The organism is Mycobacterium branderi, assembly GCF_010728725.1.
GTDB classification, from domain to species: Bacteria; Actinomycetota; Actinomycetes; order Mycobacteriales; family Mycobacteriaceae; genus Mycobacterium; species Mycobacterium branderi.
Window position 1 is genome coordinate 1,287,536 of record NZ_AP022606.1, and the last position, 448,622, is coordinate 1,736,157.

The window sequence follows — 448,622 nt, forward strand, 5'->3', positions numbered from 1 at the left end:
GGCAGGCGGACTGGGCACGCTCGGGCTGGTGTCACCGGGCCGATTGCGGTCGGCAATCGAACAGGTGCGCGCGCAGGCCCCCGGTCGCGCCGTCGCGGTCAACCTGTTGATGCCCTTCGCGCGGCGCAGCCACGTCGAGGTGTGCATCGAGCATCGGGTCGACGTCGCGGTGGTGGCCTTCGGCGGCGATCGCCACCTGGTGCAGCGTCTCCGCGACGCCGGGATCTTCGTATTAGTGATGGTGGGCACCGAACCGCAAGCCGGCGACGCAATCGATTGGGGCGCCGACGGTTTGATCGCCCAGGGCCGCGAGGCCGGCGGACATCTCGTCGGAACCGTACCCGCGCTCGAGTTCCTGCCTCGAGCACGGGCGGTCGCCGGCCGGCGGCCCGTATTCGTCGCCGGCGGAGTCGCCACCGGCGCCGACACGCGCGCGGCACTGGACGCCGGAGCCGCCGGCGTCGTCGCCGGAACGAGATTCCTGATGACCCATGAGGCCAGCGCGCACCCGGAGTACCAACGGCGAATCATCAACGCCGACAGGACCGTCGAAACCACGCTGTTCGGACTGAGTTGGCCGCTTCGCCACCGGGTCGTCCCCAACGCCGCCACCCGGCGGTGGTGCCGCGACGACGGGTCCGCCAAGGCACTGCCGACCGCTCTCAACGCCGCCAGCCGGTGGCTGGGCGTGCTGGGTTACTTCGACGCCGGTGCACTGATCCGTCTGCAGTCCCCTGCTTTGCCGGTGTTTTCGCCGCTGGCGCCGCTGGACGGCATGCCCGAGTCGTCGGTGGACTGCGGCGCCCTCTACGCCGGCGAAACGGCGTTGCGCATCAACGAGGTGACCTCGGCCCGGCGGGCCGTCGAGGACTTGACGCCTACTTGACCAACGCCATCGCGAAGCCATCCCACTCTTTGGCTCCGACTGTTTGTACCACCGCCGTGTCCAGGCGCGGGTGCGCGCCCATCAGCTCCAGGGTTCGCCGCGACGCCTTGACTGCCTCGTCGCCGGAGTCCGCTGCCAGGATCCGTCCTTCCCGAATAACGTTGTCCACCACGATGACTGAGCCCGGACGGGAGAGCCGGACCGCCCACTCCAGGTAGCCGACATTGTTTTCTTTGTCGGCATCGATGAACACCAAGTCGAAGGGCCCGGTCACCGTCGGCAACGTTTCCAACGCGGGTCCCACCAGCACCTCCACCCGGTCGGCGACGCCGGCGCGGGCGAGGTTTGCGCGCGCGACCTCGGCGTGCTTGTGCTCGTATTCCAGCGTGACCACCCGCCCCTCGGGTCCGGCGCCCCTGGCCAGCCAGATGGTGCTGAACCCGCCCAGGGTGCCGATTTCCAGGATGCGACGGGCCCCGATCGCGCCGGCCAGCAGGCACAGGAACTTGCCCTGTTGGGCCGACACGGCGATGCGCGGCAACCCGGCCGCGTCGCTGGCCTCGAGTGCGGCCGTCAAATCCGGATCGTCGCCCACCACCGTCGCGTCCAGAAATGCGTCGACTTCCTTCGGGTTCGGCTGCGCAGTCATGACGCCCACGCTAGCCGATCAGCGGAATCCGTATGACAGCCTTTACTCCATACCCCTATGGGGTATATGCTGCGAGCGGGCAAGCATCCCGGAATCCTCCGGGATCCCAACTAGAGACAGGGTTGACTTCATGAGCAATTACGAGGCTGGGACCTTGCTCACCTGCGGCCACGAGGGATGCGGATGCCGCGTTCGTATCGAGGTCGAATGCCACTGCGCGGGTTCGGGCGAGGCATACCGCTGCACGTGCGGCGACGAGCTGGTCGCCGTCAGCTAGCGGAGTCGCCGGGCTGACCGGTCAGCGTCCGAAGACGCGGCCGGTTAGCTCGGCTTCGCCCTTAAGCGCCAGGGCCACCGCCGACGAGCCCACGGCGACCGCATAACGGCCGGCGGCGACGCACCACCTGCCGTCGCGATAGCGGGCCAAGAGGCGCGGATCCGCCTCGATCGTGACTCGGCGCGACTCTCCCGCGTCGAGTTGCACCCGCTCGAACCCCAACAGCCGCAACCGCTCTCCGTCCGGGGCCGCAATCAGATAGAGCTGGGGTACGTCGGCGCCGCGACGATTGCCGGTGTTCACCACGGTGAGGCTGGCGGTGACGGTGTCGCCGCCGACGAGCGCGAGGTCGCGATGCTCGAAGCTGGTGTAGGACAGGCCGTGTCCGAACGCGAACATCGGCTCGAGGCCCCGGTGGGCGAACCAGCGATAGCCGACCTCGGCGCCTTCGGTGTAGCGGATGGTGGTCGCGGTTCCCCACGGTGCGCCCAGCCCGGGCAAGTCGGGCCGTGGCGTCTGGCCGAGGTCGACCGGGAATGTGACCGGCAGTCGGCCGGTCGGGTTGACTTGTCCGGCAAGGATTTCGGCGATTGCCTGCGCACCGGCCTGGCCCGGGTACCAGGCTTGCATGATCGCGTTGACCTTATCGCGCCAGGGCATTGCGACAGGGTTGCCGGTCTCGAGCACCACGACGGTGTTCGGGTTGGCGTCGGCGACCGCGGCGATCACCTCGTCCTGACCCCACGGCAGCGACAGGTCGGCGCTGTCGAGGCCTTCGCCTTCCACGCGGATGGCGAACACGACGGCCACATCGGCCCGCCGCGCCGCCAGCACCGCCTCGGCTGGAGTGAGACCCGGATCGAATTCGACGCTGGCGTTCGGCAGCTGCCGTCGCAGCTCGGCGACCGGCGACGGCGGCACCAGGTACAGGTTGCGCAGGCCGCCCGGCCAGCCGAGCGGGAACACGTCGGCGAAGCCGCCCGGCGGGACCACGGTGCTCGACCCGCAGCCCGCGGGCACACCGAGTTGGGCGCAACCGCCGATGACCGCGATACGCGCATCGGGCGAAAGCGGCAGCAGACCATCGTTTTTCAGCAGCACGATGCCCTGTCGCGCGATCTCGAGCGCGATCTCGTGGTGGGCTGTCATGTCCGCCGGGGGCGTCGCGTCCCACTGGTCGACACCCACCGCGAAGATCGACCGTAGGATTCGTCGCACCATGTCCGACAGGCGTTCTGCGGACAGTTTCCCGTCGGCGTAGGCGGCCTTGAGCGGGTCACCGAACGCCTCGCCCGCCCACAGCATGGCGTCGACCTGCGCCCCTGATTCCTGGTCGAGGCCGTTGACCGCGAACTCCCAACTCGGTGTCGCGCCCCAGTCGGACATCACCCAACCCCGGTATCCCCAGGCGCCTTTCAGCACGCCGTCGATCAGGTCGTCGTTGCCGCCGGCATACTCGCCGTTGACTTTGTTGTATGCGGTCATCACCGCGCCGGGAGATGCCCGCTCGATGGCGATTTCTAAGGCCAGAAGGTCGGATTCGCGGTGTGCGTCGGGATCGATCACGGCGTCCAGCCAGTGCCGGTTGGTTTCGTTGCAGTTCAGCGAGTAGTGCTTGAGGGTCGAGATGACGCCCTGCTGCTGGATGCCGGTGACCGACTCTGCGGCCATCACCGCGCTCAAAAGTGGGTCCTCGGAGAGGTATTCGAAGTTGCGCCCGTTGCGCGGGTCGCGGGCGAGATTGATCCCGCCGGCCAGTAGCACGTTGAACCCGCGGCTGCGGGCTTCGCGGGCGATCGCCTCACCGGCGGCGCGGGCGAGGGCCGGGTTGAAGCTTGCCGCCAGCACGAGGCCGGCGGGCAGCGCGGTGGCGCTATCGCCGGGCCGGTAGCCCGGATTGGTGACGCCCAGGCTGGCGTCGCTCATCAGCAGCGCGGGCACCCCGAGGCGCGGGACACCGGGCACGTAGCCGGCGCTCATCGGAACGTCCGGCGGGATACGCTCATCGCGGATCGGCAACAGGTCGCTGGCGCCCATCACGCTGCACAGCAACGAAAACCGCTCGTAGTCAGTCATTTGCGCTTCGACTTCGCAGGCGCGCACGTCGGGATCGGTCACCGCACACCTTCTTTCGCGTACACGACCCGCAGCACGTACCCGAGTTCGGGTCCCATCACCAGCTCGGCCAATGCACACACGGTCGCGACGAACTGCGGTCCGTGCGGGGGCGACTGGTCGCACAGATGGTGGGCGATCTCGTGCAGCACGACCAGTTCACGCATTGCCCAGTCGGCGGTATCGCGATCGGGTACCGCGATAACGCCTGTGCCCGTGCCGCTTTCGTAGTGCGCGGCGGTGGCGGCCCGCCGGGCCCGCACCCGCAGCGGCGGCGTGCCCGGCCACTGCTCCCGCACCGCCGGTAGGGACAGCACGTCGTCGACGTAGCGCTGTACCGCGGCCACCGAGCCGAACCGCGCTTCCGGCGGCAGTGTCAGCTGCGCGCCGAAGAACTCGACGCTGCGTGAAGCGTGCTCGGCGGCACGGTCGAACAGTGTGCGAACGAATTCCTCGGCGGCGTAGACCCTCGAGCGCTGCGTGTCGCGGTCGGCAATGCCCATCACTCCAGCGCGGCCCGCGCTCCCGACAGCTCCGCGCTGTTGCCGAGCCGAGCCCTCCGGCCGGCCCGGTCACCCGCACGGCGTGCCGCCGACGAGTACCCCGCCGAGGCGTTGCTGGCCCGCCAGGTGCCGCGGGCCTTCGACGCGCCGCGATAGTAGTCGCGCAACTCGATTTCCTTGTTGCGCAGTGCGATTGCGGTTCCCGGTGGTCTGCCGCGGTCCTTCTTGGCGTCTTGTTGGGCCTGTTCCCGGGCCTCAGCCAGCCGCTGCCCTATCCGGGCGCCGAACGCCAGCTGGAAATTCAGCCGCGCGGTGATTGTCGGCGTGGGCCGGTGTGCACCGGAGGCGATGTAGGCATCCGACGCGCGGACCATTTGAACCACGAGGCTTGCGTACAGCGCATGGGTGGCGTCGATGTCCTCGGCGAACCCGTACGCATAGACGAATGTCGAGTTCGACGCCACGTCGCAGCGCACGTCGTTGGCGTGGGCGATGACCACGAACAGCTGCACGTAGGTCCGCAAGCCCTTGGTGCCGGCCTCACCGATGGTGATGGTGCGCTGTATCGGTGACTGGGCGGGCGTGCGTTTGGCCGCATGCGCTCGGGCGACCGCCAAGTCGATGGAGGTCGCGGTGGCCAGTCGCTGCGCGGCCGCCATGAACGCCTCAGCCTCGTGGACGTTGTCGGTGCCTTCGGCCTGACGCAGCAGCGCCGCGATCCGCGCGAGCATCTTGTCGTCAGTCATAAGCGCCAAACTAGCTCACCTGTATGACAATTCGGTGCAGCCATTCACAGCCGCGCGTTGATCCACGAAATCACGTCGTCGAGCACCTGATTCTGCTCGGGCTCGTTGAACACCTCGTGGTAGAGGCCGGGATAGACCTTGAGCTCGACATCGCTGGATCCGACGCATTCGGCCAGCCGCCGGCTGCCGTCGACGGAGATCAGCCTGTCCTCGGATCCATGCACGATCAGCAGCGGCGCGGTGAGCGCGGGAGCGCGCGCAGGCATCGTCTGGCCGACCAGCAGCAGCCCGCGGGCGATGCCGGCGGGCACCTTGCCGTGGTGCACCAGCGGGTCGGTGTTGTAGGCGGTTACTACGGCCGGGTCGCGGGATATCGCGCTGGAGTCGAGTGCCTGCACCGGCAGGCCCGCTGCGACGGCGCCGAGGGTCTTGGCCAGGAACGCCAACAGCGGCGACACCTGCTGCTGCGCGGCCACTGCCGGACCCGAGAGCACCATCAGGTCGTAGTTGTCGGGGCGTTCGACGCCGTAGGCGGACACGATCCCGCCGCCCATGCTGTGTCCCAGCACGACGCGTTTGCAGGCGGGGTATTCCTTGGTGGCGATTCCCACCAGCGTGTCGAAGTCGCCGGTGTACTCCGAGATATCCCGGAGCAGTACCCGCTTCCCGCCGGAGCGGCCGTGCCCGCGATGGTCCAGCGCGTAGGTGACCAGCCCGGCGTCGCCGAATCGCTGCGCGACGTGGTCGTAGCGTCGGGCGTGTTCGCCGAACCCGTGCGACAGCACGACGACCCCGCGAGGTGCTGCGTCGGGTGTCCAGACGTCGTAGACGATGCGCACGCCGCCGACGCCGTCGAAGGTTCGTTCGGTGCGGGTGGTACTCATCAGAGGCAGCATGTCACACGTGCTGCGTAAGCTCACTCGGGTGAGTTTGGTCGCAGAGGGCTTCGAGAGCGACTTCTCCGCTGAAGCGGAGCCGTACCGGCGTGAACTGCTTGCACACTGCTACCGGATGACCGGCTCGCTGCACGATGCCGAGGACCTGATGCAGGAAACCTACCTGCGGGCGTGGAAGGCCTACGACCGCTTCGAAGGCAAGTCGTCCGTGCGCACCTGGTTGCACCGCATTGCCACCAATACCTGCCTGACCGCATTGGAGGGCCGGCAACGCCGGCCGTTGCCCAGTGGGCTGGGCGCGCCCAGTTCGGATCCGACTGCCGAGTTGGTGGAACGCACCGAGATTGCGTGGCTGGAACCGCTGCCGGACCCGGCCGGTGATCCATCCGACATCGTCGGCTCACGTGAGTCGGTGCGGCTGGCGTTCGTCGCGGCACTGCAGCACCTCTCGCCACGCCAGCGGGCGGTGCTGGTGCTGCGCGACGTGCTGCAGTGGAAGGCCGCCGAGGTCGCCGAGGCCATCGGCACCAGCACGGCCGCCGTCAACAGCCTGCTGCAGCGGGCGCGCGCGCAGCTGGAAGCGGTCGGGCCCAGCGCCGAAGACCGGCTGGCGGCACCCGATTCACCGGACGCGCAAGACCGGTTGGCCCGCTACATCGCGGCGTTCGAGGCCTACGACGTGGACCGGCTGGTGGAGCTGTTCACCAGCGAGGCGGTCTGGGAGATGCCGCCGTTCGTCGGCTGGTATCAGGGCGCGCAGGCCATCGCCACCCTGGTCCGCCAGCAATGCCCCGCGCAAGCGGCTGGCGATATGCGGCTTCTTCCGTTGACAGCCAACGGTCAGCCCGCCGCCGCGATGTATATGCGCGACGGCGATCGCCACCTGCCGTTCCAGTTGCAGGTTCTGGAGATCACCGATGCAGGTGTCGGTCACGTCGTCGCATTCCTCGACACAAGCTTGTTCGAGCGGTTCGGCCTGCCCGACCACCTGTAGCTGCCGAGTGTGGACTTATGCCACGTATCGGCGCCGGAAACGTTCCTCAAGTCCACAATCGGCGAGCCAGGTGCAGCCAGCGGCCTGCAGAGCATCACATGTGCGAACCACCACGACATCGGACCGATACCGCAGCATGTCACCGCTGACATGCACCAGCCGCCAGCCGAGCGCGGCAAGCTCGGCCTGCCGATCGACGTCGGCGGTCCGTATCGCCGGATCGGTCCAGTGTTGCGGACCGTCGAACTCCACGCCGACCTTCCACTCGTCGTATCCCATGTCGATGCGGGCGAACGGAATACCGTAACGATCGCGTACGACGATCTGCGTCTTTGGTTTTGGCAGTCCAGCACGGACGAGCACGAGCCGCGTCCGCGTTTCCTGTGGCGATTCCGCGCCGCCGTCCATCAGCTCCAGAACTCGCCGCAATTGGATGAGCCCACGCGCGCCGCGATGATTTTGGCCGACGGATTCAATACTGACTGGATTGACGCCGGTTGCGTTGGCGAGCGCATCCAGTCGAATCACCGCCGTAGTCACGCCTTTCCGGCGAGCTAGGTCGAAGGCTGTGCGCGCCGGTGTGGTCACTGGCATCCCACGGACCAGACAGCTCTCGTCATCCCGAAGTTTCTCGCGATGGATGACAATGCCGTCGACATTGCACGCCTCAGTCCGATTCAACTCCGCAGGGAGCCGGGGATCGATCCAGTTTGAACCATGCAGCGCGGCGGCCGACAGGCCAGCGACCGTGGCAGCTCGTCCGGACCACAGCCAGGCCGCGATCCCTTTCGTGACGGCGGTCAACTCGTGACCCCTCGGCACGTAGACATTGCGATAGATCATCTCATGTCGGCTGCGTAAGGTGCGCTTGGTAACTCGTCCTTCCGCCAATGCTTCGGTGCCGACAAACGGCCAACCATGCTCCCCCATGCGCTGACCTTGTCAGCACCGGCCGACAGCGCAAGTCGAATGTGGGCTTCTGCAACGTCGCTTGTGGAAAAGCGTTGATTAAGTCCACATTCGGCGCCTAGCAACGACGCGAATCCGGCGACGGGCCGGGCACCGCCCGGACCAGACCAGCGCCCGTGATCAGTGGCAGGTCCAGCGCGGAGAGCAGGCCGGGCCGCGCCTCGCACACCGCCGGAATGGCGTTGACCATTCGCGACGCGCCGGCCATCCGCGCGCCCAGGTCGTGGTCGTGGTCGTCGGCCATCTCGAACTCGCAGCGCATGCTCGGCGAGCCTTCGATCTCGACCCGGTATGCGCCGCGCCCCGAGGCCGCCCCGTAGCCGAAGTCGCGCGGCTCAATCGAGATGTGCGGCTGCGGCCAATCCGGCGCCATGCCGTCGTGCATGCGGGTGACATGGTCGACGACGAAAGTTGCTCTGCCGTCGACGTATCCGGTCAATGTCGACCGCATCGCGCCGATCGTGCCGGCGGCGATATGCCCGGTCGGTGTGTCGAACGACTCGGACGCCGCGACCCGCTCGACGTTCTCCTCGATGTGGTCGATTTTCACGCCCACCCCGGCGGCGAGCTGGTGCAGCACCGGGCCCCAGCCGAACGTGAACATTCCCGGCTGCGCCGCGAAGGCAGGGAACTCCGGCGGCTTGCCGAATCCGAGGATCTCGTAGACCGCCGCCTTGTCCGGATAGGTCGCGTAGTTGAACATCTCGGTCACCCGCACACTTTCGATGACCCGCGACACTCCCGAAAGCGCCAGTGGCAGAACATCGTTGGCAAATCCGGTGTCGATGCCGGTGGTGAAGAACGACACACCTCCGGCCAGCGCGGCTTCCCGCAACGGATCGGTGAACGCGGCGTCGACGCCGTCGGGAAAGACCAGCGGCACCACCGAGCAGGACACCACGTTCTTGCCGCCCCGCAGAATCGACACCATGTCCGCGATCGCCTCGGCCGGACGCAGATTCGCCGCCGCGGCGTAGACCACCGCGTCGGCGTCACCGGCCAGCAGAGAAGCGGGGTCTTGTGTCGCCACCACACCCACCGGGGCGATCCCGCACAGTTCCCCCGCGTCCCGGCCCGCCTTGGCGTCGCTGTGCACGACGAGATCCACCAACTCCAGCGCAGGGTGGTCGATCACTCCGCGCAACGCGATCAGCCCCATCGAACCCGGACCCCACACCGCGACCTTGAACACCGTGATCTCCTAATATTAGGACACCGGAAACTATATTCTGGACGGATCGTAGGGAGGTGGCTGTGGCTTCGTCAACGGTCAAATCGCCGCCCACCGCTCGTGTCATGGATGTCCTTGCCGCACTGACGGATTCACCCGACGGGCGCACATCGGCCGAGCTGGCGAAGTGCTGCGGTATCAGCACGTCGACGTGCGCGCTGGTGCTGGCCGAATTAGAGCAACGCAGCTGGGTGGCCCGCCGCGACGACCGCCGCTACGTGCTGGGCAGCGGACTGTTCGGCCTGGTCCACGGGCTGCGCAAACAATTCCCGTTGCTTGACCGCGGCCGCGACGCACTCACCTTCTTGCACGAGACGCTGAGCGCTGGCTGCTCGATGTCGAAAATCAGCGAGCGGCAGCTGATTACCGTCGACACGGTGGGCCACGGGACCGACAGCGAACACGCTGTCGGCCAACGCTTTCCGATCGACCCGCCGTTCGGTCTGGTGGCTATGGCCTGGCGCGACGACGACGCCGTCGACGCGTGGCTGCGTCGCGTCCAGCCCCGGTTGACCCCCGCCGATATCGCCGCGCATCGACGGGTGCTCGCCGACATCCGCCACCGCGGCTATGGCGCCTGGCGCTTCGACGACGCCCACGCCTCGCTGCACGATCGACTCACGGCCGTTTTGGCGTCCCTGGAGCCGACTGCGCAAGTGACTCGTCAGCTCAGCACACTGATGACGATGGTCACCCTGCACTCGGTGACCGATAAGCTCGAAACGGAGCTGGCCTCAACGGAATTCGTCGTCTTGCCGATCTACGATAGCGACGGCCAACCGGCATACCAGATCGAGATCCACCTGGGCCGGCCCGAACAGCTGACGCTCGCCGAACTCGACAAGGCGCTCAAGCATGCCCAAACGCTGCTGTTAGCGTGACCCGCCATGGGACGCGTAGACGGAAAAGTTGCACTGATCAGCGGCGGCGCACGCGGTATGGGCGCCGCGCACGCACGGGCATTGATCGCCGAAGGAGCCAAGGTCGTCGTCGGCGACATCCTCGACGACGACGGCACCGCACTGGCCAAAGAACTAGGCGACGCGGCCCGCTTCGTCCACCTCGACGTCACCCAGCCCGATCAGTGGAAGGCGGCCGTACAGACCGCCGTCACGCAGTTCGGGAGGCTCGACGTGCTGGTCAACAACGCCGGCATCGTCAACGGCAACACGCTGCAGAACTTCCCGCTCACCGACTGGCAGCAGATCATCGACATCAACCTCACCGGCACGTTCCTGGGCATGCAGGCCGCGGTGGAACCGATGATCGCGGCCGGCGGCGGTTCGATCATCAACATCTCCTCGGTCGAAGGTCTGCGCGGCAGCCCCGGGCTCTACGGCTACGTCGCATCCAAGTTCGGCGTGCGGGGACTGGCCAAGGCGGCCGCGCTGGAGCTGGCGCCGCACAACATCCGGGTCAACTCCATCCACCCCGGGCTGATTCGCACCCCGATGACAGCCGGCATTCCGGAGGACTTCCTGCAGATCCCGCTGGGACGCGGCGCCGAGCCGGGCGAGGTGTCGGCCTGCGTCGTCTACCTGTCCTCCGACGAATCGTCGTACTCCACCGGCGGGGAATTCGTCGTGGACGGCGGCCTGACGGTGGGCGTACCACACAAGAGCGCATAGCGCCGTATCAATGCAGGTCAAAGCATCAACAGTGACCTGTTTTGTAACGCGTTCTGGTCGGGTGGTTAAGATCGCGAGGCATGAAGACCAAGGGCGCTCTGCTGTGGGAGCTCAACTCGCCGTTCAAAGTCGACGAGATCGAGGTGGGCGATCCCGTCGCTGACGAAGTCCAGATCCAACTGCATGCCGCCGGCATGTGCCACTCCGACTACCACCTGACCACGGGAGCCACCCCGATCGGGCTGCCGGCACTGGGCGGCCACGAGGGTGCGGGCGTCGTCACCAAGGTCGGCAAGGGCGTCAGCGGCCTGCAAGAGGGTGATCACGTCATCCTGGCGTTCATCCCGGCCTGCGGCCAGTGCCCACCGTGTCTGAAGGGCTTCCGGTCGCTATGCGACCGCGGCGCGGTGCTGCTCGGCGGTAAGGCCATCGCCGACGGAACCCACCGGGTGCGCGCCGGGTCGCACGACGTGTCGCCGATGAACCTGCTCGGCACGTTCGCCCCCTACATGACCGTCCACAAGGACTCCGTCGTCAAGATCGACCCCGACGTGCCGTTCGAGGCTGCTGCGATCATGGGCTGCGCGGTGCCCACCGGATTCGGCTCGGCCACCAACGTCGCCGAGGTCCAACCCGGCGACACCGTGGCGATCGTAGGTGTCGGCGGCATCGGGATGAGCGCGCTGCAGGGCGCGGTGCTCTCCGGCGCCAAGCACGTCATCGCGATCGACCCGGTGGAGTACAAGCGCGACCAGGCCGTCAAATTCGGCGCCACCCACGTCTACCCGACCATGGCCGAGGCCATCGCGCCAATGATCGACCTCACCTACGGCCTGATGGCCGACAAGACCATCATCGCGGTCGGCGAGATCCGCGGCGAGATGATCGAAGAAGCGATGACGCTGACCGCCAAGACCGGCACCTGTGTGGTGACCGGCATGGGCGCGATGACCGACGTCGACGTCAAGCTCAACCTCTTCCTGTTCACAATGTTGCAGAAGACGTTGAAGGGCAACATCTTCGGCGGCGGCAGCTCGCACGTCGAGACGCCGCGGCTGGTGGGGCTGTACAAGTCCGGACTGCTCAAGGTCGACGAGATGGTGACTAGCACCTACCGGCTCGAAGACATCAACGACGGCTACCAGGACATGCTCGACGGCAAGAACATCCGCGGCGTCATCAAATACACCGACGCCGACTGGTAACCAGCGCTGATTCGTTTCCGGCGTAGCCAACCTTGACAGGCAAGCAGCTGCTTGCATAACGTCGGAGAGTGGGTGACGTCTTCAAGGCCTTGGCCGATCCCACACGCCGCGCAATTCTCGACGAATTGGCTGATCGAAATGGGCAGACGCTCTTTGAGATCTGCGCGCGGCTGGCAACCAAGCACGGGCTTGGTTCGTCGCGGCAGGCGATCTCACAGCACATTGATGTCCTTGCGGCGGCGGGGCTGGTCGAGACTCGGCGCGAAGGCAGGTACAAGTTCCACTACATCAACACCACGCCGCTCGTACCGATCGTTCAGCGGTGGCTCAAAGCCGATCCCGGTCGTCATCGTGACACGGGTGCCAGGGAAGGATCACCATGAGAATCAATCTGACCAGCGTGCTCGTTGACGACCAAGACAAGGCACTGCGGTTCTACACCCAGGTCCTCGGTTTCAAACAGAAGACTGACGTTCCACTGGGCGAGCACCGGTGGATCACCGTGGTGTCCCCGGAGGACCCTAACGGGACCGAACTCATCCTCGAACCCGACGAGCACCCCGCTGTTAAGCCGTTCAAGAAGGCCCTGGTCACCGACGGCATCCCGTTTACTTCCTTCGCCGTCGAGGACGTCGGGGCGGAGTACGAGCGGCTGCGCGGCCTCGGGGTGCGCTTCACCCAGGAGCCCACCAATATGGGGTCGGTGACCACAGCAGTGCTTGACGACACCTGCGGCAACCTGATCCAAATCGCCCACCAGGCGCTGGCTTAGGCTCGAACCAAGACCGCAGCGCGAATGGCTACCCTGAAGTCGTGAGTGCCACAGCGGAGTTTCGACGTGCACAAGACCGGGCCGTCACCACGACGTCGTGGCTAAAGTCCAGGCATTCGTTCTCGTTCGGCGACCACTACGACCCCGACAACACCCATCACGGCGTGCTGCTGGTCAACAACGACGACATCGTCGCGCCCGCTTCGGGTTTCGACACTCACCCGCACCGAGATATGGAGATCGTGACGTGGGTGCTGGACGGCTCACTGACGCACCGTGATTCGGCCGGCAACAGCGGCGTGATCTATCCCGGCCTGGCGCAACGGATGTCGGCCGGCAGCGGGATCATGCACTCCGAAAAGAACGACTCACCCACGGAGCCGGTGCATTTCGTGCAGATGTGGGTGGTGCCCGACGAGACCGGGATCGACCCCAGCTACCAGCAACACGAGATCGGCGACATGCGAGGGCTGGTACCCGTCGCGTCGGGCCGGCCCGGGCAGGACGCCGCGATCACCATCCACAACCGCTCCGCGGCGCTCTATGCCGCGCGGCTCGAGCCGGGTGCGGCCGTGGAATTGCCGGCCGCGCCCTATCTGCACCTCTTCGCCGCACGCGGCCGGCTGACCGTCGAGGGCATCGGCGATCTGGCCGAGGGAGATGCCGTGCGCTTCACCGGGTCGGACGGCCAGCGGGTCACCGCGGCTGCGCCGTCAGAGATCCTGGTCTGGGAGATGCATACCGCACTCGGCCGCTAGACCCCCGGTTAGCGAGGAATCTGACCACGCCGCCCGGTCAGTCCCAGATAGATCGCGATCAAGACGACGGCGACGACGATGCCGACCAGAAACGGGATTACCGCCCAGCCGCCGTTGGCGTTTTTATAACCGACGCTGTATGTCAACCACGATCCGAGAAATGAACCGAGCGCGCCCAGCACGATCGTCATAATGATGCCGATGTTCTGCTTCCCGGGCATCACCAGTCGCGCAAGTGCGCCCACGATCAGTCCGACGATCAGGGCGCTGAAAATGGTTCCGATCATTGTTTCTCCTGTGTTCGGAGGCGCCCGCTCGGCGCCGTCACGCGTCAGAGTGCCCGCTGATGCGTCGCTCCTAACTTTTTCGCGGTTAGGGTGAGCCCGACGAACTGGAGCCCGCATGTCTGATTCCCAACCACGGCGCGCAGCACCCGACCCCGCGGCTGGTGTCAAAGCCACCCGGACGGTGCGCTTCTGGCTGGTACCGATCGTCGTCACGGTGGCGGTGCTGTCGGCGCTTGCGGCTTTCTACCTCGGCGGCATCGTGAACCCGATGACCAATCTGCGGCATTTTCCTGTCGCGGTGGTCAACGAGGATGCCGGGCCGACGGGCGACCAGCTCGTCAACGGTCTGACGTCCGGCTTGGACAACAACAAGTTCGACGTGCGCGTGCTCTCCCGTCAAGATGCCATGAGCCAATTGGACACGGCACGCGTCTACGGGGCGGTGGTGATCCCTCCCACGTTTTCGTCGAAGTTGCAGGACCTCGCCCGCGGCGCAGTCACTTCGGGACCCATCGATCGGCCTGCCGTCCGCGTCACGACGAATCCGCGCGCCGGCACGTTAGGCGCCAGCATTGCCGGCCAGACGCTGTCCCAAGCGATGGCAGTGGCGAATCAGCGCCTGGGCGAACGACTTTCCCAAGAAGTAGCCGCACAAGCGCAGGGCGCACCGATGGCCGGCGCCGTAACGGCGATTCTCGGCAGCCCCATTGACATCAAAAGCGAGGTATACAAAGCCCTGCCGAACGGCACCGGCAACGGCCTGTCGGCGTTCTACTACGCCCTGTTGCTGTTGTTGGCGGGATTCACCGGCAGCATTGTGGTCAGCACCCTGGTGGACTCGATGCTCGGATACGTGCCAGCGGAATTCGGCCCGGTCTACCGGTTCGCCGAGCAGGTGAAGATCTCGAGATTTCGCACGCTGCTGATCAAATGGGCGTTGATGGCGCTCCTGGCGCTGTTGACGTCGGCGGTCTACATGGCGATAGCCAGCGGGCTCGGCATGCCCATCGACCGCAGTTGGCCGCTGTGGCTCTACGGGGTGTTCGCCATTGCGGCGGTGGGGGTCACGTCGACGTCGCTGATCGCGGTGCTGGGCACGCTGGGCCTGCTGGTCAGCATGTTCGTCTTCGTGATCCTTGGATTGCCCTCGGCGGGCGCCACCGTTCCCTTGGAGGCGACGCCGCCGCTGTTCGGCTGGCTGGCGAAATTCGAGCCGATGCACCAGGTTTATCTGGGCGCGCGGGCCCTGCTCTACCTCGACGGGCGGGCCGATGCCGGGCTGTCGCACGCGCTAGTGTTGACGGCCATCGGGCTGGTGATCGGCCTGCTGCTCGGCGGCATTGTCACCCGCATCTACGACCGCCGCGGCTATCACCGCATCCCGGCTGCGTCCGCGCCAGAACGCGAAGAACTGTAATCGCAAGCGGCTGAACGTAATTCCGCCGCAGCCAAAGCGTCACCCGACTGTTATGTAAGTTGACTGTGTTACTGGCGTGGCTAATGTTGTGCTTGTTGTATCGACTTCCGCGCCGAAAGGTCCCCCGTGTCGACTCTGGCTGTCGCCTTCCGGCGCGTGACAGCCTGCTGCGCCGTGCTGGCGTCGTGTGTCACGCTGGCGACCGGCATCGGACAGCCGGTTGCGCGCGCCGCCGAGGCTCGCGAGCTGCTGGCCAATGCCATTGCCAACACCCGCGGTTCCTACCTGGTGTACAACTTCGGCGCCGGCCATCCCGCGCCGATGCTCAATGCGGGCGGCAGCTGGTACGACGGCACCAGCGGCGGCCATCTGATGATCATCAAGGCTGCCTCACAACGGCTTTCCCCACATCTGCTGGTGGACAGCCACCGTGGTTACCAGGCACGGTGTGAACGCAACCCAGGGGCGCGCACGGGCGACGGGCTCCTGCAGGCGTCAGAAACCTATGCCCCGGTGCAAGCCTGGCAAGTGATGGGCCAGCCAACCATCGCCATCAACGCCAACTTCTTCGATGTCCGCGGACAGAAGGGTGGCTCGTGGAGGTCGACGGGCTGCAGTTCACCCCTGGGCGCCTACGTCGACAACACCCGCGGACAGGGCCGGGCGAACCAGGCGGTCACCGGCACCATTCCCTACGCCGGCAAGCAGGGTCTCTCGGGCGGGAACGAACACTGGAGCGCGTTGGCGACGATGATTCTGCCGACCCACGGAGCGCCGTATGTGTTGTGGCCCAACGGCGGTCGCGACGGCAACGACTACGACGCCGCCACCCGGGTCGTTACGGGCTTGGTGGACAAGGGTGAGCAGTTCGTCGCGGTGAGCGGGTTGGGGTTGTTGTCTCCCGGGAGCACTGGTCAGCTCAACGACGGCGGGCCCAGCGCTGCCCGGACTGCCCTGGCCTATTCCAAGACCCGCGACGAGATGTATGTGTTCCAGGGCGGCAGCTACACACCGGACAACATCCAGGACCTGTTCCGTGGATTGGGCAGCGACACAGCCATTTTGCTCGACGGCGGCGGGTCGTCGGCGATCGTGCTTCGCCGCGATACCGGCGGCATGTGGGCCGGCGCCGGGGTGCCGAAGGGATCCTGCGACACCCGCCAAGTGCTGTGCGATTCCCACGAGCGGGCATTGCCAAGCTGGTTGGCGTTCAACTGATTCCATCGATTGTGCGGTTTCGTACGCGACACGCGGTGTTCGGCGTATGAATCCGCATACTCGAGGAAAAGCCATGTCCGCCACGAGCTCCGACCAAGGCTTTTGCAGTATGTTCGAGCCCACTGTCATCGCGGGATGGGCGGGCTGTCGTCTTCAGCCTCGCCAAGTAAATCCAGCTGCATCCATGCGACATCGTGCCATTGCCCGTGTTTCCATCCGACGCGACGGTAGAGGCCGGCGTGCTCGAACCTGAAACTTCGATGAAAGGCGTTGCTGGCTTCGTTGGGTTGGGTGATGCCCGCGAAGGCTCTGCGATAGCCGCGCTCGATGAGCCGCTGGAGCAGGCGCGTATACAGTTTGCGGCCGCCGCCGAAACGGTAATGGTGTGCTGCCACATAGATACTCGTCTCAACCGACCATTGGTATGCGGCGCGGGGATTGAACGCGTGCGCGTAGGCATAGCCGACGATTTGGTGGTCCTGTTCGAGGACGAGCCATTCGTGAGTCTCGCGAGCCGCTGCTATACGCGACGCCATCTGCTTAGTCGTCGGGACTTTGGTTTCGAACGTGATTGCCGTGTCCTCGACGTAGGGGCGGTAGATCGCCGCGCAAGCCGCCGCGTCCGCTGACGACGCTGGCGTGGAGCACCTACTGCAGGTCAACGCGTGAAGTACTCCCGCACCGCCGCCACGAACGTGTCGACATCGTCGGCGCTCACATCGAGATGCGTCACGAACCGCGACGAGTAAAGCATCTGCGTCAGAATGCCGCGCTCCTTGAGCCACGCCTCCAGGGCCGCGCACTCCGCCTCCGGGAACTCGGCGAAAACCATGTTGGTGGCGTGCGATATCACCTTTACTTCTTCGATCTGCGCTAGCCCCTCGGCAAGGCGCGCGGCGTTTGCGTGATCGTCGGCCAGCCGCTTCACGTTGTGATCGAGCGCGTAAAGACACGCGGCCGCAAGCACTCCCGACTGCCGCATGCCGCCGCCGAGCACCTTGCGCCAGCGGTGCGCCACGTCAATCAGTGCCTTGCTGCCCACGAGCACCGAACCCACCGGCGTGCCGAGACTCTTCGAAAAGCAGATCGACACAGTATCGAAGCCTTCGGCCAGCGCCGCTAGAGGCTGATCCGATGCCACCGCGGCATTGAAAAGCCGGGCGCCGTCAAGATGCGTCGTCAGCCCGCGCCCGTGCGCGAACTGCGTGGCCTCGGCAACGTAATCCGACGGCAGCACCTTCCCACCGATGGTGTTTTCAAGCGCCAACAGGCGCGTACGCGCAAAGTGATCGTCGACCGGCTTGATCACGGCCGCGATGCGCTCAAGTGGAATCGTGCCGTCCTCGGCGTTGTCCAACGGCTGCGGCTGCACGCTGGCGAGCACCGCCGCACCGCCGCCTTCATTTCTGTACGAGTGGGCCGCCTGCCCGACGATGTATTCATCGCCGCGCCCGCAATGCGCCATCACCGCAGCGAGGTTGCTTTGCGTGCCGCTGGGAAAGAACAGCCCGGCTTCCTTTCCCGCCTCGTCGGCCACGCGCGCCTGCAGCAGCAGCACGGTGGGGTCGTCGCCCCAGACGTCGTCGCCGGTCTCGGCGCGGGTCATCGCCTCGAGCATGGCCGGGCTCGGACGGGTGACAGTGTCGCTGCGCAGGTCAATCATGCGAAGGAGCCCTCATAGACTCGGCACATTCCACCTTCCTCCAAGTCGGCTCTCACCAAAGCTACCGACTTCGTCGACGAGCGGATGCCGAACTGCCCCCAGCCAAGTGCACCTACTGTTCTTCGCGATCTCGAGCAAGGGATTCAAACGCATCCGCAGTTGGGTGATCGGCGGGAAAGAGCAGCTCGATCGCCAGTTCGGAAATTGTGACTTCGAACGGCATCTCGAATGTGCCGAACATGCCGAAGAACGACCACTCCCCGCCGTCGGGTGCCCGCACTCTGACGGGTCCGAGGTTGTGCGCGAAGGCGGATTCGGCTGCGGCATCGCGCTCATCGTCGCGGGGCAGGTAGTTCTCAAACTCCTCCAGGAGCGCTGCGAGCTGCTCGTCGGCGGTGGCAGTGAGTTGGCGCTGAACGCGATCGCGAAAGTAGGCCAAGACGTCGCGGGCGTTGATGATCCGGGGAATCAGCTCCAGGCCGACGCGCAGGACGTTGACCGGCGGGTTCAGCAGGGTGGGATCGATGCCCTCGACGAGCGGCTGTATGGCCGCGTTGGCGGCGACCAGGTTCCAGTGACGGTCGAAGACCACCGCCGGATACGGTTCGTGACTTTTCAAAATCCGTTCCAGGGTCTCGCGGATCGGAGCAAGTTCGGGTGCGCCGAACGGGTGCTCGGGGAACGCCGGAGCGTGCCCGGCGGCCAGCAGCAGCCTGTTGCGCTCGCGGAAGGGGATCTCGAGGCGCTCCCCGATCCGAATCAGCATGTCTCGCCCGGGTTTTGAGCGGCCGGTCTCGACGAAGCTCAGATGGCGCGCCGATACGCCCGCATCGAGCGCAAGCTCAAGCTGGGTCAGCCGCCGCCGCTGGCGCCACTCCCGCAACAGCGGCCCGACCTGAGGAGCGGAGCTGGTGCTGGCCATCTGCACTGACTGTAGCCCCACTGGGTTCGCGGCTCGATTACCTCGAGGTAATCGACAGCACGACCTTTGGTCGAAACGATTACTGGTAGGACCGTGAGGAGGACGAGATGACTACATTGCTCCGGCGGCTGGTCTGCGGCGCAGCCGGCGCCGCGATGATCGTGGCATTGTTCCTGCCCTGGGCCGGCGTTCAGGGCGCCGATCGCGGCGGGTGGGAGTTGTGGAAACTCACGATCCCGCTCTGTGTGGTCGTCGCCGTGTGCGCGTTGACCACCGCGATCACCGGGGGACAATTCGGCCTGATGAGGCAGGACGTGTCGATAATCGGCGCGACCGACATCCTCGGCGTAGCAACCACACTGACTCTTGCCTGGTTGCTGTTGTACGACTTCCGTGGCCACGCCAGTCAGCCAGCCCTCATCCTGGCGTTGATATCGGCAGCCGCAGCGGCCTTTGCAGCCGCTGACTACCGCCCGCTGCGGGGAGCACCTCTATTTCCCCGAATGGCCGATCAGCGCGACAGTAGCCATCGTTCTCATAGTCTTTCGGAAACTACTTGATCGGCTAGGTAAGCGGCCGAAATTCCAAAGGGACGGCGTTGCCTGGGCGACTGCCGCACTTAGGAAGCGAGGATATTCGCCGCCCCAAGTGACACCGGTAGGTGTTTGAGGCCGTGCAATCCGATGGTGTCGTTGAAGGTGGGTTCGCCGGCCAGGGTCAGCTGAGGGAAGCGCTCGAACAACGACTGCAAGCCGATGTGTAGTTCCATCCGCGCCAGCGCCGCACCGAGACACGCGTGCATACCGATACCGAAGCTGATGTGCTCGCGGGCGTTGGCGCGGGTGACGTCGAAGATATCCGGGTTTTCGAAGACCGCCGGGTCGCGGTTGGCCCCGCCCACCAGAAGCAACATCGCGTCCCCTGCCCGCACCGGATACTCATGGAGGTCAACGTCTTCGGTGGCGACCCGCGGCATTATTTGGGCCGTGGTGTCGTAGCGCAGGATCTCCTCGATCGCGTTGGGCCATACCTCGGGGTTGGCGCAGAGCGTCGCGAGTTGATCCGGGTGGTGGGCGAGCGCCACGATGCCCTTGCCCAAGACGTGAGTCGTGGTGACAAACCCCGCCCCAAGCAGCAGCCCCGCCAGCATCCTCACCTCGACGTCGCTGAGGTCGCCGTGGCGTATCACGTCGGACAAAATGCTGTCGGGGGCGCCGCCTCCGCGTAGCCGCTCGATATGCTCCGCAAGGTACTGGTCGAACTCGCGCAGAACCTTCGTCGCCGCCCGAAAGTCGCGCCAGGATGCGGCGGCCGTGCCGATCATTTTCGTTGTCGCCTGGGCAATTTCAAGAAGACGGTCGGTTTCGTCGCGGGGAATTCCCATCATCTCGGCGATGATCGCTATCGGGATTCGGGAGGTGTACTCGGCGACAAGATCGCACTCAGCCCTTCCCTCCAGTTCGCGAAGCAGTTCGTCGACAACTTCGTGAATACGGTTGCGGAGTCCCTCGATCGCCCGTGGCGTGAACGCCCGCGAGACCAAGCGACGTAGCCGCGTGTGCTCGGGCGGATCGGTGACCAACATCGAGGGTGGCTCGATGGGACTCAGTACGCCAGGGTCGGTCTTGGCCAGGATCCACTGGACGATACGAAAAGGCGAGCGGTCCCGCTGCTTGATGGTTCTGAACCGGATGTCGCGGAGCACGTCACGAACAATCTGCGCGTCAGCGGTGACCCAGCCGGTCATCGCGATCCGGCGCATGCGTCCGCCCGCGCGAATCTCCTCGATCAGCGGATAAATATCGATCGCCGGATTGATGTCGATTCTCACCAGCTGCGACAAGGGATCACCTCGCCGAGCTTGCAATTTCCACAGCGGACGCAGCACGCCATAGCCAACCGCCCAGTGCGTCCACTCCCGGACTGGCACCTCCATGTGCTCACTCCCCGCCAATCGGCTGCACACGAGCCTACTGCCACTCTGGCGCGCCGGCCCTATGCCGGCTTGCCGAACCGGAAGATCAGCATGCTGACCGCGATCACTGCGGCGGCCAGCGCTATCACCGGCGCGACGGTGATCCGGGACAGTGTCGCACCGACAACGGCTCCGCCGCACATCGCCGCAATCACGCTGTAGCGCAGCTTTTCCCGCTCACCGGTGCCACCGGCCAGCCTGCTGTCAAAGCCGATGCCGACGATCGTCGACGTCAGCACCGTCGTGCTGAGTTCCTGGATCCCGAACTGGCGTGCCGCGACGTTCTGTGCGCCGAAAGTCATTGCCAGCCCGGTGATCAGGATGAGCTTCGTGTTGTCCTGATAGCCCAGCACACCCGCGCCGGCCAGGATCGCCAGAGCCACCAGCATCGCGACCTCTGCGCCAAGCGCCACGGTCAGCCAGTGCCGAGGCTTGTCACCCAGCAGGCGGGTCAACCGGCCGGCGAGCACCGTGCCGCACAGGAATCCCAGGAACGCGACGACGGCAGCAGTCAGGTCGATTCCGGAGCCGGGAACAAACCAGAAGCCCAAAAAGATGACGTTGCCCGTCATGTTGGCGACGAACACGTGGCCGAGGACCAGCACGCTGATCGCGTCCACCAAACCCGTCGCAAACGTCAGCAACAGCAGCGCCGCGACAGTGAGCCGATCGGACACCGGCGAGGCAACTGCCATGGAGTCCAATACCTTTCGGCAGGCTGCCTATATCTGCGGCGTCAAATCCAACGACGTGATGGTCGTCATCTTGGTCACCAGCCAGCGCGCGTGATCGCGTTTCATGGTCAGCCGGTAAGACAAATACCTCAGCGCCGGAACGTTTTTCGACAGCGGGCTGGTAGATGTCGTGTTGGTGTAGACGATCGCGGTGGCGTTGTTCGCATTCAGTGACTCCACCGCCGCCCCGGTTACTTCGGTGGTGTTGGTGATCTGGGCCTGCTTGTTCGGCGCCACGATCGCGTCGATGTACTTGCGATACTGCGCTTCAAAGTCGCCGCTGAGGTACTGGGCCGCCCGATCGGCCAGCTTGTCCATGTTGTCGGGGTTGTAAGTCCACAACGTGGTGATGGCGTTGGCCGCGGTGCTTGCGACTCGCAGCTTGGTGTCCACGGTGGCGCGGTCCTTCACATATGGCTGAACCATCGCGCCGGCGAACGCCGCGGAGGCCACGAACAATACGGCCGCGGCGCCCACCACGATGGCGAGCCGACGACCGACCGGTCGCCTGGCCGCGTCGGTCTCCGTGACCGCTGCTTCCCCGGCTTCGTCGACGGCGGCCTCGTCAGACTCGCTGGCCCCGTCAGAATCGCTCGCCTCGTCAGAATCGCTGGATTCGGCCGTTGCCGTGTCGCTTTCAACAGCATCGTCGGTCGGCGATTCAGACGTTTCTACCTCAGACGCGTCGGAATCCGGCTCGACGCCCTCGGTCGCAGCAACCGCGGACTTGTCGCGTCCTCGGCTGGGCCACCAGCGGCGCTTCCGCGGCGGCTGCTCGGCATCGGTCAGATCACCTGCTGCAGGCTGCTGATCTTCCACTGGTCGCCTTCCCGCTGAGCGGTTAACACCCAACGATTTGTGCTCTCGATTGTTTGCTTTCCGTCGGGAGTCTTGTAGGTAACTTCGGTAGCCACCAGCACGCTTGCGCTGCCGTCGTCGTTCCACCGTTCCACCCCGGCATCCAGAGCGGTGCCTTTCGTCGGCTCCGCCTGCGCGACGTTGAGGAGGACCTCGTTGACCTTGTCTCGGTATTGCTTGGCGAAATCGCCTGTGCCGTTGGCCAATATCCGGTCGACGTAGGCGTTGGCGTGGAACGGATCCAGCGACGTGAATGACGTCATGAACGATCGGGCAAATCCCAGGACGTCGACTTCTTTCATCGCCAACTCGTGATGTTTGCGATGGTTGACCAGGATGAACGACGACGCGGTGATCGCGCCCGCCGCGACCAATACGGCGAGGGTCATCGCCAGGGGCATGACCCACTGCCGGGACGGCTTCCACCACTGCCGCGGTAACTTCCACTGCCGCAACGACATCCGCGACCACAGCGAAGTTTTCGGCATCCCCTGCGGTAACAGTGGCTGTTCACCGGGCTGAACTCGGCGGCGCGGGCTCATTTTTGACCCTTGGCTGGTTTGGGTTTGGTCACCACGGTCAGGTCGTCGACGAGCCACCGCGCATCTGGGCCCTTGGCGAACGTAACCCGGACGGTGGCGGTGATGAATCGCTGCTGTTGCTCACCGCCGCGATGACCCTGCAGAAACAACAGCATCTCCGCCCGATCCGGTGTCGCGGACTTGACCGCGCTGTTGGTCACCCAATACTCGTTGACCACAGGTTGGCCCTTTTGCACTACCTCTTGCTGTTTGGCGAGCCGGTCGCGGTATTTGTCCGTCGTCAGCGATCGCGCCCGCGCGAAGTCCTGTTGCAGAGTTTTCGGGTCGTAGGTCAGCATCTCGGCGACGATCTTCGGCCCCTGCGCCTGGACGGCGGCGCGCGTCTGGTCGGAGGCCCGCTCGTTCATAAACACCACCGTGAAGCTCAACGCGGCACCACCCGCGCACAGCGCCGCCGCGGTCGCCACGACGATTGCGGCAAGCCGACGGGCGATAGCGGGCCGCTGATCCGCATCGACGCGGCGCACCTCGGTGCGCAGCAGCAGGTCGGCAAACGTCCGTCGCCGCGAATCCCACAGCGGCCAAAGCCAACCCACGAACACCGAGATGGTGTCCAACAGGTGGGCGAAGTCCCTCAGCAGCAGCCGCCCCACCCCGGCGGAACCCCCGTCGCGGCGTACGACGGTGATTCCCATCAAGGCGCGGCCCAGGCTCCAACCGCGATTCGCCGGCCACACCGTCCGGTTTATCAGCGTCAGCAGTATCGCGGTCGCCGCAACGGCAATACACAGCGACCACCACGCGCCGCGTACCGGCACCGCCAACGATCCCAACGTCATCGTCGCCACCACGGCGACGCCGGGCAATACATCGACGATGAACGCAGCGGCGCGGATATGCCAGTGCGCCAGGCTATTCGGCAGCGCCGTTTCGACTGCCGGCGTGATGTCGGTCTCGGCGACCACCGCCGTCACTTGGCCACCTGGTCGAGCTTGGCAATCCGGTACTGCCCTTCATCGGGTGCCATCTTCGCCCGCAATCGGTAGCCGATTTCCCGGTTCTGCGTTTCGGTGTTGGACATCTTGACGCGCAGGGCCACGAGGACGTCGAATGAGCCGTCCGGATTGCGCCGTTCTACCGCCCCGCGCAGATCAGACACCTGGACCTGAACGTTGGCAACCTGATAGGCCTGGACGAACAGGCTGCTGTACAGCACCGCTTGGGACCGGAAATCTCCGGTGCTGCAGTCGATAATCTTTTGCGCCCCGGCCGACATTGCCTCAACATCTGGCGCCTGGGTTGCCGCGATGCAGTCCTTTGCGGCCGCGACAGCCTGCGCCTCATGGCGCGCAATGGCCTGGCTGTCTTGATTGAAACGCAGTGCGAGGTAGCCGCCGGCCCCGATGCCACCGGCCAGCAGAAGAAGCGCAGCGGCGATGCCGATCCACCACCGGCGTCCCAGGCGCGACGGGTTCCGCTCGTCAACAGCGTCTTCGGCCGCATCCTCCGCCTGGGCTTCCGCCTCGGAGTCCTCATCGGCCGTCCCCTCGGATTCTGGCGAATCCTCGGCCGTCAACTCCGGGCTTGTCTGGTCGGCTCCGCCCTCGGATTCTGGCGAATCCTCGGCCGTCACCTCCGGCGACGAATCCTCGCTCTTCACCTCGGTGCTGGTCTGATCTGACGACGAATCGTCTGTTTCGGCGGGGTTCAGCTGGCTGGCGCCAGCATCTCCTTCCATCCGTCGTCTCCTGTGTTGCTCGAGTTGTTGACGGAGTATTTAACTCCGTCGGGGCCCGTCACCTCACCGCTCTGAGGACTATAGACCGCGGTGGGAGGCCCAGCCGGGGTGTAGATGCACGGGTTGGGCTGTTGCCCGTTGCACTGGACGGTACCCGAACCGGGCCGCTGCAGCGGGTCGCTGATCGGCGGCGGCGTCAGGCCTCCGGGCGGCAGCTTACTGGCAGGCAGCGGGTTCAGTCCGTTGTTGATCGACGGCGCCGGTATCACCTGGCCCGGATTCACCGGCTGATCACAGCGGGCGCCGGGCGCCGGGCAGTTGAGGATCTGGTTCGGGTCGCCGTACCACGGGTTGGTACCGGCCGGCTCGTAGGGCTTGTTGCTGCGGCACTCCTTCGGCGTCGCGGCGCGCTTACCCGGCACGTCGACACACGGGATGTTGCGCGCACCGCGCACCACGTTGGCGGGAGTCTCCTGCGGGATCTTGCAGTACGCACCTTCCGGCAGGGGCGCGAGGCTGACATCCGCCGGCGACCGCCACTCAGCCGCGGGAGGCCACCCGGTCAGACATGGCGGCGGCTGGTTGATCGCCACACCGAGGTCCAGCACCGCATTGTGTTCTTGCTCGTACGGAGTCGAGATCGTCTGGATGATCGAACCGGCCTGCGGCAATAGCACCAGCACCTGCTCGACGCCGGCGTGGTAACGCTTGAGCATCTCGATCACGACCGACAGATTGGCCAGGGTCTGCGGCAGCGAATCCCGGACGTCGCTGAACACCGCGTTGAGGTCGTCGGCGGTCGGCGCCGCCTTCGGTAGCAGGTCCCGCAGGTTCTGGTCCTTTTCGGCCGCCTGTGCGCCCAACACATTCAGGTTGTGCGCCCAGCGCTCGATCTGCGGGCTGGAGGTGGCCTGGCTGTCCAGGATCGGCGCCGAGTTCTGGATGATGTCGTCGACGTCGCGGATATTCGTCCGGAAGTCACCGACGATCGCCTGAGTAGAGTCGACCAGCCGTTGCAGGGCCGGGCCCAATCCACCAACCGATTGCGCAGTCTCGTCGAGCAGTTGACCGATCTTGTCCTTGGGCAAGGCCTCCAACCCGCGGTAGGCGGTGTCCAGAGCCGGCCCGATCTCACTGGGCACCGTGCCCTTGGTGATGGTCTGTCCGGGCGAGAAGAACCTGCCCGGATTGCCCGGTGACACCAGGTCCAGGTATTGCTCACCGACCGCCGACACCGAGTGCACGTTCGCCGTCGCATCGGCCGGGATCTTGTAACGGCTGTCGATGCTCATCGTCGCCTGCGCGCCGCGCTCGGTCGGCTCGACATCGGTGACCTTGCCGATCGTGATGCCGCGATAGGTGACGTTCGCCGTCGGGTACAAGCCACCCGACGCCGGCAGGTCCGCCTTCAGCTGGTACTGGCCGATACCGATCAAGGTCGGGATCCGCAGGTAGTACCAACCGAGCACCACCAGGGCGACCACGGTGATGATGCCGAATAGCACCAACTGGCGCTTGATGAACCGAGTCAGCATGTCGCCCTCTCCACCAAAGGTCCGCCGGGGGCGTCGTTCGGGTTCGGCGTGTAGCGGACGTCGGGAATCATCGTCGCCGGGTCACGGCCATACGACTGCTCGAGTGCCCGCAACGCACCGGACAACCCGGTTCCGGTGAGGAACGCGTTGTCGACGGTCGACAACGTCGTGTCGAGGTTGAGCGAGGCGTTCATGAAGTCGCCTCGAATCAGCTTCGGAGCGGTGTCGATGTCGAACGGGATGGTGGCGAGGATCTTCAGCGTGCCGAGCAGATACGGCGCGGCGCGGCCCAACTCCTTCAACGGGCACTGCAGCAGCTGCAGGTTCTGATGCAGCGGGCCCCGCGTTTCCGACAGGTACTGGTCGGCGGCCAGGCTCAGACGGCCCAGCGCATTGGTGGCGTCGATCAGCAGTTGCTGCTTTTCGGCGAAATGCTTGATCAGCGGCGGGAATTCGGTCAGTACCCGATCCAGCACATCCGCGCGGTTGCCCACATACGCCAGCAGCCGGTTGGTGGAATCGATGGCGTGGGTGATGTCGTCGCGTTGCTGGTTGAGCTCGGCGGTGAAGGTGTCCAGCTTCCCGAGGAACGCGCGGATCTGCGGGCCGCGTCCGCTCAGGATGTTGTTGACCTCGTTCTGGATCACCTCGAGGTTCGAGATGCCGCCGCCGCGCAGAATCATTGCGAGACTGGCCAACGTGCGCTCGATGTTGGGCCACGCCGACGAGTTCTTCAGCGGGATGGTGTCGCCGTCCTTCAGCAGTTGCGGCGACGGGTTCGGCGGTGCCGCCAGCTCGATGTGCTGCGTACCCAGCAAGCTGGTCTGCCCGATCTTGGCGGTGGCGTTCTTCGGCAGCTTGACGTTGCCGTCCACGCCTAGCGTCAGCGTGGCCACCCAGTTCTTCAGCTGGATGTCGCGAATCTTGCCGACGAACACGTCGGCGACCATCACCTTGCTGTTGCCGTTGATCGCCAGTGTGTCCGGCACCTGCACGTAGAGGGTGTAGGCGCCGGCTCCGCTGCCCGGACCGCCGGGCAGGGCCACGTTCGAGATGCCGTGCCAGCCACACGAACTCAGCATCACCGCGACGACCGCCAGAACCAGCCCCTGCCAGGCCCGGTGGCGGACCAAGTGCATTACTCGGCTCACCAGCTCTTTGTTCGCCGGACTCTTCGCGCCGCTCACGGCGCTCATCACGCGGCTCACGAGCCCCCTCCTGTCGAAGAGGCTGCCTCAGCGGGCAGCGGTGGTCCACCGGGACCCGGTACCTGCGGACTGACCGGCCCCGAGACCGGTGCCGGCGTCGGCGCGACCGGTCCGGGCACCACCTCGGGCCCGGGCGGCGGCGGTGGTATCGGCTGCGGATTCCCGGGTACGCCGACGAACGGCAGCGGGCCGGGCTCCTCGTTGTACGCGTTGGGCGGCCCCGGCGGGGTTTGGTACTGCGACTGGACCGGCTCGATGTTCGGGCCACCCATCAGTTCGGCCAGCGATTCCGGGGTCAGCAGGCCTTCGGTGATCGGACCCACCTGCGTCCCTTGCATTCCGGGCGCGACGATCCAGCCCGGCTGCGTGTTGCGGTGCGAGGTCGGGGTGTCGGGCACCCAGATCCCCGGCACGGTGGTGTCCTTGTATCCCGGTGGCGGCTGCAGCCGCGGTTCGGAGTAGGCGACCTCCTTGGGCAGCGTCGCGGCGGTGCTGAAGAAGTTCAACCCGAACGGGATGTAGTTGAACTTGATCGCGTCCAGAATCGGCGCCAGATACTGCGCACACAGTTCGGCGGATTCCTGGTAGCCCGCCCGGCTGAAGGCCTGAATCGTGCTGCATATCAACTGCATCGGGTTCGCGAAGCCGATGCCGCCGAGGATCGACACCGGCTGGCCGACGACGGCGCCGATCGACGGGTGGTAGATCTGGTTCAGGTTCGCCAGCGCCGTCGGCGCCACGTGCAGCACGGTTTCCAAGCCATTCAGCGGATCGGGCTGCAGCAGTGTGTTGGTTGCCGACGCGAGGTTGTTGACGTCGTGTGCCAGCACTTCGCGGTTCTTGGCCAGGAACGGCCGCAGTGTCGTGAGCAAACTGTCGAACTGCTGGATGGCGTTGGCCAGGTCGCGGTCCGAGCCGGCCAGGCTGTCGGTGAACTGAGCCAGGTTCTTGTTGAGCGCGACGAACTTCTGGTCGTCCTCGTGCAGCGCGTTGACGAAGAGAGCCAAACTGCGCACCACGGCGAAGAAGTCGCCGCGGCCCTCGTTGAGCGCATTCAGGGACCGCGACAGGGCATCCAGCGTGGTGTTGATCTTCTTGCCCTTGCCGGCCAGCCCGTTGGCGAACGACTCGATGATGTCGCCGAACGGCCCCTTGGGCTGCTCCTTGGTGGGGCCGAGTTTGGAGATGATGTTCGTGACCGTGTTGCGCAGCTGGTCCCACTCGGTGGGCACCTGGGTGCGCTCGATCGGGATCACCGCGTTGTCGCCCAGCACCGGGCCGCCCTTGTAGGGCGGGTCCAACTGGATGTAGCGCGACGCCACCAGGGTGGGGTTGAGAATCTCCGCCGACGCGTTGGCCGGCACCTTGTACTTGTTGGCGTAGTGGAAGGTCACCTTCATCTTGTCGCCGGCCGGCTCGATCTTGTCGATCGAGCCGACGGGCACGCCCATGATCCGGACTTCGTCGCCTCGATATAGCGCGTTGGCTTCGGGGAAGTATGCGACGACGGTGTTGTTGGTCAGTTTTTTGAAGAGCTGAATCCCGACGTAGCCGGCGACCAGGGCAAGCACGATCACCAGCGAGCCGATGATTACCGCCGCCCGCGACAGCTTGGGTAGCCGCAGGTTGCGGATATCGAAGACGGTGCTCAACCTTCTCTACCTCCCAAGCTTCCTCCCCCACCGCCTGGCTGGCTGTTTCCGCCTTGACCAGGCGGGATGAACGGCGCCGGCAACTGGTTGCCCGGCCCCGGTGGCGCCGGCGGTCCGGGAGGCAGAGGTGCCGGCGGGGGCGCCGCCGCGGGATTCGCCGGAGCCGGACCAGCCACCGGACCCGGTGGCTCGCTGCGTCCCCCAGGCGGACCCGGGGCGATCGGCACCGGTGTGCCCGGAACGTCCGGTGCGACCTCGCCCGGTCGCCCACCGACCGAGATCCCCGGTGTCGGCGGCAAGCCGTTGGGGTTCGGCGGCGACGACAACACGTCGGGCAACGCGGGGTACGGCCCGTTCGGCCCGAACGGGCCCACGCTCTGGTCGACGCCCGCACACGGCATCGGGTTCCACGGCCGCGGCAGCAGATCCGGCGTCGGCGCGTACGAGCATGGCGAGCCCGGAGCGACGGCCGGTCCCGGGTGATCTGGCGTGCCCTCCAACACAGGCGGTGCCGGAGGCGGCGCACCGTTGGGGAACCGGGTGCCGTTGGGGTCGGGGAACCGGAACGCCGGCAGCCCCGCGCTGCGCCAGAAGTCCTCCGGATCGAGGCCGCGCTTCTTGAACGCCGCATCCACCCACGGCTGCAGGATCCAGCCCGGCGTTAGCAGCCAGTTGGCCAGCGACACCTTGAAATACGGTCCCGACGCGACGGTTTCGTTGAAGGCGGCGATGGTTTTGGAGAGCAGGGTGACCGCGGTGGCCAGGTCGTCCTTGCGCGCGACCAACAGGTCGCTGACGGTGCGCAGCTGCTCGAGCACGTGATTGAGGTTGGGGTTGTCGTTGATGACGCCTTGCAGCTGCGTCGAGAGCGCGGAGACGTTGCCCAGCAACGCACCGATGGCGCGGCTTCGCTGGTTGAACGCCGCCAGCAGCGTATTCGAGTTCACGAACAGGCGGTCGATCTGATCGCTGCGCTCCCCGAGCACACTGGCCACCTGGTTGGCCTGCTTGAGCAAGTGGGTGACCTGCTCGTCGCGCTTGCCGATGGTGTCGGAGAACTTGGCCACCCCGTCTAGGGCCTCGCTCAGGTGCGGGTAGGTCTCGTCGATGGTTTCCGACAACACGTTCAAAGACCGCTTGACGGTGTCGATGTCCCAGCCCGCGGCGGCCTTGGTGACGTCGAAGAACGCGTCGTAAATCTGGTACGGGGTGGTGCTTTGACCCAGCGGCAGTGTGCCGTTCGGACGCAGCTTCTGGGTGCCGCGCGGGTCGATCTCGAGCACTTTGCGGCCGAGGATGGTGTCGGTCTTGATCGCTAGGCGGCTCTCGGTGCCGATGGTTTGGCTGCCGGTCGAGAATTTCATCACGATGTGGTCGCCGTCGATCTTGATTCCCTCGACCTTGCCGACGTTCATGCCGGCGATGCGCACCTTGTCGCCCTTGTTCAATCCGCCCGAGTCGGGGAACTGTGCGAAGTAGATGGGACTGGCGAACAACATCGGGACACTGGTCAAGGTTTGGCCCACGCCGACGACGAGCAGCGTGACCACGATGCCCATCAGGCCGATGCGGAGCCGGTTGGCAGGCTCGAGGGTTCTCATTGCGGCGTGCACCTACCCGTCGGCTGCTGCCAGATCTTGACCGTGCGAACCGGCCCGCCAGGCTGTAACCCGTTGGTCTTCAGCGTCAGATCACACAAGTAGAAGTTCACCCAGTCTCCATAGCTACCGACAGCTCGGCCCACCGTGTTCACCCCGACCGGCGCGCGGCGCAGGAGATCGTCGTACTGGTCGCGCTGATCGATGATCGCTTGCTGGATCGGGTCCAGGTAGTTGATGGTGTCGTGCAACAGGGACCGGTTCTCGGCCAACAGGTCGGCCACCGTTCCCGCGGCGTCGCTGATATGCGCGGTGTTGGCGGCGAGCGAGTCGGCGTGATTGTTCAGCCCGCTGATCAATTTCTCGAAGTTGTCGACGGTCTCGTCGAACTGCTTGCGGTGCCGCACGGTGGTGTCGAGCACGATGTTGAGGTTCTTGATCACCTCGCCGATGGCCTGGTCACGCTCGGCGATGTGAGAGGTCAGTTGTGCTGTCTGGTCGAGGATGTCGTTGATGGTGCCGCCTTGGCCCTGGAAGACCGTGATGATCGACGAGGCGATGTTGTTGACCTTGTCCGGGTCGAGCGCCCGAAACAGCGGCTTGAAACCACCGATCAACGCGTCGAGGTCCAAGGCCGGCTGGGTGCGCGAGAGCGGGATGAACCCACCGGGCGGCAGCACCCGATCGGAACCTTCGCCCTCCCCGCGCTTGAGCTCCATGTAACGGTCACCGATCAGGTTGAGGTACCGGATCTGCGCGGTCGTGGACTGGTACAGCCGCACGCCGCGGTCGACGTCGAAGTCCACATGCACCTTGTGGCCGTTGTCGACCAGCTTGATCTTCTTGACTTTCCCGATCTCCACCCCGGAGGCGCGGACGAACTGCCCGTTGCGCAATCCGCTGGCATTGCTGAATTCCGCGGAGTAGCTGTAGGTCCGGTCGAAGCGCATCTGACCGAACACCACAACGAGGAGCGCCGTGAATGCCAGCAGCACCGTTCCGATGATGCCGAGCTTGATGACAGTGCCTCTGATACTCATGGGTTGATCGTGTTGTCCCCTACTTGGCGGCCCCAGACGTACTCGATTGCGTACGGCGAGCCGACGTCTACGTGGTTGTACGGCGCTAGGCTGACGCCGGTATCAACGACCAGATACGGCGCCGGCCACAGCTCACGGGTGATCTTCTGCCAACAACCCGGCGCCCCGCCCGGACCGCCGCGAGCGTTGATGCGCGGCAGATTCTCCGGGTAGATATAGGGATTCGGCGATCCGCCGACGAGTCCGGCCAACCCTGCCAGTCCCATCGTCGCCGCGGTGATGCCCGCCCCGGGCAGAGACGCCAGCATTCCCAACCCGGAAAGCAGCGCGACGTTGGTTCGCAGCTCGTAGCCGCCGAAGCCACCGGTGAACGCGGCGACCTTCGGTTCCGCCTCGCTGATGTTGCGGACGGCGCAGAAGATCTCCGGAGCATAGGTGTTGAGCAGCTGCGCGCTGGGAACCAGATCGGCGGCGCCACGCGCCAGGTACGGCCCGCCCCGATTGACGATGTCGGCGCCGGTGTCGCCGAAGCCCGTCGCCGCGAGCAACGCCTGATCCAGGTTCTTTTCGTTTTCATGCAGGGTGCGTGCCGTGACGACCGCGTTGTTGAGGAAGTCGAACAGGTCTGGCGACGCGTTGGCGTAAGTGTCGCCGAGCGTGGCCAACTGTTGAACGTCGTGACGGATGGTCGGCATCCGTGGGTTCACGTCGTCGAGGATGGCGTTGCCGTTGACGATCGACTGACCGAACTTGTCGCCCAATCCGTTCAGCGCTTCCGCGGCCGCGGAGAGGGTCAGGTTCACCTTGACCGGGTCGACCTTCTCGGAGATCGACATGATCGTCTGGAACAAAGTGTTGAACTCGGTGGTCACCGACCTTGCGTCGATCACATGACGTGGTGTGATCCGTTGCGGCGTGGGGTTTTTCGGCGACGTGAGCGACACGTACTTTTGGCCGAACACCGTGGTGGCCTTGATGTTGGCATCCACGTTGGCCGGAATCAGCTTGAGGTAGCGGGGATACACGTCCAGCGTGAACTTGGCCGTCGGCCGACCGTCTTTCTGGATCTCCGCGATGTGGGCCACCCGGCCGATCTGCACACCGTTGTAGGTGACCTTCGCGCCGGGATCCATCACCAGACCCGCCCGGCCCGACAGCATCGTCAGCTGCGTCTTGGCGGTGAAATCTCCCTTGTACTGCAGGTAGACCAGCCACAGCACCAGCACGCTGACCAACGCAACGACCACACCGGCCAACCTGTACGGCTGGGCCGGTGGTTTGTTTATCTTTCCCTGCGGCGTCGTCATGGCGTATCCCGTTGCCTCACACCGTAAATGCGAAGTTGGGGTCGACGCCGTAGAGCGCCATTTCGGCCAACAGCATGACGACGGGCGTCGAGACCAGCGAAAAACGCATCGAGCGGCCGACTGCCTCACCGACGCCGACCGGACCGCCGCTGGCGTTGTACCCGTAATAGCAATGGGTGAGCATCACGACCCCCGCGATGATGATGACCTCCACGAATGACCAAAACACGTCGTTGGGGCGCAAGAAGGTTCGGAAATAGTGGTCGTAGGTGCCGGACGACTGTCCGTACAACACCGTCGTCAACGCCTGCGGAGACAGGAACGACAGGATCAGGCCCACCGAGTAGAGCGGGATGATCACCACCAGTCCGGCCAGCGCCCGGGTGGACACCAGGTACGCCATCGACTTGATGCCCATCACCTCCAGCGCGTCGATCTCCTCGCTGATTCGCATGGCACCCAGCTCGGCGGTGGCGCCGGCGCCAACCGTGGCCGCCAGCGCAATGCCAGTGACGATGGGAGCGACAAGGCGCACGTTGATGAATGCTGCAAGGAACCCGAGCAGGGTCTGCAGTCCAATGTGGCCCAGCGACGCGAGACCCTGGATGGCGACCAGCGAGCCGGCGGACAGCGACACGAACGCGATGATGACCGCGGTCCCGCCGACGACGGCCATGGCGCCGGTGCCCATGCCGATCTCGGCGATCAGCCGCAGGATTTCCTTGCGGTAACGCGTGACGGCCCATGCCATGTCGCGTCCGCCGATGACCGCGAACCAGCCCAGCCTGCCGGCTTCGTCGAGCGGTCGGGTGACACTGCCGCTGTAGCGACGGAGATTCGCCGATGCCCGCGGGAAACGAGTCCGCAGGACTTGGGCCATGCTCATCCCAGGGCCCCCGTTCCGAATCGCACACCGATGGTGGTCAGCACCACGTTGACCGCGAACAGCGCCACCACACACAAGACCACGGTCTCGTTGACCGCGGTACCCAGACCCTTGGAACCGCCGCGCACCGTCAGCCCGCGGTAGCAACCGACCAGGCCCGCAATGAGCCCGAACGTCAAAGCCTTGACCGTCGCGATGACCACCTCCGGCAGCCCGGTGACCAAGGTCAGCGAGGACAAGTAGGCGCCGGCCGAAATGTTTTGCATGTAGACACCGAACAGGAAGCCACCGACCAGACCGACCATGCACACCAGCGCATTGAGCAGCATCGAGGCCAATGCACAGGCCAAAACCCGTGGCACCACCAACCGATGGATGGGGTCGATGCCCAGCACCTCCATCGCGTCGATCTCTTCGCGGATGGTGCGAGCACCCAGGTCGGCACAAATGGCGGTGGACACCGCCCCCGCGACCACCAGCACCGTGTTGATCGGGCCGATCTGGGTGATCACCGCGATCCCGGCGCCCGCGCCCGAGATATCGGCGGCGCCAACCTGGATCAGCAGGATGTTGAACGTGAAGATGAAAAGCGCTGTTACCGGGATCGACACCGCCATGGTGGGCAGCAGCGCAACCCGCATGATGAACCAGCACTGGAGGATGAACTCACGCCATTGAAATGGCGGGCGGAACAACGCTTTTCCACTCAGCGTGCACATCCGGAAAAAGCCGCCGACGAGCACGAGCGGTGGACCGAGTTGGTCGCGAACATAATCGTGGAGCCGTGGCTGCGTCGTCGTCATCGGAGCCCCCTTACGACTGAACCGCGCGCCTTGCGACGTCGCGGCGGATCATGTCGCACGCCTCCTCCTTGCCCCATCCCAACGTGTGTGACCGCCGCCTCGTTACCCAGGGGTAGTAAGCGAGACCACAGGACCATACCCGATGGCACGCTCGCCGCGCACCGCATCCGCACTATTGACCTTTCGTCAGTTTGACCTGGGACCTTATTGTTATGTCAGCTTCATGGGCCGCCCGCAGAATCTCTTGATGCAGACGCGGTTTGGGAGGCTTTCGGTGCACCGTAGCGAGCGCGCAGTTCCGTCTTGAGCACCTTGCCCGCCGGGTTGCGCGGCAGCGCGTCGACGATCTCGAGACCTTTCGGATGCTTGTAGCGCGCGAGCCGCTCGGTGAGGAACTCGTCGAGGTCCTTGAGGCTCAATCTGTTTTGCGGATCGTCGGCGGTGACCGCGGCGACCGCGATCGGCACCTCACCCCACTTCTCGTCCGGTCGGCCGATCACCGCGACCTCGACGATGGCAGGATGACTGGCCAGCACGTTCTCCACCTCCGCGCAGTAAATGTTTTCGCCGCCGGAGATGATCATGTCCTTCTTGCGGTCGACCACCCAGACGTACCCGTCCTCGTCCATCCGGACGAGGTCACCGGAGTGGAACCAACCGCCGGCAAATGCTTCCGCCGTCGCCTGCGGGTTGTTCCAGTAGCCGCTCATCAATGTAGGTGCGCGGTAGACAATTTCACCCACCTCGCCGATGGGCACGTCGTTCATGTTGTCGTCGACCACCCGGGCGGTGACCGTCGGTATCACTTTGCCGACCGATCCTCGCTTACGAATCGCGTCGTCGCCGAGCAGCATGCAGGTGACCGGGGACATCTCGGTCTGACCGAACGCCGCCAGTATCTGGGTGCCCGGGAACGTTTCCGACATCTGGCGCAGCAAAGTGTCCGACGCCGGTGCGGCGCCCCACGACATCACCCGCAACCGGACGTCACGTGGATTCGCCTGCTGCGCAGCGCAAACCGCCTGCCATTGGGCCGGCACCAGGAAAATCCCGGTCACCTTCTCGGCCGCCAGGACGTCGAGCAGCTGCCCGGGATCGAATGCACCCAGTGGATGGATCACGGTGGGGATGCCGAGCAGCATCCCGGTCAGCATGTTGCCGATCCCGGCGATGTGGAAGAGCGGCACCCCGATGAATCCGACATCGTTGTTGAGGTCGGCGCCACTGGTATAGAGCGCCGTCATCGTCTGCCCGGTGAGATTGGTGTGGGTCAGCACCGCGCCCTTCGGCCGCCCGGTGGTGCCCGAGGTGTACATGATCAGCGCGGGCGAGTCGTTGGGAATGTCGACGGGGTCGGGTGCGTCGCCGGACTCGTTGACCAGTTCTTCGTAGCCGACCACGCCGTCATCGCCGGCGGCCTCGGCGACGATGATCATGTCGAGTACCGGGGTGATGTCGCGGACGCCGGCGCCGACGGCGGCAAGCACGGGTTCGGTGACCATCACCCGCGCCTGGCAGTCGTCGACCAGGAATGCGAGCTCGGTCGGCGTGAGCCGGAAGTTCACCGGGACCGCGATGGCGCCGAGCATGTTGGCGGCCAGCACCGATTCGACGAACTCGGGCCGGTTCAGCATCAGGATCATGACCCGGTCCCCGAACGCGACCCCGCGGCGGCTCAGCGCAGCGGCCAACGCGGTGACGCGGTCTCGAAGCTGGCCCCAGGTGATGGTTTTGCCCAGGAAACGCAACGCTGTCGCACCGGGCTGCATCAGTGCATGGCGCTCGAGTTGATTCACCCAGTTCTGCCGGCGCGACAGGTAGGGCTGTTCGGTGGTGGCGGCCAACTGTGCGGTCAACGAGCGATTCCCTTCATCATCCCGGTGAAGTTGATATTTGATAAAACTTGGTGTTGTCTGGGTCACATTATGGTCTTGGTGCCACGAAGACAAGTCCCGTGAAGGCGCCCCCTTCCGCGCATCCGCGTGGTCGGCTTCCGCTGCGGCGGGCTCAGCTTTCCGACGAGGTCGCAACCCATTTGCGGGCCGCGATCATGTCGGGCGCCCTAGCGCCTGGGACGTTCATCCGGCTCGACGAGACGGCCGCCAAACTCGGTGTCAGCATCACCCCGGTGCGTGAGGCGCTGCTGAAACTGAGCGGCGAGGGCATGGTGCAACTGGAGCCGCACCGCGGACATGTGGTGGTGCCGCTGACCCGCCAGGACGTTGACGACATCTTCTGGTTGCAGGCCACCATCGCCAAGGAGCTGGCCGCGACGGCCGCGCAGCAGATCACCGACGCGGAAATCGACGAACTCGAACGGATCAACCAGTCGCTGGCGGCGGCGGTGGCGTCCGCCGACGTCGAGGCGATCGCGACCACCGAGTTCGCGTTTCACCGGGCCTTCAACCGTGCCACCGGCCGGATCAAGCTGGCGTGGTTTCTGTTGCACGCCGCGCGGTACATGCCGCTGCGGGTGTACGCCGCGGACCGGAGTTGGGGTGAGGCGGCGGTGGAGAACCACCGCCAGTTGATCGCCGCGTTGCGCCGCCGCGACGCCGCGGCCGTCGTCGAGCACACCAACTGGCAGTTCGTCGACGGCGCGCGCCGCCTGAGCGAGAAGCTGGACGACAGCGGGATCTGGGACTAACGGTTGGCGGCCAGCTGCTCGGCGCGCTTTTTGAGGTTCTCCGCCAGGTAGTCCAAGACGTTGTTGGCCATCGACTTGACCATCGGCTTTGGCACCGACATCTCGGTCTCGACGTCCATGTCCACGGTCAGCAGTGACGTCGAGCCCATCTCGACCACGCTGAACAGTTGCTCTTGTTTGGTGAACAGGTCGCCCTGCTGCATGACGGTCTGAATCTGGTTCGGGCTCGGGTAGTACACCGCCTGGATGTAGGTGCCCTCGATGCCTTGCCATGCGGCGTCGAGCCGTAGCTGGCTGGGCCGGCCGTCGTCGTAGCGGGCCAGCACCCACAGACCCTTGATCTCCTCGTTCCACTGGGGATACGACTCGAAGTCGGCGACGATGGCCATGATCGAGGCCGCGTCGGCGGCGACTTCGACGGTCTTGCTCACGATCGGCATTGGGCTAGGTTATCTGGCTTCTGCTTCGCGGTCGCTACTCGACGCAGGCGGTCGACAGCAGGGCCCGGATCTCGTCGGGGATCGGTTGGGGTTTGCGGCTGGTGCGGTCGACGTAGACGTGCACCCAGTGTCCGAGCGCGGCGATCGCCTGGTCTTCACCGTCGGCCAGTTCTTCGCCGGCGCGGAACACGCCCAGCCGATAGGTGACGCTGCTGCGCCCGAGTCGGGTCACCGCCAGGCCGACGACCAGACGCTGAGGAAAGTGCAGTTCGGAGAAGTAGCGGCAGCCTGATTCGGCGACGATGCCCTGCACCGGAGTTGTGACCGGATCGATGTCTGTGAGGTTTGTGTTGATCCAGGCGTTGATCGCGGTGTCGAAAAGCTGGTAGTAGACGGCGTTGTTGAGGTGGCCGAACATGTCGTTGTCGGCCCACCGGGTGAGCACGGGCCAGAGCACCGGAAAATCGCGGCTGGTCAGGTTGTCCGGTGTGGGCGGTACTGGCGTCATGGTTGTATTCGAACATGCTGCAAATCCGGGGCGCCGTGCTGGAGCGCATCGGATCGCCACGCCCCTACGCGCAATCCCGGCCGATCAGCGTCGGCGACGTCGACTTGGCACCGCCCGGCGCCGACGAACTGCAAGTGCGCATCGAGGCGGCCGGCGTATGCCACTCCGACCTGTCGGTGGTCGACGGCAATCGGGTGCGGCCGGTGCCGATGCTGCTCGGTCACGAGGCGGCCGGGATCGTCGAACGCGTCGGCGACGGCGTTGGTGACCTGAGCGTCGGTCAGCGGGTGGTGATGGCGTTCCTGCCGCGCTGCGGCCACTGTGCGGCGTGCGCCACCGACGGCCTGACGCCCTGCGAGCCGGGCAGTGCCGCCAACACCGCGGGGACTCTGCTGGGCGGCGGAATGCGGCTGCGGCGCAACGGCCAGCCGGTGTATCACCATCTCGGGGTGTCGGGGTTTGCGACGCATGCCGTGGTCCACCGCGCCAGTGTCGTTGCTGTCCCCCATGACGTTCCGCCGGGCGTGGCGGCGCTGATGGGGTGCGCGGTACTGACCGGCGGTGGCGCCGTTTTGAATGTCGGCCAGCCGCGTCCCGGTCAGACGGTGGCTGTCGTCGGGCTCGGGGGTGTGGGCATGGCGGCGGTGCTGACTGCGCTAGCGCACGACGACGTCCGCGTGATCGCCGTCGACCAGCTGCCTGAGAAGCTCACGGCCGCAAAGGAACTCGGCGTGCACGATGCGTATACGCCGGAGGAGGCAGCCGGTCTCAAGGCGCCGATCGTCGTCGAGGCCGTCGGTCATCCCGCCGCGCTGCAGACGGCGATCGAGTTGACCGCCCCCGGCGGCCGGACTATCACGGTAGGGCTGCCGCCGCCGGATGCCCGGATCAGCGTGTCGCCGTTGGGTTTTGTGGCCGAGGGCCGGTCGCTGATCGGCAGCTACCTGGGCTCGGCGGTGCCGGCGCGTGATATTCCGCGGTTCGTGGAGCTGTGGCGCGCGGGCCGGTTACCGGTGGAGGCGCTGGTGTCCTCGACGATCCGGTTGGACGACATCAACGAGGCAATGGATCGCCTCGCCGACGGCACAGCCGTGCGCCAGCTGATCACCTTTTAAATGCCCGGCGCAACGCCCGGCCCGCCACATCGAACAATTGCTGCGAAACCTCCCAGTCGGGCAACAGTGAATCGAAGCCATGACAGGTGCCGGGAAAGACGTGCAGTTCGGTCGCGACGCCGGCGCGCAGCAGCCGTGTCGCGTAGTCGAGCGCCTCGTCGCGGAGCGGGTCGACCTCCGAGCAGGTGATGAAAGCCGGTGGCAGCCCTCCCAATTCGTTTTGCCGGGCCGGCACGGCATCAGCCGACGGGGCCGTCGGCCCCAGGTAGTGTCGCCACATCAGTTCGGCGGCGGGGCCGTCGAACGCCGGCGTCGTCGCGAATTCTTCCTTGGACGCGGTGGGCCGGTCATCGAGCACCGGCTGGTGCAGCAGCTGGAACATCACCGCGTCACTGGCTTGTTGCGCGAGGCACGCCGCCAGCGCCGCGCCCGCGCTGTTGCCGGCGACCGCAACCCGCGACGGGTCGACATCCAGTTCGCCCGCATTGCCACTCACCCACTTCAGCACTGCGGCAACGTCGTCGAGCGCAGCCGGGTACGGATGTTCCGGTGCCAGCCGGTAGTCGACCGACACCACCGTGCAGCGGCCGCGGCTGGCCAACTCCACACATTGCCGGTGGTCGATGTCGAGGTTGCCCAGCACGAACGCCCCGGCGTGGCAGTAGACAACGACGGGCGCGGGCGATGGTCCGCCGCGGTAGATCCGCACCGGAATCGATCCGGCGACGCCGTCGCAGATCCGCAGACCCGCGGTGTCGACGGTTTCGGCGGCCGCGCGCCGGCGCGCCTTGAGCGATTCGCGGGCCGGCCCAATCGCCGAGAGATCGGTGCGCGTCAACGGCAGCGCGCGCAGCATGGGGTCGAGTCGGTCCACTACCCGGCCCCGGCTGGTTCGAAGGTGAAGTCGGCGGGCTTGAATCGGCGCGTCATACCCCAGAAGGCGCCGGCGCTGCGAGGCCATTGCGTGACGACGCGTCCGTTCGGTGCGCGAAAGTAGTTGCTGCACTGGGTAGTCCACACGGTGCCCTGCATCCACTGGTCGACCTTGGCGAGGAAACGCGCCATCGCTTCGGGCCGCACCGATACATACCGCTTGCGTTTGCGGCGCAGATATTTCAAGGCCCGCACGATGTACCGGGCCTGCGCTTCCAGCACGAAGATCACACTGTTGGAACCGACGTTGGTGTTGGGACCGTAGAGCATGAAAAAATTCGGAAATCCGGGCACCGCCATGCCCAGATACGCGTGGGCGCCGTCGCGCCAGACGTCGCGCAGCGCTACCCCACCCTCGCCGATCACGTCGATCTCGCCGAGATAGTCGGCGGCCGCATACCCGGTGGCGCAGACCACGACGTCGACGTCGCGTTCGGTCCCGTCCTCGGTTACTAGGGAGCGGGTGCGCAGGGCACGCGCTGGGCTGCTCAGCACCTCGACGTTGGGCTGCGTCAACGCCTGCAGGTAGTCCGAGGAGAAGACCAGCCGCTTGCAGCCCATCGGATGGTCCGGGGTCAGCGTGCGGCGCAGCTGCTCGTCGTCGACGGTGTTCTCCAACAGCCGCAGCGCAATCGAGGTGAACTCGTGGGTCTTGTCGCTGCCGTGCTCGATTACCGAGATGTTGGCCTCGCTGCGCAGCCACAGCCGGGCGCGGTACAGCTTCCGTGCCAGCGGGATGTGGGCGAAAACCCACCGTTCCCTGCGGGTATACGGCCGATCGGGCTTGGGCAGTATCCAGGTCGGCGAGCGCTGCACCGAGTAGACCTTTGCGGCGACCTTGGCCAGCTCGGGCACCAGCTGGGACGCCGTCGACCCGGTTCCCAGAACGGCGACCCGCGCGCCGGTGAGATCGACGGAATGATCCCAGCGCGCCGCGTGCATCACCGTCCCGGTGAAGGGCTCCTCCTCGTGTAGGCGCGGCATCACCGGCCGGGTGAACAACCCGACGGCCGACACCACGACGTCGAAGCAATGCTGCTGACCTGTTGTCGTGGTCAGCCGCCACTGCTGGGTGTCGGCGTCCCAGTGGGCGGAGCGGATCTCGGTGCACAGCCGCACATGTGGCTCCAGCCCGTACTGTTCGGCACAGCGTTCGAAGTAGGCCAGGATTTCGGGCTGCCCAGACCATAGCCGCGACCAGTGCGGGTTGAGCTCGAACGAGTACGAATACAGATGCGACTTGACGTCGCAGGCCAGTCCGGGATAGGTGTTGATCCGCCAGGTTCCGCCGACGCCGTCCTCCCGGTCGAAGATCGTGAAGTCGCGAAAACCCGCCCTTCGCAGCAATATTCCCAAGGCGAGACCGCCCGGCCCGGCGCCGATGATGCCGATGTTCATGGAAGCTGCAGGCACTGGCCACCGTCGACAACGAGCTCGGCACCGGTGATGAACGACGCCTGGTCCGAGAGCAGGAAGGCCACGGCGTCGGCTACTTCGGCCGGCTGGCCGATGCGTCCGGATAGTGACGTCGCCGCCAGCCGCGCCTGAGTGGCGTCGTCGAGCATGGGCGTCGCGATCGGCCCCGGGAATACGGCGTTGACACGAATTTTGGAGGGCGCGAGCTCGGCGGCGGCGATCTGGGTGAGCCCTCGCAAGGCCCACTTCGCCGAACCATATGCGCTGTGTCCCGGGAACGGACGCAGCGCCCCGGTGCTGCAGGTATTGACGACCGCCGCCCCCTCGGCGGCCCGCAGGTGCTCGAGGGCGGCGCGGATGCCCAGGAAGGCGCCCAGACAGTTGACCCGCCAAGCGGTTTCGAACCCCTCGGCCGTTTCCTCGGCGATCGGCGCGCGGCGCAGCAGCCCGGCGTTGTTGACCAGAGCCGTCAGCCCGCCGAATCGCTCGACTGTTTCAGTGACGGCCCGTTCCCATTGCGACGCCGACGTGACGTCGAGCGGGACGGCGATTACCCCGTCGTCGTCCAGCCCGTCGACCGCGGCCGATAGTTCGGCGGTGTTCACATCGCAGGCTGCGACATGAAAGCCGTTGGCGCGCAGCCGTTGCACAATGGCCCAGCCCTGACCCCGGGCGGCCCCGGTCACGAGTGCAACCCGCCGGCTCACGACGATGCTTCCTTGAGGAACTCTGCCGCGCCGCGGCGCAGCGCCTGGGATTCCGCTGCCAGGGTGATCATCTGATATCCCAGGCCGGCCATCGCACGCCCGTTGGTGCCGGTCCCGGCGTGGATTCCGGTGACCAGGTTCGCCTCCGACGCCGTGCGCTGAATGTGCGCGATGGCGTCCAGCACCTCCGGGTGGCTGGCGGACTTGCGCACGTCGACGCCCATCGACAACGCAAGGTCGGAGGGTCCGACGTAGATGCCGGAAAGCCCCGGCACGGCACAGATCTGGTCTAGGTCGGTGAGCGCGGCGGCGGTTTCGATCATCGCGAAGACGCTCACCCGCTCCTCCAGCGCTGCGGTGTCGTAGCCGAGGCTTGCGCGCAGCGGACCGAAGCTGCGCACACCCGCCGGCGGGTATCGGGTGGCGGCGACAGCGGCCGCGGCCTGCTCGGCAGACTCGATCATCGCGACGACGATGCCGTCGGCGCCGGCGTCGAGCACACGTCCGATCGGCGCCGGATCGGCCGACGACAGACGCACCACGGTAGCGATCGGCACATGTTCGAGGCGGCGCAGCATGCCAGCGATGTCGGCGTCGTCGAGATAGCTGTGCTGCGCGTCGAAACCGACGTAGTCGTAACCGGCCTGGGCGAATTCCTCCGGGCCCGTCAGTGTCGGCCCGGTGATCCAGCCGCCCCAGATCGGTGCGCTACGCCCGAGGGCTTGTTGCAGACGGCTGAGAGTCATGCGCTGTCCGTGATCGCGATTTTGACCCGGCGCGGTTCCGGGCGGCAGGCCAATTCGAAAGCTGGTTGTACGTCGTCGATGCCGAAGGTGTACGTCAGATAGGCCCCGAGCAGCTCGGGGTGCTCGGCGGCGAATTTGGCCGCGAGGTCCAGCATTCGCCGCCGCTCCAGTGTCACACCGGATTTCAGCGTGAGGTTGTTGCGCAGCATGGTGCGCATGCTGATCGGATAGCTGTCGTCGTCGGCGACGCCGAAGTAGAACACAGTGCCGCCCGGCGCGGCGGCCTGGATCGCATGATTCAACGTGGCGACCTGATGACCGACCGCTTCGATGACGACATCCGGTCGGTCGGCTAGTTGGCTGACCCACCGGTCGCTGGTGGCGCGCATCATGGTGTCGACACCGAATGCCGTTGCCACCGCGGACCTATCGACAGGGTCGACGCCGGTGACCTGCCGGGCGCCGGCCGCTTTGGCGACGTAGGAGAACAGCAGCCCGATCGAGCCCTGGCCCAGGATCGCGACGTGGCGGCCGGTCAGGTCGGGCAGCTGCTCTATGGCGTAGAGCACACACGCGAGCGGCTGCAGGCCTATCGCCAACGCAGGTGTGAGCGCCGGGTCGTAGGGGGCCAGGCCGTCGCCGTCGCTGACCACCCGTTCCATCAGGCCGTCGAACCCGGACGCCCACCCCACCACGCGATCGCCCGGCCGATGCTCGGGATGCCGACTGGCGATCACTTCGCCTGCTATTTCGTGGATCGGGTAGCCGTCCTTCTCGGCGGCGCTGCGGCCGTCGTCTCCCGGAAGTCGGCCCCGCACACCGCGAAACGCCGGCAGGTCGCTGCCGCACACTCCGGCGGCCAGGAACCGCAGCAGCACCTGGCCGTCGCCCAGCTGGTCCGGTGTCTTCTCGGGGATCGAGGTCCGCTCGAACTGATACGGGGCGGTGAGCCGGTATGACCACACGTCAAACCTCCACCGGGACGCTGCTCCAGCCCCACTGGAAGCTGGACGGCGGCCGGAACGCGTCCTCGCCGTTGACGCGGTAGTCGGAGACCCGTCGCAACCATTCTTGGACCATTACCGAGATCTCCAGGCGGGCAAGGTGGTAGCCCAGGCAGAAGTGCTGGCCGCGGCCGAAGGCCAGCGACCGCTTTATCGGCCGATTCCAGATGAATTCGTCGGGCTGCGGGTATTCCCGCTCGTCGCGGTTGGCCGACGCCAGCAGCGTGATGATCCGCTGGCCCGGCCGGATCGTGGTGTCGTGGATGCTGAACGGCTTTCGCGCTGTCCGCGCAAACCATTGCGCCGGAGCGCAATAGCGGACCATCTCCTCGCGAGCGATGGGAACATTGCTTTCCGGATCCGCGCGCACCGCGGCCAGCTGCTCGGGACGCCGGCTGAGTTCCCACAGCCCCTGGGCGACGATCTTGGGCACGGTCTCCGTCCCGCCGATCAAGATGCACAGCAGTTGGGTCGCGGTCTCGACGTCGTCGAGTTCGCTGCCGTCGGGCAGCCGGTATCCGAGGAGTCCGTCGACGACAGGGAGCTCACCGTCGGACGGGTTGGCGCGTCGCCGCTTGACCACTGGGGTGAGATATTCCAGGTAGCCCGGACGGGCCTGGGCGGTGTCGACACCGGTGTCAGGCGCTGGCAGGCTGCCGGCGTTGACCGCGGCGAGGATGTCGGCCGCGAGATCGGTTGGCAGGCCGAGCAAGTCGCAGACCATCGAGGCCGCCACGATGCCGCCGTAGTCCTGGGTGAGGTCGAAACTGCCCCGCGGCAGCAGCAGATCCAGCCGCTCGTTGGCCAGCTGTCGGATCCGTTCTTCCAGTTGGGCCACCGGCCTCGGGCGCAGCGGCTGACTGTGGGCGCGGCGGACGCCGTTGTATATCGGCGCGTCGAACACGGCGTGAAACGGCAACGGATGCCACGGCGGATCAGGCACCGGCCCGTCATTGTGCTCGGCCAAAACTGTTGCGGCAGGCAGGGTTCCCTCAGAGGCGACAAATGTACCGTCGTTGACTTCCAGCACACGCCAGATGTCGTCGAAGCGGGACAACGCGTAGGTGTCCCACTTAGGCAGGTAGTACAGCGGATACTCGTCGCGCAGCACCCGGTAGTAGGGCAGCGGATTGGCCATCACCGCCGGGTCGAACGGGTCGTAAGAGAACTCGATCATTGCAGCGGCGAGGGTGGTAGCGCCTGCAGGATCGAGTCTTCCCAGCCGTCGCGCAGGGCCGGGGCCACGCTCATCCAGGTGACGATCTCGGCGGGCGGGTTCTCTTTCCAGGACGGGTAGTGCTCGGCGAAGCATTCCCACCCGCCGTCGAGCGCCCAGTAGTGGATGACCTCGTTGTAGCGGAACGTGGTGGTGAACGAGCCGAGCCAACGTTTGCCGGTCCGTTCCGACCACGGCACGTACAGTCGCTCCAATTCCCGGATGTAGTCGTCCTGGCGTCCGGGTTTGGTCTGCATGATCTCCTGAATCACCACGGACGCATCGAATTTCGCGTCGGTCAGCTGGGCCAGGGTCTTGTTGCTGGGTCCCGGATACATGATGCGTCCCTCGCCCGACGCCCCGATTTCGGAGAGGAACGCCGACCATTTAGCCGCAGGCGCCTCGTGGCTGCCGCCGCGCGTGTGGGCGGCGCCGATGCGCGCGTAGTCGGCGAATCCGTCGATCTCCCAAATGATCGTGGCCTGCGGCCAGTGGCCGTTGTAGGGCGTGGTCTCCCACATGGCGAATAACCGGGCGCCCAGGTCGGCCATCATTGGGTGGTAGGTGTCGTCGAACACCTCGGTGAACCGGTCGCTGCGCCCGGATCCCAGTGCGACAGTCTCGTGGAGGTAGAGCAGCGTGTGGCTGTAGTACTTGCGCATCAGACCGATAACCAGGCGTGCTGGTCGCTGCGCAGTGTTTCGAGCGGACCGACCGGTTCCGAAATCCTGGCCGCGTCGAGCGCGTGGCGTTTGAACACCCGCGCCGCAGCGCTCAACCGATGGTGCACAGCCGTCGTCGCACGATCGACGCTGCGCGGCCACTCGTCGCCCCACAGTGTCACTTCGGTCAGGCTGTGGTCCAGCGCCCGCAGCACCGCGTCGCGGATGCCGGCATCGGCCGCGAAAGCCTCTGCGCCGACAGCCAATCCCGCAGCGCCGACAAGATCGGCTTGCCACTGTCGGGTCCGCACACCCAAGATCTGTAGCGGCCGCGCATCGAAAGGCGCAGGAAGCAGAACGCTGACCTTCCAGCCGGCCATCGCCCGGTCGAACAGCCACCCTCCTGCCGACAGCACGACATCGACGACGTCGAAGGCCACGACGTCGAGCCGATAGTTCAGTTCACGACTTAGTGAATGGCTGGCCGGTGCAGCGCCGAATGCCACGGTCGACGTCGTCATCGCATCATCCTTGGTGCGTAGCGGGCAGAGCGACTACAGCGTGACACTTTTAAGCGAAACTGTAAAGTCTAGGTTTCCCGGCGAGCCCGCAGTTCGGCCAGAATTTCGTCGGTGTGCTCGCCGAGAGCAGGCGCGGTCGAGCGCGGTTCCCAGGGCGTGCCGTGAAAGTCGACCGGCGTCGCGACCATCGGCACACCACCGTCGCCGTCGGGTACGTGCACAAGGCCACCACCGGCGTGGAACTGCTCGTCAGCGATCACGTCCTCGACCGTGTTGATCGGCGACCAGAAGAAATCCGGTTCGCGGGCAAAGGTTTCCGCCCACTCGTCCAGTGATTTGGTCGCGAAGATCCCGTCCAGTTCGGCGATGAGGTCGGCAGCGTTGGCGGCGCGCGTCCGCGGCTCCGCGAAGCGGGGATCGGTCAGCCACTCGGGACGGGCCACCGCCCGGCACAGCGGCGGCCAATGCCGTTCGCCCTCGAGCCCCACGATCCAGAACCGCCGGCCGTCACCGGCGGTGTAGTTGTTCATGCAGGGGTTGCCCATCGACTCGCGCTGTCCGATCGCGATCTGGTGGCCGGTGAGCAGAAAGGTGTTGAGGTCGAAGCTGACGGTGTAGGCGCCCTGCCGGTACAACGACGTGGTCACCAGTTGCCCGGTCCCGGTGCGGGCGCGGGCGATCAGCGCCGCGCAGATCGCCGCGGCCAGGGTCATGCCCGCGGTGTGGTCGCCCATCCCCCCGCGCTGGAACGGCGGCGTGTCGCCGGGACGGGTAAGCAGATGCGCCAGCCCGGCGCGGGCCCAAAACGCCGCGATGTCGTAGGCGGCGCGGTCGGCGTCCGGTCCGGTCAGCCCGTAGCCGGTGATCAAGCCGTACACCAGACCGGGATTGCCCGCGGCCACGCTCTCGTAGTCCAGTCCCAGCCTGCGCAGTGCACCGGGCCGCACGTTTGCCAGGAAAACGTCTGCGTCACTGACTAATTCGAGTGCGGTGGCGCGGCCGTCGTCGCTGGTGAGGTCCAGCACGATGCTGCGTTTGGAGCGGTTGTCCATTTCGAACGGCGGACTCGTCCCGTCCTCGACCCCTAGCATCCGGCCGAACATCCGGGCCGGATCGCCGGTCGGCGGCTCGATCTTGACGACGTCGGCGCCCCAGTCGGCGAGGATGCCGCCGGTGGCCGGAGCCGCCACCCAGACGCCGAGCTCGACGACCCTCATGCCTTCCAGTGGTCCCGCCACTAAAGCCCCCAATCTGGTTTACACTTTTGCTTTGATTTGTAAGCTAGCCGGGTACGCTAGCGGAATTAGGAGGCTATCGACCGGTGGCGAGCAATGTGGTGGGTCTGGCCGTACACCTCGGCCGGGGCTTGCAGCGTGTTGCCACCGATGCCGTGCTCGGTGGCCACCGATCATTTCCTCGGCGGATAGCGGATCTCGACGAACGCGTCTTGTCGCGGCTGTTGGGGCGCACGGTGACCTCGGTGTCGGTTCTCGACGGCGACGCGGGCACGTCGTCGCGCGCCCGGCTAGGGCTCACCGGGGACGGCGTGCCCGCCTCGGTTTTCGTCAAGATGCCCGCCGCAACGGCGGCGACGCGACTGATGGGTGAGCTGGGCCGGCTCGCGCACACCGAAGTCCGCTTCTACAGCCAACTTTCGCCGCAGCTGACCGGGGTCCCGGAATGCTACGGCAGCGCGTTCGATCCGTTGACCGGACGCTACGTGCTGGTGTTGGAGGATCTGGCGGTCGACCGGTGCGACTTCCCCGACACACTGCATCCGCTGGACACCAGCCAAGCCAGTCTGGTCGTCGAGCTGCTCGCACGGCTGCACGCCACGTTCTGGGAAAGGCTGCCCGGCTGGGTGTACAGCGCGTCGGGTGATCACACCTCGCTGTTGACCGGGTCGTTGCTGAAGGTCTCCGCGCGCCGGCTTGCCGAGCGCACATCGATCCCGGTGCAAGCCGGTCGCTTCATCGACGACAACTATCGGGCTGCGGCGCAGCTGATCGACACTCCGCCGCACACGGTGATGCACGGGGATGCCCACCCCGGCAACGTCTACTTCCGCGACGGCGCGGCGGGTCTGCTGGATTGGCAGGCGCTGCGCCGCGGACATCCCAGCCGCGAACTGTCGTACACCCTGATCACCGGCATGACCACCGCGGACCGGCAGGCAAGCGAGCACGATCTGCTCGACGAGTATCGCCGGGCGCTGGCCGCGGCCGGTGGGCCACAACTGGACCGCGACGAGTTGTGGGACCGCTATCGGATGGCCGCGCTGTACGCCTATGTGGCGTCGCTGATCACCGCGGGCATGGGCGGGATGCAAGCCGAACGCATCGCGCTGGAAGGTGTGCGCCGGGCCGTCGCCGCGCTCGAGGACCTAAACACGGTGGCGCTGCTCGAGAAGTCGCTGTCGTCATGAGCACCCGCGACCGCATCCTGCGGGCAACCACCGAAGTGCTCAGCCGCAACGGCAGGACCAAGCTCAACCTGTCCAATGTCGCTCTGCAAGCCGGGGTTTCGCGGCCGACACTGTATCGATGGTTTGCCTCCAAGGAGGAGCTGCTCGACGCGTTCGGTGACCACGAGCGCCAGATGTTCGACACAGGCATCAGCCGTGCGACCGCCGGCTTGCACGGGACCGAAAAACTCGACGCCGCATTGCGGTTCATCGTCCAGTACCAACAGTCCTATTCGGGTGTTCGGCTCGTCGATGTCGAGCCCGAAGTCACCATTGCCCAACTAACCGAAGTGATTCCGGTGATGCGGGCGCGCCTGCAGCGGCTGCTGCCCGGACCCAACGGAGCGGTCAAGGCCGCGACCGCAATCCGGGTGGCGGTATCGCATTACCTGGTGCGCAGCGACGACGGCGACCAGTTCCTGGCGCAGCTTCGCCACGCGGTGGGGCTCAAGGTGGCCGACTGACTTCTCACGTCAAGACTTCGACCCTGCATTTCACGCCGGACGCTCCTGCCAGGCGGCTGTCCGCGGTGACAAACACGACACCTAAAGCTTCTGCCAACGCGACGTATGCCCCGTCGTAGGGCGTAACGGCATGTCGTAACTGCCAAATCCGTTCTAGCAGCGGCCGGTGCGCCGCACGGCGAAGCGCCAGACCGGCCAAATCGGATACTGCCTCGGCCGCTCGATGAGCCGGCATGCGACGAGCTGCGACATGGCGCCGCCACACCGAAAGCACCTCGAGGTCGATCAGTTCGGGTGCGGCCAAGCTCTGACCGGCCAGGCGATCCCGCGCCTGTTGTCCGTCTGGCCCGTCGTCACCCAGCGCTACCGCTAATACGCTCGCATCAACGACGATCACGTTGTTCCCGAAGGTGCTCTACCGCCGAACGGAACGACACAGAGCCGCCTTTTCGGGTCGCAACGCGATCCAGAACCTCATCCAGAGTCGGCTGAGCTGCTTCCGCGATGAGCCGGCTGCGTAGGTACTCCTGCAGAGACTGGTGTGCGCGTGCAGCGCGCTCACGCAAGACCCGGTGGGTTTCGTCCGGCACGTCCTTGATCTGCACGCTCGGCATGGCGCCATTATGGCGCCACTAGCGCCATAATGCAAGTTGTCCGCTATGGTATACACATGAGCCTCGTCGCGGGCAGAGGACCGCTGAGCCCTGACCCGGCGGGCCGGTTCTCGAAGCCGGTGCCGTCCGGCTTGGTCTACGTCGAGCCGCATCCTCGTCGCGTGCAGGCTGTCAAAGTCGGCCGCACAGTCATCGACACCGAGCGCGCACTGCTCGTGCACCGCCCGAATCACCCACTGTCCTATGCGTTTCCGCCCGAGGTGGTCGGCGGACTGCCCAACGAGCCCGAGCCTGAAGCGCCGGGCTACGTCCACGTGCCCTGGGATGCGGTCGACACCTGGCTGGAGGAAGGCCGCACGCTCGTGCACTACCCGCCCAATCCTTATCACCGGGTGGACTGCCGGCCGACGCGGCGCCGGCTGCGGGTCGAGGTCGCCGGCACAACGCTGGTGGACACCGACGACACGGTGATCGTGTTCGAGACCGCGCTCCAGGCGCGGCTCTACGTCAACCCATCGTTGGTCCGCACCGATCTCCTGCGGCCTACCGAGACGTCGACCTACTGCAATTACAAAGGGACAGCGACGTATTGGGCCGCGGTCATCGGCGACACGGTCGTCGACGACGTCGCTTGGAGCTACCCGGACCCGCCGCCGGAAAGCCTGCCGATCAAGGGATACCTGAGTTTCGACGCGACGCGGACCCGTGTCGTCGCGGAGCTGCCGTCGTTATAACCGCGACTGGACCGCGATCGTGGTGTCGGTCTGCCGCATCGGACGGATCAACGCCTCCTGCACAAAAGACGCCAGCAGCTCGCCCTCTTCGGTGTGCACCGTGCCGCGGATGTACGACATTCCGGCACCGACTTGCGTGCTTTCGTGCGAGTACAGCAGCCAGCCGTCCCAGCGCACCGGTTCGTGGAAGCTGACCGTGACCGTCATCGGCGCGGTCGACACCGTCAGATGCGACTGGGCGGTGCCGATGCCGGCGTGCGCCCGCATCGTGGTCGAGATGCCCAGGTGGCCGGTGAAGTACGCGAGCAACGCCTTGGCCAGGTCGTCGCGCGTCGGGATCGGGTCGTAGTGCAACCACGCGTACAACTCCGGCGGTCCCACCTCGTCGGGGCTGTTGACGTCGACGACGTCGACCAGCCGCAGTTCCCGACCGGCCATCGGCATCTGGCAGACGTTGGCCTCGGCGGGCCCAACCACCTCTGGCCGCGGGATGTGGTGCCGGATGACGTCCGGTGACGGGACGTCAACCAACACGGTCACCGTCACGCACCGCCGGCCGTTCTGCATGGCCGCCACGACCGCCGTGGCCGTCGACCGACCTTCGTGCACCACGTCGATCTCGAACTCGACCGGCGGCCCGACGACGACGGCACGGGCGAACACCGCGTGCGCGGATCGCACCGACTTTTCCGGAAACCGTTTGGCCACAGCGACAATCGCCTGCGCCAGCACCTGGGTTCCTTCCACCACCTGGCGCTCGTCGGCCCCGGCGAGCCCGGTGTCGGCGGCAAACCGGTTGTCACCGTCGGGGCGCGCGTCGAACAAATCAAGCAGGCCCGTCACGGACCACTGGGTCTGATCGGCATCGGTGGTCATGGCCTACAGCGTGACACTTTCGGACATATATGTAAAGCTAGCGGCGGCGAGAAGAGAGGGATGAGATTGGGCATCGTCACCACCAGTTCCGAGACGGCATTCAGCCACCCCGCCGAGGCGGTGTACGACTTCGTCACCAACCCGGCCAACTGGACCAAGACCTATCCCGGCAGTGCGCACATCGGCGAGCTGCCCCAGGTTCCGCTGAAGATCGGCGACACCTGGGTGGAGGCGGGCCCGGCCGGCGACAAGCTGTTCACCTGGCATCTCGCCATTGCCATGCGGCCCAGGCTGTTCGTGTTCAATTCGGTCGGCCGTCTGGGCCACGGCCGAGACGGCAACGGCGGCCTCGAGGGCCGCATGACGATCGAGTATCACTTCACTGACCCTGGGCAGGGCATCACGCTGTTCCGGCGCACGATGACGATCGAGGCCTACAAAGACGCCCCGCTGCCCGACGCGTTTTTCCGAATCGTCAACCCCGCCAACATCGACGCCTACCACGCGGCCGTCGCGCGAGAACTCGCATGACGCCGGCGCCCCTGGCCAAAGGGTTCTGCTTCGGGGAAGGCCCGCGGTGGTTCGAGGGACTGCTCTGGTTCTCCGACATGCTCGACGAGGCCGTGCACACCGTCACCCTGGGCGGCGCGGTCACCACCTTGCCCTTGCCGGGTCACACACCGTCCGGGCTCGGCTTCCGCCCGGACGGATCGCTGCTGATCGTCTCCGCCGAAGACCGACAGGTGTTGCGCTACGACGGCGAAACCGTCACTCCCGTCGCAGATCTCGGCGACGCGGTGCCCGCCAACCTCGGGGACATGGTCGTCGACGACGCCGGGCGCGCCTATATCGGATCCCAAGCGTTCGAGGGCGGCGTCATCGTGCGCCTCGATCCCGACGACTCGGTCACCGTCGTAGCCAAAGACCTCGATTTCCCCAACGGGATGGTGATCACGCCCGACCGCACGACGTTGATCGTCGCCGAGTCGATCGGCCGGCGACTCACCTCGTACACCATCGACTCACACGGAAACCTGGGTGACCGCCGCGTTTTCGCGGACGGACTCGACGGCCCGCCGGACGGCATCGCGCTCGACGCACAGGGCGGCGTGTGGACGGCGATGACGCTGGCGCACCAGTTCGAGCGAATCACGCTAGGCGGCAAAGTAACCCACCGCATCGACATCGGCGAGCGGGCTGCGATCGCCTGTACGCTCGGCGGCCCGGAACGCCGCACGCTGTTCCTGGTTTCGAGCGCCGACGCCTACCCCGAGCGCCTCAAGGGAACCCGGCTCTGCCAACTCGACACCGTGACCGTCGACGTCCCCGGCGCCGGCCTGCCATGAAAGGCACAACATGACCGATTCGTACTACGAGTTGCTGGACGCCGACGACCAGCTCGGCGAAAAGTTCAGGGCGACCGACCTGGTGCGGAGCACGTGGTCGGCGGCCATCCAGCACGCCGCACCGGTGTCGGCGCTGTTGGTGCGGGCCCTCGAGCGCTGCGCACCGCGCGACGACACCCGGCTGAGCCGGGTGGTGGTTGACCTGTTGGGTCCGGTACCGGCCGAGGGCGACATCTGGGTGCGCGCGCAACTCGACCGCTCCGGCAAGCAGATCGAGTTGGTCAGCGCCGAGATGCTCGGCCCCGGACCGGACGGGCAGCCGCGGCCCGTGGCCCGCGCCAGCGGCTGGAGGCTGCAGCACCTCGACACCCGAAAGCTGGTCCGCGCCGGAGCACCGCCGCTGCGCTCGCTGCGCGAGGCCAAAAGCCGTGACCTCGCGAAGGATTGGGACCGCAACTATGTGCACAGCCTGGATTGGCGGTGGCTGACCGAACCGCGGGGCGACGGCCCCGGCGAATCGTGGATCAGCCCCACCGTCGACCTCGTCAAAGGTGAGACCATGACACCGCTCGAGCGGCTTTTCGCGGTGGCCGACGACGCCAACGGCATCGGCTCCAAACTCGACATCACCAAGTGGACGTTCCTCAACACCGACCTCGTGGTGCATGTGCACCGGGTTCCCGCCGGGCAGTGGATCGGTATCCGCGCCGAAACCAGCTACGGCCCCGACGGAATCGGCACCACGATCGGCACGCTCTTCGACGAACAGGGCCCACTCGGGGGCATCCAGCAGTCGGTGCTCGTGCGCCGACGTCCGGGGTGAGCGCTACCGGACGTCTCGCTCCCTGCTCAATGTCGGCGCAGCCATCGGTGGAACGATCTCGACGTGCCGCAAGTGCATTCGGCCGCAGGCGTCCACCATGGCGGCGACGAGGCGTCCGACGTCGTCCGGCACCGCACGGCTATTGCCCGGTGCCGATCGGATGAGTGACGCCCGCACGCCGGTGCCGATGAATTCGGCGTCTAACGCCGACATCCAGGTGTCCAGCTCTCGCCGCGACCCGCGTGGTGGCGGCCCGAAGAGCTCCGGGCTGATCAGGATCACGTCGCCGTGTCCCGCGTCGATCATCGGTGGAACCAGTTGTGCCGCAAGGTGTTGCGCGCCGACCCAGGAGCCGTCTGCGGCGCCTGCGCCGGTGACCACCACGTCGACCTCGCCGAGCAGATATCGGGCGGACTCGACGAACCGGTCGATCGAGGACGTGTCGGCAAGATCCAGGTGGGCCGCGAACGCCGCCGCACCCGACGCCCGCAGCCGGGTGGCCAGCCGCTCACAGATGTCGACGCGGCGGGCGCCCATCAGCACGAGATCGCCGCGGCGGGCCAGTCGGGCAGCGGTAGCCAGCGCAACCGACGACGCGGCCTCGGTGACCACTACGGCGCGAAACTCGGTCATGACCTGCTTGTCGCGGCTAAAATCTGGGGGTCGACGGCCGTTGAGGGTGGCACCAAGACAGCGTGACATTTCGACGATATTTTGTAAAGGTTAGATGTGGAGACGACGTTCGCGGAAGACACCTCGACGCAGCAGCGTATCCTTGCCGCCACCGCCGAGGTGCTCGGCCGCAACGGCAAGCGCAAGCTCAGCTTGTCCGACGTCGCGACCCAGGCCGGCGTCTCCCGCCCGACGCTGTATCGCTGGTTTCCCTCCAAAGAGGAACTGCTGTCGGCATTTTCGCGCTACGAACGGCAGGTGTTCGACAGGGGCCTGGCCCAGGCGACGGCCGGCCTGAAGGGCGTCGACAAGCTGGACGCCGCGCTACGCTTCATGGTCGAGTACCAGCACTCCTATACCGGCGTGCGGATGGTCGATATCGAGCCCGAGCACGTCATCGCCGAGTTGTCGCGGATCATGCCGGTCATGCGGGGTGGGCTGGAGCGTCTGATGCCCGGCCCCGGCGGCGCGGTGAAGGCGGCGACGGCGATCCGGGTGGCGATCTCGCACTACATCGTGCGCAGCGACGACGCCGACCAATTCCTCGCCCAGCTGCGGCATGCGGTGGGCATCAGTCGTCGGGACTGAACAGCACCGCGGCGTTGAGGTAACCGGTCGGGTCGAAAGCGGCTTTGATCCGCCGCATCGCCGCGATGTCGGCCGGTTCGCGTGACATGCCGACGTAGCCGCGTTTTCGGCTGCCGACGCCGTGCTCGGAGCTGACATTGCCGCCGCAGCCCGCGATCAGCTCCATCATCGCCGCGTACACCGCGGCTTCTGCGTCGGATGTACAGCGCAGCACATTGAGATGCAGATTGCCCTCGCCGATATGCCCGAACAGCACCGGAACCGCGTCGGGCGCATGGCGACCGATTAACGCCACGGCCCCCGCGGCGAACCCGTCGACCGATGAAAGCGGAAGGGAAACATCGAATTTCAGCGGCGGTCCGTACACGCCCAACAGCTCTGCCACCGATTCCCGCACCCGCCAGAGTCGCTGCTGCGCGGCCGGGTCGACGCCGACGGCCGGCTCGCCGCACATCGCCACGCCCGCAAGCGCGTCGGCCAATCGGTCGGTCTGGTCGTGGTCGGATGCGAGCTCCACCAACAGCAGCCAGTCACCGTCGACCGGTGCCGCGGCCGTGGCACGCCTGTCGATCAGCTCCAGCGCGGCGATGCCGTCGAGGTCGCGGAACAGCCGCCCGGCGTCGACCAGTGCGGCCAGGTCGGAAAACCCGCACACCGCAGTCACGCGATGCGTCGGGCTGGGGTGCAGCCGCAGATCCAGCCCGGTGATGACGCCCAGCGTGCCTTCGGCGCCGACGAACAGCGACGGTAGGTCGTAGCCGGTGTTGTCGGCCCGCACCCGGCTGTGCCGGCGCAGCACCGAGCCGTCCGGCAGCGCGACGTCCAGACCAACGACCTGCTCGCCCATGTTGCCGTAGCGAACCGTGCGCAGTCCGCCGGCATTGGTGGACGCCATGCCGCCAACTGTCGCGGTGTCGCGCGCGGCGAGGTCGACACCGAACACCAGGCCGGCGGAGGCCGCGGCGCGCTGCACAGCGGCCAGTGTCGCGCCGGCGCCAACTTCGATGCGGCGTTCGGCGGTGTCGACATCGCCGATGGCACTGAGCCTTTCGGTGGACAGCAGCACGTCGTCGTGCTCGGGCACGGTCCCGGCCACCAGCGAGGTGCGGCCGCCCTGGATCGTGACGTGCGCTCCGGCGTCGCGGCAGACCCGCAGCACCTCGGCGACCTCGTCGGCCGATCCCGGCCGCACCAGCGCACTGGCCCGTCCCCGGTAGCGGCCGGTGTGGTCGACGCTGCGGCCGGCCAGCACGTCGGCATCGGCGCTGACGTGGCGGGCACCCACCACGCTCGCCAGGCTCGCTAGAACCACTGCGGCTGCATCTCCAGCGTGGTGCGGTCCAGGCTCTCCAGCAGGTCGAGTTGCGGTGCGGTCCTGGGCAATTCGTAGCGGAAGAAGTAGCGGGCCGCTTGGCGTTTGCCGTCGTAGAAGTCGCCGGTCTTGCCGTCGGCGGCCAGCAGTTGCTCCAGCCACATCCAGGCGATGACGAGGTGGCCGAACGCCTCGAGGTAGATCGCGCTGTTGGCCATCGCCGCCTCGATGTCGCCCGACGAGAACATGGCCGTGGTCACTGCCGTCAACCGTCGGCTCACCGCGTCCAGCTCGGCGGCGAATCCGGCCAGGTCGCCGCCGGCCGCCTCGGCGGCGGCGATGCTGTGCTTGATGGCGTCGCCCAGGGCCAGCAGGCTTGCGCCGTTGCGTTGAGTGACCTTGCGGCCCAACAGGTCCAGGCTCTGGATGCCGTGGGTGCCCTCGTGGATCGGGTTGAGCCGGTTGTCGCGGTAGTGCTGCTCGACGTCGTACTCACGGGTGTAGCCATAGCCGCCGTGCACCTGAATCGCCAAGTCGTTGGCCGCCAGACACCATTGCGACGGCCAGCTTTTGGCGACCGGAGTCAGGATATCTAGCAGCAGCGTGGCGTTGTCGCGCTCGTCGGCAGACTCGGCGCTGTGCTGGATGTCGACCAGCCTGGCGCAATACAGCCCCAGCGCCAGCGCGCCTTCCACGTAGGACTTCTGGGCCAGCAGCATCCGTTTGACATCCGCGTGCTCGATGATCGGAATCTGCGGCGTTGCCGGGTCTTTCGACATCACCGGCCGGCCTTGCGGTCGTTCGCGGGCGTATTGCAGCGACTTGAGGTAGCCGGTGTAGCCCAGCGCGATAGCGCCCATACCCACTCCGAGGCGGGCCTCGTTCATCATCGTGAACATGTAGGTGATGCCGCGGTGGGGTTCGCCGACCAGGTAGCCGACGGCCCCGGCTTGCCCGCCGGGCCGGAAGGCCCCTTCACCGAAGTTCAGGACGGTGTTGGTGATTCCGCGATAGCCCATCTTGTGGTTGAGCCCGGCCAGCACGACGTCGTTGCGCTCGCCGAGCGACCCGTCGGGCCCGACGAGAAACTTGGGCACGATGAACAGCGAGATGCCTTTGGTGCCCGGTGGTCCGCCTGGAATCTTGGCCAGCACCAGATGCACGATGTTGTCGGTCAGTTCGTGTTCGCCGCCGGATATCCACATCTTCGAGCCGAACAGCCGGTAGCTGCCGTCGTCGTGAGGTTCGGCGCGGGTGGCGATGTCGGCCAGCGACGATCCCGCCTGGGTTTCGGACAGGCACATGGTGCCGAAGAACCGGCCGGCCAGCATCGGCTTGACGAAGGTCGAGACCTGTTCGGCGGTACCGAATTTCGCGATCAGGTTCGCGTTGGCCATCGTCAGCATGACGTAGCCGGCGGTGCTGACGTTGGCCGCCGCCAGCCAGGCGAACCCGGCTTGCGCGACCGTCGCCGGAAGTTGCGCTCCGCCGAGTTCGGCGTCCATGGCCATGCCGAGCAGATCGGCGGCCGCGAACGCGTCCAGCGCCTCCTTCACCTCGGGAATGATCGTGAGCGTCGTGCCGTCGAAGCTGGGCTCGTGCGCGTCGCTCTTCTTGTTGTGCGGGGCGAAATATCGGGTCGCCAGCTGTTCGCACAGCTCGAGCACGCCGCTAAACGTCTCCCGAGAGTGCTCGGCGAAGCGTTCCCGCTTGGTCAGGTCCTCGACCCGCAACCACTCGAAGAGCAAGAAGTCCAGGTCTCGGGGCGAGAGCAATGTCGACTTCACCCGCGTCCTTTACCGTCGGTCTTTCGTGTCACCTCACCGTACGGAATGATGCGGCACATGGTGCAACGGGAGGACGTTTTGTTCAACTCCGGCCACGACCGGATCAGCGCGTGGCTCTACCGGCCGGACAGCACCGGCGATGCGCCGTTGCTGGTGATGGCCCACGGGCTGGGCGCGGTGCGCGCCATGCGGCTGGACGCCTATGCCGAACGGTTCAGCGCCGCTGGGTACGCGTGCCTGGTGTTCGACTACCGCAACTTCGGCGACAGTGAGGGCCAGCCGAGGCAGCTGCTCGACGTGGGTATGCAATTGCAGGACTGGACCGCCGCCGTCGCCTACGGCCGCACCCTGCCGGGAGTCGACCAAAGCCGAATCGGCCTGTGGGGCACGTCGTTTGGCGGCGGACATGTCATCGCCACCGCGGCGCAGCTGCCCGGCATCGCGGCCGTCGTCGCGCAATGTCCGTTCACCGACGGGATCGCCTCGGCCCGGACACTCAGCCCGCTCGTCACCGCACGCATCAGCGCGCTGGCGATCCGCGACCTCATAGCGGCACGGCTCGGCAACGACCCGGTGATGGTCGCGACGGCGGGCAAGCCGGGCGAGGTGGCGCTGATGAACGCCCCCGACGCGTATGCCGGTTATCTGCGGCTGATGCCCGACGGGGCACAGCCGCCCAACGAGGTCGCGGCCCGCATCGGGGTGAAGATCCTGGCCTATCGCCCCGGCCGGCTCACCGCCAAGATCCCGTGTCCAATCTTGTTCTGCGTCTGCGAAACCGACTCGGTGGCACCGGCCGGCCCCACGCTGCGCTACGCCGCCAAGGCGCCCAAAGGTGAGGTCAAGGTCTATCCCGAGGGCCATTTCGCGATCTACGTCGACGACGCCTTCGAGTGCGTCGTCGCCGACCAGATCGCGTTCCTCGACAAGCATCTGAAGGCCAACCAGACGAGTTAGCGGATAGTGCTCACGCGAGGGCGACGGCGACCCCAACCTCAATAGCCTGGAACCGGCATTACATATCTTGTCAGAAATGTAACGTGGAGGCTACTCTCTAGCCCATGCATGCTGGACCGTTGCCAGGGGTACAGGTCGGTCTCGGCGCTGCCATGGCGGCCACCGGTGTCTTCGCCGCGCTGATGCCGGCGAGATTCACATCTTCGGGACCGGACGCGTGTGTGCCGGAACGCGAGTTTCTGACCCGAATGTGGGCAATTCGCGAGGCGGCACTGGGCGCGATGCTGCTGAACAGCGTGAGCTTCGTCGGCAGGCGCCGAGTTCTGGCCGTCATCGTCGGATTGTCGGCAGCCGAGGCAGCCGTAAACCTCCGCGAGCCGACGGTCAAAGGTGCGCGCCGGAGCATCGCCGTGGGCAGCGCCGTCATCTTCGGCGCCCTGGCCGGTTACGGGATGCGCCGGGTCTGAGGCGAAAGCTGCCGCGCATCGCAGAGCATGCACCCGAACCGCTGTGGTGCAGGGCGAAGTCTTGAGTGCTGCCCGCAGTGCATTACCTAGGCCACGCCAGAAGACCCACCTTTACAAATTCGACTGAAAGTGTCACGCTGTGCGTTGATCCATGGGATGTGCCATGGCGCGGCAGAGCACAGGAGGAAGTCCGAAACGTGCGAGCGGAGAGGCGCTTTGGCAGGTCTACGACATGACAGCTGACCTCACTGTCGACAGCCGACCAGATGTCGACATTGCGGATGGTGGCTTCTACGCCGGTGATTCCCGCGCGGCGTACCGCTGGATGCGGACGAACGAGCCGGTTTTCCGGGACCGCAACGGGCTTGTCGGGATCGCGACGTATAAGGCTCTGATCGAGGCTGAGCGGCGGCCGGACCTGTTCTCGAGTGCAGGGGGCATCCGACCGGACTATGTCCCTCCGGTGCCGATGATGATCGACATGGATGATCCCGGGCATCTGCGCCGGCGCAAACTGGTCAACACCGGCTTCTCCCGCAAGCGGGTACAAAACCTGGCGGATTCGATTGAATCGCTGTGCGATTCACTGATCGACGCGGTCTGCGAACGCGGCGAATGCGACTTCGTGTGGGATCTGGCGGCGCCGCTGCCGATGGCGGTAATCGGTGACCTCCTGGGGGTGCGCCCCGAGGAACGCGAGATGTTTCTCAAATGGTCCGACGATCTGGTCACGAGCCTGAGCTCGAAGATGTCAGAGGCCGATCACCAAGTCACCATCGAGGCATATCTGGCGTTCACCGAGTACACACAACGCCTGATCGACGCGCGACGCGCCGAGCCGACCGACGATCTGATCAGCGTGATGACTCACGCGGTGATCGACGGGGAACGGTTGACCGATGCGGAGATCATCCAGGACGCGTTGCTGATCCTCGTCGGCGGAGACGAGACCACCCGGCACACATTGACCGGGGGTACCGCGCAACTGCTACGCGAACCCGAGCAACTGACCGCGCTCAGCGCGGACCCCGATGCGCTGATGGGCAACGCGGTCGAAGAGATGCTGCGGTGGACGTCACCGGTGAAAAACATGTGCAGACAGCTGACCGCGGATGTGCCGTATCACGGCACGGCGCTGCGCCAAGGGGAGAAAGTGATGTTGCTGTTCGAGTCGGCCAACTTCGACGAGGACCAATTCGACAGCCCTGAAACGTTCGATATTCGGCGTTACCCCAACAACCACTTGGCTTTCGGCTTCGGCACGCACTTCTGCATGGGCAATCAACTTGCACGACTGGAAATTTCACTGATGACCCGAAAGGTGCTCGAGCGGCTGCCCGGGCTGACGCTGGCCACTGATGCCGCGCTGCCGCTGCGGGCGGCCAACTTCGTCAGCGGCCTGGAGAAGATGCCGGTGTCCTTCACCCCGTCCAAGCCCAAAGCTGGGGAGCTGTCATGACCCCGTCACTGCGTGCGCGCACGTACCTCGTCACCGGCGGTGGCAGCGGCATCGGCAAAGGTGTGGCCGCCGCGCTGGTCCGAGCAGGCGCCTTCGTCGCGATCGCCGGCCGCAACGCCGACCGACTCTCAGCGGCTACCGGGCAACTTTCGAGTGCCGCGCCCGGCCGCGTGCGGGCAGTGCCCGCCGACGTGACGGTGGAGGAAGACGTCGCCGAAGTGGTCGGCATTGCGGCCCAGTGGAACGGCAGGCTGCACGGGGTCGTGCACTGCGCGGGCGGCACCGAAACCCTTGGACCGATCACCCAGATCGACTCCGATGGATGGCGGCGCACCGTCGACCTCAACGTCAACGGGACCATGTACCTGCTCAAGCACGCCGGCCGGGAGATGGTGCGCGCCGGCGGCGGATCGTTCGTCGGCATCTCCTCCATCGCCGCAAGTAACACCCACCGCTGGTTCGGGGCCTACGGGCCGAGCAAGGCCGCGCTGGACAATCTTCTCCAGCTCGCCGCCGACGAGCTGGGACCATCCTGGGTGCGCGTCAACGGCATCAGACCCGGACTCACACGAACCGAATTGGTGGCGCCCGTCCTCGAGCTCGCACCGCTGAGCGAGGACTACCGAATCAACACCCCGCTGCCCCGCGTCGGTGAGGTTGAGGACATCGCCCATTTAGCGCTGTTTTTGCTCAGCGATGAATCCAGCTGGATCACAGGCCAACTCATCAACGTCGACGGCGGCCAGATGCTGCGTCGCGGCCCGGACTACTCGTCGATGGTCGGCCCGATGTTCGGTGAAGAAGCGCTGCGCGGCGTCGTCAATACCTAGACCAATCGGCAAGAAAGGCTTCCCATGAATCGTGTCAACGGCAAGGTCGCCGTCATCACCGGCGCCGCACGCGGGCAAGGCCGCAGCCACGCAGTACATCTCGCTGACGAAGGCGCCGACATCATCGCACTCGACATCTGCGCCGACATCGACTCCAACGAGTACCCGCTAGGCAGCGCCGCCGACCTCGATGAGACGCGTGAGCTGGTCGAGAAATCGGGTCGTCGGGTGATCACCGCACAGGTCGACGTGCGCGACCGCGCGCACCTGAAAACGGTGCTCGACGAGGCGGTCGCCGAGCTGGGCGGGCTCGACGTGGTGGTGGCCAACGCGGCGATCTGCCCGCTGGGCAACCACATTCCGGCGCAGGGCTTCATCGACGCGTTCGACGTCGACTTCGTCGGCGTCGTGAACACCGTTCACGTCGCCCTGCCGCACCTCAAAGCCGGCGGGTCGGTGATCGTCACGGGTTCGATCGCCGGACTGCTTCCGACCACCGGACTCAACGGTGGCAACCTCCAAGGACCGGGCGGGGCGGGATACGGGCTAGCCAAGAAGATGGTCAAGGAGTACACCAAGGCGTTGGCTCTCACCCTCGGTCCGCAGAGCATCCGCGTGAACGCCGTGCATCCCACGAACGTGGACACCGACATGCTGCACAACGAACCGATGTATAAGACGTTCCGCCCAGACTTGCAGAATCCGAGCCGCGCCGACGCTGAACTGTCGTTTCCATTCCTGCAAGCGATGCCCATACCGTACGTCGACCCCGCAGACATATCGCATGCCGTCGTCTATCTCGCATCGGCCGAATCACGTTACGTCACAGGGCAGCAACTGTTCGTCGACGCCGGCGCCGGGCTGAAGATGGGACTGTGACGATGGGTTACTCGGCAGCCGACGAATCGTTCACCCACCAACTGCCGCGCCCCTTCGACGAGGTTCACCACCCGGACGCGACCTGGTCTGACCGTTGCTACTTCTTTGCCGCCTCACCGGACGGCAGCCTGCTGCTGGCCTCCGGTTACGGAAACAACCCCAACACAAAATCGGGGCTGGGCTACGTCAAAGTCAGCTTGGCCGACGGTAGACACTACGACTTGATGTCCGGCAGACCGGTGTCAGGCAGCGATCGAGTCGACGTGAGCGCGGGTCCCATGTCGTGGACGTGCGTCGAGCCGCTGAAGAAGTGGAAACTCGAAGTGCAGCCCAACAACTCGGGCATCTCATGGGAGCTCTACTACGAACCGACCGCCCCGATGTGGGAACTGTTGCCGCTGAAGGTGCACGGTGACGACGGCCGGGTCATCGCCGACATGTACCACATGAAGGAACCGGGAAAGTGGACCGGTTGGGTAGACATAGAAGGCGAGCGGATCTCGGTCGACGGATTCCATGGCGGGCGCGATCGCACGTTCGGCGTGCGGGTATCAGATCAGATCGACTTCTGGCTGTGGCTTGATGCCGGTTTCGATAATCGGGCGATTGAAGCCTGGATCTTCGAAACTTCCGACGGTGAGGTCACGTACGTCGACGGCGGCATCACCCACAACGACGGAACTTTGTCGAAGCGGTTCGTCAAGATCGACCATGACGTCGAGTTCGACGGCGACCGCAAGCGACCAGCTCGCGCGACGCTGATCTTCACCGACGAGGACGGCACGACATACCGGGTCACCGCCGACACACCGCACCAGCACGTCAACGCCTACTACGGCTTGCCGATGGCGAAGTGCAACTACGAGGACCTCGGTGACGGTGCCTACTTCATCCATTACCGGTGGGACGCAAACGATAGAGATGAACTGGTCGAGACAGAAGACAAGGCGATGGCTGTCGACCAGCTCATGCGGTTCGACTTCGACGGTCGGATCGGTTGGGGCATCTTTGAAATTCTCATGGGCGGCAAGGCTTATCCGAGATACCCGTCGTGGCGGCCGATGGACATGTCGTCCTTCACGCAGGACAAGACACCGGTAGACCGGCTGCCGGCCGACCGCGACGCAGAAGGCCGATCGTGACAGGCGACGGCGAAGTCGGGCAGCGCTTGACGACATGGCTGCGCACGCAGCTGGCCGATGCCGACGACGTGCGTATCGACGGCCTCGACCGGGTGACGTTCGGTCACTCGGCCGAAATGATGGTCTTGACGCTGGTTACTGAACAAAGTGGTGAAGAGCGCCGCCGCGACGTGGTGTTGCGGCTGCGTCCCAAGCCGCCGGCCTTGCTCGAACCCTATGACCTATCACGCCAATTCAAGATCCTCAAAGCTCTGCAAGGGTCATCGGTGCGGGCGCCCCGTGCACTGTGGCTCGAGGACTCGGGCGACATACTCGGACGGCCGTTTCTGATCATGGAGCGCATAGCGGGAAGCGTCTACGAAATGGAGGCGCCGCAAGGGCCGGACGCCACGCCCGACCGCATCCGACGGATGTGTCAGAGCATGGCTGAACAGTTGGCCGCCATCCACACAGTGGACCTCGAAGCCACCGGATTGCGCGACCTCGACGACGGACATAGCCATCTCGACCGCGAGATTGACCATTGGGCAGACGAAATGCACCGTGTGCAGCGCGGCACGCTACCGGCGCTGGAACGGCTACTGCGCGCGCTGCGGGCGACCAAGCCCACACCGTGCCCGCACGTGACACTGGTGCACGGCGACGCGAAACCAGGCAACTTCGCTTTCGTCGGCGATGACGTCAGTGCAGTCTTCGACTGGGAGATGACCACTGTCGGCGACCCGCTGACGGACATCGGATGGATGGAACTGCTGTGGATGCAGCCCGTCGGCCTCACCAGCCACGACGCGGCGCCGAGCATCGAGGACTTCATCGCTCACTATGAAGCGGTCAGTGGGATCGCCGTGCAGAACCGCCAGTGGTACCGCGCGTTGAACGCGTTCAAGATGGCCGTGATCTGCCTCATCGGCGCCATGCTCTTCGATGAGGGGCATTCCGATGACATGAAACTCGTCGTCGCGGCCGGTGGAACACATCTGCTGACGCAGCTCGGTCTCGCCGAGCTGGGAATCACCGAGCAGTTCGACTCAGGACCTGTCGACATCCGGCCGGAGCGAATAGCCGAGGCCGAAGCCCGAACAGCGGCCGCCGTCGAACCGGTCAACACCAACTGATGCACTCCGTGGGCGGCGGAGGAGCCTGTGGCGCGTTAAAAGCCTTGTGCTGCAGCAATGCTGCGTAGATCGGGGGGCCGCTTTGTTGGTGCCGGTCCGACCTCGACAAGTGCGCTTACTGAAACTGCCTCGGGCCTCGGGTTGACGACCGTGGAAGCCCTCCTTCACCGCGCTTCACCTAGCTGCGTAACAGACCAACGTTGACGGGCACATCGGCCAAGCGGCGTGGCGGTCTTGAATGTACTGTATAGTACATTCAGTTTGTACTTAACGTAAGGAGTGCAGTGCGCCCCGAGGAGGCCGAGTTCGTCGACCGCATCGGCTTGTTCTTCGAGGGGCTGGGCGCGCCGCGGACGATGGGCCGGGTCTACGGCTGGCTGATGATCTGCGATCCACCGCAGCAATCGTTGACCGAATTGGCGACGGCGCTGTCGGTGAGCAAGGCATCCGTCAGCACGGTGGCTCGGCAACTGCAGACGGCCGGGATGATCGAGCGGCTTCCGTCGGCGTCTCGTCGACACCTCTACCGCATCACTCCCGGCGGCTTCACCCACGTCCTCAACGTGCAATTGAGCCTCATGAAGCCGGGGGTGCACGCCGCCGACTTCGGCCTGCAGCTGCTCGGCGAGGACCGTGCCGAACAACGCGAGCGGCTCGAGGATTTCAGGGATTTCTGCGAGTTCTGCAACAACGACTACCGCGACGAGTTGGCGCGGTTGTGGACGGACTACCGGGACAAGAGGAGGAAGCGGTGACGGGCAAGGTGGACTTCTCCGGCGTGCGCTGGGGCTCGGTGGAGTGGACGAACCTGTGCACGCTGTACCTACGCGCCTACGAAAGCCGGTTGGCGCAACCCATTCTCGGCGACCGGGCCGCCGCCGAGGCCGTGGAGCGGATCGACTACGACTGGGCCCGCGTGCACCGCAGGGTCCAGCCGTCGATCTACCAGTTCCTGGTTGCGTTGCGCGCCAAGCAACTTGACGATTGGGCGGCCGACTTCTTAAACCAGAACCCGGACGCCGTGGTCGTACATCTGGGCTGCGGGCTGGACACCCGGTACCAGCGGCTGCAGCCGGCACAGCAGTGGTTCGACGTCGACGTCCCGCAAGTGATCAACTTGCGTCGCCAGCTGTACGACGACACCAACGGCTACCGGATGATCGGGTCCTCGGTGACCGATCCGCAATGGCTCGGCCAGGTGCCGGCGGGCCGTAACGCGTTGATCGTCGCCGAAGGGCTGCTGATGTATCTGACCGAGGCCGAGATACGTGACCTACTGCAGCGGCTGCTCGATCGGTTCGACCACGGTGAACTGCTGGCAGACCTCGGGGCGTGGTGGGGACCCCGACTGTCCAAGGTGATCACGTCGGGAATCACCAAATCCGGCACGCGCGACGGCCGCGAATTCAGCGAGTGGAACCCGCGGCTGAAACTCGGCGAGATATCACCGATTATCGACGCGACGAAAATCCCGTTGCGGCCGCAACGCGCGCTCTACCGGATACTCGGCGCAATCCCGGTCGTCAGGAACTCTGACCGGCTGTTTCGATTTCGGTTTTGACGCCGAGCGGTGACTCCGCACGGATCGTCTCGTCGCGAATCAGGCCCCGCAGCAGCGCGGTGCTGAACTCGGCGGCGATCTCCTGCGCGGTGCGACGGCCGTGTGGCCGCAGCCACCGGTAGGCGCCCAGCGTCATCCCGATATAGCCCAGTGCCAGCACATGCGAATCGCATTCGTAGAACTCGCCGCTGGCGATGCCGCGGTCGATGAGGCCATGCACGTGCTCGTAGACCTGGATCTCCTTCTCGCGCACGGCGGCGACCTGTTCCTCGGTGAACCACTCGGTGATGTAGGGCTGCTCCTGGAAGTACACCGCCGCGCCTTCGGGGTTGGCCGCGATCTGGTTGAGCAGTCGCACCGTGTACTGATACAGCGCCTCGCGCGCGGAGATCGACGGGTCGTCGTGCACTGCCGCCAGCGTGCGCTCGGCAGCCTGCTGGTAGATGTCGTAGAGGATCAGCGACTTGCTGGCGTAGTAGTGGTAGACCGTGGCCTTGTTCAGCCCGACGACGTCGGCGACGTCGTCCATCCGGGTACCGTGGTAGCCGCGTGCGGCAAACAGTTTGGTGGCAACGGCCAGCAACTCTTCGCGGCGGGAGAGCCCGTTCTCGGATGGCATGTGTACTCCCTGTCGGCCGGCCGGGTCCACGTGCCGGTATCAATCAACTGGTTAGTAGTCTAGGCAACCACTGTCGCGCCGTTGCGCGATGGGACTAGACTTGCCTGGCGAATCGAGTCGTCTAGTCGAGAGGTGCTCAGATGAATCCCGATCCTGACCCGAGCTACGACTTTTCCGACGAGCTTGAGTTCTACTTCAAGTACATGCCATGGGGTTTCCGCGGCGTCGTCGACGGCGCCGGCTACCCGCCGCCAAACTATCCACCCGTCTAACAGCACAAGACGCACAATCGCACCATTCGGTTCCCGAACATGCGATTCTGCGTCTGCTCGTCAGAGGGCCTTGAGCTCCTCAGTCACTTCTGACACCGACTTCTTGGCATCGCCGAACAGCATCGTGGTGCCCTCGGCGTAGAACAGCGGGTTGTCGATGCCCGCGAACCCCGAATTCATCGACCGCTTGAGCACGATCACCGACTTGGACTTGTCCACGTTGAGGATTGGCATGCCGTAGATCGGGCTGGACGCCTCGTTGCGGGCGGCCGGGTTGGTGACGTCGTTGGCGCCGATGACGATCGTGACGTCGGTGCGAGCGAACTCGTCGTTGATGTCGTCCATGTCCTTCATCGCGTCGTAGTCGACCTCGGCCTCGGCCAGCAGCACGTTCATGTGGCCGGGCATCCGGCCGGCGACCGGGTGGATCGCGTATTTGACCGGCACGCCACGGCTTTCCAGCAGCGTGGCCATGTCCTTGACCGCATGCTGGGCCTGCGCGACCGCCAGCCCGTAACCCGGCACCACGATCACCTGGTTGGCGTAGGCCATCTGGATCGCGGCATCGGCCGCCGAGGTGGACTTGACGTGCTTGTCGCCGCCGTCGCCGCCGCCCGGCGCCACCCCGCCGCCGCCGAACCCGCCCGCCACGATCGCTGGGATGGAGCGGTTCATCGCCTTGGCCATCAAATTCGTCAGGATCGAACCCGAGGCGCCGACGATCATGCCGGCGACGATCATCGCGGTGTTGTTCAGCGCCAACCCCGCGGCCGCCGCCGAAAGACCGGTCATCGCGTTCAGCATCGAGATGACGACGGGCATGTCGGCACCGCCGATGGGCAGCACCACCATCAGCCCCAGCACGCCGGCGGCGGCCAGCAACCCGATCATCCACCACAACGACACCCCGCCGCTGCCCGGCTGGGCGCCGAGCCCGATGACCACCGCGGCGGCGATGGCGCCGGCCAGCAGCAGCAGGTTCAGCGGCTGTTGCGCCTTGCCGATACCGATCGGCCTGCCGGAGATGATCTCCTGCAGCTTGCCGAACGCGACCAGTGAGCCCCAGAACGAAATCGACCCGATGATGGCGCCGAACAACGACGCCACCACGACGTGCGCGGTCGGTGACTCATCCGGCGGGAACGCCGAAAAGCCGGTCGTGTCAATGAATTCCGAGAGTGCGATCAAGGCGACGGTGCCACCGCCGACGCCGTTGAAGAACGCCACCAGTTGCGGCATCGCCGTCATCTTGGTCAGCCGCGCCGGCGGCACGCCGAGCACCACGCCGAGCACCAGGCCGGCGATGATCAGCGGCCAGTGATGGGTGTGCCGGATCAGGATCAGCGTGGCGGCCACGGCGATCGCCATGCCGAGCGCGGCGATCAAGTTGCCGCGCACCGCGGTCTTGGGCCCGGTCAGGCCCATCAGCCCGTAGATGAACAGCGCGAACGAGATGATGTAGAGAACCGTGACGAGGTAGCTCATTTCGCCACCGGCTCCTCGGATTTCACCGGAGCGGGCTTCTTGCCCTTGAACATGCCCAGCATCCGGTCGGTGACGATGAAACCGCCGATCACGTTCAGCGTGCCGAACACCAAGGCAACGAACAGGATGATCTGCAACGCGGGCGACGGGTGTTCGATCGTTCCGAGCACCAGCAGCGCGCCGAGCACCACGATGCCGTGGATGGCGTTGGTGCCCGACATCAGCGGGGTGTGCAGTGTGTTGGGCACTTTGGAGATCACGGCAAAGCCGACGAACCCGGACAGCACCAGGATCGCCAGGTTGGCCAGAAGTTCGTCGTACATCTAGCTGTCCTCTCTGCGTGTCACACAGGCGGCGGCTACGACTTCGTCGTCGAAATCCGGGGCCAGCTTGCCGTCCTTGATCAGCAGTTCCAGCAGCGCGGTGATGTTCTTGCTGTAGAGCTCGCTGGCGTGCTCGGGCATGGTCGCCGGCAGGTTCAGCGGCGCGGCGATCGTGACGTCGTGTTTGACGACGGTTTTGCCCGGCTCGGTGAGCTCACAGTTCCCGCCTGCCTCCCCCGCGAGGTCGACAACCACGCTGCCGGGTTTCATGCCTTGCACCGCCGCAGCGGTCACCAGCCGCGGCGCCGGCTTGCCCGGCACCAGCGCGGTGGTGATCACCACGTCGAACCCGGTGATGGCCTCCTCCAAGGCCTTCTGCTGCTGCGCGCGTTCCTCGTCGGTGAGCTCGCGGGCGTAGCCGCCCTCACCGGACGCGTCGATACCCACGTCCAGCCATTGCGCGCCGACCGAGCGCACCTGGTCGGCCACCTCGGGGCGCACGTCGTAGCCGGAGGTGCGCGCCCCGAGCCGCTTGGCCGTCGCCAGCGCCTGCAGGCCCGCCACCCCGACGCCGAGGACCAACACCGTGGCCGGCTTCACCGTGCCCGCCGCCGTGGTCAGCATCGGGAAGAACCGGGTCGACTCGGAGGCCGCCAGCAGCACAGCCTTGTAGCCGGCCACGTTGGCTTGCGACGACAATGCGTCCATCGCCTGGGCCCGGGAGATCCGCGGGATCGCCTCCAGCGCAAAGGCCTGCACGCCGGCCTTGGTCAGCGCGTCGATCTGGTTGTCGGCGTTGCGCGGCGCCAGGAACCCGATCAGCGTCTGGCCTTTATGGAGTCGAGTGACCTCTTCCGCGGTCGGGGGTGCCACCTTGACGACGATGTCGGCGGCCCAGGCATCGCCGATGCTGGCTCCGGCCTCGGTGTAGAGCTCGTCGGGAAGCAACGCGCGCTCCCCGGCGCCGGATTCCACGACCACCCCGACGCCGCTCTTGACCAGCGGGCCGACCGCCTTGGGCACCAGCGCGACCCGTCGCTCGTCGGCCCCGGACTCGGCGACCACCCCGACCGTCGTCTGCGTTTCCGTCATGACGCTCCTACCCCATTGGATCGGCACTCACCTTATCGTCGTCACCACAGCGGGATGTCCGCGCCGTACTCCGCTTCGGGGCGTGGCCCGAAGTAGCGGCGTTCGGACTCGGCGATCGCGACGTCGTTGATGCTGGCTTCCCGCCGCGACATCAGGCCGGTGTCGGCGAACTCCCACAGCTCGTTGCCGTAGCTGCGATACCACTGGCCGGCGTCGTCGTGCCATTCGTACTGGAACCGCACCGCGATCCGGTTTCCGCTGAACGCCCACAGGCTTTTGCGCAGGCAATAGTCGAGTTCGATCTGCCACTTGCGGGTCAGAAAGGCGACGATCTCGTCGCGCCCGACGATGTGCAGGTCGCGGTTGCGCCAGTGCGAATCGACCGTGTAGGCGGCCGCGACCTTTTCCGGGTCGCGGGTATTCCAGGCGTCCTCGGCGGACTGGACCTTCTGCATTGCGGTCTCGAGCGTGAACGGCGGAAGCGGCGGTCGGGTCTCGGGCATGCCACCATGCTGGCTTATCGTGACCGTCATGGACTTCGCGATGTCGGCCAAGGGCAACGACTACCACAAGCGGCTGTCCGACTTCATGACCCAGTACGTTTTCCCGGCCGAGGCCGAATACGACCGCTACCGCCACGAAGCCGGTCCCGGCGACCACACCGTGCCGCCGATCGTCGAAGAACTCAAGATCAAAGCCAAAGAACGCGGGCTGTGGAACCTGTTCCTGCCCGCCGAGTCGGGGCTGACCAACCTGGAATACGCCCCGCTGGCCGAGCAGACCGGGTGGAGCGTGGAGATCGCTCCGGAGGCGCTCAACTGCGCAGCGCCGGACACGGGCAACATGGAAATCCTGCACATGTTCGCCACCGACGAGCAGCGCAGGCAGTGGCTGCAACCGCTGCTCGACGGCCAGATCCGCAGCGCGTTCTCGATGACCGAACCCGCGGTCGCGTCCAGCGACGCCCGCAACATCGAAACCACCGTCACCCGCGACGGCGGCGACTACGTCATCAACGGCCGCAAATGGTGGACGTCGGGCGCGGCCGACCCCCGCTGCAAGCTGCTGATCGTGATGGGCCGGACCAATCCGGACGCGGCCAGCCATCAGCAGCAGTCGATGATCCTGGTGCCGATCGACACTCCGGGAGTGACCGTCGTGCGCTCGACGTCCGTGTTCGGCTGGCAAGACCAGCACGGGCACTGCGAGGTGATCTACGACAACGTCCGGGTGCCGACCACCAATCTGCTGGGCGAGGAAGGCGCCGGCTTCGCGATCGCGCAGGCGAGGCTGGGACCGGGGCGCATCCACCATTGCATGCGCGCCCTGGGTGCGGCCGAACGCGCGCTGGCGCTGATGGTCAACCGGGCCCGTAACCGGGTGGCGTTCGGCCGGCCGCTGGCCGAGCAGGGCGTGGTGCAGCAGGCAATCGCCAAGTCCCGCAACGAAATAGACCAAGCCAGGCTGCTATGTGAGAAGGCGGCGTGGACCATCGATCAGCACGGCAACAAGGCCGCCCACTTGTTGGTGTCGCAGATCAAGGCGGTGGCTCCGCAGGTGGCCTGCGATGTGATCGACCGCGCCATCCAGGTGCACGGCGCGGCCGGCGTCAGTGACGACACACCGCTGGCCCGGCTGTACGGCTGGCATCGCGCGATGCGGATCTTCGACGGTCCCGACGAGGTGCACCTTCGGTCGATCGCCCGTGCCGAAATCGGCCGGGAGAAAAGCCCTTTCGCGGCGGCGGTTACCTAACGTGACGACCGAGATCCGGGAACTGCCCGGCGCGCTGAACTTCCGCGACGTGGCGCTGTCGGCAGGCATTCGGCCCGGCCGGCTGTTTCGCTCCGGTGAGCTGAGCCAACTCGACGACGACGGCCGTGACGCACTGAACCGGCTGGGCATCACCGATGTCGCGGACCTGCGCTCGCCACGCGAGGTCGAGCGACGGGGCCCGGGCCGGGTGCCCGACGGCGTCGACATCCACCTGCTGCCGATCCCCGACCTCGCCGCCGAGGAGACGAACGGCGCTGCGCCGCACGAACATGCCTGGCAGCGGATGATGACCGAGAAGCCCAGCGAGGAGTCGGTCGCCGAGGCCGCCGCCCGCTACATGGTCGACGAGTACCGCCGGTTCCCCACCTACAACGGCGCCCAGCGTGCGCTGCGCCGGGTCATCATGTTGCTGGCCGCCGGCCGCCCGGTGCTGGCGCACTGCTTCGCGGGCAAGGACCGCACCGGCTTCATGGTCGCGACGGTGCTCGAAACGATCGGCATCGACCGCGACGCCGTGCTGGCGGACTACCTGCGCAGCAACGACGCCGCCCCGGCGCTGCGGGCGCAGATCCTGGAGATGATCAGGCAGCGCTCCGAGACCGAATTGACGCCCGAGGTGATGACATTCACCGAGGCGCGGCTCTCCGACGAGGTGTTGGGCGTCCGCGAGGAGTACCTGGACGCCGCGCGGCAGACGATCGATGAGACCTTCGGCTCGCTGGAGGGCTACTTGCGTGACGCCGGGATCACCGAGTCCGACGTGGACCGGCTCCGCGAAGCGCTGCTGACCTGAAGGGCAGGTTACGGCTCGAGCACGACCTTGCCCAACACCCCGCCGTCGGCCAGGGCTTGCAGCGCGGCACGCCCCTCGGACAGCGGATACCGTTGCGGCGGCGGCGGTTTCAATCCCCGGGCCACCAACTGGTTCAGACCCCAGACGAACAGCTTGGCCGAACCCGGGACCTTGTTGAGGTATTCGCCCCAGGCCACGCCCACCACGCTGACGTTGCGCAGCAGCAGCCGGTTGACCTTGACGGTGGGGATGCCGCCGGCGGCGAAGCCGATCACCAGCAGCTTGCCGTCCACCGCCAGCACCCGGATGGCGTCGTCGAATGCCGAGCCGCCCACTGGGTCGACGACGATGTCCACCCCGCGGCCGTCGGTGACGTCCCGCACCGCCTGCGCCCAGCCGTCGGTCAAAGGCAACACCACGTCGGCACCCAGCGATTCGACGAAATCCGTTGCGCCCGTGCGGTGGACCATGGCGATGACCTTGCCGGCATCCATCGCCCGGGCGACCTGGATGGCCGCGGTGCCCACGCCTCCGGCGGATCCCAGCACCAGCACCGTGTCGCCGGGCCGCATCGCGGCGCGGCGGGCCAGTGCGAAGTACATGGTGTTGTAATTCACCAGCAGCGCAACGGCTTCGGCGTCGTCGAGTTCCGCTGGGCTGTGCATGACGTTGTCCAGCGGAACGGCCACCTGCTCGGCGAAGCCGCCGAGCATCCCGAACGCCGACACCCGGTCGCCCACGGCGAAACCGGATTCTTCGGGCGCCCAAGCCACCACGCCGGCCGTCTCCGTGCCGGGGATGAACGGCGGCGGCAGCTTGAGCTGGTATTCGCCCTTGCTCAGCAGCAGGTCAGGAAAGCACACACCGGCGGCGCGCACGTCGACGACCACGGTGTTGTCGTTGCCGGCGACGTCGTCGACGTCGGTGTACACCAACCCGGAAGGGCCCGAGAGCTCCTGTACCACACAGGCTTTCACGACCGGTGGCTCAGAGCGAGAACTTCGCCTGCTGTGCTGCGGAAAGGTCGGTAATCGTCGACCACTGCGCGGCCACCTCGTCGACCGACGGCGGCTCCTTGAAGGTCACACCTTCGTTTTGGAAGAGCGCGGTCCGCTGCACCTTCCCACCGCCCACGATGAACACCGATCCGGTGTCGTCCGACTCCTCGGTGCACAGGTAGGCCACCACCGGCGCCACGTATTCCGGTGTGAGCTTCTCGAACACCTCGGGCGGCAGGATGTCCTGCGTCATCCGCGTTGCGGCGATCGGCGCCAGCGCGTTGGCGTGGATGTTGTACTTGGCACCCTCCTGGGCCAGCGTGTTGATCAGACCGACCAGACCCAGCTTGGCCGCGCCGTAGTTGGCCTGGCCGAAGTTGCCGAACAGCCCGCTGGTCGACGTGGCCACAACCACCCGGCCGAAGCTCTGCTCGCGAAAGTGCGGCCATGCCGCGCGGATGACGTTGTAGCCGCCGTAGAGATGCACTTTGAGCACGGCGTCCCAGTTCTCGAACGACATCTTGTGGAAAGTGCCGTCCCGCAGAATCCCGGCGTTGCTGACCACGCCGTCGACCTTGCCGAACTCGTCGAGCGCCGTCTTGATGATGTTCTCGGCGCCCTCTTGTTCGGCCACGCTGTCGTAGTTGGCGACCGCACGCCCGCCCGCGTCCTTGATCTCGGCGACCACTTGGTCGGCCATCGAATGTCCGGCGCCCGTCCCGTCGCGGGCTCCGCCGAGGTCGTTGACGACGACACTGGCGCCTTCACGCGCCAGGGTCAGCGCGTATTCGCGCCCCAATCCCCCACCGGCTCCGGTGACGACGACGACGCGATCCTGCACTCCGGGCATAACTGTCCTAATCGTTTAGTAGGGATGGATTGCTGGTCGTGGTGGCGACCAGGGTCTGTTTCCTGGTTGGTCTGCTGTCAGGTGATGCCTGGTTTGTCCCGACGCTCGACGTCTAGAGAAAGAACGGCGCGCCTGGCGGCAGATCACCTCCGGTGGTGGTGGGATGCCGTTGCCCGAGCCCACCGCGGGGTTGACCTCCCGACTGTGTTTCCCGAGCCTTGAGCTCTTCGATAGAACGAGGTCCTGCGGTGAGCTGGAGTCACGGACGGCTAGTGAGATGACGGACCTAAGAGTCCCGCGATTAGGGCGCCGCGTGAGTCCACCGGTGACGGCATAACCATCGATCGAAGGAGTGATGACACCTTGGGCTTGTTTTGTGGAATTGATTGGGCCACTGAACATCACGATGTCGCCGTCATCGACGACGACGGGCGTGTGGTGGCCCGCGGACGGGTCAGCAATGATGCGGCCGGGTTCGCGGCTCTGTTGACGCTGCTGGCTGAGGCCGGTGACAGCGCCGCGCATCCAATCCCGGTGGGGATCGAAACCGATCGCGGACTGTGGGTGGCCGCGCTGCGCGAAACCGGCCGGGTGATCTACCCGATCAACCCACTGGCGGCCTCGCGGTACCGGGCACGGCATGCAGTGTCGGGGGCCAAATCCGATGCCACCGATGCGGTGCTGCTGGCCAATATCGTGCGCACCGATGCCGCCGCGCACCGACCGCTGCCCGCCGACACCGAGCTGGCCCAAGCCATCCGGGTGCTCGCCCGCGCCCAGCAAGATGCGGTTTGGGCGCGTCAGCAGATCGGCAACCAGATCCGCGACCTGCTCAAAGACTTCTACCCGGCCGCCATCGCCGCGTTCGCCGGGCTGCCCGAGGGTGGACTGGCCCGCGCCGACGCCCGCACCATCTTGGCCGCTGCGCCGACCCCAACGCAGGCGGCGACGCTGACTCCCGCCCGGCTGCGCCGACTGCTGACCAAAGCTGGCCGCCGACGCCATCTCGACCGCGATATCGAGCGGTTGCGCGCCGTGTTCACCGACACCTACCTGCACCAACCGCCGGCCGTGGAAAACGCGATGGGCATCCAACTGGCGGCGTTGTTGCGCCAACTCGAGGCCGCCTGCACCGCGGCCGACGAGCTGGCCGAGGCGGCGATCGCCCATTTTGAGCAACACCCGGACGCCAAGATCATCACCAGCTTCCCCGGCCTGGGGATGTTGGCCGGCGCCCGGGTGCTCGCCGAGATCGGCGATGACCGAACCCGCTTCGCTGAGGCCCGCGGACTCAAAGCCTTCGCCGGATCCGCCCCCATCACCCGCGCCAGCGGCAAGAAAACCGTTGTCCTGCACCGCCACATCAAGAACCGGCGACTGGCCGCCGTCGGCCCGATCTGGGCACTGGGATCGCTGCGCGCCTCGCCGGGCGCGCGTCGCCACTACGATGCCCGCCGCGCCGCCGGAGACTGGAACCACCAAGCCCAACGGCACCTGTTCAACAAGTTTCTCGGCCAACTCCACCACTGCCTGCAGACCGGCCGGCTCTACAACGAACACCTGGCGTTTCCACCTCCTCTCTCGCTAGTGGCTTGACTCTTAACTTCGTGAGATGTCTTTCTGGCTACAAGGGCGAGGCGCGGCGGGTCAGAACAGCCGGCGCGCCAACTTCCACGCCTTCTCTGTATACGGCGGGTAGATCATCGCCGACACATCGGGTCGGGTCGGCTTGGTCAACACCGACTTGCGGTGGCTGAACTCCTCGAAACCGAAGCGGCCGTGGTAGGCGCCCATCCCCGACGCCCCGACCCCGCCGAACGGCAGCTTGGCGGTGGTCACCTGGAACGCGAGGTGGTTGACCAGCATCCCGCCGGCGGGCACCTCTTTGATCACCCGTTCCCGGACGGCCCGGGTCTTGGTGAACAGGTACGCCGACAACGGCTTTGGCCGCGAGTTCACGAATTGTATTGCCTCGTCCAGAGACTGGACGGAGATCACCGGCAGGATCGGGCCGAAGATCTCGTTTCTCATCAGCGCGTCGTCGGGGTCCGGGTCGACCACCACCGTCGGCTGGATCCGCAGATCGGAGGCGTCGGACTTGCCGCCCACCGCGATCTTCCCCTTCGTGTCAGCCAAATAGCTTGTCAGCCGGTCGAATTGACGCTGGTTGACGATCCGCATCCCATTCGGGTCCTCGGACCCGAACGCCGTGATGGCTTCACCGATCTTGCTGACGAGCTCGTCGCGGATCTTGGCGTCGGCCAGCACGTAGTCGGGTGCGACGCAGGTCTGCCCGGCGTTCATCAGCTTGATCCAGGCGATCCGCTTGGCGGCGACGTCGACGTCGGCATCGGCGGCGACGATCACCGGACTCTTGCCGCCGAGCTCCAGCGTCACCGGAGTCAGGTGCGGCGCCGCCGCTTCGTAGACCTTGCGGCCGATCTCGGTGCCGCCGGTGAACAACACCCGGTCGAAGCCCTGCGCCAGCAGCTCTTGGCTGACGGCGGCGTCGCCTTCGACCACCGCGATCGCGTCGTTGTCCAGGTAGCGCGGCACCAACTCGGCCATCAAGTGAGCCGACGCCTCCGCGACCTCAGAAGGCTTGAGCACCACGGCGTTTCCGGCTGCGATCGCTCCGACGGCCGGGCCGAGCGTCAGATAGAACGGATAGTTCCACGCGCCGATGATCAGGACCGTGCCGTACGGCTCGTACTCGATCCAGCCGCGGCCGGGCAGCTGCGAAAGCTCGAGCCGGGTGTACTTGCGGCGCATCCACTTCTTGACATGCTTTGCGGCGTAGCGCGCCTCGCCGGCAGTGGTGGCCGTGTCGGCCATCCACGCCTCGAATGGCTTGCGGCACAGGTCTTGATTCAGCGCATCGGCGATCTTGGCCTCGTTCTCGGCCATCATGCGTTCGAGGTTGCGAAGCTGTTCGCGCCGCCATTCCACCGGGCGGGTTTTGCCGGTGGCGAAGGTTTGCCGTAAGCGGGCGACCGTCTTCGCGACATCGGCCGGGGTGACGGTGCTGGTGGTGTTGGCTGCGGCCTCGGTCGTCATTGGGGTCCCCTTCCTGACCGGCGGAAGCCCAATCGTAACCAACCACCCGGTTGGGCAACAGGGTTGCCGCAGGGCGGGGAACTATGCGCGATGGGCGGTGACGAACTGGGCGAACGCGTCTTTGTCGTCGGCCATCGGCACGCCCTCCACCCACCGGCCCAGCCGGCGCATCTCGTCGCCCGAGTTCTGTGCGGTGACCTTCCAGCCGTGGTCGGCAAGCCAGTCGGCGACGACCGCCCGATTCTCGTCGTGGTAGATCAAGTCCTGCACGTCGACGGTCTGCTCGAGGCCGAGTTGGTCTGCCACCTTCTGGAACCGCTCACGCATTTCCTGGCGCCGCTCGTCGGCGTGACGTGCCGCGGTCTCGACCGCGACGCGGCTACCGGCCGGGCTCAATTCGGTGATCTGCGTGAACAGCCGATCCTGGGCCTCGGCGGGCAGGTACATCAGCAGGCCTTCGGCCAGCCACGCCGTCGGCGCTGCCGGGTCGAAGCCCGCGCCGCGAAGCGCGGCCGGCCAGTCCTGGCGCAAGTCGATCGGCACCTCACGACGGTCGGCGGACGGCGTGACGCCGTGTTGGGCCAGCGTCGAGGACTTGTAGTCCAGCACCTTGGGCTGGTCGATCTCGTAGACGACGGTGCCGGCCGGCCAGTCCAGCCGGTAGGCACGCGAATCGAGGCCGGACGCCAAGATCACCACCTGGCGGATTCCGGCGGCCATTGCGGCGGCGAAGTACTCGTCGAAAAAGTGGGTACGCACCGCCTGGTAGCTGCGCATGTGCTGGAAGACCGCCGCGGTCTCGGGGTCGAGCGACTCGACCTTGGCGACCATCGACTCGTCCAGCATGGTCTCCCAGACACCGGTCCCCGCCTGGCTCACCAGGAGTTTGGCGTACGGATCGCGGATCAGCGGGTCCGGCTTGTCGGTTTCGATGGCACGGGCGGCGGCCACCATCACCGCGGTGGTCCCCACGCTGGTCGCGATGTCCCAGGTGTCGTCGTGGGTACGCATCGTGCTCATGGTTCTCCCAGGCGGGCCCGCAGCAGCGTGCTGCTGATTGCTTCCTCGGTCAGGTCCTCGGGAACCGCTCGACCCAGCCGTGCCATCTCGTCGCGATTGCTCACCGTGTGCACCTGCCAGCCGTGGTCGGTCAGCCAGGCGGCAGCGTCGGCGCGGTCGGCGTCGCGGTAGGTCAAGGTTTCGACGTTGACGTCCAGGCCGAGCCTTCGCATGCGCAGCCACCGCGCACGCCGGGCGGCCTGGCGTCGCTCGTTGCCGCGGTCGAAGCTGAACACCTCGACGGCGATCTGGCTGCCGGCTGCGCTCAGCGCGGTGACCATTTCGAAGAGCCGGTCTTGAGCATCAGGGGGCAGGTAGGGCAACAAGCCCTCGGCCAGCCACGCGGTCGGTTGGGAGCGGTCAAAACCGGCCGCTGCCAACGCAGCGGGCCAGTCTTCGCGCAAGTCGATTGCGACGGCCCGTCGCGTCGCCCTGGGAAGGGCCCCTGCCGCTTCCAAGGTGCTGGTTTTGAACTCCAGGACCTTGGGCTGGTCGATTTCGTACACCGTGGTTCCGGCCGGCCACCCCAGCCGATATGCACGTGAATCCAGTCCGGCGGCCAGGATCACCGCCTGCCGGATGCCGGCCTTCGTGGCGGCGCCGAAGTACTCGTCGAAGAAATGGGTCCGCACGGCCTGGTAGTCGCAGGCCACCCGGTGCGAGCGGCGCCCATGCTCGTCGTCGCCGATCCACTCCAGGTCTGGGCTGGCCAGTCGCTCCCACGCGGGGCCCGCCGCCGACACCAGCACCCGCGCGAACTCGTCGCGAATCAGTGGATCAGGGGACTGTGTTTCCACGGCGCGGGCCGCGGCCACCATGACGGCGGTGGAGCCGACGCTGGTCGCGATGTCCCAGCTGTCGCCGTCGGTTCGTACGGAGCGCACTTCGTCCAGATCAGTCATGCCAGCCTCATGTTACCTAGTAACTTAGGCAAGCTATATGCCGCTGTGTGCTATTTCACTGTCAGTGCAGCGGCCAGCAAACGCTCGGCCTGCTCGATGATCGCGGCCACCTCATGGGCGCCTTCCACGAAGCCCGAGTAGAAGCCGACACCGCACAGCACCGCCACCAACACCTCCGTCAGCGGCCCGGCATCGGTCCCGGGGGCGAGTTCGCCGTGTTGGATGGCGTCGCGGACGGCCCAGCCGACGAATTCGCGGGACCGTCGCAGCGAGTCCGTCTCGGCGTCGCCAAGGTCGGGATGGCGCTGCGATTCCAGCACCGCGGTAACCAGAAACCTTGCGGCGGAACGGTTTTCAGAGTCGGCCTCGGCCGCTGCCGTCAGGAACGCCGAAATCCGCTCGACCAGCGTCGCCTCCCGCCGCGCACGCGCGATAGCGGCATTGACGACCAATTCGTTGGTCTGTTCCAGCACTTCCCGGTACAGCATCCGCTTGTGGGAAAAGTAGTGATTGATCGCCGGGCGCGTCAGGTCGGCGCGCAGCGCAATCTCCTGGAACGTGGCGGCGTCGTATCCGCGTTCGCTGAACACCTCGCGAGCCGCAAGCAAGATGCGCTTGCGGGTCTCGGCCGCCTTCGCTGCGGGGGGGCGACCGGGCCCCCGGCTCGCGGGATGCGGCACCCTCCAATTGTGCCACAGATCACTTCTCACACCCGGGGAAGCCGACTCTGCCAACGGGCACTCTACGCACGTCTAACGACGTCAGCGGGTTCGGCTGCCGAGGCCATCACCGGCCCCGCGCAGGACCGACCTTGCGCCCACGGCTAGCGCCGTCGACTGCTCCGCTCCAGCGTGTGGTTGAGTTTGCTGGAGTGCCGTCAGCTCGAGTTCGCCGAGCGACGGACCCGGTGCGGCATCAGCGCGTTGGGTGGGACGCTGCCGAACTTGCCGGCGCTGAAGTCCTCGAGTGCCTGGATCACCTCGGTCTTGGTGTTCATCACGAACGGCCCGTAATGAAACACCTGCTCGCGGATCGGCCGGCCGCCCAGGATCAGCACTTCCAGCGCAGGCCGATGCGCATCCTGGGAGGATTCGGCGGCGACGCTGATGCGGTCGCCGGCTCCGAGAACCGCCAACTGGCCTTGGTGGACCGGGTGAGCCACCGGGCCGACGTTCCCACGCCCGGACAGCACGTACACCAGTGCGTTGAAGTCACGGTTCCACGGGACGTTCAGCCGCGCCCCCGGCTGGATAGTGGCGTGCGCCAACGTGATCGGCGTATGGGTGACGCCGGGACCGCGGTGGCCGTCGATGTCGCCGGCGATGATGCGGATCAGCGCGCCACCGTCGTCGGAGGACAGCAGTTTGACGTCTCGAGCCTCGATGGCCTGGTAGCGCGGTGAGACGAACTTGTCCTTTTTGGGCAGGTTCACCCACAGTTGCACGCCATGAAAGACGCCACCGCTTTCGACCAGCTCGGCGGGCGGGGTCTCGATGTGCATGATGCCGGAACCGGCCGTCATCCACTGCGTCGCGCCGTCGGTGATCAGGCCTCCGCCGCCGTGGGTGTCCTGGTGCGCGAAGCGGCCGTCGATCATGTAGGTGACGGTTTCGAAGCCTCGATGCGGATGCCAGTCGGTGCCTCGCGGCTCGCCCGGCGGGTAATCCACCTCGCCCATCTGGTCCATATGCACGAACGGATCCAGGGCGGCGGTGCTGACACCGGCGAACGCTCGGACGACGGGAAACCCCTCTCCTTCGTAGCCCCGGGGTCCGGTGGTGATCGACCGCACCGGCCGTTCGGTGTCTGCGGGACCGGCCGCGATCACTCGCGGCAAGGTCAGGGTGTCTGCGGTTATAGCGGGCATGGTTACCTCCTGATGCCGATACCCGCTATAACCGGACCGCAGTCCGATTATTCCCTGGCGACTACGCCTTGCCGCGCGCGGCCTTGGCGGCGCCCCGTTCGGTGGGCTTTCCCTCGTGGGCCAGCTTGCCGCCGGCATTTTCCAGGTGCGCCCGCACGAACCACTGGAACTTCTCCAGCTCGGCGGCCTGCTCGATCAGGATGTCCTGGGTGACCGGGTCGAGTTCCTCAGTCTCCTCAATCGCTTGGCGGATGTCCTCGATGACGCCGTTGTAGACGACGTCGAGCGCCGCCAGGTGCGCTTGCACGGTGTCACGGCCGACCGAGTAGTCGTCCCAGCTGCGATCGCGAATGATCGCGCCCGGGGTGCCCTGCGGTGACGCGCCCAGCGTCGCGATGCGCTCGGCGACCTCGTCGGCATAGCCGCGCACCAATTCCACTTGCGGGTCGATCATTTCGTGCACGCCGATGAAGTTGGGACCGACGACGTTCCAGTGAATGTGCTTCAGCGTCAGATGCAGATCGTTGTAGGTGCTCAGCTGCTTCTGCAGCAACTCAGCGACCCGGGCCCCCTGCTTGTCGGTCATCCCGGGCACGGTGAACTGCGTCATCAATTGCTCCCTAATGTCGTTCGCACACGGTCACTTCCGGCCTCCCGGGTACCCGATGACCGCGCCCGGTAACCACTAAAGCGAGCGGATGTCCTGCACCGGCAACCGTGCGCCACGGCGCGGCTCGTACGCCAGACCGCTGGCCTCCAGCAACCGGACCACTCGGTGGCGGTGCGGCCGCATGGGTTCCAGCAACTCGACCATGACGTCGTCCACGATCGGATGGCCCAACAACGTCCAGCCGATCATCTTGGGAATGTGGTAGTCGCCCACCGACAGCGCGTCAGGATCGCCGAATGCCCGTTGCGCCGTTTCGGCCGCTGTCCACACGCCGACACCCGGCAGCGACGTCAGCGCGTCGCGGGCCTGCACGGCGGGACGCGACACCAGCCGTTCCAGCGACGCCGCCCGCTGCGCACAGCCGACGACGGTGCGGGCCCGGCCGGGATCCACGTTGGCGCGGTGAAACTCCCACGACGGGATCATGCGCCACGCGTCGGCCGACGGCGGTACCCGCATGCGCGGCGGCGCCGGCCCGGGCGCCGGCGTCCCGAATTTGGTCACCAAGACGCGCCAGGACCGAAACGCGTCGGCGCCGGGCACTCGCTGCTCGAGGACGGCCGGAATGAGCGCCTCCAGCACCCGTCCCGTGCGGCCCAGCCGCAGGTGCGGAACTTTCCGGTGCGCAGCGGCGACGGTGGGATCACTCGGCGCGAAATCCGAGGCGTCGTCGTCGGCGCCGAGGAAAGCCGGCAGGGCGTCGAGGAACTCGTCGGCGCCGCTGCCCCATGCTGTGCACTCGACGGCGTTGGCCGCCGCACGCATGAGCCGCGCCGTGACGGGTCCGCTGGGCAACAGGCTGGTCCGCCAGATCGCGCCGTCGGCGGCTACCTGGAAGCACGGGTCGCGTGGGCCGCGGCGCAGCGGGGCCAGCGTGATCCCGGGACTGACCACGCCCGGGAACGTGACGGTGCGGGCGGTCTTCACTTCCCCAGGATCATAGGTTTGGCCGTGGACAATTGACCCCTTGCTGTCTTCCGCGACAGGATGGCGGTTGTGACCACCCCGTTCGACGACCCGCAAGCCGAACTGGCGTGGATGTTCTTGCAGTGCCTGTCCGACGGCGCAGACGTCGACGAATGTTTCGAGTTGCTCAGCGACGACTTCACCTACTGGAGCATCGTGACCCGCAAATCGGTCGACAAGGCGGCTCTGCGGCGAGAGGTCGAGCGGCGCACACGCAGCCTGCACCTCAACTTCGACCTCATCCGCTGCCTCAACGACGGCGAAAGCGTGGTGATCGAGGCGCAGGGCGAGGGCGTGACGTCCGACGGGGTGCGCTACGACAGCCCGTTCGTGTTCATCGTCGAGACCCGCGACGGCATGATCACCTCACTGCGCGAATACAGCGACACTCGTCTTGCAGCAGAGGTGTTCGATTAGTCGGGTTCGACGCTGATCTCGGCCTTGTCGGGATAGAACGCGACATGGCCGGCGATCGCGGCCACAGCAGGGTAGGGCTCGCGATAGGTCCAGATCGCGTCCTCGACGGTGTCGCCGGCCGCGGTGGTCACATGAAAGTAGCTGGCGTCGCCCTTGAAGGGGCAGTAGGTGCTGGTGTCGCTGGGTGTCAGCCGCTCTGAGACCACGTCGTCGAACGGAATGTATTGCACCACAGGGATAGTCGCCTCACGCAGGCCCAGCGCTGCGCGTGTGTCCGCGATGGTCTCCCCGTTGACGCGAACCCGGACCCGCCCTGCGGTCGGCTCGATCGTGATCGGGTGCCCGGCGGTCGGCTCCAAGACAGGACGGTGGCTCATGGTGACATCTCCTCGGGTCGTCAATAGCACATGCAACACCCGACCGGCGAGAAGATTCCCGGTTATCCGAATGCGTAGCGGTGGTATTGCGCCATATCGGCGGCCGCCGGCACCAACGCCATGACCTTGCCCATCGCGCGGGTCGAGGCCGACAGCTGCGCGAAGGTGGGCGACTCGAACCAGCGCTGCCAGGCCAGCAACCGCACGCCGGGCACAGCGTCGAGGATGTCCTCAGGTTTGTTGATAGCCCACCGGAGCGTGGAACCCGATCGTCGCACCACCGTGTTGAGCACCTGCGAGCGGATCCCGAGCCAGTTGAACGCGTCGAATTGCAGTTCACCCGAACCGAATCGGTCGACCACCCGGTGCAGCAGGGCGACACCGTCCTCCTGGGTGAGATACATCGTCAGGCCCTCGCCGATCATCAGCGTCGGCCGGTCGCGGGGAATCTCTGCCAGCAATGCCGGGTCGGTCACGGATGCGGCGACGACGTGATAGTGCTCGTCGCCGGGGTACAGCTGGGTGCGCAGCGCGACCACCTCGGGATAGTCGACGTCGTACCACTCCACGCCCGGGCTGGGCTGCAGCCGCAAGAACCGGGCGTCCAGCCCGCAGCCAAGATGCAGCACCGTCGCCTGCGGATGCGCCGCGAGAAACTGACGCACCCAGGCGTCGAAATGCGCCGTGCGGGTGGTCACCGACGGCGCACGGCGCGCGTTGATCGTCGTCTTCGTCCAGTCGTAATCGATGCGCTCGACGATTTCCTTCGCATACCGATCGCCCAGGACCGGTTTCGGGAAGTCGGCGTCCAGCGCCTTGGCGTAGAGCGTCGCCAGCATGGTCTGCGGCGCCCCGGTCAGATCGACGCGCACCTTTTCGCTAGTCACGCCGCCCGAGGCTAGTCCTGCGCGTCCGCCGTCGAGTGCCCTGAACGAGGGTCGGCGTGGTGTTCAGCCGGGTGCGGCGGTCTTGCCCTTGGCGTTTTTCAGGTCTGCCCAGAACCGGGCGGCTTCGCGGATGGATTCCTCGACCGGCCTTGGCTGCCAACCCAATTCGCGGACCGCCTTGCCGTGGTCGACGGGGGCTTCGGCGCGCATCATCCGCACCGACGTCAAAGATAGTTCGGCGTCCTTGCCGGTCAGCCGGGCGCGCAGGCTGCCGATCGCGGCAAGTGTGTAGAGCATCGGCACCGAAATCGAGCGCCGCGGCGGCGGCACACCCGCCTCGTCGGCGGCGATCCGCACGACCTCCTTGAGCGGCATCATCTTTTCGGAGATCAGGTAGCGCTCGCCGTTGCGTCCCCGCTCGGCGGCCAGAATCAGCGCCCTGGCGGCATCGTCGACGCCGACGACTTCCAACTCGATGCCGTCCATCAAAAACGGAAGCTTGCCGAACACCGCGCCGGCGATGAAAGCGCCGTGCGGGGTGCGGCCCCAGTCCCCGCTGCCGTACGTCGTCGAGACACACATGGCGACGGCGGGCAGAGCGTGCTGCGCCGCGTACCGCAGCACCAATTCCTCGGCCTGGACCCGGGATTCGACGTAGGGGGTGACCCGGCCCGTGACCGGATCGTCCTCGGTGGCCACATGGCCGTGCCGCCGACCGACCGTCGCGTAGCTGCTGGTGAAGACGAACTTGCGCAGATCCGCGTCACCGGCGACGTCGAGGACGTTGCGCAGGCCGTCGACGTTGGTGCGAAACAACGGCGCCGGGTCGCGCAGCCACGCACGGGTGTCGACGACGCAGTAGTACACGTCGTCGCACCCGTCCATTGCCTCGCGCAGCGTGGCGGTGTCGAACACGTCGCCGTGAAACCGGGTGACCGCCAAGTCGTCGATGCTGCGGGTGTTGGCGGTCGGCCGGACCATGACCCGCACGTCGGCGCCGTCGGCCACGAGCTGGCGGGTCACATGCGAGCCCAGAAAGCCGTTGGCGCCGATAACGAGCTTGGGGGTCATGCGTGTCCTCCGTATTGCCGCATCCAGCGGGCGGCGTCGTCGTCGAGGGTGCCGAGTGCTTGGGCTTTGCGGCACCACTTCATCGCCGCCGCCACGAAGCGCAGCGGGTTGTAGATGTCCTCCTGGCGGCACCACTGGCCGTCGCCCGCGTAGGTGATGATCGAGATGTTCGTCGCGCTGATGATCGTGCCGTCGCCGGGGTCTTTCATGGGATTGTCCAGCTCGCAGATGATCCGGCCGGTGGGTTCGTCGATGACAGACCACAGCGACGGAAACGCGGTCATGTGGCTGCCCGGGAACGTGGTCATGGTCTTGGTGATCCAGGCGCGCACCTCGTCGCGGCCCTTCATGGTGCCCGCGGCGTGTTCGATGTAGTCGACGTCGGGCGTGTAGTGCTCCACCCAGGCGTCCCAGTCCTTGGTCTCGGCGGCCCGGGCGACGGTCTGCTCGAACTTTGCGAACGCGACCGAGAGCTCGTCACGGGTGAACGTGGTCACGGGAAAACTAGAACACGTTCTACCCAGCTTTGTCGAGCAGTTCCTATCCTGAAAAGCATGACGAGCAACAAGAAGGCGATCCTGGCCGGCGGCTGCTTCTGGGGCATGCAGGACCTGATCCGCAAGCAGCCCGGCGTGGTGTCGACGCGGGTCGGCTACACCGGCGGCGAGAACGCCCACCCCACCTACCGCAATCACCCCGGCCACGCCGAGGCCATCGAGATCATCTACGACCCGGCGCAAACGGACTACCGCACGCTGCTGGAGTTCTTTTTCGGCATCCACGACCCGACCACCAAGAACCGGCAGGGCAACGACGTCGGAACCAGCTACCGGTCGGCGATCTTCTACCTCGATGACGAGCAGAAGCGGATCGCCGAGGAGACCATCGCCGACGTCGACGCGTCCGGGCTATGGCCGGGCAAGGTGGTCACCGAGGTCAGCCCGGCCGGCGAGTTCTGGGAGGCCGAGCCCGAGCACCAGGACTACCTGGAGCGCTATCCCAACGGCTACACGTGCCACTACGTCCGCCCCGACTGGAAGCTGCCGCGCCGCGCCGCTGCCGAGCAGACGTAGAATCGCACGCCGCCAAGCGGATCGTGCGACTGCGCGTCTGGTCGCGCTACCGAGTGTGCGCGCGGAGCTGATACAGACCGCGGGTGGTGGCGACGGTCTGGCCGTCGGCGTCGGTGACCACCGCGTCGAGCGTGAAGTCGGCCTTGCCGCGTTCGGCGGCCTCGGCCTCGATGCGCGCGATCGCCTGCTCGTCGAGGCTGGCTTCGGCACGCACGTCGGATTTGGCCATCGCGACGAACTGGATGTCGAGGCTTTTGACCAGGGGGAAGTACTTGGCGCTGTCGAAGGTGATCAGCGGAATGATCCCGCCGAGGACTTCGGCCACCGTGAACAGCACGCCGGCATAGATGACGCCGAAGTGGTTTCCGTTGCCTTCGGCGGGGACGGTCGTGGCCGCGAAACCCGGCCGTGCCTCGACGACTTTGACGCCCATCTTGTGTGCGATCGGGATGGTGGACGCCATGGCGCCGTTCATCATGTCCACGAGCTGGTTGGCGTCGTTTGCGTTACTCATTGCGGTGCATCGTAAACCGCGCGCCGCGGCCTTCACCGCTCAGCAGCCGAGCTGGCCGGCCAGTTCGAGGAAATCGGCGGCGTTCACGTCGAACTCGTCCTCGTAGGTGGTATCGACTACGCCACCGGGCCCGAACTCCAGCGGGCGGGCGACGAAGGCGGTCTGAAAGCCGAGCAGGGACGCGGCCCGGATGTCGTATTTGTGGCTGGCCACCATCATGATCTGGGCCGGCTCGAGGCCGAGGTATTGCGCGGCCATGTGATAGATCGCGGGGTCTGGCTTGAACACCCCGGCCATCTCGGCGGTAAACACCGCATCCCAGGGCAGGCCCGCGCGCTTCGATAGGTTGACCACCGCGGACACATCTGCGTTGGACAACGTGGCCAACGTGAACCGCGACTTGAGCCGGGTCAGGCCCGGCACCACATCAGGCCACGGCACCAGCCGCTGCCAGGCCAACGTCAGTTCTTCTCGCTCGGCAACAGAGAAGTTTGTGATGCCGTCTGCTTCAAGCAAGTCATCAAGGGCCTTGCGGTAGACCGAGTGCACGGTGGTCCACTTCTGACGGTCGGGCGTCGCCGACTCCAGCGCCGCGAAGTACGCCGCGCGCCACCGGTCGACAAACCGGCCCCAATCCACCTGCGGGTGACGGCCATTGCTGATCCGTTGCGCTTCGGCGCGAGCGCGCACCGTCGAATGAAAGTCGGTGGCCGTGCCCTGCACATCGAACAGCAATGCACGCACCGCGCTTCGCCGCTCACCAGTCATGGTTTGATCCAAGAGCCAGCAGACTAACGGCGATGCACGACGATCCGTCCGCCGTCCTTCGGCGTGAACGCGACACCACGGGAGTGCCACTTCTCGCCCGGCGCCGTCGTGGTCTGGATCGTGAAGTGCCGCAACACCGTTCGCAGCACCACGTCCATTTCCGTGTTGGCGAACACGGCGCCCACGCAGCGCCGGGAGCCGCCACCAAACGGAATCCAGGCAAAGCTGGACGGCTTGGACCCGATGAAACGCTTCGGGTCGAAGCGGTCGGGATCTCCGAAGGCGTCGGTGTTGGCGTGCATCTGCGCAATGCTGACGATGATCGAGTAGCCACGCGGAAGAACCCAGTCGCCGAGCCGATACACCGGCGTGTAGACGTGCCGGCCGGCCAGGTCGATGACGGTCCGGTTGCGCTGCACCTCCAGGATCGTCGCCTGGCGCAGTTCGTTGTCGTCGGTATCGGCCTCCGCCACCAGCGCGGTGAGCACGTCGGGGTGCCGGCTCAGCCGTTCGAATGCCCAGGCCAGCGTGGCGGCGGTGGTCTCGTGTCCGGCGGCTAGTAATGTCAGCAGCTCGTCGCCGATGTCCTTGCGCGACATGGCCGTACCGTCCTCGTAGGTGCTGCGCAACATCAGCGCCAACACGTCGGCCCGCTCTTCCAAGCGCGGGTCCGCGCGCTCGTTCTCGATGAGCTTGTCGACGATGAGGTCGTACTGGCGTCGCCATTCGACCAGGCGGCCCCACGGGCTGTAGCGGCCATAGGTCCGGGTCGGCTTGGGCAGCTGTGCCAGTCGCGAGCCCAGCGTGACCCAGGGTGGGATGATGCGCCGCAGCTGGTCGAGCTCGGCGCCCTCGGCCCCGAATACCGCCCGCAGGATGGCGTTGAGCGTGATCCGCATCATCGACGGCAGCGTCGGAAACGGCTGCCCCTCAGGCCAGCCGGCGATTTCGCGCAGCGTCTCTTCTTCGATGATGTCCTCGTAGTTCTTGATGCTCTTGCCGTGAAACGGCGGCGCCAGCAGTCGCCGCCGCTGCCGGTGATCGTCGCCGTCGAGCGCAAAGACCGAACCCGACCCGAAGAACCGGCTCAGGTTGGGATAGATGTTGCCCAGCTCGTCGGGGCTGGTGGTGAAGACCTGCTTGGCCAGCTGGGGGTTGGCCACCACCACAGTCCGGCTGTACACCGGCAGGTTCAGGGTGAAAATGTCGCCGTAGCGTCGCACCATCTCTTGGACGGTCCGCCGCCGAGCGAACGCGAAGGCGATGCCCTGCAAGGCTTTTGGAACCCGTGGCCCCGGCGGCACGCGAACTGCCGGCGGTGCGGTGGTCGTGTGGGTCTCGATGGCGCTCATGACAGTGCACTCCCAACATCCGCGTGGTACCGCCGTGTACCACGGTGTACTGAGGTACGGTACCGGGTAGTACCAGGAGCTGGCAAGGGTTCGCGACGAGAGGGAGGTGTGGAGCGTGACGGTGGTCGCTGAAGACGCGGCTTCGGTCGACGTCGATCCGTTTCGGCGTCGGCTGCTCGACGGCCTCGCCGCCTCGATCGGCGAGCGCGGTTACCGCGCCACCACCGTGGCCGACATCGTGCGCCACGCCCGCACGTCAAAACGGACCTTTTACGACCAATTCGCCAGCAAGGAGCAGTGTTTCCTCGAGTTGTTGCACGCCAACAACGAACAACTCGGCCAGGACATCGAGGCGGCCGTCGACCCGGACGCGGACTGGACGCAGCAGATCCGTCAGGCCGTCGAGGCCTACGTCAGCCACATCGAGGAGCGGCCGGCCGTCACGCTGAGCTGGATCAGGGAGCTGCCGTCGCTGGGCGATGCTGCGCGGCCGGTGCAGCGCCGCGGATTACAACAGCTGACCAACCTGCTGGTCGACCTCAGTGGAAGCGCGGGATTCCGGCGGGCCGACGTGCCGCCGCTGACGCCGCCGCTGGCGGTCATCCTGCTGGGCGGCCTGCGGGAATTGACCGCGCTGGCTGTCGAAGACGGCAAAGACGTGCGGGAAATCGTGGAGCCCGCGGTCGCCGCGTCGGTTGCGCTGCTCGGCTCTCGCCGCTGAAACCGCGCGCCCGGAGGTGTGCACGCCTAGGCTCATGGCAGACCGACCACCCGGAGGACCGCGATGCAGCTATCGACACGCAATCAACTCAAGGGCACCATCGCCGACGTCGACCTCGGCAGTGTGATGGCCACCGTCAAGGTTCGGCTCGACGGCGGCGATCAGGTCGTCACCTCGTCGATCACCAAGGACGCCGCAATCGACCTGGGCCTCAAGGCCGGTCAGCCCGCGACGGTGTTCATCAAGGCGACCGAGGTGACCATCGGCGTCGACTGACGCTCACGCGGCGAGGAACGTGCGGAGCGTATCCGGCGTCGAGATTGCGCGTAGGGTCGTGATTTTACGAAAAGCACGACCCTGAGCGCAATTTCAACGCTCAGGCAGCGACGGCGACTGGCTGCACCTCGGCCCGCTTTTTCGTCGGCAGGCTCAGCTTGATGATCTTGCGCACCACGGTGGCGAACTGCTTGTGCAGCGGCCCCGAGTTGTACGGGATGCCGTAGCGACGGCAGATCTCGCGCACCTCCGGCGCGATCTCTGCGTAGCGGCGGGCCGGCATGTCGGGGAACAGGTGGTGCTCGATCTGGTGCGACAGGTTTCCGGACAGCACGTGAAAGAGCTTGCCGCCGGTCAGGTTTGCCGAACCGAGGATCTGCCGGAAGTACCACCTGCCGCGGGTCTCGTTCTCGGTCTCCTCTTTGGAGAATTCCTGGGTGCCGTCCGGGAAGTGCCCGCAAAAGATGATCATGTAGGACCAGACATTGCGCATCAGGTTCGCCGTCAGGTTGCCGGTGAACACGAACGGCGCGAACGGGCCGGCCAGCAGCGGGAAGGCGACGTAGTCCTTCATCGTCTGCCGGCGCGTCTTGCGCCAGATGCCTTGCAGGATCTCACGCTTGTCGGCTAGCCGGATCTCGCCGGCACGGATCCGCTCGGTCTCCAACTCGTGCAGCGCGACGCCGTACTGGAACAGCACCATCAGCAGGAAGGCATAGACCGGGTTGCCCAGGAAGTACGGCTCCCACGGCTGGTCTTCACTCATCCGCAGGATGCCGTAACCGATGTCGCGGTCCATGTCCACGATGTTGGTGTAGGTGTGGTGCATGTAGTTGTGCGAGTGGCGCCACTGGTCGGCCGGGCAGGCGGTGTCCCACTCGAAGGTGCGGCCCGAGATCGCAGGATCGCGCATCCAGTCGTATTGGCCGTGCATGACGTTGTGGCCGATTTCCATATTGTCGAGAATCTTCGCCACCCCGAGCATCGCGGTGCCCAACAGCCAGGCCGGCGGCAGAAACAGCAGCGCACGGCCGCCGACCTCGAGTGCGCGCTGAGTCTTGATGACCCGGCGGATGTAGTCGGCGTCGCGCTGACCGAGATCGGCCATCACGCGTTCCTTGATGGCGTCGAGTTCGCGACCGAATTCCTCGGCTTGCTCGGGCGTCAGGGTGATCTTGGGCTGTGTCATCGTGACTCCTTTCAAAACCCGACCGTGAATCTCACGACGTGACACGCCGAATGGCCGTAGCCAGATTCACAGTCGAGCGGGGTGGGTTTTATAGCGCGATGTCGACGTCGCCGACCGGGACCGATACGCAGATCTGGACGTCGTCGTCGGGAGCGGTCGACACCGCGCCGGTGGTCAGGTTGCGCACCACGCCGCAGGTCTTGCGGCGGGTACAGGTGTGGCAGATGCCCATCCGGCATCCGCTTTCCGGTGTGAGCCCGGCCGCCTCGGCCTGCTCCAGCAAGGAGCGGCCGTCGTCGACCACCTCAATCCCGCTGTCCGCGAAAGTCACTCGTCCACCCGACGGTTTGGCCGGCACCTCGATAGTCGGCGCCACGAAGCTCTCGGTGTAGACGTTGTCGCAATGCTCATGCACCGCGGAAACCAAAGCCGGTGGGCCGCAGACGAATACCGCGTCCGGCGACGGCATGGCCGCCGCCAGGTGCTCGGGGCCGAAGCGGCCGTCCAGGTCGCCGTCGCCGGATCGGGTGTAGCCGCGCAGCACCCGCACACGTGGCATTGCGGCGAGTTCGTCGCGGTAGTTGGCTTCCGCGGGGGTGCGCGCGTAGTGGACGAACGCGAGTTCACCGGTGTGGCCCTCGGCGACCAGCGTGCGCAGCATCGCCATCACGGGGGTGATGCCGCTGCCGCCGGAGACGAACAGAATGCGACGCGGCCGCGGTGTCGGCAACACGAAGTCGCCGCCGACACCGGCCAGCCCCACCACCATGCCCGGGCGGGCGTGCTCGTAGAGGTGCGACGAGACCAGCCCGCCGTCGTGCCGGCCGACCGTCAGCTCCAGAAACGGAGAGCCTTCGGCGTTGGCCGGTGAGTAGCACCGGGTGTGGCGCCGGCCGTCGACGTCGACGGTGACGTTGACGTACTGGCCGGCCTGGACGTGGCGGTCGAACGCGGCATTGGGGCGCAGCGTCAGGGTGACGCTGCGCGGGGTGCGGCGGACGTCGACGACCTTGGCGCGGGCCTCGCCCAGCGTCCAGGTCGGGTCCAGCTGCTCGGTGTACCGGTCGACGCCGTGCGGTCCGGTGAGCAGGTCGACCAGGCCGGAGCCCAGCACCCGCTCCTTCAAAGTTTGAGTGAACATATGTATACCGTGCGCGGCGGCCCGGCTGGTCGTCAAGCATTTCTGCAGCTCTGTGGTAGGGTTCACACAGTGAACAACCGTATGCCTAGCTCGCGGCCACGCCGGTCGAGCCATGGGCGTACCCGGGAAAGCCCGTCGCGGGAGGAGCGCAAGGAGGCGACGCGGCGCGCCATCATCGCCGCCGCCCTCAAGCTGCTCGACGAGCGCAGCTTCGGCAGCCTGAGCCTGCGTGAGGTGACGCGCGAGGCCGGCATCGTGCCGGCGGCGTTCTACCGTCATTTCGAGTCGATGGAAGCCCTGGGCCTGGTCCTGATCGACGAGTCGTTCCGCACCTTGCGGGACATGCTGCGTGGCGCGCGGGCAGGCAAACTCGACCCCAACCGGGTGATCGAGTCGTCGGTGGAGATCGTGGTCGCGAGCATCGCCGAACGACGCGAGCACTGGCGGTTCATCGCCCGGGAACGCTCCAGCGGCGTCACGGTTTTGCGGTACGCGATCCGCACCGAACTGCGGCTCATCACATCCGAGTTGGCGACGGACCTTGCCCGCTTCGACGGGCTCAACACCTGGAGCACCGAGGACCTCAACGTGCTGGCGACGCTGTTCGTCAACTCGATGATCGTCATCGCCGAGGCCATCGAGGATGCCCAGGGCGCCGAGGCGCTGGAAGAAATCCGCCGGACAGCGGTCAAGCAGCTGCGGATGATCGCCGTGGGTGTCGCGGGGTGGCGCAGCAGTCCATAGGTTGGGCGGATGGCCATCAAGATGCGCGATCTGCTTGCCGGCGCACTGGGATCACTGCGCTACGAGCCAACCGAGAAGCGGCTTCGGGTTTACCGTGCCGGTCAACTGGTCGCCGACACGCGAAACGGGCTGCTGGTGTGGCAGTCCGGCCGGGTGGTGCCGACGTATGCGGTGCCGGAATCCGACGTGGTGGCGCGGCTGGATCCCGTGGCGGCGTCCCGCTCCGACGACCCTGATCTGGCCGGTTACCTCATCCTCGACTTCGGCGCCTTCGAGTGGCGCGAGGAGGACGAGCAGATCGTCGCCCACCCGCACGACCCGTTCAAACGCATCGACATCCTGGCCAGCAGCCGGCATGTCCGAATCGAGTCCGAGGGCCGGCTGCTGGCCGAATCGTCGCGGTCGCTGCTGTTGTTCGAAACTCTGCTGCCGATCCGCTACTACCTGCCGCGCGCCGACGTCGTCGTCGACCTGCAACCCAGCGATACCGTCACCTACTGCGCGTACAAGGGCCGGGCGTCGTACTTCTCGGTGCCGGACGGACCGGCGGATGTGGCGTGGACGTATCGCGCGCCGCTGCGGGAGGCCGAACCGGTGCGAGACCGTATCGCCTTTTTCAACGAGAAGGTCGACGTCACCGTCGACGGCCGACGTCAGGAACGGCCCGTCACGCCATGGTCCGGCTAAGCCACGACGGCAAGCTGGCCGACATCACCGGTCCCGGCATCACCGACCGGTGGGGTGTCACGTGCACCGATCTCGGCGCGTCGGTGCTCGCACCCAACGGGGCGCTGGTGTCGGTGTTCGGAGATACGTTCTCCGGCAACAGAGTTGGCGATGGTGAGTGGCGCTCGCCGGTGATCCTGATCGGCACCGGGGACGCCGCGCGTCCGATCCGTTACCAGCGGGCCGGCGGCCCCGACCCCGATTACGCGCGGCAGCTGTGGCCGTACACGCATCGGACTGGCCGTATCCGCCGCGGCATCAGCACGGTGATCCCGTCGGATCTGCTGCGCGTCGACGACGCCTTGTACCTGCATGCGATCGTCAACCGCGGTTTCGGCAACGTCGTCTGGACCGAGTTGTGGAAATCCGACGACAACGGCATCACGTGGCGGCGCTTCGGCGACACATTCCCGGCCGACCTGCATGGCGGCCACGCGCAATGCTGGTCGTGGGACTACGACCCCGACGACGGCTGGGTGTATGTGGTCTCCACCGGATTTCAGCGCGACAAGGGCGTGGTCCTGCGACGGGTCCGGCCCGCTTACCTCGGTGACCCGGACCGGTACCGGGCGTGGGGTTACCGCGACGGTCGCTGGACCTGGCGGCGCGACCCGACGCCGATCACGCCCGACGGCGAAACCTGGGGCGAGCTGTCGCTGCGGCGGCTGGCGCCCGGCAAGTGGATCCTGGGCGGGTTCCTGTCGTCGAAATACGCGCTGGGCTACCGGGTGGTCGACTCGCCCACGACGACGCGGGACGCGCCGCTGCAACTGCCGGTCGTCGGGTCGGCGTGGGACGCCGAGGACCACACCCAAAGCCGGGTCGCGCAGTTGTACGGCGGGTATGTGCTGCCGGGTTCGCGGTTGGACCGCGCGGGCGGTGTCGGGTTGGTCGTGTCGCAGTGGAACACCGCGCGCGGCTGGCCTTATCGGGCGATGCAGTTTCGGGTGACCCTGCGCGACACCACCGGCTCGGTGTCTTACTCGTCGACGACGTCGTAGAGCGAGCCGCCGTCCTCGGGGGTGCCGTCGATCTGTCCCCGGTGCCTGCGCGCTGGACCGTCGTCGGCTGGCGTTTCGTCGCTGACGACGTCCGGTTCTTCTGCGGCGAGCTTGTCGTCGAGGGATTCACCCTCCTCTTCCTCGCGCTGAGTCATCCCGAATTTGTCGGCCTCACTCCAGTCGTCCGGCGGGTCGACGACGATGTCGCCGTCGTCGTTGCGCACCTCGTCGGAGTCGGTGGACTCGCTCGGGTTCAGGGTGTCGCCGAGGCCGCCTTCCTCGGGGTGCTCCGATGGGTCGGTCATGGCCACCGGTTGCCCGTGGGGTGCGGGCGCTAAACCGCGTCTTAGAAGTCGAGTGGGTAGCCGCCACTGACCTTGAGGGTTTCGCCGGTGATGAACGAGGCGTCGTCGGAGCAGAGATAAAGCATGGCCGACACCACGTCGTCCATGGTGCCCAGCCGGTGCACCAGCTGGCGCTCGCGCACGATGTCGTCGACGAGGGCGTGCGGCAGATCGGCCAGCGCGTTCTCGGTGTTCATCAGGCCGGGGGCAATCCCGTTGACCCGGATCCGGTCGGGCGCCAGCTCAGAGGCGAAGGCGACCGTCAGCCCGCGCACCGCGAGCTTGGACACCCCGTAGGGGCTGACGTTCATGAAACCGGCGATCGACGAGATGTTCAGCACGACGCCGCCGCCGCGATCGCGCATCGAATCCCGGCACGCCAGAATGCAATTGATGATTCCGATGACGTTGACGTCGAACAGTTCGCGGATGTCGTCGCGAGACAGCATGCCGAACGGCTGGTTGTACTTCATCAGGTGCCGGCCGGCGTTGTTGATCAGGATGTCGATTCCACCGAACTTCTCGATCGTGACGCCGACCGCGGTGTCCACCTGCTGCTCGTCGGCGACATCGCAGGGCACCGCAATCGCCCGAGCGCCTTGCGACGTCAGCTCGGCGACGGTGCGCTCAGCCGTCTCAGCGTCGATGTCCATGATCGCGACGCAAGCACCCTCGGCCGTCAGCGCCCGCGCGAACGCGCGCCCGAATCCGATCGCGCCGCCGGTGATGACGGCGGTTCTGCCGCGGAAGCGCACGCGCCAACGCTACCTAGGAGCCCGCCACATCGGCCACAGCGTCGGCCCGCCGTCCGGCAGCACCATCTCGCCGGTGACCGTGAAGCCGAAGCGTTCGTAGTACGGCACGTTTTCGGGTTTGCTGGATTCCAGGTACGCCGGGCAGTGCTCGGCATCGCAGCGGTCCAACCGCGAGCGCATCAACGCCTGCCCGAACCCGCGCCCCCGTACCGCGGTGTCGCTCCCGATCGTGGCCAAATACCAGTGCGGCTCTTCGGGGTGGTGCAGCTTCATCAGGCTCAGCAGTTGGGCGAATTTCCGGGCGACGGCGGGCCGCAGCCCGAAACCCCTGATGAGCGACGGCGCCATCACCAGCTGCTCCCATGCCGACTGCTTCCAGCGGTTCGGTGGATCCCACAGCGCCGCGGCGCCGATCTCCGGGCCGTCGCAGGCGACCTCGACTCCGCGGCCCGCAAGGTGGTGGTGCCGCGTCGCCGTCGCGAAAAACTTGTGCAGATGCGCTGCGCGCCTCTTGTCGTCGGGCATGATCCAGGTCGCTACCGGATCGTCGTGGAAGGCGCGGCCCAGCGTCGCCGCCAGTGCGGGGATGTCGGCTTTGCGGGCGGGGCGCGTCTGGATCGTCACAACGGCAACGCTAGCGACCTAGGCTGGGGGACTATGTGGGACTTCGAAACGGACCCCGAATACCAGCAGAAACTGGACTGGGTCGAGCAGTTCATGGTCGACGAGCTCGAGCCGCTGGATCTGGTGGCACTCGATCCGTACGACAAGAAAAATCCCGAGACCATGGCGGTCCTGCGTCCGCTGCAGCGCAAGGTCAAAGAACAGGGCCTGTGGGCCGCCCACCTGACACCCGAGCTGGGTGGGCAGGGCTACGGGCAGGTCAAGCTGGCGTTGCTCAACGAGATCATCGGCCGGTCCCGTTGGGCGCCATCGGTTTTCGGTTGCCAGGCACCGGATTCCGGCAACGCCGAGATCCTCGCGATGTTCGGCACCGACGAGCAGAAGGCCCGCTATCTGCAGCCGCTGCTCGACGGTGAAATCAGCTCCTGCTATTCGATGACCGAACCGCAGGGCGGCTCCGATCCGGGAATGTTCGTCACCCGCGCCGAGCGCGACGGCGAGGACTGGGTGATCAACGGCGAGAAGTGGTTTTCGTCCAACGCCAAACACGCGACGTTTTTCATCGTCATGGCGGTCACCAATCCCGAAGCGCGCACCCGGGAAAAGATGTCGCTGTTCATCGTGCCCGCCGAAACACCCGGCATCGAGATCGTCCGCAACGTCGGGGTGGGCACGGACTCGCACGCCAGCCACGGCTACGTCCGCTACACCGACGTGCGGGTGCCGGCCGACCATGTGCTCGGCGGCGAAGGACAGGCGTTCGCGATCGCGCAGACCCGACTGGGCGGCGGGCGCATCCATCACGCGATGCGCACAATTGCCTTGGCGCGCCGGGCCTTCGACATGATGTGCGAGCGGGCGGTGTCGCGGCAGACGCGGTTCGGACGGCTGGGCGATCTGCAGATGACGCAGGAGAAGATCGCTGACAGCTGGATCCAGATCGAGCAGTTCCGGCTGCTCGTGCTGCGCACCGCCTGGCTGATCGACAAGCATCACGACTACCAGAAGGTGCGCCGTGACATCGCGGCGGTGAAAGTCGCGATGCCGCAGGTGCTGCACGACGTGGTGCAGCGCGCGATGCATCTCCACGGCGCGCTCGGGGTTTCCAACGAAATGCCGTTCGTCAAGATGATGGTTGCCGCCGAGTCGCTGGGCATCGCCGACGGCGCCACCGAGCTGCACAAGATGACGGTCGCGCGCCGCACCCTGCGCGAATACGAGCCGGTATCAACGCCTTTCCCGTCGCAGCATCTGCCTACCCGGAAGGCCGAAGCGGAAGCCTTACTGGCGAAACGACTCGAGCACGCGGTCGCCGAGTTCTAGCGAGCGGACGCCGATTCGACGTGGGTCAGAAAGTGGGCCAGCACCGCGTCGGGCGCTTCCAGTTGCGGCCAATGCCCGATGTCGTCGTCGAGCATCACGACATCAGGTTCGGGTATCACCTCGGCGTAGCGACGCGCCATGTGAGCACCGGAATTGGGGTCGACGGGCCCGTCGATCAACCTCATCGGCACCGTGGTCTGCCGCATGGCACGCACCCACCGGTTGCGGTGGGTATAGCGGTCGTTGATGAAGCGGCCGACCTTGTGCAGCACCCGGCGGCCGTCGTTGTAGTCCAGGATCTGGTTGAAGACATCCATCATCTGCCGCGTCGGCTGGGTGTTCGGGCCGAACATTTCGCGCAACGTGGGCTCCAGGAGCCGACGCGAGAGCGGGCTGTTCTGGACATGACTGAAGATGTCGCCCAACGGCGTCCGTGACATCAGCTTCTGCGCCACCCGCGGCGTGTAGGACTCGACGAACATGCCTCCGTTGAGCCAGGTGATCGAGTCGATGCTCAACTCGCCATAAGCCTGCTGACCAAACTCGTTGCGGGCCAATAGTTCCTGGCCTACCGAATCGCCGATGTCGTGGGCCATGATGTGCGCGTTGCCGACTCCCAAGTGGGCCAGCAGCGCCTCATGCATGTCGGCGTGGTCGTGCACCGAGTATTCGTAGGCGACGGGCTTGGCGGAGAAGCCCATGCCCATCATGTCCGGTGCGATCACGGTGAACCGTTGCGTCAGCTCCGGCCAGATCAACGCCCAGTCGTAGGAGTTGAACGGATAGCCGTGGATCAGCAGCAGCGGAGGTCCACTGCCTTCCGTGCGGTAGAAGACGTCGAAGCCGAGGTAGTCGAAGTGCCGTCCGGCGGCCAGCCAGGATGCCAGTCCAGCGTCCACAGGCGACAGCCTACGAGATGTAGCGCACCACGCTTTCGGCGACGCAGGCCGGCTTGGGCGACCCCTCGATCTCGACTACGGTCGACATGGTGGCCTGCACTGAGCCGTTGCCGAGGTCTTCGACATCGACCAACGACGTCTCCGCCCGCACCTTCGATCCCACCGGCACGGGCGCCGGGAAGCGAACTTTGTTGAGCCCGTAGTTGATTGCCAACTTGATGCCGTTGACCGTATAGATCTGGTGCTGCAATCGCGGCAGTAGCGAAAGCGTCATGAAACCGTGCGCGATGGTGGTGCCGAATGGGCCTTTCGCCGCCCGTTCCGGGTCCACGTGGATCCACTGGTGATCCCCGGTGGCGTCGGCGAACAGGTTGACGTCCTCTTGGGTAATGGTCACCCACTCGCTTTGCCCGATGGACTGTCCCTTGGCGGCGGCGAGGTCGGCAACTGACTCGAAGGTGCGCATGCGGGTAAGCATAGTGCGGCGCGGGTAACCACCTTCTCATGGTTGAACGCAAAGGCGATCGCAAGCGCGGCGAAGCCGGGCGCAGCGGGTCGCCGCGACAAACCCAAGGCCAGAGGACCGAATCCGATGTCGAGGCGGAGTCCCACGAGACCCGCTCACGTGCAAGTGAAGGCGCCGACGACGGTAAATACGTCGGGCGCACGGATCCCGACGACGCTCTCGACGTCGGCGAGACCGGAGCGGAAGCACGCAGCCGCGACGGCTGACCGAGAATGACTACGTGAGGCTGCTGCTGCTCGCCGACACGCACGTTCCGCTGCGGGCCAGAGATCTCCCCGACCAGGTGTGGGACGAAGTGGCGAGGGCCGACGTCGTCTTTCACGCCGGCGACTGGGTGGCACCCGAGCTGCTCGACACAGTGGAGTCGCGCGCCGCGCGGCTGGTGGCGTGCTGGGGCAACAACGACGGACCGGAGCTGAGGGCCCGGCTGCCGGAACGCGCCGACGTGACGCTGGCCGGGCTGCGCTTCACCGTCGTCCACGAGACCGGGGCCGCGACCGGCCGGGAGGGCCGGATGTCGCGGATCTATCCGGACACCGACGTGCTGGTCTTCGGCCACAGCCACATCCCGTGGGATACCACCGCGAAATCCGGTCTGCGACTGCTGAATCCGGGTTCGCCGACTGACCGGCGCCGCCAGCCGGCCTGCACATACATGACCGCCACGGTTAACGACGGTGTGTTGACCGATGTCGTCCTGCACCCGGTACAGCGATAACCGTTGCGTTAGAGGCAAATTGGCCCTCGCAGCAGCCGTCGAAATGTAACCGTTATCTTCGAGTCCCCGCCGTCGCTCAATCGTTAGCCAACCGCGACATCCCACCCCGTGGCGACAAACGGGTTTCACCACGCGGGCGTGTTTGACTGCGACGGACAGCTATTCGACCGCATATTGCGGCAGATGAAAGTTGGGATAGGTAGGAGCTATGAAGTTCGTTGAGAAGTTACGAGGCGCGGCGACACGCTTGCCGCGTCGGCTGACGATCGCCGCCTTGGGCGCAATCTTGCTGCCCGGTCTGGTCGGTATCGTCGGCGGCTCGGCGACCGCGGGGGCGTTCTCCAAACCGGGCCTGCCGGTCGAGTACCTGCAGGTGCCCTCGCCGTCGATGGGCCACGACATCAAGGTTCAATTCCAGGGCGGTGGGCCGCGCGCGGTGTACCTGCTAGACGGGCTGCGCGCCCAGGACGACTACAACGGCTGGGACATCAACACTCCCGCGTTCGAGGAGTTCTACCAGTCGGGGCTGTCGGTGATCATGCCCGTCGGCGGCCAGTCCAGCTTCTACACCGACTGGTATCAGCCCGCCTGCGGCAAGGCCGGTTGCCAGACCTACAAGTGGGAGACATTTTTGACCCGGGAAATGCCGGCGTGGCTGCAGGCCAACAAGGGTGTCTCGCCGACGGGCAACGCCGCAGTGGGTCTGTCGATGTCGGGTGGCTCGGCGCTGATCCTGGCGGCCTACTACCCGCAGCAGTTCTCGTACGCCGGTTCGCTGTCGGGCTTCTTGAACCCCTCCGAGGGGTGGTGGCCGACGCTGATCGGTTTTGCGATGGGCGATGCCGGCGGCTACAACGCCAACAACATGTGGGGTCCGTCCAGCGACCCGGCGTGGAAGCGCAACGACCCGATGCTGCAGATCCCGCGGCTGGTCGCCAACAACACGCGGGTCTGGGTGTACTGCGGTAACGGCACACCCAACGAGATCGGCGGCGACAGCATGCCGGCCAAGTTCCTGGAGAGCTTCACCCTGCGCACCAACGAAGCCTTCCGGGACAACTACATCGCCGCCGGCGGCAGGAACGGTGTGTTCAACTTCCCCACCAACGGCACGCACGACTGGGGCTATTGGAACCAGCAGCTGGTGGCCATGAAGCCGGACATCCAGCGGGTGCTGAACGGCGCACCGAACCCCGCCTGACGCGCGGCGATCGCAAGACATCGGCGGCAGCGCTCCCCCGGCGCTGCCGCCGATTTCTTTGTGGCACACCGCAAGTTGAGTCAGGCTGCGCGGAGGTTTGAAATCCCTACAGGCTGGGTACAGCGCCAAGACCACAGGAACATCACGGAAGGAGTTTGACGTAATGTTCTCAGGGATCGCAATCAAGACGGCGACGGCTGCCGTCGGCATTGCAGCGGCTGGAATCCTAACTGCCACACCGGCTTTGGCGGATCCGCAAGTCGTGGGGTTCGGCCAGTCGGCAGAAATTCCCAGCCCAGGTGGAGCCATCAACTACACCGTGAGCAACTTGCAACCCAGCGGCCACAACGACGGCATCTGGTACTCCGATGTAACGGCCGCGGCCGTGAGCGGCACCCCGACCCCGAATATCGCCGACTTCAACGCGCGTGCGGTCAACAGTTCGACCTACGCGGTCATGAAGGGCAACGAGGTCGACGGCCTTCCCAACCAGCCCATCGCGTCGGGCAGCCAATCAAGCGGAAGGTTGTACTTCGACGTCAAAGGCGGGACGGCGCCCGATAGTGTCGTGTACCGGGATGCCGCAGGCATCGACAAGGTCGTCTGGAAAAGCTGACTGACCCGCACACCCGCCGAACGTGCACTGGCGGTGGCGATTTCGCGATTTTTTCGCCGTGAGTACACGCTCGGCGTCGTGGGCCGCGCCTACTCCCAGTAGCCCGGCCAACGCGGCCAACACCCACGACAGCTTGGCTTCACTGTCGTACATCCTGCGAAGACGAATCACGCGAGCTCAGGCGGCAGTCAAGCGGGCGATCGACCGCAGCGGTATCGGCAGCCAGCCGGGCCGGTGACGCGACTCGTAGCCGGTCTCGTAGACCGCCTTGTCCAGCTCGTAGGCGGCCAGCACCGCCGACGAGTCGCGCGGGTCGACGCCGGACGCGGCGGCGTAACCGTCGCAAAACGCCGTCTGGTTGCGTTCGACCCACTCGCGGGCCCGCGCGGCCAGCTGCTTGTCGGCGGCCTGGTCCACCAACTGCCCGTAGGCGGCGTATTCGAACGAGCGCAGCACGCCGGCCACGTCGCGCAGCGGGGAATCCGGCGCGCGACGCTCCTCCAGCGGCTGGCCCGGCTCACCCTCGAAGTCGATCAGCAGCCAGGTCTCCGGGGTGCGCAGCACCTGGCCCAGATGCAAGTCGCCGTGGATGCGCTGCACGGTGATGGTCTCGTGCGCCAGCTTGCCGAACTGCTCCTCGATGGTCGTCACGTACTCCCCCAGCTCGGGCACGGTGGCCGCCGTCGCCGCCAATCGGGCCAGCATGTTCTCGACCGGGAACGTGCCCTGTTCGGTGCCCAGCGTTTCGGCCAGCGTGGCGTGCACCGAGGCGACGGCCTCGCCGAGCCGGTGGGCTTCGCCGGCGAAGTCGCCGCCCACCTCGTGGGCGTACAGGTCGCCCTCGGCGAACAGATCCCGCACGCTGGCGGTCGCCATCGCCCATCCCTCGGCCGCGTTGGCGGCATACTCGGTCGCCATGCCGAGCGACCAGGACGCGCCCTGGTCCCCGGTCAACTCATAGCTGCCGAGCAGCCGGGCCACGTGCGGATTGCCGGCGCGCGCCAGCACGCGGTTCAGCTCGACGTCGGGGTTGACGCCGGGAATCACTCGGCGGAACACCTTGAGGATGGCGTCGCGGTCGAAGATCACGCTGGTGTTGCTCTGCTCGGCATCCGACATCCGCGGGTGCGCTTCCAACGGCAGCGTGGCGTCCGGCTCCTTGGCGAAGGCCACGTTGCCGCGCGTCGCCGAGGCGTCGATCAACGACAGCAGGGTCTTGGCGGCGGCCGGGTCGTAAAGCGCGTCATAGGCGGTGCGGTCGTTGTCGGCGCCGATGGTGGCGACGCTGCTGTATTCGACGACGGGCGTGACGTCCCAGCTGACGATCACTTGATAGCGCTCCGCTGAACCGTCGGCGTAGCTGACGTCGACCAGTGCCAGGTCGAGATCGTCGCCCAGCGGGATCACCAGGCCCGCTTCGGCGGTGGACAGTTCGCGGTTGCGTCCGGCGTACCAGCGTTGCTGCGGAAGCCATTCTGACCACGGCAAATTCATTGCGACTCCTCAGACTCGCGCAGCTGAAACCAGTAAAACCCGTTTCCCGGCAAGGTCAGCAGATATGGCAGCTGGCCTATGGATGGGAATTCCACATGGCCGGTCAATTCAATCGGCGTATAGCCGCTCCAGTGCTGCAGGTTCAATTCGATGGGTTGCGGGAAGCGGGACAGGTTGTTGACGCACAGCACCACGTCGTCGTCGGCTTGGCGCACGTAGGCCAGCACCGACGGGTTGGATCCGCCCATTTCCTCGAACGTCCCGACCGCAAACGCGCTGTGACGGCGTCGCACCGCCAGCATGGTGCGAGTCCAGTTGAGCAACGACGTCGAGGTGTCCCGCTGTGCCTCCACGTTGACGGCCTGATAGCCGTAGACCGGGTCCTGGATCGGCGGCAGGTAGAGCCGACCCGGGTTGGCGGTGGAGAAGCCGGCGTTGCGGTCCGGCGTCCACTGCATCGGGGTGCGAACCCCGTCGCGGTCACCGAGCCAGATGACGTCGCCCATGCCGATTTCGTCGCCGTAGTAGAGCACCGGCGAGCCGGGCAGCGACAGCAGCAGCGCGGTGAACAACTCCATCTGGTCGCGATCTTTCTCCAGCAGCGACGCCAGCCTGCGGCGAATACCCACATTCGCCTTCATCCGCGGGTCTTTGGCGTACTCGGAGTACATGTAGTCCCGCTCTTCGTCGGTGACCATCTCCAGCGTCAACTCGTCGTGGTTGCGCAGGAAAATCCCCCACTGCGCCATCTTCGGGATGGGCGGCGTCTGGGCCAGGATCTCCGAGATCGGGAACCGCGACTCGCGGCGAACGGCCATGAAGATGCGGGGCATCAGCGGGAAGTGGAACGCCATGTGGCATTCGTCGCCGCCGGTGTCGGGGTCGCCGAAATACTCGACGACGTCGCTGGGCCACTGGTTGGCCTCCGCCAACAGCACCCGGCCCGGGAACTCGTCGTCGACCACTTTGCGGACACGCTTGAGGAAGGCGTGCGTTTCGGGCAAGTTCTCGCAGTTGGTGCCCTCGCGCTCGAACAGGTACGGCACGGCGTCCAGCCGGAACCCGTCGATGCCGAGGTCCAGCCAAAACCGCATGACGTCGAGCATCGCCTCCTGAACGGCGGGGTTGTCGTAGTTCAGGTCGGGCTGATGCGAGAAGAACCGGTGCCAGTAGAACTGGCGGCGCACCGGATCGTAGGTCCAGTTGGATTCCTCGGTGTCGACGAAGATGATCCGCGCGTCGGCGTAGCGATCGCTGGTGTCGCTCCACACGTAGTAATCCCCGTACGGCCCGTCAGGGTCGTGGCGAGATTCCTGGAACCAGGGGTGCGAGTCCGACGTGTGGTTCATCACCAAGTCGGTGATGATTCGGATGCCGCGGCGGTGCGCGGCGTCGACCAGCGCGACGAAGTCGTCGACGGTCCCGAACTCCGGCAGCACCTTGTAGAAGTCGCGGATGTCGTAGCCGCCGTCGCGCAGCGGCGAGTCGTAGAACGGCGGCAGCCAGATGCAGTCGATGCCCAGCCATTGCAGGTAGTCGAGGCGCTCCATGAGCCCGCGCAGGTCACCGAACCCGTCGGCGTTGGAGTCGTAGAACGCCCGGACCAGCACTTCGTAGAAGACCGCGTGCTTGTACCAGGTCGGGTCGGCGGGCAGGACGGCGGCGTCGGCGAAGTCGTCGGCACTGGGGTGCTCGACGACGCCCGCTTGGACGTGGCTGCCCTCGGTCGGATCGTGTTCGACGCTGTTGTCGGCCTCGTTAGTCAAATCCACAGTTTTTCGCGTACCCCACACCGGACACACGGAATCGTCTGCGGCACGCCATCTTTGAGCGATACCTGCCAGTCGATATCCGCACTGATGTCAGCCGGGCGGCCCCGGTGCCAACGTCACGTTGGCGGTGCGCGGACCGCCCGCACCGCTTTGCAGCCCCAGCGCGATCGTGTCGCCAGGGTGGTGCTGGTCAAGGATATTCGTCAGCGCGGTGGCCGAGTTGACCGGGTTGTTGTCCACCGAGACGATCCGGTCCCCCGGCATGACTCCGGCCTGGGCCGCCGGAGCGTCGCGCAACACCCGCACCACCGCCGCGCCCTGGCCGCCTTGCGCGTCGGAGACGCCGACACCGAGGAAACCCGTCGGGCCGATATGCACCGTCGGCGACGCCGCACCCGAGCGGATCTGCCCGGCGATGGCCATGGCCTGGTTGATCGGGATCGCGAAACCCTCGCCGCGGCCCAGCTTGTAGTTCTCCGACGCGGCGGTGTTCATCCCGATCACCTGGTTGCCGGCGTTGACCGTGGGGCCGCCGGAGTCGCCCGGCCGGATCGGCGCGTCGACCTGGATCAGCCCGTTGAGGGTCTCCGAGCTGCCGGTCAGCGAGTCCGACGCCGACACGGTCTGGTTCAGCGCGACGACCTTGCCGGACACCGCGCTGGGAGTTCCGCCGGCACCGCCGGCATTGCCGAGCGAGACGATCGGGTCGCCGACCGCCACCGCCGAAGAGTCGCCCACGTTGGCCACCGGCAACCCGGACGCGCCGCCCAGTTGCAGCACCGCAATGTCATGGGTGCGGTCGTAGCCGATCACCTCGACGGGGTAGGTCTGGTTGTTGCCGATGTCGCGTGCGCTGATGTCGGTGGCCCCGGCGATGACATGGTTGTTGGTGAGCACCACACCGTTGGGGTCGATCACGATGCCGGTGCCCGCGCCCACCGCGCTCTGGTAGCCCATCTTGGTGTCGATGTCGACGATCTGCGGACCAACCTGCGACACCGTGGCCAGCGGGTCGGCCGGCGGGTTGGGCGCTGCAGGGGCAAACGGCGACGCGTATGCCGGCGCGGCCGCCAAGACCACTGCCAGTACCGACGCCACACTGAGTAACCACGACCACCACTGCGATGTTGGGCGGTGTGATCCGCTCATCCCGTCACCTCCTGCAAGGGTCAAGCCGTATTGCACGGTTTTTCGCAGCATACGGTGTCGACACCGGCTAGGGAGTAACCGCGGCGCCGTCTTGGCAAACTGAGCCGCCCGGAGTAATACGGTGGGCCTCGTGGTCGACTTCGACCCGAAGACCAGCTTTGCTTCGGCATCGGTGGCGCGGCTGGCGACCGTCGCGCCCGACGGCACGCCGCACCTGGTGCCGGTGGTGTTCGCGCTTCGTTTGTCGCGCGACGACGTCGTCTACACCGCGGTGGACGCCAAGCCCAAGTCCACCCGGCGGCTGCGCCGGCTGGCCAACATCGAGCACAATCCCCGGGTCAGCGTGCTCGTCGACCACTACGCCGACGACTGGGCGCAGTTGTGGTGGGTCCGCGCCGACGGCATCGCGCGGATCCACCGAACGGGCAACGCGCTGCAGGCCGGCTACGACTTGTTGCGTGCCAAATACCCCCAGTACCAATCGGTTCCGCTGGACGGCCCGGTGATCGCCGTCGCGGTCCGGCGGTGGAGCAGCTGGCATGCCTGACTGTCCGTGTTTTCGAAAGCCTTGTGCTGCGTGGGGGCAAAGGAGAAAGGTGGCGTACTAAGCGAGGCGGGTACGAGGAGAAACACGTCATGGCAGACAAGGCGAATACATCCCAAGGCGCAGGAGCCGCTCCCACCGCGGACAGTCCGGGCGCGATCCGCAACGTGGTGCTGGTCGGCCCGTCCGGCGGCGGCAAGACGACGCTTGTCGAGGCGCTGCTGGTGGCTTCCGGCGTGTTGTCGCGGGCCGGCACCGTCGCCGACGGGAACACGGTCTGCGACTACGACGACGCCGAAATCCGGCAGCAGCGCTCGGTCGGGCTCGCGCTGGCGTCACTGGCCCACAACGGCATCAAGATCAACCTGATCGACACCCCGGGATACGCCGATTTCGTCGGCGAACTGCGGGCCGGGCTGCGGGCCGCGGACTGCGCGCTGTTCGTGATCGCGGCCAACGAGGGTGTCGACGAGCCGACCAAGTCGCTGTGGCAGGAGTGCAGCCAGGTCGGCATGCCCCGCGCGGTGGTGATCACCAAACTCGACCACGCCCGCGCCAACTACCACAGCGCGCTGTCGGCGGCGCAAGATGCCTTCGGCGACAAGGTGTTACCGCTGTACCTGCCGGCCGGCAACGGCCTGATCGGCCTGCTGTCGCAGACGCATTACGAATACGACGGCAGCAAGCGGACCACGCATCCGCCGGACGCGTCGTACGCCGACCAGATCGAAGAGCTTCGCGGCTCTTTGATCGAAGGGATCATCGAGGAGTCCGAGGACGAGTCGCTGATGGACCGCTACCTCGGCGGCGAGACCATCGACGAGTCGGTGCTGATCGAGGACCTGGAGAAGGCGGTCGCGCGGGGTTCGTTCTTCCCGGTGATCCCGGTGTGCAGCGCGACCTGCGTGGGGACGCTGGAGTTGCTCGAGATCGCCACCCGCGGATTCCCGTCGCCGCTGGAACATCCACTGCCGGAGGTCTTTACGCCGCAGGGCGCATCGCACGCCAAACTGACCTGCGACCCCGACGGGCCGCTGCTTGCCGAGGTGGTGAAGACGACGTCGGACGCGTATGTCGGCAGGGTGAGCCTGGTCCGGGTGTTCTCCGGGACCATCAGGCCCGACACGACCGTTCACGTGTCGGGCCATTTTGCGTCGTTCTTCGGTGAGGCAAACAGCCACGCTGACCACGACGAGGACGAACGTATCGGCGCGCTGTCGTTCCCGCTCGGCAAGCAGCAGCGGCCGGCACCTGTGGTGCTGGCCGGCGACATCTGCGCGATCGGAAAGCTCAGCCGGGCGGAAACCGGGGACACGCTGTCCGACAAGGCCGAGCCGCTTGTGCTGAAACCCTGGACGATGCCCGAGCCGCTCCTGCCGGTGGCCGTCAAGGCCCACGCCAAGACCGACGAGGACAAGCTGTCGGTGGGGCTGGGACGGTTGGCGGCTGAGGACCCGACGCTGCGGATCGAGCAAAACCAGGAGACCCACCAGATTGTGCTGTGGTGCATGGGCGAGGCGCATGCCGGCGTGGTCCTCGACGGCCTGGCCAACCGCTACGGCGTCACAGTGGACACGGTGGAACTGCGGGTACCGCTGCGGGAAACGTTCGCCGGCATGGCGAAAGGCCATGGCCGCCACATCAAGCAGTCCGGCGGGCACGGCCAGTACGGAGTGTGCGACATCGAAGTCGAGCCGCTACCGGAGGGCTCCGGGTTCGAGTTCGTCGACAAGGTAGTCGGTGGCGCGGTGCCACGGCAGTTCATCCCCAGCGTGGAGAAGGGCGTGCGCGCGCAAATGGAAAAGGGGGTGGCGGCCGGCTATCCGGTGGTCGACATCCGGGTCACGCTGCTGGACGGCAAGGCGCACAGCGTCGACTCGTCGGATTTCGCGTTCCAGATGGCCGGCGCGCTGGCGTTGAAGGAAGCAGCCGCAGCCACCAAGGTGATCCTGCTCGAGCCGATCGACGAGATCTCGGTGCTGGTGCCCGACGATCTGGTGGGCGCGGTGATGGGTGATCTGTCCGGACGCCGGGGCCGGGTACTGGGCACCGACACCGCGGGCAACGAGCGCACGTTGGTGAAAGCCGAAGTGCCGCAAGTGGAATTGACCCGCTACGCCATCGACTTGCGGTCGCTGTCGCACGGCGCCGCGTCGTTCACCCGGTCGTTCGTCCGCTACGAGCCGATGCCGGAATCCGTTGCCTCCAAGGTGAAGACCGCGAGCTAACACCTTCGGCGTAGGTGTCGCGCTGCACGTCGATCGACACCAATGCCGCGGAACGCGAATGCGGACGCGTGTATGGATCGTTCATGACGTTCGGTCTAACACAACGGGGCGATCCCGCGCTTGCCCATCCGGTCGGCTGTTGGCCGGCCACCTCGTCGGATGTCGCCGATTTGTAACCAAAAACGTTTGCTGAACGACAGTTAGGGTATGTATTGAAGTAGCAGAATCTCGAAGGGATGGCCACGATGCGTAGAGCGGTTCGACATGTGCTGGTCGCGGCAGCGGTTGCCGCGCTGGCACTCGCGGGATCGGCCAGCCCCAGCGTGGCCGCAATCGCACCGCCGCACCCCACCCCCTCCGTCGCCTCCATCCAACCGGCCAACGGCGCAGTGGTCGGCGTGGCCCACCCGGTCATCGTCACGTTCACCGGCCCGGTCGCCGACCGCGCCGCCGCAGAGCGGTCGATCAAGGTCAGCTCGCCGACCCACACCACGGGACGATTCAGCTGGGACAATGACCACGTCGTGCAATGGATTCCCGAGACCTACTGGCCTTCCCACAGCCACGTGGCCGTCGAGGTGCACGGCCTGTCAACGGGCTTCGACACCGGCGACGAAGTATTAGCTGTCGCCAGCATTTCCGCGCACACGTTCACCGTGAGCGTAAACGGTGAGGTACTGCGCACCATGCCGGCGTCGATGGGTAAACCCAGTCGCCCCACGCCGATCGGGTCGTTCACCGCACTGTCGAAGGAACGGACCGTCACGTTCGACTCCCGGACCATCGGCATACCGCTGAGCTCGCCGGAGGGCTATCTGATCCAGGGCCAGTACGCTGTGCGGGTCACCTGGAGCGGTGTCTACGTGCACTCGGCGCCGTGGTCGGTGGACTCGCAAGGATACGCCAACGTCAGCCACGGCTGCATCAACCTGAGCCCCGACAACGCCGCCTGGTATTTCGACACCGTGCATATCGGAGACCCGATCGAAGTCGTGGCGTAACAGCCTAGAACTGGCCGCAATTAGGTGTTGTCGCAACACCGTTGAACCGGCCCGCGATCCACTGCATCGCCGGTTCACCGTCGACCAGCATCGGCAACGCATGGTTGATCACGAGCTTGTTGAGAAACGGCGGCTCCTCGTTGGTGCGGAATTCCACGTCGGCGCCCTGCGCGCACCAGTCGCGGCCCAGCTGATTGGCGGCCGTCCACGGCACCAGCGGATCGAAACGATTGCTGTTGATCAGAACCGGCGCATTGGGTTTGTAGCGTCCGATGCGCTGCAGATCGAACAGCGTCTGAAACGGTTCACGGTGCACCAATTCGTGGATGTCCTCGGTGAAGTACGGCTGCAGATGGCGGAACATGAACTTCATCAGGGTTTCCCCGACGCACTGGTGCCGTGTCTTGGCCAGCAGATCCACCCCCCGCGGCGTCAGCTTCTCCCGAATCGCCGCCTCGGCTTCGGGATAGGTCGCGATCACCGAGTTGAGCGCATATCCGACCACGCCAACAAGCACGCTGCCGTCGGCGTAAGGAAACAACTCCATCAAATCCGCCGGTGGCGCACCGGCATAGGTGCCGACCACGTGCAGGTCCGGGCCATAGGCCGACGCGAGCTCGGCGGCTGACGCGGCCGCTCCGCCGCCCTGTGAATAGCCCCAGAAAGCCACCGGGCCATGCGGATCCAGCGACGTGTCGGGCAGCCGCATCGCCGCCCGCGCGGCGTCGATCAGTGCCTGCCCCTCGGCCACTCGGCTCACGTACGTGTGAACCCCTGGGGTGCCTAGACCTTCGTAGTCGGTCATCACCACCGCGAAGCCGCGGGCCACCATCGTCGCGACGAACATCTCTTCGTAGTTGAACATGATGTCCAGCCACGGCGACCAGTGAATGCCCTGGTTGACCATCCGCGACGGTGCGCATTGATCGCCCTGGCCCTGCGTCCCGGGGGCATACGCGATCAACGGGCGCGGCCCTTCGCCCGGCCATGGATTATCCGGTTCGAAGTAGGTGCCGGTGATGGCGTTGGGCCTGCCGCGGGCATCGGTGCTGCGGTACATGATCCGGGTGCCGGTCGCCACGAACGCACCCAGCTGCCCGGACGGCTCCAGCACCAGGCGCGACGGCTCGGTGCGGATCAGGTCGCCGGGCTGGCCGGGCGGCAGCGGGTCGGGCGGCGTATAGAACTCGTCGTACTGGCTTTGGTCGCCCTCCTGCTCGAAGTCGACGTCGGCGCGTGCCGGCACTTCGGCGAAACACCATGCGGGACAACAGAAGAGCAGAACGGCGGTAAAGGCGGTCAGCGATCGTCCTGCGTGCACGCCCGGAGAGTACAGGCCGCGGAGATCGACATTGTGCGTTTTCAGAGATTTCCGTATCCGAATCGGGAAATCAGGCTCTCGCCTCGACGGCGGCGCTCCCGTTCCAGCAGTCTGGTAGGGGAGACCGTCCGGGAACAAGGAGTTCGCCATGCCACCTGCGAAAGCCCGCGCCGTCCGATTCGACCGCTACGGCGGTCGTGATGTGTTGTATGTGGCTGAGATTGACAGGCCATCGCCCGGCGAGGGCGAAGTACTCGTCGAAGTCATGGCCGCCGGCATCAATCCCGGCGAGGCGGGGATTCGGGTGGGCGCGATGCATGAGATGTTCCCGGCCACCTTTCCCTCCGGCGAAGGCAGTGACCTGGCCGGTGTCGTGGTCGACGTCGGGCCGGGCGTGACCCAATTCTCGGTCGGTGACGAAGTGCTGGGATTCAGCCTGCGCCGGTCGAGTCACGCCACCCACACCGTCGTCCCGGTGGAGCAATTGATCCCCAAACCGCCGCAAATGAGTTGGGAGGTCGCGGGTTCGCTCTACGTGGTAGGGGTCACCGCCTATGCCGCGGTGCGCGCGGTTGCGCCGCAGCCGGGTGAGACGGTCGCGGTGTCGGCGGCCGCCGGCGGGGTCGGCAGCCTGGTGGTGCAACTGCTGGTTCAGCGCCGGACGCGGGTGCTCGGTATCGCCTCGGCCCGCAGCGCCGAGTGGTTGCGCAGCCACGGCGTGGTTCCGGTCGAATACGGTGACGGCTTAGCGGAGCGGCTGCGCGACGCCGCCGCCCCCGATGGCATCGATGCGTTCATCGACCTGTTCGGGCCCGACTATGTCCAGCTTGCCGTCGACCTCGGTGTGCCCCCGGACCGGATCGAGACCATCATCTCGTTCGCCAAGGCCGCCGAAGTCGGCGCCAAAACCGAAGGCAGCATGGACGCGTCGACGCCGGAAGTGCTGGCCGAGATGGCCGAGCTGGTGGCCAGCGGCGCAATCGATTTCGACATCGCCGCCACCTATCCCCTCGACCGGGTTGCCGACGCGTATGAACAGCTCGAGCAGCGGCATACGCACGGCAAAATCGTGCTGCTGCCGCAACCGCTCAACCGATACCAGCCTCGACGATCTTGACGACGACCAGCGCAGTGCGTCGAAACCGGGCACCCCGGCGGTGGCAGCCGCCGGGGTGTCCCGGTCCGACACGTCAGTTGCGGTGGACGTCGATGTGGATTGGGTGCCCGCCCAGCGAAGCGGTGATCACCGCCGGCGCCATCCGCGACACATACAGGTTGGCCCGCTCCTGCGGAGTCAGGTTGCGGCGTGCCCGCAGCCGGCCTACGGCCCGCCGTCCGGCGTGCAGCATTGGTGAAACGCGGTGTGCAACAACGAAAGCCATGATCTTCTCCTTGCCGGTAAGCCCGACCGGCGAGGACTGCGCGAAGACGCGTCAGGCGGCGCGAAGGCCGCGACCGGGTCGGGACGAAACGGAAATGGGCTGCGGATAGGGACAATCGCTCGGACTCATCTCGCCCTCACCTCCTCACGGCCAGGACACACGCGGGTGTCACCACAGTGCGTGCACAAAGAGGAATGAGCGCCCGCGGCGAATCCGCTGGGCACGCACCCCTCTCGTCGGAACTTCGGCACTGCACGGCGTATCCGGACTGCGTCCGGAAGCCACTTGGGCTCAACCCTTAGACCGGGAAGAGCTGTCCTGACCCGGGGCGTCTCTCGACGTTCGGGGTCAGTGGCCTGTATCCGTACAGACGCCTCACCTACCGAGGTGCTGCGCGTTCCATGGTGGCATCCAGCCCGGCGCCCGTCAAACGCAGGCGGCACCTACGCTCAAGACATGGCTACCACCCTGCAGGACCCCAGAGTTGCAACGGCACTCGACCGGATGTACGCCGCGGCCAACGAACAGCTGCCGAAGCTGCGCGAGGGCGGCGGAAGAATTGCGCAGTCATCCGCCGGCGCACAGGAACGCGCTGACGCGATGAGCGAGTTCTATATCCCGGTGACACCGGAGGCCGGTCGGCTGCTTTACGCGCTGGTGCGGGCGGCTCGCCCGGCCACGATCGTCGAATTCGGCATGTCGTTCGGTATCTCCGCCATCCACCTTGCATCGGCGGTACGAGACAACGGCAGCGGCCGGGTGGTCACCACCGAGCTGAGCGCCAGCAAGATAGCAGCGGCACAACAGACCTTCGCCGAGACCGGATTGGACGACTTGATCACCGTTTTGGACGGCGATGCGCTGGAGACGCTGAAGGAGCTCGACGGGCCAGTCGACTTCGTCCTGCTCGACGGCTGGAAAGAGCTGTATCTGCCGGTGATCAAGTTGCTCGAACCACGTCTGTCGACGGGAAGTCTCGTCGTCGCCGACAACACCGAAATGGCCGACACCCAGCCCTATTTGGACCACGTGCGCAACCCCGACAACGGCTACGTCAGCGTCAACTTCCACGCCCGGGAAAGCGACAGCATGGAAATCAGCTGCCGCGCCGGGTGATTAGCCGCAAGCCACCTTTCGGCCGTACGGCCGGGCCGTGGAACGTCAATATTCACTACGACGCCAAGCTCGACGCATCCGTGCCCGATGGCGCAGTTTCTGCGCTGGACGTCGGATGCGGTGACGGGTTCTTGGCCGCGCGCTTGTCGCGGCGCGTACCCCAGGTGGTCGCGGTCGACGTAGACAGGCCGGTTCTGGAGCGGGCCAAACAGCGCTTTGCGGATGCGCCGGTGCAGTGGCAGCACGGCGACGTCCTCGTCGCCGCAGGCGAACTGGGCCGCTTCGATGCCGTGGTGTCGAACGCCGCTTTGCATCATTTCCCGGACACCCGCGTGGCGTTGCGGTGCCTGCGTGACCTCGTAGGGCCCGGAGGGACACTGGCCATCGTGACGTTCGCGCGTGCCGGATGGCGAGATCTGCCATGGGCGTTGCTCACCCTCGCGCTGCGGGGAATCGCGATCCGGCTGCGCGGCAAGTGGGAACACAGCGCTCCCACGGTATGGCCGCCGTGCGACACCGTTCATCGACTGCGGCATCATGTCCGGGCCGAACTACCGGGTGCTGAAGTATCGCGACTTCTCTTGGGGCGCATCTTCATCCGATGGCGGGCACCGGCTACCTAAGCGATTCCTCCAGCCAGGGCGTCAGCCACTTCACCGCCTCCTCGGTGGGGTGGACGCCGTCGCTGCGCACGGTGATGCCGTCGACCTTGGCGGTGTAAACGCCGTCGGGACACAGCTTTTTCTTCAAGTCGAGTATCCCGACGTTGCGGCGCTGTCCAATGGTGCTGCGCAACAACGAGTTCCACTCGTCCACCCGCTCGGGCTGGTCCTCCGGGTACAGGCTGCCGTCGGGCCTTTCGCCGCGGCGGCTATACGGCAGGTTGGCCACCGTCACCGGCGCCCCGGAAGAGCCCAGGATGTCGAGTGCCCGTACCAACTCGCCGGTGATGTAGGCGTCGAAAGCGGGATCGCCGATGTGCGTCCAGCGTCCCTCGTTGACCCGGTCCACCGTCTCCCAGCGGCCGACGACCAGCAAGATGGCGTCCGGCCGGTCCTCGGCGATCTGCTTGGACCATCGGCTCGGCCACGATTCACATTCCGATTTCTGGTCCAAGGTCTGGCCGAGGTATTTGTACGGGCCGCCGCGCACCAGGCTGCAACCGATGACGGTGTGGTCGACGAAATCGAATCCCGGTGTGGGCGGCAGGAAATGCATCAAGGTCCAGCCGATCGAATCGCCGAACACCGAAACCGTGAACGGGCGGTGCGGATCTCGCTGACCGACGGCCCGTGCGGGGCGGGGTCCGCTCGGCGGCGACGGCGACACCACCGCGACCGAGGAGATGCCGGGCGGCAGGCTGCTGTCCGACCTCCCACCGGATTTGACGCCCACCGGCACGACCATCATCGTGATCGCGGCGGCCGTCGCGGCGGTGGCTCCAGCCAGTGGCAACAGCGGCACCCGGGCGGGACGCCACTTGCGGACGGGCTGTTCGATCAACCACCACGACGCGACCGACACGGCCAGCGTGGCCGCGCACCGCACGGCGAACAACGACAGCCCCGACCATCCGGTCCGTTGGCCGTTGAGCACCAGAAAGATCGGCCAATGCCAGAGGTAGACGCCGTAGGAGATGACGCCCAGCCACACCAGCGGACGCCACGACAGCACGAGGGCCACGGGCCCGCGCTGGTCGAGCGCAACCGGCGCGATCACCACAACGGCCGCCACCGCCACCGCGATCAGCAGGCCGTGCCGGAATTCGGGGGCGCCGCCGGTCGCATAGTGGGCGGCGGCCGCCAGCCCGCCCAAGCCGATCACCGGCAGCAGTCGCGCGGTCCACTTGCCCCAGCGGGTCCGGATCAGCGACCAGCCGCGGTTCAGCGCCGGCCAATCGCCCACCAGCAGCGCAGACGCCGCCGCACCGGTCAGCAGCGCCTGAGCTCGGGTGTCGGTGCCGAAGTAGACCCGGTCCCGGGTGGCGTCGGAGGCGAGCAGGATGGCCAGGGCCGCTGACGCCAGCGCACCCAGAGTGGCCAGCAGGAAGACGGTCAGCCGCACTCCCCCCAACGTCGCCAGCCTGCCTCGTCGGCGGGCGCGGGCCGCCAGCACCACAGCGACCGCGACCAGCAGCAGCGGCCACACGATGTAGTACTGCTCCTCCACGCCCAGCGACCAGGCGTGCTGCAGCGGTGACGGCGGCGCGCCCTGACTGAAGTAGTCGGTCTTCTGCGCGACGAACATCCAGTTGGCGGCCCAGAAGAACGCGGCGACGGCCTCGTCGCGCAGCCCGGCAACAGACTCGGGCGAAAACAGTTGCCGCCCAACCGCTACGGCCAGCACCATCAGCACCAGCGCCGGCAGCAGCCGTCGTGCCCGTCGAATCCAGAACCCGGTCAGGTCGATGCGACCCGTGCGGCCGAGTTCATCGAGCAGCAGCGAAGTGATCAGGAATCCGCTGAGTACGAAAAAGATGTCGACACCGAGGAAGCCGCCGCCCATGCCGGGAATGCCGCCGTGGTCGGCGAGTACCAGCGCGACGGCCACCGCGCGCAGACCGTCGAGCGCCGGAATGCCGGGCCGCCGGTCGCTATCCCGCGGCGTGGAAAGGCGAGAGCGCGGGCCCGGGGCTACCCAGCGGGGCCGTCGAACGCAGCGAACCGGCGCGGGATACTCCCCGGCCGGTCCCATGCGACCGCTTACCTCGTCGGTGTCGGTGTCGTTGTCGCCGCCGATACGTCGCAGCTCCTCCCTTTTTGGATCAGAGCCAGTTTAGGTGCGAAGCTGCTGCATACCGGGGATGACACGCCCTATCGCAAGGTGGGGTCACCACCTGCTCGCGCCACCTCGGCGAGCACTTCGGCAGTGTCGGCGCCGAGTTGCGGGGCAGGGCCGGCGACCCGGCCCGGAGTCCGCGAAAACCAGGTCGGCACACCGGGAAACCGCACCGCGCCGTGCGGCGTGTCGACGGTCTCGAAGAATCCGGCGGCGTTGAGGTGCGGGTTGTCGAACAGGTCGGCGGGCGTGCCCAGCGGTGCCGCCGGTATTTCCAGTTCGCGGAACAGCTTCAGCCATTCTTCGGTCGTCCGCTCCGCCAACGTCTCGGCGAGCAATGCGTAGACGGCGTCGATCTGGCGGGCCCGCGACTCCAGCGTCGCGTACCGCGAGTTGGCCCAGGGCGGTCGCACCGCGTCGATGAACGCCGCCCAATGCTTGTCGTTGTAGATCAGCGCGGCGATGTGGCCGTCGCTGGTGCGATACGGCCGGCGGTTGGGCGCCACCGTGCGCGGGTAGACCGCCGGGCCCAGCGGCGGGTCGAACATCGCGCCGTTGGCGTGTTCGACGAGCATGAACGATGCCATGGTTTCGAACATGGCGACCTCGACCTCCTGGCCCTCACCGGTACGTTCGCGGTGGAACAGCGCCATCATCGTCGCATAGAGCGCGGTCAGGCCGGCGACCTTGTCGGCCATGATCGTTCCGACGTAGCTGGCCTCACCGGTCAACTGCTCCTGGACCGCGGGCAGCCCGCATTCCGCCTGAATGGTGTCGTCGTAGGCGGGCAGATCCCGGTCCGGCCCGCGCCGGCCGTAGCCATAGCAGTTGGTGTAGACGATGTCGGGCTTGATCGCCGCGACGTCGTCGTAGCCGAATCCGAGCTTCGCGATCGCCTTGGACCGCATCGAATGGATGAACACGTCGGCGGTTTCCACCAGCGACCGCAGCGCCGCCTTGCCGGTGTCGGTCCGCAGGTCGAGGACGATGCTGCGCTTGCCGCGGTTCACGTTGACGAACACGCCGCTCATCGACGGCTCGGGTCCCACCGAGATGTAGCGGGTGTTGTCACCTTCGGGCGGCTCGACCTTGATCACGTCCGCACCCATGTCGGCCATGATCTGGGTGCAGTACGGCCCCATCACCATCGCGGTGAGATCGACCACCCGCACCCTGGCCAGCGGACCGCCGCTAGTCAAGCCGCACCATCTCGAAGCTGTAGCGCAGGTGCTCGGCGTGACCGTTCGGCACGACGGGAAACACCAACGGCGCGTTGGCATCACGAATGGCGTCCAGCTGCTCGGACACCTGCTCGATAGACCACGACGGGCGGAACACACCCGGCGTTTCGGCGACCACTGCTCGCGCCACCCGGCCGGCGACCGAGATCAGCATCTCACCCGTGATCGGACAGGATTCGTGGGCCAGCAGCCCCACCACCGGCGCCACGAGCTCCGGCTCCATCGCCGGATACGCCGAAACATCCAGGCCCTCAGCCATTCTGGTGACCGCTGACGGAACAATGACGTTGCATTTCACGTTGGCGGCGGCACCTTCCAGCGCGACGACGTTGGACAAGCCGATGACGCCGGCCTTGGCGGCAGCGTAGTTCGCCACGTCGTGATTCCCGTACAGGCCGCCGATCGACGACGTCAACACAATGCGCCCGTAGCCGGCGTCACACATCAGCGGAAACGCCGGCCGCACCACGTGAAAGGCGCCGCGCAGGTGAACATCCAGCACCGCATCGAAGTCCGCGTAGCTCATCTGGACCAACGGTGCTCGACGAATGGTGCCGGCGTTGTGGATCAGAATGTCGATGCGGCCGTAATGTTGCAGCGCCGCGTCGATGATCGCCGCACCCCCGGCGGCCGTCGCCACCGAGTCCGTGCACACGACGGCATCGCCTCCCTCAGCACGGATTTCGTCGGCCACCCGGTCAGCGGGCCCAGGGTCGACGCCGTCGCCTGTCAGGCTGCCACCGGTGTCGTTGACGACGACCTTGGCGCCGCGCGACGCCAGCAACAGGGCGTAGGCACGGCCCAGACCGCGGCCGGCGCCGGTGACGACGGCCACCCGATCGTCGAATCGCAGTTGGGTCACGTTCCCAGCACCAGGCCCTCGAGATCACCCTTGTCGCGCCATTGCGACAGCAGGTCGGCGAACGCGTAGAAGCCCGGGCCGTACGGCTCACCGAGATGGGACCGGATGCCCTCGCCGCCACCTCCGCCTTCGTTGTTGTAGTAGCCGGGCGTGCATTGCGCGTCGAAAGCCGAGTTGTCGATGGCGGTTTCGCGGATTGTCCGACACCACGCCTCCTGCGCCTCACGGCTCGGTTCGACGGTGGTCGCGCCGCGGGCCAGCGCCTGGGCGATGATGTAGGCGATGTGCTCGCCCTGTAGCTCGTAGTTGGCGGCGATGTTGGCGGAGATGCCCACTTGGGTGAAGCCGGTGAAGAACTGGTTGGGGAAACCCACGCTGGTCATGCCGTGCAGGGTCTTGTACCCGTCGCGCCAGTAGTCGAACAGCGACAGGCCGTCGCGGCCCTCGATCGTGTCGATCGAATAACGGCGGCTGATCTCGGTGGTGATCTCGAAACCGCTGGCGTAGATGATGCAGTCGACCTCGTACTCGATGCCGTTGGCGACAAGCCCCTTCTCGGTGATGCGCTCGACCCCCTTCGACGACGACACGTCGACCAAGGTCACGTTGGGCCGGTTGAACGTCGGCAGGTACTCGTCGTTGGAAAGCGGCCTCTTACAAAGGAACCGGTAGTAGGGCTTCAGCGTCTCCGCGGTATCCGGGTCCTCGACAATGCTGTCGATGCGCCGCCGCAGTCGCTCCATTACTTTGTAATCTTCTTCCTCCCGGATCGCCATGAACTGCTCGGGCGTCATCGACGCCGGATCCTCCAGCGCCAGCACCCGCGCCGCCGTGTTGCGGCCGAGCTCGGTCCAGAAGTCGCACACCAGGTCCGGCTGACCTAACGCCATTCCCTCGAACGTCCAGGCGTGAAAGTTGCGTTGCCGCTCTTTTTGCCAGCCGGGCTGCAGGGACTTCACCCATTCGGGGTCGGTCGGCGCGTTGTTGCGCGCGTCCACCGACGACGGAGTGCGCTGAACCACATACAGATGCTTGGCATGTCGCCCCAGGAAGGGCACGATCTGCACCGCAGTGGCCCCCGTGCCGATGACCGCGACGCGCTTGTCGGCCAGCTTGTCCAGTCCGCCTGTGGTGTCCCCGCCGGTGTAGTCGTAGTCCCACCGCGACGAGTGGAAGCTATGCCCCTTGAAGTCCTTTATGCCGGGGATTCCGGGTAGCTTCGGCCGGTGAAAGGGCCCCGACGCCATGACGACGAACCGAGCGCGGATGTCGTCGCCGCGGTTGGTGCTGATCCGCCAGCGCTTGAGCTCCTCCTGCCAATGCAGCGAGCGGACCTGGGTGGAGAAAATCGCTGAATCGTAGAGGCCGAAATGCTTTCCGATGCGCCGGCAGTGCTCGTAGATCTCGGCCCCGTCGGCGAACTTCTTGGTCGGCATGAAGTCGAGCTCTTCGAGCATCGGTATGTAGCAATAGGATTCGTTGTCGCACTGGATACCGGGATAGCGGTTCCAGTACCAGACGCCGCCGAAGTCCCCGCCCAGCTCGATGATCCGGACGTCGTCGACGCCTGCCTTCTTCAGATGGGCTGCCGTGAGTAGACCGCCGAAGCCGCCGCCCAGTACGGCGACGTCGATGTCCTCGCAGATCGGATCGCGGCGCGTCACCGGCGTGTACGGATCGGATTCGTAATAGCCCGCGAAGTCGTCCTCGAGTGCGATGTACTGCTTGGAACCCTCTGGGCGCAGCCGCTTCTCGCGCTCCTGGCGGTACTTTTCACGCAGCGCGGAGATATCGACGTCATCCGGTGTCTGGGTCGGCTCGCAGTTCACCTGAGCTCCTTCGGTTCACCCGTGCCCATGTATTTCGACAGCTGGTAGTGCAGGTTGACGGTGCTGCGCTCGCGATATGGATTTGGCTTGGTGCCGGGAAACCCAAGGGATTTCATGCCCTGCTGCACGGCTGCCATGTTGGAGAAGTCCTGCGGCAAGACGGACAGCCAGTTGGGATCGCCCACCGGTGTGTGGATCCACTCCGTTTGCGGCTCTTTCCCTTTCGGAAAGAGCTCGAATACTGCCACCTCGAAGATGCACTTGTTCGGGTCGTAGCTCGGGTCGGGCCGGGCGCTGTAGCACAGCGCGCTGGTGAGGCCTTGTCCGATCTGGAAGTTGGGGAAGATCTGCCACGCGGTGCCGCTTTGGCCCAGGATGTCGGCCGGGATCGTCGGCCAGATCACGCCTCGCGCGGCGTCGTCGCGACGCGCCGAGGACAGCCAGTGTTCGAGGACCTTGTCGGCCGGGGTGTTCTCGGGCAACTCGTCGACCAGCCGCAGCGCGGCGTCCACCAGCGTCTGGGTGGTGGTGGCGTTGGTTTCCTGCAGCGTGTAGAGCTGCATTTCCGCGGTCGAGACACGAGGATCGGCACCGGTGCCGAGTCGAACCTTGGACTTGGTGGCCTCGAGCTCGTGGGGTGCGTCGTAGCCGATGTTGCTGTGCTTACCTTGCGCTTTGGCCCAGCCTTTGAATTCGCCGAACTTGTTGAATTCCGGATGCGTGGTCGCCACATGGTACGTCTCGTTGAAGGCCTCCATCGCGACCTTCCAGTTGCAGTCGAAGTGCAACCACCGCCGCCATTTGTAGCGCATGTTTTCCAAGCCGAACGGCTCGAGAATCTTGGCGGCCGGATACAGATAGTCCATCAGCGGCTCGCAGTCCGCATCCATGTTGATCCACAGCCAGCCGCCCCAAGTGTCCACCCGCACACTTGCCAGATGTGTGTTCTCGGCGGTCAATACGCCCTGCCAGTCGGCTTGTTCGCGGATGTATGTGCACGCACCGTCCAGCCCGTACGTCCAGCCATGGAACCCGCAGACAAACGACTTTCGGGTGCGACCGCATGCGTTCTTGGCGCCCTGCGGGGTGTCGATGAGCCGGCGGCCGCGGTGCATGCACACGTTGTGGTGGGCCTTGAACTCGTTAGGCCCAGTGCGCACGACGATGATCGAATCGTCAAGGATGTCGTATGTGAGGTAGCTGCCCACCTCGGGAAGCTCCTCGACCCGGCCCACCTGCTGCCATACTTTTCGCCACAGCTTGTCGCGTTCGGCGCGGGCATAGTCTTCGGCGATGTAGGCTTCAACCCCGATTGTCGCAGGCGCGGACAGTTCCTCGCCGTTAGTGCTCATCGCCTCCTCCTCCCGAATCCGTTTCGTCCCAACGTTTTATGGCCTCGCGGAAGGACTCGTCGGCGAGGAACAGTGAGGTGTTGTCCGCGCCGAGGTGGCTCCATCTCAGGCTCAGCCCGCCGTCGACCAGAAGCGTCTGCCCGGTGATGTAGCTCGACAGATCGGAAAGCAGGAACAGGATGGCACCGGCTTGTTCCTCTGGCCTCCCGCGACGGCCCATCGCAATTGCCCGGCGGTCACGGTCCGGGTCTTCGTCGACGTAGGTGCGTGAGGCCGCCGTCTCGGTGACCCCGGGGGCCACGGCGTTGACCCTGATGTTGTCCAGCGCCAGTTCGACCGCCATTGTTCGGGTCATCGCCGCCACCGCCGCCTTGGCCGTTCCGTAGGCAATATGGAAGGGTGCAGTGTTCATGCCGCTGATCGAGGAAATCGACACAATCGAACCGGGCTTTCGGTGCTTCCTCAGCTCCGCGGCGACGGCCTGGCTCATGAAGAACGCGGTTTCCAGGTTGGCGTTGAACAACTCTCGCCAGTCGCTGCGACGCACCCGCGTCGAGGGCATCCAGGTCGAGGGCGCGGCGCCACCTGCAACGTTGACGAGCCCGTACAACTCGCTGGGGGTGGAGCGCACCTGCTCGATGACTGCGGCAATACCGTCGTCGGTCGACGCGTCGGCGGCCACCGGGATCACCGAGAGGCCTTGCCGCGCAAGCGGCGTCACATGCTCGTCGAGGTTCTCCTTGGATCGGCTCACCGCGATCACGGTGGCCCCTGCCTCGGCCGTCATGCGCGTCACTGTTGTGCCGATGCCGCCGCCTCCGGCGCCGGACACCACGACAACGCGGCCATCAAGCTTCAGAAGATTTTCCATAAGCTACCCAGCCGGGTCTGGCCCAAAGCCGAGGATCGCCTTGGTTTCCAGGTATTCCTCGAAGCCGAACTCGCCCCATTCGCGCCCGTTTCCGCTCTTCTTGTAGCCGCCGAACCCTGCGCTGAAGTCGAATCCGTCGTTGATGACCACCCACCCCGACCGCAGCCGACGGGCGACGGCGCGGGCCTCCTCGAGGTCGTTGCCGGCAACGTAGCCGGCCAGGCCGTAGTCGGTGTCGTTGGCGATTTCGACGGCCTGATCCAGGTTGTCGTAGCCCAGGATCGACAGCACCGGACCGAAGATTTCCTCGCGGGCAATCGTCATGTCGTTGGTGACATTGGCGAAGACCGTCGGCTTGACGTAGTAGCCGATTTCCAGCCCGTCGGGACGACCCGTCCCACCGGTGACCAAGGTGGCCCCCTCGTCGATCCCCTTCTGGATCAACGACTGGATCTTGTCGAACTGGGCCCCGGACACCACCGGGCCGAGCGCGACATCGGTTGTGGGATCGCCGACCGTGAGCTTTTCGGCGGCGTCTCGGGCGATCTCGGCAGCTTCGGCCATGCGGGCGTTGGGCACGAGCATCCGAGTCGGCGCGCTGCAGGACTGACCGGAATTGCTCATCATGTTGGCGACACCGGCGTTGACGCCGGCGGCGAAAGCCGAATCGTCGAGGATGATGTTCGGGCCTTTACCGCCCAGCTCCTGGGTAACCCGCTTGACGGTTGGCGCCGCGTTCCTTGCGATCTCGACACCGGCGCGGGTCGATCCGGTAAAGGAGATCATGTCGACGTCGGGGTGGCCGGCCAGCGCTACGCCCACTCCTGGACCGTCGCCCTGTACAAGGTTGAAGACACCGGCGGGAACTGCGGCGGCGTCGAGGATCTCGGCGAAGATCTGGGCGGAGAACGGTGCGATTTCGGATGGCTTGAGCACCATCGTGCATCCAGTGGCAAGCGCGGGAAACACCTTGACCGCAACCTGATTCATCGGCCAGTTCCACGGCGTGATCAGCCCGCAGACACCGATCGGCTCTTTCACGATCAGCGTGGCGCCACGCTGTTGCTCGAACACGTACGCCTTCAGAACCTCGATGGCAGTGTTCAAATGGCCGAGCCCGAGCCCGACCTGAGGACCGGCGGCCAATGCGGCCGGCGCGCCCATCTCTTCGGTGATGGCCGCGGCGAGGTCGTCGGCGCGTTTCTGGTATTCGGCGAGGATCCGTTGCAGGACGTCGAGGCGCTCGTCCCGGCTGGTCTGCGACCAACTCGCGAAAGCGCTTCGGGCGGCCCCGACCGCCGCATCGACGTCGGCGCTCGAGCCGAGCGCGACCTTGCCGCAAACCTGCTCGGTCGCAGGGTTTTCGACGTCGCGGATATTCAGTTCGGCCGGCTCGACCCACCGCCCGCCGATATAGAACTGGAGATTTTCGCGCATCACTGGGTTCCTTCCGCGTACCAGGTCCGAAATTCGTCGTAGCTCGGCATCTCCTCGGAATTCACTTTGGGGTCGATCGGCACGTGGACGACGCCGACCTTGCCGCTGGCGTATGCCCTTTCGATGGCCGGCCCGATGTCCTCGTTGCGCTCGACATATTCGCCGTGGCAGCCGAATCCCTCGGCGATCTTGTCGAACCGCACATCGGTGCTCCAGTGCACGCCGGTCTCCAGCGAGCCCTGGCCGAAGGTGCGCTTGTAAACCCCCACCTCCAACCCCCACTGATGATCGACACCCACGACGCAAACCAGCGGAAGACCCAGGCGCGCCGCGGTTTCCAGCTCCGCAATATGAAACATGAACGACGAGTCGCTGGTGAGCAGCATCACCGGGCGCTTGCGCCCGTCGGCAACCGACGCGCCGACGGCATAGGGCAGGCCGGTCCCGATGTGGCCGAAATTCTGATTCCAGATGACGTCGTGCGGCTTGGCCTGCGAATAGGTCCACTGAAAGATGACCGTGGCGCCACCGTCGCGGACCAGAATGCCGTCCGCCGGGAAGGCCTTCGTTGCCTCGACTACGAAACGCGCTGTGTGCACGGGCGTTTGGGACGGTGCCGTCTTCGCGAGCTCTGCGATGCGAGCAGCATCCCGCGTGACCCACTCGTCGAGATCGGCGGAGGCCGCCCGCGGCGAATCCTTCAGCGCCTCCACCAGCTGCGGAACAATCGCACGCAGATCACCGACCAGCGGGACGTCGATTCTTCGATTGACGCCGATCGCCGTGGGATCGAGCTCCACAGCGATCCACTTGCGGTTGGCGTCATTGGCGGCCCAGTGCCGCCCCTTGCCGTAGTGCACCGGTTCGCCGAGTTCGGTGCCGATCGCGATGCACAGATCGGATTTCACCACGGCCTCGACGGCCGAGGGCGAAAACCCGTAGGGGAACGTGCGGTCCTCGATGCCCTTGATGAACGCGGTGCCCCCGGATGTCTGGATCACCGGGCAGTTCACCAGTTTCGCGAGCGCCTCGACCGACTCGCCCGCTCGTGCACACTGCACCGCGTGCCCCACCAACAGAATCGGCTGGTTTGCTTTTCTGATCAGCTCAACCGCCTTGTCGACCATCTGCGCACTCGCGCCCTGGTTGACCAGACGGTAAGCCTGCGGCGGCAACGGTGCGGGCACGTCGAGTTCTTCTTGAATGACGTGTGCCGGGTATTCGATGTAAGCCGGTCCGGGAGTGCCCGTCTGGGCGCTGCGCAGCGCTTCGCGAACGATCTCGTCGGTCTGGTCGGCGTATTCGATGCTGGCGGCGTATTTCACCGACGGCGCGAGCAGCGGCGTCTGCGAGACGAACTGGATGCGGCCGCGGCGCACACGCTGTTCGGTGATCCGGGCTCGTTGACCGCCGAGAAAGATGACCGGCGAATTCTCGACCTTCGCGCACATCATCGCCCCGGCCAGATTGGCCAAGCCGGGCCCGAGCGTGCCGATGCACAGACCCGGCTTGCCGGTCATGCGCCAGACAGCGTCGGCCATGAACCCCGCGCATTCTTCGTGGTGCGGCGCGACGACGTCCCAGCCGCGCTGCTCCGCGGCGTGAAAGAGGTGGACGAAGTTCGGGTCCGGAATGCCGAACAGCGTCTTGATGCCCTCTGCTTCGAAGAGATCGAGGATGCGCTCGTACACCTTGACGGCCATGTCAGATCTCCCCAACGCGCTGGATCACCGTCACTGCGGTAACCAATTGTCCGGACAAGTATTGGTTTCTCTGCCGGCAGCCGAAGAACCTGGTTCTACGCTACGCAGAACATAATTCACCACGGGTGTGCACGGGTCAAGGGCTCCACATTTTGCCCGTAAGGGCGCTACCGGGGCGCCTCAGACGCCACGTCGGGCGGCGACCGCACTCCCAAGGGAGCGGCTATTGTATGGACCAGCTCGCATTGCTAGCGTTCCAGCCACCGAGCTACCAGTGGGAGACCATCGCGATGTCGCTGCAGGACGGCCGCTACCCGGCTATACCCGAGCTGGCCGACGGCTGGCGCCTGGAGCGGCTCACTCCGCCGAGCCGGCTGTTCGGCGCCAACGGCCTGCGCACCGGGCCGGACGGCCGCGTGTATATCGCGCAGGTGACCGGCAGCCAGATCACCGCGTTGGATCTCGACACCGGCCGGCTGGACACCATCAGCCCCAAGGGCGGCGACATCGTCGCACCCGACGACGTGGCGTTCGATCCGGCGGGGAACCTCTACGCGACCGAGGTGATGGACGGGCGCGTCAGCGTCCGCGACACGCGCGGCCACACCCGCGTGCTGCGCGACGACCTGCCATGCGCCAACGGGATCACGTTCCATGGTGACCGGCTGTTCATCGGTGAATGCCGGGCAGGCGGACGGCTTTTGGAACTCGACCTGAATGGCGCCCCGCCGCGGGTGCTGCTGGACGACGTGCCGTCGCCCAACGCGATGGAGGTCGGTCCGGACGGATTGCTCTACTTCCCGGTGATGGGGGCCAACGAGATCTGGCGGGTCGATCCCGAGGGCAATGAAACCCAATGCGTGGCACGCGGTCTGGGTGTGCCCGATGCGGTGAAGTTCGACAGCGCGGGGCGCATCGTCTCGACCCAGGTGGCCAGCGGTCAGGTGTTGCGCATCGACCCGCGGACCGGCGAGCAGACCGTGTTGGCCGAACTCAATCCCGGCCTGGACAACCTCACCTTCGTCGGTGATCGGTTGTTCGTCTCGAACTTCACCGGTGAAATCACCGAGATCACCGGCGTCGGCGCAACGCGCACCGTGCTGCCCGGTGGGCTGAACTGGCCGCTGGATCTGGCCGTCGGCGCGGACGGCAACCTCTACATCGCCGACGGCACGTTCTTCTACGTGTTGCTTCCCGACCGCAGCGTGCGGACCGTGGGCATGCTGTTCACGCCCGGCTATCCCGGCTTCCTGCGCGGCGTGGCGCCGAGCGGCCCCGGCGAGTTCGTGGTCACGACGTCGGGTGGCCAGGTTGCGCGCTACCGGCCCACCGGTAGCGAAACCACCGTTCTCGCAGACGGATTCGACCCGCTTTACGGCGTCGCGACGTCCAGCGACGTGGTCGTGGTTGTCGAGCAGGGAACCGGGCGGCTGCTGTCGATCCGGGGCGGCGGGGTCGAGGTGCTCGCCTCCGGCCTACGCGAACCGGTGGGGGTGGCCATGGCTCCCGACGGCGGCTGGCTGGTCTCCGAGGCTGGCCGGGTGGTTAAGGTCAGCGACGCCCACACCGAAACGGTGCTCGACGATCTGGTGTCGCCGCAAGGCATCCTGGTGCGCGACGCGCAGTTGTATGTCGTCGACGCCGGCACCAAGTCGCTGATCGGCTACGACCTCCGCCATCGTTCCCGCAGCACGATCGCCGCGGGCCTGCCCGTCGGCGCCCCACCCGGCGTGACGCCCAAACCCCTGAAGGGCATGCCGCCGTTCTCCGGTCCACAGGGCCCGTTCGCAGGCATCGCCGCCGGACCCGATGGCACGCTGTATGTCTCGGCCGACGGCGACGGCAGCGTACTCGCGATTCAGCGGAAGAATCGTCATGGCTGACGGCGATCACCGCTACCTGCAGGTTGCGCGGACGCTCCGTAAGGAAATCGTCGACGGCGTCTACCCGGTCGGGTCGCAGCTACCCACCGAACATCAACTGTGCGAGCGGTTTTCGGTCAGCCGCTACACGGTTCGGGAAGCGCTGCGGCGCCTGCGCGACGACAACCTCGTGGCCTCGCGGCCCCGGTCCGGCACGCTGGTCGTCCCGCGGCCATCCGCGGATTCCTATGTGCAGGACGTCGTCTCGATCAACGACCTCCTGGCTTTCGCAACGGGCGCGCAATTCGCGATCGAGTCCACCAAGATGGTCACGATTGACGACGATCTGGCAACCCGGACCGGCCTGGCCCCCGGCGAAGAATGGTTGGCGGTCCGCGGGTTTCGGCGCGTCGAGGGCGCGGATTTTCCGTTGTGCCGAACCGAGTACTACATCAATCGGGCGTTCGCTGCGGTGGGCCGGCTGTTGCAACGCCACACCGGGCCGATCTTTCCGTTGATCGAGGATCTGTTCGGGTTGAGCATTGTCGAGGTGCGCCAGGAGATCGCCGCGGTGTTGATCCCTGCCGAACTGGCCGGCGATCTCAGCGTCGAGCCCGGATCGCCGGCGCTGGAAGTGCACCGCACTTACACCACGTCGGACGGCGAAGTCGCCCAGGTCACGATCAACACGCATCCGGCGTCGCGGTTCCGGCACTCGATGACGATGCGACGTGTGCGCGGTTAGATTTCCATGGAATGACTAACGACGCGAGGCTGATCGGACGGCACCGCTGGGATGCCGGTGACGCCTACGCCCGCGGCTGGTGGGTTCACTCCACGCTGGCGGACGCGCTAGCCGAGGCCGCGCAGCGCACGCCGCGCAGGGTGGTGCTCGTCGACGGCGAACACCGGCTCGACTGCCAACGCCTCTACGAACAGGCGACGGCCTTGGCGCGGTACCTGGTGACCCGCATGCCGGAGGGCAGTGTGGTCTCGTTCATGCTGCCCAACTGGTACGAGGCCGCGATCATCTACCTGGCGGCGACACTGGCCGGAATGGTGGTGAACCCCATCCTGCCGTCGCTGCGGGACCGCGAGTTGAGGTTCATTCTCAAGGACGCCGGCAGCCGGATAGTCTTCGTGCCATCTGTTTTCGGGAAGCACGACTATGCGGCGATGCTGGAACGGGTTGCGGCACAGCTGACATCGCCGCCCGAGATTGTGGTGGTGCGTGGCGACGCACCGCTGCCCGAAGGCCGAGCTCAGCTGCCCGCGCTCAACCCGCATGCCGTGCGCATGCTCCTCTACACTTCGGGCACCACCGGTCGGCCGAAAGGTGTGCTGCACAGCCATAATTCGATGCATGCGCTGATCTGCCAGATCCGCGATTTCTGGCAGGTGCAGTCCGGTGACACGTTTCTGGTTCCGTCGCCGATCGCGCACATCGGCGGCTCGATTTATGCCTTCGAGTGCCCGCTGCTGCTGGAGACCACCGCCGTGCTGATGGATCGTTGGGACGCCGGCGAGGCCGTCGCCCTCCTGCGGGCCGAGCGCTGCACCCACATCGCCGGTGCCACCCCGTTTTTGGAACAACTGGTGGCTGCCGCAGAGCGCGCCGGTACCCGACTGCCCGACTTGAAGTTGTTCGTGTGCGGCGGAGCGTCGGTATCGCCGTCGTTGATCCGCGCGGCGGCCGGGTATTTCGAGCGGGCAACGGTCACCCGTGTGTACGGTTCGACCGAAGTGCCGGTCACCACCGTCGGGTCCGGGGCGGACCTCGAGCACGCCGCCGATACCGACGGCCGCGCCGGCATCGCCGAGGTCAAACTCGACAACGATGAGATTTGCGCGCGCGGGCCCCAAATGCTCGTCGGTTACCTGCATCCCGAGGACGAGAACGACGCCTTCGACACCGACGGCTACTTCCGCACCGGCGACCTGGGGCGCTGGGTGGACGGCGACTACCTGGTGGTCACCGGGCGGGTCAAGGACATCATCGTCCGCAACGGAGAAAACATCTCTCCCAAAGAGATCGAGGACATCCTCATCGGCCATCCGGCGATCGCCGAAGTCGCCGTCGTCGGCCTGCCCGACAACCGTACCGGGGAGCGCGCATGTGCGGTCATCGTCCCCACCGATTTGCCGAGCCCGGACGTGGCGAGCCTGCGCAGCTTTCTGCAGGAGCAGGGGCTGGCCCGGTTCAAAGCACCCGAGCAGGTGGCGATCTGGACCGAATTGCCCCGCAACGATGCGGGCAAGGTGCTCAAGCACCAAATCAAGGCGACGTTGATGAAGGCGGGCGGGTGAGATGCAGGTAGCGATCGTGACCGGGGCGACCGGCGGCATCGGTTTCGGCTGTGCGACCAAGCTGGCCGACGCGGGCATCGCGATCCTGGCAACAGGACGCAACGAGGCCAAGCTTGCCGAATTGAGCGCCATCATAGGCAATTCCGACGTTGTCACCGTTGCAGCAGATCTGACCGCCGACGACGCGCCGCGCCGCATTGTCGACGCCGCCGTCGAACGCTGGGGCCGTGTCGACTTTCTGGTCAACAATGCGGGAGTGGGCAATCCGAAGCCGCTGCACGAAACCGACGACGCGACATTGGATTACTTCCTCGACGTGATGCTGCGCGCGCCGTTTCGGCTCGCCCGACAGGTGCTGCCGCACATGCAGCCCGGCTCGGCCATCATCAATATCACGTCGACGTTCGCGGTGGTGGGCGGATTGCGGGGCGGCGCGTACTCGGCCGCCAAGGGCGGACTGACCGCACTGACCACCCACATCGCCTGCCAGTACGGATCCCAGGGGATTCGGTGTAACGCTGTGGCTCCCGGCGTGATCCAGACAGCGATGACCGAGCACCGGCTGGCCGACGAACGGTTCCGCCGGATGAACACCGAGATGACGCCGCATCAGCGGCTGGGCACCGTCGACGACGTCGCGAGCACCGTCGCGTTCTTGTGCTCGCCCGGCGGCAGTTTCATCAACGGCCAGACCATCGTGGTCGACGGCGGATGGAGTTCGACGAAGTACTTGTCGGACGCTTAGGGCAGCCTGGTGAACCTCTTCACGATCCTCGACCAGACTGCGATCCGCTTCCCGGACCGCGGCGCGGTGTATCACGGGGAGCGCCTGTTCTGCACGTGGCACGAGCTGCGCGAGCGCGCACTGCGCCTGGCCGGCTCACTACGAGCGGCGGGCGCGCGCATCGCGATCGCCAGCGAAAACCGCCCGGAGATCGTGGAGTTGCTGTTCGCGATCTGGGCGGCCGAGTGTGTGGCAGTCCCGATCAACTACAAGCTGCATCCACTCGAGATGGCGCAGATCCTGGCAGATTCAGGTGCGTCACAGGTGTTCGCGTCGCCGGCGATCGCGGAGGGGCTGGCCCCCGTCGTGCCCGTGCCGATAGAAGTCCTTGGGACAGAGGGGTATTCACGGCTGCTCACCGCTGCACTGGCCAGCCCGCCGTGCACCGACCCTTCGACACTGGCGTGGCTGTTCTACACCAGCGGTACCACCGGGCGGGCCAAGGGCGCCATGCTGACGCACCGCAGCCTGCTCGCCATGACAATCGCCCACCTCGCCGATATCGACGCGCCCGACGAGCGTTGCAGCTTTGTCCACGCCGCACCGATGTCGCACGGCTCGGGCTTATACATCCCGGCTTACGTGCTGCGCGGCGCCCGCCAAGTGGTGCCGGCCGGCGGTGCATTCGACGCGAACGAATTCCTCGACCTGTGCGATCGCCATCCCGGTTGCAGCACCTTCCTCGCCCCAACGATGGTGCAGCGCTTGGTCGATACCGGCCGCGCCTGCCCGCGGCAGCTGCGGACGATCGTCTACGGCGGCGGCCCGATGTACGTGGACAGCATCAAGAAGGCGCTGGCGGCATTCGGCACGGTCTTCGCACAGATCTACGGTCAGGGTGAGGCTCCGATGACCATCACCGGTCTGCGCCGGGCGGATCACGAAGACGCCGACGACGCGGTGCTGGGCTCGGTCGGATATCCGCGCTCAGGCGTGGAAGTCGCGGTGCTGCGCGATGACGGCACTGCGGCGGCGGTGGGTGAGATCGGTGAAATCGCCTGTCGCGGTGATGTCGTCATGTCCGGATACTGGAAGAATCCCGATGCCACCCGCGAGACGCTCCAAGGGGGCTGGCTGCGCACCGGCGATCTGGGGTTCTTCGACGCGCGAGGCTATCTGACCCTGTGCGACCGCTCCAAGGATGTGGTGATCAGCGGCGGCAGCAACATCTATCCGCGCGAGGTGGAGGAGGCGCTGCTCGAACACCCGGGCGTATCGGAGGCCTGCATCGTCGGGCAACCCGACGCGGAGTGGGGCGAGATCGTGGTCGCGTTCGTGGTGGGTACGGCCGGCGCTGACGACCTCGACGCTCATCTGCTGCAACGCATCGCCCGTTTCAAACGCCCCAAGCGTTACCTCTTTGTGGACCAACTACCGAAGAACAGCTACGGCAAGGTCCTAAAACGAGAATTGAAACAGGAGCTGCGACAACAGCTCACCTGATCCGCAAGCACTTTTGATCATGGCGCGGTTTAGCAGTGCCATCGCGGCGCCTGACGCAGACAATCCGACGGATGACATCGACAACGACCGACGTATCGATCCAGCACGAGAAGGAACATCTCCGCACCACTGCTGACGGCGACTTGAGCGAGCAGATCCCGCTTCGGGATTCGTTGCTGGTGGCGGTCACCGCGGGGCTGGGGTACAGCTTCGATGCTTACGCGGTGAACATCTACGGGCTGGTTCTCCCGCTGATCGCCGTCAGCTTTGCAGTCGACCTCACCACACTGGGCTTCATCGGCTCGATTTTCCTCGTCGGTTACATGGTCGGCACGATCGGCTTCGGCATCGCGGCGGACCGCTGGGGCCGCAAGGACACCCTCGGCGTGTCGATCCTCCTCTACGGGGCCACCACGTCCCTTGGCGGACTGACCGCCAACATCCCGCTCTTCGCGGCGCTGCGGTTTCTCACCGGTGTGGGCGGCGCCGGGGAACTGGCGGTTGGCGCGCCGTACACGTGCGAGATGTTTCCACCGCGGTACCGCGCGCTCGGCGTCGGCGGAATCATGTTCTCGCTCTTCTCATTCGGCTACATCCTTGCCGGATTGGCGGCCCTCTACATCGCACCCCGGTTCGGCTGGCAATGGACCTTCATTGTCGCGATCGTCCCTGCGGTGGCGGTCTTCGCCCTGCGGCGCCATGTGCAAGAGTCGGTCCGCTACGCCATTCAGAAGGCCGATGAAAAGATCCGGGCCGCTCAGGAACTCGAGCGTTCTGCACGGGCGAAGGAGCGGGTCTGGCGAATCGCGGGTGTGCGCAAGCGGATCGGCATCGGGTGGCTGTTGTACACGGCGAATGCGACCGGCTATTGGGGGCTTAGCGTCTTCCTCACGACGTTCATGGTGAAGAAATTCGGCGTCTCGCCAACCTCTGCGATCGGCTATGCGATCGGATTCTATGTGGCCCAGTTCTTCTTCTCCTATCTGGGCACGGGACTTTCGGATTGGCGCGGGCGCCGGCCCGTCGGGATTGCCGGCGCGGTGCTGATGATCGCTGCCACTGTGATGGCAACGACGGCGTCCTCGCTCGGACTTTTCCTGGTGTTCGGGGCGCTGATGATGGCGTTACTCGGCTGGCTGTGGGGCGTTGGAGACACCTACGTGAGCGAACTGTTTCCGACGCGGATCCGGGGAACGGGCTTCGGGCTGGCTGTCGGAGGTGGACGATTCGCGGCCATCTTCGCCCCCTTGCTGGTGGGTGCCGGCATCACGGCTTTCGGTCCGACGATTCCGTTCCTGGCGAGCGCCGGACTCTGGCTGTTGACGATTGTCGGTTATCTGCTCGGCCCGGAGACGTCCCGCAAGTCCCTCGAACAGATCGAAGCCGAATTCGAGGCCGTGTCACGTTTGTGACTGAAAGCGGGCGCGGATACCCGCCAGCATCGCGAGGTGTGCCTCGACCGCCTCGCGCACGACCATCGCGGCCAGCGGCCGGGGCGCCGAAATCCGTAGTCGTTCCGTGACGCGGGTGCCTGCGGCGACCGGGTCGAAGCTCACCCGGCCGCTTAGGTGTACTCGAGGGAACTGGCGAGCCTCGGTGATCACGTCGCCGTCTGCGGGAACATGCAGCCGCGCCCAATAGCTGACGCGAAGATTCAGGATTCCCAACGAAATCCGGTCGACCACACGATAGGTCTGCTCGTACCCATCGGCTGTGTGAGTTCGCGATAGGGCCCGCACCGAAACAACCAGTGGATGAACGGCTTTGATGTTGTCGAGGTCGACATAGAAGTCGCGCACCACATCCGACGGCGCCGGCACCTCTTCGGACAGTGTCCGTTCCGCGTGAGTGATCCACCAGCTCATAGTCAGCGGTCACGTGCGAGGGCGTCGTCGGTCCGGGGCATAGCAGACAACTTACTGGGCGGGATCTCCGCGAGACAGGAGCCCTCAGTTCTGTTTCGCGGCGGATAAGAATCAGTGCAACGAAAACGCTTCCCTGCTGCCTGGGCCTCGTGAGACCTTGACCGGACGATGAATCCAAACCGGGACTACGACGCCAGCGACGAGCTGGAATACGGCTTCGCGGCGTTCGCGTGGCTCCTTCGGGGCGTCTACCCGCCGCCCTCCTACGCACCTGACCTCGGAGCTGCCGGCGGCACATAGTTGGCCGCGGAGTTTCGCAGCTGCCAAATCTGTGCGGGGCACAAGAGATTGACCGCGTACGAGACCAGGTAGTTGGCGGCGAACTCGTCGTTCGGCGAGATGTCATGTTTCACGTCGCCCATGACCTGGGCGTAGCCGGCGCCGTGGCTGACCTTGTCGCAGATTCCGTAGCCATAGTCGACGGCGTCGGCCGGCGTCGCAAAACTGTAGTGCCGGCGCACCGTCACGTCATAGACGTATTCGATCTCGGGCGCCGGGGCGGCATGCACTGTCGGCGATAGAGCTCCGATGGACGCGGCGCCAACGATCAAGGCGGTCGACAACTTACCGGGCTTCATGGCGGGCTCGTCTGTCCGTACACCGCGACGACCACGCTGCGGTCCAGGCTGTTCTCGGACCACACCCCGATCTGGGTGTTGGCACAGTCCGACATGATCGCGTAGTAGTCGGCCCGGTAGAACCAATTGCCGATGACGTCAAGGCCGTTGATCGCCAACGACCGGTTGATGGCCACTGTCTCGGCGACCGTGCCGTGATAGCCCGCGTCCCGGGCGCGGTCCTGCGCTGTCGACCCGTCAGACCCGAGATCACCGTCGAGGGCGGGGTTGTCGAGCAGGTCGAGGGTGTGACGTTGCGCGGCCGACTGCAGCTGCGGGTTGGTCCGCAGGTCGGTCGTGCAGCCGGCGTGCTTCTTGATCGTGTCGATATTGACGACGACGCCGTTGTTGAGCCGCGAATTGTCCGCAGCAGCGACCGGTGCGACGACCGCACCCGGTGCGATCAGTGCAGCAATGACAGCGAGCGGGATTTTCATGATGCGTTAGCGGATGCTCGCCGCGAGATCGCCGGACATCGCGCCCAGTTGCCGGCTCCACGTCGACCAGCCGTTGTCTCCGCCGCCGCCCAAATCGAAGTGACCGTTGCGTCCCCCTGCGTCTCGGTAGTGGGAGTAGAACGTCACGTTGGTGCCCTGCGCGATGTCGGGGTAGCCGATCATCGCCGCCTGGTCACTGGGTGCGCCGCTGCCCGGGCTGTAGACCCACAGCCGGGTGTTGTTGTCCACCAGCAGCTGAATGTTCTGGTTCGGGGAATGCCACTTCCAGCGGCCCAGTTGCGGTGCACCCCACATGTTGTCGGTGTCGACGCCGCCGCCTTGCTTCAAACCGGCGGTGATGGCCCCGTCCACCCCGGTGCGTTCGGGCGCAAGAAACCCGGACAGCGACCCGGCGTAGCGGAATCGATCGGGGTGGAAGGCGGCGAGTGTTGCGGCCGCGTAGCCGCCTTGCGCGGCGCCGACCACGCCGTGGCCGCCGGGCGCGAGCCCCTTGTTGGCGGCCAGCCAGTCCGGCAGCTCGCGGGACAAAAACGTGTCCCACTGTCGGCTGCCGTCCTGCTCCCAATCGGTGTACATGCTGTAGGCCCCACCGGCCGGCGCCGCCACCGAAATCCCCCTTCCGGCAAGCGTGTTCATCGCGTTGCCGGCGGTCACCCAGTTGCTGACGTCCGGGCCGGCGTTGAACGCGTCGAGCAGATACACCGCGTGGGGTCCGCCGCCCAGGAAGGCGACTGGAATATCGCGGCCCATCGCCGCGGAGGGCACCATCAAAGTCTCGTAGTTGGCGGCGCGGGCGACGCCGAACCCGGATAGCAGTGCGAGGGCGCAAACCACGTGGAGGGCCACCGACAAGCGCTTCACGGACATCTCATTTCTCCCTGACTCATACCGGATCGAACTGCGAGATGAGCCATCGGTCATCGACCTTGTCCAGGGCCAGGCGCACACTGGAGGTCGTCGCTGTGGGCGCATCGTTGCCGATGGTGGTGGTCTGATTGATGAAAACCAGCACCACAGCGTGGTTTTGGGTTGCGGACACCGACGCCGCCGCCGGCACAGTGGCGACAGCCGAGATATGCTGCTGCTTGGCGCCCGGCGCAACGACGTCACTGACCAGCTGTGTGTACTGCTGACGGAAGCCACCGGTGAGGCGGTCGGCAGCACCGGCCAAGTCGCGTTCGACGGTGTCTGCCCGGTAGGACAAGATCGCGATGGTGCTGTCCGTGGCGGCTCGAACGGACTGCTCGGCCGCGGCCTGTGATTCGCGCGCCGAACCGTCGAACCACTTCAGATAGCCGTCCCCCAACGCGAGGAGCAATGCCACGGCGGGCAGCACCCCGTAGGCCACCAGGCGAGTGGTCTGGTTACTCATGGCACGAACTCGACATCGGAGACCTTGGCGCTGTCATCGGTTTTCTGCACGCTGATCCGTAGTCGCCATCTGCGCGGCTCTTGTTCGGGCACAGCGGCGGTCGATGTTTTCACCGATACTGCGACGAGCACTTGCGCCTGGTCATCGGCCTCGGACAACAGCGCGGCTTCCTCAGCGGTGCCTTCAGATTTCGACTGCACCTTTTTGACTACGTCGACGAACGGCTGAGACCTCTTCTGGAAATCATCCCGGAACGTGCCGGTCGCAGATTCCAGGATTCGCCGGATGTCGGCGTCGACGTTTGCGTGATCGATCGTGGTGAGGTTGACCGCAGCCTGACGGGCGACTTGCACGTAGAGGTTGCGCTGCGCCAGCGACTTGCGGTCTTGGTAGGTGTGGTACCCCAGCCAGCCACCTACCCCGGCTAAAGCCGAGACAACCAAGAGGCCGACCGTGATCACTGCACGTATATCCGAAAATCGTTGTTGCGCAGGCTTTTCGAGTGAGTCGGCTAGCTGCTCGGCGGTATCAGCATGCTCTGCCATGTCTTGCCTTTCGTGCTGTCGGCCAGGTCGGACTGGGTGGCGGGGCGGCCGTCGGGGCCCACGTAGCGCCCGGTGACCGCGTCGTAGGGGACGAAGGTGACGGGCGGGTACTGGGGCACGCCCTGGCCGGTGAGCGTGGCGTTGGGATCGCCCTTCCAGTTGAGGCCGTCGTTGAGGGGGACGTACTCCTCGTCGCTTTCGCACAGCTCGACTGTCGGCGCGCGCTTGCCGGGCTTGCTCTCGCACGGGATGTTGCGCACGCCACGGACATTCATGTCGGAGTCCTGTGGGATGCGGCAATACAGCTCGCCGGCGGGCCGGTCGGGATAGTCCTGCATCGACGGCGTGCGCTGCTGTTGAACCGGCAGGAAACCGGTGTTGCACGGCGGCGGCAGATTGAGGTTGAGGTTGAAGTCGAGGTAGACGCCCTTGTAATCCTGCTTGCTGTCGGAGTCGGGCAACGCGATCGCCGACATCACGGCGGTCCCCTGCGGGAAGAGCACCAGCAGCTGCTCGAGGTCGTTGCGGTAAGTGACCGCGATGTTGCCCAGGCTCACCAGGTTGGCCAGCAGGACCGGCAGCGCGGGAGCGAGCCGGTCGAACATGGCCGTGCCTTCGTGCAGCGCCGGACCCCCGACGTCGAGCAGATCGGCGAACGCCGCGTCCTGTGCTTTGAGCTGGCCGGTGATCGAGTTCATCCGATGCGCCCAGGTGGCGATCGAATCCGAGGTCCGCACTTGGGAATCGAGCACCGGCGGGGATTGGTCGATCAACGCGGCGAGCGGGTGGGTGGTGTTGGCTGCATCGATCGCCAACGCCGTCGATCCGTCGACGATCCGCGACAGTTCCGGTCCCAGTCCGGCGACCGCTTTGGCGCTTTCGTCGACAACCGTATGCAGATTGTCTTGCGGGATCGCCTGCAGCGCCTTGTTGGTCGCGTCGAGCAGGAAGCCGATGTCAACGGGCACCTGCACCTTGCCGAGCGGGATCACGTCGCCGTCGCTCAGTTTGGGTCCCGCGCCGTCGTGCGGTGTCAGTTCGAGGAACTGCTCACCGACGGCCGAGCGGCTGTGCACGGCGGCGGTGACGTTGGCCGGAATCGCGATGCCCGAGTCCAGCGTCAGCGTTGCGCGAACGCCGTTGTGGGTGACATCGATCGACTTGACGCTGCCGACTTCGCTGCCGCGGTAGTTCACCACGGACGTCGGGTACAGCCCGCCGGACGTGGGCAGTTCGACCGTCACCGTGTACCGCCCGATCCCCAACAGCGCCGGGACTTTGACAAACCCGAACGCCATCACGCCGACGGCAATGACGGTGACCGCCGCGAGAATCGCCAACTGCGTCCAGATGCGTCGAGACAACCGCAGCATGCTAGTAGCCGCCGAAGTGGTAGGGCGCAATCAACGGATTGGCCGCGGTGTACGGACTGGGCATCTGGCCGATCGTGCGGCCCCACTGCAGCTCGAGTTCGGTGAGGTTGCCCTCCCATCGCGTCCCGGTGAAAAAGCCGCTGTCGATTCGGCTCAAGGTCAAATCGATCACAAGCGTGATGTTGGCGAAGTCACCACGAAACCAGTTGGCCACGTTGCTCTTCACCCACGGGTAGGTCGACAAGAAGTCCAGGCCCTTGGTCAGAGCTGGCCCGGCATTGGCCAGTTCGCGCAATGCCGGAGCTATGTTGCGCAGGTTGCCTGCGAGCGACTCCTTGGTTTGCCCGATTGTCGAGGCGGCGACGGCGCTGAACTTGCCCACTGCATCGATGGCGTCGGCCAACTTGTTTCGCGAATCCGACAGCACGGCCAGCGCCTGCGGGATTGTGGTGAGCGCCTTGTCGACGGTCTTGTCTTTTGCGGCGACCTGCCCGGCCAGCGAGTTGAGACTCTCGGTGGCCGCGATGATGTCGTCGGTCTGGGCGTGCAACTGCGCAATGAAGGTGTCCAATTGGGATAGCAGGCTGCGCATTTCGTCTTCGCGGCCCGCCAATGCCGTTGCGAACGCCTGGTTGATCTCCTGCAGATGACCCAGGCCGCCGCCGTTGAGCAGAATCGACACCGACGCCAGCGTCTGCTCGGTGGTCGGGTAGGTGGCGGCTCGGAAGAGCGGAATCACGGAGCCGTCCTTGAGTTCGCCCTGTGGTTGCTCGTCGATGGGCGGTGCCAATTCGATGTGCATGGATCCCAGCAGGCTGGTCTGGCCGACCTTGGCGGTGCTGTTGGCGGGAAGATGGACATCGCCGTTGATCCGCATCGTCACCAGCGCATGCCAGTCCTGTACCTCGATCTTGGTGACGTTGCCAACGTTCACATCGGCGACCCGGACCCGGGTGTTCGGTTGGATGACAACGACATCGGGCAACTGGGCCTGGATGACGTAGGAGCCTTTGCCGGTGCCTTCGGTTCCGGGCAGGCGCAGTGAATTGAGTCCCCGCCACTGGCAGCCGGTCGTCACCCACAGGCACGAAACGACAAGCGCCGCCACCATCATGCGTCTCATGGCGAGCCGTCCGGTGGCGTGGGCGGCGGCAGCATCAGCCCCGCTAGCCCTTGGCTGGGATCGACGGACTGAGCGGAGTGCGGGTTGAGCCAGTCTTCGCTGTACGTGATCTCGTTGGGCCGTGCCGAGGCGCCCACGAACGGGTTGATACCGACCGGCGGGAAGTTGTATTGGCGGTTCTTGATGATCGGGGCCAGGTACTGGACGCACAGCTTTGCCGATTGCTGGGCGCCCACCCGTGCTGCAGCTTGAATTGCACCGCAGAGGAATTGGACGGTATCGGCGAAGTTGACCGGCGCCAGGATGCCCGTGACCGCGCTCTGGGCGGGTTGGTAGATGTTCATGAAATTCTGGAACACCGTCGGCGCGATGTGCAGGGTCTGCTTGATGTCACCCCGGCTGTCGTTCATCGCGGTGGTGATCGCGTTGAGGTGGTCGAAGGTGGTGCCGAGGGCTTCCCGGTTCTCGGCGACGAAGCCGCGCAGGTCGTTCACCGCGTCGTCCACGCCCTGCATCGCCTGGGCCCACTCGTTGGGGGTATCGGACAGCACGGTTGTGATGTCGGCCAGGTTGTTGTTGAACGCGGCCAGCAGATCACTGCTCGAGGACAGCGCGGATACCAGCAACTGCAGGTTGCGCACCGTGCTGAAGATGTCTGTGCTGTGGTCGCCGAGCGCCGAAACCGCCTGTGAGAGTTTGATGACCGTGTCGCGTGCGGTGTCACCCTGGCCGCGCAGGTTGGCTGCTGTGGTGTCGATGAATCTGCCCAGTGCGCTGGGCCCGCCGGGCGTGGTGGGCTGCAAGGAGTCGGTCAGCTTCTCGAGCTGCTTGCGCAGGTCGTCCCACTCGACGGGAACCGCGGTGCGCTCCTGGGGAATGGTCGCGCCGTCGGCGAGTTTCGGCCCGCCGGAGTAGGCGGGCACGAGTTGGATTGCGCGAGCGGTAACCAGTGACGGCGACAGTATCGCCGCGCGGACGTCGGCGGGCACCGGGTGGTGCGTGTCGACCGTGAAGGTGACCTTGGCCGCGTCAGGCTGCGGATCGATGTGCTCCACGGTCCCGACGGCGACTCCGAGAATCCGGACTTCGTCACCGGTGTAGAGGCCGTTGGTGTTGGCGAAGTAGGCGACATAGGTGTTTCTGCTGAGGTGCTTCCACCACGGCGTGGCCACCGTGGTGATCGCGACACCGAGGGTCAGCACCAAGCTGATCGCCGTCGCAATCCGCACGGCGCGCGGATGTTTCGCAATCACGGTCAATGGCCTCCGCTCGCCGGCACTTCGCCGGGCGCCGGCACATAGATCGGCGTCGGCGCCGGCACCGGCGCTGAGTTGGCCGGCGGGCCCGGCGGTGGCCCACCGGGAGGGGGCGCGGGTGCCGGTTCCCGGTAGGGGTAGCGCGGATCGCCGAGGTTGCCCGTGATCGCGTCGGGCAGCGTCCGGTTCGGCTCGCCGCCTTGACCGGTGCGCGGATAGGGCAGCGGCAGCGGCGGTGTGCCGGGCTGGCCGGTGGGCGGGTCGACCAGTTGCGACGGCAGCAGCACGTTGGGGTCAAGTCCCAGATCGGAGAATGCGGCGTCGATGAACGGCTGGGCGAACTGGCCGGGCACCAGGTTGACCAATGAGGCCTTGAAGAACGGGCCGGATCCCAGCACTTCGCCGAACGACATCGCATATCGGCGAAGTAGGTACAGCGTGCGCTGCAGTTCCTGCTTGCGGTTGTCCAGGATTCCCAGCACGCCGTTGAGCTTCTCGAGAGCAGGCTTGAGTTGCTTGCGATTGTCGTCGACCAGACCGGAGATCTGCCGCGACGCGGCGGTGAGATTGGTCATCAGCGCGTCGACCGAATTGCGTTGCGAGAGAAGCTCGGCCAGCAGGGCATTCGCGTTGGCGACGAGGTGGGCGATCTGGTCGCTGCGCTTGCCCAGCACCGCGGTGACCTTGTTCGCGTCGCCGAGCAGGTTGCGTAGCTGCGTGTCGCGGGTGTCGAGAGTGTCGGAGAAGCGCGCGACCCCCTCCAGCGCGACTTTCAGGTCGGGTGGGGTGTCCTTGAAGGTGTCGGCCAGGGTGGTGAGCGCCGCAGACAGCTTTGTGGTGTCCAAAGCGCTGATGGTGCTTGTCAGATCGCCCAGCGCGGTGGGCAGGTCGTAGGGAGAGTGGGTGCGCTCGATCGGGATCGGACCGGTGAGCTTGCCGTCCCCGCGGGGGGTCAGCTCGAGCATCTTGGTGCCAAGCACGGTTTCGGTTTTGATGGCCGCCTCGGTCCGCTCTCCCAGTGCGACGCCGGTGCTGACCGAGAAGGTCACCAGCACCTTCGTCCCGTCCAAAGTGACGCCGGAGACCTTGCCGACCGACAGGCCCGACACCCGGACGTCACTGCCCGACTTGATGCCGCCGGCCTCTGCGAAGTAGGCGGAGTAGCCGGTGGTGCCGTTGATGAACGGAATCCTGTTGTAGGAAAAGACCGCAACCACCAGTGCGACGACGGCAAGTATCCCGACCACCCCGACAGTGATCCGGTTGCGCTCGGCGAGCGGTTTGATATGGGGTCGCTTCATTTCGGCGTGCACCGTCCCGTCGCCTGGCTCACAAGCTTGACGAACACGGGCTGGCCGTTCTTTCCGTTGACCTTGAGAATCGCGTCGCAGAGGTAGAAGCCGAAGTAGTCGCCGTAAAGACCGTTGCGGGCCAGCACCTGGTAGGCGTCGGGAAGGGTCTTGACCAGGTCGTCGACGTAGTCGTGATCGGCCTCGATCTGCCCTGCCGCCCGGTCGGTTTGCGCGACGGCGTCCTTGATCGGTTGACGAGCAACCGTCAGCAGGTCGGCGACGGAAGCCGCTGCAGCATTGATGTAGGCCACCCCCTTGGTGATGTCGGTCTTTCGTGCGGCCAATGCCTCGACAAGCTGTGAGAGGTTGTCCAACCCGGTCGAGAATTGGTCGTCGCGGGCGGCGAAGGTGTGCAGCACGGTGTTCAGGTTGGCGATCACCTCGCCGATCAACTTGTCGCGGTCGGCCAGCGTGGTGGTCAGTGCTGACGTTTGGGCTAGCACCGACGAGATCGTGCCGCCCTGGCCCTGGAACACCCGGAGCAGTTGACCTGACAGCGCGTTGACCTGGTCGGGGTCCAGCGCGCGAAACAACGGCCGGAAACCTCCGATGAGAGCGTCGACGTCGAGTGCAGGAGATGTCCGCGCCAGCGGAATCGTCTGGCCGGGCCGCAACTTTCGCGTCGAGCCCGGCCCGGCTTCGAGCGACAGGTAACGGTCACCGATGAGGTTTTCGTAACGCACCGTCGCCTTGGTGCCTTCGGTGAGCGTGAGGCCCTTGTCGACGGCGAAGTCGACGGTGACGGTGCCGTCCTTGTGCAGGGTCAGGTCCTTGACCTTTCCCACTTCGACGCCGGCGATGCGGACGAAGTTTCCGCCTTTGAGGCCCGACACGTTCGTGAACACGGCGCTGTACGAGGCCCGTTGGTCGAACCGGAACTGCCCGAAGACCGTCACCAGGACGAAGGCGAACGCAAGGCAGACAACGGTGAACAGCGCCACGCGCGTCACGGCGCGAAAGCTGATGCCTCTCATTGCTGTTCCTTAGTCGGTGTCAGGGTGACGGTGGGTTGTCCGGTGCGCCGTACGGCGGCGCTCCAGGGTAGGGCGGCGGCGGGCCCGGTGCCGGGCCGCCGGGGTAGCGGACCCGCGGCGGCTCTGGCGTTCCCTTGGTGACGGGGAAGTAGTTGGCGATGCCCGGGAAACCGATGCCGGGATTGGGCCGGATATCCAGGCCGGTGCCGAACCCGGTGTCGGTGACCAGATACTTGACCGGGAAGTTCTTGCTCACGTCGGGCAGCGAACCGCAGCTCGGCTTACCGCCGGGACCGCCCTTGGCGTGCACGATCGGCAGGTTGTCCGGATAGCGGTAGGGGTCGTCGCCGAACAGCAGCGCGGCATCCATGATGACGGATTTACCGTTGCCCCCCAAGGCGTCCCGGCCTCCGTGCTCTAAAAACCACTGAGCACCCTGAAAGAGGCAGGTGTAGGTCGGCGAGTACTTCATCAGAAGGTCGGTGGTGGGCAGCAGGACATGGACGGCGCCGACCAGGTTCTGCTGGTTTCTGCCGATCGTGTTGATCCCCGATTGGGCGAATCCGATCGCCGAAAGCAGCAGCTCGTCGAGTGCCTTGGCGTGTGCGGTGATCGTCGCACTTGTCCCCGAAAAGGAGTCGAGAACTGACAGGAGGTCTTGCGCCGCATCCGAATAGGCGTGGGCGGTCTTACCGAACAACTGCCAGTCTTGCCGAACTGTCGGCATTCTCGGGTTCACGGTGAGCAGTACCTGGTTGGCACCGGTGATTGCCTGGCCGATTCGATCGCCCTTGCCGCGCACTCCGTCGGCCACCGCCGACAGCACGGCGTTCAGCTTCGCCGGGTCGATGGCGTGGACGATGGCCTGGAGGTTCTCGAACACGGTGTTGACCTCGACGGTCACGTTGCGTGAGCGCAACACGGCACCCGCCGCCAACGGGCGTGGGCTGGCACCTGCAGAGGGAACCACGAGGTCGACGTACTTGGCACCGAACGCGGTGCTCGACTTGATCTCTGCCTCGACATTGCTTGGCAGGTAACCGAACTCGTGCGGAGAGATCTTGAGTCTCAGTTTCGACAAGTTGACGCCGGACGAATCGGAGTAGGCATCCACTGAGGTGACCTCGCCGATCTGGACGCCGCGCAATTTCACCTTGGCGCCGTTCTCCATGACCAGACCGGCCCGGTCTGAAATCACCGTGACAGGAACGGTTTTCCGCAGCGTTCCGGAGAAGGCCATTCCAGTCAGCACGCTCACTGCCGCGATCACCAAAAGCAGCACCGGTGCCCACCAGATCGGATCGATCTCCCCCCGTCGGCGCGTGTTGGTCATCGCCGTCATCCCGACAAGTGGAAGTTGCCGGACTGCCCGTACACCGACAGCGTGATGGTCAGCAAAATGAATACCCCGGCGGTGATCGAGGTACGCACCGCACGACCGACCGCCTCTCCCACGCCGGCCGGGCCGCCGGTGGCGGTGTAGCCGTAGTAGGTGTGCACCGACATCACGGCGGCTGCCATCGCCAGCGCCTCGGTGAAGGACCACAACAGGTCCGTCGGGTGCAAAAACGACGAAAAGTAGTGGTCGTAAACGCCTCTCGACTGGCCGTAGATGATTGTCGTGCCGAACCGGGTCGCCAGAAACGACATCAACACCGCGACGGTGTAGATCGGGATGACGGCCAGGATTCCCGCCACGATGCGGGTGGACGCCAGGTAGGTGATCGGCCGGATGGCCATCGACTCGAGCGCGTCGATTTCCTCGTTGATGCGCATGGCTCCGAGTTGCGCGGTGGCGCCGGCGCCGATGGTGGCAGCGAGCGCGACGCCGGCGGTCGCCGGCGCGATGAAGCGGACGTTGAGAAACGCTCCGAGGAAACCGGTGAGGGCTTCGATCCCCACATTCGACAGTGTGTTGTAGCCCTGCACGGCGATCAGCGCGCCGGTGGTCAGGGTCAGGAATCCGACGATGACCACCGTGCCACCGATGACAGCCAAGGCGCCGGTGCCCATCCCCATGACGGCGATCAACCGCAACACCTCGGCGGGGTAGCGACGGACGGCGTCCACGGTGGCGCCGAGTGCGTTGCCGTAGAACGCCGTTTGTGCACCGAGGCTGCGTGTCGAGTCGATCACCCGGGTCAGGGCCGGGCTGGTCACGGCGCCACCTTGACGCCGAACGCGGTGGCCAGGATGTTGATCAGGAACAGAGCCATGAATGCGAAGACCACCGTTTCGTTGACGGCGTTCCCGACAGCGGTCGGCCCGCCGCCGACGGAAAGCCCCTTGTAGCAGGCGATCAGACCGGCCGACAGGCCGAACAGCAATGCCTTGACGAGCGATACGATCACCTGCGGCAGACCGGTGAGCAGCGTCATCCCCGCGACGAAGGCACCGGGAGTGACGTGCTGGATGAACACCACGAAGAAGTAGCTTCCGGACAACCCCACCACCGCAACCACCGAATAAAGCATCAGCGCAACGAATGTCGCGGCGATTACCCGCGGCACCACGAGGGCCTGGATCGGGTTGACGCCGATCACCTTCATCGCGTCGATCTCCTCGCGGATCGTACGGGCACCCAGGTCCGCGCACATGGCGGTGGATGCGGCGCCCGAAACGACGATGGCGGTGACCACCGGGCCCACCTGCGTGACGGAGGCGAGAGCTGCTCCGGCGCCGGAGAGGTCACCGGCCCCGACCTCGATCAGCACGATGTTCAGCGTGAAGACGATCAGAACGGTGTAGGGAATCGACAGCACCAGCGTCGGCACGATCGACACCCTGGCCACGAACCAGATCTGGTCGATCAACTCACGCCAGGCGAAGGGCGGGCGCACCATGGCCGCGAAGGTTTCGCCGGCCAGCACGACGAAATCACCCATTGCGACTGCGGGCTTCGACCAGTCGACCTTTGACGCGGTCGGTGGCACTAAGAGTGCGGCCACCCGTTTACCCCGCCCGCCCATAGGCATCCTCGCGTGGCGCCAGGGCCACGCGGAGACCGCGCACAGAAATCACGCGGGAAATCTATGGGCACGGCGCTTGTGGGCAGAGGGTTGGAATCAACCAGAACATATCTGGCCGAAATCCAGGCGCTGACCAGGGCGTTTTGCCCATACGACACAGAGGGTCACACGATCGTGACGCTCACCGTCTGAATGGCGTTGCCGCCGAAGCGTCGATATCGCAGAGCTGCAGCTGCTAATCGCCGCCCATCGCGGCGGCGCTGGCCTGCACCATGAGTCGGACAGCCTCGTTGCGGGTCATGGAGCCGAACATCTGGGCCGCGGCCCGCATTTGCTCACCCACCATCCAGGTCGGCCCGCTGGTGAGGTTGGCGAACGCCTCGGCGATGACCTCGTCAACGGTGGCGGCGTCAGGCGGCACCTCGTCCTCGGAACCGAGTTGTCCCCTGCTGTGCTCGAGCCGGCGCAGCGCCGGCGTGTCGGTCTTGCCGAGCACCAGTCCCAGCACGTCAATACCCTTGTCGTGCAATTCACTCCACAGCGCTTCGGCGAACACCATGTCGAACGCCTTGGTGGCGCCGTAGGCCACCATGTTCGGTCCGCCGACGAATCCGGCGCCTGAACTGAAGATGACGATGCCGCCGCTGCCGCGCCGCACCATCGCCGGCGCGAAGTGGTGACACAACTGCATCGGCGCCATGCAGTTGCGCTGCACCATCGCTTCGGCAGCTGTGATCGGCTGGGCGAGGAACGGCTCGAAGTGGGGATCGGCGCCTGCACAGCAGGCCAGGAACCCGACCTCGAGATCTTTGGTGGCGCCGACGATCGCCGACGTGGCGTCCTGCTCAGTGAGATCGACTGCCAGCGTGTGGGTTTCGGCTCCGGTCCGAGAGCTGATCCCGGCGGCGACGTCGTCGAGCACGGCTTGCCGCCGAGCCACCAGCACGACGTTGAGCCCGCGCTCGGCGAGCCCTTCGGCGAACGCGGCGCCAACGCCGTCGGACGCGCCAGCGACCAGCGCCCACGGACCGTATTTGCCGGCGAACGTCACGACTGTTCCCCGACCGTCGCGACGCGTACCGCGGTGAAGCGGCGCCGCGCGATACGCCACCCGACATCGGTGCGGACCAGTTCGTCGTCGTAGTAACCGATCCCGTTGACTCCGGATGTGTTGTCCCCCAACATGATCAGCGCGTCGACGTAGGTGCGCGCCTGGGCGCTGTCACCGTTGACGGTGATCGCCTGGTTGCTCAGCCGGTGCAGCGTGTGGCCCGCCATCGCATGGGCCGCCTGCATGAATTCGGTGACCGCGTCGACGTCCGTCCACGCCCCGATCTCGCCGTAGTCGAGTTCGCAATCCTCGGTGAACACGGTCCGAAACAGCGGCCAGTCGCGCCGGTCGATCCCGGTGGCGTACCGCACCAGCAGGTCACAAATGTCCTGACGGTCGTCTCGGTCGGTCATGCGACGTCTCCGTTCGGGTGCACGATGATCCGCGGTGGGCCGCTGGACTTGCGGGCAAGGTCGATCGCGTCGGGCACCCCGTCGAGGCCGACGACCGCACCGACGCTGGGCAGCGGATCCAACCGCCCCGAGGCGATGGCGTCGAGAGTGCCGTACCAGTCCTGCGGATGCGGTCCGCCGCCGAACTGAATCGTGACGCCTTGACGGGTGGCGTCGGTGATGCTGAGCGAGTCGCCGGTGTACCAGCCGCCGGCGCAGTAGATGCGGGTACCCATGTCGACGGAATCGACGATGTTCTGGATCAGCCCTGTGGCGCCAACGCATTCGAAGACGACGGCCGGTCCCCACAATCCCCGTTCGGCGCGCACTTGCCGCCACACGTCGAACGGCGACGCTTCGGCCGGGTCCACCAGGATGTGCGCGCCGAAGCTGTCGCGGGCCAGTTCCCGTCGCTCGGCCTGATAGTCCGACACGATGATCGGCTCGACGCCCCGGCCGGCGAGGGCGGCGACGGCTGACAGCCCGATCGCCCCGGCACCGACGACGATCGGAACCTCTCCCTGCTCCATTCGCGCGGAGCGCACGTAGAACTCGCCGACCGCGAACGCGTCGGTCAAAGCAACCGCGTCGCTGGACGCGTCGCCCTCGACGGGCTTGGCGATCGCTTCGGCGACCACCACGAACTCGGCGAAGCTGCCCTGGGCCTCCGGATGTTGACCGATGATCCGCGCACCGTCGGCGCCGCCGTTGACCAACCGGATGGGAATCGACGTGACCCGTGTGCCGACCGGGAACCGGTCGGTACATCCGGGTCCGTGGCCGACGACCTCGCCGGCGAACTCGTGACCGAGCACGATGTCGCGGTCGGCGTCGTAGAGCGAGCGACCCGTCGGGTCGTTGACGCCGAGCTCCGGATGGTCCATGAAATGCACGTCGGACGCACAGATCGCAGTGCTGAGGGTCCGCAGCAGCAGTTCGCCGTCACCGGGAACCGGGTCGGCGGTCTCGCGAACATCCAGGCGGCCGCCCCGCAACACCGCTGCACGCATGGCGATCGCCCTTCCTAGCATTTCTCGATTATTCGAATTAATATCTCGATAATTTGATTCCGACAGTAGGAACTCTGCGGAGAGGAAGTCAAGACATTCCCGGTTCGATGTCCGCCCCGACGATCCGCGTCCTCGACGTCGTGGAGCTGCTGGCCAGTCACGGAGCGGGGGACCTTCGGTTTTCCGATGTGGTGCGCGAACTCGGGCTGACCCAGGCCACCGCGCACGCGATCTTGACGACGCTGTGCGATCGCGGCTGGGCCAGCCGCGACCCTGTCGACAAGACGTTTTCGCTGGGGCCCGCCCTTGCGGTGGTGGCGGCGCGCACAGACCTGGCGCGTCCCCTCGCGCACGCCGCTCGTGGCGCGGCGCTGCAGCTTTCTCGCGAATTGGGTTATCCCGCATCGGTCGTCGAGCGGTTCGGTGATTCGCTGGTGATCACCGCCTTCGAGGGCGGTGACCAACCCGCCGGCGCGCCCGGGGACCGCATCCGCTACGCGCCGCCGTTCGGGGTCGCATTCGCCGCATGGGACACCGACGAAGAACAGCGCGCGTGGATCCAGCGGAGCACCGCGACAGATTCCACCCTGGCCCGGCGCCTCGAAGAGTTGTTGGCGCGCACGCGCGAGCGCGGCTTCGACGTCGACTGCACGACACCGGCGTTGACAGAAGCGGCGCGGGTGGTGGGTACGCTGCCCAGCGACGGACTGCCTGCCCACGTTCGGGAGATCACCGAGCGGTTGCTGGTCGAATTCACCACGATCGGATTTCTTCCCGACGACGCCTCGGCGCGCGAGGCGCGACCGGTGGCCACGATCGCCGCGCCGGTATTCGACGATCGCGGCCGGGTAGCGACGATTGTGGCCGTGCACCCATTGCAGGCCTTGACGCGCAGGCAGATCGACTCTATTGGGCGGCGTGTGACTGGCGCCGCGGGCGGCATCCGTGCGTGAGCTACGGCTCGACGTCAGCGACGCGGTCGGCGAAACGGCGTCGCTGGCGGCGAGCTACTACCCTGCCGGCGCGCCGAATCCGGCCGTGCTGGTGTGCCTGCCCGGTGGGACCTACAACCGGGGCTACTGGCACCTGGATGTGCCCGGGCACGCTGGCTATAACTTCGCGGAATATGCTGCGCAGCACGGTTATTCGGTCGTGGCGATCGATCCGCTCGGCACGGGCGACAGCACCAGACCGGTGCGCGACATCGGCTTGGCGGATATCGCGGCGGCGCTCGCCTGCGCCGTAGCCAGGTTGCCGGAAATCACCGGCAGCACGGAACGTCCCGTCGCGGTGGCGCATTCGCTGGGAGGGTATCTCGCGATATTGCAGCAAACCGCTGCGGCCAGCTACGCGGCGCTGGCCATCCTCGGCTGCACCAACCAACACGTCGCACCGCTGAACCTCGATCCGGAATTCATCACCGCGGCCGCCACACCGCAAGGCCGCGCAGCACTTATCGACCAGTTTGCCGCCGTGCTCCCCGAGCCGTACCTGGAAACCTCGCGGGACTGGTTGCAGAGTTGGTTTCATCTCGACGATGTCCCGCCGGACGTGGTGCAGGCCGACAATCTGACGACGATATCCGTTGCGCCTCGGTGTTTTTCCGCGGCGGCGATCCCGGGAGTGACCGCTGCCGAAGCGGCCCTGGTAGACGTCCCGGTTTTCCTCGGCTACGGCGAGGTGGACGTGTCACCCGACCCGCACAGCGAAGCGCGGTTCTACCGCCGCAGTCCCGACGTCACGACGTTCGTCGTTCCGGGCAGCGCACACTGCCACAACATGGCCACGACCCGCCATGTGCTGTGGCGGCGCATGCTGGACTGGATCGCCGGGCAGTTAGGGTAAGCCATGGCAACGACTCGACGACGGGGCTTCAACGACGCCGTCACCCGGTTCTGGAGTTTCGCGGCACCCGCCTACAATTTTCCGGTTCTGCAGCGATGGGTTTACCGTCCGCCGCACGACGAGGTGATCGCGCAGTTGCGCGCCCACGGAGCTCGCCGCATTGCCGACGTAGCTTGTGGCACCGGGGTTCTGGCTGATCGAATCGAACGTGAGCTTCAACCCGACGCGGTTTACGGCGTGGACATGTCCGATGGGATGCTTGCCCAGGCTCGGGCCCGCTCGGAGGCGGTGCAGTGGCTGAAGGGGCCGGCCGAGCACCTGCCCTTTGACGACGGCGCGCTCGACGCGGTCGTGACGACCTCGGCATTTCATTTCTTCGACCAGCCGGCTGCTGTGCGTGAGTTTCACCGCGTGCTGGCTCCCGGCGGTCTGGCCGTGGTCGTTGCGCTCAGCGCGCGACAGCCGCTGCTGCAGGGACCGGTGGCCAGCCGGTGGAAACCGGCGCACCACGCGTCGCAAGCGGAGATACGGGCGATGTTCGAGGATGCCGGTTTCACCGTCACCGACCAACACCGGGTGCCCCGGCCCGCGTGGATCACCTTCATTTCGGATCTGGTCACCGCCGGGACGAAGTCATGAGCACAGTAGAGCGCTATCTGACGTGCCTGGCCGCGCATGACTGGGATGGCTTGGCGGCCACCATCTCTGACAAAAGCCTGCACCGGGAGGGGCCGTTCTGCGACGTCGTCGAGGGCAAGCAGCGCTACGTCACCTATCTGCGCGAGGTCATCGCGCCGTTGCAGGATCACCGGTTGGCCATAACACGAATCTCCCGCTCAGCCGATCACGTGTCGTACGTAGAGCTCACCGAAAGCTTTCTGCTCGACGGGGATCGAGCCGAATACCCCGAATGCATCGTGTTCGAGCAGGGCGACGACGGGCTGATCAATTACGTCAGCGTGTTCATCAAGCAGCCGGGCGAAGGTCCGCGAACCTGAACGCGCTGCGCTCGCCATCTCACGGCCCGCGCGGGCGAGGCCTTCGACCATCCCCGGCATCCGTCGCGCCTCGAGGTGTTGTTCTCGGGTTCCGACCGTGTGAGTGGTCATTTCCGCGTTCTCCTAATCGTTTAGTAGGGATGGATTGCTGGTCGTGGTGGCGACCAGGGTCTGTTTCCTGGTTGGTCTGCTGTCAGGTGATGCCTGGTTTGTCCCGACGCTCGACGTCTAGAGAAAGAACGGCGCGCCTGGCGGCAGATCACCTCCGGTGGTGGTGGGATGCCGTTGCCCGAGCCCACCGCAGGGTTGACCTCCCGACTGTGTTTCCCGAGCCTTGAGCTCTTCGATAGAACGAGGTCCTGCGGTGAGCTGGAGTCACGGACGGCTAGTGAGATGACGGACCTAAGAGTCCCGCGATTAGGGCGCCGCGTGAGTCCACCGGTGACGGCATAACCATCGATCGAAGGAGTGATGACACCTTGGGCTTGTTTTGTGGAATTGATTGGGCCACTGAACATCACGATGTCGCCGTCATCGACGACGACGGGCGTGTGGTGGCCCGCGGACGGGTCAGCAATGATGCGGCCGGGTTCGCGGCTCTGTTGACGCTGCTGGCTGAGGCCGGTGACAGCGCCGCGCATCCAATCCCGGTGGGGATCGAAACCGATCGCGGACTGTGGGTGGCCGCGCTGCGCGAAACCGGCCGGGTGATCTACCCGATCAACCCACTGGCGGCCTCGCGGTACCGGGCACGGCATGCAGTGTCGGGGGCCAAATCCGATGCCACCGATGCGGTGCTGCTGGCCAATATCGTGCGCACCGATGCCGCCGCGCACCGACCGCTGCCCGCCGACACCGAGCTGGCCCAAGCCATCCGGGTGCTCGCCCGCGCCCAGCAAGATGCGGTTTGGGCGCGTCAGCAGATCGGCAACCAGATCCGCGACCTGCTCAAAGACTTCTACCCGGCCGCCATCGCCGCGTTCGCCGGGCTGCCCGAGGGTGGACTGGCCCGCGCCGACGCCCGCACCATCTTGGCCGCTGCGCCGACCCCAACGCAGGCGGCGACGCTGACTCCCGCCGGCTGCGCCGACTGCTGACCAAAGCTGGCCGCCGACGCCATCTCGACCGCGATATCGAGCGGTTGCGCGCCGTGTTCACCGACACCTACCTGCACCAACCGCCGGCCGTGGAAAACGCGATGGGCATCCAACTGGCGGCGTTGTTGCGCCAACTCGAGGCCGCCTGCACCGCGGCCGACGAGCTGGCCGAGGCGGCGATCGCCCATTTTGAGCAACACCCGGACGCCAAGATCATCACCAGCTTCCCGGCCTGGGATGTTGGCCGGCGCCCGGGTGCTCGCCGAGATCGGCGATGACCGAACCCGCTTCGCTGAGGCCCGCGGACTCAAAGCCTTCGCCGGATCCGCCCCCATCACCCGCGCCAGCGGCAAGAAAACCGTTGTCCTGCACCGCCACATCAAGAACCGGCGACTGGCCGCCGTCGGCCCGATCTGGGCACTGGGATCGCTGCGCGCCTCGCCGGGCGCGCGTCGCCACTACGATGCCCGCCGCGCCGCCGGAGACTGGAACCACCAAGCCCAACGGCACCTGTTCAACAAGTTTCTCGGCCAACTCCACCACTGCCTGCAGACCGGCCGGCTCTACAACGAACACCTGGCGTTTCCACCTCCTCTCTCGCTCGTGGCTTGACTCTTAACTTCGTGAGATGTCTTTCTCGTCATGGCGGCGGACCGTCGAACCGCCGTCACTTGGACGAAGAATGGAGAGGCGCTAACCCGACTACCGAGGCGGTCGCGGATCGTTGGGATTGTCCGGGTCACCGTCACCGAACCATCGCGACGGTTCGTGCTCGCCGTATTCGTCGTGCCAGTTCCACCACTCGTACGGCGGCGTTTGCGGGTAGCCTTCCGGCGAGTCTTCCCAGTTTTCTTGGCGCCCAAGCGCAGTCATGTCGAGGTAAGTCCAGGTGTTCTCGAACGCCTCGTCGCCGCGGTTGTTGATGAAGTAGGTACGGAACACGCGGTCGTCGTCGCGGATGAACGCGTTGGTGCCGTGCCATTCGTCCACGCCGAAGTCGGCGTCGAAGCTGTCGGTGATCGTGTACCACGGGACCTGCCAACCCATTCGGGCCTTGACGCGCGCCAGTTCGGGCTGCCCACCGCGCGATGCGAACACCAATGTGGTGTCGCGGGCGTTCAGATGCGCGAGGTGGGGAATGTGGTCGGCCAGCATGGAGCAGCCGCGGCAACCGCGGTCGGGCCAGCCTTCCACGCCGGGCGCGACGAACGCGCGGTAGACGATCAGCTGGCGGCGGCCCTGGAAAAGATCAAGCAGGCTCACCTTGCCGCCCGGGCCGTCGAACGCGTAGCGCTTCTCCACGGCCAGCCAGGGCATGCGTCGCCGCTTGGCGGCCAGCGCGTCGCGCGCTCGGGTCAGCTTCTTCTCCTCGACCAGCAGCTGTTGACGCGCGGCCTCCCACTCGGCGGACGACACGATCGGCGGTGTCTTCATTGGATGCGCTCCTTCCGGGTTTCAGTTCAGCGGTGACAGCCCCGCGGCGGTGAGCAGAAATGCGCCGTGGTCCTGTCTGTCGCCGATGACGACTTCCAATACCGACTTGCCCACGTGCTCGGCGGTCAGCGCGGGCCCAGACGACTGAACGAAGGTGGCGACGTCGACGCCCTGCCGCTCGGCGTAGGCGGCCACGGCCTTGGCGCCGAGGTCGGTGGTGTGAGTCAATCTCGGCAGGACGGACACGAAGCTGATCCCCAGGCCGGCTTGCTTCGACTCGATGGCCGCGTAATCGGTGATGAACTTGACGGTGGCCTTGGCGCCGGCGTAGCCACCGCTCAGCGGCGATCCGTTGAGCGCGGCGCCGCTGGAGATCGCGATCACCGCGCTGCCCGGGTCCAAGGGGCGTTGCAGTGCGTGACGGACCCAGCGGAATGCCTGCGCCACATCGGTATTCCAGTTCTCGCTGAACGACTCCCACGTCTGGTCCTGCAAGGGACGCATCTGCGGCGTGGCCCCTGCAGCGAGCACCACCGTGCGCGGTTGATGTTCGTCGATGAGCCGGCGGGCTGTCGCCGGCTCGGCCGCGTCGGCGACGACCGCGGTGAAGGAGTCGCCCAACTGGTCGCGTACCTCGTCGAGGTGCGCTCGGCTGCGGGCGACGCCGACGACGTGGGCACCGCCAGCCGCCAAAGCCGCGGCGACGCCCCGGCCGAATCCGCGGCTGGCTCCGGTGACGATCGCCGTTGTGCCGACGAGTTCGTTCTGGTTCATGGCGTCTCCTGACGTGGTTCGGTCACTAATGCAGATACGCGCCCGGCCCGCGATTCATCGGTGCGCGGCCGATGAATTTCGGCGGCCGGGTGTATCTGTACTGATGAGGGGGCAACCGTGCCGGTCCAAGAAGAGTTCATGACGCAGGCGGCGCCGTATCGCGCCGAGCTGATCGCGCATTGCTACCGCATGCTCGGCTCGGTGCACGACGCCGAGGATCTCGTCCAGGAGACCTACCTGCGCGGCTGGCGGGCCTACCAGCAATTCGAGGAACGCGCAGCGCTGCGAACCTGGCTGTACCGCATCGCGACGACCGCGTGCTTGCGGGCGCTGGAAAACCGCGCCCGCCGGGCACTGCCCACGGGAGTCGGCGCCGGCTCAGTCGACCCCGACGCGGATTTCACAGGTAACAGCGGCGACCATGCCTGGATCGAGCCACTCCCGGACTCGTTGACCCCTGAAGCGGCGGTCACTGGGAAGCAAAGTATTCGGCTGGCCATCGTCACCGCGATGCAGGAGCTTACGGCGCGACAGCGGGCCGTGCTGATCCTGCGCGACGTGGTGCAGTTCAGCGCCGCCGAGGTTGCCGAACTCCTGGAGACCACACCGGCCTCGGTCAACAGCGCCCTGCAGCGGGCACGCTCTCGGCTGGCCGAGGTAGCACCCGGCGAGGAAGACGTCGCCGAACCCGGCGACGCCGCGCTGCGCGAGCTGGTCGACCGCTACTGCGCAGCCTTCGAAAACGCCGACATTGCCGCGCTCACCGAGCTGTTGCGCGCCGACGTCAAGCTCGAAATGCCGCCACTGGCAGTCTGGTTCAGTGGACGCGACGCCGTGACGCGTTTCCTCAACTCCCGGGCCATCGCCGACCCCGGAGATGTGGCGATGATCCCGACGGCCGCAAACGGGCAACCCGCTGTTGCCGAGTACCGTCGCAGCGACGACGGCGTCCTGCGCGCGCACTCGATACACGTCCTCAGCGCCGGCCGCGACGGGATCAGTGCCATCACGGTGTTCCTGGACCCGACGCTGTTCGCCACGTTTGGTATGACGGCCACCCGGTAAGACGAGCGCCGACGCTCGTTTGTGGACAGTTACGTCAGACGCCACAAGGATTGACGCGGTAGACCTCGTTGAAGGGTGACGGAATGAAGGTTCCGGGAGTAGCCGCCGTCGTCGGTGGCATGACCGGTGAAGCGTTGCAGCTGGTGCGCGCCGGGGTACAAGGCGCTGCCGATGCCGCGGGCGCCGTACAGACGCTGGCGGGGCCTGTGGTGCAGTCGGTCGGTCAGACGACCGCCCGCGTGTTCGGGACGGGCAATGCCCACAACGGCTCCCCTGACCGCGTCGCGCCGCCGGTGCGCTGGCAGAGCGGGCGGCGGGTGCATCTGGACCTGGATCCCTTGTTGCCATTTCCCCGCTGGCACGAGCATGCGGCGGTGGTAGAGGAGCCGGTTCGCAGGATTGCCGGCGTGGCCAGCGCCCATGTCGAAGGCGCATTGGGCCGGCTGGTGGTCGAGGTCGAGGATGACGCCGATCCTGAGCTTGTCCTGGAGGCGGTGCGTGACACGGTGACCGCGGTAGCCACGGACTTAACCACTACGGCGTCGGAGTCCGCGCCCCGGACCGCGCCGTTCGCCGACCCCGGTAACCCCTTGGCGTTCGTGGTCCCGCTGACCGCCGCGGCGATGGACGTCGTGGCGATCGGCGCCGCGGTGACCGGCTGGGTCGTGCGGCTGCCCGCCGCGCCGCGCACCACCCGGGCCGCGGCCGCGCTCCTCAGCAACCAGCCGCGGGTCGTGTCGTTTCTCGAGTCGCGGCTGGGCCGGGTCGGCACCGATCTTGCGCTCAGCGCGTCCACCGCGGCGGCCAACGGGCTGACCCAAGCGGTCGGCACGCCGCTGCTGGACCTCGCCCAACGGGCCCTGCAGATGTCGGAGGCGGTGGCCCACCGCGACCGATGGCGGCACCGGGAGCCGGAGCTGGCCTCGCCCACCCGGCCGCAAGCCCCGGTCGTCCCGGTGATCTCGTCCGCCGGGCCAGGGTCGCACACGCCCCGGCACAACTGGGCGGCCGCAGCGGCGGGCGAGGCGTCGCACGTCGTCGTCGACGGCGCCATCGACGCCGCAATCGACACCGAGAAAGGGTCGATGGCCGGACCGGTGGAGGATTATGCCGCGCAGGCCGCCAACGGTTCGCTCATTGCCGCGGCGGGAGCGTTGCTCGGCGGCGGGGGCACCGAGGACGCCGCCGGTGCGATCCTGGCCGGCGTGCCCAAGGCCGCCCACATGGGCCGGCAGACCTTCGCGGCCGTCCTGGGCCGCGGGCTGGCCAACGACGGGCACATGGTCCTCGACCCGGGCGCACTGCGCCGCCTGGATCGGATCAAAGTCATCCTCATCGACGGCGCAGCGCTGCGCGGTGACGCCCGCGCCGTGCTGCACGCGCGCGGAGACGCACCCGGATGGGACGACGACCGCGTCTACGAGGTCGCCGACGCCCTGCTGCACGCCGAGCAGCCACCGGAGCCCGACCCCGACGAGCTGCCGGCCACCGGGGCGCGGCTGCGGTGGGTTCCGGCGCAGGGCCCCTCGGCGACGCCCGCCCAGGGTCTCGAGCGAGCCGACCTCATGGTCGACGGCGAATGCGTCGGCGGCGTCGAAGTGGGCTGGGAAGTCGACCCGTTCGCGGTCGCGTTGCTGCAGACTGCGCACCGCACCGGCGCCCGGGTGGTGCTGCGGCACGTCGCCGGCACGCAGGATCTGGCCGCCAGCGTGGCGGAAAGTCATCCGGCCGGCACGCCGCTGCTCAAGCTGGTGCGCGAGCTGCGTTCCGATCGCGGACCGGTACTGCTGATCACCGCGCTGCACCGCGACTTCGCGTCGACCGACACGTTGGCGGCGCTGGCCGTCGCCGACGTGGGCGTGGCGCTCGACGATCCGCAGGCGGCCACCCCGTGGACCGCCGACATCATCACCGGCACCGATCTCGCGGCGGCCGTGCGGATCATGTCGGCGGTGCCCGCGGCCCGGCGGGCCAGCGAATCTGCGGTGCGTCTTGCCCAAGGCGGCAGCACGCTGGCCGGGCTGCTGCTGGTCACCGGTGAGCCGCGCCCAACCAGCCCGCTGGCGGTGCGGCGCTGGCTCAACCCGGTCAACGCGGCCGCCGCGACAGCGTTGGTCTCCGGCGCGTTCTCGGCCACCAAGGTGCTGCGGCTGCCCGATCCCACCCCGCAACCACTGACCGCCTGGCACGCGCTGGACCCGGAGATCGTCTACGCGCGGCTGGCGCGCGGGGCGCGACCGTTGGCAGTCGAGCCCGGGATGGCGCCGTGGCGGCGATTCCTCGAGGACCTGTCCTACAACCCGCTGGTGGCGCCGCTGCGCGGACCGGGAGCCCGCCTCATGCGACTGGCCGCCGCGACGCGTGCCGAACTCGCCGACCCCTTGACCCCGATCCTGGCCGTCGGAGCAGCAGCGTCGGCGATCGTCGGCAGCAACATCGACGCCCTTCTGGTGACCGGCGTGATGACTGCCAACGCGATCACCGGCGGGGTGCAACGGTTGCGGGCGGACGCCGCGGCCGCCGAACTGTTCGCCGAACAGGAAAAACTGGCGCGCCGCGTCGTCGTCCCGGCGGTGGCGACCACCCGGCGCCGGCTGGAAGCGGCCCGGCACACCGAGCGCACGGTCACGGTGACCGCGAGTGCACTGCGCCCCGGCGACGTCATCGACCTGGCCGCTCCGGACGTCGTGCCCGCCGATGCCCGCCTGCTGCTCGCCGAGGACCTCGAGGTCGACGAATCCTTGCTCACCGGTGAGTCGTTGCCGGTCGACAAGCAAGTAGACCCGGTGGCCGCCGGCGATACCGAGCGCGCAAGCATGCTGTTCGAGGGCAGCACGATCGTCGCCGGGCGTGCCCGCGCGATCGTCGTGGCGACCGGCAGTGCCACCGCGGCTCAGCGCGCGATTTCGGCGGTCGCCGACGTCGAGTCGGCGGCCGGGATACAAGCCCGGCTGCGCGAGCTGACCAGCAAGGTCCTCCCGCTCACGCTCGCCGGTGGGGCCGCGGTGAGCGGGTTGGCGTTGCTGCGCAAGGCGTCGCTGCGGCAGGCGGTCGCCGACGGTGTCGCCATCGCGGTGGCGGCGGTCCCGGAGGGTCTGCCGCTGGTGGCGACGCTGGCCCAGCTCGCCGCCGCGCGGCGGCTGTCGGCGCTTGGGGTGCTGGTCCGCGCCCCGCGCACCGTGGAGGCGCTGGGTCGTGTCGACACCGTCTGTTTCGACAAGACCGGCACCCTCACCGAGAACCGCCTGCGGGTCGTGCGGGCGGTGCCGGCCACGACCAGCCCTCGCGGTCCGTTCCCCGACGCCGCCGACCCCGGCGCCGTCGAGGTGTTGCGGGCCGCTGCCCGTGCATCCACCCAGCCGCACAACGGGCAGGGCCACGCGCACGCCACCGACGAAGCCATCCTCACCGCTGCGAAAGACCTTGACAGCCAAGGTGATTCGGAGTGGACGCTACTTGCCGAGGTGCCATTCGAGTCCAGTCGTGGCTTCGCCGCTGCGATCGGCACCCTGAGCACGGACCCCGCATCGCCGGTGCTGATGCTCAAGGGCGCTCCGGAGGTCGTCCTGCCGCGCTGCCGCTTCGCCGAGTCGGACGCCGACCTCGATCACGCGGAATCGTTGGTGCACAGCCTGGCCGAGCAGGGCCTGCGGGTGCTGGCGGTGGCCCGACGCAGCTGGGACCACGACACCAGCGACGACGACACCGACGCCGACGCCGTCGACGCCGCCGCGCACGACTTGGAACTGCTCGGCTACGTCGGCTTGGCGGACACCGCGCGGCCCTCGGCGCGGCCGCTGATCGAAGCGCTGCTGGACGCCGAGCGCCATGTCGTGCTGATCACCGGCGACCATCCGGTGACCGCGCGGGCGATCGCTCACCAACTGGGCCTGCCGTCCGACGTGCGGGTGGTCACCGGCGCCGAATTCGCGGGCCTCGACGAGGACTCCTGCACCAAATTGGCCGCCGACGTACAGGTCTTCGCCCGGGTCAGCCCGGAACAGAAGGTGCAAATCGTTGCGGCGCTGCAGCGTAGCGGGCGGGTCACCGCCATGGTCGGCGACGGCGCCAACGACGCGGCCGCCATCCGGATGGCCGACGTGGGTATCGGGGTCAGCGGTCGCGGCTCGTCGGCCGCCCGCGGCGCCGCCGACTTGGTGTTGACCGAGGACGACCTGGGTGTGCTTCTCGACGCCCTGGTCGAGGGCCGCGGCATGTGGGCCGGTGTGCGTGACGCCGTGACGATGCTGGTCGGCGGCAACGTCGGCGAGGTGCTCTTCACGATCATCGGGACGGCGTTCGGCGCCGGCCGGGCGCCGGTCGGGACCCGTCAACTGCTGTTGGTGAATCTGCTGACCGACATGTTCCCGGCGCTGGCCGTGGCCGTGACGCCGCAGTACCCGCAGCCCGAGGAAGCCGAGGGCCAGGACGCGGACGCGGCGCGATGGGCCTATCAGCGGGCGATACTGACCGAGCCGGCGCCGTCGCTCGACGTGCCGCTGATGCGCCAGATCATCAGCCGCGGCGCGGTGACGGCTGCCGGTGCGACGGCGGCCTGGGCCATCGGTCGCTGGACGCCCGGCACCGAACGACGAACGGCGACAATGGGTTTGACGGCGCTGGTCTCTACGCAACTGGCGCAGACGCTGCTCACCCGCCGGCACAGCCCGCTGGTGGTGGCCACGGCGCTGGGCAGCGCGGCCGTACTGGTGGGCATCGTCCAGACCCCGGGCATCAGCCACTTCTTCGGCTGCACACCGCTGGGACCGGTGGCGTGGACGGGGGTGATCGGCTCCACCGCGGCGGCCACCGCCATCTCGGTGGTTGCGCCCAACTGGCTGATCAAGACCACCAGCGACGAAACACCCGCTACGCCCGACGGCGCACCGCGGCTACACCTCGTCGAGTAGTTATCTCGGCAGGTCGTTGCGCAGCACCTTGCCGGCGGCATTGCGCGGAATGCTCTGGACGATGCTGATGTCTCTCGGCTGTTCGAAGCGAGACACCTTGTCCTTCAAGTACTCCCGCAGCGTTGCTTCGTCGATGCCGCTGTCCGGCCTCGTCACGACGAATGCAGCCAGTCGTTGACCGAACTTTTCGTCGGGGACGCCGACGACCGCGATATCGACGACGTCGGGATGCTCGGTGAGGGCGTTTTCCACCGCGCGGGGGTAGACGTTCTCGCCTCCCGACACGATCATGTCGTCTGCTCGGCCGACGATGAACAGCCGGCCCGATTCGTCGAAATAGCCCATGTCGCCGGTGGCGGTCATGTTGTGGACGACGGACTTGGCGGTGCCGCCGGTGTAGCCCTCGAACGTCAATTCGCCGCCGACGAAGACACGGCCGGTGACGTGCGGGCCGACCGGCTCGTCGTTGTCATCCAATACCCGCACCCGGCAGCCCAGCGACGGTCTTCCGACCGTTTCGGGGTTGTCGCGCAGGTCGGCCGGTGTTGCCAGCGCGCCGATGCCGACTTCGGTGGAGCCATAGCCGTTGTAGAGGATGTCGCCGTAGGCCTCGGTGAACCGCCGCACCAGACTCGGCTCGAGCCGCGCGCCGCTGGAGAGCACTACCCGCAGCGACGGCAGCGGGTTTCGGTCCCGAACCTGTTGCGGCAACTCGAGGATGCGTGCCAGCATCACCGGCACCACGGTCAACGCGTCGGCACGATGCAGCGACGCCTGCGCCAGTGTCGCCTCGGCGTCGAACCGCCGATGGGTGAGTATCGTGCCGCCGAGGGCCACGGTGAGGATTGTCATGCCCAGGCCGAGCCCGTGAAACATGGGCACTGCCACCGCGATTCGGGAACCGACACGCAGGCCGGTGCGCTCGAGGATCGTCACGCCGACGCCCACCACGCCCGGATTGATCCGCGGCGCGCGCGGCACACCTTTGGGCTTTCCCGTCGTGCCGGAGGTGAGCAGCACGATGCGGCCGCCCCGCCCCACCCTGGGTCGTGAATCCGGCGCTGCGGTCGCGGCCGCGTCGACGGCCGTGACCGACCCGTCGGCGGCCTGCACCCGCTCGGTGAATTCGGCGTCGCAGACCACGGTTTCGATGCCGTGCGCGCTCAGCGCGGCGGCTAGCGCATCGGTGCTGAATTCGGTGTTGACCAGCACCACGTCGGCGCCGACCAATGCGACGGCGAACAGCGCCTCGAGGAAGCGGCGACCGTTGCGGCACATGACGCCGACCGCCTGGCCGGGCTGAATGCCGAGGCGTTGCAGTTCGAAGGCCAGCGCTTCGGTCTTCGACTGCACCTCGCGATAGCTGACCGCGCCGTCGTCGTCGATCACCGCGGTCCGGTTCGGCCATCGCGCCGCCGTGACCGCGAGCAGCGTGAAGATGTTCGTGCCGCCTCGACGCGCCTCATTCATGACGCGGACCAGCACGGCCGGGCCGGGCGGGCTGAGCAGTCGAGACCCCAACAGGGCGCGCGCCGCGGCGCCGGCAGCACCGATCGCCGTCATCGGCGCCCTCGATCGGAGTCGACGACATTGCGGTACCAGATCCGTGCGGCCCGCTCGATCGGTCCGGCCAGCACCACCGAGGCGACTTCGGCGGGCAACGTCCAGGCCGGGGCGATGGTGCGCGGCCGTTCGATGATCGCCTTGGCGACCACGTCGGCGGCCTGGTGCGGATCCAGTCCCGGCACCTTGAGCAAGATCGGGGTCGGCTCGATCATCCGGGTGCGAACTATCGCGAAGTAGATCGATGTGACGTCGATGCCGTCGGAACGCAATTCCGGTGCGACACTGCGCAACCAGCGGTCGAACGCGCCTTTGGACGCCTGGTAGGCGCCCCACTGCGGGGCGGGCGGCACGCGGACACCGACGCTGGAAACGTTGACGACGTGCCCGCCGCGCTTTTGGCGCATCGCGGGTAGCACACCGAGCAGTAGCTGAATCGGGCCGAGATAGTTGACCGCGATCGTGCGTTGGAAATCGTGCGGCCGGTCGTACTGGTGGCGCAGCGAGCGGCGCAACGACTTGCCCGCATTGCTGACGACGACGTCGAGTGGGCCGTGCTCGTCGCCGATCCGGGTCACCAGTGTGCGGACCGCGGATTCGTCGCTGAGATCGACCGGGTAGGCGAATGCTTGTCCGCCGCCCGCGGTGATCGATGCGACGAGATCGTCGAGCCGGTCGGCCGAGCGCGCGACCGCCAGCACCGTCGCTTCCGCGGCGGCCAATGTGCGAGCGGTTGCCTCGCCGACTCCGTACGACGCCCCGGTGACCAGCACGGTCTTGCCCGCAACGACATTGCGCAACCTGTCGGGATCGGCGACGCGCGGCGGGTTGGCCAGCCTGTCGATCGTCTTAGCTACCACGTTCATCGGCCCGCTGTTCGACGAATCGTTGAACTGCCGCGGCGATCTCCTCCGGACAGTCCTCTTGCAGAAAATGCTTGGCGGGCAACAAGGTTACCTGCGTAGTACCGGTGGCCAGCTGGGCCTGCACGCCGTGGCGGCGCCAACTGAGCATCCGGTCTCGCATGCCCCAGACGATCTGGATTGGATACGCCACGTTACGCAGCGCCGCCCAATAGCGGCCCTGGCTTTCGGCGTTGAGTTCGAAGCCCCGCATGATCTTGAGGAACGCCCGCCCGCCGTCCTCGCCGAACAATAGTGGCTTCCAGCAAGAGATTTCGGCGAGCGGCACATTACGGCTGACCGCGACCATCCGCATGATCGCCTCGAACGCGCCCGGAATGCGCATCGCCTGCAGCCAGGCCTCGCCGAGGCCGCGATGCGCGAACGGCTCCATGGGCCAGGGGCGATGAAACGTTTCGACCGCGACGATCGTGTTGAGCAACGTCATCGAGCGCACGCGATCCGGAACCGCATGTGCCACTTCAAAGCCGACCGGACCGCCGATGTCGTGCAGCACCAGATGGAACCGCTGCAGGGCGAGCGCATCGAGCGCCGAGAGCAGCCAGCGCCCCAACCCACTCCAGCTGTAGTCGAAATCCTTCGGCCGCTCGGCCAGGCCGAGCCCGGGCAAGTCGACGGCGACGCCGCGCAGAGCCCGTCGCGCCAGCGCGGGAACCACCTTGCGGTACAGGTACGCCGACGCCGGTACCCCGTGCACGCACACCACCGGCGGGGCATCGCGCGGGCCATCGTCGAGCACGAACGACGAGATGCCGTCCGCGGTGAAGGATCGTCCGGAAGCCCGGTACTCGTCGAGCAGCCGTGACACCGAACTCATGCTCAAAGTCTGACAGACATTCGCGCGTAGGCTCCCCGACGGGAGGGATGCACATGACCGATTTGCCGCCGGCGTTGCAGCGCGCAGTGGAGTTACTTACCGATCCGCCTGCCGAACCCGACGTCAGCAAGGGCTATCTCGATCTGCTGGACGACTCGGCGGTGCCGAAGAACACCGGCGCGATTCAGGCGCTGTGGGCGTCGCCGATCGGGTCGCTGTTCTACGACAACGCTCAGACAGTGGCGCGGCGGCTGCTCACCGCCTGGCAGCACCCCGTCGAGTGGTTGAACATTCCGCCCGGCGGGACCGCGCTGGATGTCGGCTGCGGCCCGGGTACGGTCACCGCGTCACTGGCGCGGGCGGCCGGCCCCGACGGGCTGGCATTGGGTGTGGACATCTCCGAGCCGATGCTGACCCGCGCGGTGCGCGCCGAATCGGGGCCGCAGGTTGGTTTTCTGCGGGCCGACGCACAACGCCTTCCGTTGCGCGACGACACCGTCGATGCGGTGGTGTCGATCGCCGTGCTGCAGCTGATACCGGAGCCGGCGGCGGCGCTGGCGGAAATCGCGCGGGTACTGCGGCCGGGCGGGCGACTCGCGATCATGGTGCCCACTGCGGGGCGGGCCGCCCGGTTCTGGCGGATGCTGCCCAACACCGGGGCCCACGTGTTCGACGACGACGAGCTCGGCGACATCCTGGAGGACCACGGCTTTGTCAGCGTGCGGGTCAAGAACTTCAGCACGATTCAGTGGGTGCGCGCGAAACGCGGCTGACAGTCTGTAGCAGCCGTGCGACACTGCGGTTGTGGGCCAAGAGATCTCTCAGCGAGAGCTCCACAACAACAGCGGTGAAATACTGCGCCAACTTGACCGAGGCGCATCCTTTGTCGTGACCAGGAGTGGTGTGCCCGTTGGTGAGCTTTCCCCGTTGCGGCGGAATCGGTTCGTGAGCGCGGAGATGGCGGTCGCGGCGTTCCGGGGTGCTCCTCGGGTGGAGTTTGACCGGTTCCGAGCAGATCTCGACCTGCCTGCTAGCCAAGAGATCGCGCCTCGTGGCTGAAGTTCCCGCCCGCCGCGAGGTCTCATTGACACGTCGGTCGTAGTCGACCTCAAATCGAATCGCCGTCGAGCAACTCCCACGGGAGCTTGTCGTCAGCGCGCTCACGATGGCGGGGTTGGCGGCGGGACCGCACGCCACAAGTGATCACGACGAGCGAGCGCGGCGTCAAGATCGGCTACAGCGCGCCGAGGCTACGTTTGATCCGCGGCCGTCCGACGGCGAGGCGGCGAGATCCTACGGGCGCATTTATGCGGCCGTATCCGCCAGCGGCCGAAAGCACGCGGGCCGCGTGCCGTCGATCTGTTGATCGCTGCAACCGCTCTCGCCGCCAAGCTTCCTCTCTATACGCGCAACGTCGACGATGTCGATTCTCTAGGGGTGGAAACGTTGACGACGCCGCATTAGACGCTTGAGCGGCCGATTCCGGCGATCGTCGTGCACCACACATGTCGCGCACGGCACGGTGACCTCCGTCGATCCTCGAAGGCAGAAGATCGCGGGCTGCCTACGTCGTCCAAGATCGCTTGCCGTACTTGTCACGGGTGATGCGACCGCCGCGGCCACCAGGAAAGTGAGCACCGAAGGCGACGGCACCGGTGCGTTCCATCTCCTCGACGACGCGTGCGCGAGCACGCGCGGCTTGCATGCGATCTTCATCGAGGCGGACCGTCCAGCCGTCCTCAACGAGCAGAACCGGGTGATGAGCGGTGTCACCGAGCAGCAGGACAGGACCTTCGGTCGTGTCGAGTTCAATCACGCAGTTGCCTGGGCTGTGTCCCGCGAACAGCCGTAGGGGCAACCCCGTCGGCGACCTCGGTTCGTTCGGCGTCGGCAACGACCAGCAAGTCGGATACCGCGTCGACGTGTCCACGAACACCCGCCCATGCCCGATCGCCGCCGCTGTCCGCCCGCATCCGCTCGATGTCGCCGCGGTGACACACGTGCCTGGCGTGCGGGAAGACGGGCTCGCCACGCGGTGCGATCCATCCGATGTGATCGAAGTGCAGATGGGTCAGGACGACATCGGTGACTTCATCGGGTGTGACGTTCAAGGCGGCAAGAGAGTTCAACAGTTCACTGCTGTACTCGAAGCTCGGGGGTGTGTCGAGCCCAGCCATCATCGTGTTCGTGTCGGGCCCTATTCCGGCGTCGATGAGCACCGTCCGCCCCTCGGTGCGGACGAGGAAGCCACCCATCGGAAGAACCCACCCTGCCTCGTCGAACCACGGCGGCGTCGTCGACCAGTCCGCAGGGGCCGGCGCCGGCGGTTCCAGGAACAGGCCTGGATCGGTGCCGGCGCGGGCATCGTCGACGTAATCGAGGCTGTTGATCGCCATGACGGGGTTCCTTCGCAACAGTCCGGGGCGTGCGCCCCGTATACGCACTTGATAGTATACGGGCCGTGCGCCCCGTTTTGTCAAAGCGAGAGGAGCGCCGTGACTAACGAACGTCCGCCGCGAGCCGACGCTGCCCGCAACCGAGCCCGCGTGCTTGCCGCGGCTTACGAGGCGTTCGCCTCCGAAGGACTGTCGGTCTCTCTCGACGAAATCGCCAGACGCGCCGGCGTCGGAGCGGGAACCGTTCATCGACACTTCCCCGCCAAGGTGGATCTGGCGAGCGCCGTCATCCGCGATCGGCTGACGACGATCGTCGAGGAGGGCCGTAGCCTCCTCGAAACCGACGGCCCGGCAGCGCTGTTCGCGTTCACGCGACTGCTGGTCTTGGAGTGGGGCGCAGCCGATCGCGGACTACGCGATGCGCTGGCCGCATTGGGCGCCGACATCAATTCGGTCATACCGGAGGGAATGGACACGTTCCTGAAGATGCTCGACGAGCTGCTGGCGACCGCACAGCAGGCTGGTGTCGTCCGTCCCGACATCGACGCACGAGGAATGAAGGCGATTCTCGTCGGGTGTCAGGCGATGCGCGAATTCGACCCCGAACGCGCGCCGGCCCTCCTCGATACCGTGATCGATGGCCTGCGCGTAAAGGCCTGACGTCGCCGAATTCGCGAAAACGCTCGGAGCCCCCGACCAAGGGTGACGACGGCCACCGGGCAGATCGCGGGCGAAGGCGCGTCCGAAGCAGGCGTGCGGGCGGGCGCCAAGGGCAACAGATCGGCGTCTCGCAGCTCACTTTGACAAAACGGGGCGCACGACCCGTATCGTGAAAGCAAAGCCACGTTGCGGCCGTCGAGCACGACCGACGCGGCAGTTTTCACCGTCCGCAAGGACACTTGAGAAGGGGCGGAGTATCACCCATGAGCGGCAACGACCTGACCGGCTTCACCGCGTTCGTCACCGGAGGATCCAGTGGCATGGGCTTCGAGATGGCGAAGGAGTTACTCGCCCACGGGGCCACGGTGACAATCGGCGCACGAGCCGGCTCGAAGCTGGACAACGCGCAGGAAACGCTGCGACGGGAAGGCTACGACGTCCACGCTGTTCACCTCGATGTCCGGGACGAAAAATCAGTCGACGAGGCCGCGAAGTGGTTCTTCGACAAGTTCGATCACCTGGACATGTTGGTCAACAATGCCGGGCTCGGTTACAACGCAGACGGCATGACCTTCGGAGAGGCGGACCCCCAGTTCTACGACATCCCCCCGTCCACGTTCAACGCCATTGTGGAAACGAACTTCACTGGAGTGTTCCTCGTTTCACGAGCATTCGTCCCGGTCATGGTTAAACAGCGGCGGGGCAGGGTGGTCAACGTTTCCACCAGCACCAGCACGATGGAGCGGATGGGAATGATTCCCTACGGACCGTCGAAGGCCGCCATGGAGGCGATGTCGCGAATCCAGGCCCAGGAACTCAAGGATCTCGGGGTCACGGTCAATGTGATCTGCCCCGGTGGATTAACTGACACCGGCATGACCGATGCGATCAAGACACAACTCAGCGAGCTTGGTTCGCCGATGCTCGGGGCGGACATCCTGAACGAAGTCATCCTGTTTCTGTCCTCTCCGCAATCCGATGGCCTGACAGGAGAGAAGATCGTGGGTGCGGAGTTCGCGGAATGGCTTGAGAGCAAGAACATCTCGTTCAGCAAAGGCAACGTCCGTGGGTGAGCAGAACCGGACGTGGAATCCGACGCCAGTGCCGCCTGTCAAACCGGCCGGTAGCCTCACGACCGTGCGCTCCGACGACGACACATGGGACATCACCAGCGGCGTCGGGTCGACGGCTTTGTTCGTCGCCGCCGCCCGAGCACTGGAAGCCCGCAGGTCCGATCCTGTGGCTGTCGACCCGTACGCCTCGGTTTTCTGCCGAGCGGCCGGCGGCACCCCAGATAAACATCACCAAGGACATCCGCATCGTGTCGCGTGCGACAGCCCACTACACCGGTCAGACCCCAAGAGAACCTTTTGACAATTGTCGGCGTCTAACCAAGGTTGTGCCTCCGTACTCTCGATGAGGTGAGCGTTACACCGGACACGACCGTCGTCCTGGACGACCGCTTCCGCCGTGAGCTACCGGAGTTGGCGATCCCTTGGAAGGCCGAACCGGTTGCCGAGCCGCGACTGCTCGTCCTCAACGAACCGCTGGCCGCCGAACTCAACCTTGACGCCGCGTGGTTGCACGGCCCCGACGGGCTGAGGTTTTTGGTCGGCAACCTGGTGCCCGACGGCGCCGATCCGGTTGCGCAGGCCTATGCCGGTCACCAGTTCGGCGGGTTCGTCCCGCGCCTCGGCGACGGGCGCGCCCTGCTGCTGGGCGAGCTCGTGGACGCCGACGGGCATCGTCGCGACCTTCACCTCAAGGGGTCCGGGCCCACGCCCTTCGCGCGCGGCGGCGACGGGTTGGCCGCCGTCGGCCCGATGTTGCGCGAGTACGTGGTCAGCGAGGCGATGCACGCCCTCGGTATCCCGACGACCCGATCGCTTGCCGTGGTGGCGACCGGGCGCCCGGTACAACGCGAAACGCCGTTGCCGGGAGCCGTGCTGTGCCGCGTCGCCAGCAGCCACCTGCGGGTGGGCAGCTTCCAGTACGCGGCGCTCACCGGCGACGTCGACTTGCTGCAGCGCCTGGCTGACCACGCGATCGCCCGCCACCACCCGCGCGCCGCGGAGGCCGAGCAGCCCTACCTCGCGCTGCTCGAAGCGGTGATCGCCGTCCAGGCGTCGCTGGTGGCGCAATGGATGCTGGTCGGGTTCGTGCACGGGGTGATGAACACCGACAACATGACGATCTCGGGCGAGACCATCGACTACGGGCCGTGCGCCTTCATGGAGGCCTACGACCCGGCCACGGTGTTCAGCTCAATCGACTTCTGGGGCCGCTACGCCTACGGCAACCAGCCGGCCATCGCCGAGTGGAACCTCGGCGCGTTCGCCGAGGCCCTCCTTCCGCTGCTCGCCGACGATCGGGAGCAGGCGGTCGCGGTTGCCGTGGAGACGCTGAGCGGTTTTCGGCCGCGCTACGACGCCGCGTGGTCGACCAGCATGCGGACCAAACTCGGCCTGTCCCACGACGCCGACGAACTGATCAGCGAGCTGCCCCCATTACTGGAGCACAACAAGGTCGACTACACCTCGTTCTTCCGCCAACTCAGCCGAGCGGCACGTGGCGAGGAAGCTGACCTCGCGGGGTTCGACGACTGGTTGGCACGCTGGCTGCCGCTGGCTCCGGACGCCAACGCGATGGACCGCGCCAACCCCGTCTACATTCCCCGCAACCATCTCGTCGAGGAGGCTCTGGCCGCCGCCACTGACGGTGATCTGGCCCCGCTCGAGAAGCTGCTCGCGGCGCTGTCCGAGCCCTACCGGGAACGACCGGAATTCGAGCGCTACGCCAAGCCCGCTCCCGAAGACTTCGGCACATACCAAACCTTTTGCGGCACTTGAGCTTAGCCGCCGCCCTCCTCGGCCGGCAACGGCGGCGGCAATGGCGCGGCCGGGGTGGTCGTCGGAGTTGACGTCGCTGCCGGCGGTGGCGGCGTCTGCGGCGAGTGAAAGTCAACCATCGGTTCCTCGCGGATCACCTGGTTGCCCGCGCTGACGGCCAAAGAGCTCGCCGTGACCGTGTAGGTGATGCCGTCGTTCTCCGCGACGAATTTCCCGTCGCCCGACTGCGTGGCGGGAACGATCAACTTGGCACCGTCGCGCACCCGCACGCCGCGATACTCATATTGACCGCCCGGCGTCTTACAGATGGCCACGCGAGATGTCTCGGTGTCGCCGAACGCGACCGCCATGTCGGGCGCAGTGCACCGCGCCACGGAGTCGACGAAACCTTGACCGTCGCTTGTGGGTGCGGCCGTCGCCGACGGCATGCCGGCAGCCAATAGCGCCGAACACGCCGCGACGACGGCGAGGCGGGTGGTGTACATCGCTATCCACCAGACCACCGCTGCAGCGATCAGGCGAGTGTCCACGCCGTGATGCACGAAATCGTTAGGTGCTTGAAATACACAAAGGCCTACCGCATCGCTACTACGGTAGGTAGTATTACGTCGTGTAGGAGATCGGCTGCGCGTCACCCAACGACGGAGGACCTGCGCTATGAGTCCGAAACGTGCTGATACTGCCGCGAATCTGGGCAATGCGATCGATTCGCGATATCACCCCTCGGCCGCCCTGCGCCGCCAGCTGAACAAGGTCTTCCCCACCCACTGGTCATTCCTGCTCGGCGAGATCGCCCTGTACAGCTTCATCGTCCTGCTCATCACCGGCGTGTACCTGACGCTGTTCTTCGACCCGTCGATGAGCGAGGTCACCTACAACGGCGTGTACCAACCGCTGCGCGGCGTGCAGATGTCGCGGGCCTACGAATCAGCGCTCGACATCAGCTTCGAGGTGCGCGGCGGCCTGTTCGTGCGCCAGATCCACCACTGGGCCGCGCTGATGTTCGCCGCGGCGATCATGGTGCACCTCGCCCGGGTCTTCTTCACCGGCGCGTTTCGCCGCCCGCGGGAGGCCAACTGGGTCACCGGTGTGGCGCTGCTCGTGCTGGCGATGGCCGAGGGATATCTCGGTTATTCGCTGCCTGACGACCTGCTATCGGGAACCGGATTGCGCACAGCGCTGTCTTCGATCACGCTCGGCTTACCACTTGTCGGCACCTGGCTGCATTGGGCGCTGTTCGGCGGCGACTTCCCCGGCGATGCGATCATCCCCCGGCTGTACGCCCTGCACATCCTGATCATTCCGGCAATCATCCTGGCGCTCATCGCAATTCATCTGGCGATGCTGTGGTTTCAGAAACACACCCAGTTCCCCGGACCCGGCCGCACCGAGCGCAACGTCGTCGGGGTGCGCGTGATGCCGGTATTCGCGGTCAAGTCCGGCGCCTTCTTCGCGATCATCGTCGGCGTGCTGGGCCTCATGGGTGGGCTGTTGCAGATCAACCCGATCTGGAACCTGGGGCCCTACAAGCCATCTCAGATCTCCGCTGGCTCACAGCCCGACTTCTACCTCATGTGGACCGAGGGCCTGATGCGCCTGTGGCCGGCCTGGGAGATCTACATCGGCCACTACACCATCTCCGCGGTCGTCGGCGTGGTCGCAGTGCTGGCAACGGTGGTGACCGCGTTGCTCACCTATCCGTGGATCGAGCGCAAGCTGACCGGCGACGTCGCCCACCACAACCTGCTGCAGCGGCCACGAGATGTCCCCGTGCGCACGGCAATTGGTGCGATGGCGATCAGTTTCTACCTGGTGCTTACGCTCGCCGCGATGAACGACGTCATCGCCTACAAGTTCCATGTCTCGCTCAACGCGACGACTTGGATCGGACGCATCGGGATGGTGATCCTGCCGCCGCTGGTCTACTACATCACCTACCGATGGGCGGTCGGGCTGCAGCGCAGCGACCGCGAGGTACTCGAGCACGGCATCGAAACCGGCATCATCAAACGGTTGCCGCACGGCGCCTACATCGAAGTGCACCAGCCGCTCGGTCCGACCCCGCTGACATATCAAGGCGCACCGGTACCCAAGCTGATGAACCGGCTCGGCTCCGGTGGCGCTCCCCCAGCCGGAAGCCTGCTCACCGCCGACCCCGAATCCGAACGCGAAGCACTCGCCGTCGCCGCACACGCGTCCACGCGACGCGCGCTCACTACGCTGCGGGAGCGGCAGGACGGGGCACCTACACCTTGATCACGGTTAGGGCGGGACAAGCGCGTGCGATCTGGTCGAAGTCCGCGTCCTGTGTGATGACCGGAAGACCGTGCTCGATTGCGGTTGCCGCAATCAAAGCGTCTGTCAGCTTTACTGCGCGGTGCACGCCCGCGGCTTGACAGTCGGCAACGAGACGCGCCCACGAAACCATCACGGCTTCACTAATCGGGATGGGATCCGCCGCGCGCGCCAGCGCGAGGGTGTCCGCGCGTCGCGCTTTGGTCGCCGAATCGTGCGCATTGAGCACACCCAGTTGCAGTTCGCCGATCGTGATGACGGAAAGTGCCACGCGTTCAGGCAGTTTCGCAAGTGCACGGCCGCTTTCACGCGCGATAAAAACCGACGTGTCGACAAGACCGACTTCGGCGTCGGTCACAGCTCATCGAGGGTCTGACCGGCAAGTTCATCGAGTTCGGCGGTGAGACCTGCGTCGGCGGAGCGTTCGGCCAACTCGGTTCGCAGACGTTCCCCCGACACCCAACGGACGCGGCGCCGGTGCGGGACAATATCGGCGACCGGCTCGCCATGCACCGTAAGCGTCACCTGCTCGCCGGCCTTGACCGCATCGACTACCTGACTTGTGCGATTACGCAGGTCCCGAACACCAACCTCCATGTGCTACAGCGTAGCACAATCCTTGGAGACTCGTTTGACCGTCGCCAGCCAGGCCGGTGCACCGTCGTCGCCGTGAAACCGCGTGTGGATCCGCTCCGCGTCGAGGGCGATCACACTCCAACCGGCAGCGGGATTGAACGCCGCCGCGAGCTCGTCGCGACTGACCGGGTGCGGACCGGTGTCGGGCCCAATATCGCTGAAGCACAACACATATAGCGTGCCACCGGGCTCGATCACCGACGCCAGGCCGACCGCATACTGCTGCCGCTCGTTGTCGTCGAAGGTGTGGAACAGCCCGCAGTCGAGCACCGTCGTGAACCTGCGCCCCAAGCGCTGCAGCTGCAACGCATCCGCCGCGACGAACTCGACGTCTAGGCCACGCTCATGCGCCTTCTTCCGCGCCATCGCCAGGGCGGTCTCCGCCACGTCAATGCCCAGAACCGGTAACCCGAGCGCGGCCACATGCAGAGCGTTCTCGCCGGTGCCGCAGCCGGCGTCGAGCACCGCACCGACGAACGCGCCTGCGGATGCCAGCCGCGCTATTGCGGGCTGCGGACGACCGATATCCCACGGCGCCGGGCCGTCGCGATACGACGCGTCCCACGGCCGCCCGCTCATCCGTTCGTGACTGGTCAGCGCGGTTCGCCGGCGTAGTCGCCGAATGACCACAAGTTGCCCTCGGGATCGCGGACGGTGAATTCGTTTGCGCCGTAGTCGGTTTTGCACAGCGGACGAACGATGTCGGCCTTGTGCGACAGCACGCGCTCGTAGAGGCGATCCGGATCGCTGGTGACGACGTAGCCCCCGGCGGTCCCCGGTTCCCGGCACCACTCGGCGCCGGGCTTGTAGCTGCCCAGCATGATGCCGCCGCTGCCCTCCGGCCACTGCAATTCCGCGTGGTCGACCCGGTCCCCGTCGCCGTAACGTGCCGTCACTACGAAACCGAATGTGTCGACGTAGTAGTCGATCAGCTTGGGCGCGTTATGCGCCTGCAGTGTCAACCAGACCGTTGGATTCGAAGTAGTCATGCTCCCACTGTGACGCCCAGGAGTGCCCGCCGTCTTGGATGTTTCGGAACTCCGCGGCCAGCCAGGCGCGCGGCGGTGCACCGGCGAACTGAACGAATTCCCGGGTCAGATGCGCCTGGTCGCAATAACCGGTGTCGGCCGCAACCGCCGCCAGGTCGACCCGGCCGTGCGTGCGCGCCGACGCCGCGATTGCCGCAAACGCGTGCTGGAATCGCATCAGCCTCGACACCGTCTTCGGGGACCTGCCGACCTCCCGCTGGAACAGCGTGGTCAGATGGCGAGTGCTCACTCCGACCCGATCGGCCAACGCGCCCACCGGCATTCGGCCCCGGGTGCGCTCCAGCAGTCGCCACGCGTAGGCGACCTCGGGCCGCACCGTCACACCGTCGCGGCGCCGGCGGGCGTCCACAAGGTAGTCGGCGACGGCGGCGAACACGGCGGGCCAGTCGCGCGCTTCGGCGGCACGCTCGGGTAGCTCGGCCGCGGGCCGACCAAGCACGTCGACGCCGTCGAAGCCGGTGACGGGCAGCTCGGCCGCGGGCACACCGAACAGGGCCCGAGACGCCAACGGATGCACGGCCAGTTGCACACCCGCCTGACCGGGACGCTGCCGCACATGGCTCGCCCGCACATGCAGGCCGCCGAGGACCAGCGGGTTGGGCCGGGCGGCGGGCAGCGCGTCCGCAGTTTCGGCCGCCTCCACCCCGTCGTCAAGGCTGACGATGAACGTCAACGTCGACGACGGCATGCCGGTGTGCACCGCCTCGGGCACATCCAGCGCGCGGTAGCCCACCATCGAGATGACGCCGGGCGCGCTGTGCGGCGGCGCCGTCACGTACTCCCAGCTGCGCTGCGTTTCGTCGGCCATCACCGACAACGCTAGCGCTGCGCGTTGTCGTCAAGGCCCGTTCGCAGCAACTCCCAGGCCAGACGCCGGGCGTCCGCCGCTCTGGCATGCATGAGCCGCTGCACCGGCGGGATCGGATTGGGTTCGGGCGCATGGCCTTCGATGACCGCCACCTGAATGTCCTGTGCCACCTGGACGGCCATCACCGCCGCCTCGTTGACCCGGTCGAGTGCGTAATGCAGGCGGTCGTCCTCGACCAGCAGATGCGCGTTGGCGAGCTCGATCGAGAAGTCGTTCACGACTTGGCCGATCTGCTCGAAGACCGGGTTCATTGCCAGTTCCCGCTCGTCGCGGTCCTCGATACGCAGCAGCCTCGCGGCCTGGTTCCACAGCGTCGCCAGCATTTGGGTGTGCGCGCCGACGGCGCGCGACACCTCGATCATCGCTTGCTTCTGGAGTCGCTTGAGCAGGTGCATACGCTCGACGCGGGCCAGCTCGCGTTGAGCCTCCATCTCGGCGCGATGCAGGGTCTGCTTGGCTTCCATCTCCTCCTGGTGCAGCCGGCGCGTGATGGCGACTTCACGCGCTGAGCGCTCCTCGGCGGCGACGAGCTCCCGCCGGAGTCGTTCGGCGGCTTCGGCCACCTTCTGCGACGCATGGCGCTGGATGGTGGCGGTCTGCCACAGCGATACCAGGACGACGGCGAAGACCACGGCGCCGAAGAACCACTCGGCCTTGGATCCGCTCTCGCCGGGACCAAGAAAGATGAACCACGCGATGGCCACGGCACCGACGGCGCCGCAGGCCAGCCAGGCGAAACCGAGTCCACCGAACCCGCGGCCGGCCGGCTCGGTTCGTGGTGTCGGCCTCGCCGAGCCGTTCACCTCGCCGGGCGGTCGTGGCCCGGCGGGTCGGGCAGATTGCGTAAGTCCGGGCACCTGGCCTCCCTTCCGTCCGAGCAGTCCGGCAATGCGGCTTCAGACTAAAGGCGCTCGGTTACGGCGACACCGCTCGGCCCCTCCGCCGACCGTCGCTCGCGGTGTACGCCGTGCGCGCGGACCGCTAACCTCGATTGCACCGCTCACGGAATTGACCGATGAAGAATTGAGGGACCGTGGGACAACCCGCGCCACACGAAGGGGAATCGTCCGTCATCGTCAGCCTTTCCGAGGCTGCGATCCACATGCATGCGGCCGCGATCGAGGCGTTGCCGTCGCCGACCGACAAGACGTTTCACAAGCGTGCGAGCGTCGTTTTGTCCGGCATGCGGAAGTTGCGGGCGGCGCTGACCGAAGCAGCGGGCCGCAGCAGGTCCTCACCGATGGTGATCATGGCGCTCAGCGACGTGCGGCGCCGCTACGACGAACTGATGACCCGCGCCGCCGCCGCGCCGGGATCGAGCCTGGGCCAGCAGCTGTATGCCGCCCGTATCCGGGCCAAGTTGTCCGCCCGGGAAGTGGCCAACGGCAGGGGCCTGCGCGCCGAGCTGGTCGACGATCTCGAGGCCGGGGAAATCCCCACGCAGGAGGAAGCGGCGAAGGTCCGGGATCTGATCGCTGCCCTCGGCGGCGTGCCCACGCCCGAGCATCACGAAGCCACTGCAGTCGATGCCGCGCTTGTTTCCACCGACGCCGGCTAGCGTGGCTATGACGTCAGTCAGCGCTGCCAACGCCCCTTTACCCTGATCTCGTGGCCAGCAAGCAAATTCCCGGTGGGGTGGTCCACGAGTTGCCCGCAGACCTGCGCAAGGCGCTGATCGGCAACACCACAGCATTGGCTGCGTGGAAGGACATCACGCCGTTGGCGCGCAACGAGTTCATCTGCTGGGTCGAGGACGCCAAGCAACAGAAGACTCGCGAGCGCCGGATCCGCCGGACCCAGGAAGAGCTGGAAGAAGGCCTGCGCAGGCCGTGCTGTTGGCCTGGGTGCAAGCACCGCGAGCGGACCGGCAAGTAGCTACTTGGTCTTGACCGGTAGCTGCGCCCACCCCCGCACACTGGATGTGTGTGCCCGTCTCGCGTTGTCGTAGTCGACGTCCCAGTCGGTCCATCGCTTGAGGACTTCTTCGAAGGCGATCCGCGCCTCGAGGCGCGCCAGCGCCGAACCCAGGCAGAAATGCAATCCGTGGCCGAAGCTCAAATGCCCGCCCTTGCGGTGGATGTCGTAGCGGTCGGCATCCGGGAAGCGTGTTTCGTCACGATTGGCGGACCCGTTGAGCAACAACATATTGGACCCCTCGGCCACCGTCTGCCCGTAAAGCTCAGTGTCGCAAGCGACGTAGCGCGCCTGCACGGGTGACGGCGCCTCGTAGCGCAACGTCTCCTCCACCGCGGACGGAATCAGCGACGGGTCGGCGACGAGTTCACGGCGCTGATCGGGATGTTCCCCCAGCAGTTGGCCCATGAACCCGATCAGCCGGGCGGTCGTTTCGTTGCCGGCGCCAGCGATCATCGCGGTGTAGGCGAGAACTTCGGTGCGGTCGAGCGGTCGCGTGGATCCGTCGGGTTCTTCGAGGTGCGCGTTGAGTAGCTCCGTCATCAGGTCGTCGGAAGGATGGGTGGCCCGCCACTCGATGTATTCGGCAAACATCGCGATGGTGTCCTCAAACACCGTGGGGCTCACGCTTTCCCGTCGTTCACCGAGTGAAATGTTCTTGTCGGTGCGATCACGGATCAGCTGCTGACCCTCCTCCGGAATGCCGAGCAGATAGCCGATGGTGCGCATCGGCATGATCGCCCCGAGATCGGCGACGAAGTCGAAGCCGTCCCGATCGCGCAGCGGATCCAGTGCACGCGAACAGAAGTCGCGCACTAACCCTTCGACGGACAGCATCCGTCGAGGGGTGAACACACCCGACAACAAGCGCCGGTGCAAGTCGTGCAAGGGTGGATCCTCGAACAGCAAGATCCCTGGCGGCACCTCGATGCCACTGAACAAGATGTCTGCGGTGGTGCCGCGGCCGGAACGGTACGTCTGCCAGTCGGGCAGCGCACGGACGACGTCGTCGTAGCGACTCAGCGCATAAAAGCTGTACTTGTCGTTGAAGTACAACGGGGCCTCGGCGCGCATCCGTTGCCAGACCGGATAGGGATCGTCGTCGATGCCCAGGTCGAACGGGTCGTAGTACAAGTCCACGGTCTGGTCTGTCCTCATTGCGGTTGGTTGGGTACGCCCGGAAACAGCGGCGCCGTCGGCCCCGCGGTCACCCAGCCGCCCAGCTTCGTTACGAGATGGGGTGCGAAAACCGCGCCGTAGAGCAGGTTTCCGACGACGATCACTGCGGCGATGGACAGCGCCGACGCCTGCAGGCGGTTGGTCGATTTGCGATCGGCCCACATCTCGATGACATTGCGTCCTTTTAAATCCGTGCGTCCCAGCAAGTAGGTGAACACCATCATCTGCACACCCATCGCCAACGAGTCATAAAGCGGGTACTGGTACTTGGTGCCCTCTGACAGCGCAAGGCCGGGAATCACGTAGCCGTAGTGGAAGATGCCCAGCCGTGCGCCCAGGACGGCGTTGAAGAACAAGGCCCAGCAGAATCCGACGACGAGCCCGACGCTCAGAAGCGTGATCGGCCTGCGCCAGTGCAACTTTACGCTCAGCCATCGCCCTGCCGCGGCGCCGATTACTGCTGGCAGCACGAAGTACGACATGTAGCCAACGGGCACCGCCGACGGTAGCCCGCCCCAGGTCATGTTCAACGGCCACCAGGACGGCATGCGCGGAAGGGCGGGCGGAAACTGCGCGTACATCGCCCAGTCGTAGGGCGCCTCGATCCAAGAAAAGGAAATCGCGGAGACGCACAGCAGCAGCAGCGGGTGTAGCCGGCGACGACGAATGCTCAGATACAGCCCGATCGCCAAGAACGAGAGACCGCCGATGTAGGCGAAGGCGATGCCCGCTTTCAGCAACGGCGTCAGCTGGCCGCTCATCGGTCGCGTTCTTGGTCGACCGCTCGCCGCGCTTCGGGATCGAAGTAGATGACCGCGCCGAAGATCAAGGCGATCAGGCCGAACAACGTGCCGAGCATGATGACCGCACCCACTAACCACGCCCCTTCCAGCGACCAACCGGCTTGGAAGATAGTGGACACTATCTTAAGGAGAATTTCAACGGCGGCTATCTTCAAGCCGGTAACCCGGCGCGGTTTGAGGAGTCGACAACGATGCCCCAGCGACCAACCGCCAAGAGCCCGGCAACGCGCCGCCCTCGCGGTGCGCCGCGCACACTTTTGCTCGACGCTGCCCGTGACCTGTTCGCCCGCCGCGACTACCGCAGCACCACCACCCGCGAAATCGCCGAGGCCGCCGGCGTCACCGAGCACCTGCTCTTTCGTCACTTCGGCTCGAAGGCAGGCCTGTTTCGGGAAGCGCTGGTCCTGCCCTTCACCAGCTTCGTCGACGAATTCCGCAGCACGTGGCAGTCGGTCGTCCCAGAGGAAACCGACGAGGAGGAGTTGGCCCGGCATTTCGTCGGGCACCTGTACGACGTCCTGGTGGAACATCGCGGCCTTCTGCTCACGCTCGTCGCCTCGGAGACACTCAGCGAGGAGGAAATGGCCGACGCGGGCATCGCCGACATCCGGCGGGCATTCACGGTGCTCGGCCAGATCAGCGCCCAAGGCATGCACCTGCGTGGGATGCGCTCGAGCCAGCCGGACCTGCCGGCCCACTCGACGGTGGCGATGATCGCCGGCATGGCTGCGTTGCGGTCGACGTACTTCGGCGCCAAGCCGCCGTCGCGGGACGCGATCGTGGAGGAACTGGTCCAGGCGATTCTGCACGGGTTCCTGCACAGGCACGAGTGACTACCGTCTAATGCTCCGCGTGCCAATGCGATTCGTCGGCACATCCGGATTGACGGCATCTAGATCGCTTGGGGCCGTCGGTGTTTGCTCGACGCGAGCTGTAGTAGACAACTGGCTAATAACTGAGATTGCCACGGTGTGTCCTCGAGGACACTAAAGTGCTGTGCGTGGGCAGAGACGTGTTAGCCAACGGGCGGGGCCGCTGGTTGGCGATGGCTGGCCTGCTCGTCGTCTCTGCCGCCATGCTCTACGCCCAAAGCACCGAGACCCCCTGTTGCGCCAGGACTTCGGCAGCGGCTCAGGCCGCCCAGCCGAGCGCGCCGACAACTGCGACGCACGCCAACGATCCGGTCAAGCCGCACATCGCCACTCCCGCGGAAGTCGACATGCTGGCGGCAAGCGCACCCGCCACCGCCCAGAACTTCCAACTCGCGTTGCCCGCCGGCGTCGCGCCGGAATCAGGGTTACAGGTCAAGACGATTTGGGCGGCCCGGTCCATCAGCGTGCTGTTCCCGCAGATCAGGACCATTGGCGGGTACCGGCAGGACGCTTTGAAATGGCACCCCAACGGGTTGGCGATCGACGTGATGATCCCGAACTATCACTCCCCCGACGGCATCGAACTCGGCAACCAAATCGCCGGGTATGCCTTGGCGAATGCCAAACGATGGGGAGTGCTCCACGTGATCTGGCGGCAGAAGTTCTACCCGGGCATCGGCGCGCCCAGTTGGACGGCGGACTACGGCAACGAAACGCTCAACCACTACGACCACGTCCATATCGCCACCGACGGCGGCGGATACCCGACCGGGCACGAAACGTATTACATCGGCTCGATGAGTCCCGCGCCGCCGCAGTGAGCGATTCCTGACCCTTTGCCGGGTTTGCGGGCCTATCCGAAAGTGGTAGTCACAGAGGTGACGATCCGTGATGACGGAAGGACCGCAGTGAACGAAGAACAACGCAACCTGATGGGCTCGGGACGTGGCTTCATCGCCGCGTTGGACCAGAGCGGCGGCAGCACGCCCAAGGCCTTGAAGCTCTACGGGATCTCGGAGGACAAGTACCACACTGAGGAGCAGATGTTCGATCTGATCCATCAGATGCGTGCGCGGCTCATGTCGAGTCCCCGTTTTACTGGCGACAAGATCCTGGCGACCATCCTTTTCGAGCAGACCATGGACCGCACCATCAGCGGCGAGGACACCCCCGCGTTTCTGTGGAAGCAGAAGCACATCGTGCCGTTCGTCAAAGTGGACCAAGGGCTCGACGACGCCAAATACGGTGTGCAGCTGATGAAGCCGATGACCAAGCTCGACTCGCTGTTGGAGCGGGCCGTCGAGAAGGGCATCTTCGGCACCAAGATGCGCTCGTTCATCGCCGAGCCGAACGAAGCCGGGATCAAGGCCATCGTCGACGAACAGTTCGAATACGGGCACAAGATCGCCGAGCGTGGACTCATGCCGATCCTCGAGCCCGAGGTGAGCATCAAATGCTCCGACAAGCCCCGAGCCGACAGGCTCCTGGTGGAGGCGCTTCAGGCGAAGCTCGACAAGCTCGACGCAGGCACCCAGGTCATGCTCAAGCTGACCTTGCCCGACGAGAACGACCTCTATGCGCCGCTGATCGAGCACCCTCGAGTCCTGCGCGTCGTCGCGCTGTCGGGCGGCTACAGCCTTGCCGAAAGCTGCACCATCCTGGCGCGCTGCCACGGGCTCATCGCCAGCTTCTCCCGGGCCTTGACCGAAGGGCTGACTGTCGACCAGACCGACGAGGAATTCGACGAGAAGCTCGGCTCGAACATCGACGATATCTACCGTGCCTCGCTGACCTAGTCGGTGTTAGGTTCGACCGCGACGCGAAGGAGGCTCAGTCGTGAGTTCGGGCGTATTCGGTTACCTGACCGTACTGAGCCTCGTGTTGGCACTGGTGTTCGTCGCCATTGCCGGCGTCTACGTCAAGCGGCTGGGCGAGCGAGCGACTCCTCCGATCAGTGAAGAAATCGGAAGCGCGAAAACGGTGATGGCCAAAGTGCGCAAACGCCAACCGATGTCGTGGGACGAGTTGGACTATGCGAAGCAAATCGTTGCCGATCGCAGCTCGCTCATGGCGTTCTGCATTCCCGGGGCTTTGTTCATGGTGGGTTGCTTCTATGTGTTCGGCAGCCTGTACCACTTGCACGGAGCGACGCCGTCCGAGCGGACGTTCCTCGGGGTCTTCCCCATGCTGGGCGCCACCAACTTCACGCTTCGGCTTCTCGGCAGCGCCAAGTACAAGCGGCGTCTGCACAAGATGCCTTGAGGCAACCCTGAGGCCGCTCAGGTCGCGTTCCGGCCGCAGGGCCGCTACTCTTTGCAGATCGTAGCCACTTAGGTACATAACCGTCTACTATCTGCAGTGGCCTGGGTGCGGGAGCGAGGGAACGCGACGTGCGGATGGAGTTCCGAAGGTGATCGAGTGAGTCCTCGTTCAGTCGGCCGGACCGTCCTGGCACGCGCGTGGATGCCGTTGGTGGCCGTCGTTGCGGTCGGCGCGGGAGCGGTGGGCATGTGGAAGGTGCACCAGTTCTCCGCTCCCCCGCCCGTCATCACGGTCAATGGCCCGGCAGCGCCCGAGCAGACCACGCCCAAGCAGCTCACGTATGAGTTGTTCGGGTCCGTCGGCGACGGCGGGATGCTCGTCTATTTGGACATCGACGGACACCCGCATCAGGTTGATCTGACGACGTTGCCGTGGTCGCACACGGAGACGACGACGCTCACGGTGGTATCCGGCAGCATCTCGGCGCAGGTTCATGGTGGCCAACTCGGCTGCCGGATGTTGGTGAATGGCGTTGTCCGCGATGAACAATCCGACACCCATGAGGATGCGCACGTCATGTGTCGGGTGAAATCCGCATGAGCGAGCACCGGGCTAGTCGACCCTTCGTCCCCCGAATGGTCCGCGTGCTCGCAATACCGATCATCGCGTTTTGGGCGCTTCTCGCCGTGTCGACGAACACCTTTATGCCGCAAGTCGAGCGGGTCGCAGAAGAACTTGCGGGCCCGATGGTCCCGCACTACGCGCCGTCGCAGCGGGCATTGCTGCGCATCGGCGAGAAGTTCCACGAGTCCAATTCGACCAACTTGACGATGCTCGTGTTGGAAGCCGACCGGCCGCTGGGCGATGTGGACCATCGCTACTACGACGACTTGGTACGCCGGCTGAAGCAAGACCCCAAGCACGTGCAGTACGTCATGGATCTGTGGGGGAAACCGATCACTGCGGCCGGGGCGCAGAGCGTCGACGGCAAAGCCGCGTACGTGCTGCTGCGTCTTGCGGGCGACATCGGCCAGATGCAAGCGAACGAATCCGTCGCGGCCGTTAGGGATATCGTCGCAAAGGACCCCGCGCCGCCCGGCCTGCGGGTCTACGTCAGCGGCGCGGCGCCGCTCGCCTCGGACACGGTGGCTATCGCCAATTCGAGCCTGAACAACATCACGATCGTGACGATCATCCTCATCGTCACGATGCTGCTGCTGGTGTATCGCTCCCTCACCAACGTGGTGGTGCCCCTGCTCGGTGTTCTGATCGAGATGCTGGTTGCGAAGGGGGTTATCGCAACCCTCGGGCATCTGGGCTACATCGAACTGTCGTCGTTCGCGGTGAACATCGTCGTCGCGCTGACGCTTGGAGCCGGGACCGATTACGGCATCTTCTTGATGGGCCGATATCACGAGGCGCGACAGGCCGGCGAAAGCCGGGAGGACGCGTTCTACATCGCGTACAAGGGTGTCACGCCGATCATCATCGGCTCGGGATTGACGATCGCCGGGGCGTGTTACTGCCTGACTTTCGCGCGGCTCAACTACTTCCACACCATGGGGCCGGCGGTTGGGATCGCCATGCTGTTCACCATCGCGGCAGCGCTGACGCTGGGCCCGGCCATCTTGACCGTGGGCAGCCTATTCGGGCTCTTCGATCCCAGACAAAAGGTCAAGGCGACGCTGTATCGGCGGATCGGGGCGAGCGTGGTGCGCTGGCCGGTCCCGATCCTTACGGCCAGCGCCGCTGCCGTCATGTTCGGGGCGATCTTCGTGCCGACCTACCGGCAGAACTACGACGACCGTGCCTATCAGCCGCACAATGCCCCGGCGAATCAGGGTTTCGCGGCGGCGGATCGGCACTTCCCGAGGAGCAAGCTGTTCTCCGAGATGCTGATGATCGAGACGGATCACGACATGCGCAACTCGGCGGACTTCATCTCCTTAGACCGGGTTGCGAAGAGCCTGATCCGTCTTCCCGGCGTCGCGATGGTGCAAAGCATCACCAGGCCTCTGGGCCGCCCATTGGAACACGCCACGCTGCCGTATCTGTTCACGACGCAGGGCAGCGGCAACGGTCAACAGCTGCCGTTCAACAAGCAGCAGAACGCCAATACCGATGAGCAGGCACAGATTACAACCCATTCCGTCGAAGTCTTGCGGAAAGAGATCGTCTATTTCCAAAACATGTCCGACGAGCTGCACAACACGGTTCTCACCGTCGAGGATCTGCAACAGATCACCGATGAGATGAACCAGGAAATCTCGAACGTCGATGACTTCTTCCGGCCGATCAAGAGCTACTTCTATTGGGAGAAGCACTGTTTCGACATCCCCATCTGCTGGACGTTCAGGTCGCTGTTCGACGGGCTCGACAACATCGACCACTTGGCTGCGGACATCAAGGACGCCAGAACCTCTCTCGAAGCCGTGGATAGGATCCTGCCGCAAGTCATCACGCAACTGAAACTCACCGCCGACGACTCGGAGGCCTTGGCCGCTCGTTTGGTCAGCAGCTACGGCCAGTCGGCGCTGCAGTCCACGCAAACGGACCAGACGTTCGACGACATGATCAATGTCGGGCTCGACTTCGACCGGTCGCGCAGCGACGACTTCTTCTACATCCCCCGTGAAGGTTTCGACAACGACGACGTCAAGACCGGCATGCAGCTGCTGATGTCGCCGGACGGCAAGGCTGCTCGGTTCATCGTCACCCACGAGGGCAACGCCATGGGTCCCGAAGGCGTGCAGCATGTCGAACAGTTCCCCGGGGCGATCACCACGATCTTGAAAGAGACGTCGTTGGCCGGCGCACGGGTTTACATCGGCGGTTCTGGATCCAACGACAAGGACATCAAGGAATACGCCGCATCGGATCTGCTGATCGTAGCGATCGCCGCCTTCGTACTGATCTTCCTGATCATGTTGTTCCTGACGCGAAGTCTGATGGCCGCCTTGGTGATTCCGGGCACCGTGGCGTTCTCGTACGCCGGGGCGTTCGGACTCTCCGTACTCGTCTGGCAGCACCTCATCGGCTTGCCGCTGCACTGGTTGGTGCTGCCGCTGACGTTCATCATCCTGGTGGCGGTGGGGTCGGACTACAACCTGCTGTTGATCGTCCGGGTCAAAGACGAGCTCCATGCCGGGTTGAACACCGGCCTTATCCGCGCGCTCGGAAGCACCGGTGGTGTGGTGACGTCCGCGGGTTTGGTGTTCGCGTTCACGATGCTGGCAATGCTCACAAGCGATCTGCGCAGCATCGGTCAGGTGGGTTCGACCGTGTGCATCGGCCTGTTGCTCGACACGCTGATCGTGCGCTCGTTCGTCGTGCCGTGCATCCTGCGAATTCTCGGGCCGTGGTTCTGGTGGCCGACACTGGTGCGTTCCCGTCCGGCGCCGCAGCGATAGCGCGGCAGATCAGTTCTGCCGATCGGTCAGCTCGGCGACGAAGCGATCAATGAAGCCGTCCAATGGCTGGGCACCGGCGGGCCGAATGACGAATTTCGTCAGACCCGCCTCCAGGTAGGCGTCTAGTTGGCGATGCAGCTGATCCCAGTCCGCGGCGATCAGCTCGGCCGGATCCAGATCTGGACGACGGCGCCGGACCGCCGCGACCGACTCCGCCGGCAGCTCACCGTCCGCGACAGCCAACGAGATCCCGAAGTGATCCGGCTCGATGCGCCGGTCTGCTTGCGCCGCGGCATGTTCGATCGCTTCGCGCCCGGCCCGGGCTTCGGCCGGCGTAAGGAAACTACCCAGCCAGCCGTCGCCGAGCGCACCGATGCGCCGAAAGGCCGCGGGCGCGGAACCACCCAGCCAAATGTCCAGCGGAGGGACCGGCCGCGGCGTGATCGTCGCATCGCTGACAGTGAAGTACCGGCCGGTGTGGCTGACCGAGCCTTCTACCAACGCCGACCGGAGCAACTGCAGTGACTCGTCGAACACCGCAGCGCGCTCACCGTTTGGGACGACGAACAACTCACGCTCGGCCGGGATCGCCGAGCGTAATCCGAAGACCGGCAGCACCCGCTTGGGCGCGAGGGCCGCCAGTGACGCCAATTGTTTGGCGACCAACACGGGATGCCGCCCGGGAAGCACCACGACTGAAGTGCCCACCTTCAATCGGGTGGTTCGCGCCAGTGCGTAGGCCATGCCCACCATCGGATCCACCGCAGGCATGTAAACCAACTCGGAAAACCACAGCGAGTCGACCCCGCTGTACTCGAGGTGATCGATGATGTCGGCGAGCTGTTCTGGAGCGGTATTCACTCCCAGGCTGACTCCGAAGCGAATCTTCACCCGCGTCTCCCTGTCGTCTTGATGCGTGTAAATAGCGCAACGCGGCGACCAACGATTTCAGTTCGCACTGATGTGTTTCTGCTACCCGGACGTGGCCAACGCTCACTATTGTTCCGCTAGCTTTACGACCGCGGTTTACGTTGGGCAGGCGAATGGGACATGCTGACCGAATGGACCAATACCGTCGCGGTGAGCTGATATTCGATGTCCGTGATGCCGGACCGGCCGACGGGCCGGTCGTGGTCTTGTTGCACGGCTTCCCGCAGCGCAATGACAGTTGGGAGGCCGTCATCGACCGGCTGACCGCTGCGGGTTACCGCTGCCTGGCCCCCAACCAACGGGGCTATTCACCGGGCGCCCGGCCGCCCCGCCGCCGCGACTACCGCATCCCCGAGTTGGTCGGCGACCTGCGCGCACTGATCGATACCAGCGGTGCGCAGCGCGTGCATCTCGTCGGACATGACTGGGGCGCCGCGGTCGCGTGGGCCGCCGCAGCCGAAATGCCCGACCGGCTGGCAACCGTGTCGCCGATATCGGTGCCGCATCCCGCCGCATTCATCAAATCGTTCACCAACAGCCGTCAGGGCCTGGCGTCTTGGTACATGTTTTTCTTTCAGTTGCCGCGCATACCGGAATGGCTGCTCATGCGGCGTAACGGCGCTATCGTCACCGAGTTGCTGCGGCGCAGCGGCCAAACACCGGCCGCGGCCGAACGAGATGCACGGGCGATGACCGAATCCGGTGCCCTGACCGCAGCGATCAACTGGTATCGCGCGATGCCACTGTCCAGTCCGCGCGGAATCGGCCAAAAGGTTTCCGTACCAACGCTGTACGTGTGGAGCGACCAAGACACCGCGTTGCTGCCCAAAGCGGCTCACGACACCGCTCGATATGTCAGCGGCGAATACCGGTTCGAGATCCTGCCCGGGGTCTCGCATTGGATACCCGACGAACAACCCGACAAGCTCGCCGAGCTGCTGCTGGACTGGTTTGCTGCTCACCCGACCGTCTGAGCAGCTACCAACGCGTTACTGTGCTGTGGTCGGCCTCCGAACAAGCCGACAGAACGGTTGAGCACAGTCATGACCGCAGCAGCAGAGGCGTCGCCGATCGAATCGCGGGTCGGCCACTACTACCAGATGGACTACCCCTACCTGGTGGGCCGCGAGAAAGTCCGCGAATACGCGCGCGCAGTCCAGGACTATCACCCCGCACACTGGGATGTCGCCGCCGCCGCTGAACTGGGTTATTCGGGTTTGGTAGCGCCGCTGACCTTCACGTCAACGCCGGCCATGGCGTGCAACCGGCGCATGTTCGAATCGGTGGTCATCGGTTACGACACCTACATGCAGACCGAGGAAGTCTTCGAGCAGCACCGCCCCATCGTGGCCGGCGACGAACTGCAGATCGACGTCGAACTGTCATCGGTGCGCCGGATCGCCGGCCGAGACCTGATCACCGTGACCAACACGTTCACCGACACTGCCGGCGAGCGGGTGCACACCCTGCACACCACCGTCGTCGGCCTCACCGCCGAGGACGTCGACCCGGCAATCAAGACGGCCGCGCAGAAGGCGATGATGCACGACGTCGACATCGCCGCAATCGGCGAAAACGATGCGGCCTACGAGAAGACGGTGCGTCCGGAAGGCGAGATCCGGATCGCCGACGGGGGCTTGACCCGAACGCCGGGAACGCCGTCCTTCGACGACGTGAAGGTCGGCGACGAGTTACCGGTGCACCACACCCGGCTGTCCCGCGGCGACCTGGTGAACTACGCCGGCGTGGCCGGCGACGCCAACCCGATTCACTGGGACGAGGGCATTGCCAAGCTCGCCGGGCTACCCGACGTGATCGCGCACGGGATGCTGACGATGGGTTTGGGTTCCGGCTTTGTTTCCGCATGGTCGGGCGACCCCGGTGCGGTAACCCGCTACGCGGTGCGGTTGTCCGCGCCCGCGATCGTGTCGGCCGCCGAAGGTGCAGACATCGAGTTCAGCGGCCGGATCAAGTCACTGGACCCGGATACCCGCTCCGGTGTCGTCATCGTCGGTGCGAAGTCCGCCGGCCGGAAGATCTTCGGCCTGGCGACGGTGAACATCCGCTTCCGTTGACCCCGCGGTTTGGTGTCCAATCCTGCGGAACGCTAATTTCCTGACGTGATGTCCTCAGCTGCTAGCGCAGTCGCGCGGTGGATTGCCCCTTTCCTGACGGTTACGGCCGTCCTCGTTGCGCACTCGGTGCAGGCCCCGTCGATCCGGCTGGCCAGCAATGACAACCCGCTGGCCGGCAAGTCCTTCTATGTCGATCCCGCGTCGAAGGCCATGCGGGCGGCGCAAGGCGCCAATCCGCCGAGTGCGGAGCTGACCGCCATCGCGAACACGCCGCACGCCTACTGGATGGACCAGGCGTCTAATCCCGCCGTCGACGCGAAGTACATCGCGGCGGCGCAGGCTGCCGGCGCCGTGCCGATTCTGGCCCTCTATGGGATTCCGCATCGTGACTGCGGAAGCTTCGCTTCGGGCGGATTCGGCTCGGCGGCTGCCTATCGAGGGTGGATCGACGGCGTCGCGACGGCCATCGGCAGTGGGCCCGCCGCCGTCATCCTCGAACCCGATGCGTTGGCCATGGCCGACTGCTTGCCAGCCGACCAGCGTCAGGAGCGCTTCGAGCTGATCCGGTATGCCGTTGACACACTGACCCGCAACCCGGCCGCGGCCGTCTACGTCGACGCCGGACACTCGCGCTGGATCAACGCCGACGAGATGGCCGCCCGGCTCAACCAGGTCGGCGTGGCCAAGGCGCGGGGTTTCAGCCTCAACACCGCGAACTTCTTCACCACCGACGAGGAAATCGGTTACGGCGAAACGATTTCGGGGCTGACGAACGGATCGAACTACGTGATCGACACCTCGCGTAACGGCGCGGGGCCTGCCGGCGGCGACATGTATTGGTGTAACCCGACCGGCCGTGCCCTCGGGACCCCACCCACCACGGCGACGGCGGGTGCACACGCCGACGCCTACCTGTGGATCAAACGTCCGGGTGAATCCGACGGCTCATGCGGCCGCGGGGAACCTCAGGCTGGCACGTTCGTCAGCCAGTACGCGATCGATCTCGCCCGCAACGCCGGCCACTAGATCACAGCGCGGCGGCGAGCCTCCACAGCGCGTCGCGGTCGACGGAGTCGGAGCGGTCTAGCGGGCTGATCACGATGTCGGTGGCACCCGCATCCCGATACCGGCGCAGCTGATGCGCAATAGCTCCCTCGGTCCCGATCGCGGCAAGGTCGACCACACTGGCGATGCCTTCGCGGGCAATCACGTTGCGGTACGACGGGATGGTCTCGTAGAAGCTCAACTGTTGCGCGGCAATGGTTCTTGCGCCCTCTAGGTCCTCCGACAATAACGTCGGCACCGCGGCGATGACGCGCGGCGCCGGGCGCCCCGCCTCGGCCGCAGCCTGCGTGATCGTCGGCACGATGAATTCCTCGAGAGTCCGGGGCCCCGCCAGATAGGGCAAGGTCCCGTCGGCCAGTTCTCCGGTGACTTGCAACGCCTTTGGGCCCATCGCTGCCACATACACCGGGATGGGAGTGCCGCCGGCGACCTGGACAGGCCAGCGAGGACTAGCGCTGAGCTCACTTCCGTGGAAGTCGACGCCGGCGGTGTCGAACACCGACCGCAGGATGGTCAGATGCTCGCGTAAGCGCGTGACCGTGTTGGGCCACGGAGCACCGAAGGTCTGGCGTTCGATCTCGCGGGCACCCAGCCCGAGCCCTAGGCTGAAGTTGCCATGCGCCGCTGCCTGCGCCGTCTGCGCCAACGACGCGACGATCAGCGGGTGGCGGGGGTTGATCGGCACCACCGAGGTGCCCACACCCAACCCCGGCACGGCAGCTCCGACGAGCGCAGCGAGCGCGATCGCGTCGTAGTTCTGCTGCTGGGCCAACCACACCTGGGCGACGCCGAGCTGGTGGGCCTGTTTGGCTTGAGCGATCACGTCATCGACGAGATTGGGAGCATCAGGGCGGGCGAAGAGGATGATTCCGGTCGGCATAAGCGCCATCAACGCACGCAATCAGTCGGTCATTCCTGGCGAATCGCGGTGATCGAAAGTCCGTCCCGACTGCGACTGGCACAGCCGCGCCGCCCGGCGATGTTGACAATGCTCACAGCACCACTAATGTGAGCAGCGTATACATTCGAGCCTGCGGAGGGGAGAGCATGTACGCGATCGCGCTCAACGGATCTGGTGGCCCCGAGGTGATGGCTTGGTCGCAGGTGGACGACTTGCCCGCGCCGGGCCCGGGCGAAGTTGCTATCGATGTGGCGGCGGCAGGGGTCAACCGTGCCGATGTGATGCAACGCCAAGGGCTTTACCCGCCACCGCCCGGTGCCAGCGACATCCTCGGCCTTGAGGTCTCCGGTGTCGTCGCCGACGTCGGTGCCGACGTAGAAGATTGGCGGCCCGGTTATGCGGTGTGCGCCCTGTTGTCCGGCGGTGGTTATGCCGAACGGGTGAACGTGGCGGCCACTCAGGTGCTGCCGGTGCCCGACGGTGTGAGCCTGACCGCGGCGGCGGCACTGCCGGAGGCCGCGGCCACCGTGTGGTCGAACCTGGTGATGACCGCGGGTCTGCGCAGCGGACAGGTGGCCCTCATTCACGGCGGCGGCAGCGGGATCGGCACGCACGCCATCCAAGTGGGCCGTGCCCTTGGTGCCCACGTCGCGGTCACCGCGGGATCGCAGTACAAATTAGACCGCTGTAGAGAACTCGGGGCGCAGACGTTAATCAACTACCACGACCAGGATTTCGCGAAGCTCGTGACCGACGAGCTCGGTGGCGCCAACGCCATCCTCGACATCATGGGTGGCAGCTATCTGCAACGCAACGTCGAGGCGCTGGCCGAGGACGGGCACCTGACGATCATCGCGTTGCAGGGCGGGGCCACCGCGGAGCTGAACCTTGGCCTGCTTCTGTTCAAGCGGGGCTCGGTACACGTGAGCAACCTGCGCCGCCGGCCCCAGGAAGGTCCGGGGTCGAAGGCGGAGGTCATTTCCGCAGTGCGGCAAGGCTTGTGGCCGCTGATCGCCGACGGCGCCGTCGCACCGGTGGTTTGCGCCGAAGTGCCGATCACAAATGCCGGCGAGGCACACACGTTGCTGGACTCGCCGAAGACGGTCGGCAAGGTGGTGCTGACGGTGGGCCGGCCCTAGCGGTGGGACGCGCGGCGTGCTCTACGCTTCGGCGCGGCGGCGTTAACCGGTGTCTGCAGCATCGCGCGCACCGCTGTTCGGACCCTGTTGGAGACTGCCCGCTTGGAGGAGGCGTCCAGCTTGCCGTCGAGGTGTAAAAAAGCCAGGCCGTGGACCAGAGCCCACGACGCTGTCGACATCGCGTCGGCATCGGCAGCTGGAAACGCTTGTCCTACAATCGATTTAAGGTACTCGTGGATTGCCTCCACCGCCGCTGCCCGGTCGGGCGCGTTGGGGTCGCAAGGCTCACCGAACATGACCTGGAAAAGCCCCGGCCGCGTCAGCGCGAACTGCACGTAGGCCACCGCGATGTCGGCGAAGTCGTCGGCCGAACTCGGCGCGGGATGCGCCTTGACCAACGCTTCGCCCAGTTCGCGGTAACCCACGGCGGCCACGGCCGACAACAGCTCGTCGCGCCCGGCGAAATGACGATAGGGCGCAGAGGGTGACACTCCGGCGCGGCGCGCCACCTCGCGCAACGACAGCTCTGCCGCCCCGCTTTCCTCGAGAAGGTCAATGGCGGCGCGCACCAGCGCAGCTGGGAGATCGCCATGGTGATAGCTGGAAGACGCGGGCATGTCTGAACCTACCGAGTGTGGACAATGCTTACATTGCCATGATGTTAGCACTGCTCATTAAATGGCGGCCACTGTTGACGACGCCACTATCGATCGCTAATGTGAGCGGTGTACACATTGCCGGCAGTTACCGTCTGAGGTAAGTACGGCCGGCATGTACACCGGGAGGAATCGCGTCATGACAAAGGTTTTGATGGTGGTCTCAGCGGCCGACCGTTGGACACTCAACGACGGCACCGTGCACCCCTCAGGGTATTGGGCCGAAGAGGTGGCCATGCCCTACCACATCTTCTCGGAGGCCGGCTGGGACATCACCGTCGCCACCCCCGGTGGCAAGGCTCCCACGCTGGATCAACTAAGCCTCGGGATCTCCGGCGGAATGCCGTGGACGCGCCGCAAAGTCCAGCGCTACTTGGACCGCATCTCCGATGTGCTCGACCATCCCGTATCGCTGGACACAGTCGATCCGGACGACTTCGACCTGATCTTCTACCCCGGCGGACATGGCCCGATGGAGGATCTCGCCTACGACAAGACTTCTGGTGCGTTGCTAGCAAAACGCTTGGCCTCCGGCCGGCCGCTGGCTCTGCTGTGTCACGCGCCTGCGGCGATTCTGGCGGCAACTGGAGCCGATGGCACATCGCCGTTCGCCGGCCGGAAGATGACGGGGTTGTCCAACCGTGAGGAGTTGCTCAATCGGTTCGCCAAGAAGGCACCGTGGCTGCTGGAGGACAAGCTGAAGCAAGCCGGCGTGGACTACTCGAAAGGTTTCCCGTTGCGCCCTCACGTGGTGGTCGACGGAAACCTCTACACCGGGCAGAATCCGCAATCTTCGGAGAAACTCGCGCGCCGCCTGGTGGCCGACATCGCCGCCGCCGCCGCGTGACGACCGACACTGACTCGCGGTGTTGACAGTGCTCACATTGCCTGGCTAGCCTTATGTGAGCAGTGCATACATAGCGAGTAAGGGGCCACCACGTGTCGTCGAGCCAGCAGGACACGGTAACGGTCGAGTTGGGCGGATACGTGGTCGCGGTTCCGAAAGGCGGCTTGTACGACAGATATCGGATGCAGACCGATCTCGACGAAGTGGCTCGCGATCCACGGGTCTCCAGCGTCGACTTCTTCCGGAAGCTGTCCAAGACCAGGGTCGACTCACCGATCGGCCCGACGTTCACCCCGAACTTCTACTACCGCATGTCCTCGGCGCGGTTGACGATGCTGGCCCGCTCGGGCGCGATCCGTGCCCGCCTGCCCAAGGAATTGGCCCCCCTGGAGGTCGCGCCGGGGTTGGGGCTGATTTCGGCCATGTTCTTCCGCTATGACATGTGCGACATCGACTTCTACACCGAGGCCGCTGTCGGGGCAGCAGTGCGGCCGGCACGCCACGGCGGTCCCGGCTTCTTCGACCTCGTCGCCGGCCTCGGCAACGACCACCTGCATTCCTACGTGTTCTCGCTGCCGGTGAACACCGAGATCGCTCAGGTGCGCGGCCACGACGGCTACGGCTTCCCTAAATGGGTCACCGAGATCGACGTCGACATCGACGGCGACGGCATCACCGCGCGGGTGGTCAACGACACCGTCGGCACCGATCTGGCGCTGTCGGCGCCCACGCCGGCCCAGACGCGTTACCCCACTGGTGAGCGGGTGTCGTCGTTGACGTCGTATACGGCGATCAACGGTGCCTGGCATTCCACGTTCAGCCAGACCAATGTGCTGGCGGCCGGAACGGTGCGCTTCCCGCGCAATATCGACCTGCAGACCGGGACCGGGCAGATGTCTGACGACCTACGTTCACTGAAGCCGCTCAGGGTGATGCAACTCGACGTCATTACTGAGGGCCAGCTGGCTCTGCACATGCCAGTGCCCACCTCGATGCCGAACATGCAGTCGCACTCCCGAGCGCTTAAGTGAATCTCTGACCACGGCACACAATCCGAGACAGGACATTCGATGAACAGCTACGCACTGAAAGACGCCAGCGCCAAATTGATGAATCGCGCGCACCGGTTGATCCTCACGGTCAGCGGGAACAGGTTGTTGGCCAAGCCGTTTGGCATGCCTGTGGTGGAGCTCCACACGACCGGCCGCAAGTCGGGGCTGCCCCGGACTTGCTATCTGACCACCCCTGTTCGTGATTCGGATCGGGTGGTGCTCGTGGCGTCGAAGGGTGGCGACGATCGCAACCCCGACTGGTACCGGAATCTTCAGGCTCATCCCGACGCCGAGCTGGTGGTCGATGGAACCCGGCGAAAGGTTCACGCCCGCACCGCAAATGCGCAAGAGAGAGCCGAGCTGTGGCCGAAGATTGTTGCGGCGTACAAGGGATACGCGGATTACCAAACCCGGACCACCCGCGAGATACCTGTCGTGATCTGCGAGCTGCGGAGTTGAACTGCCGAATCGGGATAGCGTCCAGGTCGCACATCACTCGGGCTGAAACGGCGGCGCCAGATAGGCCGACACCGTCGCCTCCTCTGTGGCGGCGCAGCTCCTGTGACACAGTCGGCCGCGCCCGTCCGACCTTGACCGGATCCGGCGGAAGCCGAGCTGTGCCGATAGCATGAAGCGGTGTCGTTGCGCCTTACCGATGACACTCTCGTGCATCTGGCGCCAGGTATGTACCTCTGGTGCATGCTGCTCGAGTTTGCCTTCGACGGTCAGCCGTCGGATTCTCATTTGATCGAGGCGGTGCTGGGGCATCCCCGTTGGCGGGACGACTGCATGAGCCCGTGGACCGGACCGTGTGAAGTGCACGGCCCGTACCGACTGGAGACCGTTGCTGTCGAAGGATTTCGGCGGTGTACCGCCGCGGCAGCCTGGGAGGTCCTCATCAATTGGCCAGCGACGGACCTCAATCCGTGGGTCACCGAGTCACTGGTGTTGTCACAGGAGATCGTCGGGGCGTGGGTCGGGCCGCTAGTTGCTAACGCGGACAAAATCTTTCAGCTCACGGTCCCACGCGAGGGCAACGAGCATGAGGCGGGATGGGTGGTCGGGAAGCGCGGGTTTCATGAGTTCATCGCGATCGACCGTCACGACAGTACGCTCACGGTGATCATCGCAACCGACGACTGATGCGGATCGCTGCGATGCAGTGCGGGTTAGCCAGCGTGGCCACCATAGAAGAGATAGCCCTGATGGTGGCGGCCACGCTGGTCAGCCCCTGCGTGCGCGCTGCTGCGGCCGTCTTACACTATCCCGCGATCTCGTCACGCACGTTGAGGTGCGCCAGGTCGGCCGCTGCGCGCCCGGCAACCCAGCCCGCGCCATTCGAAACCGACACCGGGCGTTGCGTCATCGACGGGAACAAGCGGTTAGTGAGGTCGTCAGCGGCGCGGTTGCCGGCCGCCAGAACGGGCAGAAGCCGGGCGTCGTGCTCGGCTTCCGCTGTGACCGACGCGCGGGTCTCGTCCAGGCGCTCACCGATACGCGTCGCGTAGGCGACGAGAAACGACTGCCGAAACGATCGCGTCCGGCTCTGCCCGCGGCCGCTAACCTGGCGCCCCGCGCGCAGCATGGCCCGATTCGCCTGTACCAGCAGCGAAGTGGTGAGCAATTCAACCAGGTTGAGATCGGTTTCGGATCCAATGACGGTGACAAAGCCGAGGCGCTCCGCCCACACCACGCGGCACCGGTTTGCCTGGGCCACGGCTTGCACGAGCGTCGTCTTCGCCACGGCGTAGGGGTTCTCAATCCACATCCGTCGCGCCGCGGCCACGGGCACTTCACCACGTTCGTGGTGTACTACTGCCTCCTGCAGCGAATACCGGCTCATCAGCTCCTGCGCCTTCGCCGAGAGGATCTCCGCCTCTTCGGGAAATTCGGTGTCCTCAGCCTTGGCCAGCAGAGCGCGCACCCGACCCAGTGCCTTCTCGTCGACTGCGCTTACCGCGGCCGCTGTGTGTCGATGGGCGCCGGGCAATGGGAGAAGTGGTTCGAGGACCGGAAGGCTGCCAAGCAGCGTAAGCACTTTCAGAACGACGGTCAGGGCCTCAGGGCTGTTGACATTTGATCCCGCCGATCCCCGATCGACGGTGGCGGCAATCGCGGCGAGATCGGCGCGCCACCTGGGGTGCAACGTCGCGACCGCATAACGCCCGGACTCGCGGATGATCGCTTGGTCGAGGTATCCGACGGCGGCTGGCTCGAGCTTGCGACGAGTTATTTCATGAAGGTCAGACGGTGACCAGCCGTGTTCCCATGCAGCGCGGATGGCCTCGTTCATCGCGATGTCGGCCGCGACGTCGAGTTCGTGCGCCGCGGCGGAAAACTCCTCAAGCAGTTCCGCGGCGTGCTGTGCCACGCGATCGCAGCGACACGTCGCCGCCTCACTCAATGCGACCACAAGGTGACCGAGAAGCTGCGCCCGATCGGGCTCGCGATCGAACCGCACACGCTCGCGTTGGCCAGCCTCGCCGCGTCGGTTCTTCTGCTTGGCTGCTCGCTTCTCACGGTTGCGTCGGCTCATGTCCCACAGTCTTGCCGGAGGGTCCGACAGTTCGAGGCAGGCGCGCAATGGGTGTCATAGTCCTGTCGGTGCCCGCTGCCCGCTGGGATGCTTCGTCACGAGCGGAGCCGCGAGCAGGCGTAACCTGCTCTCAACGCGATCTGGAGGTGCACGGTGGCGGGATTGGCCGAATTTCCTCGCGACCTGGTGACGCTCGAAGAGTGGGACGCGCTCGAACTAGACGAAGCGCGTCGCTGGGAGCTCGTCGAGGGGGGCATCGTCATGACACCGCGACCGCGTCCGCTGCACCAAGTCACGTCGCGAAATCTTTCGCAGCTGATCCGGGCGGCACTGCCTGCTTCCCTCGTGGTATTGCAAGAGGTCGAGATCACCGTCGAGGCGCGGTTCCCACCCACAGTGCGCGATCCCGATCTGGTCGTGGTGAACCGCAGTGTGGTGGATCGCAATCCGGTGCGCGTCGACGCGTCGGACGTAGTGCTCGTCGTCGAGATCGTGTCACAGGGTTCGCGCCGCACGGACCGGGTGATGAAAGCCTACGAGTACGCCAAGGCCGGCATTGAGCATTACTGGATCGTCGATCTCGATGCCGAGCCCGACGAGCGTGTCCTTGCACACGTCCTCCGTGGCGGGACCTATCACCGGGTCGGGGCCCTCGCCGGTGACCGGGTGCGAACCGAAAAGCCAGTGGCACTGGACTTTTCGCTCGACGAGCTGACTCGGCCCTGAGTTAAAGCGCGGCGGCGCGCTCAAAACGCGTGCTTTGCAGATTGATTGACAGCGGCGGCGGCCAGTGGTGCGGCGGCTTCTGCTGTAGGTTCTGCGAACTCCCGGCGGATGACGCCCTCGTGATCACCGATGATGCGGGATTCTCAGGAAAATGGCGGATGCGGTTTTCTCATTTTCGTGGCGAATCCTAAAACCTACTGTCGCGCAGAAAACGGAGCGTAGCCACGTCGCGATGCGCCGTTGAACCGAGCCAGTGCGGAGTGCTACGACACCGGCGGATCGCCGTCCAGCGGTGGGAGTGGAACATCTCCAGGTGGTGGTGAAACTGTGAGACAACGTCTGATTTCCGCGCGCCTCAACACCAGTGGGCTGTTCTGGGTCATCGTCCGTCCTTGAGGGTGAGGCCGGGCTGAACGCGCGCAGCGAGTGCCGCTGCTCCGCGTTGATATGCGGGACCGAGGAGTCGGACGAGGATGTCGAGGGCGTAGGCGTCCGTACCGATAAGGACCCGAGGGCGCCTACGCCTGACCCCACGGAGGATGATCTGGGCCGCTCGGTCGGAGGAGATGCGGGCGAGCTTGTCGTCGTAGAGTGCTGCCACGGCAGCGGCGTCCTCGCCTGCGGCAACGCTGCTGTTGCGCGCGATTGCGGTTTTGACGCTGCTGGGGTGCACACAGGTCACCTGGACCGGATGTCCAGCAGCGAGCATCTCCTGGCGCAGTGATTCGGTGAGTCCGCGGACCGCGAACTTCGAAGCGCTGTAAGCGCTCTGACCGGCCATTCCGAGAAGACCGAAGAGACTGGAGACGTTGATGATGTGGCCGTCCCCGGATTCGATGAGGTAGGGCAGGAATGCCTTGGTGAGATTGACGACACCGCCGTAGTTGATGTCCATCACTCGGCGGATCTGGGACAGATCGGAGTGTTCGAGGTCGCCGTGGTGCTCGACGCCCGCGTTGTTGTAGAGCTGATGCACCGCGCCGAAGCGGGCATGGAGTTCCTCGGCGTAGGTGACCGCGCCGAGGTCGTCGGTGACATCGAGACGGTGGCTGGTGACCGAGCCGCCCGCGGCCCGGATGAGGTCTGCGGTCTCGGCAAGTCCGGCCTCGTCGACGTCGGTGATCGCGACCGTGGCGCCTTCCTTGGCCAGATTTGTGGCGAGCGCGCGACCGATGCCGGAGCCGGCACCGGTCACGACGGTGACCTTGCCGGCGAAGGTCGCAGGCGAGGCAGAGAACCGGCGGTTCAGCGAGCCTCGACGCAGGAGAGGCGAAGCTGGGACCGCCGCATGAACCCGGCGGTTCATCGGGGCTCCTTGATGACGGGCACAGTGCGGTCGACGGCGTAGGCATGGACAGCGGTGAGCGTTTCGGACTGCTCGTCGACGATGGCCTTCAGTTCGGGTCTGGCCAGGAGGTCGTTGACGTCATCGCGGCTCGGCAACCCGAAGACGATGGCGCCGTCGTGGCGGTGACCGGGTGGATAGGTGTGGGACAGGCCGGGCGTGCGGTGAGCGATCCCGGTGAGGGGAAGGAAACTGTAGGAGCGAACGTCGAGCGCGCCGACGTCATGCAGAGTCTGGCCGAAACGTCGGTGGACGAAGGCGCGGAACTTGCGTAGCGGGACACCGCGCCGGCGGCGTAGCAACAACACGGTGCGATGGGCGACCGCGGGCTCATGGTGGTTGGTCCACCGGGTGCCGCCGCCGGGGCCGCAGATGTGGCCGAGAACGTTGTCGAAGACGTTCTGCTCGTCGTGGAAGATCGTGCCGAGCATTCCGTAGGCAGCACGGGCCATCTCGGCGTAGTTGCGCAGTCGCACTTCGGTCACGCCGTCCCAGCGAAACAGGTCAGTGGGGTGTGTTCCGACGGTCGGTGTGGCGGGCCAGTAGCCGTGATCGGTCGCCGAGAAGTGGTACTGGTTGTACTCGCAGATGTGCCCGCCGCGCTTGACCAGTTCGGCGTGCGGCGTTGTCCAGTAGTCATCGGCGACCTCTCGCGGAAGGTCGGCCCGGAACCGGACCGGATAAATCCCAGAGAGGGTCTTGGTGGGGGTGATCGACGGTGTCGGGGTCATGGCGTGTCCTTGTCGGGCGGATGACTGCGTGCAGACAGAGCGGTGAGGCTCGCTTGGCTCATGGTGTCGACTCGAGCCGCGAGGTCCTCCCATAGCCAGATTTTCTGATGAAATCATCACAAGGTGTGGGCACGCATGTCAAGACTTTCTGATAACTTTATTCAAGATCGAGGCGGACGGAGAGACCCGAACCATGACCACCGAAGTCTCCACACAGTCCACGCGCCGGCCTGACCCGCGCAAAGCACGTACTCGTGCGGCCTTGATTGCCGCCGGTCGCCGGCTCCTGGCCGATGGGCGCACCGCGGTGAGCGTCCAAGAGATCACCAATGAGGCCGGCGTGGGTTTCGGCAGCTTCTACAACCACTTCGACAGCAAGGAGGAACTCTTCGCCGAGGCGGTCGCCAGCACCCTCGACGACTGGGGCCAGATGCGCGATCTCCTTGTTGAAGGCATCCACGACCCTGCAGAAGTGTTCGCGACCAGCTTCCGGATGCTTGGCCGCATGCAACGAGAACTTCCTGAGCTCGTTCGGGTGGTGCTCAACCAAGGCATGTCCGTGTTGCTGACCGATCGTGGACTGCGGCCACGTGCGTTGGTCGACCTGCAACGGGGTATTGAGACCGGACGGTTCAGTGTTCCCGACGCCGACATGGCGTTGATGATGTCGGGTGGGGCTCTGCTCGGACTCATGCAACTCCTTGACGCCGATGCCGACCTCGACAGTGCGCAGGTGTCCGACGACTACGCACGACACGTGCTTCTCATGCTCGGCCTCGATGCTGGGGAGGCTGACCGGCTGGTGGCGCTTCCGCTCCCGCTGCTCCCCATTCCCGAGTGAGTTGATCCGACTGTGTCAGGACAGCCCAGCGTTGATCGCCCTACGCGTTCAGGGCATCGCGAAAGCCCCTACAAGTCGTCCGTGCCGAGATGCAGCGAAGATTGACAAGACACGCCCTATCCCACACCGTTCCCTCTGGAAGTTCGTTCAATTGCAGTCGCCGATGACACCCGAATACGTGGGCAAAGGTTCGACGTGAATCGCAGACGACTTTCGCGGCGATCCGTCCGTGCAATAACTAAATCGCACCCGATAGACGGAGGCGCTGGATTCCAGCCGCGTCGTAGCCGGCCAGTGCCCCGAGTAACTCCTCCGTATGCTGCCCAACCTGCGGCGCCGCCGGCGGTGCAAACCGTTCGTCGGGCTTGGTCTTGATGCACGTTCCCACCAACCGCTGCGGCGCCCCATCCGGCCGAGGCTGTTCGTAGACGAGTCCACGATCCTTGACATGGTCGTCGTCGAACAGGTCCGCCCCCAAAAATGCTGGTGCCCCTGCAATATCGGTTGCGATGAAAAAGTCCATCCACTCTCTGCGTGTGCGGCTCTCGAAGATTGCGGTCAACTCTCTGCGCAGCCGGACCTCTGTTTCGGCATCTGTTCCCGGCTGTTGGCGCCCTGGTTCGTAGAGGTCCATCCTGTCGACTGACTCGCAGAATCTCAGCCAGAACTTGTCCTCTAAAGCGTTGAACACCACAAAATTTTGATCCCGTGTTCGGTAGTACTGGTAGCGAAGCGATGCGCGGATTCCCTCACCGGAGGAGGGTTGACCGTTCGCCAACGCCGCGAGGTGCTGAAAATTCCAGTTGATCGCCGCGTCAACCTGCGCCACTTCGATGTATTGCGGCTCGCCGTCGCGTCCGGCGGCGTGCAGCGCGGCCAGTACGCCCATGGCTGCGTACAGCGGCCCCGCCAGAACACCCGTGGTCCCGCTGGCCGCCCCCGAAAGCCGTGGCGTGCCATCCGCGTCGATTATCGGCGGACTCAAGCCGGCGAAACAGTCGAAGGACAGCCCGTGGGTAGCCAGGCGGGTGTAGGGGCCGTAGCTGCCCATCCCATTGAGCACGCAGTACACAATCGTCGGGTTTACTGCGACGACGTCGTCATAGCTGAAACCGAGGCGATGCGCGGCTCCATAACGGAGACCGTCGATCACCACCCCCGACGTCGCCGCCAGGCGGCGAAAAGCCTCTTGACCCTCAGCTGTTTTCAGGTTTAGCGCGACGCTCTTCTTGCCCCGATTCCAATGCGAGTCCTGCAGTTCGCCACCGGACACCGCCGAACCGCGGAAACCGCCGCCGCCGGGCGGCTCGACCTTGATCACCTCTGCGCCCAGGTCGGCCAGATGCCCGCCCAGTGCATCCGTGGAGAACAGTGACACCTCGAGGACTCGGACATCCCTGAGAAGTTCCACAATGCGCCCTTTCCAGCCCGAACACCGCACGCAAGCGGGTGCGCTACATCATGGTGATTGATTTCAGCTCGGTGTATTCCTCGAAGCCCCAACGCCCTTGCTCTCGGCCGAGTCCGCTTTGCTTGAAGCCGCCGAATGGCCCGCCGCCGTTGAACATGCCGCGCGCCGGCAGCGACCAGCCGGGGCCCTGCCCGCGACCGGGGTTGGTTCCCAGATCGACACCGGGTGCAACGGTCTGCACCATGATGGTGCCCGTTCTGACCCGCCTTGCGACGTTGAAACCCTTTGCGGCGTTACGGGTCATCACCAGACCCGCCAGACCGTAGATGGAGTCGTTCGCGATGCGGATGGCTTCGTCTTCGGACCGATAGGTGATCACCGCCAGCACGGGCCCGAACACCTCGTCCTGGCACAGCCGCATATCGTTGCGGCAGTCGACGAACGCCGTAGGTTCGTAATAGAAGCCGCGCTCGAGATGCTCGGGACGTTTGCCGCCGACCACCAGCCGCGCGCCTTCCTGTTTGCCCGACTCGACGAAGGTCTCCACTCGTTGACGTTGCTGCTCCCTGATCAGCGGGCCGACGACAGTGGCGGGATCACGCGGGTCCCCCACCGTGATCATGGGGGCCATAGCTTTGAGTCCCTCGACATACGCGTCGAGCAGGTGCTCGGGCAACAGCAGTCGCGACGTGACGGTGCATGCTTGTCCGGCGTGCATCAGCACCTGTCCGAATCCTATTCCCGCAACGTCGCTTTCGGTGACGTCGTCGAGGACGATGTGCGCGCTCTTGCCGCCCAGTTCGAGTTGAGCGCGTTTCATCGTTGCCGCCGAGACTTCGCGGATGCGCCGGCCGGTCGCCGTCGAACCGGTGAACCCGATCATATCGACGCCGGGGTGGGTACACAGCTCCTCGCCGACGCCCGCACCTCCCACGACGACGTTGAACACCCCGGGCGGCAGGCCCGCTTCCTCACCGACCTTGGCCAGCTCCAAGGCATTCATCGGGGTCCACGGATGGGGCTTGAGTACCACGGCGCAGCCAACAGCCAAGGCGGCCAGACACTTTTGAATGTTGATCGAGAAAGGGAAGTTGAACGGCGTAATGACGCCGACCACTCCGACCGGTTCGCGCACCACCGTCACCCCGCCCAGACCGGTCGGCGACACGACGGGCCCGCCCGGCGTCTCGACCCACGTCACATCGTGCTCGACGAACTCGCCGTAGTAGTGGGCCGCCTCGATTGCACCCCCGACCTGAACCAGGTCGGTGAGGAAGCCGGTCGAGCCGATCTCGGCGACGATCAGCTCGCGAAGTTCCGCTCTGCGCGCGTCGAGGATCTCAGCAAACCGCTTGATGATCTTTGCCCGTTCCCGCACGGACATCCATGGCCACGGCCCCTCGTCGAAGGCGCGCCTGGCGGCCTCGATCGCCATAGCCGCCTGCTTTGGCCCACCGTCGACGACCCGCCCGATCAGCTCCTCGGTGGCCGGATCGATGACATCGATGGTGCCGACGGCGTTTTCGCTCGACCACTGGCCGTCGATGAAGTTCTGGTATTCACGCATCATGCGACTCCGTCGGCCGCCGGCTACGTCACCGTCGGATAGGGGGCGGGCTCAAAGTCGAAGATTCGGCGGGCATTACCCTGCAGCACTTTGTACTTGTCGATGTCGGACCGGCCGTCGAGTGCCTTGTGAGCGGCCTGGAGGGAGTTGGGCCAGAGGCTGTCGGTGTGCGGATAATCCGTTTCGATCATCACGTTGTCGATGCCGATGGCGTCGAGATTGGCCGCCCCGAAGTCGTCTTCGATGAAGCAGCCGTACATGTGGTCGCGGAAGAGCTGACGCGGCGACTCCGGGAAAATCTCAGGGTCGGTGGGCACTGGGTTCAAGCGCATCGTGGCCGGGTCAACCGCCCAGTTGTTGGCCCGTAGGTATTGGTAGTCGGCGGCGACATGCTCAGCGCGCTCGATGAGGTAGGGGATCCAGCCGATGCCGCCCTCAGCCAGCACGATCTTCAGGTCGGGAAACTTCTGCAGCTTGCCCGAAAACAGCCAATCCGTCGTCGAGTTCGCCAGATTGAGGTTGATGTTGACTGCCTGAACCCCGAACGGTGCGTCGGGCGCCGTGGTGGGACTCACGGACGACGACCCGATGTGGGTGCACAGCGGCATCTTCGTCTCGTTCACCACCGCGAAGAAATCGTCCCACGCTCCCGAGTGGATGGACGGAAACCCCAACGGATACAGGTTCTCCGAGAAGGCAATGGCTTTGGCGCCCTTGCCGGCGCACCGCAGCGTCTCCTCCACGGCGAGTTGGGTATCCCACAACGGAATGATGATCATCGGGATGTAGCGACCGGGCGCCGCCGCGCACCACTCGTCGATGACGAAGTCGTTGTACGCTCGCACGCACTTGAGACCGAGGTCGCGGTCACCGAGGTGGGCGAACATCTGACCACAGAACCGGGGGAAGAACGGAAAGTTCAATCCCGCGATCACATGGTCCTCGTCCATGTCGGGAATGCGAGCCACCGGGTCGAAGTAGGCCCGCGGCATCTCGTCGTAATTCACTGGCAGGGGGGAGTATTCGGCCGGCTTTTGGTGGGCCGCGACCAAGATGCCCAACACCGACGCACGCGCCTGGTCGTAGACCCAGGTATCGATGCCGTCGATACGCTCGACATGTGGGACTCGGTCACGGTCGGCGGCCGACGCGCGGTCCACCCAGAGGTTCGGCGGCTCGATGATGTGGTCGTCGACGGAGATCATCCATTGAAGATCTTGCTTGTCCACGGGGGTTCCTCCCTGGTTTCGCTATTACGTTGGCTGCGAGACGATATCGGCGGTTGTCCGACGCCCTTCATCGGCCGACGCGGGCGCCGGGCGTGAACACGACGGGCAGCGCGCGGTAGCCCCGGGTGACCGAGTTCCCGTGAAAATCGACTTTAGCCCCGGCCGGAATTACGTAGTCGGGTAGCCGACGAAGTGTCTGCTCGACACCTACCCGGAACTCGAGTCGGGCGAGATTGGAGCCCAGGCAGCGGTGGACGCCGGCGCCGAAACCGAGGTGCCTGTTGGTCTGCCGGTCGAGGATGCACTTGTCCGGCTCGTCGAACTCGCGCGCGTCGCGGTTGGCGGCCGCATAATTCACCACGACCGTCTCACCTGGACAGAACTTCTGTCCGCTCACCTCGACCTCTTCGGCGACGGAACGATGCAGTCCGTGGACCGACCCGGCGTACCGGATGAATTCCTCGATCGCCGTCGGCATCAGCTGGGAATCGCGGACCAGTCGGTCGCGATCGGACGCATGGGTGCCCAGGTGGAAGAAGGCGAATGACATTGCGCTAGAGGTTGTTTCGAGCCCGGCCTGCACCAGCAGCATCACGTTCGCGACGACGTCGTCGAAGCTCAGTTTTTCGCCGTCGATCTCGGCGGCGAGCAGGACGTCGATCAGGTCGTCGCGCGGCGGTTCAGCACGACGCTTGTCGATCTCCTCGCGTACGCGGAGGTAGAGATTCGTCATCGAGCCGTTTCGGACTTCTTCGCTCTCACCGTTGATCGCGAGGTCGGCCGTCTCGATGTAGAGCGGCACGTCCTCCACGGGCATACCGAGGAGATACCGGAAGAACACGATCCCAGGTTGTTGCCATGCGACATCGGCGAGGTCCCCGCGCCCCAACTCGATGAAGTTGTCGATCAACCCGTCGGTGACCGCGCGCACCTGGGGCTCCAGGTCTTTCATCCGGCCCGGAGAAAAATACGGATTGAGAACTTTGCGGAGTTGCTGCTGCCGCGGCGGATCCAGGGTGATGACGATGTCGCCAAACGACATCGGATTGCCTTCCAGCCCAACGGGTTTGCTGGAGAAGCTGCGCCAATCGCGCAAGATCTCGTAGCAGTCGTCGTAGCGGGTGGCCACCCACGCGCCCCCGGGCGTGGGTCCCAGGAAAGGGACGTCCTGGTGGCTGAACGGTCCGTTCTCCCGCATCACCGCGTAGACCTCATAGAGGAATTCTTGGTCGTTGAAGTCGTCGTGGCGAAGGTCGAGATTCCGGGCGTGCTCCTCCGGCGATTTGCTCACCATGGGTAGTCCTTTCCGCGCTCGCGCGCGAACCGGCCGAGATCGGGACAACGCCGGCGGTCATCTCGCGCACGCCGAAATTTGGTTTGGCAGCACAGTAAGTCGTCGCCAGCGTGGAGTCAAGTCACACTCGATAACTGCGCCGGCGTCGATGGAGCCGGCCGCGGCTAGCTGGGTCGGCACGCTTGCTAGCTTCCTCTCGGAAGCCGGGTGCTCCTAAGCTATGGGTGATGACTACAGGCGCGCGCCGGCGAGTTCGCGACAAGGATGGCAAGCAACGAGCTCTCCTTGAGGCTGCTGCGGAGGTCTTTGCCGAAGCGGGGTACGCGGCCGCGGCGACAAAGGAGATCGCTCGCCGCGCCGACTGCTCCGAGGCGATGCTGTTCCACTACTACGGAGACAAGCGAGGCATCTTCGAGCAAGTTGTTGCCCGACAGATCGCCGACCTTGTCGGCGAGGCCGAAGAGCAAGTCGTGGCTGCTCTGCCAGCGCGGTTCGAAGAGTATGTCGAGCAGCTGTTTTTTGCACGGCTGAGGATCGACGACCGCAGCAGCGGTGTTCCCGGCTGGGACATTTCCAGTCGGGCGTTGTCGGATCCGGACTTCTCGGTGCGCGTGCTGCAACCCAATCACGCGCGCCGTACGGCTGTTATCGCCGAGGGCGTTCGCCACTACCAAGCGGCCGGGCAGATCAAGACCGACGTCGACGCCGACCTGTTGGCCGAGCTGCTAGCCAACTTCATCATCTTCACAACGAGCCTGGGACCGCGCTGGTTTGGTACCGAGGAGTCGGATATCCGCGCGCAGATCGAACTGGGCTCGAAGATCTTCGCCGACGGGGTAAGCGCATCGACTCAGCCGCCTTCCGCAAAGCGGACCGGGCGGACCCAGCGGGCCAGGCGGGCCCAGCGGGCCGCCAAGGTGCGCGCGGCCGACTAGAGATCCGCCGAACTCCACCCACACCACAGTTATCGAGTCGCACTTGACACGCTGGCTTTGCCGTCACTAGCGTCGTTGCCAGCCAGGCCACAGCCCTGCGCACGCAGAGCTCCCTGCTCGATCGGCACGAGCGTGAGGACTTCACATTGGGGTGTGCATTCAGCGGTGCGAGTAATGCACTTGCACCAACCTCGACGCGGAAAATGGCGGCTCGATGAATCCGCTCCGAGGGGTGCGTGTTGTCGAGTGGGCGACCGAAATCGCCGGCCCGTACTGCACCAAGATGTTCGCCGACCTCGGAGCCGAGGTCATCAAAATAGAAGCCGCAGAAGGTGATCCGCTCCGCCACCGAACATTTGGCGATCGAGGCGGCACCGGCGCGTTGTTCAAATTCTTGAACGCCGGTAAGCGCTCGGTCGTCGGCACTGCGCTGTCCGAGGTGGAGGACCTGATCGTTTCAGCCGATGTGTTCGTCGATTCTCTTGGCCCCGGGGCACTCGACCGCGAGGCCCTCCTACGGCGTGCACCACACCTGGTGGTCGTGGCCCTGTCTGCGTACGGATTGACCGGACCGTACCGCGGCCGGCCCGCAACGGAGTTCACGATCCAGGCCGAGAGCGGAACGCTGGCGTTGCGAGGTCGCCCGGACCAACCGCCCATTCAAGCGGGTGGTCGAGTCTTCGAATGGGTGATGGCCAGTTATGCCGCCGTGGGCGCGCTTGGCGCTTTGCGTCGGACTCAATTGGGCGGACCGGGCGAGATCATCGACTGCTCGTTGTTGGAGGCCTGCCACCTCAGCGCCAGCGGATTCGCTGACCTCTACCACGAGCTGGCCGGTCGCCCCCCGTTGAACGGGCCCGCCCGTCAGGTGGAAATCCCTTCCATCGAACCGACCGCGGACGGCTGGGTCGGCTTCAACACCAACACCCGCCAGCAATTCGAGTCGTTCCTGGCGATGATCGGCCGGCTGGACCTGCTCGAGGATGACCCTGCGTGGGCACTCGCCACGACGCGCTGGGAACGCCGGGAACAATGGAATCAGATTGTGCGGGAATGGACGACGGGACGTTCCACGGACGAGATCGTGGCGCTGGCCTCCGATCTGCGCATCCCCGTCTCGCCGGTCAACAATGGCCAGACGGTGCTGTACCACCCTCAGTTCGCGGCGCGCGGCGTCTGGGGCACCTCTGCCGACGGCAACTTCACCCACCCGTTGGCGCCCTACCGGATCGATGGCCGACGACCCGCCCCAACCGACGTTGCGCCCTCGCTCGGCGAGATGACAAAAGTGCCCGCCCACAACAGGATTGCGAGGGTTGCCCACCGCTCGCCCGGACTTCCCTTGGAGGGCATACGAATTCTCGACGCGACCGCATGGTGGGCGGGCCCCTCCTCGACCCACATTCTCGCCGCACTGGGCGCCGAGGTCATTCACCTCGAGTCGACGCAGCGCCCTGACGGTGCGCGGATGGTAGCCGCGGCGTTCGCCCATCAGCCGCAGTGGTGGGAGCGGTCGGGCATGTACCTGGCAACGAACACTAATAAGCGAGGGCTCACCCTCGACCTGTCCTCACCGGCGGGGCGGGAACTGCTGTTCAAACTCGTTGAACAGTCGGACATTCTGGTCGAGAACTTCTCGCCCCGCGTCTTCGATAATTTCGCGATCACGTGGGAGGCCGTCAGTGAGCGGAACCCTCGAATAGTGATGGTTCGTATGCCAGCCTTCGGGCTCGACGGGCCATGGCGCAACAACGTGGGTTTCGCGCAAACGATGGAGCAGATGACCGGAATGGCGTGGGTGACTGGCCATGAGTACGATCAGCCCCGCATCCCCCGCGGCCCGTGTGACCCACTGGCGGGCATGCACTCCGCGTTCGCCATGCTCACAGGCCTTCGGCAACGCGACGAGACGGGCCGAGGATGCCTCATCGAAGTATCGATGGTCGAGTCCGCGCTCAACGCGGCTGCCGAGCAGGTCGTCGAATTCACCGCACACGGCAACCTGATATCGCGACTAGGAAATCGCAGCCGTGACGCCGCCCCCCAAGGGGTCTATCGATGCGCGGGCACCGAGCGGTGGCTGGCGATATCGGTCGCGACGGACGAACAGTGGCGCCTACTGAAATCTGCTCTGGGCGAGCCGGATTGGGCCAACGACCCCTCGCTGGACACCCACGAAGGGCGAGTTCGGGCGCATGATGTGCTCGACAAGCACCTCGAAGAATGGGCCGGCCGCCACGACTCCTCGGCCGCAGCCGAGTTACTCGTTGGATACGGCGTACCGGCTGCGGATTTGGCAGACGCCAGGGTCGGATCGATGCACCCTCAGCTCGCCGCGCGCGGCTTCTTCGAAAGCCTCGACCATCTTGTCGCGGGACCGCATCACGTGCCTGCGATTCCCTTCAAATACCGCAGCGTCGACAAGTGGTACCGGACAGCGGCACCGACGCTGGGGCAGCACAATGCCGACATCCTCGGCGATCTGCTCGGCCTCGACGAGCCCTCCCTTGCGACCCTCGCAGAAACAGGTGTCATCGGGAACAAACCGGGCGGATTGGACTAGGGCCATGAAACTTCATGTCGACCGGGATATGTGTCAGGGACACAGCCGTTGCTACGCCACGTATCCCGATCTGTTCGACATCGACGACGAAGGGACCGCCTTCGTCGTCGTGGAAAACGTTCCCCCCGAATGGGAAGACCGGGCGCACAACGCTATTGCCAACTGCCCCGAGCGTGCTATTCACATCGTCAAGGAGTCGCCATGAAGACCAAGGGAGCAGTGCTGTGGGGGCTGAACGAGAAGTGGTCGGTCGAGGAGATCGAGCTCGATCCGCCGCAGGACGGCGAGCTACTCGTCGAGTTCGAAGCGACCGGTCTATGCCATTCCGACCACCACATTCGCACCGGTGACATGTTCGGGGTGAGTTTTCCGTTGATCGGCGGACACGAAGGGGCGGGCGTCGTTCGGGAAGTCGGCCCGGGGGTCCGCGATATGGCGGTGGGAGATCACGTGGTCACCTCTTTCCTGCCGGCGTGCGGTCGCTGCCGCTGGTGCGCCACGGGCCGTCAGAACCTCTGTGATTTCGGCGCGACGATCCTGGCGGGGGTCCAGGCCGACGGCACGTTCCGGCGCCGAGCCAGAGGGCGGGGCATCGGGGCCCTTTCCGGCGTCGGCAGTTTCGCGCAGTGGGGTGTGTTGTCGGAAGCCTCGGTGGTCAAGATCGACGACGATGTGCCGCTTTCGCGCGCATGCCTTCTCGGCTGCGGCGTCACCACCGGCTGGGGTTCGGCTGTCAACACCGCAGAGGTCAGTCCCGGAGACGTCGTCGTTGTGGTGGGCTGCGGAGGCATCGGCAGCGGTGCCATTCAGGGTGCGCGGCTGGCCGGTGCGGAGGAGATCGTCGTCGTCGATATCGAACCGAGCAAGCGCGACAAGGCTTTTGAGTTCGGAGCCACGCACTTTTCTACCTCGATGGAGGAAGCAACCCAGCTCGTCGGCGAGATCACGCGCGGAGTCATGGCCGACTCGGCCATCCTCACGCCAGGCGTGCTCGAAGGCGCGATGATCAACGACGCGCTCAATGCGGTGCGCAAGGGCGGTGCCGTGGTGGCGACCGCCCTGGCATCGATGTCCGACGTGACGCCCACGCTGCCGCTGACGTTGTTCACGCTGTTCCAGAAGCGCCTCCTCGGCAGCCTGTATGGCGAGGCCAACCCGCGGGCCGACATCCCGCGGCTGATCAGCTTGTATCGCAGCGGCAAGCTGTTGCTCGACGAGACCGTCACCACCGAGTACAAGCTCGACGACATCAATGAGGCCTACGACGACATGCTGGCCGGCCGCAACATCCGCGGGGTGATCATCCACGACCACTGACTCTGTGGGAAACGACCCAAGTTCATTCACTCAGTCGCCGAAAGGAATTCACTTATGTCCTCGCCAGCCGATGTCGTCCGCCAGTTCTGCGCGTTGATGGAGCAGCGGGACGCCGAAGCGTTGCGTCCCCTGCTCGCTGAAGGTGCTGTTTATCAGAACGTGGGAATGCCCGCCTTCATCGGACCCGATGCCATCGTGGAGAACATGGCCGCCCAATTCGCGATGTTTCCCGACGCCTACGCCTTTGAAATCGTCAACCTCGCCAGTGAGGGTTCCGTGGTGCTCACCGAACGCCTGGACTACATCCAGGCGCCGGACGGAAGCAAGCCGGCCATCCCCGTCATGGGGACCTTTGTGGTCGACGGCGACGGGAGAATCACTCGCTGGACCGACTACTTCGATCTGAATTTGACGATGAAACTCCTTCAAGGCGAGGACATCAGCGCCCTGGTGCCCGCGACCGCATGAGCCGTGGCATAGCAGCGTCCCGCTGTCGTCTCGAAGCACCGCCAGTCGCGTGGTGAGGAAGGGACTTTCATGCGAATGCCTCGTGCTGTCGCCAATTTCAACCGCCGTGTCACAAACCCAACCGCTCGGTCTCTCACACCGTGGCTCCCCTGCCTAGGGACGCTCGAGCACGTCGGCCGCAAGTCCGGCAAGCGCTATCGAACGCCCCTCTTGGTATTCAAGTCCCGGGACGGCTACGTCATTCTCGTCGGGTACGGGCCTGAGACCGACTGGCTCAAAAACGTATTGGCCGGCGGCCCAACAGTATTGCGCAAGCGGGGCAGAGCCATCGCGTTGGCCCACCCGCGGATCGTGAGTAAGGCTGAGGCCGCACCCCTTGTCGCACCGGCGCCCCGGCTGTTCTACCGCCTGTTCCCCTACAACGAAGCAGCATTGGTGCTGACGGAGACGAGCACTGGCCGATCGGGTTAGACAGCAGACAAGACAGCTACTGCTTGTTGTGGGCGGCCTCAGCTGTCGAGATGCAGCGAAGATTGACAAGAATCGCCGGTCTACTTTGGCAAGAGTTGGATGTCTCGGAGAAGGCTGTTAATTTTCGCTGCATCCTCAGGTTGGGTCAGATCCCAGACGCCCCAATCGTCTCTGCGCCCCGAATCCGCGCCTGCGGACCCACCCCGACGGCTGCTCAATATTCACGTCCATCCGCTTCCGCTCACGCGCGGTGCTCAGTCAGACGGCCGTGGTGCCGCCGTCGACCATCAACTCCATACCATTGACATAGCTCGAGTCATCCGAGGCGAGAAACAGTGCGACCGATGCAATCTCCCCAGGGCTGCCCATCTTTCCCCGCGGGATCATTGCCTCAAACTGCGCCTTGGTCTCCTCGTCGAACAACTGCTCCTGTATCGGCGTGGCGACCTGGCCCGGGGTCAGCACATTGACCCGAATCCTCCTGTCCTTCAACTCGTTCAACCACACGCGAGCATAGGCATGCAGTACAGCCTTGCTCGCCGCGTACACACTCCAGTGAGGAAAACCCTTGACCGAAGCGATCGACCCGGTCATGAAGATCGAGCCACCGTCGTTGAAAAGCGGCAATGCCTTCTGCACCGTGAACAGCGTGCCACGCGCGTTCAGCCCGAACGTCGCATCAAAGTGCTGCTCCGTGATCTCACCGAGCTTGCCCTCCTCGCCCATCCCCGCACTGGCCCACAACACGTCGACGGCGCCCTTTTCCCGCCTGACCACATCGAACAACCGGTCCAGATCGTCCAGGTTGGCCGAATCCGCTTGCACACCGGTCACATTCCGGCCGATCAGCTCGACGGCTTCATCCAGCGCTTCCTGCCGCCGACCCGAGATGAAGACGTGAGCTCCTTCTTCAACGAACAACTTGGCACCGGCCAGCGCCATCCCGCTTGATCCACCAGTGATCACCGCCACCTTGCCGTCAAGCTTTCCCATCATCACCCCATCGATCGATAACCTGGCTGGCGAAGTCGAGCATCTGGTCAAGAGTTGAGAACATTGCGAAGGCATCCACGATTCCCTCGTCAGCCTCCGACCGGGCGAGGCGCTCGAGCCTGGCGGCTGAGTCAACGGACGTGCCCGGTTCGCGGTTGATCCGCATTGCCGTCTTCAGCGCATCAGGATCGCGGCCGGCGTCCTTCGCGCACGGCGCGCAATCGACCACAGGTGGTCGGTGACCTCGTCCTGCAGCCCCTCGACCCCGAGCCAGCCGACGCCGCTGCGGCCGACCCGGCGCATCGCGGCCTCGCTGGCACCGCCGATCCAGATGGGCGGGCCGCCGGGCTGGACCGGGCGCAGGTCGGCATGGACCGGCGGCAACGAGAAGAACTCGCCGGCTGGCCGCGCCGCCATCGAGAAGGCAGCGCCCAGGCACGTGGAGGACGTCCGCCGGAACTTCATCGACCTGCTCACCCCGGCTGAACTCGACATGCTCGCCGCCCTCAACGAACGAATCCTGCACCACCTGGCAGAGACGACGACTTCCCGGGCCGATGACGAGCCCTCGTAGACTTCATAGGTGCACGAGCAGGTGACAACGTTTCAAACAACTGGTACCTGTTTGTCAATCTTCATTGCATCTCGACTGTAGGTTCTCATTTTCAGTGTCCTATCGCGATCGCCCGAACTGCGGTAATGCGAGTTGTTTCACGAGATGTCATTGGTGACTTGTCTCAAATCCGCGTTATTTGTTCAGAGCAGCCGGGCTGGCGGCAGGGTCGTCACGCCGCCACTCGGCGGCCAGCGAGCGGGGCCGTAGGCGCCCATGGTCGGCGACTCATGGTTTGTCGCTCCGCCGTCACCCGGAACAGCCGGCCTGGTTCTCGGCAAGCCGCGACCGGCGGGGTCGAGCCACTTGCTGCTACATCCCCGCGGTGATACGAGCGATCACATTGGAGAGGTGGCGTCGAGCGGGATGATCGACGACCTCGCCTGTTATGTCGCCCGTGATCAGAGGTGCGCCCGACGGCGACGCAGGGGCGCAGCGCGACTCAAGAGGCGACTCGTAGCCATATTTCGCTGCAGGTCTGTCGCGCTTGAGTCAGGCGGGCGGGCGACACTCGGGAGGCTTGATAGAAGTTGCGTTCGATCATCCAGCACAGAGCTTCAGCGATGGCCGCCGATTGGTCGGGCCCCTTACCGGCCGGCACTCCCATGTGCTCGAGTATTGCGGTGATCGCAGCGACGAAGATGTCGGCTGTCTCTTTCCAGAGCGCATCGAGTTGCGGAACTGTTGCCGCAAGGTCGATCGCCGTGCGCATGACGACGCCGTGCTCGCGCCACAGATCCTCGGTCCGTCTCATGGCGGTATCGATCGCCTTTGCCCCGCTGGCGGCGTCTTCGCTTGCCGCGCGCGATTTCTCGTGCAGCACCGTGACGGTGCGGGCGAACAGCGCGGTGATGACTTCCTGCTTGGATCCGAAATAGAAGTAGAGCGCTCCGCGGGTGATGCCAGCGCGTGCGGCGATGTCGGCGATCGTCATCGCGTCGTAGCCGATGGCGCCCAGTAACTCCTCGGCCGCGTCCAGGATCGCGGCCTCGCGGAGGTCACCTTTGCGGGGTTCGCCCGCTCGTCGCCGGGTCAACTCGCCGCAATCTGATGGCCGTCGGGGAAATCGGTGCTGCGTGACAATGGCTCCCAGGCCGCGATGTCAGCGTCGACCGCGTCGCGTCCGGCGCGGATCAGCCGTAGCGCATCGGATCCCAGTACGAGGTGGCGGGGTGGCTGCACAGCGTCGACGACGGTCAGGATGGCCGTCGCGGCCTTTGCCGGATCACCGAGCTGGTTGCCGTTGGCGTGCAGGCGTGCCGAACGGATCGGCTCGAACACCGTGTCGTAGTCATCGATGGCGCGTTCGGCGCGGACCATTGACCGGCCCGCCCAAGCCGTCCGGAAGGACCCGGGTTCGATTGCGGTGACGTGGATCCCGAACCCGGCGACTTCCTTGCCGATACTCTCCAGCAGGCCTTCGAGCGCGTACTTGCTGGCGCAATACGCCGAGAGCCCCGGTACCGTCATCAACCCGCCCATCGAGGTGACCGCCATGATGTGTCCGGCCCGCCGCTTACGCATGTACGGCAGCACCGATTGCACGGTGGCGGCAGCCCCGAAGAAATTGGTCTCAAACTGCGCGCGTACCTCCGACAGCGGCGTCTCCTCGAAGACGCCCTCCAATCCGTAACCGGCGTTGGCGATCAGGACATCGATAGGCCCGATGGACGCTTCGGCTTCGGCGACGGTGTCGATGACCGCCGCGTGGTCGGTGACATCGAGGATCCGGCCGTGGGCCTTCGCGTCCAGTGCGTCGAAAGGGGCCAGATCGGCGGTCTTGCGCACCGTGCCGATGACGGTGTGGCCGGCTTCCAGCGCACCGTGCGCGAAGGCGCGGCCGAGTCCGCTGCTGACACCGGTGATGAAGAACGTCTTGGGCATGACACGAGCCTACGCAAAAATCAACGCAGTGTCGAGTTTTTTCATCGCTACGTCGATTTGCATGGCTGGCGCAGATCGATGACTTACCTCCGACAGCGCTCACCAATGAGCGCAATACGGTCGTAAAGCAAAGCAGGCGGCGGCCAGCAGCGGAGGACGCGGTTTCTCCCGTGGTTTGGGGAATGACCACACCGGCTCGAAATCGAAGAAGGGGCCGTGGTGTTCGGACTCGTCGGTAGTCCACAACGCACTCAGGGCCTGCACCATGTCGGCGAGCGCGCGGTATCGGTGCGACCATTTGATGGGCCGGGACTGTTCTAGTTCGGCGCGAAATCCGACGCCGATGCCTAGCCGTAAACGGCCGCCAGTCATCTGGTCGAGGGTTGCGACTTGCTTTGCGAATGTGAATATTTCATGCTCGAGCGGCAAGGCCACGGATGTGCCGACACGAAGCTCGGTCGTGGCCTGAGCCGCCGCCATCAAGGACAGCAGCGGATCCCACATCTGCTTCTGCGCCCGAAACAGAGAGGGATGGAAGGCGCCTTAGGCCGACACGGGAATCTGCGGGTGTTCGCCGACCCACATGGATTCGAAACCGCGCGACTCGAGTTCGACGCCAAGCGTGCCGGGACAGATGTCGTGCGGCGTGTTGAGGGACACGAATCCCAGGTCCATGGATACTCCGTTCGAGTCGGAGGTGTGTCGCTGTATGACGGAGCAGAAGTCCTAACCGAGGCGGGCGAGTTCGCTGAGCAGTTCCCGAGTGCGTTGGGCCGATGCCTTTCGTTGTGCTCGGTCATCACCGACTCCGATGGGCTGTGCCCAGATGTCGGTGGCCCCCGCATCGAGCATGTCCTGCAGTTGTTTTCGCACCGACTCCTCGTTGCCGATGATCGCGACATCGGCAGGGGTGGCGCCGCCACCCGCCTCGATGACCCGCTGATAGTTGGTCATCCCCGCGTACATCGTCGACATCGCCGCGGTGGCCGCCCGGGCCTCGACGAGGTCGTCGTGCACGGCGACGGGTAGTCCAGCTACGATCCTTGGCGGTGGCCGACCCCATTCCGTGGTCGCGTGGCGCAGTGCGGGTGCGATGCGGCATTCGATGACCGATGGCGACGCCATCCAGAGCACGACTCCATCGGCGAAACGACCTGCAATACGCAACATCCGGGGTGACAGCGCCGACAGCAGCAGCGGCACCTCATTGTCGAGTTTGACCATCCCGGCGGGACTGCGGGTTGTCCAGTCCTGACCGGAGTAGTCGACTTCCTCGCCCCGCAACAGGGCACTGATGATGCGCAGATATTCTTCGGTGTTCCTGCCGGGATGGTCGTAGGACACGCCGAGCACGCCGCTGACGAGCGGCTCGTGCGAGGGGCCCAGCCCGAGCGTGAATCCCGGGCGGCCCATGGCATTTGCCGCGGCGGCTACCCGGTTAGCCTGCAGCAGCGGGTGGCAGGGATACGTCTGGAGTACGGCTGTACCCAGTTCGATCGAGGTGGTGGCCCGTCCCGCCAGCGCCATTGCCACCAGCGGGTCGCCGGCCACCGTGCTGGCGTACCACAGGGACGTGAAGCCCTCGGCTTCAGCTGCTTGGGCCTGCTCGATGATCTTGTCGGTCGATGAGGCGCCGCCGGTCAGCCCGATCCGCATCGCGGCTCTCCAATCTTTTTGCATGTCAACGGATATGCGCGCCAGTGATTGTGTTCGTCATTCATGGATACGCGCTTGCTCCTTGAGAGCTCAGATCACCGCGCCGCCGTTGACGCCGATGATCTGACCCGTGATGTAGCCCGCCTCGTCGGAGCACAGGACAGCGCACACAGCGGCGATGTCCTCGCCAGTGCCCAGCCTGCCGACCGGGGAGGCCTTGGCAAGGTGCTTGACGGGGGGAAGGTTTCCCGCCTCCTGCGCCGCGCGAAGCATCGGGGTGTCAACGGAAAACGGCGGCACCGTGTTGGCGGTTATCCCGTGGGCCGCGTATTCGAGCGCGATCGTTCGCGTCAGCGCGATCACACCGCCCTTGGATGCGGAGTAGTGGCCTTGTCGGGGCGATCCCGTCTGTGCCGCCGTCGAAGAAATCGTGACCACACGCCCCCAACCGGCCTCGACCATGTCCGGCAGCGCGGCCTGCAGGCACAGAAACGTGCCGGTGAGGTTCACCGCGAGATGGCGGTTCCAGTCCTCGATCGTGATCTCGCCGAATGGCTTGAAGCCAGTGATCGCCGCGCTGGTAACCAAGAGCTGGACGGGGCCGAGCGCGCGCCGCACCGACTCGAACGCCGCTGCGACACTGGCGCTTTCGGCGACGTCGGCCAGTACCGCGATTGCGTGGGCGCCGTCGGCCTGCACCTGGGCCGCCACTTTCTCGGCAGCTTCTTCGTTTACGTCCAACACCGCAACGCGATGGCGGTCGCGGGCCAGTCGTTCGACGATGGCCCGCCCGATTCCCGACCCACCGCCGGTTACTACCGCCACGCGACTCACAATGCTCGCCTTCCACCCGCCGTGGACCTGCTATACGATCGTTCAGTCTATACAGACGTACAGCGCACTCACAAGGCTGGGTACGAAGCGCCCGCTGCGGCGAGTCAGCGTCGGCGAGTCGGAGCCTTCTTCCTGCGGCGGCGAGGCTTGGCTGGTGGTTCGACGGCGTCCAGCAAGCGCTCGCACGCGGCGATCAACTCGGCGTGGGCGGTATCGACGCCCACGCTTTCCTCCAACTCAAGGAGCTTCGGAACACCGTTGATCAGCAGCACCACGGCATCGAACGAAAGATCAGCGAGGAGCCGGGCGCCTTTCCCGAATTTTGCCACCAGCGCGTCGACCTGGACTCTGCGTATGCTGTCCGTCGCGGCGGCGATCTGGGAACGAATAGATTTGCGGTGGTTGCCAAGTGCCATGAACTCCGTCATCAGAGCACTCGTCGACTCGTGCCAACTGCTCTCCCACAACGCATGAAGTGGATCGTCGGGTCGCCGCTGAAGTTCCTCGGTCAACCATCGCAGGTTCCGCTCGGAGTAGCGGCGAATGGCGGCGACGAAGATGTCGTCCAGCGAGGGAAAGTAGTACTGGACGAGGCTTGGTGTCACGCCAGCCTTCGCGGCCAATGCGCGATACGTGACGCTCGCATATCCCTCCTCCAGCATCATCTGCGCAACGGCCTCGAGCAAGGCGTCACGCGTCTGTGAAGTCTCTGCTCCTACGCGGCGGGGCGATGCTGCCATGTCCACCTCCCTGATGGTTCATGGCATTTTCACATGCCGACGACCGCTGTACGGGTGTATTGTACCGAGCTAGAATCCTGTACGGTCGTATAGCACATGCAAGCGCGAAGGGAATGTAGGTCCGAATGGCAGGAAAGGTCGGGGGCAAGGTGGCCTTCATCACCGGTGCGGCCCGCGGGCAGGGTCGCAGCCATGCCGTAACGCTCGCGCGTGAGGGTGCCGACATCATCGCCATCGATGTGTGCAAGCAGCTCGACGGAGTCAAACTGCCGATGTCCACACCCGACGACCTAGCGGAGACCGTGCGCCGGGTCGAGGCGCTCGGACAGCGCATCATCGCATCGCAGGTCGATGTTCGAGACTTCGACGCCATGCGGGCCGCGGTCGACGACGGTGTCGCACAGCTCGGGCGCCTGGACATCGTGCTCGCCAATGCCGCCCTCGCCAGCGAGGGCACGCGCCTGAACCGGATGGACCCGAAGACGTGGCGCGACATGATCGACGTCAACCTCAACGGCGCGTGGATCACCGCGCGGGTGGCGATACCCCACATCATGGCCGGCAAGCGCGGCGGCTCGATCGTGTTCACCAGCTCGATCGGCGGCCTCCGCGGCGCCGAGAACATCGGCAACTACATCGCGTCCAAACACGGGCTGCACGGGTTGATGCGCACCATGGCCCTGGAACTCGGTCCGAGAAACATCCGCGTCAACATCGTCTGTCCGAGCAGCGTCGCCACACCCATGCTGCTCAACGAGCCGACCTACCGGATGTTTCGGCCCGACTTGGAAAATCCCACCGTGGAGGACTTCGAGGTCGCGTCCCGGCAGATGCACGTGCTTCCGATTCCGTACGTCGAACCCGCCGACATCAGCAACGCCATCCTCTTCCTGGTCTCCGACGACGCGCGCTACATCACCGGGGTCGCACTACCGGTCGACGGCGGCGCCCTCCTCAAATAAGCAGCCGTACAACACAACTCGAAAGGATCAGCTTCCATGTCACGCGTGACACCACTTCGTTTCCGGGACTGGCCGCCGGAGATGCGCGACGCGATGGCCGCCCTCATGCCACCCAATCCGCGCCATCCCGCACCGGTCACCAAGGACCGCCCCAAAGCGGAGAACGCACTGGGGACGTTGGCGCACCACCCATCCCTGGCGCGGGCATTCTGCACGCTGCAGGGACACCTGCTGATGGGAACCACGCTGAGCATGCGGCACCGCGAAATGCTCATCCTGCGCACCGCCGCCGTACGTGGATCCGCCTACGAATGGACACATCACAACTTCATTGCGCCCGACGGCGGCATCAGCACCGAAGATGTCGCGCGGATCGCCTTCGGTCCGACCGCGCCCTATTGGAGCGAATTCGAGGTCGCACTGCTGCGATGCGTGGACGAGCTCATCCACGACGGCCAACTGAGCGATGCCACGTGGGCCACCCTGTCGAGCGAATTCGGCACCCAGCAACTTCTGGACACGATGTTCACGGTCACTAGCTACGACGCCCTGATGCGCATGCTGAAAACCTGCCAGGTCCACTTGGAGGACGACGTCCGGGAACTTCGCGCCAAGGCAGGACTTTCCGTCGACGGCGACGGCGCATGATCGTGCGTCCCGTGCGGCTTCGCCGCGGCAGACATCAGGAGTTGATCGATGAGTGATCGGTTCGCGCTGACCGACAGAGTTGCAGTCATCACGGGCGCCGGCACGGGCATCGGCCGGGCCAGCGCCCTCGTCCTGGCCGAGCACGGTGCGGATATCGTGCTGGCCGGACGGCGGCCCGATCCTCTGCAGGCGACGGCCAAGGAGGTCGAGGCGCTCGGACGCCGGGCGTTGATCGTGCCGACCGACGTCACCGAAACCCAGCAATGCCAAGACCTCGTCGATGCCACCCTGGCCGACTTCGGGAGACTCGACATCCTGGTCAACAACGCGGGCGGGGGTGAAACCAAAGGCATCACCAGATGGACCGAGGAAGAGTGGCACAATGTCGTGGACCTCAACCTCGGCAGTGTGTGGTTCCTCTCGAGGTGCGCAGTGAAGCCGATGATGACACAAGGCAGCGGCGCAATCGTCAACATCTCGTCCGGCGCGAGCCTGATCGCCATGCCACAGGCCGCCATCTATGCCGCCGCCAAGGCCGGCGTGAACAACCTCACCGGGTCAATGGCCGCGGCCTGGGGACGCAAGGGCATCCGGGTCAATTGCATTGCCTGCGGAGCCATCCGAACAGACGGACTGCTGGCAGACGCAGCGAAAGGCGGATTCGACGTCGACCAGCTGGGCGCCATGAACGCCATGGGGCGAATAGCCGAACCCGATGAAATCGGCTACGGCGTCCTCTTCTTCGCCTCGGATGCAAGCAGCTACTGCTCCGGCCAGACCCTGTACATCCACGGCGGCCCCGGTCCCGCCGGCATCTGAATCAATCCTGATCCCCAAACCAAGGAGCATCTCAGTGACAAGCACCGACATCGACCTCGAAGCACTGCGCCGCGACCTGCAGTACGTCAAGGACAAGATTGAGATCCGCGACCTCATCCATACCCAGGCCCGTGGACACGACCGCCATGATGTCCCACTGATGACCAGTGTCTACACCGACGACGGCGTCGACGAGCACGGACCTACGGTGAAAGCGGCTGCAGACTACGGTGATTGGGCCAACGCGGCGCACTCCGCTGCCTTCGACCAGCACTCGCACAACATCACGACACACACCTGCGAGATCGACGGCGACGTCGCGCACAGCGAGAGCTACGTCATCGTGCAAGCGCGCGCCGGCAAGACGCTCATCATGATGGGCGGCCGATACATCGACCGCCTTGAACGCCGCGACGGCACGTGGAAGATCGCGCTGCGCCGCTGCACCGTGGAGTGGACGCTGCAGGGCGACGGGTCGGCACTGAAGTCGGGTAACTTCGCCGGCTTCATCAAGGGCAGCTGGGACACCAACGACGTCTCCTATGCGCGACCCCTCACACAGGACGACACCAACATCGAACGCTGGTAACGATTTCCAGGTCCGGAGTAGCGGTGCTAATGCCTTGCTCGGCGGCTAGATCCGGCAGAGCGCGTTTATTTACTACGTATTCAGCCTTGGGATTGAACAACCCGCGTGTCTCACCAACTTGGCGGATTCGCCATCGCTCGGCCATCACTCGTGATATTCCGCCAAGATTCGTGAGACCCTACATGTCGGCGGCGGCCTCCTCAACTATCTCGCCATGTTGGCGAATCTCGAAAGATGCAACTGGTGTGCGACTGTGACAGTCTTTGTCGGCCCATTGCGGTGTTTGGCAATGATCAAGTCCGCCTCACCGCCTCGCGGGTCGTCACGCTCGAAGGCGTCTGGCCGGTGTAGCAAAATCACCATATCCGAATCTTGTTCTAACGAACCGGATTCGCGTAGATCAGCTAACATCGGCTTCTTGTCGGTACGCTGCTCGGGTCCGCGGTTCAGCTGGCTGATCGCGATCACCGGAACTTCCAGCTCCTTGGCCAAAAGCTTTAAATGCCGGGAGAATTCGGATACCTCGACCTGCCGCGACTCGAACTTCTTGCCCGACGTCATCAGCTGCAGGTAGTCCACCACGATCAGTCGCAGATCGGCCTTTTGCCGCAACCGCCGCGCCTTCGCACGGATCTCCATCATGGTCAGGTTCGGCGAGTCGTCGATATACAGTGGCGCTTCGCTGATTTCGCTCATCCGCCGCGCCAGCCGGGTCCAGTCGTCGTCGCTCATCCGGCCCGAACGCATGTCGGACAGCTTGATTTTCGCCTCAGCCGACAACAGCCGCATCACGATCTCGGACTTGCTCATCTCCAGCGAGAAGATGACGCTGGCCATCCGATGCTTGATCGAGCAGGACCGCATGAAATCCAGCCCGAGCGTCGAGTTGTGCGTCGGAACCATCCCCCGCCCGGCCAGATACAGCTGCATAGGGTTGTCGACCTGCACGCAGCGCACCGGGACGCTGCGCACCCGTCGCACCGCGTCCAGCTGCAACACCGGCGCCATCAGCGTCGCGCCGCCTTCGGCGTATCGCCCGATCGAGCCGGCGCCGGCGATTGTGTCCAGGCCGCAACGCAATTGGGCCGTGGTGCGGATGCCGTAGCCCGTCGGCCACTGGTGATCGGCGTCGGCGACGATGACCGTGCCGTCGGAGAACTCGACCTCGTAACAGGGCCGGCCCACCATGGCCTCGGTGGCGGCCACCACGCGCGTCGGCTGCCCGTCGGCGCCGAGCAACGCATCACCGACCGCGACATCGCCCATTGTGGTCCAGCCGGTCGGGGTCGGCAGCGGGGTGTTGAGCGCCAGCGCCTTCCCCACACCGGGCCGGGCCGCGATGATGATCATCTGCCCGGGATGCAGCCCATTGGTCACCTCGTCGAGTTCGGTGAACCCGGTCGGCACGCCGCGGGCCACCCCACCGTTGGAGGCGATCGCGTCGATCTCGTCCATCGTGGGCTGCAGCAGATCCTCCAGGGGCACAAAGTCCTCGGAGAGCCGCCGATCGGTCACGTCGTAGATCTCGGCCTGCGCCCGGTCCACCACCTCGGCGACGTCGGCGCCCTCCGCGCCCGCATAGCCGTACTGCACCACCCGGGTGCCCGCCTCGACCAGCCGGCGCAACAACGCCTTCTCGGCGACGATGCTCGCGTAGTAGCCGGCGTTGGCGGCCGTGGGCACCGTCGAAATCAGATCGTGCAGATACGGCGCCCCGCCGATCCGGCGCAGCAGGCCGCGCCGATCCAGCTCGGCGGCCACCGTCACCGCGTCGGCCGGCTCGCCGCGCCCGTACAGATCGAGGATGGCGTCGTAGATGTTCTGATGCGCGGGGCGGTAGAAGTCACCGGGCCGCAGCCGCTCCAGCACGTCGGCGATGGCGTCCTTGGACAGCAGCATCCCGCCCAGCACCGACTGTTCGGCGGCGAGGTCCTGCGGCGGTTGGCGGCCGTAGTCCTCGCTGGGGGTGTCCATGCCCGGCTGACCGAGGTCGTCGACGACCGCCATGAGCTCCCCACCTCCTCCGGCACATCGCTCGAACGTGCATTCGAGATCCGGCGATTCGACGTTAAGTCAAGCCACCGACAACGCCTCGCGACGGGTCGACGCTAAAGGTTGCTGGCAAGGCGTCCAAACGGTGCTGTTTATGAAGCTGTGCATCGGGTGTGCATATCCGTCGCCCCCTGTGTTGAGGCGGGTGTGGAAAACCTGTGGAGCACTGTCGAGGGTTACTGCATTTCTGCAGATAGGCGCACCACAATGGCGTGGAGTTTGTGTGGATGAGAATCTCTTCGGCGTGTCGTGACAGGTTGCCGTTTCGGGCGTGTTGCGTATCGGCCAACCGTGCCGGGCGTTAACAGACGGTTACGTTCACAGCGCGGGCGGCGCGCCGAAAAGTTCGCCAGCCAACACGACAACCCCGGCGGCGTGGCTGCCACCGGGGTGCGTGAAGAAAGATCTAGCTCTCCGCGGCGACGTCCAGCGCGATCTCGACGTTGACGTCGGGATGCAGGTGCACCGTGACGGGGTGGCTGCCGACGGACTTGATGTGCGCCTTGGGCAGCCGCACGATGCGCTTGTCGAGGTTGGGCCCGCCCGCCTTCTTGATGGCGGCGACGACGTCGCCAGCGGTCACCGAGCCGAACAGCTTGCCCGTGTCGCCCGCCGTCTTGACCGGCAGCGAGACCGAGCCCAGCGCCTCGAGCGCCGCCTTGATCTCGTTGGCGTGGTCCAGATCGCGCACCTGCTTGGTTTCCCGGGCGCGGCGAATGTCGTCGGCCTGCTTCTGGGCGCCGCGGGACGCGACGATCGCCAGTCCGCGCGGCAGCAGGTAGTTGCGGCCGTATCCGTCTTTGACCTCGACGGTGTCGCCGACGGAACCGAGGTGGTCGACCTCGGCAGTCAAAATCAGCTTCATCGTTGTGTGCTTTCCGTTCTGGGTCTAGCGCGCCGAGGAGGTGAAGGGCAGCAGCGCCACCTCGCGGGCATTCTTGACGGCTAGGGCGATGTCGCGCTGGTGCTGCACGCAGTTGCCGGTGACCCGGCGCGCCCGGATCTTGCCGCGCTCACTGATGTAGGTGCGCAGCAGCGCGGTGTCCTTGTAGTCGATCACTTGGTCCTTCTTGGCGCAGAACACGCACTTGCGTGTCTTGACCGGCTTCTCCGGAGCCGGACGCCGCTTGTTGCTCTTGGCCATGTCTATCTCTTTCGTTCTTTGGTTCAGGTGTTAGAAGGGTGGTTCGTCGTCGCCGCCGCCGAACGAGCCCGAGGCCGGAGCGCTGCCCCACGGGTCGTCGCCGGTGGCGCCCGCGGCCGGTGCCGCCGGCTGCCGCGAACCTCCGCCGCCGCCTCCGCCGAAACCGCCGCCTCCGCCGCCGCTGCGGCTGGCCTTGTTGACCTTGGCGGTGGCGTAGCGCAGTGAAGGCCCGATCTCGTCGACCTCGACCTCGACCACCGTGCGCTTCTCGCCCTCGCGGGTTTCGAACGAGCGCTGCTTGAGCCGCCCCTGCACGATCACCCGCGATCCCCGGGTCAGGCTTTCGGCCACGTTCTCGGCGGCCTCACGCCAGATGTTGCACCGCAGGAACAGCGCCTCGCCGTCCTTCCATTCCCCGCTTTGGCGGTCGTAGATGCGCGGTGTGGAGGCCACGGTGAAGTTCGCCACGGCAGCACCGGACGGGGTGAACCGCAGCTCGGGGTCAGCGGTCAGGTTTCCGACGACGGTGATGGTGGTGTCACCAGCCATTAGCTCCTCCTGGGATTGGCATTGGGCTGAGCCTACGCAACGGCTCCGACGCGCCGCGGCCGTTCGCCCACAGGCGCCCGCCGACGATGCGGGCCGGACGGCCCCGGGAGAAGCCGGGCAATCGGCATCAGTGCTTGTCGGTGCGCATCACCTTGGTGCGCAACACGGACTCGTTCAGGGACAGCTGACGGTCGAGCTCGGACACCGTCGCCGGCGCGGCCTTGACGTCGATCACCGCGTAGATGCCCTCGGCATGCTTGGCGATTTCGTAGGCCAGTCGGCGCCGACCCCAGATGTCGACCTTCTCCACTGTTCCGCCGTCCTTGCGGATGACATTGAGAAAGGCCTCCAACGACGGAGCTACGGTGCGCTCGTCGAGGGTGGGGTCAAGGATGACCATGATTTCGTATGGACGCATGGGAACCTCATCACCTCCTATGGTCGTGTGCGGCCACGGTCTTCTCCGTGGCAGGAGGGTCGCCTGCGTCGGCAACCGGATCAGGTTACCGGACGACGGTTGAGCTTGCGAAATCGCGCTCCGGCGATGGAGCTGGAGCCCGCAGCGCTGCCGGGCGTAGCCAATCCGGCAGCCAACCGGGCGGCGCGTCGGCGGCATCGTCGAACTCCCCGCCGGTCGGGTCGTCAACCCGGCCGGCCCAACGGACCAGATCCTCGCCGGGACGATAGATCTCTCGTACCACCAGCACACACAACCCCACCACCGCCAGGTCGCGCAGCAGCACCGCCGCGGTGAACCACTGCTCGGGCAGGCCGCGGTTGGGCGTGCTGTAGAGGTAGTACATCCGCGGCACCCACACCAGCGCGTCGAGCGTCATCCACGCCAACAGGACCCGCCGATGCGGCAACGCCAACACCGCCAGCGGCACCAGCCACAGCGAGAACTGCGGGCTCCACACCTTGTTGGTCAACAGGAACGCCGCCACCACCAGTAAGGCCAGTTGCGCCACCCGCGGCCGCTGCGGAGCGGTCAGCGCGATGTAACCGATTGCGGCGCAACAGGATACGAACAACACCGCAACGACGGTGTTGAGCACCGTCGGCGGCTGCCAAAAGCCCAGCGAAGGGTCGAAACCCCGCCAGCCGGTGAACGACTTGACGACGTTGTACAGCGAATCCATGTCGTCGCCGCGGCGGGTGTTGAGCCGGAAGAACTCCGACCAGCCGCGCGGAAACAGCACCATCACCGGCAGATTGACCAACAGCCACGTCACGGCCGTCGCCGCCGCGGTGCGGGCCAGTTCACGCAGGCGGCCGGTCCGGATTCCCAGCACCAGCAGCGGGCCCAGTAGCAACACCGGATACAGCTTGGCGGCGACCCCCAAGCCGATCAGCACACCGGCCAGCACCGGCCGTCGGCGCGCCCAAGCCAGCAGCCCACCCGTCGCCAAAGCCGTTGCCAGCGCGTCGAAATTCGTGAACGCCTGAAAGATCAGCAGCGGGGACGCGGCCACCAGCGCGGCATCCCACACCCGTCGGCCCGCCAAATTCGCGGTGGCCCAGACGGTCGCCAGCCAGGCCAACGCCAAACCGATTGCGGCGACGTCGAAGAACACCACCACCTCGGCGATCACCGGCAGTGCGATCAGCTTGCTCAACGCGGTGTAGGTCTTGGCCAGCGCCATTGACACGTACTGGTAGACCCCGGTCAACACCGGATACTCCATGTAGCGCACCGCGGGCTGGCCGTCGTAGCGGATCTGCGGTTTTCCGCTGGCGTCCGTTTCGACCCAGCTGGACTTGTACGGAAACTTGCCCTGGCTCAACAACTCTGCGCCGTAGAGCGGCACCGTGTCCGAGTAGCACAGCTCGTAATAGGCGCGCTGGTTGCCCCAGTTGGCCACCCGCTGATCGGCCGGCCCCGTCCCGGTGGTCACCAGGCAGGGCGCTTTCGTCGACCAGCCCAGCGCCAGGAACACCAGAGCGATCGCGAACATCACCCGCAGCGGCGTGAGGAACCTGGCCCGGCCGATCAGCGCGTGCCGGCCGACTGGACCGCCGATGACGCTCGACATCGCCGAGCCCAAAAAGTCTGTGCGGCTGGGGCAATCGCGATCGTCGGCGGAGCGCCGGTCGGCAGCCAACTGCCGTGGCGAGACGGTGTCGCCCGTCACGGCGGCGGTGGCGCTGCGGGAGTCTCGGGTGCGCCCGGCGGCGACGGCGGCGGCCCCGGGCCGACGGGCACGGTGGTCGGCGGCCCGACCGGGATCGTAATGCCCGGCGCCACTTCAATTGTGGGCTGGATGACCGTCACCTGCGGCGGCGGTGGTGGCGGCGGCGGCGCGGCCGGCACACCGGCGTATCCGCCGATCTCGGTGGGCTTCGGGAACGATTCGTTGTTGGTGCCTTTCAGCGCGCCGTCCATGGTCGCCTTCCAGATGTCGGACGGCAGGCCCGAGCCGTACACCGGGCCACCCCACTTGTTCACCAGCGGCTGGTCACCCTGCACAGTGCCGACCCACACCGCCGTCGACAGCGACGGCGTGTACCCGACCATCCAGGCGTCCTTGTTGGCGTCCGTATCGCCGAGCTGCGTGGTACCGGTCTTGGCTGCCGACGGCCGTCCGCCGGCCAGGTTGTGGCCGCGGGAGTAGCCGGCGATCGGCTGCATCGCCGAGGTGACGTTGTCGGCGACGGCCTTGTCGATGCGCTGCTCACCGGAGTTGTCCTGGGTGGCCGCGTCGAAGAGCACCCGGCCCTCGGAGTTGACCACCTTCTCCACGAAATGCGGCTGGTGGTAGACACCCGAGGCGGCCAGCGTGGCATACGCCGAAGCCATGTCGATCACGCGAGTCTGATACTGCCCCAACACGATTCCGTTGTTGGGCGGCCCGCCCTGGCCATCCTCCGACAAAGTGTGCGACACGCCGGGGAAGCTGGTGGCGATGCCGGCCTGGTGGGCGGCCTGGGCGACGTCCTCGGGGCCGTTTTTCAGTTTCAGCATCAGCCGGTAGTAGGAGGTGTTCAGCGAACGCTTGAGTGCCTCGGCGATGTTGCAGGTTCCGCAGCTTTCGCCCTCGACATTGCTGATCTTGATGCCGTTGACGGTCAGCGGGGAACTGTCCACCTGATAGCCCAGCCCGATGCCTTGCTCGAGCGCGGCCACCAACGCGAACACCTTGAACGACGACCCGGTCTGCAGCCCGGCCTGCGCGAAGTCGAAGCCGTTGGCGTCCGCCCCGCCGTAGTAGGCCTTGACCGCGCCGGTGTGCGGGTCGATCGAGACCACCGCGGCCCGCATGTCGGGATCCTGTCCATCCATATACGTCGACACGGCCTTCTCGGCGGCCCGCTGGGCCTGCATATCGATCGTGGTGGTGACCTGCAGGCCCTGCGTGTTCAGCGTCTGCTCGTCGATGTTGAACAGGTCGAGCAGTTCCTTGGTCACCTGCCGCTCGATCAGCCCGTTGGGCCCGGTGGTCTGGTTCTGCGCCCGGGCGGCGTCCGGCGGCAGCGTCGGCGGAAACTGCTGCGCCGCACGGTCCTTCGGTGCCAGCGCCCCGGTCTCGACCATGCCGTCGAGCACCCAGTTCCAGCGTTCCTTGGCACCGTCGAGGTCGACGGCGGGATCCAGCGTCGACGGCCGCTGGATCAGCGCGGCCAGCAGCGCGCCCTCGGCGACGGTGAGCTGCTCGACGGGTTTGTCGAAGTACGCCTTGGCCGCCGCGGAAATCCCGTAGGCGCCGCGACCGAAATAGATGATGTTCAAATACGCCTGCAGCACATCGTCTTTGGACCACTGGCCCGACATCTTGGTGGCGACGACGAGTTCTTTGGCCTTGCGGATCAGGCCACCCACCCCGGCGCGCTGCGCGCCCACCAGCGCGTTTTTGACGTATTGCTGGGTGATGGTGGACCCGCCCTGCGTGTCGCCGCCGAAGATGTTGTTCTTCACCGCCCGCGCGAAACCGGTCAGCGAGAACCCCGGATTCGAATAGAAGTTGCGGTCCTCGGCGGCCAGCACGGCCCGGCGCACATGCACCGGCACCTGGTTGATGTTCACGTCGACCCGGTTGCCTTCGGGCGGAACAATTTTCGCCAGCTCGGTGCCGTCGCTGGCCAGGATCGTCGACACCTGGTTGGTGCGGATGTCGCCCGGCTTGGGCACGTCGACAATGAAGTAGGCCATCGCGAACGTGACGATCGGCAACAGCAGCAGCACCACCGCGGCCACGTAGAGCCCGCGGCGCACCCACAACCAGTTGATCCGCCGCAGCCAGCTCCAGTCCAGTTGGCGCAGCCAATCCCAGTTCGGTTGGCCGGGCTTGCGCGGCGGCGGACCGGGCGGGCCCCCGCCCGGCGGCCGACCGCCCAGCCCCAGTTCGCGGTCCCGACGCCGGGGCGGTGGCGTGGCATCGAGCGCGGCCTTGACCTGCTCGACCGGGTCGCGGCTGGGACGTCGCGGCGGTGGTGGTGGCGGCGGCGTGCCGTCCAGCGCGGCCTTGACCGCTTCGATCGGGTCGCGCAGCCGTTGCGATTGCTCGTCGACGACCGGCGGCAGGATCGTCGTCAGCCGGTCGTCGGGCGGCACCGGACGCCGATGCCGGGGCGGCGGGCCGGATGCCCGGCGAGTGCCGTTGTCGCTTTCTGACGGGCGTGTGCTGTCGCCGTCGGCCCGTGACCCGCCTGGGACGTCACTGGCCGACCGGTCTTGTCGCCCTTCGTTATTCACTGGCCGTGCGAGCGCCGTTGCGCGCCGTCCGCGTGCTGCGCGCCCCCTTGGACGGACGGGCCGGACGGGCCGGTCGCGGCGCGCCGAGCACATACGACTTGACCAGGTGATTCCAGCTGCAAGTCCGGCATACCTCCACCACGTGGACCGAGAACTCCTCGAAACGCGACGCCAGCATGACCAGCTCTTCGGCCGTGCGCGCCGATCCCGATACCGCACCCAAGTGGTCGCCGAACACCCACGACACCAGCGTGAGCTGCTCCTTGCGGCAGATCGGGCACATCACCGGGCTGGGCTTGCCGTGGAATTTCGCGGCACGCAGCAGGTAGGGGTTGGCGTCGCACACTTCGGACACCCCTGTCCTGCCCGAGTACACCTCGGCCAGCAGTGAGCGACGCCGAAGCGCGTAGTCCACCACCTGTCGCTGCAGTCGCACGTTGACCAGAGTACGTGCGGATCGCCGTTGCCGAGTGCTTGCCCGGCGGGTTAGGACGCGCTGACGTCTCCGAGCCCGCTGAGGAATGCCGACCGGACCGGTTCCGTGGGCGTCGCCGCGTTGTCCTCCAGCAACCCACGCTGCGCCAGGAGCGGCCGCACGCCCTCGCCGAACGTGTACGCCTCCTCCAGATGCGGATAGCCGGACAGGATGAAGTGCTGTAGGCCCAGCGCCGCGTATTCGGCGATGCGGTCGGCGACTTCTTGGTGGGAACCGACCAGTGCGGTGCCCGCGCCGCCGCGAACCAACCCCACCCCGGACCACAGGTTGGGATAGATCTCCAGACTGCGGGCGTCGGCGCCTACAGTGAAATCACCTCCGCCACCGTGTAATTGGCGCATCCGTTGCTGGCCCTCGGACTCCGAGCGGGCCAGCGACCGCTGTGCGGCCGCCACGGTGTGCGGGTCGAGCCCCGACAGCAGCCGGTTTGCCTCCGCCCAAGCCTGTTCGCTCGTGTCGCGGGAGATGACGTGCAGCCGGATTCCGTAGCCGAGGACGCGCCCTTGCGCCGACGCCAAGCCACGGATCCGGTCCAACTTGTGGCTGACCTGCTCGGGCGGCTCACCCCAGGTCAGGTAGGTGTCGGCGAATCGGGCCGCGACCCGGCCCGCCTCCGCCGACGAGCCGCCGAAGAAGACGGCCGGCAACGGCTCGGGACGTCGCGCCAGCGACGCCTGCTCGACCCGCAGATGCTCCCCGGTGAAAGTCACGGGGTCCTCCGAGGTCCACAGCCGGCGAACGATGTCGAGAAACTCCGCACACCGCTCGTATCGGGCCTCCTTTGTCAGGAAGTCGCCGAACGCCCGCTGCTCGATGCTCTCGCCGCCGGTGACCACGTTGAGCAGCAACCGCCCCTGCGATTGCCACTGAAAGGTGGCGGCCATCTGCGCGGCCAGCGTCGGGCTGATGAGCCCGGGCCGCAGCGCAACCAGGAATTTCAGCGATTGGGTGGCGTCGAGCAGCATCGCCGTGGACAGCCAGGCGTCTTCGCACCATTGACCGGTCGGCGTGAGGACGGCCTCGAAGCCGTTGATCTCGGCGGCCTGCGCGAGCTGGATCAGGTACCGCAAATCGGCGGGCCGGTCGCCGCGCATGGTGCTGCCATGCCCGCCGGCGATCAGGTTGCGGGAGTCTCCGTAGGTAGGAAGAAACCAATGCAGATGTATTGACACGCTATTCAGTTATGCCCGACGGCCGGCGCCGCGAAAAGGCTTCGGCCCAGCCTGATTAGAACTGCGGTTCCGCGATCACCGCCAGCATGGGCTTCTACGATCATCGCCGTGGCGACGACGGCGACCCGGGCCAAGGACAGCGACCGGCAGGACACCTGCCGCATTCTCGACGGGGCCCTCGACGAGGGCCAGCTGTCGATGGAGGAGCACCGCGAACGGGTCAGCGCGGCCACCAGCGCCGTCACTCTCGGCGATCTGCACGCGCTGGTCGCCGATCTGCAGACCGCCAGCGCGCCGGTGCAGCTGCCGTCGCTGAAATCGGCCCAGCCGAAGTTCGGCGGCGCCGGCATCGCGGCGGCCGCCCTCGTGGTGGCGGTGCTGCTCGGTGTCGGCATCGGCTGGGGGCTCTACGGCAACACCAGCTCGCCGCTGAGTTTCACCTCCGATCCCGGCGCCAAGCCGGACGGCGTCGCGCCGGTGGTGCTGACCCCGCCGCGCCAACTGCAGTCGCTGGGCGGCCTGACCGGCCTGCTGGAGCAGGCTCGCAAGAAATTCGGCGACACCAAGGGCTATCGGCTGGTCATCTACCCCGACTACGCGGTGATGGATCGCGCCGACCCCAAGGAAGATCGCCGGGTTCTGAGCTACACCTATCGCGGCGGGTGGGGCGATCCGAACAGCTCGTCCAAGAGCAGCGACGCCGTCCTGGTCGACTTGGGGCAGTTCCACCCGAAGGCGACGGTCGGCATTCTGCGTGGGGCGCCCGAAACGCTGGGCATCAAGCCCTCCGACGTCAAGACCACGTATCTGATCGTGGAGCCGTCGCGCGACCCGACCGCGCCCGAGACGGTGTCGCTGTCGGTGTATGTCTCCAGCGACTACGGCAGCGGCTACATCCAGTTCGCCGGCGACGGAACCGTCAACCGGGTGAACTATCCCTCCTGAGCGCCTGAACGGCGGGCGAATACCGGGTGTGGTGCTAAATATATCGGGGCGATACTATGTCGCGAGGCGTCGATATGTCCTAACGGTGCGAGCAAAGGAGGTGACTCGTTGCTGGAGCTTGCCATCCTCGGACTCCTGCTCGAGTCGCCCATGCATGGCTACGAACTGCGCAAACGCTTGACCGGCCTGCTCGGAGCGTTCAGGGCGTTTTCGTACGGCTCGCTGTACCCGGCGTTGCGCCGGATGCAGGCCGACGGGCTGATCGCCGAGGACGCCGCCCCGGCCGGGACCCCGGTGCGCCGGGCCCGGCGGGTGTACCAGTTGACCGAGGCCGGCCGCCAGCGCTTTTCCGAGCTGGTCGCCGACACCGGCCCGCAGAACTACACCGATGACGGCTTCGGAGTGCACCTGGCGTTCTTCAACCGCACTCCGGCCGAGGCGCGCATGCGCATCCTGGAAGGCCGCCGCCGCCAGGTCGAAGAGCGCCGCGAGGGCCTGCGTGAAGCAGTGGCGCGGGCCAGCAACTCGCTCGATCGCTACACCCGCCAGCTGCATCAACTGGGGCTGGAATCGAGCGAACGTGAAGTCAAGTGGCTGAACGAGCTGATCACAGCCGAACGCGTGGCGCAACGCCGCGCCGAGCAGTCCTAACCCAATCCAAGCAACGCACGACACAGGTAGAAGTAAGGAGAACGCCCCTATGACTGAGCAAACCGCGGCAGAGGCGCAGCCGGAAATCCGGGTCGCCATCGTCGGCGTCGGCAACTGCGCGTCCTCGCTGGTTCAGGGCGTCGAGTACTACCACAACGCCGACGAGACGGCGACGGTGCCGGGCTTGATGCACGTGCGGTTCGGGCCGTACCACGTCCGCGACGTCAAGTTCGTCGCGGCGTTCGACGTGGACGCCAAGAAGGTGGGCTTCGACCTGTCCGAGGCCATCTTCGCGTCCGAGAACAACACCATCAAGATCGCCGACGTGCCGCCCACCAACGTGGTGGTGCAGCGCGGCCCGACGCTGGACGGCATCGGCAAGTACTACGCCGACACCATCGAGGTCTCCGACGTCGAGGCCGTCGACGTGGTCAAGGTCCTGCGCGACGCCGAGGCCGACGTGCTGGTCTCCTACCTGCCGGTGGGTTCGGAAGAGGCCGACAAGTTCTACGCGCAGTGCGCGCTCGACGCCGGGGTGGCGTTCGTCAACGCGCTGCCGGTGTTCATCGCCTCGGACCCGGTGTGGGCGGCCAAGTTCACCGCCGCCGGGGTGCCGATCGTCGGCGACGACATCAAGAGCCAGGTCGGCGCGACGATCACCCACCGGGTGATGGCCAAGCTGTTCGAGGACCGCGGTGTGCAACTGGACCGCACCATGCAGCTCAACGTCGGCGGCAACATGGACTTCCTCAACATGCTCGAGCGTTCGCGGCTGGAGTCGAAGAAGATCTCCAAGACCCAGGCCGTCACATCCAACGTGCAGCGCGAGTTCAACACCAAAGACGTTCACATCGGACCGTCCGATCACGTCGCCTGGCTCGACGACCGCAAGTGGGCCTACGTGCGGCTGGAAGGTCGCGCTTTCGGCGATGCGCCGCTGAACCTGGAGTACAAGCTCGAGGTGTGGGACTCGCCGAACTCGGCAGGCGTCATCATCGACGCGATCCGGGCGGCCAAGATCGCCAAGGACCGCGGCATCGGCGGCCCCGTGATCCCGGCGTCCGCGTACCTGATGAAGAGCCCGCCGCAGCAGCTGCCCGACGACGTGGCGCGCGCCCAGCTCGAGCAGTTCATCATCGGCTCGTGAGTTCGGCGCGATAGTCGTCGCTGAGCGCACATAAGCGCGCCGAATTCGCATGAACGAGTTCGACTTCCTGCACGAGAACGCCGAACAGGCCGGCGTGGATACGGTGCCGGCCGTCGCGCGCGTCGAACATGGTCCCATCAGCGCGCTCACGTGGGGCGACGACGCACCCCGCGTCGTCTTCCTGCACGGCGGCGGGCAGAACGCGCACACCTGGGACACCGTGATCGTCGGGCTGGGCGAGCCGGCCGTCGCGGTCGACCTGCCGGGCCACGGGCATTCCGCGTGGCGCGACGACGGTGACTACTCGCCGCAGCGCAACGCTGCCGCGCTGGCCCCGGTGTTGAGCGACCTTGCGCCGCAAGCCGATCTGGTTGTCGGGATGTCGCTGGGCGGGCTCACCGCGATCCGGCTGGCAGCGATCGCACCCGAGCTCGTCAGCGAGCTCGTCCTGATCGACGTCACTCCGTCGGCACTGCAGCGGCACGCCGAAATGACCAAGGAACAGCTCGGCACTGTAGCGCTCATGCACGGCGAGCGGGAATTCCCGAGCTTCCAGGCCATGGTGGACCTGACTGTCGCCGCGGCACCGCACCGCGAGGTCAAGGCCTTGCGGCGCGGCGTATTCCACAACTCGCGCCAGCTCGACAACGGCAACTGGACGTGGCGGTACGACGCCATCCGCAGCTTCCCCGACTTCGCCTCGCTGTGGGACGACGTCGACGTCGTGTCCGCGCCCGTCACGCTGATCCGCGGCGGCGCGTCCGGCTTCGTCAACGATCAAGATGTTGCCGAATTAAGCCGTCGTGCAAAGCATTTCCGTGGCGCACACATCGTGGAAGGATCCGGGCATTCGGTGCAAAGTGATCAGCCGCGCGCGCTGACCGGCATTCTGCGGGCCGTTCTCGACGGCTAACGTGGGTGCCATGACTCGTCCCGTCCGCATCGGTGTTCAGCTTCAGCCGCAGCATGCCGCCCAGTACGCCCAGATCCGCGACGCCGTTCGCCGCTGCGAGGACATCGGCGTCGACATCGCCTTCAACTGGGATCACTTCTTTCCGCTCTACGGCGATCGCGACGGCCCGCACTTCGAATGCTGGACGATGCTGGGCGCCTGGGCCGAGCAGACGTCGCGCATCGAAATCGGCGCGCTGGTCAGCTGTAACTCCTACCGCAACCCGGAGTTGCTCGCCGACATGGCCCGCACTGTCGATCATATTTCGGACGGTCGGCTGATCCTGGGCATCGGGTCGGGTTGGAAACGCAGGGATTACGACGAGTACGGCTACGAGTTCGGCACCGCGGGCAGCCGTCTCGACGACTTGGCCGCGGCGCTGCCCCGGATCAAATCGCGGCTGGCCAAGCTCAATCCGCCGCCCACCCGCCAGATTCCGCTGCTGATCGGCGGCGAGGGAGAGAAGAAGACCCTGCGCCTGGTCGCCGAGCATGCCGACATGTGGCACAGCTTCGCCAGCGCCGATACCTATCCGGCGAAGGCCGACGTGCTGGCCCGGCACTGCGCCGCGGTCAGCCGCGACCCGGACGCCATCGAGCGGTCGGCCGCGGTGGGGGGTGAGACCGGCCGCGGTCGGGGCGCCGACGCGTTGATCGCCGAGGCCGAGGCGTTGACGGGCCTGGGCGTGACCCTGTTGACCGTCGGCTCGACCGGCCCGGACTATGACCTGAGTGCCGCCGAAACGCTGTGCCGGTGGCGCGATAAACGTTGAACCTCGACGTAAACCGGCGCGGGGTGCGAAACTCGAAAGGGACATGCCGAAGAAATACGGCGCGAAAGAGAAGGACCAGGTTGTTGGATACATCCTCAACCTGGTCCTGACCGGCAAGCTGCGCACCGGTGACCGGGTCGACCGCAACGAGATCGCCGAAGTGCTCGGGATGAGCCGCGTCCCCATTCAGGAGGCGCTCGTCCAACTCGAACACGACGGCGTGCTGTCCACCCGGTATCACCGCGGCGCGTTCGTCGAGAGATTCGACTCCGACACCATTCTCGAGCATCACGAATTGCACGGCGTGCTCAACGGAATCGCGTCGGCGCGTGCCGCCGCCAACCCCACGCCGCGGATCCTGGATCAGCTCGACGCCCTGATGCGCACGCTGCGCACCACGAAGGAGCCGCGCGCCTTCCAGCAGGCCGCCCGCGACTATCGCCGCGCCGTCGCCGACGAGTACGCCGGGCCGCGACTGCACGCGGCGATCCGCGCGTCGACCGCCCTGATTCCGCGCGCGTTCCTGCTGAGCTACCCCAACGTCATCGCCGAGATGCTGCCGTTCTACGAGGAGGAGACCGCCGCGATCCACCGCCGCGACACCGCCGCGGCCCGGGCCGCATGCGCCGGCTGCGCCGCGCTGATGGCCAGGATCATGGTGGCCGAACTCGTTCGACGCCGAGTGCTCGACCCGCCCGAACGGCCCGCCGTCGCGTTCTGAACCGGCCGGTACGTTGCGACTATGAACGTCCTCGCCGGAAAGCTCCTCGCGACGATCGCGGTGACCCTGATGGTGTCCGGCCTCGCGGCGGCACCACCCGCGGCGGCCGACATCAACCAGTGCGCGCCGTCCGGGGTGGAGAACGCGACGGCGTTGCCACCGAAGCTGGCCACCGCCAAACGCCCCCGCGAGGACAAGTACACGACCGCCGGCGTCGAGCCGCTCGATTCCGTCGACGTCCCGGCGCTGGGTCTGATCACGCCGGGCACCCTGACCGTCGGCACCGTCTCGGAGGCGCCGCCGAATGCCTGCATCAACCCCGCCGGGCACTACACCGGTTTCGACAACGAGCTGCTGCGGGCCATGGCCGCCAAGTTGGGTTTGCGGGTCCGCTTCGTCGGCACCGACTTCGCCGGCCTCCTGGCGCAGGTGTCGTCGCGGCGCTTCGACGTCGGCTCGGCGTCGATCATGGCCACCGACGCGCGGCGCCGCACGGTGGGCTTCACGAACGGCTATGACTTCGGTTACGCCTCGCTGGTGGTGCAGCCCGGCTCGCCGATCACCGGGTTCGACGACCTGGCCGCCGGACAGCGCATCGGCGTCGTCCAAGGCACGGTGCAGGACGCCTACGTCGTCGAGACCCTGCACCTGCAACCGGTGAAATTCCCCGACATCATCACCGCGTACACCAGCCTGAAGACCCACCAGATTGACGCGTGGGTGGCCGGCGGGCTGGAGGCGATGAACGCGGTGCGGCCGGGCGACCCGGCCGCGATCGTCGCCAACACGTTCAGCGAGGGCGACTTCGTGGCCTACGCCGTCGCGAAAGACAACCGGCCGCTGATCGATGCGCTCAACTCCGCGCTGGACGCCGTCATCGCCGACGCGACCTGGTCGGGGCTGTACTCCGACTGGGTGCCGCGGCCGCTGCCTCCGGACTGGAAACCGGGTTCCAAGGCAGCGCTGACGCCGCACCTGCCGGACTTCGCGAAGATCGCCGAAAAGCATCACCGACCGCAAACCGGGCCGCCTGCACCGACATCGACGCTGGCCCAGCTGCGGGATTCGTTCCTGGACTGGGACCTCTACAAGCAGGCCATCCCGGTGCTGCTCACGACGGGGCTGCCGAACACCCTGATCTTGACCGTCAGCGCCAGTGTCATCGGGTTGGTGGTCGGGATTGTGCTGGCCGTCGCCGGAATCTCCCACACGCGGTGGCTGCGCTGGCCGGCGCGGGTGTACACCGACATCTTTCGCGGCCTGCCCGAAGTGGTGATCATCCTGCTGATCGGCCTCGGAGTGGGACCGATCGTGGGCGGGTTGACCCACAACAACCCCTATCCGCTCGGTATCGCCGCGCTGGGGCTGACCGCCGCGGCGTATGTCGGCGAGATCTTCCGCGCGGGCATCCAAAGCGTCGACGCCGGCCAGCTCGAAGCGTCCCGGGCGCTGGGCCTCTCCTACCCCGCCTCGATGCGGCTGGTGGTTGTTCCCCAGGGCATCCGCCGGGTGTTGCCCGCGCTGGTCAACCAGTTCATCGCACTGCTGAAGGGATCGGCCCTGGTCTACTTCCTCGGGCTGATCGCCGGTCAGCGGGAGCTGTTCCAGGTCGGCCGTGACTTCAACGCCCAGACCGGCAGCTTGTCCCCGCTGGTGGCCGCGGGTGTCTTCTACCTGATACTGACCATCCCGCTGACCCATCTGGTGAACTACGTCGACAAGCGGCTTCGCCAAGGCCGCGCCGCGGTGGAGCCGCCCGACCAAGTCGACGCCCTCGCCTCGGCAACCGGACAGGAGATGCTATGACCGCTCCAGCGCCGGTATCGTTGGCGGCCAAGGACATTCACCTCTCCTTCGGGCACAACGTAGTACTGCGTGGCGTCGACCTCGACGTGCCCGCCGGCAGCACGGCGGCGATCATCGGCCCGTCGGGCTCTGGCAAGTCGACGTTGCTGCGCACCCTCAATCGGCTGCACGAGCCCGACCGCGGCGACGTCCTGCTCGACGGCCGCTCCGTGCTCGGCGACGACCCCAACCGGGTGCGCCAGCGCATCGGGATGGTGTTCCAGCACTTTAACCTCTTCCCACACCGCAGCGTGTTGGACAACGTGATGCTGGCGCCGCGCAAGCTCAAGCGATTGCCGGCCGACGCGGCACGCGAACTGGCGCTGGCGCAGCTGGACCGGGTCGGCATGAAACACAAGGCCGATGCCCGCCCGGGCGCGCTGTCGGGCGGTCAACAGCAACGTGTCGCGATCGCCCGCGCGCTGGCGATGGGCCCGCAGGTGATGCTCTTCGACGAGGCCACGTCGGCGCTGGACCCGGAGCTGGTGAAGGGCATCCTGGCGCTGATCGCCGAGCTGGGCGACGAGGGTATGACGATGGTTGTCGTCACCCACGAAATGGGTTTTGCCAGGTCGACAGCCGACGCCGTCGTGTTCATGGACCACGGCGCGGTGGTGGAAACCGGACCGCCCGAGCAGATCTTCGAGGCCGCCGAAACCGAGCGGCTGCAGCGGTTCTTATCACAAGTACTTTGACAGCAAAAGCGATTTTGGCGACTGGTTCGGAGCAATCCGGTTAGACTGGCGAATTATGGCGGAACGCGAAGCCACCGTGCCGGAAGTGACACAGCTGGCTGAGGGTCTACACCGCACGCTGTCCAAGCTTTTCTCCATTCTGCGCCGCGGCGACCCCAGTGCCGGCGCCGCAACCGCGGGCGAGCTGACCCTGGCCCAGCTGTCGATCCTGGTGACGCTGCTCGACCGGGGTCCGATCCGGATGACGGACCTGGCCGCACACGAGCGGGTGCGCACCCCCACCACCACCGTGGCCATTCGCCGGCTGGAGAAGATCGGTCTGGTGAAGCGGTCGCGCGACCCGTCCGATCTGCGGGCGGTGTTGGTTGACATCACGCCGCGTGGTCTGGCGGTTCACCGCGAGTCGCTGGCGAACCGGATTGCCGCGCTGGCCGGGATGCTCAGCAAACTCAGCGAATCCGAACTGGAAACCCTGACCAAGGCGCTTGCGCCGCTGGAACGCTTGGCGACTCTCGAGCCGGCCACCCCTGCCTGCCCCGGCGAGGCCGAGCAGGCGTGAAAGCCCTAGCGCCACAACTGTATTGACCGCATGCCCACTGCATTGATCACCGGCGCCAGCCGGGGTATCGGTTCGGCGATTGCCGCCGCACTGGCCCCGACGCACACCTTGCTGCTGGCCGGTCGGGCTTCGGCTGCGCTGGACGCCGCGACGCGGCGTCTCGGCGCGACCGCGCTTCCGCTGGATCTGGCCGACACCGACGCGATCCCGGCGGCCACCGAGTCGATCACCGAGCTCGACGTGCTGGTGCACAATGCCGGGGTCTCCATGCCGGGTCACGTCGCCGAGTCCACCGTCGAGCAATGGCGTACCACTTTCGACGTGAATGTCGTTGGCGCGGTGGCTGTTACGTTGGCGCTGCTGCCCGCGCTGCGGCGAGCCGGCGGCCAGGTGGTGTTCATCAACTCGGGCTCCGGTCGCAGGGTGTCGCCGGGGATGGCGTCCTATTCGGCGAGCAAGTTCGCGTTACGCGCGTTCGCCGATTCGCTGCGCGCCGACGAGCCCGCGTTGCGGGTCACCACGGTGTATCCCGGCCGGGTCGACACCGACATGCAGCGCGAGCTAGTGGCCTACGAGGGCGGCGACTACGACCCCGGCCGGTTTCTGCGGCCGGAGACCGTCGCCGCGGCGGTGGCCAATGTGGTGGCCACCCCGCCCGACGGGCACGTGCACGAAGTGGTGCTCCGCCCCCGTTGAGCGCTGACTAGACGACCAGGTTGACCAGGCGGCCGGGCACCACGATGACCTTGCGGACCGACGCGCCGTTCAGGAATGCCTGCACCTTCTCGTCGGCCAGCGCGGCGGCTTCCAGGGTGTCGTTGTCGGCGTCGGCGGCCACCACCACTTTTCCGCGCACCTTGCCGTTGACCTGCACCGGGTATTCGGCCGTCTCCTCGACCAGATAGGCGGGATCGGCCACCGGGAACGGGCCGTGCGCCAAAGAGGTGGCGTTGCCCAGCCGCTGCCAGAGCTCCTCGGCCACATGGGGGGCCAGCGGCGCCAGCATCAGCACCAGCGGCTCGACCGCGGCGCGCGCAGTGACGGCTTGCTTGGTCAGGTGATTGGTGTACTCGATCAGCTTGGCCACCGCAGTGTTATTGCGCAGCGCCGCATAGTCTTCGGACACGCCAGCGATGGTGCGGTGCAGCTGGCGCAGCGTGTCGACGTCGACCTTCGCATCGTTGTCGACCCGGTTGCGGCCGGTCTGCTCGTCGACCACCAGCCGCCACACCCGCTGCAAAAACCGGTGCGCGCCAACGACATCCTTGGTGGCCCATGGACGCGACGCCTCCAGTGGCCCCATCGACATCTCGTACACGCGCAGCGTGTCGGCGCCGTAGTCATCGCAGATCTCGTCGGGCGAGACCGAATTCTTCAGGCTCTTACCGATTTTGCCGAATTCCTGGAAGACCTCGACCTCGCCGTCCGGTCCTGAGTAGAAGAACTTACCGTCGCGTTCCACCACGTCGGCGGCCGGCACATAGGATCCGCGCGCGTCGGTATAGGCGAACGCCTGAATGTAGCCCTGGTTGACCAGGCGGCGGTACGGCTCGCGCGAAGTGACGTGGCCCAGGTCGTAGAGCACCTTGTGCCAGAACCTCGCATAGAGCAGGTGCAGCACCGCGTGCTCGACACCGCCGACGTAGAGGTCCACACCACCCGGGTCGTCCGGGCCGTGCTCGGCCGGTCGCGGACCCATCCAGTAGGCCTCGTTCTCCTTGGCGCAGAACCGCTCCGGGTTGTGCGGATCGGTGTAGCGCAGCTCGTACCACGAGCTGCCCGCCCACTGCGGCATCACGTTGGTGTCGCGGGTGTAGGGCTTTAGCCCGTCGCCGAGATCCAGTTCGACGTGCACCCAGTCGGTGGCCTTGGCCAGCGGCGGCTCGGGCTCGCTGTCGGCGTCGTCGGGGTCGAACAGCACCGGGGAGTAATCGGCTACGTCGGGCAACTCGACCGGCAACGCGGCTTCGTCCAGCGGGTGCGGGCGCCAGTCGCTGTCGTAGACGATCGGGAACGGCTCGCCCCAATACCGCTGCCGCGCGAAAAGCCAGTCCCGCAGCTTGTATTCGACCCGCGCCCAGCCGCGGCTGTCGGCTTCCAGCCGGGCGGTCATGGCCTTCTTGGCGGCGGCCACATCCATCCCGTCGAGAAAGCCGGAGTTCACGAGGACACCGTCACCGGTGTAGGCGTCCTGTGAAATGTCGCCGCCGGCAATCACTTCGACGATCGGCAGGCCGAGCTCGCGCGCGAACTCCCAGTCGCGGTGGTCATGGCCCGGGACGGCCATGATCGCCCCGGTGCCGTAGCCGACCAACACGTAGTCGGCGATGAAGATCGGGACTTGCTGGCCGTTGGCCGGGTTAGTCGCGTAAGTACCAAGGAAGACACCCGTTTTCGCCTTGTTCTCCTGGCGCTCCAGGTCGGACTTGGCGACGATCGACTGCCGGTAGGCCTTCACCGCCTCGGCGGGTGTGGCGGCGCCGAAAGTCCAGTGCGGGTCGACGCCGTCGGGCCACTCGGCGGCGACCAGCCGGTCGACCAACTCGTGCTCGGGCGCCAGCACCAGATAGGTGGCGCCGAACAGGGTGTCGGGCCGGGTGGTGAACACCTCGATGTCGCCGGCGTCGCTGCCGAACAGCGCCGCGGCACCGGTCGAGCGGCCGATCCAGTTGCGCTGCATGGTCTTGACCTTGTCCGGCCACTCCAGCAGGTCCAGGTCATCCAGCAGCCGGTCGGCGTAGGCGGTGATGCGCATCATCCACTGCCGCAACCGTTTGCGGAACACCGGAAAGTTGCCCCGGTCGCTGCGGCCGTCGGCGGTGACCTCTTCGTTGGCCAGCACGGTCCCCAATCCCGGGCACCAGTTGACCATCGAGTCGGCCCGGTAGACCAGCCGGTAGCCGTCGATCACGTCGGCGCGCTCACCGGCCGACAGCGTCGCCCAGTCCCGGCCGTCGTCCAAAGTGCGCTCGCCGGAATCGAATTCGTCGATGAGCTCGGCGATCGGCCGCGCCTTGTTGGCGGTGGTGTCGAACCACGCGTTGTAGATCTGCAGGAATATCCACTGCGTCCACTTGTAGAACTCGGGGTCGGTGGTGGCAAAGCTTCGCCGGGTGTCGTGGCCGAAGCCCAGCCGGCCCAACTGGCGCCGGAAGTTGACGATGTTGGCCTCGGTCCGGGTCCGCGGATGGGTCCCGGTTTGCACCGCATACTGTTCGGCAGGCAGCCCGAACGCGTCGAAACCCAACGCGTGCAACACGTTTCGGCCGGTCATCCGAAAGTAGCGGGCATAGACGTCGGTGGCGATGTAACCCAGCGGGTGACCGACGTGCAGGCCCTCGCCGGACGGATACGGGAACATGTCCTGGACGAACATCTTGTCGTCGGGCACCGGCGATCCGTCGGCCGGCGCCAGCGAGCCGACCGGGTTGGCCACGTTGAACGTCCCCCAGCGGGTCCAGTTGTCCTGCCAGGTCCGTTCGATGCGACCGGCCAGCTCCGCGGTGTAGCGGTACCGCGGCGCATCGGAGTCCGCCTCATCGGCGCCCGGGACGGCGCCGGCTGCTGCGGTCGGGGATTCGGTCACGTCACACAGGGTATAAGGAGCGCGCCGACCGCCTTCCGGCCACAGCTTGGTCTCGGTTTCGTCGCGTACCGATCAGGGGTTCATCCCAGGTCCGTCTCAAGCCTGTCCACAGCGGTTTCCGCTGGTTACAGTCGGCCTCTAACGCCGATCCGAGGGAAGGAGCGACTCTGATGACGCAGATTGCCCGCGGCCTGCGGGTACTGGCAGCCGGTGTCGTCGTCGGCGTCGCAGGTGTGATGTGCGTCGCCGCCACGGCCAGCGCAGACCCGATGTTTCCGCCCGGCCCCAACCCGGTGCCGGCCCCCGCCCCGCCCCTGACCCAAAACGCGCTCGGGGCCGTCGGCAACAGCACGCCGGGCACCGCCCCCTCGGTCGCCCCGCGGATCGCGGCACCGCAACCGGCCGCAGCGCCGCAACCTGCCGCAGCGCCGGCACCGGCTGCGCTGGTGCCGGCGGCCAGCGGGACACTGCGCGACTACTTCGCCGGCAAAGGCGTCAAGCTCGAACCGCAGCAGCCGCAGAACTTCAAGGCGCTCGACATCACCTTGCCGGTGCCGCCGCGCTGGACGCAGGTGCCCGACCCCAATGTGCCCGACGCGTTCGCCGTCATCGCAGACCGATCCGGCACCGGCAACAGCCTCTACACGTCCAACGCGCAGGTGGTGGTCTACAAACTGATCGGCGACTTCGACCCCCGCGAGGCCATCACCCACGGTTACGTCGACAGCCAGCAATTGCCGGCCTGGCAGACCACCAAGGGCGCGATGGGCGATTTCGGCGGATTTCCGTCGTCGGTCATCGAAGGCACCTACCGACAAAACGATATGACGCTCAACACATCTCGGCGCCACGTCATCGCCACGTCGGGGCCGGAGCGTTACCTGGTGTCGCTGGCGGTCACCACCGGCGTCACGCAGGCCGTCGCGGACGCGCCCGCCACCGACGCGATCATCAACGGCTTCCGGGTGACTGTGCCGGGCGCCAACCCGCCCGCCGCTGCGCCGGCTGTTGTTCCCGCGCCGACGCGCTGATCGTCAGGCGCGGGGGCCTCAGTATTGTGGCCCCATGCTGATCGCCGGACTCCTGTGCATGGGCATCGCGATCGCCTGCGCCGCACTCGGGTTGTGGTCGCTGTCACGTCCCCGGCCCGGCGACACCGCTGCGCAGGTGACGCGCTCGGTCGCGCCGACACAGCTGGCGGCCGCGGTCATGCTGGCGGCCGGCGGCGCGGTCGCCCTGGCCGGACCGCGTCCGGCGGGCGGTGTGCTGGTCGGCGTGTGCGTCGTCGGGGCGGTCGGCACCGTGGCCGCCGGATCGTGGCAGAGCGCCCGGTACGCGTTGCGCCGCCAAGCGACACCCGCCCTATGCGTTGGAGACTGCGCGGCCTGCACACTGTCTTGTCGCTGATGCGCCGGGCATGCTGAAGCGGCTGTCGGCGCTGCCCGTCGACACCTTCTTATTGGCGTTGCTGGTGACGGTGGCGCTAGCGGCGGTGTTCCCGGCGCGCGGTGCTGCGGCCGAGGTGGTGTCGATCGCGGCCAAGGTCGCGATCGCGGTGCTGTTCTGGCTCTACGGTGCCCGGCTCTCGCCGCAGCAGGCGTGGCACGGAATGCGGCAGTGGCGGCTGCACCTCTTGGTGTTGGCGACCACATTCGTGGTCTTCCCGGTGTTGGGGTTGGCGTGTCGTGTGCTGGTGCCGTGGCTGCTGACGCGCGACCTCTATCACGGTCTGCTGTTCCTGTGTCTGGTCCCGTCGACCGTGCAGTCCTCGATCGCATTCACTTCGATTGCGCGGGGCCATGTTTCGGCCGCCATCGTCAGCGCGTCGCTGTCCAACATCGTCGGCGTGGTCGTGACCCCGCTACTCGTCTTGCTGCTGATGCACACCAGCGGCGCACCGCGCGTAGATGCCACCGCGATACGTGACATCGTGCTGCAGTTGTTGTTGCCGTTCGTGGCGGGCCAGTTGATGCGGCCGTGGATCGCCGGCGTGATTGCCCGGCGCGGTGTGCTGACCAAGGTGGTCGACCGCGGGTCGATCCTGCTGGTGGTCTACACCGCGTTCTCGATGGGCATGGTCGAGCGAATCTGGCTCAGCGTCGGGGTGTGGAAGGTGGTCGCGGTCACGGTGGCCAGCGCCGTGTTGCTGGGATTGGTGCTGGCATTCACTTGGCTGATCGGCCGGCTGGCCGGGCTGGACCGCGGCGACGCGATCGTGCTGCTGTTCTGCGGCTCGAAAAAGAGTCTGGCGTCGGGGCTTCCGATGGCGCTGGTGCTGTTCCCGGCGGCGACCGTCGGCGTCATCATGTTGCCGCTGATGCTCTTTCACCAGATACAGCTGCTGGTGTGCGCGGTGATCGCCAGCAGGTTGTCGCGCGAACCGCTCAGTTGCGGCTGAGGTCGATCGGATGGGTGGCCAACAGCGACAGCGGCATCGGCTGACGTCGCAGTACCCGGCCCCACAGGTCCACCCTCGGCGGTACCAAGACGTCAGAAGGCAAGGCGGACAACACAATCCAGTCGTCGCGCTCGATCTCGCCCTCGAGCTGGCCGATGGTCCACCCGGAGTAGCCGGCGAAGATCCGCACCCCCTCCACCAGCGGGGCGATCGACTCGGGGTCGGCGTCCAGATCGACCATCGCCAGTCGCCCGGACACATGCCGCAGGCCGGGTACACCGTCGGGCTCTGCGCCGACCCGTAGCACCGACAAGCACAGTGCGGCGTCACGTTTCACCGGTCCGCCGATGAACATCGTCTTGGGTTTGGCGGCCAGCTTGGCCCATTGCGGCAGCACGTTGTAGACGGCGGTTTCGCTGGGCCGGTTCAGAACCACCCCGAGCGTGCCGCCGTCGTTGTGCTCGACGATGTAGATCACGCTGCGGCGAAACGTCGGCTCGAGCAGGTCGGTGTTGGCCAGCAGCAACGTGCCCGCACGCACACGATGCGCCGCGGGAGCGACGTAGTCCTCGGGGTCTTCATGCTGCGCCACCACACCATCATCGCATCAGCGCGCGGCCGTCGTGGCGAACAAACGGGGCGCCGCTTGATATTTGTAGGGTGGGTTGGTGGCTTGGCGCGGTGCCGGCTTGCCGGGCCACACCGTGGAAGTAGGTCTCGTGATTCACACCCGCCCGCCTGTGGCTGTCTGGCGCTCGGTGCGCAGCCTGCGCGACTTCCGGCGGCTGCTGGAGTTGCGTGCGGTCAGCCAATTCGGCGACGGGCTGTTCTCTGCGGGCCTGGCCGGGGCGCTGCTGTTCAATCCCGAGCGGGCGGCCAGTCCGCTGGCCATCGCGGGCGCGTTCGCGGTGCTGTTCTTGCCCTACTCGCTGCTGGGTCCGTTCGCCGGCGCGCTGATGGATCACTGGGATCGGCGGCTGGTGCTCGTCGGCGCCAACGTGGGCCGGCTGATATCGGCCGGTGCGGCGGGTGTGCTGCTGGCTGCCGGAGAGGGTGACCTGCCGGTGCTGTGCGGCGCGCTGATCGTCAACGGCTTCGGTCGCTTCGTTTCGTCCGGGCTCTCGGCGGCGCTGCCGCACGTGGTCCCCCGCGAGCAGGTGGTGACGATGAATTCGATCGCCACCGCGACCGGCGCGGTTGCGGCTTTCCTGGGCGCAAACTTCATGCTGGTGCCGCGCCGAATTTTCGGGTCCGGCGACTACGGCGCCGCGTCGATCATCTTTCTGGTTCTGGTTCCGGTGGCGATCGCGCTGGTGTTGTCGCTGCGATTCGGCGCCCACGTGCTCGGGCCCGACGACACCAAACGCGCGATCCACGGATCGGTGGTCTACCTCGTCGTCACCGGCTGGCTGCACGGGGCGCGCACGGTGCTGAACCGTCCGACCGTCGCGGGCACCCTTGCCGGGCTGGCTGCGCACCGGATGGTGTTCGGCATCAACACGCTGCTGGTGCTGTTGCTGGTGCGCCACGCCGGTGGCACGTCACCCGGCGGGTTGGGCACCGCGGTGCTGTTCGTCGCGGCCACCGGGACAGGCTCGTTTCTGGCCAACGTGCTGACGCCACCGGCGGTTCGCCGCTGGGGTCGCTATACGACGGCCAACGGCGCGCTGGCGATTGCGGCCGCCATTCAGCTTGTCGGGGTCGGTCTGCACCTGCCGGTGATGGTGGTCTGCGGGTTCTTCCTCGGCACCGCCGGGCAAGTGGTGAAGCTGTGCGCCGACACCGCCATGCAGATCGACGTCGACGACGCGCTGCGCGGGCACGTGTTCGCGGTGCAGGATTCGCTGTTTTGGGTGTCGTTCATCGCGGCGATCACCGGCGCGGCGGTCGTCATTCCCGACGACGGGCATGCGCCCGTGTTGGTGCTGACCGGGACGGTGCTGTATCTGGCCGGCCTAGCGGTGCATGCGCTGGTTGGTCGGCGGGCGATGAGCGCGTAGCGCGAAGAGAGCCGCCGCCCACAGGCCCGGTCGGCGGGCGATGAACGGTCGCTAAGGTAATCCCCGATGACCGGGCTTGATGCGATCGTGGCTGACTTACGCGCCGAGAGCGACGAACTCGACGCCTTGGTGGCGCCGCTTGCCGATGACCGGTGGGCCGAGCCGACACCCGCCCCGGGCTGGACCATCGCCCACCAGATCGGGCACCTGCTGTGGACCGACCGCGTGGCGTTGACATCGGTCACCGACGAGGCCGGCTTCGGCGAACTGCTGCAAGCCGCATCGGCCAACCCCGCCGGCTTCGTCGACGCCGGAGCCGAAGAGCTGGCGGCCACGAAACCTGGTGAGCTGCTTGCCGATTGGCGAACCACCCGCACCCGGCTGCACGACGCGCTGTTGACCGTTCCCGACGGCCGCAAACTGCCGTGGTTCGGTCCGCCGATGAGCGCGGCGTCGATGGCCACCGCGCGGCTGATGGAGACGTGGGCGCACGGCCTGGACGTGGCCGACACGCTCGGCCTCACTCGACCGCCCAGCGCACGCCTGCGATCGGTTGCGCACATCGGCGTGCGGGCCCGCGACTACGCCTTCGCCGTCAACGGATTGACCCCGCCGGCCGAGCCGTTCTTCGTCGAGCTGCGCGCACCCGACGGCGGGGTGTGGTCGTGGGGCCCGCCCGACGCGGCGCAGCGGGTCACCGGCAGCGCCGAGGACTTCTGTTTCCTGGTCACCCAACGCCGGCCGCGCCGCACACTGGACGTCACCGCCCACGGCGCCGACGCGGAGCGTTGGCTCGACATCGCGCAAGCCTTCGCCGGGCCGCCGGGGCCGGGGCGGAGCTAACCTTCCGGCGACTGTGAACGCTGCGACGGCTGTACGGCGCGTCGCGTCGCCAGGTTCACACTCGGCGCGGTGGTTAGAGCGTGGTAGCGCCGTCGGCGGCGCCGTCGCCGTCGCTATCGGTCAGCCGCACATCCCACCGGCCGTCGCCGTCGGTGTCCACAAATCCCGTCACGCCGCCGTCGCCAGCACACATCACCCGGTCGGCCAGCCCGCCGCCGTCGCTGTCGACCAGCCGGTCATCGACGGCGCCGTCACCGTCGAAGTCGACCAGCGGCCCGCCGGTGTGCTCGACGCCGTCGAGCCCGAACCAGCGCAGCTGCCCGCCCCGGTCGACGGCCACCGCCCAGGTGCCGGTCCCGTCATCGGTGAAATAGCTTTCCGGCGTCCCGTCGTTGTCGACATCCAGCACGGCGTGGTCGGCCAGCCCGTCGCCGTCGAGATCCGCCAGCGCGTCATCACGCAACCCGTCACCGTCGAAGTCCAGCCCGACCGCGTCGAGCCGGCCGTCGCCGTCGACGTCGAGATCGGGCTGGCCGGTCCACATCGCCGCCGTACCGTCGCCGGTGCCCAAGCAGTACTCCATGCCGGTCAGACGCGGCGCACCCGCTACCGGTTCCCCCGCGCCTTCCACCAGGCCAGCAGCTCGGCCGTCGCCTCCTCGTGCGACAGCGGCCCGCGCTCCAGCCGAAGCTCCTTCAGGTAGCGCCACGCCTCGCCGACCTGCGGCCCGGGCGGGATGTCCAGCAGCTTCATGATCTCGTTGCCGTCGAGGTCGGGCCGTACACGCTGCAGGTCTTCGGCCGCGGCCAGTTCGGCGATCCTCGCCTCGAGGTTGTCGTAGTTGGCCTGCAGCCGGGCGGCCCGCCGCTTGTTGCGGGTGGTGCAGTCGGCCCGCACCAGCTTGTGCAGCTTTCCCAGCAACGGACCGGCGTCGGTGACATAGCGGCGCACCGCCGAATCGGTCCACTTGCCGTCTCCGTAGCCGTGGAATCGCAGATGCAGGTACACCAGCTGCGAGATGTCGTCGACCATCTGTTTGGAGTACTTCAACGCCCGCAACCGCTTGCGGGCCATCTTGGCGCCGACCACCTCGTGATGGTGAAAACTCACCCCGCCGTCGGCCTCGTGTTTGCGGGTGGCCGGTTTGCCGATGTCGTGCAGCAGCGCCGCCCAGCGCAACACCAGATCCGGGCCCTCGTCCTCTAATTCCATGGCCTGCCGCAGCACTGTCAGCGAATGCTGGTAGACGTCCTTGTGCTGGTGGTGCTCGTCGATGGCCATCCGCATGCCGCCGACCTCGGGCAGCACCACGTCGCCCATGCCCGTCTGCACCAGCAGATCGATCCCGGCGGCCGGGTCGGCACCGAGCAGCAGCTTGTCCAGTTCGGCGGCCACCCGTTCGGCGGTGATGCGGCTCAGCTCGGGCGCCATCTCCTCGATCGCCGCGCGGACCCGCGGCGCCACGGTGAAGCCCAGCTGCGAGACGAACCGGGCGGCGCGCAGCATGCGCAGCGGGTCGTCGCCGAACGACACCTCCGGCGCTGCGGGGGTGTCGAGTGTCCCGGCGCGCAGCGCCGCCAAACCGCCTAGCGGATCGATGAATTCGCCCGGCCCGGTTGGCGTGACGCGCACCGCCATCGCGTTGACGGTGAAGTCGCGGCGGGACAGATCGGCTTCCAGGGAGTCCCCGAAACGCACCTGGGGGTTGCGCGACACCCGGTCGTAGCGGTCCGCGCGAAACGTGGTGATCTCCAGGCGGTGCCCGTCCTTGCCCACGCCGACGGTGCCGAACTCGATTCCGGTGTCCCACAAGGCATCCGCCCACGGCCGCATGATCTTCTGCACCTGTTCGGGGTGCGCGTCGGTGGCGAAATCCAGGTCGGGGCTAAGCCGCTGCAGCAGCGCGTCGCGCACGGACCCGCCCACCAGGTACAGCTCGTGACCGGCCGCAGCGAACGCCGCGCCGAGTTCGCGCAGCAGGTCGGCGTGCCTGTTCAACGCGACGGCGGCCGCGGTCAGCAGATCGGCGTCGTGGGCGGTTTCGGGCACGTTCGATGAGCCTAGTCGGGTGGTTAACGGCGAGTGTGCCCTGGAACGCTAAGGCGTGCCAGCTACTATCGCTTGGGTGTCGGACGGCGAACAAGCCAAACCCCGCCGGCGCCGCGGCAGGCGTCGGGGTCGCCGCGCCTCCGGGACAGCCGAAAACCGCGCCGACAAGGCGGCAGTCGACGGCGCGGTCCCGACCGCTGAGTCAGCTAAATCGGGTCGGGGACGCTCGACCCGGCGCGGCCCCGAGCGGCTGCGCACCGTGCACGAAACCTCCGCGGGCGGACTGGTCATCGACGGCATCGACGGGCCCCGCGAAGAGCAGGTCGCCGCACTCATCGGTCGCGTCGACCGCCGTGGCCGCATGCTGTGGTCTTTGCCCAAGGGCCACATCGAACTCGGCGAGACCGCCGAGCAGACTGCGATCCGGGAAGTCGCCGAGGAGACCGGCATTCAGGGCAGTGTGCTGGCCGCGTTGGGCAGCATCGACTACTGGTTCGTCACCGACGGCCGACGGGTGCACAAAACCGTGCACCACTATCTGATGCGGTGCGCGGGCGGTGAGCTGTCCGACGAGGACCTCGAAGTCGCCGAAGTGGCGTGGGTGCCGATCCGGGAGCTGCCGTCGCGGCTGGCCTACGCCGACGAGCGGCGCCTGGCCGAGGTGGCCGACGAACTGATCGACAAGTTGCAAGCCGACGGCCCGGCGGCGTTGCCGCCGCTGCCGCCCACCACACCGCGCCGACGCCCGCAGACGCATTCGCGCGCCCACCATCGTCAACCCGCGCCGGGCCGGAAGAACGGTCGCGGTCCCGGGCCGTGACCGGGCTCCGGCTGTTCCAAGCGGCGACCCGCTGCGCCCGGCTTCGCCGCACTTGCGATCGCCACGGGCTGTTCCAAGCGGCGACCCGTCCCCCTCGCCGCTCCGCGGCTGGGGGTGCCCCCAGCGCCCGGCTTCGCCGCACTTGCGATCGCCACGGGCGCGCCGCCCTGCTGCGCCTCGCCGCCGTGGCCGGCATCCTGGCCGGTCTGGCGGCCGTGCCCACGTTTCCGGCCGCCGCGCCCCGCGCCGTCGCGGGCGAGCCCGGTACGACTCCGTTCGTGCAGGTACGCGTCGACCAGGTGACCCCCGACGTGGTCACCACCACCAGCGAACCGGTCGTCACGGTCACCGGGATCGTGACCAACGTCGGCGACCGCCCGGTGCGTGACGTGATGGTTCGCCTCGAGCGGGCGGCGGCCGTCAGCTCGTCGGCGGGTCTGCGCACCAACCTCGACGGCGGCACCGACCAGTACGAGCCCGTCGGCGACTTCCTGACCGTGGCCAGCGAACTGCAACGCGGCCAGAACGCGGGATTCACCCTGTCGGCCCCGGTGCGCTCACTGACCCAGCCGTCGCTGGCGATCGACAAGCCGGGCGTCTACCCGTTGCTGGTCAACGTCAACGGGACACCCGACTACGGGGAACCGGCCCGCCTCGACAATGCCCGCTTCCTGCTGCCCGTGATGGGCGTGCCCGCCGACCCCGCCGACAAGTCCTCGGATGCGCTGAGTTCCGTCGTCGCGCCGGACACGTCCAAACCGGTGCAGGTGACCATGCTGTGGCCGCTGGCCGACCGGCCGCGGCTGGCCCCCGGCGTCCCCGGCGGCACGATCCCGGTGCGGCTGATCGACGACGAGCTGGCGACCTCCCTGGCCAGCGGCGGCCGGCTGGACATCCTGCTGTCCGCGGCCGAATTCGCCACCAGCCGCGACGTCGACCCCGACGGAGCCGTCGGCCGCTCGCTGTGCCTGGCCGTCGACCCGGACCTGCTCGTCACGGTCAATGCCATGACCCGCGGTTACGTTGTCTCGGACACCCCCGACAGCAGCGGTCCGGGGACGCCCGTACACCCCGGCACCGGCCAGGCCGCCGCGGTGAGCTGGCTGGACCGGTTGCGCGCGTTGGCGCACCGAATGTGCGTGGCGCCCACCCCATACGCCCAGGCCGACCTCGACGCAGTGCAACGGGTGGGCGACGCGGGGCTCGGCGACGCCGCCGGCATCGCGACCGCGGGCGACATCGTCGACCAGATCCTGGGCGTGGCCTCCATCCGCGGAGCCACCCTGATCGCCGACGGCTTGTTGACCCGACGCAGCGTGGACCTGCTCGGCGCCAGCCCCGGCACGGTGGCGGTCGCGGCGGCCGAGTTCTCCGGACAGGACTCCGCCACCGGCGAGCCGGCGACTGCGGACATCGCGCCGCGCCGGTTGTCGCCGCAGGTCGTGGCCGCGCCGTTCGACCCGACCGTCGGCGCCGCCCTGGCGGCGGCCGGCACCGATCCCGTCGCACCGACCTACCTGGATGCCTCGCTCGCGGTCCGGCTGCGGCATGACTCGGCCACCGCGCGCCGCCAGGACGCCCTGGGCTCGATGCTGTGGCGGAGCTTGCGGCCCGACGTCGCGCAGCGCGCCGAGATTCTGGTGCCGCCGCCGACCTGGACTCTGCAATCCGACGACGCGGGCGCCATCCTGACCACGCTGGCCGCCGCCGTTCGGTCGGGGCTGGCAGTGCCGCGGCCGTTGCCGGCTCTGATCGCCGACACCTCCGCAGTCAACGCCGCACCCCGGCCCGTCAGCAACGACATCGCCCCGCGCGGACGGTTCGACGACGTCGTCATCGCCCAGATCGCCGGCGAGCTGGGGCGGCTCGGCGGGCTGACGTCGGCGCTGACCACCGACGTGCGCACCGGGTTGACCGGCGCCGGCTACACCGCGCCGCTGCGTGAGGACATGCTGCGCGCGGTCAGTCAGTCGGAGCGACCGGACACCCGCAACGGGCTGGCGCACCGGCGCGTGCAGATCGTCGGCGCCACGATCGACGACCTCTACGGGTCGGTCACGATCGTCAACCCGGGCGGGTCCTACACCCTGGCCACCGAGCACAGCCCGCTGCCGCTGGCGCTGCACAACGGCCTGGCGGTCCCGATCCGGGTGCGGCTGCACGTCGACACCCCGCCCGGCATGACCGTGACCGACCTCGGTGAAATCGAGCTGCCGCCGGGATATCTGCCGCTGCGGGTGCCGATCGAGGTCAACTTCACCCAGCGGGTGGCCATCGACGTGTCGCTGCGCACCCCCGACGGTGTGCCGCTGGGCGAGCCGGTGCGGTTGTCGGTGCACTCCAACGCCTACGGCAAGGTGCTGTTCGCGATCACGCTGAGCGCGGCGGCGGTGCTGGTGACGCTGGCCGGGCGCCGGCTGTGGCACCGCTTCCGCGGTCAGCCCGACCGCGCCGACTTGGACCGTCCCGACCCTCGCGAAATGGAGCGGCCACCGGTGGTCGACCGCGTCGAGGAGGAGCACCCGGTATGAGCTCGGCCGGCCGGCGCGTGCCGCTGTCGGCGCGGCTGTCGTCGCCGACGCCGCTGGAGGCCACGGCACCTCAGCAGCGCGTCGAACTGTCCGACGCGGCGCTGGTGTCGCGGTCGTGGGGAATGGCGTTCGCGACGCTGGTCAGCAGGATCACCGGGTTCGCCCGGATCGTGCTGCTGGCCGCCATCCTTGGCGCGGCGCTGACCAGCGCCTTCTCGGTGGCCAACCAGCTGCCCAACCAGATCGCCGCGCTGGTGCTGGAGGCGACGTTCACCGCGATCTTCGTGCCGGTCCTCGCGCGCGCCGAACAGGACGACGCCGACGGCGGGCAGGCGTTCGTGCGGCGCCTGGTCACGCTGGCCACCACGCTGCTGCTGGTCACCACGCTGCTGTCGGTGGCCGGCGCGCCGCTGCTGGTGCGGCTGATGCTGGGCGCCAGCCCACAGGTCAACGAGCCGCTGACCACCGCGTTCGCCTACCTGCTGTTGCCGCAGGTGATCTTCTACGGGCTGTCCTCGGTGTTCATGGCAATCCTGAACACCCGCAACGTGTTCGGGCCGCCGGCCTGGGCGCCCGTCGTCAACAACGTCGTCGCGATCGCCACACTCGGCGTCTACCTGGCCGTGCCGGGGCAGCTGTCCGTCGATCCGGTCAAGATGGGCAACGCCAAGCTGCTGGTGCTCGGCGTCGGCACCACGCTCGGCGTGGTCGCGCAGACCGCGGTGCTGCTGGTGGCGATTTGGCGCCAGCACATCAGCCTGCGTCCGCTGTGGGGAATCGACCAGCGCCTCAAACGCTTCGGCGCGATGGCCGCCGCGATGGTGCTCTACGTGCTGATCAGCCAGCTCGGCTTCATCATCGGCAACCAGATCGCCAGCACCGCCGCCGCGTCCGGGCCGGCGATCTACAACTACGCCTGGCTGGTCCTGCAGCTGCCGTTCGGCATGATCGGGGTGACGGTGTTGACCGTGGTGATGCCGCGGCTGAGCCGCAACGCGGCCGCCGACGACACGCCCGCCGTGCTGGCCGACCTGTCGCTGGCCGCCCGCATGACGATGATCACGCTGATCCCGACGGTGGCGTTCATGACGGTCGGCGGTCCGGCGATCGGCAGCGCGCTGTTCGCCTACGGCCGGTTCGGCGAGGTCGACGCCGGCTACCTGGGTGCCGCGATCGCGCTGTCGGCGTTCACGCTGATCCCCTACGCGCTCGTGCTGTTGCAGTTGCGGGTCTTCTACGCCCGCGAGCAGCCCTGGACGCCGATCGTGATCATCGTCGTCATCACCACGGTCAAGGTCGCCGGGTCGCTGCTGGCGCCGTACGTCACCGCCGACCGCGAGCTGGTCGCCGGCTATCTGGGCCTGGCCAACGGGCTGGGGTTCCTGGCCGGTGCGATCGTCGGCTACTTTCTGCTGCGCAACGCGCTGCGGCCACCCAGCCGGCACCTCATCGGTGCCGCGGAAACGCGGACAATCCTGGTGACCATCGCCGCGTCGCTGCTGGCGGGCCTGGTCGCGCACGTGGTCGACCGGCTGCTTGGGCTGGAAACCCTGACAGCGCACGGCGGCGGGGCCGGCTCGCTGCTGCGCCTTTTCGTGCTCGCGGTCATCATGGTGCCGATCATGGCCGCGGTGATGCTGCGCGCGCAGGTGCCGGAGGCGCACGCCGCGGCGGCCGCTGCCCGTCGATGGCTCGGCGGGACAGGCGGAAAATTAGCCGCCGGCAAGGCCGCTGCGCCCGACCACCTGTCCGGGGTTGGCGCGGTCACGTACTCTGAGCAGAGGAATTCGTTGGCGCCGGGGGGGTATCCGGTCCGGGGACCCATCCGGCGAATGCCTCCCGAGCGGGTAGCCGGGACTGGGATGGGGAAAGGACCGGAGGTGACCGACGGCCCAACACACAGCACCTCATCCAAACCTGCATCCGAGACTGAACGGTCGCAACAGTCCGCCGACGACTTCCAGCCGGACATTCCGCCCGACGCCCAGGTCCGCACTGTCTCAGCGCCCCCGCCCAAAGACGCGGACGACCCGCTCGAGTTCGACGCGCCACGCGAGCCGGCGCCCGGGCCATCGCCGCGGGAGGACCTGCACCTGGTACCCGGTGCCAGCATCTCCGGTGGCCGCTACCGATTACTCGTATTCCACGGCGGCCGACCGGGATTGCAGTTTTGGCAGGCCCTTGACACCGCGCTGGACCGGCAGGTGGCGCTGACGTTCGTCGACCCGGACGGGACGCTGCCCGACGACGAACTGCGCGAAATCCTGTCTCGCACCCTGCGGCTCAGCCGCATCGACAAGCCCGGCGTCGCCCGGGTGCTCGACGTGGTGCACACCGGCCGCGGCGGGCTGGTGGTCGCCGAGTGGATCCGCGGCGGCTCACTGCAGGAGGTGGCCAACACGTCGCCGTCGGCGGTCGGAGCGGCCCGCGCGATGCAGACCCTGGCCGCCGCCGCCGAAGCCGCCCACCACGCCGGCGTCGCGCTGTCGATCGACCACCCCAGCCGCGTGCGGGTCAGCATCGAGGGCGATGTGGTGCTGGCTTTCCCGGCGACCATGCCCGACGCCACGCCCGACGCCGACATCCGCGGCATCGGCGGCGCACTGTATGCCCTGCTGGTCAACCGGTGGCCGCTGCCGGAGTCCGGGGTGCGCAGCGGCCTGGCGCCGGCCGAGCGCGATCCGTCCGGTCACCCGGTGGAACCGCGGCTGATCGATCACGAGATTCCGTTCCAGATCTCCGCGGCCGCCAGTCACGCCATTCAAGGTGACGGCGGGATACGCAGCGCGGCAACGCTTTTGAACCTACTGCAGCAGGCGACCGCGGTAGCCGACCGGACGGATCTGCTGGCGCCGATCGACGAAACGGCGCCGGGCGCCGGCCGGCCGGGGCCGTTCCGGCGCAGCGGACCGGAGGACGACGAGGTTCGGCTGCGGCGCCGACGCAACGTGATGATCGGGGTGGGTGCCGCGGTGGCCGTCATCGTGGTCGCGCTGCTGGTGCTGGCCACGGTGCTGGGCCGCATCTTCGGTGACCTCGGCGGCGGCCTCGACAAGGACCGGCTCGGCCTCAACGCGCCGTCGTCGAGCACCACGTCGACAACCGGCAGTCCGGCGGCGTCGGGCAGCATGGTCAAACCCTCGAAGGCGACCGTCTTCTCCCCCGAGGGCGAGGCCGACAACCCGGGCCAGGCCGGCCAGGCGATCGACGGTAACCCGGCCACCGCCTGGGCAACCGACACCTACACCGACGCCGCGCCGTTCCCCAGCTTCAAGAACGGCGTCGGGCTGTTGCTGCAGCTGCCCAAGCCCACCACCGTGGGCACGGTGACCGTCGACATCTCCAGCACCGGGACAAAGGTGCAGATTCGCTCGTCGCCGACGTCGTCTCCCGCCAAACTCGAGGACACCACGGCGCTGACCCAGCCGACGGCGTTGCACCCCGGGCACAACAGCATCCCGGTCAACGCGTCGGCGCCGACGTCGAACCTGCTGGTGTGGATCTCCACCCTGGGCACCACCAACGGCAAGAGCGAAGCCGACATCTCCGAAATCACCGTGCAGGCCGCCTCCTGACGTAGCGGTGATCGCAAGCGCGGCGAAGCCGTCGTTGCCATAGACATAGCCCACACGGGTGAAGTGCCGGGCTCGCGCTGGCTGGTTAGTGTCCGGCCGTGGATCTCGGCAACCGGGCGCGGCAGGAACGCAGCGACGCCGAACTGCTGGCCGACCACGTCGCCGGGGACCGCTACGCGTTCGAAGAGCTGTTCCACCGCCACCACCGCCAACTGCACCGCCTTGCCCGGCTCACCAGCCGTGACCCGGAGGACGCCGCCGACGCGCTGCAGGACGCGATGCTCTCGGTCCACCGCGGCGCCAAATCCTTCCGGCACGACGCCGCCGTCAGCAGCTGGCTGTACCGCATCGTGGTGAATGCGTGCTTGGATCGGTTGCGCCGCAACAGGTCTCACCCCACCGCCACGCTGGACGACGATCACGCGGTGGCCGACCGGACCGCGCAGGTGGAGACGGCGATCGCGGTACAGCGAGCGCTGATGCGGCTGCCCGTCGAGCAGCGTGCCGCGGTGGTGGCCGTCGACATGCACGGCTACTCCGTCGCCGACACCGCCCGGTTACTGGGCGTCGCCGAAGGGACCGTCAAGAGCCGGTGTGCCCGCGCGCGGGCCCGGCTCGCGGCGGCGCTGGGCCACCTCGACAGGGACACCGGGCCCGGGATGTCGCACACTGAGGCCGATGGCCGAGAATCACGACGACGCGGAGGCTGATCCGCCGCGCAAGCCCACACACGCCGCCCGCCCGGGCAGCCGGCCGCTGCGGGTGATGGCGGCGGTGGCCGGCCTGGCCGCGGCCGGCGTCGCCGTCGCGCTCGGGACAGCCGCGCTCGTCAGCGAGCCGGCGGGGACCCCCAGCAGCCCGATCACCGCCGAGCACATCACGGTGTCGCGGCCGCCTGCGGCGATTCCGTTGTCCGACACCCAGATCCTCGCGCTGCTCGACCGTCCGCCCGACTACGGCCCGCTCGACGATCCCCAGCGGCGCGGGTCGTGCCTGACCGGCCTGGGGTATGCCGCCTCGGTCCGGGTGCTCGGCGCCCGGCCCATCGAGATCACCGGTCGACCGGGCGTGCTGCTGGTGCTGCCCGGCGACACGCCCGACGCGGTGACGGCGCTGGCCGTGGCGCCGGCCTGCAGCGCGGCCGACACCGGGTTGCTGGCTGACAGGTCGGTTCCCCGTCCGTAGGATGCGGGACGATCCCGTGCGCCGGGCTCCGGGAACAGCGCCGCATACCCTGGCGTTCGAAGTGTCTGAACCCGGCCCCAAGCATCCGAAAGGCTCGTATGACCGCCAGCAGCCCTGTGCACAATGTGATCGTTATCGGATCCGGGCCGGCCGGATACACCGCCGCCCTCTACACCGCCCGCGCCCAGCTGGCGCCGCTGGTGTTCGAGGGCACATCCTTCGGCGGCGCGCTGATGACGACCACCGAGGTGGAGAACTACCCGGGTTTTCGCGACGGCATCACCGGCCCGGAGTTGATGGACCAGATGCGTGAGCAGGCGCTGCGGTTCGGCGCAGACCTGCGCATGGAAGACGTCGAATCGGTGTCGCTGGACGGCCCGGTGAAGTCGGTGGTGACCGCCGACGGCGAGACCCATCGGGCGCGGGCCGTCATCCTGGCGATGGGCGCCGCGGCGCGCTATCTGCACGTGCCCGGCGAGCAGGAGCTGCTGGGCCGGGGGGTGAGTTCCTGTGCCACCTGCGACGGGTTTTTCTTCCGCGACCAGGACATCGCCGTCATCGGCGGCGGCGACTCGGCGATGGAGGAAGCCACCTTCCTGACAAGGTTTGCCCGCAGCGTGACGATCGTGCACCGCCGCGAGGAGTTCCGCGCTTCCAAGATCATGCTGAACCGGGCCCGCGGCAACGAGAAGATCCGGTTCGTCACCAACAGCGTCGTGCAGGCGGTCGAAGGCGACACCACGGTCACCGGGCTGCGGCTGCGCGACACCACCACCGGCGCAGAGACCACCCTGGCCGTCACCGGGGTATTCGTCACGATCGGCCACGATCCCCGCTCGGAGTTGGTGCGCGGCGCCGTCGACCTCGACCCTGACGGGTACGTACTGGTCCAGGGCAACACCACCCACACCTCGCTCGACGGTGTGTTCGCCGCCGGTGACCTGGTGGACCGCAGCTACCGCCAGGCGGTCACCGCCGCGGGCACCGGCTGCGCCGCGGCCATCGACGCCGAGCGTTGGCTGGCCGAGCACGCGGACACCGCAGAGCCCGCCCCGGCCAAGGCCGCCGGTTCCGCCGGAACGATGATTGGAGTACCTCGATGACCGCCAACACCGGTACCCCCGTGGAAGTCTCCGACGCGACTTTCGCAACCTACGTGTTGTCCAGCAATACGCCTGTGCTGGTTGACTTTTGGGCCACTTGGTGCGGACCGTGCAAGATGGTGGCGCCCGTGTTGGCTGAAATCGCCGCCGAAAAGGCCGGGCAACTCACCGTTGCCAAACTCGACGTCGACGCCAATCCGGAGACCGCGCGTGATTTCCAGGTGGTTTCGATTCCCACGCTGATTTTGTTCAAAGACGGTCAGCCGGTGAAACGGATCGTCGGCGCCAAGGGCAAGGCGGCGCTGTTGCGGGAGCTCTCCGACGTGTAGTTGCGACACCGTCGCAATTTGCCTGGGGTTTTCCCGAAATCGAAGACCGTCTGAGACAATACCGCCAAGCCTGTCAAGCAATGGGCAGGGCCGATCACACTGGCTCACCGGAGGCCTTGGAATGTCGACTCCGCATCGCGGCGCCGGCGAAGCGCTGCGCTGTGGTGACCGCAGCGCAGCGGTCACTGAGATTCGCGCTGCGCTGGCCGCATTGGGCCATCTGAGCAGTCCGGACGAAGACCTCACCACCGGACGACATGTCGCCCTCGACCTGTTCGACGAGGAGCTCGACCACGCGGTTCGCGCTTTTCAGCAGCACCGCGGCCTGCTGGTGGACGGTGTCGTCGGCGAGGCCACCTACCGCGCGCTCAAAGAAGCGTCCTATCGGCTCGGTGCCCGCACACTGAGTCACCAGTTCGGTGCGCCGATGTACGGCGACGACGTCGCGACGCTGCAGGCCAGGCTGCAAGATCTGGGTTTCTACACCGGGCTGGTCGACGGATATTTCGGGCTGCAGACACACAACGCGCTGATGTCCTACCAGCGTGAGTACGGGCTGTATGCGGACGGCATCTGCGGCCCGGAGACGTTGCGCTCCTTGTACTTTCTCAGCGCGCGGGTCAGCGGCGGGTCTCCGCACGCCATCCGCGAAGAGGAGCTGGTGCGACGGTCCGGCCCGAAGCTGTCCGGGAAGCGAATCATCATCGACCCGGGCCGCGGCGGTGCGGACCACGGGCTGATCACACAAAACGCGAACGGTCCGATCAGTGAAGCAGATATCTTGTGGGACTTGGCAAGTCGCCTCGAAGGCCGGATGACTGCGATCGGCATGGAGACATTCCTGTCGCGGCCGACCAACCGCAGCCCGTCGGATGCCGAACGGGCCGCAACAGCCAACGCCGTCGGCGCCGACCTGATGATCAGCCTGCGCTGCGCAACCCTGGCCAGCCCGTCGGCCAACGGCGTGGCGTCTTTCCACTTCGGCAACTCGCACGGCTCGGTATCCACCATCGGGCGCATGCTGGCTGACTTCATTCAACGAGAAGTGGTGGCGCGCACTGGATTACGCGACTGCCGCACCCACGGCCGCACGTGGGATCTGTTGCGACTGACTCGTATGCCGACGGTTCAGGTCGACGTCGGTTACATCACCAACCCGCGCGACCGGGCCATGCTGGTTTCCACTCAGACCCGCGACGCGATCGCCGAGGGCATCCTCGCCGCGGTCAAGCGGTTGTATCTGCTGGGCAAAAACGACCGTCCCACAGGGACTTTCACCTTCGCCGAGCTACTGGCTCATGAGTTGTCGGTGGAGCAGGCCAGCCGGCTCAGTGGTTCGTAGCCGACGAGCCAGCCGCTACCGGCTGCTGCAGTTGCGCGCTTTCCAGTAGTCGCTCCAGGGCGGCTTCGACCTCGGCCTTCCACCCCAGCCCTTTGTCGAGTTCCAGCCGCAGCCGCGGGAAGTATCGGTGCGGCGCGACTTCGACGAACCCCACGTCGCGCAGAAAGTCGGCGCTGATCACGCAGTGGTCCACCGAACAGTCGCCGACCGATTCCAGCACCGGCCGCAACTCGGGGTCGACCGCGCGCGGATCGGCCAACTCGGCAACCTCCGCGGTGCGCCCGAAGGCCTCCAATGCCCGCACTCCGCGGCGGACCAGCTCGTCGACCACCCGGGAAATGAGGCTGTACGGCAGGTCGTCGGCACCGCGCCCCGGCTCCACGCCCATCGACGTGAGCAGGACCGCGTCGGCCGACACCGGGGCGGTCGGAAACCGGTGGGCCCGCGGCACCGCCCGCGGCGGCGCGTAGAGCACGTATCCCAGGCACGGCGGTTCGCTGGGCTCGCAGTCCGCCGGGGCGGCCGTGGCCACCTGGCCGCACGATCCCCACTCCAGCATCACCATCGACAGCCAGGCTTCCTTTTCGAATTCCGGGTCTGCGAGGTGGTCGCCCTTGCCGAGGATCGCGGGGTCCACTTCCCAGAAGACGCAGCGGCGCGCATGCTTGGGCAGCTGCTCGAAGGCCTCGAGCCGCAGCGGTGTGATTCGAGCAGTCACTAGACTTCTGCGCCTCCGTGCGGTGCTGCCATCGACCCGGCCGCTGATATTTGCTGACAGCCCTTCCAGGATAGGAGCATCGGGCCCCGCCGGGCCAGTAACGCCGTGTGGCCGGCCTCGCAGCCGTTCCGATTACGAAAAGTGCTGGGGCGCAGTATCTTTGGCAGATTTCGACGTTGGCCGGCCCGTTGGGGCGACGCCAGTGTCACAGTGACGTAATTACCCGGTGTGGATATTCAGGCCTTCGACGCGTTCATCAAGTCGACGATGCGCTGCAAATCGTCCACCGAAGCGAACTCGACGACGATCTTGCCCTTGCGTTTGCCGAGGCTGACCGTCACGCGGGTGTCGAAGGCGCTGGAGAGCCGCTCAGCAACGTCTTGCAGCCCGGGCATGTGGATCGGCTTGCGCTTGGGAGGGGCGGGCTTGCTCACATCGCCGCGATTGGCCAGGGTCACGGCCTCTTCGGTGGCCCGCACCGACAAGCCCTCCGCGACGATCCGGGCGGCGAGTTCTTCTTGAGCTTCCGGGCCCCCCTCCAACGACAGCAGGGCCCGGGCATGGCCCGCCGATAGCACCCCGGCGGCGACCCGGCGCTGGACCGCGATCGGCAGCCGGAGCAATCGGATCATGTTGGTGATCAGTGGCCGGGACCGCCCGATGCGGGCGGCCAGTTCGTCGTGGGTGACCCCGAACTCGTCGAGCAGTTGTTGGTAGGCTGCCGCTTCTTCCAACGGGTTCAGCTGGACCCGATGGATGTTCTCCAGCAGGGCGTCGCGGAGTAGGTTGTCGTCGCCGGTTTCGCGCACGATGGCAGGGATCGCCGTCATTCCGGCCTGCTGGGCGGCGCGCCAGCGCCGCTCCCCCATCACCAACTGGTAGCGCTGACCGTCCTGGCTTGCGCTCAGCGCTCGGACCACGATCGGTTGCATGAGACCGAATTCGCGGATCGAGTGCACCAGTTCGGCCATGGACTCGTCGTCGAACACCTGGCGCGGCTGGCGCGGATTGGGCTCGATCAGCGCCGGGTCGATCTCGCGGTAGACCGCGCCCATCCCGGCCGCTCCCGTCGCCGCCGGCCCGCCCAGTACCACGTCGGCGGCGGCGTCGCCCATCCGCGGGCCCAGGCCCTGCGAGCCGGCTTCGCCGTCTGCCGGTCCGGTCGGGATCAGCGAGGCCAGCCCGCGCCCGAGGCCGCCCTTCCTGCGCACCGGCTGAGTCATGGTTGCCCCTTTACTGGTCGGTCTCGTTCGGCGAGTTCGCGGCTGGCGTCCAGGTAACTCATCGCCCCGCGCGAACCGGGATCGTAGTCGATGATCGTCATGCTGTAGCCGGGCGCCTCGGACACCTTGACGCTGCGCGGGATGACCGTCCGCAGCACCTTGCCGCCGAAGTAGCGGCGGACCTCGTCGGCCACCTGATCGGCGAGCTTGGTCCGGCCGTCGTACATGGTCAGGATGACGGTGGTGACCTCGAGCTGTGGGTTCAGGTGGGCCTTGACCATCTCGATGTTGTTCATCAGCTGCGAGACGCCCTCCAGCGCGTAGTACTCGCACTGGATGGGGATCAGCACCTCCGGCGCGGCGACCAAGGCGTTGATGGTCAGCAGGCCGAGCGACGGCGGGCAGTCGATGAAGACGTAGTCGAAGTCCGACTGGTCCAGTTCGGCCAGCGCGGTCCGCAGCCGGTTCTCACGCGCCACCATGCTGACCAATTCGATCTCGGCGCCGGCCAGGTCGATGGTGGCCGGCACGCAGAACAGCCGCTCGCTGTGCGGGCTGCGACGAAGGGCGGCGTGCAACGGCATCTCACCCAGCAACACCTCATACGACGAGGGCGTACCGGAGTGGCGCTCGGTGATACCCAGTGCCGTGCTGGCGTTGCCCTGCGGGTCCAAGTCGATGACGAGCGTCTTGAGTCCCTGGATAGCCAGCGCCGCGGCGAGGTTGACCGCGGTCGTGGTTTTGCCGACCCCGCCCTTCTGGTTGGCGATCGTGAACAGCCGGCGGTGGCTGGGCCGGGCCAGCCGCTCATGCGTGGTGTGCAGCACCTGCATCGCCCGCTCGGCGGCCGCGCCGATCGGGGTGTCGTATTCGGCCGATGTTTCACGTGAAACATTCGGTGCGGGCATCTGGGGAGCTTCGGGCCCGGAGGCAACCGGCCCACGCGGCGCAGTCATAGGCTCTCCCTGTTCGATCGGCGGGCCCGCTGGCGCGGCCGGCGCGCCATTGGTACCGGCTTTCCGCGCCGTGCTACCACCACGGTTGCGGGCGGACTCAAGTAGTTCACGCCACATTTCACCACCCTGACATTGACGGCGCCTAACGCGGTCATCACACGCCGGTGTTCGCGCACTTCCTCTGTTGCTTGCTCGCCCTTGATCGCCAACATCCGGCCGCCGGGCCGCAGCAGCGGCAAGCTCCATCGGGTCAGCTTGTCGAGGGGGGCCACCGCACGCGAGACCACGGCGTCGGCGCCGCCTACTTGTTCGCGCACGGCGCGGTCCTCTGCCCGTCCCCGCATCACCTCGACGTCGAGGCCGAGCTCTGCGACGACATTCCGGAGGAACTCGGTTCGGCGCAGCAGCGACTCGACGAGGACCACTCGAAGGTCCGGCCGCGCGATTGCCAGCGGTAGCCCGGGCAGCCCGGCGCCGCTGCCGATGTCGACCAGCCGCTCCCCCGACTCCACCAGCTCGCCCACCACGGCGCAGTTGAGAAGATGCCGATCCCACAACCGGTCCACCTCATGCGGGCCCACCAGCCCCCATTCGACACCCGTGCCCGCCAACAGCTCCGCGTACCGCTGGGCGACGGCAAGCCGCTCTCCGAAGACCGCCGCGGCGGCATCCGGAGGAGAGGCCACCTCGACATGTTTCACGTGAAACATCCTCCGGTCTTCCGGCCGTCGCGAGAGTGCGAACTACAAACGTGTAACTCTGGCCGCAAGCGGTCAGTCGAGCAGCACGACCACCCTGCGCGCCGGTTCGACGCCCTCGCTCTCGCTGTGTACCCCTGGCACCACGGCGACGGCGTCGTGGACGATCTTGCGCTCGAACGGTGTCATCGGGGCGAGCTCTTCGCGCTCACCGGTCTCGAGGACACGGCGGGCGACTTTGTCGCCCAGCGCCGCCAGCTCTTCCCGGCGACGACGACGCCAGCTGGCGATGTCGAGCATCAGCCGGCTGCGCACGCCGGTCTTCTGGTGTACCGCCAGCCGGGTCAGCTCTTGCAGCGCGTCGAGCACTTCACCTTTGCGGCCCACCAACTTGTTCAAGTCGTCGCTGCCGTCGATGCTGACCACCGCGCGATTGCCTTCGACATCCAGGTCGATGTCACCGTCAAAGTCCAGCAGGTCGAGCAGCTCTTCCAGATAGTCGCCGGCGATCTCGCCCTCGGCGACCAACCGCTCCTCCAGATCGGCGTCCGCGCCGGGCTCGGCGTCCGTCGCCTGGTCCTCCACCGGTTCGTCGTTCGCGTCGCGTTCTGTTGTCTCGGCGTCCGTCATGGCTGTCTTTCCTCTTCCCGTCGTCGGGCTGCGTTGTGACCCAGCTATTGCGGACCGGCTTCCGCTCACGCGGGCCGCGTCCGCACACCGGTCACCGTTTACGTTTTTTCGGCCTTGCCCCGGGGCGCGGCGTCCGGTCGGCCGGATTGGCCTTCGACGCCGCCGGCGCCGTGGCCTGACCATCCGGTTCGGCGTTTGGCGCGCCGGGCTGGCCCGCCGGCGTCGACGCCCCGTTTCCTCCCGACGCCTTCTGTGTGCGTTTCGGCTTGGCACCGGGGGCCGGTGCATTGGCGGCGCGACGTTCCAGCGCTTCGCGTTTCTTGGCCTCTTCTTCTTTCTCGATCATGCCGAACACGTAGTGCTGCTGACCGAAGGTCCAGATGTTGTTGGAGAACCAGTACAAGATGATCGCCAACGGTAGGAACGGGCCGCCGACCACCACGCCGAGCGGAAATACATACAGCGCAAGCTTGTTCATCATCGCGGTCTGCGGGTTGGCGGCCGCCTCGGGGCTTTGCCGAGCAACCGAGGCCCGACTGTTGAAGTAGGTCGCGATGCCCGCCAGGATCATCACCGGCACGCCGACGGCGATCACGGCTGGGCGGCTGAACTCTGTGAACGCGTCCAATCCCGTGCGCTGAGTCATGAACGCGCCGATGGGTGCGCCGAACAGGTTCGCATCCAGGAAGTGCGCCACATCGGTCGGACTGAACACGTAGTTTCCCGTAGCACGGTTCTCGGCGACCGACATGTGCGGCTGCCCGAACCCACCCGTTGTGCGGTTGAACGACCGCAACACGTGGTAGAGCCCCAGAAATACCGGGATCTGCGCCAGCATCGGCAGGCATCCCAAGATTGGGTTGAAGCCGTGCTCGCGCTGAAGCTTTTGCATCTCCAGCGCCATCCGCTGGCGATCCTTACCGTACTTCTTCTGCAGCGCCTTGATCTGCGGCTGCAACTCCTGCATCTGGCGAGTGGTGCGGATCTGACGAACGAATGGCTTGTAGAGGATGGCCCGCAGCGTGAACACCAGGAACATCACCGACAGCGCCCAGGTGAAGAAGCTCGAGGGTCCCAGCAGGAAGCCAAATGCCTTGTACCACAACCACATAATGGCCGACACCGGGTAGTAGAAGATGTCCAGGCTGAACACATCAAACAACGGACTCGATCTCCCCTCGCTCGGCTGGGGGGTCCCAGACCTCTGGCACGCCGGCCGGCGCCGCCCCGCGCTCCGGTATCGGATCCCATCCTCCCCGATGCCACGGACCGCACTTGGCCAGCCGGACCGCGGCCAGCCAGCTGCCGCGCACCAACCCGTACTCGGTCAGCGCATCCACCGCGTACTGACTACAGGTCGGCATGAACCGACACGTTGCCGGCCGCAGCGGCGACACCATGTGGCGGTATAGCTGGATCACAAAAACGATGGCGCGCGCCGCGGCTGCCCCAGCGGTGCGCGCCCATCTCCCAGTCATCCTCGTGGTCCCATCAGCTGGCGGATCCGCCGCAGTCCGGCACGCAACTGTCGCTCCAGGCGGGCCGAAGCCGCGCCGCGACTGCTCGGCAGTGCCCGGATCACCACGTGATCGGAATCCAGTTCCGGCAACACCGACCGCGCCACATGTCGCAGCCGGCGGGCCACTCGGTGCCGCTCTACGGCGGAGCCGACTGACTTCGAAATGATCAACCCGACCTTCGGCGGCGACGCCTGCTCACCGCGGCGGGCATGGATGACGAGATCCGGCTGCGTCACCCGCAGCCCATGCTTGACCGTCGCATCGAAGTCGGTCGACCGCGTCATGCGGTTCTGCGCGGAAAGCACCGCTATGCCACCAGGAATGGATCAAGCAGTGAGTGAACGGCGCCCTTTACGACGCCGGTTGGACACGATCGCCCGTCCCGCCCGTGTGCGCATCCGCAGCCGAAAACCGTGGACGCGGGCTTGGCGCCGGTTGTTCGGCTGGAAGGTCCGCTTGCCCTTCGCCACGGCTCTCTCCTCGTTGCCTCTGGCATCGCACCCGGCCACGTATCGCGTACGGCCGGACACGATTGCCCGCACGAAGCCTCAGTTGGCTCTGTGTCTCGCTGGTAACCGGCGCGGGCCCCGAACGAAATCGCTCGGATCGCAGCCGTATCGCCGACTTTCGGGCGACTGTTCGAGGGTACTGATGCGGCTTCGCCGGGTCAAACCAGTCGCCGGGCGCTGCCTTGTAACTGGGCGACCCTTAACTGGTTTCACACCTGCCACGCGCCGTCAAACAATCTGTTTGACGCACGCCAGGAATGTTGCAGAACGGTTGGCACTCGCACGGAAAACTGTTAGCTTCGGGCCATGCCGTTTCAGACCGGAACGGCGCCCGACAACGAAGCGAGGATGGCGGACCGGCTCTCTCCCCAGGCAACCTACGGTGGCTGTCTCGGGCGCCGATCTCGTGCGCCGTCGTCGATAGACTGCGTCGCGATGACGACCGTCCTGTCCACACCTGTGGATAACCATGTGGACAGTTCGTCGTCGCTACTAGTGGCTGTACCGCGATTTCTAGCCAGGGGGATCCGTCGTTGACCGATGATCCCAGTTCAAGCTTCGCGACAGTGTGGAACGCGGTCGTCTCCGAACTCAACGGCGAGACGAACGGCGACGGTAACCCGAACAACGGCGAACAATACGTCGCGCCACTGACTCCCCAGCAAAGAGCCTGGTTGAACCTGGTTCAGCCCCTGACGATCGCCGAGGGGTTTGCTCTGCTGTCGGTGCCCAGCAGCTTCGTCCAAAACGAGATCGAGCGTCATTTGCGCACCCACATCACCGACGCGCTGAGCCGTCGACTCGGCCACCAGATCGAACTCGGCGTCCGCATCGCGCCTCCGCCCGCCGACGGGGCCGACACCGACAACAGCCCGTCTCCCGACGAAACCCCGGCCGACGCCGACGAGGTCGACGAAGACCGCGAGGCGCTCGCGAGCGCCCACGAAAGCTGGCCGACCTACTTCACGGAACGCCCCCACAGCAACGACGCGGCAACCGCCGGCGGCACCAGTCTCAACCGCCGGTACACGTTTGACACCTTCGTGATCGGCGCTTCGAATCGGTTCGCTCACGCCGCCGCGCTGGCGATTGCTGAGGCGCCGGCCCGGGCGTATAACCCGCTATTCATCTGGGGCGAGTCCGGGCTGGGCAAGACTCACCTTTTGCACGCAGCCGGAAACTACGCGCAACGCCTGTTTCCCGGAATGCGGGTCAAGTACGTCTCGACCGAAGAATTCACCAACGACTTCATCAACTCTCTGCGCGACGACCGCAAGGTCGCGTTCAAACGCAGCTACCGCGACGTGGACGTACTGCTGGTCGACGACATCCAGTTCATCGAGGGCAAAGAGGGCATCCAGGAAGAGTTCTTCCACACCTTCAATACGCTGCACAACGCCAACAAGCAGATCGTGATCTCCTCCGACCGCCCGCCCAAGCAACTGGCCACCCTCGAAGACCGGCTGCGAACCCGCTTCGAGTGGGGGCTCATTACCGACGTGCAGCCTCCCGAACTGGAAACGCGCATCGCGATCCTGCGTAAAAAAGCACAGATGGAACGCCTTGCCGTTCCCGACGAAGTTCTCGAGCTCATCGCGAGCAGCATCGAGCGCAACATCCGCGAACTCGAGGGTGCGCTGATCCGGGTAACGGCCTTCGCCTCGCTGAACAAAACGCCGATCGACAAGGCCCTGGCCGAAATTGTGTTGCGCGACCTCATCGCCGACGCCAGCACCATGCAAATCAGCGCGGCGACCATCATGGCGGCCACCGCCGAATACTTCGACACCACCGTCGAAGAACTCCGCGGGCCCGGTAAGACCCGCGCCCTGGCGCAATCCCGCCAGATCGCCATGTATCTCTGTCGTGAACTGACTGACCTGTCGCTACCGAAAATCGGGCAGGCATTCGGCCGTGACCACACCACCGTCATGTATGCCGAGCGCAAGGTCCGCGGCGAAATGGCCGAGCGTCGCGAAGTCTTCGATCACGTCAAGGAGCTGACGACCCGGATTCGGCAGCGCTCCAAGCGCTGATCTGCCCAAAAATTTTTGCCGTGGCCAGCTGTGCATACAGCTGTGAGCAACTGGCTCACACCTTCACCTCCACCCCACAGCCTCGTGCACACAAGCGCCCCATCCCCATACCGCGCACACAAACCCCACAGGCGCACAGAACTTCATCCACACCCCAATTCCGGTCCTTAGCTGCAGCGACGGTGCATTGTCCCCAGCATGCACAGCACTTATTACTGTTACGAGTATCTCTTCGTAGTTTCTTCTTCGAAAACACCGTTGGGGACACGCGGTTCCACATCCGCCGAACGCCTCGGCGGGCGCGGCTTGTCACTGCGATCGATTAGCTTTCAAGATGACGACGGAAGCTCTACGGTTGTTGTTCGACTGCCGTTACGGCCGTCGTGGCGGATTACAGGCACAGGCGTTCGTCAGCGGGGTTAGCCGCTGCAGATGAACCTTGCTGTTCGGGGTGATGAAGGGACGCTATGGACGTGGCGACGACCAAGGTCGGCTTGACTGACTTGAAATTCCGCTTGGTGCGTGAAGACTTCGCCGATGCCGTCGCGTGGGTGGCGAGGAATCTGCCCACCAGACCAACGGTGCCGGTCCTGGCCGGCGTGCTGCTGACAGGTTCCGACGACGGGCTGACCATTTCGGGATTCGATTACGAGGTGTCCGCCGAGGTGCGGCTTGCTGCCGAAATCGCTTCGCCTGGAACGGTTTTGGTATCTGGTCGGTTGCTGTCGGACATCACCCGCGCGCTGCCGGACAAACCGGTCGACGTCCACGTCGACGGCACCCGGGTGTCACTGACCTGCGGAAGTGCTCGCTTCTCGCTGCCGACGATGGCCGTCGAGGACTACCCCACACTGCCGGCACTTCCCGAGGAGACCGGTGCGTTGTCGGCCGACTTGTTCGCTGAGGCGATCAGCCAGGTTGCCGTCGCGGCCGGGCGCGACGACACCCTGCCGATGTTGACCGGCATTCGGGTGGAGATTTCCGGTGAGACGGTGGTGCTGGCCGCGACCGACCGTTTCCGGCTGGCGGTGCGCGAGCTCACCTGGTCGGCGGCGTCCCCAGACATCGAGGCCGCGGTGCTGGTGCCGGCAAAAACCTTGGCGGAGGCCGCCAAGACCGGCACCGACGGCTCGGAGGTGCGGTTGTCGTTGGGTGCGGGGTCCGCAGTGGGCAAGGACGGGTTGTTGGGTATCAGCGGCAACGGGAAGCGCAGCACGACACGTCTTCTCGACGCAGAATTTCCGAAGTTCCGTCAGCTGCTGCCGACCGAACACACCGCGGTGGCAACCATTGGTGTGGCCGAATTGACCGAGGCGATCAAGCGTGTGGCGCTGGTGGCCGACCGGGGCGCGCAGGTGCGGATGGAATTCTCCGACGACGTGTTGCGGCTTTCCGCGGGCGCCGACGACGTCGGCCGCGCCGAAGAGGATCTGCCGGTCGAATTCGCGGGCGAACCGCTGACGATCGCGTTCAACCCCACCTACCTGACCGACGGTCTGGGATCGCTGCATTCGGAGAAGGTGTCGTTCGGGTTCACCACGCCCAGCCGGCCGGCGGTGCTGCGTCCGACATCCGAAGACGACGCGCAGCCCACCGAGAGCGGTCCCTACCCCGCCGTCGCGACCGACTACGTCTATTTGTTGATGCCGGTCCGGTTGCCCGGTTAGCGGTTGGCGTGTACGTCCGTCACCTTGGGCTACGAGATTTCCGGTCGTGGGCGCACGCCGATTTGGAGCTGGCGCCGGGGCGCACCGTGTTCATCGGACCGAACGGCTACGGCAAGACGAATCTGGTTGAGGCTCTGTGGTATTCATCGACGCTGAGCTCACACCGGGTGGCCACGGATGCGCCGTTGATCCGGGTCGGCGCACCGCGGGCGGTGGTTTCTACGATCGTGGTCAACGAGGGTCGGGAATGCGCCGTCGACCTGGAGATCACCAGTGGGCGGGCGAACAAGGCCCGGCTGAACCGCTCCCCGGTGCGCAGCGCCCGTGAAGTGGTCGGCGTGCTGCGTGCCGTGTTGTTCGCGCCCGAGGATCTGGCGTTGGTCCGCGGAGATCCCGCCGACCGGCGCCGCTACCTCGACGACCTGGCCACGCTTCGACGGCCACGAACCGCGGCGATTCGGGCCGACTACGACAAAGTGCTGCGTCAGCGCACGGCGTTGCTCAAGACGGCGGCCGGAGGTCGGTTCCGGGGCGACCGCGGTGTGCTGGACACGCTGGACGTCTGGGACGGCCACTTGGCAGCCCACGGCGCCGAGTTGATGATGGCGCGGATGGGGTTGGTCAACGAATTGGCCCCAGAGGTGGTCAAGGCGTACGCCGTGTTGGCGCCGGGGTCGCGGACCGCATCGATCGGTTATCGCGCCAGCATCGACGTGTCGAGCGAGGATGCGGACGTGGAGTTCCTGGAAGCTGCGCTGTTGGCCGAGATGGCACGCCGACGCGACGCCGAACTGGAGCGAGGCGTGTGTCTGGTCGGCCCCCACCGAGACGATCTGGAATTACGCCTCGGCGATCAAGCCGCGAAAGGCTTTGCCAGCCATGGTGAATCGTGGTCAATGGCATTGGCGCTGCGCCTGGCGGCCTACGAATTGCTCCGCGCCGAGGGAGGTGATCCGGTGCTCTTGCTCGACGATGTGTTCGCCGAACTCGACGCGGCCCGCCGCCAAGCGCTCGCCACGGCTGCGGCGTCGGCCGAACAGGTCCTGGTGACCGCCGCGGTTGCTGACGACGTTCCCCGCGATTGGGACGCCACGCAGGTGATGATCGCGCTGCGCGAAGACGACAGCGGTCGGGTATCGGTGGTGCAGACATGAGAGACGACGAGGCGATGGACTTGGTCCGGCGCACGCTGGAAGAGGCCCGCGGCGCGGCGCGAAGTCAGGGCAAGGACGTCGGGCGCGGACGCCGACTCCTACCGCCCGGCCGTCGTGTCGCGGGGACGTCCGGTCGACGTCGCTGGTCCGGGCCGGGTCCCGACCATCGCGACCCGCAACCGCTCGGCACCGCCGCACGCGAAGTGGCCAAGAAGCACGGTTGGTCGCTGCGCGTCGCGGAGGGTGCTGTCTTCGGCCAGTGGCCCTCGGTGGTCGGTCAGCAGATTGCCGAACACGCCACCCCGACCGGCCTGCGCGACGGGGTGTTGAGCGTCGCCGCGGAATCCACGGCGTGGGCAACTCAGCTTCGGATCATGCAATCGCAGCTGATCGCAAAGATCGCCGCCGAGGTCGGCGACGGTGTCGTGACCTCGCTGAAGATCACCGGGCCCGCGGCGCCGTCGTGGCGCAAAGGACCCCTGCATATCGCCGGACGGGGACCTCGGGACACCTACGGTTGACCCGATCGGGCAATCCGCTTCAGCGCCGTCACAACGGCGCGGCGCGGGTCGTCAAGCGTCCTGACGCAGGCTACAGCGAAAAATTCCGCACACGGCGCAGATAGCTGTGCAGAAACACCCTCGCAGAGTCGGTGCGGGCGCTCGTTATAGGTAGACTGGCCTAGAACCAGCGCACAGTCCTGGAGACTACCTGCGCGCAACCCCAAGGAGAGCCTTCCGCCCGTGGCTGCCCAAAAGAAAAATGCGAAACAGTACGGCGCCGAGTCCATCACTGTCTTAGAAGGGCTAGAAGCAGTCCGCAAACGCCCGGGTATGTACATCGGCTCGACCGGGGAGCGCGGCCTGCACCATCTGATCTGGGAGGTCGTCGACAACTCGGTGGACGAGGCGATGGCCGGTTACGCCACCGAAGTCGACGTGAAGATTCTCGAGGACGGTGGCGTTCAAGTCACCGACAATGGCCGCGGTATCCCGGTCGCCATGCACGCCACGGGCATGCCGACGGTCGATGTCGTGATGACTCAACTCCATGCCGGCGGCAAGTTCGGCGGCGATGACAGCGCCTACGCGGTCTCGGGTGGTCTGCACGGCGTGGGCGTGTCGGTGGTCAACGCATTGTCGACTCGACTCGAGGTGGAGATCGCGACCGACGGGTACGAGTGGTTTCAGCATTACGACCGCTCTGTCCCCGGCACGCTCAAGCAAGGCGAGAAAACCAAAAAGACCGGCACCACGGTCCGCTTCTGGGCCGACCCGGACATCTTCGAGACGACGGATTACGACTTCGAGACGGTCGCACGCCGGCTGCAGGAAATGGCGTTCCTCAACAAAGGGCTGACCATCAACCTGACCGACGAGCGGGTGCGAAACGAAGAAGTCGTCGACGAGGTCGTCAGCGACACCGCCGACGCGCCGAAGTCGGCGCGCGAAGAGGCCGAAGAACGGACCACGCAGAAAGTCAAGCACCGCACGTTCCATTACCCCGGCGGCTTGGTCGATTTCGTCAAACACATCAACCGCACAAAGAACCCCATCCATTCGAGCATCGTCGACTTCTCCGGCAAGGGTCCCGGCCACGAGGTCGAGATCGCAATGCAGTGGAACGCCGGCTATTCGGAGTCGGTGCACACCTTCGCCAACACCATCAACACCCACGAGGGCGGCACCCACGAAGAAGGGTTCCGCGCGGCACTGACGTCCGTGGTGAACAAGTACGCCAAGGACCGAAAACTGCTGAAGGACAAGGACCCCAACCTCACCGGCGACGACATTCGTGAGGGCCTGGCGGCGGTCATCTCGGTCAAGGTCAGCGAGCCGCAGTTCGAGGGCCAGACCAAAACCAAACTCGGCAACACCGAAGTCAAGTCGTTTGTGCAGAAGGTCTGCAACGAACAGCTCACCCACTGGTTCGAGGCCAATCCCAGCGACGCCAAGACCGTCGTCAACAAAGCGGTGTCGTCGGCGCAGGCCCGCATTGCCGCCCGCAAAGCGCGAGAATTGGTGCGCCGCAAGAGCGCAACCGATCTTGGCGGGCTGCCGGGCAAGCTGGCTGACTGCCGCTCGACCGATCCACGCAAGTCCGAATTGTATGTGGTGGAGGGTGATTCGGCCGGCGGCTCGGCCAAGAGCGGCCGCGACTCGATGTTTCAGGCGATCCTGCCGTTGCGGGGCAAGATCATCAACGTGGAGAAGGCCCGCATCGACCGGGTGCTGAAGAACACTGAGGTGCAGGCGATCATCACCGCGCTGGGCACCGGGATTCACGACGAGTTCGACATCTCCAAGCTGCGCTACCACAAGATCGTGCTGATGGCCGACGCCGACGTGGACGGCCAGCACATTTCGACGCTGCTGCTGACTCTGCTGTTTCGGTTCATGCGGCCGCTGATCGAAAACGGTCACGTGTTCTTGGCGCAGCCGCCGCTGTACAAGCTGAAGTGGCAGCGCAGCGACCCGGAGTTCGCCTACTCCGACCGCGAGCGCGACGGCCTGCTCGAGGCGGGGCTCAAGGCGGGCAAGAAGATCAACAAGGACGACGGCATTCAGCGCTACAAGGGTCTTGGCGAGATGGACGCCAAGGAATTGTGGGAGACCACGATGGACCCGTCGGTGCGGGTGCTGCGTCAGGTCACCCTCGACGACGCTGCCGCGGCCGACGAGCTGTTCTCCATCCTGATGGGCGAGGACGTCGACGCCCGCCGCAGTTTTATTACCCGCAATGCCAAAGACGTTCGCTTCTTGGATGTTTAAGGGACTAAATGACTGACACCACGCTGCCTCCGGGCGGTGACGCCGCCGATCGCGTCGAGCCGGTCGACATTCAGCAGGAGATGCAGCGCAGCTACATCGACTACGCGATGAGCGTGATCGTGGGGCGTGCGCTGCCCGAGGTTCGCGACGGCCTCAAGCCGGTGCACCGCCGGGTGCTCTACGCGATGTTCGACTCGGGGTTCCGCCCGGACCGCAGCCACGCGAAATCGGCGCGCTCCGTTGCTGAAACGATGGGCAACTACCACCCGCACGGCGATGCGTCGATCTACGACACCCTGGTGCGGATGGCGCAGCCGTGGTCGCTGCGGTACCCGCTGGTCGACGGCCAGGGCAACTTCGGCTCGCCGGGCAACGACCCACCGGCCGCGATGAGGTACACCGAAGCCCGGCTGACGCCGCTGGCCATGGAGATGCTGCGCGAAATCGACGAGGAGACAGTCGATTTCATCCCCAACTACGACGGCCGGGTGCAGGAGCCGACCGTGCTGCCCAGCCGGTTCCCCAACCTGCTGGCCAACGGATCGGGCGGCATCGCGGTCGGCATGGCCACCAACATCCCGCCGCACAACCTGCGCGAGCTCGCCGAGGCGGTGTTCTGGTGCCTGGAGAACTTCGACGCCGACGAAGAGGCGACGCTCAAGGCCGTCACCAAAAAGGTCAAGGGCCCGGACTTCCCGACAGCCGGTTTGATCGTCGGCTCGCAAGGCATCGCCGACGCGTACGCCACCGGCCGCGGCTCCATCCGGATGCGCGGAGTCGCTGAGATAGAAGGAGATTCGCGCGGGCGCACCTCGCTGGTGATCACCGAGCTGCCGTATCAGGTCAACCACGACAACTTCATCACCTCGATCGCCGAGCAGGTCCGCGACGGCAAGCTCGCCGGCATCGCCAACATCGAAGACCAGTCCAGCGATCGCGTCGGGCTGCGCATCGTCATCGAGCTCAAGCGCGACGCCGTCGCCAAGGTGGTGTTGAACAACCTCTACAAGCACACTCAGCTGCAGACCAGCTTCGGCGCCAACATGCTGGCCATCGTCGACGGGGTGCCGCGCACGCTGCGGCTCGACCAGCTGATCCGCCACTACGTCGACCACCAGCTCGACGTCATCGTGCGTCGCACCACCTATCGACTGCGAAAAGCCAACGAGCGGGCCCACATTCTGCGCGGTCTGGTCAAGGCGCTCGACGCGCTCGACGAGGTGATCGCGTTGATCCGGGCGTCGGAAACCGTCGACATCGCGCGGCAGGGCTTGATCGAGCTGCTCGACATCGACGAGATCCAGGCGCAGGCCATCCTCGACATGCAGCTGCGCCGCCTGGCGGCGTTGGAGCGTCAGCGCATCATCGACGACCTGGCCAAGATCGAAGCCGAAATCGCCGATCTGGAAGACATTCTCGCGAAACCCGAGCGCCAGCGCGGCATCGTGCGCGACGAGCTCAAAGAGATCGTCGACAAGCACGGCGATGACCGCCGCACCCGCATCGTGGCCGCCGACGGCGATGTCAGCGACGAGGACCTGATCGCTCGCGAGGACGTCGTCGTCACCATCACCGAGACGGGCTACGCCAAGCGCACCAAGACTGACCTGTACCGCAGCCAGAAGCGCGGCGGCAAGGGCGTTCAGGGCGCGGGCCTCAAGCAGGACGACATCGTCGCGCATTTCTTCGTCTGCTCGACGCACGACTGGATCCTGTTCTTCACTACCCAGGGCCGGGTGTACCGGGCCAAGGCCTACGACCTGCCCGAGGCGTCGCGGACTGCGCGCGGCCAGCATGTGGCCAACCTGCTCGCGTTCCAGCCCGAGGAGCGCATCGCGCAGGTCATCCAGATCCGCAGCTACGAGGACGCGCCGTATCTGGTGCTGGCGACCCGCAACGGCCTGGTCAAGAAGACCAAGCTGACCGACTTCGACTCCAACCGCTCAGGCGGGATCGTCGCGATCAACCTGCGCGACGGCGACGAACTGGTCGGAGCGGTGCTGTGTTCGGCCGACGACGACCTTTTGCTGGTCTCGGCCAACGGCCAGTCCATCCGGTTCTCGGCCACCGACGAGGCGCTGCGCCCGATGGGCCGCGCCACCTCGGGTGTGCAGGGCATGCGGTTCAACGCCGACGACTACCTGCTGTCGCTGAACGTGGTCCGCGAAGGCACATACCTGCTGGTCGCGACGTCGGGAGGGTATGCCAAGCGCACCGCGATCGAGGAGTACACGACGCAGGGCCGCGGCGGTAAGGGCATCTTGACCATTCAGTACGACACCCGGCGTGGCAAGCTGGTTGGGGCGTTGATCGTCGACGACGACAGCGAGGTGTACGCCATCACCTCCGGCGGCGGGGTGATCCGCACCGCGGCGCGGCAAGTCCGCAAGGCCGGACGGCAAACCAAGGGCGTTCGGTTGATGAACTTGGGCGAGGGCGACACACTGTTAGCCATCGCACGTAATGCCGAAGAAGCCGCCGCAGCCGACGGCGAGTCGGGCACCGAACCCGGCGCATGAGCTACCGCCGGCCGCCGCCGCGGCCGGGACGCACAGGTAAGGAGCCCGTGGTGACGTCACCGAACGAGCCGGGATACCCCGGACTGGGCGACAGCCCCAACGGGAACGGCTCGCTCGACCGCGGGGGCGCGCACCGATCCGAGACACGCCCCACGCCGGACCGAGGCGCGGACACCAGCTCTGATTCGGGCGGTGCGCCGCCATGGCAGCGGGGCGGCCCCCGGCAGTCGCCGTCGCAGCATCGCCCGCCGCCGGACACATCGGGCCAACACGAGGGCCGGTCGGGCCACTCCCCCGGCGTCGAAGCGCGGCTCACCCGGTTCATCTCCGGCACCGCGGCGCCCGGGGCCACCGCCACACCGCAGGGTGGCCACGGGAAAACACACGAGGCCGATCCCGCGCCCGCCCGGGGCGAAAGCCGGCACAGCGAGGCCTATGCGAGCGAGCTGCCCGACCTGTCGGGAGTGGCGCCGCGACCGGCACCACGCAAGCCGATGCCCGACCGTGGGCCCGACACGTCGTCGACAGCCACGGCGGGCCGCCCGACAAGCCGCATCCACGTCAGCGGCCGGGCCCGGGGCCCGGTGCGGGCCAGCATGCAGATCCGGCGGATCGACCCGTGGAGCACGTTGAAGGTGTCTCTGGTGCTGTCGGTCGCGCTGTTCTTCGTCTGGATGATCGCGGTCGCGTTCCTGTATCTGGTGCTCGGCGGCATGGGCGTGTGGAGCAAGCTCAACAGCAACGTCGGCGATCTGCTGAACAACGCCAGCGGCAGCACCGAGCTCGTCTCCAGCGGCACCATCTTCGGCGGCGCGGTGCTGATCGGTCTGCTGAACATCGTGCTGCTCACGGCGATGGCCACGATCGGCGCGTTTGTCTACAACCTGACCACCGACCTGATCGGTGGCATCGAAGTGACACTGGCAGATCGGGATTAGCGCGGCAACGATGCAGAGCGCGGAGCGCGATGAGGAGGAGCCGCGCAATCGGGATTAGCAGCGGGGCGGTCGAGTGCGGTAATCTCGTCGCTCGGTCGTTCGCGTGCGGGCCTATAGCTCAGGCGGTTAGAGCGCTTCGCTGATAACGAAGAGGTCGGAGGTTCGAGTCCTCCTAGGCCCACAACCATGTGTTCGCCCAGACGCTCCGTGAGATTGCTGTTGCCGCTGGCCGCGCTCGCCGTGGCGGCGGCGGTGTTCCGGTCACGGCGGGGAGTCGAGGTCTGGCATGTGGCCGCTGACCCGACCGGGGACCGCGGCGAGGGGCCTTAGCTCAGTTGGTAGAGCGCTGCCTTTGCAAGGCAGAAGTCAGGGGTTCGAATCCCCTAGGCTCCACGGCTTTCACGGGCGTGGCTGGACATCGACGCTTGGCGGCCGCGGCGACGGCTCCGGGCGCGACGAGCGGCGGATGATCGAGAACGCGACCGCGCCACCGGCCAAGGCAGCCACCGCGATCCCGGCAATCACCCACGGACGCTTGCTGCGGCCCCGAGCCCGGCGCGCCTGTTGCAACGCTTCGGGCAGACCGGCAACTACCTCTTGCGCCGCGGCCAATTCCGCTGCGATGGTCTCCTGCGCGCTCTGCAGGTCCCGCGCGAGCCGGCCCTCCTGATAGCGGCGTCGCAGGTTCGACGCTCCCGCCTGCGCAGAGTGCACACCCAGGCCGACGACGCCGCGCGTGACGTCCACCGGCCCGACCGCCGTGTAGGCCAGCCCTCGGGTCAGTCGCTGCCGCGGGGTCAACCGGGTCTTCGTCGTCGCGCTCATCTGCCGCCTTCCTGCCGACCGTCGGTAAAGCTCCACCCTGCCATCATTGCCACGTCTGCGGGCCGGATGCACGGCTATCGGCACCGGCCGGCGGACGGCCGCAGCGATGATGGCAGACTGTGATGTCGTGACTACCAGCCCAATTCAGACTGCCACTGCCACGCTGCACACCAACCGCGGCGACATCAAGATCGCACTGTTCGGGAACCACGCTCCCAAGACCGTCGCCAACTTCGTGGGTCTGGCGCAGGGCACCAAGGACTATTCGACCGAGAACGCCTCCGGCGGCACCTCCGGGCCGTTTTACGACGGCGCGATCTTCCATCGGGTGATCAGCGGGTTCATGATCCAGGGCGGCGACCCGACGGGCACGGGTCGCGGCGGCCCGGGCTACAAGTTCGCCGACGAGTTCCATCCGGAGTTGCAGTTCGACAAGCCCTACCTGCTGGCGATGGCCAACGCCGGTCCGGGCACCAACGGCTCTCAGTTCTTCATCACCGTCGGCAAGACGCCCCACCTGAACCGGCGGCACACCATCTTCGGTGAGGTCGTCGACCCGGAGTCACAGAAGGTCGTCGACGCGATCGCGGCCACCCCCACTGACCACAGCGACCGACCCACTGAACCCGTCGTGATCGAATCGATCACCATCTCCTAAACCGGCGGCGCGTACCCGGCCTCGGTGAGCGCGTCGAGCACCTCCAACGGATTGGTGCCGAGGTCCCAGCGCGAGAAAATCAGCAGCCGGTCGTCGACGGTCTCGATCTCCAGCAGCCGGGTCTTGCGTCCGATGCGCCGGAACTCGGTGATCCGGAGGATCTTGATGTCGGGGCGCCGCAAAAGCTGCGTTCGCAACCACCCGCGAACTAACAGCCCCTCGGGGGTGATTGCCAGCTTCGGCCGCGCGCGCCACGAAACGCTTGCAAACAAGATCAACCCCGCCGCGGCAATACCTGTGAGGATCCGGCCCGGCGGGTCTGTGACCAGAGTCACACACGCGATAGCCATCGCCACGCCGACGAAGCCACAACCTGCGATTCCGGGCGTGGACGGTGCCCATTCGGTTTGCTGCACAGGCATGCTAGAGCGCCCTACCTTTGGCGATGCAGTTATCCACAAGCGCTATCAACAATGGGGATGAATCACATGCGTGTGATTGAGTAAACGGCGGGTTGCCAATACAGTAACGATCCCCACCCTAAATGAATTCATTACGGCACCGGCGACTGTTACCGCCACCGCATGGTGAGCAACAAACCACTGATCATGAAAGCAAACGCCACGGCGTAGTTCCACGGTCCCAGTTCGGCCATCCAGTCCAGCACCGAGGGCGCGTTGGGGCCGGTGGCGGCCAGCTGGAACACCATCAGCCAGATCAGCCCGATCAGCATCAAGCCGACGAACAGTGCGACGAACCAGACGCTGGACGGTCCGGCCTTGACCTTGACCGGCGTCCGGCTGACCGGACTCGCGGTGAAGTCGTTTTTCTTGCGGACCTTGGACTTGGGCATCGGTACCTCAGGACAGTCGAGCGGATGCAACGATAAAGACTAACCCACCCGAACACCTGCGACTGGGGACCCGATGGCCAAACCGACCACGCGCCGCGCGATGACCGCCCGCGCGCTGTGGCGCGTCGGTGTCCCCCTGGTGTGCCTGCTGGCCGGGTTGCTGCTGGGCGCGACGCACGGGGTGTCCCGGGGCGGCGAGATCCGGCGCAGCGACGCGCCGCGGCTGGTCGACTTGGTGCGCGAGGCGCAGTCGAACGTCGACGGGCTGTCCAGCGAGCGGGATCGGCTGGCCGCCGCGATCGACTCCACCCACGGCCGATCGGCGGATGCCGCGCTGGCGGCGATGCAGCGGCGGTCCGCGGAGCTGGCCGGCGATGCGGGCCTGGACCCAGTGCACGGACCCGGCCTGGTGGTGACTCTCACCGACGCGCAGCGCGACGCCAACGGCCGCTTCCCGCGCGACGCCTCCCCCGACGACCTCGTCGTGCATCAGCAAGACATCCAGGCCGTCCTCAACGCGCTGTGGAGCGCCGGCGCGGAGGCGATCCAGATGCAAGACCAGCGCATCATCGCCACCTCGGCGCCGCGTTGTGTCGGAAACACGTTGCTGCTCAACGGACGTACGTACAGCCCGCCGTACACGATCACCGCCGTCGGCGATCCCGGCGCCATGCAGGCCGCGTTGGCCGCCGCTCCCCTGGTGACGCTGTACAAGCAGTACGTGGTGCGGTTCGGACTCGGCTACACCGAACAGGTCATGCCCGACGTCCGCATCGCCGGGCACACCGAGCCGGTGCGGATGCACTTCGCCCAACCGGCCGGGCCGGTCAGCTACTGAGCCGAAGGTAGCCTGACACGATGCGGATCCTGGTCGTCGACAACTACGACAGCTTCGTCTTCAACCTGGTGCAGTACCTCGGGCAGCTCGGTGTCGAGGCGCAGGTATGGCGAAACGACGACGCGCGGCTGTCCGACCACGCCGCGGTAGCGGCCGAGTTCGACGGCGTACTGCTCAGCCCCGGACCAGGCACGCCGGAACGCGCCGGCGCCTCGATCGGCCTGGTGCATGCCTGCGCGGCGGCGCGCACCCCGCTGCTGGGCGTGTGCCTGGGGCATCAGGCCATCGGCGTGGCGTTCGGCGCCACCGTGGACCGCGCCCCCGAATTGCTGCACGGCAAGACCAGCAGCGTCTTCCACACGAATGTCGGTGTGTTGCAAGGACTTCCGGATCCGTTCACGGCAACCCGGTATCACTCGCTGACGATTCTGCCGGAGACCCTGCCGACCGAGCTCGAGGTGACCGCCCGTACCCGCAGCGGCGTGATCATGGGAGTACGGCATATCGAGCTGCCCATTCACGGGGTGCAGTTCCACCCCGAGTCGATCCTCACCGAGGGCGGTCATCGGATGCTGGCCAATTGGCTGGCCTACTGCGGACACCCCCGGGACGACGCGTTGGTGCGCCGGCTGGAGAACGAGATCGTGAAAAGCACTGCCGCGCTGCCGGCTACTGACCGAACTTCAGCGTGATCGGGCCGTCCTTGTTCACGCCTTGTCCCGCCGCCGGGCTCTGGTAGACGATCCGGTTGTGCTTGTCGCCGCCGGCGTCGACGTCGGCGCCTTTGACCAGCACCCCGGTCCAGCCCAGCGCCCGTAGCTGCGGTTCGGCGTCCGTCCAGAACATGCCGGACAGGTCGGGCATCGTGAACTGGTTGCCCTTGGATACCTGCAGCTCGATCACTGAGTCCACCGGCACCGTCGCGTCGGCGGGCGGATTGGTGCCGACCACCTCGCCGGCCGGCCGGGAGCTGTCCACGGCGGCCTCGGTGAACTTGGTGAAGCCGTACACCGTGAGGTTCTTTTGCGCGAGCTCGACGGTCTGCCCGGCGACGGCCGGGACCTGTTTGGTCGCCGGACCCGACCCGACGATGACGGTGATCTCGTTGGTGATCGCCGAGGTCTGGTTGGCCGGCGGGTTGGTTCCGATGACCCGGTCTTTCATCTCAGGCGTCGACGGCGAATTGACTTGCTTGAATCGTCCGAAGCCCGCGGCCTTCAGCTTCTTCACCGCCGACGCGTAGCTCAGCGACGACACGTCGGGCACTTCACGCTGCTCGGGCCCGGTAGAGACGTTGATCGTGATCTCGTCGCCGGCACCCACCGACGAGTTGGCGCTGGGGTCGGTGCCGATGACATGGTCGGGCGGGACGGTCGAATCGGGCTTTTGTTGCGTGCGGGTCTTGAAGCCGCGATTCTGCAGCGCCGCAATCGCATCGGCGGATGCCTGACCGCGCACATCGGGCACCTGCACATTGCGCATGTTGCCGCCGAACGTGTTGATCACAATCGTCACGACCACGGTCAGCACGGCCAGCACCGCCACCGCGATCAGCCAGCGGCCCACCGAACCGACATTGCGGTCCTTGGCGAAGTCGAGTTGCTGGCGCGGCAGCGGGTCGGTCTGCGGCCCCACCGGGCCGGTGGGGTGCGCCGCCATCATCGAGGTGCGCTCGGCATCGGTGAGCACCTTGGGCGCTTCGGGCTGCTCGCCGTTGTGCACCCGAATCAGGTCAGCGCGCATCTCCGCGGCGGTCTGATACCGGTTGTCGGGGTTCTTGGCCAACGCCTTGAGCACCACGGCGTCGAGCTCCGGAGGAATGCCCTCGTGCCGCTGCGACGGCGGAACGGGATCCTCGCGGACATGCTGATAGGCCACCGCAACCGGCGAGTCACCAACGAAAGGTGGCTCGCCGCAAAGTATTTCGTAGAGCACACAACCCAACGAGTAGACGTCGGAGCGGGCGTCCACCGGCTCGCCGCGGGCCTGTTCGGGAGACAGGTACTGGGCCGTCCCGATCACCGCCGCGGTCTGGGTGACCCGGTTGCCGCCACTGTCGGCGATCGCCCGGGCGATGCCGAAGTCCATCACCTTGACCGCGTTGTTGTTGCTGATCATGATGTTGGCCGGCTTGACGTCGCGGTGGATGATGCCGTGCTGGTGAGAGAAGTTCAGCGCCTGGCAAGCGTCGGCGATGACCTCGATGGCCCGCTTCGGCGGCATTGGGCCATCGGTGTGCACGATGTCGCGCAACGTGACCCCGTTGACGTACTCCATCACGATGTACGGCAGCGGCCCGGCGTCCGTCTCGGCCTCGCCGGTGTCGTACACCGCGACGATCGCCGGGTGATTCAGCGCCGCGGCGTTTTGCGCCTCACGCCGGAATCGCAGATAGAAGCTCGGGTCGCGGGCCAGGTCTGCGCGCAACACCTTGACCGCGACGTCGCGGTGCAACCGGACGTCGCGGGCGAGGTGAACCTCGGACATGCCGCCGAAGCCGAGGATTTCGCCCAGCTCGTAGCGGTCGGACAGGTGCTGCGGGGTGGTCATTACCGTATCTCGTGTCGGTCCAGCGACGCGTACGCCAACGCGACAGCCGCCGGCTGCCGGTTTTGGTGTCCAGAATTACCTGTCACCCCGCGATCCGTCCAATTCGACGGCTGTACGGTCGACGACTTGCTGGGCGTTCCGGTGTCGGTGACGGTCGGCGCCGACGGTTGGGGCTGCGTGTTCTCGTCGCGGGAGTTGATGACGATGAGCACCGCGATGATGATCGCCAGCGCGCCCAGCACCCCGGCCGCCCACAACAGTGCGCGCTGACCCGAGGAGAAGGTGCGCCGGGGTGGCGGTGGGCGGTGCCCGCCCGTCGTCGGCCGTGATCGGCGCGCCGCCGGTGTGCGGCCACTGGGGTTGGCGACGGCCCTCGCCTTGGCGCCCGACGGGATGGAGGCGGGGGTGGCCCGCCCGGCCGTCGCCGCCTGGTTGGGCCGCGGAGGTCGGCGGCCGGCGCGGACGGCAGCGACGGCGTCGGCGAACGGTCCGCCGCTGCGGTAGCGCATGCCGGGGTTTTTGACCAGCGTGATCTCGATGAGTTCGCGCACGTTGGGCGGCAGCTCACTGGGCAGCGGCGGCGGCGGCTCCTTGATGTGCTTCATCGCCACAGTCAGCGCCCCGTCACCGGTGAAGGGGCGGCGACCCGAAACACATTCGTAGCCAACAACTCCCAGCGAGTAGACGTCACTGGCCGGGGTGGCGTCGTGGCCCAGCGCCTGTTCGGGGGCGATGTATTGGGCGGTGCCCATCACCATTCCGGTCTGGGTGACCGGCGCCGCGTCGACGGCCTTGGCGATACCGAAGTCGGTGATCTTCACCTGACCAGTCGGGGTGATCAGGATGTTGCCGGGTTTGACGTCGCGGTGCACCAAGCCGGCCGCGTGCGCAACCTGCAGCGCACGTCCGGTCTGCTCGAGCAGGTCCAGCGCGTGGCGCAGCGACAGCTTGCCCATGCGCTTGAGGACGGAGTTGAGCGGCTCCCCGTTGACCAGCTCCATCACCAGGTAGGCGGTGCGGCCCTCGCCGTTCATCTGGGTTTCGCCGTAGTCGTGGACGCTGGCGATCCCGGGGTGATTGAGCATCGCGGTGGTACGTGCCTCGGCCCGGAACCGCTCGATGAATTCGGGGTCGGACGAGAACTCGCTCTTGAGAACCTTGACCGCGACGCGGCGGCCCAGCCGGCTGTCGACCGCCTCCCACACCTGGCCCATGCCGCCGGTGGCGATGAGGCGCTGCAGGCGATACCGGCCAGACAGCGTCACACCTACTCGCGGGCTCATGGTCCTCCCTGTAGCGCGGCCTCGATCACCGCCCGCCCGATGGGCGCGGCGAGGGCACCCCCTGTGGCGGACAGTCGGTCGGCGCCATCCTCCACCAGCACGGCGACGGCCACCTTCGGGGTCTGTGCCGGCGCGAAGGCGATGTACCACGCGTGCGGTGGAGTGTTGCGCGGGTCGGTGCCGTGCTCTGCGGTACCCGTTTTGGATGCGATCTGCACGCCGGGGATCGCCCCTTTCTGCTGTGTGACTTGCTCGGCGCCGACCATCAACTCTGTTAGCTTAGCCGCGACCTGCGGCGACACCGCACGGCGCTGTTCCTGCGGGGTGGCCCTGCCGATGTTGGCCAGGTCGGGTCCCTTGAGGCTATCGACCAGGTACGGCCGCATGGTGACACCGGCATTGGCGATGGTCGCGGCCACCAGCGCGTTCTCCAACGGCGTGACCGCGACGTCCTTTTGCCCGATGCTCGACATGCCCAGCGCGGCCGCATCCGGGATCGGGCCCAGGGTGGACTCGGCGACCTGCAGCGGAATGGGGTCCGGCCCGGTGTCGAGGCCGAACGACTGCGCGGTGCTGCGCAGGGCGTCGGCGCCGGTGAGCATCCCGAGTTGAACGAACGCGGTGTTACACGAATGCGCGAAGGCTTCGCGCAGCGACACCGTCGGCTCCTGGCCGCAGGACGCGCCGCCGTAGTTCTCGAGGGTGGCGCTGCTGTCGGGCAGCGGAATCTTCGGCGCCGCGGTCAGCTGCTCGTCCTCGGTGGCTCCGGACTGCAGCGCGGCGGCGGTGGTGATCACTTTGAATGTCGAACCGGGCGGGTAGGTTTCGGCGATCGCGCGGTTGCTCAGCGGCGAGGCGGGGTCGTCGCGCAACCGTTGCCAGGCCTGCGACTGCTCCGCCGCGTTATGTGAGGCCAGCAGGTTGGGGTCATAGGACGGCGACGACACCAGCGCCAGGATCTTGCCGGTGGACGGCTCCAGTGCGACCACCGCGCCCTTGCACGGTCCCCCACAGCCCTGCTGCATCGCGTCCCAGCCGGCCTGCTGGACGTGCGGGTTGATCGTGGTGTCGACGTTGCCGCCGCGGGGGTCGCGGCCGGTAAAGAAGTCGGCGAGCCGGCGGCCGAACAGCCGCTGGTCGGAGCCGTTGAGCAGCGGGTCCTCGGCGCGCTCGAGCCCCGCGCTGGAGTAGCGCAGCGAATAGAAGCCGGTCACCGGCGCATACACCGCCGGATCCGGATAGACGCGCAGGAAACGAAAGCGGTTGTCGGTGGCCACCGAATAGGCCAGCAGTTGCCCGCCGGCGGTGATCTGACCGCGTTGGCGCGAGTACTCGTCGAGCAGGACCCGCTGGTTACGAGGGTCGGAGCGCAGCCCGTCGGCGGTGAACACCTGCGTGAGGGTGGCATTGAACAGCAGCAAGACGATCAGCGCCATCACGGTCAGCGAGATCCGGCGCAGGGAGGCGTTCATACCCGCTCGATCACCTCGGTGCTGGCCGCCGCGATCGGCGACGTGTTGCGAGGCCGGGCACGGAACGGGCGCCGCGCCGCGTGCGAGATGCGCACCACAATGGCCAGCAGCACATAGTTGGCCAGCAGCGACGAGCCGCCGTAAGACATCCACGGCGTGGTCAGGCCGGTCAGCGGAATCAGCTTGGTGACGCCGCCCACCACGATGAACAACTGGATGGCCAGCGTCGAGGACAGGCCCGCGGCCAGCAGCTTGCCGAAGCTGTCACGCACCGCGATCGCGGTGCGCATCCCGCGAATGATCACGATGGTGTAGAGCATGAGAATTCCTGCCAGACCGACTAATCCGAGCTCCTCGCCAAACGCGGCGACGATGAAGTCGGTCGATGCGGCAGGCACGGTATCGGGTTGCCCGTTGCCCAGCCCGGTTCCGAAGATGCCGCCGGTGGCGAAGCTGAACAGCGACTGCACCATCTGGTAGCCGTTGCCGTCCGGGTCGGCGAACGGGTCCAGCCAGGTCTGGACCCGCACCCGCACGTGGTCGAAAACGTAGTACGCCGCAACACTTCCCAGCGCGAACAACGTCAGCCCGATGACAACCCAACTGAACCGCTGGGTGGCAAGGTAAACGACCACCAAAAACGACGCGTACAGCAATAGCGAAGTGCCCAAGTCCTTTTCGAAGACCATCACCCCGACAGAGATCACCCAGGCCGCCAGCAACGGCGCGAGATCACGGGGCCGGGGCAGGTCCATGCCCAGGACATGTTTGCCGGCGCTGGTGAACAGCCCCCGTTTGGCCACCAGCACTGCCGAAAAAAAGATAAGCAGCAGGATCTTGGAGAACTCGGCGGGCTGAATGGAAAAGCCCGGCAACCGAATCCAGATCTTGGCACCGTTCTGTTCGGAGAACGACGCCGGCAACATCGCGGGAATCGCCAGCAGCACCAGCCCGGTCAACCCGCTGAGGTAGCCGTAGCGGGCCAGTTGCCGGTGATCCTTCAGCGAGCTCACCACGAACGCGAACGCGGCCACCCCGACCACCGTCCACAGCATCTGCTGGTTGGCACTGGGGCCACTGTGGTGGCCGGGGCCGGCGAGGTCGAGGCGGTGAATCATCACCAGACCCAGGCCGTTGAGCAGGGCCACCACCGGGAGCAGCAGCGGATCCGCGTAGGGCGCAAAACGCCGGATGGCCAGGTGCGCGCCGACGAAAACTGCCAAAAACGCGGCGGCGTAAGTCACCAAGTCCCAACGCAACCCGCGATCCTGGTTGGCCTGGACGATCGTCAGCGCCGCCGCGGTGATGACAGTGGCGAAGCACAGCAACAGCAATTCGGCGTTGCGCCGAGTCGGAAGCGGAGGTGTCACCGCGACCGGGGGCTGCGGCGCGGTGCTCAACGCGCGCGTCGCCTCGTCGTCGTCGGCCCGGGTCATGCCGCCGCCCGGCAATTGGTTCCTGGCTCGGGCGGCGGCGGGGGAAGTGCAGTCACGGTGGGCGCGGTGGTCGTCGGCGACGAACCTTGCGCGGGTTCTTCGGGGCCCGACGTGCTGCTCGGCGGTGCGCCCGGTTCAGGTGTGCGGCTGGTGGTCGGCGGGGTCTGCGGCGCGGTCGAGGGCGGCGAGGTAGCTCGCGGCGGCGGGCATGGCGGCAGCAACGAGCCGGCGGACAGTTGATGAAGTTGCGCGATGGCATCCTCGAGAGTTCCGGCAGGCAGTCCGGCTGCGACCTGGGCGCGTTCCGACGGGCGCAGGTCGGACAGCCTCATCGGCCGGCAGTTCAGCGTGCCCTGGGACTGGCCATAGCTGATCTGCGATAGCTCGTTGCGGCCGTTGAGGCACCCCACCAGATATGGCTCGTGCAGGCGAAAGCCCAGGATCGAACCCTGGATGCCACGCATGATGGACACGTTGCCGTTGTAGGCGGCAACGTAGTAGTTGCTGCGGATCACCGTGCGCCCCACCGCAAGCCCGGACAGGATCAGCAGCACCACCAGCGCGACGCCGATCGCCATCCGCCGCCGCGACCGGCGCGGGCGCGGGAACGTATCTATTTGCGGCAGAACACGTTTGACGACGCCCTTGCGGGGACTGATGGCCGATGCCCGCCCGGCGGCAGTGTTGGGCCGGGTGAGTTGGTCCTGATCATCGAAGTCGCCCGATACCGCGCCGGCGATGATCGGCTGGGTCGGGCCGTAATTGTCGTCGACGACGTCGGCGACCACGACCGTCACATTGTCGGGTCCTCCGCCACGCAGGGCTAGTTCGATGAGGCGGTCGGCGGCCTCGACAACGTCCGGAATCTTCAACGCCTCGAGGATGGTCTCGTCGCTGACCGGGTCGGAGAGCCCGTCCGAGCACAGTAAGTAACGGTCGCCGGCGTGTACCTCGCGCATGGTCAGGGTCGGCTCGACCTCGTGGCCGGTCAATGCCCGCATGATCAACGAGCGCTGCGGATGACTGTGCGCCTCTTCCCGGGTGATCCGGCCCTCGTCGACCAGGGTTTGGACAAACGTGTCGTCCTTGGTGATCTGCGTCAGCTCTCCGTCGCGCAGCAGGTACCCACGTGAGTCGCCGATGTGCACCAAGCCAAGTCGGTTGCCCGCGAACAGAATTGCAGTGAGGGTGGTGCCCATTCCCTCGAGGTCGGGGTCCATCTCGACCTGGGCCGCAATGGCCGAGTTGCCGGCGCGCACCGCTGCGTCGAGCTTGGCCAGCAGATCACCGCCGGGTTCGTCGTCGTCCAGGTGGGCCAGCGCAGCGATCACCAGCTGCGACGCAACTTCGCCGGCCGCGTGGCCACCCATGCCGTCGGCCAGAGCTAACAACCGCGCACCGGCATAGACCGAGTCTTCGTTGTTGGAGCGCACCAGGCCGACGTCGCTGCGCGCCGCATAGCGCAAGACCAGGGTCACGGCCGCAACTCGATTACCGTTTTGCCGATGCGAACCGGCGTGCCAATGGGAACCCGTACCGCCGTCGTCACTTTCGCCCTGTCAAGGTAAGTACCGTTGGTCGATCCTAAGTCCTCGACGTACCATTCCGAGCCTCGCTGAGATAGCCGCGCGTGGCGCGTCGAAGCGTAATCATCGGTAAGCACCAAGGTCGAATCGTCGGCCCGGCCGATCAGCACCGGTTGGCCGCTCAACGTGATCCGCGCGCCCACCAGCGAGCCTTCGGTCACCACCAGGTAGCGGGCGGTGGTACGCCGTTGTCGCGACGGCAATAACGTGCCGCGCAACGCCAAGCCGCGCCGTACCATGACCGCGCCGGTCGGCGCGTAGATGTCGGTCCGCAAGATTCGCAACACCGACCAAATGAATAGCCATAGCAGCATCAAGAATCCGGCGCGCGTCAGCTGCAGTACCAATCCCTGCATCTGGCGTCCTCTCCGTCCTGGCACCGCACGCTCCCCCGCGACACCGAGCACATCAGCAACGTCACGATACTTGGACAGCGCTCGAAGCTGGGTTAGCTTGGTCCGGCTGTGAGCTCAGTGAATATGGACGATGATCTCCGAGTGGCCCAGCCGGATCACGTCGCCGTCGGCAAGCTGCCATTCCTGCACGGGCGCGTTGTTGACGGTGGTGCCGTTGGTGGAGTTGAGGTCGGAAAGTAACGCGACCTGTCCATCCCAGCGGATTTCCAGGTGCCGACGCGACACCCCGGTGTCAGGCAACCGGAACTGTGCGTCCTGCCCGCGGCCGATGATGTTGGCGCCTTCACGCAGTTGGTACGTCCGCCCGCTGCCGTCGTCAAGCTGCAACGTGACGGTGGTGCCGGTGGAACCGTAAGCACCCTGGCCGTAGGCGCCGTAACCGCCGGCCCCCGCTTGGCCGTAGTCGTAGTCGCCGCCCGCGGGTTCGGCGTAACCGCCGGCTGCCGGGGCGTAGCCGCCTCCGGCCGGACCGGCGTCCGGGTAGCGGCCGTAATCGGGCTGGCCGTAGTCCTGGCGCCCGTAACCCGGGGCGCCTTGGTAGCCCTGGTCGTAGCCGCCCTGGTCCGGATACGGCGCGCGCTGGCCGGGTTGCGCATAGCCGCCCTCGTCGTGGCGGGCCGGGCCGCGCCCGTAGTCGTAGTCGCCGTAACCCGCGCCGGCGGGTTGGCCGCCGTAGCCGCCTTGTCGATAGCCGGCGTCGTAGCCACCCGACGGGCGCTGTTCGTACGGTTGGTAGCCCCCCTGCTCCGGGTAGCTGCCTTGCTCGGGGTAGCCGCGCTGCTCGGGATAGCCACCTTGGTCTGGGTAGCTGCCTTGGTCTGGGTAGCCCCGCTGCTCGGGGTAGCCGCCCTGTTCGGGGTAGCCCCGCTGCTCGGGGTAGCCGCGCTGCTCGGGGTAGGCGCCTTGCTCGGGGTAGGCGCCTTGGTCTGGGTAGCCGCCTTGCTCGGGGTAGGCGCCCTGGTCCGGCTGCCTGGGCGGATAACCGCGCTGGTCCGGATAACCACCAGACTCTGGTGGATAGGGGCCCCGCGGATCCTGGCCGCCCCTGGGCTCCTCGGGACCGCGCCCGTAGGGGTCGTCGTAATAGTCGTCACCGGGCCGCCCCTGCCCCTGGCTGCCGTGATAGCTCGAATTCTCAGTCATCGGTGGTACTCCTGGTTCTGCGCTGAACGCATGATCTGATTGTGGCGGGGCGAAATCGCTGGCGGTCGGGTGGGGCTCCACGTCGGGGTTGACAGCGCCGCGGGCGCGGAACTGTCCGGTGTGCAGGTTCGATGACTGCTCGAACCGGACGACCACATCACCATACGTTTGCCACCCCTGTTCGCTGATATATGCCGCCAAGTGCTTAGCGAAAGCGTTGGAAGTGAGAGCCGGGTCGGTGCCCACTTTCTGGTAGTCGTGCATACCGAGGGTAATGATGTATTCGTTCGGAGCCAAAAGGCGATCGCCCTGCAGCGGCCGAATACCGTCGGCCGCCTCCCGGCGCAGCATGGCCTCGAGCTCTTGCGGGACGATGGAACCACCGAACACCCGAGCAAATGCGTCGCCGACGGTGGCTTCGAGTTTGCGCTCGATGCGTTGAACTAGCCCCTTCTGGCTGCTCATGTCCAGCGCTGCCTCACTCTTTTGCTGCCTCGCCGCTGTAGGGCGGACGACCTCCCTCGCGTCGCATCACCCGTGTTCTTCCCAAATGGTATCGGGCCAGCGCAGGTCGGCGGCACCTTTAGAACTCTGAGAATCGCATCTCGGCAGGTCACGAGGATTGGCCTATGCCACCACCGACCCGTGCGGGGCACTGGCACGATTGGGGAAGCCAACTATTACAGTGGTAGTCTCCACCGGTTGTTTAGGGCGAGTGGCGGAATGGCAGACGCGCTGGCTTCAGGTGCCAGTGTCCTTCGGGACGTGGGGGTTCAAGTCCCCCTTCGCCCACCCATCTTGATCGAGACGTCTCCTCGTAGACTGCGGCGTCTGCGACCGAATGTAAACGGCACCAACGACTTCCAGAACCCTGCCGTGACGCCGTGAGCAATGCGGTAGCCAGTTAAGCCGCTCCCACCGAGCGGAATCGCCTCAACCCATGGATATGAGGGCGCCCGCCGTATCAGATCCCAACTAGGGCTAAGAGGCGGAGTCATTATGATGCTCGCTTACGAGCAGCGTGGGGCCCGATGCGGCCGCGCCAGCGGAAGGTGGAGTCAGTGGGGTGGATTAGCGGCCGATGGCATGACCTGAGCGGCGTCAGTTCCACCGCCTGGCTGGGCCTTGCGCTGTGGGTGATTGTCGTCGTCGCTCTGGCCGCGCTGGTCTATGTGCGTTACCACCTCGCCCGGATGCGCAAGTTGAGTTTCGAAGACCACCGGCCGCAGGTCACGATGTTCATGGAGCCGCATGCCGCGGACTGGCATCTGGTGGAATTGGTAGTGAGGAACTTCGGTCAGCGAACGGCGTATGACGTCCGGTTCCAATTCAACAACCCACCCACAGTTGCCGAGTACGAGAACGCGTACGAGGGCATGGTCGACATCACCGAATTGCATCTGCCCGAGGAGCTGCCGGAGCTGGCCCCCGGCCAGGAATGGCGCACAGTGTGGGATTCCGCTCTGGATCGTCATCAACTGGGCGGCGCTATTGCTTCGCGTTTCACCGGAACGGTGACCTATTACGACAGTCCGGTGCCGGAAGGCCGGTGGAGCAATGTCAAGTCGCGCCGGCGCAAGCCGATTGAAACGAAGGTGGTACTGGATTGGGGCACCCTGCCGCCGGTGCAGCGGATCGAATTGATGACGTCGCACGATTTGGCCAAGCGGGAGAAGCAGAAGCTGGAGCTGTTGCGCTGCCTGCTGACCTACTTCCAGGTCGCCAGTCAGGAAACCAGGCCAGAAGACGTCCGTAGCGAGATAGACCGGATCAAGCACGCGACGCAGGAAATCCGGAACCGGTGGCGCAGCAGGCAGCTCGAAGAACCGACTGACGTCAGGATGCGCCGGCCTCATTCGGGGCATCCGCCGATCCGTGACGGGGAACCGGAACTGGAGCCCAGCCGACGTCACGGGCAGCCGACCGAACGGCTCCCGTAGACTTTATCTGCCCGACTGGCGCCGACTTGACGTGCTAACTAACCGCCGAGTAGCCCCCTTAGGGGGCTGCTACGGTAACCGTGTGACCAAAGTGCCGAGGAATTACCGTCGTAGTTGACGCACCCTGGCGTCGCGGTCGGCGGGTTTGCCGGAAGATCGTCTCGCCGCTGCCGGTGGGGTCGTGGGTTGACTTAAGGAGTCGGCGATGAGCGACACCGCGCAGGGTTCGCGCGTGGGGTCACAATTTGGGCGCTATCGCCTCACGCGCCTGCTTGGTCGTGGCGGTATGGGTGAGGTCTATGAGGCCGAGGACACGGTAAAAGAACGGGTCGTCGCGCTGAAGGTGCTCTCGCCTGCGCTGTGTCAGGATCCGGTGTTCCGGGAACGACTGCAGCGCGAAGCACGGACCGCGGGCCGCTTGCAAGAGCCACACGTGGTGCCTGTCCACGACTACGGCGAGATCGACGGCCAGCTGTATCTCGATATGCGCCTGATTCAAGGCACCGACTTGGCCACGTTATTGAAAGAGTCTGGTGCATTGACGCCACCGCGCGCGGTGGCAATTGTGCGCCAGGCCGCTTCGGCATTGGATGCCGCTCATGCCGCCGGGGTGATACATCGCGATATCAAGCCGGAAAATATTCTCGTCACTCGCGACGATTTCGCTTATCTGGTCGATTTCGGTATCGCAAGTGCCACCACCGACGAGAGGCTGACTCAGGCGGGCAGCGCGGTGGGCACGTGGAAATACGCGGCGCCAGAGCGTTTCACAAATGCCGAGGTGACCCACAGCGTCGATGTATATGCATTGGCTTGTGTGCTGCACGAGTGCCTGACCGGCTCGCCGCCATACCGGGCCGACAGTGCGGGAATGCTGATCACCGCGCATTTAATGGAACCCATTCCGCACCCGAGTCAACTGCACCCGGGTATTCCGGGTGCATTCGACAAGGTGATTGCTCGCGGGATGGCCAAAGACCCCAAGGACCGTTATGCCAGTGCCGGGGAACTGGCGCAGGCAGCTCTCGAGGCGCTCAGCGCGCGGGATCAGGATCGCGCGGGCGACATCATCGAACGCAGCGAGGAAGCCACTCTGCCGGACCTCGAAGCACGACCGCTTCCGACGCCTCCCCCACCTCCGCCACCAGCCACACCGCCTCCGCCGCCAGGACCCTCGCCTCGCCAGGCGGGCGGGACGGAGGCGCCGCCGCGGCCGGCACCACCGCAGCACGGCCCGGGCTGGGGTGGCGGCGCGGGACCGGTCCATGCGGGCCCCGCCCCCGGCGAAGCACCACGTTCCGCTCCCTCCTTCACCCCGACCGGGAGTAGCTGGCCGGGCCAATTCGGTGCTCCCCCAATAGGAATCCCCCCGCGCCGGCCAGCGCCCCGTAAGCCCCGTAAACAGAGCCGGCGGCTTCCCCTGGTGGTGGCCGCGGTGGCCGTGATCGCGATCGGCGGCTTAGTGTGGTTACTGCTGCCCTCAAACTCGTCACCGGGCCCGTCGCCCACCACCGAGCCGACGTCCACCCCCACCGCTGCAGCGCCGTCGGTGTCGACACCGCCACCCGCCGAATCCCAAGCTCGGTTGTTCGGCATGCTGCCGCCGGGTTACCCGCCCGACGTCTGCAAACCGATTACTCCGCCAAAAGATGCGTTCGCCAAGGTGTCATGCGGCAGAAATGTCGATCCTGACGGGCCGCCGTCGGCAACTTACGCACTATTTCCGGATAAGGCCACAGCGCGGGCGGCCTTCGACAGAATCGTCAAGACTTCCGCCCCGGTCGACTGCCCGGGCCGAATCCAATCACCGGGTCCATGGCACCGAAACGCCACACCGGATCAGGTCAGCGGCATGCTGCTATGCGCGATGCAACAGGGCTACCCGGCGGTGGTATGGACCAATGACGACGCACAACTGGTCAGCGTTGTCCAGGGCGAGCCGCAGGGGCCGACGCTTGAGCAGCTATATATGTGGTGGAGCACGCATTCATAACTTCCGGGCCTGCCGTTAAATGCGGAAGCCGCATACACGCGTCGTGCGATGCCACCGGGAGGGTGGTACAACAGGGGTGTTAATTACCGCTCGCGACATCTAGGCTCCACAGAATCGGCATAATGTGCCGGCGTTGGCAGCAATCCGTCGCAGCGAAGCCGCCACCGAAGACGATTGAAGACGAAAAGGAGTGAGCGATCTTGAAGATCAGAACAACCGCAATGGCAGCAGCGGCAGCCGCCGCAGCTGGTGCGATCGGCGTCGCAGGCGCAGCGTTCGCATCGGCCGATGAGGGCGCGACTACCAGCAGCCAGAGCTTGGGCAGCCAGGCGAAGATCGTTAACGGCACCAATGTTCAGGGCTGGACCGTCACTGACCTGAAGCAGAGCTCGGACACTATCCCTTACCAGCCGCACGGCACGCTGTGGGAAGCCACCGCCACCGACGAGGCCATCCAGGGCGGGGCCACGCCGATCGTGTCGAACTTCAACGCGGTCTCGCCAAGTGGCCAGACATACCGCGTCTTGTACCAGGTCGCCACGCCCCAGGGTGTCAACCCGGCCGGCCTTGGCCAGGGTCAAAAGACCAGCGGCAAGATCTATTTCGACGTCACAGGCGACAACCCGAACTCGGTTGTATACACCGACGGTGGCGGCAACCAGCTCGCATCCTGGGTGCAGTCGTCGCAGCCGCAGGGCCGAACGGGCGGACGGGCGACACCGTCTCCGGCCGGCAACACCACCACACCTGCGCAGACCGGAACGCCGGGGACGGCCACTCCGGCCGGCAACCCGGCGGCACCTGCGGCCACCGGTAGCCAAGGGACGCCGATTCCCGCCGGTAGTCAGGGAACGCCGCCGGCGGCTGGCGGCGCCGCCACCACGCCGGCCGTGAGCCCGTCTGCACCCGGGGCGGCCGGTACCCCCGCGGCACCTGCCGGGCCTGCAGCTCCTGGCGCGGCCGGTAGCCCGGCAGCCCCAGCTCAGGGGGCGGCAGGTGCGCCGGCGGCTCCGGCTCCGGCCAACAGTCCCGAAGCACCGGCCACGTCCGGTAGCCCCGAGACGTCGCCCGGTGGGCAGCCGACTGGCAGCCAGGGGACGCCCACCTCGGCAGGCACCCAAGAGGCACCCGGTACTGCTAGCAGCCCCGACACGACGGCCGGCAGCCCAGCGGCACCATCACCTGGGGCAAGCCAGGCGACCCCCGCGGGCAGCCAGGGCCAGAACGGGTCGAGCCACAACGGCTAAGCCACCCGCTGCCTGACCCAGACAGAATCCGACCCCTGCGGTGATCCGCAGGGGTCGGTTTCATTATGCGACGCATCGCTGCCACCCCCTCGTTTGGCGGCGGGGCGTCGGCTTGGCTATGCGGGGACCGGGCAGGCCTTGCGATCCCTCACGGGGTAACCGTTGCGCTCGGCCAGTGAACGCAATTGGCGCAGTGCAAAGTTTCGTGCCCGGCCCGTTTCAGGGACCACCACTCCGGCCCAAAGGCCTTCGACTCCAGGCAGTTCGCACGCTTCGCGAGCACACAGCCAGCGACGTGGGCACGATCGGCAAATCATCTTGGCCTCGTCGTCGGCAATCGTCGTCCAGCGCTCCGGGTCTCGTGTGCACGCACCCAGCGGTAGTTCGTAGAGAGCTGTTGCGGTCATGGTGTCCGGTTCCTTCGTTAAGTGCCGCGGTTTCGCGGCCGATGGTTCAGAAGCGTATAGCACAAACCGTAGCAGTGCAACAGTTAGCGCTACATTCTCGGCAGCGGTCGATGCAACACTTTACGAAGCAGGTCCCGAACGTCACGCCCTTTCTGGAGTCCCCGTCCCCCGGCCGTATGGCGTAGGGATGCCGGGTCGTCGCGGTCGCGGCGCGGACGGTGTTCTAGCAGGTTGTATGCCAGATAGCGCCAGTGCGGACGGCATCGGGAGGCCAGCGCGATGCACCACCCGGCTGCATTGGCCAGCGTGGCATATCGGGTCCTTGCCGTGGCGAAGGTGCGCGCCGGTTTTGCGCAGTAAGCCGTAGCGCTGAGATGGTTTTACGGTCTGCCGCACCCATTCTTGAGAGAAGCGGGTCGGCCGACAAACGTAGCTGTGGCCATAGCGCACAGCAGGGTGCAACGGCTACCATCGAAGTGGCGGCCAAAGCCCACCGAATCCAAGGAATCCCCGCAGATGACCAACGTCGAGCCGACTGCCGACTCAACCCTGTTGATCGTGCAGGACGGCGAGAAATCCCATGCGATCGAGGCCGGTCGTGGGGTTGCGACGATCGGTAGGAACCCCGAGGACCGGGTGCAGATCAACGATCCGCGGGTCGCTCTCAAGGTCGAATCCATCGACGGGCAGTGGCGGGTGGTCGACAGCAGTCCGTACGGGATGTTCGTCGACGGATTGCGGACGAGCTCGGTGGCCGTTAAGGGCAGGACGACCGTGCGCTTGGGCGATCCGACTCAAGGCAGGCCGTTGACGTTCGAGGTGGTCGAGCCGAACAGGCCCAATGACCAGCGGCGCTCCAGCGAGCCCGAAGACCTCGACGTCACCGGAACGTGGCAAATCGATGACCTGGACCCCGGTGTGGTCCGCGCAGGCGCGGCGGCTGCAGCGCGTCGCCGCGAGCTCGACATCAGTCAACGCAGCCTTGCCGCCGACGGGGTCATCAACGCGGGAGCGCTGATCGCCTTCGAAAAGGGCCGCAGCTGGCCGCGGGAACGCACCCGCGCCAAGCTCGAGGAGGTGTTGCGCTGGCCGCCCGGCGCTATTGCCCGCATCCGCGAAGGCGGCCCGGTTCCCGGCGAAGAGGTCACCGAGATTCTGTCCGGCGACGACCAGGTTCCGTTGATCGCGCAGGCCGTCATCGCCGCGGTAGATAGCTGCAGCCTGGCTATCTCTGCCTTGCCGCCGGTGCAGGATCCCGAGTTCACCCCAGGGGTGACGTCGATCCTGGCGGACCTGCGTCGGCTCGAGGCCGTTGCCGTTCGGGCAACGCAGACTTTGTTCATCGGCTTGAGATAGCGCGGCGGGCGCAGATCCGTCATGTCATGCCTCCCTCGTGAATAGGCCGCGCCGCTCGGCGACCCACTGAGCAAACGTGACCGCCGGGTGGCCGACGATCTTCTCCACTTCATGGGTGACCAGCGCCGGCTTGTCGGCGGTCTCGGCGAGCAGCGCGATGTACGCGTCGGCGAACCCGGCGCCCAACCCGATCCGAATAAACTGCTCTCGCACCACATCTGAGGGCACGTCGCGGTAAGTCAGCGGCCGGCCCAGGACAGCACCGATGATTTCCACCAACTCGGAATTGGTGAACGCCTGCGGCCCGGTCAACGGGACCTTACGGCCGTCCAGCTCGTCGCTCAGCAGCGCCCGCGCCGCGACCGCGGCGATGTCACTGTCGACGATCGGCGCAGTCGACGCCCCGGCACACGGGCCGCTGACCACGTCACCGGCCCGGATCTGCGCCGCCCACATACCGGCGAAATTCGACGCGAACACCCCGGGCCGCAGGCTCACCCACGCCAGGCCGGACTCGACCGCGAACTGCTCGACTTCCTTGTTGCGGTCCCCGCGAAACCGCGACGGCTGCCGCGAGAAGTCGTCGTCGGCGTTGAGCGCGGACAACGCCACCAGCTTGGTGACCCTGCCGCGCTGCGCGCGGGCCACCACGTCGGCCAGCTGCACACCCAACGCCCGGGAGTTCAGGAAAACCGCCGACGCTCCTTCGAGCGCATCGAAGGGCGAGGTCACCACCTCGACACCCGCGGGGAAGACGGCGCCGGGATTGCGGGTGACGGCCCGCACCCGGCAGCCGGCTGATGCCAATTCGTTCACAAGGGGCCGGCCGACATTGCCGGTCGCTCCGGTCACGACGATCGTCATGGTGTGCTCCTTCGCGCAATCGAGAAAGTCCTTTTCACCAAGGACGGGTCGAAGCGTGGGAAAGTTACAGCCGAGATGTGTAACTTCGCGGGCCGCCATATCGTCGTCGTCACATGACCGTTTCACAGTCAGAACGGCTCGCCGAAGCATGGCGGTGCCATCGCCCGTATCTGATCAACCTCGCCTACCAGATGCTCGGCGACATCGGCGACATCGGCGACGCCGAAGACGTTGCGCAAGAAGCGTTTCTGCGGCTGTCCCGTGCCGACCTGAGCCAGATCGACGACGTCCGCGGCTGGCTGACGGTGGTAGCCGGCCGGCTGTGCCTCGACCAGGTCCGTTCGGCCCGGGCCCGCCGTGAGAGGCCGGAAGACATTGGTCCAGATGTGGCCGCGCTCAACCAATCTCGGCGCGCAGACCCCGCGGATCGGGTCACCCTCGACGACGAGGTCCGCACCGCACTGCTGGAAGTGTTGCAACGACTCAGCCCCGGTGAGCGAGTGTCGTTCGTGTTGCACGACGTGTTCGGGGTTCCGTTCGACGCCATCGCCGAAACGGTGGGCCGACCAGTCGGGACCTGCCGGCAGCTGGCCCGTCGCGCGCGGGCGAAGTTCACCGACGAGCGGCCGAAGCTGACCGAGGTACCGACGGCCGAACACCAGCTCGTCACCGAGAAATTCATCACCGCCTGCGCCAACGGCGACCTGCAGGGGCTGGCCGCGGTGCTGGATCCGACGGTGTGGGGGAGTGGGACGTTGCTCGTCGAGCCCGCGCTCCCGCCGCAGGTCAATCACGGCCCGCAGGACGTCGCCACGAACCTGCTGCGCTACCTGGGGCCGGGCGTGACCCTGGTCAGCGGGCCGGCCGGGCAGCCGGTGGTGCTGGCCTTCGCCAACCGGCGGCTCTTCGCCGTCATCGTGTTGAGCATCGGCGACGGTCGGATCACCAAGATCGCGGCGACCGCCGATCCGGCCGCGCGTGCTGCGGCATTCTGAGCCCAGCCGCGACCGGCTAGCGGACGCGACGTTCCCGCGCGCGCTCGGGCTCCGTCGCGAAAAACCCCGCGATCGCCGCAGCGATCTCGAGAAAGCTACGCCGCGTCGCGGGCGCCATCTCGTGGCTGACGTCGATCACGCCGCCGGGCCGCAGGTGTGGATCGAAGGGCACCTCGACCACCATCTGGCCGCGGTCGAGGAACTGGCGGGCCAACACTGACCGGGTGCGCTTGTCGGCGTGCCCGTCGGAATCGTTGAGCACCACGACGCTGCGGCGCAGCAAACCGGTTCGGCCGTGCGCCGACAGCCACTCCATGGTCTGCGCGGCGGCCGAGGCCCCGTCGGCCCACGGCGAGGACACCACGATCAGCGCATCCATGTCGCTCAGCGCCTCCTGTGTGACCGGCGCGTCCATCGTCGAACCGCAGTCCACGATCGAGATGGTGAAATGCCGGTCGAGCCGCAGGGTGGCTTCCCGGTAGATCGCCGGATCGAGCACCCGCCGCGGACCGGCCGGCGGCTCCCCGGCCAGCACGTACAGGCCGGCGGAATTGCTGCCCACCCGGGCGCTGACATCGGCGAACGACTGAATGTTCTTGTCGGCGGTCAATTCCCAATACGAGCCACTGCCCTGCGGGTCGATTCTGCTGCCGAGCCGGCCGAAGGCGGTATCGGCGTCGATCGCCACAATGCGGTCCTGCCGGCGCAGTTCGGCGAAGATCGACCCGACGCTCGCGGCAACCGTGGTTTTGCCGACGCCGCCCTTGCCCAACACGCCGACCTTGTAGTTGCCGTGCAGCACCGACTTGATGACCGCTTCGAATTCGGCCTCCCGGCGTTCCAGCGGCGACGGGCCGAGGTTGATCAGGCCGCGGGAGGCTTTCCAAAGCATGCGTCGCCAGCCGCGGCCGGGAACCGGCCGTTGCGGCGGCGCGGCAGCCGGGGGCCCGACCTCGATGCCAGACCAGCGATCCGGTTGTGGCACGTCGACAGGACGTGCGGGAGGGGGCTGAGGCGTGTGCAACGGCTGGTGCGGGCGAGGCGGCTGGTGGGGCTGGGGCACCACGCGAGGGATTCGGGCCGACGGGTACGACGGGCGTGCCTCCGGCGGCGCGGGCCGCAGACGGTCCCGCAGGAAGTCGTCGCGATCGCTCATGAGCTCCCTAGCTCCATCCGGCAATTGCAGGCATGGAATCAGTATCAGCCACCGCGCTGGCTGAAAAGCCCCGGCGCCGGTGCGGCGACCGCGCGCAAACTCGCCTCGACCCAGCTCGTCGGCGGGCGTCTGCCGTGCAGCACCAGGAGCAAGCCGCCGTGACAGCGCCGCTGCCACACCTTATTGGTGAGTTTCGTCACCGGCCGGCGGCCGACCTGCGACCTCGCCGATAACGATCACAGCAAATTGACCCTGGACTGCCCCGACCGGCAGCCGCGGCCTATCCCGGCGCGGTCCATGCAAATACTCAGCGACGCAACCGGACCCGGCAAATTCGCTGTCAGCGAGGGCTGCGTCGGCGCAACGTACCCAACCGGCGGGTTACTATTGACCAAGTTGGCATGTCAGGCGGGTTTTGTCATATCGTTTTACGACTTGTCGAGACCGGGTAAACAGGGCCACCGTTCAGCGCTGCACGGACGTTCCCCTGTCCGGACTATCGCCAGTTGGCGACCAGCATATCGACAAGACCGAAGGAGCCCAGCCCGCATCGTAAAGGGCGCGGCGCCGACGGAGCCGCAAATGAATGCCGCGCAGAAAGTTTTCTGGAAGGTCAGGTGGGAATGGCGCCCAACCGCGTCGGGCTGTACAACCCCGCGTTCGAGCATGACTCGTGCGGGGTGGCCATGGTCGTCGACATGCATGGCCGCCGCAGCCGCGACATCGTGGACAAGGCGATCACCGCGCTGCTCAACCTCGAGCATCGCGGTGCTCAGGGTGCCGAGCCGCACAGCGGTGACGGCGCCGGCATTCTGATCCAGGTTCCCGACGAGTTCCTGCGTTCGGTTGTCGACTTCGAGCTGCCGCCGGCGGGCAGCTACGCCACCGGCATCGCGTTTTTGCCGCAATCGTCCAAAGACGCCGCCGCGGCATGTGCGGCGGTGGAGAAGATCGTGTCCTCCGAGGGTTTGCAGGTGCTCGGCTGGCGCGACGTGCCCACCGACGACTCGTCGCTGGGCGCGTTGTCCCGTGACGCGATGCCCACCTTCCGCCAGCTGTTCATCGCCGGCGCCGAGGGCATGACGCTGGAGCGGCGCGCCTACGTGATCCGCAAGCGCGCCGAACACGAACTGGGCACCAAGGGCCCCGGACAGGACGGCCCCGGACGCGAAACCGTTTATTTCCCAAGCCTTTCCGGTCAGACCCTGGTCTACAAGGGCATGTTGACCACGCCGCAGCTCAAGGCCTTCTACCTGGACCTGCAGGACGATCGGCTGACCAGTGCGCTGGGCATCGTGCACTCGCGGTTCTCGACCAACACCTTCCCGTCCTGGCCGCTGGCCCATCCGTTCCGGCGTATTGCCCACAACGGCGAGATCAACACCGTTACCGGCAACGAGAATTGGATGCGCGCCCGGGAGGCGTTGATCCACACCGACATCTTCGGCTCCTACGACGACGTCGACAAGCTGTTCCCGATCTGCACCCCGGGCGCCTCCGACACCGCACGCTTTGACGAGGTGCTCGAACTGCTGCACCTCGGCGGCCGCAGCCTTGCGCACGCGGTGCTGATGATGATCCCCGAGGCGTGGGAGCGCCACGAGTCGATGGACCCCGCGCGCCGGGCGTTCTACGCCTACCACGCATCGCTGATGGAGCCATGGGACGGCCCGGCATCGATGACGTTCACCGACGGCACCATCGTGGGTGCGGTGCTGGACCGCAACGGCCTTCGGCCGTCGCGGATTTGGGTGACCGACGACGGGCTGGTGGTGATGGCCTCCGAGGCCGGGGTGCTCGACCTCGACCCGTCGAAGGTGGTGCGCCGGATGCGGCTACAGCCCGGGCGGATGTTCCTGGTGGACACCGCGCAAGGCCGCATCGTCGACGACGAGGAGATCAAGGCCGAGCTGGCCGCCGAGCACCCGTATCAGGAATGGCTGGAGCGCGGCCTGATCCCGCTCGACGAGTTGCCGCAGGGCAACTACGTGCGGATGCCGCACCACCGGGTTGTGTTGCGGCAGTTGGTTTTCGGTTACACGTACGAGGAGCTCAACCTGCTGGTGGCGCCGATGGTGCGCACCGGCGCCGAGCCGATCGGCTCGATGGGCACCGACACCCCAGTCGCGGTGCTGTCGGCGCGGCCGCGGATGCTGTTCGACTACTTCCACCAACTCTTCGCGCAGGTGACCAACCCGCCGCTGGACGCCATCCGTGAAGAGGTAGTGACCAGCCTGCACGGCACCCTCGGACCGGAGGGCGACCTGCTCAACCCGGACGAGAACTCTTGTCACCAGATCGTGTTGCCGCAGCCGATTCTGCGCAACCACGAGCTGGCCAAGCTGATCAACCTTGACCCCGACGTGGAGGTCAACGGCCGCCGACACGGATTGCGGTCCAAGGTGATTCGCTGCCTGTACCCGGTTGCCGACGGCGGCGTCGGCCTGAAGGAGGCGCTCGACGAGGTGCGCGCACAGACGTCGGCGGCAATTGCCGACGGCGCGCGGATCATCATCTTGAGCGACCGCGAGTCCGACGAGACCATGGCGCCGATCCCGTCGCTGCTGGCGGTGTCGGCCGTGCATCACCACCTGGTGCGGGAACGCAGCCGCACCAAGGTCGGCCTCGTCGTCGAGTCCGGCGATGCCCGCGAGGTGCACCACATGGCCATGCTGTGTGGATTCGGGGCCGCGGCGATCAACCCGTACATGGCGTTCGAATCCATCGCGGACATGCTCGACCGTGGCGTGATCACCGGGATCGACCGTGAGAAGGCGCTGCAGAACTACATCAAGGCCGCCGGCAAGGGTGTGCTGAAAGTGATGTCCAAGATGGGCATTTCGACGCTGGCGTCCTACACCGGTGCGCAACTTTTCCAGGCCGTCGGGGTCTCCGAGGACTTACTCGACGAGTACTTCACCGGATTGACCTGCCCCACCGGCGGCATCACGCTCGACGACATCGCCGCCGACGTCGCCGCCCGCCACGCGCTGGCGTTTCTGGACCGGCCCAACGAGCGGGCGCACCGCGAACTCGAGGTGGGCGGGGAATACCAGTGGCGCCGCGAGGGCGAGTACCACCTGTTCAACCCGGACACGGTGTTCAAGCTGCAGCACTCGACCCGCACCGGTCAGTACAAGATCTTCAAGGAATACACGAAGCTGGTCGACGACCAAAGCGAGCGGATGGCGTCGCTGCGCGGCCTGCTGAAGTTCCGTCAGGGGCTGCGGCCGCCGGTCCCGCTCGACGAGGTGGAGCCGGCCAGCGAGATCGTCAAACGCTTTGCGACCGGCGCGATGAGCTACGGCTCGATCTCGGCCGAGGCGCACGAGACGCTGGCCATCGCGATGAACCGGCTGGGCGGCCGGTCCAACTGCGGTGAGGGCGGCGAGCACGTCAGCCGCTACGAACGCGATCCCAACGGCGACTGGCGCCGCAGCGCGATCAAGCAGGTCGCCTCGGCCCGGTTCGGGGTGACGTCGCACTACCTGACCAACTGCACCGACATCCAGATCAAGATGGCCCAGGGCGCGAAACCCGGTGAGGGCGGCCAGCTTCCGGGCGGCAAGGTGTATCCGTGGATTGCCGAGGTTCGCCACTCCACCCCCGGCGTCGGTCTGATCTCGCCGCCGCCGCACCACGACATCTACTCGATCGAGGACCTGGCGCAGCTGATCCACGACTTGAAGAACGCCAACCCGGCCGCGCGGATCCACGTCAAGCTGGTCTCCGAGAACGGGGTGGGCACCGTGGCGGCGGGTGTATCGAAGGCGCACGCCGACGTGGTGCTGATCTCCGGGCACGACGGCGGCACCGGCGCCACGCCGCTGACGTCGATGAAACACGCCGGCGCGCCATGGGAGTTGGGGCTGGCCGAGACGCAGCAGACGTTGCTGCTCAACGGGTTACGCGACCGGATCGTGGTCCAGGTGGACGGTCAGCTGAAGACCGGCCGCGACGTGATGATCGCCGCGCTGCTGGGTGCCGAGGAGTTCGGCTTTGCCACCGCGCCGCTGGTGGTGTCCGGCTGCATCATGATGCGGGTGTGCCACCTCGACACCTGCCCGGTCGGGGTGGCCACTCAGAACCCGGTGCTTCGGCAGCGGTTCACCGGCAAGCCGGAGTTCGTCGAGAACTTCTTCCTCTTCATCGCCGAAGAAGTGCGGGAATACATGGCGCAGCTCGGGTTCCGCACGCTCAACGAGGCTGTCGGTCAGGTCGGGTCGCTGGACACCACGCTGGCCCGCGCGCATTGGAAGGCGCACAAACTCGACCTGACGCCGGTGCTGCACGAGCCGGAGTCGGCGTTCATGAACCAGGACCTGTACTGCAGCTCCAGCCAGGACCACGGCCTGGACAAGGCGCTGGACCAGCAGCTGATCGTGATGAGCCGCGAGGCGCTGGATTCCGGGACGCCGGTGAGGTTCTCCACCACGATCGCCAACGTCAACCGCACCGTCGGCACCATGCTCGGACACGAGGTGACGAAAGCCTATGGCGGCCAAGGCCTGCCGGACGGCACCATCGACATCACGTTCGACGGGTCGGCCGGCAACAGCTTCGGCGCATTTGTCCCCAAGGGCATCACGCTGCGGGTCTACGGCGACGCCAACGACTACGTCGGCAAGGGTCTGTCCGGCGGCCGGATCGTGGTGCGCCCGTCCGACGATGCACCGGAGGACTATGTCGCCGAGGACAACATCATCGGCGGCAACGTGATCCTGTTCGGCGCCACCAGCGGTGAGGCGTTCCTGCGGGGAGTGGTCGGCGAGCGCTTCGCCGTGCGCAACTCGGGAGCCCACGCCGTGGTCGAAGGTGTCGGCGACCATGGCTGCGAGTACATGACCGGAGGCAAGGTGGTCATCCTCGGCCAGACCGGACGCAACTTCGCGGCCGGCATGTCCGGCGGTGTGGCCTATGTGTACGACCCCGACACCGTGTTCCCCGACCACCTCAACACCGAGATGGTGGAATTGGAGAGCCTCGACGAGGATGACCTGGAGTGGCTGCATGACATGATCCAGGCCCACGTCGACAACACCGATTCCACTGTCGGTCAGCGCATTCTGGCCGACTGGGCGACGCAGCAGCGGTGCTTTGTCAAGGTGATGCCCCGCGACTACAAGCAGGTTCTAAAGGCGATTGCCGAGGCCGAGCGCAGCGGCACCGATGTCGACGAGGCGATCATGGCGGCAGCGCATGGCTGATCCGAAGGGCTTTCTGAAATACACCCACCGCGAGACACCCAAACGTCGACCGGTGGAACTGCGGCTGCGCGACTGGAAGGAAGTCTACGAGGACTTCTCGCACGAGACGCTGCAGCAGCAGGCGACCCGCTGCATGGACTGCGGAATTCCGTTCTGCCACAACGGCTGCCCACTGGGCAACCTGATCCCGGAATGGAACGACCTGACCCGCACCGGCCGGTGGCGCGACGCGATCGAACGACTGCACGCCACCAACAACTTTCCCGACTTCACCGGTCGGCTCTGCCCGGCCCCGTGTGAGTCGTCGTGTGTGCTGGGCATCAACCAGGACCCGGTGACCATCAAGCAGATCGAGTTGGAGATCATCGACAACGCCTTCGACGAGGGCTGGGTGGTGCCGCTGCCACCGGATCGGCTGACCGGCAAGACGGTTGCTGTGGTGGGGTCCGGTCCGGCCGGTCTGGCCGCTGCGCAGCAACTGACCCGGGCCGGGCACCGCGTGACCGTGTTCGAGCGTGCCGACCGGATCGGTGGGCTGCTGCGCTACGGGATCCCCGAGTTCAAGATGGAAAAGCGGCACCTGAATCGGCGGCTGGACCAGATGAAGGCCGAGGGCACCGAGTTTCGTGCCGGGGTCAACGTCGGGGTCGACATCACCGCCGACCAACTGCGCGCCGACTTCGACGCGGTGGTGCTGGCCGGCGGCGCAACCGCCTGGCGCGATCTGCCCATCCCTGGCCGCGAACTCGACGGCATCCATCAGGCCATGGAATTCCTGCCGTGGGCCAATCGGGTGCAAGAAGGCGACGACGTTCTGGGGCCGGACGGGCAGCCGCCGATCACCGCCAAGGGCAAGAAGGTCATCATCATCGGGGGCGGCGACACCGGCGCCGACTGCCTGGGCACCGTGCACCGCCAGGGCGCGGTCAGCGTGCACCAGTTCGAGATCATGCCGCGCCCGCCGGACACCCGCGCCCCGTCGACGCCGTGGCCGATGTACGAGCTGATGTTCCGGGTGTCCGCCGCCCACGAAGAAGGCGGTGAGCGGGTGTTCTCGGTCAACACCGAGGAATTCGTCGGCCGCGACGGGCACGTCACCGCGCTCAAGGTGCACGAGGTGACGATGCAGGACGGCAAGTTCGTCAAGGTCGAGGGCAGCGACTTCGAAATCGAAGCCGACCTGGTGTTGCTGGCGATGGGCTTTGTCGGGCCGGAGAAGTCCGGCCTGCTGACCGATCTCGGGGTGGAGTTCACCGAGCGCGGCAACGTCGCGCGCGGGGACGACTACGAAACCTCGGTGCCGGGCGTCTACGTTGCCGGTGACATGGGACGCGGCCAGTCACTGATCGTCTGGGCGATTGCCGAGGGCCGCGCCGCCGCGGCGGCGGTGGATCGCTTCCTGATGGGCCAAAGCGCGCTGCCGGCGCCCATCAAACCCACCGCAGCACCACAACGCTAGTCACTTCTGACTCAGCCAAAACATTTGATAAATAGCTCGGCGCGTCTTACTCTGTTTGCCAGACGTTGGGTGTGTAATAGCCCGATGTGGGCGCCACCGAGCGTGGCGCCTCGGTTTGGTTGACCGACCGCAGGAGTGATCACTGTGCATATCAACCCAGTGCCCCGGTCGCGGGTGGGGCGAATCGCCTGGTCATGGTTTCGGCATCCGGTTAAGAGCCGTGAGTTTCCCGCGCGTCACGAACGTCTGGTAACCGCGGAAGAACTCCTGCGTTTTGGCGTTTGATGCCTTCCCGCTAGCCGGTCCGAGGATCTCGCGGGTTTGCTCTACTTGATCAAGCTGTTATCTGGCGTCGTCGGCTTTGTGACCGGGCTCACGTGGTCAACCCTGAATCCCGGATCGCTTCGGCCAGCGGTTCGAGCACGGCTGGGTCGTGCGGCGGAGTGATGTACACGATCCCCAGATCCAGCCCCTCGGCGGCCAGCGCGGCGGCGTCGTCGACGACCTTCTGGTAATTGCGGTCCGGGTCCAGGCGCAGGTGTGCCGACAGCATGATTTCTTTCGGATCGCGCCCGATGTCGGCGCAATGTGACGCCAGCACGTCGCGCTTGCGCGCGAACTCCTCGGGCGGGCCGCCGACGAAATTCCAGTGCTGGGCATATCTGGCGGTGATCCGCAGCGTGCGCTTCTCGCCGCTGCCGCCGATGCAGATGGGCGGGTGCGGGCGCTGCGGGCCCTTGGGCTCGTTGCGGGCGGCTTTGAGCTGGTAGTACTTGCCGTCGAAGTCGGTCGTTTCCTGACTGAGCAGGCTGGTCAGCACCTCACAAGCCTCTTCGAACCGGTCGAATCGTTCCTTGAGGCTGCCCAGCTCGATGCCGTAGGCGCCGGACTCCTCCTCGTTCCAGCCGGCGCCGATGCCCAGCTCCAGCCGGCCGTCGGAGATGATGTCGAGCGCGGCGGCCATGTTGGCCAGCACCGCGGGGTGGCGGTAGTGGATGCCGGTGACCAGCGTGCCTAGCCGCAGCCGGGTGGTGGCCTGGGCGAGGGCGGTGAGCGTGGTCCAGCCCTCCAAGCAGGGTCCGGTGGAATCGGAAAAGATCGGGTAGAAGTGGTCGAACGTCCAGCCGGACTCGTAGACGTCGATGTCGTCGGCCGCTTTCCAGACGGCCAACATCTGTGCCCACGTGGTGTCTTGCGGTGAGGTCTTGAACGCGAATCGCATTGTCCGACCGTAGCTACACTCGACCGCACCATGGAACTCGGTATCGACACCAAGATCACGCTGCTGGCGGCCGGTCTGATCTTTCTGCTGGCGCTGTGCCTCGGTGTCTGGAAGTACCGGCAGATCATGACCGCCGAGGATCATCGCGCGCACCCGTACGTCGACATCGCGCATCGCGCGGCTCTGCTGTATTCGTTTGCCACTCTGCTGGCGGCGGTCTTCGTCGAGCTGAGCGCCTGGCCGACGTGGGTGAACCTGGTCGCGGCGATGGTGCTGGTGTTCTTCTTCGTCGGCGCGATCCTGAGCTACATCGTGCATGGGGCGCGACGGGACACCACCAACCAGTTCGACCATGCCGATCGCGGGTTGGTCGTGTCGATGGCGTTTTTGATACTCGGTGAGATCGGTGGCTTCGGGGTGTTGCTGGCCGGGTTCGTCGCGGGGCAGCTGGTGAGCTGAGCCATGGATCCGGTAGCGGCGCTGCGGCAGATCGCCTACTACAAGGACAGGGCGCGCGAGGACCCGCGTCGTGTGATGGCCTACCGCAATGCCGCCGACATCGTCGAAGCCCTCAGCGACGAAGAGCGCGAGCGGCACGGGCAGGCAAACAGCTGGCAGTCGCTGCCGGGCATCGGGCCGAAGACCGCCAAGGTGATCGACCAGGCCTGGTCCGGCCGCGAACCGGACTACCTCGTCGAATTGCGTGCTGCTGCAACCGATCTCGGTGGCGGCGACATCCGGGCCGCGCTGCGCGGCGATCTGCACCTGCACTCGAACTGGTCGGACGGATCGGCGCGGATCGACGAGATGATGGCCACTGCGGTAGCGCTGGGCCACGAGTACTGCGCGCTCACCGATCACTCGCCGCGGCTGACGATCGCCAACGGGCTGTCGCCGGAACGGCTTCGAAAGCAGCTCGACGTGATCGACGGGCTGCGTGAGCAGTTCGCGCCGATGCGCATCCTCACCGGGATCGAAGTCGACATCCTCGAGGACGGCAGCCTGGATCAGGAACCCGAACTGTTGGAACGCCTCGACATCGTGGTGGCCAGCGTGCACTCGAAACTGTCGATGGATTCGGCGTCGATGACGCGCCGCATGGTGCGAGCCGTCAGCAACGAGCACACAGACGTCCTCGGCCATTGCACCGGTCGGCTGGTCGCGGGCAATCGCGGCATCCGCCCGGAGTCCAAGTTCGACGCCGAGGCGGTGTTCACCGCCTGCCGGGATCACGGCACCGCGGTGGAGATCAACTCACGGCCCGAGCGGCGCGATCCGCCGAGCCGCTTACTGAACCTTGCGCTGGAAATCGGCTGCGATTTCAGCATCGACACCGATGCGCACGCTCCGGGCCAGCTCGACTTCCTCGGCTACGGCGCGCAGCGGGCCATGGACGCCGGCGTGCCCGTCGACCGGATCGTCAACACCTGGCCGGTCGACAAGCTGCTCGCGTGGACGGGGTCAGTCCGGTAGGTGGGGCATCTCCAGACCGGGATCGCGGCCGACCGAGACGCCACGCGTCAGCGCGGCCTTGCCGTAGCGGTCGCGCACCCGGTCGACCGCCGCGTCGATGGCCGGTGGCCGCGCATCGGCCGTGGTGAACGGCAGCAGTAACTGCTCGGCGCCACTGCGGTCGATCTCGGCCACCGCGAACCCGACCAGGGTCAGTCCGCGCTCGGCGATCAGCGGCGCCGCCGACGCGACGAGGTGCCGGGCGGCGGCCAGGATGATCGGTGTCGACGAGGTGGCCCACGGCAACGTGTGCGACCGGCTGGCCCGGGTGAAGTCGTCGAACCGCAGGCGCAGCACCACCGTGCGGCCGGTGCGGCCGGCCTTGCGCATCCGACCGGCGATCCGGTCGATCAGGGTGATGACGACGGCGTCGATCTCCGCCGCCGACATGCTGTTGCCGGCCCGGCCCAATGCTCGCTGGGCGCCGATCGAGCGACGGCGCACGGCGGTGCTGACCCGGCGACGGTCGAGATTGCGGGAGAGCGCATACAGCTGGTGACCCATCGCCCTGCCGATCAGCGAGGCCAGCATCGACTCGCTGAGCTCGGCGACGTCGGCGACGGTTTCGAGGCCGTGGGCACGCAACTTCTCCGCGGTTACCGCGCCCACGCCCCACAGCCGGCGCACCGGCAGCGGATGCAGGAACGCGAGCTCGCGTTCGGGCGGCACAAGCAGCAACCCGTCGGGTTTGGCTTCGCGGCTGGCGACCTTCGCCAAGAACTTCGTCCGGGCGATCCCGACCGTGATCGGCAGTCCGACGCGCTCGCGCACGTCGTCGCGTAACCGGGCCGCGATCTGGACCGGTGAGCCCGAAACTCGTTGCAGCCCAGACACATCCAGGAACGCTTCGTCCACCGAGATCGGCTCCACCCACGGAGTGGTATCGCGGAAAACGTCGAACACCGCGTCGCTGGCCCGCATGTAGGCGCTCATCCGCGGCGGCACGACTATCGCATGCGGGCACAGCCGCCGCGCCTGTCCGCCGCCCATCGCGGTGCGCACGCCGTAGGCCTTGGCCTCATAGCTGGCGGCCAGCACCACCCCGCCGCCGACGATCACCGGTCGGCCGCGCAGCGCGGGGTCGTCGCGCTGTTCGACCGACGCGTAGAACGAGTCCAGGTCCGCATGCAGAATCGATGCCTCCGAGGGCACGAACATATGTTCGCATACGGGGCCGACAGGTTAGCTGGGTTCGTTGTAGATGCTGGTGACCCAGATGTGGACCAGCGTGTCGAGCAACTGCTCGTCGGGCACCGACGGACGCTCCCGGGCGAACGAGGTCAGCATCACCTTCTCGTTGAGCAGGTTGAGCGCCGCGGACAGGTCGCGGGCCGGCAGCGTCACCGGCGCGGCGCCGCGGGAACGTTCGGCTTCGATCACCACGGCGATGTGGTCGACCCACTTCTGCATGAACTTCGACCACAAGTCGCCGATGTCCTTGTTGGTGCGCGCCGCGTCTGCAGCCAGCGACACCGCGCGGTGCGACCCGAACGTCTCGACGAAGAGGTTGATGCCGGTGCGCCACAACGTCTTGATGTCGGCCGGCGGATTGGCGACCATCCCCTCCAGCGCCGAGTCGGCCTCCACGATCACCCGCTCGAACAGGGTGAGCAGAACGGCGTCCTTGGACGGGAAATAGAAGTAGAAGGTCGGACGGGACAACCCGGCGCCTTTAGCCAGGTCATCCACCGAAATCTCGGCCAGCGGACGCTCGGCCAGCAGCCGCTCGGCGGTAGCCAGAATCGCGAACTCACGGTCGTCGCCCGACGGGCGGGTGGAACGCCGCGCGCGGGGCGCGCGCGCCGGACTGGTGGTGGTCACGACCGCTACTTTACACGGCGTTGAGAAACTCAACAGTGTGTTGACGAAATCAACACTGCGTTGATACCGTCGGTTACATGACCGAACACCTTGACGTTGTCATCGTCGGCGCCGGCATCTCCGGCATCAGCGCGGCCTGGCACCTGCAGGACCGCTGCCCGAACAAGAGCTACGCGATCCTCGAGCGCCGCGACGACCTCGGCGGCACGTGGGACCTGTTCAAGTACCCGGGCATCCGCTCCGACTCCGACATGTTCACGCTGGGATTCCGGTTCAAGCCGTGGCGCTCGGCCCAGTCGATCGCCGACGGCGCCTCGATCAAGGCCTACATCAAGGAGGCCGCGGCGGAGAACGGCATCGACCGGCACATCCGCTACCGCCAGAAGGTGATGGCCGCCGACTGGTCCGATGCCGACAACCGCTGGACCCTCACCGTCGAGCACGACGGCCAGCAGAGCACGATCAGCTGTTCCTTCCTGTTCGCCTGCAGCGGCTACTACAACTACGACGAGGGCTACTCGCCGAAGTTCGAGGGCGCCGACGACTTCGAGGGCACGATCGTGCACCCGCAGCACTGGCCGGAGGATCTGGACTACGCGGGCAAGAAGATCGTCGTGATCGGATCCGGCGCGACGGCGGTGACTCTCATTCCGGCCCTGGTGAATTCGGGGGCCGGGCATGTGACCATGTTGCAGCGCTCGCCGACCTACATCGGCTCGTTGCCCGCGGTCGACCCGTTCGCCGAGCGCGCCAACCGGCTGCTGCCGGCCAAAGCCGCGCACTTCGCCAACCGGTGGAAGGCGATCGCGTTCAGCACCGGCCAGTACCAGTTTTCGCGGCGGTTCCCGCAAGCGATGCGCAAGACGCTGCTGACGATGGCCAAGCGGCGGCTGCCCGAGGGATATGACGTCGAGAAGCACTTCGGCCCGCGGTACAAGCCATGGGACCAGCGGCTGTGCCTGGCGCCCAACGGGGATCTGTTCCGCACCATCCGCCGCGGCCAGGCCGACGTCGTCACCGACACCATCGACCGGTTCACCAAGACCGGCATCAAGCTGTCCTCCGGCGAGGAGTTGCAAGCCGACATCATCGTCACCGCAACGGGTTTGAACCTGCAGCTGTTCGGCGGCGCGCAGATCCGGCGCAACGGCGTGCCGATCGAGCTCAACGACACCATGGCCTACAAGGGCATGATGCTGACCGGCATGCCGAACTTGGCGTTCACCATCGGCTACACCAATGCGTCGTGGACGCTCAAGGCCGACCTGGTATCGGAGTTCGTCTGCCGGGTGCTCAACTACATGGACTCCCGCGGATACGACACCGTCGTGCCGCAGCACCCCGGCGACTCGGTGGACGAGCGCCCGTTGATGGACTTCACCCCGGGCTACGTGTTACGGGCACTGGACTACCTGCCGAAGGCCGGGTCGCGCACCCCGTGGCGGCTCAAGCAGAACTATCTGCTGGACCTGCGGCTGATTCGGCGCGGCCGAGTCGACGACGAGGCGCTGAGCTTCAGCACGCAGCAGGTCGCGGTCGCGGCCTAGGCCGCGCCGACGACCACGATGCCGTCGTCGTCGCTGTAGGCGACGTCACCGGGCACGAAGGTGACGCCGCCCAACTCGACCGGCACATCCCGCTCGCCGGCGCCGGTCTTACTGCTCTTGCGCGGGTTGGTGCCCAGCGCCTTGATGCCGAGGTCGATGCCGCGCAGCGCCGCCGCGTCCCGGACCGCGCCGTGCACCACCAGCCCGGCCCAGCCGTTGGAGCGGGCGAGTTCGGCGATGACGTCACCGACCAGGGCGGTGTGCAGGGAGCCCGCTCCATCGATGACCAGCACCCCGCCGTCGCCGGGCTCCGAGAGCACCGACTTCAGCAGGGCATTGTCTTGAAAGCAGCGCACGGTGCTGATCGGCCCGGCGAATTGCGCGCGGGCGCCGAATTGGCGGAATTGGGTGTCGCAGCTGCGGACGTCGGGCCCGATGTCGTCGACGAGGTCGGCGGTGGGCCGGAAAGTCACCGGCACGTTCAGCTGCCGCGCCGACGTAGTTGGCGCACCAGTAGCAACGCCAGCAGACTGACTGCGATGGCAACCGCCAGCGGCAGCGGCGAGCGACCCGCGGATGTGAGCGGTGATGCGGCCGCCACCGGGTTATTGGCGGATGCCACGGTTGACTTCGCTTGTGCGGCAGCCTCTTTGGCGCCAGCGGCGAGTTGGCCGTTGGTCTCGATCCGCGGCTGTTCGGCAGGTTTGAGGGGGGCCGGCTCGGCTTTCTTGGCAGGCGCCTTCTTGGCGGGCGCTTTCTTCGCGGGCGACTTTTTGGCCGGTGATTTTTTGGCCGGCGCTTGCTGAGCCTTCTTCGCCGGCGCCTTCTTGGCGGCCGCCTTTTTGGCCGCCTTCTCGGGTGGCTTGTCCGGTGCCTTCTCCGCGGGGGCCTTGTCGGCGGCGGGCGCCGGGGGCGACGGCGGGGTAGGGCCCGTCCCGGGAGCGTCTTCTGGTGCGTGGTCCGGTTGATCCTGCGGGTCTGCCATGCGGCCGCTCCTTTGCAGTTTCTCGTCGCGTACACCGGTCGACACCGACGGTCGAACCCCATCATGCCAGGACCGTCGCAGCGCCCGTCCCGGCCAGTGGCTAGGACCGGTGCCGCAGCGCCCACAGCGCCGCGCCGGCCACCAGCGCCACCGCGCCGACCGCGAACGGCCACACCGGGACGCCGTCGTTGCCGTTGTCCTCGGGGTGTGCCGTCGAGCCGGGCGTTCCGGTGCCCGCAACGGCCAGCCGAAACGACCACGAACCGGTCACCACATGCCCGTCCGCGGAGGTGACCCGGTAGTTCACCGTGTAGGTGCCGGCCGGACCCAGCGGCCGCAACGCGACGCTGACGACGGCGCCCTGCACCTGCGCGTCCCCGGTGGACCACAGGTTGCCGTCCGGCCCGACGACCGCCATGGCCGCGAACGTGGTTTGCAGCCGCTCGTTGAACGTGGCGCTGACCCGCGCCGGGCCCGCGTCGACGACGGCGTTCTCGGCAGGGTCGGCGGCCACCCGGACGGCGTGGGCGGCGGCGGGTCGGGCGGTCAGGGTGACGACGGCGGCCAGCATCGCCAGCAGCAGGCTCAGCGCCGCGGCGCGCGCCGCGCCGCTCATGTCCGTCGCCGGATGAGCGTCACCGCGATCCCGAGGGCGGCGACCAGCAGGGCGGTCCCGGCAAGCAGCCGGGCGGTGTTGTCGGGCGGCGGCTTGGGCTGACCGGCTTGCGCCGGGTCCGTCAGCGGGCCGGGATGCGGCGTGGCGTGGTGGTGTTGCGGCGGCGCGGCCGGTCCCGATGTCAATGCCAGGATGGGCGCCGGATGCTCCGGCTCGCCGCCGCCGGGCAAGGGCGGCTGGTCCCACTTGACCACCGACCCGTCGGCATAGGTTTGGGTGGCCGGGAAGCTGACGGTGTCCGCGTCGGGCAGCTGCACCGATATCCGGAACAGGGCAAACTGATCCGGCGGGATACCGCTATTGGGCGCGGCGGTCCACGTAACCGAGTGCACGGTGCCCGACGCGGTGTCGCGGTCGAGGCTGACCGTCCAGCCGGGCATGGTTTCGGTGCGTGCGGAGCCCACGTTGGGCAGCGCAACCGACAGCGCGGTGGTCGCCGCGCCGGTCGGGGATTCGTTGGGCACCGAAAACGTGACGATGGCATGACCACCGCGGACGGGGTTGTCGCTACTGGCGTGGACATGGGCCGACGCCTGCGCGATGCCAAGCGTGGAGGCGCAGTAGAGCCCCGTCGCGGCTGCGGCCGCCAAGAGCGGGCGTGACCGCATGCTCAGGCCAACCCGAGCCGCGCCATCAGGTCGGCCTCGATTTCGTCGAGCTGTTTGGCGATTGCGGCGTGGGCGGACCGCCGCCGCGAGGCGGGCATGTTCTCGGCGGCCGTGATGGCCGCCGAGAGGTCAACGAGCCGATCGGAGATGGCCGCTGCGAACTGCTTGGTTTCGGCGTCTTTGGGCTTCTTCTCCTGAACCGCTCGCAGCGACTGCTCGGCTCCGGCGATGCGGGCCGACAACCGTGCGCCGTGTCCGGAGAACTGTCCGATTTGGGCTAGCGGAACGCCGAGTTGATCCGCGCGGTGTTGGTCCATCAGCCCGCGCGCGGCGATCGCAGCCCGGTACACCAGCGGCACCACGATCGGGGCGAGCAACCGTGAGACGGTCAGCACTCGACGAATCCGCGTGGGCGACAACAGTTTGCCCTCTCGCACCGCCTTGAGTTCGGCCTCCGCGACCTTCAGCGCCGACCGGTCACTGTCGCGTTGGGCCTTCAGCTGTGCCTTGAGCGCCTTGGTCTCGGCTCGCTGTTCGGCCTTGAACCTGCGCGCCTCGTTCTTGGCGGCCAGCTTGGCCTCCAGCTTGGCGCGGGCCTTGATCGCACGAGCCTCGGCACGACGCACTGCGCGGCTTTTTCGCTTGCGGAACAGGCCCATTCCCGGCCGCCTCCCCGGTTTCTCGTTGGCTGTCGCGATACGGGATCGCTGGGCCAACCCTAACCGGAACGCGGCGTCGCGAGGTCGTCAGGTCGGGACAGCTAGGCGTCGAGGTGTTCTTTGCGCCGCAGCTCGTCAACCCGCTGCAGGATGTCCTGCTGCGCCTCGGGAGACAATCCACTGGCGCGCAACGCAATTCGGCGAATGCCTTCGTCGCGCATCGTGGCCAGGAAGGCCAGCTCCTTGTCGAGTTTTTCGTAATACTCGTCGTCGGTGAAGTAGGCCGGCTTGATGCGGAAGAAATTCGCCAGGGCCGCCATCGTCGCCGCCGAGGGGTTGGTGCGGTTGCCTGAGCGCAGTTGTGACAGGTAGGGAGCAGACATCGTGATGCCCTCCGCCTTGAGCGCCGCGATCACCTCAGCGGACGTGTGCGGTCCTCGTCCGGGTGGGTAAACCGTGTCGAACAGGCGGTTCAGGCGCGCAGCGAACGTCGTGCTCATCGATATGACCTCCACCAGGGTTGGTAGGACGAATGATTCCAGGCACGTATTTGCTGATCATCGTAGCGACACTTATCGCATCAACCAAGTGCAAACCTGGAGCGAATTGACTCCGGCGTCCTGCGCCGCCGTCGGCGACGCCGTCGAAGCGCTGCGCGTGCGTTGTACAGCGGATTCTCATGATGCACCAAGCGAATTGTGACGCGTTGCGTTGTTGTCGCAGCGGCTGGGAGCACGCGACGGCGTCGGCGAGCGAAAAGAACGCCCGCCGGGCAACCCGCCAGCTACGCCGGCACGGCGAAAAGCGGATTTGCTGACGGGGGGCTGGCGCCGCTCAGGCCGCGCCCGGGGACGCCTCCCCGACGGGTGCGGCCGACCGGGCGCGCACAAGTCGCACCGCCGCGGCGATCGTCGCGGCGAGCACCGTGGCCGCCGTCGCGCCGACGGCTACCCACCGCCAGCCCAGCGCGCCGTCGAAAAGCATCCACACTCCGAACACCAAAAACAGCAGGCTGGCCAATACGTGCAACACCCCTTCGGGCAGGCGCCGGTGCAGCACGATCCCCGCGGCGATGGCCAACCCGTCGGCGACGATCATTGCGACCGTCGTGCCGATCCACACGCCGGCCCAGTCGTGATCGCTGGCCAACGCGACTGTGGCCAGCGTCGTCTTGTCGCCGAGCTCGGCCAGCAAGAACGACGACACCACGGCGAGCAGCGCGAAACGGGGCTCCCGGACGGGGCGCACGGCGTCGTCGTCGCTGTTGGTGCCCTCCCGCCAGGTCCACACCGCGAAAACGAAGAACGCGATCGCCGCCGCGAAGGCCATCGGCTGGGCCGGCAGCGTCAACCCGAGAAAATGCCCGATTGCCACCGAAACCCCGTGTGCCACGCAGGCCGCGATGCCGACCCCGGTCAGCACCACCCACCAGCGATACCGCAGCGCGTAGGTCATGGTGATCAGTTGCGACCGGTCGCCGAGCTCGGCGAGGAAAACCACTCCGAAGCTCAAAAGTGCGGCTGCGAGCATGCGTGGCGACCTTTCGACGCGTCGTCGGAGAACCGCTGGTCCGCCGAACATCGGGCCGAAGGTCTCGCCCACCGACGGATCCGTCGGTTCGCCGGCCGGGCTGGTCGCCAGTATGTCGACTCGACGATTGCGGGCTACTCCCCTTCGATAATCGATGCCCAGGCTAGCGGCCGTAATCGATCGGCACCAGCGTGCACGACGAGTTCGGCTGGCCGTATTTATCGATTCGCCAAGTGCTGTCTTGCGATTCGACCTCGTCACAACCGAGGCATCGGAAATGCGTTATGCGGCAAGCAGCATCGCCAGAATCGCGGTGTCGGGGTGGCTGATGGGGTCGACACCGACGCGGCTCACCATCGAGGTGACGGTGCCGTCGGCTTCAGCTTCCACCCACGCTGCCCGGTGTTCGAGTCCCAGATAGGGCAAGCCGGGCAGCAGTACGCAGCCCGACGCGGCACCCGTGCATTCCGGCAGCGACGGCATGGTCTCCGACGGCGGATGCAACATCAACAGCGCCGGCGGTTGACGATCGGCGAAATACCCTGGCTGGATTGCCGATTCGCCGACGACGGGTCCCTCAGCCAGTACCAGGCCGACGCTGCCCGGCGGCGCCGGAGACTCCGGCAGCTCCTCACGGGCGCCGAATACCGTTGTGGTGGAAAGTAATCCAGGTAGCGATGCGACTCTGACCGCAACCATCAGCAGCTGCGCCCATTCCTTTGTCGAATCAGGCCAGCGGCCGAAGATCACGAAGCCCTTCAGGACGCCGTGTGAATGGAACGGGGCGACTTCGACGGCCCTGCCTGACCCAGTTTCCATATGGCCCTCCGCGATACCTCACTGCACAACACCCCGGTGGGTCGGTGAGCACAGCATGCGCCAGGTAGGGAATACCCGCAAGCGGACACGGCCAACCGCGGCTGAAGGGCAGAAAGGCGACGGGGCGCCGCGCGAACCGCGCGACGCCCCGATTGCCGAAGCCCGCTAAAGTCAGCCGGCGATGAGCCCCTTGGTCTTCGAGGTCGCGGCGGCGTAACGCGACTGCACGTCGGCCCAGTTGACGACGTTCCAGAACGCCTTGGCGAAGTCGGCTTTGACGTTTTTGTACTGCAGGTAGAAGGCGTGCTCCCACATGTCGAGCACCAGCAACGGGACGATGCCGAGCGGGAAGTTCGTCTGGTGGTCGTACACCTGGAACACCAGCAACTTCTCGCCGAGGCTGTCCCAGCCGAGTGCCGCCCACCCCGACCCCTGCACGGTGGTGGCCGCCGCCGTGAACTGGGCGCGGAACTTGTCGAACGACCCGAACGCGTCGTCGATGGCGGCGGCGAGCTCGCCGGTCGGCTTGTCGCCACCGTCGGGCGACAGGTTCTTCCACCACAGGCTGTGGTTGACGTGGCCCGCCAGGTTGAACGCCAAGTTCTTTTCGTTCAGCAGGATCGTCGACTGGTCATCGTTGGCGCGCGCCTCCTCGAGCTTGGCGAGCGCGTCGTTGGCACCCTTGACGTAGGTCGCATGGTGTTTGCTGTGGTGAAGCTCGTTGATCTGACCCGAGATGTGCGGTTCCAGCGCGCCGTAGTCCCAGTCCAAATCGGGCAACGTGTATACAGCCACTGAAGATTCCTTCCTTCGATGATCGTTGGTGATCTACTTCTGATGCTCCACTCGCCATGCGGCGACCTAGCCTAATCAACCCTGCTCCATGACTGCGCGCGCCGCAACAACGGGTGCGATGGGTGCATACCCCGACAGGCGCGACTTCAGACCAGCACGATGACGGCGAGGACCGCCAGCAAAATCAGGGCGATCAATCCGGCGCGCACACCGGCGAGCAGGTAGGAGCGGTTACAGGCAGGGGAACTGCCGTACCAATGCGAGGACGACGTCGACTGCGGCCCGACTGGTTGTGTCGTCATCGAAGGACCCTGACCTGCACGTCCAACTCTCCCCCAGTGAGATGAGTCACAAATAACTTCGGTGGTCGCGATCATAACGTCTTATGAACCGCCGGAAAAATTGAACCCGCGCCAGCCCGCTGACCAGCGATTGCCGGGGTCGCTGGCGGCAATCTGTGCGGGCGCTGCGCGCGCCGTCGAGAATCGGGTGGATGGTTCGCCGCCAGCGTCTGGCGGTCGCGGGATGCTTAGCGCGGCGATGAATTTCGCTCGCGGCGTTCTCGGCCTGTCGATTGGCGGGCGGGTTATCGCGCCGTTATCCACAGCCGCCGTCCCGCCCGGGGTATTGACGCGCCGTCAATGGCGATCCGCTGCACGCCGATGCTGTGCATAAACCTGTGGAAACTGTGGATAGCCGTTGGTAGCTGGCGGCGGCTTCTGCGCTGCCGGGGGGCGCGTGCCAAGATCGACCTCATGCCCGGTGAACCGGTGGTTGCTCAAACGGACGTCGCCGCCCTGCCGGCCGAATTCGGCTCGGCGGCGGTGTTGCTGGACGTGCGCGAGAACGACGAGTGGAAATGCGGCCACGCCCCCGGCGCGCAACACATCCCGATGGCCGAAGTCCCGGCACGGCTTGGCGAGATCGACCGCCAAGCCGAGCTGTACGTCATTTGCCATGCGGGTGGGCGGTCCCTGCGGGTAGCGCAATATCTGCAGCAAAACGGTTACCGGGCAATCAACGTCAGCGGCGGGATGCTGGCATGGGCGGGCGCCGGGCGTTCGGTGATCACCGACGACGGCGGCCCCGGCAACGTCTGAGGACCGAGCCGCGGGCCCCGACACGCTTTAAGCTGGTGCGGTGATCCGCGCCAGCGACGATTTGACACTGAGCGATGAGGTGGGGGCACCTCCCGCTTGCGGGGGAGAGCGGCGCTCATGATTCAAGCGTGCTCACAGTGCGGCACACGCTGGAACGTGCGTGATCGCCAGCGGGTGTGGTGTCCGCGCTGCCGCGGGACGCTGCTGCCGCCGTCCACCGAGGGACAGGCGGTCGACCCGCGGTGGAGTGCTCGCAGCGCCGCACCCACCACCGGCCCACGGATGCCGCCGCGGCTGCCGCCGGGTTACCGATGGATCGCCGTGCGGCCCGGCGCACCACCGCCGCCGCGGCGCCGGCGCCGGCCCCTGGGACCCACCCCGCGTTACGCGGTCACCCCGCGATGGGGACTGGTGGATCGCGTCGAGCCGGGCGCAGCGGCGCCGACCGCGGCCGCGCGGCCGGGCCCGTCGGCGGCGCGAGTGCGCACCACGTTGTTCGCGAGCGTCGTGGTGTTCGGCATTGCGGCGCTGGTGCATTTCGTGCGCTATCTGCTGCTGATCATCAACCGCGGCACCCTGCTCAACCCGTGGGTGGCGGGCGCCGCGCTCTGGCTTGGCGTGTTGGCCAGTGCCGCCGCCATCGCGATGGTGATCACCTGTGCTGTGGTGCTGATCCGATGGCTGATCGCCCGCCGCGCCGCCGCGTTCGCGCAGTACGGCCTGCCCGAGCCGCGTTCGGCCCGTGCGCTGTGGGCCGGGTGCTTCATACCCGTGGCGAACCTGCTGTGGGCGCCGGTGTACGTCATCGAGCTGGCCGCCACCGAAGGCGTCCTGGCCCGGCTGCGCAAACCCATCCTGCTGTGGTGGATCGTCTGGGCCACCAGCACGGCGGTTTCGCTCTTCGCTATCGCGACCAGCCGCGCGCACGATGCCCAAGGCATTGCCGACAACACCGTGACCACGACGTTTGCCTACCTGGTGGCGGCGGCCGCGGTGGCCGCCGCCGGGCGGGTGTTCGAGGGCTTCGAGCGCAAACCGGTCGAACGGCCCGCGCATCGCTGGGTGGTGGTCGCCGACGATCGCGGCGACGCGCCGGAATCCGCTCCGGCTGTTGAGTCGGACGGCGAGGAACCGGCAGCATAGGGATATGACGCGGGCCGACGAGGTGCTCGCCCGGCACCCACATGTGGTAGCCCATCGCGGCGCCTCGGCTGCCCGGCCGGAACATACTCTGGCCGCATACGATCTCGCGCTCAAGGAAGGCGCCGACGGCGTCGAATGCGATGTCCGGCTCACTCGCGACGGCCATTTGGTCTGTGTGCACGACCGCCGGCTGGACCGCACGTCCACCGGTGCCGGCCTGGTCAGCACGATGACGCTCGCGGAGTTACGTGAGCTGGAGTACGGGGCCTGGCACGACAGCTGGCGTCCCGACGGCACCCACGGCGACAGCGGCCTGCTGACCCTCGACTCGCTCGTCGCGCTGGTGCTGGACTGGAACCGGCCGGTGAAGATCTTCATCGAAACCAAGCACCCGGTGCGCTATGGGGCGCTGGTGGAAAGCAAGGTTTTGGCGCTGCTGCAACGCTTCCGGATCGCCACGCCCGCTTCCGCGGACCGCTCTCGGGCGGTCGTGATGTCGTTTTCGGCAGCCGCGATGTGGCGCATCCGGCGCGCCGCGCCGCTGCTGCCCACGGTGCTGCTCGGCAAGGCGGCCCGATATCTGGGCAGCAGCGCGGCCACCGCCGTCGGCGCCACCGCCGTCGGGCCGTCGATCGCGACCCTGCGTGAGCATCCCGAGCTCGTCGACCGCGCCGCCGCCCAGGGGCGGGCGCTGTACTGCTGGAACGTCGACCACTACGACGACGTCAGATTCTGCCGGGAAGTGGGGGTGGCGTGGCTGGCCACCCGTCACCCCGGCCGCGTCAAAGCGTGGCTGCAGGACGGCCTGACCGGCGCAGGTTTGGACTAGTCGCTACGGTTGCCCGGCCGACGGTGCGGGAGCATCGGCGGCCAGCGCGTCGAACAGGTGGGCCGCCGCGTCGTGATCCCAGACCACGACCGAACCGGCGTCGTTGCCGGTGAACTCGCCGATCGGCACCGTCAGCGCGCTCGTCGAACCGTGCAGTGACCAGCCCAACCGGGCAAGGTCCCACACGTGGTCGCCTGCATCGACGGTCAGGGCGTCGGCGGCCGCATGCGGCACCGAATACCACCGCCACGGGTTGAGCCACACGGCCGGGCTGGCGGCGCGGTGCAGCAGCGCCGACATGAACTGCCGCTGGTTGGCCATCCGGTCGAGGTCGGCCCGCGGTGTCGCGCGCGTGCGGACGTAGCCGAGCGCGTTGGGCCCGTCGAGCCTCTGGCAACCGGCCGGCAGGCTGATGCCGGCCAGCGGATCGTCGATCGGCGTGGCGGGGCAGGCGGTGACTCCGCCGAGCGCGTCGACGAGACCGGCGAACCCGCTGAAACCGACTTCGACGTAGTGGTCGAGCCGCAGTCCGGTGGCCTGCTCGACCGTCTGCGCCAACAAGGGCGCACCGCCCATCGCGAAGGCCGCGTTGATCTTGTCGCGGCCGTACCCCGGGACCGGCACATAGGAGTCGCGCGGAATCGACACCATCGTCGTCGGAGTGGGCGAGCCGATGGCCGGCACGTGGACCAGCAGGATGGTGTCGGTGCGGCCGTTGCCGATGTCGCCGCCGGTGGCCAACGCCTGCTGCTGCTCGACGGTGAGACCCTGGCGGCTGTCCGACCCGACCAGCAACCAGGTCGTGCCGCGCCCGGCGGCTGGCCGGCCCGGATAGTCGGCCAGCACCGGCTGGCGGTGCAGGGCGGTGTCCATCCACAGCGCACCGCCGAGGACGCCGGCGGAAAACAGCAGGACCACGATCAGCAGGCTCAGCGAAACCATTTGACCCCAGGCGCGTTTGCGACGCGGGCGTGGCCTGGCCGGTTGCGCGGGTGGCCGGGGCGCCGGTGGCGGGGGAGGCGGCCGGCGGTAGCCGGGATCGCGGTGGATCACCGGCGGCGGTTCCCGGCGGGGACGCTGAGCGGTCATCAGTGCAACCACCCGAGGTGACCGCGAAGCAGGGCGTAGCCGACGAACGCCACGCTGTCGATCAGGCCGTGGGCGATCACCAGCGGCCACAGCCGACCGGTGCGCTGCCAGACATAGCCGAACACCAGCCCCATCGCCAGGTTGCCCAGGCCCGCGCCGAAACCCTGGTAGAGGTGGTAGGCGCCGCGCAACAGGCTCGAGTACACCAGCGCCGCCCCAGCGGACACATCCAGCTGCCGCAGCCGGGTGATCAGGTAGCCGACGACGACGACCTCCTCGGCCCAGCCGTTGGCGAACGCGGCGGCCACCAGCATCGGGATGCGCCACCAGGTGTCGCTCAGACTCGACGGGATCACCGAAGCGTTGAGGCCCAGCATCCGCGCCACCACGTAGAGCCCGAGCCCGGGCAGCCCGATCAACGCTGCCAGGCCGACGCCGCCGCCCAGATCGGCGCGCCAGGCAAACCGCCCCAGGCCGATCGCGGCGGGGCGTAAACCGCCACGCCACAGCAGGTACAGCCCGAGGCCGCCCCAGGCGATAAGCTGCGCGACGAACGCCGCGTTCAGTCCGAGGTCGACCAGGTCGAAGTAGGACCGGCGCGGGTTGAGCGGAATCCGCTGGGCGCTCAGATTGCGCAGGACCGCGTCGGTGAGTTCCAGGATCGCGGTGATCGCGCTGACGCCGAAGGTGACGCCCAGGACGACGACGACCTCGATGCGCAGCGCTCGTCGCTGCACCAACTGGTCCTCGGGCGCGGTCACCTCGACACGGTAACCGGACCTCGGCGGCTAGTCGCGGCGCGCTCGCAGGCCGTTGACGAACGGGCAGCCCATCAGCACCCGGATGGCCTGGCTGAGGCCCACCACGTCGTCGACCGGCTTACGGAACGGCAGCCGCACGTCCCTGTCGCCGTCGGCGGATTCGATGCGCAGCCGCACGCCGTAGCGGTCGATGCCCAGCGGCCGCACGTCCCCGCGACGCAGCCGGGCGGGCAGCCGCGAGGCCAGCCGGGCGACGACATCGCGATGCGCGCTGTCCAGGTGACGAATCCAGCACGACTCGAGCGCGCAGAACGGGTCCGGCCGGGCGGCCAGCAGGGCCGCCACCCCGACGGACTCGGCGCCGGTGGCATCGGTCACCACCACCGAGTCGACCTCGAGGCGCAGCAGCGCATAACGGGTATCGCCGTCGACGGGCGGGCCCGACGCCGCCGTCTGCACTTGCAGCAGCGCCGGATTCGGGTCCTCGGTGGCGATCAGGTCGAGCATGGCGGGCACTGCGGGCATCGGCACCTGCTGGAGTCGCCCACGGATCCACACCAGTGAGCGCACCGGCTCACGCAGCGGCAGCGGCGCATAGTCGGCCAGTTCCAGCACCGCCTGCGCCCCCGACGGCGCGGCCGCGTCGAGCGGGGCCGCGACGGCGAACGACCCGTCTCTCAGCAGGTGATGCAGCGGCGTGGTGACCGGCTCGGCACCCTCGATCGCCAGCAGCGCGCCGTCGGCCCGGATGCAGGTGCTGCGGATCCGCTCGGCGGTCGTCGGCGCGGCGCAAGGAGCGAGGGTCATCGATCACCATCCTTCTAGTGAGGTAAGCCTAACTTAACTAGATCGCGGCGAACGGCGCAAGCCTCGGCACCCGATAGGGTTTTGGTCGTGGCCCGCATCGCGTATCTCGGTCCTGAAGGGACGTTCACCGAGGCGGCGCTGTTGCGGATGGCCGACGCCGGCATGATTCCGCAGCGCGGCACGGACGCCGTCGAGCCGTTACCGACGGAGAGCACGCCGGCGGCTCTGGATGCCGTGCGGGGCGGCGAGGTCGACTACGCGTGCGTGCCGATCGAGAACTCGATCGACGGCTCGGTGATGCCGACACTGGACAGCCTCGCGATGGGATCGCCGCTGCAGGTGTTCGCCGAGATCACGTTGGACGTGGCGTTTTCCATCGTGGTCAAACCCGGCCGCAGTGCCGACGAGGTGCGCACGCTGGCCGCCTTCCCGGTCGCGGCCGCGCAGGTGCGACGGTGGGTCGCCGCGCATCTGCCCGGCGTCGAGCTGCGCCCGGCCAACTCCAACGCCGACGCCGCGCAACAGGTCGCCGACGGCGTGGTGGACGCCGCCGTGAGCTCGCCGCTGGCCGCCGCCTATCGCGGGCTGGCGACGTTGGCCGACGGTGTCGTCGACGAAGCCAACGCCCGCACTCGCTTCGTCCTGGCCGGCCCACCGGGCCCGCCGCCGGCCCGCACGGGCGCCGACCGCACGTCGGTGATCTTGCGGATCGACAACGCGCCGGGGGCGCTGGTGGCCGCGCTGTCCGAAGTGGGGATCCGCGACATCGACCTGACCCGGATCGAATCACGGCCCACCCGAACGGAGTTGGGCACCTACGTATTTTTCCTGGACTGGGTCGGCCACATCGACGACGACGCGATCGCCGAGGCACTCAAGGCGCTTTACCGTCGTTGTGCGGATGTGCGCTATCTGGGTTCCTGGCCGACGGGAGTGGCCGCCGGCGTGCCCCCGCCGCAATTGGACGAGGCCTCGCGTTGGCTGGCGCAGTTGCGGGAGCCGCGGCGATGAGCGGTCGGCTGATTTTGGTGCGGCACGGCCAGTCCTACGGCAACGTCGACCGCCGGTTGGACACGCGCCCGCCCGGAACCGAGTTGACCCCGTTGGGCCGCGATCAGGCCCGGGCGTTCGGCCGTAACGGTCTGCGCCGGCCCGGGCTCCTTGTGCATTCGGTGGCCTTGCGGGCGGCTCAGACCGCGGCCGAGATCAGCACCGAGGTCAATGTGCCGGCCCAGGAAGTCGCGGGCATCCACGAAGTTCAGGTCGGCGATCTGGAAGACCGCAGCGACGACGACGCCGTTGCCGCATTCAACGCAATCTACGAGCGCTGGCACAAGGGCGAGCTCGACGTGCCGCTGCCGGGCGGGGAGAGCGCCGAGCAGGTGCTGGACCGCTACGTGCCGGTGCTGACCGACCTGCGGATGCGCTATCTCGACAACGACGACTGGACCAGCGACATCGTCGTCGTCAGCCACGGCGCGGCCATCCGGCTGACCGCGGCGGTGCTGGCCGGGGTCGACGGCAGCTTCGTCGTGGACCACCACCTGGGCAACGCCGAGTCGGTGGTGCTGACGCCGGTCACCGACGGACGCTGGAGCTGCGTGCAGTGGGGCACGCTGACACCGCCGTTCTACCCGGAGCCGGGGGCCACCCCCGTCGCCGACGCCGTGGAATCCGACACCGACCCGATGGGCTGACTCAGACTGCGAGCGCCGTGGCCTCGGCGCATCCGCAGCCGACCGCGTCGCAGTCGACGACGAAGACGTGCGGCAGCAGCTCTGGGCTGGTGCAGCCGTCCTCGGTGCACTCCGACCGGCGCAGCGAATGGCGGATGACGCTGCCGTGGCAGTGATCCAAGCCTGCCCGGCAGTCGCGGCAGCTTGTGTCCATGGCCTGTTCTTAGCACCCGGCCCCGACAGATCCGGGCTGACACGCTCGCGTGCTCGCGGCGTAATCGGTTCGACCGTGCATCCTGACGACCGCCTTCGCCGAACGTGCATCCTGGGCGGGAAAATCGCCAAAATCCCGCCCCCAGTGCACACTCGATGCAACGCCTGCCCGGCGCCTATCAGGCCCAGCCCAATTCGTGCAGCCGATGGTCGTCGATGCCGAAATGATGGGCGATCTCGTGGATCACGGTGACCTTCACCTCGTCGACGACCTCGTCGTCGGAGTCGCAGATGTCCAGCAGCGCGTCCCGGTAGATCGTGATGGTGTCCGGCAGCGACCCGGCGTAGTTGGAGTCCCGCTCGGTCAGCGCGACACCTTCGTACAGTCCGAGCAGATCGGCGTCGTCGGGATGACGGTCGGAAACCAGCACGACGACGTTGTCCATCACCGCGGCCAGCTCGGGCGGAATGAGGTCCAGCGCGTCGGAGACCAGCTCGTCGAACCGCTGCGGATCCATCCGCACGGCCATCCGGCTAGCCCGCCGGCGGCGGTGGCGGTGGTGCCGGGGCTTCGGGCGGCGGGGGCGGCGGCGCCTCGGGGGCCGGCGGAGCTGGCGGCGGCGGTGCCGGGGCTTCCGGTGGTGGGGGCGGCGCGGCCGGTTGCTGGGGTGCGGGCGCGGCCGGCTGCTGCTGTTGCGGGGCAGGGGGGCCCGGCTGCTGCGGCAAGTGCTCGTTGCCCTGTCGTTGCTGCGAGGTGCTCGACCCGCCCGACGAGCCACCCGACGACCCCGACGACGAGGCGGCGCTGCCGGCGTTGGGTGCGGGCATCGGGATCGGCGGCAGGTTGAGCCGCTCCTCCGGAATGTCGGGCGGCGGAACCGGCGGCTGGCCGTTGATCAGCAGCGGTCCTTTGGCGCTGTTCAGCAGCGTCGCCCAGCCGCCGTTGCCCAGGGTCGCTCCGATGCTGCAGGCGACCTCGCGGCTGCCGGCCGACCAGCTGGGCAGCGACAGCGTGTTGTAGATCAGCGTCAGCGTCGTGCTGCGCAACTGGACGGGCGCCAGGTAGGCATCGGTGAGCCGGGTGCAGGACTCCTTGATGAACGCGTCCTGTTCGGGGTCGGGCGGTAGCCCCTCGGGGAACTTGGCCATCAGGTTGACCGTGCCGGTGACCTCCATCGCGTGCGGCACGACGCAGTCGACCGGGACGTCGGTGGGCTGGTTGGTCGACGGGTCGATCCCCAGGCAGGTGCCGTCCGGCCACACCCGCGATTGGTCGAGGTCGGCGACCTTGCCCTTGAAGGCCTGCTGCTGGTTGCCGGCACCCGGCAGCTGCAGGCCGCACAGCATCCGGCGCTCACCGTGCTGGCGCCACGCCTTGTCGCCGGACCACAGCATGCTGATGGTGAACTTGCTGCTCGGATCGAATTTGGTGCCCAGGTAGCGGTGCACGGCCGACTCGCACTGCTCCTGGCTGATCTGCTCGATGCGCGCGGCCGAAGGTGGCGCGGCGTCGGGCCCGTACTCCGAGCCGGGGAAGGTCCGCATGTCGACCGACTCGGCGACCTCGAAGCGGTGCTCCTCCTTGCAGTCGACAATGGTCGCGGCCTCCGGCGTGCGATCCGGCCACATCAGACAATCGCCGCTGCCGGCGTGGTTGAAGGCGTCGTTGCCCTTGGCGCCGGTACTGGGCACCGGGTCGATGTAGCCGGACAGTCGCCCGCGGTCGCCGGAGATCGGCAGCGCGACGACGATGCCGGCGATCAGCAGCCCACCCAGCGCGGTCAGCAACAACGCGCGCCGCGTCGCCGTGGCATGCAAAGTGTGCAGCCACCCGAACCGGGCCAGCCGGGATTCCGGCCGTCCGGCGGGCGAATCGTGCTGCTCGGGTGCGTCCAACATTGGCTCTATTCTGACAGGCCCGACGCACCCCGTGACACTTGATGCAGATGTTGCTTACCGGGGTGCGGGCGGCGGGCCGGCCGCGAGCAAAAGTAGGGTCGTAGGCCGTGATCGACCTGAAGCTGCTGCGCGAAGACCCGGACGCCGTTCGCCGCTCCCAGATCAGCCGCGGCGAGGATCCCGCACTGGTCGACACGCTGCTGGCCGCCGACGCCGCCCGGCGCAAGGCCATCGCGACCGCGGATTCACTGCGCGCCGAGCAGAAGGCGGCCAGCAAGAAGGTGGGCGCCGCATCGCCCGACGAGCGGCCGGCACTGCTCCAACGGGCCAAGGAGCTGGCCGAGCGGGTCAAGGCCGCCGAGGCCGAGCAGTCCGAGGCCGAGGCGGCATTCACCGCGGCGTACATGGCGATCTCCAACGTCATCCTCGACGGGGTGCCGGCCGGCGGCGAGGACGACTACGCCGTCCTCGATGTCGTCGGCGAGCCGGCCGCGATCGAAAACCCAAGGGACCATTTGGAACTGGGCGAGTCGCTGGGCCTGATCGACATGGAGCGCGGCGCCAAGGTGTCGGGTTCGCGGTTTTATTTCCTGACCGGCCGTGGTGCGCTGCTGCAACTCGGGCTGCTGCAACTTGCCGTGCGGCTGGCCGTCGACAACGGCTTCATCCCGATGATCCCGCCGGTGCTGGTCCGCCCGGATGTCATGTCCGGCACCGGCTTTCTCGGCGCGCACGCCGAGGAGGTGTATCACCTCGACGCCGACGACCTCTACCTCGTCGGCACCTCCGAGGTGCCGCTGGCCGGTTATCACGCCGACGAGATCCTCGACTTGTCCGGCGGGCCGCTGCGCTACGCCGGCTGGTCGTCGTGCTTTCGCCGGGAAGCCGGCAGCCACGGCAAAGACACCCGCGGCATCATCCGCGTGCACCAGTTCGACAAGGTCGAGGGGTTCGTCTACTGCACACCCGCCGAGGCCGAAGCCGAGCATCAGCGGCTGCTCGGCTGGCAGCGCGAGATGCTGGCCCGCATCGAGGTGCCGTATCGCGTGATCGACGTCGCCGCAGGGGATCTCGGCTCGTCGGCGGCCCGCAAATTCGACTGCGAGGCATGGATTCCCACCCAAGGCGCCTACCGCGAGCTGACCTCGACGTCGAACTGCACCACGTTCCAGGCCCGCCGGCTCGCCACCCGCTACCGGGACGAGAACGGCAAGCCGCAGATCGCCGCCACCCTCAACGGCACCTTGGCCACCACCCGCTGGCTTGTCGCCATCCTGGAAAACCACCAGCGGCCCGACGGCAGCGTGCGGGTCCCCGACGCGCTGGTGCCGTTCGTGGGCGCCGAGGTGTTCGAGCCAGTCGGCTAGACCGCCTTTCCGGGGGTATGCCCGAAGGCCCGCCGGTAGGTGTCGATGAAGGCGCTCGGCGTGGCCCAACCGCATTGCAGCGCAACGGAAGTGACGTTGTCGTGCTCGGCGAGCAACATCAGCGCGTGTTGCAGGCGCACCTGGGTGCGCCATTGCGGAAACGTCATGGCCAGCTCGTCGCGGAACAGGCGGCTCAGCGTGCGCTGGCCGACGCCGACCCGGTCGCCGATCTGCCGCAGTGTCAACGGCTCGCGCAGGTTATCGGTGATCAGCGCACACGCTTGCCGCAGCCTGGGGTCGACCGGGGTGGGAATCCACAGGGGCTCGCGGACGCTGGTGGCCTGCAGTTGGTCGTGCAGCACGGCGAGCATCCGGTGGTGCTCGTCGCTGTCGGTGCCGTCGGCCTGCGAACACGCGATGATCAGCTCGCGCATCAACGGGCTGACCGCCAGCACGGTCGGTGCATCGGGTCCGCGGCGGTAGCGACGGGGGTCCAGCGCGACGCCGTGAAACTGCGTGTGGCCGTGGAACTTGTGTTCATGCCAGCAGCCCGCCGGTATCCATATGGCCCGATTGGCGGGGGTGATCCAGGTCCCCGCCGGGGTGGTTACCGAGACGGCGCCCGAGGACGGGTAGACGATCTGATGTTGCGGATGGCGGTGCCGCTCGATCCGCGCTCCCGGTGGCAGCGTCTGCGACGAGGTCACCAGCCCCTGGTGGCTGATTTCCGACATAACACGGCAGAATATCGGAAGCCCGCAGCGCACGTGTCCGCCTAGCGTTTCCGGCATGGCGATGAATCTCTTGCACCGACGACGGTGCAGCTCGGCGGGTTGGGAAAAGGCGGTGGCCGATCAGCTGTTGCCGTGGGCGCTGCGGGACGTCGAATTGGGCGCGCGCACATTGGAAATCGGCCCCGGATACGGCGCGACGCTGCGGGCCCTGCTGGATCGGGCAGCCACGCTCACCGCGGTCGAGGTCGACGGCGCGATGGCCGATCGCCTGCAGCGCCGCTACGGCGACCGGGCGCGCATCATCCACGCCAGCGGCGCCGAAACCGGGCTGCCCGCAGATCATTTCACCTCGGTGGTGTGTTTCACCATGCTGCACCACGTGCCCAGCGCCGAGTTGCAGGACCAGCTTTTCGCCGAGGCGTACCGAGTGCTGCAGCCCGGCGGGGTGTTCGCCGGCAGCGACGGCGTGCCGTCCCTGCCGTTCCGGCTGCTGCACGTGGCCGACACCTACAACCCGATCGCGCCGAAGGACCTCCCCGGGAGGCTTCGCGCGGCCGGATTCACCGATGTCCACACCGACGTCAAGGGTGGCCGGCAGAAATGGCGGGCCACCAAGCAGGTCTAGGTGTGCACGGTTTCTCGCGACTGCGCCTGCCGGTGCTGCCGCTCGACGGTGGCGAAGTAAAACGCGAGTGCGAAGGCGCAGCTGGTGAACAAGCTGGACACGAAGTACAGCCACGGTCGTCGTAGCCCGCGCCGGTAGCCGTCGATGATGGTAAACAACGGCAGCAGAACGACATTGATGATTGTGTAGTCCTGGCTGGCCGAGCTGGAGGCGGGATTGGTGAACATCAGCCGGATGTAGTCCGACCAACTGCCCGGTCCCCAAAGGGGATTGCCCGACCCGGTGGCGTACTCACGCACGAAGCGGATGTTGAAATACCAGCCGATCACGACCGACGCGACGCCGACGACGTAGTACAGGCATTCAAGCGCCGAAAAGCGCGGCCCGCGGGACGGCCGCGAGAAAACCTGTGGGTTCGACGCGACGATCCATCCGATCACCGTCAGTCCCAGGATTGCGTGCACTAGAAGTGAGACCATGTCGGCAGTCTCGGCACCACCCGAACTTTTGTCAAGATTGACGAAACGTCGCGAGGTACCGTACTGGCATGGTCAGACCCGCCCGGACGGCGCGCAGCGAGCGCACTCGCGAGGCCCTCATTCAAGCCGCGCAGGTGCGATTCCTGGCCCAGGGCGTCGAAGACACGTCGGCCGAGCAGATCGCGGCGGACGCCGGGGTGTCGCTGCGGACCTTCTATCGGCACTTCACGTCCAAGCACGATCTGCTGTTTGCCGACTACACCGGGTTGAAGTGGTTCCGCGCCGCGCTGGACGCCCGGCCGGCCGACGAACCGATCATCGAGTCCGTCCAAACCGCCATCTTCTCGTTTCCCTATGACGTTGAGGCCGTGACCAAAGTCGCCGCCCTTCGGGGTGGCGAGCTCGACCCTGGCCGCATCGTCCGCCACATGCGAGAGGTCCAGGCCGACTTCGCCGACGCCATCGCTGAACAGCTGCACCGGCGTAGCTGTACCGCGGAGATGACGGCGGATGCGCGGTTGCACGCGATGGTGACCGCTCGCTGCATCGCGGCCGCGGTGTTCGGCGCGATGGAGTTCTGGATGCTCGGCGACGACCGGTCGTTGGGCGAGCTGGCCCGGATGTGTCATGCGGCGCTGGAGTCGCTGCGAACCGGCCTAGCCGAAGTTTCGTCATAATTGACAAAACCTTGCGCAGATGCCAACCTGCATCATGGACTACGACGCGATCGTGATTGGTGCCGGGCACAACGGATTAGCGGCGGCAGTGATCCTGCAACGCGCCGGACTGCGCACGGTGTGCCTGGAATCCAAGCTCTACGCCGGTGGCATGGCGTCGACGGTCGAGTTGTTCGACGGCTACCATTTCGAGATCGCCGGCTCGGTGCAGTTCCCGACGGCGCCGGTGGTCGCCGACGAGTTGGGACTGGGCAACCTGCCGACCGTTGACCTCGACGTGATGTCGGTGGCGGTGCGCGGGGTCGGCGACGATCCGCTGGTCCAGTACAGCGACCCGATCAAGCTGTTCACCCACCTGAACGAGGTGCACGGCGCCGACGCTGTCAACGGCATGGCGGGGTTGATGGCCTGGAGCCAGGCGCCCACCCGTGCCCTGGGCCGGTTCGACGCCGGCGCGCCGCCCAAGACGCTCGACGAGATGTATGCCTGTGCCACAAACGAATTCGAACGCGCAGCGATCAACGAGATGCTGTTCGGGTCGGTCACCGACGTGCTGGACCGCTATCTGCCCGACCGTGAGAAACACGGCGCGCTGCGCGGCTCGATGACCGTGCTGGCCGTCAACACCCTGTATCGGGGGCCGGCCACACCTGGTAGCGCGGCCGCGCTCGCCTTCGGCCTCGGCGTGCCCGACGGCGACACGATGCAGATGAAAAAACTGCGCGGCGGCATCGGCGCGTTGACGTCGCATCTGCGCAACCAACTGGAGAGCGAAGGCGGCGAAGTCCGGTTGCGCACCAAGGTGGCCGAAATCCTCGTCGCTGACGGGCGGGTACGCGGCGTGCGCACCGAAGCCGGCGACACGGTGACGGCCCCTGTCGTCATCTCCGGAATCGCGCCCGATCTCACGGTGGGTGAGTTGGTCGATCCCGCCGCGCTGCCCGCCGATATTCGGGAGCGCTACGGCCGCATCGACCACCGCGGCAGTTACCTGCAGATGCACTTCGCGCTGGACGAGGCCCCGGCCTTCGCCGCGCCCTACCAGCCGCTCAACGACCCGGCCATGCAGGCGTCGATCGGCTTGTTCTGCACCCCGGAGGAAGTCCAGAAGCAATGGGAGGATTGCCGGCGCGGAATCGTCCCGGCCGACCCCACCGTGGTGCTACAGATTCCGTCGCAGAACGACCCGGACTTGGCGCCGGACGGAAAGCACGCCGCGTCGGCGTTCGCGTTGTGGTTCCCGATCGAGGGCGGGGCGGACTACGGCCGGGCCAAGGTCGAGATGGGCCAGCGGGTGATCGACAAGATCACCAGGCTGGCACCGAATTTCGAGCGCAGCATCATCCGCCACACCACCTTTACGCCCAAGCACATGGGCACCATGTTCGGCGCGCCGGGGGGCGACTACTGCCATGGGCTGTTGAATCCCGACCAGATCGGTCCCAACCGGCCGGGCCCGAAAGGTTTTCTCGGACAGCCGATCCCGATCGACGGGCTCTACCTCGGCAGCGCCGGCTGCCACGGCGGACCCGGGATCACGTTCATCCCGGGCTACAACGCCGCCCATCAAGCATTGGCGGACGCCGGACGTTGAGATTGCGTGTAGGGCTGTGGATGGCTGCTTTGCACGACCCTGCGTGCAATCTCAACGCACGGACAGCAGCTCGTCGAGCAGCGCGGTGAACTCTTCCGGGTGCTCCGGCGTGAACGCGGGGCTGGGCCGGGTTCCCGGCACGTCGAGCGTGATCAACGTCGACTTGAACGGCCGACGCACGTCCAGCGGCAACCAGCGGCGCAAATCCGAGCTGCCCCAGATCCGGAACCGGTGCAGAAGAAGCCCCAGCGGCTCCGCCTTGTATCCACGGATCGTGCTCAGCGCGATCACCTTCGAGGTGCCCGACGGGAAGTGGTAGCGGCGCAAGGTGATTGCCTCGCGATCCAACTGGACCAGGCCGTCGTCGTAGTACTGCTGCGCGCTCACAGCCGCGAACACCGGAGCTCGTGGCCGCGCGCGGTCAGGCAGCGACCGTTCTCCAGGTTCCACTGCCAACCGTGCAGGTTGCAGGTCAGCGTATTGCCTTCCACCACACCGAACTTGGACAGGTCGGCCTTCAAATGCGGGCAACGTCGCTGCATCTGCCAGCCGTCCAGCGTGATCGACGCGGTGTCGTCGTGGGTTTCGGCGAACCAGCCGTCGGCGTAGGCGATGCGCTCGTCGGTCAGGCATTTGAAGAACGTGTACAGGTACTCGTTGTAACCGCCGACCCGCCAGGCCTTGAACCGGGTGGACAAGAAGATGGTGTTGACCCAGTCGGGTTCGTTGTCGCGCAGCACAGTGCGCACCAGCTCCGGCGGGATCTCGAAGCCGTAGCGGAACTTCTCGTCGGGAACCGGTTCGCGCACAGTGCGTTTCGGGAAGTCAAGCACGACGGTCTGCGGGCCGAGCCTCAGCTCGACGGGATAGCCGATGCCGTCGCAGATCTCGTCGCTGGCCAGCATGATCGGCTCGAGCGCCGCGCGCAGCGGCTCGAGCAACGACTCCCCGGCGGCGGGTGCCCAGTGCGCTTTCTCCGCCGCCAGCACCGGCGCCATCCGCGCCGCGTAGTCGGCGATGTAGTCGGCCTTAGCAGTGGTGAAGATCGCTTCGACTTGCTCGGTTGGCAGCGGGTGGCGAAGCGAATGCAATTGCGTGCCAGAGAATTCCGCAGTCGAACCGGGCATCATCAACAGCCCGCGGTCGTGGCCGTGCGCGCGCATCTGGTCGAGGAATACCACCTGGTCCGGGAAGATGTTGGCCGGATCGCCGTGGTCGTCGTTGAGGTGGCGCAGTTCGGGATCCAGAAAGCACGGCGGACCGGCGGACGGGATCACCCAGGTGGCGCCGACCTGCGCGATGTACTGGCGGGCGCGGTCCATCTGGCGTTGCCGCTTCTGGGTGCCGAACGCTTCCTTGGCCCGCGCGGGCATGTCGTAGACCATCGGGTACCAGATCGCGCCGGAGTACTGCAGCATGTGCACATCGACGTGGCCGAACGCCGAATGCAGCACGTCGAGGTCCACCGGCCGGGCGTCGTTCATGTTGAACACCGTGGTGTCGCCGTCGGAGACCACCAGCGCCGAGTCGCCGATCGGTCCGTCGGCGGGTGCCCGCAGGGCGATGATCATGATGTCGAGTTCGCCCTTCGGCCCGCTGACCCGATGCTTGACAGAGTCGGTGGTTTCGAAGAACCGGTGAAAACCGAGTTTTGCCAACTCATCTCGCAAGTCCGGCACCGGATACTCGGGCAGCAGCACCACGGCGTCCTTGTTGACATGCTTGGCGAGCAGCTTGGCGTCGAAGTGGTCCTTGTGCAGATGCGAGACGTAGAGATAGTCGCAATCACCGAGCGCGTCCCAGTCCAGGCCGCTGTTGTCGGGGAACGGGAACCACGATGCGAAGTAGGCAGGGTTGACCCACGGGTCGCAAAGAATGCTGCCCGCACGGGTCTCGATCCGGAAGCCGGCGTGGCCGACGCTGGTGACCTGCATCGGGGAACAGCCTAACGGGAGGACACGTCTTCGCTGTTCCACAGCCGCCGGTAGTAAGCGATGCGCTCAGGATCCGGTTCGACGTCGTACGCGGCGAAGAGGCAGACCACCAACTTGTCGACGGGCGGCGGCTCGCCCAGGCCGGCCCGCTGCCCGGAACGTGATACCACCAAGCTCGTTGATCCAGACCGGATGGACCGGCAGGCCAGGCGCGGGAACCGTCACGGTCCAACATCTTTTTGCGGCAGTGGGTGCGCCCGCAACCGAAAATATTAGGGTTGACGGCGTGGAGCCGGTGTACGGGACGGTCATTCAGCTTGCACGCCTGACGTGGCGATTGCAGGGTTTGCGGTTCACCGTCAGCGGGGTGGAGCACCTGCCCGAGACCGGCGGAGCCGTCATCGCGATCAACCACACCAGCTACTTCGACTTCACCTTCGCCGGGCTGCCCGCATACAAGCAGGGCCTGGGCCGCAAGGTGCGGTTCATGGCCAAGCAGGAAGTGTTCGACCACAAGGTGTCCGGGCCGATCATGCGCGGCTGCCGGCACATTCCAGTGGACCGGGAAAGCGGCGCGGCCTCCTTCGAGGCGGCAGTCGCCGCACTCAAGGCGGGTGAGCTGGTCGGGGTGTACCCGGAGGCGACGATCAGCCGAAGCTTCGAGATCAAAGAGCTCAAGTCCGGCGCCGCCCGGATGGCCATCGCGGCAGGCGTGCCGATCATCCCGCACATCGTGTGGGGCGCCCAGCGGATCTGGACCAAGGACCACCCGAAGAAGCTGCTCCGCCCCAAGGTGCCGATCGCGGTGGCGGTCGGCGAGCCGATCCAGCCCACCCTGGCCGCGCCGGAGCTGACGAAGTTGCTGCATTCACGGATGCAGCATTTGCTGGAGCGGGTGCAAGACGCGTACGGGCCGCACCCCGCCGGCGAGTTCTGGGTTCCGCACCGGCTGGGCGGCGGCGCCCCGTCGCTCGCCGAGGCCGCCCGGCTCGATGCCGAAGAAGCCACCCGGCGCGCCGCCGCCCGGGCGGCCCGTCTGCGGCCCGATGCGGAGGCCGCGCCGGAGTAGCCGTATGGAACCGGTTTTCCGCGCCCTCGAGATCACCGCCAAAGCGGTCGTCAAGGCCGTCGGCAGCCCGATCTCCTTCGAGGGGCTCGAGAACATTCCGGCGGACGGCGGTGCTGTCATCGCGATCAACCACACCAGCTACGTCGACTTCCTGCCGGCCGGGCTGGCCGTGCATCACCGCGGCCGCCGGATCCGCTTCCTGATCAAGGCCGAGATGCAGCAGGTGAAGGTCGTCGACTTTCTGATCAGGCACACCAAGACCATCCCGGTGAACCGCGCGGCCGGCGGGGACGCGTATGCGGTCGCGTTGCAGCGGTTGCGCGAGGGCGAGGTGGTCGGCGTCTATCCGGAGGCGACGATCAGCCGAAGCTTCGAGCTCAAGGAATTCAAAACCGGCGCGGCCCGGATGGCCATGGAGGCGCAGGTGCCGATCGTGCCGCTGATCGTGTGGGGTGCGCACCGCATCTGGACCAAGGACCACCCGCGAAACCTCGGCCGCAAGAAGATCCCGATCACGGTGGCCGCCGGTGTCCCGCTCGCGCCGCGCGGCGACGTCGAGCAACTCGAAGCCCGGTTGCACGACGAGATGACGGGTTTGCTGCACCGGGTGCAGGAGGAATATCCGCATCCGCCGGGCGCGTTCTGGGTGCCGCATCGGCTCGGCGGCGGCGCGCCTACCCTGGCGGAGGCCAAAGTTCGCGAGGAGGCCGAGCGGGCCGCGCGCGCCCGCAGTCGTGCGGAGCAGGAGCCGTGACAGCTGGTGTCGGGGAGCAGGAGCAGGAGATGGCAGAACCGTTCTTCCGCATGATGGAGATCGTCGTCCCGCCACTGGTCGCGGTGAACGGCACCAAGATCACCTACCAGGGCCTGCAGAACATTCCCGAACGTGGCGGCGCGCTGGTGGCGCTCAACCACACCAGCTATGTCGACTGGCTGCCGGCGTCGATGGCCGCGTACCAACGTCGACGCCGGCTGCGGTTCATGATCAAGGCCGAGATGCAGGACGTGGCGGCGGTCAACTACGTCATCAAGCACGCCAAGCTCATCCCGGTGGACCGCAGCCACGGATCCGACGCCTACGCGGTGGCGGTGCGCGAGCTGAAGCGCGGCGAACTCGTCGGGCTCCACCCGGAGGCCACGATCAGCCGCAGCTTCGAATTGCGGCCGTTCAAGACCGGGGCGGCCCGCCTGGCGCTGGAGGCGCAGGTGCCGATCATTCCGATGATCGTCTGGGGCGCACAGCGGATCTGGCCCAAAGACCATCCGCGGCGCCTGTTTCGCAACAAGGTTCCGATCACCGTCGCCGTGGGCGCGCCGCTGGCAGCGCGAGGCAGCGTCGACGAGCTCAATGCGCGGCTGCGCGACACGATGAAGTCGATGCTGTATCGGGTGCAGGAGGAGTACCCGCATCCCGAAGGCGCCTACTGGGTGCCGCGCCGGCTCGGCGGCAGCGCCCCGACGCCCGACGAGTCGAAGGCGCTCCGGATCGCCGAATTGATGGAGCGGGCCCGCAAGCAGGGCGTGAGCCGGCTGTGACGCCGCCTTCATGACCCTTCCCGCGCTCATCGCCTGCGACGTGGACGGCACGCTGATCGACGACCATGAACGGATCAGCCCGCGCACCCGGCACGTCGTCCATGCCGCCGTCGACGCGGGGGCCACGTTCATCCTGGCCACCGGACGACCGCCGCGCTGGGTGCAACCGGTGGTCGACGAGCTCGGATTCGCGCCGATGGCGGTGTGCGCCAACGGCGCCGTCATCTACGACGCGGCGGCCGACCGGGTGATCTCGGCGCACACCCTGGCCGTCGACACCCTCGCGCAGCTGGCCGAGATCGCGACGCGCGTCATTCCGGGCGCCGGGCTGGCCGTCGAGCGCATCGGCCGGCGCGCCCACGACACCGCGACGCCGCAATTCATCAGCTCACCAGGCTACGAGCACGCCTGGCTCAACCCGGACAACACCGAGGTGTCGATCGAAGATCTGCTCAGTGCGCCCGCGGTCAAGCTGCTGATCCGCAAGGCCGGGGCCAGCAGCGCCGACATGGCCGCCGAACTGTCCAAGCACATCGGCATCGAGGGTGACATCACCTACTCGACCAACAACGGGCTGGTCGAGATCGTGCCGTTGGGCTTCAGCAAGGCCACCGGTATCGACGAGATCGCCCGGCCGCTGGGCATCACTGACGACGACGTGGTCGCGTTCGGTGACATGCCCAACGACGTGCCGATGCTGTTGCGGGCCGGCCACGGCGTGGCGATGGGCAATGCGCATCCCGAGGCGGTGGCCGCCGCCAACGAGGTCACCGCGCCCAACACCGACGACGGGGTAGCGCGGGTGCTGGAACGCTGGTGGCTGTAGCCGCCCTCGCTACGCGGCCGGGTGGACGGGGGAGAACCGCTCGAGTTGCACCGGCGGCCCGTCGGGGGCGGGCGGCGGCAGTTCCTGCGCGACGCCGTCGATGACTCGGGTGACGTGGCCGGTTTCCCGGTCGAAGTTCAGCGTGCCGTGCTGGAAGTTCTGTGTGATCCATTGCGGCTGCTGGATTTCCCCGCTGGTCGGCAGTCCGAGGGCGCCGCGTTCATAGCCGAGAAAAGCCCAGGCTTCGTAGATCGCGCCGGTGACCGGTTGGGCGCCGGTCTCCGGTGACCAGTAGACGGCGCCCTTGTCGAAGGTGGCGTAACGCGCTGAGCCGGCCGCGGTGGCCTCCGGTGAGGTCGGCACGCCCAGGGGACTTTTCATCCCGCCCATCGCCTGCCAGCGCTCGTAGATCGCGCCGCCTTGCAGCGCCGCCGCCAAGTCTTGCGGCCCGGGCGGATCGTTGAATCGGGCTGCGATATCACGGATCTCGTCCATCCGTGCGTAGGCGACGTTGCCGGGGCACAGGGTGGCGCCGACGTCGCGGTGACTGAATATGTTCGGCAGCGTCGGTGTGGCGCCGGCCGGGAAGTGCGTGTTGGGACCGCCGGCCGAAGTCAGCGTCACGGTGCCGTGCGGGTCGACGTGGTCGATACCCAGCCGCCAGCCGAGCAGCCGGCCGACGGTGCGCAGCTGGATCGGGGTCGGCGGCTCGTCGTCGAAGTTTCCGATCATCGCCACACCCCAGGTGTCGCGGTTGAACCCGCCGGTGTGCGAACCCTCGACGGCTCGGCTGATCCCGCCGGCCCGGCCCTCGAACACCTGGCCGTACTTGTCGACCAGCGCGTTGTAGGCGATGTCGCACCAGCCCAGGGTTTGGGTGTGGTAGGCGTAGATGGACCGCACGATCGCGGCCGAATCCTGCGGCTCGTAGTCGTTGCTCTCCGCAGTGTGGTGAACCACGGCAGCGCGAACAGCGTTGTCGTACAAGGTGTTTCCGCACCGTATCGACTCGTCGGCGCCCCACTGCGAGCGGCTGATGATGTTGGGCGGTTGACCCGGCGCGAGCACCGCCGACGGCGGCGTCCACTGCGTGTCGGCCGGTGCCTCCGGCGGGGAGATCAGCACCGCCGAAATGTTCTGCGGCAACGGCTGTTCGACGGTCGCCGGCCGATAGCCGAGGGCAGCCGGCGCGATGTGAGGTGGCGCCGACGTCAGCGGTGCGCCGGCGGGCCGGGTGACGGCGATCTGCACGATCGTAGTTTTTCCGACGAATACCGGCTCGGTGCCGCGCGGAACAGTCGACGCTTCATCGGAGCCCTCGGACTCGAGTGCCTCGGCGTCTCGCCACGGGCTCCAGGAGCCGTCGGCGCGCTTGGCGCGCACCCGTGCCGACGTGCCGGTCAGATCCCCACCGGTCAGTGCGACCATGGAAAACGGTGTGGGCTGGCTGATCTCGCGGATGGTTTCACCGCCGCCCAGGCCGATCAACGGCTGCTGCGTCAGTTGGGTATCGCCCGCCGCGGTCGGCCGATCCCGATGCTCGGTGGCCGCCCAGGGCACGATGACGACGGTCGCCGCGAGGGCGGTGAACAACATTGCCGGCGGGCGACGGCTGCGCAACACAAGGCGATGTTACTTACGTGGTCTATGTTGCTTATGTTGCGACACGGTACTACTGGGGACAAAGTTAACCCAGCCGGTAACGGCACCGCAGAGTGTCGGCGCTGGATCAACCAGCTCCCACTTCTGCGGTGCCGTTGGGTAGCAGGATCTACATACCGGTTAGGTGACAGGTGCCGGTGGCGCCGCCGCGGCGGCCGCCGGCGCAGCGGCACCCGCGGCGCCACCCTGGATCGCCTGGGTGATCGACGGCATCACCAGGCCCTTGAGCAGGTCGATCGCCTGGCTGGCGCCGAGCTGGTTGGCGGTGCTCATCAGGTCGTTGACGATCCCGCCGCTACCGCCCGACGTCGCCGGCGCGGCACCCAGCGACGGGTCACCCAGGATCGGGTAGGTGCCGCCGGCGCCCGGGTCCAACCCGATCGGTGTGCTGATCGGCACCTCGCCCGGGCTGTAGCCCGGGGTCATCGCGCCGGGGTTGATCAGCGACGGGTCGATACCCGCCGGGCTGGTGACGCCCGGCGTGGTGCCGGCCGCCGGGTTGGTCAGGCCCGGTGTGGTGGTGCCGGCCGCCGGGTTGGTCAGGCTGGGGTCCGTCAGGCCCGGGTTGGTCAGGCTGGGGTCGGTCAGCCCCGGGGTCGTACCGGGGGTGGTCAGGCCGGGCGTCGCACCCGGCGTCGCACCCGGAGTGGTCAGGCCGGGCGTGGTCAGACCGGGCGTCGCACCCGGAGTGGTCAGGCCGGGCGTGGTGAGCCCCGGCGTGGCTCCCGGTGTCGTCAGGCCGGGCGTGGTGAGCCCCGGCGTGGCACCCGGCGTCGTCAGACCTGGCGTCGTCAACCCGGGCGAGGTCAACCCCGGACTGGTCAGCCCCGGCGTAGCCGCCGCCCCGCCGCCCGCCAGGCTCGGCACCGGCGGCATGTTGATCCCGAATTGCGACAACCCCTGGGTCAGGGCAGACATCAGCTCGTTGGGCAAGTCCGCCATCACCGCGGCCCGGACGAACTCGTGATGCTCGGGGGCCCGCGTGCTGTCGGCGGCCAACTGGCTGACAGTGAGATAGGCAAAAGGACTCGCGACCGCCAGAGCGGCGACTGCGCTCATGGCTGTCGAGAGCCTGCGTCGACGTCGGTTCGGCACGGAAGTCTCCTCAATCTGGGCTATATGGTCCTCGGTCGTCCTGCCTCTGCAGCACAGCAAGATGCCGACGTGATCGATGGTACTGGCGTGACTGCTGTGACTAGTGTGGCGATATCGAATCGTGAACCAATCGCGACATTCGTCACTCGCGGCCACGCATTCGCCACGCCGTGCGCTGGTATCCGGTATCCCGGCGCAGCCGACGCGGGTGCAACCGCCTCGCCAAACAGGCGGCGGGCGTGCGGTCGGATACCCTGTTCAACCGATGACTTCTCGTTTCGACCTTTTCGTCGTCGGCTCCGGATTTTTCGGCCTGACGATCGCTGAGCGCGTGGCCAGCCAGCTCGACAAGCGTGTGCTGGTCGTCGAGAAGCGCCCGCACATCGGCGGCAATGCCTACTCCGAGCCGGAGCCGCAGACCGGCATCGAGGTGCACAAGTACGGGGCCCACCTGTTCCACACCTCCAACAAGCGGGTGTGGGACTACGTGCGGCAGTTCACCGAGTTCACCGGCTACCAGCATCGCGTGTTCGCGCTGCACGACGGCCAGGCATACCCGATGCCGATGGGGCTGGGCCTGGTGTCGCAGTTCTTCGGCCGCTACTTCAGCCCGGATGAGGCACGCGCACTGATCGCCGAGCAGTCCGCCGAGATCAAGACCGAGGACGCGCAGAACCTCGAGGAGAAGGCCATCTCGCTGATCGGCCGGCCGCTGTATGAGGCGTTCATCAAGAACTACACCGCCAAGCAGTGGCAGACCGACCCCAAAGAGTTGCCGGCGTCCACCATCACCCGGTTGCCGGTGCGCTACACCTTCGACAACCGCTACTTCAACGACACCTACGAAGGGCTGCCCGCCGACGGCTACACCGCGTGGCTGAAGAACATGGCGGCCGACGAGCGCATCGAGGTTCGGCTGGAAACCGACTGGTTCGACGTGCGCGACGAACTGCGTGCAGCCAGCCCGGAGGCGCCCGTGGTCTACACCGGCCCGCTGGATCGTTACTTCGACTACGCCGAGGGCCACTTGGGTTGGCGCACATTGGATTTCGAGGTCGAGGTGCTGCCAACCGGCGATTTCCAGGGCACGCCGGTGATGAACTACAACGACTTCGACGTGGCCTATACCCGCATCCACGAGTTCCGCCATTTCCACCCCGAGCGGCCTTACCCGACCGACAAGACGGTGATCATGCGCGAGTTCTCGCGGTTCGCCAACGATGACGACGAGCCCTACTACCCGATCAACACCGAAGCCGACCGCGCTGTGCTGGCCGCCTATCGGACCCGGGCCAAAGCCGAGACCGAGTCGTCGAAGGTGTTGTTCGGCGGCCGCCTGGGCACTTACCAATATCTGGACATGCACATGGCCATCGCCAGCGCGCTGAACATGTACGACAACGTGCTGGCGCCGCACCTGCGCGAGGGCGTGCCGTTGACGAAAGCATCCGCGGATGAGTGACACCGCTGTGAGCCTGCTGGCCCGCGTGATCCTGCCCCGCCCGGGCGAGCCGCTCGACGTCCGCAAGCTCTACTTAGAGGAGTCGATCACCAACGCCCGGCGCGCGCACGCGACAACCCGCACGTCGCTGCAGATCGGCGCCGAGTCCGAGGTGTCGTTCGCGACCTATTTCAACGCCTTCCCGGCCAGCTACTGGCGGCGCTGGACGACGCTGACCTCGGTGGTGTTGCGCGCCGAATTGACCGGCGCCGGCCGCGTCGACGTCTACCGGACCAAGGCCACCGGTGCCCGTATCTACATCGACGGCCGCAACTTCGCCGGCAGCGCGCAGGTCGTCGAATTAGAGGTGGGGCTAGCGCCTTTCGAAGACGGCGGGTGGATCTGGTTCGACATCACCACAGACAGCGACGTCACGCTGCACAACGCCGGCTGGTACGCGCCGGTGCCGGCGCCGGGCGTCGCCAACATCGCGGTCGGCATCCCGACCTTCAACCGGCCCAGCGACTGCGTGAACGCGTTGCGCGATCTGACCTCGGATCCGTTGGTGGACGAGGTGATCGGTGCGGTGATCGTCCCCGACCAGGGCACCGCCAAGGTGCGTGACCACCCCGACTTCGCCGAGGCCGCCGCGCCGCTGGGCAACCGGCTGTCCATCCACGACCAACCCAACCTGGGCGGTTCCGGCGGATACAGCCGCGTGATGTACGAGGCGCTGAAAAACACTGACTGCCAGCAGATCCTGTTCATGGACGACGACATCCGCATCGAGCCCGACTCGATCCTGCGGGTGCTGGCGCTGCATCGCTTCGCCAAGTCGCCGATGCTGGTCGGCGGTCAGATGCTCAACCTGCAGGAGCCGTCGCACCTGCACATCATGGGCGAGGTGGTGGACCGGTCGATCTTCATGTGGACCGCCGCGCCGCACGCCGAATACGACCACGACTTCGCGAAATTCCCGTTGAGCGACAACAACCCTCGCAGCAACCTGCTGCACCGCCGCATCGACGTCGACTTCAACGGCTGGTGGACCTGCATGATCCCGCGGCAGGTGGCCGAGGAGCTGGGCCAGCCGCTGCCGCTGTTCATCAAATGGGACGACGCCGACTACGGGCTGCGCGCCGCCGAGCGCGGCTACCCGACCGCGACCCTGCCCGGCGCCGCGATCTGGCACATGGCCTGGAGCGACAAGGACGACGCCATCGACTGGCAGGCCTACTTCCACCTGCGCAACCGGTTGGTGGTGGCGGCCATGCACTGGGACGGCGACATCATCGGCCTGCTGCGCAGCCACCTCAAGGCGACGCTGAAACACCTTGCCTGCCTTGAATATTCGACTGTTGCGATTCAGAACAAGGCGATCGACGACTTCCTTGCCGGCCCGGAGCACATCTTCTCGATCCTGGAAACCGCGCTGCCGGAAGTGCACCGCATCCGCAAGGCGTACCCGGACGCCGTCGTGCTGCCGGCGGCCAGCGAGCTGCCGGCGCCGTCGCGCAAGAACACCGAGATGAAGCCGCCGGTGCACCCGTTGGCGATCGGCTACCGGCTGGCCCGCGGGATCCTGCACAACGCCACCAAGGCCGATCCGGCGCATCATCAACGCCCCCAACTGAATGTGCCGACTCAGGACGCCCGCTGGTTCAAGCTGTGCACGCTCGACGGCGCCACCGTCACCACCGCCGACGGGCGCGGTGTGGTGTATCGGCAGCGCGACCGGTCCAAGATGTTCTCGCTGCTGTGGCAGTCGCTGCGCCGCCAGCGGCAGCTCGCCAGCCGGTTCGACGAGATGCGCCGCGTCTATCGCGGGGCGCTGCCGGTGCTCTCCAGCAAGCAGAAGTGGGAGACCGTCCTGCTGTCCGTAGAAGACAATGGCTGAAACTGCCGCGCCGCGTGGCGAACTGGCCGCGCTGGTCGCGATTCAATCGGCCTTGGCCGACCGGCCCGGGATGTTGGCCGCGGCGCGGGGGTTGTCGTACTTCGGCGAGCACAGCATCGGGTGGTTGGCGGTCTCGGCGCTGGGCGCGCTGCTACAACCGCAACGCTGGCGGGCCTGGTTGCTGGTCGGGGCCGGGGCGTTCACCGCCCATGCGACGGCCGTGCTGATCAAGCGGCTGGCACGCCGCGAACGCCCGCGTCATCCCGCCGTCGCGGTGAACGTCGGTACTCCGAGCCGGTTGAGCTTCCCGTCGGCGCATGCCACCTCGACCACGGCGGCGGCCATCCTGCTGGCGCGGGCCACCGGGTCGCGGCTGCCGGCCCTGCTGGTACCGCCGATGGCGCTGTCGCGGATGTTGCTGGGCGTGCACTATCCCAGCGATGTGGCGGTCGGCGTGGCGGTGGGCGCGGCGGTCGCCGGCGTAGCGGTCCGGGTCGAAGGCAGGAGGTGACGGTGAGTGAAGACGTGGTGCCGGTGACAGGACCTCCGGCGAACCTGGTCGTCGGCATCGTCAAGGCGATTCGTCCCCGGCAATGGGTGAAAAACATCCTGGTGCTGGCCGCGCCATTGGCCGCGTGGGGCACCGATGTCCGGTACGACTACGCCGACGTGCTGGGCAAGGAGGCCGTCGCGTTCGTGGTGTTCTGCCTGGCCGCGTCCTCGATCTATCTGATCAACGACGTCCGCGACGTCGAGGCCGACCGCGAGCACCCCACCAAGCGGTTCCGGCCGATCGCCGCCGGAGTGGTGCCCGAGTGGCTGGCCTACGTCATCGCCGCGGTGCTCGGGGTGGCGTCGTTGGTCATCTCCTGGTGGCTGACCCCGAATCTGGCGGTGGTGATCGCCGTCTACCTGGGCATGCAACTGGCGTACTGCTTCGGCCTGAAACACCAAGCGGTGATCGACATCTGCATCCTTTCGTCGGCGTATCTCATCCGGGCCATCGGCGGGGGTGCGGCCGCCGATATCTATCTGTCGCAATGGTTTTTGCTCGGAATCGCATTCGCTTCGCTGTTTATGGGGGCCGGAAAGCGCTACGCCGAACTGCAGGTGGCCGAGCGCACCGGCGCCAAGATCCGTAAATCGCTGGAGAGCTACACCAGCACCTATCTTCGGTTCGTCTGGACCATGTCGGCCACCGCTGTGGTGGTGTGTTACGGGCTTTGGGCGTTCGAACGCGACCGGTATACGGGCACCTGGTTCGCAGTATCGATGATCCCGTTCACGATCGCGATCCTGCGCTACGCGGTCGACGTCGACGGCGGACTGGCGGGCGAGCCCGAAGACATCGCGCTGCGTGACCGCGTGCTGCAGCTGTTGTTCGTGGCCTGGATCGGAACCATTGGTGCTGCGGTTATCCTCGGCTAGCCCGCCCGTCGTCTCGTCCCGCCGGCCGGCGCCCGTATCCATTGGGCGACCGGCGTTTCCGTACGAGATCACCGTGCGGGTCAGCCTGTGGGTCAGCGCCGCGGTGATTGCCGTCTTGTTCGGCTGGGGCGCCTGGCAGCGGCGCTGGATCGCCGACGACGGCCTGATCGTCTTGCGCACGGTGCGAAACCTGTTGGCCGGCAACGGACCAGTGTTCAACGCGGGCGAGCGGGTAGAGGCCAACACCTCGGTGGTGTGGACCTATCTGGTCTATCTGGGCAGCTGGCTGGCCGGGCCGATGCGCCTGGAGTATGTGGCGCTGGTGCTGGCGCTGGTGCTCAGTCTGGCGGGCGTGGTGCTGCTGATGCTGGGCACCGGGCGGCTGTACGCACCGAGCCTGCTGGGACGACGCGCGATCATGCTGCCCGCCGGCGCGCTCGTCTACATCGCGGTGCCGCCAGCGCGCGACTTCGCGACCTCCGGCCTGGAAAGCGGTTTGGTGCTGGCGTATCTCGGACTGCTGTGGTGGACGATGGTCTGCTGGTCGCAGGCGTTGCGGTCGCGGCCGTCCGGCCGGGTATTCATCGGCGCGCTGGCGTTTGTCGCGGGATGCAGCGTGCTGGTCCGCCCCGAGCTGGCGCTGATCGGCGGGCTGGCGCTGATCATGATGCTGGTCGCCGCGCGGGGCTGGCGGCAACGGCTGCTGATCGTGGTGGCCGGTGGCCTGCTTCCGGTGGGTTACGAGATTTTCCGAATGGGCTACTACGGGTTGCTGTTTCCCGGGACGGCGCTGGCCAAGGACGCTGCCGGCGACAAGTGGCCGCAGGGCCTGCTGTACCTGTCGAATTTCAACCGGCCCTACGCGGTGTGGGTGCCGATCCTGTTGCTGCTGGGGCTGGGACTGGTGCTGATGGCCACCCGTGCCAGGCCATGGTGGATACGGCACACGCCGCCGCCAGGCTATGGCCGGTGGGCCCGCACGGTCCAAAGTCCCGCAGCCGTGGTGGCTTTCATCATGGTCAGCGGCCTGCTGCAGGGGCTGTATTGGACCCGGCAGGGCGGCGACTTCATGCACGGCCGAGTTCTGCTGGTACCCCTGTTCTGTTTGCTGGCGCCGGTAGCCGTGGTGCCTGTGGTGTTTCCCGACGGCAACAGGTTCTCCCGGGAAACCGGTTATTGGTTGGCGGGCGCGGTTGCCGCGTTGTGGCTGGCGGTGGCGGGTTGGTCACTGTGGGCGGCGAATTCGCCCGGCATGGGCGACGACGCCACCCGGGTCACCTACTCGGGAATCGTCGACGAGCGCCGGTTCTACGCGCAGGCGACCGGACACGCTCATCCGCTGACCGCAGCCGACTATCTGGACTACCCGCGGATGCGCGCGGTGCTGGTGGCGCTCAACAACACCCCGGAGGGGGCGTTGTTGCTGCCGTCGGGCAACTACAACCAGTGGGACCTGGTGCCGGTGATTCCGCCGAAACAGCCGCCGGACCCGAGCAAGCCGCAAAAAGGCCCGCACGCAGTGTTTTTCACCAACCTCGGCATGCTGGGAATGAACGTCGGCCTGGACATCCGGGTGCTCGACCAAATCGGATTGGCCAATCCGCTGGCCGCGCACACGGCGCGTCTGCAGCACGGCCGGATCGGACATGACAAGAACCTGTTCCCGGACTGGGTGATCGCCGACGGACCGTGGGTGAAGTGGTATCCGGGCGTCCCGGGCTACCTCGACGACAAGTGGGTCGCGCAAGCCGTGGCGGCGTTGCAATGCCCGGCGACCCAGGCGGTGCTGAACTCGGTGCGCAGCCCGATGACACCGCACCGGTTCGTCTCGAACCTGCTGCATTCCTATGAATTCACCAAGTACCGCATCGACCGGGTTCCGCTGTATGAGTTGATCCGGTGCGGCCTGGAGATCCCCGAATCCAGCGGCACGCCTTACACCGGGTTGCCCGCCTCGGGGCCGTAGCGTCGGGGCCGCGGCGATCGCCGGCGAGAAATCGACGGAAAATTTTCCTCGCACAGCCCGACACAGCAACGCCGTGACAACCCTGTGCCGACAGCAACACGGAACCAGACGGCTTACCGGCGAGAAATCGGCCGTGAGCACATTCACAGCGTGGCCTGCTCGCGCCTGATCGCGGCCGGGCACAGCGAACCGCCGACGGCTTTCAGGGGACTCTCGATGAGAGAGTTCGCACCAAGATGTGGTTGACTACACGGGCACTGGTGCGCCCAGCCCGGGGACGACGCAAACCGCAACGGAGCCGGGCACGTGGACGCAGCGCACGCAGTCCGACCCGAAAGATTGGGCCAACAAAGGATGGGAAAGCACGGATGAAGCTTGTTGACAGGTTTCGTGGCGCGGCGAAGGGGATGCCGCGCCGCCTCGCGTTAGGGGCAGCCGCAGCGGCCCTGGTGCCGGGGCTGGTCGGCGTCGCCGGGGGTTCGGCGACCGCCGGGGCATTCTCCCGGCCAGGTCTGCCGGTCGAATACCTGCAGGTGCCGTCGGCCGCGATGGGCCGCGAGATTAAGGTGCAGTTCCAAAGCGGCGGCGCCAACTCGCCGGCGATCTACATGCTCGACGGTCTGCGCGCCCAGGACGACTTCAACGGCTGGGACATCAACACGCCGGCCTTCGAGTGGTACTACCAGTCCGGTCTGTCGATGGTCATGCCGGTCGGCGGCCAGTCCAGCTGGTACACCGACTGGTACAAGCCCGCCTGCGGTAAGGCCGGCTGCTCGACCTACAAGTGGGAGACGTTCCTGACCAGCGAGCTCCCGCAGTACCTGCAGGCCAACAAGCAGGTCAAGCCCAACGGCGGCGCCGCGGTCGGCCTGTCGATGGCGGGTGCGTCGGCGCTGAACCTGGCGAACTACCACCCCGACCAGTTCATCTACGCCGGCGCAATGTCGGGCCTGATGGACCCCTCGCAGGGCATGGGACCGTCGCTGATCAACCTGGCCATGGGTGACGCCGGCGGCTACAAGGCCGCCGACATGTGGGGCCCGAAGGAAGACCCGGCCTGGCAGCGCAACGACCCGCTGCTCAACGTCGGGAAGACCATCGCCAACAACACCCGCCTGTGGATCTACTGCGGTAACGGCAAGCCGTCCGAGCTGGGTGGCGACAACCTGCCGGCCAAGTTCCTCGAGGGCTTCGTGCGGACCAGCAACATCAAGTTCCAGGACGCCTACAACGCCGGCGGCGGTCACAACGCGGTGTTCAACTTCCCGGAAAGCGGTACGCACAGCTGGGAATACTGGGGTGCGCAGCTGAACGCCATGAAGCCCGACCTGCAGCGGACGCTGGGCGCCACGCCCGGTGGCGGTGGCGGCGAGGCCACCCAGGCCAGCCCGGCTGCCCAGAACAACCCGGCCAGCCAGACCGCGCCGGCCACCCAGGGCAGCCAGGGAACTCCGGTGAGCCAGGGCGCCCCGGCGGCGCCGGCCGCTCCGGCCAGCCCGGGCAGCCAGGGCACCCCGGCTGCCGCACAGGCCGGCCGGTAGGCCCAAGCAGCAACGACAGACGGCGGCGACCTCTACAGGTCGCCGCCGTTAGTCGTTTCCACCCCTTCCGCCGGGCCCGGTGTGGTTCACTACCTTGCGGGACGGGGGTGCGGGGGATGGCGAATCGATACCGAGTGAGGTGGACATGAGGGCCGTGTCGTTGCTGCTACGGGTGCTGTGCGCTGCCGTGCTGGCAGCCGGGTTAGGTGGTGTCAGCCGACCCGCCCACGCGGCCGGCTACGAAACCCTGATGGTCCCGTCGGCGGCAATGGGCCGCGACATCCCGGTGGCCTTCCTGGCCGGCGGCCCGCACGCGGTATACCTGCTCGACCCGTTCAACGCCGGCCCGGACGTCAGCAACTGGGTCACCGCGGGCAACGCGATGAACACGCTGGCGGGCAAGGGCATTTCGGTGGCCGCGCCCGCAGGCGGCGCGTTCAGCATGTACACCAACTGGGAGCAGGACGGCAGCAAGCAGTGGGAGACGTTTTTGTCCAGTGAGCTGCCCGACTGGCTGGCCGCCAACAAGGGCTTGGCGCCCGGTGGTCACGCCGTCGTCGGCGCTTCGCAGGGCGGTTACGGGGCGATGGCGCTGGCCTGCTTCCACCCGGACCGGTTCGGCTTCGCCGGTTCGCTGTCGGGATTCTTGTACCCGTCGAACACCACCGAGAACGGCGCCATCACCGCCGGCATGGCACAGTTCGGCGGCGTCGACACCCAAGGCATGTGGGGCGCAGCGCAATTGGGCCGGTGGAAGTGGCACGACCCGTACGTGCACGCCGGCATGCTGGCGGCCAACAACACCCGGGTTTGGGTGGTCAACCCCACCGGCGGCGCGAGCGACCCGGCGGCGATGATCGGCCAGGAGGCCGAGGCGACCGGAAGCGGCCACTTCTTCTACCAGCAGTACCGCAACGTCGGCGGCCACAACGGGCACTTCGAGTTCCCGGGCGGCGACAACGGCTGGGGGTCGTGGGGCTCGGAGCTCGGCGCGATGTCCGGCGACATCGTCGGCGCCATCCGCTAGCGATCGCCCGCGGGGGACGGTGCCGGCAACCGGTACCGTAAAGCAGGGTGCGACGGGCGCTGCACGGCGTCGACCGTGCGACGACAAACTCTGCTGGCAGGAGACATGGCTGTGAAGAAGGGCGCCAAATCGCGGCGCAGGCGGCACCGCATCCTGGCGTTGATCGCCGCCGGCGCAACGGCGCTCGTGGTGGCCCTGGTTCTGGTGTTCGTGGTGACATACCTGCGGAAACCGGAGACCCCGCCCAGCGCGGTGCCGCCCAGCATCGTGCCGCCGACCAGCAGCTCGGCCCGCCCGCACAAGCCGCGCCCGGCGTTCCAAGACGCCAGCTGCCCCGACGTGCAACTCGTCTCGATACCCGGCACCTGGGAGTCGTCGCTGCAGGACAACCCGCTCAACCCGGTCGAGTTTCCGAAAGCCTTGCTGCTCAACGTCACCCGCCCGATCAGCCAGCAGTTCGACGCCAGCCGGGTCGAGGTCTACACCGTTCCCTACACCGCGCAGTTCCACAATCCGCTCTCCGGCGACAACCAGATGTCGTACAACCAGAGCCGCAAAGAAGGCACCGAGGGCGCAGTCAAGGCGATCACCGACATGAACGCCAAGTGCCCGCTGACCAGCTATGTGCTGATCGGTTTCTCGCAGGGCGCGGTGATCGCCGGCGACATCGCCAGCGACATCGGGAACGGCCGCGGACCGGTCGACGAGGACCTGGTCCTCGGTGTGACCTTGATCGCCGACGGCCGCCGCCAGGAAGGGGTGGGCCAAGACATCGGGCCCAACCCGCCGGGCCAGGGCGCCGAGATCACCCTGCATGAGGTGCCGGTGCTCTCGACCATGGGTTTGACCATGACCGGCAAGCGGCCGGGCGGATTCGGCGACCTCAACAACCGGACCAACGAGATCTGCGGCCAGGGCGACCTGATCTGCGCCGCGCCGCAGGAAGCATTCAGCATCACCAACCTGCCCACCACGCTCGACACCCTCGCCGGCGGCGCCGGCCAACCGGTGCACGCGCTGTACGCCACCACCCAGTTCTGGAGCCTGGACGGACAGTCGGCCACCGAGTGGACCCTCAATTGGGCCCGCGGCCTGATCGACAACGCGCCGCATCCCAAGCACGGATAACGGTTCCGTCAAGCAGTCCGTTCTGATTTGGTCCGCGACACAGCGGCCCTTAACATTAAGAAAAAAATAAGAACGGCTGTGGTTGGCCCGCCGGGTCGATGCAGTGCCGGATGTCGTGCGCGCTTCTGTACGATCTGTGAGGTTTAGGGTTCGCGACGAACGGCGCAGGCGAAAGTTCCCGGCGTGCCGCCGACCGACCCGAGTCGGGCGCAGCCGTCGGCGGAGCTCTACAGATTTGACCTTCAGACATGTGGTGACAGGAGACAGTGGCAATGGCGTACCACAACCCGTTCGTCGTGAACGGAAAGATCAGGTTCCCGGAAAACGCTAACCTGGTCCGTCACGTCGAGCGGTGGGCGGCGGTGCGCGGCGACAAGCTCGCCTACCGGTTCCTGGACTTCTCGACCGAGCGCGACGGCATCGCCCGCGACATTTCCTGGGCCGAGTTCGGCGCGCGCAACCGCGCGATCGGCGCCCGTCTGCAGCAGGTCACCCAGCCGGGCGACCGGGTCGCCATCCTGTGCCCGCAGAACCTCGACTACCTGACCGGGTTTTTCGGCATCCTCTACTCCGGGCGGATCGCGGTGCCGTTGTTCGACCCGAGCGAGCCCGGCCACGTCGGTCGGCTGCACGCGGTGCTCGACGACTGCACCCCGACGGCGATCCTGACCACCACCGACTCCGCCGAGGGGGTCCGCAAGTTCTTCCGCAGCCGCCCCGCCAAGGAGCGGCCGCGTGTCATCGCCGTCGACGCGGTGCCCAACGAAGTCGCCGCCACCTGGGAAATGCCCGTCGAAACCCCGGACACCATCGCCTACCTGCAATACACCTCGGGCTCGACCCGCACCCCGACCGGTGTGGAGATCACCGCGCTGAACCTGGCCCACAACGTGGTTCAGGTGCTCAATGCCTTCGAGGGCAAGGAGGGCGACCGCGGGGTCACCTGGCTGCCGTTCTTCCACGACATGGGCCTGATCGCGATCATGCTGTCGCCGGTGCTTGGGTACCACAACACCTTCATGACGCCGGCGGCGTTCGTGCGCCGGCCGATCCGCTGGATCCGGGAGATGGCGCGCAAACCCGGGGAAACCGGGGAGGTCTACTCGGTGGCGCCGAACTTCGCCTACGAGCACGCGGCGGTGCGCGGTGTCCCCAGAGACGACGAGGAGCCGCTGGACCTGTCGAATGTCAAGGCGCTGCTCAACGGCAGTGAGCCGGTGTCGGTGGCCTCGATGCGCAAATTCCACGACTCGTTCCGTCCGTTCGGGTTGCGCGACACCGTGATGAAGCCGTGCTACGGGCTGGCCGAAGCGACACTGTTCGTCTCCATCACCCCGATGTCCGAGGGGCCGACGGTGATTCACGTCGACCGTGAGGCGCTGAACAACCATCGGTTCGTCGAGGTGGCCCCGGATGCACCCAACGCGGTCACGCAGGTGTCCGCCGGCCTGATCGGTGTCGACGAGTGGGCGGTCATCGTCGACCCCGAGTCGGCCTCCGAACTGCCCGACGGGCAGATCGGCGAGATCTGGCTGCACGGCACGAACATGGGGATGGGCTACTGGAACCGCGAAGAGGAGACGCAGGAGACCTTTAAGAACATCCTCAAGTCGCGGACCAGCCCGTCGCACGCCGAAGGCGCTCCCGACGACGGACTGTGGGTACGCACCGGCGACTACGGCACCTATTACAAGGGCCACCTCTACATCACCGGCCGGGTCAAGGATCTCGTCATCATCGACGGCCGCAATCACTACCCGCAGGACCTGGAGTACTCGGCGCAGGAGGCCAGCCGCGCGCTGCGCACCGGTTATGTGGCCGCGTTCTCGGTGCCCGCCAATCAGCTGCCCCGCGAGGTGTTCGACAACCCGCACGCCGGGCTGAAGTACGACCCCGACGACACCTCCGAACAGCTGGTGATCGTCGCCGAGCGGGCGCCGGGCGCGCACAAGCTGGACTACCAGCCCATCGCCGACGACATCCGGGCGGCCATCGCCGTCCGGCACGGGGTCACCGTGCGCGACGTGCTGCTGGTGCAGGCGGGGTCGGTGCCCCGCACCTCCAGCGGCAAGATCGGCCGCCGGGCCTGCCGCACCGCCTACCTCGACGGCAGCCTGCGCAGCGGCACTGCTTCCCCCAACGCCTTCCCCGACCAGGTGGATTGATGACTGACACGGACACTGCCACTGAGTCCCTCAAGCCTGCCCGCACCGACATGACCGTCGCCGAGGTGCGGCAGTGGCTGCGCGAGTGGGTCGCCAAGGCCACCGGACGGTCGCCCGACGCGGTCGACGAGGCCACCCCGCTGGTGGAGCTGGGCCTGTCCTCGCGCGACGCCGTCGCGATGGCCGCCGACATCGAGGACCGCACCGGCGTGACGGTGTCGATTGCCGCGGCCTTCGAGCACCCGACCATCGAGTCGCTGGCCACCTGGATCGTCGAGGGCGACCCCGAAGTAGACACCTCCGGTGCAGACGACATCGACTGGACGCGAAGCGGTCCCGTCGAACGGGTCGACATCGCGGTCGTGGGCCTGGCCACCCGCTTCCCCGGCGACATGAACACCCCGGAGGAGACCTGGCAGGCGCTGCTGGAGGGCCGCGACGGGATCACCGATCTGCCCGAGGGCCGCTGGTCGGAGTTCATGGAGGAGCCGCGGATCGCCGAGCGGGTCAACAAGGCCCGCACTCGCGGGGGCTACCTCAAGGACATCAAGGGCTTCGATTCGGAGTTCTTCGCGCTCTCCAAGACCGAGGCCGACAACATCGACCCGCAGCAGCGGATGGCGCTCGAGCTGACCTGGGAGGCGCTCGAGCATGCCCGCATCCCGGCGTCGAGCCTGCGCGGTGAGGCCGTCGGCGTCTACATCGGCACCTCGGTCGCCGACTACAGCTTCCTGGCGATGTCGGACCCGACCGTCGCGCACCCGTACGCGATCACCGGCACCGCGAGTTCGATTGTCGCCAACCGGGTTTCGTACTTCTACGACTTTCACGGCCCGTCGGTGGCTGTCGACACCGCGTGCTCGAGCTCGCTGGTCGCCACGCACCAGGCGGTGCAGGCGCTGCGCAGCGGCGAGTGCGACGTGGCGGTCGCCGGCGGCGTCAACGCGCTGATCACCCCGGTGGTCACCCTCGGGTTCGACGAGATCGGCCAGGTGCTGGCGCCCGACGGCCGGATCAAGTCGTTCTCCTCCGACGCCGACGGCTACACCCGCTCGGAGGGCGGCGGCATGCTGGTGCTCAAGCGGGTCGACGACGCCCGCCGTGACGGCGACCAGATCCTGGCCGTGATCGCCGGCAGCGCCGTCAACCACGACGGCCGGTCCAACGGGCTGATCGCCCCCAACCCGGACGCGCAGGCCGACGTGCTGCGCCGCGCCTACAAGGACGCCGGCATCAACCCGCGCACCGTCGACTACATCGAGGCCCACGGCACCGGCACCGTGCTGGGCGACCCGATCGAGGCGCAGGCGCTGGGCCGCGTCGTCGGCCGGGGCCGACCCGCCGACAAGCCGGCGCTGCTGGGCGCGATCAAGACCAACATCGGCCACCTCGAGTCGGCGGCCGGCGCCGCCAGCCTGGCCAAGATGGTGCTGGCTCTGCAGCACGACAAGCTGCCGCCGTCGATCAACTACGCCGGGCCCAACCCGTACATCGACTTCGACGCAGCGCACCTGAAAGTGCTTGACACCGTTGCCGATTGGCCGCGCTACAGCGGTTACGCGGTGGCCGGGGTGTCCAGCTTCGGCTTCGGCGGCGCCAACGCACACGTGGTGCTGCGCGAGGTATTGCCGCGCGACGTCGTCGAGCGGGAGCCGGAGCCCGTGGAGGAAGCGACGTCCACCGAGGAGCAGCCCGTCGAGCATGTGCGCTTCGACGAGTACGGCGAGTTCATCGGTGACAACGGCGCGCCGGCCGTCGAAGAAGAACCCGAACTGCCCGGCCTCACCGAGGAAGCCAAGCGGCTCAAAGAGGTTGCGCTGCAAGAGCTCGCGGCGTCCGAGCAGCAGGCTCCGCTGGTGCCGCTGGCCGTGTCGGCGTTTTTGACATCGCGCAAGAAAGCAGCCGCCGCCGAGCTGGCCGACTGGATGGAAAGCCCGGAGGGGCAGGCGTCGTCGCTGGAATCGATCGGGCGGTCGCTGTCGCGGCGCAACCACGGCCGTTCCCGCGCAGTGGTTTTGGCCCGTGACCACGACGAGGCCATCAAGGGCCTGCGCGCGATCGCCGAGGGCAAGCAGCGGCCCAACGTCTTCTCCGCCGACGGGCCGGTGACCAACGGCCCGGTGTGGGTACTCGCCGGTTTCGGTGCGCAGCACCGCAAGATGGGCAAGAACCTCTATCTGCGCAACCCGGTCTTCGCCGAGTGGATCGACAAGATCGACGCGCTGATCCAAGAAGAGCGTGGCGTGTCGATTCTCGAGATGATTCTCGACGACGCCGTCGACTACACCGGCGACACCGTCGAATACCCCATCGAAGCCGTCCAACTGGTGATCTTCGCAATCCAAATCGCGCTCGGCGAGGTGCTCAAAGCGTACGGCGCCAAGCCCGCCGCGGTGATCGGCCAGTCGCTGGGCGAGCCGGGCGCCGCCTACTTCGCCGGCGGGCTCTCGCTGCGCGACACCGTGCGAATCATCGTCCCGCGCGCCCGGCTGATGGGCGAGGGCGAGGCGATGCTGTTCGGTGAGTACATCCGGCTGATGGCGCTGGTGGAGTATTCCGCCGACGAGATCAAGACGGTTTTCGCCGACTTCCCCGACCTGGAGGTCTGCGTCTACGCCGCGCCCACCCAGACCGTGATCGGCGGTCCGCCCGAGCAGGTCGACGCGATCATCGCCCGCGCTGAAGCCGAGGGCCGCTTCGCCCGCAAGTTCCAGACCAAGGGCGCCAGCCACACCGCGCAGATGGATCCCCTGCTCGGCGAGTTCACCGCGGAACTGCAGGGCATCCACCCCATGCCGCTGGGCTGCGGCTACTTCTCCACCGTGCACGAGGGCACCTACATCAAGCCCGGCAGCGAGCCGATCCACGACGTGGATTACTGGAAGAAGGGGCTGCGCCATTCGGTCTACTTCACCCAGGGTGTGCGCAACGCCGTCGACAGCGGTTACACCACATTTTTGGAGCTAGCGCCCAACCCGGTGGCGCTGATGCAAGTTGGCTTGACCACGGCCGCTGCCGGATTGCCTGACGCGCAACTGATTTCGACATTGGCGCGCAAGGTCGACGAGGTCGACGCGATGACCACCGCAATGGCGCAGCTGTTCGTCTACGGCCACGACCTCGACATCCGCACGTTGTTCACCCGTGCCGCGGGACCCCAGGACTACGCCAACATCCCGCCGACCCGGTTCCGCCGCAAGGAGCACTGGCTCGACGCGCACTTCTCCGGCGACGCGTCGGTGATGATGCCGGGCAACCACGTGGCGTTGCCCGACGGTCGGCACGTGTGGGAGTACGCGCCGCGGGGCGAGACCGACCTGGCTGCTCTGGTGAAAGCCGCTGCGGCGGCGGTCATTCCGGATGCGCAGCTGACGGCCTCCGAGCAGCGGGCGGTGCCCGCCGAGAACGCCCGGCTGGTGACGACGCTGACCCGCCATCCCGGTGGCGCGGCGGTTCAGGTGCATGCGCGTATCGACGAGTCGTTCACGTTGGTGTACGACGCGTTGGTGTCGCGGGGCGGGCAAGCCGCGGTGTTGCCGACGGCGGTCGGCGCCGGTGCCGCAGTCGCCGCGCCGGTCACCGCCACGCCGACCAACGGCGCACCGGCTGTTGAGGCCGAACCCGACGCCGATACCCTGCACGACAGCCTCACCGCGCGGCAAATCAGTAGCGGCTTGCAGCGGTGGTCGCCGGATTCCGGTGAGACCGTGCATGACCGGCTGGCGACGATCGTGTCGATGGCGATGGGCTATGAGCCCGAGGACCTGCCGTGGGAGGTGCCGCTGATCGAGCTCGGCTTGGACTCGATGATGGCGGTGCGGATCAAGAACCGCGTCGAGTACGACTTCGACCTGCCGCCGATCCAGCTGCAGGCGGTCCGCGATGCCAACCTCTACAACATCGAGGAACTCATCAAGTACGCGATCGAGCATCGCGACGAGGTGCAGCAACTGCACGAGCACCAGAAGACGCTGACGGCCGAGGAGATCGCCAAGGAGCAGGCGGCATTGCTGTCCGGCGCGACGCCGTCCACCGTGACTCAGGCCGCCGATCCGCAGGCGGAGCCGGAAACCCAAGCGGCGCCGCCGGTTTCCGATGTGCCGGTCCCGCCGCCGCCGACCAATCCCTCCGGTCCGTCGGCGCAGCCCAACCTGGCGGGGGCCGCGCAGGCCCTCAACCAGCAGGCGGTGGCCGAGGCGCTGGGTTCGGATGTGCCGCCGCGGGATGCATCCGAGCGGGTCACGTTCGCCACCTGGGCGATCGTCACCGGCAAGTCGCCGGGCGGCATCTTCAACCCGTTGCCCAAGCTGGACGACGACGCGGCCGCCAAGATGGCCCAACGGCTTTCGGAACGCGCCGAGGGCCCGATCAGCGCCGAGGATGTCAAGTCCGCGCAGACCATCGAGGAGCTGGCCACCACGGTGCGGGAGTACCTGGAAGCCGGTCAGATCGACGGCTTCGTGCGCACCCTTCGGGCCCGGCCCGAAGGCTCCACCAGGCCGCCCGTATTCGTGTTCCATCCGGCGGGCGGCTCGACGGTGGTGTACGAGCCGCTGTTGAACCGTCTGCCGCCGGACACCCCGATGTACGGATTCGAGCGCGTCGAGGGCACCATCGAGGAGCGGGCTCGCCAGTACGTGCCCAAGCTGCGCGAGTTGCAGGGCGACGGGCCCTTCATCCTGGTCGGCTGGTCGTTGGGCGGGGTGCTGGCTTACGCCTGTGCGATCGGGCTGAAGCAGCAGGGCTGCGACGTGCCGTTCGTCGGGCTGATCGACGCGGTGCGCGCCGGCGAGGAGATCCCGCAGACGAAGGAGGAGATCCGCAAGCGCTGGGAGCGCTACGCCCGCTTCGCCGAGCGGACCTTCAACGTCGAGATCCCCGAAATTCCTTACGAGCAACTGGAACAACTCGACGACGAGGGCCAGGTCAAGTTCGTCCTGGAGGCCGTCAAGCAAAGCGGCGTGCAGATCCCCGGCGGGATCATCGAACACCAGCGCACGTCGTATCTGGACAACCGAGCGATCGACACCGCCGAGATCCAGCCCTACGACGGACATGTCACCCTCTACATGGCCGACCGCTACCACGACGACGCGATCATGTTCGAGCCGCGATATGCCACCCGCAAGCCCGACGGCGGTTGGGGCGAGTACGTCTCGGATCTCGAGGTGGTCCACATCGGCGGGGAGCACATCCAGGCCATCGACGAGCCGATCATCGCCAAGGTCGGCGCGCATATGACCGAGGCACTCAACAAGATTCAAGCTGAGAGCGAGCCTAAGTGACCACCAAGACCACCGCGGAGCTGCTGGCCGAACTTCGGGAAAAGCTGGAACTGGCAAAGGAACCCGGCGATCCGAAATCCATCGCCAGGCGCGACAAGAAAGGCCTCCCCAGCGCGCGCTCCCGCGTCTACGAGCTGCTGGACCCGGGCAGCTTTCTGGAGACCGGTGCGCTGGCCCGCACTCCGGGTGATCCCAACGCGCCCTACAGCGACGGCGTGGTCACCGGCCGCGGCACCATCAACGGCCGGCCGGTCGGGGTGTTCTCCCACGACCAGACCGTGTTCGGCGGCTCGGTCGGTGAGATGTTCGGCCGCAAGGTCGCCGACCTCATGGAGTGGTGCGCGATGGTGGCCTGCCCCATCATCGGCATCAACGACTCCGGCGGTGCCCGCATCCAGGACGCGGTGACCTCGCTGGCCTGGTATGCCGAACTGGGCCGGCGCCACGAGGCGCTGTCCGGACTGGTGCCGCAGATCTCCATCATCCTCGGCAAATGTGCTGGGGGAGCGGTGTATTCGCCAATCCAGGATGACTTGTTGGTCGCGGTGCGCGATCAGGGCTACTTCTTTGTCACCGGGCCCGACGTGATCCAGGAAGTCACCGGCGAAGAGGTCAGCCTCGACGAGCTCGGCGGCGCCGACGCCCAGGCCCGCTACGGCAACCTGCACCAGGTCGTCGACTCCGAGGCGGCGGCATTCCAGTACGTGCGCGACTTCCTGTCGTTTTTGCCGTCGAACTGCTTCGACAAGCCGCCGATCGTCAACCCCGGCCTGGAGCCGGAGGTCACGCCGACCGACCTGGAGCTCGACTCGATCGTGCCGGACTCGGACAACATGGCCTACGACATGCACGAGATTCTGCTGCGGATCTTCGACGACGGCGACTTCCTCGACGTCGCCGCGCAGGCCGGGCCGGCGATCATCACCGGATTCGCCCGGGTCGACGGGCGGCCCGTCGGGGTGGTGGCCAACCAGCCGATGCACCTGTCCGGCTCGATCGACAACGAGGCATCCGACAAGGCCGCGCGGTTCATCCGCTTCTGCGACGCATTCGACATCCCGCTGGTGTTCGTCGTCGACACCCCGGGCTTTTTGCCCGGCGCCGAGCAGGAGAAGAACGGCATCATCAAGCGCGGCGGTCGGTTCCTGTATGCGGTGGTGGAAGCCGACGTGCCGAAGGTGACGATCACGGTCCGCAAGTCCTACGGCGGCGCCTACGCCGTGATGGGCTCGCGGCAGCTGACCGCGGACTTCAACTACGCGTGGCCCACCGCGCGCATCGCGGTGATCGGTGCCGAGGGCGCCGCGCAACTGCTGATGAAGCGGTTCCCCGACCCGCACACGCCCGAAGCACAGGCGATCAAGAAGTCCTTCATCGACAACTACAACCTCAACATGGCGATCCCGTGGATCGCCGCCGAGCGCGGATTCATCGACGCGGTGATCGAACCGCACGACACCCGGCTGCTGCTGCGCAAGTCGCTGCACCTACTGCGCGACAAGCAGATCTACCGCCGGGTAGGCCGCAAGCACGGCCTGATCCCGGTCTAGTCCTCCCGCGACCAGACGCAGAATCGCACGATAGCGGCCGCCATTGTGCGATCCCCTGTCTGCTCGTGGGTTGAATTATGAACGATCGTTCGTATAGTCTTGCCCCGTGGCTGCCAAGACCGACGGACGGCTCGCCCGGGGCGAACGGGCACGATCGACGATCTTGGCGTCGGCCGCCGATATCGCGTCGGCCGACGGCCTGGAAGGCCTGTCCATCGGCCGCCTCGCCCAGGAGTGCGGCACCAGCAAGAGCAACGTCGCGGCGCATTTCGGCTCCAAGGCGCAGCTGCAACTGGCCGCCATCGGCTACGCCGGTGACGTCTTCACCCGACATGTGATCAGGCCGGCTCTGCGCACCGGTAAAGGCTTGCCACGTCTGGTGGCGCTTTATCAGCACTGGATGGACTATTCGCGGCGACGGGTGTTTTCCGGTGGCTGTTTCTTCGCTGCCGTCACCGCCGAGTATGACGCGCGTGACGGAGTCATCCGCGACGCGATCCGCGAACACCACACCGGTTGGCTGGGGTTGCAAGAACGGCTGGTGCGGGAAGCGCAGGCAACCGGCGAGATCCGCGCCGACGTCGATCCGGCGCAGCTTGCCTTTGAGTTGGACGCATTCGCGCGCGCCGCGAACTCCGAAGCGGTCCTCTTCGACGACGACAGTGCATACGACCGCGCCGCCGCGGCGATCACTGCCCGCATCGACAGCGTCAAGCAGACTGGAAAGGGTTGATTGGCATGAGGATTCGACGTCTGGGCTGGGCAGGGATCGAAGTGATCGCCGAGGATGTGTCATTGGTCGTGGACTACGTGCACGATTTTCGGGTGCTGAGTTCGGTTCTGCCGAACGAGCAATTCGTGGCGCCGACCCGGCCCGGCGAGGCGTCGGCGGCACTGGTCACCCACCTGCATGGTGACCACACCGACGTCGCGGCCATCCAGACAGCTGTTGGCCCCCGAGGCCTAGTGCTGCGCCCGCCGCCCTTCGTCGGATCCGATGAGGAAGCGGTCGGGACGGCCCGCCAAGAGGCCGACATTGCGGCTAGCAGTCTGCAGGCCCGGGTCGTAACCGACTGGGAGCAAATCGAATTGGGGCCGTTCACCATCACCGCGGTGCCCGCCGTGGACGGCTTGGGTGACCCCCAGCTGGGCTGGGTCGTTCAAGCGGAGGGCCAGCGAATCTTCCACGGCGGCGACACGATGTTCCACGGCTACTGGTGGCTCATCGCCCACCGAACGGGGCCCATCGACGTCGCCGTCCTGCCGGTCAACGGCGCGAAAGTGAACTTCCCGGTACCACATTTGCAGCCTGCGAGTGAACTGCCGGCCGACCTGACACCCGAACAAGCCGCCCAGGCCGCCGTGATCCTCGGGGCAAATACATTGGTGCCCATGCACTTTGGTGTTCACCGCCCGCCGTACTATGTCGAGGAGGACGATCCCTTGGCAAAACTGGCCATCGCCGCCCGGGCCAAGTCGCTGCGGGTCGTCAACCTCGAGCCGGGTGAGACGCTGGACGTCGCGGCTGTTCCGGTCTAGCGGCGGGCCAGCCAGTCAGCAAGAGCATTGCCTACCGCGGCGGCGCCCATCGCGTTAGGGTGCAGCGGCGCAGCAGGATTGGCGGCTGCAAACCCTTCGACATAGCGCTCGTCGGGTGGGGCACACATGTCGTGGCCGACGGACAGCGGCCGGGTGTCGAAGTAGTCGATCCGTTTGTCGGCCGCCAACCGCCGTTGCGTGTCGTCGAGCTCGTTGACCTTAGCCTCGAAGTAGTCGGCATCCCTGGGCAGCACCGGCTGCTCGGGAAAACAGCCGCCAGGCCGGATATAGGTCAGGTAGCCGACCAGGACGATGCGCGCCGCCGGCACCTTGGCGCGGACGTCGTCGACCATCGCAGCCCACACCGGCACGTGCGCGTTGATTGCCGCCGAGATGCTGTCCACGCCGTTGGTCACGAACCGCTCCACACACGGCGGGGATTCCAGCGACGCTGCCCGGCATTGTGCCGCGTCGCCGGCCAGCCCGACGTCGTTGCCGCCGATGGTGATTGTGATCAGCGAAGTGTCGGCCTCAACCGCCTCGATTTGCGGCGGCACCGGCCCGCTGGGGGTCGGTTGTGCCCGCGCGATGATGTCGTCGGTCGTTGCGCCGCTGCAGGTGACGTCGGCGAAGCTCGTCGCACCCAAGCGGCGGGCAAGCACCGACGGATAGTCGTTGGTCGACTTGTCGCAGCCCGGCGGTGGCGCGGGGTCCGGCACGCCGGGGGCGGCGGCGGCCGAGTCGCCCATTGCGACATAGTTCGACAGTGGTCGTGCCCCGGTGGGCGAAGACGGGCTGCAGGCCACCGCGCATGCGCTCAACAGCGACGCCAGAGCGGCCAGTCTCACCGATGCTTGTCGGAGTCTTCGGACTCCTGCTGCACCTTCTTGCCCGTCGCGGTGGACTCCCTGAGCTCCTTTTTGGCCTCGCCGGCCTCGTCGGCCATCTCCTTGACGGTTTCGTCGCCTTCTTCAGCACGCATGGCCCCGGAATACCCACCATCGGCCGCCGCCAATCGCGAACGCGGAGTTGTTGCACGCAAATCGCAAAAACCGTGCAACAACGCCACTTTCGGGGCTACGGCTTGATACGGATCTGGCCCGGCGACCACCATCCGCTGCGGGTCGCGGTACCCAGGTCGAGCTGGGCCGGCTGCGCGTCGACGATCGTGTCGAATTTACGCAGAGAACCCCAGTCGCGGCCCCAGTCCCGCGACAGGTAGGTGGCCATCACATGCGCACGCAGCAGCACGTCGGTGATGCCCAGCAGGCCGCCGTTGACGCCGTCCTCCCAGGTGTCGGTGTCCTGCTTCTTGGCCATGTAGTCCGGGGTGATGCGGAACTTCGGGATCTCGGTGACGCCGTTGGCGTGCAGCATCGGGTGCTGGCACGGGAAGGCCAGCCCCACCGCCCAGTCCATCAGCACCGGCTGCGACGAGCCGACGTACTCCTGCAGCGAGCGCAGCTCGGGTACCCGCGGCGGGGTGACCGCGATCCAGTCCTCCGGGGTCAGCGACAGATCGTCGGCCACCACCCGGACGGCCACCGCGTCGCCGGGAATCTTGTCACGGGCGAACCGCAGGTTGCGCCACGCCTTGGGCTGTTCGCCGTACAGGTCGTCGGGCACTAGCCGCCCGGCCGGCGCCAGGTCGGCACGGGCATACTCCAGCACCACGGTCTGCCCGTCGGTGTGCCCGTGCAACACGCTGTTGCCGGCGATCTTGCCCGCTGCGGTCACGACTACCAGCGGATGCCCGTCGTCACGCTTGGGCAGTTGATACCAGGCCGAGGCGAGCCGGCTCTCCTGCTGCGGGCCCGTCGTGTAACTGCCGGCCACCGGCACCCGGGCGGGGTCAAGGCCGTAGGGCAGCGGCACCGTCGAGCCGTTGAGGCCCGGCGTCTTCAGCTTGGTGGGGGCATCCCAGTCGTAGTCGACGCCGGGCTGCGGCGGTGACGCCATCCGAATCGCCTCGGCCACAGTGTGTTCCGGCACGCCGTCGGGGCTGAAGCCGACGGGGTTCACGCCACCCAAGGAACCCAGCGAACCGTAGTCGCCGGGCAGCGCGGGCATGAAGCCGGCGTTGGTGTCGGGTTCGACCAGGACGTCGTCGGCCAGCCCACAGCCACCGGTGAACGCGCGCAGGTTGGCCCAGCCGTTGGAGTAAGTGGGATATTGGCGCACGATCCCGGCCACCATCGACGCGACGAACACGCACACCATGAAACCCGCCGCGATCGGCACCGGCGCGGCTGTCAGCGCGCGGCCCAGCCGGCCCTCGCCACGGTCTCGGGGCGCGAAGTGCAGCCAGGTGGCATACAGCGCAGTCAGCGCAAACAGCACGAAAAATATTGTGCTGATGGTGATTCCGTCGATCTTGGGCATCGCGCTGTTGAACGGCACGCCGTAGCTGGACACGTACCACCAGCCGTTGGTGGTGGCGAAGCACAACGCCAGCATGAAAAACACCGCCGCCACGAACGCCATCCGGTTGCGCGACCAGCGCAACACCTTCGGCGAAACCAGCACCGTGGTCAGCGCCGCCATGGCCGCACCGACCGCGGCGAACAGGCCGAAGTGGTGCACCCACTTGGTGGGGGTGAACATCAAGAAGAACATCGTGCCGAATATGACACCCATCAGCCGCCAGGCCGGCCCGCGGGCCACACCCGGAACCCGCTTGCGGCGCAACATGATAAAGAGTGCCCCGAGCAGGCACAGGAAGGTGACGAGGAAGCCGAACCGCCGCGACAGCGACCCGTCGACGGTGGGCAGGATCAGGTAGTAGTAGCGCAGGTTCTCGGTGTACCAGGCCTGGCTGGGTCCGATCGCACTGCGAATCCTGGTGGCCTCGAACACGGTTGACAGCGTCTGGTCGGCGAACACGACCGGCAGGATCACGAAGCCGGCTGCCAGCAGCGGGGCCACCAGCGGCCAGGTGCCGACCAGTCGATGCCGTCGCACCAGGATCCGCAGGATCGGGCGACCACCGGCGACCAACGCCGCCACCGCGATCAGTCCGGTCGGCTGGATGCCGAGTGTGAACGCGGCGGCGACGATCGCCAGCGCCGCGGGCGTCATCCGGCCCGAGTACATCGACCGCTCGATCAGCACGTAGGTGATCAGCGACCCGACCGCGATGATGCCCTCGGGCCGCAGACCGTTGTTGAACGGCATCCACGCCGCCAGCAGCACCAGGCCCGCGGCCCACAGCGCGGCCTTGCTCGACGCCACCGCCGGACCCAGTCGGGGCAGCACCTCACGGGACAGCAGCAGCCAGCACACCAGCCCGGCGACCAAGTCCGGCAACCGAATCCAGATGCTCTGGTCGCTGACATGGGTCATCAGCGCCAGCAGGTTGTAGTACCAGCCGAACGGGTCTTCGGGGCTGCCGAACCAGCGGAAGTAGTTGGACATGTAGCCGGCGTGGTCGGCGACGCGGGCCATCCCCAGGATGTAGCCGTCGTCGGAAGAGTTGGCCCCGATCACGTGCCAGAGCAGGAACGCGAAGATCACCGTCGCGTCGGCCAGACTGAAACCGTGCCAGCGGCCCGGGATCAACCGGCGCATCCGGCGCCCGTCCATCCGGTCCAGTCGCCACAGCGCAATCAGCGCGACGACGGTCGATGCGATCGCGAGCACAATCGCCGTCAGCTTCAAAACCGTTGGCTTGGTGGAGAATCGGGTGTCGATGGTCGCTGAGAGCCGCAGCCCGGGCGGCGCCGGGCCGGTCAGGTCGGTGAACACCCCGACGATCTGCGGGCGCAGGTTGGGATCCGGGAAGCCCGACGGCTGCCCGGGTGGCCCGGGCAGGCCGACAAACGTGGCGAAGGTGCCGGCATGCGTGGAGGTGATCTCGATCCGCTGACACTGGGCACCGGCCACCAGATTGCGTGGTGCGCTGGCGATCACCACGTTGCGGTCGGTGACGTCGACGCGTTGGCTGCTGACGTTGACGAACAGCCCCTGCAGCGAGGCGTCCTTGCCCTGTTTGGGTGCGGTGCCCAACACCAGCCCGCCCTTCGGCGGCAGCGTGTTCACCACGTCGCACGGCACGGTCACTGTCACCGCGACCGGGGTCTGCGAAATCAGCGGTGCCGTAACGTTTGTGAACTGCCCCTGTTGAGGCCAGTTCAGCGTGGCGGTGGTCTGCACGACGGGCAACAGCGGTGTCGCCACCGACAGCACGAAGCCGATCAGGCCGGCGATCGTCGCCACCCAGCGCGCCACCTGCACCTCGCGGTCGGCGGTCTCGGTAACAGTGGATTCCTGCGTCACGGTCATGGCAGTGCTCGAATCGGTCCTTGTCGGCTCCAGCCGTAGACGGTGGTGACGCCCTGCTCGATCACGGCATTCGGCGCCCGATCAGTCGGCACGAAGCGGTGATACGCCTCCACCGACCCCCAGTCCCGGTACCAGTCGTCGCGCAGGTACGTCGGGATGGTCGACGTCCACAGCATCGCCGTGGTGAACAGGAACGGCCCGCCGTCCTCGGCCGACTGCCACAGGTTCGACGACGCGGCGGTCTGCTTGTGGTCGGGCAGAATCCGGTAGTCCGGAAGTTCCGCAACGCCAAGGTGTTCGGAGAACGGCCGCTGGCAGGGGAAGTTCGCGGCGGTCGCGATGTCGAGCAGCACCGGCGCCTGGGACCCGATCAATTGCTGCAGGGTCTCCAGCACCGGAACCCGCGGCGGGGTGAACGCAAACCACTGCTCGGAACTCAAGTTAGGGTCGTAGGCGACGATGCGCGCCGCGTTGGCCTGCGCCGGGGCCGTCCTCAACGGGAACCGCAAGTTCCGCCACGCCGGCTGCGGACCCAGGTCGATCGGATACACCTGGCCCAGCGGTTGCGTTGTGCCGTCAGGGTTTCGGACACCCCACTCCAGTTTCAGCTGTTGGCCGTAGCTGAAGTCGCCGTCCTCTTTGTAGGACCAGATCGCGCCGGCGGCCGAGACGACCACAAGTGGCCGGTCCTGGGTGCGCGGCGGCAGCTGATACCACGCCGAGGTGGCGGTGGCGGCCAGGCTGTTCTCCCCGTAGCTGCCCATCACCGGGGTGCGAGCCGGGTCCAGGCCGAACGGCAGCGCCGCCCGCGAACCGTTCACCCCGACCGCGCCGTAGCCGCCGGCGGTGCCCGCCGAGTCGCTGATCGCGGCGTTGGGCTTGTTGGGCGAGGCGTCGGAGTTGACCAGCCCCGGCTTGGACACCACCGGATCCGACTGCAGGTCTTTGCCGACGCCGTTGGGGCTGAAGCCGACCGGGTTCACGCCGCCCAGCGGACCCGCCGGACCGTATGCCTGTCCCGGAAAAGGTTGCAGCAGACCGGCATTGGTGTCCGGCTCGGCCAGCACGTCGTCGGCCATCGCGCAACTGCGCTCCGACAGGCCGGATTTCAGCGCGGCGAGATTGGCCTTGGCGGTGGTGTACATCGGGTAGCGGACGGCGGCGGCCTTGGCCATCGAGCCGACCTCGGCGAGCACCATGATCGCCGCCACCACCAGCAGCGGGGTGGAGGCCAGGATGCGGTTGCGGCGGGTGGGCTTGATCTCGGTGTGCCCGGCGTAGTCCATCCGGAAGTGCTGCCAGGCGGCCAGCAGTCCGGTCGCGATCGAGGCCGCCAGGAACATCGACGTCACCGGGTGGCTGGCGATGACCGGCTGGATGTCGAACCACGGCACCCCGTAGTTGCCGACGTAGAACCAGCCGTTGATTCCCGAAGTCGCCCAGGCCAGCACGAACAGCAGCCCGGTGATGTACAGGGTCAGGTTGCGGCGGCTGTGCAGCCCGACTCGCGCGAACGCGAACCCGGTGACCGCGCCCAGCGCGCCGGCCAGTCCCGCGAACGCACCGAACTGCACCGCCCATTTCGTCGGCGTGAACGTCAGCAGCAGCAGACCCGCCGCGGTGGTGCCGATCAGCCGCCACACCGCCCCGCTGGCCAGACCCGCCACCCGGCCGCGCCGCAGGAGCACCACCAGGGCGCCGAAAAGGCAGAAGAACAGCACCAGCCACGCGAAGCGCCGGGTCATCGAGCCGTCCGCGTTGCTCTCGACCGTGACGAAGTAGTAGCGCAGCCACTCCTGATACCAGGCGATCGTCGGGCCGACCTTGTATTTGATGCGCGCCGACTCGCCGACCGTGGCCAGCGTCTGCGACCGGAACACCACGACGGTGATCAGCGACAGCGACGCCGTCAACACCGCAAGCGGCGCCAACAGCCCGTCGGCCGGTCGGCGCGTCGCGATCATCCGGGCGATCGCCCGGGCGCCGGTCAGCAGCGCAGCTACCGCGATCAGCCCCTGCGGCGCCAGCGTCGCGGTCAGCATCGCGACGATGATCGCCACCGCCGCCGGCACCAGCCGCCGGGTGGCGATCGCGCTCTCCACCAGTGCCCAGGTGGCGATCACGCCCAGCGCGATCAGCGGCTCGGGCCGCAGACCGTTGTTGAACGGCAGCCAGGCGGCCAGGAACACCGCGCCGGCAGTCCACACCGCGACCCGGTTGGACGCCAGGCCGCCCTTGCCGGGGCCCAGCCGCCGCAGCGCGTAGCGGCTGATGATCAGCCAGCAGACGATCCCGGCCAGTGTGGCCGGCAGCCGCATCCACACCCCGGCCGTGCTCACTGTCGCCAGGTGCGCCAATACCGCCGGATACCAGTCGAACGGGGCCTCGGTGGTCCCGAAGAACCGGTAGTAGTTGGCCAGGTAGCCGGCCTGCCGGGAGACCCGGGCGATGGTCAGGTTGTAGCCGTCGTCCGAGGAGGTGGCGCCGATGACGTGCCACAGCAGCAGGGTGCCGACGACGCCGACGTCGGCGAGCCAGGTCGCGAGTCCCGCCCGCCAGATGTGCCGCCAGTTGCGGGGTGCGCGGCGGCCGGAGCGCCGGTCCAGGATCCCCAGCGCGACGATCGCGGCCAGCACTGACAGTGTGCCCAGGCCCATCACGGCCTTCTTCAGCATGGTGGGGGCGGTGATGAACCGGGTGTCGATGTCGACGCGGACGGACAGCCCCGGTTGGGCGGGCACTTTGAGGTCGGTGAAGACGCCGCCGACCTGAGGCTTCTTCTCGGGTGCGAGTTTGCCGGCCGCTCCGGGGATCCCGACGAAATCCGCGTTTGCTCCGCCGGCGTCGGCCCAGATGTGCAGCACGCTGCAGGCGCCGGCGGCGATCGCGGAGCGGGGTGCGACGGTGGCCACCGTGTCGCGGAACGCGACGACGACGGTGTCTTTGTTGGCGCGCACGAACAGCCCGTTCTTGCCGGTCTCGAAACCGTCGGACGGCAGGGTCGACAGCACCAGGCCACCGGCCGTGGGCAGGCTGGCGATCGCCGGGCAGGGGATGGAGATGTCCAGAGCCCGCGGCGCCCCGGACACCAGCGGCGCGGTGATGTCGGTGACGTGGCCGTCTTTGCTGCCCTGCGGCCAGAGAATCGTCGCGGTGGTCTGCTTGACCGGTAGCAACGGAACGATGCCGCACAGCAGCACCCCCGCGATTCCCGCGATGACGGCGATGAGGCGCTCGATCCGCTGCGTCGATCGCTCGTCGTCGTGGGGCACGAGGGTCGATCGTAGGCGACCGTCCTGCGACGATGCTCGCCGCCGCGCGGCGCGCTGAGGACCCGGACAAATGGGACGGTGCTTAGGCTGCTGACGATGCTGCCCGGAACGGCGGATCACCGGCGATAAACTCCGACCGTGACCGACCCGCACGCGAGTCATGTTTCGCCGGCCGACCAAGAAAGCGACCGAGCCAGGCAAAACAAAATACTGAGAAGGCTTGCTCTTTCTTTGTCGGGCGGCACTGCGGTGTTCTGTGCGGGAGCAGCAATTGTTGCTGTGCTATATGGCCGCTATTTGCTGACAGCCTTGCTGGTCGGTGCGACGACGTTGTGCGTCATCCCGTTCGTTCAGTGGCTGTACATCGCGAGGTTTGTGCCACGCGCAATGGCGGACTCGTCCGGTACAACGCTGCGTCTCGATCGGCGTCTCGACGTGCTTAGTGCGGTCCTGATGCTCGACGCGGCCGTGGACTTGGGATCCTGGGCAGTCCTCGGACACCTGCACATAGTGACTGTGCCTTTTCCTGAAGAACTCCATCGCGATTACTTGATCATGTTCGGTGGCCCCGCGGTGGTATGCGCCGTATTGGTGTGGCTGATGATCAAACGCCGGGGCGGGGGCTATGTACGACTGACCCCGGAGGGATTTGTTTTCGCGGAAGGCCTCGTTGCCAAGAGAGGTACGTGGTCCGACGTCACCGCAGTCACCGACGTGGCTCCGAAGCGTTCCTATGGTTGGGGTCCGTTCAAGCTCACTTTCTCGCATGCTTACGCGTTGTGCCCCATCACCATCGCGATGGCTAACGGGAAACTGATGACCGTGAAGCAGGCGGGCCTTTACGCGACCGATGGCGATGCGCTGAGAGAGGTGGTGCGGTTCTATTGGCAGCACCCCGGTTACCGGGTCGAGCTGACGGACGGCCGAGCATTACAGCGATTGCGGGATGCGCAATTCGAGGCTTGACTGACTGGCATTTTCGTGTGAGGCAACCCATCCGAGGATTGGTAGCCTGAGCGGTAGTTGCGCTAGCCAGGTGCTTCGGCGAGGGGATTTTGCGTGGGCGACCTCAGGGACATCTACGAGAGTTTCAATTTTTGGAAGGGTCTTGCCTACGACCACCCAAAAGGCGTCGAGAAGGACACCGCGTGGTCGCTGACAGGAATCGGTGCTGACTTTGTCGGTTTCACCCACACCTTGGGGACGCAACTCGGCAAAAAGCTGGGCGCGACCATCCCCGAAGCCGCAGAACTGCCCGTGATCGAAAACGGGCTGCTGGCAATGATGGCCATGGCCAACATGCTCGGATTTGGAGACCCGGAGACGGGAAACGGATTTGCGAAGGGCGCCAACGCATTCAATCGGATCGGCGAAACGCTGGGATCTACCCACCCGCCGGACAGCTGGGAGGGGTCCGCGTCGGAAACATACGGCGAGCGAAACAAAGAGCAGCAGCAGCGCGCGGCCGAGATGGCGGAAAATGACAAGACGGTGAAAGAAGTCCTGCACCGCGAGTCCGAGCAGGTCGAGAAGACAAGGGAAACAATCGACCACAACTCGACCGTCCTCACGCTGTCCATCATCCCGGCATTGACCGCGATGCTTTGGAATATCCCGCCGGGCAGCGGCGAAGCAGTCTCGCTCGGCATCCAAGTCGCTGCCGTCGCCGGCACCTTGCCTCCCTGCCTTCAAGCGTTTGAGCGCATGACGTCCGACGCCGCGCACAATGCGACCTTGATCCGACGGGCTGGAGCCGGATACGACCGCATCGCGGCAGACGCGCATCCAACCGGCGCCCAATAGTCCACCGCAGAAAGGAATTACGCATGGGCGGCGAATTACAGGTAAGTCCTGGCGATTTGCGCAAACTGTCGACTCAGCATCGCCAGGTCGCCAGCGATATTGCCGCGGCCGATATGGCGACCCGGGACACCGGCGTGAATGTCGGCAGCTCACACGGCCTGGTGTGCTCGTTGACCACTGCGGCGGTATTGGCCGCTGAACAGTCCCGTACCAAGGCGGCTAAGGGGATGCAAGCGGTGTCGCATGACCTTGCCGGGAAACTGGATTCAGCCGCTTCCCAGTACGAGGGCACCGACCGGCAAGAAGGCGGCCACCTCGACGGGCAGATGCATCCGGGCTAATGCCAAGCGCGTCATCACTTCTTGCTGGGAATGACGATGACGACGATGAGCGTGATGATGCTGAAGAACAGACCCAGGATGCCCCAGCCGAACGGGTTGCGTCCCTTCATGCCGGCAATCAGCGCGCACACGATCGCGGCGATGATGCTTCCGATGGCAACGAATATCCCCTTGATACCCCGCAAAATGAGGCCCGCGGCTTGAGGGTCTGCCTGGGCGGCGAGAATCAGCGAATGCAACATTGCGAACCTTCTTTCAGGGTGATCAGCCGTGCGGCGCCTCGGAGATCTTGCTGTCTTGCTTGCCGACTGTTTGACAATAGGTCGTCACGGACAGGCGAGTCGTCGAGATCTGGAGTTCGCCGGGCTCAGATCCGTTCTTGTCCTTGAGCATCTTGCTGACCTCTTCGTTCTGTTTTTTCTCGTCCTGGCTGGTGAAGTCCTTGCACTTGGTGTCGCCGCCGGTGTTCACGACTTCTGAGGCTGAGCATCCGCTGAACAGCCACATGGTGACCGCGATCGCCGCGCATGCAATGGGTTTCATCGTTGACCTTCCTGTGGTCGGTGTTGATCGAAAGCACCTGTGGGAATTTGGGCGGCTTGCAGCACGACCATCGCGCGGGACTGCACCGGCACAATCGTGCCGCATTCGCGCGGATTGTCGTTGTCGAGATCGGTCGTCGCAGTGTCGAGCACTACCTGCCACGCCGGGCTGAATTCCCGTGCAGGCAGAACGAAATCGATCGGCTCATGGTGGGCGCTGAAGCACAGGAAGAACGAGTCGTCACTCACCCGCTCGCCGCGAGCATCGCGGTCGGGAATTCCTAAGCCATTGAGGTAAACCGCGATCGCCTTGCCGAAACCGGCGTCCCAGTCGTCGTCGCCCATCTCCGATCCGTCTGGCTTGAACCAGGAAATGTCCGGCAGGCCCGCTGCGCCGCGGCGGCGCACCGGCCGTCCGTCGAAGAAGCGGCGGCGGCGAAAGACCGGATGCGCGGCACGAAGCGCCGACACCGTCGCCGTGAAGTCGATGAGTTCAGCGTCGGCCTTGTCCCACTGAATCCATGTCGTCTCGTTGTCCTGGCAGAAACCGTTGTTGTTGCCGCCTTGCGAGCGGCCCAGTTCATCGCCGTGGCAGATCATTGGAACGCCTTGCGACAACAGCAGCGTGGCCAGGAAGTTACGTTGCTGACGCGACCGCAGCGCGTTGATGTCGGAGTCGTCCGTCGGTCCCTCCACCCCACAGTTCCACGATCTGTTGTGGGATTCACCGTCCTGGTTGTCCTCGCCGTTGGCCTCGTTATGTTTTTCGTTGTACGACACCAGGTCTCGTAGCGTGAACCCGTCATGGGCGGTGACGAAGTTGATCGACGCCACCGGCCGGCGCGCGGTGCGTTCGTAGAGGTCCGCCGAGCCGGTCAACCGAGAGGCGTATTCACCCAGGGTGGCCGGTTCCCCGCGCCAGTAGTCGCGCACGGTATCGCGATACTTGCCGTTCCATTCGGTCCACTGCGGCGGGAAGTTGCCGACTTGGTAGCCGCCGGGGCCGACGTCCCACGGTTCGGCGATCAGCTTGACCTGGCTGACGGTCGGATCTTGTTGCACCAGCTCGAAAAAGGTGGACAGCCGGTCGACGTCGTAGAACTCGCGGGCTAGCGTCGAGGCCAGATCGAAGCGGAACCCGTCGACGTGCATCTCGGTTATCCAGTACCGCAACGAGTCCATGATCAGTTGCAGGCAGTGTGGGTGGCGGACGTTGAGGCTGTTGCCGCAGCCGGTGTAGTCCATGTAGTAACGCGGATCGTCATCGACCAGGCGGTAGTAGGCGGCGTTGTCAATCCCGCGCATACAGATCGTGGGCCCCAGGTTGTTGCCCTCGGCGGTGTGGTTGTAGACAACGTCCAGGATGACCTCGATGCCGGCTTCGTGCAGCGTGCGCACCATGGTCTTGAACTCGTTCACCTGACTGCCGGGGCTGCTGCCCGAGCCGTACTTGAAGTCGGGGGCGAAGAACCCAATGCTGTTGTAGCCCCAGTAGTTCGACAATCCCTTGTCGAGCAGCGTGGAATCGTTGGCGAAGTGGTGCACGGGCATCAGTTCGATCGCAGTGATGCCCAATTTCTGCAGGTGCTCGATGATCACCGGATGAGCGATGCCGGCGTATGTTCCGCGAAGCGGCGCCGGGATGTCGGGATGGCTTTGGGTCAGGCCCTTGACGTGTGCCTCGTAAATGACGGTATCCGCGTAGGCGTGGCGGGGCGGACGGTCGGCGTCCCAGTCGAAAAAGGGGTTGATCACTACCGATTTCGGCATGTGCGCCGCCGAGTCCTCGTCGTTGCGGCTGTCCGGATCGCCAAAGGTGTAACCGAACAGCGACTGATCCCACTCGAAGTTGCCGTCGATCGCGCGGGCGTAGGGATCCAGCAACAACTTGTTCGGATTGCACCGGTGGCCTGCCGCTGGATCGTAGGGCCCGTGCACCCGGTATCCGTACCGCTGGCCGGGCGCAACGTCGGGCAGAAAGGCATGCCAGACGAACCCATCGACTTCGGTCAGTGCCACCCTGGTGTCTTCGCCGTCGTCGCCGAAAAGACACAGCTCCACACCTTCTGCTATCTCGCTGAAGATCGCGAAGTTGGTGCCCGAGCCGTCATACGTCGCACCCAGCGGGTAGGCCTCCCCGGGCCAGCGCCGCACCGCCTGGTCGACTGCCGAGCTGGTCAGTTCGCTCATCGATGAATCCCGATTCTCCCTAGCGTCGCCACAACAGCCGGGACCGAATACCCCGCTGGGACGTCCGCAAACCGGCTAGCTACCGAACTTTGCCGGTGAGCTGCGACATTGCCGCCTCGAGCGTTGTCTCGACGGGCAGCAACTCATCCAGTCCGCAGGCAGCAACGGCTCGCGTGGTTTCCGGCCGATCGCTGACCAGGCACAAGCGCACCCCGCGGTGTTTAGACCGCTCCGCCTCGCGAGCCAACATGGCATAAGCGCCGGCGCCAATGAAGTCGAGGTCACAGACGTCGACCACCAGCGGCCCCGGCGCGACGGCGCAGGCCGCCATATTGGTCAGCAGGTGCTGCCACTCTGCCTCATTGCTGGCGTCCACTTCGCCGCCGACGCAGACGATTACAGCCGAGCCGTTGCGCTCGCCGGTCGCTCGCAACCTGCGTTGTGTACAACGAGAACTGTCACTATCGGGGCCCATGGTGCCTTCTTGGTAGTGCGGGTCATGAACAATGCCCGTCCTACACGTCTGAAGACAGGACCAAGGTCTCGTGCTGGCTGAGGTCCGGATAACCACCGACAGTTTAGAGGGTCGGATCGCCGCAAGGGCAAGCGTTCCGGATCAGGTCTTGCGCAGCGGCGCGGGACTCCACAGCCCGCTGCGGGTGGCCGTGCCCAAGTCCAGGCGGGCCGGCGTCGCATCCGGGTAGTACGGGGTCAACTGCTGCAGCGCGCCCCAATCACGGAACCAGTCGTCCTTCAAATAGGTCGACACGGTGGTGGCGCGGTCCAGCAGCTCGGTGACACCCAGCGGCCCACCGCCGTTGTTGTCCATCACCGGCGAGTTGGCCTCGGCACCGAACCGGTCCGGCAGGATCCGCCACTTGGGCGCCTCGATGACGCCGTTTTGATGACCGAACGGCCGCTGGCAAGGAAACGCCAGACCGACCAGCCAGTCCAGCAGCACCGGATCGGTCGAGCCGACCACCTGCTGCAGCGTGCGCAGCCGCGGAATGCGTGGCGGCGTCACCGCAATCCAATGCTGCGGCGCCAAGTCGTCGTCGGTGGCGACCACCCGCACCTGGGTGGCGCTCTCCGGGAGCGCCGCCAACGGGGCCCGCAGGTTGCGCCACGCCGGCGCCGCCCCCACGTCGGCGAATCCCGTTGAACCGGCCGGTTTTCCGTCGTCGCCGGCCCACTGCACCTGCACCTCGCCGGGATCGAACCGGCCTGCCGCCGACACCACCAACAGCGGCCCCACCTCGTTGCGAGGGGGTAGCCGATACCAGGCCGAGCGCAGCAGCGCCGGCACCTGTACGCCGGAGCGCCAGCTGCCCAGCACCGGGGTGCGGGCCGAGTCGAGGTTGTACGGCAGTCGTGCCCGTGACCCGTTGATCCCCGGCGCGGCGGTGGTCCCGCCTTCGGTGCCGGCCTCGCTGCTGGTGACCATGCCGTCGTCGCTCACGAAACTGCGGTCGCCGGGGCGTTCCATCACCGGGTCGGCGGACACGTCGGCGGGAATGCCGTTGGGGTCGAAGCCTTCGGCGAAGGCCGCGCCCAACGAGTCCTTGAGCGCCACCCCGACCGGCGTGAGCATGCCGGCGTTGGGATCCTGCTCGACGAGCACGTCGTCGGCCATCCCGCAGGTCTTGCCTGTCAGCGCTTGCAGATTGGAGCGGCCCACCGACCACGCCGGGTATTGGTCGGTCATCCCGAGTGTCAGCGACAACACCTCGAAGAGGACCAAGAACCAGGCAGCAATCCCCAACGGAGACTGCATAATTCGCGGCAGGCGGCGCTCAGAGGACTCGCTGTTGTTGACGAAGTGGAACCAAGCGGCCAGCAGCAGCACCACTACCGTCAGCCCGAGCAGCACGGTGGTGAAGCCAAAGTGCCACTCCGGGAAAGCATTCGACCATGGCACGCCGAAATTCGAGACGTACCACCAGCCGTTCACACTGGCGAACGACAGCGCCACCACGAAGAGCACCAGGGCGGCGAACATGGTGCGGTTGCGTCGCGAGCGCATCGCCGCCGCGGTTACCGCGACGGCAGCCAGCGCGCCCAGCGAGCCGGCCAGCCCGGCGAACACGCCGAAGTGGTGCGTCCACTTGGTGGGGGTGAACATCATCGCGATGAACGAGATGATCGTGATCCCGATGATGCGACGGCTGGGCCCTGCGGCGGTGCCCGGAATTCTGCCCTTGCGCAACGACATTGCCACCGACACCGTCAGCGCGACCAGCAGCGCCAGCACCGCGAAGCGACGGGCCACCGACCCGTCGGGGCTGGCCATGAACAGCCGCTCGTAGCGGATGTGCTCGTCGAACCAGGAGAGGCTGGGCCCGACGGCGGATTTGAGCATGCTGGCCTGGATCTCGCCGGCGAATGTCTGGTCCCGGAAGATCAGGATCACGGTGACGCTCACCGCGGCCAGGATCGGCGCGACCAGCGGCAGCACGCCGAAGCGTTTGGTGCGGCGGTGCAGGATCGTGCGCAGCGGCCCGATGGCCACCAGCAGCGCGCCGATCGACGCGATGCCCGTCGGCCCGGAGAACAGGGTCAGCGCGCCGATGATGCACGCGACCGCCACCGGCAAAAGCCGGCTGGTGGCCACCGCCCGCTCCACCGAGCACCAGGTCAGCAGGATGCCCAGCGCGATGATCGGCTCGGGCCGCAGCCCGTTGTTCAGCGGCAGCCAGAACGCCAGGAATACACCGGCCGCGGTCCACGCCGCGGCGCGGCTGTGCTTGACGGCATCGCCGAGCCGGGGGATGACTTCGCGGCTGATCACCCACCAGCAGGCCAGCGCCATCAGCAAGGTGGGCAGCCGCATCCAGATGCTGGCGGTGGTGACGTGCGCCCACAGCGCCAGCAGGTCGTAGTACCAGCCGAACGGCGCCTCGGGAGTGCCGAACCAGCGGTAGTAGTTGGCCATGTATCCGGCATGCTCGGATACCCGGGCCATGGTCAGGATGTAGCCGTCGTCGGCGGTGTTGGCCCCGACGAAATGCCACCACACCAGCACCGCGGTGACCAGGGCGTCGAGCCCGCTGATCGACCACCAGCGCGGCGGCAGGAAGCGGCGGTGCCGGGTGGAGTCGGAGGTGTCCAGGATGTGCAGCGCCACCAGCGCGGCGATCGTCAGGGCGACTCCGAGGATCATCGCGCCCAGCTTGAGCGGTGTCGGGGCGCTGCTGTAGCGGGTGTCGATCGTCGCCGAGAACGTCAGGCCGGGCGGCGCAGGTCCGGACAGGTCGGTGAAGACGCCGACGATCTGCGGCCGGAAGTCGTAGCCGCCGCGCTCGCCGCGCAGTGCCTGGCCGGGATGTTCGGCGTTGGGGCCTTGCCGGAGCCCGACGAATTCGCCGGTGACCTTGTCGGCGTGCGCGGTGAAGGTCAGCTTCTGGCAGGCCGGGCTGAGCACCTGGCTCAGCGGCGCCACCACCACCGGTGTGTTGCGGACGATGACCAACAGATCGTCGTTGACCCGCTCGATCAACAGCCCGCGGTCGACGGCTTTCGGGGCCTGCTTGGGGACCGTGGACAACAGCACCGTCTTGGTCTTGCTCAGCTCGGCGGCGGCCTGGCACGGGACGGTGATGTTGAGATCGGTGGCGACGTAGCCGATCAGTGGCGCTTCGACGCTGGCCAGCACACCGTTTTGCGGCCAGTTCAGTTCGGCGGTGGTCTGTTTGACCGGCAGCAGCGGGGTGGCGATGGCCAGCAATGTCCCGAGCAGACCGGCGACGACGGCGACGACACGGGCGGCCCGATAGTTTGCTCCCGTGTCGCTCACGGGCCTAGATGCTAGTTGCCCGGTCTGTGCGGTTTCGGTGGCCATTAGGTTGCGGTCCGGACGGCCAGCACGAACGGGCCGATGTGTTTGACGGTGAAGCGCGGGTCGGCGAACAGGGCGGCCTTGAAGTCCACCGTGTAGCGACGGACGTTGGGCTGGTTGGGGTAGACGTCTTCGGCCAGCCGCAGCGTGTAGCTGTCGTTGGCGCCGCGGCGCATCAGGAACACGGTCGGCGGCTGCCACGGGAGCGTGTCGAGGGCGTGCACAAGTTGGTCGGCGGCCTTGAGTTTCGACCAGGCCTTGATCGCTGCGGCCCGCTTGTCGAACTGGGCCAGCGGGTTGGCGTAGTGCGACGTCAAACCCTGAAAACCCCAGTACGGGTAGTAGGACAGGAAGCTGTAATCGGCTGTCAGCACGATGGTTTCGTCTCGCGGCCTGCCGGTGAGCTGGGTGATCGTGGCGTCGATGGCGGGATAGTACTTCTCGGCGCTGGGCGGGCGGCGATCGCCGCGGTGGCCGTGGCCGTCGGTGTCGGTGTAGGCGATGGTGATGTCGGGGCGCAGCACGCCGGGAATGTCCTGGCTGAATCCGATCGCGCCGGCCAGCCCGAGGGCAACCGCCACCGGCAGCACGCTGCGGCTGCGCCCGGCCAGCGCGCGGGCGGCTTCGACGAAGCCGAATGCCCCGGCGGCGGCCAGTAGCACGGTCAGCGTCGGCTGCAGCCGGAACGACAGCAGCGTGGTGCGCGCCAGCGTGGTGAGCATCGACAGCAATGACCACAGGTAGACGGCGACGACGCCGATCGCCAGTGCCCCGGCCCGTGTCGACGTGCGGGCCCGTACCACCAGCCACAGCGTGCCCAGCATGCATAGCGCGCCGAGCAGCGTGAACTGCAGCATCGGGAAGGTCAGTTCGGCACCGTCGGCCGGCAGGTAGTGCTGCGCGCTGCCGGTGTTGCTGACCGGTTCACGGGCTGCGCGCAGCACGAACGGCAGCCAGGTGGTCGACCCGATGGCCGCCGCGATGACGGCGATGACGGCCAGCCGGATCAGTGGCTCCACACGTCGCCGGGACGCGGCCACGAGTACCGCCATCAGCGTCACGGTGAACGCACTGTAGGCCGACAGCAGCGTGTAGAAGGTGGCGGTGAAGCCGAGGAAGATCCCGGCGCCGATCACCGCGGCCCAGCCCTTGCCCGCGAGTGTGAAACCTGCGACGGGTTCCGCGGCGTGTCCGTCGTCGGATTCACACTCGCCGGAGGGAAGGCGGCCGCCAGCGCGCAGCCCTGACCACGTCAGCACCAGCACCGGCGGCAGCAGCACCGTGATCATCGCCGAGTAGGGCTCGGGCGAGCTGTAGGCCAGCGTCACCGCGGCAGTGGCGGCGACCACGATCAGCGCATATTCGAAGCGGATCATCCGCCACCACAACACCAATGCCACCGCGACGGCAATCGTGATCGAGGTGATCGCCCACGGCTTGTACATCTCCCAGGCCGGTGTTCCGGTCAGCGCGGCGACGCGGCCACCGATCCAGAACCAGCCAGGCGGATAGAACGGCGGCAGTCCTTTGTAGGTCATGTCGGCCAGCGCGGAACTGTCGGTGAGCCGGGTCAGGTATTCGGTGCGGAATTGCTGGTCGACGGAGATGCCGTGCAGGTAGAGCCTGGTGGCGCCCAGCGGCATACCCAGCGTCACCACCGAAAACGCCGAGACGAACACCAGCCCGCCCAGCTGTGCCAGCCGGGCCCAGCCGCGTCGCCACAGCCAGCCTGCGGCCAGGAGTCCGGCGAGGCAGCCGACCTGCCCCACTGTCGTGAGTGCGTGCAGTTGGTTCGACGACGGGTAGGCCGGCCAGTTCACGCTCGCGATGGCTCGCAGCGAGACAACCGAGACCGCAACGGCCACCGCGGCGGCGAGCAGCATCTGGCCGACGGTGGCCAGCGCGTTCCGCATGCTCAGATGGGTAGCTTGCGGAAGATGGGCCGCGGGATGTGTCGCAACACCATCATCACATAGCGGAATGCTCCTGGCGCCCAAACTAATTCCTTACCTTTCGCGGCTGCGGTGACCGCGAGGTTGGCGACGTACTCTTTGTCGACGGTCAATGGCGCTTCTTTGATGTGCGCGCTCATCCTGGTGCGCACCTGGCCGGGCCGGATCACCAGAACCCGAACGCCGTACTCGCGCAACGCTTCACCAAGGCCGAGGTAGAAACCGTCCAGTCCGGCTTTGGTGGAGCCGTAGACGAAGTTGGAGCGCCGGACCCGTTCACCGGCGGCCGAGCTCATCGCGATGATCTGGCCGAAGCCCTGAGCACGCATCTTCTCGCCGAGCAGCACCCCCACCGAAACCGCTGCCGTGTAGTTGACTTCGGCGATCTGCACCGCTTTGCGCTGGTTCTGCCACAGTTCTTCGGCGTCGCCGAGTAGCCCGAACGCGACGATCGCGACGTCCACATCGCCGTCGGCGAAGGCCTGCTCGATCACCTTGGGGTGACTGTCGGTGTCAACCGCGTCGAAGTCGATCACCTCGACGGCCTTAGCGCCCGCGACCTTCATCTGCGCGACGGCGTCGTTGCGACCCGGGTCGTCGGGCATGCAGGCCAAGACGATCCGGGCGTGCGCATTCTGCAGGTAGCGCTCGCAGATCGCGAGACCGATTTCGGAGGTTCCCCCGAGCAGCAGGATGGTCTGAGGATTACCGACGGCGTCAAAGACCATCTACAGCAGCTCCAAACGTCGGGCCATGTCGGATACGAACACTCCGGTCGGATCGACCTTGCGGCGCACCGCAATCCACTCGTCGATGCGCGGATACATGGCGTGGAACATCTCCGCGGTGGTGCGGGAATCCTTGGCGGTGTAGACCCGGCCACCGAATTCCAGGACGCGGCGGTCGAGTTCATTGAGAAACTCCCCCAGCCCGGGCTTGATCTGGAAGTCGACGCAGACGTTCCACCCGGGGATCGGAAAGCTCAGCGGTGCTTGGTTCCCCGGCCCGAAAAGCTTGAACACATTCAGAAACGAGTAGTGGCCCGACTTCTGGATGTCGTACATGATGCCCTTGAACTCCTCGACGGCGTCCGTGGGCACTACGAATTGGTACTGGCCGAAACCCGCTGGGCCGTAAGCACGGTTCCACTCTCCGACCATGTCGAGCGGATGGTAGAACTGCGTGAGGTTTTGGGCTTTGCCACGATACGTGCCGGACTTTCGGTACCAGAGCTCGGTCATTGTGCCGAAGATCAGCTTGTTGCCCAGGCCGCTAGGAAAGATGTCTGGCGTCGTAAAGTATTGCGGCGCATCGAATTTCAATGGGTCGCGCTGAAGCTTCTTGGGCAGCTGGTCAAGCCGGGCCAGCGAGCCACGCGATATGACGGCGCGCCCGAGCTTGGGCGGCGGGCTTATTGCGTCGAACCAGGCGGACGAGTAGGTGTAGTTAGCTTCGCTGCCGTCGCTGTGGAAGGCGATGGTTTCGTCGAGGTTGGCGGTGACATCGCCGTCGGCAATGAAATACGCCGTTTCGGTCGGGGTCATTTCGATGGTGGCCCGCAGGACGATGCCGGTCAGGCCGTTGCCGCCGACGCTGGCCCAGAACAGTTCGGCGTCGTCCCCATCCGGGGTCAAGCGGCGAATCTCGCCGTCGGCCATCAGCAGATCCATGGACCGCACATGCTGGCCGAAGCTGCCGGCGCTGTGGTGGTTCTTGCCGTGGATATCGCAGGCGATGGCGCCGCCGATGGTGACCTGCCGCGTGCCCGGCAGCACCGGCACCCACAGCCCGAAGGGCAGCGCGGCCTTCATCAGCTGGTCGAGGTTGACCCCGGCGTCGACGTCGACCAGTCGCGTGTCCGCGCTGATCGAGTGAATGCGGTTGCACGCCGTCATGTCGATGACCAGCCCGCCGCCGTTTTGCGCGTTGTCGCCGTAGGAGCGCCCGAGCCCGCGGGCGATCACGCCGCGGTCGCCGGCGTTGGCCACCGCCTTGGCGATTTCGTCCGTGTCACGGGTGGAAAGCACGGTGGCCACCGAGGGCGCGGTGCGGCCCCAGCCGGTGAGCCGTTTGGTCGTCAACATCGTCAAAGAGGGTACCGCCTGGGCGGGCGACGTCAGCGCAGCCGGAAGATCACCGAGCGCTGCACGACGAAGTTGATCACCGACGCAGTGCCCTGCGCAATGACGAACGCGACGGGTACCGCCCACGCGCGGTAGTCCAGCACCGCCAGGCACAGGTGGTTGAGCCCGACCTGCACGGCGAAGGTGACCCCGTAGAGGGCCATGACGACCAGGAACCGGGCGGTGCTGGGCTCGGCCTGGAACGTCCATCGGCGGTTGATCAGGTAGGCGGTGATTGTGCCGGCAACGAAGCTGGTCGCTTTCGCCAGGTCCACCTGCAGGCCCACCGCCTTGTAGAGCAGTACGTAGAGCCCGAAGTCGACGATCGCCGACAGCCCGCCGGTGACGACGAACCGCCACACCTGCGTGCTCAAACTCAGGTGCGTGCGCGGTGGGGCGATCTCGGCCATCGCGGGGAGTCTACGGGTCGGGTCGCCTACGTCGGGTATTTGACGTCGAGCAGCTCGACCTGGCTTTCGCCCTGCGGCGTCGTGTAGGTGACCTTGTCACCGGGCTTGCGACCAGACAGTGCCATACCCAACGGGCTGCCTGCCGTCAGCGTCTCGGCCTCACGGCCGACGGGGGTCTCTTCGACGACGGAGATCACGTGCATCGTCACCACCGAACCGTCGTCGAACCGCACGGTCACCTCGGTGCCGCCGGGCAGTGTGCCGGTTCCGTTCGACGGCGACGGTCCGGTCCGCAGCAGCCTGTCGAGCTCGATGATCCGCTCGTCGAGCCCGGCCAGCTCGTCGGCGCGCTGGATGGCGTCGGCGGCGTCGGCGTGATCGCTGACCGCGCCGCGGTCGTTTCTGACCTCGACTTCGAGCCGTTCACGTCGTTCCCGCAGCCGATCCAACTCCGCGGTAATGCGTTCGCGTGACTTATCGGAAAGCCCCGTGGATTCGACTTCCTCGCTCACCCTTCGCACCTGTCCTCAGGGCGCAGCGGCGATGGCAAGCCCGGAGCGCCTCGATTGTTGTCTGTCGTTCGTCCCCGATTATTCCTATGGCGAATCGGTGTGGTGGCGTTTCGCGATCAAGAGTGGCGACGGCCTCCGCGTCCGCGAAAGGCGTCCTTGACCTTTTCGCCGGCATCCTTCAGGTCCGATTTGACCCGCTCACCTATGCCTCGATTTTCGAGGTTGCGGTCACCGGTGGCCCGGCCAATGGTTTCCTTGGCTCTACCACCGAGCTTCTGCAGCTTGTTTCTCGCCTTGTCGGTCGCACCCACCGTGAGCCCTCCCTTCGTCGGGTCCATCGGATACCCGCAGAAGGATGCATTCAACCGGCGCCGAGATTGTCCAGAACCACAGCCCGGGCGGCAATCTCAGGTGCTCGCCTCGGCGACCAGCTGGGCCAGTGCCGCCGGGTCACGCAGCAGTAGCCGCCGGACTATTTCCAGATGGTGTCGCGCAGCTGGTGGAAGGCGCCCCAGACCAACAGGCCGGCCTGAAAGCCGAGCGCGATGGAAATCATCGATGTCAGCGTCCCGGTGAACACGGCGCCGCGATCGGTCCCCATGAACTGCGTCACGCCGACCAGACCGAGTGCCCCGGGAATCAACAACCAGAATCCCGGCAGCAACAGCGCGGCCGTCGGCGGGCTGCTGGGTAGCTGCGAGATAGCCAATGCGCAGAGCATGAGTGTGAATCCACCACCGAACCCGCTTGCGTAGCTGCCCAATACGGCGTTGGCGGCCACTTGGCCCGCGTACGCGACGAACAAGATGCCCAACAGCCACGGCGTGAACTTACGCGGCGGACCCAGATAGAGCCGGATGCCGATGCCATACACCGCGACGCCGAGCCAAGGGGCCCACGGGCCGAATTTGTTCACCGGCCCGACGATGAGCTCGGCAGCAGTCACGCCGAGCATTTGAGCGGCAATAAGAATGCCGAAAGCGAGCTGGGCCAGCTGCATGAAACCGGCGATCAGCCGGACCGCACCCGACACCATTTCGCGGACGGTCAGTTCGATGACCGCGAGGGTGATCGGGACGCCCGGGAGGAACAACGCTAGTGGCGCGGCCTCTACCCGCAGGTTGTTCGGGCCGAGATGCAACAGCCGGTCCAGGCTAAAGGCGCTGGCGGCTACCAGGAATGCACTGATGGCAGGCAGCAGTTGGCCGATCGCGGCGCTGACTCGATCAAGTAGTTCCAAGACGCCGACGAGCAGGCCGAACCCGGTTGCCGCTATCAACGCGATCGGAGTCGGCTGCAGCACCAACGCGAATCCCGCGCTCTGCACGGCATAGCCGATGACGCTGACCCAGGCCGGGAACCGGCGCGGCAGAGCGCGGATCCGGTCGAGTTCAGCCAAGCCGTCCGCGGCGGCAATGTCACCGCTTTCGGCTTGGTCAACGAGGTCAGCCAACGGGAAGGTCTGGTCGTAGCGCAGTTCGCGCCCGGCTCGCACCACCCGCAGCACGGCGCCCCCGGCTTGGTCCGAGCCGCTCAGCTGGACGTAGTTGGGCAGCACCAGAAAATGGTGGGCCAGTCCGTAGCGGTGGGCTGTTCGGATAAGCGTGCGCCGCACCAGGTTCACCGGGTAGTTGGCAGCAGTCATCGCTGCGCCGAGTCGGACGAGGAAGTCGACGGCCACCGTCTCGCTGCGGTCAGGCGCGGTCATGCCAGCGGGCCTGATGTGCGGCGTGGGTGGGCAGGTAAGCGCCCGGCGCGAACAACTCGTCGTAGAAGTCGGTGTCGATGTGCTGGGCCTGCAGATACATCAGCACATGCACCGTGGGCACCGTGCCAGGCAGCTTGCCGAAGGTGTCATAGATGTACGACGCCTCGATGGTGACCAATTCCTGGATGCCGTCGGGCGGCAGCGCCGAGGAGCGCATTTTGCGGGTGTCCGCCCAGGGACCCGGAGGGTCGGGGTGAAACGGCCCGCCCGGTCCGTATCGCCGCGCGACCAACTTTTCGACGCCGGCGGCCACGGACGACACATGCGGCGGGCTGAGCGTTTCGAAAAAGCCCGGCAGCCCGGTGGCGTTCGGAAATGGCCAGCGCTCGTCGGTGTCGGAGACAAAGCCCAACCCGGGTGCCCGCGGGTCGCCGGATCCGCCCAGGACCGACAGCCGGTCCAGGCCGTCGTAAATCCAGCCGCCCAAACCCATCGCCTGCAACATCAGCACCCCGTTGTTGGCGGCGATCGACAGTTCGGCGCTGGCCTCGCTAAGGGTGTATTCCTCGGCAAAGGACAACGGCACCGGCTGGTCGGCGTGCGGCAGCGACGAAAACGCTTGGGTGCCTGGGATATTGCACTTGTGGATGTCGTCGTACACCAGATAGCCGTTGGCCGCGTAGAACCACAGGATGCTCATCAGATGTTCGGCCAGGTCGGCCACCGGAAAGGCCAGCAGACTGCCCGGATGATTGGCGATCCACACGTTGTGGCCCGCCATATAGGGCTCTTCGCGCGGCAGTTCTAAGCGATGCTCCGAAATCCGCACGATGGAGTCGGCGGTACAGGTGACCCACTCTTCAAAGGTGGTGAAGTCGCGTGGCGGCTGGTCGCGAGTGGGCAGCAGATACGTTCCGGTGTCGTCGGTGAAAAACAGTTGACTGGTGTGGAACCCGGCCGGCGACGGAAAGGTGCGTCCGGTAGCGCTGCCCGAGTAGTTCGGCAGCATTGGGGCATAGGTCGGGTTGTAGGTGATGCCGTAGTGCCAGCCGGTGACACCGCCGGTGACTGCCAGGACCAGTGCCCGTTCGACTTCCGACAGCGGTTGCACTGGCCTGCGGCTGGCGAACGCCAATGCGCCGCTGGGGATTTGCCCACCGACAGGGAATCGGCGGGACCGCCGACCGGTGATTGCCGCCAGCAACGGGTACCGAGCCACCTCGGCCAGCGCGGCCCTCTCGTGGGCGGATATCTGCAAACTCATCGCCTAGTCCAGTTGTGTCGGGCACGCCGCGCGGCGCGGCTGCCCAGACCGGATTGTCATGCCGACAATCATCTGCCGCCGGGCGCTCCATCCGGCGCGAATCGCAATTTCTGCCTATTCGCCGGGTTGGGGCGGCATGTCGTTCAGTACACAAAGGGAACGAGGCGCGACGTCCGTCGCCGGTAGTCCTCGTAGCGCTGCCCAAACACGCTGCCCAACAGCGCTTCCTCGGTGTGCACCCGGTAGGCGTAGGCGGCGACGACGAGTGCGCCCACCACGAGTACGGCCACCCAGCCGGCCGCCGCTAGGGCATACCCGCACCACACGAGAATCGTTCCGGCATAACCGGGATGGCGTATCACGGCGTAGGGCCCTGACGTGACGAGCTGATGTTCGTCGACCTCGCGCACGGTCCGGGTGTAGTGCCGACCGAGCGCCACCATGCCCCATGCCCGGACGGCTAGCCCCAGCCCGAGTGCCGCAATACCCAACCAGCGCCACAGCGGCGAGGCCCATCCGATGCCCGTGACGGCGAGCCCGATGACAACAGCTGCGCTGACGATGAAGCAGCACACCAGGATTCGGGTGCTGCCGCGGTCGGTCCCGGCATCGGCCCAGCTAGCGGTCTGGGCATCCTCGCGGCGGCGCAGCACGAATTCGAAGCCCGCCCACACCGCGAGCCCGGCAAGAGCCAACCACGACGTCAGCACCATGACGTCACAGCTCGAGGTGCAGACGCAGCGCGTCGTCTAGTTGGGCAAGCTCGACCGGTGAGAGCCGACCAATCCGTCGCTGAAGACGTTGTGTCGCAACAGATCTGATCTGTTCGGCCTGCGCTTTGGAATCGACCGCGAGACCCGTGCCGGCCGCCGGCAACAACACCTGAAACGGATAGACCTTGGCGATATTGCTCGTGACCGGCACCACGGTCACTACGCCACGGCCAAGTCGGGCAGCTGTCGCGTTGGCCCGGTCGTTGCTGACGATCACCGCCGGCCGATGCTTGTTGGCTTCGCTGCCGCGAGCAGGGTCGAAGTCGACCTGCCAGATCTCACCGCGGCGCATCACCGAGCCCGTCGTCCGCAGCGGCCTCCCACACGTCGTCCTCGGCGGCAGCCGACCACTCCGTCCAAGCCTCGTCATAGTCGTCTTCCAACGTGGGGTAGCGAAGCATCCGAATTGCTCGTTGCAGACCTGCCGACCGTGACGGTAATCCCGCCCGCTCGACATAGGCGTCCAGCACGTGGACGTCTTCCTCGGGCAGGCTGACACTCAGCTTCATACTCAAATGCTACCGAGGTAATACTCGAGCATCAACGGCTACACCCAGTACGGCACGCGGGCGCGGTACTGCCGCATGGCAAACGCCGCGAAAACCCACCCCACGACCGTCAGCACCAGCACCACGGCCCAGTGCCGCAGCTCCTGATGGGCGCCCAGCAGCGGCGCTCGCACGATGTCGAGGTAGTGCAGCAGCGGGTTGAGCTCCACGATCTTGCCCCACCGGCCGGCCCCCTGCTGCCGCAGCGTGTCGTCGTTCCAGATGATCGGCGTCATGAAGAACAGCAACTGCACGACCGAAAACAGCAGGGGGCCGATGTCGCGGTAACGCGTCGCCAGGATGCCGAAACACAGTGACACCCACACCGCATTGAGCACGATCAACCCCAGCGCGGGGATCACCGACAGGTCGGCCCACGACCACGGTTTCGGATAGAGGATCGCGATCACGACATAGATGACGATGTTGTGCGCGAACAGGATTACCTGCCGCCACACCAGCCGGTAGACGTGCAGACTCAGCGGCGCCGGCAACTGCTTGATCAGGCCCTCGTTGGCGACGAACACGTCGGCGCCTTCCATGATCGCGGCGTTGATCAGGTTCCAGACGATCAGCCCGAGCGTCACGTAGGGCAGGTGCACCGCCAACTCGAGATGAAACAGCTTGGAGTACAAGCCGCCCATCGCGACGGCGGTGGTGCCGGTGGCGATCGTGATCCAGAAGGGGCCGAGCACCGAGCGGCGATACCGCTGCTTGATGTCCTGCCAGCCGAGGTGCAGCCACAGCTCGCGACGAGCGAACCCGTCGACCAAATCCCGCCAGGCCCGGGTCAACGTCTTGGACTCCGACGCGACATCCGTGATCGTCATGGCCTGCCGAACCTTTCTCGACGGCCCAAGCGCCGCAAGCGAATCCACTCCACCAGGCCGGCAACGTCGCGGCGGGACACCAGGAAGAACCAGCCGAACCGCAGCCACTCCTGGGCAAGGAGTCGACGCAGGCCCGGCTGTGAAAGCAGGTAGCCGCGGTTGCGGTAGGTGAAGAACCGCTTGGCCGGGTCTTCCGGATACTGGGTATGCATCCGCCCGCCCAGGATCGGCTTGAATTCCTCGGACCCGCACGGATGCAGATACACCGCGTCAAGGCAGGTGCCGAACGGCAGGCCGGAGCGCACCAGTCGGCGGTGGATCTCCACCTCGTCGCCGCGGATGAAGAGCCGCAGGTCGGGAACACCGATCGCGTCGAACGCCCAGGCCCGAAACAGCGCACCGTTGAACAACGACGCGATGCCAGGCAGCAGGTCCTGCCCTTCGGTCGTGCGCAGCTCGGCTGCGAACCGCCGCCACACCAACCCGCGGCGCAGCGGAAACGCCAGCCGCGCCGGGTCGTCGGCGTTGCACACCATCGGCGACACCTCGGCCAGGCCGTGCTTGTCGGCGCACGCCAGCAGCGTGGCCAGGACCTGGCTGTCGGCCGGGTGGCCGTCGTCGTCGGCGAGCCACACCCAGTCGGCGCCCAATGCCAACGCATGCAGGATGCCGAGCGCGAAACCGCCTGCGCCGCCGAGGTTTCGGCGAGACCCCAGATACGTCGTCGGGATCGGCTGGCCGGTTACCAGTTCGCGGGCCCGCTCCTCGTTGCCGTTGTCGACCACGATCAGGTGATCGGGCAGCCGGGTCTGCGTGACAAGAACATCGAGCGACTTGGCCAGCGTGTCGGGTCGCCGGTGGGTGACGACGACGGCGCAGATCATCCGGGCACCTCGTCGAGCACCTCGCGCACGTGCCGGGCGGCGTCCTCGCCCTCATAGGCGCGCACGACGTCTTCGATGCCGCCGGTCATCCGGATGGTGCCGTGGTCGATCCACATCGCGGTCTTGCACAGCCGCGCCAGAAATTCGTTGGAATGACTTGCGAAAACCAGGATTCCGGAGCGCTCGACTAGGCGCTGCAGCCGGGTCTGAGCCTTCTTCAGAAAGTCGGCGTCGACGGCGCCGATGCCCTCGTCGAGCAACAGGATCTCGGGGTCAATGCTGGTGACCACACCCATCGCGAGCCGCACCCGCATCCCGGTGGAATAGGTGCGCAGCGGCATCGACAGGTAGTCGCCGAGTTCGGTGAACTCGGCGATCTCGTCGACCTTGGCCAGCATCTGGCGGCGCGTCTGCCCGAGGAACAGCCCGCGGATGATGATGTTCTCGTAGCCGGAGATCTCCGGGTCCATGCCCACACCGAGATCGAAGACCGGCGCCACCCGGCCGGTGACCGACGCCGACCCGCGGGTGGGTTCGTAGATACCCGAAAGTAGCCGCAGCAGAGTCGATTTCCCGGCGCCGTTGTGCCCGACAAGGCCCACCCGGTCGCCCAGCTCCAGTGACAGCGTGATGTCGCGCAGCGCCTCGATGACGACGACGTTGGAGGTGTTGCGCCCGATCGTGCCGCCGGCCTTGCCCAGGAACGCCTTCTTCAGCGAGCGCGACTTGGCGTCGAAGATGGGAAACTCCACCCACGCGTTGCGCGTCTCGATGTGGGGTGCTGCCACGGACGTCTGCTTACAGGTACTGCCCGGTGCCCGACTGACCGTGTCCGCCGCGGCTGACCCCCGGCGGCAGGGCGCCGTGGCGCATCTGCTCGAGCTGCGCGCGGGCGGCCATCTGCTGGGCGAACAACGCGGTCTGGATTCCGTGGAACAGGCCTTCCAGCCAGCCGACCAGCTGAGCCTGCGCGATCCGCAGCTCGGCGTCCGACGGCGTGTTGTTGCTGAACGGCAGCGTCAACCGGTCGAGTTCTTCGCGCAGCTCCGGCGCCAGGCCCTCTTCGAGCTCGCGGATGCTGGTGGCGTGGATCTCGCGCAGCCGGTTGCGGCTGGCGTCGTCGAGCGGTGCGGCGCGGACCTCCTCGAGAAGCTGCTTGATCATCGTCCCGATCCGCATCACCTTGGCGGGCTGCTCGACCAGGTCGGTCAGCGACTGGTCATCGTCGTCGTCGGTCCGCTCGGCCATCAGCCGCGGGTCCACGCCGATGATCTCGACGTTGTCGTCGCTGTTGTCGGTACTCAATGCAGTCACCATCCTCGTCATGATTCAGAAGTCGCCGGGGTGCCGCGCCACTCGTAGATCCGGGCTTCGCCGTTGTCATAGATCTTCACCCACGACTTGGACTTCTCGAGTGAGACTAGCCCGTCGGGCATCGCGAACCCGCGGACCGTCGGCGTGCTGGTCAGGACGTAGCGGATATTGAGTACCCGGATCGCCTCGGCCGCTCGCGGATCGGTGTCGGCGTCGTCGGCATAGGCCCAGAAGTTGAACCGGTGGTAGCCGGGGCCCTGCTGCTGTGGGTAGTCGTAGTGCGTCCACAGCGGGTGCAGGCCGGCCACCGCGTACATCCAGGCGGTGCCGTCGGTGTTGCCGTTGCCGATCAGGGTGTTGCGGGCGCCGGGCAGCCGGGCCAGATATGCCATCGCCTCCAGATCGCGCTGGTCGATGATCACCGAGTCGTACTTGTCGCCGAACAAAAACCGGTGCCGCGGAAAGTAATGCCAGGTGCTGACGAGGATGGCTGCCAGCAGCAGCGCCGCGGTGACCGAGGCCAGCGCCGGGGCCGGCAGCCGCCGGCCCGCCAGCAGCCGGACCAACAATGTGACCACGGTGAACAGCCCGACACCCGCCATCAGCATCAGCAGCAGCGTCGTCGCCGCCGCGATCCGGCGCGGATCTTTGTAGAAGAACTCGCCGAACCCGCCGGCCAGCCGCCCGATCGGGCCGCCCAAGGGTGTTCCGGCGTCGACGTTCACCACGATCAGCAGCAGCCACACCGCCAGCGGCCACCAGATCCTGCGGACCAGCAGCACGAACCCGCCGACCGCCGTTACCAGGATCAGCGCGTACTGCACCGGGAAGTCGTTGAGGTGGCGAGAATGCTGGAACACCGCGTCGAACAGCCCGCGCTTCTTGGACAGGTAGGTCAGAAAGGAGTGCCCCGCGATGATGTCCTCCTGCTGCCTGACCGCCCAGAACTGCGGCAGCAGCACCAGCGCCGTCGGCACCGCGACGGCGGCCAGAGTCCACACGTCGGCGAGCCGGCCGCGCACCGGCTGCCACAGCGTCTCCAGCAGCCACCACGCCGCCAGCAACAGCACGACGACGACGCCGCCGGTGATGTGCACCGAAAAGACACCGACGAGCGCCAGCACCGCCAGCGGGATGCGGTCGCGGTGCCGCAGCGTGGAGGTGATCAGCGCGAACGCGGGCACCGCGAGTCCGTAGGCGGTCAGGTTGGGCATCGCGGCGGTGTCGAACTCCACGTAGGGCACCGCAGTGAACGACGCCGACAGCGCCGCCGCGGTGGCGGCCGCCCCGGCGGTGCGCCATTCGCTGGTGTGGGTGCGCAGCACCCGCCAGGTGAGCACGGCCGCGCTGATCGGAAACAGCCAGATCGCCGCCGCCAGCGAGCTCAGCGTGTAGCCGGTGGTGGCGGCCACACCGGTCAGCTGGCAGTCCACCGCGGCCAGCGCGTGAAACGCCGACGGGTAGTACAGCAGCGCGTGGGTTTCCACGTTGCGCAACTCACCCATGTGGGTCGACGAGGCCTGCCCGGTGTCGAGGATGAACCTGACGGTGTTGGCGTGCCAGACGGCGTCCCAGGTGCTGGGGATCGATTGCCAGTGCGGGATGCCGCGCAGCGCCGCGTACCAGATCAACAGCACGCCCAGCAGCACACCGGCCGCCACAGTGGCGGCCGGCCAGCCCGTCACGGCCCGCGATTCGCCTTCGGTATCGCGGTAGCGGGCCAGCAGCACCCGCAAACCTGCCACCACCACGGTGACGACGACCAGAGCCGCGAGCGCTGTCCAAGCGTTCCAAGGGATTCCGACGGCGCCGAACGGGATGATGGCCAGCGCCACAACGCCGTAGGTCAAGGCGGGGCCAACCGCGATCGAGATGGGCCAAGTTAGCTGAGCGCTGCGTGCGACGATTGCCCCCGGCACTATCAGCAAAAACAAGGCGATTAGCGTTCCGAAGGTCAGCCCCACTCGACTAGTATGGCTGGCCGGGTGACCTGGCTCGGGACGGCGGGGACGTATCTGGGCGCCCCGCTACTGTCGCGGTTTGCGGAATTGCGGGAACTCTAAGGTGGCTGGCATGGCATACGACGTCGCCCGGGTGCGCGGACTACACCCCTCGCTGGGTGATGGTTGGGTGCACTTCGACGCGCCGGCCGGGATGCTGATCCCGGACTCGGTGGCCACCACCGTGTCGACGGCTTTTCGCGGCTCGTTCCCCAGCCCCGCCGGCCCGCATCCGTCGGCGCAGCGCAGCGCCGCCGTGTTGGAGGCGGCACGCCAGGCGGTGGCCGATCTGGTCAACGCCGACCCGGGCGCAGTGGTGCTCGGGGCCGATCGCGCGGTTTTGCTGTCGTCGTTGGCCGACGCGTCGTCTTCGCGAGCAGGGCTGGGTTACGAGGTGATTGTCACCCGCCTCGACGACGAGGCGAATATCGCGCCGTGGCTGCGCGCAGCAAACCGATTCGGCGCCAAGGTGAAGTGGGCCGAGGTCGACATCGAGACCGGTGAGCTGCCGACGTGGCAGTGGGAGAGCCTGATCGGCAAGTCGACGCGCCTGGTTGCGTTGACGTCGGCGTCGGGGACGCTGGGCACCATCACCGATCTGCGCCCGGTGACCAAGCTGATCCACGACGTCGGTGGTTTGGTGGTGGTCGACCACTCGGCGGCCGCACCGTATCGACTGATCGACATCAACGAGATCGACGCCGACGTGGTGGCCGTCAACGCGGTGGGGTGGGGCGGTCCGCCCATCGGGGCGTTGGTGTTTCGCGAACCGGCGCTGATCAATTCGTTCGGCTCGGTGTCGACGAATCCGCACGCCACGGGGCCGGCGCGACTCGAACTCGGCGTGCACCAGTACGGCTTGCTGGGCGGGTTGGTCCGCAGCATCGAATACCTGGCCTCGCTGGACGAGTCGGCACACGGCACCCGGCGCGAAAGACTCGTCGTGTCAATGGAATCCGCCGCTGCCTACATGAGCCAGATATTCGACTACTTGATGACGTCACTGCGGTCGCTGCCGTTGGTGGTGGTCATCGGTCAGCCCGAGTCGCGCATACCGGTGGTCAGCTTCGCCGTGCACGAGGTACCCGCCGAGCGGGTGGTACAGCGGTTGGCGGACAACGGGATTCTGGCGATCGCCAATGCCAGCTCGAGGGTGCTCGACGTGATCGGGGTCAACGATGTCGGTGGCGCGGTGACCGTGGGGCTGGCGCACTACTCGACGATGTCCGAGGTCGACCAATTGGTACGCGCGCTGGCCTCACTGGGCTAGCGTCAGCACGATCTTCCCGGTCACCCGCCCCGACGACAGCATCCGGTGGGCCTCCGCGGCTTGCTGGATCGGCATGCGCGCGCCGATGACGGGCCGAACGCGGCCGTCGGCAATCATCGGCCACACCGACTCCACCACCGCGGCCACGATGGCACTCTTGCCGTGCGGGCCGTCGACGGGACGGCCCCGCAACGCCGTTCCGATGACCCGTGCCCGTTTGCTGACCAGCTTGCCGAGGTTGAGCTCGCCCTTGACGCCGCCCTGCATGCCGATGACCACCAGCTGGCCGTCGCTGGCCAGTGCATCGATATTGCGGTCCAGATAGGCGGCGCCGATGATGTCCAGGATCACGTCGGCGCCCGCGCCATCGGTCGCGTCTTTCACCCGGGACACGAAGTCCTCGTCGCGGTAGGCGATGGTCACCTCGGCACCAAGTTCGCGGCAGAGTTCCAGCTTGGGCGGCGAACCTGCGGTGATCGCGACCCGAGCCCCCAGCTCCCGGGCGATCTGGATGGCGTGTGTGCCCACGCCGCTGGCCCCGCCATGGATCAGGATCAGCTGGCCCTCGCCCAGGTGTGCCGTCAACACCAGGTTCGACCACACCGTGCACGTCACTTCCGGCAGCCCCGCGGCGTCGAGCAGATCGACACCGTCCGGAATCGGCAGAAGCTGACCAGCGGGAACGGCGACGTATTCGGCGTAGCCGCCGCCCGCCAGCAAAGCGCAGACTTCTTGCCCGACCGACCATCCGGTGACGCCGTCGCCTACCTCGGCGACCACCCCCGAGACCTCCAGGCCCAGCAGCTCGCTGGCGCCCGGCGGTGGCGGGTAATGGCCGGCGGCTTGCAGCACGTCCGCCCGATTGACGCCGACGGCGCTGACCTTGACCAGCACCTCGCCACGGTCCGGCTTGACGTCGGGGACCTCCTGCCACAGGAGTTGATCGGCGGATTCGGCAACGATCGCATGCATGGCCGCCACGCTACTACCTGCGTATTCCGGCTGTTCCAAAAGCCATGTGTCGCATAGCATGACGTAATGGGCGGCCTGATCGACGGCCGGACAGCCAGTGAGATGCCCGGGCTGGATATCGCTGAACAGAAGTCGTGGCAGAACTTCTTGGATTCGGCGTTGCGGTTGTATGCGACGCTCAATCGCCGGCTGACCGAGGCGCACCAGCTGTCGCTGTTTGATGTCCGGGTGCTCGAGATGCTCGAAAACGCGCCCGCCGGGTCAGCGCGGATGGGGGACTTGGCCGAGGCGTTGTCGTCGCTGCCGAGCCGGCTGACCCGGCAGATCCGTCGCCTGGAGGTCCAGGGCTTGGTGCGGCGTGAGGCCAGCCGCGACGATCGGCGCGGGGTAGTGGCCAGCATCACCGATGAGGGGCGAACGGCGGCACACGAGGCCATGGTCACTTACGCCCAAGGCGTACGGACCCATTTCCTGGGCCAGTTGTCGCGGTCGCAGATCACCGCGATGGGCGAGAACTGCCGGCGCATCAGCACCGCGCTGAAGTTGTCCGGCCGGTCGTCGAAGCTCTGACCCCCGTTACGCTTGTCGGCGGTGGCGTGGCAGAGCGGCCTAATGCACTCGCCTTGAAAGCGAGAGACGGCTAAAACCGTCCGGGGGTTCAAATCCCTCCGCCACCGCTGAATCCGGTCAGACCTGGTCGGCTGTGTATGAGACTCAGCGATCCCGCGGGATCTCGGCGGCAATGAGGTCCATCAGCGCGGTGTAACGCTTGGGCGCTACATCCTTGCCGGGCTTGCCGCTGCTGACCAGGCCCGCCGCCAGCTTGCGCTCGGGGTCGGCCCAGATGGCGCAGTTGACCAGGCCCAGGTGGCCGAACGCCGCCGGCGCGTTACGACCGAACGGCCCGAACCTGGTGGAGCCCAACATGAATCCGCTACCCCAGCGCAGCGGCGCCCCTCCGGTCGCGACATCAGGTCGCAGCCGACGGCATTCGCGCACCGCGCCGTGCAATGTCTCGGGCTGCATGACCCGCACGCCGTCGAGTTCGCCGCCGCGGCGCCAGATCTCGGCGAAGCGGGAGAGCTCGTAGGCGTTCGACACGGTGTTCGACGACGGGACAACCGTGGTGAGGAACAACGGTGTGTTGGTGAGCGGGATGATCTGGTGGACGGTTCCGCCGATCGCCTTGCGGAAGGCTACCGCGATCGGGGCGGGTAGTTGCCTGCCGGTGGCGTGGCTGGGTGCGACGAGCGGCAGATCTTGTTCTGCCACACCGAAATTGGTCCATCGGAAGCCCAGCGGATCGAGGATCTCGGTGGCCAGAATCTCGCGGATGTCCTTGCCTGCGGCGGCATAGACGATCTCGCGCATCAGCGGACCCCACGTCAGCGCGTGGTAGATGTGGATCAGCCCCGGCCGGTACAGCGGCCGCAGCTTGCCCAGCTGTTCCTGCGCGTACTCGTGGTCGTCTGCCCGGTTGAGGTCCGGCCTGGGTCCGGTGGGGAACGGGACTCCGGCGCTGTGCGTCAGCACGTGCCGGATCGTGGTGCGGTCCTTGCCGTGGCTGGTGTAGGTCGGAATGTAGTCGCACACGCGGTCGTCGAGCGAGAACTGGCCACGTTCGACCAGCATGTGCACCACGGTGGCGGTGATCGCCTTGGCCGTCGAGTACACGCAGAACGGGGTATCGGTCCTGACGGGAGTCTTCTCGGCGTCGGGCGGATCGGTCGGGGCGTTGCCCCACGCGTGCCCGATCGCGCGGTTGAGCACCACCTTGCCGTCGTGCCACAGGCACAGCTGGATCGCGGGATGCATCCCCGCCTGGTACCAGTAGCGGGCCGCCTGCCAGATGCGCTCGACTGCCGCGGGATCGATCCCGGACTTGTCCTCGTCACCGATCGCGGTGACCGCGTCGAGGTCGGCCGGGACGCGGATCCTGCCGTCGTCAGTCATACGTGCCCTCTCTGCGAAAGTGAGGTGATCTTCCTCCGCGAGGTTACGGCCCCACGTACGCTCTCGTTGTTTCGGCTGAGGAGGGTGCCATGCCGTTGTTCGGGAAGCGTCGGCCCGCGGTGACGACGTCCGGGTCGGGTTACGAGGCACCGCCGCTCGAACAGATGCGTGACCAGCCGGCGTCGGGCGTAATGCCGCACGCCGGCCTTACGCCCGACGATGTCCGCAGTGTGGCGTTCAGCAAGCCGGCGATCGGTAAGCGCGGTTACAACGAAGACGAGGTCGACGCGTTCCTGGACCGCGTCGAAGAAGCGCTGCGAAATCCGCGAGCGAGCACTCTCACTGCCGCAGATGTTCGCGGTGTGGCGTTCAACAAGCCGCCGATCGGCAGGCGTGGTTACAACGAAGACGAGGTCGACGCATTTCTGGACCGCGTCGAGAAAGAACTGCAGCAGCGCCGCTGAACGCGCATCAGTGCAGCGTCGGCGCGTAGCGCAGCACCGCGCCCACGCCGTCGGCGGGCGCGATGCGTTCGTCGGTGCGCACCAGCGACGCGCCGACCGAGACCGCGAACAGCGGCAGCGCCTCGTCGGCCCGCAGCATGCGATCGGCCGCGGCGCCCTGCTCGGACAGCACGTCCGCGTTGGGTGCGACGGTCGTCAGCTGCTGGTCGGCGACCACCGTTTCGTCGCCGATGTCGCCGATGATCAGGGTTTCCACCGCGCCCTGACGCAACGCCGAGCACACCGGCCCGAGCCCTTCGGCGGCCAGCCCGGACTGGCGGCCGATCTCGGCCGCAAACCGCTCGGCGGCGTCGTCGAGGACCGCCAATCGACGCTTGAGCAGCTCCTGCTCGATCGCCTCCTGCACCTCGTCGAAGTCGTGGCCGCTGTGGCGCGCGCCCACCTCCAAGGGCACCGCCCGCGCCTTGACCCGGTCGGCCAACGTCGTCAACAGATCCGAACGAGACCGCACCTCACCCACCACGAAAACAATGTCGGCGCCGGCGTCGTCGACCAACTCCGCAACACGGTCGGCCACGGCGCGCACGTTCTTGCGGGCCGCCTCATCGGTGCGCAGCTGCGGATCGCCGTAGCCGGCGGTCTCAGCACCCGACGCCTTGTGCACCGGATAGCCGCCGCCGTCAACGGTTTCCGAGCTGAGCGTGCCCTCGACGTGCACGGTGATGTCGGCCCCGGTGTGGTCGACGGCCACCAGCACGTAATTGGCCTCCTCGAAGCCGTGCTCGACGATCGGAACGATGTAGGGCAGCTCCGACACCCGCACGATGGGCGCGGCGGTGGGGCGCAGCAGGTGTTCGTTGAGGACGACGCCGTCGGCGCCGGCGATGATGCCGCGCCCGCTGCGCCCGATCGGCGGCCGCAGGTCCGTCACGGCACGCTCGATGTCGGCGATGACGGATTCGTCGACGCCCTGCTCGTCGAGCTGTTCACGCATGCCGCGCCACTTGAGGTCGAGCTGCGCGGCGGCGTCCGGGGTGTCGTGGGTGTCCTCGAAGTAGACCGATGCGAACGGCCCTTTGGTGGTCAGCAGCGGGCGGAAGCGTTCCGAATCCATGCCTGTTTGGGTTGCCCGCGGGCGGCGCGGACAAACGAGCTCACTCGGTGTGTTCGAAGAACCGCCACTCGCCGTCGATGTTGACCTCCATCCGCCAGCCAAGCTCGTCCTTTTGAGCCTTCTGGTCGACGAACCAGGCGTGCGCGTCGTCGGCGCTGGCGATGTCTTTGGTGGCGACGACCTCGCCGTGCGGGTTGATCACTCGGTAGGTGGACATACCCGAGGGTTCCCGCGTTCGCGTCGTCTTACTCCCCGGTGAACTCCGGTGGCCGCTTGGCGAACGTCGCAGCAATGCCCTCGGACAGATCCTTGGACGGCAGGAACGCGGCATTCCACGCCGCCACGTAGCGCAGGCTCGCCGACACCGCCGAAATGCGTTGCTGGTCAAGGACATCCTTGATTCCGTGGACGGTCAGCGGCGGGTTGGCGGCGATCTCGGCGGCGGTGGCGTGCGCGGCGGCCAGGCAGGCGTCGGCGTCGTCGAACACGTCGTTGACCAAGCCGATCTTCTCCGCGCGGGCGGCGTCGATGTCCTTGCCGGTCAGCGCCAGTTCCCGCAGGTGGCCGTCGTTCAAGATCAGCGGCAGCCGGGCGAGGCTCCCGACGTCGGCGACGATCGCCAGCTTGACCTCGCGCACGGAGAACTTGGCGTCGGCGCTGGCGTAGCGGATGTCCACCGCCGAGATCAGGTCGACGCCGCCGCCGATGCACCAGCCGTGCACCGAGGCGATGGTCGGCGTGCGGCAGTCGGCCACGGCGCTGATCGCCTTCTGCATGCGCAGCACCGTTTGGTGGAAGTCGGCCCGCGGCCGCGCCGACGCGCCCTCGGTCATGACGCCGGCCAGCGACCCGCCCATGGCCGGCAGATCAAGGCCGTAGCTGAAGTTGCGGCCCGATCCGGTCAAAACGATGGCCCGCACATCACGGTCGGCGTCGAGTTCGGCGAACACCTCGGGCATCTCCGACCAGAACGCCGGCCCCATCGCGTTGCCCTTGCCCGGCCCGATCAGCGTGACCTGCGCGACGTGGTCTTTGGTTTCGACTGTGACGGATTCGTACGGCTGGCCCATGCGCAGACCGTACCGTGGACCTCATGCCTTCCGACCTGCGGCCCGGCCCCGACTCACCGCCCACCGACGAGCTCGCCAGCGCAGAAGCCACGCTCGGCGTACTGCAGCGCGTCCTGCATCCGATCGCGCGCGACGACCTGGCCAAACCCACCCCGTGTTCGGAATTCGACGTGGCGAAGCTGACCGATCATCTGCTGAACTCCATCACCGTTATCGGCGGCGCGGCCGGTGCGCAGTTCCCCGACCGCGACCCCGACGACTCGGTGGAGCGGCAGATCATCGGCGCGGCCCGGCCCGCGCTGGACGCCTGGCATCACCGCGGCCTGGACGGCACGGTGACGATCGGGTCCAACGAGTTGCCGGCCAAGCTGGCCGCCGGCATCTTGTCGCTCGAATTCCTGGTCCACGCTTGGGATTACGCGAAGGCGACCGGTCATCAGGTCGACGCCGCGGAGTCGGTTGCCGACTACGTGCTGGGGCTGGCGAAGAAAAACATTACGCCGCAAGGCCGTTCGGCGGTGGGTTTCGACGACCCGGTCGAGGTTGCCGACAATGCGCCGGCCCTGGACCGGCTGATCGCCTTTACCGGGCGGCAGCCCCGTTAGCTCACCGAGCGTGAAGCCAGGTTCACACTCGACCTCGAGAGTGAACTCAGCTTCACTCTCGAGCTTCAGCGCTACACCCGCTCGAGGTAAAAGTAGAAGTACCGGCCGTTGTCGACGACGCCCTTGCCGTTCATGATGCCCATCACGGCGTTGTCGTCGATCCTCTTGAAGTGGTCGTGGACCGGCTGGCCGTCGTAGACCATGGTTGCGGTGACCTCGCCGCGGAACTCCTCGAGCCACAGGCTGGCTTCGCCCTTGCCCATCTTGACGTTGGAGAACCGGTTGCCGTCGTCGTCGAGACACACCAGCGGCTGCACGTCAGTGGCCGAGTTGAACGTCTTGCCGAACCAGCGGGCCTTCTCGAGTTGGCCGTTCATTCGGTGGCCGGTGACGAACTCGCCGCCCTTCCACTCGCCGAGCATGCCGTCGATGGTGGCCGGCGGCAGGCTTGCCCAGTAGTCGTCGAGCTCGGCGTCGGCGATGGGGCCGGTGCGCTCCTTGAATTCGGTGAACTTCTTGCGGGCCAACTCGTTGCTCATCAAATCCATCCTTTCGCGAACCGCAGCAAGGCGTCATTTTCCTCCGGAGCGCCGATCGTGACCCGCACACCGTCGTTGGCGAACGGCCGCACCACAATTCGAGCATCGGCGGCCTGTTCCACGAAATCCGCTGTGCGTTCGGCCAGCGGCAGCCAGATGAAGTTGGCCTGGGACGGCGGCAGCGTGAAACCGGCGTCGCGCAGTGCACACGAAACCCGCTCACGTTCGGCGACGACGGCGTCGGTACGCGCCAATAGCTCGTCGGCGGCGTCCAGCGAAGCGATGGCCGCCGCCTGCGAGACGTTGGTCAACGTGAACGGCACCACGACCTTGTCCAGTGCCGCGATCACATCCGGGTCGCCGACCGCATAACCCACCCGCAATCCGGCCAGCCCGTAGGCCTTCGAAAACGTCCGCAGCACAACAACATTGGGATACGCGCGGACCAGCCCCAGACTGTCGGGCAGCATGCCGTCGCGGATGTACTCCACATAGGCCTCGTCGATGGCGATCAGGACGTCAGAGGGCACCGCCTCGACGAACCGGGTCAGCGCATCGGGGTCGACGACCGTGGAGGTCGGGTTGTTCGGATTGCACACGAAGATCAGCCGCGTGCGGTCGGTGACCGCCGCGAGCATGGCATACAGGTCGTAGGTCTCGTCGCGCAGCGCAACCTCGACGGGACTGGCGCCGGCCACCCGCACCTGCAGCGGATACATCCCGAAGCTGCGCCACCCGTAGAGCACCTCGTCACCGACCGACGCCGTGGCCTGGATGAGCCGTTGGCACAGCGCCACCGAACCGCAGCCGACGGTGATCTGCTCGGGCGCGAAGGCCCCGAGATGTTGCGCCAGCCGTAACCGGAGGTCGACGTTGTGGTTGTCGGGGTAGCGGTTGACGTCGTCGGCGGCCTGGGCGATCGCAGCGCGCACGCTGGGCAGCGGCCCGTGCACGGTCTCGTTGCTGGCGAGCTTGATCGTGCCCGGGATCGTCTTGCCCTCGACGTAGGGCGCCACCTCGGCCAGCTCAGGGCGCAGGCGGGCGGGCATTTAGACAGCATATGTGGGGGCTGTGTACGCTGTGCTCCGCGGCGGTTCCGGGGCTCGAGTCGGGTCCGGTACCCTCAGAAATCCAAGGAGGCGTGCCAGAGCGGCCGAATGGGACTCACTGCTAATGAGTTGTCCTCTTACCGGGGACCGGAGGTTCAAATCCTCTCGCCTCCGCCAACGAGGCGATCGCGAGTGCGGCGTAAGCCGGGCGAAGCGGGTCGCCACAATGTACGAGACAAGTGAACACAGGCGCCCGTAGCTCAACGGATAGAGCATCTGACTACGGATCAGAAGGTTGGGAGTTCGAATCTCTTCGGGCGCGCTCAGGGCAGGCGCGCTCAGGGCATGATGCGCGGGGCCGTGGCGTCGGCTCGGCTCTTATCAACCGCTTTGCTGGACGAGCTCGCCGCGACGGACTGCAACTAATGCCGGTTACCGAAATCATTCGCAGTTGGCCTCCGACGTGAACCCAGCCATTAACCGCAGGCAGATCGACGAACCGGCAGTTCCAGCGCGTGTCAGCCTCGAGACCTAGCTTGAACTTACGTAGATGTAATTCAGGAAAACTCGCGTAAACCTGAACATTTGGCCCGCAATTCAAGATAGCCTGCATGTCTGGCCAGCTCGTTCAGGAAATGGCCTTAAACTTGAATGGTGGATCTGGACGCGGTACGTCAATCGCCGATCGGCGAGCTGGTACCGATCAGCGGAACCGATCCGTGGACTATGAAGACCTGGGAATACTGGGCCTATGTGCCGGATCCACTTCAGCAACTTCCGGTACTTACGCCACGCGCGCTTGCGCTTTCCGCCAAGGCAGGCGCGGCGGTGGCTCGTCTCGATGAGCTCACCTGTCCACCCATCGCCATGAAGCCGGAAACCGTCGCCGCGATCGGGTCCCTGCCCTCGACCGGATCCATCGGGATGTTGTGATACACCGCGTTGTCGCTGAAATAAGACGCAACCCGAGCCGCGTCTTTGGTCGCCCAGGCCGATGCGAACACGGTCATGAACTCCTGGATCGTTTCCGTAGGAGTTGTCATCAGTTACCCAGCAACTCCAGCATCACCTGGCTGGCGACTTTGGCCCCGAACGGGATCGCAGCAAGGTCGACGACGTAGTCGGGGCTGTGCGGCGAATACGGGAACATCTTGCCGGCCGCCCATGCCTCGGCGCACACCTGCGGGTCGGCGACACCGACGAACAGATACGACAGCGGCAGATCGCGATGCGGGCCCGCGAGCTGGCCGAAGTCCTCCGAAGCCGTCACCGGCGGAACCGTGGTCAGCACATTGCCGGTTCCGAGTGTCCGTCCCAGCGCTGCCGCCAGCCGCTCGGTGAGCGCGCCGTCGTTGACCAGGGGCGGTGAGCCGCTCTGCACGGTGACCACCGGCAGCTGATCGTCGGGCATGCCGTAGCCGCGGGCGATGCCTTCGCAGATCGCCTTGACGCCGGACAGCATCTGCTCCCGCACCGCCGGGTTGAACCACCGCAGATTGGCCTTCAGCAGCGCCCGGTCGGGGATCACGTTGTGAGCCGAACCGGCCTGCACCGAGCCGACCGTCAGCACCGCGGCTTCGTGCGGCGGGATCATCCGGCTCACGATGCTCTGAAACTGCACGACGGCCAACGCCGCCATCAACACCGGATCCTTGGCCAGCTGTGGCAGCGACCCGTGACCACCGACGCCCTTGAACTCGATGTCGACCTGGTCGGTACCGGCCATTGCCGGACCGCCCGAGGCGGCCAGCATGCCGACCGGCCCGGGCGCGGTGTGCATGCCGACGAGGCAATCCGGCTTGGGCACCACCTCGTAGAGCCGGTCGTCGACCATGGCCTGCGCGCCGGCGATCAGCTCCTCGGCTGGCTGCGCGACCAGCACCGCGGTGCCCGACCACGCGTCCCTGGTCTGCGTCAGCACTCGCGCCATCCCCAGCATCCACGTGACGTGAGCGTCGTGGCCGCAAACATGCGCGACGGGTGACTCGCTGCCGTTGCGCCGGACCCGCACCGTGCTGGCGTAGTCCAGTCCGGTGGCTTCCTCGACCGGAAGTGCGTCCATGTCGGCGCGATACATGACGGTGGGCCCGGACCCGTTGCCCAGGATCGCCGCGACGCCGGTGCCGCCGATCCCGGTCGTCACCGCGAAACCCAGCTCGGTCAGCTCCTGCGCGACGATTCCCGCGGTGCGGGTCTCGGCGAAACCGAGCTCGGGATGACGGTGGATGTCCTTGAACACCTCGACAAGCCGCGCCGAATCCGCGTCCACCAGCGTGTCGATGAGCTGCTGCGACATCCTATGCCTCCCTAAGCAGGTGAAACGTCATGTCGACCGTGGTTCCCGACGGCGTGCAGTCCATCTCAAGCCAGTCGCTCACCGCCCGGATCAGCTGTAGCCCCCGGCCACGGTTACCCGGATCGGCGGGCACCGCCTTCCACGAACCGGAGTCGAAGATCTGTACCCGCACCTGCGCGCCGTCACACTGGGCCTCGACGCGGACCTTAGCCGGTTGGTGCCCCCGGTAGGCGTGCTCGATGCTGTTGGCGCACGCCTCGTTGACCGCCAACACGACGTCGGCACACAGATCCTCCGGAACCGCGGCTTCCCGCGCCCAGGCGATGAGCCGATGCCGGATGTCAGCCAATTCGACTGCGTCAGCGTCTGTTTCGATGCTCAGCGGCGGATAGGGCCTGCGGTAGACCACAATCGCGACGTCGTCGTCGTATCCGTCGGGCGGTGCCATCTTGGCCAGCGCGGCATCCGCGACGGCGTCGGCCGACAGCATCATCCCGTCGGCCACGACCTCGGCGACGCGCGCGATCCCGTCGTCGATCGACGCATCGCGCCGCTCGACGAGGCCGTCGGTGTAGAGCATCAACGTGGACCCGGGTGCCACCGTGACAGACGCCTGCCGGCGAGGGCCCCTGCCGTGCACCGCAATTGGCACCGACTGGGCATCAGAGAGCAGCGTCGGCTCACACTGCGGCGCCACCAGCACGGCCGGCAGATGTCCGGCCCGGCTGTAGCGCAGCTGGCCGGAATCGGTGTCGAGGATCGCGGCAAACACCGTGGTGCAGAAGGCATCCGGGATGAACTCGGCCGCGGCGTCGAGTTGTTCGAGCAGCATCGCGGGTTCGGCGCCGGTCAGCAGCAGCGCGCGCGCGGAGCTGCGAAGCTGACCCATCACCGCGGCGGCGGAAAGGCCGCGCCCGACGCAGTCGCCGACGATGATGCCGATCTGATGCTCGCCGACCGGCAACACCTCGTACCAGTCGCCGCCGATCTCCAGCGGCGGCACAGCGGGTTCGTAGCGAACCGCGAAACCCGCCGGGGGATCGGTGGAGGGAAGCATGGTGCGCTGCAACGTCAGCGAGGTCTCGCGGGCGGTCTCGAACTGGCGGACATGCTGGATGGCCAGGCTCAGGTGACCGACCAGCACGGTGACCAACAGCCGATCTTCGGCGCTGATCCGCCGCGGCGTTTCCAACTCCAGCCACAACGCGACGTCGCCTGCACCCGAGACCACCGCCACGATTCCTCGGGACTGCCCCGGTGTGTCCGCCCATTCCACCGTCTGGACAGTGAGCGGCAACTGACGTCGTGCATCCTGAATTGTCTGCCGCAGCAAGGGATCCAGCTCGCGCCAGGTGGCTGCGACGGGTTCCCCCGCCACCAGCACAGTCGGGTCGGCGCCGTTGGCTGCCCACAGAGCGGCCACCACTCGCGAAACACCGATCGCCGTCCGGCACTCGTCGAGGGTGCTTTCGAGTACCTCTGCGACGCTTTTGGCCACGCCCACCGCGGTCGCCAGGCGTAGCACCGCATTCTCCCTTGCCGCAAAAGCTCTTTCGGCGGTGATGTCACGAATCGTTCCCACGTATGCGACACCTTCGGTGCCTTGGGCGGTGACGGTGCCGATGTTCACCGCCACCCACACGAGCTGGCCGTCGCGGTTGCGAATCGGCGTCTCGTATTGGACCTGGCTTTCGGAGGTGAGTCGAGATTGTTGCAGTGCCGCGGTTTTCTTGTCGACCAACCACGGGTGCGGCCACGGGTAGGGCACGCCGTCGGCCGGGTAGCCAGTGATCTTGGCGAAAGCCTCGTTGACTTCGATGACCGCGCCGTCGTCGTCGGCGACAAAAAATCCCTCCTGCAGCGAATTGACGAGCGCGCTGCGGAACTCGTCGCGATTGGCGAGGTCGTCCGCGCGCGCCCGCTGCTCCTCGTAACGCCTTGTGCCGTCCAAAAATCCGCGCGTCGCCACGTCGAGCGGGGCAAGTGTCTGCAGCAGGAATTCCAGCGCCGCCGATCGGTCGAAGCCGGGCTCAGCCGCCAGGTCGCCTGTCAGCAGGACGTGTTTCTCGACGATGGCGAGCATGCTGATCTGTTCCTGCAGGGCGCGCCGCCCGAGTTCGTGGCCCACCGCGAGGTTGGCTTCGCCCCGCGCGCTCACATAGGTACGCAGCGCGGCGGCGTACCGAACGTGAAACTCGTCGGCGCTGCTCATCTCGCAGTTCCTCGATGACGGGCGGCGAGCACCAGCGCGTCATCGGTGTCCTTGCTGTGTCGGCTCAGGATCTGCTCGGCGAGCACTGTGCTGGAGGCTGCGAAGTCGATGTCGTCCAGGTGGTCTTCGGCGATTCCGTCGCTGGCGATGACGAGCAGATCTCCCGGACGGATCGGCACTTCCTGCGCCGCAATCCCTTCCGGTAGCCGGTATCCGACAATGCCGCCGGCCAGACGCACGGACGATCGCACCTCGACGCCGGCGGGGTGTTTGGCGACGATGTTGGCGCTGACGTTCCCGATCCCGATCCAGCGCAGCGTGTCCGTCGCGCCGAAGTCGATGCGCGCCAACGTCATCGCGGCCCCCCTGGTGCCCGACAGCATGCGGTGGCAGTGCTGGACCAGCACCTCGAGCGGTTCGTTGCAGGCTTCATGCAGCACCTGCACGCCGCGCAGCGACGCCGTCGCTGCGTCCTCGCCGTGGCCGAGCCCGTCCAGCACCCCGATCAGTGCCCCGGCGCGGTCGACGGCGACCGCGATCGCGCGATCGCCGCACACCTGCTCGCCCGGTCGCGGGCGCGACGCGGCCGCCCACTCCAGCGGCCCGAGCCGGCCGTGCTCACTCATTGGGCGGAATCCATTTCCACATCTCGACTATCGTCCCGTGGCCCGGTGTGGACTCTATGGTCAGCCGGTCCATCAGGCGGCGTGCGCCGGGTAGACCCATACCCAGCCCGCGGCCCGTCGAATACCCGTCCTCCATAGCTCGTTCCACGTTGGCGATGCCGGGCCCGTTGTCTTCGGCGCGCACTACCAACGCCTTACGACCCTCCCGGTCTTGCACATTGACCCGGATCTCGCCGCGCCCGGCGTAGCTGGTGATGTTGCGGGCGATCTCGGAGATGGCGGTGGCGATCATGGTCACGTCGGTCAGCGAGAACCCCAGTTCGCGCGCCAAGTGATGTCCTGCCTGTCGCGCGGCGACGATGTCGTCCGAATTGACGATGTCGACTTGCACGTCGACACCGACGTCATCCGCCACTGTCACGTCCGATCGACTTCCGCAGCGCCAGTTGCCGATTCAGCAGCGCCAGACCCTCTTCCAGGTCGAGCGCCGTATACATGTCGTCGAACGCCAGCCCGAGCTGGACCATCGCGAACGCCACCTCGGGCTGCAGGCCCACGATCACGGTGTCCGCGCCGCGCAGCCGGGTCATGTGCGCGATCGTCCGCAGCGACCGGGCGGCGAACGAATCCATGACGTCGATGGCGGTGACGTCGACGATGATGCCCTGCGCGCGGAACCGGCTGACTCGTTCCATCAGGTCCTGGCGGAGCCGCTCGGTGTCGGAGTCGGTGAGCGCGGCTTGCACGGTCGCGATGAGAATCGCGCCCTGCTTCAGGATGGGTACCGGCATGGGGCGCTCGTGGTGGAGGTGCTCACCCGCTCTGCTCGCCGGTACGGGTGACTTCGTACCCCAGCAGCCGCTCGGCCTCTTCGATGCCCCCCTGCAGGTCGCCGACGGCGTTCATCTTGGAAAGGTCGAGTCCGATCGTCACCAGGGTCAGCGCGATCTCCGACGACAGGCCGGTGATGATCACGCTGGCACCCATCAATCCCGACGCGTCGACGGTCTGGACGAGGTGGTTGGCGACGGTCGAGTCGATGGTGGGGACACCGGTGATGTCGATGACCACCACCTTGGCCCGGTTGGCCCGGATGGCGCGCAGCAGTTGCTCGGTGACCTGCCGGGCGCGCTGGCTGTCCAGGATGCCGATGATCGGCAGGATCAGCAGCTGCTCCCGCACCTGCAGCACCGGCGTGGACAGCTCGCGGATGGCCTCCTGCTGTTGGCGGATGATGCGCTCACGTTCCTGGACGAAGCTGACGGCCACCGTGTTGGCAATGCGGTTGGCGGCCGGCTCGTAGGCGTCGAGCACCCGGTTGAGCATCTCGAAGTCGGACTGGTACTTCTCGAACAGCGAGCGGGCGAGCACGTCGCGCAGCAGCAGCACGATGCCGACGACCTCGTCCGTTTCCACGCCGCGGGGAATGATGCGCTCGGAAAGGTCGCGCGCGTAGGCCTGTAGCGCTTCGACGCTTCCGGTCTCGAGCACCTCGACGTAGTTGTCGTAGACGGCGGTGGCCTCGGAGAAGATCTCCTCCGGCGTCATCGCGGTGAGCAACTGCGCCTCGGTGATCCGCTGGGCCCACTCCTCGCGCAAGGCGGTGCGGTTCTGCCGCAGGTGCTGCACCAGTTGAGGTAGCAAACCCTCAGTGGAGACGCCCATTGGCTGGCTGACGGCGGTGGTGCTCGCTAAGCCCGTCGACGGATCCGACATCGAACCTCCCGGCTCCTGCCTGCCCCCCGGCGGTGGCCCGCACATGCTTTGCCCAGCGTAACCGACCGCTAAGCGGCAGTGGTTGAAGTATCATTTCTAGAGTCTGCGACGACGGGTTACGGGTCGGCACCACAGCACGTCGTGCGGTTCAGCGCCAGACTAAGGACAGCCGTTGTCAGCTCCGGATCCGATCAGCACCTCCATCGAGCATCTCGACGGTGTCGCGGTGCTGACGGTCGGCGGCGAGGTCGATTTGAGTACCGCCCCGGCGTTCGAGGCGGCGATCGCCGAAGCGCTTGCCGAAGAGCCGGCCGTCCTCGTCATCGAATTGTCCGGCATGGAGTTCTTGGCGTCGGCAGGCGTCCGCGTCCTGGCCGCCGCCCGCGAAAAGCTCGGCGATTCAGGTCAACTCGTTGTCGTCGCGAACAGTCCGGTGACAAAACGCCCAATTGAGTTGCTTGGCCTGGACAAGACCGTGGCGCTGTATCCGACCCTGGACGACGCGCTGGCGGCGACGCGGACGTCCGCCGAGGAGTAGCGCTACGGCGAGCGCAGTACCTGCCGGGCGATCGCGTATTTGTGGACTTCGGTCGGGCCGTCGTAGAGCCGGAAGGCGCGCATGTCGGAGAAAATCATGCCGACCGCTGTCGTCGGAGATGCCGATGCCGCCCAGGATCTGCACGCAGCGGTCGGCGACCTTGAACAACTCCTCGGAGACGTAGGCCTTGACCATCGAGCTCTCGTGCCGGCCTTTCGCACCGCTGTCCAGTGCCCAGCACGCCCACCAGATCGCCAGCCGGCATTGCTGCAGGGCAATCTCGTTGTCGGCGATCATGAAACTCACACCCTGGTGCTCGCCGAGCGGTTTGCCGAACGCGGTGCGGGTTCGGGCGTGCGCCACCGCGATCGACTGCGCCCGGGTGGCGGCGCCCAGCCAGCGCATGCAGTGCGTCAACCGGGCCGGCGCCAACCGAAGCTGGGCGTAGCGCAGCGCCTGGCCGACCTCGCCGAGCACCGCCGACGCCGGCAGCCGCAGATCGGCAAAGCGCACCACGCCATGGCCCTCGACGTAGTTGCGGTCCATCGTGTTCATCACCCGCTCGAGCTCGATGCCGGGTGTTCGGCCGTCGCACAAAAACAGCGTCGGCCCGTCGGGACCGTGCGGGTTGGGCGCGACGCGGGCCATGATGATCCACGTCCGGGCTCCGTGCGCGCCGGTGATCAACCACTTGCGGCCGTTGATGACGTAATCGGTGCCGTCGAACTCCGCGATGGTGGCCAGCTGGTTGGGATCGGCGCCGGCGCCGTCGGGTTCGGTCATCGCGAACACCGACCGCTGCCGCCCGTCGAGCACGGGCAGCAGAAACTCGTCGACCTGCTCGGCATTGGCGATCTTGCCCAGCAGGTACATGTTGCCCTCGTCGGGGGCGGCGCAGTTCAGTGCCACCGGACCCAGCGTCGACCAGCCGGCCGCTTCGAATAGCACGGCCTGCTCGCGGTGCGACGGCTCGCGCCCGCCGAACCGCTTGGGCGCCTGGAACGTCAGCAGCCCCGCGGTGCGGGCCAACTCCACCAGCTCCGCGCGCAGCTCGTCGTCGGGGCCGTGCCGGGTCAGGCGCGGGTCGGTCTCGTAGGGGACGATCTGCTCGACGACGAAGGCCCGGATTTCGTCGCGCAGCGCCGCGAGGCCGGCCGGGATGTCGAAGTCAATCACCGATCAGCTCCAGCGCCTGCTCGAACAGCTTCACGGTGGCGGCGTGCAGCTGGTCGCCGACTTCCTTGGGCGCCTTACCCGCGCACGCCCGCGCCAGCGTGCCCTCGATGACGATGCCGAGCTTGAAACAGGCCAGCACGGTGTACCAGGTGATGTGCGACAGGTCGCGGGTGGTGTTGGCCGCATAACGTTCGATGAGGTCCTCGGGGCTGGCCAATCCGCCCATCGCGGTGAGGCTGTGGCCGAACACGCTGGACCCGTCGGATTGCCGCCAGGTGGCCAGCATCCAGCCCAGATCCAGCAGCGGGTCGCCGATCGTGGACATCTCCCAGTCGACAATCGCGACGACGTCCGGGCCGGTGCGGGAGAACATCACGTTGGCGGCGTGGTAGTCGCCGTGCATGATGCCGGGCTGCCACTGCGACGGCCGGTTTTCGTCGAGCCAGTTCGCGACGTCGTCGACGCCGGGAATGTCGGGGCCCGGGTAGCCCTCGAACTGGTTGTAGGACTCCAATTCCGAAAGCCAGCGTGGCACTTGACGTTCCAGGAACCCCTCAGGCTTGCCGAAGTCGGCAAGCCCCGCAGCGACATGGTCGACGGCGTGCAGCTTGGCAAGCGCGTCGGCCATCGAGATGCCCATGCCGAACCGCACCCTGGCGTCGCTGGCATGCAGCGCGGGCAGCTCCTCGCCGGCGTTGAACCCGTCGATTGGCTCCATCAGGTAGAAGACGGCGTCGCCGAGCACGCTGGTGTCGTCGCAGGTGGCGATCAGGTGCGGGTGCGGCACATCGGTGCCGGCCAGCGCGGCCAGCACGCGGGTTTCCCGCAGGATCACCGTGTTGCTGCGCGGGCGCAGGTGCTGCGGTCCGCGGCGCAGCACATACTCGCGGCCGGAGCGGCTGAATCGCAGCATGATGTTCTGCGTTCCGCCGCTGAGCTCGGACACATCCTCCAGTGGGCCCTCGCCCAGGCCCTGCCGCGACATCCATTCCGCGACCGCTTCCAGGTTCTCCACGATGGTGAAGCTACCGTCTGCGAGGATCGGGCTATGACGCCACCAGTGATCGAGCGTTGGCTGCAGATCATCGAGAACGGCCGTGTCGACGAGCTGGACAGTCTGTTGGCCGACGATGCCGTGTTCTAGTCACCGGCGGTCTTCACCCCGCAGGAAGGCGCGCAGAAGACGGCGAACTATCTGCGGGCGGCGGCAAAAGTGTTCGGCGGCACCGATTTTCACTATGTCGAGCAGTGGTATAAGGACCGGTCCGCGATTCTTGAGTTCGCCGCGACCATCGACGGAATCTATGTCAACGGGATCGACATGATCCACTGGAACGACGACGGGAAGATCGTGTCGTTCAAGGTGATGTTGCGCCCGCTCAAGGCGCTGCAGGCGATCATCCCGAAGATGGCCGAGCTGTTGGGGCAGTGATTGACAGACCGGCCCGCCTGCGCGACGTGCACGAGATCGCCGCCGCGATGCCGTACGCGCGGCGCATCGAAGGACCGAAGGGCAACCCGATCTATCAAGTGGGCGGCAAGTCGTTCGTGTTCTTCCGTACCCCGCAGCCCGACGCCGCCGACCCCGATACCGGCGAGCGATTCTCCGATGTGATCATGATCTGGGTGGAGTCGGAGAGCGATAAGTTGGCGTTGGTGCAGGACCCGGATTCGCCGTTTTTCACCACCGACCGATTCGACGGCCACCCGTCGGTGTTGGTGCGGGCCAGCCGGTTGGCCGACGTCAGCAGAACGGAACTGGCCGAGCTCATCGCTGACGCATGGCAGTCGCGGGCGTCGAAGCGCCGTGCGGCCCAGTGGCTGGAGGAAAGGAATCGCGGTGCCCAGAACCGACGATGATTCGTGGGACATCACCGAGAGCGTGGGATCGACCGCGCTCGGTGTCGCCGCCGCCCGCGCGGCCGAGACCGCCGCCGAGCAGCCCCTCATCCGAGACCCGTTTGCGCAGCTGTTCGTGGACGCGGCGGGCCGGGGAATGTGGAGTCTGTTCACCGATCCCGCGCTGCGGGCTCAACTGGTCGAGCGGGATCCCGCGCTGCGCAGCCGGATGCAGGTGATGGTCGACTTCATGGCCGTGCGGACCGCGTTCTTCGACGAGTTCTTTCTCGACGCCGCGAGATCCGGCGTTCGGCAGATCGTGATTTTGGCGGCAGGTTTGGATGCGCGCGCCTGGCGGCTGCCGTGGCCGGACGCGACGACGGTGTATGAGCTCGACCAGGCGAGTGTCCTCGAATTCAAGTCGGCCACATTGCAACAACACGACGCGCGCCCGACGTCGACGCTGGTGAACGTTCCGGTAGACCTCCGGCAGGATTGGCCAACAGCCTTGCAGCAAGCGGGTTTTGACCCACGCCGGCCGACCGCCTGGTCGGCGGAGGGGCTGGTCCGCTACCTGCCGGCGTGGGCGCAGGATCTGCTCTTCGAGCGCATCGATGCCCAAAGCGCGGCGGGAAGTTGGCTGGCCGTCAACGCACCCGCCCCCAATTTCCTCGACCCAGATCTGTTGGCCCGCCAGCACGAGCAGGCCCAGCGCTTCCAGGCGGCGGCCGCCGAACTACTGGACACCGAGCTGCCGAACGCTGACGACCTCTGGTACCGCGAGGAGCGAACAGACGTCACCGAGTGGCTGCGCGAGCATGGCTGGCAGGCGTCGGCAACCGGCATGGCTGCGATGCTGGCTCGCTATGGCCGCTATGTGCCCGCTGAAGATGTAATGCCGCCAACGGTTTTCATCTCCGCGCAGCGGCCGGACTGACTCTGGGGTGTTTCGAGGCGCCGGAATTCGGGTAAGGCACGCCGATGAGTACTACCGAACCCGATCCGACGCCCGAACGCGGGACGCCGCCGGAACCGCCTGAGCGGTTGACGCCCGCGGAGCCGCCTGAGCGGCTGACGCCCGAAGAACCGCCGGAGCGATTGACCCCGGCAGAGCCGCCGGAGAAATGACAGCGACGGCGTTCGCGTAGACGCGCAAGGAGCCGCCAAAAGCACGAATCGACCCGTTTACGGCCAGCTGGTGTTTGGAAATCGTGGATTTGGGTAAACACTGGCCCAGAATTTGTGCCCGGACCAATGGAGGCCGCTATGCGCTACGGCGGAATTGTCAGCGTCATTGTGCTGATCTGGCTGATCATCGGCGCGATCGCCGTCTGGCAGCGCGGCTACTTCCAGAGCGAGGCAAAAAGTTGTGCCTCCGTTGGCAACATCGCATTGACCGTGATCGCCGGGCCCTTGAACTATGCGGGCGTAAACCCGAAAGTCAGTTGTCATTTGCCGGAGCCCAGTTCGATGCCGGCGATCAACATCGAACAACTTGTCGGAATGGAGACATCATGATCGTGCTCGGAATCGTTCTACTGGTCCTCGGATATTTTTTGACGGTGCCCGTTTTAGAGGTGCTCGGCATAATCTTGCTGGTGATCGGCGCGGTGTTCTGGATCATGGGCAGCGTCGGCCGTCCGGTGGCCGGTCGGCGATATTGGTACTGACCAACGGCTGATCCGCTCACAGCGCACACATAGGATTCGCACAGCATCGACTCAGTCCGATGCGCATACTAGAAAGCTGTGAGCCAACCTCCAGCGTCAGTCGAACGTGTCGTGATGCGCCGTGCCGACGGCAATCCGATCAACGTGCTGGTGGTCGACGACGAGGCCGTGTTGGCCGAAATGGTGTCGATGGCGCTGCGCTATGAAGGCTGGAACATCGCCACCGCGGGAGACGGAGCGTCGGCGTTGGAGGCCGCTCGCAAGCAGCGGCCGGACGTCGTCGTTCTCGACGTGATGCTGCCCGACATGAGCGGGCTGGACGTGTTACGCAAACTGCGCGAACACAATCCGCAACTGCCCGTGCTGCTGCTCACCGCCAAGGACGCGGTAGAAGACCGCATCGCCGGGCTGACTGCCGGCGGCGACGACTACGTCACCAAGCCGTTCAGCCTCGAAGAGGTGGTGTTGCGGCTGCGTGCGCTGCTGCGGCGCACCGGCGTGACGACAGTCGACAGCGGGGCGCAGATCGTCGTCGGCGATCTGGTGCTCGACGAGGACAGCCACGAGGTCACCCGCGGCGGCGAGCCGATCTCGTTGACCTCCACCGAATTCGAGCTGCTGCGGTTCATGATGCGCAACGCCAAGCGGGTATTGAGCAAAGCGCAGATTCTCGACCGGGTGTGGAGCTATGACTTCGGCGGCCGGTCCAACATCGTCGAGCTGTACATCTCGTACCTGCGCAAGAAGATCGACAACGGGCGCGAGCCCATGATCCACACTCTGCGCGGCGCAGGCTATGTCCTCAAGCCGGCCCGCTAGCGTGCGGCGGGCCTGGTCACTTCGGGTCCGGTTGCTGGTCGGCCAGGTCATCGTGCTGACCATCGCCTGCGTCGGAATCGGCGCGGTGACCGAACTCGCGTTGTACCGGTATCTGGTCGGCCAGCTCGACGTTCAGGTACACGACGCGTCGCATCGCTCGGTGCGCATGTTCGGCGAACCACCGCCGCCGCCCGTGCCGTGGCATCACCACCGCGCTCCCCGGCCCGGGCCGGGGCCGGAATTCCTCGACGCCCCAGGCCAACCCGTCGGCATGGTCGCCGCTGTGGTCAGCGGTGGCAGAACCGTCGACGCCGGATACCTGACCACCACCGGCTCGCGAGCCGCCTTGTCGGACAAGGCAAAAGCCCAATTGGACGCGGTCGTGCCCAACCGCACACCGGTGACCCGGGACCTCGACGGCCTCGGCCGTTACCGTGTCATCGCCGCGCCCGCGCGGCACGGCGGCGACGTCCTCGTCACCGGGCTGTCGATGTCCAACGTCGACGCCACGATGATCCGGGTGCTGCTGATCTTCGGGGTGGTCACCGTGATTGCACTGGCCGCCGCGACCACCGCCGGCATCGTGATCATCCGCCGAGCCCTGGCCCCGCTGCGGCGCGTCTCGCAAACCGCGAGCAAAGTCGTCGACCTGCCGCTCGATCGCGGCGAAGTGGCGCTGCCGGTGCGGGTGCCCGAACCCGACGCCAACCCGCACACCGAGGTCGGCCAGCTCGGCTCGGCGGTGAACCGGATGCTCGACCACATCGCCGCCGCCCTGTCCACCCGGCAGGCCAGCGAGACCAGGGTCCGCCAGTTCGTCGCCGACGCCAGTCACGAACTGCGCACCCCGCTGGCCGCGATCCGCGGCTATACCGAACTGGCGCAACGGGTTCGGGACGACACCGATGCGGTGGAGCACGCGATGAGCCGGGTGCAATCCGAGACCGAGCGAATGACCCGCCTCGTCGAGGACCTGCTGCTGCTGGCCCGGCTGGACTCCGGCCGGCCGCTGGAGCGTGAACCCGTGGACTTGTCCCGCGTGGCCGTCGATGCAGTCAGCGATGCGCACGTCGCCGGGCCGGATCACCGGTGGCAACTCGACCTGCCCGACGAGCCCGTGATGGTCGCCGGAGATGCGGCCCGACTGCATCAGGTCCTGACCAACCTGCTCACCAACGCCCGCATCCACACTGGGCCGGGAACCGTTGTGACGACGGGGCTGAGCATCGACACGACCCACGCGGTGCTGACGGTGACCGACAACGGTCCTGGGATTCCCGAACCATTGCAGTCGGAGGTGTTCGAGCGGTTCGCCCGCGGTGACACGTCGCGTTCCCGCAAAGGCGGCAGCACCGGGCTGGGTCTGGCGATCGTTTCGGCGGTAGTCAAGGCGCACGGCGGCACCATCGCGGTGCACAGTGCGCCTGGCCACACGGAATTCACTGTGCGGCTGCCGCTCACAGCCGACGCATAGCCGCTACCAACGGCAACCCCACACCGGCCGGCGACGATCGACGACATGACCACGATCGCACCGACCGGGGGGCAGGCCAACGCCCGGCCCAGCGCCGCACTGATCGCCGCCGAGCGCGGTGTACCGGTGCTCGACATTGTTGTGCCGGTATACAACGAGCAAGCGGCCCTTGCGGATTCGATTCATCGCCTGCATGAATACCTGAGCCGAGACTTTCCGTTCACCTTCCGCATCACGATCGCCGACAACGCCAGCGTCGACGACACGCCGCTCGTCGCAGCGGCACTCGCCGACGAACTGGCCGAGGTGCGGGCGATCCGGCTGGAGCAGAAAGGCCGTGGGCGTGCCCTGCGCGCGGTGTGGGAAGGCTCGGATGCGCCGGTGCTGGCCTACATGGACGTCGACCTGTCGACCGACCTCGCCGCCCTGGCCCCGCTGGTGGCTCCGCTGATCTCCGGGCATTCCGATCTGGCGATCGGGACTCGGCTGGACCACGGGTCGCGGGTCGTGAGAGGCCCCAAGCGCGAGGTGATTTCACGCTGCTACAACCTGATCCTGCGATCGACGCTTGCGGCCCGCTTCTCCGATGCCCAGTGCGGCTTCAAGGCAATCCGTTCGGACATCGCGCGACGGCTGCTGCCCTACGTGCGCGACACCGGTTGGTTCTTCGACACCGAACTGCTGGTGCTGGCCGAACGCAGCGGCTTGCGGATCCACGAGGTGCCGGTGGACTGGATCGACGACCCCGACAGCCGGGTGGACATCCTCGCGACCGCGCTGGCCGACCTCAAGGGAATCGTCCGGCTGCTCAAAGGCTTTGCGCGCGGGGAAATACCGGTCCAGGCGATCGGCGCGCAGTTCGGCCGCGGCGCCGGCGCGTCCCGGTCGTTGCTGGGGCAGGCCGTGCATTTCGGCGTGATCGGGGTGCTGAGCACGCTGGCCTACCTGGCGCTGTTCGTGTTGGTACGGCCGCTGGGCGCGCAGCCCGCGAACCTGATCGCGCTGTTGGCGACGGCGCTGGCCAACACCGCGGCCAACCGCCGGTTTACGTTCGGGGTGCGCGGCCGTGCCGGAGCGGCCCGCCATCAGTTCGAGGGCCTGGTGGTGTTCGCCGTGGGATTGGCGCTCACCAGCGGAGCGCTGGCCATGCTGCACAACGTCACCGATCCGCCACGGCCGCTCGAACTCGTCGTGCTGGTGCTGGCCAATCTGGCGGCGACTGTCGTGCGATTCGTACTACTGCGCGGATGGGTGTTCCATCCTGCCCGCGCGGACAAGGAGGCCGTGCGATGACGCTCGTGGCAGACGCTGCGCCGGAGCTGTTTTCGGTCCCGGTCGCCTCTTCGCGGCGACCGCATTGGGAGCGCCACGCGTTGTGGGCGCTTTTGGCCGCGACGGCGTTGCTCTATCTGTGGGGGCTCAGCGCAGTCGGCTATGCCAATGAGTTCTACGCCGCCGCCGTGCAGGCCGGCACGCAGAGCTGGAAGGCGTTGTTCTTCGGCTCGCTGGATCCGGGCAACGCCATCACCGTCGACAAGCCGCCGGCGGCGATGTGGGTGATGGGTCTGTCGGCGCGGCTGTTCGGCTTCAGCACGTGGTCGATGCTGGTGCCGCAGGCCCTGATGGGTGTCGGTTCGGTGGCCTTGCTGCACGGTGCTGTGCGACGGGTGGCCGGCCCGGCCGCCGGCCTGCTGGCGGGAGCGGTGTTAGCACTGACACCGGTGGCGGCGTTGATGTTTCGCTACAACAACCCTGACGCGCTACTGGTCCTGTTACTTGTCGCGGCCGGCTACTGCACGGTGCGAGCGCTCGACCGATCGTCCGGACGATGGCTTGCGCTCGCCGGAACCACCATTGGCTTCGCTTTCCTGACCAAGATGATGGAGGCATTCCTGGTGGTGCCTGCGCTGGCGCTGGCGGTGCTGGTCGCCGCGCCCGGTTCGCTGTGGAAGCGAATCGGCAGCCTGTTGGCCGGGTTGACGGCCATGGTGGTCTCCGGTGGCTGGCTGGTTGGTCTGGTGAGCCTGTGGCCCAAGGATTCTCGGCCCTACATCGGCGGCTCCACCGACAACGGCCTGCTGCAGCTCGCGCTGGCCTACAACGGGGTCGGCCGGGTGCTGGGCGGCGACGGTAACCACGGCCCGGGTGCCAAACCGGGCGGCGGATCGCCGATGTTCGGTGGCGGGCCCGGTATCACAAGGATGTTCGGGTCATCGATGGGGACCGAGATTTCCTGGCTGCTGCCCGCTGCCCTGATCGGACTGATTGCGATGCTGTGGTTCGTCCGGACTGCGCCGCGGACCAACCGGCTGCGCGCGGGGCTTCTGCTGTGGGGCGGTTGGCTGTTGGTGACCGCGCTGGTATTCAGCTACATGCAAGGCATCATGCACCCCTACTACACCGTTGCGATGGCGCCCGCGGTCGCCGCCGTCGCGGCCATCGCGACCCGAGAGCTCTGGCGCGGCAGGCAGTCCCCGTCGTCGCGGGTTGTGCTGAGCGCCATGGCCATTGCCACCGGGGTGTGGGACTTCGTCCTGCTGGACCGCACACCGGAATGGCTGCCCTGGCTGCGCTGGACCCTGCTTCTCGGGACGATCGCCGTCGCAGCGGCACTGCTGATCGGCCGCTCGCTGCGCCGCTATCCGGCGGTGCTGGCCGCCGCCGGGCTGCTGTTCGGGTTGGGCGGTACCGCGGCATACACGATCGAGGCCGTCGCGGTCTATCACGGCGGCGCAATCCCGCGGTCGGGCCCGAAGCAGGGTGCCGACCGCGGCGGGCCGGGGCCACAGGTCGGCGACAACAAGGCCCTGGACGCGCTCCTGCTGACTGCTGCCGACAAACGTTGGGCCGCAGCAACAATCGGCTCGCACCTGGCCGACAGCCTCGAGTTGAGCACCGGCACGTCGGTGATGGCGATCGGTGGATTCAGCGGTCAAGACAACTCACCCACGTTGGCGCAGTTTCAGCGGTATGTCGCCAGCGGTCAGATTCGCTACTTCATTCCCGACGACGGCAGCAGGCATCCGGGCGGACCCGGTGGTCCACGCAAACCCTCCGGCACCGCCGCCGCGATCACGGCATGGGTCAAGGCGCACTATCCACCCCAGAAGGTGGCTGGTGCAACCGTTTACGATCTTGCCGGTCAGGCCGCTACGGGCAAGTGACGTCGACCTCGAACGGCTTGCTCACCATGCCGGCCATGGGATTTGACGGGTCGACGCCGGTAGCCGTTCCGGTGAACTTGTAGCCGTCGCCGTCCTTCGTCGCCTGGGCACTGGCTCCCGGACTCCCCTGCTGATATGCAAGGTTCACACCGTTGACAGTGCCCAGTGCGATCTGATGAACCACGGGCGGATTCGCGTCGGTTGCCTGGACTGCAACTGCGCCCGACGAACCGGGCTGACCGATCCCGATCTGGAGCTCGCCGCCTGCCTTTTGGCAGGTGACCTGACCCTTGGCGTTTTGATCCTGACCGTCGACCACCACCTTGGCGTGGCCCTTGGTGCTGACCTTCTGGCCTCCACCGCCGGAACAGCCTGTCAAACCTGTGACGACGATCGCCGTCGCTGCTGCAGCGATCGTTACTGAACGTTTCACCCGTGCTCCTTTGTCGTAGCGTCGGTCCGTCGACGTTGACGGACCGTTTCGGCAGTATGCAGCCCGGCAGGATCGGGAACATCAGATTCGACAAAAATTAATTCCCACGTCATGAACCCATTTCCGGTCAATTGATGGCACCGTTGCGCGTTCGTCGAATCAGCACATCGAAACAGCGACCTACCGTTCGATGACACAACCGATTTCACCGATGCGGACCGCGGATTCGTTGCCGCGCTGAGCCCCTGCGTCGTCAAGTCCGCCGACGGCCGCGTGGTGTGGGACAACGATGCCTACTCATTTCTGGGCGGCGACGCGCCCACGTCGGTGCATCCCAGCCTGTGGCGGCAGTCGAGGCTGACCGTCAAACAGGGCCTGTACGAGGTGGTGCCCGGTATCTACCAGGTTCGGGGCCTGGACATCTCCAACATCAGCTTCGTCGAAGGCGGCACCGGCATCATCGTGATCGACCCGCTGGTTTCCACCGAGGTGGCTGCCGCCGCCCTGGCGCTGTACCGAGCCCATCGCGGGGACCGCCCCGTCGTCGCGGTGATCTACACCCACAGTCACGTGGACCATTTCGGCGGCGTGCTCGGGGTCACCTCTCAAGCGGACGTAGACGCGGGGAGGGTGACCGTGCTGGCACCGGAAGGATTCACGCGCCACGCCGTGCAAGAAAACGTCTACGCGGGACCTGCGATGGCCCGTCGCGCGACCTACATGTACGGCGCCATGCTGGCGCGCGGACCGCAGGGCCAAGTCGGCTGCGGGCTGGGTCAGGCGCCGTCGACCGGCGAGGTAGCGCTCATCGTCCCGACGGTCGATATCCATGCGACCGGGGAGTCGCACACGATCGACGGAGTGGACATTGAATTCCAAATGGCGCCGGGCACCGAGGCGCCCGCCGAAATGCATTTCTATTTCCCGCAATTCCGGGCCTTGTGCATGGCAGAAAATGCCACCCACAATCTGCACAACCTGCTGACCCTGCGCGGCGCGTTGGTGCGTGACCCGCATGTGTGGTCGGGATATCTCACCGAGGCGATCGACATGTTCGCCGATCGCGCCGATGTCGTATTCGCTTCTCACCATTGGCCTACCTGGGGGCATGATCGGATCGTCGAATTCCTGTCTCTGCAACGCGACCTGTATGCCTATCTGCACGACCAGACGCTGCGGCTACTCAACCAGGGCTACACCGGCGCGGAGATTGCCGAAACGTTCGAGATGCCACCGGCACTGGAGAAGGCGTGGCACGCCCGCGGGTACTACGGGTCGGTCAGCCACAACGTGAAGGCCATCTATCAGCGCTACATGGGGTGGTTCGACGGCAATCCAGGCCGACTGTGGCCGCATCCACCCGAGGCGCTGGCGAGTCGTTACGTCGACGCGATGGGCGGTGTCGACCGAGTCGTCGGGCTTGCCCGGCAAGCCTTCGATTCCGGTGACTTCCGCTGGGCCGCGACACTACTCGACCATGCAGTGTTCACCGACAGCACGCATGCCGGCGCCCGGGAGCTCTACGCCGACACGCTTGCACAGCTGGCTTATGGCGCCGAGAACGCGACATGGCGCAACTTCTTCCTCTCCGGCGCCGCCGAATTGCGCGACGGCAACTTCGGGACGGCGACACAAATAACGTCGCAGTCGTTGCTGTCCCAACTGACACCGGAGCAGATCTTCGACTCGCTGGCGATCAGCGTCAACGGGCCCCGTGCATGGGATTTGGACCTCGCCGTCGATATCGTCTTCCAGGACAGCGACGCCAACTATCGCCTTACCCTGCGCAATGGCGTGCTCGTCCACCGCCGGGCGCCGGCCGACCCCTCAACCGCGGACGCGACCGTGAGGTTAGCGACCAACATCCGGCTGCTGGCGGCCGCCGCCGGCGATTTCACCTCACCCGGGCTAGAGGTCTCCGGGGATCAGGCTGCGCTGCAGGCGCTGGTGGGTGTGCTCGACCAGCCCGACCCGGCGTTCGACATCGTCACGCCATGACGTTGTCAACCGACTTCGACGACGACTTTGCCGATCGCCTTGCGTTCGGCCACATACCGTAGCGCCGCCGGAGCATCGGTCAACGCGAACCGTGCGCCGATATAGGGCCGGATCCGCCCGTCGGCGAACATCTGCACGAGTTCGGCCATATCGCGCTCGGCCTCGGTCGGATGGTCATCGTGAAAAGTACGGATCTCCATGCCGCGCACCGTGATGTCCTTCAGCAGCACGAGATTGAGCGGTATCGCCGGAATCGCTCCCGCCGCATAGCCGAGCGTGACGAAGACACCGCCGCGGCCCAGCGCACGCATGGCCGGCTCCGAATACGGCCCACCGACGGGATCGAGGACAACGCGCGCGTTGCCGCCGGTGAGTTCGCGGATGCGGGACTTCAGATCCTCACGGTCGTAGTCGACCGTCGCCTCGGCGCCACGCTGCCGGCACACCTCGAGCTTCTCCTCGGTCGACGCCGCCGCCAGTACCCTGGCCTTCATCGCGACGGCCAGGTCGACCGCGGCCAGCCCGACCCCGCCGGCCGCGCCGAGCACCACCACCCAATCGCCCTCTGCGACTTGCGCAACCGATCGCAGAGCGTGATAGGCGGTGCGGTAGGCGACGCCGAACGCCGCCGCGGCCGCGTAATCCGCGCTGTCAGGCATGGGCGTCACAGCCTCGGCGCGCAGCAATGCCTGCTCGGCGAACGCCCCCACGAACGCGGTACCACTCACCCGGTCGCCAGGCACGAACCCGACCCCGTCTCCGACCGCGACCACGTCGCCGGCCAGCTCGCTGCCCGGTGTGAACGGCACCGGAATCCGCACCTGGTACTTGCCGTCGATCAGCAGCACGTCGGGAAAGTTCACTGCGGCGGCCCGCACCCGCACCACCACCTCGCCGGGGCCCGGGGTCAGCTCGGGAACCTCCTCGAGGACAAGGTCTTCCGGTGGGCCGTACCGACGGCAGACAACGGCTCGCACTACGTCACGCCCAGCCCGCGCAAGCAGAACTGCACCAAATGGTCGATGTCGTCGCGACTGGGGCGAGCGGACAAATCCAGGTAACGACGCAACGCTGTGGCGGTGCAGTAGAACACCGCATCCGCATCCCTCTTGACGTCGTTGCTGCCCAGCGCCGCAACCGGTTCGGTCAGCAGGTCACGCATCGGCCGCATGATCTCCTCGTCGACGGCGGCGGTGGTCGACATCTGCCCGGCCGCCGCTCGGCTCATGCTCAGCAGGTGCGGATCGGCGACCTGGGCCAGCACGCCCGCGATCCAGCGCGCGATTTTTCCTTGCGGCGCCGGCTCTTTGGCCATCTGATGCTGCAGGTAGGAGACCACGATGCCGACACCGCGTTCCATGACCGCCAGAATCAGATCATCCTTGCCCGCGAAGTAGCGGTAGAACGCCTTGTTCGACGAGCCTGCCTCCGCGACGATGTCGCTGACCCGCGGCGGATCGGGGGCCGCCCGCTCCATCACCCGCACCGCCGCGGCCAAGATCCGCTCGACCTCCTCGGTGGCCTCGCGCTGGCGGTCGTCGAGGGCGCGCTCGACGGCCGCCGTGACCCGGCTACTGGTCAACGAGGTCTCCGTATTTCGCACGGGCGGCATCCCGGCGGACGTCGAGCATCTCGCTGGGCCACTCCGGGTCCTCGGGCTCGTAATTCTTCAGCAGCATCCGGGCCAGGTTGACCTTGTGTGCCTCGGTAGGCCCGTCGGCCAATCCGAGCGCCACACCGCCGAGTAGCACGTTGGTCAACGGTAATTGGTCGGTCAGCCCCAACGCGCCGTGGACTTGGATCGCGCGGAGTCCGATCGACTTGAGCACCTGCGACGCCAGGATCTTGCACGCGCCGATCTCCGCGCGGGCCGCATGCTCGCCCGCGGTGTCGCACAGCCAGGCGGCATGCAGCACCGCGAGCCGAAACGGCATCAGCTCGGTGTACGAATCCGCGATGAACGCCTGCACCAGCTGCTTGTCGGCCAGCGAACTGCCTTGGGTGAAACGGCTTTTCGCGCGGCGGGCCATCATGTCGATGGCACGCTGGGCCACGCCGATCGAGCGCATCGCGTGATGCAGCCGGCCCCCGGCCAGCCGGGTCTGCAGGATCAAAAAGCCCTGCCCTGGCTCGCCGAGCAGCGCGTCGGACGGCACCCGCACGTTGTCGTAGCGCACCAGGGAATGACCAGGCTCGTGCGGGTACGCGCCGGTCAGATGATGGGTGGCTTCCACCGTCAGGCCCGGGGTGCCCGCCGGAATCAGGAACGTCGATGCGCCGCGGTGCACCGGCACATCCGGATCGGTGATCGCGACGACAATGAAAAACGACGCGACGGAGGCGTTGGAGGAGAAGTACTTTCGCCCGGCGATCACCCAGTCGTCACCGTCTTTGACGGCACGGGTGGTGAACACTCGGGGGTCTGCACCGCCCTGCGGTTCCGTCATCGAGAAGCAGGAGAAGATCTCCCCGGACAACAGCCCGGCCAGGTAGCGGTCTTTCTGGTCGGCGGTGCCGAATCGGGCCAGGATCTCGGCGTTGCCGGTGTCGGGTGCCTGGGTGCCGAATACGATTGGCGCCCAAGGGCTGCGGCCCAGGATCTCGTTGATCAGCGTCAGCTTGACCGCGCCGAAGCCCTGCCCGCCGAGCTCCGGCCCGAGATGCGGGGCCCACAGCCCTTGGCCGCGGACCTGCTGTTTGAGCGGGTCGACGATGCGGCGGCGCTCGTCGTTCAGCGGCAGGAACTCGCAGCCGGGGAAGAGCACCTCGAGCGGTTCGACCTCCTCGCGGACGAACTCCCGGATCCAGTCGAGTTTCTTTTCGAACTCCGGCTCGGTGGAGAAGTCCCACGCCATCTGGCAACCTCCTAGGGAATCCCGCCGTCGGCTCGCAAAATAGAGCCGGTGGTGAAGCTGGACGCGTCCGAGGCCAAAAACAAAGCAGCCCCGACGATTTCGGCCGGGTTACCTGCCCGCTGCAGGGCCAGCTGGCGGAACGGGTTTTCCGTTGCGTGCTCCAGGCCCCACGCCTTGCTGACGTCGGTCAGAAACGGCCCGGCCATCAACGTGTTGACCCGTACCGCCGGGCCGAACGCTTTGGCCAGCGCCTCCGTCATCGCGTTGAGCCCTGCCTTGGCCGCCGCGTAGGGAATGATGTCGGGCGTCGGGCGAAGCGAGCCCGCGGTGCTGACGTTGATGATCGATCCGCGCCCGGCAGCGACCATGCGCTCACCGACCAACGCCGACAACCGAAACGGTCCCTTGAGGTTGAGGTTGACGACGGCGTCGAACAGCTTCTCGGTGACGTCGGTCAGCTTGTCGTAGAGCGGGGACATGCCGGCGTTGTTGATCAGGGTGTCGACCTTGCCGAACCGCTCGTAGGTCGCGTCCACCAGGCCGTCGAGCTGGTCCCATCGCCCGACGTGCACCTGATACGGCATCGCGGTCCGCCCGGTCTCGGCCTCGATCTCCTTGGCGGTCGCCACGCAGTTGTCCATGTTGCGGCTGGCGATCACCACGTCGGCGCCGCACCGGGCAACCCCGAACGCCATCTCCCGGCCCAGCCCCCGGCTTCCGCCGGTGATCAGCACGACCCGGTCGGTCAGGTCGAAAAGCTGCTCGGCATAGCTCATTTCGCGCCAGCCAATTCAGCTGCCGTGGCGATCAGCTGCAGGATCATCGGGCCGAACGCCTCGGTGATCTTCGGGTCGACCTTGCCGGTGCGCACACCGGCAGCGTAGGTCTTTTCCAGCACAATTCCGAGCTTCCAGTTGGCCAGCACGAGGTAGTAGTCGATGTTCTCGGTCGAAAGCCCGCTGATGTTCTCGTAATGCTCGAGCAGTTCGCTGCGCGCCGGCATGCCGGCCATGTCCAGATAAAACCCGTCGGTGCGCGGATGTTCGCCGTCATAGCCCAGCAAGCACCAGGCCAGATCCAGCAGCGGATCGCCGACGGTCGTCATCTCCCAGTCCACGATCGCGGCCAGCCTGGCCGGCGCCCCGTGCGCGAACATCACGTTGGCGAACTGGTAGTCGCCGTGCATGATGCCCGGCGTGTAGTGCGACGGCCGGTTGCGGCGCAACCACTCGGCGGCCTCGTCGAGCCCGGGCAACTCGCGCACCCGATAGGCATCAAGGAAGGCCAGCCAGCGGTCGACTTGTCGTTCGTGGAATCCGTCCGGGCGGCCGAACCCGGCCAAACCCTGCGCGCGCCAGTCCACTCGGCCCAGCCGTGCCGCGCCGCCGACCAGTTCGAAAGCCAACTGCCGGCGCGCCCCCAGATCGGTGTCGAACGGCGCCGGCCAGCCGCCGTCCATCGGGCTCCAGCCGTCGATCGCCTGCATGAGGTAGAAGGGCATGCCGAGCAGATCGCCGGCATCGTCGGCGGCGATCAGCTCGGCATGTGGCACATCGGTGCCGGACAGCGCCCGCACCAGCCGGATCTCGCGCAGCAGGCCGTCGATGCGGGCCGCATCCGCGCGGGCGCCCGGCATCCGCAGCACCATGCGCTCGCCGCCGCGCTCCACCAGATACAGCGTGTTCTGCGAGCCACCGGACAGCGGCTTCAACGCCGGTTCCTCGCCGGCGCCCGGTACGTCATTGGCATCCAGCCAGCGACCCAGCACGCCTGCGTCCAGCATCCGCACACCTCACTCTCCGCACAGAGAATAGCATTCTCTGCCTGTGTGCGAGCACACTTCGCCGCGGGTGCGAGGCTGAGCGCATGCAACTGCTCCTGGTCCGGCATGCCCTGCCGCTTCGCAGCGAACCCGGCCAAGGCGCCGACCCCGACCTGTCCGACGAGGGGCTCAAGCAGGTCGCACGGCTGCCCGAAGCACTGGCCCGGTTCCCGATCGCCCGGGTGGTCAGCAGCCCGCAGCGTCGCGCCATCCAGACCGCCGAACCGGTGGCCGCGGCACGAGACCTGGCCGTCGACATCGACGAGCGGTTCGCCGAATACGACCGCGATCTCCCCGTCTATATCCCGATCGAGCAGATCCGCGAGGAGAACCCTGCGGAGTGGGCGCGGATGGCCGAGGGCCGGTTACCCAGCTCGGTCGACGAGGCCGCGTTCCGGGCCCGCGTCAACGCCGCCGTCGACGACGTCGTCGCCACCGCCGATCCCGACGACACGGTGGCAGTGTTCAGCCACGGCGGGGTGATCAACGTGGTGCTGCACCAAATCCTCGGCACCCGGCGGCTGTTGTCGTTCCCGATCGACTACGTGTCGGTGACCCGCCTGCTGTTCTCCCGGTCCGGGCAGGCCAGCGTCGCGGCGGTCAACTGCACCGAGCACGTGTGGGATCTGCTGCCGCGAAACCAGCGTTAGCGCCGACCCGAGGCGTGCTTCTTTGCCGCCCGACGCAACTGGTAGATCCGCGCGGTACCGGCCAGCACGGTGATCAGCCCGCCGCACACCGCCGCCAGCAGAATCGCCACACCGAGCGGCAAACTCCAGTGCCAGCCCAGGAATTGGAATTGCCCCGACGCCGTGTTCTGCGTGATGAAGATCAGCAGCACGATGAGAATCAAGAAGCCGACGGTCAGCGCCGTCCACAACGCGCCGGCGCGGGTGAACATCACTGGCGGACCCGACGGTGGCTTGGCGGCGTCGTGCGCCGGTACTTCGGCTGGGCGCGGCTGATCTGGCGACACAGATGGATCGCTGCTCATGGTGCCATCTTTGCAGCAATCACCGCCGTGTGGCGCGGGTTGTGGCGATAGTGTCGGCAAGTATGGGCACGCTGCGACGCCGCGCGGCGGTGTGGCTTGCGGCGTGCCTTGTGGCGGCAGGCTGCGGCAGCTCCAATCCGCTTGGGGGAATGTCGGGCAGCATGCAGTCGATCGTCGTCGGGTCGGCCGACTTTCCCGAATCCAAAATCGTCGCCGAAATCTATGCGCAGGCGTTGCAGGCCAACGGTTTCGACGTCGGGCGCCGGCTAGGGATCGGCAGCCGCGAAACGTATATCCCGGCGCTCAAAGACCATTCGATCGACTTGGTTCCCGAGTACATCGGCAACCTGCTGCTGTATTTCCAGCCCGACTCGATGGTGACCATGCTCGACGCCGTCGAATTGGAGCTCTACAAACGGCTGCCCGGCGACTTGTCGATCCTGACGCCGTCGCCCGCCTCCGACACCGACACGGTGACCGTCACCGCCGCGACTGCCGCGATGTGGAACCTGAAAACCATCGCCGATCTGGCACCGCATTCCGCCGAGGTGAGGTTCGCGGCGCCCTCGGCGTTTCAGAGCCGGCCGTCCGGACTCATGGGGCTGCGGCAGAAGTACGGGCTGGACGTCGGACCCGGCAACTTCGTCGCGATCAGCGACGGCGGCGGCGCGGTGACGGTGCGTGCACTGCTGGACGGAACGGTCAACGCGGCCAACATCTTCAGCACCTCGCCGGCCATCCCGCAAAACCACCTGGCGGTGCTCGACGACCCCGACCACAACTTCTTGGCGGGCAACATTGTGCCGCTGGTCAACTCGCAGAAGAAGTCGGATCGGCTCAAAGATGTGCTGGACGCGGTGTCGGCCAAGCTCAGCACCGCCGGCCTGGCCCAACTCAACATGGCGGTCGCCGGCAACTCCGGTGTCGACCCCGACGAGGCCGCGCGAAAGTGGGTGCGAGACAACGGCTTCGACCACCCGATCCGGCAATGATCAGCTTCGACAACGTCAGCAAGGTCTACCCCGACGACACGGTCGCCGTCGACCATCTGTCCCTGGACATACCGCAGGGGGCACTGACCGTCTTCGTCGGGCCCTCGGGCTGCGGCAAAACCACCTCGATGCGGATGATCAACCGGATGATCGAGCCGACGTCGGGCACGGTCACCGTCGACGGCGCCGACGTCGCTGGCGTCGATCCGGTGAAACTGCGCCTCGGAATCGGCTATGTCATTCAGGGCGCCGGCCTGATGCCGCACCAACGGGTGATCGACAACGTCGCGACGGTGCCGGTGCTCAAGGGCCAGTCGCGTCGTGCCGCACGTAGGGCCGCCTACCAGGTGCTGGAGCGGGTGGGCCTGGACCCCAGGCTGGCCACCCGCTATCCCGCGCAACTCTCCGGCGGCGAGCAGCAGCGCGTCGGCGTGGCCCGCGCGCTGGCGGCCGATCCGCCGATTCTGTTGATGGACGAGCCGTTTTCCGCCGTCGACCCGATAGTCCGGCGCGAGTTGCAACGCGAAATCGTGCGTCTGCAAAGCGAATTGCACAAGACCATCGTGTTCGTCACACACGACATCGACGAGGCGGTCCGGCTCGCCGATTTCATCGCGGTGTTCGGGCCGGGCGGTTCGTTACAGCAGTACGACGAACCCGCGCGGCTGCTGTCGCGTCCGGCCAACGATTTTGTCTCGAGCTTCATCGGTCTGGGCCGCGGTTACCGCTGGCTGCAGTGCCTGGACGCGGACGGCCTGCCGTTGCACGACATTCCGCAGATCGCGGAGTCCGAGATCGGTGCCGCGCCACTGCGCGACGGCTGGACGCTGGTGGTTCACGGTGACAGCAGGCCGCTGGGATGGATCGACGCGGAAGGCCTACGGCTGTATCGCGGCGGCGCGTCGTTGCCCGACAGCGTGACCGCCGTGGGGTCGCAGTTGCGCCCGGACGGGAACCTCAGCCAGGCGTTGGACGCCGCGTTGGCCTCGCCGTCGATGCTGGGCGTGGCAGTGGACAAGGCGGGCAAGGTGATCGGCGGAGTGCTGGCCACCGATGTGCTGTCCGCATTGGAATCCCGGCGGCAGGACTAGCCGTGCACTATCTGCTCACTCACCTGCCGGCGGCGTGGATGTTGACGGTGATTCACCTGCGGCTGTCGCTGGTGCCGGTCCTGCTCGGGCTGGCGATCGCGCTGCCGCTGGGTGTGGCGGTGCACCGCCGACCTACGTTGCGGCGGCTGACCACCGTGACTGCCAGCGTCGTGTTCACCATCCCGTCGCTGGCGCTGTTCGTGGTTTTGCCGCTGCTCATCCCGACCCGCATCCTCGACGAGGCGAATGTCGTTGTCGCGCTGACGCTTTACACCGCGGCGCTGCTGGTGCGGGCGGTATTCGAGGCGCTGGACGCCGTGCCGCAGCAGGTGCGCGACGCCGCTGCCGCCGTCGGCTACCGGCCGATCACCCGGATGCTGAAAGTCGAACTGCCGCTGGCTATTCCTGTGCTGGTAGCCGGCCTGCGGGTCGTGGTGGTGACCAATATCTCGATGGTCTCGGTGGGCGCGGTGATCGGCATCGGCGGGCTGGGTACCTGGTTCACCGAGGGCTATCAGGCCGACAAGAGTGACCAAGTGGTGGCCGGCATCGTCGCGATCTTCGGGCTGGCCATCGTGATCGACCTGCTGATTATGCTGGCCGGCCGGCTGGCCACACCGTGGCAGCGGGCCTCGCGGATGAGCCGGCCGATCCGGCCCCTGAGAGCGCCGATCGTCGGCGGCGCGCGATGAACTTTCTCACGCAGGCACTGTCCTACCTGTTGACCGCCGCCAACTGGACGGGTCCGGCGGGTTTGGCGGTAAGGACAGCGGAGCATCTGGAGTACACCGCGCTGGCGGTTGCGGTCTCGGCGCTGATCGCAATCCCGATCGGGCTGGTCATCGGGCACACCGGTCGCGGCGCCCTGGTTGTGGTCACCGCGGTCAACGGGCTGCGCGCGCTGCCCACCCTGGGCGTGCTGTTGTTGGCGGTGCTGATTTGGGGTTTGGGCTTGGGGCCGCCGATCGTCGCGTTGATGCTGCTGGGCATCCCGCCGCTGCTGGCCGGGACCTACGCCGGGGTGTCCAACGTCGATCGGAAGGTTGTCGACGCCGCCCGCTCGATGGGCATGACCGAGCTGCGGGTGTTGCTGCGCGTCGAGGTGCCCAACGCGCTGCCGCTGATCATCGGCGGGCTGCGCACAGCGACCCTGCAGGTGGTGGCCACCGCGACGGTGGCGGCCTACGCCAGTCTGGGCGGGCTGGGCCGCTACCTCATCGACGGCATCAAGGTGCGCCAGTTCCATATCGCGCTGGTCGGCGCGCTGCTGGTGGCCGCTTTGGCGCTGATCCTTGATGCCGCATCGGCGTTCGCGGTGTGGGTGTCGGCGCCGGGGACCGGCCGCATGCAACGGTTGTTGCCAACCCGACGGCCAGGCTGTGCGACCGACGACCCGGTCGCCTACGGTATAGCGCGTGAGCCCAGCCCCTCGTGATGCGACGGCGAGCGCTTGGCCGGCGATGCTGACCTGGCGTGCGCCCGACTGCTATCGCATGGAATCGGTGCGAGTCCAGTTGTCGGGCAATCGAATCAAGGCCAACGGCCGCATTGTCGCCGCTGCCACCGACGCTCAGCCGGCGTTCGGGGCCTATTACGACCTGCAGACCGATGAGACCGGCGCCACCAAACGATTCGGGTTGACGGTGACACTGGCCGAGCGGGAACGCCAGCTCTCCATCGCCCGCGACGAGGAGAACATGTGGCTGGTCACCGACCACAGCGGGGAGTCGCGGGCCGCCTTCGACGGTGCTCTGGACGTCGACCTGGTGTTCAGCCCCTTCTTCAATACGTTGCCGATCCGCCGCCACGGCTTGCACGAGCGGTCCGATTCGATCATCGTGCCCGTGATCTACCTGGGCCTGCCCGAGATGTCCATCACGTCAGCAGTCGTCACCTACAGCAACGCGAGTTCGGCCAGCATCGGCGAGGTCAAGGTGAAATCGCCGGTGTCCGACACCACTCTGCTGGTCGACGCGGACGGCTTCATCGTGGACTATCCAGGCTTGGCAGAGCGGATCTGATCACTCCGCCGGCCCGGCCCTGGGCGGCAAGCTCCTCGCGCCAGTTCTCCTCACCGATGAAGATGGTGACGATCTCCGGCCGCGAAAAGCTGTCGTAGCGGGTGCGTGCGGCGTGCCCGGCTTCGACCAGCTCGGCCACAGAATTGTTCTGCGCCAGCGACTCTCGGGCGTTGGTGAGCAATTCGATGAACCGATCGACCGCGGGCAGAACCTGGCCGGCGTTGGCTTCGCACATCGCGCGCACCAGATCAGGTGCGGTGACCGCCACCCTGGTGCCGTCGCGGAACGACCCGGCCGCCAGCGCGAAGGCCAGCGGGACCTCGGCGGCGGTGACGGCCAGCGACTCGGCGAGCAGGTGCGGCAGATGCGAAATCGCGGCCGCGGCGGCGTCGTGCTCGTCGGAGCGTGCCGGCACCACAACCGAGCCGCAGTCCAGCGCCAACGTCATCACCAGCGTCCACACCGCGGGGTCGACGTGATCGTCGACGCTGACCACCCAGGGGGCGCCGCTGAACAACCTGACATGTCCGGCCGCCCAACCCGAGTGCGCGGTTCCGGTCATCGGATGGCCGCCGACAAAGCGATCCCGCAAACCGGCGGCGGTGACTTCGTCGAGCACGGCGCTTTTGACGCTGGTGACATCGGTGAGCGGACAGTCCGGGGCCAATTCGGCGATGTGCGAGAGCAGCGACGGCAAGGCCGGCATCGGGACGGCGAGCACAATCAACGCGCCCGCTTCGGCGGCGCGGGTCAGGGCCTCGCTGAGATCGGTGGTGGCGTCGAAGCCGTCGAAGCGGGCCGCCTGGACACCCTCGACGGAGCGGTTGTAGCCGAAGACCTCGTAATCGGCCGCGGCGGCGGCCCGCATGATCGAGCCGCCGATCAGCCCCAGCCCAAGTACGCACACCGGTGTCTTTGCCACACCTCAAGGTTGGCACATTTCGCGGCAAGTTCGCTGGTCAAGCGGCGCCGTCAGGGACTACCGTTGCGCGCATGGCACCAGAGCGGGCCTCTGCGCAGGCGGACGCGCCGGACGGGTTCGGCGTTGCCGTCGTGCGCGAAGACGGCAAGTGGCGCTGCGCTCCGATGCGCCGCAAGGCGTTGACCAGTCTGGCCGCCGCCGAGACCGAGCTGCGCGAGTTACGCAGCGCCGGGGCTGTTTTCGGGTTGCTCGACGTCGACGACGAATTCTTCGTCATCCTGCGCCCAGCGCCGTCGGGAACGCGGATGCTGCTCTCGGACGCCACGGCGGCCCTCGACTACGACATTGCCGCCGAAGTGCTGGAGAACCTCGACGCGGACATCGATCCGGAGGATTTGGAGGACGCCGAGCCGTTCGAGGAGGGTGACCTTGGGCTTTTGTCCGACATCGGGCTGCCCGAGGCGGTGCTCGGCGTGATCCTCGACGAGACCGACCTGTACGCCGACGAGCAGCTGGGCCGCATCGCGCGGGAAATGGGCTTCGCCGAGGAACTGTCGGCGGTGCTCGACCGCCTCGGTCGGTGATCGCAAGCGCGGCGGAGCCGGGCGCGGCGGGTCGCCGCCATGAGCCTCGGTCGGTGATCTCCGACGAAGAGCTGATCCGCGCCGCACTGGCGGTCGCTGCCACCGCGGGACCGCGCGACGTTCCAGTGGGGGCGGTGATCGTCGGGCCCGACGGCGCCGAGTTGGCCCGCGCGGTGAACGCCCGGGAGGCCCTCGGCGATCCCACGGCGCACGCGGAAATCCTGGCGATGCGCGCCGCAGCGTCTGTGCTCGGCGACGGGTGGCGGCTGGAGGGTGCGACGCTGGCGGTCACCGTCGAGCCGTGCACGATGTGCGCCGGCGCGCTGGTGATGGCGCGGGTGGGGCGGCTGGTGTTCGGAGCGTGGGAGCCCAAGACCGGCGCGGTCGGCTCGCTGTGGGACGTGGTGCGTGACCGGCGCCTCAACCACCGCCCTGAGGTGCGCGGCGGGGTGCTGGCCGACGAGTGCGCGGCGCTGCTGGAGGACTTCTTCGCCCGGCAGCGATTGGGGTGAGCCGGGGCGCTTGGGTAAGCTGTCCGGCGGTGGCGTGTCCGAGCGGCCTAAGGAGCACGCCTCGAAAGCGTGTGACGGGTAACCCCCGTCCGAGGGTTCAAATCCCTCCGCCACCGCCAAAGCTCTTCGCCTGTTCTAGCAGGTGACTGGCTCATTTCAGGCCCCCGCTGCATCCGCTGGGCGCGGTTTGGGCACGGAATGGGCACACTTCAAATCAAGTGCCTCGGCCACGGCGTCGAGATCGGTATCGAACAGGTCCGCGTAGGTGTCCAGGGTGACCTTTGCCGACTTGTGCCCGAGCATCCGCGACAAGGCCAACACGTTCACGCCGGAGCTGATCGAGATCGAGGCGCAGGTGTGCCTCAAGTCGTGGGGCGTGATGGTCTGCACCTTGGCACGCTTCACGGCCCCGGCGAACCACCCGTCCACCGACTTCGGCCGCGGCAGATATGTCGTGCCGTCACCGAACACGAGATCGTCGAGCTTGCGACCCTCGCACTGCACCGCCAGTTGATCGAGCACGAACTGAGGGACCGGGACCGACCGCTCCTTGCGTCCCTTCGTCTGTCCTACGGCGTGGTCAACTCCGAGCTGCACGGCATTGTCATGGACGCTGAGCCGACGACGGAGGAACTGGACGTCGCGCACACGAAGGGCAACCGCCTCGCCCCAGCGGATTCCGGTGTACGCGAGCGTGAGCACCAGGGCGCGGTGGTGGCCAGACTCGGCTGCCAATCTCGCGACGTCCTCGATCGTGAGGTAGACGCGCCGCTTGCCGCTCTTGTTCGGCAAGTTCTCGACACCCCTGCTGGGATTCACAGCGAGCCGACGCGACTTCACCGCATCGTCGAGGATGCCGGCGAGCACGCCGTAGGCCCTTACCACGGTGGTCGACCCGGACCCTTTGCGCATCTTCGCTATCCATTGCTCGACCGCGGCGAGGTCGACATCCGCGACACGGGTTGCACCCCATGCCGGCTTGACGTGGATGCGCCAAGCGGATTCGAGCGTCCTGTAGTTCGACGGAGCCACGTCGGATTCTTTGCGCGACAACCATGCTGGTGCTAGCTCGCCGACGGTGATCATTCCGAGACTCGGCGCCACGTACTGGCCTGTCATCTTCTCGACTTCGACCGTGTTCGCGAACTCCTGAGCGTCGCGCTTCGTCTTGAAGCCACGCTTCTTCGTTTGCGTGCGCTGTGGGGTCCGGTAGCGCACCATGTACCGCTTTGCGCCAGTTGATGTTTCGTAGGACTCAATCGTCGCCATCGGATGCCTCCGTCGACCACAGCCGGGGATCTCCTGGGCCTGGATCCCACTCAGGTCGGGAATCTACCCAGAACCCCCGTCGTGGGCGCGTGTAGCCGGGAAGCGGTTCGTCTGCCTTCAGCCACAGCCACAGCCTGCCCGCCGTGACTTCCTCGCCGGGCGCGGCCACCGGATCGTCCGATTGGTCGGCGCCGGGCATTCCTGGCAGTAGCAAGCTGATTGGTGAAACTCCAAGCACCGCAGCCAAAGCCATCAGGTCATCGACGTCTACGCGCCGATCGCCCGCTTCGATGCGGCGGAGCCCCAGCTCGGGTATCGGCCGTCCGATCTCGTCGAGCATACGGGCGAGCTTGATGTAGCCAAGGTTCCTGCCCTCTCGCAAGCGCTGGAGATTGGCTCGCACGGTCTCGCCCGTCGGGCCGAGGGGATTCCTCTTATCTGGCGTCATTCTGTGAGTATGCACGATCATCATGATCGTTGTCCATGTCGTCTTGACATTTCTCCGGATTCACTCATGATGAAGAGGAAGTCTGTCGTGTCGTTATATGACACGATCATCATGATAGGAGTAAGCAGGTGGACGACATCATCCCCGCTTCGGAGATGAAGAACCTATTTCCCGGCACGACCGATCAGACCTGGGCGGCGAAACGACACCGCGGCAACGGCCCGGTTTTCATCCGACTGGGTGGCCACGACGGCCGCCGGATCTATTACCGGCGCGCCGACATTGAGGCGTGGCTCGAAGAGAGCCGCTTCACTCGCACTGATCGCGCAGCCGCGCCCGCCGCACGGCCCCCGCAGGACGCCGCATGAAAACACGAAAAAGGCCGGCCCCACCACAGAACCGGCCCTCTCGCAACAACACCAGTGACATGCAGTTTACCGTCCCCTGGCACCAGGAGCCGCACGAACCGCTGACGCCCGAGGATCGCGCCGACATTGACGTGTTGATCGCCGCAGCCGAACGCGGATTCCGCCTGGCCACGCGGTGCACTCGCTGCAATCAATGGCTTGTGGCTCCAGTGTCTGTCCGAACTCATCTCGGGCCTGTGTGCCGTAGCAAGATCGGTGGTCAGCGGTGAAAGCGATTCAATCGCAACAGGTGTCGTGGTGGTCGGTGTATGAGTACGCGCAACCGTTCCTGAGAATCGTTGGCTCCTGGCCTACGGTTGGCACTCCCGAGTGGTGCGCGCTCGAGGGCGGCCCCGTAAAGCTCGCGGCACTGTACGAAGCTGCCCAGCATTGGGCGCTGCGGCTTGAAACCTGCCAAGAACAACGCATAGAGGCGAGCCGGGCGATCGCAGGGCCGCATCGCATCTCCTGTGCCACCTGGGGGCCAGAAGAAGAAGGCGAAATCACCGCGAAACGGCGGCACCCTGACCTTCTCGGCCACTAGGGCGAGCACCACCTACACGTGGGGCGGCATCATCGTCCCGCTCATGCCTGTATGAGATCGGGACGCCCGAGGGTGTCCACGGTAACCAATACGCCGGGCCGCGCTGTTCAGTCATTGCGTCGCCGGGATCAAAGCTAGTCACCAATTTTGCCTGTCGCAGCACTTCCACCGCCGTACGCTCCAGCCATGGTCACGCGCATTTATCTCGCCCTCGTCCTCGCGCTCACGGCGATCGTGAGTGCCGGTTGCACAGTGCCCGCGGGCTGTTACGGGCAGCTCGGGTGCGGCTTTTGACCTGAGTGGATCGGCCACGGCTGTCTTCAATCGAATTTCGACCGAGATGGATCGAAAAAAAGCGAAACCAAATTGAGGCGGATCAAAACGACGCCGGAACCCGTCTGCGCGGGAAGTTCCCTGGATGCGGGTCGCGATGAGGGCTCTCCCAAAAAACCGGGCTCTCCGGGGTGGGTTGGTGTGGAAAAAACGCGTTGGATAGACGGGCCACGGTTGCAGGCGTCGCCCATGGTGGCCATCCAAAAAGGCGGCCGGCTCTTGGCGTGGTCAGTGTTCACGGTGGCAGCTAGCGAGGTCAGGCCCGGGGGTCGAGTCACAGGATGTTCGCAGCGTCATTTGAGGCCAAGGTGTCGTCCGTCAGCAGTACCGTCGACGGCGCACTACCGACGATGACGATTAGGGGTTTCCAATGCCAACTGCTGGCATCAACGAGAAGAGCGCCGCAGCGAAGGCGCTGTACAACCAGGTGGCGAAAGAGGTTGAAGAGCTTGTCTCGAAGAACCCCGACGACCAGGGGTATCGGTTGCAGGAGCTCGAGAAGATCGCCCGGATTTACGCGCTTGTCGCGGAGGCACCGGTCATCCGCAGCTCCCAGTAAGCGCGCGGTGCTGCCCCAGACGGTGCAAACGTGCATAATTGAGGCGGGGAAAGGAGGCGACGATGACAAGCTTGATTGACGATGTTCAGATAGTCGACATCGAGCGTGACCAGGCGTTCAAGCGCTTCGACCAAGTCTGTCAGCGCGAGCTCCACATCTCCGGGCACGAGTTTGTCGAGAACTACCTCAACGGTGCTTACCGGGGTGTGGACGTCGACTCTGTTCAGGGACTGTCCAAAGTCCTGTCCATCCTTCCCTTCGCCGGCATTTAGCGGCCCGGCAGAAAGCTTGTGGCTGGCAGGAACGTTGGCGACGCCGTCGCCAACTACCGCGCTGATCTGCAACGCGCTTTTCGCTGTCTCAATGCCTTCGTTCGAGTCGACTTCCTGGCACCGGACCATTCGATCGGTGCGAAGTGCTCCTGGCTCCTGCTCGGCCCTGGCGAATACGTCGGGATTGAGTTGCCGGGGTGCCCTGGGACGCGTTTTGAGGCTTCGCAGACCTTGGAGATCGTCGAGTGCGACCCAGCGAAGTACGGCGGAAGAGTTCGCCTGACGACGCGGAGCTATGACTATTCGGTTGGAGAGCCAGGCAAGGGCGAGTTGTGGGCCATGCACTGGCACCCAGATTCGCAGGAGAGCGATGTCGACTACCCGCATATTCATCTCCGGCGGCTCTTTGGCCCGGGTGCACACCTAGCGACGAGCCGTTTGCTAGTGGAGCATGCGATTCACTGGGCGATAGAGGGCGGCGCCACTCCCCGCTATGAGTCCGGAAAATGGCAGACGGAGTTACAGGAGACCATCTTGAACCATATGGGCGAGAGCACCTGGTCTGTATCAAGGCGTAGCGAGTAGCAATCGGGCCGTCCCAGGAGAGTGGGAGCGGCCCGATCAACTGCTAAGACGCCGGCTATGCCGATTCGGTTCCGGCGAATCTGTCGACCTCATCGGCTGCGGCAATCAGCGCAGCCGCCAGCTTCCGGGCCGCATCGGGCGGCATGGCGTCATCAGAGCCGCCATAGACCAAAATCCCGGATTCCTCGATGCCACCGTTGGCCGACTGCGCCCCGCGGGTGATTACCTCAACCGTCTGGCCGTGCTCCAATTCCACCGTGTGTGTAGGTCCGTAGAACAAGCGGAAGGCCTGCGGTGTCAACGCGTCTCCCCATTCCTCGACTACGACCGCGCCGACTGGTGCGGCAACGTTTCCCATCACTGCGTCGGCCAAATGTCGCCAGCCCGTGCTCATCGTGCCCACCCGCCATTGCACCGCGCGTCGGCTGCCACCAGGAGGGCTATTAGTCGGCGCAGCTCGTCGGTGGTCAGGTCTTCCAGACCAACTCGATCCGTGATGCCCGCCGAAATTCGCAGCAGCTGCTCACGTGTGAGCCACTGCCGCTCTTCGGCCGTGTCGCGGAGATCTGGTCTGTCGTCACGGAGCAATGCGTGAACAGTCATTGTCTTGCATGCCGAGCACTTGATGGTGCGGGTCATGCGCCAACCGCGAGGGTCGTCGGGGTTCTCATAGCTGCGCCCGGCGTCGTTTCGCCGGGACCAGCGCGCGGCGGTAGTGCGTAGGTTTCCGCATTCGCAGCAGAGTGCCCGGACACGAGTAATGTCTGGCATGTCGAATCTCCTTATCCAGATTTCGGCCATTCCCCGGGGCTGTTAGCGCAGCCGCCGGGGCCTTCCGCATTTTGCGGGAAGCCTTTTGCGATGCATGGCTCTATCGCGGGGGATCGTCTGGCGGACCCACTGCGCGCGGGCACATAATGGGCACATCTGGGCACAAAACCAGGCAATCCCAACGAATTACGTTCAATGTCATTTCGCAGCTCAAAGGCGGGTCGGCTTCGTGACCTGAGCCAGAAGGAGGGTTCAAATCCCTCCGCCACCGCCACTGTGATGTCTCAAGACATCGGAATAGTCCGAACCCTCGTTTAGGGTTTGGGCTTTTTTGTTGGTCGGCCGGTGGGCGCGCCGCGGGGTTGATAGTCGCGGGTGGGGTCCAGTGTTAGCTGGCGTAGGAGTGCGCCGGTGGCGGCGTTGATGATGCGGATGTTGAGGTCCTGGACGAGGATGAGGACGCGGGTGCCGGCGTGGGTTCGTCCGAGTCCGATGTGATGTAGGCGCCCGGCGTGGCGCAGGGTGAGTTTTCCGAATTGGTCGATGCGGTCGGTGCGTACCCGGTTGTGGGTGTCGATCGGTGTTGCTGGGTTGGCTTTTGGCCGGGCGGTGTAGGCGGTGGCGGGGGTGGTGTGATGAGGCAGGGAGCGGTGTGGTCGGCGGTGGTTGTATTCGTCGAGGAAGGTATCGAGCTGGGTTTGTAGTTCGGCGGTGGTGGTGGCGCGGGGTTGGTTGGTGAGCCATTTTTTGAGGGTCTGGTGGAAGCGTTCGACTTTGCCGCAGGTGGTGGGGTGGTTGGGAGTGGAGTTGATTTGGGCGACACCGAGTCGACGGAGTTCGTTTTCGAAGGCGTTGCGTCCGCCTTTGCCGCCGGCGAGGTGGGTGGTGAAGACCATGCCGTTGTCATTCAGGGTCGAGTACGGAATGCCGTGGGTGGCACAGGCTTTGCGGAATGTGTCGCGGACGATGAGTCCGGTGACGCGGTAGTGGGCGGTGAGCGAGAGCGCAAAGCGGGCATGGTCGTCGAGCCAGTCGAGGATCTCCACGTGAGTGTCATCGGCTAGCCACCAGTGGGTGAAGTCGCCTTGCCAGCGCTCGTTGGGTTGTTCGGCGGCAAAGCGGATGTAGGAGGATTTGGGCCGTTTTTGCGGTTGCGGTTCGATCAGCCCGGCCGCGCGTAGATGGCGGTGGATCGAGGCGGGCGAAACGGTCAGCGCAGGGTGGTGTTCTAGGTGCCAGGCGATGGTGTGCGCGCCGTTATCGAGGCCTTTGCTGGCCAATGTGTTGCGCAGTTCGATGATCACGTCGATGGTGTTCTGCGCGAGCCGTTGCGGGCTGGTGTGCGGCCGCCGCGAGCGCGGTTCGAACGCGGCCTCGCCCTCAAGGTGGTAGCGGGCCACCAGTCGGCTGACCCAGCTCTGGGAAACCCCATAATCGCCGGCCACGTCAGATTGGCTACGGCCTTCGATGACAACAGCGGTGATGACTAGACGAGCCTTCGACACCAGCTGACGCTGGGCCACACACTTATGCCAATGTCTTGCGACACGCTATGCGGATGTCCTGAAACCAGACACCTCCGCCACCGCCACATTTTTCTCGCCATCAGCTGCATGGCGTGAACAGCCGGCGTCGAACTCAGCGATCGCACTTTCCGGCGGGCAGGTCACCCAGGTGCTGCGCCAGCCAATTGGCGATCGCTGTGAGATCGTGTGTGCCGTCGGCAAACGAGCCGGAGGCGGGTTGGGCGGCCAACGCGACTGCCGTCATCCCGGTCGGGGTGGTGAGTAATCCGATTTGCCGTACCAGGTAATCGCCGGACGGCGATGGCCCCCAGCCACCTTTGAACCGGGTTCCGGGAATGACCCCAATGCCCCAACGCTGGTGGTCTGCGATGTCGTTCATCAGCGCGAAGATCGGCGCGTTTCGGCTGTCGCAGAACGCAATCGCAGTAAACCGGGCCTGTTCGGCGAGTGGCCACTCGGTCTGGCCGAATGCGGTGAACTCGGCACGTATCCTGTGGGACTGGACAATCGTCGGGTCGCCGCTTTCCCTCAGCACTGCTTCGACTTTGCGCGCTGCGGTAACCGGATCACCCAAACTCTGCCAAAGCGCTTCGGCCGCCGCATTGTCAGATTGCGTGATAGCGGCGATCATTGCATCGGTTACTTTGGGCCGGTCCAATTCCCGTAGCGCAGCGATCGCGACAGGAACCTTCATCGTCGACCAGGCCGGTCCACTTTGCCAGTGTCCCAACATCATTGGCGTCTCTAGCGATCCAACCACGCTCACCGCTAGTCCGATCGTCGCGTCCAGCCTCGTTTCCAACTGTGCGAAATCGGCAGTAAGCGCTGCTGCGTTGGAGCGTTGATCCATTTGCCGTCGATCCAGAGCGTCTAGCTTGCCGCCGGCGCACCAGCCAGGTACGTGACTATGCCCTGCGTGACTGCGGTCGCGTATCGTGCTCGTCCCTCAGGACTTTCCATCTCAGCGGCATCCGCCGGATTCCTCATGTTGCCGAGCTCGACCAGCACCGCCGGGTACTGGGCGAGGTTCAAGCCGGCGAGATCTGCCCGCCCGTAGAGACCGTCCGAGCCGATGTATGTGGACCTCGTCAGGCCCGACGCGGTTAGCGAGTCGCGCATGGTGTTCGCCAACCGCATTGCTGGACCAGCCTGTGCGTCGTTCAGCGGTGGGCTCGAGTAGTTCACGTGAAAACCGCGGCCCGTCGGCGGTCCGCCGTCGGCGTGGATACTGATGATCGCGTCCGGATGCATCGCGTTTGCCGCCGCGGCGCGTTGATCGATGCAGGGCGCCAGTCCACTGTCGTTATCGCGTGACAACGCTGTTCGTACCCCCATCTGGGTCAGTTCGCCGCCGATGCGTTGCACGACGTCCCAGTTGAAGCTGTGCTCCGCGTAGCCGTTGCTCGTGGCGGCGCCCGTCGTTTCGCAGTTTTTCGTACCTCCCCGACCGTTGGGGACCTGCCGGGTGATCGAAGCGTCGTTCGCGCCGTTGTGGCCGGGGTCCAGGAAGACCGTCATTCCAGCGAGGTTGGGGGCCGCAGACGCGATTGGCGTCTCGATGGTTGAACCCGTGCAACAAAGTACCGACAGGACAAGTGTGCCAACTGCGACTGCGCGCGGCATCGCGACAGAGTAGCAGCCGTTGCGCCGGCGAGTAGGGTCGAAGCATCGGGGTAAACGGGGGGCCAGCGGCGGCACACCGCTTGGAGGAACTGTGGACATGGTGCTCGGGGTATCAATGGCGCCCGCCACTGTCCGCATGGTGCTGGTCGAGGGCGAAAACGCGGACGGCAGCACCGTCGACGAGGACAACTTCGCGATCCCTGAGGACCACGACACCCCCACCCTTAACGCCGCCGCCGATCAGGTGCTCGCGGCGATCCTCGGCACCCGCGAAAGCGCGGCCGAGGGCGGCCACCGGCTGGCCTCGACGGGCGTGACCTGGACCGATCCCGTTGAAGCAAGCGCGCTGCGGGATGTGCTGGCCGCCCGCAAGGTGGAGAACGTCATGTTGGTGTCGGCGTTCCTGGCCGCCGCCGCGCTGGCCCAGACGGTCGGCTCCGCGCTCGGCTACGCGCACACCGGATTGCTGTTCATCGAGCCGGAGACCGCGACACTGGCCGTGGTCGACTCCGCCGATGGATCCGTCGCCGACGTGCGCCGCGAGATCCTGCCCGACGATGACACCGAGGCCGTAGCCAGGATCACCGCGCTGACGTCGACTGCCGACGGACTGCCGTCGCGTCCGCAGGGTCTGTTTGTCGTCGGCTCCGGCGTCGACGTCGCGATGATCAAGTCGGAGCTGGAGGCCGCCACGTCGCTTGCGGTGAGCGCAGCCGAGGAGCCTGAGACCGCGCTGGCCCGCGGCGCGGCACTGGCGTCGGCGCACGCACCGCTCTTCGAGTCCTCGACCGCCGCCGTGGCCTACGCGCAGGATCCGGGCACGGGTCTGGCGCCCGACGCCCAGGCTGCCGACGCCGGCCAGCCGCTCGCATACAGCGCCGACCCGGTCGACGAAGCCGAGGAACTCGACTTCGACGCCGAGCACGAGCACGCCGAGCGCAAGCCGTTCCTGGTGGCGCTCGGAGTGCTGACGATCTTCGTCGTCGGTGTTGCCGCACTGGCGATTGCGCTTGCGCTCGACATCCGGCCGCATGTCAACCAGCGGCCCAACCTGGGCCAAAGTGTCGTCGTCCCAACCAAACAGGCGCCGCCACCCCAGCCGGCGCCACCGCCCCAAGCGCCCCCGCCCGCGGCTCCCGCACCCGCCCCGGCCGCTCCGGCGCCAGCACCCGCGCCCGCAGCCCCGCCCCCGCCGCCCGCGCTTCCGCCGCCGCCGGCATTGCCGGCCCCTCAACTCCCGGCGCCTCAGCTGCCGGGGCCGGGCATTCCGGGCCCGAACCTTCCCGGTCCAAAGATTCCTGGCCCTGGGCTTCCCGGTCTTCCCCACGGGGGCGGTCCGCACGTTCCCGGACTACCGGGTATCCCAGGCATACCCGGCCTGTAAACCCTTGGGCCAGTTGCTATTTGCCCGATCCGGGCGATGAGTTTGCCGGCCACGGTTTAATGGTTCGATGGAGCTCATAACGCCCACCGATTCGATCTTTCTGCTCACGGAAACCCGTGAGCACCCCATGCACGTCGGTGGCCTGCAACTGTTCGAGCCGCCGGAGGGCGCCGGACCAGACTTCGCCAGGGAGACCTACGAAGCCCTGGTCGCCGTCAGGGATTTCCAGCCCACATTCCGCAAGCGCCCCGCCCGGATGTTCGGTGGCATTGCCAACCTCGGCTGGGCCTACGACGACGAGAACGACATCGACGTCGACTACCATCTTCGGCGCTCGGCCTTACCGCAACCGGGGCGGGTCCGCGACCTGCTCGAGCTGAGCTCCCTGCTGCACGGCAGCCTGCTCGACCGCCACCGCCCGTTGTGGGAGGGCCACTTCGTGGAGGGGCTGAATGACGGCCGATTCGCCTTGTACACCAAGTTCCACCATGCCCTGATCGACGGCGTCTCGGCGCTCAAGCTGATGCAGCGCGCGCTGTCCACCGACCCCCACGACACGGAGCTGCGCGCAATCTGGAATCTGCCTCGGCGGCGTCGTCACCCGGCCAGCCGATCGCGGTGGCAGGCACTCACGCAGTTGGCGGGATCGGTTGCCGCCCTTGGCCCTTCGACGTGGACACTGGCCCGCGCGGCGCTGTTCGAACAACAACTGACGCTGCCGTTCGCCGCGCCGCGCACCATGCTCAACGTTCGCATCGGCGGCGCGCGCCGGGTTGCGGCGCAATCGTATTCACTGGACCGCGTCAAAAGCATCAAGCAGGCCGCCGGGGTGACCGTCAACGACGTCGTGCTCGCGATGTGCGCCGGCGCGCTGCGCCACTACCTCGCGGACCAGAATGCCTTGCCGGACACGCCACTGGTCGCGATGGTTCCGATCAGCCTGCGCAAAGAGGACGAGGCCGACAGCGGCGGCAACATGGTCGGCACCATCCTGTGCAACCTGGGCACGCACGTCGACGATCCGGCCAACCGGTTGCAGACGATCAACGACTCGATGCGCCGCAACAAGAAGGTGTTCTCCGAACTGCCTCGGCTTCAGGCCCTGGCGTTGTCGGCGTTCATGATGGCGCCGTTGGCGCTCGCCGTGGTGCCGGGCTTTGTCTCGTCGGCGCCGCCGCCGTTCAACATCGTGATCTCCAACGTGCCGGGGCCGACACAGCCGATGTACTGGCGGGGCGCCCGGCTCGACGGTAACTATCCGCTGTCGATCGCACTCGACGGGCAGGCGCTGAACATCACCGTGGTCAACAACGCCGGCAACCTCGACTTCGGCCTGGTCGGGTGCCGTCGCAGCGTGCCGCATTTGCAGCGGCTGCTCGGGCATCTGGAGAACTCGCTCAAAGATTTGGAACGCGCGGTCGGGGTGTAATCGGCATGCCCAAGCTCAGTGCGGGGCTGCTGCTGTATCGGGTGCGCGACGGTGTCGTCGAAGTGTTGATCGGACATCCGGGCGGCCCGTTTTGGGCCCGCAAGGACGAGGGCGCGTGGTCCATCCCAAAAGGCGAGTACGTCGAGGGCGACGATCCGTGGGTTGCCGCACAACGCGAATTCGAAGAAGAACTCGGGCTGCAGGTGCCGGCCGGGCCGCGCATCGACTTCGATCCGCTCAAACAGCCCAGCG

447 protein-coding genes, 7 tRNA genes, 13 pseudogenes and 1 riboswitch (2 of these 468 running past the window's edge) are annotated in these 448,622 nt (G+C 66.5%); of the genes and pseudogenes, 213 read left to right on the forward strand and 254 right to left on the reverse strand.

What is annotated here, in order from left to right:
* Positions 1-886, forward strand: partial view of an NAD(P)H-dependent flavin oxidoreductase gene (locus tag G6N47_RS06645; protein WP_083133169.1) — the 3' portion only. The gene continues 98 nt to the left of window position 1, outside the view; 886 of the gene's 984 nt are visible here — the last part of the coding sequence; its start codon lies off the left edge, out of view; it ends in the stop codon at positions 884-886.
* Here G6N47_RS06645 and G6N47_RS06650 read toward each other — a convergent pair.
* On the reverse strand, positions 879-1,535 hold the full coding sequence (locus G6N47_RS06650) for an O-methyltransferase (RefSeq protein ID WP_083133170.1): 657 nt from the start codon (positions 1,533-1,535) through the stop codon (positions 879-881). The genes G6N47_RS06645 and G6N47_RS06650 overlap by 8 nt on opposite strands.
* A 130-nt stretch (positions 1,536-1,665) precedes the next feature.
* Between G6N47_RS06650 and mymT the strand changes: the two genes are divergently transcribed.
* The gene (gene mymT, locus G6N47_RS06655) at positions 1,666-1,812 is read left to right on the forward strand and encodes a copper-binding metallothionein MymT (protein WP_083133171.1); all 147 of its coding nucleotides are present in this window, start codon (positions 1,666-1,668) and stop codon (positions 1,810-1,812) included.
* A gap of 21 nt (positions 1,813-1,833) precedes the next feature.
* On the opposite strand, the gene G6N47_RS06660 is transcribed toward mymT, so the two are convergent.
* Genes G6N47_RS06660 through G6N47_RS06675 form a run of 4 tightly spaced genes read right to left on the reverse strand, consistent with a single transcriptional unit; the run spans position 1,834 to position 6,060 of the window.
* The gene (locus tag G6N47_RS06660; RefSeq protein WP_179966367.1) at positions 1,834-3,930 is read right to left on the reverse strand and encodes a glycoside hydrolase family 3 protein; all 2,097 of its coding nucleotides are present in this window, start codon (positions 3,928-3,930) and stop codon (positions 1,834-1,836) included.
* Entirely contained in the window at positions 3,927-4,430 is a 504-nt protein-coding gene (locus G6N47_RS06665; RefSeq protein ID WP_083133172.1) for a TIGR04338 family metallohydrolase, read from the reverse strand. The genes G6N47_RS06660 and G6N47_RS06665 overlap by 4 nt, the downstream gene beginning before the upstream one ends.
* Positions 4,430-5,176 carry a DUF2786 domain-containing protein gene (locus tag G6N47_RS06670; RefSeq protein ID WP_083133173.1) on the reverse strand — a complete coding sequence of 249 codons (747 nt, stop codon included), beginning with the start codon at positions 5,174-5,176 and terminating at the stop codon, positions 4,430-4,432. Before G6N47_RS06670 ends, G6N47_RS06665 begins: the two co-directional genes overlap by 1 nt.
* 44 nt (positions 5,177-5,220) lie before the next feature.
* Entirely contained in the window at positions 5,221-6,060 is an 840-nt protein-coding gene (locus G6N47_RS06675; RefSeq protein WP_083133174.1) for an alpha/beta hydrolase, read from the reverse strand.
* Between G6N47_RS06675 and G6N47_RS06680 the strand changes: the two genes are divergently transcribed.
* Complete coding sequence (locus G6N47_RS06680; RefSeq protein WP_083133175.1) at positions 6,008-7,066, forward strand: sigma-70 family RNA polymerase sigma factor; 1,059 nt, start codon at positions 6,008-6,010, stop codon at positions 7,064-7,066. The two genes, G6N47_RS06675 and G6N47_RS06680, sit on opposite strands and share 53 nt — an antisense overlap.
* 15 nt (positions 7,067-7,081) lie before the next feature.
* Here the strand turns inward: G6N47_RS06680 and G6N47_RS06685 are convergent, their stop codons facing one another.
* Complete coding sequence (locus tag G6N47_RS06685) at positions 7,082-7,996, reverse strand: endonuclease domain-containing protein (protein ID WP_083133176.1); 915 nt, start codon at positions 7,994-7,996, stop codon at positions 7,082-7,084.
* 97 nt (positions 7,997-8,093) lie between these two features.
* Positions 8,094-9,227, reverse strand: coding sequence for an NAD(P)H-dependent amine dehydrogenase family protein (locus tag G6N47_RS06690; protein WP_083133177.1), 1,134 nt, complete (start codon positions 9,225-9,227; stop codon positions 8,094-8,096).
* 104 nt (positions 9,228-9,331) lie between these two features.
* Here G6N47_RS06690 and G6N47_RS06695 point away from each other — a divergent pair, with 104 nt between their 5' ends.
* The 6 genes from G6N47_RS06695 (at position 9,332) to G6N47_RS06720 (ending at position 13,629) form a co-directional block, all read left to right on the forward strand.
* Positions 9,332-10,147: a MarR family transcriptional regulator gene (locus G6N47_RS06695; protein ID WP_083133178.1), complete on the forward strand. Its 816-nt coding sequence runs from the start codon at positions 9,332-9,334 to the stop codon at positions 10,145-10,147.
* A 6-nt stretch (positions 10,148-10,153) separates the two neighbouring features.
* Positions 10,154-10,894 (forward strand): glucose 1-dehydrogenase, encoded by a 741-nt coding sequence (locus G6N47_RS06700; RefSeq protein ID WP_083133179.1) that lies wholly within the window; start codon positions 10,154-10,156, stop codon positions 10,892-10,894.
* Positions 10,895-10,974: 80 nt separating this feature from the next.
* Complete coding sequence (locus G6N47_RS06705) at positions 10,975-12,099, forward strand: NDMA-dependent alcohol dehydrogenase (RefSeq protein WP_083133180.1); 1,125 nt, start codon at positions 10,975-10,977, stop codon at positions 12,097-12,099.
* 68 nt (positions 12,100-12,167) lie between these two features.
* Positions 12,168-12,482 carry an ArsR/SmtB family transcription factor gene (locus G6N47_RS06710; protein WP_083133181.1) on the forward strand — a complete coding sequence of 105 codons (315 nt, stop codon included), beginning with the start codon at positions 12,168-12,170 and terminating at the stop codon, positions 12,480-12,482.
* Positions 12,479-12,871 carry a VOC family protein gene (locus G6N47_RS06715; protein WP_083133182.1) on the forward strand — a complete coding sequence of 131 codons (393 nt, stop codon included), beginning with the start codon at positions 12,479-12,481 and terminating at the stop codon, positions 12,869-12,871. The genes G6N47_RS06710 and G6N47_RS06715 overlap by 4 nt, the downstream gene beginning before the upstream one ends.
* Before the next feature lie 41 nt (positions 12,872-12,912).
* Positions 12,913-13,629, forward strand: a complete 717-nt coding sequence (locus G6N47_RS06720) for a pirin family protein (protein ID WP_083133183.1) — start codon at positions 12,913-12,915, stop codon at positions 13,627-13,629.
* A gap of 8 nt (positions 13,630-13,637) precedes the next feature.
* On the opposite strand, the gene G6N47_RS06725 is transcribed toward G6N47_RS06720, so the two are convergent.
* Positions 13,638-13,916, reverse strand: a complete 279-nt coding sequence (locus G6N47_RS06725) for a GlsB/YeaQ/YmgE family stress response membrane protein (protein ID WP_083133184.1) — start codon at positions 13,914-13,916, stop codon at positions 13,638-13,640.
* 115 nt (positions 13,917-14,031) lie between these two features.
* On the opposite strand from G6N47_RS06725, the gene G6N47_RS06730 reads away from it, so the two are divergent.
* Positions 14,032-15,333, forward strand: coding sequence for a YhgE/Pip domain-containing protein (locus G6N47_RS06730; protein WP_083133185.1), 1,302 nt, complete (start codon positions 14,032-14,034; stop codon positions 15,331-15,333).
* A 99-nt stretch (positions 15,334-15,432) separates the two neighbouring features.
* Complete coding sequence (locus G6N47_RS06735; protein ID WP_083133186.1) at positions 15,433-16,551, forward strand: phosphodiester glycosidase family protein; 1,119 nt, start codon at positions 15,433-15,435, stop codon at positions 16,549-16,551.
* A 125-nt stretch (positions 16,552-16,676) separates the two neighbouring features.
* Here the strand turns inward: G6N47_RS06735 and G6N47_RS06740 are convergent, their stop codons facing one another.
* The 3 genes from G6N47_RS06740 to G6N47_RS06750 form a co-directional block, all read right to left on the reverse strand.
* Positions 16,677-17,213 (reverse strand): GNAT family N-acetyltransferase, encoded by a 537-nt coding sequence (locus G6N47_RS06740; RefSeq protein ID WP_083133187.1) that lies wholly within the window; start codon positions 17,211-17,213, stop codon positions 16,677-16,679.
* Positions 17,210-18,214 (reverse strand): low-specificity L-threonine aldolase, encoded by a 1,005-nt coding sequence (gene ltaE, locus G6N47_RS06745; RefSeq protein WP_083133188.1) that lies wholly within the window; start codon positions 18,212-18,214, stop codon positions 17,210-17,212. The genes G6N47_RS06740 and ltaE overlap by 4 nt, the downstream gene beginning before the upstream one ends.
* A gap of 112 nt (positions 18,215-18,326) precedes the next feature.
* Positions 18,327-19,136: a helix-turn-helix domain-containing protein gene (locus G6N47_RS06750; RefSeq protein ID WP_083133189.1), complete on the reverse strand. Its 810-nt coding sequence runs from the start codon at positions 19,134-19,136 to the stop codon at positions 18,327-18,329.
* 107 nt (positions 19,137-19,243) lie between these two features.
* Here G6N47_RS06750 and G6N47_RS06755 point away from each other — a divergent pair, with 107 nt between their 5' ends.
* Entirely contained in the window at positions 19,244-19,696 is a 453-nt protein-coding gene (locus G6N47_RS06755) for a hypothetical protein (RefSeq protein ID WP_083133190.1), read from the forward strand.
* Between the two features lie 59 nt (positions 19,697-19,755).
* On the opposite strand, the gene G6N47_RS06760 is transcribed toward G6N47_RS06755, so the two are convergent.
* The 15 genes from G6N47_RS06760 to fadD5 form a co-directional block, all read right to left on the reverse strand.
* Entirely contained in the window at positions 19,756-21,072 is a 1,317-nt protein-coding gene (locus tag G6N47_RS06760) for a cytochrome P450 (RefSeq protein WP_083133191.1), read from the reverse strand.
* A 59-nt stretch (positions 21,073-21,131) separates the two neighbouring features.
* On the reverse strand, positions 21,132-21,806 hold the full coding sequence (locus tag G6N47_RS06765) for a YoaK family protein (protein ID WP_083133251.1): 675 nt from the start codon (positions 21,804-21,806) through the stop codon (positions 21,132-21,134).
* A gap of 27 nt (positions 21,807-21,833) precedes the next feature.
* Positions 21,834-22,664, reverse strand: coding sequence for a mammalian cell entry protein (locus tag G6N47_RS06770; RefSeq protein ID WP_083133192.1), 831 nt, complete (start codon positions 22,662-22,664; stop codon positions 21,834-21,836).
* The gene (locus G6N47_RS06775) at positions 22,631-23,245 is read right to left on the reverse strand and encodes a mammalian cell entry protein (RefSeq protein ID WP_083133193.1); all 615 of its coding nucleotides are present in this window, start codon (positions 23,243-23,245) and stop codon (positions 22,631-22,633) included. Before G6N47_RS06775 ends, G6N47_RS06770 begins: the two co-directional genes overlap by 34 nt.
* Positions 23,242-24,219, reverse strand: a complete 978-nt coding sequence (locus tag G6N47_RS06780; RefSeq protein ID WP_083133194.1) for an RDD family protein — start codon at positions 24,217-24,219, stop codon at positions 23,242-23,244. The genes G6N47_RS06775 and G6N47_RS06780 overlap by 4 nt, the downstream gene beginning before the upstream one ends.
* The gene (locus tag G6N47_RS06785) at positions 24,216-24,983 is read right to left on the reverse strand and encodes a hypothetical protein (RefSeq protein ID WP_083133195.1); all 768 of its coding nucleotides are present in this window, start codon (positions 24,981-24,983) and stop codon (positions 24,216-24,218) included. Before G6N47_RS06785 ends, G6N47_RS06780 begins: the two co-directional genes overlap by 4 nt.
* The gene (locus tag G6N47_RS06790; RefSeq protein ID WP_083133196.1) at positions 24,953-26,518 is read right to left on the reverse strand and encodes a virulence factor Mce family protein; all 1,566 of its coding nucleotides are present in this window, start codon (positions 26,516-26,518) and stop codon (positions 24,953-24,955) included. Before G6N47_RS06790 ends, G6N47_RS06785 begins: the two co-directional genes overlap by 31 nt.
* Positions 26,512-27,657 (reverse strand): virulence factor Mce family protein, encoded by a 1,146-nt coding sequence (locus tag G6N47_RS06795; RefSeq protein WP_083133252.1) that lies wholly within the window; start codon positions 27,655-27,657, stop codon positions 26,512-26,514. Before G6N47_RS06795 ends, G6N47_RS06790 begins: the two co-directional genes overlap by 7 nt.
* 65 nt (positions 27,658-27,722) lie before the next feature.
* Complete coding sequence (locus tag G6N47_RS06800) at positions 27,723-29,378, reverse strand: virulence factor Mce family protein (protein WP_083133197.1); 1,656 nt, start codon at positions 29,376-29,378, stop codon at positions 27,723-27,725.
* Positions 29,375-30,979, reverse strand: a complete 1,605-nt coding sequence (locus tag G6N47_RS06805; RefSeq protein ID WP_083133198.1) for a virulence factor Mce family protein — start codon at positions 30,977-30,979, stop codon at positions 29,375-29,377. The genes G6N47_RS06800 and G6N47_RS06805 overlap by 4 nt, the downstream gene beginning before the upstream one ends.
* On the reverse strand, positions 30,976-32,016 hold the full coding sequence (locus tag G6N47_RS06810) for a virulence factor Mce family protein (RefSeq protein ID WP_083133199.1): 1,041 nt from the start codon (positions 32,014-32,016) through the stop codon (positions 30,976-30,978). Before G6N47_RS06810 ends, G6N47_RS06805 begins: the two co-directional genes overlap by 4 nt.
* A complete protein-coding gene (locus tag G6N47_RS06815; RefSeq protein ID WP_083133200.1) occupies positions 32,013-33,323 on the reverse strand; it encodes an MCE family protein in 1,311 nt (436 codons plus the stop codon). The genes G6N47_RS06810 and G6N47_RS06815 overlap by 4 nt, the downstream gene beginning before the upstream one ends.
* A 16-nt stretch (positions 33,324-33,339) precedes the next feature.
* Positions 33,340-34,209, reverse strand: coding sequence for an ABC transporter permease (locus tag G6N47_RS06820; protein WP_083133201.1), 870 nt, complete (start codon positions 34,207-34,209; stop codon positions 33,340-33,342).
* Positions 34,206-35,012 (reverse strand): MlaE family ABC transporter permease, encoded by an 807-nt coding sequence (locus G6N47_RS06825; RefSeq protein WP_083133202.1) that lies wholly within the window; start codon positions 35,010-35,012, stop codon positions 34,206-34,208. Before G6N47_RS06825 ends, G6N47_RS06820 begins: the two co-directional genes overlap by 4 nt.
* 221 nt (positions 35,013-35,233) lie before the next feature.
* Complete coding sequence (gene fadD5 / locus G6N47_RS06830) at positions 35,234-36,868, reverse strand: fatty-acid--CoA ligase FadD5 (protein WP_083133203.1); 1,635 nt, start codon at positions 36,866-36,868, stop codon at positions 35,234-35,236.
* A 98-nt stretch (positions 36,869-36,966) separates the two neighbouring features.
* Here fadD5 and G6N47_RS06835 point away from each other — a divergent pair, with 98 nt between their 5' ends.
* Positions 36,967-37,659 carry a GntR family transcriptional regulator gene (locus G6N47_RS06835; RefSeq protein WP_083133204.1) on the forward strand — a complete coding sequence of 231 codons (693 nt, stop codon included), beginning with the start codon at positions 36,967-36,969 and terminating at the stop codon, positions 37,657-37,659.
* On the opposite strand, the gene G6N47_RS06845 is transcribed toward G6N47_RS06835, so the two are convergent.
* Together G6N47_RS06845 and G6N47_RS06850 are read right to left on the reverse strand one after the other, a co-directional pair.
* A complete protein-coding gene (locus G6N47_RS06845) occupies positions 37,656-38,099 on the reverse strand; it encodes an SRPBCC family protein (protein ID WP_045375533.1) in 444 nt (147 codons plus the stop codon). The two genes, G6N47_RS06835 and G6N47_RS06845, sit on opposite strands and share 4 nt — an antisense overlap.
* A 34-nt stretch (positions 38,100-38,133) precedes the next feature.
* Entirely contained in the window at positions 38,134-38,607 is a 474-nt protein-coding gene (locus tag G6N47_RS06850) for an acyl-CoA thioesterase (protein ID WP_083133205.1), read from the reverse strand.
* A gap of 14 nt (positions 38,608-38,621) precedes the next feature.
* Between G6N47_RS06850 and G6N47_RS06855 the strand changes: the two genes are divergently transcribed.
* On the forward strand, positions 38,622-39,722 hold the full coding sequence (locus G6N47_RS06855) for an alcohol dehydrogenase catalytic domain-containing protein (RefSeq protein ID WP_083133253.1): 1,101 nt from the start codon (positions 38,622-38,624) through the stop codon (positions 39,720-39,722).
* On the opposite strand, the gene G6N47_RS06860 is transcribed toward G6N47_RS06855, so the two are convergent.
* From G6N47_RS06860 to G6N47_RS06900, 9 genes are all read right to left on the reverse strand, one after another.
* On the reverse strand, positions 39,712-40,578 hold the full coding sequence (locus G6N47_RS06860) for an alpha/beta hydrolase (protein WP_163659783.1): 867 nt from the start codon (positions 40,576-40,578) through the stop codon (positions 39,712-39,714). The genes G6N47_RS06855 and G6N47_RS06860 overlap by 11 nt on opposite strands.
* 17 nt (positions 40,579-40,595) lie before the next feature.
* Positions 40,596-42,053 carry a flavin-containing monooxygenase gene (locus tag G6N47_RS06865; RefSeq protein WP_083133207.1) on the reverse strand — a complete coding sequence of 486 codons (1,458 nt, stop codon included), beginning with the start codon at positions 42,051-42,053 and terminating at the stop codon, positions 40,596-40,598.
* A complete protein-coding gene (locus G6N47_RS06870; RefSeq protein WP_083133208.1) occupies positions 42,050-42,778 on the reverse strand; it encodes an SDR family NAD(P)-dependent oxidoreductase in 729 nt (242 codons plus the stop codon). Before G6N47_RS06870 ends, G6N47_RS06865 begins: the two co-directional genes overlap by 4 nt.
* Entirely contained in the window at positions 42,775-43,524 is a 750-nt protein-coding gene (locus G6N47_RS06875) for an HpcH/HpaI aldolase family protein (protein ID WP_083133209.1), read from the reverse strand. Before G6N47_RS06875 ends, G6N47_RS06870 begins: the two co-directional genes overlap by 4 nt.
* Positions 43,521-44,489 (reverse strand): zinc-binding dehydrogenase, encoded by a 969-nt coding sequence (locus tag G6N47_RS06880; RefSeq protein WP_083133210.1) that lies wholly within the window; start codon positions 44,487-44,489, stop codon positions 43,521-43,523. Before G6N47_RS06880 ends, G6N47_RS06875 begins: the two co-directional genes overlap by 4 nt.
* 1 nt (position 44,490) lies before the next feature.
* Positions 44,491-45,702 (reverse strand): cytochrome P450, encoded by a 1,212-nt coding sequence (locus G6N47_RS06885; protein ID WP_179966432.1) that lies wholly within the window; start codon positions 45,700-45,702, stop codon positions 44,491-44,493.
* On the reverse strand, positions 45,702-46,406 hold the full coding sequence (locus G6N47_RS06890; RefSeq protein WP_083133212.1) for an NIPSNAP family protein: 705 nt from the start codon (positions 46,404-46,406) through the stop codon (positions 45,702-45,704). The genes G6N47_RS06885 and G6N47_RS06890 overlap by 1 nt, the downstream gene beginning before the upstream one ends.
* Positions 46,406-46,927, reverse strand: coding sequence for a hypothetical protein (locus G6N47_RS06895; RefSeq protein WP_083133213.1), 522 nt, complete (start codon positions 46,925-46,927; stop codon positions 46,406-46,408). The genes G6N47_RS06890 and G6N47_RS06895 overlap by 1 nt, the downstream gene beginning before the upstream one ends.
* 68 nt (positions 46,928-46,995) lie before the next feature.
* Entirely contained in the window at positions 46,996-48,165 is a 1,170-nt protein-coding gene (locus tag G6N47_RS06900) for a CaiB/BaiF CoA transferase family protein (protein ID WP_083133214.1), read from the reverse strand.
* Between the two features lie 83 nt (positions 48,166-48,248).
* Here G6N47_RS06900 and G6N47_RS06905 point away from each other — a divergent pair, with 83 nt between their 5' ends.
* A complete protein-coding gene (locus G6N47_RS06905; protein WP_232080140.1) occupies positions 48,249-49,352 on the forward strand; it encodes an ecdysteroid 22-kinase family protein in 1,104 nt (367 codons plus the stop codon).
* Entirely contained in the window at positions 49,349-49,855 is a 507-nt protein-coding gene (locus G6N47_RS06910) for a TetR/AcrR family transcriptional regulator (protein WP_083133215.1), read from the forward strand. The genes G6N47_RS06905 and G6N47_RS06910 overlap by 4 nt, the downstream gene beginning before the upstream one ends.
* Positions 49,856-49,859: 4 nt before the next feature.
* Here G6N47_RS06910 and G6N47_RS06915 read toward each other — a convergent pair whose 3' ends face one another.
* On the reverse strand, positions 49,860-50,252 hold the full coding sequence (locus G6N47_RS06915) for a type II toxin-antitoxin system VapC family toxin (RefSeq protein ID WP_083133216.1): 393 nt from the start codon (positions 50,250-50,252) through the stop codon (positions 49,860-49,862).
* Positions 50,239-50,469 carry a FitA-like ribbon-helix-helix domain-containing protein gene (locus G6N47_RS06920; protein WP_083133217.1) on the reverse strand — a complete coding sequence of 77 codons (231 nt, stop codon included), beginning with the start codon at positions 50,467-50,469 and terminating at the stop codon, positions 50,239-50,241. Before G6N47_RS06920 ends, G6N47_RS06915 begins: the two co-directional genes overlap by 14 nt.
* 56 nt (positions 50,470-50,525) lie before the next feature.
* Between G6N47_RS06920 and G6N47_RS06925 the strand changes: the two genes are divergently transcribed.
* Positions 50,526-51,203: a DUF427 domain-containing protein gene (locus G6N47_RS06925; protein ID WP_083133218.1), complete on the forward strand. Its 678-nt coding sequence runs from the start codon at positions 50,526-50,528 to the stop codon at positions 51,201-51,203.
* On the opposite strand, the gene G6N47_RS06930 is transcribed toward G6N47_RS06925, so the two are convergent.
* Positions 51,198-52,079: an acyl-CoA thioesterase gene (locus tag G6N47_RS06930; RefSeq protein WP_083133219.1), complete on the reverse strand. Its 882-nt coding sequence runs from the start codon at positions 52,077-52,079 to the stop codon at positions 51,198-51,200. The two genes, G6N47_RS06925 and G6N47_RS06930, sit on opposite strands and share 6 nt — an antisense overlap.
* A gap of 66 nt (positions 52,080-52,145) precedes the next feature.
* Between G6N47_RS06930 and G6N47_RS06935 the strand changes: the two genes are divergently transcribed.
* From G6N47_RS06935 to G6N47_RS06945, 3 genes are read left to right on the forward strand one after another with little or no spacing between them, the layout of a single operon-like run.
* Positions 52,146-52,610, forward strand: coding sequence for an SRPBCC family protein (locus tag G6N47_RS06935; RefSeq protein ID WP_083133255.1), 465 nt, complete (start codon positions 52,146-52,148; stop codon positions 52,608-52,610).
* Complete coding sequence (locus G6N47_RS06940; RefSeq protein WP_083133220.1) at positions 52,607-53,425, forward strand: SMP-30/gluconolactonase/LRE family protein; 819 nt, start codon at positions 52,607-52,609, stop codon at positions 53,423-53,425. The genes G6N47_RS06935 and G6N47_RS06940 overlap by 4 nt, the downstream gene beginning before the upstream one ends.
* Before the next feature lie 10 nt (positions 53,426-53,435).
* Positions 53,436-54,248, forward strand: coding sequence for a thioesterase family protein (locus G6N47_RS06945; protein ID WP_083133221.1), 813 nt, complete (start codon positions 53,436-53,438; stop codon positions 54,246-54,248).
* A 3-nt stretch (positions 54,249-54,251) separates the two neighbouring features.
* Here the strand turns inward: G6N47_RS06945 and G6N47_RS06950 are convergent, their stop codons facing one another.
* A complete protein-coding gene (locus G6N47_RS06950; RefSeq protein WP_163659573.1) occupies positions 54,252-54,881 on the reverse strand; it encodes an SDR family NAD(P)-dependent oxidoreductase in 630 nt (209 codons plus the stop codon).
* A gap of 96 nt (positions 54,882-54,977) precedes the next feature.
* Here G6N47_RS06950 and G6N47_RS06955 point away from each other — a divergent pair, with 96 nt between their 5' ends.
* A complete protein-coding gene (locus G6N47_RS06955; protein ID WP_083133223.1) occupies positions 54,978-55,508 on the forward strand; it encodes a TetR/AcrR family transcriptional regulator in 531 nt (176 codons plus the stop codon).
* Here G6N47_RS06955 and G6N47_RS06960 read toward each other — a convergent pair.
* Positions 55,492-56,820 carry an FAD-binding oxidoreductase gene (locus G6N47_RS06960; RefSeq protein ID WP_083133224.1) on the reverse strand — a complete coding sequence of 443 codons (1,329 nt, stop codon included), beginning with the start codon at positions 56,818-56,820 and terminating at the stop codon, positions 55,492-55,494. The genes G6N47_RS06955 and G6N47_RS06960 overlap by 17 nt on opposite strands.
* Positions 56,811-58,607, reverse strand: a complete 1,797-nt coding sequence (locus tag G6N47_RS06965) for an acyl-CoA dehydrogenase (protein WP_083133225.1) — start codon at positions 58,605-58,607, stop codon at positions 56,811-56,813. Before G6N47_RS06965 ends, G6N47_RS06960 begins: the two co-directional genes overlap by 10 nt.
* Positions 58,608-58,664: 57 nt before the next feature.
* On the opposite strand from G6N47_RS06965, the gene G6N47_RS06970 reads away from it, so the two are divergent.
* The 9 genes from G6N47_RS06970 to G6N47_RS07010 all read left to right on the forward strand — a co-directional run bounded on the left by G6N47_RS06970 (position 58,665) and on the right by G6N47_RS07010 (position 67,017).
* Complete coding sequence (locus G6N47_RS06970) at positions 58,665-59,564, forward strand: alpha/beta hydrolase (protein ID WP_083133256.1); 900 nt, start codon at positions 58,665-58,667, stop codon at positions 59,562-59,564.
* Between the two features lie 104 nt (positions 59,565-59,668).
* Positions 59,669-60,031, forward strand: a complete 363-nt coding sequence (locus G6N47_RS06975; protein WP_139799626.1) for a hypothetical protein — start codon at positions 59,669-59,671, stop codon at positions 60,029-60,031.
* Positions 60,032-60,263: 232 nt separating this feature from the next.
* Positions 60,264-61,490, forward strand: coding sequence for a cytochrome P450 (locus G6N47_RS06980; protein WP_083133227.1), 1,227 nt, complete (start codon positions 60,264-60,266; stop codon positions 61,488-61,490).
* Positions 61,487-62,320: an SDR family oxidoreductase gene (locus tag G6N47_RS06985; RefSeq protein ID WP_083133228.1), complete on the forward strand. Its 834-nt coding sequence runs from the start codon at positions 61,487-61,489 to the stop codon at positions 62,318-62,320. Before G6N47_RS06980 ends, G6N47_RS06985 begins: the two co-directional genes overlap by 4 nt.
* A gap of 24 nt (positions 62,321-62,344) precedes the next feature.
* On the forward strand, positions 62,345-63,199 hold the full coding sequence (locus tag G6N47_RS06990; RefSeq protein ID WP_083133229.1) for a mycofactocin-coupled SDR family oxidoreductase: 855 nt from the start codon (positions 62,345-62,347) through the stop codon (positions 63,197-63,199).
* Between the two features lie 2 nt (positions 63,200-63,201).
* Positions 63,202-64,341 carry a DUF7064 domain-containing protein gene (locus tag G6N47_RS06995; RefSeq protein ID WP_083133230.1) on the forward strand — a complete coding sequence of 380 codons (1,140 nt, stop codon included), beginning with the start codon at positions 63,202-63,204 and terminating at the stop codon, positions 64,339-64,341.
* Positions 64,338-65,456, forward strand: coding sequence for a phosphotransferase family protein (locus G6N47_RS07000; RefSeq protein ID WP_083133231.1), 1,119 nt, complete (start codon positions 64,338-64,340; stop codon positions 65,454-65,456). Before G6N47_RS06995 ends, G6N47_RS07000 begins: the two co-directional genes overlap by 4 nt.
* Positions 65,457-65,740: 284 nt before the next feature.
* Positions 65,741-66,211: a GbsR/MarR family transcriptional regulator gene (locus G6N47_RS07005; protein ID WP_083133232.1), complete on the forward strand. Its 471-nt coding sequence runs from the start codon at positions 65,741-65,743 to the stop codon at positions 66,209-66,211.
* Positions 66,208-67,017: a class I SAM-dependent methyltransferase gene (locus G6N47_RS07010; RefSeq protein ID WP_372517548.1), complete on the forward strand. Its 810-nt coding sequence runs from the start codon at positions 66,208-66,210 to the stop codon at positions 67,015-67,017. The genes G6N47_RS07005 and G6N47_RS07010 overlap by 4 nt, the downstream gene beginning before the upstream one ends.
* On the opposite strand, the gene G6N47_RS07015 is transcribed toward G6N47_RS07010, so the two are convergent.
* Positions 66,980-67,636 carry a TetR/AcrR family transcriptional regulator gene (locus G6N47_RS07015; RefSeq protein WP_083133234.1) on the reverse strand — a complete coding sequence of 219 codons (657 nt, stop codon included), beginning with the start codon at positions 67,634-67,636 and terminating at the stop codon, positions 66,980-66,982. The two genes, G6N47_RS07010 and G6N47_RS07015, sit on opposite strands and share 38 nt — an antisense overlap.
* A gap of 140 nt (positions 67,637-67,776) precedes the next feature.
* Here G6N47_RS07015 and G6N47_RS29570 point away from each other — a divergent pair, with 140 nt between their 5' ends.
* Positions 67,777-67,908 (forward strand): hypothetical protein, encoded by a 132-nt coding sequence (locus G6N47_RS29570; RefSeq protein ID WP_232080141.1) that lies wholly within the window; start codon positions 67,777-67,779, stop codon positions 67,906-67,908.
* Between the two features lie 60 nt (positions 67,909-67,968).
* On the opposite strand, the gene G6N47_RS07020 is transcribed toward G6N47_RS29570, so the two are convergent.
* Genes G6N47_RS07020 through G6N47_RS07035 form a run of 4 tightly spaced genes read right to left on the reverse strand, consistent with a single transcriptional unit; the run spans position 67,969 to position 71,311 of the window.
* The gene (locus G6N47_RS07020; protein WP_083133235.1) at positions 67,969-69,393 is read right to left on the reverse strand and encodes an NAD(P)(+) transhydrogenase (Re/Si-specific) subunit beta; all 1,425 of its coding nucleotides are present in this window, start codon (positions 69,391-69,393) and stop codon (positions 67,969-67,971) included.
* Positions 69,390-69,716, reverse strand: coding sequence for an NAD(P) transhydrogenase subunit alpha (locus G6N47_RS07025; protein WP_083133236.1), 327 nt, complete (start codon positions 69,714-69,716; stop codon positions 69,390-69,392). The genes G6N47_RS07020 and G6N47_RS07025 overlap by 4 nt, the downstream gene beginning before the upstream one ends.
* Positions 69,717-70,808, reverse strand: a complete 1,092-nt coding sequence (locus G6N47_RS07030; protein ID WP_083133237.1) for a Re/Si-specific NAD(P)(+) transhydrogenase subunit alpha — start codon at positions 70,806-70,808, stop codon at positions 69,717-69,719.
* 41 nt (positions 70,809-70,849) lie between these two features.
* A complete protein-coding gene (locus tag G6N47_RS07035) occupies positions 70,850-71,311 on the reverse strand; it encodes a nuclear transport factor 2 family protein (protein ID WP_083133238.1) in 462 nt (153 codons plus the stop codon).
* A gap of 40 nt (positions 71,312-71,351) precedes the next feature.
* Between G6N47_RS07035 and G6N47_RS07040 the strand changes: the two genes are divergently transcribed.
* Together G6N47_RS07040 and G6N47_RS07045 are read left to right on the forward strand one after the other, a co-directional pair.
* Positions 71,352-72,563 (forward strand): acyl-CoA dehydrogenase family protein, encoded by a 1,212-nt coding sequence (locus G6N47_RS07040; RefSeq protein ID WP_163659785.1) that lies wholly within the window; start codon positions 71,352-71,354, stop codon positions 72,561-72,563.
* Between the two features lies 1 nt (position 72,564).
* Positions 72,565-73,377 carry a tyrosine-protein phosphatase gene (locus G6N47_RS07045; RefSeq protein ID WP_083133239.1) on the forward strand — a complete coding sequence of 271 codons (813 nt, stop codon included), beginning with the start codon at positions 72,565-72,567 and terminating at the stop codon, positions 73,375-73,377.
* A gap of 8 nt (positions 73,378-73,385) precedes the next feature.
* Here the strand turns inward: G6N47_RS07045 and G6N47_RS07050 are convergent, their stop codons facing one another.
* On the reverse strand, positions 73,386-74,354 hold the full coding sequence (locus G6N47_RS07050; RefSeq protein WP_083133240.1) for an NADPH:quinone oxidoreductase family protein: 969 nt from the start codon (positions 74,352-74,354) through the stop codon (positions 73,386-73,388).
* Between the two features lie 10 nt (positions 74,355-74,364).
* Positions 74,365-75,225, reverse strand: coding sequence for an SDR family oxidoreductase (locus tag G6N47_RS07055; protein ID WP_083133241.1), 861 nt, complete (start codon positions 75,223-75,225; stop codon positions 74,365-74,367).
* A 369-nt stretch (positions 75,226-75,594) separates the two neighbouring features.
* On the opposite strand from G6N47_RS07055, the gene G6N47_RS07060 reads away from it, so the two are divergent.
* Positions 75,595-76,821 carry an IS110 family RNA-guided transposase gene (locus G6N47_RS07060; protein ID WP_170294991.1) on the forward strand — a complete coding sequence of 409 codons (1,227 nt, stop codon included), beginning with the start codon at positions 75,595-75,597 and terminating at the stop codon, positions 76,819-76,821.
* A gap of 51 nt (positions 76,822-76,872) precedes the next feature.
* Here the strand turns inward: G6N47_RS07060 and G6N47_RS07065 are convergent, their stop codons facing one another.
* The 7 genes from G6N47_RS07065 to G6N47_RS07095 all read right to left on the reverse strand — a co-directional run bounded on the left by G6N47_RS07065 (position 76,873) and on the right by G6N47_RS07095 (position 83,707).
* Positions 76,873-78,282: an aldehyde dehydrogenase family protein gene (locus G6N47_RS07065; protein WP_083134060.1), complete on the reverse strand. Its 1,410-nt coding sequence runs from the start codon at positions 78,280-78,282 to the stop codon at positions 76,873-76,875.
* Between the two features lie 81 nt (positions 78,283-78,363).
* Positions 78,364-79,293, reverse strand: coding sequence for a class I SAM-dependent methyltransferase (locus tag G6N47_RS07070; RefSeq protein ID WP_139799700.1), 930 nt, complete (start codon positions 79,291-79,293; stop codon positions 78,364-78,366).
* A 5-nt stretch (positions 79,294-79,298) separates the two neighbouring features.
* Positions 79,299-80,243 (reverse strand): SAM-dependent methyltransferase, encoded by a 945-nt coding sequence (locus G6N47_RS07075; protein WP_083134062.1) that lies wholly within the window; start codon positions 80,241-80,243, stop codon positions 79,299-79,301.
* 50 nt (positions 80,244-80,293) lie between these two features.
* Positions 80,294-80,923 (reverse strand): TetR/AcrR family transcriptional regulator, encoded by a 630-nt coding sequence (locus G6N47_RS07080; RefSeq protein ID WP_083134063.1) that lies wholly within the window; start codon positions 80,921-80,923, stop codon positions 80,294-80,296.
* A 197-nt stretch (positions 80,924-81,120) separates the two neighbouring features.
* The gene (locus G6N47_RS07085) at positions 81,121-82,110 is read right to left on the reverse strand and encodes a pirin family protein (RefSeq protein WP_083134064.1); all 990 of its coding nucleotides are present in this window, start codon (positions 82,108-82,110) and stop codon (positions 81,121-81,123) included.
* Between the two features lie 61 nt (positions 82,111-82,171).
* Complete coding sequence (dps, locus tag G6N47_RS07090; RefSeq protein ID WP_083134065.1) at positions 82,172-82,720, reverse strand: DNA starvation/stationary phase protection protein Dps; 549 nt, start codon at positions 82,718-82,720, stop codon at positions 82,172-82,174.
* Positions 82,721-82,795: 75 nt separating this feature from the next.
* Positions 82,796-83,707 (reverse strand): DNA-3-methyladenine glycosylase family protein, encoded by a 912-nt coding sequence (locus G6N47_RS07095; protein ID WP_083134066.1) that lies wholly within the window; start codon positions 83,705-83,707, stop codon positions 82,796-82,798.
* Positions 83,708-83,767: 60 nt separating this feature from the next.
* On the opposite strand from G6N47_RS07095, the gene G6N47_RS07100 reads away from it, so the two are divergent.
* Complete coding sequence (locus tag G6N47_RS07100; protein ID WP_139799695.1) at positions 83,768-84,163, forward strand: nuclear transport factor 2 family protein; 396 nt, start codon at positions 83,768-83,770, stop codon at positions 84,161-84,163.
* On the opposite strand, the gene G6N47_RS07105 is transcribed toward G6N47_RS07100, so the two are convergent.
* The 4 genes from G6N47_RS07105 to G6N47_RS07120 form a co-directional block, all read right to left on the reverse strand.
* Entirely contained in the window at positions 84,160-84,540 is a 381-nt protein-coding gene (locus G6N47_RS07105) for a DUF427 domain-containing protein (protein WP_083134067.1), read from the reverse strand. The two genes, G6N47_RS07100 and G6N47_RS07105, sit on opposite strands and share 4 nt — an antisense overlap.
* Positions 84,541-84,602: 62 nt before the next feature.
* Entirely contained in the window at positions 84,603-85,412 is an 810-nt protein-coding gene (locus tag G6N47_RS07110) for a class I SAM-dependent methyltransferase (RefSeq protein ID WP_083134124.1), read from the reverse strand.
* A gap of 78 nt (positions 85,413-85,490) precedes the next feature.
* Positions 85,491-86,498, reverse strand: coding sequence for an NAD-dependent epimerase/dehydratase family protein (locus G6N47_RS07115; protein WP_083134068.1), 1,008 nt, complete (start codon positions 86,496-86,498; stop codon positions 85,491-85,493).
* Complete coding sequence (locus G6N47_RS07120; RefSeq protein ID WP_083134069.1) at positions 86,495-86,995, reverse strand: nuclear transport factor 2 family protein; 501 nt, start codon at positions 86,993-86,995, stop codon at positions 86,495-86,497. The genes G6N47_RS07115 and G6N47_RS07120 overlap by 4 nt, the downstream gene beginning before the upstream one ends.
* Before the next feature lie 57 nt (positions 86,996-87,052).
* Here G6N47_RS07120 and msrA point away from each other — a divergent pair, with 57 nt between their 5' ends.
* Positions 87,053-87,571, forward strand: a complete 519-nt coding sequence (gene msrA, locus G6N47_RS07125) for a peptide-methionine (S)-S-oxide reductase MsrA (protein ID WP_083134070.1) — start codon at positions 87,053-87,055, stop codon at positions 87,569-87,571.
* Between the two features lie 46 nt (positions 87,572-87,617).
* Here msrA and G6N47_RS07130 read toward each other — a convergent pair whose 3' ends face one another.
* From G6N47_RS07130 to G6N47_RS07140, 3 genes are read right to left on the reverse strand one after another with little or no spacing between them, the layout of a single operon-like run.
* A complete protein-coding gene (locus G6N47_RS07130) occupies positions 87,618-88,085 on the reverse strand; it encodes a PaaI family thioesterase (protein ID WP_232080142.1) in 468 nt (155 codons plus the stop codon).
* 39 nt (positions 88,086-88,124) lie between these two features.
* Positions 88,125-88,853: a haloacid dehalogenase type II gene (locus G6N47_RS07135; RefSeq protein ID WP_083134071.1), complete on the reverse strand. Its 729-nt coding sequence runs from the start codon at positions 88,851-88,853 to the stop codon at positions 88,125-88,127.
* Between the two features lie 23 nt (positions 88,854-88,876).
* On the reverse strand, positions 88,877-90,205 hold the full coding sequence (locus tag G6N47_RS07140; protein WP_083134072.1) for a cytochrome P450: 1,329 nt from the start codon (positions 90,203-90,205) through the stop codon (positions 88,877-88,879).
* Between the two features lie 115 nt (positions 90,206-90,320).
* Here G6N47_RS07140 and G6N47_RS07145 point away from each other — a divergent pair, with 115 nt between their 5' ends.
* Together G6N47_RS07145 and G6N47_RS07150 are read left to right on the forward strand one after the other, a co-directional pair.
* Complete coding sequence (locus G6N47_RS07145; protein WP_083134073.1) at positions 90,321-90,926, forward strand: TetR/AcrR family transcriptional regulator; 606 nt, start codon at positions 90,321-90,323, stop codon at positions 90,924-90,926.
* A gap of 63 nt (positions 90,927-90,989) precedes the next feature.
* A complete protein-coding gene (locus G6N47_RS07150; protein ID WP_062540208.1) occupies positions 90,990-91,202 on the forward strand; it encodes a TOBE domain-containing protein in 213 nt (70 codons plus the stop codon).
* A 100-nt stretch (positions 91,203-91,302) separates the two neighbouring features.
* Here the strand turns inward: G6N47_RS07150 and G6N47_RS07155 are convergent, their stop codons facing one another.
* Both G6N47_RS07155 and G6N47_RS07160 read right to left on the reverse strand, forming a co-directional pair.
* On the reverse strand, positions 91,303-92,391 hold the full coding sequence (locus G6N47_RS07155) for a fatty acid desaturase family protein (protein WP_083134074.1): 1,089 nt from the start codon (positions 92,389-92,391) through the stop codon (positions 91,303-91,305).
* An 88-nt stretch (positions 92,392-92,479) separates the two neighbouring features.
* The gene (locus G6N47_RS07160) at positions 92,480-93,532 is read right to left on the reverse strand and encodes a ferredoxin reductase (RefSeq protein WP_083134075.1); all 1,053 of its coding nucleotides are present in this window, start codon (positions 93,530-93,532) and stop codon (positions 92,480-92,482) included.
* A 69-nt stretch (positions 93,533-93,601) separates the two neighbouring features.
* Between G6N47_RS07160 and G6N47_RS07165 the strand changes: the two genes are divergently transcribed.
* Genes G6N47_RS07165 through G6N47_RS07175 form a run of 3 tightly spaced genes read left to right on the forward strand, consistent with a single transcriptional unit; the run spans position 93,602 to position 96,003 of the window.
* Positions 93,602-94,276: a TetR family transcriptional regulator gene (locus tag G6N47_RS07165; RefSeq protein WP_083134076.1), complete on the forward strand. Its 675-nt coding sequence runs from the start codon at positions 93,602-93,604 to the stop codon at positions 94,274-94,276.
* Positions 94,277-94,285: 9 nt separating this feature from the next.
* The gene (locus tag G6N47_RS07170) at positions 94,286-94,963 is read left to right on the forward strand and encodes a DUF427 domain-containing protein (protein ID WP_083134077.1); all 678 of its coding nucleotides are present in this window, start codon (positions 94,286-94,288) and stop codon (positions 94,961-94,963) included.
* Complete coding sequence (locus tag G6N47_RS07175) at positions 94,951-96,003, forward strand: DUF4185 domain-containing protein (RefSeq protein WP_083134078.1); 1,053 nt, start codon at positions 94,951-94,953, stop codon at positions 96,001-96,003. The genes G6N47_RS07170 and G6N47_RS07175 overlap by 13 nt, the downstream gene beginning before the upstream one ends.
* Here G6N47_RS07175 and G6N47_RS07180 read toward each other — a convergent pair.
* The 3 genes from G6N47_RS07180 to G6N47_RS07190 are packed head-to-tail and all read right to left on the reverse strand — an operon-like array spanning position 95,982 to position 97,726.
* Positions 95,982-96,308 (reverse strand): hypothetical protein, encoded by a 327-nt coding sequence (locus G6N47_RS07180; RefSeq protein WP_083134079.1) that lies wholly within the window; start codon positions 96,306-96,308, stop codon positions 95,982-95,984. The two genes, G6N47_RS07175 and G6N47_RS07180, sit on opposite strands and share 22 nt — an antisense overlap.
* A gap of 41 nt (positions 96,309-96,349) precedes the next feature.
* Positions 96,350-97,102 (reverse strand): SDR family NAD(P)-dependent oxidoreductase, encoded by a 753-nt coding sequence (locus G6N47_RS07185; protein WP_083134080.1) that lies wholly within the window; start codon positions 97,100-97,102, stop codon positions 96,350-96,352.
* Between the two features lie 9 nt (positions 97,103-97,111).
* The gene (locus tag G6N47_RS07190; RefSeq protein WP_083134081.1) at positions 97,112-97,726 is read right to left on the reverse strand and encodes a GNAT family N-acetyltransferase; all 615 of its coding nucleotides are present in this window, start codon (positions 97,724-97,726) and stop codon (positions 97,112-97,114) included.
* Positions 97,727-97,759: 33 nt separating this feature from the next.
* Here G6N47_RS07190 and G6N47_RS07195 point away from each other — a divergent pair, with 33 nt between their 5' ends.
* Positions 97,760-99,049 (forward strand): acyl-CoA dehydrogenase family protein, encoded by a 1,290-nt coding sequence (locus G6N47_RS07195; protein WP_083134082.1) that lies wholly within the window; start codon positions 97,760-97,762, stop codon positions 99,047-99,049.
* On the opposite strand, the gene G6N47_RS07200 is transcribed toward G6N47_RS07195, so the two are convergent.
* A complete protein-coding gene (locus G6N47_RS07200; protein WP_083134083.1) occupies positions 99,046-99,948 on the reverse strand; it encodes an alpha/beta fold hydrolase in 903 nt (300 codons plus the stop codon). The genes G6N47_RS07195 and G6N47_RS07200 overlap by 4 nt on opposite strands.
* Positions 99,949-99,958: 10 nt before the next feature.
* On the reverse strand, positions 99,959-100,414 hold the full coding sequence (locus G6N47_RS07205; RefSeq protein WP_083134084.1) for a MaoC family dehydratase: 456 nt from the start codon (positions 100,412-100,414) through the stop codon (positions 99,959-99,961).
* Between the two features lie 38 nt (positions 100,415-100,452).
* On the opposite strand from G6N47_RS07205, the gene G6N47_RS07210 reads away from it, so the two are divergent.
* The 4 genes from G6N47_RS07210 to G6N47_RS07225 all read left to right on the forward strand — a co-directional run bounded on the left by G6N47_RS07210 (position 100,453) and on the right by G6N47_RS07225 (position 103,009).
* Positions 100,453-100,680 carry a hypothetical protein gene (locus G6N47_RS07210; RefSeq protein WP_083134085.1) on the forward strand — a complete coding sequence of 76 codons (228 nt, stop codon included), beginning with the start codon at positions 100,453-100,455 and terminating at the stop codon, positions 100,678-100,680.
* A 14-nt stretch (positions 100,681-100,694) separates the two neighbouring features.
* A complete protein-coding gene (locus tag G6N47_RS07215; RefSeq protein ID WP_083134086.1) occupies positions 100,695-101,192 on the forward strand; it encodes a metallophosphoesterase family protein in 498 nt (165 codons plus the stop codon).
* A gap of 208 nt (positions 101,193-101,400) precedes the next feature.
* Positions 101,401-102,393 (forward strand): diacylglycerol acyltransferase/mycolyltransferase Ag85C, encoded by a 993-nt coding sequence (gene ag85C, locus G6N47_RS07220; protein ID WP_083134087.1) that lies wholly within the window; start codon positions 101,401-101,403, stop codon positions 102,391-102,393.
* Positions 102,394-102,556: 163 nt separating this feature from the next.
* The gene (locus tag G6N47_RS07225; RefSeq protein ID WP_083134088.1) at positions 102,557-103,009 is read left to right on the forward strand and encodes a DUF1942 domain-containing protein; all 453 of its coding nucleotides are present in this window, start codon (positions 102,557-102,559) and stop codon (positions 103,007-103,009) included.
* A 57-nt stretch (positions 103,010-103,066) separates the two neighbouring features.
* Here the strand turns inward: G6N47_RS07225 and G6N47_RS30285 are convergent.
* The 4 genes and pseudogenes from G6N47_RS30285 to G6N47_RS07240 all read right to left on the reverse strand — a co-directional run.
* Positions 103,067-103,162 (reverse strand): annotated as a pseudogene (locus G6N47_RS30285) (DUF1275 domain-containing protein); the annotation flags it as partial.
* Between the two features lie 24 nt (positions 103,163-103,186).
* Positions 103,187-104,503, reverse strand: a complete 1,317-nt coding sequence (locus G6N47_RS07230; RefSeq protein ID WP_083134089.1) for a maltokinase N-terminal cap-like domain-containing protein — start codon at positions 104,501-104,503, stop codon at positions 103,187-103,189.
* Positions 104,500-106,269 carry a maltose alpha-D-glucosyltransferase gene (treS, locus tag G6N47_RS07235; RefSeq protein WP_276036493.1) on the reverse strand — a complete coding sequence of 590 codons (1,770 nt, stop codon included), beginning with the start codon at positions 106,267-106,269 and terminating at the stop codon, positions 104,500-104,502. The genes G6N47_RS07230 and treS overlap by 4 nt, the downstream gene beginning before the upstream one ends.
* Positions 106,270-106,365: 96 nt before the next feature.
* Positions 106,366-107,424: a S1C family serine protease gene (locus G6N47_RS07240; RefSeq protein ID WP_083134126.1), complete on the reverse strand. Its 1,059-nt coding sequence runs from the start codon at positions 107,422-107,424 to the stop codon at positions 106,366-106,368.
* A 130-nt stretch (positions 107,425-107,554) separates the two neighbouring features.
* On the opposite strand from G6N47_RS07240, the gene G6N47_RS07245 reads away from it, so the two are divergent.
* From G6N47_RS07245 to G6N47_RS07255, 3 genes are all read left to right on the forward strand, one after another.
* Complete coding sequence (locus tag G6N47_RS07245; protein WP_083134127.1) at positions 107,555-107,971, forward strand: TIGR03668 family PPOX class F420-dependent oxidoreductase; 417 nt, start codon at positions 107,555-107,557, stop codon at positions 107,969-107,971.
* 89 nt (positions 107,972-108,060) lie between these two features.
* Positions 108,061-110,196 carry an elongation factor G-like protein EF-G2 gene (locus G6N47_RS07250; protein WP_083134091.1) on the forward strand — a complete coding sequence of 712 codons (2,136 nt, stop codon included), beginning with the start codon at positions 108,061-108,063 and terminating at the stop codon, positions 110,194-110,196.
* A 245-nt stretch (positions 110,197-110,441) separates the two neighbouring features.
* Complete coding sequence (locus tag G6N47_RS07255) at positions 110,442-111,197, forward strand: L,D-transpeptidase (protein ID WP_083134128.1); 756 nt, start codon at positions 110,442-110,444, stop codon at positions 111,195-111,197.
* A 4-nt stretch (positions 111,198-111,201) separates the two neighbouring features.
* Here the strand turns inward: G6N47_RS07255 and G6N47_RS07260 are convergent, their stop codons facing one another.
* The gene (locus tag G6N47_RS07260) at positions 111,202-112,443 is read right to left on the reverse strand and encodes a lipase family protein (RefSeq protein WP_232080316.1); all 1,242 of its coding nucleotides are present in this window, start codon (positions 112,441-112,443) and stop codon (positions 111,202-111,204) included.
* Between the two features lie 223 nt (positions 112,444-112,666).
* Between G6N47_RS07260 and G6N47_RS07265 the strand changes: the two genes are divergently transcribed.
* Positions 112,667-113,635, forward strand: coding sequence for an NADP-dependent oxidoreductase (locus G6N47_RS07265; protein WP_083134092.1), 969 nt, complete (start codon positions 112,667-112,669; stop codon positions 113,633-113,635).
* A 73-nt stretch (positions 113,636-113,708) separates the two neighbouring features.
* Here the strand turns inward: G6N47_RS07265 and G6N47_RS07270 are convergent, their stop codons facing one another.
* Positions 113,709-113,900, reverse strand: coding sequence for a hypothetical protein (locus G6N47_RS07270; protein WP_139799697.1), 192 nt, complete (start codon positions 113,898-113,900; stop codon positions 113,709-113,711).
* Positions 113,901-114,121: 221 nt separating this feature from the next.
* A riboswitch (M-box (ykoK) riboswitch) is annotated at positions 114,122-114,294 on the reverse strand.
* Between the two features lie 62 nt (positions 114,295-114,356).
* Between G6N47_RS07270 and G6N47_RS07275 the strand changes: the two genes are divergently transcribed.
* Together G6N47_RS07275 and G6N47_RS07280 are read left to right on the forward strand one after the other, a co-directional pair.
* Positions 114,357-115,016, forward strand: a complete 660-nt coding sequence (locus G6N47_RS07275) for an O-methyltransferase (protein WP_083134093.1) — start codon at positions 114,357-114,359, stop codon at positions 115,014-115,016.
* The gene (locus G6N47_RS07280) at positions 115,013-115,639 is read left to right on the forward strand and encodes a class I SAM-dependent methyltransferase (protein ID WP_232080143.1); all 627 of its coding nucleotides are present in this window, start codon (positions 115,013-115,015) and stop codon (positions 115,637-115,639) included. Before G6N47_RS07275 ends, G6N47_RS07280 begins: the two co-directional genes overlap by 4 nt.
* Here the strand turns inward: G6N47_RS07280 and G6N47_RS07285 are convergent.
* The 8 genes from G6N47_RS07285 to G6N47_RS07320 all read right to left on the reverse strand — a co-directional run bounded on the left by G6N47_RS07285 (position 115,632) and on the right by G6N47_RS07320 (position 127,089).
* Positions 115,632-117,710, reverse strand: coding sequence for an acyltransferase family protein (locus tag G6N47_RS07285; RefSeq protein WP_083134094.1), 2,079 nt, complete (start codon positions 117,708-117,710; stop codon positions 115,632-115,634). The two genes, G6N47_RS07280 and G6N47_RS07285, sit on opposite strands and share 8 nt — an antisense overlap.
* 119 nt (positions 117,711-117,829) lie before the next feature.
* Positions 117,830-118,975, reverse strand: a complete 1,146-nt coding sequence (locus G6N47_RS07290) for a CaiB/BaiF CoA transferase family protein (protein ID WP_372517478.1) — start codon at positions 118,973-118,975, stop codon at positions 117,830-117,832.
* Positions 118,976-118,985: 10 nt separating this feature from the next.
* Positions 118,986-119,870, reverse strand: coding sequence for an SDR family NAD(P)-dependent oxidoreductase (locus tag G6N47_RS07295; protein ID WP_179966433.1), 885 nt, complete (start codon positions 119,868-119,870; stop codon positions 118,986-118,988).
* Positions 119,871-119,893: 23 nt separating this feature from the next.
* Positions 119,894-121,726 carry a flavin-containing monooxygenase gene (locus G6N47_RS07300; RefSeq protein ID WP_083134097.1) on the reverse strand — a complete coding sequence of 611 codons (1,833 nt, stop codon included), beginning with the start codon at positions 121,724-121,726 and terminating at the stop codon, positions 119,894-119,896.
* Positions 121,723-123,078, reverse strand: coding sequence for an aromatic ring-hydroxylating oxygenase subunit alpha (locus G6N47_RS07305; protein ID WP_083134098.1), 1,356 nt, complete (start codon positions 123,076-123,078; stop codon positions 121,723-121,725). Before G6N47_RS07305 ends, G6N47_RS07300 begins: the two co-directional genes overlap by 4 nt.
* On the reverse strand, positions 123,068-123,949 hold the full coding sequence (locus tag G6N47_RS07310; protein ID WP_083134099.1) for an SDR family NAD(P)-dependent oxidoreductase: 882 nt from the start codon (positions 123,947-123,949) through the stop codon (positions 123,068-123,070). Before G6N47_RS07310 ends, G6N47_RS07305 begins: the two co-directional genes overlap by 11 nt.
* Positions 123,950-123,952: 3 nt before the next feature.
* A complete protein-coding gene (locus tag G6N47_RS07315; protein ID WP_083134100.1) occupies positions 123,953-125,386 on the reverse strand; it encodes an aldehyde dehydrogenase family protein in 1,434 nt (477 codons plus the stop codon).
* Positions 125,386-127,089 carry a thiamine pyrophosphate-binding protein gene (locus G6N47_RS07320; protein ID WP_083134101.1) on the reverse strand — a complete coding sequence of 568 codons (1,704 nt, stop codon included), beginning with the start codon at positions 127,087-127,089 and terminating at the stop codon, positions 125,386-125,388. Before G6N47_RS07320 ends, G6N47_RS07315 begins: the two co-directional genes overlap by 1 nt.
* A gap of 290 nt (positions 127,090-127,379) precedes the next feature.
* Here G6N47_RS07320 and G6N47_RS07325 point away from each other — a divergent pair, with 290 nt between their 5' ends.
* The 6 genes from G6N47_RS07325 (at position 127,380) to G6N47_RS07350 (ending at position 134,897) form a co-directional block, all read left to right on the forward strand.
* Positions 127,380-128,972, forward strand: coding sequence for an SMP-30/gluconolactonase/LRE family protein (locus tag G6N47_RS07325; RefSeq protein WP_083134131.1), 1,593 nt, complete (start codon positions 127,380-127,382; stop codon positions 128,970-128,972).
* A complete protein-coding gene (locus tag G6N47_RS07330) occupies positions 128,965-129,696 on the forward strand; it encodes a GntR family transcriptional regulator (RefSeq protein WP_083134102.1) in 732 nt (243 codons plus the stop codon). Before G6N47_RS07325 ends, G6N47_RS07330 begins: the two co-directional genes overlap by 8 nt.
* Before the next feature lie 11 nt (positions 129,697-129,707).
* Positions 129,708-131,258 (forward strand): AMP-binding protein, encoded by a 1,551-nt coding sequence (locus G6N47_RS07335; RefSeq protein ID WP_083134103.1) that lies wholly within the window; start codon positions 129,708-129,710, stop codon positions 131,256-131,258.
* A gap of 1 nt (position 131,259) precedes the next feature.
* Positions 131,260-132,003 (forward strand): SDR family NAD(P)-dependent oxidoreductase, encoded by a 744-nt coding sequence (locus G6N47_RS07340; protein ID WP_083134104.1) that lies wholly within the window; start codon positions 131,260-131,262, stop codon positions 132,001-132,003.
* 9 nt (positions 132,004-132,012) lie between these two features.
* Positions 132,013-133,485 (forward strand): AMP-binding protein, encoded by a 1,473-nt coding sequence (locus tag G6N47_RS07345; RefSeq protein WP_083134105.1) that lies wholly within the window; start codon positions 132,013-132,015, stop codon positions 133,483-133,485.
* A 71-nt stretch (positions 133,486-133,556) separates the two neighbouring features.
* Positions 133,557-134,897 (forward strand): MFS transporter, encoded by a 1,341-nt coding sequence (locus G6N47_RS07350; RefSeq protein ID WP_083134106.1) that lies wholly within the window; start codon positions 133,557-133,559, stop codon positions 134,895-134,897.
* On the opposite strand, the gene G6N47_RS07355 is transcribed toward G6N47_RS07350, so the two are convergent.
* The 17 genes and pseudogenes from G6N47_RS07355 to G6N47_RS07440 form a co-directional block, all read right to left on the reverse strand.
* Entirely contained in the window at positions 134,886-135,350 is a 465-nt protein-coding gene (locus G6N47_RS07355; RefSeq protein ID WP_083134107.1) for an SRPBCC family protein, read from the reverse strand. The genes G6N47_RS07350 and G6N47_RS07355 overlap by 12 nt on opposite strands.
* A 263-nt stretch (positions 135,351-135,613) precedes the next feature.
* Positions 135,614-135,988, reverse strand: a complete 375-nt coding sequence (locus tag G6N47_RS07365) for a DUF732 domain-containing protein (RefSeq protein WP_083134108.1) — start codon at positions 135,986-135,988, stop codon at positions 135,614-135,616.
* Positions 135,985-136,464 carry a CAP domain-containing protein gene (locus G6N47_RS07370; protein WP_083134109.1) on the reverse strand — a complete coding sequence of 160 codons (480 nt, stop codon included), beginning with the start codon at positions 136,462-136,464 and terminating at the stop codon, positions 135,985-135,987. Before G6N47_RS07370 ends, G6N47_RS07365 begins: the two co-directional genes overlap by 4 nt.
* Before the next feature lie 6 nt (positions 136,465-136,470).
* Entirely contained in the window at positions 136,471-137,346 is an 876-nt protein-coding gene (locus G6N47_RS07375; protein WP_372517479.1) for an alpha/beta hydrolase-fold protein, read from the reverse strand.
* Positions 137,347-137,368: 22 nt separating this feature from the next.
* Positions 137,369-137,842 (reverse strand): annotated as a pseudogene (locus G6N47_RS07380) (hypothetical protein); the annotation flags it as partial.
* 11 nt (positions 137,843-137,853) lie between these two features.
* Entirely contained in the window at positions 137,854-138,318 is a 465-nt protein-coding gene (locus G6N47_RS07385; RefSeq protein WP_308206209.1) for a YfgM family protein, read from the reverse strand.
* Between the two features lie 50 nt (positions 138,319-138,368).
* Positions 138,369-139,775 carry an MCE family protein gene (locus G6N47_RS07390; protein WP_083134113.1) on the reverse strand — a complete coding sequence of 469 codons (1,407 nt, stop codon included), beginning with the start codon at positions 139,773-139,775 and terminating at the stop codon, positions 138,369-138,371.
* 1 nt (position 139,776) lies between these two features.
* Entirely contained in the window at positions 139,777-140,898 is a 1,122-nt protein-coding gene (locus G6N47_RS07395; protein ID WP_083134114.1) for an MCE family protein, read from the reverse strand.
* Positions 140,895-142,157 carry an MCE family protein gene (locus G6N47_RS07400; protein ID WP_276036486.1) on the reverse strand — a complete coding sequence of 421 codons (1,263 nt, stop codon included), beginning with the start codon at positions 142,155-142,157 and terminating at the stop codon, positions 140,895-140,897. Before G6N47_RS07400 ends, G6N47_RS07395 begins: the two co-directional genes overlap by 4 nt.
* Positions 142,154-143,455: an MCE family protein gene (locus tag G6N47_RS07405; RefSeq protein ID WP_139799699.1), complete on the reverse strand. Its 1,302-nt coding sequence runs from the start codon at positions 143,453-143,455 to the stop codon at positions 142,154-142,156. The genes G6N47_RS07400 and G6N47_RS07405 overlap by 4 nt, the downstream gene beginning before the upstream one ends.
* The gene (locus G6N47_RS07410) at positions 143,452-144,480 is read right to left on the reverse strand and encodes an MCE family protein (protein WP_083134115.1); all 1,029 of its coding nucleotides are present in this window, start codon (positions 144,478-144,480) and stop codon (positions 143,452-143,454) included. Before G6N47_RS07410 ends, G6N47_RS07405 begins: the two co-directional genes overlap by 4 nt.
* 19 nt (positions 144,481-144,499) lie before the next feature.
* Complete coding sequence (locus tag G6N47_RS07415; protein ID WP_083134134.1) at positions 144,500-145,813, reverse strand: MCE family protein; 1,314 nt, start codon at positions 145,811-145,813, stop codon at positions 144,500-144,502.
* A gap of 5 nt (positions 145,814-145,818) precedes the next feature.
* Positions 145,819-146,640, reverse strand: coding sequence for an ABC transporter permease (locus G6N47_RS07420; RefSeq protein WP_232080145.1), 822 nt, complete (start codon positions 146,638-146,640; stop codon positions 145,819-145,821).
* Complete coding sequence (locus G6N47_RS07425; RefSeq protein ID WP_083134116.1) at positions 146,637-147,365, reverse strand: MlaE family ABC transporter permease; 729 nt, start codon at positions 147,363-147,365, stop codon at positions 146,637-146,639. The genes G6N47_RS07420 and G6N47_RS07425 overlap by 4 nt, the downstream gene beginning before the upstream one ends.
* Before the next feature lie 319 nt (positions 147,366-147,684).
* A complete protein-coding gene (locus tag G6N47_RS07430) occupies positions 147,685-148,500 on the reverse strand; it encodes an SDR family NAD(P)-dependent oxidoreductase (RefSeq protein ID WP_083134117.1) in 816 nt (271 codons plus the stop codon).
* Positions 148,497-148,913 (reverse strand): nuclear transport factor 2 family protein, encoded by a 417-nt coding sequence (locus G6N47_RS07435; protein WP_083134118.1) that lies wholly within the window; start codon positions 148,911-148,913, stop codon positions 148,497-148,499. Before G6N47_RS07435 ends, G6N47_RS07430 begins: the two co-directional genes overlap by 4 nt.
* On the reverse strand, positions 148,910-149,962 hold the full coding sequence (locus G6N47_RS07440; RefSeq protein ID WP_083134136.1) for a zinc-binding dehydrogenase: 1,053 nt from the start codon (positions 149,960-149,962) through the stop codon (positions 148,910-148,912). Before G6N47_RS07440 ends, G6N47_RS07435 begins: the two co-directional genes overlap by 4 nt.
* A 107-nt stretch (positions 149,963-150,069) precedes the next feature.
* On the opposite strand from G6N47_RS07440, the gene G6N47_RS07445 reads away from it, so the two are divergent.
* The 5 genes and pseudogenes from G6N47_RS07445 to G6N47_RS07465 all read left to right on the forward strand — a co-directional run bounded on the left by G6N47_RS07445 (position 150,070) and on the right by G6N47_RS07465 (position 154,514).
* Entirely contained in the window at positions 150,070-150,915 is an 846-nt protein-coding gene (locus G6N47_RS07445; protein ID WP_083134119.1) for an IclR family transcriptional regulator, read from the forward strand.
* Complete coding sequence (locus G6N47_RS07450; protein ID WP_083134120.1) at positions 150,887-151,807, forward strand: alpha/beta hydrolase; 921 nt, start codon at positions 150,887-150,889, stop codon at positions 151,805-151,807. Before G6N47_RS07445 ends, G6N47_RS07450 begins: the two co-directional genes overlap by 29 nt.
* Before the next feature lie 3 nt (positions 151,808-151,810).
* Positions 151,811-152,446, forward strand: a complete 636-nt coding sequence (locus G6N47_RS07455; RefSeq protein ID WP_083134121.1) for a class I SAM-dependent methyltransferase — start codon at positions 151,811-151,813, stop codon at positions 152,444-152,446.
* The gene (locus G6N47_RS07460) at positions 152,443-152,805 is read left to right on the forward strand and encodes a nuclear transport factor 2 family protein (RefSeq protein WP_083134122.1); all 363 of its coding nucleotides are present in this window, start codon (positions 152,443-152,445) and stop codon (positions 152,803-152,805) included. The genes G6N47_RS07455 and G6N47_RS07460 overlap by 4 nt, the downstream gene beginning before the upstream one ends.
* A 485-nt stretch (positions 152,806-153,290) precedes the next feature.
* Positions 153,291-154,514 (forward strand): annotated as a pseudogene (locus tag G6N47_RS07465) (IS110 family RNA-guided transposase).
* A 90-nt stretch (positions 154,515-154,604) separates the two neighbouring features.
* On the opposite strand, the gene G6N47_RS07470 reads toward G6N47_RS07465, so the two are convergent.
* Both G6N47_RS07470 and G6N47_RS07475 read right to left on the reverse strand, forming a co-directional pair.
* The gene (locus G6N47_RS07470) at positions 154,605-155,336 is read right to left on the reverse strand and encodes a DUF899 domain-containing protein (RefSeq protein ID WP_083132306.1); all 732 of its coding nucleotides are present in this window, start codon (positions 155,334-155,336) and stop codon (positions 154,605-154,607) included.
* A 21-nt stretch (positions 155,337-155,357) separates the two neighbouring features.
* On the reverse strand, positions 155,358-156,110 hold the full coding sequence (locus G6N47_RS07475; protein ID WP_083132305.1) for an SDR family oxidoreductase: 753 nt from the start codon (positions 156,108-156,110) through the stop codon (positions 155,358-155,360).
* A gap of 117 nt (positions 156,111-156,227) precedes the next feature.
* Between G6N47_RS07475 and G6N47_RS07480 the strand changes: the two genes are divergently transcribed.
* A complete protein-coding gene (locus G6N47_RS07480) occupies positions 156,228-157,175 on the forward strand; it encodes a sigma-70 family RNA polymerase sigma factor (RefSeq protein ID WP_083132304.1) in 948 nt (315 codons plus the stop codon).
* 83 nt (positions 157,176-157,258) lie between these two features.
* A complete protein-coding gene (locus G6N47_RS07485; protein ID WP_083132303.1) occupies positions 157,259-162,085 on the forward strand; it encodes a cation-translocating P-type ATPase in 4,827 nt (1,608 codons plus the stop codon).
* Here G6N47_RS07485 and G6N47_RS07490 read toward each other — a convergent pair whose 3' ends face one another.
* The 3 genes from G6N47_RS07490 to G6N47_RS07500 are packed head-to-tail and all read right to left on the reverse strand — an operon-like array spanning position 162,086 to position 165,388.
* Positions 162,086-163,648 carry an AMP-binding protein gene (locus G6N47_RS07490; protein ID WP_083132302.1) on the reverse strand — a complete coding sequence of 521 codons (1,563 nt, stop codon included), beginning with the start codon at positions 163,646-163,648 and terminating at the stop codon, positions 162,086-162,088.
* Positions 163,645-164,514: an SDR family NAD(P)-dependent oxidoreductase gene (locus G6N47_RS07495; protein WP_083132301.1), complete on the reverse strand. Its 870-nt coding sequence runs from the start codon at positions 164,512-164,514 to the stop codon at positions 163,645-163,647. Before G6N47_RS07495 ends, G6N47_RS07490 begins: the two co-directional genes overlap by 4 nt.
* Positions 164,498-165,388, reverse strand: a complete 891-nt coding sequence (locus G6N47_RS07500) for an alpha/beta fold hydrolase (RefSeq protein ID WP_232080148.1) — start codon at positions 165,386-165,388, stop codon at positions 164,498-164,500. Before G6N47_RS07500 ends, G6N47_RS07495 begins: the two co-directional genes overlap by 17 nt.
* 53 nt (positions 165,389-165,441) lie before the next feature.
* On the opposite strand from G6N47_RS07500, the gene G6N47_RS07505 reads away from it, so the two are divergent.
* Complete coding sequence (locus G6N47_RS07505) at positions 165,442-166,161, forward strand: methyltransferase domain-containing protein (protein WP_083132299.1); 720 nt, start codon at positions 165,442-165,444, stop codon at positions 166,159-166,161.
* Positions 166,162-166,952: 791 nt separating this feature from the next.
* On the opposite strand, the gene G6N47_RS07510 is transcribed toward G6N47_RS07505, so the two are convergent.
* Together G6N47_RS07510 and G6N47_RS07515 are read right to left on the reverse strand one after the other, a co-directional pair.
* Complete coding sequence (locus tag G6N47_RS07510; RefSeq protein ID WP_083132298.1) at positions 166,953-167,204, reverse strand: MBL fold metallo-hydrolase; 252 nt, start codon at positions 167,202-167,204, stop codon at positions 166,953-166,955.
* Positions 167,197-167,784 (reverse strand): MBL fold metallo-hydrolase, encoded by a 588-nt coding sequence (locus G6N47_RS07515; RefSeq protein ID WP_083132297.1) that lies wholly within the window; start codon positions 167,782-167,784, stop codon positions 167,197-167,199. Before G6N47_RS07515 ends, G6N47_RS07510 begins: the two co-directional genes overlap by 8 nt.
* A 99-nt stretch (positions 167,785-167,883) precedes the next feature.
* On the opposite strand from G6N47_RS07515, the gene G6N47_RS07520 reads away from it, so the two are divergent.
* The 4 genes and pseudogenes from G6N47_RS07520 to G6N47_RS07535 all read left to right on the forward strand — a co-directional run bounded on the left by G6N47_RS07520 (position 167,884) and on the right by G6N47_RS07535 (position 171,293).
* On the forward strand, positions 167,884-168,444 hold the full coding sequence (locus G6N47_RS07520; RefSeq protein WP_083132296.1) for a TetR/AcrR family transcriptional regulator: 561 nt from the start codon (positions 167,884-167,886) through the stop codon (positions 168,442-168,444).
* 263 nt (positions 168,445-168,707) lie between these two features.
* The gene (locus G6N47_RS07525) at positions 168,708-169,517 is read left to right on the forward strand and encodes an SDR family NAD(P)-dependent oxidoreductase (RefSeq protein ID WP_083132295.1); all 810 of its coding nucleotides are present in this window, start codon (positions 168,708-168,710) and stop codon (positions 169,515-169,517) included.
* A 64-nt stretch (positions 169,518-169,581) separates the two neighbouring features.
* Positions 169,582-169,731 (forward strand): annotated as a pseudogene (locus tag G6N47_RS07530) (class I SAM-dependent methyltransferase); the annotation flags it as partial.
* 134 nt (positions 169,732-169,865) lie between these two features.
* The gene (locus tag G6N47_RS07535; RefSeq protein WP_083132293.1) at positions 169,866-171,293 is read left to right on the forward strand and encodes a protein adenylyltransferase SelO; all 1,428 of its coding nucleotides are present in this window, start codon (positions 169,866-169,868) and stop codon (positions 171,291-171,293) included.
* Between the two features lie 2 nt (positions 171,294-171,295).
* Here the strand turns inward: G6N47_RS07535 and G6N47_RS07540 are convergent, their stop codons facing one another.
* Positions 171,296-171,778: a hypothetical protein gene (locus G6N47_RS07540; protein WP_083132292.1), complete on the reverse strand. Its 483-nt coding sequence runs from the start codon at positions 171,776-171,778 to the stop codon at positions 171,296-171,298.
* A 172-nt stretch (positions 171,779-171,950) separates the two neighbouring features.
* Here G6N47_RS07540 and qcrB point away from each other — a divergent pair, with 172 nt between their 5' ends.
* A complete protein-coding gene (gene qcrB, locus G6N47_RS07545) occupies positions 171,951-173,549 on the forward strand; it encodes a cytochrome bc1 complex cytochrome b subunit (protein ID WP_083132291.1) in 1,599 nt (532 codons plus the stop codon).
* A gap of 79 nt (positions 173,550-173,628) precedes the next feature.
* Here qcrB and G6N47_RS07550 read toward each other — a convergent pair.
* The 6 genes and pseudogenes from G6N47_RS07550 to G6N47_RS07575 all read right to left on the reverse strand — a co-directional run.
* A pseudogene (locus G6N47_RS07550) lies at positions 173,629-173,946 on the reverse strand (PIN domain-containing protein); the annotation flags it as partial.
* Positions 173,943-174,185: a type II toxin-antitoxin system Phd/YefM family antitoxin gene (locus G6N47_RS07555; RefSeq protein WP_232080149.1), complete on the reverse strand. Its 243-nt coding sequence runs from the start codon at positions 174,183-174,185 to the stop codon at positions 173,943-173,945. The pseudogene G6N47_RS07550 and the gene G6N47_RS07555, both read right to left, overlap by 4 nt.
* Positions 174,186-174,188: 3 nt before the next feature.
* Positions 174,189-174,803 carry a class I SAM-dependent methyltransferase gene (locus G6N47_RS07560; RefSeq protein WP_083132289.1) on the reverse strand — a complete coding sequence of 205 codons (615 nt, stop codon included), beginning with the start codon at positions 174,801-174,803 and terminating at the stop codon, positions 174,189-174,191.
* A 14-nt stretch (positions 174,804-174,817) separates the two neighbouring features.
* On the reverse strand, positions 174,818-175,213 hold the full coding sequence (locus G6N47_RS07565) for a VOC family protein (protein ID WP_083132288.1): 396 nt from the start codon (positions 175,211-175,213) through the stop codon (positions 174,818-174,820).
* On the reverse strand, positions 175,167-176,009 hold the full coding sequence (locus G6N47_RS07570) for a helix-turn-helix domain-containing protein (RefSeq protein ID WP_083132329.1): 843 nt from the start codon (positions 176,007-176,009) through the stop codon (positions 175,167-175,169). Before G6N47_RS07570 ends, G6N47_RS07565 begins: the two co-directional genes overlap by 47 nt.
* An 83-nt stretch (positions 176,010-176,092) precedes the next feature.
* Positions 176,093-176,845 carry a hypothetical protein gene (locus G6N47_RS07575; RefSeq protein WP_139799540.1) on the reverse strand — a complete coding sequence of 251 codons (753 nt, stop codon included), beginning with the start codon at positions 176,843-176,845 and terminating at the stop codon, positions 176,093-176,095.
* 329 nt (positions 176,846-177,174) lie between these two features.
* Between G6N47_RS07575 and G6N47_RS07580 the strand changes: the two genes are divergently transcribed.
* Both G6N47_RS07580 and G6N47_RS07585 read left to right on the forward strand, forming a co-directional pair.
* Entirely contained in the window at positions 177,175-177,699 is a 525-nt protein-coding gene (locus tag G6N47_RS07580; protein ID WP_083132286.1) for a forkhead-associated protein, read from the forward strand.
* A 50-nt stretch (positions 177,700-177,749) separates the two neighbouring features.
* Positions 177,750-178,016, forward strand: a complete 267-nt coding sequence (locus tag G6N47_RS07585) for a YdeI/OmpD-associated family protein (protein ID WP_083132285.1) — start codon at positions 177,750-177,752, stop codon at positions 178,014-178,016.
* On the opposite strand, the gene G6N47_RS07590 is transcribed toward G6N47_RS07585, so the two are convergent.
* Genes G6N47_RS07590 through G6N47_RS07600 form a run of 3 tightly spaced genes read right to left on the reverse strand, consistent with a single transcriptional unit; the run spans position 178,017 to position 180,156 of the window.
* Positions 178,017-179,213 (reverse strand): cytochrome P450, encoded by a 1,197-nt coding sequence (locus tag G6N47_RS07590; RefSeq protein WP_083132284.1) that lies wholly within the window; start codon positions 179,211-179,213, stop codon positions 178,017-178,019. It abuts the gene before it with no gap.
* Positions 179,210-179,995 (reverse strand): spirocyclase AveC family protein, encoded by a 786-nt coding sequence (locus G6N47_RS07595; RefSeq protein ID WP_083132283.1) that lies wholly within the window; start codon positions 179,993-179,995, stop codon positions 179,210-179,212. The genes G6N47_RS07590 and G6N47_RS07595 overlap by 4 nt, the downstream gene beginning before the upstream one ends.
* Positions 179,992-180,156, reverse strand: coding sequence for a hypothetical protein (locus tag G6N47_RS07600; RefSeq protein WP_163659449.1), 165 nt, complete (start codon positions 180,154-180,156; stop codon positions 179,992-179,994). The genes G6N47_RS07595 and G6N47_RS07600 overlap by 4 nt, the downstream gene beginning before the upstream one ends.
* A 72-nt stretch (positions 180,157-180,228) precedes the next feature.
* Between G6N47_RS07600 and G6N47_RS07605 the strand changes: the two genes are divergently transcribed.
* The 6 genes from G6N47_RS07605 to G6N47_RS07630 all read left to right on the forward strand — a co-directional run bounded on the left by G6N47_RS07605 (position 180,229) and on the right by G6N47_RS07630 (position 186,581).
* Positions 180,229-180,870 (forward strand): TetR/AcrR family transcriptional regulator, encoded by a 642-nt coding sequence (locus G6N47_RS07605; protein WP_083132282.1) that lies wholly within the window; start codon positions 180,229-180,231, stop codon positions 180,868-180,870.
* A gap of 212 nt (positions 180,871-181,082) precedes the next feature.
* Positions 181,083-181,730, forward strand: coding sequence for a glycoside hydrolase (locus tag G6N47_RS07610; protein ID WP_372517541.1), 648 nt, complete (start codon positions 181,083-181,085; stop codon positions 181,728-181,730).
* 87 nt (positions 181,731-181,817) lie between these two features.
* A complete protein-coding gene (locus G6N47_RS07615) occupies positions 181,818-182,705 on the forward strand; it encodes a fructose bisphosphate aldolase (protein ID WP_083132281.1) in 888 nt (295 codons plus the stop codon).
* 40 nt (positions 182,706-182,745) lie between these two features.
* On the forward strand, positions 182,746-183,171 hold the full coding sequence (locus G6N47_RS07620) for a hypothetical protein (protein WP_083132280.1): 426 nt from the start codon (positions 182,746-182,748) through the stop codon (positions 183,169-183,171).
* 156 nt (positions 183,172-183,327) lie between these two features.
* A complete protein-coding gene (locus G6N47_RS07625; protein ID WP_083132279.1) occupies positions 183,328-183,771 on the forward strand; it encodes an MmpS family transport accessory protein in 444 nt (147 codons plus the stop codon).
* A gap of 35 nt (positions 183,772-183,806) precedes the next feature.
* Positions 183,807-186,581: an MMPL/RND family transporter gene (locus G6N47_RS07630; RefSeq protein ID WP_179966434.1), complete on the forward strand. Its 2,775-nt coding sequence runs from the start codon at positions 183,807-183,809 to the stop codon at positions 186,579-186,581.
* Between the two features lie 9 nt (positions 186,582-186,590).
* Here G6N47_RS07630 and G6N47_RS07635 read toward each other — a convergent pair whose 3' ends face one another.
* On the reverse strand, positions 186,591-187,472 hold the full coding sequence (locus tag G6N47_RS07635) for a TIGR03854 family LLM class F420-dependent oxidoreductase (RefSeq protein ID WP_083132277.1): 882 nt from the start codon (positions 187,470-187,472) through the stop codon (positions 186,591-186,593).
* Positions 187,473-187,642: 170 nt separating this feature from the next.
* Here G6N47_RS07635 and G6N47_RS07640 point away from each other — a divergent pair, with 170 nt between their 5' ends.
* The 3 genes from G6N47_RS07640 (at position 187,643) to G6N47_RS07650 (ending at position 190,612) form a co-directional block, all read left to right on the forward strand.
* Entirely contained in the window at positions 187,643-188,485 is an 843-nt protein-coding gene (locus tag G6N47_RS07640) for an alpha/beta fold hydrolase (RefSeq protein ID WP_083132276.1), read from the forward strand.
* 69 nt (positions 188,486-188,554) lie between these two features.
* Positions 188,555-189,586 carry a fused (3R)-hydroxyacyl-ACP dehydratase subunits HadA/HadB gene (locus G6N47_RS07645; RefSeq protein ID WP_083132275.1) on the forward strand — a complete coding sequence of 344 codons (1,032 nt, stop codon included), beginning with the start codon at positions 188,555-188,557 and terminating at the stop codon, positions 189,584-189,586.
* A 45-nt stretch (positions 189,587-189,631) separates the two neighbouring features.
* A complete protein-coding gene (locus tag G6N47_RS07650; RefSeq protein WP_139799538.1) occupies positions 189,632-190,612 on the forward strand; it encodes a glycoside hydrolase family 6 protein in 981 nt (326 codons plus the stop codon).
* 1 nt (position 190,613) lies between these two features.
* Here G6N47_RS07650 and G6N47_RS07655 read toward each other — a convergent pair whose 3' ends face one another.
* A complete protein-coding gene (locus G6N47_RS07655) occupies positions 190,614-191,531 on the reverse strand; it encodes an LLM class F420-dependent oxidoreductase (protein ID WP_083132273.1) in 918 nt (305 codons plus the stop codon).
* A 167-nt stretch (positions 191,532-191,698) separates the two neighbouring features.
* Between G6N47_RS07655 and G6N47_RS07660 the strand changes: the two genes are divergently transcribed.
* Positions 191,699-192,691, forward strand: coding sequence for an NAD(P)H-quinone oxidoreductase (locus G6N47_RS07660; protein ID WP_083132272.1), 993 nt, complete (start codon positions 191,699-191,701; stop codon positions 192,689-192,691).
* Here G6N47_RS07660 and G6N47_RS07665 read toward each other — a convergent pair.
* Positions 192,688-193,308 carry a TetR/AcrR family transcriptional regulator gene (locus G6N47_RS07665; protein WP_083132271.1) on the reverse strand — a complete coding sequence of 207 codons (621 nt, stop codon included), beginning with the start codon at positions 193,306-193,308 and terminating at the stop codon, positions 192,688-192,690. The two genes, G6N47_RS07660 and G6N47_RS07665, sit on opposite strands and share 4 nt — an antisense overlap.
* 178 nt (positions 193,309-193,486) lie before the next feature.
* Between G6N47_RS07665 and G6N47_RS07670 the strand changes: the two genes are divergently transcribed.
* From G6N47_RS07670 to G6N47_RS07685, 4 genes are all read left to right on the forward strand, one after another.
* Positions 193,487-194,194: a type 1 glutamine amidotransferase domain-containing protein gene (locus tag G6N47_RS07670; protein ID WP_083132327.1), complete on the forward strand. Its 708-nt coding sequence runs from the start codon at positions 193,487-193,489 to the stop codon at positions 194,192-194,194.
* A gap of 92 nt (positions 194,195-194,286) precedes the next feature.
* The gene (locus G6N47_RS07675) at positions 194,287-195,225 is read left to right on the forward strand and encodes an acetoacetate decarboxylase family protein (RefSeq protein ID WP_083132270.1); all 939 of its coding nucleotides are present in this window, start codon (positions 194,287-194,289) and stop codon (positions 195,223-195,225) included.
* Between the two features lie 39 nt (positions 195,226-195,264).
* Complete coding sequence (locus G6N47_RS07680; protein WP_083132269.1) at positions 195,265-195,705, forward strand: nitroreductase family deazaflavin-dependent oxidoreductase; 441 nt, start codon at positions 195,265-195,267, stop codon at positions 195,703-195,705.
* A gap of 177 nt (positions 195,706-195,882) precedes the next feature.
* Positions 195,883-196,389: a hypothetical protein gene (locus tag G6N47_RS07685; RefSeq protein WP_139799537.1), complete on the forward strand. Its 507-nt coding sequence runs from the start codon at positions 195,883-195,885 to the stop codon at positions 196,387-196,389.
* A 118-nt stretch (positions 196,390-196,507) separates the two neighbouring features.
* On the opposite strand, the gene G6N47_RS07690 is transcribed toward G6N47_RS07685, so the two are convergent.
* Positions 196,508-197,782 carry a DUF2786 domain-containing protein gene (locus G6N47_RS07690; protein WP_083132267.1) on the reverse strand — a complete coding sequence of 425 codons (1,275 nt, stop codon included), beginning with the start codon at positions 197,780-197,782 and terminating at the stop codon, positions 196,508-196,510.
* A 153-nt stretch (positions 197,783-197,935) separates the two neighbouring features.
* Here G6N47_RS07690 and G6N47_RS07695 point away from each other — a divergent pair, with 153 nt between their 5' ends.
* Positions 197,936-198,508: a Uma2 family endonuclease gene (locus tag G6N47_RS07695; RefSeq protein ID WP_083132266.1), complete on the forward strand. Its 573-nt coding sequence runs from the start codon at positions 197,936-197,938 to the stop codon at positions 198,506-198,508.
* Between the two features lie 379 nt (positions 198,509-198,887).
* Here the strand turns inward: G6N47_RS07695 and G6N47_RS07700 are convergent, their stop codons facing one another.
* Both G6N47_RS07700 and G6N47_RS07705 read right to left on the reverse strand, forming a co-directional pair.
* Positions 198,888-199,703, reverse strand: coding sequence for an SDR family NAD(P)-dependent oxidoreductase (locus G6N47_RS07700; RefSeq protein ID WP_232080150.1), 816 nt, complete (start codon positions 199,701-199,703; stop codon positions 198,888-198,890).
* A gap of 107 nt (positions 199,704-199,810) precedes the next feature.
* Positions 199,811-200,584, reverse strand: a complete 774-nt coding sequence (locus G6N47_RS07705; RefSeq protein ID WP_083132264.1) for a hypothetical protein — start codon at positions 200,582-200,584, stop codon at positions 199,811-199,813.
* 193 nt (positions 200,585-200,777) lie between these two features.
* Here G6N47_RS07705 and G6N47_RS07710 point away from each other — a divergent pair, with 193 nt between their 5' ends.
* Complete coding sequence (locus G6N47_RS07710; protein ID WP_083132263.1) at positions 200,778-201,425, forward strand: TetR/AcrR family transcriptional regulator; 648 nt, start codon at positions 200,778-200,780, stop codon at positions 201,423-201,425.
* A gap of 238 nt (positions 201,426-201,663) precedes the next feature.
* Here the strand turns inward: G6N47_RS07710 and G6N47_RS07715 are convergent, their stop codons facing one another.
* The 4 genes from G6N47_RS07715 to G6N47_RS07730 form a co-directional block, all read right to left on the reverse strand.
* Positions 201,664-202,836 (reverse strand): CaiB/BaiF CoA transferase family protein, encoded by a 1,173-nt coding sequence (locus tag G6N47_RS07715; protein WP_083132262.1) that lies wholly within the window; start codon positions 202,834-202,836, stop codon positions 201,664-201,666.
* A 43-nt stretch (positions 202,837-202,879) separates the two neighbouring features.
* A complete protein-coding gene (locus G6N47_RS07720; RefSeq protein WP_083132326.1) occupies positions 202,880-204,403 on the reverse strand; it encodes an aldehyde dehydrogenase family protein in 1,524 nt (507 codons plus the stop codon).
* 23 nt (positions 204,404-204,426) lie between these two features.
* The gene (locus G6N47_RS07725) at positions 204,427-205,632 is read right to left on the reverse strand and encodes an amidohydrolase family protein (protein ID WP_083132261.1); all 1,206 of its coding nucleotides are present in this window, start codon (positions 205,630-205,632) and stop codon (positions 204,427-204,429) included.
* Positions 205,633-205,699: 67 nt separating this feature from the next.
* On the reverse strand, positions 205,700-206,926 hold the full coding sequence (locus G6N47_RS07730) for a cytochrome P450 (RefSeq protein ID WP_179966368.1): 1,227 nt from the start codon (positions 206,924-206,926) through the stop codon (positions 205,700-205,702).
* A gap of 227 nt (positions 206,927-207,153) precedes the next feature.
* Here G6N47_RS07730 and G6N47_RS07735 point away from each other — a divergent pair, with 227 nt between their 5' ends.
* From G6N47_RS07735 to G6N47_RS07760, 6 genes are all read left to right on the forward strand, one after another.
* Positions 207,154-207,861 (forward strand): TetR/AcrR family transcriptional regulator, encoded by a 708-nt coding sequence (locus G6N47_RS07735; protein ID WP_083132260.1) that lies wholly within the window; start codon positions 207,154-207,156, stop codon positions 207,859-207,861.
* A gap of 214 nt (positions 207,862-208,075) precedes the next feature.
* Positions 208,076-210,424, forward strand: a complete 2,349-nt coding sequence (locus tag G6N47_RS07740; RefSeq protein ID WP_083132259.1) for a CaiB/BaiF CoA transferase family protein — start codon at positions 208,076-208,078, stop codon at positions 210,422-210,424.
* Positions 210,425-210,428: 4 nt separating this feature from the next.
* Entirely contained in the window at positions 210,429-210,629 is a 201-nt protein-coding gene (locus G6N47_RS07745; RefSeq protein WP_083132258.1) for a ferredoxin, read from the forward strand.
* Entirely contained in the window at positions 210,626-211,741 is a 1,116-nt protein-coding gene (locus tag G6N47_RS07750) for an NDMA-dependent alcohol dehydrogenase (protein WP_083132257.1), read from the forward strand. The genes G6N47_RS07745 and G6N47_RS07750 overlap by 4 nt, the downstream gene beginning before the upstream one ends.
* A gap of 54 nt (positions 211,742-211,795) precedes the next feature.
* The gene (locus G6N47_RS07755; protein WP_083132256.1) at positions 211,796-212,209 is read left to right on the forward strand and encodes a limonene-1,2-epoxide hydrolase family protein; all 414 of its coding nucleotides are present in this window, start codon (positions 211,796-211,798) and stop codon (positions 212,207-212,209) included.
* Between the two features lie 69 nt (positions 212,210-212,278).
* Positions 212,279-212,680: a nitroreductase family deazaflavin-dependent oxidoreductase gene (locus tag G6N47_RS07760; protein WP_083132255.1), complete on the forward strand. Its 402-nt coding sequence runs from the start codon at positions 212,279-212,281 to the stop codon at positions 212,678-212,680.
* Between the two features lie 258 nt (positions 212,681-212,938).
* Here the strand turns inward: G6N47_RS07760 and G6N47_RS07765 are convergent, their stop codons facing one another.
* Entirely contained in the window at positions 212,939-213,673 is a 735-nt protein-coding gene (locus G6N47_RS07765; protein ID WP_083132254.1) for an SDR family NAD(P)-dependent oxidoreductase, read from the reverse strand.
* Between the two features lie 174 nt (positions 213,674-213,847).
* Positions 213,848-214,138 (reverse strand): LLM class flavin-dependent oxidoreductase, encoded by a 291-nt coding sequence (locus G6N47_RS30290; protein ID WP_408633077.1) that lies wholly within the window; start codon positions 214,136-214,138, stop codon positions 213,848-213,850.
* Between G6N47_RS30290 and G6N47_RS30155 the strand changes: the two are divergent.
* Positions 214,071-214,247: pseudogene (locus tag G6N47_RS30155) on the forward strand (MarR family winged helix-turn-helix transcriptional regulator); the annotation flags it as partial. The gene G6N47_RS30290 and the pseudogene G6N47_RS30155 overlap by 68 nt on opposite strands.
* A gap of 481 nt (positions 214,248-214,728) precedes the next feature.
* Here G6N47_RS30155 and G6N47_RS07780 read toward each other — a convergent pair.
* From G6N47_RS07780 to G6N47_RS07805, 7 genes and pseudogenes are all read right to left on the reverse strand, one after another.
* Complete coding sequence (locus G6N47_RS07780; protein WP_083132252.1) at positions 214,729-215,322, reverse strand: TetR/AcrR family transcriptional regulator; 594 nt, start codon at positions 215,320-215,322, stop codon at positions 214,729-214,731.
* On the reverse strand, positions 215,319-216,170 hold the full coding sequence (locus tag G6N47_RS07785; RefSeq protein ID WP_083132251.1) for an oxidoreductase: 852 nt from the start codon (positions 216,168-216,170) through the stop codon (positions 215,319-215,321). Before G6N47_RS07785 ends, G6N47_RS07780 begins: the two co-directional genes overlap by 4 nt.
* Positions 216,171-216,305: 135 nt before the next feature.
* Positions 216,306-216,695 (reverse strand): annotated as a pseudogene (locus G6N47_RS07790) (LLM class flavin-dependent oxidoreductase); the annotation flags it as partial.
* Between the two features lie 18 nt (positions 216,696-216,713).
* Positions 216,714-216,845, reverse strand: coding sequence for a hypothetical protein (locus G6N47_RS30050; protein WP_264007121.1), 132 nt, complete (start codon positions 216,843-216,845; stop codon positions 216,714-216,716).
* A 51-nt stretch (positions 216,846-216,896) separates the two neighbouring features.
* Positions 216,897-217,826: a TIGR03564 family F420-dependent LLM class oxidoreductase gene (locus tag G6N47_RS07795; RefSeq protein ID WP_083132250.1), complete on the reverse strand. Its 930-nt coding sequence runs from the start codon at positions 217,824-217,826 to the stop codon at positions 216,897-216,899.
* Between the two features lie 90 nt (positions 217,827-217,916).
* Complete coding sequence (locus G6N47_RS07800) at positions 217,917-218,660, reverse strand: SDR family NAD(P)-dependent oxidoreductase (protein WP_083132249.1); 744 nt, start codon at positions 218,658-218,660, stop codon at positions 217,917-217,919.
* A gap of 104 nt (positions 218,661-218,764) precedes the next feature.
* Positions 218,765-219,406: a TetR/AcrR family transcriptional regulator gene (locus G6N47_RS07805; protein ID WP_179966369.1), complete on the reverse strand. Its 642-nt coding sequence runs from the start codon at positions 219,404-219,406 to the stop codon at positions 218,765-218,767.
* Positions 219,407-219,525: 119 nt separating this feature from the next.
* On the opposite strand from G6N47_RS07805, the gene G6N47_RS07810 reads away from it, so the two are divergent.
* Genes G6N47_RS07810 through G6N47_RS07825 form a run of 4 tightly spaced genes read left to right on the forward strand, consistent with a single transcriptional unit; the run spans position 219,526 to position 222,418 of the window.
* A complete protein-coding gene (locus G6N47_RS07810; protein WP_083132248.1) occupies positions 219,526-220,362 on the forward strand; it encodes a mycofactocin-coupled SDR family oxidoreductase in 837 nt (278 codons plus the stop codon).
* 36 nt (positions 220,363-220,398) lie between these two features.
* Entirely contained in the window at positions 220,399-221,010 is a 612-nt protein-coding gene (locus tag G6N47_RS07815) for a carboxymuconolactone decarboxylase family protein (RefSeq protein ID WP_083132247.1), read from the forward strand.
* A 48-nt stretch (positions 221,011-221,058) separates the two neighbouring features.
* On the forward strand, positions 221,059-221,829 hold the full coding sequence (locus G6N47_RS07820; RefSeq protein ID WP_083132246.1) for an SDR family NAD(P)-dependent oxidoreductase: 771 nt from the start codon (positions 221,059-221,061) through the stop codon (positions 221,827-221,829).
* A 34-nt stretch (positions 221,830-221,863) separates the two neighbouring features.
* Positions 221,864-222,418, forward strand: coding sequence for a nuclear transport factor 2 family protein (locus G6N47_RS07825; RefSeq protein WP_083132245.1), 555 nt, complete (start codon positions 221,864-221,866; stop codon positions 222,416-222,418).
* Positions 222,419-222,622: 204 nt separating this feature from the next.
* Here G6N47_RS07825 and dnaB read toward each other — a convergent pair whose 3' ends face one another.
* The 9 genes from dnaB to G6N47_RS07870 form a co-directional block, all read right to left on the reverse strand.
* A complete protein-coding gene (gene dnaB, locus G6N47_RS07830; RefSeq protein WP_083132244.1) occupies positions 222,623-224,425 on the reverse strand; it encodes a replicative DNA helicase in 1,803 nt (600 codons plus the stop codon).
* A gap of 451 nt (positions 224,426-224,876) precedes the next feature.
* Positions 224,877-225,335 carry a 50S ribosomal protein L9 gene (gene rplI, locus G6N47_RS07835; RefSeq protein WP_083132243.1) on the reverse strand — a complete coding sequence of 153 codons (459 nt, stop codon included), beginning with the start codon at positions 225,333-225,335 and terminating at the stop codon, positions 224,877-224,879.
* A gap of 24 nt (positions 225,336-225,359) precedes the next feature.
* Positions 225,360-225,614, reverse strand: a complete 255-nt coding sequence (rpsR, locus tag G6N47_RS07840; protein WP_045375648.1) for a 30S ribosomal protein S18 — start codon at positions 225,612-225,614, stop codon at positions 225,360-225,362.
* Between the two features lie 30 nt (positions 225,615-225,644).
* A complete protein-coding gene (locus G6N47_RS07845; RefSeq protein ID WP_045375646.1) occupies positions 225,645-226,163 on the reverse strand; it encodes a single-stranded DNA-binding protein in 519 nt (172 codons plus the stop codon).
* Positions 226,164-226,290: 127 nt separating this feature from the next.
* The gene (rpsF, locus tag G6N47_RS07850; protein WP_062541848.1) at positions 226,291-226,581 is read right to left on the reverse strand and encodes a 30S ribosomal protein S6; all 291 of its coding nucleotides are present in this window, start codon (positions 226,579-226,581) and stop codon (positions 226,291-226,293) included.
* A gap of 85 nt (positions 226,582-226,666) precedes the next feature.
* Positions 226,667-228,295, reverse strand: a complete 1,629-nt coding sequence (locus G6N47_RS07855) for a glycosyltransferase family 87 protein (RefSeq protein ID WP_083132242.1) — start codon at positions 228,293-228,295, stop codon at positions 226,667-226,669.
* On the reverse strand, positions 228,292-230,853 hold the full coding sequence (locus tag G6N47_RS07860; RefSeq protein ID WP_163659580.1) for a transglycosylase domain-containing protein: 2,562 nt from the start codon (positions 230,851-230,853) through the stop codon (positions 228,292-228,294). Before G6N47_RS07860 ends, G6N47_RS07855 begins: the two co-directional genes overlap by 4 nt.
* Positions 230,846-231,289, reverse strand: coding sequence for a DUF5318 family protein (locus G6N47_RS07865; RefSeq protein WP_083132241.1), 444 nt, complete (start codon positions 231,287-231,289; stop codon positions 230,846-230,848). Before G6N47_RS07865 ends, G6N47_RS07860 begins: the two co-directional genes overlap by 8 nt.
* A 50-nt stretch (positions 231,290-231,339) precedes the next feature.
* The gene (locus G6N47_RS07870; protein WP_083132240.1) at positions 231,340-232,521 is read right to left on the reverse strand and encodes an LLM class flavin-dependent oxidoreductase; all 1,182 of its coding nucleotides are present in this window, start codon (positions 232,519-232,521) and stop codon (positions 231,340-231,342) included.
* 99 nt (positions 232,522-232,620) lie between these two features.
* On the opposite strand from G6N47_RS07870, the gene G6N47_RS07875 reads away from it, so the two are divergent.
* The 10 genes from G6N47_RS07875 to G6N47_RS07920 all read left to right on the forward strand — a co-directional run bounded on the left by G6N47_RS07875 (position 232,621) and on the right by G6N47_RS07920 (position 241,504).
* Positions 232,621-233,466, forward strand: a complete 846-nt coding sequence (locus G6N47_RS07875) for a DUF1707 SHOCT-like domain-containing protein (RefSeq protein WP_163659787.1) — start codon at positions 232,621-232,623, stop codon at positions 233,464-233,466.
* A gap of 108 nt (positions 233,467-233,574) precedes the next feature.
* Positions 233,575-234,117, forward strand: a complete 543-nt coding sequence (locus G6N47_RS07880; RefSeq protein ID WP_062540151.1) for a PadR family transcriptional regulator — start codon at positions 233,575-233,577, stop codon at positions 234,115-234,117.
* Between the two features lie 49 nt (positions 234,118-234,166).
* A complete protein-coding gene (locus G6N47_RS07885; RefSeq protein WP_083132238.1) occupies positions 234,167-235,264 on the forward strand; it encodes an inositol-3-phosphate synthase in 1,098 nt (365 codons plus the stop codon).
* A 49-nt stretch (positions 235,265-235,313) separates the two neighbouring features.
* A complete protein-coding gene (locus G6N47_RS07890) occupies positions 235,314-236,177 on the forward strand; it encodes an alpha/beta fold hydrolase (protein WP_083132237.1) in 864 nt (287 codons plus the stop codon).
* Between the two features lie 10 nt (positions 236,178-236,187).
* Positions 236,188-236,988: an LLM class F420-dependent oxidoreductase gene (locus tag G6N47_RS07895; RefSeq protein ID WP_083132322.1), complete on the forward strand. Its 801-nt coding sequence runs from the start codon at positions 236,188-236,190 to the stop codon at positions 236,986-236,988.
* Between the two features lie 43 nt (positions 236,989-237,031).
* Positions 237,032-237,709 (forward strand): GntR family transcriptional regulator, encoded by a 678-nt coding sequence (locus G6N47_RS07900; RefSeq protein ID WP_083132236.1) that lies wholly within the window; start codon positions 237,032-237,034, stop codon positions 237,707-237,709.
* 21 nt (positions 237,710-237,730) lie between these two features.
* Entirely contained in the window at positions 237,731-239,515 is a 1,785-nt protein-coding gene (locus G6N47_RS07905; protein ID WP_083132235.1) for an ABC transporter substrate-binding protein/permease, read from the forward strand.
* Positions 239,512-240,249: an amino acid ABC transporter ATP-binding protein gene (locus G6N47_RS07910; protein ID WP_083132234.1), complete on the forward strand. Its 738-nt coding sequence runs from the start codon at positions 239,512-239,514 to the stop codon at positions 240,247-240,249. The genes G6N47_RS07905 and G6N47_RS07910 overlap by 4 nt, the downstream gene beginning before the upstream one ends.
* A 55-nt stretch (positions 240,250-240,304) precedes the next feature.
* A complete protein-coding gene (locus G6N47_RS07915) occupies positions 240,305-240,808 on the forward strand; it encodes a MarR family winged helix-turn-helix transcriptional regulator (protein WP_083132233.1) in 504 nt (167 codons plus the stop codon).
* A gap of 30 nt (positions 240,809-240,838) precedes the next feature.
* Complete coding sequence (locus G6N47_RS07920; protein ID WP_083132232.1) at positions 240,839-241,504, forward strand: SDR family oxidoreductase; 666 nt, start codon at positions 240,839-240,841, stop codon at positions 241,502-241,504.
* A gap of 7 nt (positions 241,505-241,511) precedes the next feature.
* Here G6N47_RS07920 and leuS read toward each other — a convergent pair whose 3' ends face one another.
* On the reverse strand, positions 241,512-244,394 hold the full coding sequence (leuS, locus tag G6N47_RS07925; protein WP_083132231.1) for a leucine--tRNA ligase: 2,883 nt from the start codon (positions 244,392-244,394) through the stop codon (positions 241,512-241,514).
* A 170-nt stretch (positions 244,395-244,564) separates the two neighbouring features.
* On the opposite strand from leuS, the gene G6N47_RS07930 reads away from it, so the two are divergent.
* From G6N47_RS07930 to G6N47_RS07940, 3 genes are read left to right on the forward strand one after another with little or no spacing between them, the layout of a single operon-like run.
* Entirely contained in the window at positions 244,565-245,425 is an 861-nt protein-coding gene (locus G6N47_RS07930; protein ID WP_083132230.1) for an LpqN/LpqT family lipoprotein, read from the forward strand.
* 34 nt (positions 245,426-245,459) lie between these two features.
* Positions 245,460-245,801 (forward strand): hypothetical protein, encoded by a 342-nt coding sequence (locus G6N47_RS07935; protein ID WP_083132229.1) that lies wholly within the window; start codon positions 245,460-245,462, stop codon positions 245,799-245,801.
* A 13-nt stretch (positions 245,802-245,814) separates the two neighbouring features.
* The gene (locus tag G6N47_RS07940; protein ID WP_179966435.1) at positions 245,815-246,792 is read left to right on the forward strand and encodes a bile acid:sodium symporter family protein; all 978 of its coding nucleotides are present in this window, start codon (positions 245,815-245,817) and stop codon (positions 246,790-246,792) included.
* Here the strand turns inward: G6N47_RS07940 and G6N47_RS07945 are convergent.
* Positions 246,779-247,387: a YqgE/AlgH family protein gene (locus G6N47_RS07945; protein WP_139799534.1), complete on the reverse strand. Its 609-nt coding sequence runs from the start codon at positions 247,385-247,387 to the stop codon at positions 246,779-246,781. The genes G6N47_RS07940 and G6N47_RS07945 overlap by 14 nt on opposite strands.
* Positions 247,388-247,496: 109 nt before the next feature.
* Between G6N47_RS07945 and G6N47_RS07950 the strand changes: the two genes are divergently transcribed.
* Together G6N47_RS07950 and G6N47_RS07955 are read left to right on the forward strand one after the other, a co-directional pair.
* Positions 247,497-248,792: an MFS transporter gene (locus tag G6N47_RS07950; protein ID WP_372517540.1), complete on the forward strand. Its 1,296-nt coding sequence runs from the start codon at positions 247,497-247,499 to the stop codon at positions 248,790-248,792.
* Between the two features lie 66 nt (positions 248,793-248,858).
* The gene (locus tag G6N47_RS07955) at positions 248,859-249,635 is read left to right on the forward strand and encodes a TIGR03084 family metal-binding protein (protein ID WP_083132227.1); all 777 of its coding nucleotides are present in this window, start codon (positions 248,859-248,861) and stop codon (positions 249,633-249,635) included.
* A gap of 73 nt (positions 249,636-249,708) precedes the next feature.
* Here the strand turns inward: G6N47_RS07955 and G6N47_RS07960 are convergent, their stop codons facing one another.
* On the reverse strand, positions 249,709-250,218 hold the full coding sequence (locus tag G6N47_RS07960) for a pullulanase (protein ID WP_083132319.1): 510 nt from the start codon (positions 250,216-250,218) through the stop codon (positions 249,709-249,711).
* Positions 250,219-250,241: 23 nt separating this feature from the next.
* On the reverse strand, positions 250,242-251,684 hold the full coding sequence (locus G6N47_RS07965) for a CCA tRNA nucleotidyltransferase (protein ID WP_083132226.1): 1,443 nt from the start codon (positions 251,682-251,684) through the stop codon (positions 250,242-250,244).
* Between the two features lie 76 nt (positions 251,685-251,760).
* Between G6N47_RS07965 and G6N47_RS07970 the strand changes: the two genes are divergently transcribed.
* From G6N47_RS07970 to G6N47_RS08005, 8 genes are all read left to right on the forward strand, one after another.
* The gene (locus G6N47_RS07970) at positions 251,761-252,504 is read left to right on the forward strand and encodes an NUDIX hydrolase (protein WP_083132225.1); all 744 of its coding nucleotides are present in this window, start codon (positions 251,761-251,763) and stop codon (positions 252,502-252,504) included.
* A gap of 167 nt (positions 252,505-252,671) precedes the next feature.
* Positions 252,672-255,035 carry a hypothetical protein gene (locus G6N47_RS07975; RefSeq protein ID WP_083132318.1) on the forward strand — a complete coding sequence of 788 codons (2,364 nt, stop codon included), beginning with the start codon at positions 252,672-252,674 and terminating at the stop codon, positions 255,033-255,035.
* Entirely contained in the window at positions 255,032-258,610 is a 3,579-nt protein-coding gene (gene murJ, locus G6N47_RS07980) for a murein biosynthesis integral membrane protein MurJ (RefSeq protein ID WP_179966370.1), read from the forward strand. Before G6N47_RS07975 ends, murJ begins: the two co-directional genes overlap by 4 nt.
* Positions 258,611-258,708: 98 nt before the next feature.
* Positions 258,709-259,320, forward strand: a complete 612-nt coding sequence (gene sigM / locus G6N47_RS07985) for an RNA polymerase sigma factor SigM (RefSeq protein WP_083132224.1) — start codon at positions 258,709-258,711, stop codon at positions 259,318-259,320.
* The gene (locus G6N47_RS07990) at positions 259,289-259,795 is read left to right on the forward strand and encodes a hypothetical protein (RefSeq protein WP_179966371.1); all 507 of its coding nucleotides are present in this window, start codon (positions 259,289-259,291) and stop codon (positions 259,793-259,795) included. The genes sigM and G6N47_RS07990 overlap by 32 nt, the downstream gene beginning before the upstream one ends.
* 98 nt (positions 259,796-259,893) lie before the next feature.
* Positions 259,894-260,898, forward strand: a complete 1,005-nt coding sequence (gene trxB / locus G6N47_RS07995; RefSeq protein ID WP_083132223.1) for a thioredoxin-disulfide reductase — start codon at positions 259,894-259,896, stop codon at positions 260,896-260,898.
* Positions 260,895-261,227 carry a thioredoxin gene (gene trxA / locus G6N47_RS08000; protein ID WP_083132222.1) on the forward strand — a complete coding sequence of 111 codons (333 nt, stop codon included), beginning with the start codon at positions 260,895-260,897 and terminating at the stop codon, positions 261,225-261,227. The genes trxB and trxA overlap by 4 nt, the downstream gene beginning before the upstream one ends.
* 121 nt (positions 261,228-261,348) lie before the next feature.
* Positions 261,349-262,569: an N-acetylmuramoyl-L-alanine amidase gene (locus G6N47_RS08005; RefSeq protein ID WP_083132221.1), complete on the forward strand. Its 1,221-nt coding sequence runs from the start codon at positions 261,349-261,351 to the stop codon at positions 262,567-262,569.
* On the opposite strand, the gene G6N47_RS08010 is transcribed toward G6N47_RS08005, so the two are convergent.
* The 9 genes from G6N47_RS08010 to rpmH form a co-directional block, all read right to left on the reverse strand.
* On the reverse strand, positions 262,556-263,287 hold the full coding sequence (locus G6N47_RS08010) for an acetyltransferase (protein WP_083132220.1): 732 nt from the start codon (positions 263,285-263,287) through the stop codon (positions 262,556-262,558). The genes G6N47_RS08005 and G6N47_RS08010 overlap by 14 nt on opposite strands.
* A gap of 236 nt (positions 263,288-263,523) precedes the next feature.
* A complete protein-coding gene (locus tag G6N47_RS08015; RefSeq protein ID WP_083132219.1) occupies positions 263,524-264,510 on the reverse strand; it encodes a ParB/RepB/Spo0J family partition protein in 987 nt (328 codons plus the stop codon).
* Positions 264,507-265,466, reverse strand: coding sequence for a ParA family protein (locus tag G6N47_RS08020; RefSeq protein WP_083132218.1), 960 nt, complete (start codon positions 265,464-265,466; stop codon positions 264,507-264,509). The genes G6N47_RS08015 and G6N47_RS08020 overlap by 4 nt, the downstream gene beginning before the upstream one ends.
* A complete protein-coding gene (gene rsmG / locus G6N47_RS08025) occupies positions 265,463-266,167 on the reverse strand; it encodes a 16S rRNA (guanine(527)-N(7))-methyltransferase RsmG (RefSeq protein WP_083132315.1) in 705 nt (234 codons plus the stop codon). The genes G6N47_RS08020 and rsmG overlap by 4 nt, the downstream gene beginning before the upstream one ends.
* Before the next feature lie 72 nt (positions 266,168-266,239).
* Positions 266,240-266,794, reverse strand: coding sequence for a Jag family protein (locus G6N47_RS08030; RefSeq protein WP_083132217.1), 555 nt, complete (start codon positions 266,792-266,794; stop codon positions 266,240-266,242).
* 91 nt (positions 266,795-266,885) lie between these two features.
* The gene (gene yidC / locus G6N47_RS08035; RefSeq protein WP_232080320.1) at positions 266,886-267,905 is read right to left on the reverse strand and encodes a membrane protein insertase YidC; all 1,020 of its coding nucleotides are present in this window, start codon (positions 267,903-267,905) and stop codon (positions 266,886-266,888) included.
* A gap of 43 nt (positions 267,906-267,948) precedes the next feature.
* Positions 267,949-268,272: a membrane protein insertion efficiency factor YidD gene (yidD, locus tag G6N47_RS08040; protein WP_083132215.1), complete on the reverse strand. Its 324-nt coding sequence runs from the start codon at positions 268,270-268,272 to the stop codon at positions 267,949-267,951.
* Complete coding sequence (gene rnpA / locus G6N47_RS08045) at positions 268,269-268,619, reverse strand: ribonuclease P protein component (RefSeq protein WP_083132214.1); 351 nt, start codon at positions 268,617-268,619, stop codon at positions 268,269-268,271. The genes yidD and rnpA overlap by 4 nt, the downstream gene beginning before the upstream one ends.
* 21 nt (positions 268,620-268,640) lie before the next feature.
* A complete protein-coding gene (gene rpmH, locus G6N47_RS08050) occupies positions 268,641-268,784 on the reverse strand; it encodes a 50S ribosomal protein L34 (protein ID WP_083132213.1) in 144 nt (47 codons plus the stop codon).
* 572 nt (positions 268,785-269,356) lie between these two features.
* Between rpmH and dnaA the strand changes: the two genes are divergently transcribed.
* The 10 genes from dnaA (at position 269,357) to G6N47_RS08095 (ending at position 280,301) form a co-directional block, all read left to right on the forward strand.
* The gene (gene dnaA / locus G6N47_RS08055; RefSeq protein WP_083132212.1) at positions 269,357-270,859 is read left to right on the forward strand and encodes a chromosomal replication initiator protein DnaA; all 1,503 of its coding nucleotides are present in this window, start codon (positions 269,357-269,359) and stop codon (positions 270,857-270,859) included.
* Between the two features lie 467 nt (positions 270,860-271,326).
* Positions 271,327-272,526, forward strand: a complete 1,200-nt coding sequence (gene dnaN / locus G6N47_RS08060) for a DNA polymerase III subunit beta (RefSeq protein WP_083132211.1) — start codon at positions 271,327-271,329, stop codon at positions 272,524-272,526.
* A gap of 8 nt (positions 272,527-272,534) precedes the next feature.
* Positions 272,535-273,680 (forward strand): DNA replication/repair protein RecF, encoded by a 1,146-nt coding sequence (gene recF, locus G6N47_RS08065; RefSeq protein ID WP_083132210.1) that lies wholly within the window; start codon positions 272,535-272,537, stop codon positions 273,678-273,680.
* Positions 273,677-274,201, forward strand: a complete 525-nt coding sequence (locus tag G6N47_RS08070) for a DUF721 family protein (RefSeq protein WP_083132209.1) — start codon at positions 273,677-273,679, stop codon at positions 274,199-274,201. Before recF ends, G6N47_RS08070 begins: the two co-directional genes overlap by 4 nt.
* A gap of 222 nt (positions 274,202-274,423) precedes the next feature.
* A complete protein-coding gene (gene gyrB, locus G6N47_RS08075; RefSeq protein ID WP_083132208.1) occupies positions 274,424-276,451 on the forward strand; it encodes a DNA topoisomerase (ATP-hydrolyzing) subunit B in 2,028 nt (675 codons plus the stop codon).
* Between the two features lie 8 nt (positions 276,452-276,459).
* Positions 276,460-278,970 (forward strand): DNA gyrase subunit A, encoded by a 2,511-nt coding sequence (gene gyrA, locus G6N47_RS08080; RefSeq protein ID WP_083132207.1) that lies wholly within the window; start codon positions 276,460-276,462, stop codon positions 278,968-278,970.
* Positions 278,971-279,020: 50 nt separating this feature from the next.
* Complete coding sequence (locus G6N47_RS08085; RefSeq protein WP_083132314.1) at positions 279,021-279,908, forward strand: DUF3566 domain-containing protein; 888 nt, start codon at positions 279,021-279,023, stop codon at positions 279,906-279,908.
* A gap of 107 nt (positions 279,909-280,015) precedes the next feature.
* Positions 280,016-280,089: transfer RNA gene (locus G6N47_RS08090), tRNA-Ile, on the forward strand.
* A 26-nt stretch (positions 280,090-280,115) separates the two neighbouring features.
* The gene (locus G6N47_RS30055) at positions 280,116-280,238 is read left to right on the forward strand and encodes a hypothetical protein (protein WP_264007120.1); all 123 of its coding nucleotides are present in this window, start codon (positions 280,116-280,118) and stop codon (positions 280,236-280,238) included.
* A tRNA-Ala gene (locus G6N47_RS08095) sits at positions 280,229-280,301 on the forward strand. The genes G6N47_RS30055 and G6N47_RS08095 overlap by 10 nt, the downstream gene beginning before the upstream one ends.
* 6 nt (positions 280,302-280,307) lie before the next feature.
* On the opposite strand, the gene cwsA is transcribed toward G6N47_RS08095, so the two are convergent.
* Complete coding sequence (gene cwsA, locus G6N47_RS08100; protein WP_083132206.1) at positions 280,308-280,733, reverse strand: cell wall synthesis protein CwsA; 426 nt, start codon at positions 280,731-280,733, stop codon at positions 280,308-280,310.
* 109 nt (positions 280,734-280,842) lie between these two features.
* Here cwsA and G6N47_RS08105 point away from each other — a divergent pair, with 109 nt between their 5' ends.
* A complete protein-coding gene (locus tag G6N47_RS08105) occupies positions 280,843-281,391 on the forward strand; it encodes a peptidylprolyl isomerase (protein ID WP_083132313.1) in 549 nt (182 codons plus the stop codon).
* On the opposite strand, the gene G6N47_RS08110 is transcribed toward G6N47_RS08105, so the two are convergent.
* Both G6N47_RS08110 and crgA read right to left on the reverse strand, forming a co-directional pair.
* Complete coding sequence (locus tag G6N47_RS08110) at positions 281,388-281,807, reverse strand: PH domain-containing protein (protein ID WP_083132205.1); 420 nt, start codon at positions 281,805-281,807, stop codon at positions 281,388-281,390. The two genes, G6N47_RS08105 and G6N47_RS08110, sit on opposite strands and share 4 nt — an antisense overlap.
* Positions 281,808-281,962: 155 nt before the next feature.
* Positions 281,963-282,244: a cell division protein CrgA gene (gene crgA / locus G6N47_RS08115; protein ID WP_083132204.1), complete on the reverse strand. Its 282-nt coding sequence runs from the start codon at positions 282,242-282,244 to the stop codon at positions 281,963-281,965.
* A gap of 100 nt (positions 282,245-282,344) precedes the next feature.
* Here crgA and G6N47_RS08120 point away from each other — a divergent pair, with 100 nt between their 5' ends.
* Together G6N47_RS08120 and G6N47_RS08125 are read left to right on the forward strand one after the other, a co-directional pair.
* Complete coding sequence (locus G6N47_RS08120; RefSeq protein ID WP_083132312.1) at positions 282,345-283,082, forward strand: DUF881 domain-containing protein; 738 nt, start codon at positions 282,345-282,347, stop codon at positions 283,080-283,082.
* Between the two features lie 20 nt (positions 283,083-283,102).
* The gene (locus G6N47_RS08125) at positions 283,103-283,774 is read left to right on the forward strand and encodes an aminodeoxychorismate/anthranilate synthase component II (RefSeq protein ID WP_083132203.1); all 672 of its coding nucleotides are present in this window, start codon (positions 283,103-283,105) and stop codon (positions 283,772-283,774) included.
* On the opposite strand, the gene pknB is transcribed toward G6N47_RS08125, so the two are convergent.
* From pknB to G6N47_RS08160, 7 genes are all read right to left on the reverse strand, one after another.
* Positions 283,752-285,632: a Stk1 family PASTA domain-containing Ser/Thr kinase gene (pknB, locus tag G6N47_RS08130; protein ID WP_083132311.1), complete on the reverse strand. Its 1,881-nt coding sequence runs from the start codon at positions 285,630-285,632 to the stop codon at positions 283,752-283,754. The two genes, G6N47_RS08125 and pknB, sit on opposite strands and share 23 nt — an antisense overlap.
* Positions 285,632-286,915, reverse strand: a complete 1,284-nt coding sequence (locus tag G6N47_RS08135) for a serine/threonine-protein kinase (protein ID WP_139799531.1) — start codon at positions 286,913-286,915, stop codon at positions 285,632-285,634. The genes pknB and G6N47_RS08135 overlap by 1 nt, the downstream gene beginning before the upstream one ends.
* Positions 286,912-288,387, reverse strand: coding sequence for a D,D-transpeptidase PbpA (gene pbpA, locus G6N47_RS08140; protein ID WP_083132202.1), 1,476 nt, complete (start codon positions 288,385-288,387; stop codon positions 286,912-286,914). The genes G6N47_RS08135 and pbpA overlap by 4 nt, the downstream gene beginning before the upstream one ends.
* On the reverse strand, positions 288,384-289,823 hold the full coding sequence (locus G6N47_RS08145) for an FtsW/RodA/SpoVE family cell cycle protein (protein ID WP_372517536.1): 1,440 nt from the start codon (positions 289,821-289,823) through the stop codon (positions 288,384-288,386). Before G6N47_RS08145 ends, pbpA begins: the two co-directional genes overlap by 4 nt.
* On the reverse strand, positions 289,820-291,301 hold the full coding sequence (locus G6N47_RS08150; protein ID WP_083132201.1) for a PP2C family serine/threonine-protein phosphatase: 1,482 nt from the start codon (positions 291,299-291,301) through the stop codon (positions 289,820-289,822). Before G6N47_RS08150 ends, G6N47_RS08145 begins: the two co-directional genes overlap by 4 nt.
* Positions 291,298-291,765 carry an FHA domain-containing protein FhaB/FipA gene (locus tag G6N47_RS08155; RefSeq protein WP_045379966.1) on the reverse strand — a complete coding sequence of 156 codons (468 nt, stop codon included), beginning with the start codon at positions 291,763-291,765 and terminating at the stop codon, positions 291,298-291,300. Before G6N47_RS08155 ends, G6N47_RS08150 begins: the two co-directional genes overlap by 4 nt.
* 114 nt (positions 291,766-291,879) lie before the next feature.
* On the reverse strand, positions 291,880-293,433 hold the full coding sequence (locus G6N47_RS08160) for a DUF3662 and FHA domain-containing protein (RefSeq protein WP_083132200.1): 1,554 nt from the start codon (positions 293,431-293,433) through the stop codon (positions 291,880-291,882).
* A 244-nt stretch (positions 293,434-293,677) separates the two neighbouring features.
* Here G6N47_RS08160 and G6N47_RS08165 point away from each other — a divergent pair.
* The 4 genes from G6N47_RS08165 (at position 293,678) to G6N47_RS08180 (ending at position 298,148) form a co-directional block, all read left to right on the forward strand.
* Positions 293,678-293,760, forward strand: a tRNA-Leu gene (locus tag G6N47_RS08165).
* Between the two features lie 239 nt (positions 293,761-293,999).
* On the forward strand, positions 294,000-294,908 hold the full coding sequence (locus G6N47_RS08170) for a hypothetical protein (protein WP_232080151.1): 909 nt from the start codon (positions 294,000-294,002) through the stop codon (positions 294,906-294,908).
* 205 nt (positions 294,909-295,113) lie between these two features.
* Positions 295,114-296,901 (forward strand): serine/threonine-protein kinase, encoded by a 1,788-nt coding sequence (locus G6N47_RS08175; RefSeq protein ID WP_083132199.1) that lies wholly within the window; start codon positions 295,114-295,116, stop codon positions 296,899-296,901.
* 200 nt (positions 296,902-297,101) lie between these two features.
* Complete coding sequence (locus G6N47_RS08180) at positions 297,102-298,148, forward strand: MPT63 family protein (RefSeq protein WP_083132198.1); 1,047 nt, start codon at positions 297,102-297,104, stop codon at positions 298,146-298,148.
* A gap of 116 nt (positions 298,149-298,264) precedes the next feature.
* On the opposite strand, the gene G6N47_RS08185 is transcribed toward G6N47_RS08180, so the two are convergent.
* Positions 298,265-298,555: a WhiB family transcriptional regulator gene (locus G6N47_RS08185; RefSeq protein ID WP_083132197.1), complete on the reverse strand. Its 291-nt coding sequence runs from the start codon at positions 298,553-298,555 to the stop codon at positions 298,265-298,267.
* Positions 298,556-299,071: 516 nt separating this feature from the next.
* Here G6N47_RS08185 and G6N47_RS29585 point away from each other — a divergent pair.
* On the forward strand, positions 299,072-299,911 hold the full coding sequence (locus G6N47_RS29585; protein ID WP_139799530.1) for an FHA domain-containing protein: 840 nt from the start codon (positions 299,072-299,074) through the stop codon (positions 299,909-299,911).
* 24 nt (positions 299,912-299,935) lie between these two features.
* On the opposite strand, the gene G6N47_RS08195 is transcribed toward G6N47_RS29585, so the two are convergent.
* Positions 299,936-300,775, reverse strand: coding sequence for an NmrA family NAD(P)-binding protein (locus tag G6N47_RS08195; protein ID WP_083132196.1), 840 nt, complete (start codon positions 300,773-300,775; stop codon positions 299,936-299,938).
* A gap of 113 nt (positions 300,776-300,888) precedes the next feature.
* Here G6N47_RS08195 and sigI point away from each other — a divergent pair, with 113 nt between their 5' ends.
* On the forward strand, positions 300,889-301,770 hold the full coding sequence (sigI, locus tag G6N47_RS08200) for an RNA polymerase sigma factor SigI (RefSeq protein WP_083132195.1): 882 nt from the start codon (positions 300,889-300,891) through the stop codon (positions 301,768-301,770).
* Positions 301,771-301,786: 16 nt separating this feature from the next.
* Here the strand turns inward: sigI and G6N47_RS08205 are convergent, their stop codons facing one another.
* Positions 301,787-302,926: a MinD/ParA family ATP-binding protein gene (locus G6N47_RS08205; protein WP_083132194.1), complete on the reverse strand. Its 1,140-nt coding sequence runs from the start codon at positions 302,924-302,926 to the stop codon at positions 301,787-301,789.
* Positions 302,927-303,549: 623 nt separating this feature from the next.
* Between G6N47_RS08205 and gltB the strand changes: the two genes are divergently transcribed.
* Together gltB and G6N47_RS08215 are read left to right on the forward strand one after the other, a co-directional pair.
* A complete protein-coding gene (gene gltB, locus G6N47_RS08210; RefSeq protein ID WP_083132193.1) occupies positions 303,550-308,133 on the forward strand; it encodes a glutamate synthase large subunit in 4,584 nt (1,527 codons plus the stop codon).
* A complete protein-coding gene (locus G6N47_RS08215) occupies positions 308,126-309,592 on the forward strand; it encodes a glutamate synthase subunit beta (protein ID WP_083132192.1) in 1,467 nt (488 codons plus the stop codon). Before gltB ends, G6N47_RS08215 begins: the two co-directional genes overlap by 8 nt.
* A gap of 373 nt (positions 309,593-309,965) precedes the next feature.
* Here G6N47_RS08215 and G6N47_RS08220 read toward each other — a convergent pair whose 3' ends face one another.
* Positions 309,966-310,814, reverse strand: a complete 849-nt coding sequence (locus G6N47_RS08220; RefSeq protein ID WP_083132191.1) for an LLM class F420-dependent oxidoreductase — start codon at positions 310,812-310,814, stop codon at positions 309,966-309,968.
* A 30-nt stretch (positions 310,815-310,844) separates the two neighbouring features.
* Between G6N47_RS08220 and G6N47_RS08225 the strand changes: the two genes are divergently transcribed.
* Together G6N47_RS08225 and G6N47_RS08230 are read left to right on the forward strand one after the other, a co-directional pair.
* Positions 310,845-311,273: a hypothetical protein gene (locus tag G6N47_RS08225; protein ID WP_083132190.1), complete on the forward strand. Its 429-nt coding sequence runs from the start codon at positions 310,845-310,847 to the stop codon at positions 311,271-311,273.
* A gap of 3 nt (positions 311,274-311,276) precedes the next feature.
* Entirely contained in the window at positions 311,277-312,287 is a 1,011-nt protein-coding gene (locus G6N47_RS08230; protein WP_083132189.1) for a PHP domain-containing protein, read from the forward strand.
* On the opposite strand, the gene dinB is transcribed toward G6N47_RS08230, so the two are convergent.
* Both dinB and G6N47_RS08240 read right to left on the reverse strand, forming a co-directional pair.
* A complete protein-coding gene (gene dinB, locus G6N47_RS08235) occupies positions 312,276-313,484 on the reverse strand; it encodes a DNA polymerase IV (RefSeq protein ID WP_083132188.1) in 1,209 nt (402 codons plus the stop codon). The two genes, G6N47_RS08230 and dinB, sit on opposite strands and share 12 nt — an antisense overlap.
* A gap of 24 nt (positions 313,485-313,508) precedes the next feature.
* Positions 313,509-314,147 (reverse strand): TetR/AcrR family transcriptional regulator, encoded by a 639-nt coding sequence (locus tag G6N47_RS08240; RefSeq protein ID WP_083132187.1) that lies wholly within the window; start codon positions 314,145-314,147, stop codon positions 313,509-313,511.
* A 77-nt stretch (positions 314,148-314,224) separates the two neighbouring features.
* On the opposite strand from G6N47_RS08240, the gene G6N47_RS08245 reads away from it, so the two are divergent.
* The gene (locus tag G6N47_RS08245; RefSeq protein ID WP_083132186.1) at positions 314,225-315,694 is read left to right on the forward strand and encodes a flavin-containing monooxygenase; all 1,470 of its coding nucleotides are present in this window, start codon (positions 314,225-314,227) and stop codon (positions 315,692-315,694) included.
* Here the strand turns inward: G6N47_RS08245 and rraA are convergent.
* The 10 genes from rraA to G6N47_RS29160 all read right to left on the reverse strand — a co-directional run bounded on the left by rraA (position 315,691) and on the right by G6N47_RS29160 (position 322,068).
* On the reverse strand, positions 315,691-316,173 hold the full coding sequence (gene rraA, locus G6N47_RS08250; protein WP_083132185.1) for a ribonuclease E activity regulator RraA: 483 nt from the start codon (positions 316,171-316,173) through the stop codon (positions 315,691-315,693). The two genes, G6N47_RS08245 and rraA, sit on opposite strands and share 4 nt — an antisense overlap.
* Positions 316,174-316,175: 2 nt before the next feature.
* The gene (locus tag G6N47_RS08255) at positions 316,176-316,679 is read right to left on the reverse strand and encodes an Rv3852 family protein (protein ID WP_083132184.1); all 504 of its coding nucleotides are present in this window, start codon (positions 316,677-316,679) and stop codon (positions 316,176-316,178) included.
* Between the two features lie 100 nt (positions 316,680-316,779).
* Complete coding sequence (locus tag G6N47_RS08260; RefSeq protein ID WP_083132183.1) at positions 316,780-317,295, reverse strand: copper resistance CopC family protein; 516 nt, start codon at positions 317,293-317,295, stop codon at positions 316,780-316,782.
* Entirely contained in the window at positions 317,292-317,963 is a 672-nt protein-coding gene (locus tag G6N47_RS08265) for a YcnI family copper-binding membrane protein (RefSeq protein ID WP_083132182.1), read from the reverse strand. The genes G6N47_RS08260 and G6N47_RS08265 overlap by 4 nt, the downstream gene beginning before the upstream one ends.
* 2 nt (positions 317,964-317,965) lie before the next feature.
* Positions 317,966-318,622 carry a DUF6474 family protein gene (locus G6N47_RS08270; RefSeq protein ID WP_083132181.1) on the reverse strand — a complete coding sequence of 219 codons (657 nt, stop codon included), beginning with the start codon at positions 318,620-318,622 and terminating at the stop codon, positions 317,966-317,968.
* A 101-nt stretch (positions 318,623-318,723) separates the two neighbouring features.
* Positions 318,724-319,122: a helix-turn-helix domain-containing protein gene (locus G6N47_RS08275; RefSeq protein ID WP_083132309.1), complete on the reverse strand. Its 399-nt coding sequence runs from the start codon at positions 319,120-319,122 to the stop codon at positions 318,724-318,726.
* Positions 319,123-319,456: 334 nt separating this feature from the next.
* Complete coding sequence (locus G6N47_RS08280; RefSeq protein ID WP_083132180.1) at positions 319,457-320,152, reverse strand: TMEM165/GDT1 family protein; 696 nt, start codon at positions 320,150-320,152, stop codon at positions 319,457-319,459.
* A 282-nt stretch (positions 320,153-320,434) separates the two neighbouring features.
* Positions 320,435-320,971 carry a hypothetical protein gene (locus tag G6N47_RS08285; protein ID WP_057003380.1) on the reverse strand — a complete coding sequence of 179 codons (537 nt, stop codon included), beginning with the start codon at positions 320,969-320,971 and terminating at the stop codon, positions 320,435-320,437.
* Positions 320,972-321,142: 171 nt separating this feature from the next.
* Positions 321,143-321,766: a superoxide dismutase gene (locus G6N47_RS08290; protein ID WP_083132179.1), complete on the reverse strand. Its 624-nt coding sequence runs from the start codon at positions 321,764-321,766 to the stop codon at positions 321,143-321,145.
* Positions 321,767-321,912: 146 nt separating this feature from the next.
* Complete coding sequence (locus G6N47_RS29160; protein WP_169717266.1) at positions 321,913-322,068, reverse strand: hypothetical protein; 156 nt, start codon at positions 322,066-322,068, stop codon at positions 321,913-321,915.
* A gap of 453 nt (positions 322,069-322,521) precedes the next feature.
* On the opposite strand from G6N47_RS29160, the gene G6N47_RS08295 reads away from it, so the two are divergent.
* From G6N47_RS08295 to G6N47_RS08305, 3 genes are all read left to right on the forward strand, one after another.
* Positions 322,522-322,866, forward strand: a complete 345-nt coding sequence (locus G6N47_RS08295; RefSeq protein ID WP_083132308.1) for a rhodanese-like domain-containing protein — start codon at positions 322,522-322,524, stop codon at positions 322,864-322,866.
* Positions 322,867-322,983: 117 nt separating this feature from the next.
* Positions 322,984-324,009: a DUF4328 domain-containing protein gene (locus tag G6N47_RS08300; protein WP_083132178.1), complete on the forward strand. Its 1,026-nt coding sequence runs from the start codon at positions 322,984-322,986 to the stop codon at positions 324,007-324,009.
* Positions 324,010-324,013: 4 nt separating this feature from the next.
* On the forward strand, positions 324,014-324,838 hold the full coding sequence (locus G6N47_RS08305; protein WP_083132177.1) for a glycerophosphodiester phosphodiesterase: 825 nt from the start codon (positions 324,014-324,016) through the stop codon (positions 324,836-324,838).
* Positions 324,839-324,841: 3 nt separating this feature from the next.
* Here G6N47_RS08305 and G6N47_RS08310 read toward each other — a convergent pair whose 3' ends face one another.
* From G6N47_RS08310 to G6N47_RS08320, 3 genes are read right to left on the reverse strand one after another with little or no spacing between them, the layout of a single operon-like run.
* Positions 324,842-325,927, reverse strand: a complete 1,086-nt coding sequence (locus G6N47_RS08310; protein ID WP_083132307.1) for an LCP family protein — start codon at positions 325,925-325,927, stop codon at positions 324,842-324,844.
* Positions 325,927-326,688 (reverse strand): CPBP family intramembrane glutamic endopeptidase, encoded by a 762-nt coding sequence (locus G6N47_RS08315; RefSeq protein ID WP_083132176.1) that lies wholly within the window; start codon positions 326,686-326,688, stop codon positions 325,927-325,929. Before G6N47_RS08315 ends, G6N47_RS08310 begins: the two co-directional genes overlap by 1 nt.
* A gap of 27 nt (positions 326,689-326,715) precedes the next feature.
* The gene (locus G6N47_RS08320; protein ID WP_083132175.1) at positions 326,716-327,495 is read right to left on the reverse strand and encodes a DUF2470 domain-containing protein; all 780 of its coding nucleotides are present in this window, start codon (positions 327,493-327,495) and stop codon (positions 326,716-326,718) included.
* 87 nt (positions 327,496-327,582) lie between these two features.
* Between G6N47_RS08320 and pheA the strand changes: the two genes are divergently transcribed.
* Both pheA and G6N47_RS08330 read left to right on the forward strand, forming a co-directional pair.
* The gene (gene pheA, locus G6N47_RS08325) at positions 327,583-328,506 is read left to right on the forward strand and encodes a prephenate dehydratase (RefSeq protein WP_139799529.1); all 924 of its coding nucleotides are present in this window, start codon (positions 327,583-327,585) and stop codon (positions 328,504-328,506) included.
* Positions 328,503-329,192 (forward strand): histidine phosphatase family protein, encoded by a 690-nt coding sequence (locus G6N47_RS08330; RefSeq protein WP_083132173.1) that lies wholly within the window; start codon positions 328,503-328,505, stop codon positions 329,190-329,192. The genes pheA and G6N47_RS08330 overlap by 4 nt, the downstream gene beginning before the upstream one ends.
* A gap of 1 nt (position 329,193) precedes the next feature.
* Here the strand turns inward: G6N47_RS08330 and G6N47_RS08335 are convergent, their stop codons facing one another.
* The 3 genes from G6N47_RS08335 to G6N47_RS08345 form a co-directional block, all read right to left on the reverse strand.
* On the reverse strand, positions 329,194-329,385 hold the full coding sequence (locus G6N47_RS08335) for a hypothetical protein (protein ID WP_083132172.1): 192 nt from the start codon (positions 329,383-329,385) through the stop codon (positions 329,194-329,196).
* Positions 329,386-329,563: 178 nt separating this feature from the next.
* Positions 329,564-329,914: a metallopeptidase family protein gene (locus tag G6N47_RS08340; RefSeq protein WP_083132171.1), complete on the reverse strand. Its 351-nt coding sequence runs from the start codon at positions 329,912-329,914 to the stop codon at positions 329,564-329,566.
* Between the two features lie 4 nt (positions 329,915-329,918).
* Positions 329,919-331,292 carry a septum formation family protein gene (locus G6N47_RS08345; RefSeq protein ID WP_232080322.1) on the reverse strand — a complete coding sequence of 458 codons (1,374 nt, stop codon included), beginning with the start codon at positions 331,290-331,292 and terminating at the stop codon, positions 329,919-329,921.
* Between the two features lie 98 nt (positions 331,293-331,390).
* Between G6N47_RS08345 and serS the strand changes: the two genes are divergently transcribed.
* Positions 331,391-332,650 (forward strand): serine--tRNA ligase, encoded by a 1,260-nt coding sequence (gene serS, locus G6N47_RS08350; RefSeq protein WP_083133514.1) that lies wholly within the window; start codon positions 331,391-331,393, stop codon positions 332,648-332,650.
* Here serS and G6N47_RS08355 read toward each other — a convergent pair.
* On the reverse strand, positions 332,647-333,384 hold the full coding sequence (locus tag G6N47_RS08355) for an AraC family transcriptional regulator (protein ID WP_083133515.1): 738 nt from the start codon (positions 333,382-333,384) through the stop codon (positions 332,647-332,649). The genes serS and G6N47_RS08355 overlap by 4 nt on opposite strands.
* A gap of 55 nt (positions 333,385-333,439) precedes the next feature.
* Here G6N47_RS08355 and G6N47_RS08360 point away from each other — a divergent pair, with 55 nt between their 5' ends.
* Entirely contained in the window at positions 333,440-334,009 is a 570-nt protein-coding gene (locus G6N47_RS08360; RefSeq protein WP_083133516.1) for a class I SAM-dependent methyltransferase, read from the forward strand.
* Here the strand turns inward: G6N47_RS08360 and G6N47_RS08365 are convergent.
* Positions 334,006-334,488 carry a DUF2834 domain-containing protein gene (locus G6N47_RS08365; RefSeq protein WP_083133517.1) on the reverse strand — a complete coding sequence of 161 codons (483 nt, stop codon included), beginning with the start codon at positions 334,486-334,488 and terminating at the stop codon, positions 334,006-334,008. The two genes, G6N47_RS08360 and G6N47_RS08365, sit on opposite strands and share 4 nt — an antisense overlap.
* Before the next feature lie 68 nt (positions 334,489-334,556).
* Here G6N47_RS08365 and G6N47_RS08370 point away from each other — a divergent pair, with 68 nt between their 5' ends.
* Complete coding sequence (locus tag G6N47_RS08370) at positions 334,557-335,165, forward strand: TetR/AcrR family transcriptional regulator (protein ID WP_083133518.1); 609 nt, start codon at positions 334,557-334,559, stop codon at positions 335,163-335,165.
* 31 nt (positions 335,166-335,196) lie between these two features.
* Positions 335,197-336,759, forward strand: coding sequence for a phytoene desaturase family protein (locus tag G6N47_RS08375; protein WP_083133606.1), 1,563 nt, complete (start codon positions 335,197-335,199; stop codon positions 336,757-336,759).
* Positions 336,760-336,810: 51 nt separating this feature from the next.
* Here the strand turns inward: G6N47_RS08375 and G6N47_RS08380 are convergent, their stop codons facing one another.
* From G6N47_RS08380 to G6N47_RS08390, 3 genes are read right to left on the reverse strand one after another with little or no spacing between them, the layout of a single operon-like run.
* Positions 336,811-337,158, reverse strand: coding sequence for a hypothetical protein (locus G6N47_RS08380; RefSeq protein WP_372517535.1), 348 nt, complete (start codon positions 337,156-337,158; stop codon positions 336,811-336,813).
* Complete coding sequence (locus tag G6N47_RS08385) at positions 337,143-338,693, reverse strand: MBL fold metallo-hydrolase (protein WP_083133519.1); 1,551 nt, start codon at positions 338,691-338,693, stop codon at positions 337,143-337,145. The genes G6N47_RS08380 and G6N47_RS08385 overlap by 16 nt, the downstream gene beginning before the upstream one ends.
* An 11-nt stretch (positions 338,694-338,704) precedes the next feature.
* The gene (locus G6N47_RS08390) at positions 338,705-338,863 is read right to left on the reverse strand and encodes a hypothetical protein (protein WP_163659451.1); all 159 of its coding nucleotides are present in this window, start codon (positions 338,861-338,863) and stop codon (positions 338,705-338,707) included.
* 116 nt (positions 338,864-338,979) lie between these two features.
* Here G6N47_RS08390 and G6N47_RS08395 point away from each other — a divergent pair, with 116 nt between their 5' ends.
* From G6N47_RS08395 to G6N47_RS08410, 4 genes are read left to right on the forward strand one after another with little or no spacing between them, the layout of a single operon-like run.
* Positions 338,980-339,762 (forward strand): lysophospholipid acyltransferase family protein, encoded by a 783-nt coding sequence (locus G6N47_RS08395; protein WP_083133520.1) that lies wholly within the window; start codon positions 338,980-338,982, stop codon positions 339,760-339,762.
* A 4-nt stretch (positions 339,763-339,766) separates the two neighbouring features.
* Complete coding sequence (locus G6N47_RS08400) at positions 339,767-340,516, forward strand: lysophospholipid acyltransferase family protein (protein ID WP_083133521.1); 750 nt, start codon at positions 339,767-339,769, stop codon at positions 340,514-340,516.
* Positions 340,517-340,545: 29 nt separating this feature from the next.
* Positions 340,546-341,298: a lysophospholipid acyltransferase family protein gene (locus G6N47_RS08405; RefSeq protein WP_083133522.1), complete on the forward strand. Its 753-nt coding sequence runs from the start codon at positions 340,546-340,548 to the stop codon at positions 341,296-341,298.
* A 10-nt stretch (positions 341,299-341,308) separates the two neighbouring features.
* A complete protein-coding gene (locus tag G6N47_RS08410) occupies positions 341,309-342,124 on the forward strand; it encodes a Cof-type HAD-IIB family hydrolase (RefSeq protein ID WP_083133523.1) in 816 nt (271 codons plus the stop codon).
* Positions 342,125-342,133: 9 nt separating this feature from the next.
* On the opposite strand, the gene G6N47_RS08415 is transcribed toward G6N47_RS08410, so the two are convergent.
* The gene (locus G6N47_RS08415) at positions 342,134-343,744 is read right to left on the reverse strand and encodes an N-acetylmuramoyl-L-alanine amidase (RefSeq protein WP_083133608.1); all 1,611 of its coding nucleotides are present in this window, start codon (positions 343,742-343,744) and stop codon (positions 342,134-342,136) included.
* A gap of 162 nt (positions 343,745-343,906) precedes the next feature.
* Positions 343,907-344,881, reverse strand: a complete 975-nt coding sequence (locus G6N47_RS08420; RefSeq protein ID WP_083133524.1) for a hypothetical protein — start codon at positions 344,879-344,881, stop codon at positions 343,907-343,909.
* Positions 344,882-345,146: 265 nt separating this feature from the next.
* Here G6N47_RS08420 and glf point away from each other — a divergent pair, with 265 nt between their 5' ends.
* From glf to G6N47_RS08485, 13 genes and pseudogenes are all read left to right on the forward strand, one after another.
* Positions 345,147-346,343, forward strand: coding sequence for a UDP-galactopyranose mutase (glf, locus tag G6N47_RS08425; RefSeq protein ID WP_083133525.1), 1,197 nt, complete (start codon positions 345,147-345,149; stop codon positions 346,341-346,343).
* Positions 346,336-348,219, forward strand: a complete 1,884-nt coding sequence (locus tag G6N47_RS08430) for a glycosyltransferase (RefSeq protein WP_083133526.1) — start codon at positions 346,336-346,338, stop codon at positions 348,217-348,219. The genes glf and G6N47_RS08430 overlap by 8 nt, the downstream gene beginning before the upstream one ends.
* Positions 348,212-348,730 (forward strand): phosphatase PAP2 family protein, encoded by a 519-nt coding sequence (locus G6N47_RS08435; protein ID WP_083133527.1) that lies wholly within the window; start codon positions 348,212-348,214, stop codon positions 348,728-348,730. Before G6N47_RS08430 ends, G6N47_RS08435 begins: the two co-directional genes overlap by 8 nt.
* A 2-nt stretch (positions 348,731-348,732) precedes the next feature.
* Entirely contained in the window at positions 348,733-349,647 is a 915-nt protein-coding gene (locus G6N47_RS08440) for a decaprenyl-phosphate phosphoribosyltransferase (RefSeq protein WP_083133609.1), read from the forward strand.
* A gap of 40 nt (positions 349,648-349,687) precedes the next feature.
* The gene (gene zomB / locus G6N47_RS08445; protein ID WP_139799651.1) at positions 349,688-351,613 is read left to right on the forward strand and encodes a flagellar motor control protein ZomB; all 1,926 of its coding nucleotides are present in this window, start codon (positions 349,688-349,690) and stop codon (positions 351,611-351,613) included.
* Positions 351,614-351,981: 368 nt separating this feature from the next.
* Positions 351,982-352,977, forward strand: a pseudogene (locus tag G6N47_RS08450) (esterase family protein); the annotation flags it as partial.
* A 322-nt stretch (positions 352,978-353,299) separates the two neighbouring features.
* Positions 353,300-354,181 carry an alpha/beta hydrolase-fold protein gene (locus G6N47_RS08455; protein WP_083133529.1) on the forward strand — a complete coding sequence of 294 codons (882 nt, stop codon included), beginning with the start codon at positions 353,300-353,302 and terminating at the stop codon, positions 354,179-354,181.
* A 105-nt stretch (positions 354,182-354,286) separates the two neighbouring features.
* A complete protein-coding gene (gene culp6 / locus G6N47_RS08460) occupies positions 354,287-355,309 on the forward strand; it encodes a carboxylesterase Culp6 (protein WP_083133530.1) in 1,023 nt (340 codons plus the stop codon).
* 272 nt (positions 355,310-355,581) lie between these two features.
* Positions 355,582-357,474 carry a long-chain-fatty-acid--AMP ligase FadD32 gene (gene fadD32 / locus G6N47_RS08465; protein WP_083133531.1) on the forward strand — a complete coding sequence of 631 codons (1,893 nt, stop codon included), beginning with the start codon at positions 355,582-355,584 and terminating at the stop codon, positions 357,472-357,474.
* The gene (pks13, locus tag G6N47_RS08470; RefSeq protein WP_083133532.1) at positions 357,474-362,759 is read left to right on the forward strand and encodes a polyketide synthase Pks13; all 5,286 of its coding nucleotides are present in this window, start codon (positions 357,474-357,476) and stop codon (positions 362,757-362,759) included. Before fadD32 ends, pks13 begins: the two co-directional genes overlap by 1 nt.
* Positions 362,756-364,309 (forward strand): acyl-CoA carboxylase subunit beta, encoded by a 1,554-nt coding sequence (locus tag G6N47_RS08475; protein ID WP_083133533.1) that lies wholly within the window; start codon positions 362,756-362,758, stop codon positions 364,307-364,309. The genes pks13 and G6N47_RS08475 overlap by 4 nt, the downstream gene beginning before the upstream one ends.
* A 163-nt stretch (positions 364,310-364,472) precedes the next feature.
* Positions 364,473-365,042, forward strand: coding sequence for a TetR/AcrR family transcriptional regulator (locus G6N47_RS08480; RefSeq protein ID WP_232080152.1), 570 nt, complete (start codon positions 364,473-364,475; stop codon positions 365,040-365,042).
* A 5-nt stretch (positions 365,043-365,047) separates the two neighbouring features.
* Positions 365,048-365,848 (forward strand): MBL fold metallo-hydrolase, encoded by an 801-nt coding sequence (locus G6N47_RS08485; protein WP_083133535.1) that lies wholly within the window; start codon positions 365,048-365,050, stop codon positions 365,846-365,848.
* Here the strand turns inward: G6N47_RS08485 and G6N47_RS08490 are convergent.
* The 4 genes from G6N47_RS08490 to G6N47_RS08505 form a co-directional block, all read right to left on the reverse strand.
* Positions 365,845-366,597, reverse strand: coding sequence for an SGNH/GDSL hydrolase family protein (locus tag G6N47_RS08490; protein ID WP_083133536.1), 753 nt, complete (start codon positions 366,595-366,597; stop codon positions 365,845-365,847). The two genes, G6N47_RS08485 and G6N47_RS08490, sit on opposite strands and share 4 nt — an antisense overlap.
* 95 nt (positions 366,598-366,692) lie before the next feature.
* A complete protein-coding gene (locus G6N47_RS08495; protein WP_163659584.1) occupies positions 366,693-366,830 on the reverse strand; it encodes a hypothetical protein in 138 nt (45 codons plus the stop codon).
* Between the two features lie 95 nt (positions 366,831-366,925).
* Positions 366,926-370,129: an arabinosyltransferase domain-containing protein gene (locus G6N47_RS08500; RefSeq protein ID WP_083133537.1), complete on the reverse strand. Its 3,204-nt coding sequence runs from the start codon at positions 370,127-370,129 to the stop codon at positions 366,926-366,928.
* The gene (locus G6N47_RS08505; RefSeq protein ID WP_083133538.1) at positions 370,126-373,401 is read right to left on the reverse strand and encodes an arabinosyltransferase domain-containing protein; all 3,276 of its coding nucleotides are present in this window, start codon (positions 373,399-373,401) and stop codon (positions 370,126-370,128) included. Before G6N47_RS08505 ends, G6N47_RS08500 begins: the two co-directional genes overlap by 4 nt.
* 138 nt (positions 373,402-373,539) lie before the next feature.
* On the opposite strand from G6N47_RS08505, the gene G6N47_RS08510 reads away from it, so the two are divergent.
* From G6N47_RS08510 to G6N47_RS08520, 3 genes are all read left to right on the forward strand, one after another.
* Positions 373,540-374,367, forward strand: a complete 828-nt coding sequence (locus G6N47_RS08510) for a hypothetical protein (protein ID WP_139799645.1) — start codon at positions 373,540-373,542, stop codon at positions 374,365-374,367.
* Positions 374,368-374,460: 93 nt separating this feature from the next.
* Positions 374,461-375,204: an EspA/EspE family type VII secretion system effector gene (locus tag G6N47_RS08515; RefSeq protein ID WP_232080153.1), complete on the forward strand. Its 744-nt coding sequence runs from the start codon at positions 374,461-374,463 to the stop codon at positions 375,202-375,204.
* Between the two features lie 23 nt (positions 375,205-375,227).
* Positions 375,228-375,545: an ESX-1 secretion-associated protein gene (locus tag G6N47_RS08520; RefSeq protein WP_083133540.1), complete on the forward strand. Its 318-nt coding sequence runs from the start codon at positions 375,228-375,230 to the stop codon at positions 375,543-375,545.
* A gap of 14 nt (positions 375,546-375,559) precedes the next feature.
* Here G6N47_RS08520 and G6N47_RS08525 read toward each other — a convergent pair whose 3' ends face one another.
* From G6N47_RS08525 to G6N47_RS08625, 21 genes are all read right to left on the reverse strand, one after another.
* Positions 375,560-375,787, reverse strand: coding sequence for a deoxyribodipyrimidine photolyase (locus G6N47_RS08525; protein WP_083133541.1), 228 nt, complete (start codon positions 375,785-375,787; stop codon positions 375,560-375,562).
* Between the two features lie 22 nt (positions 375,788-375,809).
* The gene (locus G6N47_RS08530; RefSeq protein ID WP_083133542.1) at positions 375,810-376,088 is read right to left on the reverse strand and encodes a hypothetical protein; all 279 of its coding nucleotides are present in this window, start codon (positions 376,086-376,088) and stop codon (positions 375,810-375,812) included.
* Complete coding sequence (gene glgX, locus G6N47_RS08535) at positions 376,085-378,277, reverse strand: glycogen debranching protein GlgX (RefSeq protein WP_083133543.1); 2,193 nt, start codon at positions 378,275-378,277, stop codon at positions 376,085-376,087. The genes G6N47_RS08530 and glgX overlap by 4 nt, the downstream gene beginning before the upstream one ends.
* 79 nt (positions 378,278-378,356) lie before the next feature.
* Positions 378,357-378,710, reverse strand: a complete 354-nt coding sequence (locus G6N47_RS08540) for an anti-sigma factor antagonist (RefSeq protein WP_163659594.1) — start codon at positions 378,708-378,710, stop codon at positions 378,357-378,359.
* A gap of 183 nt (positions 378,711-378,893) precedes the next feature.
* Positions 378,894-382,115: an arabinosyltransferase domain-containing protein gene (locus G6N47_RS08545; RefSeq protein ID WP_083133545.1), complete on the reverse strand. Its 3,222-nt coding sequence runs from the start codon at positions 382,113-382,115 to the stop codon at positions 378,894-378,896.
* Positions 382,115-384,025 (reverse strand): galactan 5-O-arabinofuranosyltransferase, encoded by a 1,911-nt coding sequence (locus G6N47_RS08550; protein ID WP_083133546.1) that lies wholly within the window; start codon positions 384,023-384,025, stop codon positions 382,115-382,117. The genes G6N47_RS08545 and G6N47_RS08550 overlap by 1 nt, the downstream gene beginning before the upstream one ends.
* A gap of 2 nt (positions 384,026-384,027) precedes the next feature.
* Positions 384,028-384,792 (reverse strand): decaprenylphospho-beta-D-erythro-pentofuranosid-2-ulose 2-reductase, encoded by a 765-nt coding sequence (locus G6N47_RS08555; protein ID WP_083133547.1) that lies wholly within the window; start codon positions 384,790-384,792, stop codon positions 384,028-384,030.
* Positions 384,793-386,148, reverse strand: a complete 1,356-nt coding sequence (locus G6N47_RS08560; RefSeq protein WP_083133548.1) for an FAD-binding oxidoreductase — start codon at positions 386,146-386,148, stop codon at positions 384,793-384,795. It lies immediately after the preceding gene.
* A gap of 32 nt (positions 386,149-386,180) precedes the next feature.
* On the reverse strand, positions 386,181-386,597 hold the full coding sequence (locus G6N47_RS08565) for a GtrA family protein (protein WP_083133549.1): 417 nt from the start codon (positions 386,595-386,597) through the stop codon (positions 386,181-386,183).
* A 26-nt stretch (positions 386,598-386,623) separates the two neighbouring features.
* On the reverse strand, positions 386,624-387,109 hold the full coding sequence (locus G6N47_RS08570) for a GreA/GreB family elongation factor (protein WP_083133550.1): 486 nt from the start codon (positions 387,107-387,109) through the stop codon (positions 386,624-386,626).
* 116 nt (positions 387,110-387,225) lie between these two features.
* Positions 387,226-387,420, reverse strand: coding sequence for a CsbD family protein (locus G6N47_RS08575; RefSeq protein ID WP_083133612.1), 195 nt, complete (start codon positions 387,418-387,420; stop codon positions 387,226-387,228).
* A 161-nt stretch (positions 387,421-387,581) separates the two neighbouring features.
* Positions 387,582-388,817, reverse strand: a complete 1,236-nt coding sequence (locus G6N47_RS08580) for a threonine/serine exporter family protein (RefSeq protein ID WP_083133551.1) — start codon at positions 388,815-388,817, stop codon at positions 387,582-387,584.
* Entirely contained in the window at positions 388,804-390,081 is a 1,278-nt protein-coding gene (locus G6N47_RS08585) for a hypothetical protein (RefSeq protein ID WP_083133552.1), read from the reverse strand. The genes G6N47_RS08580 and G6N47_RS08585 overlap by 14 nt, the downstream gene beginning before the upstream one ends.
* Before the next feature lie 143 nt (positions 390,082-390,224).
* Complete coding sequence (locus tag G6N47_RS08590; RefSeq protein ID WP_083133553.1) at positions 390,225-390,794, reverse strand: methyltransferase family protein; 570 nt, start codon at positions 390,792-390,794, stop codon at positions 390,225-390,227.
* 4 nt (positions 390,795-390,798) lie between these two features.
* Positions 390,799-391,149, reverse strand: a complete 351-nt coding sequence (locus G6N47_RS08595; RefSeq protein ID WP_083133554.1) for a type II toxin-antitoxin system PemK/MazF family toxin — start codon at positions 391,147-391,149, stop codon at positions 390,799-390,801.
* Positions 391,133-391,363: a ribbon-helix-helix domain-containing protein gene (locus G6N47_RS08600; protein WP_083133555.1), complete on the reverse strand. Its 231-nt coding sequence runs from the start codon at positions 391,361-391,363 to the stop codon at positions 391,133-391,135. The genes G6N47_RS08595 and G6N47_RS08600 overlap by 17 nt, the downstream gene beginning before the upstream one ends.
* A 38-nt stretch (positions 391,364-391,401) precedes the next feature.
* Entirely contained in the window at positions 391,402-392,232 is an 831-nt protein-coding gene (gene wzm / locus G6N47_RS08605; protein WP_083133556.1) for a galactan export ABC transporter permease subunit Wzm/RfbD, read from the reverse strand.
* On the reverse strand, positions 392,229-393,116 hold the full coding sequence (glfT1, locus tag G6N47_RS08610; protein ID WP_083133557.1) for a galactofuranosyltransferase GlfT1: 888 nt from the start codon (positions 393,114-393,116) through the stop codon (positions 392,229-392,231). The genes wzm and glfT1 overlap by 4 nt, the downstream gene beginning before the upstream one ends.
* Positions 393,113-393,904: a galactan export ABC transporter ATP-binding subunit Wzt/RfbE gene (wzt, locus tag G6N47_RS08615; protein ID WP_083133558.1), complete on the reverse strand. Its 792-nt coding sequence runs from the start codon at positions 393,902-393,904 to the stop codon at positions 393,113-393,115. Before wzt ends, glfT1 begins: the two co-directional genes overlap by 4 nt.
* A 10-nt stretch (positions 393,905-393,914) precedes the next feature.
* Entirely contained in the window at positions 393,915-394,445 is a 531-nt protein-coding gene (locus G6N47_RS08620) for a bacterial proteasome activator family protein (RefSeq protein WP_179966436.1), read from the reverse strand.
* Positions 394,439-396,394, reverse strand: coding sequence for a DUF6541 family protein (locus tag G6N47_RS08625; RefSeq protein WP_083133559.1), 1,956 nt, complete (start codon positions 396,392-396,394; stop codon positions 394,439-394,441). Before G6N47_RS08625 ends, G6N47_RS08620 begins: the two co-directional genes overlap by 7 nt.
* A gap of 109 nt (positions 396,395-396,503) precedes the next feature.
* Between G6N47_RS08625 and G6N47_RS08630 the strand changes: the two genes are divergently transcribed.
* Positions 396,504-397,700, forward strand: coding sequence for a cysteine desulfurase-like protein (locus G6N47_RS08630; RefSeq protein ID WP_083133560.1), 1,197 nt, complete (start codon positions 396,504-396,506; stop codon positions 397,698-397,700).
* Here the strand turns inward: G6N47_RS08630 and G6N47_RS08635 are convergent.
* Positions 397,689-398,672: an NAD(P)H-quinone oxidoreductase gene (locus G6N47_RS08635; protein WP_197945472.1), complete on the reverse strand. Its 984-nt coding sequence runs from the start codon at positions 398,670-398,672 to the stop codon at positions 397,689-397,691. The genes G6N47_RS08630 and G6N47_RS08635 overlap by 12 nt on opposite strands.
* A 66-nt stretch (positions 398,673-398,738) precedes the next feature.
* Here G6N47_RS08635 and G6N47_RS08640 point away from each other — a divergent pair, with 66 nt between their 5' ends.
* Both G6N47_RS08640 and G6N47_RS08645 read left to right on the forward strand, forming a co-directional pair.
* Positions 398,739-399,242 (forward strand): MarR family winged helix-turn-helix transcriptional regulator, encoded by a 504-nt coding sequence (locus G6N47_RS08640; RefSeq protein WP_083133562.1) that lies wholly within the window; start codon positions 398,739-398,741, stop codon positions 399,240-399,242.
* Between the two features lie 20 nt (positions 399,243-399,262).
* Positions 399,263-399,349: transfer RNA gene (locus G6N47_RS08645), tRNA-Ser, on the forward strand.
* A 37-nt stretch (positions 399,350-399,386) separates the two neighbouring features.
* Here the strand turns inward: G6N47_RS08645 and lipE are convergent.
* Positions 399,387-400,625: a lipase LipE gene (gene lipE, locus G6N47_RS08650; protein WP_083133563.1), complete on the reverse strand. Its 1,239-nt coding sequence runs from the start codon at positions 400,623-400,625 to the stop codon at positions 399,387-399,389.
* Between the two features lie 191 nt (positions 400,626-400,816).
* Between lipE and G6N47_RS29405 the strand changes: the two are divergent.
* Positions 400,817-400,942 (forward strand): annotated as a pseudogene (locus G6N47_RS29405) (DivIVA domain-containing protein); the annotation flags it as partial.
* Positions 400,940-401,074 (forward strand): annotated as a pseudogene (locus tag G6N47_RS29410) (DivIVA domain-containing protein); the annotation flags it as partial. The pseudogenes G6N47_RS29405 and G6N47_RS29410, both read left to right, overlap by 3 nt.
* A gap of 22 nt (positions 401,075-401,096) precedes the next feature.
* Here G6N47_RS29410 and G6N47_RS08660 read toward each other — a convergent pair.
* Genes G6N47_RS08660 through G6N47_RS08665 form a run of 3 tightly spaced genes read right to left on the reverse strand, consistent with a single transcriptional unit; the run spans position 401,097 to position 403,273 of the window.
* Positions 401,097-402,203 carry an Rv2629 family ribosome hibernation factor gene (locus tag G6N47_RS08660; RefSeq protein WP_083133564.1) on the reverse strand — a complete coding sequence of 369 codons (1,107 nt, stop codon included), beginning with the start codon at positions 402,201-402,203 and terminating at the stop codon, positions 401,097-401,099.
* A 40-nt stretch (positions 402,204-402,243) separates the two neighbouring features.
* Complete coding sequence (locus tag G6N47_RS29165; protein ID WP_169717275.1) at positions 402,244-402,420, reverse strand: hypothetical protein; 177 nt, start codon at positions 402,418-402,420, stop codon at positions 402,244-402,246.
* A gap of 28 nt (positions 402,421-402,448) precedes the next feature.
* Positions 402,449-403,273 (reverse strand): crotonase/enoyl-CoA hydratase family protein, encoded by an 825-nt coding sequence (locus G6N47_RS08665; protein WP_083133565.1) that lies wholly within the window; start codon positions 403,271-403,273, stop codon positions 402,449-402,451.
* A gap of 23 nt (positions 403,274-403,296) precedes the next feature.
* Here G6N47_RS08665 and G6N47_RS08670 point away from each other — a divergent pair, with 23 nt between their 5' ends.
* Positions 403,297-403,878, forward strand: coding sequence for a TIGR03086 family metal-binding protein (locus G6N47_RS08670; protein ID WP_083133615.1), 582 nt, complete (start codon positions 403,297-403,299; stop codon positions 403,876-403,878).
* Positions 403,879-403,949: 71 nt separating this feature from the next.
* Here the strand turns inward: G6N47_RS08670 and G6N47_RS08675 are convergent, their stop codons facing one another.
* Both G6N47_RS08675 and hisC read right to left on the reverse strand, forming a co-directional pair.
* Positions 403,950-404,417 carry a DUF4334 domain-containing protein gene (locus G6N47_RS08675; RefSeq protein WP_083133566.1) on the reverse strand — a complete coding sequence of 156 codons (468 nt, stop codon included), beginning with the start codon at positions 404,415-404,417 and terminating at the stop codon, positions 403,950-403,952.
* Positions 404,417-405,466, reverse strand: a complete 1,050-nt coding sequence (gene hisC, locus G6N47_RS08680) for a histidinol-phosphate transaminase (RefSeq protein ID WP_083133567.1) — start codon at positions 405,464-405,466, stop codon at positions 404,417-404,419. The genes G6N47_RS08675 and hisC overlap by 1 nt, the downstream gene beginning before the upstream one ends.
* Positions 405,467-405,552: 86 nt before the next feature.
* On the opposite strand from hisC, the gene G6N47_RS08685 reads away from it, so the two are divergent.
* Together G6N47_RS08685 and G6N47_RS08690 are read left to right on the forward strand one after the other, a co-directional pair.
* A tRNA-Ser gene (locus tag G6N47_RS08685) sits at positions 405,553-405,643 on the forward strand.
* A 72-nt stretch (positions 405,644-405,715) separates the two neighbouring features.
* Positions 405,716-405,788: transfer RNA gene (locus G6N47_RS08690), tRNA-Arg, on the forward strand.
* A 445-nt stretch (positions 405,789-406,233) separates the two neighbouring features.
* Here G6N47_RS08690 and G6N47_RS30295 read toward each other — a convergent pair.
* The 7 genes from G6N47_RS30295 to G6N47_RS08725 are packed head-to-tail and all read right to left on the reverse strand — an operon-like array spanning position 406,234 to position 412,316.
* Positions 406,234-406,509 carry a nuclear transport factor 2 family protein gene (locus G6N47_RS30295; protein WP_083133568.1) on the reverse strand — a complete coding sequence of 92 codons (276 nt, stop codon included), beginning with the start codon at positions 406,507-406,509 and terminating at the stop codon, positions 406,234-406,236.
* Complete coding sequence (locus tag G6N47_RS08700) at positions 406,509-407,762, reverse strand: amidohydrolase (protein ID WP_083133569.1); 1,254 nt, start codon at positions 407,760-407,762, stop codon at positions 406,509-406,511. Before G6N47_RS08700 ends, G6N47_RS30295 begins: the two co-directional genes overlap by 1 nt.
* A gap of 1 nt (position 407,763) precedes the next feature.
* On the reverse strand, positions 407,764-409,974 hold the full coding sequence (locus tag G6N47_RS08705; protein ID WP_083133570.1) for a SpoIIE family protein phosphatase: 2,211 nt from the start codon (positions 409,972-409,974) through the stop codon (positions 407,764-407,766).
* On the reverse strand, positions 409,971-410,600 hold the full coding sequence (locus tag G6N47_RS08710; protein WP_083133571.1) for a SpoIIE family protein phosphatase: 630 nt from the start codon (positions 410,598-410,600) through the stop codon (positions 409,971-409,973). Before G6N47_RS08710 ends, G6N47_RS08705 begins: the two co-directional genes overlap by 4 nt.
* On the reverse strand, positions 410,593-411,015 hold the full coding sequence (locus tag G6N47_RS08715) for an anti-sigma regulatory factor (protein WP_083133572.1): 423 nt from the start codon (positions 411,013-411,015) through the stop codon (positions 410,593-410,595). Before G6N47_RS08715 ends, G6N47_RS08710 begins: the two co-directional genes overlap by 8 nt.
* Positions 411,005-411,391 carry an STAS domain-containing protein gene (locus G6N47_RS08720; protein WP_083133573.1) on the reverse strand — a complete coding sequence of 129 codons (387 nt, stop codon included), beginning with the start codon at positions 411,389-411,391 and terminating at the stop codon, positions 411,005-411,007. The genes G6N47_RS08715 and G6N47_RS08720 overlap by 11 nt, the downstream gene beginning before the upstream one ends.
* Before the next feature lie 22 nt (positions 411,392-411,413).
* Positions 411,414-412,316: an STAS domain-containing protein gene (locus tag G6N47_RS08725; protein ID WP_083133574.1), complete on the reverse strand. Its 903-nt coding sequence runs from the start codon at positions 412,314-412,316 to the stop codon at positions 411,414-411,416.
* Positions 412,317-412,488: 172 nt separating this feature from the next.
* On the opposite strand from G6N47_RS08725, the gene G6N47_RS08730 reads away from it, so the two are divergent.
* Positions 412,489-412,854, forward strand: a complete 366-nt coding sequence (locus tag G6N47_RS08730) for an STAS domain-containing protein (protein WP_083133575.1) — start codon at positions 412,489-412,491, stop codon at positions 412,852-412,854.
* 2 nt (positions 412,855-412,856) lie between these two features.
* Here the strand turns inward: G6N47_RS08730 and G6N47_RS08735 are convergent.
* A pseudogene (locus tag G6N47_RS08735) lies at positions 412,857-414,030 on the reverse strand (acyl-CoA dehydrogenase family protein).
* Positions 414,023-415,015 (reverse strand): phosphotransferase family protein, encoded by a 993-nt coding sequence (locus tag G6N47_RS08740; protein WP_083133616.1) that lies wholly within the window; start codon positions 415,013-415,015, stop codon positions 414,023-414,025. Before G6N47_RS08740 ends, G6N47_RS08735 begins: the two are co-directional and overlap by 8 nt.
* Positions 415,016-415,078: 63 nt before the next feature.
* On the opposite strand from G6N47_RS08740, the pseudogene G6N47_RS08745 reads away from it, so the two are divergent.
* The 10 genes and pseudogenes from G6N47_RS08745 to G6N47_RS08780 all read left to right on the forward strand — a co-directional run bounded on the left by G6N47_RS08745 (position 415,079) and on the right by G6N47_RS08780 (position 422,996).
* Positions 415,079-415,462, forward strand: a pseudogene (locus G6N47_RS08745) (nuclear transport factor 2 family protein).
* Positions 415,459-415,890, forward strand: coding sequence for an MmcQ/YjbR family DNA-binding protein (locus tag G6N47_RS08750; protein ID WP_083133576.1), 432 nt, complete (start codon positions 415,459-415,461; stop codon positions 415,888-415,890). The pseudogene G6N47_RS08745 and the gene G6N47_RS08750 overlap by 4 nt, the downstream one beginning before the upstream one ends.
* On the forward strand, positions 415,871-416,806 hold the full coding sequence (locus G6N47_RS08755; RefSeq protein ID WP_083133577.1) for a class I SAM-dependent methyltransferase: 936 nt from the start codon (positions 415,871-415,873) through the stop codon (positions 416,804-416,806). Before G6N47_RS08750 ends, G6N47_RS08755 begins: the two co-directional genes overlap by 20 nt.
* 44 nt (positions 416,807-416,850) lie before the next feature.
* Positions 416,851-416,997 carry a hypothetical protein gene (locus tag G6N47_RS29170; protein ID WP_169717276.1) on the forward strand — a complete coding sequence of 49 codons (147 nt, stop codon included), beginning with the start codon at positions 416,851-416,853 and terminating at the stop codon, positions 416,995-416,997.
* 126 nt (positions 416,998-417,123) lie between these two features.
* Positions 417,124-417,387 (forward strand): hypothetical protein, encoded by a 264-nt coding sequence (locus tag G6N47_RS08760; protein WP_169717277.1) that lies wholly within the window; start codon positions 417,124-417,126, stop codon positions 417,385-417,387.
* Complete coding sequence (locus tag G6N47_RS29175; RefSeq protein WP_139799648.1) at positions 417,384-417,539, forward strand: DUF6131 family protein; 156 nt, start codon at positions 417,384-417,386, stop codon at positions 417,537-417,539. The genes G6N47_RS08760 and G6N47_RS29175 overlap by 4 nt, the downstream gene beginning before the upstream one ends.
* A gap of 114 nt (positions 417,540-417,653) precedes the next feature.
* A complete protein-coding gene (locus G6N47_RS08765; RefSeq protein WP_083133578.1) occupies positions 417,654-418,358 on the forward strand; it encodes a response regulator transcription factor in 705 nt (234 codons plus the stop codon).
* Positions 418,336-419,832 (forward strand): sensor histidine kinase, encoded by a 1,497-nt coding sequence (locus G6N47_RS08770; protein WP_083133579.1) that lies wholly within the window; start codon positions 418,336-418,338, stop codon positions 419,830-419,832. Before G6N47_RS08765 ends, G6N47_RS08770 begins: the two co-directional genes overlap by 23 nt.
* Positions 419,833-419,877: 45 nt before the next feature.
* Entirely contained in the window at positions 419,878-421,125 is a 1,248-nt protein-coding gene (locus G6N47_RS08775) for a glycosyltransferase (RefSeq protein ID WP_083133580.1), read from the forward strand.
* Positions 421,122-422,996, forward strand: a complete 1,875-nt coding sequence (locus G6N47_RS08780; RefSeq protein ID WP_083133581.1) for an ArnT family glycosyltransferase — start codon at positions 421,122-421,124, stop codon at positions 422,994-422,996. The genes G6N47_RS08775 and G6N47_RS08780 overlap by 4 nt, the downstream gene beginning before the upstream one ends.
* Here G6N47_RS08780 and G6N47_RS08785 read toward each other — a convergent pair.
* On the reverse strand, positions 422,983-423,429 hold the full coding sequence (locus tag G6N47_RS08785; protein ID WP_083133582.1) for a lipoprotein LpqH: 447 nt from the start codon (positions 423,427-423,429) through the stop codon (positions 422,983-422,985). The two genes, G6N47_RS08780 and G6N47_RS08785, sit on opposite strands and share 14 nt — an antisense overlap.
* Positions 423,430-423,609: 180 nt before the next feature.
* Between G6N47_RS08785 and G6N47_RS08790 the strand changes: the two are divergent.
* Positions 423,610-425,427: pseudogene (locus G6N47_RS08790) on the forward strand (alkyl/aryl-sulfatase); the annotation flags it as partial.
* Between the two features lie 5 nt (positions 425,428-425,432).
* Here G6N47_RS08790 and G6N47_RS08795 read toward each other — a convergent pair.
* From G6N47_RS08795 to G6N47_RS08815, 5 genes are read right to left on the reverse strand one after another with little or no spacing between them, the layout of a single operon-like run.
* Complete coding sequence (locus G6N47_RS08795; protein ID WP_083133583.1) at positions 425,433-426,404, reverse strand: NADPH:quinone oxidoreductase family protein; 972 nt, start codon at positions 426,402-426,404, stop codon at positions 425,433-425,435.
* Positions 426,404-427,039, reverse strand: coding sequence for a TetR/AcrR family transcriptional regulator (locus tag G6N47_RS08800; protein WP_083133584.1), 636 nt, complete (start codon positions 427,037-427,039; stop codon positions 426,404-426,406). The genes G6N47_RS08795 and G6N47_RS08800 overlap by 1 nt, the downstream gene beginning before the upstream one ends.
* Positions 426,999-428,282: an acyl-CoA dehydrogenase family protein gene (locus G6N47_RS08805; protein ID WP_083133585.1), complete on the reverse strand. Its 1,284-nt coding sequence runs from the start codon at positions 428,280-428,282 to the stop codon at positions 426,999-427,001. Before G6N47_RS08805 ends, G6N47_RS08800 begins: the two co-directional genes overlap by 41 nt.
* Positions 428,283-428,293: 11 nt before the next feature.
* The gene (locus G6N47_RS08810) at positions 428,294-429,058 is read right to left on the reverse strand and encodes an SDR family NAD(P)-dependent oxidoreductase (protein ID WP_083133586.1); all 765 of its coding nucleotides are present in this window, start codon (positions 429,056-429,058) and stop codon (positions 428,294-428,296) included.
* Complete coding sequence (locus G6N47_RS08815) at positions 429,055-430,065, reverse strand: phosphotransferase family protein (RefSeq protein WP_083133587.1); 1,011 nt, start codon at positions 430,063-430,065, stop codon at positions 429,055-429,057. The genes G6N47_RS08810 and G6N47_RS08815 overlap by 4 nt, the downstream gene beginning before the upstream one ends.
* Positions 430,066-430,148: 83 nt before the next feature.
* On the opposite strand from G6N47_RS08815, the gene G6N47_RS08820 reads away from it, so the two are divergent.
* Entirely contained in the window at positions 430,149-430,754 is a 606-nt protein-coding gene (locus G6N47_RS08820; protein ID WP_083133588.1) for a histidine phosphatase family protein, read from the forward strand.
* On the opposite strand, the gene G6N47_RS08825 is transcribed toward G6N47_RS08820, so the two are convergent.
* Complete coding sequence (locus G6N47_RS08825; protein WP_083133589.1) at positions 430,751-431,098, reverse strand: LapA family protein; 348 nt, start codon at positions 431,096-431,098, stop codon at positions 430,751-430,753. The two genes, G6N47_RS08820 and G6N47_RS08825, sit on opposite strands and share 4 nt — an antisense overlap.
* Before the next feature lie 62 nt (positions 431,099-431,160).
* Between G6N47_RS08825 and G6N47_RS08830 the strand changes: the two genes are divergently transcribed.
* From G6N47_RS08830 to G6N47_RS08850, 5 genes are read left to right on the forward strand one after another with little or no spacing between them, the layout of a single operon-like run.
* On the forward strand, positions 431,161-432,090 hold the full coding sequence (locus tag G6N47_RS08830) for an ABC transporter substrate-binding protein (RefSeq protein WP_083133590.1): 930 nt from the start codon (positions 431,161-431,163) through the stop codon (positions 432,088-432,090).
* The gene (locus tag G6N47_RS08835; RefSeq protein ID WP_083133591.1) at positions 432,087-433,181 is read left to right on the forward strand and encodes an ABC transporter ATP-binding protein; all 1,095 of its coding nucleotides are present in this window, start codon (positions 432,087-432,089) and stop codon (positions 433,179-433,181) included. Before G6N47_RS08830 ends, G6N47_RS08835 begins: the two co-directional genes overlap by 4 nt.
* Before the next feature lie 2 nt (positions 433,182-433,183).
* Positions 433,184-433,873 (forward strand): ABC transporter permease, encoded by a 690-nt coding sequence (locus G6N47_RS08840; protein ID WP_083133592.1) that lies wholly within the window; start codon positions 433,184-433,186, stop codon positions 433,871-433,873.
* A complete protein-coding gene (locus G6N47_RS08845; protein ID WP_083133593.1) occupies positions 433,870-434,616 on the forward strand; it encodes an ABC transporter permease in 747 nt (248 codons plus the stop codon). Before G6N47_RS08840 ends, G6N47_RS08845 begins: the two co-directional genes overlap by 4 nt.
* Before the next feature lie 25 nt (positions 434,617-434,641).
* Positions 434,642-435,202 carry a putative glycolipid-binding domain-containing protein gene (locus tag G6N47_RS08850; protein ID WP_083133594.1) on the forward strand — a complete coding sequence of 187 codons (561 nt, stop codon included), beginning with the start codon at positions 434,642-434,644 and terminating at the stop codon, positions 435,200-435,202.
* On the opposite strand, the gene G6N47_RS08855 is transcribed toward G6N47_RS08850, so the two are convergent.
* The gene (locus G6N47_RS08855) at positions 435,165-436,109 is read right to left on the reverse strand and encodes a prephenate dehydrogenase (RefSeq protein ID WP_083133618.1); all 945 of its coding nucleotides are present in this window, start codon (positions 436,107-436,109) and stop codon (positions 435,165-435,167) included. The genes G6N47_RS08850 and G6N47_RS08855 overlap by 38 nt on opposite strands.
* A gap of 86 nt (positions 436,110-436,195) precedes the next feature.
* On the opposite strand from G6N47_RS08855, the gene G6N47_RS08860 reads away from it, so the two are divergent.
* From G6N47_RS08860 to G6N47_RS08870, 3 genes are all read left to right on the forward strand, one after another.
* Positions 436,196-436,708, forward strand: coding sequence for a tRNA adenosine deaminase-associated protein (locus G6N47_RS08860; protein WP_083133595.1), 513 nt, complete (start codon positions 436,196-436,198; stop codon positions 436,706-436,708).
* A 53-nt stretch (positions 436,709-436,761) separates the two neighbouring features.
* On the forward strand, positions 436,762-437,220 hold the full coding sequence (locus G6N47_RS08865; protein ID WP_083133619.1) for a nucleoside deaminase: 459 nt from the start codon (positions 436,762-436,764) through the stop codon (positions 437,218-437,220).
* 28 nt (positions 437,221-437,248) lie between these two features.
* A tRNA-Ser gene (locus G6N47_RS08870) sits at positions 437,249-437,339 on the forward strand.
* 37 nt (positions 437,340-437,376) lie between these two features.
* Here G6N47_RS08870 and G6N47_RS08875 read toward each other — a convergent pair.
* Positions 437,377-438,489, reverse strand: coding sequence for a tyrosine-type recombinase/integrase (locus G6N47_RS08875; protein ID WP_083133596.1), 1,113 nt, complete (start codon positions 438,487-438,489; stop codon positions 437,377-437,379).
* On the reverse strand, positions 438,476-438,961 hold the full coding sequence (locus tag G6N47_RS29290; protein WP_179966372.1) for a helix-turn-helix domain-containing protein: 486 nt from the start codon (positions 438,959-438,961) through the stop codon (positions 438,476-438,478). Before G6N47_RS29290 ends, G6N47_RS08875 begins: the two co-directional genes overlap by 14 nt.
* Before the next feature lie 104 nt (positions 438,962-439,065).
* Here G6N47_RS29290 and G6N47_RS08885 point away from each other — a divergent pair, with 104 nt between their 5' ends.
* From G6N47_RS08885 to G6N47_RS08900, 5 genes are all read left to right on the forward strand, one after another.
* Positions 439,066-439,305, forward strand: coding sequence for a helix-turn-helix transcriptional regulator (locus G6N47_RS08885; RefSeq protein WP_083133597.1), 240 nt, complete (start codon positions 439,066-439,068; stop codon positions 439,303-439,305).
* Between the two features lie 59 nt (positions 439,306-439,364).
* The gene (locus G6N47_RS30300) at positions 439,365-439,574 is read left to right on the forward strand and encodes a DUF6011 domain-containing protein (RefSeq protein ID WP_408633078.1); all 210 of its coding nucleotides are present in this window, start codon (positions 439,365-439,367) and stop codon (positions 439,572-439,574) included.
* Entirely contained in the window at positions 439,571-439,888 is a 318-nt protein-coding gene (locus G6N47_RS08890) for a DUF2742 domain-containing protein (RefSeq protein ID WP_083133598.1), read from the forward strand. The genes G6N47_RS30300 and G6N47_RS08890 overlap by 4 nt, the downstream gene beginning before the upstream one ends.
* Positions 439,889-440,591: 703 nt before the next feature.
* Positions 440,592-440,780: a hypothetical protein gene (locus tag G6N47_RS08895; RefSeq protein WP_083133599.1), complete on the forward strand. Its 189-nt coding sequence runs from the start codon at positions 440,592-440,594 to the stop codon at positions 440,778-440,780.
* Between the two features lie 62 nt (positions 440,781-440,842).
* Positions 440,843-441,052: a hypothetical protein gene (locus G6N47_RS08900; protein WP_083133600.1), complete on the forward strand. Its 210-nt coding sequence runs from the start codon at positions 440,843-440,845 to the stop codon at positions 441,050-441,052.
* A 640-nt stretch (positions 441,053-441,692) separates the two neighbouring features.
* Here G6N47_RS08900 and G6N47_RS08905 read toward each other — a convergent pair.
* The 4 genes from G6N47_RS08905 to G6N47_RS08920 all read right to left on the reverse strand — a co-directional run bounded on the left by G6N47_RS08905 (position 441,693) and on the right by G6N47_RS08920 (position 445,557).
* The gene (locus G6N47_RS08905; RefSeq protein ID WP_083133602.1) at positions 441,693-442,031 is read right to left on the reverse strand and encodes a hypothetical protein; all 339 of its coding nucleotides are present in this window, start codon (positions 442,029-442,031) and stop codon (positions 441,693-441,695) included.
* Between the two features lie 691 nt (positions 442,032-442,722).
* Positions 442,723-443,931 (reverse strand): IS481 family transposase, encoded by a 1,209-nt coding sequence (locus G6N47_RS08910; protein WP_332108290.1) that lies wholly within the window; start codon positions 443,929-443,931, stop codon positions 442,723-442,725.
* A gap of 115 nt (positions 443,932-444,046) precedes the next feature.
* Positions 444,047-444,628, reverse strand: coding sequence for a serine hydrolase (locus G6N47_RS08915; RefSeq protein ID WP_083133604.1), 582 nt, complete (start codon positions 444,626-444,628; stop codon positions 444,047-444,049).
* Positions 444,629-444,804: 176 nt separating this feature from the next.
* The gene (locus G6N47_RS08920) at positions 444,805-445,557 is read right to left on the reverse strand and encodes an Rv3717 family N-acetylmuramoyl-L-alanine amidase (protein WP_083133605.1); all 753 of its coding nucleotides are present in this window, start codon (positions 445,555-445,557) and stop codon (positions 444,805-444,807) included.
* A 97-nt stretch (positions 445,558-445,654) separates the two neighbouring features.
* Between G6N47_RS08920 and G6N47_RS08925 the strand changes: the two genes are divergently transcribed.
* The 3 genes from G6N47_RS08925 to G6N47_RS08935 form a co-directional block, all read left to right on the forward strand.
* The gene (locus G6N47_RS08925; RefSeq protein ID WP_276036951.1) at positions 445,655-446,941 is read left to right on the forward strand and encodes a DUF7159 family protein; all 1,287 of its coding nucleotides are present in this window, start codon (positions 445,655-445,657) and stop codon (positions 446,939-446,941) included.
* A 67-nt stretch (positions 446,942-447,008) separates the two neighbouring features.
* Positions 447,009-448,370, forward strand: coding sequence for a WS/DGAT/MGAT family O-acyltransferase (locus G6N47_RS08930; protein ID WP_083134457.1), 1,362 nt, complete (start codon positions 447,009-447,011; stop codon positions 448,368-448,370).
* A gap of 5 nt (positions 448,371-448,375) precedes the next feature.
* Positions 448,376-448,622, forward strand: partial view of an NUDIX domain-containing protein gene (locus tag G6N47_RS08935; protein WP_083134458.1) — the 5' portion only. Its footprint extends 218 nt past the window's final position; only the first 247 of its 465 coding nucleotides appear in the window; the start codon lies at positions 448,376-448,378; the stop codon falls past the right edge of the window.

What these genes read in the sequence shown, in the direction of transcription:
- G6N47_RS07435 (WP_083134118.1), bottom strand. Translation starts at nt 148,913, where the DNA reads ATGACCGACCGAGACGACCGTCAGGACATTTGTGACCTGCTGGTGCGG.
- G6N47_RS06990 (WP_083133229.1), top strand. Translation starts at nt 62,345, where the DNA reads ATGAATCGTGTCAACGGCAAGGTCGCCGTCATCACCGGCGCCGCACGC.
- G6N47_RS08720 (WP_083133573.1), bottom strand. Translation starts at nt 411,391, where the DNA reads ATGCCGGTACCCATCCTGAAGCAGGGCGCGATTCTCATCGCGACCGTG.
- qcrB (WP_083132291.1), top strand. Translation starts at nt 171,951, where the DNA reads ATGAGTCCGAAACGTGCTGATACTGCCGCGAATCTGGGCAATGCGATC.
- G6N47_RS29170 (WP_169717276.1), top strand. Translation starts at nt 416,851, where the DNA reads ATGAGTACTACCGAACCCGATCCGACGCCCGAACGCGGGACGCCGCCG.
- trxA (WP_083132222.1), top strand. Translation starts at nt 260,895, where the DNA reads ATGACCGCCAACACCGGTACCCCCGTGGAAGTCTCCGACGCGACTTTC.
- G6N47_RS07485 (WP_083132303.1), top strand. Translation starts at nt 157,259, where the DNA reads ATGAAGGTTCCGGGAGTAGCCGCCGTCGTCGGTGGCATGACCGGTGAA.
- G6N47_RS06715 (WP_083133182.1), top strand. Translation starts at nt 12,479, where the DNA reads ATGAGAATCAATCTGACCAGCGTGCTCGTTGACGACCAAGACAAGGCA.
- G6N47_RS07210 (WP_083134085.1), top strand. Translation starts at nt 100,453, where the DNA reads ATGGTTGAACGCAAAGGCGATCGCAAGCGCGGCGAAGCCGGGCGCAGC.
- G6N47_RS07815 (WP_083132247.1), top strand. Translation starts at nt 220,399, where the DNA reads ATGTCACGCGTGACACCACTTCGTTTCCGGGACTGGCCGCCGGAGATG.
- G6N47_RS07735 (WP_083132260.1), top strand. Translation starts at nt 207,154, where the DNA reads ATGACTACAGGCGCGCGCCGGCGAGTTCGCGACAAGGATGGCAAGCAA.
- G6N47_RS06685 (WP_083133176.1), bottom strand. Translation starts at nt 7,996, where the DNA reads ATGGGGGAGCATGGTTGGCCGTTTGTCGGCACCGAAGCATTGGCGGAA.
- wzm (WP_083133556.1), bottom strand. Translation starts at nt 392,232, where the DNA reads ATGACGATCACGGATGTCGCGTCGGAGTCCAAGACGTTGACCCGGGCC.
- G6N47_RS08760 (WP_169717277.1), top strand. Translation starts at nt 417,124, where the DNA reads ATGGAGGCCGCTATGCGCTACGGCGGAATTGTCAGCGTCATTGTGCTG.
- G6N47_RS07370 (WP_083134109.1), bottom strand. Translation starts at nt 136,464, where the DNA reads ATGAAAATCCCGCTCGCTGTCATTGCTGCACTGATCGCACCGGGTGCG.
- G6N47_RS07640 (WP_083132276.1), top strand. Translation starts at nt 187,643, where the DNA reads ATGGACCAATACCGTCGCGGTGAGCTGATATTCGATGTCCGTGATGCC.
- G6N47_RS29570 (WP_232080141.1), top strand. Translation starts at nt 67,777, where the DNA reads ATGAATCCCGATCCTGACCCGAGCTACGACTTTTCCGACGAGCTTGAG.
- G6N47_RS07540 (WP_083132292.1), bottom strand. Translation starts at nt 171,778, where the DNA reads ATGTACACCACCCGCCTCGCCGTCGTCGCGGCGTGTTCGGCGCTATTG.
- G6N47_RS08640 (WP_083133562.1), top strand. Translation starts at nt 398,739, where the DNA reads ATGGGCGGCCTGATCGACGGCCGGACAGCCAGTGAGATGCCCGGGCTG.
- G6N47_RS07755 (WP_083132256.1), top strand. Translation starts at nt 211,796, where the DNA reads ATGTCCTCGCCAGCCGATGTCGTCCGCCAGTTCTGCGCGTTGATGGAG.
- G6N47_RS06985 (WP_083133228.1), top strand. Translation starts at nt 61,487, where the DNA reads ATGACCCCGTCACTGCGTGCGCGCACGTACCTCGTCACCGGCGGTGGC.
- G6N47_RS07240 (WP_083134126.1), bottom strand. Translation starts at nt 107,424, where the DNA reads ATGAGCGGATCACACCGCCCAACATCGCAGTGGTGGTCGTGGTTACTC.
- G6N47_RS08310 (WP_083132307.1), bottom strand. Translation starts at nt 325,927, where the DNA reads ATGACCGCTCAGCGTCCCCGCCGGGAACCGCCGCCGGTGATCCACCGC.
- G6N47_RS07230 (WP_083134089.1), bottom strand. Translation starts at nt 104,503, where the DNA reads ATGAATTTGCCGTGGTCAGAATGGCTTCCGCAGCAACGCTGGTACGCC.
- G6N47_RS08925 (WP_276036951.1), top strand. Translation starts at nt 445,655, where the DNA reads ATGGTGCTCGGGGTATCAATGGCGCCCGCCACTGTCCGCATGGTGCTG.
- G6N47_RS07905 (WP_083132235.1), top strand. Translation starts at nt 237,731, where the DNA reads ATGAACGTCCTCGCCGGAAAGCTCCTCGCGACGATCGCGGTGACCCTG.
- G6N47_RS07455 (WP_083134121.1), top strand. Translation starts at nt 151,811, where the DNA reads ATGGCAACGACTCGACGACGGGGCTTCAACGACGCCGTCACCCGGTTC.
- G6N47_RS07705 (WP_083132264.1), bottom strand. Translation starts at nt 200,584, where the DNA reads ATGACCCCGACACCGTCGATCACCCCCACCAAGACCCTCTCTGGGATT.
- G6N47_RS07415 (WP_083134134.1), bottom strand. Translation starts at nt 145,813, where the DNA reads ATGACCAACACGCGCCGACGGGGGGAGATCGATCCGATCTGGTGGGCA.
- G6N47_RS07170 (WP_083134077.1), top strand. Translation starts at nt 94,286, where the DNA reads ATGGCCATCAAGATGCGCGATCTGCTTGCCGGCGCACTGGGATCACTG.
- G6N47_RS06995 (WP_083133230.1), top strand. Translation starts at nt 63,202, where the DNA reads ATGGGTTACTCGGCAGCCGACGAATCGTTCACCCACCAACTGCCGCGC.
- G6N47_RS08670 (WP_083133615.1), top strand. Translation starts at nt 403,297, where the DNA reads ATGCCTTCCGACCTGCGGCCCGGCCCCGACTCACCGCCCACCGACGAG.
- G6N47_RS07265 (WP_083134092.1), top strand. Translation starts at nt 112,667, where the DNA reads ATGCCACCTGCGAAAGCCCGCGCCGTCCGATTCGACCGCTACGGCGGT.
- G6N47_RS08740 (WP_083133616.1), bottom strand. Translation starts at nt 415,015, where the DNA reads ATGTCGCGGCAGGGCCTGGGCGAGGGCCCACTGGAGGATGTGTCCGAG.
- G6N47_RS08275 (WP_083132309.1), bottom strand. Translation starts at nt 319,122, where the DNA reads ATGAGCACGACGTTCGCTGCGCGCCTGAACCGCCTGTTCGACACGGTT.
- G6N47_RS08005 (WP_083132221.1), top strand. Translation starts at nt 261,349, where the DNA reads ATGTCGACTCCGCATCGCGGCGCCGGCGAAGCGCTGCGCTGTGGTGAC.
- G6N47_RS08850 (WP_083133594.1), top strand. Translation starts at nt 434,642, where the DNA reads ATGCTGACCTGGCGTGCGCCCGACTGCTATCGCATGGAATCGGTGCGA.
- pks13 (WP_083133532.1), top strand. Translation starts at nt 357,474, where the DNA reads ATGACTGACACGGACACTGCCACTGAGTCCCTCAAGCCTGCCCGCACC.
- G6N47_RS07900 (WP_083132236.1), top strand. Translation starts at nt 237,032, where the DNA reads ATGCCGAAGAAATACGGCGCGAAAGAGAAGGACCAGGTTGTTGGATAC.
- G6N47_RS07325 (WP_083134131.1), top strand. Translation starts at nt 127,380, where the DNA reads ATGTCGCTGCAGGACGGCCGCTACCCGGCTATACCCGAGCTGGCCGAC.
- crgA (WP_083132204.1), bottom strand. Translation starts at nt 282,244, where the DNA reads ATGCCCAAGTCCAAGGTCCGCAAGAAAAACGACTTCACCGCGAGTCCG.
- G6N47_RS07765 (WP_083132254.1), bottom strand. Translation starts at nt 213,673, where the DNA reads ATGGGAAAGCTTGACGGCAAGGTGGCGGTGATCACTGGTGGATCAAGC.
- G6N47_RS08805 (WP_083133585.1), bottom strand. Translation starts at nt 428,282, where the DNA reads ATGGCGTGGGACTTCTCCACCGAGCCGGAGTTCGAAAAGAAACTCGAC.
- G6N47_RS07820 (WP_083132246.1), top strand. Translation starts at nt 221,059, where the DNA reads ATGAGTGATCGGTTCGCGCTGACCGACAGAGTTGCAGTCATCACGGGC.
- G6N47_RS07255 (WP_083134128.1), top strand. Translation starts at nt 110,442, where the DNA reads ATGCGTAGAGCGGTTCGACATGTGCTGGTCGCGGCAGCGGTTGCCGCG.
- G6N47_RS07410 (WP_083134115.1), bottom strand. Translation starts at nt 144,480, where the DNA reads ATGAGAGGCATCAGCTTTCGCGCCGTGACGCGCGTGGCGCTGTTCACC.
- G6N47_RS07155 (WP_083134074.1), bottom strand. Translation starts at nt 92,391, where the DNA reads ATGACACAGCCCAAGATCACCCTGACGCCCGAGCAAGCCGAGGAATTC.
- G6N47_RS07350 (WP_083134106.1), top strand. Translation starts at nt 133,557, where the DNA reads ATGACATCGACAACGACCGACGTATCGATCCAGCACGAGAAGGAACAT.
- G6N47_RS07250 (WP_083134091.1), top strand. Translation starts at nt 108,061, where the DNA reads ATGGCAGACAAGGCGAATACATCCCAAGGCGCAGGAGCCGCTCCCACC.
- G6N47_RS07730 (WP_179966368.1), bottom strand. Translation starts at nt 206,926, where the DNA reads ATGGTGAGCAAATCGCCGGAGGAGCACGCCCGGAATCTCGACCTTCGC.
- G6N47_RS08525 (WP_083133541.1), bottom strand. Translation starts at nt 375,787, where the DNA reads ATGTTGCATTCGCTGATTCTCGCCGCCCAGGCAGACCCTCAAGCCGCG.
- yidD (WP_083132215.1), bottom strand. Translation starts at nt 268,272, where the DNA reads ATGACTGGGAGATGGGCGCGCACCGCTGGGGCAGCCGCGGCGCGCGCC.
- G6N47_RS08455 (WP_083133529.1), top strand. Translation starts at nt 353,300, where the DNA reads ATGAGGGCCGTGTCGTTGCTGCTACGGGTGCTGTGCGCTGCCGTGCTG.
- G6N47_RS07760 (WP_083132255.1), top strand. Translation starts at nt 212,279, where the DNA reads ATGCGAATGCCTCGTGCTGTCGCCAATTTCAACCGCCGTGTCACAAAC.
- G6N47_RS08725 (WP_083133574.1), bottom strand. Translation starts at nt 412,316, where the DNA reads ATGTCGGATCCGTCGACGGGCTTAGCGAGCACCACCGCCGTCAGCCAG.
- G6N47_RS08285 (WP_057003380.1), bottom strand. Translation starts at nt 320,971, where the DNA reads ATGGAAACTGGGTCAGGCAGGGCCGTCGAAGTCGCCCCGTTCCATTCA.
- G6N47_RS06820 (WP_083133201.1), bottom strand. Translation starts at nt 34,209, where the DNA reads ATGAGCATGGCCCAAGTCCTGCGGACTCGTTTCCCGCGGGCATCGGCG.
- G6N47_RS08030 (WP_083132217.1), bottom strand. Translation starts at nt 266,794, where the DNA reads ATGACGGACGCCGAGACAACAGAACGCGACGCGAACGACGAACCGGTG.
- G6N47_RS06920 (WP_083133217.1), bottom strand. Translation starts at nt 50,469, where the DNA reads ATGCCGAGCGTGCAGATCAAGGACGTGCCGGACGAAACCCACCGGGTC.
- G6N47_RS07645 (WP_083132275.1), top strand. Translation starts at nt 188,555, where the DNA reads ATGACCGCAGCAGCAGAGGCGTCGCCGATCGAATCGCGGGTCGGCCAC.
- G6N47_RS07555 (WP_232080149.1), bottom strand. Translation starts at nt 174,185, where the DNA reads ATGGAGGTTGGTGTTCGGGACCTGCGTAATCGCACAAGTCAGGTAGTC.
- G6N47_RS06975 (WP_139799626.1), top strand. Translation starts at nt 59,669, where the DNA reads ATGCATGCTGGACCGTTGCCAGGGGTACAGGTCGGTCTCGGCGCTGCC.
- G6N47_RS30290 (WP_408633077.1), bottom strand. Translation starts at nt 214,138, where the DNA reads ATGAAGTTCCGGCGGACGTCCTCCACGTGCCTGGGCGCTGCCTTCTCG.
- G6N47_RS07605 (WP_083132282.1), top strand. Translation starts at nt 180,229, where the DNA reads ATGCCCCAGCGACCAACCGCCAAGAGCCCGGCAACGCGCCGCCCTCGC.
- dnaB (WP_083132244.1), bottom strand. Translation starts at nt 224,425, where the DNA reads ATGGCGGTCGTCGACGACCTCGGTCAGCCGGGCATGGACACCCCCAGC.
- G6N47_RS08185 (WP_083132197.1), bottom strand. Translation starts at nt 298,555, where the DNA reads ATGACCGCAACAGCTCTCTACGAACTACCGCTGGGTGCGTGCACACGA.
- G6N47_RS07590 (WP_083132284.1), bottom strand. Translation starts at nt 179,213, where the DNA reads ATGAGGACAGACCAGACCGTGGACTTGTACTACGACCCGTTCGACCTG.
- G6N47_RS08585 (WP_083133552.1), bottom strand. Translation starts at nt 390,081, where the DNA reads ATGAGTTTGCAGATATCCGCCCACGAGAGGGCCGCGCTGGCCGAGGTG.
- G6N47_RS08360 (WP_083133516.1), top strand. Translation starts at nt 333,440, where the DNA reads ATGGCGATGAATCTCTTGCACCGACGACGGTGCAGCTCGGCGGGTTGG.
- G6N47_RS08125 (WP_083132203.1), top strand. Translation starts at nt 283,103, where the DNA reads ATGCGGATCCTGGTCGTCGACAACTACGACAGCTTCGTCTTCAACCTG.
- G6N47_RS06765 (WP_083133251.1), bottom strand. Translation starts at nt 21,806, where the DNA reads ATGGCAGTTGCCTCGCCGGTGTCCGATCGGCTCACTGTCGCGGCGCTG.
- G6N47_RS07670 (WP_083132327.1), top strand. Translation starts at nt 193,487, where the DNA reads ATGACAAAGGTTTTGATGGTGGTCTCAGCGGCCGACCGTTGGACACTC.
- fadD32 (WP_083133531.1), top strand. Translation starts at nt 355,582, where the DNA reads ATGGCGTACCACAACCCGTTCGTCGTGAACGGAAAGATCAGGTTCCCG.
- G6N47_RS08365 (WP_083133517.1), bottom strand. Translation starts at nt 334,488, where the DNA reads ATGGTCTCACTTCTAGTGCACGCAATCCTGGGACTGACGGTGATCGGA.
- G6N47_RS08495 (WP_163659584.1), bottom strand. Translation starts at nt 366,830, where the DNA reads ATGCGTGCTGAAGAAGGCGACGAAACCGTCAAGGAGATGGCCGACGAG.
- G6N47_RS08270 (WP_083132181.1), bottom strand. Translation starts at nt 318,622, where the DNA reads ATGGGCCTGTTCCGCAAGCGAAAAAGCCGCGCAGTGCGTCGTGCCGAG.
- G6N47_RS07070 (WP_139799700.1), bottom strand. Translation starts at nt 79,293, where the DNA reads ATGCGTACCCACGACGACACCTGGGACATCGCGACCAGCGTGGGGACC.
- G6N47_RS08520 (WP_083133540.1), top strand. Translation starts at nt 375,228, where the DNA reads ATGGGCGGCGAATTACAGGTAAGTCCTGGCGATTTGCGCAAACTGTCG.
- G6N47_RS07285 (WP_083134094.1), bottom strand. Translation starts at nt 117,710, where the DNA reads ATGGGACCGGCCGGGGAGTATCCCGCGCCGGTTCGCTGCGTTCGACGG.
- yidC (WP_232080320.1), bottom strand. Translation starts at nt 267,905, where the DNA reads ATGTGGTTGTGGTACAAGGCATTTGGCTTCCTGCTGGGACCCTCGAGC.
- G6N47_RS07445 (WP_083134119.1), top strand. Translation starts at nt 150,070, where the DNA reads ATGTCCGCCCCGACGATCCGCGTCCTCGACGTCGTGGAGCTGCTGGCC.
- G6N47_RS08260 (WP_083132183.1), bottom strand. Translation starts at nt 317,295, where the DNA reads ATGAGCGGCGCGGCGCGCGCCGCGGCGCTGAGCCTGCTGCTGGCGATG.
- G6N47_RS07025 (WP_083133236.1), bottom strand. Translation starts at nt 69,716, where the DNA reads ATGTACGACGAACTTCTGGCCAACCTGGCGATCCTGGTGCTGTCCGGG.
- G6N47_RS08175 (WP_083132199.1), top strand. Translation starts at nt 295,114, where the DNA reads ATGAGCGACACCGCGCAGGGTTCGCGCGTGGGGTCACAATTTGGGCGC.
- G6N47_RS07075 (WP_083134062.1), bottom strand. Translation starts at nt 80,243, where the DNA reads ATGACTGATCTGGACGAAGTGCGCTCCGTACGAACCGACGGCGACAGC.
- G6N47_RS08340 (WP_083132171.1), bottom strand. Translation starts at nt 329,914, where the DNA reads ATGGCCGTGCGGATGGATCCGCAGCGGTTCGACGAGCTGGTCTCCGAC.
- G6N47_RS08800 (WP_083133584.1), bottom strand. Translation starts at nt 427,039, where the DNA reads ATGCCGCCCGTGCGAAATACGGAGACCTCGTTGACCAGTAGCCGGGTC.
- G6N47_RS08280 (WP_083132180.1), bottom strand. Translation starts at nt 320,152, where the DNA reads ATGCTCGCAGCCGCACTTTTGAGCTTCGGAGTGGTTTTCCTCGCCGAG.
- G6N47_RS07745 (WP_083132258.1), top strand. Translation starts at nt 210,429, where the DNA reads ATGAAACTTCATGTCGACCGGGATATGTGTCAGGGACACAGCCGTTGC.
- G6N47_RS08780 (WP_083133581.1), top strand. Translation starts at nt 421,122, where the DNA reads ATGACGCTCGTGGCAGACGCTGCGCCGGAGCTGTTTTCGGTCCCGGTC.
- G6N47_RS08195 (WP_083132196.1), bottom strand. Translation starts at nt 300,775, where the DNA reads ATGACGATCGTCGTGACCGGAGCGACCGGCAATGTCGGCCGGCCCCTT.
- G6N47_RS06850 (WP_083133205.1), bottom strand. Translation starts at nt 38,607, where the DNA reads ATGACGCCAGTACCGCCCACACCGGACAACCTGACCAGCCGCGATTTT.
- G6N47_RS07990 (WP_179966371.1), top strand. Translation starts at nt 259,289, where the DNA reads ATGGCCGAGAATCACGACGACGCGGAGGCTGATCCGCCGCGCAAGCCC.
- G6N47_RS07785 (WP_083132251.1), bottom strand. Translation starts at nt 216,170, where the DNA reads ATGCCCAAGACGTTCTTCATCACCGGTGTCAGCAGCGGACTCGGCCGC.
- G6N47_RS07960 (WP_083132319.1), bottom strand. Translation starts at nt 250,218, where the DNA reads ATGGAGTACTGCTTGGGCACCGGCGACGGTACGGCGGCGATGTGGACC.
- G6N47_RS06910 (WP_083133215.1), top strand. Translation starts at nt 49,349, where the DNA reads ATGAGCACCCGCGACCGCATCCTGCGGGCAACCACCGAAGTGCTCAGC.
- G6N47_RS07085 (WP_083134064.1), bottom strand. Translation starts at nt 82,110, where the DNA reads ATGCCCGCTATAACCGCAGACACCCTGACCTTGCCGCGAGTGATCGCG.
- G6N47_RS07065 (WP_083134060.1), bottom strand. Translation starts at nt 78,282, where the DNA reads ATGACGACCGAGGCCGCAGCCAACACCACCAGCACCGTCACCCCGGCC.
- G6N47_RS08900 (WP_083133600.1), top strand. Translation starts at nt 440,843, where the DNA reads ATGACAAGCTTGATTGACGATGTTCAGATAGTCGACATCGAGCGTGAC.
- G6N47_RS07015 (WP_083133234.1), bottom strand. Translation starts at nt 67,636, where the DNA reads ATGCCATCCGAGAACGGGCTCTCCCGCCGCGAAGAGTTGCTGGCCGTT.
- G6N47_RS07270 (WP_139799697.1), bottom strand. Translation starts at nt 113,900, where the DNA reads ATGGCTTTCGTTGTTGCACACCGCGTTTCACCAATGCTGCACGCCGGA.
- culp6 (WP_083133530.1), top strand. Translation starts at nt 354,287, where the DNA reads ATGGCTGTGAAGAAGGGCGCCAAATCGCGGCGCAGGCGGCACCGCATC.
- mymT (WP_083133171.1), top strand. Translation starts at nt 1,666, where the DNA reads ATGAGCAATTACGAGGCTGGGACCTTGCTCACCTGCGGCCACGAGGGA.
- G6N47_RS06665 (WP_083133172.1), bottom strand. Translation starts at nt 4,430, where the DNA reads ATGGGCATTGCCGACCGCGACACGCAGCGCTCGAGGGTCTACGCCGCC.
- G6N47_RS07115 (WP_083134068.1), bottom strand. Translation starts at nt 86,498, where the DNA reads ATGACCCCCAAGCTCGTTATCGGCGCCAACGGCTTTCTGGGCTCGCAT.
- G6N47_RS30050 (WP_264007121.1), bottom strand. Translation starts at nt 216,845, where the DNA reads ATGGACCTGGGATTCGTGTCCCTCAACACGCCGCACGACATCTGTCCC.
- G6N47_RS08830 (WP_083133590.1), top strand. Translation starts at nt 431,161, where the DNA reads ATGGGCACGCTGCGACGCCGCGCGGCGGTGTGGCTTGCGGCGTGCCTT.
- G6N47_RS07180 (WP_083134079.1), bottom strand. Translation starts at nt 96,308, where the DNA reads ATGACCGACCCATCGGAGCACCCCGAGGAAGGCGGCCTCGGCGACACC.
- G6N47_RS08635 (WP_197945472.1), bottom strand. Translation starts at nt 398,672, where the DNA reads ATGCATGCGATCGTTGCCGAATCCGCCGATCAACTCCTGTGGCAGGAG.
- G6N47_RS07030 (WP_083133237.1), bottom strand. Translation starts at nt 70,808, where the DNA reads ATGACGGAAACGCAGACGACGGTCGGGGTGGTCGCCGAGTCCGGGGCC.
- G6N47_RS07355 (WP_083134107.1), bottom strand. Translation starts at nt 135,350, where the DNA reads ATGAGCTGGTGGATCACTCACGCGGAACGGACACTGTCCGAAGAGGTG.
- G6N47_RS08555 (WP_083133547.1), bottom strand. Translation starts at nt 384,792, where the DNA reads ATGGTCTTTGACGCCGTCGGTAATCCTCAGACCATCCTGCTGCTCGGG.
- G6N47_RS06805 (WP_083133198.1), bottom strand. Translation starts at nt 30,979, where the DNA reads ATGAGAACCCTCGAGCCTGCCAACCGGCTCCGCATCGGCCTGATGGGC.
- G6N47_RS07665 (WP_083132271.1), bottom strand. Translation starts at nt 193,308, where the DNA reads ATGCCCGCGTCTTCCAGCTATCACCATGGCGATCTCCCAGCTGCGCTG.
- G6N47_RS08930 (WP_083134457.1), top strand. Translation starts at nt 447,009, where the DNA reads ATGGAGCTCATAACGCCCACCGATTCGATCTTTCTGCTCACGGAAACC.
- G6N47_RS08155 (WP_045379966.1), bottom strand. Translation starts at nt 291,765, where the DNA reads ATGCAGGGATTGGTACTGCAGCTGACGCGCGCCGGATTCTTGATGCTG.
- G6N47_RS07340 (WP_083134104.1), top strand. Translation starts at nt 131,260, where the DNA reads ATGCAGGTAGCGATCGTGACCGGGGCGACCGGCGGCATCGGTTTCGGC.
- sigI (WP_083132195.1), top strand. Translation starts at nt 300,889, where the DNA reads ATGACCGTTTCACAGTCAGAACGGCTCGCCGAAGCATGGCGGTGCCAT.
- G6N47_RS08590 (WP_083133553.1), bottom strand. Translation starts at nt 390,794, where the DNA reads ATGGTGCTGACGTCGTGGTTGGCTCTTGCCGGGCTCGCGGTGTGGGCG.
- G6N47_RS08485 (WP_083133535.1), top strand. Translation starts at nt 365,048, where the DNA reads ATGAGGATTCGACGTCTGGGCTGGGCAGGGATCGAAGTGATCGCCGAG.
- G6N47_RS07105 (WP_083134067.1), bottom strand. Translation starts at nt 84,540, where the DNA reads ATGAGCCACCGTCCTGTCTTGGAGCCGACCGCCGGGCACCCGATCACG.
- G6N47_RS08295 (WP_083132308.1), top strand. Translation starts at nt 322,522, where the DNA reads ATGCCCGGTGAACCGGTGGTTGCTCAAACGGACGTCGCCGCCCTGCCG.
- G6N47_RS07495 (WP_083132301.1), bottom strand. Translation starts at nt 164,514, where the DNA reads ATGAACGTGGTAGCTAAGACGATCGACAGGCTGGCCAACCCGCCGCGC.
- G6N47_RS08905 (WP_083133602.1), bottom strand. Translation starts at nt 442,031, where the DNA reads ATGAGCACGGGCTGGCGACATTTGGCCGACGCAGTGATGGGAAACGTT.
- G6N47_RS08810 (WP_083133586.1), bottom strand. Translation starts at nt 429,058, where the DNA reads ATGAGCTATGCCGAGCAGCTTTTCGACCTGACCGACCGGGTCGTGCTG.
- G6N47_RS07390 (WP_083134113.1), bottom strand. Translation starts at nt 139,775, where the DNA reads ATGCTGCGGTTGTCTCGACGCATCTGGACGCAGTTGGCGATTCTCGCG.
- cwsA (WP_083132206.1), bottom strand. Translation starts at nt 280,733, where the DNA reads ATGAGCGCGACGACGAAGACCCGGTTGACCCCGCGGCAGCGACTGACC.
- G6N47_RS06875 (WP_083133209.1), bottom strand. Translation starts at nt 43,524, where the DNA reads ATGACTCTCAGCCGTCTGCAACAAGCCCTCGGGCGTAGCGCACCGATC.
- glfT1 (WP_083133557.1), bottom strand. Translation starts at nt 393,116, where the DNA reads ATGATCTGCGCCGTCGTCGTCACCCACCGGCGACCCGACACGCTGGCC.
- dinB (WP_083132188.1), bottom strand. Translation starts at nt 313,484, where the DNA reads ATGTTCGTGCCCTCGGAGGCATCGATTCTGCATGCGGACCTGGACTCG.
- ltaE (WP_083133188.1), bottom strand. Translation starts at nt 18,214, where the DNA reads ATGATTGACCTGCGCAGCGACACTGTCACCCGTCCGAGCCCGGCCATG.
- G6N47_RS07845 (WP_045375646.1), bottom strand. Translation starts at nt 226,163, where the DNA reads ATGGCTGGTGACACCACCATCACCGTCGTCGGAAACCTGACCGCTGAC.
- ag85C (WP_083134087.1), top strand. Translation starts at nt 101,401, where the DNA reads ATGAAGTTCGTTGAGAAGTTACGAGGCGCGGCGACACGCTTGCCGCGT.
- G6N47_RS30300 (WP_408633078.1), top strand. Translation starts at nt 439,365, where the DNA reads ATGCAGTTTACCGTCCCCTGGCACCAGGAGCCGCACGAACCGCTGACG.
- G6N47_RS07680 (WP_083132269.1), top strand. Translation starts at nt 195,265, where the DNA reads ATGAACAGCTACGCACTGAAAGACGCCAGCGCCAAATTGATGAATCGC.
- G6N47_RS08915 (WP_083133604.1), bottom strand. Translation starts at nt 444,628, where the DNA reads ATGAAGGTTCCTGTCGCGATCGCTGCGCTACGGGAATTGGACCGGCCC.
- G6N47_RS08530 (WP_083133542.1), bottom strand. Translation starts at nt 376,088, where the DNA reads ATGAAACCCATTGCATGCGCGGCGATCGCGGTCACCATGTGGCTGTTC.
- rpsR (WP_045375648.1), bottom strand. Translation starts at nt 225,614, where the DNA reads ATGGCCAAGAGCAACAAGCGGCGTCCGGCTCCGGAGAAGCCGGTCAAG.
- G6N47_RS08135 (WP_139799531.1), bottom strand. Translation starts at nt 286,915, where the DNA reads ATGAGCCCGCGAGTAGGTGTGACGCTGTCTGGCCGGTATCGCCTGCAG.
- G6N47_RS07595 (WP_083132283.1), bottom strand. Translation starts at nt 179,995, where the DNA reads ATGAGCGGCCAGCTGACGCCGTTGCTGAAAGCGGGCATCGCCTTCGCC.
- G6N47_RS06945 (WP_083133221.1), top strand. Translation starts at nt 53,436, where the DNA reads ATGACCGATTCGTACTACGAGTTGCTGGACGCCGACGACCAGCTCGGC.
- glgX (WP_083133543.1), bottom strand. Translation starts at nt 378,277, where the DNA reads ATGAGCGAACTGACCAGCTCGGCAGTCGACCAGGCGGTGCGGCGCTGG.
- G6N47_RS07610 (WP_372517541.1), top strand. Translation starts at nt 181,083, where the DNA reads ATGGCTGGCCTGCTCGTCGTCTCTGCCGCCATGCTCTACGCCCAAAGC.
- G6N47_RS08545 (WP_083133545.1), bottom strand. Translation starts at nt 382,115, where the DNA reads ATGGCCACCGAAACCGCACAGACCGGGCAACTAGCATCTAGGCCCGTG.
- G6N47_RS08020 (WP_083132218.1), bottom strand. Translation starts at nt 265,466, where the DNA reads ATGACTGCGCCGCGTGGGCCGGTTGCCTCCGGGCCCGAAGCTCCCCAG.
- G6N47_RS29175 (WP_139799648.1), top strand. Translation starts at nt 417,384, where the DNA reads ATGATCGTGCTCGGAATCGTTCTACTGGTCCTCGGATATTTTTTGACG.
- G6N47_RS06785 (WP_083133195.1), bottom strand. Translation starts at nt 24,983, where the DNA reads ATGGAAGGAGATGCTGGCGCCAGCCAGCTGAACCCCGCCGAAACAGAC.
- G6N47_RS06670 (WP_083133173.1), bottom strand. Translation starts at nt 5,176, where the DNA reads ATGACTGACGACAAGATGCTCGCGCGGATCGCGGCGCTGCTGCGTCAG.
- G6N47_RS08920 (WP_083133605.1), bottom strand. Translation starts at nt 445,557, where the DNA reads ATGCCGCGCGCAGTCGCAGTTGGCACACTTGTCCTGTCGGTACTTTGT.
- G6N47_RS08230 (WP_083132189.1), top strand. Translation starts at nt 311,277, where the DNA reads ATGGATCCGGTAGCGGCGCTGCGGCAGATCGCCTACTACAAGGACAGG.
- G6N47_RS08560 (WP_083133548.1), bottom strand. Translation starts at nt 386,148, where the DNA reads ATGTTGACGACCAAACGGCTCACCGGCTGGGGCCGCACCGCGCCCTCG.
- G6N47_RS07895 (WP_083132322.1), top strand. Translation starts at nt 236,188, where the DNA reads ATGACTCGTCCCGTCCGCATCGGTGTTCAGCTTCAGCCGCAGCATGCC.
- G6N47_RS07320 (WP_083134101.1), bottom strand. Translation starts at nt 127,089, where the DNA reads ATGGCCGTCAAGGTGTACGAGCGCATCCTCGATCTCTTCGAAGCAGAG.
- G6N47_RS07810 (WP_083132248.1), top strand. Translation starts at nt 219,526, where the DNA reads ATGGCAGGAAAGGTCGGGGGCAAGGTGGCCTTCATCACCGGTGCGGCC.
- G6N47_RS06810 (WP_083133199.1), bottom strand. Translation starts at nt 32,016, where the DNA reads ATGAGTATCAGAGGCACTGTCATCAAGCTCGGCATCATCGGAACGGTG.
- G6N47_RS06980 (WP_083133227.1), top strand. Translation starts at nt 60,264, where the DNA reads ATGACAGCTGACCTCACTGTCGACAGCCGACCAGATGTCGACATTGCG.
- G6N47_RS06650 (WP_083133170.1), bottom strand. Translation starts at nt 1,535, where the DNA reads ATGACTGCGCAGCCGAACCCGAAGGAAGTCGACGCATTTCTGGACGCG.
- G6N47_RS07365 (WP_083134108.1), bottom strand. Translation starts at nt 135,988, where the DNA reads ATGAAGCCCGGTAAGTTGTCGACCGCCTTGATCGTTGGCGCCGCGTCC.
- G6N47_RS07440 (WP_083134136.1), bottom strand. Translation starts at nt 149,962, where the DNA reads ATGCGTGCAGCGGTGTTGCGGGGCGGCCGCCTGGATGTTCGCGAGACC.
- G6N47_RS06970 (WP_083133256.1), top strand. Translation starts at nt 58,665, where the DNA reads ATGGTGCAACGGGAGGACGTTTTGTTCAACTCCGGCCACGACCGGATC.
- G6N47_RS07475 (WP_083132305.1), bottom strand. Translation starts at nt 156,110, where the DNA reads ATGAACCAGAACGAACTCGTCGGCACAACGGCGATCGTCACCGGAGCC.
- G6N47_RS08490 (WP_083133536.1), bottom strand. Translation starts at nt 366,597, where the DNA reads ATGGGCGACTCGGCCGCCGCCGCCCCCGGCGTGCCGGACCCCGCGCCA.
- gltB (WP_083132193.1), top strand. Translation starts at nt 303,550, where the DNA reads ATGGCGCCCAACCGCGTCGGGCTGTACAACCCCGCGTTCGAGCATGAC.
- G6N47_RS08355 (WP_083133515.1), bottom strand. Translation starts at nt 333,384, where the DNA reads ATGTCGGAAATCAGCCACCAGGGGCTGGTGACCTCGTCGCAGACGCTG.
- G6N47_RS08565 (WP_083133549.1), bottom strand. Translation starts at nt 386,597, where the DNA reads ATGGCCGAGATCGCCCCACCGCGCACGCACCTGAGTTTGAGCACGCAG.
- G6N47_RS06750 (WP_083133189.1), bottom strand. Translation starts at nt 19,136, where the DNA reads ATGGCCAGCACCAGCTCCGCTCCTCAGGTCGGGCCGCTGTTGCGGGAG.
- G6N47_RS08660 (WP_083133564.1), bottom strand. Translation starts at nt 402,203, where the DNA reads ATGGATTCGGAACGCTTCCGCCCGCTGCTGACCACCAAAGGGCCGTTC.
- G6N47_RS06940 (WP_083133220.1), top strand. Translation starts at nt 52,607, where the DNA reads ATGACGCCGGCGCCCCTGGCCAAAGGGTTCTGCTTCGGGGAAGGCCCG.
- G6N47_RS07720 (WP_083132326.1), bottom strand. Translation starts at nt 204,403, where the DNA reads ATGCGTGAATACCAGAACTTCATCGACGGCCAGTGGTCGAGCGAAAAC.
- G6N47_RS08630 (WP_083133560.1), top strand. Translation starts at nt 396,504, where the DNA reads ATGGCATACGACGTCGCCCGGGTGCGCGGACTACACCCCTCGCTGGGT.
- G6N47_RS08305 (WP_083132177.1), top strand. Translation starts at nt 324,014, where the DNA reads ATGACGCGGGCCGACGAGGTGCTCGCCCGGCACCCACATGTGGTAGCC.
- G6N47_RS07460 (WP_083134122.1), top strand. Translation starts at nt 152,443, where the DNA reads ATGAGCACAGTAGAGCGCTATCTGACGTGCCTGGCCGCGCATGACTGG.
- G6N47_RS29165 (WP_169717275.1), bottom strand. Translation starts at nt 402,420, where the DNA reads ATGTCCACCTACCGAGTGATCAACCCGCACGGCGAGGTCGTCGCCACC.
- G6N47_RS06815 (WP_083133200.1), bottom strand. Translation starts at nt 33,323, where the DNA reads ATGACGACGCCGCAGGGAAAGATAAACAAACCACCGGCCCAGCCGTAC.
- G6N47_RS08160 (WP_083132200.1), bottom strand. Translation starts at nt 293,433, where the DNA reads ATGAGCAGCCAGAAGGGGCTAGTTCAACGCATCGAGCGCAAACTCGAA.
- G6N47_RS08245 (WP_083132186.1), top strand. Translation starts at nt 314,225, where the DNA reads ATGACCGAACACCTTGACGTTGTCATCGTCGGCGCCGGCATCTCCGGC.
- G6N47_RS07315 (WP_083134100.1), bottom strand. Translation starts at nt 125,386, where the DNA reads ATGCGCGAAAATCTCCAGTTCTATATCGGCGGGCGGTGGGTCGAGCCG.
- rplI (WP_083132243.1), bottom strand. Translation starts at nt 225,335, where the DNA reads ATGAAGCTGATTTTGACTGCCGAGGTCGACCACCTCGGTTCCGTCGGC.
- G6N47_RS08875 (WP_083133596.1), bottom strand. Translation starts at nt 438,489, where the DNA reads ATGGCGACGATTGAGTCCTACGAAACATCAACTGGCGCAAAGCGGTAC.
- G6N47_RS08815 (WP_083133587.1), bottom strand. Translation starts at nt 430,065, where the DNA reads ATGCTGGACGCAGGCGTGCTGGGTCGCTGGCTGGATGCCAATGACGTA.
- G6N47_RS07305 (WP_083134098.1), bottom strand. Translation starts at nt 123,078, where the DNA reads ATGAGCACTAACGGCGAGGAACTGTCCGCGCCTGCGACAATCGGGGTT.
- G6N47_RS08215 (WP_083132192.1), top strand. Translation starts at nt 308,126, where the DNA reads ATGGCTGATCCGAAGGGCTTTCTGAAATACACCCACCGCGAGACACCC.
- G6N47_RS07655 (WP_083132273.1), bottom strand. Translation starts at nt 191,531, where the DNA reads ATGCCGACCGGAATCATCCTCTTCGCCCGCCCTGATGCTCCCAATCTC.
- G6N47_RS06760 (WP_083133191.1), bottom strand. Translation starts at nt 21,072, where the DNA reads ATGGAGGTGCCAGTCCGGGAGTGGACGCACTGGGCGGTTGGCTATGGC.
- G6N47_RS08385 (WP_083133519.1), bottom strand. Translation starts at nt 338,693, where the DNA reads ATGCAGGTCACCAGCGTCGGCCACGCCGGCTTCCGGATCGAGACCCGT.
- gyrA (WP_083132207.1), top strand. Translation starts at nt 276,460, where the DNA reads ATGACTGACACCACGCTGCCTCCGGGCGGTGACGCCGCCGATCGCGTC.
- G6N47_RS07395 (WP_083134114.1), bottom strand. Translation starts at nt 140,898, where the DNA reads ATGAGACGCATGATGGTGGCGGCGCTTGTCGTTTCGTGCCTGTGGGTG.
- G6N47_RS06790 (WP_083133196.1), bottom strand. Translation starts at nt 26,518, where the DNA reads ATGCTGACTCGGTTCATCAAGCGCCAGTTGGTGCTATTCGGCATCATC.
- G6N47_RS06725 (WP_083133184.1), bottom strand. Translation starts at nt 13,916, where the DNA reads ATGATCGGAACCATTTTCAGCGCCCTGATCGTCGGACTGATCGTGGGC.
- G6N47_RS08335 (WP_083132172.1), bottom strand. Translation starts at nt 329,385, where the DNA reads ATGGACACAAGCTGCCGCGACTGCCGGGCAGGCTTGGATCACTGCCAC.
- G6N47_RS08430 (WP_083133526.1), top strand. Translation starts at nt 346,336, where the DNA reads ATGAGTGACACCGCTGTGAGCCTGCTGGCCCGCGTGATCCTGCCCCGC.
- G6N47_RS07930 (WP_083132230.1), top strand. Translation starts at nt 244,565, where the DNA reads ATGACGCAGATTGCCCGCGGCCTGCGGGTACTGGCAGCCGGTGTCGTC.
- G6N47_RS07910 (WP_083132234.1), top strand. Translation starts at nt 239,512, where the DNA reads ATGACCGCTCCAGCGCCGGTATCGTTGGCGGCCAAGGACATTCACCTC.
- G6N47_RS08860 (WP_083133595.1), top strand. Translation starts at nt 436,196, where the DNA reads ATGGCACCAGAGCGGGCCTCTGCGCAGGCGGACGCGCCGGACGGGTTC.
- G6N47_RS08170 (WP_232080151.1), top strand. Translation starts at nt 294,000, where the DNA reads ATGCGGCCGCGCCAGCGGAAGGTGGAGTCAGTGGGGTGGATTAGCGGC.
- G6N47_RS07920 (WP_083132232.1), top strand. Translation starts at nt 240,839, where the DNA reads ATGCCCACTGCATTGATCACCGGCGCCAGCCGGGGTATCGGTTCGGCG.
- G6N47_RS08705 (WP_083133570.1), bottom strand. Translation starts at nt 409,974, where the DNA reads ATGAGCAGCGCCGACGAGTTTCACGTTCGGTACGCCGCCGCGCTGCGT.
- G6N47_RS08400 (WP_083133521.1), top strand. Translation starts at nt 339,767, where the DNA reads ATGGAACCGGTTTTCCGCGCCCTCGAGATCACCGCCAAAGCGGTCGTC.
- G6N47_RS08070 (WP_083132209.1), top strand. Translation starts at nt 273,677, where the DNA reads ATGAGAGACGACGAGGCGATGGACTTGGTCCGGCGCACGCTGGAAGAG.
- G6N47_RS06855 (WP_083133253.1), top strand. Translation starts at nt 38,622, where the DNA reads ATGCTGCAAATCCGGGGCGCCGTGCTGGAGCGCATCGGATCGCCACGC.
- G6N47_RS06795 (WP_083133252.1), bottom strand. Translation starts at nt 27,657, where the DNA reads ATGCACTTGGTCCGCCACCGGGCCTGGCAGGGGCTGGTTCTGGCGGTC.
- G6N47_RS08835 (WP_083133591.1), top strand. Translation starts at nt 432,087, where the DNA reads ATGATCAGCTTCGACAACGTCAGCAAGGTCTACCCCGACGACACGGTC.
- dnaN (WP_083132211.1), top strand. Translation starts at nt 271,327, where the DNA reads ATGGACGTGGCGACGACCAAGGTCGGCTTGACTGACTTGAAATTCCGC.
- G6N47_RS08550 (WP_083133546.1), bottom strand. Translation starts at nt 384,025, where the DNA reads ATGCGGAACGCGCTGGCCACCGTCGGCCAGATGCTGCTCGCCGCCGCG.
- G6N47_RS06755 (WP_083133190.1), top strand. Translation starts at nt 19,244, where the DNA reads ATGACTACATTGCTCCGGCGGCTGGTCTGCGGCGCAGCCGGCGCCGCG.
- G6N47_RS08120 (WP_083132312.1), top strand. Translation starts at nt 282,345, where the DNA reads ATGACCGCCCGCGCGCTGTGGCGCGTCGGTGTCCCCCTGGTGTGCCTG.
- G6N47_RS08845 (WP_083133593.1), top strand. Translation starts at nt 433,870, where the DNA reads ATGAACTTTCTCACGCAGGCACTGTCCTACCTGTTGACCGCCGCCAAC.
- G6N47_RS29290 (WP_179966372.1), bottom strand. Translation starts at nt 438,961, where the DNA reads ATGATGATCGTGCATACTCACAGAATGACGCCAGATAAGAGGAATCCC.
- G6N47_RS08825 (WP_083133589.1), bottom strand. Translation starts at nt 431,098, where the DNA reads ATGAGCAGCGATCCATCTGTGTCGCCAGATCAGCCGCGCCCAGCCGAA.
- G6N47_RS08665 (WP_083133565.1), bottom strand. Translation starts at nt 403,273, where the DNA reads ATGGGCCAGCCGTACGAATCCGTCACAGTCGAAACCAAAGACCACGTC.
- G6N47_RS07135 (WP_083134071.1), bottom strand. Translation starts at nt 88,853, where the DNA reads ATGACTGGTGAGCGGCGAAGCGCGGTGCGTGCATTGCTGTTCGATGTG.
- G6N47_RS07040 (WP_163659785.1), top strand. Translation starts at nt 71,352, where the DNA reads ATGTCGGCCAAGGGCAACGACTACCACAAGCGGCTGTCCGACTTCATG.
- G6N47_RS08435 (WP_083133527.1), top strand. Translation starts at nt 348,212, where the DNA reads ATGGCTGAAACTGCCGCGCCGCGTGGCGAACTGGCCGCGCTGGTCGCG.
- G6N47_RS06860 (WP_163659783.1), bottom strand. Translation starts at nt 40,578, where the DNA reads ATGCTGCGCGCGCTGCCGTTGACGCGCACCGATCTCTCGGCGATTGGG.
- G6N47_RS07055 (WP_083133241.1), bottom strand. Translation starts at nt 75,225, where the DNA reads ATGCCCGGAGTGCAGGATCGCGTCGTCGTCGTCACCGGAGCCGGTGGG.
- G6N47_RS07020 (WP_083133235.1), bottom strand. Translation starts at nt 69,393, where the DNA reads ATGAGCTACCTCGTCACGGTTCTCTACATCATCTCGTTCGCGCTGTTC.
- G6N47_RS08775 (WP_083133580.1), top strand. Translation starts at nt 419,878, where the DNA reads ATGACCACGATCGCACCGACCGGGGGGCAGGCCAACGCCCGGCCCAGC.
- G6N47_RS07425 (WP_083134116.1), bottom strand. Translation starts at nt 147,365, where the DNA reads ATGGGTGATTTCGTCGTGCTGGCCGGCGAAACCTTCGCGGCCATGGTG.
- G6N47_RS29585 (WP_139799530.1), top strand. Translation starts at nt 299,072, where the DNA reads ATGACCAACGTCGAGCCGACTGCCGACTCAACCCTGTTGATCGTGCAG.
- G6N47_RS08370 (WP_083133518.1), top strand. Translation starts at nt 334,557, where the DNA reads ATGGTCAGACCCGCCCGGACGGCGCGCAGCGAGCGCACTCGCGAGGCC.
- G6N47_RS08265 (WP_083132182.1), bottom strand. Translation starts at nt 317,963, where the DNA reads ATGCGGTCACGCCCGCTCTTGGCGGCCGCAGCCGCGACGGGGCTCTAC.
- G6N47_RS29160 (WP_169717266.1), bottom strand. Translation starts at nt 322,068, where the DNA reads ATGACGACACAACCAGTCGGGCCGCAGTCGACGTCGTCCTCGCATTGG.
- G6N47_RS07130 (WP_232080142.1), bottom strand. Translation starts at nt 88,085, where the DNA reads ATGAGTAACGCAAACGACGCCAACCAGCTCGTGGACATGATGAACGGC.
- G6N47_RS08015 (WP_083132219.1), bottom strand. Translation starts at nt 264,510, where the DNA reads ATGACTCAGCCGGTGCGCAGGAAGGGCGGCCTCGGGCGCGGGCTGGCC.
- G6N47_RS08300 (WP_083132178.1), top strand. Translation starts at nt 322,984, where the DNA reads ATGATTCAAGCGTGCTCACAGTGCGGCACACGCTGGAACGTGCGTGAT.
- G6N47_RS08895 (WP_083133599.1), top strand. Translation starts at nt 440,592, where the DNA reads ATGCCAACTGCTGGCATCAACGAGAAGAGCGCCGCAGCGAAGGCGCTG.
- G6N47_RS06895 (WP_083133213.1), bottom strand. Translation starts at nt 46,927, where the DNA reads ATGACGACGTCGACCGTGGCATTCGGCGCTGCACCGGCCAGCCATTCA.
- G6N47_RS07570 (WP_083132329.1), bottom strand. Translation starts at nt 176,009, where the DNA reads ATGGTGGGCTACCGCGCGCTGGATGTGCCCGAGGCGGTGCACACCGGC.
- G6N47_RS07890 (WP_083132237.1), top strand. Translation starts at nt 235,314, where the DNA reads ATGAACGAGTTCGACTTCCTGCACGAGAACGCCGAACAGGCCGGCGTG.
- G6N47_RS06930 (WP_083133219.1), bottom strand. Translation starts at nt 52,079, where the DNA reads ATGACCACCGATGCCGATCAGACCCAGTGGTCCGTGACGGGCCTGCTT.
- G6N47_RS08220 (WP_083132191.1), bottom strand. Translation starts at nt 310,814, where the DNA reads ATGCGATTCGCGTTCAAGACCTCACCGCAAGACACCACGTGGGCACAG.
- G6N47_RS08500 (WP_083133537.1), bottom strand. Translation starts at nt 370,129, where the DNA reads ATGACCGTGACGCAGGAATCCACTGTTACCGAGACCGCCGACCGCGAG.
- G6N47_RS08710 (WP_083133571.1), bottom strand. Translation starts at nt 410,600, where the DNA reads ATGAGTGAGCACGGCCGGCTCGGGCCGCTGGAGTGGGCGGCCGCGTCG.
- G6N47_RS08205 (WP_083132194.1), bottom strand. Translation starts at nt 302,926, where the DNA reads ATGAGCGATCGCGACGACTTCCTGCGGGACCGTCTGCGGCCCGCGCCG.
- G6N47_RS07035 (WP_083133238.1), bottom strand. Translation starts at nt 71,311, where the DNA reads ATGCCCGAGACCCGACCGCCGCTTCCGCCGTTCACGCTCGAGACCGCA.
- dps (WP_083134065.1), bottom strand. Translation starts at nt 82,720, where the DNA reads ATGACGCAGTTCACCGTGCCCGGGATGACCGACAAGCAGGGGGCCCGG.
- G6N47_RS07470 (WP_083132306.1), bottom strand. Translation starts at nt 155,336, where the DNA reads ATGAAGACACCGCCGATCGTGTCGTCCGCCGAGTGGGAGGCCGCGCGT.
- G6N47_RS07140 (WP_083134072.1), bottom strand. Translation starts at nt 90,205, where the DNA reads ATGAGCGCCATCGAGACCCACACGACCACCGCACCGCCGGCAGTTCGC.
- murJ (WP_179966370.1), top strand. Translation starts at nt 255,032, where the DNA reads ATGAGCTCGGCCGGCCGGCGCGTGCCGCTGTCGGCGCGGCTGTCGTCG.
- G6N47_RS08145 (WP_372517536.1), bottom strand. Translation starts at nt 289,823, where the DNA reads ATGACCCGGGCCGACGACGACGAGGCGACGCGCGCGTTGAGCACCGCG.
- G6N47_RS08225 (WP_083132190.1), top strand. Translation starts at nt 310,845, where the DNA reads ATGGAACTCGGTATCGACACCAAGATCACGCTGCTGGCGGCCGGTCTG.
- G6N47_RS07525 (WP_083132295.1), top strand. Translation starts at nt 168,708, where the DNA reads ATGAGCGGCAACGACCTGACCGGCTTCACCGCGTTCGTCACCGGAGGA.
- G6N47_RS07330 (WP_083134102.1), top strand. Translation starts at nt 128,965, where the DNA reads ATGGCTGACGGCGATCACCGCTACCTGCAGGTTGCGCGGACGCTCCGT.
- G6N47_RS08410 (WP_083133523.1), top strand. Translation starts at nt 341,309, where the DNA reads ATGACCCTTCCCGCGCTCATCGCCTGCGACGTGGACGGCACGCTGATC.
- G6N47_RS06845 (WP_045375533.1), bottom strand. Translation starts at nt 38,099, where the DNA reads ATGCCGATCGTGAGCAAGACCGTCGAAGTCGCCGCCGACGCGGCCTCG.
- G6N47_RS06775 (WP_083133193.1), bottom strand. Translation starts at nt 23,245, where the DNA reads ATGAGCCCGCGCCGCCGAGTTCAGCCCGGTGAACAGCCACTGTTACCG.
- rpsF (WP_062541848.1), bottom strand. Translation starts at nt 226,581, where the DNA reads ATGCGTCCATACGAAATCATGGTCATCCTTGACCCCACCCTCGACGAG.
- hisC (WP_083133567.1), bottom strand. Translation starts at nt 405,466, where the DNA reads ATGCCCGCCCGCCTGCGCCCTGAGCTGGCCGAGGTGGCGCCCTACGTC.
- G6N47_RS07505 (WP_083132299.1), top strand. Translation starts at nt 165,442, where the DNA reads ATGACCGATTTGCCGCCGGCGTTGCAGCGCGCAGTGGAGTTACTTACC.
- G6N47_RS07795 (WP_083132250.1), bottom strand. Translation starts at nt 217,826, where the DNA reads ATGCGGATCGGGCTGACCGGCGGCGCCTCATCGACCGACAAGATCATC.
- G6N47_RS07660 (WP_083132272.1), top strand. Translation starts at nt 191,699, where the DNA reads ATGTACGCGATCGCGCTCAACGGATCTGGTGGCCCCGAGGTGATGGCT.
- G6N47_RS07740 (WP_083132259.1), top strand. Translation starts at nt 208,076, where the DNA reads ATGAATCCGCTCCGAGGGGTGCGTGTTGTCGAGTGGGCGACCGAAATC.
- G6N47_RS07405 (WP_139799699.1), bottom strand. Translation starts at nt 143,455, where the DNA reads ATGAAGCGACCCCATATCAAACCGCTCGCCGAGCGCAACCGGATCACT.
- trxB (WP_083132223.1), top strand. Translation starts at nt 259,894, where the DNA reads ATGACCGCCAGCAGCCCTGTGCACAATGTGATCGTTATCGGATCCGGG.
- G6N47_RS06680 (WP_083133175.1), top strand. Translation starts at nt 6,008, where the DNA reads ATGCGCACGCCGCCGACGCCGTCGAAGGTTCGTTCGGTGCGGGTGGTA.
- G6N47_RS08765 (WP_083133578.1), top strand. Translation starts at nt 417,654, where the DNA reads ATGCGCCGTGCCGACGGCAATCCGATCAACGTGCTGGTGGTCGACGAC.
- G6N47_RS07710 (WP_083132263.1), top strand. Translation starts at nt 200,778, where the DNA reads ATGACCACCGAAGTCTCCACACAGTCCACGCGCCGGCCTGACCCGCGC.
- G6N47_RS06950 (WP_163659573.1), bottom strand. Translation starts at nt 54,881, where the DNA reads ATGACCGAGTTTCGCGCCGTAGTGGTCACCGAGGCCGCGTCGTCGGTT.
- G6N47_RS07515 (WP_083132297.1), bottom strand. Translation starts at nt 167,784, where the DNA reads ATGGCGATCAACAGCCTCGATTACGTCGACGATGCCCGCGCCGGCACC.
- G6N47_RS06675 (WP_083133174.1), bottom strand. Translation starts at nt 6,060, where the DNA reads ATGAGTACCACCCGCACCGAACGAACCTTCGACGGCGTCGGCGGCGTG.
- G6N47_RS07690 (WP_083132267.1), bottom strand. Translation starts at nt 197,782, where the DNA reads ATGAGCCGACGCAACCGTGAGAAGCGAGCAGCCAAGCAGAAGAACCGA.
- G6N47_RS08405 (WP_083133522.1), top strand. Translation starts at nt 340,546, where the DNA reads ATGGCAGAACCGTTCTTCCGCATGATGGAGATCGTCGTCCCGCCACTG.
- G6N47_RS06700 (WP_083133179.1), top strand. Translation starts at nt 10,154, where the DNA reads ATGGGACGCGTAGACGGAAAAGTTGCACTGATCAGCGGCGGCGCACGC.
- glf (WP_083133525.1), top strand. Translation starts at nt 345,147, where the DNA reads ATGACTTCTCGTTTCGACCTTTTCGTCGTCGGCTCCGGATTTTTCGGC.
- G6N47_RS06825 (WP_083133202.1), bottom strand. Translation starts at nt 35,012, where the DNA reads ATGACGACGACGCAGCCACGGCTCCACGATTATGTTCGCGACCAACTC.
- G6N47_RS07275 (WP_083134093.1), top strand. Translation starts at nt 114,357, where the DNA reads ATGGCTACCACCCTGCAGGACCCCAGAGTTGCAACGGCACTCGACCGG.
- G6N47_RS07560 (WP_083132289.1), bottom strand. Translation starts at nt 174,803, where the DNA reads ATGAGCGGGCGGCCGTGGGACGCGTCGTATCGCGACGGCCCGGCGCCG.
- G6N47_RS08600 (WP_083133555.1), bottom strand. Translation starts at nt 391,363, where the DNA reads ATGAAGCTGAGTGTCAGCCTGCCCGAGGAAGACGTCCACGTGCTGGAC.
- G6N47_RS30295 (WP_083133568.1), bottom strand. Translation starts at nt 406,509, where the DNA reads ATGACAACTCCTACGGAAACGATCCAGGAGTTCATGACCGTGTTCGCA.
- G6N47_RS06730 (WP_083133185.1), top strand. Translation starts at nt 14,032, where the DNA reads ATGTCTGATTCCCAACCACGGCGCGCAGCACCCGACCCCGCGGCTGGT.
- G6N47_RS07100 (WP_139799695.1), top strand. Translation starts at nt 83,768, where the DNA reads ATGGCGGTTGTGACCACCCCGTTCGACGACCCGCAAGCCGAACTGGCG.
- pknB (WP_083132311.1), bottom strand. Translation starts at nt 285,632, where the DNA reads ATGACCACCCCGCAGCACCTGTCCGACCGCTACGAGCTGGGCGAAATC.
- G6N47_RS06925 (WP_083133218.1), top strand. Translation starts at nt 50,526, where the DNA reads ATGAGCCTCGTCGCGGGCAGAGGACCGCTGAGCCCTGACCCGGCGGGC.
- G6N47_RS07750 (WP_083132257.1), top strand. Translation starts at nt 210,626, where the DNA reads ATGAAGACCAAGGGAGCAGTGCTGTGGGGGCTGAACGAGAAGTGGTCG.
- G6N47_RS08700 (WP_083133569.1), bottom strand. Translation starts at nt 407,762, where the DNA reads ATGTCGCAGCAGCTCATCGACACGCTGGTGGACGCGGATTCGGCGCGG.
- G6N47_RS07160 (WP_083134075.1), bottom strand. Translation starts at nt 93,532, where the DNA reads ATGTTCACTCAAACTTTGAAGGAGCGGGTGCTGGGCTCCGGCCTGGTC.
- G6N47_RS08255 (WP_083132184.1), bottom strand. Translation starts at nt 316,679, where the DNA reads ATGGCAGACCCGCAGGATCAACCGGACCACGCACCAGAAGACGCTCCC.
- G6N47_RS07310 (WP_083134099.1), bottom strand. Translation starts at nt 123,949, where the DNA reads ATGGAAAATCTTCTGAAGCTTGATGGCCGCGTTGTCGTGGTGTCCGGC.
- G6N47_RS07935 (WP_083132229.1), top strand. Translation starts at nt 245,460, where the DNA reads ATGCTGATCGCCGGACTCCTGTGCATGGGCATCGCGATCGCCTGCGCC.
- msrA (WP_083134070.1), top strand. Translation starts at nt 87,053, where the DNA reads ATGACGAGCAACAAGAAGGCGATCCTGGCCGGCGGCTGCTTCTGGGGC.
- G6N47_RS08770 (WP_083133579.1), top strand. Translation starts at nt 418,336, where the DNA reads ATGTCCTCAAGCCGGCCCGCTAGCGTGCGGCGGGCCTGGTCACTTCGG.
- G6N47_RS07150 (WP_062540208.1), top strand. Translation starts at nt 90,990, where the DNA reads ATGCAGCTATCGACACGCAATCAACTCAAGGGCACCATCGCCGACGTC.
- G6N47_RS08580 (WP_083133551.1), bottom strand. Translation starts at nt 388,817, where the DNA reads ATGACCGCGCCTGACCGCAGCGAGACGGTGGCCGTCGACTTCCTCGTC.
- G6N47_RS07915 (WP_083132233.1), top strand. Translation starts at nt 240,305, where the DNA reads ATGGCGGAACGCGAAGCCACCGTGCCGGAAGTGACACAGCTGGCTGAG.
- G6N47_RS08330 (WP_083132173.1), top strand. Translation starts at nt 328,503, where the DNA reads ATGAGCGGTCGGCTGATTTTGGTGCGGCACGGCCAGTCCTACGGCAAC.
- G6N47_RS07195 (WP_083134082.1), top strand. Translation starts at nt 97,760, where the DNA reads ATGTGGGACTTCGAAACGGACCCCGAATACCAGCAGAAACTGGACTGG.
- G6N47_RS07175 (WP_083134078.1), top strand. Translation starts at nt 94,951, where the DNA reads ATGGTCCGGCTAAGCCACGACGGCAAGCTGGCCGACATCACCGGTCCC.
- G6N47_RS08105 (WP_083132313.1), top strand. Translation starts at nt 280,843, where the DNA reads ATGGCAGACTGTGATGTCGTGACTACCAGCCCAATTCAGACTGCCACT.
- G6N47_RS06890 (WP_083133212.1), bottom strand. Translation starts at nt 46,406, where the DNA reads ATGCGCAAGTACTACAGCCACACGCTGCTCTACCTCCACGAGACTGTC.
- G6N47_RS07955 (WP_083132227.1), top strand. Translation starts at nt 248,859, where the DNA reads ATGACCGGGCTTGATGCGATCGTGGCTGACTTACGCGCCGAGAGCGAC.
- G6N47_RS08820 (WP_083133588.1), top strand. Translation starts at nt 430,149, where the DNA reads ATGCAACTGCTCCTGGTCCGGCATGCCCTGCCGCTTCGCAGCGAACCC.
- G6N47_RS07630 (WP_179966434.1), top strand. Translation starts at nt 183,807, where the DNA reads ATGGTCCGCGTGCTCGCAATACCGATCATCGCGTTTTGGGCGCTTCTC.
- lipE (WP_083133563.1), bottom strand. Translation starts at nt 400,625, where the DNA reads ATGACTGACGACGGCAGGATCCGCGTCCCGGCCGACCTCGACGCGGTC.
- pbpA (WP_083132202.1), bottom strand. Translation starts at nt 288,387, where the DNA reads ATGAACGCCTCCCTGCGCCGGATCTCGCTGACCGTGATGGCGCTGATC.
- G6N47_RS07335 (WP_083134103.1), top strand. Translation starts at nt 129,708, where the DNA reads ATGACTAACGACGCGAGGCTGATCGGACGGCACCGCTGGGATGCCGGT.
- G6N47_RS06865 (WP_083133207.1), bottom strand. Translation starts at nt 42,053, where the DNA reads ATGAACATCGGCATCATCGGCGCCGGGCCGGGCGGTCTCGCCTTGGGA.
- G6N47_RS07205 (WP_083134084.1), bottom strand. Translation starts at nt 100,414, where the DNA reads ATGCGCACCTTCGAGTCAGTTGCCGACCTCGCCGCCGCCAAGGGACAG.
- G6N47_RS07885 (WP_083132238.1), top strand. Translation starts at nt 234,167, where the DNA reads ATGACTGAGCAAACCGCGGCAGAGGCGCAGCCGGAAATCCGGGTCGCC.
- G6N47_RS08675 (WP_083133566.1), bottom strand. Translation starts at nt 404,417, where the DNA reads ATGAGCAACGAGTTGGCCCGCAAGAAGTTCACCGAATTCAAGGAGCGC.
- G6N47_RS08320 (WP_083132175.1), bottom strand. Translation starts at nt 327,495, where the DNA reads ATGACCCTCGCTCCTTGCGCCGCGCCGACGACCGCCGAGCGGATCCGC.
- G6N47_RS06705 (WP_083133180.1), top strand. Translation starts at nt 10,975, where the DNA reads ATGAAGACCAAGGGCGCTCTGCTGTGGGAGCTCAACTCGCCGTTCAAA.
- G6N47_RS07565 (WP_083132288.1), bottom strand. Translation starts at nt 175,213, where the DNA reads ATGACTACTTCGAATCCAACGGTCTGGTTGACACTGCAGGCGCATAAC.
- G6N47_RS07225 (WP_083134088.1), top strand. Translation starts at nt 102,557, where the DNA reads ATGTTCTCAGGGATCGCAATCAAGACGGCGACGGCTGCCGTCGGCATT.
- G6N47_RS07500 (WP_232080148.1), bottom strand. Translation starts at nt 165,388, where the DNA reads ATGAGTTCGGTGTCACGGCTGCTCGACGAGTACCGGGCTTCCGGACGA.
- G6N47_RS07490 (WP_083132302.1), bottom strand. Translation starts at nt 163,648, where the DNA reads ATGACGGCGATCGGTGCTGCCGGCGCCGCGGCGCGCGCCCTGTTGGGG.
- G6N47_RS06695 (WP_083133178.1), top strand. Translation starts at nt 9,332, where the DNA reads ATGGATGTCCTTGCCGCACTGACGGATTCACCCGACGGGCGCACATCG.